The organism is Lentzea sp. CC55, assembly GCF_021056325.1.
Classification (GTDB): domain Bacteria; phylum Actinomycetota; class Actinomycetes; order Mycobacteriales; family Pseudonocardiaceae; genus Lentzea; species Lentzea jiangxiensis.
In genome coordinates this window covers 165,829-564,349 of the sequence record NZ_JAJCXE010000022.1, presented here as the reverse complement: position 1 = coordinate 564,349, position 398,521 = coordinate 165,829, and the positions used below count along the sequence as shown (strand labels likewise).

Annotated in this window: 375 protein-coding genes, 4 tRNA genes, 3 pseudogenes and 3 riboswitches (1 of these 385 cut by a window edge); of the genes and pseudogenes, 211 read left to right on the top strand and 171 right to left on the bottom strand. The window is 69.6% G+C overall.

The window, feature by feature from the left end; all coding sequences use genetic code 11:
- Positions 1–298: 298 nt before the first annotated feature.
- Positions 299–1,096, bottom strand: coding sequence for a (2Fe-2S)-binding protein (locus L6E10_RS18525; RefSeq protein WP_236220739.1), 798 nt, complete (start codon positions 1,094–1,096; stop codon positions 299–301).
- A gap of 321 nt (positions 1,097–1,417) precedes the next feature.
- Between L6E10_RS18525 and L6E10_RS18520 the strand changes: the two genes are divergently transcribed.
- From L6E10_RS18520 to L6E10_RS18500, 5 genes are all read left to right on the top strand, one after another.
- Positions 1,418–3,979: an ATP-dependent Clp protease ATP-binding subunit gene (locus L6E10_RS18520; RefSeq protein WP_236220738.1), complete on the top strand. Its 2,562-nt coding sequence runs from the start codon at positions 1,418–1,420 to the stop codon at positions 3,977–3,979.
- Between the two features lie 266 nt (positions 3,980–4,245).
- Positions 4,246–4,854 carry a YbaB/EbfC family nucleoid-associated protein gene (locus L6E10_RS18515; protein ID WP_236220737.1) on the top strand — a complete coding sequence of 203 codons (609 nt, stop codon included), beginning with the start codon at positions 4,246–4,248 and terminating at the stop codon, positions 4,852–4,854.
- Positions 4,851–5,165 (top strand): WXG100 family type VII secretion target, encoded by a 315-nt coding sequence (locus tag L6E10_RS18510; protein ID WP_236220736.1) that lies wholly within the window; start codon positions 4,851–4,853, stop codon positions 5,163–5,165. The genes L6E10_RS18515 and L6E10_RS18510 overlap by 4 nt, the downstream gene beginning before the upstream one ends.
- A gap of 7 nt (positions 5,166–5,172) precedes the next feature.
- Positions 5,173–6,297 carry a WXG100 family type VII secretion target gene (locus L6E10_RS18505; RefSeq protein ID WP_236220735.1) on the top strand — a complete coding sequence of 375 codons (1,125 nt, stop codon included), beginning with the start codon at positions 5,173–5,175 and terminating at the stop codon, positions 6,295–6,297.
- 2 nt (positions 6,298–6,299) lie between these two features.
- Positions 6,300–7,172 (top strand): hypothetical protein, encoded by an 873-nt coding sequence (locus L6E10_RS18500; RefSeq protein ID WP_236220734.1) that lies wholly within the window; start codon positions 6,300–6,302, stop codon positions 7,170–7,172.
- A gap of 368 nt (positions 7,173–7,540) precedes the next feature.
- On the opposite strand, the gene L6E10_RS18495 is transcribed toward L6E10_RS18500, so the two are convergent.
- Positions 7,541–8,173, bottom strand: a complete 633-nt coding sequence (locus tag L6E10_RS18495) for a hypothetical protein (protein ID WP_236220733.1) — start codon at positions 8,171–8,173, stop codon at positions 7,541–7,543.
- A gap of 142 nt (positions 8,174–8,315) precedes the next feature.
- Here L6E10_RS18495 and L6E10_RS18490 point away from each other — a divergent pair, with 142 nt between their 5' ends.
- Positions 8,316–9,290, top strand: a complete 975-nt coding sequence (locus L6E10_RS18490; protein ID WP_236220732.1) for an endonuclease/exonuclease/phosphatase family protein — start codon at positions 8,316–8,318, stop codon at positions 9,288–9,290.
- Here L6E10_RS18490 and L6E10_RS18485 read toward each other — a convergent pair.
- Genes L6E10_RS18485 through L6E10_RS18475 form a run of 3 tightly spaced genes read right to left on the bottom strand, consistent with a single transcriptional unit; the run spans position 9,262 to position 11,826 of the window.
- Positions 9,262–10,056 carry a Sir2 family NAD-dependent protein deacetylase gene (locus L6E10_RS18485; protein WP_236221119.1) on the bottom strand — a complete coding sequence of 265 codons (795 nt, stop codon included), beginning with the start codon at positions 10,054–10,056 and terminating at the stop codon, positions 9,262–9,264. The two genes, L6E10_RS18490 and L6E10_RS18485, sit on opposite strands and share 29 nt — an antisense overlap.
- Positions 10,056–10,367, bottom strand: a complete 312-nt coding sequence (locus tag L6E10_RS18480; protein ID WP_236220731.1) for an antibiotic biosynthesis monooxygenase — start codon at positions 10,365–10,367, stop codon at positions 10,056–10,058. The genes L6E10_RS18485 and L6E10_RS18480 overlap by 1 nt, the downstream gene beginning before the upstream one ends.
- A gap of 10 nt (positions 10,368–10,377) precedes the next feature.
- Positions 10,378–11,826 (bottom strand): M1 family metallopeptidase, encoded by a 1,449-nt coding sequence (locus tag L6E10_RS18475; protein WP_236220730.1) that lies wholly within the window; start codon positions 11,824–11,826, stop codon positions 10,378–10,380.
- A 15-nt stretch (positions 11,827–11,841) separates the two neighbouring features.
- Here L6E10_RS18475 and L6E10_RS18470 point away from each other — a divergent pair, with 15 nt between their 5' ends.
- Positions 11,842–12,588: an alpha/beta fold hydrolase gene (locus L6E10_RS18470; protein ID WP_236220729.1), complete on the top strand. Its 747-nt coding sequence runs from the start codon at positions 11,842–11,844 to the stop codon at positions 12,586–12,588.
- Here L6E10_RS18470 and L6E10_RS18465 read toward each other — a convergent pair.
- The 3 genes from L6E10_RS18465 to L6E10_RS18455 are packed head-to-tail and all read right to left on the bottom strand — an operon-like array spanning position 12,537 to position 14,489.
- The gene (locus L6E10_RS18465; RefSeq protein WP_236220728.1) at positions 12,537–13,046 is read right to left on the bottom strand and encodes a 2'-5' RNA ligase family protein; all 510 of its coding nucleotides are present in this window, start codon (positions 13,044–13,046) and stop codon (positions 12,537–12,539) included. The two genes, L6E10_RS18470 and L6E10_RS18465, sit on opposite strands and share 52 nt — an antisense overlap.
- Positions 13,047–13,916: an A/G-specific adenine glycosylase gene (locus tag L6E10_RS18460; RefSeq protein WP_236220727.1), complete on the bottom strand. Its 870-nt coding sequence runs from the start codon at positions 13,914–13,916 to the stop codon at positions 13,047–13,049.
- 60 nt (positions 13,917–13,976) lie between these two features.
- On the bottom strand, positions 13,977–14,489 hold the full coding sequence (locus tag L6E10_RS18455) for a carbonic anhydrase (protein WP_236220726.1): 513 nt from the start codon (positions 14,487–14,489) through the stop codon (positions 13,977–13,979).
- 154 nt (positions 14,490–14,643) lie between these two features.
- On the opposite strand from L6E10_RS18455, the gene L6E10_RS18450 reads away from it, so the two are divergent.
- The gene (locus L6E10_RS18450) at positions 14,644–15,312 is read left to right on the top strand and encodes a hypothetical protein (protein ID WP_236220725.1); all 669 of its coding nucleotides are present in this window, start codon (positions 14,644–14,646) and stop codon (positions 15,310–15,312) included.
- On the opposite strand, the gene L6E10_RS18445 is transcribed toward L6E10_RS18450, so the two are convergent.
- Positions 15,313–16,416 carry a LacI family DNA-binding transcriptional regulator gene (locus L6E10_RS18445; protein WP_236220724.1) on the bottom strand — a complete coding sequence of 368 codons (1,104 nt, stop codon included), beginning with the start codon at positions 16,414–16,416 and terminating at the stop codon, positions 15,313–15,315. It lies immediately after the preceding gene.
- A 134-nt stretch (positions 16,417–16,550) separates the two neighbouring features.
- On the bottom strand, positions 16,551–17,588 hold the full coding sequence (locus L6E10_RS18440; protein WP_236220723.1) for a LacI family DNA-binding transcriptional regulator: 1,038 nt from the start codon (positions 17,586–17,588) through the stop codon (positions 16,551–16,553).
- Positions 17,589–17,810: 222 nt separating this feature from the next.
- On the opposite strand from L6E10_RS18440, the gene L6E10_RS18435 reads away from it, so the two are divergent.
- From L6E10_RS18435 to L6E10_RS18405, 7 genes are all read left to right on the top strand, one after another.
- Positions 17,811–19,070, top strand: coding sequence for an extracellular solute-binding protein (locus L6E10_RS18435; protein WP_236220722.1), 1,260 nt, complete (start codon positions 17,811–17,813; stop codon positions 19,068–19,070).
- A gap of 54 nt (positions 19,071–19,124) precedes the next feature.
- Entirely contained in the window at positions 19,125–20,042 is a 918-nt protein-coding gene (locus tag L6E10_RS18430; RefSeq protein ID WP_374236925.1) for a carbohydrate ABC transporter permease, read from the top strand.
- 1 nt (position 20,043) lies between these two features.
- On the top strand, positions 20,044–20,940 hold the full coding sequence (locus L6E10_RS18425; protein WP_236220721.1) for a sugar ABC transporter permease: 897 nt from the start codon (positions 20,044–20,046) through the stop codon (positions 20,938–20,940).
- Positions 20,941–21,126: 186 nt separating this feature from the next.
- Entirely contained in the window at positions 21,127–22,221 is a 1,095-nt protein-coding gene (locus L6E10_RS18420; RefSeq protein WP_236220720.1) for an ABC transporter ATP-binding protein, read from the top strand.
- Between the two features lie 98 nt (positions 22,222–22,319).
- On the top strand, positions 22,320–23,273 hold the full coding sequence (locus L6E10_RS18415) for a metal ABC transporter solute-binding protein, Zn/Mn family (protein ID WP_236220719.1): 954 nt from the start codon (positions 22,320–22,322) through the stop codon (positions 23,271–23,273).
- A complete protein-coding gene (locus tag L6E10_RS18410; RefSeq protein WP_090097522.1) occupies positions 23,270–24,061 on the top strand; it encodes a metal ABC transporter ATP-binding protein in 792 nt (263 codons plus the stop codon). The genes L6E10_RS18415 and L6E10_RS18410 overlap by 4 nt, the downstream gene beginning before the upstream one ends.
- Positions 24,058–24,873 (top strand): metal ABC transporter permease, encoded by an 816-nt coding sequence (locus tag L6E10_RS18405; protein WP_236220718.1) that lies wholly within the window; start codon positions 24,058–24,060, stop codon positions 24,871–24,873. The genes L6E10_RS18410 and L6E10_RS18405 overlap by 4 nt, the downstream gene beginning before the upstream one ends.
- Before the next feature lie 454 nt (positions 24,874–25,327).
- Here the strand turns inward: L6E10_RS18405 and L6E10_RS18400 are convergent, their stop codons facing one another.
- The 6 genes from L6E10_RS18400 to L6E10_RS18375 form a co-directional block, all read right to left on the bottom strand.
- Positions 25,328–26,671: a GGDEF domain-containing protein gene (locus tag L6E10_RS18400; protein ID WP_236220717.1), complete on the bottom strand. Its 1,344-nt coding sequence runs from the start codon at positions 26,669–26,671 to the stop codon at positions 25,328–25,330.
- 336 nt (positions 26,672–27,007) lie between these two features.
- Positions 27,008–28,234 carry an MFS transporter gene (locus tag L6E10_RS18395; RefSeq protein ID WP_236220716.1) on the bottom strand — a complete coding sequence of 409 codons (1,227 nt, stop codon included), beginning with the start codon at positions 28,232–28,234 and terminating at the stop codon, positions 27,008–27,010.
- Between the two features lie 566 nt (positions 28,235–28,800).
- Positions 28,801–29,772 (bottom strand): 23S rRNA (guanosine(2251)-2'-O)-methyltransferase RlmB, encoded by a 972-nt coding sequence (rlmB, locus tag L6E10_RS18390; protein ID WP_236220715.1) that lies wholly within the window; start codon positions 29,770–29,772, stop codon positions 28,801–28,803.
- Between the two features lie 5 nt (positions 29,773–29,777).
- Positions 29,778–31,172, bottom strand: a complete 1,395-nt coding sequence (gene cysS / locus L6E10_RS18385; protein ID WP_236220714.1) for a cysteine--tRNA ligase — start codon at positions 31,170–31,172, stop codon at positions 29,778–29,780.
- Positions 31,169–31,792: an HAD family hydrolase gene (locus tag L6E10_RS18380; protein ID WP_236220713.1), complete on the bottom strand. Its 624-nt coding sequence runs from the start codon at positions 31,790–31,792 to the stop codon at positions 31,169–31,171. Before L6E10_RS18380 ends, cysS begins: the two co-directional genes overlap by 4 nt.
- Before the next feature lie 25 nt (positions 31,793–31,817).
- A complete protein-coding gene (locus tag L6E10_RS18375; protein WP_236220712.1) occupies positions 31,818–32,762 on the bottom strand; it encodes a TIR domain-containing protein in 945 nt (314 codons plus the stop codon).
- Positions 32,763–32,815: 53 nt separating this feature from the next.
- On the opposite strand from L6E10_RS18375, the gene L6E10_RS18370 reads away from it, so the two are divergent.
- Positions 32,816–33,112: a DUF6191 domain-containing protein gene (locus tag L6E10_RS18370; protein ID WP_236220711.1), complete on the top strand. Its 297-nt coding sequence runs from the start codon at positions 32,816–32,818 to the stop codon at positions 33,110–33,112.
- Here L6E10_RS18370 and ispF read toward each other — a convergent pair.
- Genes ispF through L6E10_RS18355 form a run of 3 tightly spaced genes read right to left on the bottom strand, consistent with a single transcriptional unit; the run spans position 33,109 to position 34,797 of the window.
- Positions 33,109–33,576 carry a 2-C-methyl-D-erythritol 2,4-cyclodiphosphate synthase gene (gene ispF / locus L6E10_RS18365; protein ID WP_236220710.1) on the bottom strand — a complete coding sequence of 156 codons (468 nt, stop codon included), beginning with the start codon at positions 33,574–33,576 and terminating at the stop codon, positions 33,109–33,111. The two genes, L6E10_RS18370 and ispF, sit on opposite strands and share 4 nt — an antisense overlap.
- Positions 33,573–34,265 (bottom strand): 2-C-methyl-D-erythritol 4-phosphate cytidylyltransferase, encoded by a 693-nt coding sequence (gene ispD / locus L6E10_RS18360; RefSeq protein WP_236220709.1) that lies wholly within the window; start codon positions 34,263–34,265, stop codon positions 33,573–33,575. Before ispD ends, ispF begins: the two co-directional genes overlap by 4 nt.
- 43 nt (positions 34,266–34,308) lie before the next feature.
- On the bottom strand, positions 34,309–34,797 hold the full coding sequence (locus tag L6E10_RS18355; protein ID WP_065915127.1) for a CarD family transcriptional regulator: 489 nt from the start codon (positions 34,795–34,797) through the stop codon (positions 34,309–34,311).
- A 260-nt stretch (positions 34,798–35,057) separates the two neighbouring features.
- Between L6E10_RS18355 and L6E10_RS18350 the strand changes: the two genes are divergently transcribed.
- A complete protein-coding gene (locus L6E10_RS18350; RefSeq protein WP_236220708.1) occupies positions 35,058–35,801 on the top strand; it encodes a hypothetical protein in 744 nt (247 codons plus the stop codon).
- A gap of 101 nt (positions 35,802–35,902) precedes the next feature.
- Here L6E10_RS18350 and L6E10_RS18345 read toward each other — a convergent pair whose 3' ends face one another.
- On the bottom strand, positions 35,903–36,331 hold the full coding sequence (locus tag L6E10_RS18345; protein ID WP_236220707.1) for a hypothetical protein: 429 nt from the start codon (positions 36,329–36,331) through the stop codon (positions 35,903–35,905).
- 154 nt (positions 36,332–36,485) lie between these two features.
- Between L6E10_RS18345 and radA the strand changes: the two genes are divergently transcribed.
- Together radA and L6E10_RS18335 are read left to right on the top strand one after the other, a co-directional pair.
- Positions 36,486–37,883, top strand: a complete 1,398-nt coding sequence (radA, locus tag L6E10_RS18340; protein WP_236220706.1) for a DNA repair protein RadA — start codon at positions 36,486–36,488, stop codon at positions 37,881–37,883.
- A 341-nt stretch (positions 37,884–38,224) separates the two neighbouring features.
- On the top strand, positions 38,225–38,758 hold the full coding sequence (locus L6E10_RS18335; protein WP_236220705.1) for a hypothetical protein: 534 nt from the start codon (positions 38,225–38,227) through the stop codon (positions 38,756–38,758).
- A gap of 24 nt (positions 38,759–38,782) precedes the next feature.
- Here L6E10_RS18335 and otsB read toward each other — a convergent pair whose 3' ends face one another.
- From otsB to L6E10_RS18320, 3 genes are all read right to left on the bottom strand, one after another.
- Positions 38,783–41,314: a trehalose-phosphatase gene (gene otsB / locus L6E10_RS18330; RefSeq protein WP_236220704.1), complete on the bottom strand. Its 2,532-nt coding sequence runs from the start codon at positions 41,312–41,314 to the stop codon at positions 38,783–38,785.
- 44 nt (positions 41,315–41,358) lie between these two features.
- A complete protein-coding gene (locus tag L6E10_RS18325; protein WP_236221117.1) occupies positions 41,359–42,792 on the bottom strand; it encodes a trehalose-6-phosphate synthase in 1,434 nt (477 codons plus the stop codon).
- Between the two features lie 70 nt (positions 42,793–42,862).
- Positions 42,863–44,251, bottom strand: coding sequence for a threonine/serine exporter ThrE family protein (locus L6E10_RS18320; RefSeq protein WP_236220703.1), 1,389 nt, complete (start codon positions 44,249–44,251; stop codon positions 42,863–42,865).
- Positions 44,252–44,464: 213 nt separating this feature from the next.
- On the opposite strand from L6E10_RS18320, the gene L6E10_RS18315 reads away from it, so the two are divergent.
- Both L6E10_RS18315 and mgrA read left to right on the top strand, forming a co-directional pair.
- A tRNA-Thr gene (locus L6E10_RS18315) sits at positions 44,465–44,537 on the top strand.
- A gap of 348 nt (positions 44,538–44,885) precedes the next feature.
- Entirely contained in the window at positions 44,886–45,914 is a 1,029-nt protein-coding gene (mgrA, locus tag L6E10_RS18310) for an L-glyceraldehyde 3-phosphate reductase (RefSeq protein ID WP_236220702.1), read from the top strand.
- 30 nt (positions 45,915–45,944) lie between these two features.
- On the opposite strand, the gene L6E10_RS18305 is transcribed toward mgrA, so the two are convergent.
- The gene (locus tag L6E10_RS18305) at positions 45,945–47,360 is read right to left on the bottom strand and encodes a cell wall metabolism sensor histidine kinase WalK (RefSeq protein WP_236220701.1); all 1,416 of its coding nucleotides are present in this window, start codon (positions 47,358–47,360) and stop codon (positions 45,945–45,947) included.
- 7 nt (positions 47,361–47,367) lie between these two features.
- Positions 47,368–48,084, bottom strand: a complete 717-nt coding sequence (locus L6E10_RS18300; RefSeq protein WP_374236914.1) for a response regulator transcription factor — start codon at positions 48,082–48,084, stop codon at positions 47,368–47,370.
- A gap of 117 nt (positions 48,085–48,201) precedes the next feature.
- On the opposite strand from L6E10_RS18300, the gene L6E10_RS18295 reads away from it, so the two are divergent.
- The 3 genes from L6E10_RS18295 to L6E10_RS18285 are packed head-to-tail and all read left to right on the top strand — an operon-like array spanning position 48,202 to position 50,812.
- Positions 48,202–49,560, top strand: coding sequence for a ferric reductase-like transmembrane domain-containing protein (locus L6E10_RS18295; RefSeq protein WP_374236912.1), 1,359 nt, complete (start codon positions 48,202–48,204; stop codon positions 49,558–49,560).
- A gap of 14 nt (positions 49,561–49,574) precedes the next feature.
- On the top strand, positions 49,575–50,069 hold the full coding sequence (locus tag L6E10_RS18290) for an FMN-binding protein (RefSeq protein ID WP_236220700.1): 495 nt from the start codon (positions 49,575–49,577) through the stop codon (positions 50,067–50,069).
- A gap of 2 nt (positions 50,070–50,071) precedes the next feature.
- The gene (locus L6E10_RS18285) at positions 50,072–50,812 is read left to right on the top strand and encodes an FAD:protein FMN transferase (protein WP_236220699.1); all 741 of its coding nucleotides are present in this window, start codon (positions 50,072–50,074) and stop codon (positions 50,810–50,812) included.
- A 168-nt stretch (positions 50,813–50,980) separates the two neighbouring features.
- Here the strand turns inward: L6E10_RS18285 and L6E10_RS18280 are convergent, their stop codons facing one another.
- Entirely contained in the window at positions 50,981–51,994 is a 1,014-nt protein-coding gene (locus L6E10_RS18280) for an ADP-ribosylglycohydrolase family protein (protein WP_308102834.1), read from the bottom strand.
- Between the two features lie 123 nt (positions 51,995–52,117).
- Here L6E10_RS18280 and L6E10_RS18275 point away from each other — a divergent pair, with 123 nt between their 5' ends.
- A complete protein-coding gene (locus L6E10_RS18275; protein WP_236220697.1) occupies positions 52,118–54,883 on the top strand; it encodes an AfsR/SARP family transcriptional regulator in 2,766 nt (921 codons plus the stop codon).
- Positions 54,884–55,026: 143 nt separating this feature from the next.
- Here the strand turns inward: L6E10_RS18275 and L6E10_RS18270 are convergent, their stop codons facing one another.
- The 7 genes from L6E10_RS18270 to L6E10_RS18240 all read right to left on the bottom strand — a co-directional run bounded on the left by L6E10_RS18270 (position 55,027) and on the right by L6E10_RS18240 (position 63,644).
- Entirely contained in the window at positions 55,027–55,791 is a 765-nt protein-coding gene (locus L6E10_RS18270; protein ID WP_236220696.1) for an SGNH/GDSL hydrolase family protein, read from the bottom strand.
- A 1,139-nt stretch (positions 55,792–56,930) separates the two neighbouring features.
- A complete protein-coding gene (locus L6E10_RS18265) occupies positions 56,931–57,944 on the bottom strand; it encodes an N-acetylglucosamine kinase (RefSeq protein WP_236220695.1) in 1,014 nt (337 codons plus the stop codon).
- A gap of 5 nt (positions 57,945–57,949) precedes the next feature.
- Complete coding sequence (locus L6E10_RS18260; protein WP_236220694.1) at positions 57,950–59,218, bottom strand: 6-phospho-beta-glucosidase; 1,269 nt, start codon at positions 59,216–59,218, stop codon at positions 57,950–57,952.
- A complete protein-coding gene (locus L6E10_RS18255; protein ID WP_236220693.1) occupies positions 59,215–60,108 on the bottom strand; it encodes a carbohydrate ABC transporter permease in 894 nt (297 codons plus the stop codon). The genes L6E10_RS18260 and L6E10_RS18255 overlap by 4 nt, the downstream gene beginning before the upstream one ends.
- Complete coding sequence (locus tag L6E10_RS18250) at positions 60,105–61,079, bottom strand: carbohydrate ABC transporter permease (protein WP_236220692.1); 975 nt, start codon at positions 61,077–61,079, stop codon at positions 60,105–60,107. The genes L6E10_RS18255 and L6E10_RS18250 overlap by 4 nt, the downstream gene beginning before the upstream one ends.
- 11 nt (positions 61,080–61,090) lie before the next feature.
- Positions 61,091–62,416, bottom strand: coding sequence for an ABC transporter substrate-binding protein (locus L6E10_RS18245; RefSeq protein WP_236220691.1), 1,326 nt, complete (start codon positions 62,414–62,416; stop codon positions 61,091–61,093).
- 16 nt (positions 62,417–62,432) lie between these two features.
- Complete coding sequence (locus L6E10_RS18240; RefSeq protein WP_236220690.1) at positions 62,433–63,644, bottom strand: ROK family transcriptional regulator; 1,212 nt, start codon at positions 63,642–63,644, stop codon at positions 62,433–62,435.
- Between the two features lie 126 nt (positions 63,645–63,770).
- Here L6E10_RS18240 and L6E10_RS18235 point away from each other — a divergent pair, with 126 nt between their 5' ends.
- On the top strand, positions 63,771–64,418 hold the full coding sequence (locus L6E10_RS18235; RefSeq protein ID WP_236220689.1) for a DUF3159 domain-containing protein: 648 nt from the start codon (positions 63,771–63,773) through the stop codon (positions 64,416–64,418).
- Positions 64,419–64,451: 33 nt separating this feature from the next.
- Here the strand turns inward: L6E10_RS18235 and L6E10_RS40860 are convergent, their stop codons facing one another.
- The 3 genes from L6E10_RS40860 to L6E10_RS18220 form a co-directional block, all read right to left on the bottom strand.
- The gene (locus L6E10_RS40860) at positions 64,452–66,650 is read right to left on the bottom strand and encodes an AIPR family protein (protein ID WP_236220688.1); all 2,199 of its coding nucleotides are present in this window, start codon (positions 66,648–66,650) and stop codon (positions 64,452–64,454) included.
- 1,462 nt (positions 66,651–68,112) lie between these two features.
- On the bottom strand, positions 68,113–69,036 hold the full coding sequence (locus tag L6E10_RS18225; RefSeq protein ID WP_236220687.1) for an N-acetylglucosamine kinase: 924 nt from the start codon (positions 69,034–69,036) through the stop codon (positions 68,113–68,115).
- A gap of 51 nt (positions 69,037–69,087) precedes the next feature.
- A complete protein-coding gene (locus L6E10_RS18220; RefSeq protein WP_374236904.1) occupies positions 69,088–71,901 on the bottom strand; it encodes a S8 family serine peptidase in 2,814 nt (937 codons plus the stop codon).
- A 114-nt stretch (positions 71,902–72,015) separates the two neighbouring features.
- On the opposite strand from L6E10_RS18220, the gene L6E10_RS18215 reads away from it, so the two are divergent.
- From L6E10_RS18215 to L6E10_RS18175, 9 genes are read left to right on the top strand one after another with little or no spacing between them, the layout of a single operon-like run.
- Positions 72,016–72,870 (top strand): fumarylacetoacetate hydrolase family protein, encoded by an 855-nt coding sequence (locus tag L6E10_RS18215; protein ID WP_236220686.1) that lies wholly within the window; start codon positions 72,016–72,018, stop codon positions 72,868–72,870.
- Positions 72,871–72,874: 4 nt separating this feature from the next.
- Positions 72,875–74,185: an enolase C-terminal domain-like protein gene (locus L6E10_RS18210; protein WP_236220685.1), complete on the top strand. Its 1,311-nt coding sequence runs from the start codon at positions 72,875–72,877 to the stop codon at positions 74,183–74,185.
- A complete protein-coding gene (locus L6E10_RS18205; protein WP_236220684.1) occupies positions 74,178–74,930 on the top strand; it encodes an SDR family NAD(P)-dependent oxidoreductase in 753 nt (250 codons plus the stop codon). Before L6E10_RS18210 ends, L6E10_RS18205 begins: the two co-directional genes overlap by 8 nt.
- A gap of 14 nt (positions 74,931–74,944) precedes the next feature.
- Positions 74,945–75,979, top strand: coding sequence for a sugar ABC transporter substrate-binding protein (locus L6E10_RS18200; RefSeq protein WP_236220683.1), 1,035 nt, complete (start codon positions 74,945–74,947; stop codon positions 75,977–75,979).
- Positions 75,979–77,454: a sugar ABC transporter ATP-binding protein gene (locus tag L6E10_RS18195; RefSeq protein WP_236220682.1), complete on the top strand. Its 1,476-nt coding sequence runs from the start codon at positions 75,979–75,981 to the stop codon at positions 77,452–77,454. Before L6E10_RS18200 ends, L6E10_RS18195 begins: the two co-directional genes overlap by 1 nt.
- A gap of 8 nt (positions 77,455–77,462) precedes the next feature.
- A complete protein-coding gene (locus L6E10_RS18190) occupies positions 77,463–78,464 on the top strand; it encodes an ABC transporter permease (protein ID WP_236220681.1) in 1,002 nt (333 codons plus the stop codon).
- A gap of 4 nt (positions 78,465–78,468) precedes the next feature.
- Positions 78,469–78,780 carry an L-rhamnose mutarotase gene (locus L6E10_RS18185; RefSeq protein ID WP_236220680.1) on the top strand — a complete coding sequence of 104 codons (312 nt, stop codon included), beginning with the start codon at positions 78,469–78,471 and terminating at the stop codon, positions 78,778–78,780.
- Positions 78,777–79,733: an aldo/keto reductase gene (locus tag L6E10_RS18180; protein WP_236220679.1), complete on the top strand. Its 957-nt coding sequence runs from the start codon at positions 78,777–78,779 to the stop codon at positions 79,731–79,733. The genes L6E10_RS18185 and L6E10_RS18180 overlap by 4 nt, the downstream gene beginning before the upstream one ends.
- On the top strand, positions 79,730–80,560 hold the full coding sequence (locus L6E10_RS18175) for an amidohydrolase (RefSeq protein ID WP_236220678.1): 831 nt from the start codon (positions 79,730–79,732) through the stop codon (positions 80,558–80,560). The genes L6E10_RS18180 and L6E10_RS18175 overlap by 4 nt, the downstream gene beginning before the upstream one ends.
- Here the strand turns inward: L6E10_RS18175 and dapA are convergent.
- Positions 80,557–81,414, bottom strand: a complete 858-nt coding sequence (dapA, locus tag L6E10_RS18170; protein WP_236220677.1) for a 4-hydroxy-tetrahydrodipicolinate synthase — start codon at positions 81,412–81,414, stop codon at positions 80,557–80,559. The two genes, L6E10_RS18175 and dapA, sit on opposite strands and share 4 nt — an antisense overlap.
- 71 nt (positions 81,415–81,485) lie before the next feature.
- On the opposite strand from dapA, the gene L6E10_RS18165 reads away from it, so the two are divergent.
- Complete coding sequence (locus L6E10_RS18165) at positions 81,486–82,364, top strand: LysR family transcriptional regulator (protein WP_236220676.1); 879 nt, start codon at positions 81,486–81,488, stop codon at positions 82,362–82,364.
- On the opposite strand, the gene L6E10_RS18160 is transcribed toward L6E10_RS18165, so the two are convergent.
- On the bottom strand, positions 82,350–83,024 hold the full coding sequence (locus L6E10_RS18160; RefSeq protein ID WP_090097478.1) for a FadR/GntR family transcriptional regulator: 675 nt from the start codon (positions 83,022–83,024) through the stop codon (positions 82,350–82,352). The two genes, L6E10_RS18165 and L6E10_RS18160, sit on opposite strands and share 15 nt — an antisense overlap.
- A gap of 190 nt (positions 83,025–83,214) precedes the next feature.
- Between L6E10_RS18160 and nagA the strand changes: the two genes are divergently transcribed.
- Positions 83,215–84,414: an N-acetylglucosamine-6-phosphate deacetylase gene (gene nagA / locus L6E10_RS18155; protein ID WP_236220675.1), complete on the top strand. Its 1,200-nt coding sequence runs from the start codon at positions 83,215–83,217 to the stop codon at positions 84,412–84,414.
- 138 nt (positions 84,415–84,552) lie between these two features.
- Here nagA and L6E10_RS18150 read toward each other — a convergent pair whose 3' ends face one another.
- Genes L6E10_RS18150 through L6E10_RS18130 form a run of 5 tightly spaced genes read right to left on the bottom strand, consistent with a single transcriptional unit; the run spans position 84,553 to position 90,116 of the window.
- Complete coding sequence (locus L6E10_RS18150) at positions 84,553–85,596, bottom strand: SIS domain-containing protein (RefSeq protein ID WP_236220674.1); 1,044 nt, start codon at positions 85,594–85,596, stop codon at positions 84,553–84,555.
- Positions 85,593–87,011, bottom strand: a complete 1,419-nt coding sequence (locus tag L6E10_RS18145) for a glycoside hydrolase family 3 protein (RefSeq protein ID WP_236220673.1) — start codon at positions 87,009–87,011, stop codon at positions 85,593–85,595. The genes L6E10_RS18150 and L6E10_RS18145 overlap by 4 nt, the downstream gene beginning before the upstream one ends.
- 3 nt (positions 87,012–87,014) lie before the next feature.
- Positions 87,015–87,833 (bottom strand): carbohydrate ABC transporter permease, encoded by an 819-nt coding sequence (locus tag L6E10_RS18140; protein ID WP_236220672.1) that lies wholly within the window; start codon positions 87,831–87,833, stop codon positions 87,015–87,017.
- Positions 87,833–88,831, bottom strand: coding sequence for a carbohydrate ABC transporter permease (locus L6E10_RS18135; protein ID WP_236220671.1), 999 nt, complete (start codon positions 88,829–88,831; stop codon positions 87,833–87,835). The genes L6E10_RS18140 and L6E10_RS18135 overlap by 1 nt, the downstream gene beginning before the upstream one ends.
- Before the next feature lie 10 nt (positions 88,832–88,841).
- Positions 88,842–90,116, bottom strand: coding sequence for a sugar ABC transporter substrate-binding protein (locus tag L6E10_RS18130; protein WP_236220670.1), 1,275 nt, complete (start codon positions 90,114–90,116; stop codon positions 88,842–88,844).
- A 224-nt stretch (positions 90,117–90,340) separates the two neighbouring features.
- Between L6E10_RS18130 and L6E10_RS18125 the strand changes: the two genes are divergently transcribed.
- Together L6E10_RS18125 and L6E10_RS18120 are read left to right on the top strand one after the other, a co-directional pair.
- Positions 90,341–91,096: a GntR family transcriptional regulator gene (locus L6E10_RS18125; protein WP_030470948.1), complete on the top strand. Its 756-nt coding sequence runs from the start codon at positions 90,341–90,343 to the stop codon at positions 91,094–91,096.
- On the top strand, positions 91,093–92,553 hold the full coding sequence (locus L6E10_RS18120) for an MFS transporter (RefSeq protein ID WP_275676658.1): 1,461 nt from the start codon (positions 91,093–91,095) through the stop codon (positions 92,551–92,553). Before L6E10_RS18125 ends, L6E10_RS18120 begins: the two co-directional genes overlap by 4 nt.
- Here the strand turns inward: L6E10_RS18120 and L6E10_RS18115 are convergent.
- Positions 92,527–93,432, bottom strand: coding sequence for a threonine/serine dehydratase (locus tag L6E10_RS18115; protein ID WP_236220669.1), 906 nt, complete (start codon positions 93,430–93,432; stop codon positions 92,527–92,529). The genes L6E10_RS18120 and L6E10_RS18115 overlap by 27 nt on opposite strands.
- Positions 93,429–94,358: a threonine/serine dehydratase gene (locus tag L6E10_RS18110; RefSeq protein ID WP_236220668.1), complete on the bottom strand. Its 930-nt coding sequence runs from the start codon at positions 94,356–94,358 to the stop codon at positions 93,429–93,431. Before L6E10_RS18110 ends, L6E10_RS18115 begins: the two co-directional genes overlap by 4 nt.
- Before the next feature lie 905 nt (positions 94,359–95,263).
- Here L6E10_RS18110 and L6E10_RS18105 point away from each other — a divergent pair.
- Positions 95,264–96,217 (top strand): S1 family peptidase, encoded by a 954-nt coding sequence (locus L6E10_RS18105; protein ID WP_308102812.1) that lies wholly within the window; start codon positions 95,264–95,266, stop codon positions 96,215–96,217.
- Between the two features lie 92 nt (positions 96,218–96,309).
- Positions 96,310–96,432 (top strand): hypothetical protein, encoded by a 123-nt coding sequence (locus L6E10_RS40365; protein ID WP_275676655.1) that lies wholly within the window; start codon positions 96,310–96,312, stop codon positions 96,430–96,432.
- Here L6E10_RS40365 and L6E10_RS18100 read toward each other — a convergent pair.
- Both L6E10_RS18100 and thiE read right to left on the bottom strand, forming a co-directional pair.
- The gene (locus L6E10_RS18100; protein ID WP_236220666.1) at positions 96,429–97,190 is read right to left on the bottom strand and encodes a dioxygenase; all 762 of its coding nucleotides are present in this window, start codon (positions 97,188–97,190) and stop codon (positions 96,429–96,431) included. The genes L6E10_RS40365 and L6E10_RS18100 overlap by 4 nt on opposite strands.
- Positions 97,191–97,221: 31 nt before the next feature.
- Positions 97,222–97,860 carry a thiamine phosphate synthase gene (thiE, locus tag L6E10_RS18095; RefSeq protein WP_236220665.1) on the bottom strand — a complete coding sequence of 213 codons (639 nt, stop codon included), beginning with the start codon at positions 97,858–97,860 and terminating at the stop codon, positions 97,222–97,224.
- Between the two features lie 26 nt (positions 97,861–97,886).
- Positions 97,887–97,998, top strand: a riboswitch (TPP riboswitch).
- 3 nt (positions 97,999–98,001) lie between these two features.
- Here thiE and L6E10_RS18090 point away from each other — a divergent pair.
- The 4 genes from L6E10_RS18090 (at position 98,002) to L6E10_RS18075 (ending at position 100,423) form a co-directional block, all read left to right on the top strand.
- The gene (locus tag L6E10_RS18090) at positions 98,002–98,949 is read left to right on the top strand and encodes an FAD-dependent oxidoreductase (RefSeq protein ID WP_308102833.1); all 948 of its coding nucleotides are present in this window, start codon (positions 98,002–98,004) and stop codon (positions 98,947–98,949) included.
- Complete coding sequence (gene thiS, locus L6E10_RS18085; protein ID WP_236220663.1) at positions 98,946–99,146, top strand: sulfur carrier protein ThiS; 201 nt, start codon at positions 98,946–98,948, stop codon at positions 99,144–99,146. Before L6E10_RS18090 ends, thiS begins: the two co-directional genes overlap by 4 nt.
- 1 nt (position 99,147) lies before the next feature.
- Positions 99,148–99,903 (top strand): thiazole synthase, encoded by a 756-nt coding sequence (locus L6E10_RS18080; RefSeq protein WP_236220662.1) that lies wholly within the window; start codon positions 99,148–99,150, stop codon positions 99,901–99,903.
- Positions 99,904–99,979: 76 nt separating this feature from the next.
- Complete coding sequence (locus L6E10_RS18075) at positions 99,980–100,423, top strand: MarR family winged helix-turn-helix transcriptional regulator (RefSeq protein WP_236220661.1); 444 nt, start codon at positions 99,980–99,982, stop codon at positions 100,421–100,423.
- 9 nt (positions 100,424–100,432) lie between these two features.
- On the opposite strand, the gene L6E10_RS18070 is transcribed toward L6E10_RS18075, so the two are convergent.
- A complete protein-coding gene (locus tag L6E10_RS18070) occupies positions 100,433–100,768 on the bottom strand; it encodes a hypothetical protein (protein WP_236221143.1) in 336 nt (111 codons plus the stop codon).
- On the opposite strand from L6E10_RS18070, the gene L6E10_RS40360 reads away from it, so the two are divergent.
- Entirely contained in the window at positions 100,655–101,308 is a 654-nt protein-coding gene (locus L6E10_RS40360) for a helix-turn-helix domain-containing protein (protein ID WP_308102832.1), read from the top strand. The genes L6E10_RS18070 and L6E10_RS40360 overlap by 114 nt on opposite strands.
- Here L6E10_RS40360 and thiD read toward each other — a convergent pair.
- The 4 genes from thiD to L6E10_RS18045 form a co-directional block, all read right to left on the bottom strand.
- The gene (gene thiD / locus L6E10_RS18060; RefSeq protein ID WP_236220660.1) at positions 101,251–102,066 is read right to left on the bottom strand and encodes a bifunctional hydroxymethylpyrimidine kinase/phosphomethylpyrimidine kinase; all 816 of its coding nucleotides are present in this window, start codon (positions 102,064–102,066) and stop codon (positions 101,251–101,253) included. The two genes, L6E10_RS40360 and thiD, sit on opposite strands and share 58 nt — an antisense overlap.
- Positions 102,063–103,718 carry a phosphomethylpyrimidine synthase ThiC gene (thiC, locus tag L6E10_RS18055; protein WP_236220659.1) on the bottom strand — a complete coding sequence of 552 codons (1,656 nt, stop codon included), beginning with the start codon at positions 103,716–103,718 and terminating at the stop codon, positions 102,063–102,065. The genes thiD and thiC overlap by 4 nt, the downstream gene beginning before the upstream one ends.
- A riboswitch (TPP riboswitch) is annotated at positions 103,708–103,832 on the bottom strand. (Overlaps the previous gene by 11 nt.)
- 170 nt (positions 103,833–104,002) lie before the next feature.
- The gene (locus L6E10_RS18050) at positions 104,003–104,269 is read right to left on the bottom strand and encodes a hypothetical protein (RefSeq protein WP_236220658.1); all 267 of its coding nucleotides are present in this window, start codon (positions 104,267–104,269) and stop codon (positions 104,003–104,005) included.
- A gap of 274 nt (positions 104,270–104,543) precedes the next feature.
- Positions 104,544–105,146 carry a LysE family translocator gene (locus L6E10_RS18045; RefSeq protein ID WP_236220657.1) on the bottom strand — a complete coding sequence of 201 codons (603 nt, stop codon included), beginning with the start codon at positions 105,144–105,146 and terminating at the stop codon, positions 104,544–104,546.
- A 71-nt stretch (positions 105,147–105,217) separates the two neighbouring features.
- Here L6E10_RS18045 and L6E10_RS18040 point away from each other — a divergent pair, with 71 nt between their 5' ends.
- Positions 105,218–106,162: an aldo/keto reductase gene (locus L6E10_RS18040; RefSeq protein WP_236220656.1), complete on the top strand. Its 945-nt coding sequence runs from the start codon at positions 105,218–105,220 to the stop codon at positions 106,160–106,162.
- Here L6E10_RS18040 and L6E10_RS18035 read toward each other — a convergent pair.
- Positions 106,159–106,737, bottom strand: a complete 579-nt coding sequence (locus L6E10_RS18035) for a peptide deformylase (protein WP_236220655.1) — start codon at positions 106,735–106,737, stop codon at positions 106,159–106,161. The genes L6E10_RS18040 and L6E10_RS18035 overlap by 4 nt on opposite strands.
- A gap of 108 nt (positions 106,738–106,845) precedes the next feature.
- Between L6E10_RS18035 and L6E10_RS18030 the strand changes: the two genes are divergently transcribed.
- Both L6E10_RS18030 and L6E10_RS18025 read left to right on the top strand, forming a co-directional pair.
- Entirely contained in the window at positions 106,846–107,124 is a 279-nt protein-coding gene (locus L6E10_RS18030; RefSeq protein WP_090097752.1) for a DUF3263 domain-containing protein, read from the top strand.
- Positions 107,124–107,747, top strand: a complete 624-nt coding sequence (locus L6E10_RS18025) for a LytR C-terminal domain-containing protein (RefSeq protein WP_236220654.1) — start codon at positions 107,124–107,126, stop codon at positions 107,745–107,747. The genes L6E10_RS18030 and L6E10_RS18025 overlap by 1 nt, the downstream gene beginning before the upstream one ends.
- 398 nt (positions 107,748–108,145) lie before the next feature.
- Here L6E10_RS18025 and L6E10_RS18020 read toward each other — a convergent pair whose 3' ends face one another.
- Entirely contained in the window at positions 108,146–110,299 is a 2,154-nt protein-coding gene (locus L6E10_RS18020; protein ID WP_236220653.1) for an AAA family ATPase, read from the bottom strand.
- A gap of 213 nt (positions 110,300–110,512) precedes the next feature.
- Here L6E10_RS18020 and L6E10_RS18015 point away from each other — a divergent pair, with 213 nt between their 5' ends.
- Positions 110,513–112,141 (top strand): LamG domain-containing protein, encoded by a 1,629-nt coding sequence (locus tag L6E10_RS18015; RefSeq protein ID WP_236220652.1) that lies wholly within the window; start codon positions 110,513–110,515, stop codon positions 112,139–112,141.
- Between the two features lie 62 nt (positions 112,142–112,203).
- Here the strand turns inward: L6E10_RS18015 and pssA are convergent, their stop codons facing one another.
- From pssA to glp (L6E10_RS17995), 4 genes are all read right to left on the bottom strand, one after another.
- Positions 112,204–113,172 (bottom strand): CDP-diacylglycerol--serine O-phosphatidyltransferase, encoded by a 969-nt coding sequence (pssA, locus tag L6E10_RS18010; RefSeq protein ID WP_374236888.1) that lies wholly within the window; start codon positions 113,170–113,172, stop codon positions 112,204–112,206.
- Positions 113,172–113,867, bottom strand: a complete 696-nt coding sequence (locus L6E10_RS18005; protein ID WP_089908648.1) for a phosphatidylserine decarboxylase — start codon at positions 113,865–113,867, stop codon at positions 113,172–113,174. Before L6E10_RS18005 ends, pssA begins: the two co-directional genes overlap by 1 nt.
- A gap of 205 nt (positions 113,868–114,072) precedes the next feature.
- The gene (locus L6E10_RS18000; RefSeq protein ID WP_236220651.1) at positions 114,073–115,494 is read right to left on the bottom strand and encodes a M48 family metallopeptidase; all 1,422 of its coding nucleotides are present in this window, start codon (positions 115,492–115,494) and stop codon (positions 114,073–114,075) included.
- A gap of 27 nt (positions 115,495–115,521) precedes the next feature.
- Complete coding sequence (glp, locus tag L6E10_RS17995; protein ID WP_374236885.1) at positions 115,522–116,718, bottom strand: gephyrin-like molybdotransferase Glp; 1,197 nt, start codon at positions 116,716–116,718, stop codon at positions 115,522–115,524.
- Between the two features lie 70 nt (positions 116,719–116,788).
- On the opposite strand from glp (L6E10_RS17995), the gene L6E10_RS17990 reads away from it, so the two are divergent.
- From L6E10_RS17990 to L6E10_RS17950, 10 genes and pseudogenes are all read left to right on the top strand, one after another.
- Complete coding sequence (locus L6E10_RS17990) at positions 116,789–117,430, top strand: AIM24 family protein (RefSeq protein WP_236220649.1); 642 nt, start codon at positions 116,789–116,791, stop codon at positions 117,428–117,430.
- A gap of 88 nt (positions 117,431–117,518) precedes the next feature.
- Entirely contained in the window at positions 117,519–117,725 is a 207-nt protein-coding gene (locus tag L6E10_RS17985; protein WP_236220648.1) for a cold-shock protein, read from the top strand.
- A 69-nt stretch (positions 117,726–117,794) separates the two neighbouring features.
- Entirely contained in the window at positions 117,795–119,012 is a 1,218-nt protein-coding gene (locus L6E10_RS17980) for a serine/threonine-protein kinase (RefSeq protein ID WP_236220647.1), read from the top strand.
- A 216-nt stretch (positions 119,013–119,228) separates the two neighbouring features.
- Positions 119,229–120,848 (top strand): chaperonin GroEL, encoded by a 1,620-nt coding sequence (gene groL, locus L6E10_RS17975; protein ID WP_236220646.1) that lies wholly within the window; start codon positions 119,229–119,231, stop codon positions 120,846–120,848.
- Positions 120,849–121,230: 382 nt separating this feature from the next.
- A complete protein-coding gene (locus tag L6E10_RS17970; protein WP_236220645.1) occupies positions 121,231–121,650 on the top strand; it encodes an Imm1 family immunity protein in 420 nt (139 codons plus the stop codon).
- A 322-nt stretch (positions 121,651–121,972) separates the two neighbouring features.
- Positions 121,973–122,233, top strand: coding sequence for a winged helix-turn-helix domain-containing protein (locus L6E10_RS41205; protein ID WP_374237091.1), 261 nt, complete (start codon positions 121,973–121,975; stop codon positions 122,231–122,233).
- A pseudogene (locus L6E10_RS17965) lies at positions 122,184–122,813 on the top strand (transposase); the annotation flags it as partial. The gene L6E10_RS41205 and the pseudogene L6E10_RS17965, both read left to right, overlap by 50 nt.
- A gap of 310 nt (positions 122,814–123,123) precedes the next feature.
- Complete coding sequence (locus L6E10_RS17960) at positions 123,124–123,939, top strand: hypothetical protein (RefSeq protein ID WP_236220643.1); 816 nt, start codon at positions 123,124–123,126, stop codon at positions 123,937–123,939.
- Between the two features lie 312 nt (positions 123,940–124,251).
- Entirely contained in the window at positions 124,252–124,785 is a 534-nt protein-coding gene (locus tag L6E10_RS40855) for a transposase (RefSeq protein ID WP_308102811.1), read from the top strand.
- Between the two features lie 105 nt (positions 124,786–124,890).
- The gene (locus L6E10_RS17950; protein ID WP_090097443.1) at positions 124,891–125,088 is read left to right on the top strand and encodes a DUF397 domain-containing protein; all 198 of its coding nucleotides are present in this window, start codon (positions 124,891–124,893) and stop codon (positions 125,086–125,088) included.
- Positions 125,089–125,173: 85 nt separating this feature from the next.
- Here the strand turns inward: L6E10_RS17950 and L6E10_RS17945 are convergent, their stop codons facing one another.
- Positions 125,174–125,650, bottom strand: a complete 477-nt coding sequence (locus L6E10_RS17945; RefSeq protein WP_374237089.1) for a carboxypeptidase regulatory-like domain-containing protein — start codon at positions 125,648–125,650, stop codon at positions 125,174–125,176.
- Positions 125,651–125,655: 5 nt separating this feature from the next.
- Positions 125,656–126,261 carry an RNA polymerase sigma factor gene (locus L6E10_RS17940; protein ID WP_236220641.1) on the bottom strand — a complete coding sequence of 202 codons (606 nt, stop codon included), beginning with the start codon at positions 126,259–126,261 and terminating at the stop codon, positions 125,656–125,658.
- 341 nt (positions 126,262–126,602) lie between these two features.
- Between L6E10_RS17940 and L6E10_RS17935 the strand changes: the two genes are divergently transcribed.
- The 5 genes from L6E10_RS17935 (at position 126,603) to L6E10_RS17915 (ending at position 131,715) form a co-directional block, all read left to right on the top strand.
- Entirely contained in the window at positions 126,603–127,274 is a 672-nt protein-coding gene (locus L6E10_RS17935) for a copper homeostasis protein CutC (RefSeq protein WP_374236879.1), read from the top strand.
- A 79-nt stretch (positions 127,275–127,353) separates the two neighbouring features.
- Positions 127,354–128,631, top strand: coding sequence for an extracellular solute-binding protein (locus L6E10_RS17930; RefSeq protein WP_236220639.1), 1,278 nt, complete (start codon positions 127,354–127,356; stop codon positions 128,629–128,631).
- Positions 128,632–128,633: 2 nt separating this feature from the next.
- A complete protein-coding gene (locus tag L6E10_RS17925) occupies positions 128,634–129,518 on the top strand; it encodes a carbohydrate ABC transporter permease (protein WP_236220638.1) in 885 nt (294 codons plus the stop codon).
- Positions 129,515–130,348 (top strand): carbohydrate ABC transporter permease, encoded by an 834-nt coding sequence (locus L6E10_RS17920; RefSeq protein ID WP_236220637.1) that lies wholly within the window; start codon positions 129,515–129,517, stop codon positions 130,346–130,348. Before L6E10_RS17925 ends, L6E10_RS17920 begins: the two co-directional genes overlap by 4 nt.
- Positions 130,345–131,715 (top strand): beta-N-acetylhexosaminidase, encoded by a 1,371-nt coding sequence (locus L6E10_RS17915; RefSeq protein WP_236220636.1) that lies wholly within the window; start codon positions 130,345–130,347, stop codon positions 131,713–131,715. Before L6E10_RS17920 ends, L6E10_RS17915 begins: the two co-directional genes overlap by 4 nt.
- On the opposite strand, the gene L6E10_RS17910 is transcribed toward L6E10_RS17915, so the two are convergent.
- A complete protein-coding gene (locus L6E10_RS17910) occupies positions 131,716–131,946 on the bottom strand; it encodes a PspC domain-containing protein (protein WP_236220635.1) in 231 nt (76 codons plus the stop codon). It abuts the gene before it with no gap.
- Positions 131,947–132,403: 457 nt separating this feature from the next.
- Here L6E10_RS17910 and L6E10_RS17905 point away from each other — a divergent pair, with 457 nt between their 5' ends.
- The 3 genes from L6E10_RS17905 (at position 132,404) to L6E10_RS17895 (ending at position 134,899) form a co-directional block, all read left to right on the top strand.
- A complete protein-coding gene (locus L6E10_RS17905; protein WP_236220634.1) occupies positions 132,404–133,495 on the top strand; it encodes an XdhC/CoxI family protein in 1,092 nt (363 codons plus the stop codon).
- A gap of 133 nt (positions 133,496–133,628) precedes the next feature.
- Positions 133,629–133,784 carry a hypothetical protein gene (locus L6E10_RS17900; protein WP_236220633.1) on the top strand — a complete coding sequence of 52 codons (156 nt, stop codon included), beginning with the start codon at positions 133,629–133,631 and terminating at the stop codon, positions 133,782–133,784.
- A 26-nt stretch (positions 133,785–133,810) separates the two neighbouring features.
- Positions 133,811–134,899, top strand: a complete 1,089-nt coding sequence (locus L6E10_RS17895) for a CapA family protein (protein WP_308102831.1) — start codon at positions 133,811–133,813, stop codon at positions 134,897–134,899.
- On the opposite strand, the gene L6E10_RS17890 is transcribed toward L6E10_RS17895, so the two are convergent.
- From L6E10_RS17890 to L6E10_RS17865, 6 genes are all read right to left on the bottom strand, one after another.
- A complete protein-coding gene (locus tag L6E10_RS17890) occupies positions 134,880–135,803 on the bottom strand; it encodes an o-succinylbenzoate synthase (RefSeq protein WP_236221111.1) in 924 nt (307 codons plus the stop codon). The genes L6E10_RS17895 and L6E10_RS17890 overlap by 20 nt on opposite strands.
- Before the next feature lie 8 nt (positions 135,804–135,811).
- The gene (locus tag L6E10_RS17885; protein ID WP_236220631.1) at positions 135,812–136,273 is read right to left on the bottom strand and encodes a GerMN domain-containing protein; all 462 of its coding nucleotides are present in this window, start codon (positions 136,271–136,273) and stop codon (positions 135,812–135,814) included.
- Complete coding sequence (locus tag L6E10_RS17880) at positions 136,270–137,643, bottom strand: HAMP domain-containing sensor histidine kinase (RefSeq protein ID WP_236220630.1); 1,374 nt, start codon at positions 137,641–137,643, stop codon at positions 136,270–136,272. The genes L6E10_RS17885 and L6E10_RS17880 overlap by 4 nt, the downstream gene beginning before the upstream one ends.
- A complete protein-coding gene (locus L6E10_RS17875; protein WP_236220629.1) occupies positions 137,640–138,320 on the bottom strand; it encodes a response regulator transcription factor in 681 nt (226 codons plus the stop codon). The genes L6E10_RS17880 and L6E10_RS17875 overlap by 4 nt, the downstream gene beginning before the upstream one ends.
- Positions 138,321–138,406: 86 nt before the next feature.
- Positions 138,407–138,835, bottom strand: a complete 429-nt coding sequence (locus tag L6E10_RS17870; protein WP_236220628.1) for a hypothetical protein — start codon at positions 138,833–138,835, stop codon at positions 138,407–138,409.
- On the bottom strand, positions 138,832–140,472 hold the full coding sequence (locus tag L6E10_RS17865) for a DNA repair helicase XPB (protein ID WP_236220627.1): 1,641 nt from the start codon (positions 140,470–140,472) through the stop codon (positions 138,832–138,834). The genes L6E10_RS17870 and L6E10_RS17865 overlap by 4 nt, the downstream gene beginning before the upstream one ends.
- A gap of 108 nt (positions 140,473–140,580) precedes the next feature.
- On the opposite strand from L6E10_RS17865, the gene L6E10_RS17860 reads away from it, so the two are divergent.
- From L6E10_RS17860 to L6E10_RS17845, 4 genes are all read left to right on the top strand, one after another.
- On the top strand, positions 140,581–141,165 hold the full coding sequence (locus L6E10_RS17860) for a hypothetical protein (RefSeq protein WP_236220626.1): 585 nt from the start codon (positions 140,581–140,583) through the stop codon (positions 141,163–141,165).
- Positions 141,166–141,215: 50 nt separating this feature from the next.
- Positions 141,216–141,689, top strand: a complete 474-nt coding sequence (locus tag L6E10_RS17855; protein WP_236220625.1) for a hypothetical protein — start codon at positions 141,216–141,218, stop codon at positions 141,687–141,689.
- Between the two features lie 166 nt (positions 141,690–141,855).
- The gene (locus L6E10_RS17850; RefSeq protein WP_236220624.1) at positions 141,856–142,413 is read left to right on the top strand and encodes a hypothetical protein; all 558 of its coding nucleotides are present in this window, start codon (positions 141,856–141,858) and stop codon (positions 142,411–142,413) included.
- Positions 142,414–142,498: 85 nt separating this feature from the next.
- Positions 142,499–143,320, top strand: a complete 822-nt coding sequence (locus tag L6E10_RS17845; RefSeq protein ID WP_236220623.1) for a hypothetical protein — start codon at positions 142,499–142,501, stop codon at positions 143,318–143,320.
- A gap of 127 nt (positions 143,321–143,447) precedes the next feature.
- On the opposite strand, the gene L6E10_RS17840 is transcribed toward L6E10_RS17845, so the two are convergent.
- A complete protein-coding gene (locus tag L6E10_RS17840; RefSeq protein ID WP_236220622.1) occupies positions 143,448–144,317 on the bottom strand; it encodes an ABC transporter substrate-binding protein in 870 nt (289 codons plus the stop codon).
- 591 nt (positions 144,318–144,908) lie between these two features.
- On the opposite strand from L6E10_RS17840, the gene L6E10_RS17835 reads away from it, so the two are divergent.
- Genes L6E10_RS17835 through L6E10_RS17820 form a run of 4 tightly spaced genes read left to right on the top strand, consistent with a single transcriptional unit; the run spans position 144,909 to position 150,047 of the window.
- Positions 144,909–148,244 (top strand): nitrate- and nitrite sensing domain-containing protein, encoded by a 3,336-nt coding sequence (locus tag L6E10_RS17835; protein WP_236220621.1) that lies wholly within the window; start codon positions 144,909–144,911, stop codon positions 148,242–148,244.
- Complete coding sequence (locus L6E10_RS17830) at positions 148,241–148,660, top strand: roadblock/LC7 domain-containing protein (RefSeq protein ID WP_030470879.1); 420 nt, start codon at positions 148,241–148,243, stop codon at positions 148,658–148,660. Before L6E10_RS17835 ends, L6E10_RS17830 begins: the two co-directional genes overlap by 4 nt.
- Before the next feature lie 30 nt (positions 148,661–148,690).
- Positions 148,691–149,461, top strand: a complete 771-nt coding sequence (locus L6E10_RS17825; RefSeq protein ID WP_374236870.1) for a DUF742 domain-containing protein — start codon at positions 148,691–148,693, stop codon at positions 149,459–149,461.
- A complete protein-coding gene (locus L6E10_RS17820) occupies positions 149,442–150,047 on the top strand; it encodes an ATP/GTP-binding protein (protein ID WP_030470877.1) in 606 nt (201 codons plus the stop codon). Before L6E10_RS17825 ends, L6E10_RS17820 begins: the two co-directional genes overlap by 20 nt.
- A 190-nt stretch (positions 150,048–150,237) precedes the next feature.
- Here the strand turns inward: L6E10_RS17820 and L6E10_RS17815 are convergent, their stop codons facing one another.
- Positions 150,238–152,490, bottom strand: a complete 2,253-nt coding sequence (locus L6E10_RS17815) for a helicase-associated domain-containing protein (protein WP_236220619.1) — start codon at positions 152,488–152,490, stop codon at positions 150,238–150,240.
- A gap of 84 nt (positions 152,491–152,574) precedes the next feature.
- Here L6E10_RS17815 and L6E10_RS17810 point away from each other — a divergent pair, with 84 nt between their 5' ends.
- From L6E10_RS17810 to L6E10_RS40845, 5 genes are all read left to right on the top strand, one after another.
- Positions 152,575–152,760, top strand: a complete 186-nt coding sequence (locus L6E10_RS17810) for a hypothetical protein (protein WP_090097748.1) — start codon at positions 152,575–152,577, stop codon at positions 152,758–152,760.
- Positions 152,761–152,875: 115 nt separating this feature from the next.
- Entirely contained in the window at positions 152,876–154,258 is a 1,383-nt protein-coding gene (locus L6E10_RS17805) for an NAD-dependent malic enzyme (protein ID WP_236220618.1), read from the top strand.
- A gap of 50 nt (positions 154,259–154,308) precedes the next feature.
- Positions 154,309–154,782, top strand: a complete 474-nt coding sequence (gene moaC, locus L6E10_RS17800) for a cyclic pyranopterin monophosphate synthase MoaC (RefSeq protein WP_090097419.1) — start codon at positions 154,309–154,311, stop codon at positions 154,780–154,782.
- On the top strand, positions 154,779–155,249 hold the full coding sequence (locus tag L6E10_RS40850) for a molybdenum cofactor biosynthesis protein B (RefSeq protein WP_236220617.1): 471 nt from the start codon (positions 154,779–154,781) through the stop codon (positions 155,247–155,249). Before moaC ends, L6E10_RS40850 begins: the two co-directional genes overlap by 4 nt.
- The gene (locus tag L6E10_RS40845) at positions 155,246–155,671 is read left to right on the top strand and encodes a molybdenum cofactor biosynthesis protein MoaE (protein WP_236220616.1); all 426 of its coding nucleotides are present in this window, start codon (positions 155,246–155,248) and stop codon (positions 155,669–155,671) included. Before L6E10_RS40850 ends, L6E10_RS40845 begins: the two co-directional genes overlap by 4 nt.
- 605 nt (positions 155,672–156,276) lie before the next feature.
- On the opposite strand, the gene L6E10_RS17785 is transcribed toward L6E10_RS40845, so the two are convergent.
- Positions 156,277–156,927, bottom strand: a complete 651-nt coding sequence (locus tag L6E10_RS17785) for a transglycosylase family protein (RefSeq protein ID WP_236220615.1) — start codon at positions 156,925–156,927, stop codon at positions 156,277–156,279.
- Between the two features lie 452 nt (positions 156,928–157,379).
- Between L6E10_RS17785 and L6E10_RS17780 the strand changes: the two genes are divergently transcribed.
- Positions 157,380–159,761, top strand: coding sequence for a tetratricopeptide repeat protein (locus tag L6E10_RS17780; RefSeq protein ID WP_236220614.1), 2,382 nt, complete (start codon positions 157,380–157,382; stop codon positions 159,759–159,761).
- Here L6E10_RS17780 and L6E10_RS17775 read toward each other — a convergent pair.
- Both L6E10_RS17775 and moaA read right to left on the bottom strand, forming a co-directional pair.
- Entirely contained in the window at positions 159,725–159,991 is a 267-nt protein-coding gene (locus L6E10_RS17775; protein ID WP_090097414.1) for a MoaD/ThiS family protein, read from the bottom strand. The genes L6E10_RS17780 and L6E10_RS17775 overlap by 37 nt on opposite strands.
- Entirely contained in the window at positions 159,988–161,046 is a 1,059-nt protein-coding gene (moaA, locus tag L6E10_RS17770; protein ID WP_236220613.1) for a GTP 3',8-cyclase MoaA, read from the bottom strand. Before moaA ends, L6E10_RS17775 begins: the two co-directional genes overlap by 4 nt.
- Before the next feature lie 115 nt (positions 161,047–161,161).
- On the opposite strand from moaA, the gene L6E10_RS17765 reads away from it, so the two are divergent.
- The 5 genes from L6E10_RS17765 to L6E10_RS17745 all read left to right on the top strand — a co-directional run bounded on the left by L6E10_RS17765 (position 161,162) and on the right by L6E10_RS17745 (position 165,355).
- Complete coding sequence (locus L6E10_RS17765; protein ID WP_236220612.1) at positions 161,162–161,608, top strand: MarR family winged helix-turn-helix transcriptional regulator; 447 nt, start codon at positions 161,162–161,164, stop codon at positions 161,606–161,608.
- Between the two features lie 3 nt (positions 161,609–161,611).
- Positions 161,612–162,403 carry an HAD-IIA family hydrolase gene (locus tag L6E10_RS17760; RefSeq protein WP_236220611.1) on the top strand — a complete coding sequence of 264 codons (792 nt, stop codon included), beginning with the start codon at positions 161,612–161,614 and terminating at the stop codon, positions 162,401–162,403.
- A gap of 53 nt (positions 162,404–162,456) precedes the next feature.
- The gene (locus tag L6E10_RS17755) at positions 162,457–163,242 is read left to right on the top strand and encodes a metallophosphoesterase (RefSeq protein ID WP_236221110.1); all 786 of its coding nucleotides are present in this window, start codon (positions 162,457–162,459) and stop codon (positions 163,240–163,242) included.
- Positions 163,243–163,256: 14 nt separating this feature from the next.
- Positions 163,257–164,852 (top strand): AMP-binding protein, encoded by a 1,596-nt coding sequence (locus L6E10_RS17750; protein ID WP_236220610.1) that lies wholly within the window; start codon positions 163,257–163,259, stop codon positions 164,850–164,852.
- Between the two features lie 107 nt (positions 164,853–164,959).
- Positions 164,960–165,355, top strand: coding sequence for a VOC family protein (locus L6E10_RS17745; RefSeq protein ID WP_236220609.1), 396 nt, complete (start codon positions 164,960–164,962; stop codon positions 165,353–165,355).
- 9 nt (positions 165,356–165,364) lie between these two features.
- On the opposite strand, the gene L6E10_RS17740 is transcribed toward L6E10_RS17745, so the two are convergent.
- On the bottom strand, positions 165,365–165,739 hold the full coding sequence (locus L6E10_RS17740) for a YccF domain-containing protein (RefSeq protein ID WP_236220608.1): 375 nt from the start codon (positions 165,737–165,739) through the stop codon (positions 165,365–165,367).
- A 21-nt stretch (positions 165,740–165,760) separates the two neighbouring features.
- Between L6E10_RS17740 and L6E10_RS17735 the strand changes: the two genes are divergently transcribed.
- Positions 165,761–166,714, top strand: a complete 954-nt coding sequence (locus tag L6E10_RS17735; protein ID WP_236220607.1) for a Gfo/Idh/MocA family protein — start codon at positions 165,761–165,763, stop codon at positions 166,712–166,714.
- A gap of 61 nt (positions 166,715–166,775) precedes the next feature.
- Here the strand turns inward: L6E10_RS17735 and L6E10_RS17730 are convergent, their stop codons facing one another.
- Positions 166,776–167,318 (bottom strand): TetR/AcrR family transcriptional regulator, encoded by a 543-nt coding sequence (locus tag L6E10_RS17730; RefSeq protein WP_236220606.1) that lies wholly within the window; start codon positions 167,316–167,318, stop codon positions 166,776–166,778.
- A 52-nt stretch (positions 167,319–167,370) separates the two neighbouring features.
- Between L6E10_RS17730 and L6E10_RS17725 the strand changes: the two genes are divergently transcribed.
- Complete coding sequence (locus L6E10_RS17725; protein ID WP_236220605.1) at positions 167,371–167,988, top strand: HAD family hydrolase; 618 nt, start codon at positions 167,371–167,373, stop codon at positions 167,986–167,988.
- Here the strand turns inward: L6E10_RS17725 and L6E10_RS17720 are convergent.
- Positions 167,960–168,163: a hypothetical protein gene (locus L6E10_RS17720; RefSeq protein ID WP_236220604.1), complete on the bottom strand. Its 204-nt coding sequence runs from the start codon at positions 168,161–168,163 to the stop codon at positions 167,960–167,962. The two genes, L6E10_RS17725 and L6E10_RS17720, sit on opposite strands and share 29 nt — an antisense overlap.
- Positions 168,164–168,289: 126 nt before the next feature.
- Between L6E10_RS17720 and L6E10_RS17715 the strand changes: the two genes are divergently transcribed.
- Positions 168,290–168,679: a cold-shock protein gene (locus tag L6E10_RS17715; RefSeq protein WP_236221109.1), complete on the top strand. Its 390-nt coding sequence runs from the start codon at positions 168,290–168,292 to the stop codon at positions 168,677–168,679.
- A 13-nt stretch (positions 168,680–168,692) separates the two neighbouring features.
- On the top strand, positions 168,693–169,277 hold the full coding sequence (locus tag L6E10_RS17710; RefSeq protein ID WP_236220603.1) for an HD family hydrolase: 585 nt from the start codon (positions 168,693–168,695) through the stop codon (positions 169,275–169,277).
- Here the strand turns inward: L6E10_RS17710 and L6E10_RS17705 are convergent.
- The 3 genes from L6E10_RS17705 to L6E10_RS17695 are packed head-to-tail and all read right to left on the bottom strand — an operon-like array spanning position 169,274 to position 172,010.
- Positions 169,274–169,729, bottom strand: a complete 456-nt coding sequence (locus L6E10_RS17705) for a DUF2771 family protein (RefSeq protein ID WP_236220602.1) — start codon at positions 169,727–169,729, stop codon at positions 169,274–169,276. The genes L6E10_RS17710 and L6E10_RS17705 overlap by 4 nt on opposite strands.
- Positions 169,730–169,738: 9 nt before the next feature.
- Complete coding sequence (locus tag L6E10_RS17700; RefSeq protein WP_236220601.1) at positions 169,739–171,253, bottom strand: MFS transporter; 1,515 nt, start codon at positions 171,251–171,253, stop codon at positions 169,739–169,741.
- A 4-nt stretch (positions 171,254–171,257) separates the two neighbouring features.
- The gene (locus L6E10_RS17695; protein WP_236220600.1) at positions 171,258–172,010 is read right to left on the bottom strand and encodes a glutaminyl-peptide cyclotransferase; all 753 of its coding nucleotides are present in this window, start codon (positions 172,008–172,010) and stop codon (positions 171,258–171,260) included.
- A 58-nt stretch (positions 172,011–172,068) separates the two neighbouring features.
- Between L6E10_RS17695 and L6E10_RS17690 the strand changes: the two genes are divergently transcribed.
- The gene (locus L6E10_RS17690) at positions 172,069–172,806 is read left to right on the top strand and encodes a DUF3027 domain-containing protein (protein WP_236220599.1); all 738 of its coding nucleotides are present in this window, start codon (positions 172,069–172,071) and stop codon (positions 172,804–172,806) included.
- The gene (locus tag L6E10_RS17685; RefSeq protein WP_236220598.1) at positions 172,803–175,577 is read left to right on the top strand and encodes a sacsin N-terminal ATP-binding-like domain-containing protein; all 2,775 of its coding nucleotides are present in this window, start codon (positions 172,803–172,805) and stop codon (positions 175,575–175,577) included. The genes L6E10_RS17690 and L6E10_RS17685 overlap by 4 nt, the downstream gene beginning before the upstream one ends.
- Before the next feature lie 529 nt (positions 175,578–176,106).
- Here L6E10_RS17685 and L6E10_RS17680 read toward each other — a convergent pair.
- From L6E10_RS17680 to L6E10_RS17670, 3 genes are read right to left on the bottom strand one after another with little or no spacing between them, the layout of a single operon-like run.
- Complete coding sequence (locus L6E10_RS17680) at positions 176,107–177,372, bottom strand: MFS transporter (protein WP_236220597.1); 1,266 nt, start codon at positions 177,370–177,372, stop codon at positions 176,107–176,109.
- 58 nt (positions 177,373–177,430) lie between these two features.
- Entirely contained in the window at positions 177,431–177,856 is a 426-nt protein-coding gene (locus L6E10_RS17675) for a MarR family transcriptional regulator (protein WP_236220596.1), read from the bottom strand.
- Between the two features lie 40 nt (positions 177,857–177,896).
- The gene (locus L6E10_RS17670; protein ID WP_236220595.1) at positions 177,897–179,330 is read right to left on the bottom strand and encodes an NCS2 family permease; all 1,434 of its coding nucleotides are present in this window, start codon (positions 179,328–179,330) and stop codon (positions 177,897–177,899) included.
- A 16-nt stretch (positions 179,331–179,346) separates the two neighbouring features.
- Between L6E10_RS17670 and L6E10_RS17665 the strand changes: the two genes are divergently transcribed.
- On the top strand, positions 179,347–179,613 hold the full coding sequence (locus tag L6E10_RS17665; protein WP_236220594.1) for a DUF2530 domain-containing protein: 267 nt from the start codon (positions 179,347–179,349) through the stop codon (positions 179,611–179,613).
- Between the two features lie 6 nt (positions 179,614–179,619).
- Positions 179,620–180,384: an ABC transporter permease gene (locus tag L6E10_RS17660; protein ID WP_236220593.1), complete on the top strand. Its 765-nt coding sequence runs from the start codon at positions 179,620–179,622 to the stop codon at positions 180,382–180,384.
- A 124-nt stretch (positions 180,385–180,508) separates the two neighbouring features.
- Here the strand turns inward: L6E10_RS17660 and L6E10_RS17655 are convergent, their stop codons facing one another.
- On the bottom strand, positions 180,509–181,132 hold the full coding sequence (locus tag L6E10_RS17655) for a superoxide dismutase (protein ID WP_236220592.1): 624 nt from the start codon (positions 181,130–181,132) through the stop codon (positions 180,509–180,511).
- 90 nt (positions 181,133–181,222) lie between these two features.
- Between L6E10_RS17655 and L6E10_RS17650 the strand changes: the two genes are divergently transcribed.
- From L6E10_RS17650 to L6E10_RS40840, 3 genes are read left to right on the top strand one after another with little or no spacing between them, the layout of a single operon-like run.
- Complete coding sequence (locus L6E10_RS17650) at positions 181,223–182,875, top strand: ABC-F family ATP-binding cassette domain-containing protein (protein ID WP_236220591.1); 1,653 nt, start codon at positions 181,223–181,225, stop codon at positions 182,873–182,875.
- Positions 182,872–183,282, top strand: a complete 411-nt coding sequence (locus tag L6E10_RS17645; protein WP_030467775.1) for a hypothetical protein — start codon at positions 182,872–182,874, stop codon at positions 183,280–183,282. The genes L6E10_RS17650 and L6E10_RS17645 overlap by 4 nt, the downstream gene beginning before the upstream one ends.
- 33 nt (positions 183,283–183,315) lie before the next feature.
- A complete protein-coding gene (locus tag L6E10_RS40840; RefSeq protein WP_236220590.1) occupies positions 183,316–184,149 on the top strand; it encodes a penicillin-binding transpeptidase domain-containing protein in 834 nt (277 codons plus the stop codon).
- A 66-nt stretch (positions 184,150–184,215) separates the two neighbouring features.
- Here L6E10_RS40840 and L6E10_RS17635 read toward each other — a convergent pair whose 3' ends face one another.
- Positions 184,216–185,712, bottom strand: coding sequence for a glutamate-cysteine ligase family protein (locus L6E10_RS17635; RefSeq protein ID WP_236220589.1), 1,497 nt, complete (start codon positions 185,710–185,712; stop codon positions 184,216–184,218).
- Between the two features lie 209 nt (positions 185,713–185,921).
- Here L6E10_RS17635 and L6E10_RS17630 point away from each other — a divergent pair, with 209 nt between their 5' ends.
- The gene (locus L6E10_RS17630; RefSeq protein WP_236220588.1) at positions 185,922–186,713 is read left to right on the top strand and encodes an RNA methyltransferase; all 792 of its coding nucleotides are present in this window, start codon (positions 185,922–185,924) and stop codon (positions 186,711–186,713) included.
- A 9-nt stretch (positions 186,714–186,722) separates the two neighbouring features.
- On the opposite strand, the gene L6E10_RS17625 is transcribed toward L6E10_RS17630, so the two are convergent.
- The 3 genes from L6E10_RS17625 to L6E10_RS17615 all read right to left on the bottom strand — a co-directional run bounded on the left by L6E10_RS17625 (position 186,723) and on the right by L6E10_RS17615 (position 191,819).
- Complete coding sequence (locus tag L6E10_RS17625; RefSeq protein ID WP_236220587.1) at positions 186,723–187,349, bottom strand: DUF2537 domain-containing protein; 627 nt, start codon at positions 187,347–187,349, stop codon at positions 186,723–186,725.
- 931 nt (positions 187,350–188,280) lie between these two features.
- Positions 188,281–190,125 (bottom strand): ABC transporter ATP-binding protein, encoded by a 1,845-nt coding sequence (locus L6E10_RS17620; RefSeq protein WP_236220586.1) that lies wholly within the window; start codon positions 190,123–190,125, stop codon positions 188,281–188,283.
- Positions 190,122–191,819 (bottom strand): ABC transporter ATP-binding protein, encoded by a 1,698-nt coding sequence (locus L6E10_RS17615; RefSeq protein ID WP_236220585.1) that lies wholly within the window; start codon positions 191,817–191,819, stop codon positions 190,122–190,124. The genes L6E10_RS17620 and L6E10_RS17615 overlap by 4 nt, the downstream gene beginning before the upstream one ends.
- A gap of 199 nt (positions 191,820–192,018) precedes the next feature.
- Between L6E10_RS17615 and L6E10_RS17610 the strand changes: the two genes are divergently transcribed.
- Positions 192,019–192,246 (top strand): hypothetical protein, encoded by a 228-nt coding sequence (locus L6E10_RS17610; RefSeq protein WP_236220584.1) that lies wholly within the window; start codon positions 192,019–192,021, stop codon positions 192,244–192,246.
- Here the strand turns inward: L6E10_RS17610 and L6E10_RS17605 are convergent.
- From L6E10_RS17605 to L6E10_RS17570, 8 genes are all read right to left on the bottom strand, one after another.
- Entirely contained in the window at positions 192,233–192,655 is a 423-nt protein-coding gene (locus L6E10_RS17605; RefSeq protein ID WP_236220583.1) for a hypothetical protein, read from the bottom strand. The two genes, L6E10_RS17610 and L6E10_RS17605, sit on opposite strands and share 14 nt — an antisense overlap.
- Positions 192,621–193,055: a hypothetical protein gene (locus L6E10_RS17600; RefSeq protein ID WP_236220582.1), complete on the bottom strand. Its 435-nt coding sequence runs from the start codon at positions 193,053–193,055 to the stop codon at positions 192,621–192,623. The genes L6E10_RS17605 and L6E10_RS17600 overlap by 35 nt, the downstream gene beginning before the upstream one ends.
- The gene (locus L6E10_RS17595; RefSeq protein WP_236220581.1) at positions 193,052–193,438 is read right to left on the bottom strand and encodes a hypothetical protein; all 387 of its coding nucleotides are present in this window, start codon (positions 193,436–193,438) and stop codon (positions 193,052–193,054) included. Before L6E10_RS17595 ends, L6E10_RS17600 begins: the two co-directional genes overlap by 4 nt.
- 63 nt (positions 193,439–193,501) lie before the next feature.
- Entirely contained in the window at positions 193,502–193,909 is a 408-nt protein-coding gene (locus tag L6E10_RS17590) for a hypothetical protein (RefSeq protein ID WP_236220580.1), read from the bottom strand.
- A 42-nt stretch (positions 193,910–193,951) separates the two neighbouring features.
- Positions 193,952–194,317 carry a hypothetical protein gene (locus tag L6E10_RS17585; RefSeq protein WP_236220579.1) on the bottom strand — a complete coding sequence of 122 codons (366 nt, stop codon included), beginning with the start codon at positions 194,315–194,317 and terminating at the stop codon, positions 193,952–193,954.
- 16 nt (positions 194,318–194,333) lie between these two features.
- Complete coding sequence (gene sepH / locus L6E10_RS17580; protein WP_236220578.1) at positions 194,334–195,266, bottom strand: septation protein SepH; 933 nt, start codon at positions 195,264–195,266, stop codon at positions 194,334–194,336.
- Positions 195,267–195,367: 101 nt separating this feature from the next.
- Positions 195,368–196,507: a HAMP domain-containing sensor histidine kinase gene (locus tag L6E10_RS17575; RefSeq protein WP_236220577.1), complete on the bottom strand. Its 1,140-nt coding sequence runs from the start codon at positions 196,505–196,507 to the stop codon at positions 195,368–195,370.
- Positions 196,504–197,163, bottom strand: a complete 660-nt coding sequence (locus L6E10_RS17570; RefSeq protein ID WP_236220576.1) for a response regulator transcription factor — start codon at positions 197,161–197,163, stop codon at positions 196,504–196,506. Before L6E10_RS17570 ends, L6E10_RS17575 begins: the two co-directional genes overlap by 4 nt.
- A gap of 89 nt (positions 197,164–197,252) precedes the next feature.
- Between L6E10_RS17570 and L6E10_RS17565 the strand changes: the two genes are divergently transcribed.
- From L6E10_RS17565 to L6E10_RS17550, 4 genes are all read left to right on the top strand, one after another.
- A complete protein-coding gene (locus tag L6E10_RS17565; protein WP_236220575.1) occupies positions 197,253–197,735 on the top strand; it encodes a hypothetical protein in 483 nt (160 codons plus the stop codon).
- An 8-nt stretch (positions 197,736–197,743) separates the two neighbouring features.
- Complete coding sequence (locus L6E10_RS17560; RefSeq protein WP_308102808.1) at positions 197,744–198,784, top strand: peptidoglycan-binding domain-containing protein; 1,041 nt, start codon at positions 197,744–197,746, stop codon at positions 198,782–198,784.
- Complete coding sequence (locus L6E10_RS17555; protein WP_236220573.1) at positions 198,781–199,431, top strand: ABC transporter ATP-binding protein; 651 nt, start codon at positions 198,781–198,783, stop codon at positions 199,429–199,431. The genes L6E10_RS17560 and L6E10_RS17555 overlap by 4 nt, the downstream gene beginning before the upstream one ends.
- 316 nt (positions 199,432–199,747) lie before the next feature.
- Positions 199,748–200,860: an ABC transporter permease gene (locus tag L6E10_RS17550; RefSeq protein ID WP_236221108.1), complete on the top strand. Its 1,113-nt coding sequence runs from the start codon at positions 199,748–199,750 to the stop codon at positions 200,858–200,860.
- Positions 200,861–200,915: 55 nt separating this feature from the next.
- On the opposite strand, the gene serC is transcribed toward L6E10_RS17550, so the two are convergent.
- The 6 genes from serC to L6E10_RS17520 all read right to left on the bottom strand — a co-directional run bounded on the left by serC (position 200,916) and on the right by L6E10_RS17520 (position 206,633).
- On the bottom strand, positions 200,916–202,043 hold the full coding sequence (serC, locus tag L6E10_RS17545) for a phosphoserine transaminase (RefSeq protein ID WP_236220572.1): 1,128 nt from the start codon (positions 202,041–202,043) through the stop codon (positions 200,916–200,918).
- Positions 202,044–202,313: 270 nt separating this feature from the next.
- On the bottom strand, positions 202,314–203,201 hold the full coding sequence (locus L6E10_RS17540) for a hypothetical protein (RefSeq protein ID WP_236220571.1): 888 nt from the start codon (positions 203,199–203,201) through the stop codon (positions 202,314–202,316).
- Positions 203,202–203,363: 162 nt separating this feature from the next.
- Positions 203,364–203,966 carry a response regulator transcription factor gene (locus L6E10_RS17535; RefSeq protein ID WP_236220570.1) on the bottom strand — a complete coding sequence of 201 codons (603 nt, stop codon included), beginning with the start codon at positions 203,964–203,966 and terminating at the stop codon, positions 203,364–203,366.
- Positions 203,963–205,018 (bottom strand): sensor histidine kinase, encoded by a 1,056-nt coding sequence (locus tag L6E10_RS17530; RefSeq protein ID WP_236220569.1) that lies wholly within the window; start codon positions 205,016–205,018, stop codon positions 203,963–203,965. The genes L6E10_RS17535 and L6E10_RS17530 overlap by 4 nt, the downstream gene beginning before the upstream one ends.
- Positions 204,997–205,812: an ABC transporter permease gene (locus L6E10_RS17525; RefSeq protein WP_236220568.1), complete on the bottom strand. Its 816-nt coding sequence runs from the start codon at positions 205,810–205,812 to the stop codon at positions 204,997–204,999. The genes L6E10_RS17530 and L6E10_RS17525 overlap by 22 nt, the downstream gene beginning before the upstream one ends.
- Entirely contained in the window at positions 205,809–206,633 is an 825-nt protein-coding gene (locus L6E10_RS17520) for an ABC transporter ATP-binding protein (protein WP_236220567.1), read from the bottom strand. Before L6E10_RS17520 ends, L6E10_RS17525 begins: the two co-directional genes overlap by 4 nt.
- A gap of 144 nt (positions 206,634–206,777) precedes the next feature.
- On the opposite strand from L6E10_RS17520, the gene L6E10_RS17515 reads away from it, so the two are divergent.
- The 8 genes from L6E10_RS17515 to L6E10_RS17480 all read left to right on the top strand — a co-directional run bounded on the left by L6E10_RS17515 (position 206,778) and on the right by L6E10_RS17480 (position 215,755).
- Positions 206,778–207,377 (top strand): urease subunit gamma, encoded by a 600-nt coding sequence (locus tag L6E10_RS17515; RefSeq protein ID WP_236220566.1) that lies wholly within the window; start codon positions 206,778–206,780, stop codon positions 207,375–207,377.
- Positions 207,374–209,056, top strand: coding sequence for an urease subunit alpha (locus L6E10_RS17510; protein WP_236220565.1), 1,683 nt, complete (start codon positions 207,374–207,376; stop codon positions 209,054–209,056). Before L6E10_RS17515 ends, L6E10_RS17510 begins: the two co-directional genes overlap by 4 nt.
- Entirely contained in the window at positions 209,056–209,664 is a 609-nt protein-coding gene (locus L6E10_RS17505; protein ID WP_374236846.1) for an urease accessory protein UreF, read from the top strand. Before L6E10_RS17510 ends, L6E10_RS17505 begins: the two co-directional genes overlap by 1 nt.
- A complete protein-coding gene (gene ureG / locus L6E10_RS17500; protein ID WP_236220564.1) occupies positions 209,627–210,289 on the top strand; it encodes an urease accessory protein UreG in 663 nt (220 codons plus the stop codon). The genes L6E10_RS17505 and ureG overlap by 38 nt, the downstream gene beginning before the upstream one ends.
- Positions 210,286–210,987 (top strand): urease accessory protein UreD, encoded by a 702-nt coding sequence (locus tag L6E10_RS17495; protein WP_236220563.1) that lies wholly within the window; start codon positions 210,286–210,288, stop codon positions 210,985–210,987. The genes ureG and L6E10_RS17495 overlap by 4 nt, the downstream gene beginning before the upstream one ends.
- 156 nt (positions 210,988–211,143) lie before the next feature.
- Positions 211,144–211,800 (top strand): pyridoxamine 5'-phosphate oxidase, encoded by a 657-nt coding sequence (gene pdxH / locus L6E10_RS17490; protein WP_236220562.1) that lies wholly within the window; start codon positions 211,144–211,146, stop codon positions 211,798–211,800.
- Positions 211,801–212,497: 697 nt separating this feature from the next.
- Positions 212,498–214,432, top strand: coding sequence for an asparagine synthase (glutamine-hydrolyzing) (asnB, locus tag L6E10_RS17485; protein WP_236220561.1), 1,935 nt, complete (start codon positions 212,498–212,500; stop codon positions 214,430–214,432).
- A 69-nt stretch (positions 214,433–214,501) separates the two neighbouring features.
- Positions 214,502–215,755, top strand: a complete 1,254-nt coding sequence (locus L6E10_RS17480; RefSeq protein WP_236220560.1) for an MFS transporter — start codon at positions 214,502–214,504, stop codon at positions 215,753–215,755.
- Here L6E10_RS17480 and L6E10_RS17475 read toward each other — a convergent pair.
- Positions 215,739–216,533, bottom strand: coding sequence for a hypothetical protein (locus tag L6E10_RS17475; protein WP_236220559.1), 795 nt, complete (start codon positions 216,531–216,533; stop codon positions 215,739–215,741). The genes L6E10_RS17480 and L6E10_RS17475 overlap by 17 nt on opposite strands.
- A gap of 79 nt (positions 216,534–216,612) precedes the next feature.
- Here L6E10_RS17475 and L6E10_RS17470 point away from each other — a divergent pair, with 79 nt between their 5' ends.
- The gene (locus L6E10_RS17470) at positions 216,613–218,007 is read left to right on the top strand and encodes an APC family permease (RefSeq protein ID WP_236220558.1); all 1,395 of its coding nucleotides are present in this window, start codon (positions 216,613–216,615) and stop codon (positions 218,005–218,007) included.
- A 4-nt stretch (positions 218,008–218,011) separates the two neighbouring features.
- On the opposite strand, the gene L6E10_RS17465 is transcribed toward L6E10_RS17470, so the two are convergent.
- Both L6E10_RS17465 and L6E10_RS17460 read right to left on the bottom strand, forming a co-directional pair.
- Positions 218,012–218,728, bottom strand: coding sequence for an AAA family ATPase (locus L6E10_RS17465; protein ID WP_236220557.1), 717 nt, complete (start codon positions 218,726–218,728; stop codon positions 218,012–218,014).
- Positions 218,725–219,501, bottom strand: coding sequence for an MBL fold metallo-hydrolase (locus L6E10_RS17460; protein ID WP_236220556.1), 777 nt, complete (start codon positions 219,499–219,501; stop codon positions 218,725–218,727). The genes L6E10_RS17465 and L6E10_RS17460 overlap by 4 nt, the downstream gene beginning before the upstream one ends.
- A 38-nt stretch (positions 219,502–219,539) precedes the next feature.
- On the opposite strand from L6E10_RS17460, the gene L6E10_RS17455 reads away from it, so the two are divergent.
- Positions 219,540–220,430 carry an aldose 1-epimerase family protein gene (locus L6E10_RS17455; protein WP_236220555.1) on the top strand — a complete coding sequence of 297 codons (891 nt, stop codon included), beginning with the start codon at positions 219,540–219,542 and terminating at the stop codon, positions 220,428–220,430.
- A gap of 432 nt (positions 220,431–220,862) precedes the next feature.
- A complete protein-coding gene (locus tag L6E10_RS17450; RefSeq protein ID WP_236220554.1) occupies positions 220,863–222,074 on the top strand; it encodes an amidohydrolase in 1,212 nt (403 codons plus the stop codon).
- On the opposite strand, the gene L6E10_RS17445 is transcribed toward L6E10_RS17450, so the two are convergent.
- The gene (locus tag L6E10_RS17445; protein WP_236220553.1) at positions 222,075–223,214 is read right to left on the bottom strand and encodes an acyl-CoA dehydrogenase family protein; all 1,140 of its coding nucleotides are present in this window, start codon (positions 223,212–223,214) and stop codon (positions 222,075–222,077) included.
- A gap of 84 nt (positions 223,215–223,298) precedes the next feature.
- On the opposite strand from L6E10_RS17445, the gene L6E10_RS17440 reads away from it, so the two are divergent.
- From L6E10_RS17440 to L6E10_RS17420, 5 genes are all read left to right on the top strand, one after another.
- Positions 223,299–223,889, top strand: a complete 591-nt coding sequence (locus L6E10_RS17440; protein ID WP_236220552.1) for a TetR/AcrR family transcriptional regulator — start codon at positions 223,299–223,301, stop codon at positions 223,887–223,889.
- A gap of 6 nt (positions 223,890–223,895) precedes the next feature.
- Positions 223,896–224,828 carry a PfkB family carbohydrate kinase gene (locus tag L6E10_RS17435; RefSeq protein ID WP_236220551.1) on the top strand — a complete coding sequence of 311 codons (933 nt, stop codon included), beginning with the start codon at positions 223,896–223,898 and terminating at the stop codon, positions 224,826–224,828.
- 225 nt (positions 224,829–225,053) lie between these two features.
- Positions 225,054–226,367, top strand: coding sequence for a citrate synthase (locus L6E10_RS17430; RefSeq protein WP_090097361.1), 1,314 nt, complete (start codon positions 225,054–225,056; stop codon positions 226,365–226,367).
- 75 nt (positions 226,368–226,442) lie between these two features.
- Complete coding sequence (locus L6E10_RS17425) at positions 226,443–226,742, top strand: hypothetical protein (RefSeq protein ID WP_236220550.1); 300 nt, start codon at positions 226,443–226,445, stop codon at positions 226,740–226,742.
- A gap of 27 nt (positions 226,743–226,769) precedes the next feature.
- On the top strand, positions 226,770–227,996 hold the full coding sequence (locus L6E10_RS17420) for a deoxyribodipyrimidine photo-lyase (protein WP_374237085.1): 1,227 nt from the start codon (positions 226,770–226,772) through the stop codon (positions 227,994–227,996).
- On the opposite strand, the gene L6E10_RS17415 is transcribed toward L6E10_RS17420, so the two are convergent.
- Together L6E10_RS17415 and L6E10_RS17410 are read right to left on the bottom strand one after the other, a co-directional pair.
- Positions 227,986–229,167, bottom strand: a complete 1,182-nt coding sequence (locus tag L6E10_RS17415) for an ABC transporter permease (RefSeq protein WP_236220548.1) — start codon at positions 229,165–229,167, stop codon at positions 227,986–227,988. The genes L6E10_RS17420 and L6E10_RS17415 overlap by 11 nt on opposite strands.
- A complete protein-coding gene (locus L6E10_RS17410; RefSeq protein ID WP_236220547.1) occupies positions 229,164–230,072 on the bottom strand; it encodes an ABC transporter ATP-binding protein in 909 nt (302 codons plus the stop codon). The genes L6E10_RS17415 and L6E10_RS17410 overlap by 4 nt, the downstream gene beginning before the upstream one ends.
- Before the next feature lie 129 nt (positions 230,073–230,201).
- On the opposite strand from L6E10_RS17410, the gene L6E10_RS17405 reads away from it, so the two are divergent.
- Genes L6E10_RS17405 through L6E10_RS17395 form a run of 3 tightly spaced genes read left to right on the top strand, consistent with a single transcriptional unit; the run spans position 230,202 to position 232,730 of the window.
- Positions 230,202–230,654: a YbaB/EbfC family nucleoid-associated protein gene (locus tag L6E10_RS17405; protein ID WP_090097732.1), complete on the top strand. Its 453-nt coding sequence runs from the start codon at positions 230,202–230,204 to the stop codon at positions 230,652–230,654.
- A 22-nt stretch (positions 230,655–230,676) separates the two neighbouring features.
- Positions 230,677–230,985: a hypothetical protein gene (locus tag L6E10_RS17400; protein WP_236220546.1), complete on the top strand. Its 309-nt coding sequence runs from the start codon at positions 230,677–230,679 to the stop codon at positions 230,983–230,985.
- Entirely contained in the window at positions 230,982–232,730 is a 1,749-nt protein-coding gene (locus L6E10_RS17395) for a WXG100 family type VII secretion target (protein WP_236220545.1), read from the top strand. The genes L6E10_RS17400 and L6E10_RS17395 overlap by 4 nt, the downstream gene beginning before the upstream one ends.
- 52 nt (positions 232,731–232,782) lie before the next feature.
- On the opposite strand, the gene L6E10_RS17390 is transcribed toward L6E10_RS17395, so the two are convergent.
- Positions 232,783–234,168 (bottom strand): FAD-dependent oxidoreductase, encoded by a 1,386-nt coding sequence (locus L6E10_RS17390; RefSeq protein WP_236220544.1) that lies wholly within the window; start codon positions 234,166–234,168, stop codon positions 232,783–232,785.
- Positions 234,165–234,740, bottom strand: a complete 576-nt coding sequence (locus L6E10_RS17385) for a TetR/AcrR family transcriptional regulator (protein ID WP_236220543.1) — start codon at positions 234,738–234,740, stop codon at positions 234,165–234,167. Before L6E10_RS17385 ends, L6E10_RS17390 begins: the two co-directional genes overlap by 4 nt.
- Here L6E10_RS17385 and L6E10_RS17380 point away from each other — a divergent pair.
- A complete protein-coding gene (locus L6E10_RS17380) occupies positions 234,739–236,301 on the top strand; it encodes an FAD-binding oxidoreductase (protein WP_236220542.1) in 1,563 nt (520 codons plus the stop codon). The two genes, L6E10_RS17385 and L6E10_RS17380, sit on opposite strands and share 2 nt — an antisense overlap.
- A gap of 485 nt (positions 236,302–236,786) precedes the next feature.
- Here the strand turns inward: L6E10_RS17380 and L6E10_RS17375 are convergent, their stop codons facing one another.
- From L6E10_RS17375 to L6E10_RS17330, 10 genes are all read right to left on the bottom strand, one after another.
- The gene (locus L6E10_RS17375) at positions 236,787–237,800 is read right to left on the bottom strand and encodes an NADP-dependent oxidoreductase (RefSeq protein WP_236220541.1); all 1,014 of its coding nucleotides are present in this window, start codon (positions 237,798–237,800) and stop codon (positions 236,787–236,789) included.
- Positions 237,801–237,881: 81 nt separating this feature from the next.
- A complete protein-coding gene (locus L6E10_RS40835) occupies positions 237,882–238,598 on the bottom strand; it encodes a GNAT family N-acetyltransferase (RefSeq protein WP_236220540.1) in 717 nt (238 codons plus the stop codon).
- Positions 238,599–239,042 (bottom strand): hypothetical protein, encoded by a 444-nt coding sequence (locus tag L6E10_RS17365; protein ID WP_236220539.1) that lies wholly within the window; start codon positions 239,040–239,042, stop codon positions 238,599–238,601.
- Between the two features lie 76 nt (positions 239,043–239,118).
- Positions 239,119–241,938 (bottom strand): FtsK/SpoIIIE domain-containing protein, encoded by a 2,820-nt coding sequence (locus tag L6E10_RS17360; RefSeq protein WP_236220538.1) that lies wholly within the window; start codon positions 241,936–241,938, stop codon positions 239,119–239,121.
- Positions 241,938–242,189 (bottom strand): hypothetical protein, encoded by a 252-nt coding sequence (locus L6E10_RS17355; protein ID WP_030467714.1) that lies wholly within the window; start codon positions 242,187–242,189, stop codon positions 241,938–241,940. Before L6E10_RS17355 ends, L6E10_RS17360 begins: the two co-directional genes overlap by 1 nt.
- Positions 242,189–242,449, bottom strand: a complete 261-nt coding sequence (locus L6E10_RS17350; RefSeq protein ID WP_030467713.1) for a hypothetical protein — start codon at positions 242,447–242,449, stop codon at positions 242,189–242,191. The genes L6E10_RS17355 and L6E10_RS17350 overlap by 1 nt, the downstream gene beginning before the upstream one ends.
- Before the next feature lie 239 nt (positions 242,450–242,688).
- Positions 242,689–243,120 carry a hypothetical protein gene (locus L6E10_RS17345; protein WP_236220537.1) on the bottom strand — a complete coding sequence of 144 codons (432 nt, stop codon included), beginning with the start codon at positions 243,118–243,120 and terminating at the stop codon, positions 242,689–242,691.
- Between the two features lie 212 nt (positions 243,121–243,332).
- Positions 243,333–243,932 (bottom strand): DUF4232 domain-containing protein, encoded by a 600-nt coding sequence (locus tag L6E10_RS17340; protein WP_236220536.1) that lies wholly within the window; start codon positions 243,930–243,932, stop codon positions 243,333–243,335.
- A gap of 66 nt (positions 243,933–243,998) precedes the next feature.
- Positions 243,999–244,856 (bottom strand): gamma-glutamylcyclotransferase, encoded by an 858-nt coding sequence (locus L6E10_RS17335; protein WP_236220535.1) that lies wholly within the window; start codon positions 244,854–244,856, stop codon positions 243,999–244,001.
- A 354-nt stretch (positions 244,857–245,210) separates the two neighbouring features.
- A complete protein-coding gene (locus L6E10_RS17330) occupies positions 245,211–245,525 on the bottom strand; it encodes a helix-turn-helix domain-containing protein (protein ID WP_236220534.1) in 315 nt (104 codons plus the stop codon).
- A 108-nt stretch (positions 245,526–245,633) separates the two neighbouring features.
- Here L6E10_RS17330 and L6E10_RS17325 point away from each other — a divergent pair, with 108 nt between their 5' ends.
- Positions 245,634–246,392, top strand: a complete 759-nt coding sequence (locus tag L6E10_RS17325; protein ID WP_236220533.1) for an SDR family oxidoreductase — start codon at positions 245,634–245,636, stop codon at positions 246,390–246,392.
- 685 nt (positions 246,393–247,077) lie between these two features.
- Here L6E10_RS17325 and L6E10_RS17320 read toward each other — a convergent pair.
- Positions 247,078–248,028 (bottom strand): LysR family transcriptional regulator, encoded by a 951-nt coding sequence (locus L6E10_RS17320; RefSeq protein WP_236220532.1) that lies wholly within the window; start codon positions 248,026–248,028, stop codon positions 247,078–247,080.
- Positions 248,029–248,208: 180 nt separating this feature from the next.
- Here L6E10_RS17320 and L6E10_RS17315 point away from each other — a divergent pair, with 180 nt between their 5' ends.
- On the top strand, positions 248,209–248,640 hold the full coding sequence (locus L6E10_RS17315) for a nitroreductase family deazaflavin-dependent oxidoreductase (RefSeq protein ID WP_236220531.1): 432 nt from the start codon (positions 248,209–248,211) through the stop codon (positions 248,638–248,640).
- On the opposite strand, the gene L6E10_RS40830 is transcribed toward L6E10_RS17315, so the two are convergent.
- From L6E10_RS40830 to L6E10_RS17290, 4 genes are all read right to left on the bottom strand, one after another.
- Complete coding sequence (locus tag L6E10_RS40830; RefSeq protein WP_308102807.1) at positions 248,630–249,907, bottom strand: PhzF family phenazine biosynthesis isomerase; 1,278 nt, start codon at positions 249,905–249,907, stop codon at positions 248,630–248,632. The genes L6E10_RS17315 and L6E10_RS40830 overlap by 11 nt on opposite strands.
- Before the next feature lie 15 nt (positions 249,908–249,922).
- On the bottom strand, positions 249,923–251,317 hold the full coding sequence (locus L6E10_RS17300) for a hypothetical protein (RefSeq protein WP_236220530.1): 1,395 nt from the start codon (positions 251,315–251,317) through the stop codon (positions 249,923–249,925).
- Positions 251,314–253,131, bottom strand: coding sequence for a dynamin family protein (locus tag L6E10_RS17295; protein ID WP_236220529.1), 1,818 nt, complete (start codon positions 253,129–253,131; stop codon positions 251,314–251,316). The genes L6E10_RS17300 and L6E10_RS17295 overlap by 4 nt, the downstream gene beginning before the upstream one ends.
- Positions 253,132–253,314: 183 nt before the next feature.
- Complete coding sequence (locus L6E10_RS17290) at positions 253,315–254,211, bottom strand: IniB N-terminal domain-containing protein (protein ID WP_236220528.1); 897 nt, start codon at positions 254,209–254,211, stop codon at positions 253,315–253,317.
- A 220-nt stretch (positions 254,212–254,431) separates the two neighbouring features.
- Here L6E10_RS17290 and L6E10_RS17285 point away from each other — a divergent pair, with 220 nt between their 5' ends.
- The 3 genes from L6E10_RS17285 to L6E10_RS17275 all read left to right on the top strand — a co-directional run bounded on the left by L6E10_RS17285 (position 254,432) and on the right by L6E10_RS17275 (position 260,297).
- Positions 254,432–255,640 carry an Hsp70 family protein gene (locus tag L6E10_RS17285; RefSeq protein ID WP_236220527.1) on the top strand — a complete coding sequence of 403 codons (1,209 nt, stop codon included), beginning with the start codon at positions 254,432–254,434 and terminating at the stop codon, positions 255,638–255,640.
- A gap of 2 nt (positions 255,641–255,642) precedes the next feature.
- On the top strand, positions 255,643–257,958 hold the full coding sequence (locus L6E10_RS17280; protein ID WP_236220526.1) for a helix-turn-helix transcriptional regulator: 2,316 nt from the start codon (positions 255,643–255,645) through the stop codon (positions 257,956–257,958).
- A 284-nt stretch (positions 257,959–258,242) separates the two neighbouring features.
- Entirely contained in the window at positions 258,243–260,297 is a 2,055-nt protein-coding gene (locus tag L6E10_RS17275) for a diguanylate cyclase domain-containing protein (protein ID WP_236220525.1), read from the top strand.
- On the opposite strand, the gene L6E10_RS17270 is transcribed toward L6E10_RS17275, so the two are convergent.
- The 4 genes from L6E10_RS17270 to L6E10_RS17255 all read right to left on the bottom strand — a co-directional run bounded on the left by L6E10_RS17270 (position 260,272) and on the right by L6E10_RS17255 (position 266,798).
- Positions 260,272–260,769, bottom strand: a complete 498-nt coding sequence (locus L6E10_RS17270) for a DUF2165 domain-containing protein (RefSeq protein WP_236220524.1) — start codon at positions 260,767–260,769, stop codon at positions 260,272–260,274. The genes L6E10_RS17275 and L6E10_RS17270 overlap by 26 nt on opposite strands.
- Before the next feature lie 61 nt (positions 260,770–260,830).
- Positions 260,831–264,661: a hypothetical protein gene (locus L6E10_RS17265; protein ID WP_236220523.1), complete on the bottom strand. Its 3,831-nt coding sequence runs from the start codon at positions 264,659–264,661 to the stop codon at positions 260,831–260,833.
- 249 nt (positions 264,662–264,910) lie between these two features.
- The gene (locus L6E10_RS17260) at positions 264,911–265,810 is read right to left on the bottom strand and encodes an LCP family protein (protein WP_236220522.1); all 900 of its coding nucleotides are present in this window, start codon (positions 265,808–265,810) and stop codon (positions 264,911–264,913) included.
- A gap of 46 nt (positions 265,811–265,856) precedes the next feature.
- A complete protein-coding gene (locus L6E10_RS17255; RefSeq protein ID WP_236220521.1) occupies positions 265,857–266,798 on the bottom strand; it encodes a nucleoside hydrolase in 942 nt (313 codons plus the stop codon).
- On the opposite strand from L6E10_RS17255, the pseudogene L6E10_RS41200 reads away from it, so the two are divergent.
- The 3 genes and pseudogenes from L6E10_RS41200 to L6E10_RS17245 all read left to right on the top strand — a co-directional run.
- A pseudogene (locus tag L6E10_RS41200) lies at positions 266,788–267,105 on the top strand (N-acetyltransferase family protein); the annotation flags it as partial. The gene L6E10_RS17255 and the pseudogene L6E10_RS41200 overlap by 11 nt on opposite strands.
- Before the next feature lie 56 nt (positions 267,106–267,161).
- On the top strand, positions 267,162–267,308 hold the full coding sequence (locus L6E10_RS17250; RefSeq protein ID WP_236220520.1) for a hypothetical protein: 147 nt from the start codon (positions 267,162–267,164) through the stop codon (positions 267,306–267,308).
- Positions 267,309–267,381: 73 nt separating this feature from the next.
- Positions 267,382–267,864: a hypothetical protein gene (locus tag L6E10_RS17245; protein WP_236220519.1), complete on the top strand. Its 483-nt coding sequence runs from the start codon at positions 267,382–267,384 to the stop codon at positions 267,862–267,864.
- 293 nt (positions 267,865–268,157) lie between these two features.
- On the opposite strand, the gene L6E10_RS17240 is transcribed toward L6E10_RS17245, so the two are convergent.
- Positions 268,158–271,859, bottom strand: coding sequence for a P-loop NTPase fold protein (locus tag L6E10_RS17240; protein ID WP_236220518.1), 3,702 nt, complete (start codon positions 271,857–271,859; stop codon positions 268,158–268,160).
- A 213-nt stretch (positions 271,860–272,072) separates the two neighbouring features.
- Here L6E10_RS17240 and L6E10_RS17235 point away from each other — a divergent pair, with 213 nt between their 5' ends.
- Entirely contained in the window at positions 272,073–272,648 is a 576-nt protein-coding gene (locus L6E10_RS17235; protein ID WP_236220517.1) for an NUDIX domain-containing protein, read from the top strand.
- On the opposite strand, the gene L6E10_RS17230 is transcribed toward L6E10_RS17235, so the two are convergent.
- Positions 272,613–273,788 carry a tetratricopeptide repeat protein gene (locus tag L6E10_RS17230; RefSeq protein WP_236220516.1) on the bottom strand — a complete coding sequence of 392 codons (1,176 nt, stop codon included), beginning with the start codon at positions 273,786–273,788 and terminating at the stop codon, positions 272,613–272,615. The genes L6E10_RS17235 and L6E10_RS17230 overlap by 36 nt on opposite strands.
- Positions 273,789–273,934: 146 nt before the next feature.
- Entirely contained in the window at positions 273,935–274,309 is a 375-nt protein-coding gene (locus L6E10_RS17225) for a helix-turn-helix transcriptional regulator (RefSeq protein WP_236220515.1), read from the bottom strand.
- 154 nt (positions 274,310–274,463) lie between these two features.
- On the opposite strand from L6E10_RS17225, the gene L6E10_RS17220 reads away from it, so the two are divergent.
- The 5 genes from L6E10_RS17220 to L6E10_RS17200 are packed head-to-tail and all read left to right on the top strand — an operon-like array spanning position 274,464 to position 278,394.
- Positions 274,464–274,745 carry a helix-turn-helix domain-containing protein gene (locus L6E10_RS17220; protein WP_236220514.1) on the top strand — a complete coding sequence of 94 codons (282 nt, stop codon included), beginning with the start codon at positions 274,464–274,466 and terminating at the stop codon, positions 274,743–274,745.
- Positions 274,742–275,080, top strand: a complete 339-nt coding sequence (locus tag L6E10_RS17215) for a WhiB family transcriptional regulator (protein WP_308102806.1) — start codon at positions 274,742–274,744, stop codon at positions 275,078–275,080. The genes L6E10_RS17220 and L6E10_RS17215 overlap by 4 nt, the downstream gene beginning before the upstream one ends.
- Positions 275,077–275,406 (top strand): hypothetical protein, encoded by a 330-nt coding sequence (locus L6E10_RS17210; protein WP_236220512.1) that lies wholly within the window; start codon positions 275,077–275,079, stop codon positions 275,404–275,406. Before L6E10_RS17215 ends, L6E10_RS17210 begins: the two co-directional genes overlap by 4 nt.
- Positions 275,403–276,248, top strand: coding sequence for a hypothetical protein (locus tag L6E10_RS17205; protein ID WP_236220511.1), 846 nt, complete (start codon positions 275,403–275,405; stop codon positions 276,246–276,248). Before L6E10_RS17210 ends, L6E10_RS17205 begins: the two co-directional genes overlap by 4 nt.
- Positions 276,235–278,394 carry an FtsK/SpoIIIE domain-containing protein gene (locus L6E10_RS17200; protein WP_236220510.1) on the top strand — a complete coding sequence of 720 codons (2,160 nt, stop codon included), beginning with the start codon at positions 276,235–276,237 and terminating at the stop codon, positions 278,392–278,394. The genes L6E10_RS17205 and L6E10_RS17200 overlap by 14 nt, the downstream gene beginning before the upstream one ends.
- Before the next feature lie 242 nt (positions 278,395–278,636).
- On the opposite strand, the gene L6E10_RS17195 is transcribed toward L6E10_RS17200, so the two are convergent.
- The 3 genes from L6E10_RS17195 to L6E10_RS17185 all read right to left on the bottom strand — a co-directional run bounded on the left by L6E10_RS17195 (position 278,637) and on the right by L6E10_RS17185 (position 280,796).
- On the bottom strand, positions 278,637–279,542 hold the full coding sequence (locus tag L6E10_RS17195; RefSeq protein WP_236220509.1) for a Scr1 family TA system antitoxin-like transcriptional regulator: 906 nt from the start codon (positions 279,540–279,542) through the stop codon (positions 278,637–278,639).
- 77 nt (positions 279,543–279,619) lie between these two features.
- Positions 279,620–280,504 (bottom strand): Scr1 family TA system antitoxin-like transcriptional regulator, encoded by an 885-nt coding sequence (locus tag L6E10_RS17190; protein WP_236220508.1) that lies wholly within the window; start codon positions 280,502–280,504, stop codon positions 279,620–279,622.
- Between the two features lies 1 nt (position 280,505).
- Complete coding sequence (locus L6E10_RS17185; protein WP_236220507.1) at positions 280,506–280,796, bottom strand: AMED_5909 family protein; 291 nt, start codon at positions 280,794–280,796, stop codon at positions 280,506–280,508.
- A 146-nt stretch (positions 280,797–280,942) separates the two neighbouring features.
- Here L6E10_RS17185 and L6E10_RS17180 point away from each other — a divergent pair, with 146 nt between their 5' ends.
- The gene (locus L6E10_RS17180) at positions 280,943–282,100 is read left to right on the top strand and encodes a hypothetical protein (protein ID WP_236220506.1); all 1,158 of its coding nucleotides are present in this window, start codon (positions 280,943–280,945) and stop codon (positions 282,098–282,100) included.
- Between the two features lie 187 nt (positions 282,101–282,287).
- Here the strand turns inward: L6E10_RS17180 and L6E10_RS17175 are convergent, their stop codons facing one another.
- Entirely contained in the window at positions 282,288–282,425 is a 138-nt protein-coding gene (locus L6E10_RS17175; protein WP_236220505.1) for a hypothetical protein, read from the bottom strand.
- 188 nt (positions 282,426–282,613) lie between these two features.
- Here L6E10_RS17175 and L6E10_RS17170 point away from each other — a divergent pair, with 188 nt between their 5' ends.
- On the top strand, positions 282,614–283,672 hold the full coding sequence (locus L6E10_RS17170; RefSeq protein WP_236220504.1) for a hypothetical protein: 1,059 nt from the start codon (positions 282,614–282,616) through the stop codon (positions 283,670–283,672).
- 45 nt (positions 283,673–283,717) lie between these two features.
- Here the strand turns inward: L6E10_RS17170 and L6E10_RS17165 are convergent, their stop codons facing one another.
- A complete protein-coding gene (locus tag L6E10_RS17165; RefSeq protein ID WP_236220503.1) occupies positions 283,718–285,313 on the bottom strand; it encodes a tyrosine-type recombinase/integrase in 1,596 nt (531 codons plus the stop codon).
- Between the two features lie 136 nt (positions 285,314–285,449).
- Positions 285,450–285,525: transfer RNA gene (locus L6E10_RS17160), tRNA-Arg, on the bottom strand.
- A gap of 245 nt (positions 285,526–285,770) precedes the next feature.
- Here L6E10_RS17160 and L6E10_RS17155 point away from each other — a divergent pair.
- From L6E10_RS17155 to L6E10_RS17140, 4 genes are all read left to right on the top strand, one after another.
- Entirely contained in the window at positions 285,771–286,538 is a 768-nt protein-coding gene (locus L6E10_RS17155) for a hypothetical protein (RefSeq protein ID WP_236220502.1), read from the top strand.
- Positions 286,539–286,548: 10 nt separating this feature from the next.
- Positions 286,549–287,286, top strand: a complete 738-nt coding sequence (locus L6E10_RS17150) for an FkbM family methyltransferase (protein ID WP_236220501.1) — start codon at positions 286,549–286,551, stop codon at positions 287,284–287,286.
- A 62-nt stretch (positions 287,287–287,348) separates the two neighbouring features.
- Positions 287,349–288,116 (top strand): hypothetical protein, encoded by a 768-nt coding sequence (locus tag L6E10_RS17145; protein ID WP_236220500.1) that lies wholly within the window; start codon positions 287,349–287,351, stop codon positions 288,114–288,116.
- 8 nt (positions 288,117–288,124) lie between these two features.
- Entirely contained in the window at positions 288,125–288,541 is a 417-nt protein-coding gene (locus L6E10_RS17140; protein WP_236220499.1) for a hypothetical protein, read from the top strand.
- 50 nt (positions 288,542–288,591) lie between these two features.
- Here the strand turns inward: L6E10_RS17140 and L6E10_RS17135 are convergent, their stop codons facing one another.
- Positions 288,592–291,789, bottom strand: a complete 3,198-nt coding sequence (locus tag L6E10_RS17135; RefSeq protein ID WP_374236821.1) for a penicillin acylase family protein — start codon at positions 291,787–291,789, stop codon at positions 288,592–288,594.
- 370 nt (positions 291,790–292,159) lie between these two features.
- The gene (locus tag L6E10_RS17130) at positions 292,160–292,381 is read right to left on the bottom strand and encodes a hypothetical protein (protein WP_236221142.1); all 222 of its coding nucleotides are present in this window, start codon (positions 292,379–292,381) and stop codon (positions 292,160–292,162) included.
- On the opposite strand from L6E10_RS17130, the gene L6E10_RS17125 reads away from it, so the two are divergent.
- Complete coding sequence (locus L6E10_RS17125) at positions 292,289–292,882, top strand: response regulator transcription factor (RefSeq protein ID WP_236221104.1); 594 nt, start codon at positions 292,289–292,291, stop codon at positions 292,880–292,882. The two genes, L6E10_RS17130 and L6E10_RS17125, sit on opposite strands and share 93 nt — an antisense overlap.
- Here the strand turns inward: L6E10_RS17125 and L6E10_RS17120 are convergent, their stop codons facing one another.
- Together L6E10_RS17120 and bluB are read right to left on the bottom strand one after the other, a co-directional pair.
- Positions 292,883–294,382: a diguanylate cyclase gene (locus L6E10_RS17120; protein WP_236220498.1), complete on the bottom strand. Its 1,500-nt coding sequence runs from the start codon at positions 294,380–294,382 to the stop codon at positions 292,883–292,885.
- Between the two features lie 44 nt (positions 294,383–294,426).
- Positions 294,427–295,059 (bottom strand): 5,6-dimethylbenzimidazole synthase, encoded by a 633-nt coding sequence (gene bluB, locus L6E10_RS17115; protein WP_236220497.1) that lies wholly within the window; start codon positions 295,057–295,059, stop codon positions 294,427–294,429.
- Between the two features lie 140 nt (positions 295,060–295,199).
- Here bluB and L6E10_RS17110 point away from each other — a divergent pair, with 140 nt between their 5' ends.
- On the top strand, positions 295,200–295,499 hold the full coding sequence (locus L6E10_RS17110) for a hypothetical protein (protein WP_236220496.1): 300 nt from the start codon (positions 295,200–295,202) through the stop codon (positions 295,497–295,499).
- On the opposite strand, the gene rpsR is transcribed toward L6E10_RS17110, so the two are convergent.
- The 4 genes from rpsR to rpmB are packed head-to-tail and all read right to left on the bottom strand — an operon-like array spanning position 295,447 to position 296,369.
- Positions 295,447–295,677 carry a 30S ribosomal protein S18 gene (rpsR, locus tag L6E10_RS17105; RefSeq protein ID WP_236220495.1) on the bottom strand — a complete coding sequence of 77 codons (231 nt, stop codon included), beginning with the start codon at positions 295,675–295,677 and terminating at the stop codon, positions 295,447–295,449. The genes L6E10_RS17110 and rpsR overlap by 53 nt on opposite strands.
- Positions 295,677–295,970: a 30S ribosomal protein S14 gene (gene rpsN / locus L6E10_RS17100; RefSeq protein ID WP_236220494.1), complete on the bottom strand. Its 294-nt coding sequence runs from the start codon at positions 295,968–295,970 to the stop codon at positions 295,677–295,679. The genes rpsR and rpsN overlap by 1 nt, the downstream gene beginning before the upstream one ends.
- 1 nt (position 295,971) lies before the next feature.
- Entirely contained in the window at positions 295,972–296,139 is a 168-nt protein-coding gene (rpmG, locus tag L6E10_RS17095) for a 50S ribosomal protein L33 (protein ID WP_090097319.1), read from the bottom strand.
- Entirely contained in the window at positions 296,139–296,369 is a 231-nt protein-coding gene (gene rpmB, locus L6E10_RS17090) for a 50S ribosomal protein L28 (RefSeq protein WP_236220493.1), read from the bottom strand. The genes rpmG and rpmB overlap by 1 nt, the downstream gene beginning before the upstream one ends.
- Before the next feature lie 49 nt (positions 296,370–296,418).
- On the opposite strand from rpmB, the gene L6E10_RS17085 reads away from it, so the two are divergent.
- The 3 genes from L6E10_RS17085 to rpmF are packed head-to-tail and all read left to right on the top strand — an operon-like array spanning position 296,419 to position 297,715.
- Positions 296,419–297,303, top strand: coding sequence for a GTP-binding protein (locus L6E10_RS17085; protein WP_236220492.1), 885 nt, complete (start codon positions 296,419–296,421; stop codon positions 297,301–297,303).
- Positions 297,303–297,554, top strand: coding sequence for a type B 50S ribosomal protein L31 (locus L6E10_RS17080; protein WP_089949824.1), 252 nt, complete (start codon positions 297,303–297,305; stop codon positions 297,552–297,554). Before L6E10_RS17085 ends, L6E10_RS17080 begins: the two co-directional genes overlap by 1 nt.
- Positions 297,554–297,715 carry a 50S ribosomal protein L32 gene (gene rpmF, locus L6E10_RS17075; RefSeq protein WP_030481357.1) on the top strand — a complete coding sequence of 54 codons (162 nt, stop codon included), beginning with the start codon at positions 297,554–297,556 and terminating at the stop codon, positions 297,713–297,715. Before L6E10_RS17080 ends, rpmF begins: the two co-directional genes overlap by 1 nt.
- Here rpmF and L6E10_RS17070 read toward each other — a convergent pair.
- The gene (locus L6E10_RS17070; protein WP_236220491.1) at positions 297,712–298,359 is read right to left on the bottom strand and encodes a histidine phosphatase family protein; all 648 of its coding nucleotides are present in this window, start codon (positions 298,357–298,359) and stop codon (positions 297,712–297,714) included. The two genes, rpmF and L6E10_RS17070, sit on opposite strands and share 4 nt — an antisense overlap.
- Positions 298,360–298,433: 74 nt before the next feature.
- Between L6E10_RS17070 and L6E10_RS17065 the strand changes: the two genes are divergently transcribed.
- From L6E10_RS17065 to lepB, 8 genes are all read left to right on the top strand, one after another.
- Positions 298,434–298,754: an EthD family reductase gene (locus L6E10_RS17065; protein WP_236220490.1), complete on the top strand. Its 321-nt coding sequence runs from the start codon at positions 298,434–298,436 to the stop codon at positions 298,752–298,754.
- Positions 298,751–299,566: a 3-hydroxyacyl-CoA dehydrogenase family protein gene (locus L6E10_RS17060; protein WP_236220489.1), complete on the top strand. Its 816-nt coding sequence runs from the start codon at positions 298,751–298,753 to the stop codon at positions 299,564–299,566. Before L6E10_RS17065 ends, L6E10_RS17060 begins: the two co-directional genes overlap by 4 nt.
- Positions 299,567–299,576: 10 nt before the next feature.
- Complete coding sequence (gene eis / locus L6E10_RS17055) at positions 299,577–300,734, top strand: enhanced intracellular survival protein Eis (RefSeq protein WP_236220488.1); 1,158 nt, start codon at positions 299,577–299,579, stop codon at positions 300,732–300,734.
- A 48-nt stretch (positions 300,735–300,782) separates the two neighbouring features.
- A complete protein-coding gene (locus L6E10_RS17050; protein WP_236220487.1) occupies positions 300,783–301,766 on the top strand; it encodes a nucleotidyltransferase domain-containing protein in 984 nt (327 codons plus the stop codon).
- A gap of 19 nt (positions 301,767–301,785) precedes the next feature.
- Positions 301,786–302,397, top strand: coding sequence for a trimeric intracellular cation channel family protein (locus L6E10_RS17045; RefSeq protein WP_236220486.1), 612 nt, complete (start codon positions 301,786–301,788; stop codon positions 302,395–302,397).
- Positions 302,398–302,477: 80 nt separating this feature from the next.
- A complete protein-coding gene (locus L6E10_RS17040) occupies positions 302,478–303,173 on the top strand; it encodes a response regulator transcription factor (protein WP_090097311.1) in 696 nt (231 codons plus the stop codon).
- A complete protein-coding gene (locus L6E10_RS17035; RefSeq protein WP_374236812.1) occupies positions 303,170–304,558 on the top strand; it encodes a sensor histidine kinase in 1,389 nt (462 codons plus the stop codon). Before L6E10_RS17040 ends, L6E10_RS17035 begins: the two co-directional genes overlap by 4 nt.
- Positions 304,559–304,568: 10 nt before the next feature.
- Positions 304,569–305,414 (top strand): signal peptidase I, encoded by an 846-nt coding sequence (lepB, locus tag L6E10_RS17030; protein ID WP_236220485.1) that lies wholly within the window; start codon positions 304,569–304,571, stop codon positions 305,412–305,414.
- A 59-nt stretch (positions 305,415–305,473) separates the two neighbouring features.
- On the opposite strand, the gene L6E10_RS17025 is transcribed toward lepB, so the two are convergent.
- Genes L6E10_RS17025 through L6E10_RS17015 form a run of 3 tightly spaced genes read right to left on the bottom strand, consistent with a single transcriptional unit; the run spans position 305,474 to position 308,585 of the window.
- Entirely contained in the window at positions 305,474–306,382 is a 909-nt protein-coding gene (locus L6E10_RS17025) for a carbohydrate ABC transporter permease (RefSeq protein WP_236220484.1), read from the bottom strand.
- On the bottom strand, positions 306,379–307,335 hold the full coding sequence (locus tag L6E10_RS17020) for a carbohydrate ABC transporter permease (RefSeq protein ID WP_236220483.1): 957 nt from the start codon (positions 307,333–307,335) through the stop codon (positions 306,379–306,381). Before L6E10_RS17020 ends, L6E10_RS17025 begins: the two co-directional genes overlap by 4 nt.
- Positions 307,332–308,585 (bottom strand): ABC transporter substrate-binding protein, encoded by a 1,254-nt coding sequence (locus L6E10_RS17015; RefSeq protein WP_236220482.1) that lies wholly within the window; start codon positions 308,583–308,585, stop codon positions 307,332–307,334. The genes L6E10_RS17020 and L6E10_RS17015 overlap by 4 nt, the downstream gene beginning before the upstream one ends.
- Before the next feature lie 293 nt (positions 308,586–308,878).
- Here L6E10_RS17015 and L6E10_RS17010 point away from each other — a divergent pair, with 293 nt between their 5' ends.
- The 8 genes from L6E10_RS17010 (at position 308,879) to L6E10_RS16975 (ending at position 316,701) form a co-directional block, all read left to right on the top strand.
- Positions 308,879–310,861 carry a beta-galactosidase gene (locus tag L6E10_RS17010; RefSeq protein ID WP_236220481.1) on the top strand — a complete coding sequence of 661 codons (1,983 nt, stop codon included), beginning with the start codon at positions 308,879–308,881 and terminating at the stop codon, positions 310,859–310,861.
- A 1-nt stretch (position 310,862) separates the two neighbouring features.
- Complete coding sequence (locus tag L6E10_RS17005; RefSeq protein ID WP_065914902.1) at positions 310,863–311,660, top strand: DeoR/GlpR family DNA-binding transcription regulator; 798 nt, start codon at positions 310,863–310,865, stop codon at positions 311,658–311,660.
- Positions 311,657–312,745, top strand: coding sequence for a galactose-1-phosphate uridylyltransferase (gene galT / locus L6E10_RS17000; protein ID WP_236220480.1), 1,089 nt, complete (start codon positions 311,657–311,659; stop codon positions 312,743–312,745). Before L6E10_RS17005 ends, galT begins: the two co-directional genes overlap by 4 nt.
- Positions 312,746–312,796: 51 nt before the next feature.
- The gene (locus L6E10_RS16995) at positions 312,797–314,308 is read left to right on the top strand and encodes a S1C family serine protease (protein ID WP_236220479.1); all 1,512 of its coding nucleotides are present in this window, start codon (positions 312,797–312,799) and stop codon (positions 314,306–314,308) included.
- Positions 314,309–314,455: 147 nt separating this feature from the next.
- Positions 314,456–315,142: a response regulator transcription factor gene (locus L6E10_RS16990; RefSeq protein ID WP_236220478.1), complete on the top strand. Its 687-nt coding sequence runs from the start codon at positions 314,456–314,458 to the stop codon at positions 315,140–315,142.
- 23 nt (positions 315,143–315,165) lie between these two features.
- The gene (locus tag L6E10_RS16985) at positions 315,166–316,026 is read left to right on the top strand and encodes a sensor histidine kinase KdpD (protein ID WP_236221102.1); all 861 of its coding nucleotides are present in this window, start codon (positions 315,166–315,168) and stop codon (positions 316,024–316,026) included.
- Positions 316,027–316,031: 5 nt separating this feature from the next.
- Positions 316,032–316,532, top strand: coding sequence for a molybdenum cofactor biosynthesis protein B (locus L6E10_RS16980; protein ID WP_090097306.1), 501 nt, complete (start codon positions 316,032–316,034; stop codon positions 316,530–316,532).
- Positions 316,519–316,701 (top strand): hypothetical protein, encoded by a 183-nt coding sequence (locus tag L6E10_RS16975; protein ID WP_236220477.1) that lies wholly within the window; start codon positions 316,519–316,521, stop codon positions 316,699–316,701. The genes L6E10_RS16980 and L6E10_RS16975 overlap by 14 nt, the downstream gene beginning before the upstream one ends.
- A 571-nt stretch (positions 316,702–317,272) precedes the next feature.
- On the opposite strand, the gene mscL is transcribed toward L6E10_RS16975, so the two are convergent.
- The 4 genes from mscL to L6E10_RS16955 form a co-directional block, all read right to left on the bottom strand.
- Positions 317,273–317,713 carry a large-conductance mechanosensitive channel protein MscL gene (gene mscL / locus L6E10_RS16970; protein WP_236220476.1) on the bottom strand — a complete coding sequence of 147 codons (441 nt, stop codon included), beginning with the start codon at positions 317,711–317,713 and terminating at the stop codon, positions 317,273–317,275.
- The gene (locus L6E10_RS16965; protein ID WP_236220475.1) at positions 317,713–318,267 is read right to left on the bottom strand and encodes an SAF domain-containing protein; all 555 of its coding nucleotides are present in this window, start codon (positions 318,265–318,267) and stop codon (positions 317,713–317,715) included. Before L6E10_RS16965 ends, mscL begins: the two co-directional genes overlap by 1 nt.
- A 71-nt stretch (positions 318,268–318,338) precedes the next feature.
- Complete coding sequence (locus tag L6E10_RS16960; protein WP_236220474.1) at positions 318,339–318,632, bottom strand: FmdB family zinc ribbon protein; 294 nt, start codon at positions 318,630–318,632, stop codon at positions 318,339–318,341.
- Between the two features lie 94 nt (positions 318,633–318,726).
- A complete protein-coding gene (locus L6E10_RS16955; RefSeq protein WP_236220473.1) occupies positions 318,727–319,293 on the bottom strand; it encodes a 5-formyltetrahydrofolate cyclo-ligase in 567 nt (188 codons plus the stop codon).
- A gap of 38 nt (positions 319,294–319,331) precedes the next feature.
- Between L6E10_RS16955 and L6E10_RS16950 the strand changes: the two genes are divergently transcribed.
- The 10 genes from L6E10_RS16950 (at position 319,332) to L6E10_RS16905 (ending at position 328,986) form a co-directional block, all read left to right on the top strand.
- The gene (locus L6E10_RS16950) at positions 319,332–320,216 is read left to right on the top strand and encodes a UTP--glucose-1-phosphate uridylyltransferase (RefSeq protein ID WP_236220472.1); all 885 of its coding nucleotides are present in this window, start codon (positions 319,332–319,334) and stop codon (positions 320,214–320,216) included.
- A gap of 17 nt (positions 320,217–320,233) precedes the next feature.
- Positions 320,234–321,457, top strand: coding sequence for a gephyrin-like molybdotransferase Glp (glp, locus tag L6E10_RS16945; protein ID WP_236220471.1), 1,224 nt, complete (start codon positions 320,234–320,236; stop codon positions 321,455–321,457).
- On the top strand, positions 321,454–322,107 hold the full coding sequence (locus L6E10_RS16940; protein ID WP_236220470.1) for a GNAT family N-acetyltransferase: 654 nt from the start codon (positions 321,454–321,456) through the stop codon (positions 322,105–322,107). The genes glp (L6E10_RS16945) and L6E10_RS16940 overlap by 4 nt, the downstream gene beginning before the upstream one ends.
- A 155-nt stretch (positions 322,108–322,262) precedes the next feature.
- Positions 322,263–323,033 carry a hypothetical protein gene (locus L6E10_RS16935; protein WP_236220469.1) on the top strand — a complete coding sequence of 257 codons (771 nt, stop codon included), beginning with the start codon at positions 322,263–322,265 and terminating at the stop codon, positions 323,031–323,033.
- A gap of 59 nt (positions 323,034–323,092) precedes the next feature.
- A tRNA-Ala gene (locus L6E10_RS16930) sits at positions 323,093–323,165 on the top strand.
- A 263-nt stretch (positions 323,166–323,428) separates the two neighbouring features.
- Positions 323,429–324,181, top strand: coding sequence for a hypothetical protein (locus L6E10_RS16925; RefSeq protein WP_236220468.1), 753 nt, complete (start codon positions 323,429–323,431; stop codon positions 324,179–324,181).
- 92 nt (positions 324,182–324,273) lie between these two features.
- Positions 324,274–324,648 carry a cupin domain-containing protein gene (locus L6E10_RS16920; protein ID WP_236220467.1) on the top strand — a complete coding sequence of 125 codons (375 nt, stop codon included), beginning with the start codon at positions 324,274–324,276 and terminating at the stop codon, positions 324,646–324,648.
- A 195-nt stretch (positions 324,649–324,843) separates the two neighbouring features.
- The gene (locus L6E10_RS16915) at positions 324,844–325,272 is read left to right on the top strand and encodes a hypothetical protein (RefSeq protein ID WP_236220466.1); all 429 of its coding nucleotides are present in this window, start codon (positions 324,844–324,846) and stop codon (positions 325,270–325,272) included.
- Between the two features lie 217 nt (positions 325,273–325,489).
- On the top strand, positions 325,490–327,484 hold the full coding sequence (locus tag L6E10_RS16910; protein ID WP_236220465.1) for a serine/threonine-protein kinase: 1,995 nt from the start codon (positions 325,490–325,492) through the stop codon (positions 327,482–327,484).
- Positions 327,485–327,585: 101 nt separating this feature from the next.
- Positions 327,586–328,986: a hypothetical protein gene (locus tag L6E10_RS16905; RefSeq protein ID WP_236220464.1), complete on the top strand. Its 1,401-nt coding sequence runs from the start codon at positions 327,586–327,588 to the stop codon at positions 328,984–328,986.
- Positions 328,987–329,315: 329 nt separating this feature from the next.
- Here the strand turns inward: L6E10_RS16905 and L6E10_RS16900 are convergent, their stop codons facing one another.
- Positions 329,316–330,854, bottom strand: a complete 1,539-nt coding sequence (locus L6E10_RS16900) for a dolichyl-phosphate-mannose--protein mannosyltransferase (RefSeq protein WP_236220463.1) — start codon at positions 330,852–330,854, stop codon at positions 329,316–329,318.
- Between the two features lie 24 nt (positions 330,855–330,878).
- On the opposite strand from L6E10_RS16900, the gene rsmI reads away from it, so the two are divergent.
- The 11 genes from rsmI (at position 330,879) to L6E10_RS16845 (ending at position 344,167) form a co-directional block, all read left to right on the top strand.
- Positions 330,879–331,724 carry a 16S rRNA (cytidine(1402)-2'-O)-methyltransferase gene (rsmI, locus tag L6E10_RS16895; RefSeq protein ID WP_236220462.1) on the top strand — a complete coding sequence of 282 codons (846 nt, stop codon included), beginning with the start codon at positions 330,879–330,881 and terminating at the stop codon, positions 331,722–331,724.
- A gap of 66 nt (positions 331,725–331,790) precedes the next feature.
- Positions 331,791–333,584 carry a methionine--tRNA ligase gene (metG, locus tag L6E10_RS16890; RefSeq protein WP_236220461.1) on the top strand — a complete coding sequence of 598 codons (1,794 nt, stop codon included), beginning with the start codon at positions 331,791–331,793 and terminating at the stop codon, positions 333,582–333,584.
- Entirely contained in the window at positions 333,584–334,405 is an 822-nt protein-coding gene (locus L6E10_RS16885; protein WP_236220460.1) for a TatD family hydrolase, read from the top strand. The genes metG and L6E10_RS16885 overlap by 1 nt, the downstream gene beginning before the upstream one ends.
- A 302-nt stretch (positions 334,406–334,707) precedes the next feature.
- The gene (locus tag L6E10_RS16880) at positions 334,708–336,117 is read left to right on the top strand and encodes a resuscitation-promoting factor (RefSeq protein ID WP_236220459.1); all 1,410 of its coding nucleotides are present in this window, start codon (positions 334,708–334,710) and stop codon (positions 336,115–336,117) included.
- A 387-nt stretch (positions 336,118–336,504) separates the two neighbouring features.
- Positions 336,505–337,326 carry a 16S rRNA (adenine(1518)-N(6)/adenine(1519)-N(6))-dimethyltransferase RsmA gene (gene rsmA, locus L6E10_RS16875; protein WP_236221101.1) on the top strand — a complete coding sequence of 274 codons (822 nt, stop codon included), beginning with the start codon at positions 336,505–336,507 and terminating at the stop codon, positions 337,324–337,326.
- 88 nt (positions 337,327–337,414) lie between these two features.
- Positions 337,415–337,508: riboswitch (SAM riboswitch) on the top strand.
- Between the two features lie 225 nt (positions 337,509–337,733).
- Positions 337,734–338,732 (top strand): methionine ABC transporter ATP-binding protein, encoded by a 999-nt coding sequence (locus L6E10_RS16870; RefSeq protein ID WP_236220458.1) that lies wholly within the window; start codon positions 337,734–337,736, stop codon positions 338,730–338,732.
- On the top strand, positions 338,729–339,412 hold the full coding sequence (locus tag L6E10_RS16865; RefSeq protein WP_090097274.1) for a methionine ABC transporter permease: 684 nt from the start codon (positions 338,729–338,731) through the stop codon (positions 339,410–339,412). Before L6E10_RS16870 ends, L6E10_RS16865 begins: the two co-directional genes overlap by 4 nt.
- A 28-nt stretch (positions 339,413–339,440) precedes the next feature.
- Positions 339,441–340,244, top strand: coding sequence for a MetQ/NlpA family ABC transporter substrate-binding protein (locus L6E10_RS16860; protein WP_236220457.1), 804 nt, complete (start codon positions 339,441–339,443; stop codon positions 340,242–340,244).
- A 57-nt stretch (positions 340,245–340,301) separates the two neighbouring features.
- Positions 340,302–341,264, top strand: coding sequence for a 4-(cytidine 5'-diphospho)-2-C-methyl-D-erythritol kinase (locus L6E10_RS16855; protein ID WP_236220456.1), 963 nt, complete (start codon positions 340,302–340,304; stop codon positions 341,262–341,264).
- 101 nt (positions 341,265–341,365) lie between these two features.
- Positions 341,366–342,355 (top strand): hypothetical protein, encoded by a 990-nt coding sequence (locus tag L6E10_RS16850; RefSeq protein ID WP_236220455.1) that lies wholly within the window; start codon positions 341,366–341,368, stop codon positions 342,353–342,355.
- Positions 342,356–342,397: 42 nt separating this feature from the next.
- Positions 342,398–344,167, top strand: coding sequence for an ABC-F family ATP-binding cassette domain-containing protein (locus L6E10_RS16845; RefSeq protein ID WP_236220454.1), 1,770 nt, complete (start codon positions 342,398–342,400; stop codon positions 344,165–344,167).
- Here L6E10_RS16845 and L6E10_RS40350 read toward each other — a convergent pair.
- Complete coding sequence (locus L6E10_RS40350) at positions 344,164–345,492, bottom strand: DivIVA domain-containing protein (protein WP_308102803.1); 1,329 nt, start codon at positions 345,490–345,492, stop codon at positions 344,164–344,166. The two genes, L6E10_RS16845 and L6E10_RS40350, sit on opposite strands and share 4 nt — an antisense overlap.
- A gap of 100 nt (positions 345,493–345,592) precedes the next feature.
- Here L6E10_RS40350 and L6E10_RS16820 point away from each other — a divergent pair, with 100 nt between their 5' ends.
- Complete coding sequence (locus tag L6E10_RS16820) at positions 345,593–347,206, top strand: fatty acyl-AMP ligase (RefSeq protein ID WP_236220453.1); 1,614 nt, start codon at positions 345,593–345,595, stop codon at positions 347,204–347,206.
- A 144-nt stretch (positions 347,207–347,350) separates the two neighbouring features.
- Here the strand turns inward: L6E10_RS16820 and L6E10_RS16815 are convergent, their stop codons facing one another.
- The 9 genes from L6E10_RS16815 to L6E10_RS16775 all read right to left on the bottom strand — a co-directional run bounded on the left by L6E10_RS16815 (position 347,351) and on the right by L6E10_RS16775 (position 355,125).
- Positions 347,351–347,512, bottom strand: a complete 162-nt coding sequence (locus L6E10_RS16815; protein ID WP_236220452.1) for a hypothetical protein — start codon at positions 347,510–347,512, stop codon at positions 347,351–347,353.
- 33 nt (positions 347,513–347,545) lie between these two features.
- Positions 347,546–348,109 (bottom strand): aminoacyl-tRNA hydrolase, encoded by a 564-nt coding sequence (gene pth, locus L6E10_RS16810; RefSeq protein WP_236220451.1) that lies wholly within the window; start codon positions 348,107–348,109, stop codon positions 347,546–347,548.
- Positions 348,099–348,605: a DivIVA domain-containing protein gene (locus L6E10_RS16805; RefSeq protein ID WP_236220450.1), complete on the bottom strand. Its 507-nt coding sequence runs from the start codon at positions 348,603–348,605 to the stop codon at positions 348,099–348,101. Before L6E10_RS16805 ends, pth begins: the two co-directional genes overlap by 11 nt.
- Positions 348,606–348,667: 62 nt before the next feature.
- Positions 348,668–349,267, bottom strand: coding sequence for a 50S ribosomal protein L25/general stress protein Ctc (locus L6E10_RS16800; RefSeq protein WP_236220449.1), 600 nt, complete (start codon positions 349,265–349,267; stop codon positions 348,668–348,670).
- Between the two features lie 332 nt (positions 349,268–349,599).
- Positions 349,600–350,571, bottom strand: coding sequence for a ribose-phosphate diphosphokinase (locus tag L6E10_RS16795; protein ID WP_236221099.1), 972 nt, complete (start codon positions 350,569–350,571; stop codon positions 349,600–349,602).
- A 14-nt stretch (positions 350,572–350,585) separates the two neighbouring features.
- A complete protein-coding gene (gene glmU / locus L6E10_RS16790; protein WP_236220448.1) occupies positions 350,586–352,058 on the bottom strand; it encodes a bifunctional UDP-N-acetylglucosamine diphosphorylase/glucosamine-1-phosphate N-acetyltransferase GlmU in 1,473 nt (490 codons plus the stop codon).
- Between the two features lie 47 nt (positions 352,059–352,105).
- Positions 352,106–353,785 (bottom strand): GGDEF domain-containing protein, encoded by a 1,680-nt coding sequence (locus L6E10_RS16785; RefSeq protein ID WP_308102802.1) that lies wholly within the window; start codon positions 353,783–353,785, stop codon positions 352,106–352,108.
- 40 nt (positions 353,786–353,825) lie between these two features.
- A tRNA-Gln gene (locus L6E10_RS16780) sits at positions 353,826–353,896 on the bottom strand.
- A gap of 89 nt (positions 353,897–353,985) precedes the next feature.
- Positions 353,986–355,125 carry a S9 family peptidase gene (locus tag L6E10_RS16775; protein WP_236220447.1) on the bottom strand — a complete coding sequence of 380 codons (1,140 nt, stop codon included), beginning with the start codon at positions 355,123–355,125 and terminating at the stop codon, positions 353,986–353,988.
- A 102-nt stretch (positions 355,126–355,227) separates the two neighbouring features.
- Between L6E10_RS16775 and L6E10_RS16770 the strand changes: the two genes are divergently transcribed.
- Positions 355,228–355,827: a TetR/AcrR family transcriptional regulator gene (locus L6E10_RS16770; protein WP_090099980.1), complete on the top strand. Its 600-nt coding sequence runs from the start codon at positions 355,228–355,230 to the stop codon at positions 355,825–355,827.
- A 167-nt stretch (positions 355,828–355,994) separates the two neighbouring features.
- On the opposite strand, the gene L6E10_RS16765 is transcribed toward L6E10_RS16770, so the two are convergent.
- A complete protein-coding gene (locus tag L6E10_RS16765; RefSeq protein WP_236221097.1) occupies positions 355,995–357,104 on the bottom strand; it encodes a sorbosone dehydrogenase family protein in 1,110 nt (369 codons plus the stop codon).
- A 54-nt stretch (positions 357,105–357,158) separates the two neighbouring features.
- Positions 357,159–357,638 (bottom strand): annotated as a pseudogene (locus tag L6E10_RS16760) (DUF4291 domain-containing protein); the annotation flags it as partial.
- A 159-nt stretch (positions 357,639–357,797) separates the two neighbouring features.
- Between L6E10_RS16760 and mfd the strand changes: the two are divergent.
- The 4 genes from mfd to L6E10_RS16740 are packed head-to-tail and all read left to right on the top strand — an operon-like array spanning position 357,798 to position 366,425.
- Positions 357,798–361,352, top strand: a complete 3,555-nt coding sequence (mfd, locus tag L6E10_RS16755; protein WP_236220446.1) for a transcription-repair coupling factor — start codon at positions 357,798–357,800, stop codon at positions 361,350–361,352.
- 14 nt (positions 361,353–361,366) lie between these two features.
- Positions 361,367–362,308, top strand: a complete 942-nt coding sequence (locus L6E10_RS16750; protein ID WP_236220445.1) for a hypothetical protein — start codon at positions 361,367–361,369, stop codon at positions 362,306–362,308.
- Positions 362,305–363,225, top strand: coding sequence for a MazG family protein (locus L6E10_RS16745; protein WP_236220444.1), 921 nt, complete (start codon positions 362,305–362,307; stop codon positions 363,223–363,225). Before L6E10_RS16750 ends, L6E10_RS16745 begins: the two co-directional genes overlap by 4 nt.
- A gap of 29 nt (positions 363,226–363,254) precedes the next feature.
- Positions 363,255–366,425 (top strand): S41 family peptidase, encoded by a 3,171-nt coding sequence (locus L6E10_RS16740; RefSeq protein ID WP_236220443.1) that lies wholly within the window; start codon positions 363,255–363,257, stop codon positions 366,423–366,425.
- A gap of 241 nt (positions 366,426–366,666) precedes the next feature.
- Here the strand turns inward: L6E10_RS16740 and L6E10_RS16735 are convergent, their stop codons facing one another.
- The 3 genes from L6E10_RS16735 to L6E10_RS16725 form a co-directional block, all read right to left on the bottom strand.
- On the bottom strand, positions 366,667–366,966 hold the full coding sequence (locus tag L6E10_RS16735) for a hypothetical protein (RefSeq protein ID WP_236220442.1): 300 nt from the start codon (positions 366,964–366,966) through the stop codon (positions 366,667–366,669).
- Positions 366,967–367,122: 156 nt separating this feature from the next.
- Complete coding sequence (locus tag L6E10_RS16730) at positions 367,123–367,947, bottom strand: lytic murein transglycosylase (protein ID WP_236220441.1); 825 nt, start codon at positions 367,945–367,947, stop codon at positions 367,123–367,125.
- Between the two features lie 195 nt (positions 367,948–368,142).
- Positions 368,143–368,514, bottom strand: coding sequence for a tetratricopeptide repeat protein (locus L6E10_RS16725; protein WP_236220440.1), 372 nt, complete (start codon positions 368,512–368,514; stop codon positions 368,143–368,145).
- A 196-nt stretch (positions 368,515–368,710) separates the two neighbouring features.
- On the opposite strand from L6E10_RS16725, the gene L6E10_RS16720 reads away from it, so the two are divergent.
- Together L6E10_RS16720 and L6E10_RS16715 are read left to right on the top strand one after the other, a co-directional pair.
- On the top strand, positions 368,711–370,228 hold the full coding sequence (locus L6E10_RS16720; protein ID WP_236220439.1) for a BTAD domain-containing putative transcriptional regulator: 1,518 nt from the start codon (positions 368,711–368,713) through the stop codon (positions 370,226–370,228).
- 50 nt (positions 370,229–370,278) lie between these two features.
- Positions 370,279–371,019 (top strand): SDR family NAD(P)-dependent oxidoreductase, encoded by a 741-nt coding sequence (locus L6E10_RS16715; protein WP_236220438.1) that lies wholly within the window; start codon positions 370,279–370,281, stop codon positions 371,017–371,019.
- Here the strand turns inward: L6E10_RS16715 and L6E10_RS16710 are convergent.
- Entirely contained in the window at positions 371,016–371,714 is a 699-nt protein-coding gene (locus tag L6E10_RS16710; protein WP_236220437.1) for an alpha/beta fold hydrolase, read from the bottom strand. The two genes, L6E10_RS16715 and L6E10_RS16710, sit on opposite strands and share 4 nt — an antisense overlap.
- A gap of 15 nt (positions 371,715–371,729) precedes the next feature.
- On the opposite strand from L6E10_RS16710, the gene L6E10_RS16705 reads away from it, so the two are divergent.
- The 17 genes from L6E10_RS16705 (at position 371,730) to L6E10_RS16625 (ending at position 396,705) form a co-directional block, all read left to right on the top strand.
- Entirely contained in the window at positions 371,730–372,953 is a 1,224-nt protein-coding gene (locus L6E10_RS16705) for a cytochrome P450 (RefSeq protein ID WP_236220436.1), read from the top strand.
- Between the two features lie 210 nt (positions 372,954–373,163).
- Positions 373,164–374,450: a phosphopyruvate hydratase gene (eno, locus tag L6E10_RS16700; protein WP_236220435.1), complete on the top strand. Its 1,287-nt coding sequence runs from the start codon at positions 373,164–373,166 to the stop codon at positions 374,448–374,450.
- Between the two features lie 11 nt (positions 374,451–374,461).
- Positions 374,462–374,956 (top strand): septum formation initiator family protein, encoded by a 495-nt coding sequence (locus L6E10_RS16695; RefSeq protein ID WP_236220434.1) that lies wholly within the window; start codon positions 374,462–374,464, stop codon positions 374,954–374,956.
- Positions 374,938–375,435, top strand: coding sequence for a DUF501 domain-containing protein (locus L6E10_RS16690; protein ID WP_236221096.1), 498 nt, complete (start codon positions 374,938–374,940; stop codon positions 375,433–375,435). The genes L6E10_RS16695 and L6E10_RS16690 overlap by 19 nt, the downstream gene beginning before the upstream one ends.
- 152 nt (positions 375,436–375,587) lie before the next feature.
- The gene (locus L6E10_RS16685; RefSeq protein ID WP_236221095.1) at positions 375,588–376,919 is read left to right on the top strand and encodes a lytic transglycosylase domain-containing protein; all 1,332 of its coding nucleotides are present in this window, start codon (positions 375,588–375,590) and stop codon (positions 376,917–376,919) included.
- A gap of 102 nt (positions 376,920–377,021) precedes the next feature.
- On the top strand, positions 377,022–377,855 hold the full coding sequence (locus L6E10_RS16680; RefSeq protein WP_236220433.1) for a helix-turn-helix transcriptional regulator: 834 nt from the start codon (positions 377,022–377,024) through the stop codon (positions 377,853–377,855).
- 13 nt (positions 377,856–377,868) lie between these two features.
- The gene (locus L6E10_RS16675) at positions 377,869–378,027 is read left to right on the top strand and encodes a DUF397 domain-containing protein (RefSeq protein ID WP_236220432.1); all 159 of its coding nucleotides are present in this window, start codon (positions 377,869–377,871) and stop codon (positions 378,025–378,027) included.
- Positions 378,028–378,255: 228 nt separating this feature from the next.
- Positions 378,256–381,675 carry a LamG-like jellyroll fold domain-containing protein gene (locus L6E10_RS16670; RefSeq protein ID WP_236220431.1) on the top strand — a complete coding sequence of 1,140 codons (3,420 nt, stop codon included), beginning with the start codon at positions 378,256–378,258 and terminating at the stop codon, positions 381,673–381,675.
- Positions 381,676–381,693: 18 nt separating this feature from the next.
- The gene (locus tag L6E10_RS40825) at positions 381,694–388,434 is read left to right on the top strand and encodes a polymorphic toxin-type HINT domain-containing protein (RefSeq protein WP_236220430.1); all 6,741 of its coding nucleotides are present in this window, start codon (positions 381,694–381,696) and stop codon (positions 388,432–388,434) included.
- Positions 388,435–388,438: 4 nt separating this feature from the next.
- Positions 388,439–388,909, top strand: a complete 471-nt coding sequence (locus tag L6E10_RS16660) for a hypothetical protein (RefSeq protein WP_236220429.1) — start codon at positions 388,439–388,441, stop codon at positions 388,907–388,909.
- 401 nt (positions 388,910–389,310) lie between these two features.
- Positions 389,311–389,874, top strand: a complete 564-nt coding sequence (locus tag L6E10_RS16655) for a GNAT family N-acetyltransferase (RefSeq protein WP_236220428.1) — start codon at positions 389,311–389,313, stop codon at positions 389,872–389,874.
- A gap of 85 nt (positions 389,875–389,959) precedes the next feature.
- Positions 389,960–390,901 (top strand): Ppx/GppA phosphatase family protein, encoded by a 942-nt coding sequence (locus L6E10_RS16650; RefSeq protein WP_236220427.1) that lies wholly within the window; start codon positions 389,960–389,962, stop codon positions 390,899–390,901.
- Between the two features lie 176 nt (positions 390,902–391,077).
- Complete coding sequence (locus L6E10_RS16645) at positions 391,078–392,700, top strand: ABC transporter substrate-binding protein (RefSeq protein ID WP_236220426.1); 1,623 nt, start codon at positions 391,078–391,080, stop codon at positions 392,698–392,700.
- Positions 392,701–392,823: 123 nt separating this feature from the next.
- Positions 392,824–393,753, top strand: coding sequence for an ABC transporter permease (locus L6E10_RS16640; RefSeq protein WP_090099939.1), 930 nt, complete (start codon positions 392,824–392,826; stop codon positions 393,751–393,753).
- Positions 393,746–394,720, top strand: coding sequence for an ABC transporter permease (locus tag L6E10_RS16635; protein WP_236220425.1), 975 nt, complete (start codon positions 393,746–393,748; stop codon positions 394,718–394,720). Before L6E10_RS16640 ends, L6E10_RS16635 begins: the two co-directional genes overlap by 8 nt.
- Before the next feature lie 10 nt (positions 394,721–394,730).
- Positions 394,731–395,717: an ABC transporter ATP-binding protein gene (locus L6E10_RS16630; protein WP_236220424.1), complete on the top strand. Its 987-nt coding sequence runs from the start codon at positions 394,731–394,733 to the stop codon at positions 395,715–395,717.
- A complete protein-coding gene (locus tag L6E10_RS16625) occupies positions 395,710–396,705 on the top strand; it encodes an ABC transporter ATP-binding protein (RefSeq protein WP_236220423.1) in 996 nt (331 codons plus the stop codon). The genes L6E10_RS16630 and L6E10_RS16625 overlap by 8 nt, the downstream gene beginning before the upstream one ends.
- 53 nt (positions 396,706–396,758) lie before the next feature.
- Here the strand turns inward: L6E10_RS16625 and L6E10_RS39835 are convergent, their stop codons facing one another.
- Both L6E10_RS39835 and L6E10_RS16615 read right to left on the bottom strand, forming a co-directional pair.
- Positions 396,759–397,187 carry an N-acetyltransferase gene (locus L6E10_RS39835; protein ID WP_236220422.1) on the bottom strand — a complete coding sequence of 143 codons (429 nt, stop codon included), beginning with the start codon at positions 397,185–397,187 and terminating at the stop codon, positions 396,759–396,761.
- Positions 397,184–398,521: the 3' portion of a S10 family peptidase gene (locus L6E10_RS16615; protein ID WP_236220421.1), read on the bottom strand. It continues 120 nt past the right edge of the window; 1,338 of the gene's 1,458 nt are visible here — the last part of the coding sequence; the start codon falls outside the window, past its right edge; it ends in the stop codon at positions 397,184–397,186. Before L6E10_RS16615 ends, L6E10_RS39835 begins: the two co-directional genes overlap by 4 nt.

The following is a 398,521-nucleotide window of genomic DNA, read 5'->3' as shown; positions in this document are numbered from 1 at the left end:
CCCCTCCAGGCATGCAGCGAGGGCTGTGGCGCGACTCGTGACGGGATACCCCACCGGCGAGGCCGCCTGAAAAGCCAAAAGCAAAAGCGGCTCGGCTTCGCCGTCGCTACGGCTCGCCTTCGGCCTCGCTGGGAGTCCGGCTCGGGTCGGCTCGCCTCCGGCGTCGCGGCGGTTCGACCCCGCGTCGGCTGTTGTCGCGGTCTTGCGGCCTCGCGGCCTCGCGGCAGTGTCAGACCTGCTCGGTACGTTGGGTCGCGGGGGGCGCTGAAAGCGAGGGGACCCCTGCGTCAGCCTGCGGTCAGTTGCAGGTGCGCGGGCAGGCCGTGCACGGCTCCGCGTTCGGCAGGACGTAGTGGAAGCAGCAGCTGTTGCGCTTGCGCTTCCAGCCCTCGTCGGTGAAGTGCAGTGAGGAAGCGGCGACGAACGGGGCCAGCTTCTCGGGGAGGATCATCGCCGCGTCGGTGACGCCCGCGTTCTCGTCGCCGAACATGCGGCCCGCTGCCCAGGGGCCGTATTCCAGCATGTCGGTCGCTGCTGCCCAGAGGGTGCGGCGGCCGAAGCGGACCACCTGGCCGAAGGAGGCCACGAACTGGGCGGCGTGGGCCGCGTAGCGGGCTCGCAGGACGGCGGCGAGGGCTGCCTCGTCGGCCACGACCGTGGCCGCCGGGTGGTTCGAGGCCGGGTCGTCCGGGAGGCACGCGAACTCGTCGCAGAACAGCGCGATGCCGTCCGGGTGGGGGCGGCCCTCGGTGTTGATGCGGAACGCCATGTCGCTCGGCTTGAGGGACGGGACGCGGCGGGCGGTGTGGAAGAGCAGGCCCGCCAGGTAGCCGGGCTGGTGCAGGTACCAGCCCATGACGTAGCCGGCGGTCGCCCTGTCGTCGGACTCGCCGTACTGCTCGACCATCCACTCGGACAGGTCCTTGCGCCACAGGTCGAAGCGCGAGGGCTCCGCCAGCAGGTCCGAGCAGATCGTCCAGTCCTCGGACGGCATCCCGAACCTGATCTCGGAGCCGACCCGCAGGCGGGCGACGGACTCGGCCAGCGGCGTGAGCGCACTCGGGTTCTGCTGTGAGACCCTCGCAGGTACGGTCAAGGCGCAAGTCCAATCTCATGGGTACATGAGGCTTGCCTAACCTTACCCACGATCACCGGATTTATGCCTCTTCAGGTGGCCCCGGTCACAGCCGCGTCGCTCGGCGGTGGGTTGTTCGCGCTCAGCGGACATCGCCCGATCTGTGGAATCCGTTGCTCCCGACCTGCGTTGATGCTGATGTCAACGTTCCCCGGACGCGATGGTCCGCTGACGGGAACCACAGGCCTCGGTACCGCCCACTACAGTGGAGTCACGGTGCCGCGCTCACCAGGGTAGATCGGTGGAGCCGAGGACCGCCGACGCAGCAGTCAGGGAGTGCGAATGTTCGAAAGGTTCACCGACCGCGCGAGGCGGGTGGTTGTTCTTGCCCAAGAAGAGGCGAGGATGCTCAACCACAACTACATCGGCACCGAGCACATCCTCCTGGGTCTGATCCACGAGGGTGAAGGTGTCGCCGCCAAGGCGCTCGAGTCGTTGGGGATTGCGCTGGAAGGCGTCCGCCAGCAGGTCGAGGAGATCATCGGCCAGGGCCAGCAGGCCCCCAGCGGACACATCCCCTTCACCCCACGTGCGAAGAAGGTCCTGGAGCTCTCGCTGCGCGAGGCGCTTCAGCTCGGCCACAACTACATCGGCACCGAGCACATCCTGCTCGGCCTGATCCGCGAGGGCGAGGGCGTCGCGGCCCAGGTCCTCGTGAAGCTCGGCGCCGACCTGAACAGGGTGCGGCAGCAGGTGCTGCAGCTGCTGTCCGGCTACTCGACGGAGAAGGGCGCGTCGGAGTCGCCGGGTCGTGGCGAGGGCACGCCGTCCTCCTCCCTGGTGCTCGACCAGTTCGGGCGCAACCTCACGGCCTCGGCCCGCGAGGGCAAGCTCGACCCGGTGATCGGGCGCACCAAGGAGATCGAGCGGGTCATGCAGGTGCTGTCCCGCCGCACCAAGAACAACCCGGTCCTCATCGGCGAGCCCGGCGTCGGCAAGACCGCCGTCGTCGAGGGCCTGGCGCAGATGGTCGTCAAGGGCGAGGTGCCCGAGACGCTCAAGGACAAGCAGCTCTACACGCTCGACCTCGGCTCGCTGGTCGCGGGCTCGCGTTACCGCGGTGACTTCGAAGAGCGCCTGAAGAAGGTCCTCAAGGAGATCCGCACGCGCGGCGACATCATCCTGTTCATCGACGAGATCCACACGCTCGTCGGTGCGGGTGCCGCCGAGGGCGCGATCGACGCCGCGTCGATCCTCAAGCCGATGCTGGCCCGTGGCGAGCTGCAGACGATCGGTGCCACCACGCTCGACGAGTACCGCAAGCACGTCGAGAAGGACCCCGCGCTGGAGCGCCGCTTCCAGCCGATCCAGGTGGGCGAGCCGTCGCTCGAGCACACCATCGAGATCCTCAAGGGCCTGCGCGACCGGTACGAGGCGCACCACCGCGTCTCGATCACCGACTCCGCGCTCGTGGCCGCCGCCACGCTGGCCGACCGGTACATCAACGACCGGTTCCTGCCGGACAAGGCGATCGACCTCATCGACGAGGCCGGTGCGCGCATGCGCATCCGCCGGATGACCGCGCCGCCGGACCTGCGCGAGTTCGACGAGAAGATCGCGGACGTGCGTCGCGACAAGGAGTCCGCGATCGACGCGCAGGACTTCGAGCGCGCGGCGAAGCTGCGTGACGCGGAGAAGCAGCTCCTGGGCCAGAAGGCCGAGCGGGAGAAGCAGTGGAAGGACGGTGACCTGGACGTCGTCGCGGAGGTCGACGACGAGCAGATCGCCGAGGTCCTCGCCAACTGGACCGGCATCCCGGTGTTCAAGCTCACCGAGGAGGAGACCTCGCGTCTGCTCCGCATGGAGGACGAGCTGCACAAGCGGATCATCGGCCAGGTCGACGCGGTCAAGGCCGTGTCGCAGGCGATCCGCCGCACCCGCGCCGGCCTGAAGGACCCGAAGCGCCCCTCCGGCTCGTTCATCTTCGCCGGCCCGTCCGGTGTCGGTAAGACCGAGCTCTCGAAGGCGCTCGCGAACTTCCTGTTCGGCGAGGACGACGCGCTCATCCAGATCGACATGGGCGAGTTCCACGACCGCTACACGGCGTCGCGGCTCTTCGGTGCCCCTCCCGGTTACGTCGGCTACGAAGAGGGCGGCCAGCTCACCGAGAAGGTGCGCCGCAAGCCGTTCTCCGTCGTGCTCTTCGACGAGATCGAGAAGGCGCACAACGAGGTCTACAACACGCTGCTCCAGGTGCTGGAGGACGGCCGCCTGACCGACGGTCAGGGCCGGACGGTGGACTTCAAGAACACCGTCATCATCTTCACGTCGAACCTGGGCACGTCGGACATCAGCAAGGCCGTCGGCCTCGGCTTCACCTCGGGTCAGGACACCGCGTCCAACTACGAGCGCATGAAGAACAAGGTCAACGACGAGCTGAAGAAGCACTTCCGCCCCGAGTTCCTCAACCGCATCGACGACATCATCGTCTTCCACCAGCTCACCCAGGACGAGATCATCAAGATGGTGGACCTGATGATCGCCCGCGTCGAGACGCAGCTGAAGAACAAGGACATGGCCCTCGAGCTGACCGACAGGGCGAAGTCCCTGCTGGCCAAGCGCGGCTTCGACCCGGTGCTGGGCGCCCGCCCGCTGCGCCGCACGATCCAGCGCGAGATCGAGGACGCCCTGTCGGAGAAGATCCTGTTCGGCGAGATCCAGCCGGGCCAGATCATCATCACCGACGTCGAGGGCTGGGACGGCGAGTCCGACCAGCACGACAAGGCGAAGTTCGTGTTCCGCGGCGAGGCCAAGCCGAACCGCGTGCCGGACGCCCCGCCGGTCGACCTCACCGCCTCCGCGGCCGCCGAGCAGCAGGACGCTCCGGCCACCGAGTCCGAGTGATCTAGGCAGTACCGAGAACGGCCCCCAGGCTCCGGCCCGGGGGCCGTTCTCGTGCGCCCACCCGCGTAGGCGCCGCGAGTGAGGCGTTGCGCGCGTCACGCGGCCACACAGATTCGCCCGTTCCACGGCGCACGTGAAACCCGACCTGCCACTATGGCGCCCGCTCCGCGTGGTCTTGCGCGGACGGGTTGTCCCAGGAGGAGGTCCCAGTGCCGTCGGCCGCGTTCGAACAACTGGTAGCTCAGTTCGAGCAGTTCCAGTCACGGATGCAGCGCGTTGACCAGCAGTTCGCCAACATCGGCGAGATGCAGCAACAGCTGTCCGAGATGGAAGCGGTGGCCACCTCGGCCGACCGCGCCGTGACCGTCGTTGCAGGCCCGTCCGGCAGCATCAAGGCCATCAGGCTCACCGACCTCGCCATGCGCAGGCCGGCCCCCGCACTGGCCGCCGAGCTGATGACGGTCCTGCAACAGGCCGTCGCCGAAGCCGCCCGCCGCCAGGCAGGCATCGTCGAGGGCGCGATCGGCGACGACATGAAGCTCTCCGAGCAGGTCCTCGAAACCCAGTCGCAGCTCTTCGGCATGTCCAAAGAGGAACTCCGCGCCGTCAGGTCCGACGAGACCGCACCCACGCCACCTCCGGCGCCCCCACGCCCGCCGATGCCGCCCGCGCCGCCCGTGCCCCAACCCGGTCCGCAGCAGGCCCGTCCGCCGGCCCCGCCGCGCAGGCCCGCCCTCGAGCAGCCGGACGACTTCGGCGACCAGAACATCATGCGCGGCAACAGCTGGAACGACAGGTCACCGCAGCCGCCCGCCGCGCCGCCCAAGCAGGACGGCAAGTTCCTGAACCTCTACGACGACGAGGACGGCCGGTGAGCGGGTTCAGCGTCAGCCCGGAGGAGCTGCGGACGTTCGCGGGCAAGCTCGACGGCCACCACAGCACCGCGAGCAGGATCGCCGAACTGGTCGCCCTGGCCGACGTCGGCGACAAGTCCTGGGGCGTGGTCGGGATCTTCGTGAAGGACCAGTACACGCAAATGCTCGGAGACCTCAAGGAGACGATGCAGGCCATGCAGGACGGCCTCCAGTCCGGTGCCGACAAGTTCCGCGACACCGCAGAGGGTTATGCGCAGCAGGAAGAGGCGCTGAAGCAGATCCTCGACGGCATCCACGTCGAGCGGGGGTAGCGCGGCCGTGACCGAACCGGATCTCACCGTTCCAGGCCTGAGCGGCAAAGAGGGCACGCTCGAGGTCGAGGAGAAGTCCACCGGGGAAAAGGCGCTCGAAGCCGCGCCGTTCGCCGGCAGCTTCATGAAGGCCATGGAGGCAGCGGGAAACGTCGGAGACCCCGGCGGAATCGCCGCGCTGGCTTCCGAGGGCAGCGCGTTGATCAGCTCGTTCAGCGAGGCGGCCCAGATCGCGACGGACCCGATCGGCTGGCTCGTCAACCAGGGCCTGAGCTTCCTCATGAGCATCTGCGAACCACTGGAAGACGCGATCCACTTCGTCAGCGGCGACGGCCCCGCCCTGCAGCAGGCGGGCGAGAACTTCGGCAAGCTCGCGGAGGGCCTCACCAAGCTGAAGGAAGGGTTCACGAGCGACCTGACGAGCTCGGTGCAGAGCTGGGGTGGCGAGACAGCGGACGCGGCGGCCACGAGGCTCGGCGAGTTCGCCAGCGGCATCGACGGCGTCATCGGACAGGCCGGTGAGCTCTCCGACCTGCTCCTGATGTCCTCGATGATCATGCAGGTCATCGAGGACCTCCTCAAGGCGATCCTGACCGAGTTCATCATCTGGCTGGCGATGATCTGGATCCCGGCCCTCGCGGCCGCCGTGCCGAGCTGCGGCTCGTCGACCGCCGCGGCAGGTGCCGTGACCGGCGTGCGGGCCGCCACCACCGCGAGCCGGGTGTCGCGCATCATCGCGAGGCTCAAGGCCTTCCTCGGCAAGATCATGCAGTTCCTGCGCAACCTGGTGACCCGCACGAAGAACCTCGGCGCCGGCATGAAGAAGGCCATGGCGGACAAGAGGGCCAACGTCGCCGAGGCGGACCGCCGGCGCGCACTGCCGGAGAACAAGGGACTGTTCAAGAGCTGGGGTGACAAGAAGGACGGCTCGCAGGGCATCGTCGGCGAGCGCATGAACCAGGGCTTCTGGAAGTCGATGGGTGAAGCGTTCGGCCTCGAGGCGGCCGCGCAGGTCGACCCCCGGAACGAGAAGGGGCTGCGCAACCGGTCCCTCCAAGAGCAGGCGGCCGCGGCACGCGAGACCGAGACCGACTACTCGAAGCACCAGATCAAGGGATACCTGGACATCTGATCATGGACAAGCTCATCAAGGGTCTGCTGGACCTGCTGACCGACCCGATCTTCCTGACCATGATCGCCGGTGCCGTCGTGGTCACCCTCGTGCGGCGCTGGTGGCAGTTCCGCTCCCACCGGGCCGCCCAGGCCGAGCAGATCAGCGCGCTGAACCCGTTGGCCGCCAGGCTCGGCGGAACGGTGATCAGTCCTGAGCAGGGTGACACCGCGGCCTGGTCGGCCGGCTTCCTGGAGCCGGTGAAGAGCGACGGCAGTGCCTACGACACGGTGCTGAAAGGCAAGTGGCTCCGGCGGTCCAAGCCCCAGTGGGACATCGCCATGGACTTCCGGCGGGGCGACTGGCACGTCCGCGTGACCGAGGCAGCGGTGCGGATCGCGGCGTACACCGGTTACGGCGTGCGCTGGGAGCAGGAGCACCGCGTCGAGGTGGCCACGGCGCCCATGGCACCGATGCGGATGGCCCGGCCGAAGAAGTACACCGACGACGGTCGGCCGATCCCGTTCGCGGACTTCGAGAAGCTGTGGGATAGCTGGCTGTCCGAGCCGCCCGCGACGGTGCGGAGCCGTCAGGCGGCGTGGCAGCGCGTGCAGCTCCCGTCGCCCATGGACCAGGAGTTCTTCGTCTGGGGAAGTGACCCCTCCGCGGTGGTCAGGGACATGAACTTCGACGCGCTGCACTGGCTGATCGACCACGAGGAGCACCTGCCGCCGCAGGCCCGTTCGATGCGCCTGACGTTCGAGGCTGGGGTCGTCTACATCGTCATGGACCACCACATCGATCAAGCGGGCCTGATGGCCGTGGTCGACATGATCTGCGGGCTGCTCGACCGGATGCCGGGTGCGCGGCCCAGGCACCCGGCGGCGGCCGTCTGAGCCGCACGCGCCGGTGGCGCGGGTGCTGGGCGGGACAGACCAGCGCTCAGCGCGCAAGGCGTCGGCGGGTGGCGACGCCGTGGAGTGCGAGCACGAGCACCGGATCCAGGCGGACACGGTCCGGCTGGCGCCGGTCAAGGTCCTCCGGCCGGTCCGGTTCGGGGCATGGGCGACTGGGCCGCCGTCGACTGTGGAACGTGAGCGGCGTGGATGTTGCCGCTGCCCGGCGCAACCTGGACCCACGAGTGGCTGCTGAGCCGGCAGGACGGTCTGCCGGCTCAGGACGCGGTACCTGCGGCTGACCGTGGAGGTCGGGTTCGCGTACGCGGTGATCCCCGAGCACGTCCACCCGGCGGCGGCCGTCTGAGTCAGCGCGGCGTCACGGCGTAGCCCGCCAGCACGATCTTCTCCAGGTCCGGGTCGTCGTCGTGCCACTCGCCCTCGTAGTTGAAGCCGAACAACGCGCGCAGGGCTGCCTCGGCCAGCGACAGCGGGTGGAAGCGGAACGGGTAGTCGTCGTCCTCGTCGAGGTACGCGAGGAACTCCGGGTCGCCCGCGAGGTACTTCTCCTCGAACGGCAGGGGTGTGCCCACGTCGGCGATCACGCCGCTGTCCGGGGAGAGGCTGAACGCCCGGCGCAGGGTGCCGTCGGGCTCCCAGATGGCGTAGGCGAAGAAGTCGACGACGCTGTGCATGGCGTGCGAGTAGAGGGTTCGGCCGGCGGCTTCGCGGTGGAAGCGCTCGTCCAGGCCCCTGGGGTCGTCCAGGGCGGCGTCGGCGGTGCAGATGATCGACAGGCCCGGGAGGACGGCGGCGTAGACCTCGCCGTCCGGTGGGTTGGCGTGGTCGAGGCTGCCGTCGGCGATCGGGCGGATGTCGTGCGACGGGTGGAGGCGCTGCACGAAGGCCGCGGTGGCCTCCCGGTCGATCTGCTGTGACGAGCGCAGCACCTTGCTGACGTCGTCCGACGCGTAGAAGAGCATCCAGTCCTTGGCACCCACTGCGGTCCCCCTGAGGTCGGTTGGGTTCAGTGTGGCGGAGGGGTCTGACAGTTTCGGCGGGCAACGGAACACCCTCGTCGGCCGTCTCCTGATCGTGGGGACCACACGGGAGACTGACGACGGTTCGGCGACACTGCACGGCGTGGTGACCACCGAGGTGAAGCCGCCGCGGAGCGGGTTCGCCACGTTCCTGCTGGTCGTGTGCGCGATGGCGTTCGTCACGGCGGCGCTGGTCAGGCTGCTGGGCATCGACGGGACGCGGTACATGATCGCGACGACGTCGTTGACCCCGTACATCACGGTCGCGGGCCTGCTGGTCGGGTTGTTCGCGCTGTTCCGCCGGCGGTGGGTCGTCGGGCTGACCATGACGCTGGTGGGCGTCGTGCTCGTCGCCAACGTGGCGCCGCGGGCGTTCCCGGACCCGCGGCCCAACGGGGTGGGGCAGCAGGTCAGGCTGATGAGCTCGAACCTGCTCGTGGGGATCGCGGACGCGGAGTTCGTCGTGCGGCAGGTCCGCGCGCGCGACATCGACATCCTGGCGTTGCAGGAGCTGACGCCGGAGATGGTGCGCGACCTCGAACGCGCCGGGCTGGACCAGGTGCTGCCGAACCGGGTGTTCCTCGACGAACCGGGCGGGTCGGGCAGCGGCATCGCGTCGCGGTTCCCGCTCTCGCGGCGGAACCTGACGCCGCCGGGCACGTTGCAGCAGGCCGGCGCGCTCGTGGACCTGCCGGGCAGGGACATCGAGGTCGTCTCGGTGCACCCGTTGCCGCCCGTGGTCACCGCCGGGCCGGAGGCGTGGCAGCGGGAGTTGGCCGGGCTGCCCTCACCCGACTCGACCGGGGCGATCAGGGTGCTCGCCGGCGACTTCAACGCGACCCTCGACCACGTCGGCATGACGCGGCTGCTGAACAAGGGCTACGTGGACGCGGCCGACCAGGTGGGCAAGGGGCTGATCCACACCTGGCCGAGCGGCAGCGGGTTCTGGCCGCCGCCGGTCACCATCGACCACGTGCTGGTGGACTCGAAGGTCCTCGTCGACACGGTGGACGTGTTCGACGTGCCCGGCAGCGACCACCGGGCCGTCGTCACGCAGTTCGTCGTGCCAGGGCGGTGAGGGCCTCCAACGCCCCCACCGGCAGCGACACGCCCCGGCCGTGCCGGACCGCGGGTTCGCGCGTGTTGATGCGGATCAACGCCCCGGAAGCCGCGCTCGCCAGCTCGGCCTGACGCCGCACGGTCGGCACGGCGGTGCCGGCGCCGATCTCGACCACGACCAGGTCGCGGTGCGCACGACGCCATTGCGCCAACGCGTCCAGCTGCGCCTGGCTGCGGTGCGGCACCCAGCCCCAGTCGCCGAACATCAGGATGTTGGGCCTGGCCAGGCCACCGCACGACGGGCACGACGGCAGCTCGCCCACAGCGCGCATCGAGACAGGATCGACCTCCACGTCGAACGAGCACTCCCAGATCTCGTCCGTGCACGGCTCCACGCACTGGGCGTGGTGGATCGACCCGTGGACCTCGGCGACGTCCGCGATGCCGGCCTTCTGGAACTGACCGTCCACGTTGGACGTGAACACCCGCGCGCCCCACGACCGCAGCACCGCGAAACCCTCGTGCGGCACCGTCGCGCGGTACAGGGCGAGCCGGTGGCCGTAGAAACCCCACGCCAGCGCGGGGTCGTCGGCGAAGTGCACCGGGTCGGCGATCTCCTCGAACTTCAGCCCGAGCCGCTCGTACGGCGGGTACGCCCGCCAGAACCCCTCGGTGCCGCGGAAGTCGGGCAGCCCGGAGTCGACCCCGATGCCGGCACCGGCGCAGACGAGGACGGCGTCCGCGCCGGTGATCAGCTCGGCGGCTCTGTCGTAGGCCTCGTCGATCACTGCTTGGGCTTGCTGCCCAGCACGACCTCGAACTCCAGCAGGTCGGCGCCCGAGGCGACGGGCTTGGCCCGCTCACCGGAGTGCGCCGCGGCACCGGCCTGGCCGTCGCGCCAGGCGACGAAGTCCTCGTGCGTCTCCCAGTGCGTGACGACGAAGTAGCGGTCGTCGCCGGACACGGGGCGCAGGAGCTCGAAGCCGAGGAAGCCCGGCTGGTCGTCGACGGCGCCGAGACGGGCGGCGAACCGCTTCTCGAGCTCGGGGCCGCTGCCCTCGGGGACCTTGATCGCGTTGATCTTCACGACTGCCATGCCACCCACACTAGCGGCGCACTCCGACAGGCAGCAGGTACTGCTCCTCCGGGATGCCCGAGTCGCGGAACCACGCCTTGAAGAACCCGTCCAGCGGCTGCCCGGAGGCCTGCTCGAAGTGCTCCTCGAACTCGGGCCACGAGGCGTTGCCGTCGCGGTGCTGGGACGCCCACGACCGCAGGGCCTGGAAGAAGACGTCGTCACCGACCTGCTTGCGCAGCGCGTGCATGCCCATCAGGCCCTTGTCGTAGACGCCGCGGAACTCGTTGCCCTTGCCCATGTCGTAGAGCTTCGGCGCCCAGAACGACGCCCTGCCGCGCCGCTGCTCGACGCTGTCGCGGTAGCGCTGGTCGAGGTCCGTGCCCTCCTTCTCCAGCCACAGCCACTGCGCGTAGGACGCGAGGCACTCGTTCAGGCAGATGTCCGCCCAGTTCTCGATCGACACCGAGTCGCCGAACCACTGGTGGGCGTTCTCGTGCACGACCGTCTCCAGGTCCGCCCACGCCGCGTAGATCGGCCGGGTCTGGGTCTCGAGCGAGAACCCGATCTGGTCGGCCACCCAGATGCTGCCGGCCGCGCGCTGCGGGTACGGCCCGAACTTCGTCTCCAGAAACGCGAGGACCTCCGGCCCCCGCGACTGGATCGGCTTCTTCGCACCGGACGTGCCGGGCGCGTACGCGTCGACCACGGGTGTGCCGTTCGGCAGCTTCGAGCGCACGACCTCGAACTTGTCGATGGCGACGGTGGCCAGGTACGTCGCGAGCGGTGTCTCCTCGGACCAGGTGAAGGTCGTCCAGCCGCCGTCGCGCGCCACGGGGCCCTCCAGGCCGTTCGAGATCGCCGTCCAGCCGTCGGGGACACGGGCCGAGACCTTCAGCGCCGCCTTGTCGCGCGGCGTGTCGTTGGCCGGGAACCACGTCGTCGCGGAGTGCGGCTGACCTGCGGCGAACGCTCCGCCGGTCGACGAGATCTGCCAGCCGCTGCGGCCCAGCGAGGCGTCGTCGATCGTCGTCGGCTCGCCGCCGTAGGTGACGACGGTGGTGAACGGCCTGCCCTTCGCGAGGGGCGCGGACGGCGTGATCACCAGCTCGTGGTCGCCCTCCTGCGCGAACTTCGCGGGCCGGTCGCCGACCTCCACCTCGCTGACCCGCAGGCCTTCGAGGTCGAGGTTGAAGCGCGACAGGTCCTGCGAGGCGGTCGCGGTGATCGAGGCGACGCCGTCGAGCCGCTTGGACCCGGGGTCGTAGCTGATCGCGAGGTCGTAGAGCGTGACGTCGTAACCGCTGTTGCCGTCCGTCGGGTAGTACGCGTCGCCCGCACCCGCCCCGGCCTCGACCGCCGCCTGCGGCGACGTCTCCCGCTGCTTCGCGGGGTCGTCGCCCGGCGTTCTGAACACGACGAGCAGACCTGCGACGAGCACGATCAGGACCAGGGCGATCAGGTACGGGCGGGCCTTCATGCGTTAATCATCCCCGTGTCGGTGGTCGAGTTCGGCGGAACGGGTCAGGGCGTGCTGCTCCTGCACGGCCTGATGAGCAGGGCCACCGCGTGGTGGCCGGTCGCGCAGTGGCTCAGGCCGTTCGGCCGCGTGGTCGCGATCGACCAGCGCGGGCACGGCCGGAACCCGCGGCGGGGGCCGTTCCGCACCGAGGACTTCGTCGACGACGCCGCGCGGGCGATCGAGGAGCTCGGTCTCGGTCCCGCCGTGGTGGTGGGGCACTCCATGGGCGGGCTGCACGCGTGGTGTCTCGCGGCGACCCGGCCGGACCTGGTCAGCGCGATTGTGGTCGAGGACTTCGCCCCGGACAACAGGGGCCGGACCACCGACGAGTGGAAGTGGCTCTTCGACGCCTGGCCGGTGCCCTTCGAGTCGCTGGGCCACATCCGGTCGTACTTCGGCGCCGAGCTGTTCTGCGACTACTTCGAGGAACGCTCCGACGGCTGGCACCTGATCGCCGAGATGGACGACCTCTACGAGATCGCGGCGCACTGGGGCACGCGGGCGTACTGGGACTTCATCGACGCCGTGCGGTGCCCGTCGCTCGTGGTCGAAGCCGGTCGCGGCGGGCAGCTACCAGGACAGATGGCCGAGGCGGCACGACGTTCCGGAGGCCAGTACCTCTACGTCGAGGAGGCTGGTCACGTCGTGCACGACAGCGCGCCGTGGGTCTACCGCGGCGCCGTGGAGGCCTTCTTGAGCACGTCGATCTCGCCGGTCTGAGTGTCGACGATCGACACCTCGCGGACCTTCGCGCGGATCGGCTCGACCGGGAAGACGGCGGCGAACGCGGCTTTCACCGCCTCGTCGCCGACGTCGTGGACGAGCGTGCAGTGGGGGACCCAGTTGCCCGGCAGGTAGTAGGCGCTCGGGTTCTTGACCTTGCTCGCCAGCACGTCGTGGATGGCCGAGTGGACCGCCAGCAGTTCGGTGTCCACGACGGCGCCGAGCATCAGCACGTTCTCGGAGGTGGAGAACGTGCTGAGCGTGTGCAGGTAGAGGTCCGGCAGCCACAGCCGTTCGAGGTCTTCGCGCAGCTCCTTGCGGACCTTGGGACCGATCGTGCCCGCTACGGCGTAGGTGAGGTGCGGCGGGTACCTGTGCTTCGCTCCGACGCGTTGCTGCAGCTCACGGACGCGTTTGTCCGCCTCGTCGTCGAAGAACGCCACCAGCGCGTGCACTCAGTGCTCCCCGGGCAGTGCGAACAGTCCGTCCCGCGTCACCTCGACGAGCCCGTCGTCGAGCAACGAGACCAGGCACTTCTCCCGCTGCGTGATGTCGTTCCACACGATGTCGAGCTGCATCTTCGGCACCGGTCCGGGAGCGCCCCGCAGCACGTCCAGCAGCTTGCCGCGCACCTGGCGGTCGGTGCCGGCGAACTTCTGCACCTTCTTCTCCGGCCCCGCGTAGGCGGGACGGCCGGCCAGCTGCCACGCGCACTCGGTGAACAACGGGCAGTCGGCGCACTTCTGGTTCCTGGCCGTGCAGATCAACGCGCCGAGCTCCATCAACGCCGCCGAGAACACCGCCGCGTCCTGCTGCGACGAGGGCAGGATCGCCTCGACGTCGCGCAGGTCGCGCTTGGTCGACGGCGGACCGGCGTCACCGGCGCCGTGCACAGCGCGCGCTACGACGCGGCGGACGTTCGTGTCCACGACTGCGCACTTCTTGCCGTACGCGAACGTGGCCACCGCACGAGCCGTGTAGCTGCCGATGCCCGGCAGCGACTCCAGCGTCTCGACGTCGGACGGCACCACGTCGCCGTGGTCGCGGGCGATCGCGGTGGCGGCCTCGTGCAGCCGCATGGCACGGCGCGGGTAGCCGAGCTTGCCCCACATGCGCAGGACCTCGCCCTGCGAGGAGGCGGCCATCGCGGACGGCACGGGCCAGCGCGCCAGCCACTCGTGCCAGATGGGCTCCACGCGGGAGACGGGCGTCTGCTGCAGCATGATCTCGCTGACCAGCACACCCCAGGCGGTGCAGTCGGGACGGCGCCACGGCAGGTCGCGGGCCGCGGTGTCCCACCAGCCCAGCAGCAACTCGGGATTCATCGCCCACCATTGTCGCGCAACGAAAAGGCCCCCCGAAGGGGGCCCTCGAAGCGTCGAAGCCTAGGCGGCCGCGGTCTCCGCCGCGTCGACCTCGCGCAGCTCCCCGGTGTGCACGTCGTAGACGAACCCGCGGATCTTGTCGGTGTGGGGGATGAACGGGCTGCGCCGCAGCCGCGCCATCGACCCGCGCACGCTCTGCTCCACGACCTTGAACGCCTCGACGGCCCAGGTCGGGCGCAGGCCGGTCTCGGCCTCCAGCTCGTCCTTGAAGTCGTCCTCGGTGACCATCTCGAGGCCGCAGTTGGTGTGGTGCACGAGGAGGACCTCGCGCGTGCCCAGCTTGCGCTGGCTGAGCGCCAGCGACCGGACCATGTCGTCGGTGACGACACCACCCGCGTTGCGCAGCACGTGCGCCTCACCCTGCTTCAACCCGAAGATCTCGAACACCCGGATGCGCGAGTCCATGCAGGTCAGAATTGCCACCTGCAGGGACGGCTTCGCGGACGAACGATCTCCGGGAACCACGTTCCCGAGCTCGTAGTTCCGCTTGAGCAGTTCGTCGATCGCGGTCATGTGACACACCTCCATGGCCTACCGGCGGACCCCCGCGTCGATTGGAACCGGAGTTAGCACACGTTCACAAGGGGTTCCGCCCAATATCACGTTCACCGGATCGAGCGATGCTCGCCTCCGACTGGATGCGGGCCGGTCGAGCTACGTTCGGGCCGTGATCGAGCCCACGGGTCCGCTGTCCTCCACGGTGTACTGGCGCCGCCGCATCGCCGCGATCGGGGCGGCCCTGGTCACGCTCCTGCTCGTCATCTGGATCATCGCGATGTTCGGCTCCGACGGCGGGACGGCCCAGCCGACGAACGCGGCCGCGGCGTCGGCCTCGAACCCGCCGCCGAGCTCGTCCGAGAGCCCGGCCGCGTCGTCCTCGTCCACCACGCCGGTGCCCTCGCCGAGCGAGGCCGGGCCGCCGCCCCCGCCTCCCGGACCGCCTCAGGCGTGCCCGGACGACGTGATCGGGGTCGTGGCGAAGGTCGACAAGCCGCTCCACACCGTCGGTGACCAGCCGGGACTGTCCATGGACATCGTCAACAACGGGCCGGTGCCGTGCATCAGGGACATCGGGCGCCAGCACCGCGAGCTGACGGTGCTCACCGCGGACGGCGCGACCGTGCTGTGGTCGAGCAACCACTGCCTGTCGGCGGTCGGCACCGAGGTGCGCGTCCTGCAGCCGAAGGAACTCTTCAACTACGGCACGAAGTGGGCGGGCTCGACCTCACGGCCGGGGTGCGGGGCCCACACGCGAGTGGGGCCCGGCGACTACCTGCTGGTGGCGAAGCTGGCCGGGAAGGCCAGCTCACCCGTGGTGTTCAGGCTCCAGAACTGATCACGGACCGAACCAGCGCTCCTCGGCACCGCCGCGCGGTGCCCCCGACGTCTTGCCGATGATCAGCTCCGTCGCGAGGTTCACCGACCGCGGCCGCGAGCGCTCGTTCGCGTCGAGCAGCAGCTTGCCCGCCGCCCTGCCCTTCTCGAGCACCGGCTGGCGGACCGTCGTGAGCCCGGCCTCCTCGCCGGCGCGGATGCCGTCGAACCCGGTGACCGAGATGTCGTGCGGCACGCGCAGACCGCGGCGGGCCGCCTCGGTCATGGCGCCGAGCGCCAGCACGTCCGAGGTGCAGATCAGCGCGGTGACCTGCGGGTCGCGGTCGAGGACCTGGGCCGCGCCGGACGCGCCGGAGGCCATGTTGTGGTCGAAGCGCTCGACCACGGGCACCTGGGACCAGTCGACGCCCGCCTCGCTGAACGCCTCGGCGAGGCCGGACAGGCGGTTGCGCTGCACGTGGAAGTGCGCGGCGTGCTGGCGGTCCGGCGTCACGAAGCCGTCGTTGCGGTCACGCGCCAGACGCATGCACACGACGCCGATGCGGCGGTGGCCCAGCCCGATCAGGTGCTGGGCGAGCTCGTACATCGCCCCGCGGTCGTCGATGCCGACGCGGTCCACGGTGCCGAGGTCCGGCTGGTCGCAGACGACGGTCGGCACCGGACGCTCCAGCACGGCGGCGAGGTGCGGGTCGTCGTCCGGGACCGAGTAGACGACGAAGCCGTCGACGCCCGCGCGGTGCACGGACGCGACGTCCTCGCGCTCGGGGTTCGCGGGCACCAGCAGCAGACCGGTCCCGGCGTCCTCGCACGCCAGTGCGAGGCCCTCCAGGAACCCGATCGCGGCCGGGTCGCGGAACGCGTAGGAGAGGTTCTCGGTGAGCAACAGGCCCACCGCCCCGGCCTTGCGCGTGCGCAACGAGCGCGCCACAGGATCCGGGCCGGGATAACCCAGCCTTCGGGCCGTGTCCAACACCCGCCGACGCAGCTCGGGGGAGAGCTGGTCGGGCCGGTTGTACGCGTTGGACACCGTTGTCCGGGAAACGCCCAGCTCAGCGGCCAGGGAGGCCAGCGTCGCCGGACGTCGCACATGCATCGACCGCGCCATGAAAGGACCGTAACGGTTCAGAACCAATTCGTGAAGTCAGGGTGACCTGTGTCCCTCCAATGACGCATCAACGCAGGTTGACCCATCTGCCTTGTTCAGAATTTGGTCCAGACCATTTAGGTGAACAGGTCGTCTCACTTCGACGGCGCGGACGATTCCCTCACGACGAGCCGCGGCCGGAACACGCGGGTGTAGTTGTCGGTGCCCTGCCTGCGGCGATCCGGGTCGAGGCGCAGCACGAGCTCGTCGATCGCGGCCGCCGCCATCTCCTCGATCGGCTGCGCGAGAGTCGTCAAAGCGGGCGAGGAGTAGGCGGCCAAGGGGATGTCGTCGAACCCGACGACGGACAGTTCGTCGGGTACCGAGATCCCCCTCTGGTGTGCTTCGCGCATGACGCCGAGCGCCATGTGGTCCGACGAGCAGATCACCGCGGTCGGCGTCACCGTGTCGAGCAGCTGGGCCACGGCCTGGCCGCCGCCCTCCGCGCTGAACGGCGCGTGCGCGACGTACTCCGAGCCCGCCGGCAGGTGGTTCTCCTCCAGCGCGGCGGCCCACCCGGCGCGCTTCAGGCGCGACGGCAGCGACCGCGCGGGACCCGAGACGAACCCGATCCGCTCGTGGCCCAGTTCGATCAGGTGCTTGGTGGCCATGTAACCCGCGAGCTGCTCGTCCACCGTCACGTCGGGCACGTCCAGCGCGGGCGTGGCGCCGTTGAGGAAGACCATGTGGACGCCGTCCGCCACGAGCTTCGCGTAGTAGCTCGGGCGCGGCGCCTGGCCGAGCGGCACCTCGACGTTGGTGATCTCCGGTGACACGAACACCATGCCCTCGACGCCGCGGGCCAGGAGCATCCGGACGTACTCCTCCTCGCCCATCGGGGCGCCGCTGCGCGTGTTGCACAGCAGCGACGAGTAGCCGAGGCGGGCGGCCCGCGTCTCCAGGGCTTCGGCGAACGCGGGGAAGACCGGGTTCGACAGCTCCGGCACGAGCAGGCCGATCACGCCGGTGCGTTGCAGCGCACCGAGGCCGCGCGGGGTGTACGGCATCTCCGCGAGCACCGACAGCACGCGCTGCCTGGTCTCTTCGTTCACACCCGCGCGCCTGTTGAGAACACGGCTCACGGTGGAGATGGACACCCCGGCTGCCCTGGCGATCTCGGACAGTCCGGACACGTTGCCTCCCAGCTCACATCAGGTACGGCGCAAGCCTGCCGCGTTCGGAAAAATTTTGCAACGAGCGTTTCCGGGACAGCGCCGTTACGGCTTGGTTACGGTCGACGTCTTGACCTGACCATGGTTCGGGTAGTGAAATCGCCCGCAACATTCTCGCAAAAACTTGCAAGACCCCTCATCTCACCGGGAGATGGGGCCCAGCTGGAGGGAACGGCAGCAACGATGCGACGGACAACCCTCGTGACCGCCATGGCGACGGGTGTCGCCCTCGTGCTCACCGCCTGCGGAAGCGGCGGATCGGGCAGCAACAGCGGATCCGACTCGGGCGAGGTGACCTTCTGGGACACCAGTGGTCCCAACGAGAGCCCCGTGTTCAAGAAGATCGCCGAAGGCTGTGCCACCAAGGACGGCTACAAGGTCAAGGTCGAGACGCAGGCGTTCGACGGCGCGCTCAACAACTACAAGACCGCCGCCCAGGGTGGTCAGGGTCCCGACGTCTTCCGGTCCGAGGTCGCGTGGGTGCCGCAGCTCGCGAAGCTGGGCTACGTCGCCGACCTGTCCGACACCGACCTCGCCAAGGACACCTCCGACTTCCTCGAGGCCCCGCTGGGCTCCACGAAGTACGAGGGCAAGACCTACGCGGTGCCGCAGGTGACCGACTCCCTCGCGCTGCTCTACAACAAGAAGAAGCTCGCCGACGCCGGCGTCGAGCCGCCGAAGACGTGGGACGAGCTCAAGGCCGCCGCCGCCAAGCTGGGTGGCGAGAAGTCCTTCTTCCTCAACAACGACGCGTACTACGCGCTGCCGTTCATCTACGGCGAGGGCGGCGACCTGGTCGACGCGTCGGCCAAGAAGATCGTCGTGAACTCCCCGCAGAACGTGAAGGCGCTGGAGACCGCGAAGGGCCTGATCGACGCGAAGGCCGCCACCACGGCGCTCGACGCGACGAACTCGTACTCGAACATGCAGGCCGCGTTCTCGTCCGGTGAGGCCGCGATGGTCGTCAACGGTCCGTGGGCCGTCGCCGACTACCTCAAGGGCGCCGCGTTCAGCGACCCGGCCAACCTCGGCATCGCGCCCGTCCCCGGCCCGTCCGCGGGCAAGGGCAGCGCGCCGGTCGGTGGCCACGACTACGTGATCCGCCAGGGCACCAAGGCGAAGCAGTCGTCGATCAAGTTCATCCAGTGCATGGCGTCGGTCGAGTCGCAGGCCACCATCGCCAAGGAGCTCGGCCTGCTGCCGACCCGCAAGTCGGCGTACCAGAACGCCGACGTCAAGTCGAACGCCGTCGTCACCGCGTTCGAGCCGGTCACCAAGACCGCGCACGAGCGTCCGTGGATCCCCGAGGGCGGCGAGCTGTTCGACCCGCTGAAGATCGGCTACGCCGACTTCCTGGCCGGCAAGAAGGACGCCAAGGCCGCCCTTGACGACGTCGCGAAGGCGTACAAGGAGAAGGTCGTCACCGAGTACTCGATCGGCTGATTGTGATGGACGGCCGGGGTTCGCGCCCCGGCCGTTCGCCTGAGGGGAGTCTCGGTGCGTCGGTTCCTGGACAGGTACTGGTACGCGTATGCGATGGTGCTGCCGGTCGTGGTGGTCATCGCGGTGTTGGTGCTCTACCCGCTCGCACAGGGCGTGTTCTTCACCTTCACGAACATCAACGAGGGCAACATCGCCAACCCGAACCTCGACCGGCCGGCCGGCTACGACGTGGTGGGGTTCAAGAACTACCTCAACGTGCTGTCCGGTGGCGAGTCGTACGGCGCGTTCTGGAGCACGCTCGTCCGCACGTTGATCTGGACGTTCTCGTGCGTGTTCTTCCACTACACCATCGGTCTCGGCCTCGCGATGCTGCTGAACCGCCAGGTGCGCGGCCGCGCGTTCTACCGCGTGCTGCTGATCCTGCCGTGGGCCGTGCCCGCGTTCATCAGCGCGTTCGCGTGGAAGTACATGTTCAACGCGCAGTACGGGATCATCAACCAGTTGCTGCGCTCGGTCGGCCTGCCGGACCCGGTGTGGCTCGGCCAGTCGAACTGGGCGCTGGTGTCGGTGATCATCGTGAACACCTGGCTCGGCGTGCCGTTCATGATGGTGGCGCTCCTCGGCGGCCTGCAGTCGATCCCCGGCGACCTCTACGAGGCGGCCGAGGTGGACGGCGCCACCCCTTGGCAGCGGTTCCGGCACGTGACGCTGCCGGGCCTGCGCTCCGTGTCGTCGACCGTGGTCCTGCTGGGCATCATCTGGACGTTCAACATGTTCCCGGTGATCTACCTGATCGCGGGCCCGAACCCGAACGCCCGGATCCTGGTCACCTACGCGTTCGAGCGCTTCTTCTCCGGCGCGTCGCGCGACTACGCCGTCGCGTCGACCTACGGCGTGCTGATCCTTTCGGTGTTGTTGGTGTTCGCCACGATCTACCGGCGGGCGCTGCGCAAGCAGGGCGAGGTGTGGTGACGTGACGCTCGATGCTTCGTCTCTCCAGGTGGTCAAGGCCACCGACCGCCGGTTGCGCCGCACGGACCGGTCCAAGGGCGCGTCGATCGCCCTGCACGCCGCCCTGATCGGCGCGTCGGCCATCGCGGTGTTCCCGGTCTTCTGGGTGTTCATCACGTCCCTGAAGCCGGACGCGCGGGCCGTCGAGCCGACGCCGAAGCTGTTCAACGAGTCCTCTTTGGACAACTACACCCGCGTGCTGTCCGGCGAGAAGGGCGACTTCCTCGCCTGGTTCGGCAACTCGGTGCTGATCGCGCTGATGACGACCGTGCTCGGCGTCTTCATCTCGGCCACCGCCGGGTACGCGGCCTCGCGGTTCCGGTTCCCCGGCAAGCGCGGCCTGATGATGTCGTTCCTGCTGGTGCAGATGTTCCCGTTCGCGGTGCTGATCGTGCCGCTCTACAACATCCTGATCGCGCTCGGCCTGAACGGGTCGTCGATCGGCCTGGTGCTGGTCTACTGCACGACCGCGGTGCCGTTCTGCACCTACATGCTCAAGGGCTACTTCGACACCGTGCCGGCCGACATCGACGAGGCCGGCCGCGTGGACGGGCTGTCGCCGTTCGGCGTGTTCTGGCGGCTGATCATGCCGCTGGCCAAGCCCGGTCTCGCGGTCACGTCGTTCTACGCGTTCCTGACGGCCTGGGGCGAGGTGGCGTTCGCGTCGGCGTTCCTGTCCGCCGCGGACGAGTCGAAGACGCTGGCCGTCGGCCTGCAGGTGTTCGTGCAGCAGAACCGGACGGAGTGGGGGCACCTCGCCGCCGCGTCCATCCTGGTCGCGATCCCCGCGATCGCGGTGTTCTACCTGGTGCAGCGGTTCCTGGTGCAGGGACTCGCGTCCGGCGCGGTCAAGGGGTAGTCCGCGGGCTCCGTCACGAGGCCGTTCCGCTCCGCGGGGCGGCCTCGACGCGTGAGAGCGCTCCCGTCCCTTGGTCGAACGAAAGCGCTTACGTTGCGAATCCGAGGAACGTAAGCGCTTTCGTCTGTTCACGTAAGCGCTTGCAACACATAACGTCGCGCCCAGACAAGGTGAAAGGTGCGTCACATGGCAGAGGTGTCCTACGTCAAGGCGTCGCGCGTGTTCTCCGGCAACCCGCCGGTTCGCGCTGTCGACGAGCTGTCCCTGGAGGTCGCGGACGGCGAGTTCCTGGTGCTGGTCGGTCCGTCCGGTTCGGGCAAGTCGACCGCGCTGCGCATGCTCGCGGGCCTCGAGGACATCGACGAGGGCGCCATCCACATCGGTGGCAAGGACGTCACCAACGTGCCGCCGAAGGGCCGGGACATCGCCATGGTGTTCCAGTCCTACGCGCTCTACCCGCACATGACCGTCGCGGAGAACATGGGCTTCGCGCTCAAGCTGCGCGGCGTGGCGAAGACCGAGATCAAGGCGAAGGTCGAAGAGGCCGCCAAGATGCTCGACCTCACCAAGTACCTGGAGCGCAAGCCGAAGGCGCTCTCCGGTGGTCAGCGCCAGCGCGTCGCGATGGGTCGCGCCATCGTCCGCGAGCCCTCCGTGTTCCTCATGGACGAGCCGCTGTCCAACCTGGACGCCAAGCTGCGCGTCGAGACGCGTGCGAACATCGCCGCCCTCCAGCAGCGCCTCGGCACCACCACGATCTACGTCACGCACGACCAGGTCGAGGCCATGACGATGGGCCACCGCGTCGCGGTGCTCAAGGACGGCCTGCTGCAGCAGTGCGACACGCCTCGCGCGCTGTACGACCGCCCGGCGAACGCGTTCGTCGCGGGCTTCATCGGCTCGCCGGCCATGAACCTCAAGACCGTGCCGATCACGTCGGAGGGCGCGAAGCTCGACGGCGTCATCGTGCCGCTCTCGCGTGACGCGATCGCCGCCGCGGGTGGCCTGGACGAGGTCACCTTCGGCATCCGTCCCGAGGCGCTCGGCATCGTGCCGTCGGGCGAGGAGGGCATGGAGATGACCGTCGAGCTGGTCGAGGAGCTCGGCGCCGACGCGCTCGTGCACGGCGCGGTGAAGATCGGTGACTCGTCGCAGCGCTTCGTCGTCCGCGTCGACGGCCGCACGCCGCCGACCCTGGGCCAGCACGTCAAGGTCGCCGTCCGCGACCACAGCGAGATCCACCTGTTCCACCCCGAATCGGGCGAGCGCCTGGAGGCGTGAGTCACAGGTGAAAGCCCCCGGCGTGACCGTCGGGGGCTTTTTCGTGTCGTAAACTGAACTCGACAACGGTTTCCATTACCTGATCGAGGGACGGCGTGATGACTCTCCGCAACGCTCTGGTCGGCACTCTCGCCGTCGTGAGCCTGGCCGCCTGTGGCACCTCCACGCCGTCTTCCGACAGCGGCAAGATCCAGGTCGTCGCCTCCACCAACGTGTGGGGCAGCGTCGTCAAGGCCGTCGGCGGCGACGACGTCGAGGTCAAGGCGCTGCTGGACGACCCGAGCGCCGACCCGCACTCCTACGAGAGCAAGCCCGCCGACGCCGCGCTGGTCAAGGACGCCAAGCTGGTCGTGTTCAACGGCGGCGGCTACGACGACTTCTTCGCGAAGCTGATCACCAGCGACGCCACGAAGAAGGTCGAGGCGTTCCCGCTGCGCGACCACGGCCACGCCGAGCCGGGCAGCAGCGAGGCCCCCGCGAGCCAGACGCCCACCAGCGAGGCCCCGGCAGGCGACGGCCACGACCACGAGCACGGCGAGAACGAGCACGTCTGGTACGACCTGCACACCGTCGGTGCCGTGGCCGAGGCGGCCGCGACGGAGCTCGCCGCGATCGCGCCGGACAAGAAGGCCGCGTTCGAGAAGAACGCCGCCGACTTCACCGCGAAGCTCGAGGAGCTGGAGAAGAAGGTCGAGGGCATCGGCGCCGGCAAGAAGATCGCCGCGACCGAGCCGATCGCGCACTACCTCGTCGACGCGTCCGGCGCGCAGGACGTGACGCCCGAGGCGTTCAGCAAGGCCATCGAGGAGGAGTCGGACGTCCCGGCCGCGGCCCTCGCCGAGATGAACCAGCTCGTCGACGGCAAGCAGGTCAACGTGCTGCTGGAGAACACCCAGACCGAGAACCAGGTCACCAAGCAGGTCGTGGAGAAGGCCAAGGCGGCGGGCATCCCGGTCGTCGTGGTCACCGAGACGCTGCCCGAAGGCACGACCGGCTACCTTGACTGGATGAGCAAGCAGGTGGACGCGCTGTCGCAGGCGCTCAAGGCATGACCGCGATCTCGCTGCGCGGGGCCCGGCTGTCCTACGGGGACAGGGTGTTGTGGGACGGGCTCGACCTCGACGTCGAGCCCGGTGAGTTCCTCGCGGTCCTCGGACCGAACGGCTCCGGCAAGACCAGCCTGATGCGCGTGCTGCTCGGCCTGCAGCCGCTGTCGTCGGGCTCGGTCTCGATCGCCGGGGGCAACAACGCCATCGGGTACATCCCGCAGCAGCGAGCGCTCGACCAGTCCATGACGCTGCGCGGCCGCGACCTCGTCGGCCTCGGCCTCGACGGCCACCGGTGGGGTCTCGGGCTGCGCAACCGCCGCGAGCGCCGCATCCGCGTCGACGCGGCCATCGCGTCCGTCGACGCCGAGCGGTACGCGGACTCGCCGATCGGCCTGCTGTCCGGCGGCGAGCAGCAACGGCTGCGCGTCGCCCAGGCACTCGTCGGCGACCCGACGGTGATGCTGTGCGACGAACCGCTGCTCTCGCTCGACCTCGCGAACCAGCGGGTGGTCTCGGAGCTGATCGACAAGCGCCGCCGTGAAGCCGACACGGCCGTGCTCTTCGTGACGCACGAGCTGAACCCCGTGCTGCCCCTGGTGGACCGCGTCCTGTACCTCGTGGGCGGCCGGTTCCGGGTGGGCACGCCGGAAGAGGTCATGAACTCGCGGACGCTGTCCGAGCTGTACCGCACGCCGGTCGAGGTCGTGCGGGTGCGCGACCAGATCCTGGTCGTCGGCGCCGGCGCCTGCGAGGAGCAGACGCACCACCTGTCGGCGGAGGCCGCTTCGTGACGCTCTTCGACCTCCTCGAACTGGAGTTCGTGCAGACCGCCCTGATCGCGGCCGCCGTGCTGGGCCTCGTCGCCGGCGTGCTCGGCCCGTTCATCGTGACCCGCAAGATGGCGTTCGCCGTGCACGGCACCAGCGAGCTCGCCTTCACCGGCGGTGCGGCGGCGCTCCTGCTCGGCATAGGCGTCGGCTATGGCGCGCTCGCCGGGTCGATCATCGCCGCGGTGCTGCTCGGCGTGCTGTCCCGGAGGGAAAGCGACCGGGACTCGGTGATCGGGGCGATCCTCGCGTTCGGGCTCGGCATGGGCATCCTGATGCTCGCGCTCTACAAGGGACGCTCCGCCAACAAGTTCGGGCTGCTGACCGGACAGATCGTCGGTGTGGACTCGACGGACCTGGACCTGCTGGTCGTGTCGTCCGTCGCCGTGCTGGCCGTGCTGGCGCTGATCTGGCGGCCGTTGTTCTTCGCTTCCGTCGACCCCGATGTGGCTGTCTCGCGCGGGGTGCCGGTGCGCGGGTTGTCCATTGTGTTCGCCGTGCTGGTCGGCGTTGCCACGGCCCTGTCGGTACAGGTCGTCGGGGCACTGCTGGTGCTGGCCCTGATGATCACACCTGCCGCCGCCGCGATGCGGGTGACGGCTTCGCCGTTGCGAGCGACCGTGTTGTCGGTGGTTTTCGCCGAAATTGCCGCGGTGGGTGGAATTTTGTTGTCGTTGCAGCCCGGGTTGCCGGTGTCCGCATTGGTCACCGGGGTCAGCTTTGTGATTTATCTGGTTTGTCGCGGGGTTGGGGCTTTGCAGCGGCGGGCTGTTTGAGTTGCTTGTTCTACTGCTCAGGGCTCTGCCTCGGACCCCGCCGATCTGATCCGAAGCCTGGGCCGGCGCCGGTTGTGGGTTGATGGCACGCCTGGTGCGTTGGGCGGCTTGCGGTTGCGTTGGTGCTTGCGTTGATGGGGTGGCTTCGTCACGAGCCGGGCCGGAGCGAGCCGCACCCGAGGTGTCTTGGAAGGACGGCTCGCCTTCGGCGTCGCGGTGATTTGGGTGTGGTGGCGCGCTGGGTTTGACGGCTCGCCTTCGGCGTCGCGGTGGTCTGCGTGCGACGGCGCGCTGAATCCGACGGCTCGCCTTCGGCGTCGCGGGCGTCACCCGTGGCGGCGATCCGTTTCCGCTGGTCAACCCACTGTCAGACCCGCTGAGTACGGTGGGTCGCGGGGGACCCTTGAACGCGGGGGACCCCTGCGCGAGCCTGCGTCAGGCGCGCACGAGCGAGTCAGGCGGTGCGGGACGTGATCGGCTTCGTCACGTCGTCCTGGCGCGGAGCGGGCATCAGGCGTGGCGGGATGTCGAGGCCCGCCACCCGGACCTGGTTGCGGCCGTTCTCCTTAGCCTTGTAGAGCGCGGCGTCCGCTGAGTGCTGGGCCGTGGCCACGTCCGGGCCGTTGTCCGGGATCACGGCCACGCCGATGGAGGCCGAGATCGCCTGCAGCGACTCGCCCTCCGGTTCCGGCGGCTGGATCTCGCGGCCGTAGAGCGTCACCACGTTGCGGTGCTTGTCGGTCGTCGGGACGGCCAGGGAGCCGATGGCCTCGCGGATGCGTTCGGCGATCGTGACGCCCTGGGCGACCGGGGTGGCCTTCAGGGCCACGACGAACTCCTCGCCGCCGTCCCGGCCCGCCACGTCGCCCGGGCGGAGCTTCTCGCGGAGGATCCTGCCCACCTCGGCCAGGACCGCGTTGCCCGCCGGGTGGCCCCAGGTGTCGTTGATGCGCTTGAAGTGGTCGAGGTCGATGACCAGGACGGTCATCGGCTCGCCGTCCAGGCGGCAGCGCTCTGCCAGGCGGCCCGCGTACTCGGCCAGGCCGTTGGTGTTCAGCAGGCCCGTCCGGTAGTCGGTGTGGGCGTCGGCCGCCAGGCGCTGGTGCAGCTGTTCCTGTTCGCGCAGCAGGCGTTCGAGGTGTGTCCTCCGCTCGCCCGCCCGGGAGAGCAGGGCGTTCACGAGGATGACCGGGACGACCAGCAGCAGCGGGCCGACCCAGTGGCTCGTCATGAGCATGCCGAGCATCGCGCCGGCGCCGAGGGTGCTCATCTCGAGCATGTTGTCGACCTTGGAACCCAGGAAGTCGAGGACCTTCGAGTTCGGGGTGACGATCTTGAACGCCGCGGCGACGGTCATCACCTGGACGAACCAGTAGAGGACCGCTGCTATTGCGAGGACCAATACCAGGCTCAGGTCCGTGGGGATGTTCCCGGTGGCCGCCAGGGAGACGCCGGTGAGGTGGACGAGGGCCCACGAGAGCAGCGTCGAGGCGAGCATGGAGGCGGTGCCGAAGACGAATCTGTACGGCTGGCGGCGGGCGATGGGCTGGATCAGGATGCGCATCCAGATCGTGGCGATCACCGCCAGGCCACCGGGGAGCGCGACGGCCGCGGCGAAGGTCCAGACCGAGGTCAGGTCGATGTGGGGACCGGAGGCCTCGTTGCGCCGGGCCTCTTCCGCTCTGCGGACGACGGTCAGGTGGATCGTGATGGCGGCGATGAGCGCGCCGAAGCGGAGCCAGTCCGTGGGGGACACCGCGGTGAGCTTCGTCAGGAGCCAGATGGAGGCCACTGCCACGGCCGCTTCGAGCACGAAAAAGTAAGCGATCGCACTGGGTGCAACGGTCCAGAGGTCCCAGTTGCGAATCGGAGTCAAGCCGAGTGCCCGCGATCGCCCGCGATCAGTCAAACTGTTCTTCACCACGACCCCCTACGCTCATGGAACACCATGAGCAAAGCCGCCGCTGACCAGGTCGTAGACCTACCTGCGCTGCTGCTCGCCGCAACGAGGAGGTGTCCTTCCATGCGCAACCGTGACTTCTGAACTCCACCTCTCCTCGACTGGACTTCAATCTTGCATCCGGATCATGCTGGTACCTCTGAGACGGATATCGCTATTGGTGACCGTTCTGTTTCAGATTGCCACCGCCTTCGAGTCGTTGCGACCTCTGGCGCGTCTCAAGGCGAAGGTGGCGTGCGTCGCCAGCAGCAGTCCGACACCGCCCGCTCCCGCGATCGTGGCCGTCACCGATCCGATCGAATGGGCCACCACGCCGGCCAGTGCCATTCCTCCGCCCTGGCTCGAACGCAGCGCCGCGCGACCGATGCCATAAGCGCGTCCCCGGTACTGATCGGGTAGCAGCCTCATCCACGCCGCACGAGCGGGCGTGTGATAAGCCCCGCCTATACCGGCGATCACCAGCAAAACGATCGTCCAGGTCAGGTTCGGGTGGAAAGCGAACATGATCAACGGCCCCAGCGACAGGATCGCCAGCGGGCCGATCAGCCGTTCCCGCTTCGCCGGATCGCGCACCAGGCGGAACAGCAGCGCCACTCCCAGGACGTTCGCCGCGGGTTCGATCGCGAGGATCAGGCCGACCGCCCAGACGGCGTTCAGGCTCGCCGCCAGCGGCACCGCCAGCCCCTCGGGCACCATTGCGAGGCCCGCGAGGAGGCGGACGCCCAGCAGCGTCCTCAGCCGCGGTTCGGCCACCATCAGGGTCAGCACGCCGCGTGGTTCTTCGTCGTCCTTCTTCTTGCGGCCCAGCGGGTCCGCCGCCGGGCGGTGCTTCACCGACGTCTGCACCAGGATCGCCAGGGCGGCGAACGTGGCCGCGTTGATCGCGAGTGCGAGGCCAGGGCTCGTGTGGGCCACGAGGAAGCCCGCGGCGGCGAGGCCCGCCATCTGGGCGATGTCGACGGACGTGCCGAACAGGGCCACGCCGTCGTCGTAGCGCTTGGGCGGGAGGACGTGGGGCAGGCTCGCTTCCTGCGCCGCCAGGTACGGCGAGGAGATCGCCAGCACCACGACGAGCAGCACGATCATGGCCCACAGGGGCATGCCGGGAATGGCCATCACGGCCATCAGCACGGCCTGCAACCACGCCGTCGTCACCATTACCGTGCGTCGCGGGAAGCGGTCGGCGACCCATCCCAGCAAGGGCCCGGAAATCAGCGGCGGGAAGAGCGTCAGCGACCACGTGAGAGCAGTCCACGCTGCGGATTGTGTCCGCTCGAATACGAGCAGTGACAAAGCCACCGCGGCGAGCTGGTCACCGGCGGTCGAGGCGGTCGAGCCGATCCACATGGCGCGGAACTCGCGCAAACCGAGGAGCTCGCGGAGGGCGCCGCGGGTCGTCATGCGCGACCTCGCGGGGCCGCCGCCCGCGCGCGGCGAATCGGCTCGTCCCGATTCGTCCTGCGCCGAGTCACGTCGCCCCCGCCGGTGGTAATCAATTTCTATCGACAATCACGGTAGAAGCTGCCTGACCGTTCAACGTCTGTCCTACCACAGTGTGTACCTAAACGGAGCAGGCCGGTTACCTAAAGTAGTTACAATAACAAAACGTAGGGCTGATCTTCTTCACAGTTGACCTCGGGCTCGCCTGATTGGACCCCAAATGGTCACGTTGTGTGTCAGCTGGTGCCGAACGGGTGTCCTCGGCTCGACCAACCGGTGCAACACCGCTCCGACTCCTGCCCGGCAGACCCCGTTAATGGCGAACGAGACGACGGTACCCGCGCCCGGGAGTGGCGCGTAATAGGCCACGCCGTTTGTCATGCGATCGGATGCGCAGTTCTGGCAAGTGTGGAAAGTCGACTTTCCCGCCCGCGAACCTGAACCGGTTTCGCGGGCAGGAAAACGATCACTAACGTCGGCGAAACGAGGCGCTTAGCGTCACGAACTAGCCGATTACGTCAGGACGTTCAGCCCTTCGCGGCGACCCGGCGGCGGCGAGCGACCTCGGCCAGCACGACACCCGCGGCGACGGAGGCGTTGAGCGACTCGACCCCCGTGGCCATCGGGATCGACACGGTCTGGTCGCACGTCTCCTTGACCAGGCGGCCGAGACCGCGGCCCTCGGAGCCCACCACGACGACGAGCGGGCTCGTCGCGAGGTCGAGGCCGTCGACGTCCACGTCACCGTCGGCGTCGAGCCCCACGATCATCAGACCAGCCTCGGCCCAGTCGCGCAGCGTGCGCGTCAGGTTCGTGGCCATCGCGATCGGCAGCTTCGCCGCGGTGCCCGCGCTGGTGCGCCAGGCGACCGCCGTCATCGACGCGCTGCGCCGCTGCGGCAGCACGACGCCCTGGGCGCCGAACGCGGCAGCGGAGCGCACGACAGCGCCGAGGTTGCGCGGGTCCGTCACGCCGTCCAGCGCCACCAGCAGCGGCGGCGTGGACGAGCGCTGGGCGAGCTCGAGGAGCTCGTCCGGGGTCGCGTACTCGAACGGCGGCACCTGCAGGCCGAGGCCCTGGTGCATCGCGCCACCGGTGATGCGGTCGAGCTCACCGCGCGCGACCTCCAGCACGGAGATGCCGCGGTCGGCGGCGAGGCGCACGGCCTCCTGCACGCGGTCGTCCGCGTCGATGCCCAGCGCCACGTACAGCGCCGTCGCCGGCGTGCCCGCGCGCAGGCACTCGACGACGGGGTTGCGGCCCGCGACGGTCTCGGCCTGGGCCTTCTCCGTCTTCTGGCGCCGCTGGCTCTTCACGGCGTCGGTCTTCGCCGCCACCTTGGCCCGCTTGTACGCGGGGTGGTTCGGGCGTTCCGACGCCTTGGGCGTCGGACCCTTGCCCTGCAGGCCCTTGGACTTCTGCCCGCCGGAACCGACGACCGCGCCCTTCTTGGAGCCCGGATTGCGCATCGCGCCCTTGCGCTTGGAGTTGCCAGCCACGGAAGTCAGTCGTCCTTCAAAGTCCACTGCGGACCGCCGGGGGTGTCCTCGACGGCGATGCCCGCGTCGTGCAACTGGTCCCTCAACGCGTCGGAGCGCGCGAAGTCCCTGCTCTTGCGGGCTTCCTGGCGTTCGGCGAGCAGCCGATCCACCAGCGTGGTCAACGCCTGCCGCATGCCGAGGTCGGCAGACGACGCGTCGTTCCACTTCGGCGACAACGGGTCGACGCCGAGGATGTCAGCCATCCGGCGCACGCACTCGGCCGCGGAACGGGCCGTGTCGTCGTCGCCGTCGGCGAGCGCCGTGTTGCCCTGGCGCACCTTGTTGTGCAGGGCGGCCACGGCTTGGGGCGTGTTCAGGTCGTTGTCCATCGCGACCACGAAGTCCGGGCACATGTCGCCGCGCAGCTCGACGGGGCCGAGGCGCTCGACGGCACGGCGCAAGAAGGACTCGACACGGCCGTACGCCGTGACCGCCTCCTGCAACGCGTCCTCGGAGTACTCGATGTGCGACCGGTAGTGCGGCGCCACCAGGTAGTACCGCAGCTCCTGCGCGCGCACCTTGTCGAGCATCGCGGGGATGGACACGGTGTTGCCGAGCGACTTCGCCATCTTCTCGCCCGACAGCGTCACCCAGTAGTTGTGCATCCAGTAGTTCGCGAAGCCGTCACCGGCCGCGCGCGACTGCGCCTGCTCGTTCTCGTGGTGCGGGAAGATCAGGTCGAGGCCGCCGCCGTGGATGTCGAACGTGCTGCCCAGGTACGTCGTGGCCATCGCCGAGCACTCGAGGTGCCAGCCGGGCCTGCCTTCGCCCCACGGGGTCGGCCAGGACGGCTCACCGGGCTTCGCGGCCTTCCACAGCGTGAAGTCGCGCGGGTCGCGCTTGCCGCGCACCGCCGCCTCGCCCTGTTCGACGGAGTCGAGCCGCTGCCCGGACAGGGCGCCGTACTCGGGGAACGAACGCACGTCGAAGTAGACGTCGCCGTCGACGTCGTACGCGTGGCCCTTGTCGATCAGGCGCTGCATGAGCTCGACCATCTGGGTGACGTGGCCGGTCGCGCGCGGCGCGTACGACGGCGGCAAGCAGCCCAGCGCGTCGTACGCGTCCTCGAACGCACGCTCGTGCGTATACGCCCACTCCCACCACGGCCGGCCGTGGTCGGCGGCCTTGGCGAGGATCTTGTCGTCGATGTCGGTGACGTTGCGGACCAGCGTGACGTCGGCGCCGTCACGGGCGAGCCAGCGGCGCAGGACGTCGAAGTTCAGGCCGCTGCGGACGTGGCCGATGTGCGGCACGCCCTGCACGGTCGCCCCACACACGTAGATCGACGCCGTTCCGTTGACCTGCGGGTGGAACTCCCGCATGGACCGGCTCGCCGTGTCGTAGATGTGGAGGCTCACACGGGAATGGTACGGGCCACATCCACCAGTGCGTCCGGGCGGTCACTCGTCGGAACCGGGTTGACGAGCCGGAAGGAGCAACCGACGGCCTCGGCTCCTCCGTCCGCCTCCTGGCTGTCGCCGACCATCACGGCGTCGCGGGGGTCGACACCGAGCCGTTCGCACGCGGTGGTGAAGATCTTCGGGTCCGGCTTGATGACGCCTTCCTCGTACGAGAGCACGAACTCGTCCACGAGGTGGGTGAGGCCGTGGTGCTCGAAGACCGCGCGGATGTCCCACCCGATGTTGCTGACGACCGCGACGGGCACGTCCCGCAGGTGCTCCAGCGCCTCCCTGGTGTCCGGGTACGGCACCCACGAGGCGGGGTGCAGCAGCTGGTCGTACAACGCCTCGGCGTCCGGCACGAGCGCGTCGTTCAGGACGCGCACGTGGACCCAGCGGTGCACGTCCGCGTCGAGGTCGCGGCGGTACCAGGCGTCGGCCAGTTCGGGGTCCACGTCGTCGGCGATGCCGACCGGGGCGGTGAGGGCACGCATCAGGTCGCCGTTGGACTCGAGCTCGGGGTGCTCGAGCCGGAACAGCGTGCCGGAGAAGTCGAAGAGCGCGGCGCGGATCGTCACACCCCCGACTCTACGTGCCGGACGGCTAGGTGGTCTGGACCTTTTGGAGTTCGGTCCTGAACGCCGCGTCGTCGTAGGACAGGACCAGCTGCAGGTCGCCCGCTCGGCGTTCGCTGGCGGCGATGAACTCCTCGACGAACCGCTCGATCTGCCGCAACGGCTCGTCGGCGAGGTGCGCCGCGGTCCGGTAGAGCGCGGTGAAGCGGTCCGGGGTCGTCGTGCCGCGCAGGTCGGCGGACCAGTCGAGCAGCTTCTCGTACGCCTCGACGAACAGGTTCGCGAGGTGGCGGATCTTGTCGCTGTCCCCCGGCTTGCCCGCCGGGCCGAACGCCCACTGCTGCCGGCCGGGCGAGAGGAGGTCCGCGATGCCGTTGAGGACGCCGTCGAACGTGCGGGACTTCGCTGTGAGGTTGTCCAGCGCGTCGGTGTCCGTCGTGATCTCGCGTCCGGGCGCCGCGTACCCCATCTCGTGGTTGATCTGCTTGTCCTTGAGCTTGCGCATGTGCAGCGCCACGGTGTCCGCGAACAGCTGGTACTCCCAGCCGGCCGCCGAAGCGCCGACGGCCGCGCCGACCTTCCGCGCGATCATCTCGGCCAGCTCGCGCGGGGTGCGGTCGCGCAGGTCGAGGTAGCCGGTGCCGACGCGCAGCGCGGGGATCTCGGTGTCGTCGAACCGGACCGGCAGCACGTACTCGGTGTCGGAGACGAGCGCGCGGTCGAACGCCGCCTGCCGCTCGTGCTTCGTCCACATCTTCCTGGCGTACGCCTCCGAAATGAACATCACGCAGAAGCGCGAGTCGTGGCGGTAGATCCGGTCGAGGTGCTCGACCAGGTTCTTGCCCCAGAGGTCGGCTTGCTCGTCGGTGTCGTAGAAGCGGGACACGCCCAGTTCCGTGAGGTGGCGCGCCACCTCGTCGACGTAGGGGCGGTCTTCACCGGCGAAGGAGAGGCACACGTCGTACTTGGGCACGACGCGCATGGTAGTGGCGGGAACCACACCGCCGGCGGGGGAGTTGTCCCGGTATGAGCCTGGGGTTCCTGTTCGCGATGTCGCTGCCCGCGTTGGTGGCGGCGCTGTTCGTCCTCGCCGTCGTCGAGCGGTTCGTGCGGAGGAAGAAGAAGGGCACGCCGATGGCCACCGCGGGCATCGGCGAGCTGGGGGCGACGTTCGAGACGGGCAAGCGCGACGAGCTCGAGTACCGCAAGGAGGAGCGGCAGCTGCGCGACGAGGAGGGCGACGCCGCACCACCGAGGAGCCGGGTGGACCTCGACGGCGGTACCGCGGTGCTGAACGTGCCCGCTCAGCGGCGGCCCAGCTAGGCGGTGGGGATCAGCAGCGCGGTCGCGATGGCCGCGATGCCCTCACCGCGACCGGTCAGGCCGAGGCCGTCCGTGGTGGTGCCGGCGACGGAGACCGGGCCGCCGACGGCCGCGGAAAGCGTTTCCTGCGCCTCGGCGCGGCGCTTGCCGATGCGTGGCTCGTTGCCGATGACCTGCACTGTGGCATTTCCCACACGGTATCCGGCCTCTTCGACGAGGCGGCGCACCTCCGTGAGCAGGACCACGCCGTGCGCGCCCGACCAGCGCGGGTCCGACGTGCCGAAGACGGCGCCCAGGTCGCCGAGGCCCGCCGCGGAGAGCAGCGCGTCGCACAGCGCGTGCGAGGCCACGTCGCCGTCGGAGTGGCCCGCGCACCCGTCGACGCCCTCCCACAGCAGGCCGGCGACCCAGCACTCACGACCTGCCTCGACGGGGTGGACGTCGACGCCCTGGCCGATCCTCACTCCTGGCCTCCGCTGAACAGTGCTTCCGCGACCGCGAGGTCGAACGGGGTGGTGATCTTCATGGCGTGGGCGTGTCCGGGAACCGTGTGGACCGCGACACCGTTCTTCTCCACGAGAGCAGCGTCATCAGTCGCGGCGACACCGGAGCTGTAGGCGGCTTTGAGAGTCTCGGCGCGGAAACCCTGCGGGGTCTGCACGACCCGCAGTGCCGCTCGATCAGGTGTGGAGACGACCACTCCGACCTCGTCCACCTGCTTGATCGTGTCGGCGACCGGCAACACCGGGATGACGGCGTCGTGCCCGTCGCGGACCGCGGCCACGACACCGGCGATGACCTCGGGAGGGGTGAAGGCACGAGCAGCGTCGTGGACCAGCACGATCGACGTGTCCGGAATCACGCGGAGCGCGTGGTCGAGGGCGAGCCGCACGGAGTCGGTGCGCTCGGCACCCCCTGAAAGCACGTGCACCGCCCCGCCGGCCGGGGCCAGCGAGGCGGTTGCGGAGTGCACTTGGTCCACATCGGACGGTGGCGCGGCGATGACCACGTGCTGCACCTGGCCCGACTCGAACAGGCCGAGAACGGCACGGGTCAACAGCGGTACCCCGTTGACCGGCACGAGCGCCTTGGGCATCCCGTAGCCCAGGCGCTCACCCCGCCCTGCCGCGGGCACGAGCGCGACAACACTCATGTTCGCGACTGAATCCGATGCTCTTCAGGTGTTCCGGTGAAAACTACGAGGCCGTGGCGAGAACTTCGTCGAGGAGGACCTCGGCCTTGTCCTCGTCGGTGCCCTCGGCCAGCGCCAGCTCGCTGACCAGTATCTGCCGCGCCTTCGCCAGCATCCGCTTCTCGCCGGCGGAAAGCCCGCGATCCTTCTCGCGCCGCCAGAGGTCGCGCACCACTTCCGCAACCTTGTTCACGTCGCCGGAGGCGAGCTTCTCAAGGTTGGCCTTGTACCGCCGAGACCAGTTGGTCGGCTCCTCCGTGTGGGGAGCGCGCAAGACCTCGAAAACCCGGTCGAGCCCTTCCTGGCCGACAACGTCGCGCACGCCTACGATTTCGGCGTTGTCAGCGGGAACCCGAACGGTGAGATCGCCCTGCGCAACCTTGAGAACGAGGTACTTCTTCTCCTCGCCCTTGATCACGCGGGTCTCGATCGCTTCGATGAGAGCGGCACCGTGGTGCGGGTAGACGACGGTCTCTCCGACCTTGAAAACCATGTGTCCTCTGCCCCTTTCGATGCCTCCATCCTAACACGCCCGGCAACCCTCCGATTGCTGCTCGATGATCCGTTAGTGCTGGTCAGGGCCATGCGGGGGGTTGACAAAACACCTGTTCGCGTGCAAGGTACGTCTCACCGAAGATCGACTGGCAGCCCAACGCGTCCTCGATTCGGGTCCCGGTTAGGCTCCTCGCCTGGTGGTTGTTCCCTAGGAAGGACGCTGGAGCCGTGAACTCAGGAGTGTCTCGCCGGTTTATCGTGACGGCAGCGCTGGCCGCTGGCCTCGGCCTGGTGGCGGTCGGCTGCAGCGCCGGTCAGGTCACCCAGACCGACACCCAGGTCGCCGCCGTCGACGGTGCGAGCGGCAACGCGGGGCCCATCGCGGTCCGCAACGCCATGCTCGCCTTCCCGGCGGAGGGCAACCGGTACCACGAGGGCGAGGACGTCCCGCTGACGTTCGTCATCGCGAACACGGGTACCGACCCGGACAAGCTGCTGTCGATCAAGTCCGAGGCCTCCGGGTCCGAGCTCGAGGTCGCCGGCTCGAAGGACATCCCGGCGGGCTACGCGCTGCGGGCCGAGTACGACGCCTCGAAGGCGCCGGTGAAGACCTCCGCGCCCTCGTCCTCCGCCTCGTCGAGCGCGCCTTCGTCCTCGAACGCGCCGTCGTCGTCCGTCTCGCCGACCTCGGGCGCCCCGTCGTCCTCGTCGGTCGCGCCCACGTCGGGCTCGGTGCCGCCGTCGTCGAGCGCCGCGTCGTCCTCCGGCCGCCCGTCCGGCTCGTCGGCCGCCCCCACCTCGGCGTCGGCCGCGAAGGACCAGGAGCTCGAGGTCCTGCAGATCCGCTGCACCCTGAAGAAGCTGAACCGCGACGTGGTGGCCGCCCAGACGGTCAAGGTCACGTTCCTCTTCGAGAAGGCCGGCTCCCTGACGCTGGAGGTGCCGGTGGCGCCGTCCGACCACAAGCGCGTCAGCGAGGGCCACGAGGCCGGCGGCCACTGAAATCCGGCGAGTTCGCCCCTCGAAGCGAACTCGCGAGACGCACGAAACGCCGCTCCTCCCGCGATCGTGGGAGGAGCGGCGTTTTCGTGTGCGTGCCGGGGCTAGCGGGCCTGCAGCATCGGGCGGAACCTGTCGCGGTACGCCCACGCCAAGCCGATCTCGGCGGCGGCGACGAGCACCGCCACCACCACGCCGCTCGGCTCCAGGAAGACGTGGAACAGGAAGATGTTCACGACCACCGGGGCCAGCAGCGCGAGCGCCAGCGGCACGAACCGGCCGACGACGAGCAGGACGCCGGCGAGCAGCTGGACACCGGACGTCAGCTGCAGCATGTAGCCGGTCGCGTGGAGGGCCGCGCTGAACGCCACGCCCTCCGCGGCCATCGAGGCGGGGTCCGGGGCGGGCATGAACGCCAGGAAGCCGTTCAGGCCGGTCGTGGCGAACAGCAGGCCGGTCAGCACGCGGGTGACGACGGTGGCGTAGCGGCCGAGGGCGAACTTGCGGGTCTGCGTCGCGGTGGCGGTGGTCACTGTGTCCTCCAGGCTGTCGGGTCCTTCCACTGATGCGTCGAACGGGCGGCCCACCGGATCGACACAGCCGTCGGAAAATCTTCGAAGTTTTTCCGCCGGGCGCCCTGACGTGCGGCGACCGGGAGTGTCAGACCCGTGCTCTAACGTTCGTCCCGTGGCGAAGACAGCGCGGCCGATCTTCCGTTGTGCCGAGTGCGGGCACGAGGTGGCGAAGTGGTTCGGCCGCTGCCCCGAGTGCCAGGCGTGGGGCAGCATCGAGGAACGGGGCACCGCGTCGGTGACGCGTGTCGTGGCGGGCGCGCCGACGTCGAAGGCCAGGCCGATCGGCGAGGTCGACATCGAGTCGGCCCGGGCGCTCTCCACGGGCGTCAGCGAGTTCGACAGGGTGCTGGGCGGCGGCCTGGTGCCGGGCGCCGTCGTGCTGCTGGCGGGCGAGCCCGGCGTGGGCAAGTCGACGCTGCTGCTCGAAACCGCGCACCGCTGGGCGGAGTCGCACGGCCGCTGCCTCTACGTCACGGGCGAGGAGTCCGCGGGCCAGGTGAGGCTGCGCGCCGAACGCACCGGCAACCTGCACGCCGAGATGTACCTGGCGGCCGAGAGCGAGCTGAGCGCGTTGCTCGGCCAGGTCGACCAGGTGAAGCCGTCGATGCTGATCGTCGACTCCGTGCAGACCATGTCGACGGTGAGCGTCGAGGGCGTGCCCGGCGGCGTCACGCAGGTGCGCACCGTCGCGTCGGGACTGATCGCGATGGCCAAGGAACGAGGCCTCCCGGTCGTGCTGGTGGGACACGTCACGAAGGACGGATCCGTTGCGGGGCCCAGGGTTCTGGAACACCTCGTCGACGTGGTGCTGCAGTTCGAGGGCGACCGCCACTCCAGCCTCCGCCTCCTGCGGGGCATCAAGAACCGCTACGGCGCCGCCGACGAGGTCGGCTGCTTCGAGCTCCGCGACGACGGCATCGTCGGCGTGCCGGACCCGTCGGGCCTCTTCCTCACGCGCCGCGAGAAGGCCGTCGAGGGCACCTGCGTCACGGTGATCGTCGAGGGCAAGCGCCCCATGCTCGGCGAGGTGCAGGCGTTGGTGGCCAAGACGAACCTCCCGGCCCCCCGCCGCGCGGTGAGCGGTCTCGACTCGGCGCGGATCTCGATGGCCCTGGCCGTCCTGGAGAAGCGCGGCAAGGTCAACCTGTTCCAGAAGGACGTCTTCACCGCGACCGTCGGCGGCATGCGCCTGGTCGAACCGGCGGCCGACCTCGCCGTGGTGCTGGCCGTCGCCTCAGCCGAACGCGAGATCGCGCTGCCCGCCGACCTGGTGGTGCTGGGCGAGGTGGGCCTGGCCGGCGAGATCCGGCGCGTCAACGGCGTCGGCAAGCGCCTCCAGGAGGCCGCACGGCTCGGCTTCAAGAAGGCCCTGGTGCCGCCGGACCACGGGCCGTTGCCGGACGGGGTGCGGGCGCTGGTGGCGAACGACCTGGTGTCGGCGCTGGACGTGCTGGGCCTGAACCGGCGGCGCAGCGGTGGCAAGGGTGAGAGCGCGAACGACGACGAGTGAGTCGTGGGGGTGTGGCAGCGGTGATCGGCTGACCCGCCGGGCGGCACCCGGCGGGTGCCGCCCGGCGAGCGGCCTTGACGACTGAGCGGCGTTGGCGTTGAAGTCGTCCACGTACTCCGGCGCCTCGGCTGGCGGAGACCGCCCCTCCTTCCGGCCCGCCCAGCCGTGCCCGGCCGACGTGATCGGGACCGGCGGTGTCGGGCCCGGGAGCGTGCGGCCTGTCCGGCATGCGGCCAGGGCCGCGTGCCCGCGACAGCTGCGTGGCGCTGATGCGCCTGCCGCAGTAGGCGGCGGTACCGGGCGCCCCGGAGCGGAATCCGCAGCCATGATCGAATACGCGCGTGTTGGGGAGACACGACAGCGAGATCGGTGAGTTGTTGCGGTTCGCGACGTCCATGATGCCCCGCGAAGTCCGGAGCGCGGACCTGCTCGACTACCTGGACCTCGAAGAGTGGGAGCTGGTCCTCGACCTGCTGGGGGAGTTCGACGGCCACACGTGGCAGACGCCGCGCTACTGGGTCCTGCTCGCCGAGGCGGCCGTCCAGATGGACCAGGACGACGCCTGGTTCCAGTGGCGCTGCGTGGAGTCGGTCCAGGGCCTGTTGCGGGTCGAGCTGACGCTCTCGGTCGACGCGGAACCCTTGGAGGCCAGGGGAGAGCGTCCGCTGTGGGACGTCACGGGCCGGCAGCAGCGCGTGGCGGCGCTGTGGATCGAGTCCAAGCCCCGGCTGGGTCCCGGGGAACGCGCGACGGCCAGGCTGAGGCCGTTGGTGCCGCCGGCGTGGGCGCATCTCATCCGGGGCGACGTCATCACGTTGCACGGCAGCTCGCCCGGGACGGCGCGGATCATCGAAAAAGTGCCGCCGCGGCCCTGAGCGGACCGCGGCGGCACGGACGAGCTACTGCGACAGCAGCTGGGCGCAGCGGATCAGGCCCAGGTGCGAGTACGCCTGCGGGTGGTTGCCCAGCGAGCGCTCGGCGACCGGGTCGTACTCCTCGGGCAGCAGGCCGGTGGGGCCCGCCGCCGCGACGATCTGGCCGAACAGCTCCTCGGCCTCGGTGCGCCGGCCGGTGAGGAGGTACGCCTCGATCATCCACGCCGCGCACAGGTGGAAGCCGCCCTCGTCGCCCGGCAGGCCGTCGTCGCGGTGGTAGCGGTAGACGGTGCTGCCGGAGCGCAGCTCGGCCTCGATGGCGGTCACCGTGGACTGGAAGCGCTCGTCGGTCGGGTCGATGAGGCCCGCCAGGCCCACGAACAGCGAGGCGGCATCGAGGTCGTCGCCGTCGTAGGCCGTGGTGAACGACTGGACCTCGTCGTTCCAGCCGTTCTTGAGCACGTCCGTGGCGATCGTGTCGCGCAGCGGCACCCAGGACGGGTCCAGCTCGCGGCCGAACTGCTCGCCGAGCTTGATCGCGCGGTCGATGGTCAGCCAGCACATGACCTTCGAGTACACGTGGTGGCGCGGCGCGTGCCGTTCCTCCCAGATGCCGTGGTCGGGCTCGTGCCAGCGGCGCGACACGGCCTCGGCCATCGCCTGGACCATCGCCCAGTCGTTGTCCGACAACGAGCCGCGCGCGGTGGCCAGGGACACGACCAGGTCGACGACCGGGCCGAACACGTCGAGCTGCACCTGCTGGTTCGCGAGGTTGCCGACGCGCACCGGGCGCGAGCCCGCGTAGCCGGGCAGCGTGTCGATGACGGCCTCGGCGCCCAGCTGCGTGCCGTGCAGCGTGTAGAGCGGGTGCAGGCGCTCCGGGCCGGGGATGGTCTCCAGGACGCGGTGCAGCCACGCCAGGAAGCCGTCGGCCTCGGCGTACGAGCCGACCGACACCAGGGCGGAGGCGGTCATGGCACCGTCGCGCAGCCAGCAGTAGCGGTAGTCCCAGTTGCGGACGCCGCCGAGCTCCTCGGGCAGCGACGTGGTGGCCGCGGCCATGATCGAGCCGGAGTCCTTGTGCACCAGGCCGCGCAGCGTCAGCGCCGAGCGCAGCACCAGGTCCGTCTGCACGGTCGGGAGCTTCAGCCCCGCCGCCCAGTCCGACCAGTAGCTGGCCGCGAGGTCGCGGCGCACCGACTCGTTCAGCGGGTGCTCGGAGATGTCGTCGGTGCCGCAGCGCAGCTCCAGCAGCACCGGTGCGCCCTCGCGCGGCCGGACGACGGCGCGGGCCGTCTCCTGGATGCCGTCCGAGGTGATCTCCCAGTCGACGCCGGGGGACCGCAGCACCATCGGGTCCGACGTGCCGACGACGCGCAGGCCGTCGCGCTCGCGGAGGAACCGGACCGGCACCTGCCCGAACTCGGGGCGCGGCGCGAACGTGATCACCGCGTTGGTGGAGCCGGAGATGCGGCGGACGAGGTCCGTGCGGTGCGACGCCAGGTTGTGCTCCAGGTAGTCGGTCACCAGGAGCCGCGACCAGCGCGTCTCGACGATCATCGTGCCCGGCAGGTAGCGCTGGCCCAGCGGCAGCGACCCGTGCTCCGGCTTGATCGAGAAGTGGCCTGCGGCCGGTCCGCCGAGCAGGTCCGCGAAGATCGCCGCGGAGTCCGGCTCGGGGTGGCACAGCCAGTTGACCTTGGCGTCGGGCGTCACGAGGGCCACGGACCGCTCGTTGGCGAGCATGGTCAGGCGCTCGATCGGCACGGCCTGGTCGCCGTGCAGCCACGCCCGGCGCTCCTCCAGCAGGAACGCGAGCACGGTGGCCACGTCGGAGGGGTCGTTCACGTAGTGCTGGGCGAGCGACTCGCCCGCGCCGACCCGGATGCCCAGGTCGGGACCGTGCAGGCGAGCGAACGCCTTCTCGTCGGTCACGTCGTCGCCCAGGAAGATCGCCGCGGTGGCGCCGACCTGGTGGCGCAGGATGTCGAGCGCCTGCCCCTTGTTGGTCTCGACGACGGCGAGCTCGATGACGGCCTTGCCCTCGGTGACCTGCACGCCGTCCCACGTGCACGGGCCGGAGCGGACGGCGGAGAGCACCGCCTCACCGATGGCCTCGGTGGCGGCACGGCGCACGTGCACGGCGACCGAGGCGGGCTTCACCTCGAGCTGGACGCCTTCCTGGCCGTCGGCGATCTCTTCCAGTTCGGCTTCGAGCCGGCGCAGCAACGCCTTGGCGTCGCCGTCCAGGGCGTGGACGAAGCCGACGTCGAACTCGGATCCGTGCGACCCGACGAGGTGGACCTCGCCGGGCAGACGGGACAGCGTGGCCAGGTCGCGCAGCGCGCGTCCGGAGATCACGGCTGAGGTGGTCTCGTGCAGCGAGGCCAGTGAACGCAGGGCGTTCACCGACTCGGGGAGCGGGCGGGCCTGCTCGGGGTCGGCCACGATCGGAGCGAGTGTTCCGTCGTAGTCGCTGGCTACAAGTAGTCGCGGGGTCCGCGCGAGCTGGCAGATCGCTCGGCGCAGTTCGGCGGGGAGGGCCTCGGCGGTCAACGCCCCTCCTGGAGCACTCGATGGGTCAGGGGATCTGAAAGGATTCAGACCGAGGTCTGCGTGCCCAACGCCTCCAGGAACGACCTCGCCCAGCGGTCAACGTCGTGGGTGAGGACTTGGCGGCGCAGCGCGCGCATCCTACGGCGGCCTTCGGCTGGATCGATGTCGAGGGCGGCCTGCAACGCGTTCTTGACACCGTCCAGATCATGGGGGTTCACCAAGAACGCACTGGTCAGTTCTGCGGCGGCGCCGGCGAACTCGCTGAGCACCAGAGCTCCACCAAGATCATATCGGCAGGCCACGTACTCCTTGCACACGAGGTTCATCCCGTCCCGAACGGGCGTGACGACCATGACGTCCGCCGCGCTCATGAACGCGACGAGCTCCTCGCGGTTCACCGACTGGTGCAGGTAGTGCACGACGGGCTTGCCCACGCGGCCGAACTCGCCGTTGATCCGCCCGACGGACTGCTCGATGTCCTGGCGCATCGTCTTGTAGTGGTCGACCCGCTCACGGCTGGGCGTGGCGAGCTGGATCATCGCGACGTCCTCCGGGTCCACGCGTCCGTCCGCGATCAGCTCGTAGAGAGCCCGGATCCGGACGTCGATGCCCTTCGTGTAGTCGAGGCGGTCCACACCGAGCAGGATGCGCTTCGGGTTGCCGAGGTCCTCTCGAATCTGCCTCGCGCGGGCCTGCGTGTCCTTGCGCCTGGCCACCGCGTCGAGACCCGCGCTGTCGATCGAGATCGGGAACGCGCCGACCCGCACGGTGCGGTCACCGACCTGCACGACGCCGGGCCGGGTGCGCACGCCGACGGTGCCGCGGCTCGGCTCCAGGCCGACGAGGCGGCGGGCCAGCCAGAGGAAGTTCTGCGCGCCGCCGGGACGGTGGAAGCCCACCAGGTCGGCGCCGAGCAGGCCGCGGATGATCTCCGTGCGCCACGGGAGCTGCATGAACAGCTCGACCGGCGGGAACGGGATGTGCAGGAAGAAGCCGATCTTGAGGTCGGGCCGCTGCTCGCGCAGCATCGCCGGCACCAGCTGCAGCTGGTAGTCCTGCACCCACACCGTCGCACCCTGCGCGGCCACCTTCGCCGTCGCGTCGGCGAAGCGCTGGTTGACCCTCACGTAGGTGTTCCACCAGTGCCGGTGGAACGCCGGCTGGGCCACGACGTCGTGGTAGAGCGGCCAGAGCGTGCCGTTGGAGAAGCCCTCGTAGTAGTCCTCGACCTCCCGGGCCGAGAGCTCGACGGGGTGCAGCAGCAGGCCGTCGTCCTCGAACGGCGCCACCTCGGCGTCGGCGATGCCGGGCCAGCCGACCCAGGCGCCGCTGTGCGAGCGGAGGAACGGTTCGAGCGCGCTCACCAGTCCGCCGGGGCTGTGCTTCCAGCGCTCTGTTCCGTCGGGCAAGCGCTCCAGGTCGACCGGGAGCCTGTTGGCCACGACTACGAATTCCGCCCCGTTCTCGCCAATGTCCATGCTCACAAATGCCCACGTTAGTGCTGATGCGAACGTGTCGCGTGTCGTGTAACGGCCGTCACAAGGAGGTTCACTCCAACCGACGCTTCGTGGGCTTGAGGGGCCCGGACAGGCGCGGCCCGGCGAACTTGCGCTCGAGCCGGCCCAGCCCGGTGCGCACGGGCTGCGCCAGGTACTCGCCGAACACGACACCCCCGGCGAGGGCGAGGGCGATGCCGCTGGCGAAGACGAGGGTGCTCAGACCGGCCGGGTCACCTTCCGCGGTGAGCTGGAACAGGCCTCGGTACGTCGTCCAGCCGGGCAGCAGCGGCACCACGCCCGCCTGCACGACGACCAGCGTCGGGATGCGCAACCGGCGGGTCAGCGTCGCGCCGCCGAACCCGGTGATCGCGGCGGCCACGGCCGACGCGAGCAGCGCGTCCAGCCCGGCGCTCGTCACGAGGCCGTAGGCGGCGGTGCCGATGCCGCCGGAGAGGGCGGCGGCGACGAGCGCGCGAGGCCGGGCGTAGCAGGCGAGCGCGAAGAACGCACTCGTCGCCGCGCCGGCCGCGAACTGCATCGGCACCGCGGAGATCAGGGCGGGCAGCGGGTCGCTGAGCTTGATGTCGAGCCCGAACCGGACGGCGGCGCGGATCGCCAGCGCGACGCCCGCGATCAGGCCGGCGCTGAGCAGCACCGTCTCGACCGTGCGGCCCGCGGCGGTGACGTTGTAGCCGGAGATCGCGTCCTGCACGGTGCTGACCAGCGCGAGCCCGGACAGCAGCACGACGATCCCGACGGCGACGAGCAGGCTCGGCCGCACCGGCAGCAACCCGGTCGCGTAGACGGCGAGCGCGGCACCCGTGCCGAGCGCACCGCCGACCAGTTGCTGGAAGAAGAACGGCAGCGCACGGCGGTTCAGCAACCGGCCGACCCGGTCGACCACCGCGGTGATGGCCGCGGCGGTGAGCGCGAGCACCAGCCCGCCGCCCACGAGGAACGCCACGGAGGCGGCCATCCCGCCCCACGCGGCGGTCGCCACCCAGCGCGGGTACGGGTGCTTGGCGTTGACGATGGCCTCGAGCCGCGCGTGCGCCTCCTCGATCGGCCCCGGGTTGCGCACGAGCTGCTCCACGTCCGCCAGCCGGGTGTAGTCGAGACCGCGCTGCCGGACGACGCGGATCGAGGTGATCGGCAACGCCTCCGTGCCGCGGTGGCACGACACGCTGATGGAGGTGTAGATCACGTCGACTTCCGTGTGCGGCAACCCATAGCTCTCGGTGACGGAGAGAATCGTGGCTGTCACGTCGGCCGCACCGGCTCCACTGGCCATTTGGACCTCACCGATCTTCAAGGCGAGATCGAGTACCAGGTGAACCGTGGTGTCATCGGGCAAAGCGGGGCCGTGCAGGCTGTTCGCGGAAATCTTGCGCACCTCCGTCGTGTGATCGTGACGGGACTTCGGCTGTTGCTGTGTCATCGGCCACCTCCGATCGGGCGACCCGAAAAGGAGGACATGATCACTGTCCGTTGGTTACCCTCCTGACCTGGTCAAGGCGGTCGTCAGGACGCTTTGGGCCACTCAGTTGGTTGGTCCGACTCCGGTCGGAGCAATCCGATCACACTGAGAGCAGACCGTTCGCCGCAGGTAGCACCCGCAACGGGCGCTTACGATGTTCGCGAACGCGTGCCGGCCGGCGTAGCTCAATTGGCAGAGCACTCGCCTTGTAAGCGAAAGGTTAGGGGTTCGATTCCCCTCGCCGGCTCTCGGGAAGACGGGGTTCGCCCAGGTGGGCGGGCCCCTGTTCCACTTCCACCACCGCACGCGCCAGTTCCTGCGAATGAGCCGTGTGCCGTCCGGTGCGGCGAAGGGCCCGCGGGGGATCGGCACGACCCGGCCTGCTCCGGTCGCCCACCGCCCCGCTGCGCCGTTCGCCAGTTCGCACCTCGGTGTGCGACCGGATCTCACCGGTGTGGTCGCCGGATCCGCCGCAAGACTGATCCTGTTCACAGGTGAACAGGCGTCCGTGACACCCGGGAACCGGTGTCACGGCATCGCGCCGAGGTGGTTCTCGTCCTGCTCTGTCTGGTTAGGACATGACATTGTGGGACCTATGTCCTACCTCGCGGATAGCGCGCGCTACGACCAGATGACGTACCGGCGGACGGGACGCAGCGGCCTCAAGCTGCCCGCCATCTCGCTCGGCCTGTGGCACAACTTCGGCGGTGACCGGCCGTACGAGTCGGGCCGGGGCATCGCGCGGAGGGCGTTCGACCTCGGTGTCACGCACTTCGACCTCGCGAACAACTACGGTCCGCCCTACGGCTCGGCCGAGATCACGTTCGGGCAGATCCTGGAGGACGACCTCCGGCCCTACCGCGACGAGCTGGTGATCTCCACGAAGGCGGGCTACGACATGTGGCCGGGGCCGTACGGGGAGTGGGGCAGCCGCAAGTACCTCCTGAGCTCGCTCGACCAGTCGCTCACGCGGATGGGGCTCGACTACGTCGACATCTTCTACTCGCACCGGTTCGACCCGGAGACGCCGCTGGAAGAGACGATGGGCGCCCTGGTCAGCGCCGTGCAGCAGGGCAAGGCGCTCTACGTCGGCATCTCGTCGTACTCGCCGGCCAAGACCCGCGAGGCGGCCCAGCTGCTCAAGAGCGCCGGGGTGCCGCTGCTGATCCACCAGCCGTCGTACTCGATGCTCAACCGCTGGATCGAGCCGGAGCTGCTGGACACGCTGGAGGAGGTCGGCGCGGGCTGCATCGCGTTCTCGCCGCTCGCGCAGGGCATGCTGACCGACCGCTACCTGAACGGCATCCCCGAGGGGTCGCGCGCCACGCAGGGCAAGTCGCTGTCGACGGACCTGCTGAGCGAGCAGAACCTCGGCCGCATCCGGGCGCTCGACGAGGTCGCGAAGTCGCGCGGGCAGTCGCTGGCGCAGCTCGCGCTCACCTGGACGATCCGCGACCCGCGCGTCACGTCGGCGTTGATCGGCGCGTCGTCGGTCGGGCAGCTGGAGCAGAACCTCGCGGCCCTGCAGGCGCCGCCGCTGACCGACGACGAGCTCGCCGAGATCGACAAGCACGCCGTCGAGTCGGGCATCGACCTGTGGGCCACGTCCTCACGGGCGGAATGAGCCAGTGGCGCGTCGTTCCGAGCCACACCACTAGCTCGCGTGCCGGGGGAGGCGGATCGTGAAGACCGTCGACCCCGGCCTGCTGGTCAGCGCGATCGTGCCGCCGTGCGCCTCGACCAGCGACTGGACGACGGCGAGGCCCAGGCCGCTGCCGCCGCGCTGGCGGGTCCGCGAGTCGTCCACGCGGTAGAACCGGTCGAAGATCCGCGCCTGGTCGGCCTCCGGGATGCCGGGACCGGTGTCGGCCACGCGGATCACCGCCCAGCCGTTCTCGGCCGTCACCTGCACCGACACCGCGGTGCCGGCGGGGGTGTGCACAGCCGCGTTGGTCAGCAGGTTGTCGAGCACCTGCCGCAGGCGCGTCGGGTCGGCGGTCATGGTCACCGTGTCGGCGTCCAGCGACAGCTCGTGGGTCTGCCGGGCCGCGCGGAACGCGTCGGCGGCCGCCTCGGCGACCACGGACAGGTCCACCTCCTCCGGGCGCAGCGGCGGTTCCGACTCCGCGGAGTCCAAGCGCGCCAGCAGCAGCAGGTCGTCGAGCAGCACGCTCATGCGCGACGCCTCTGACCGCAGCTTCTCCAGGTGCTTCTCGCGTTCGCCGGGTTCGTTGGCCGCCGCGTACTTGAAGAGGTCGGCGTAGCCGCGCAACGAGGTCAGCGGCGTGCGCAGCTCGTGCGAGGCGTCGGCGATGAACCGCCGCAACCGTTGTTCCGCCGCCGTGCGCGCGGACAACGAGGAGTCGATGTGCGCGAGCATCTTGTTGAACGCCTCGCGCAGCTCCTCGACCTCCACGCCGCCGCCGCGTCCGTCCACGCGCGCATTGAGGTCGCTGGAGTCGGTCAGGTCGTGCGAGGAGATGTCGTGCGCGGTGTCCGCCATGTCCGACAGGGGCCGCATGCCCTTGCGGATCAACGCCTGCCCGCCCACGACCAGCGCGACGAGGGCGGCCAGGAACGCGATCACGCTGACCGTGACGAGCTGGGAGATCGTGCCGTCGCGGTCGGTCATCGGGGCCGCGCTGACCACGATGAACTCGTCCTGGACGATCTGGCAGGCGCGCAGCCGGAACCTGCCCTCGCCGCGCAGGTACTCGGTCTGGAACCCGTCGGCCGTCAGCGCCTTCTTCGCGAGGGCGTCGAACTCCTCGCGGTCCTGCGGCTGCTGGCCGCCGGGCAGGGGCGTGACGCCCCCGTTCTCGATCTTGTAGACGACGGCGAACCAGTCCGGCGGGATCTTGGTGACCTTGCCGTAGTACTCGACCTCCTTGGCCGCGCCCTGCTGGCTGATCACCATCTGGTCGTCGAGGCGGCGGTCGAGGAACGACTGCATCGACGCGACCATCACCCAGCCGACGATCACGAACACCGTCAGCGCGAGCGCGCCCAGCGCCAGCGCGAGCCGGGTGCCGAGCCGCCAGTCGCGCAGCGGCTTCCAGGCGAGCTTCATCGCGGGCTCACTCCGCTGCTCGGCGGAGCACGTACCCCACACCGCGCACGGTGTGGATCAACGGCTCGCGGCCGTCGTCGAGCTTGCGGCGCAGGTGGGAGATGACCAGTTCGACCACGTTGGACCGGCCGCCGAAGTCGTACTCCCACACGTGGTCGAGGATCTGCGCCTTCGTGAGCACGGCCGGGGAGCGCCGCATGAGGTACCGCAGCAGCTCGTACTCGGTCGGCGTCAGCGTCGCGAGCTTGCCGCCGCGGCGGACCTCGCGGGTGTCCTCGTCCATCACCAGGTCGGAGACCTTCAGCACCGACCGCTTCCACGACGGACCGGTCGAGCGGCGCAGCACGGCCCTCAGCCGGGCCATGAGCTCCTCGACCGAGAAAGGCTTCACGAGGTAGTCGTCGCCGCCTCGGGTGAGACCCGCCACCCGGTCCGCGGTGCCGTCACGGGCGGTCAGGAAGACCACGGGCACCATCGCGCCGGCCGACCGGAGCCGATCGAGAACGGTGAACCCGTCCAGGTCGGGCAGCATGAGGTCGAGCACCACGATGTCCGGCTGGAACTCGGCCGCCTCCCTCAACGCCTCTTCGCCGTTGAGCGCGGTCGCGGCCTGCCAGCCCTCGTAGCGGGCGACGGTCGCGACGAGGTCAGCGATGTGCGGCTCGTCGTCCACGACGAGCAATCGAACCGAGTTGCCCTTGTCCACGTGCTCATGGTGCGTCACCCGGTGGCTCCCCCGCTCGATCGACAGGAAGTCGACAGCGCGGGCAAAGGGGAGCCACAGCCGCGGCGCAGAGGATCGACCACGACCGCCGGAGATCGCCCGACCGAGGAGCCCGCCGTGACGACCACCCTGCAGCACCCCGCGCGACCGGCCCAGGCCGGCCGGGCGACGCCGCACGAGGTGCTGGCCAAAGCCGGCCTCTACGTGTTCCTCCTGGCCAACGCGGCGTTCGTGACGTACCTGTTCACCGCGGCGGGCGTCGGCTCGAACAAGCTGGTCAACTTCGGCCGGCTCGCGGGTCTCTACGGCGCGCTCGCGATGGCGTTCCAGCTGCTGCTGGTGGCGCGGCTGCCGTGGCTCGACCGGCGCCTGGGCATGGACAAGCTCACCTCGTGGCACCGCTGGGTCGGCTTCACGATCTTCTGGATGCTCGTCGGGCACCTGGTCCTCATCGCGTTCGGCAACGCGGGCCCCGAGGGGCCGATCGCCGAGGTCGTCCGGCAGGCGACCGAGCTCGAAGGCATCCTCCGCGCGCTGGTGGCGTGGGCGGTCATCATGGTCGTCGGCGTCGTCTCGGCCCGCTTCGCGCGGCGCAAGATGGCCTACGAGACCTGGCACTTCATCCACCTCTACACCTACATCGCGATCTTCCTCGCGTTCTCGCACCAGGTCGCGGTCGGCAGCACGTTCCGCAAGTCCGCGCTCGCCACGGGCTACTGGTGGGGCCTCTGGGCGTTCGCGCTCGGCTCCGTCCTCATCGGACGCGTCGTGCTCCCGCTGTGGCGCAACTGGCGCCACCGGTTCCACGTGGCCGCCGTCGTGCCCGAGGCGCACAACGTCGTCTCGGTCTACATCGAGGGCAGGGACCTCGACCGGCTCGGCGCCCAGGCCGGCCAGTTCTTCCTCTGGCGGTTCCTGACCAAGGACCGCTGGTGGCAGGCCAACCCGTTCTCGCTGTCCGCGGCGCCCAACGGCAAGTACCTGCGGCTCACCGCGAAGGCGCTCGGCACCGGCAGCGCGGACATCCGCAACGTCCGGGTGGGCACCCGCGTGTTCGCCGAAGGCCCGTACGGCGCCTTCACGACCATGCACCAGATCAAGCCCAACGCGCTCCTCGTCGCGGGCGGTGTCGGCGTCACGCCGATCCGCGCGCTGCTGGAGGAGATCGAGGGACACGTCGTGGTGCTGTACCGGGTCGGCGACCCCCGCGAGGCCGTGCTGCTGCGCGAGATCGAGGGCCTCGTGAGGGCCAAGGGCGCCGTGCTGCGCCTGGTCACCGGCTCGTCGAAGACGATCACCCCGAACGGCCCGCTGCTCGGCCCGGAGAACATCGCCGCGCTCGTGCCGGACGTGCAGGACCGCGACGTGTTCATCTGCGGCCCCGGCGGCATGACCGACGCGGTGATCACCAGCCTCGACGAGCTGGGAGTGCCCGGCAACCAGATCCACGCCGAGCGCTTCGCGCTGGCCGACTGAGAGGGTTTGACGACGTGAAGAGGGCAATTCCCGTTCTGGCGCTGAGCGTGGCCGGTCTCGTCCCGGTCTGGCTCTACTCGCCGGCTTCCGGCCACGAGGGCGAGATCAGCGAGGTCGCCGCGCCGGAGACGCAGCAGCAGACCCAGCAGCAGACGGCACCCCGGACCACCCAGGCCGCGCCGAAGCCCACCGGTGCCGCGCCGAAGACGACGCAACCCCGCCAGCAGCAGACCACCCAGCAGCAGCCCCAGAACCGCAGCGTCTCCGGGCCCGCGGTGAACACGTCCGAGGGCACCGTGCAGGTGCAGGTGACGTTCCAGGGCACCAAGATCGTCGACGTGAAGGCGTTGCGGGCGCCCAACAGCAACCCGACCAGGACGGCGCTGCCGCTGCTGCGCGAGTCGGCCCTGAGGGCGCAGAGCGCGGACATCGACACGGTGTCCGGCGCGACCGCGACCTCCGAGGGCTACAAGCAGTCGCTGCAGGCCGCCATCGACGGGGCGAGGTAGGGATGTCCGTGCGGCGCGTCGACCACGTCATGGGCCTGCCGGTCTCGGTGGACCTGCGTGACGGGGACGCCGCACTGGCCGAGCGGGCGTTCGCCTGGCTGCGCGAGGCGGACGCCCGGTTCTCGCCGTTCAAGCCCGACAGCGAGGTGTCCAGGTTGGACCGGGGCGAGCTCACCGGGGAGGAGCTCACCCCGGACCTGGTCGAGGTGCTGTCGCTGTGCGACTTCTACGAGCAGTCGACCGGCGGCGCGTTCACGGCGCGGGTGCCGGGACGCGGGCTGGACCCGTGCGCGGTCGTGAAGGGCTGGGCCGTGCAACGCGCGGCGGACGTGCTGCGCGAGGGCGGCGCCACGTCGTTCTGCCTCAACGCGGGCGGCGACGTCGTGACGGCCGGTGAGCCGGAACCCGGAAAGCCTTGGCGCGTGGGCGTTCGGCATCCCGACCTCGCCGACCGGCTGAGCGTCGTGCTCGGCGTGCGCGACGGAGCCGTTGCCACGTCGGCGTTGTACGAACGCGGTCAGCACATCCTCGACGGCCGCACCGGGCAGCCCGTAACGGGGTTGATCTCCGTCACGGTCTTCTCCGACGACCTCGCGATCGCGGACACCACTGCCACAGCGGCGTTCGCGCTGGGCAGGGAGGGGATCGAATGGGCTGCGGCACAGGAGGAGTGCGAGGTCTTCATCGTCGACGAAGATCGTCGCGTGTACTCGAGTCCTGGACTTCCCGTACACATCTGTTAACATGCTCGCCCAACGGAGCCTTGACTCCGGGGCACGTTTTCGTTGATCAAGAGCTGGATCGGAGCTCGCGCTCGGGGCAAGTCCCGGCCTGCTGTCGACCAACTGCTCGTGCGAGAAAGCCTGCTGTGTTGCGAATTCGGGAGCGCAACCCAGCAGGCTTTCTCTGTGTCAGGCGTAGCGGTCCTCGTTGAAGTCGAGGTTGACCGCGGACATGCCGAGGTCGCGTCCCATCGCGTCGAGCACGTCCACCATCTCGAGGCCCATCAGCCAGTCGCGGGGCAACGCGTCCGTGCCGTGCAGCGCGCCGAGGACGTTCCCCGTCAACGCCGCCGTGGCGTCGCTGCCGCCGGAGTGGTTGGCCGCCGCGCGCATCGCGTCGACGAACTGCGCCGGCTTCGGGTGCGTCAGCACGGTGTAGACCGCTATCGCCAGCGCCTCCGGACCCGTCCAGCCGCTGCCGAGCCGGTCGACGCGCACCGGCGACTGGCCGTCGTGCTCCTCGGCCAGCACCACGGCTCGCGTGAGGACGGTCGCGGTGTAGGTGTCGTCACGCAGCACCCGGCCGATGACCTGGTCGACGGCCTCGCGCACCGGCCTGCCCTTCACGGCGAGCAGGTGCACCAGCAGCGCCAGCGCGCCACCGGACACCCAGCCTCCCGTGCCGCCGTGCGTCAGCGCGGCGAACCGGCAGCCCAGGTCGTACGCGATCGCCGCCGACGGCGCGAAGCCCGCCGGAGCGGTGCGCGTGACGCCGTTGCAGCCGGACGACTCGTTGTGCGGGTTCTCCGGAGTGGACGGTGTCTCGGCGGCCAGCGCGCGCAGGCACGTCAGGCCCGGCGAGCGGCTCTCGTACAGCCGTTCGTCGGCGAGCAGGCCCACGGCACCCTGCTCGGGAGCCGGTTGCTGCTGGGTGACCAGCCACCGCCGGTAGCTGTGCCAGACCGTCTCGATCGGCTGCCACTCGCCGGTGCGCTTGCCGCGCACGTACGCGCGCAGGTAGCCGTCGGCGGTGAAGAGGGTCAGCTGGGTGTCGTCGGTGAACAACGCGGGCTTCGGAGGTCCCAGGACGCCCTCGGGGCCGTGTTCGCGCTGGATGTCGGCCCAGCCGAGGTACTGCACAGGAGCACCGAGCGCATCACCGAGAGCGCCGCCGAGGAGACACCCGGCGCCGCGGTCAACCACGGAGTTCCGATCTCGCGGCACCCGTGAACAGTAGCGTCCCGCGAACTCGGGCCGCACTTGTATCTGGCACGGCCCCCTGCCCACCTGTTGGAGTGACGAGGTCAGCACGGGAGAGGGAGGGGCATGCGGAGCAAAACCGGACTCGAGTTCGGCGTGCTCGGTCCACTCCAGGTGCTCGCCGACGGACGGCTCGTCCAGCTGGGCCGCCGCGGCATGCGCGGGCTGCTGGCCATGCTGGTCGTCGAGGCGAACCGACCCGTCTCGATCGACCGGATCGTCGACGCGCTGTGGACGGACTCGCCTCCGGCCACGGCGCGGACCATCGTGCACGGTTACGTCTCGCGGCTGCGCAAGGTGCTGGAGGAGGCCGACCCGTCGGCCTCCGCGACCATCCGCACCACGCCGACGGGGTACCAGCTGACCGTGGACCCGTGGCGTCTCGACCTGCACCGCGCCCGGCAGCTCGTGGCGTCTGCCCGCGGCAAGCCCGCCGCCATCAGGGCGGGCTTGCTGCGCGAGGCGTTGGGTCTGTGGCGCGGCCCGGTGCTCGTGGACGTACCGGGCGACCCGATGACCTCGGGCCTCGAGGAGCTGCGGCTGTCGGCGTTGGAGGAACGCATCGACGCCGAGCTGGAGCTGGGCCGCCACCTGGAGCTGGTGGGCGAGCTGCGCGGGCTGTGCACCGAGTACCCGTTCCGGGAACGCCTGGTCGCGCACAGCATGCGCGCGCTCTACCGGTCCGGGCAGCGCGCCGACGCCCTGGAGGCCTACCAGCGGTTCCAGCGCCGTGCCGTGGACGAGCTGGGCATCGACCCCGGACCGCAGCTGCGGTCGCTGCACGAGCAGGTGCTGCGCGACGACCCGGTGCTGAGCGTGGTCGGCCCCGTCGAGTCGCGTCCCGTCGCACCGCGGGCGGGGATCGTGGCGCCCGCGCTGCTGCCCGCGTCCGCGTCGAGGCTGTTCGGCCGGGACGACGACAAGGCGTGGCTCGACACCGTCTGCGCGGCCAGGAACCTGCTCGCGACGACCGTGGTCGTGCTGACCGGCGCGCCCGGCGTCGGCAAGAGCGCCCTCGCGATCACGTGGGGGCACGAGAACTCCGAGATGTTCCCGCACGGCGTGCTGTTCGCGTCGCTCGGCGACACCGAGCCCGGTGAGGTGCTGACCAGGTTCCTCGTGGCGCTGGGCGTGCCGGCGGACGGCGTGCCGGTCGCGGTGCAGGACCGCGTCGGCCTGTACCGCTCGTTGCTCCACCGCCGCCGCGTGCTGGTGGTGCTGGACGACGCGACGGCCTTCGACCAGGTGCAGCCGCTGCTGCCGCCGGGGTCGGGCTCGGTCGTGCTGGTGACGTCGCGGTCCCAGCTCGAACGGCTCGTCGTCACCCACAGCGCCCGCGTGCGCAAGCTCGGTCCGCTGGACGACGACGCCTCCCGCGAGCTGGTCGACGACGTGCTGGGCAAGCCCCTGTCGTCGGAGGACCCGGTGGCGGCGAAGAAGCTCGCGGAGCTGTGCGGCGGGCTGCCGCTCGCGTTGCGGGTGGCGGCGGCGAAGCTCGTGATCAGTCCGGAGTGGACTGTCGAGGAGCTGGTGGGGGAGCTGGCCGACGACGGTCAGCGCCTGCGCGGCCTCGACCTGCCCGAGGCCGGGGTGGGGGTGTCGCGCGCGCTCGACCTCTCGACCCGCGACCTGCCGGCCGAACTGGGTGAGGTCTTCCAGTCCGTCGGCCTCGCGCCCGGCCGGTGGATGTCGTCGCACGCCGTGGCGGCGCTGACCAGCACCCGCGTCGAGTCGGCCCGTGACCGGCTGGCGCAGCTCGTCGAGGTGAACCTGCTCGTCGAACCGTGGCCGGACGGGTTCACGATGCACGAGCTGGTCCGGCTGTACGTGCGCGGGGTCGGCAGTGCGGACCTGGACTCGCTGCGGCGCCTGGTGAACTACTACCTGGTCGTGTGCGACCACGTGCGCCGCGCCATCAGGCCGGCACGCGACGGGCTCGACTTCGCGTTGCGGGACAACGGGTCCACGTCCCTGCCGGCGTTCGAAGACCCGGTCGACTGGTTCGACCGGGAGTGGCCCAACATCGTCGCGGTCGTGCACGCGGCCGCCGAACGGGGCCTGCACGACCAGGTGTGGCAGCTCGTCCGGCTGCTGCACCACTACGCGACCGTGCGCGCGCTCACCGGCGAGTGGGTGGCGCTGGTCGGGTTCGGCCTGGCCGCGGCCGAGGTGACGGGGAGCCGCCTCGGCCAGGTCCTGATGCTGGACACGACCTACACGACGAACGCCCGGCTGGGACGACCCGTCCTGCTGCCGGACGCGCGCCGTGCGCACCGGCTCGCGACCGAGCTGGGCGAGCGCCAGTACCTGGTGCTGACGCTCGCCCAGCTCGCCGACGTCCTGTTCCGCCTGCAGTTGCACGACGAGGCGCTGCTGCACTTCTGGGAGTCGGTGCAGCTCGCTCAGCAGTCCGGCGACACCGTCGGCGAGGCCCACGGCCTCAACAACGTGGCGCAGGTCGAGCAGGCCCGCGGCCACGTGGACATCGCCCTGCGGCACCAGGCCCACGCCGTCGAGGTGTACCGGCGCTCGGGTGACCAGGTGGCGTTGATCCGCGGCCTCGCGAACCTCGCCGAGCTGCACCTCGACGCGGGAGACCTCGACCAGGCCGAGCTGCTGGCCCGCCAGGTCGTCGACCAGGCCGCCGTCGCCGAGGTGCTGCACCTGGAGGGCTTCGGCCGCCACGTCCTCGGCGGCGTGTTGCTCCGGCGGGCGGAATGGGTTGCTGCGGCAGCGGAATTGACCGAGGCGCTGCGCCTGTACTCGCAGATCAACTCAGCCCGCGCGGTCGAGGTGCGGACCCTTTTGGACTCGCTGTCGTCCGAGGTTTAGCGGGCGTTTAGTCATCTGGTCCCAAAACATGGGATGTTGGACGTGCGGGCCGCCGAGTGGGGGATTGCCGAGGGGGTGAGGCGCCCGCACCGGAAAGGGCCCGACCGGCATTCGGGGGAGAGTGCCGGTCGGGCTTTCCGCTCCTAGCCGTAGTTCTCCTCGGTGCACCGCGCCAACGGCAGCAGTTCCGGCCGTTTCGGCGCCAGCCCGTCCCCCATCGACTCGCCCCGGAGCGTGCGGCCGATCCACGGCACGACGTACTCGCGCGCCCACTTCAGGTCGGCCTTGCGCTGGGTCACCCAGTCCGCCTGCTGGAGAGCGGGCCACGGCTCGTTCCAGGAGGGGCTGTCGATCAACCCGAGCACCTCCGCGGCCTTGAGCGCGACCCGCCGGTGACCTTCCGGTGAGAGGTGCAACCTGTCCTCACCCCAGGCCCGGCGGTCGTGCAGCACGTGCATGGACCACAGGTCGACCATCCGGCAGTGGTAGCGCTCGGCGATCGACCACAGGTGCGAGTTGTAGATGGCGATCTTGCCGCGCAGGCTCCTGAGCAGCGGGGTGGACCGCGTGTCGAAGCCGGTGAAGATGAGGACGTCCGACCCCGCGGCCCGCAGGTCGGCCACGGCCACCTCGTAGACCTCGGCGACCGCGTCGGGATCGCTGTTCGGCAGCATGATGTCGTTGCCGCCCCCGCAGAACGTGACGAGGTCGGGCTTGAGGGAGATCGCGAGCGGCACCTGCTCGTCGATGATCTCCTGAAGCATCTTGCCCCTGACCGCGAGGTTCGCGTACCGGAACTCGGGTGCGTTCGCGGCGATCATCCCGGCCAGGCGGTCGGCCCAGCCGACGTAGGTGTCGCCGGGTCCCGGGTCGTCCATGCCCTCGGTGAAGCTGTCCCCCAGGGACACGAGACTGTTCCATCGCAGCAGCACTACATCCCCCTTCGCTGTCCGCCGGGCCCTGCCCTGCCCCGGCGGAGTCCTGCGTTCGTCCGCCGGGCCTGCCCGGCCCGGGCGGGGTGTCGCCGGCCGCGCGATCCGTCCGCTGTGGCGGTTCCGCGGATCCTGCTCCGCCGCGGTTTCGGCTCCGCTGCCGAACCGCTGCGGTGGTGTTGCGGCCGTCGTCCGCGGGCTCCCAACCGCGGGCGACTGGTTAGCATGCACAACGAACCCCTGGTTACGCCACCGTCGGTTACGGCATCGTAGGTTTTGTCGCAGTGGGTGACGATTCTTTTACCACTCGATCGAGGGAAGCTGGACAGCGTTCCGGGAGATTCGTCCCACTTGGTCGCTACCTTCTGCCGGGTGCGATCTGGTTTGCCGCTTCCGTCTCTTTGTGTTGGTGTCGCGCTCGTCACAGCCGGGGTGGTCGCCGGGCTGGTGATCGGCGGGTTTCCCGGTGCCGCGCCGGGTGGCGGGAGCGACGGCGGGCCCGGTGAGCCGGAGGTGGCCCAGATCGGCGGGGACCAGCCGCCGATGGAGTTCGTGCCCTCGTCCGGTGCGGTGCGGCCCACTCGGGGGAGCGGGGCGGTTGTCGTGACTCCGCCGCGTCACTCGCACCCCGTGGTCACTCCTGAGGGGAGTGCGGCTCGGGAGAGTTCCGGGGCGGTGGCGGCGGAGAGCGTCGTGGGGACGACCGTTTTGCCGCCTGAGGTTGCGCCTTTGTCTTCCGGGGTTTTGGTGTCTGAGGTTTCTTCTGCGGTGCCGGTTCCGTAGTTGCGTTGGCGGGTGTCTGTTCAACGCTCGGGGCTCCGCCCCGGACCCCGCCGATCTGATCCGAAGCCGGGCCGGCGCCGGTCGCGGGTTGATGGCACGCCTGGTGCGTTGGGCGGCTGCCGGTTGGGGTGGTGCTTGCGTTGGTGGGGTCTTGGAAAGACGGCTCGCCTTCGGCGTCGCGGGTGGGGCCTTTCCGAGGGGGCGCCGCCGCCTGTGCCCCCTCGGAAAGGGGTGGGACCACTGCTCGGGGCGCCGCCGCCGAAAGCCCCGAGCAGTGGGCTGGGCCGTCTCAGGAGGTGCCGCCGCCGGTCTTCCCCCTGAGACGGGGCTGTCTACCCGCTGGCCGCCACGTCCAGGGTGGCTGCCGGCAGGTGGTCGTCGTAGGCCGAGCGCAGCCTCAGCTCCGCGCTCGGCGAGGCTCCGATGTGGTCGAGGCCCAGGAGTGCCGCGCCCACCACCGGTGGCACGTCGACCAGGCGGACCTGGGCCAGCGGGGCGGCTTCCACGATTCGCCGGCTGACCGGGCCCACCACCACGTCACCGGTGTTCGTGAGGACCCCGCCGCCCAGCACGACGTCGACGGGCTCGTCCATCAGGTCCAGCTTGCGCAGGGAGACGGTGGCGAGGAGTACGATCTCCTCGATCAGGCGGTCGATCTGTTGCAGCGCAACGGAATCACCCTGTGCGGCCACTTCGAAGACCAGCGGGCAGAGGGCGTGCGGGTCCAGTTCGAGCTCCTCGAAGTGGATCTTCTCCACCACGGTGAGGATCGAGGTCTCGCCGTAGTGCTCCAGCAGTGCGGGGAGCAGCAGGGTGGGCCGGCCCCGGCCGTCCTCCGCTCGCACCGCGTGCCAGAGGGCGTCGTTGCCCAGTTGGCCGCCGCCTCCCCAGTCGCCGGAGATGGCACCCAGGGCGGGGAAGCGGTGGGTTCGGCCGTCCCGGGCCACGCCCACCGCGTTGATGCCCGCTCCGCACACGACCGCCACACCCCCGGCGGCGGCGGTGCCCGCGCGGAGCAGGGCGAACGTGTCGTTGCCGACGAACGTTGTCCGTGACCAGCCTCGCTCGGAGATCGCTCGCGTCAGGTCCTCCTCCTCACGGGGCAGGTCTGCTCCCGCGAGGTAGGCGGACGTGTGCGCGGCGATCGGCTCGTCGGGGGACAGTCCCGCCTGAGCCGCGGCCTCACGTGCCAGTGCCTCGAACACGTCGAGTCCGCGCTTCATGCCCACGGTCTGCGGCGGGGCGCCGGGGCCGCGCACCTGCGCGAGCACCTTGCCGTCCGCGTCGACCAAGAGCACCGCGGTCTTGCTGTTCCCGCCGTCGATGGCGAGCACCCGGTCGGTCATCGTTGTCAGTTTCCCTTCACCCACGGCAGCAGGTCGCGGTTCTGCGCGATCAGCTCGTCGGCCAGCTGGTCCGCGATCGCGTGCTGACCGATCAGCGGGTGGGCGAGCAGCGCGTTCGCCACCCGGTCCCGGCCACCGTGCCTCGCTGCTTCCAGCGCCAGGTACTCGTACGCGGTGACGTGCGAGATCAGGCCGGAGATGGACGGTTCCACCGGACGGACGGGCAGCGGCGTGCCGCCGTTCGAGTCCACTGTGGAGGAGACCTCGACCACGGCGTCGTCGGGCAGGAAGGGCAGCGAGCCGTTGTTCCGCACGTTCACGACGTGCCTCTCGGCTCCCTCGCCGCCGGTCAGCGCGTGCACCAGCTGCACGGCCGCCTCGGAGTAGTACGCGCCGCCGCGCTGCCCGAGCTGCTCCGGCTTCGTCACGACCGACGGGTCGCCGTAGATGTCGAGCAGCTCCTTCTCCACGGCGGCGACGACCTCCGCCCGCGGCGGCTCGGTCAGCTGCTTCTTCACGACGGCGTCGTGGTTGTAGAAGTAGTTCAGGTAGTACGACGGCACCATGTTCAGGCGCCGCATCAGGGCGCCGTCGATGCCGATGTGCTCGGCCAGACCCTCGACGTGGTCCCGCAGGAGCTCCGGCAGGCGGTCGACGCCGTCCACGTACACCCCGCGTTCCCACGTGAGGTGGTTCAGGCCGACGTGCTCCAGCTCCACGGTGGACGGGTCGACGCCGAGCAGGGCGGACGTCCAGCGCTGGAACGTGATCGCCACGTTGCACAGGCCGATCGCCTTGTGGCCCTCCTGCAACAACGCGCGCGTCACGATGCCGACCGGGTTCGTGAAGTTCACGATCCACGTGTCGGGGCCGGCGAGGCGGCGCACCCGGTCCGCGATGTCCAGGACCACCGGCACGGTCCGCAGGGCCTTGGCGAGGCCTCCCGCGCCGGTGGTCTCCTGGCCGACGCACCCGCAGGTGAGCGGGAACGTCTCGTCCGAAGCGCGCGCCTTCTGCCCTCCGACCCGCAGTTGCAGCAGGACAGCCGACGCGCCCTCGACGCCCTCTTCGAGCGACGAGGTGGTGCGGACCCTCGCCGGGTGGCCCGCGTGGTCCAGCAGGCGCTGGCTGAACGGGCCGACGATGCCGAGGCGGTGCTGGTCCGGGTCGACGAGGACGATCTCGTCCACCGCCAGGCTGGTGCGCCGACCGGCGATGCCGTCGATCAGCTCCGGCGTGTAGGTGGACCCGCCACCGACGACGGTGAGTTTCACCCTTTTACCCCCGTGAACGTGATTCCCTTGACGAACGACTTCTGGGCGAAGACGAAGAGGACGACGGCCGGGACCATCGTCAGGAACGTCACCGCCATCGACGAGTTCCACTGCACGATGTGCATGCCCTTGAACGTCGCCAGGGCCAGCGACAACGTCCACTGGTCCTTCACCTCGCCGGTGTAGAGCAGCGGGCCGAAGTAGTCGTTCCAGGTGAAGAGGAAGCAGAACAGCGCGGTGGCCGCGATGCCGGGCTTCGCCATCGGCACGATGATCCGCACCAGCGCCTGGAACTCCGAGCAGCCGTCCACCCTCGCCGCGTCCACGTAGGACTGCGGGATGGTGAGCATGAACTGGCGCAGCAGGAAGATGCTGAACGCGTCGAACAGGAAGTACGGCACGATCAACGGCCACAGCGTGCCCGTCAGGCCCAGCGACGACCACGTGTCGTACAGCGGCACGGCCACGACCTGCGGTGGCAGCATCATCGCGCCGATGACGAGCAGGAACGCGAGGTTCCGGCCGCGCCACTGGAGCTTCGCGAGCGCGTAGGCCGCCGGGATCGACGAGATCAGCATGCCCGCGGTCGCGAGGAGCGAGTACGTGAGGCTGTTGACCAGGTACTGCAGCAGCGGCGCCTTGTCGAAGACCTCGACGAAGTTCTCCCAGTGCCACTCCGCCGGCCACAGGTTCGAGGTGAACGCCTGGTCGTCCGACATCACCGCGGTGAGGAAGACGAACACGACGGGTGTGGCGAACATCAGGCCGAGCGCGAGGCCGATGGCGTGGGTCGCGACCCAGTTCAGGAAGCTGCCGGTGGAGCGCTTGCGGCGCGGCTGCTCCGGTTCCGCGGGAACGTCGACCGGCGGTTTGGCCAGCGTGGCGGTCATGCTCCCGGACCCCCTTCCTCGGCGCTGGAGTTCTTGCGCATCCGCTGCACCAGCACGATGGTCACGGCGAACGAGATGACGAACAGGACGGTGGCCATCGCGGCCGCGTAGCCCATGTCGAAGTAGCGGAAGCCCTGCGTGTAGAGGTAGACCGGGAACGTCAGCGTGGAGTTGTCCGGGAAGCCGAGGTACTTGGTCGATCCGGTCGCGTCCGCCGCTCCCGAGCCGGCCGACCCCGCGACGACCGCCTGCGTGAAGAGCTGCAGCGCGAGGATCACCGAGTTCACGACGCCGAACAGCAGCACCGGTGAGATCGTCGGCAGCGTGACGTGCCACCAGCGCCGGACGGGGCCGGCGCCGTCGAGCTCGGCGGCCTCGTACTGCTCCTGCGGCACGTCGAGGATCGCGGCGAGGATGATGATCATCAGGTCGCCGGAGATCCACAGCATGATCGCGGTGATGCCGGGCTTGGCCCACGCCGGGTCCGAGAACCACAGCGGCGAGTCGACGCCGAACCAGCCGAGGACGCTGTCGACCGGACCGCCGTTGGGGCGCAGCACCATGAAGAACACGAGCGTCGCGGCCACCGGCGGTGCCAGGGACGGCAGGTAGCAGAGCGTCCTGATCAGGCCGACGCCCGACTTGAGGCGCGCGATGACCGATGCGACGCCCAGCGCGAACACCGTCCGCGCGATCGTGAGCACCACCACGAACCAGAGCGTGTTCGCGATCGCCTTGGTGAGCAGGGGATCTTTGAACATGAACTCGTAGTTCGCGAGCCCGTTGAACTCCGGCGGGTTGATCAGGTCGTACTTCGTGAAGCTGAAGACGACCGTGGCGACCAGCGGGTAGCCGAAGAACAGGACGAAGCCGATGAGGGCCGGGGCCATGAACCCGAGCACGGCGAGGCGGTGCCGGGCACGGGCCCGCCCCCTGCCGGGGGCGGGCCGAGCGCCAACGGAGGCGGTCATCGCGCGAATCCCTACTTGCCGCTCTTGGCGATCTGGTCGTCGATGTTCTTGTCGACCTCCTTGAGGCCTGCCTCCAGGTCGGCGACCTTGCCGGACTGGTAGGAGACCGAGAAGTCCGTGACGGCCTTGATGTGCGCGTCGCCGATCGGGGTGACGGGGTTGCCCTTGAGCTTGTCGCTCTTGGCGAGGTCGATGAACGTCTTGAACTGCTCGTCCACCTCGAGCTTCGGGCTCTCCATGGCGGCCTTGGTGCTGGGCACGTTCTTGATGGCGTTCGAGAGGTCGACGATCGTGTCGGTGTCGAACGACAGGTGCTTGATCAGCTCCCACGCGGCGCCGGGGTTCTTGGCGCCCTTGGGGATGCCCATGATCGTGCCGGTGGTGAAGGCGGTGCCGTAGTCGGCGGGCTTCAGGGTCGGGAACGGGGCGGTGCCGAACTTGATCTGCGGTGCCTGCGCCTTGAGGAACGCGGTGCGGTACTCACCGTCGATCATGATCGCGATCTTGCCCTGGTGGAACGCGTGGTCGGCCGAGTACTCCTGGCCGAGGCCCGCGCGGAACCGCTCGAGGGCGTCGTAGCCGTAGAAGTCGACGAGCTTCTTCTGGAACTTCATCATCTCGCTGAAGCCGTGCGAGCTCGCGAGCGAGGACTTGCCGTCCTTCTCCCACTCCGCGCCGAACGACGGCGCGAGGATGGTCGGGCGGTTGGCGTAGAAGCCCATCGTGGGCAGGTAGCCCGCGACCTCGATGTCGCCGTTCGGCGCCTTCTTGGTGGCCTTCACCGCCGCGTCGTACAGCTCGTCGAGCGTCTTCGGCGGTGTCGTGATGCCGGCTTCGGCGAGCTTGTCCTTGTTGAAGTACATGGCGTACACGTCGGTGAGCATGGGCATCGCGCAGCGGTTGCCCTTGTACTCGGTGTACTCCTGGACCGCGGGGGAGATCTGGTTCAGGTCGACCTTGTCGCGCTCGATGTAGGACTTCAGCGGCTGGAACGCCCCGGAGGAGCAGAACTGGCCGATGTTGTCCGTGGTGAACGACATCGCGACGTCCGGTGTGTTGCCCGACCGGATGCCCGCGGTGATCTTGTCGTCGTCCTGCGAGCCCTCGTGCCTGATCTCGATGTTCGGGAACTTCTTGTTGAAGGTCTTGAGGGCCTTGGTGACCTCTGCCAGCTCGCGGTCGGAGTAGTTGCTCCAGACCGTGAGCGTGAGCTTGTCGTCCTTGCCAGGAGCAGCCGCGGCGTCGGAACTCGCGCCGCCGCCCTTGCCCGCCGCACATGCGGTGAGGGTCAGCGCTGCGGCGACACAGAGCAAGGCAGCACGGGTGTGCTTGCGCATGTGCACTCCTTCTCGATCAACGTGGGGACCCGGCGGCCACAGGGCCGCGGAATGGAGCCGTGGTGGCTGCCGGCAGGCCGAACACCTGCTCGCGTGCGAAGGCCAGGGCCGAGTGCAGTGCGCCGCTGCGCACCGGTTTCCCGGTCACCAGTGCCAGCTGGACGGGAGTCCTCGGCACCACCAGTTGCCGCAGTTCCGCGGCAACGAGATCGTTCAGCGTGGTTCCGCCCGCCTGGGCGATGTCGCCGGACAGGAGGATGAGCTCCGGGTCGAGCACCGCGACGACGCCGGCCACGCCGGTGGCCATCCGCCGGGCGAGGTCGCGCAGGAACTCCCGGCCCGCGGGTCCCGCGGCCAGCGCCTTGCGCACGGCACCGTGGCCGTTGCGCGCGGGGAGGCCGTGGGCCCTGGCGAGCTCGCAGATCGACGTGCTGCTGAGCAGTTCGCCGAACGTGCCGCCCGAGCGGTCGGTGCCGGTGTCGGCGAACGCGCGGTCGGGGATCATCAACCCGTCGATCTCGCCCGCGCCGCCCGAAGCGCCGTGCAGCAGCACCCCGTTGACGACGACGGCGGCACCGACGAGGTCGGCGGGCCAGATGACGACGAAGTCGCGCACCTCCGCGGCCCGCCCGGCGACCATCTCCTCCAGCGCGACGAGGTTGACGTCGTTCTCGACGCTCACCGAGGTCGCGAGCCGTTCCCGCAGCCGGCCGGGAACGTCGAAACCGCTCCAGCCGGGCAGGTGGGGTGCGTAGCCGAGCTCGCCGTTGGCGGGGTTCACCGCTCCCGGGCAGCCCACCACGACGTGCAGCAGCCGGTCGGGGCTCAGGCCCGCCTGAGCGCACGCCTTGCCCACCGCGTGCACGAACGCGTCCAGCACGCCGTGCTTCACGGGCATCGGTGCCTTGTGCTCGGTGAGCACGGCGCCGGAGATGTCCGCGATCGCGATGTCGACCGTCTCGGGGGTGAGGTCGACGGCGGCGACGTGCGCGAGCGCCCCGGTGACCGACCACAGCTGCGCCCGCGGCCCGCGCCCGCCGCCGCGCAACCCGTCGCGGACCACGGTGCCGGCGGTTTCGAGCCTGGTGAGCAGCTGTGCGGTCGCCGGCTTGGAGAGGCCGATCAGGCCCTCCAGCTCCGACCTGGTCAGCGGCCCGTTGCGCAGCAGAGCCTCGATGGCTGCGCGGTCGTTGATCTCCCGCAGCAGTCGTGGGCTTCCGGCACGCATGGGATCCGCTCCTGTCTGTTAACTTTCCAGACGATTTTCGCAGACGGTAGTGACCTGGTTCACCGCGGTCAATCCCCGATACGGGTCCGTTACCTGACTTAGGTTCACCTAAGGCACTCTGGAACCATGACGGACGTGCGCCAGGAGTCGCTCGCATCACTGCTGGGAGGCCGGGGCGGCGCCCTCGACGCCTCCCTGCCGCCGGTGGCGTTCGTCGCGGGCTGGTTGCTCTCCGGCCACTCGATCGGCGCCGGCGCGGTCGCGGCGGTCGTCTGCGGCGTGGTGATCGGGGTCGTGCGGTTCATCCGCGGCCAGAAGCCCCGGGCCGTCGTGTTCTCGGTCCTGGCCGTGGTGGCGGCGGCGCTGATCGCGCTCTACACCGGACGCGCCGAGGACTTCTTCCTGGTCCAGCTGCTGTCCAACGTGGCCTCGGCCCTGGCCTGGGCGGGCTCGATCGCGGTGCGCTGGCCGCTGCTCGGCGTCGTCGTCGGAACCCTGCTGGGTCAGAAGACGCGCTGGCGGCGCGATCCCGCCCTGCTGCGCGCCTACTCCGTCGCGTCCTGGCCCTGGGTCGGGCAGTACGTGCTGCGGGTCGCCGTCTTCACCCCACTGTGGCTGGACGCGCAGGTGTACTGGCTGGCCACCCTGCGTCTCGCGCTGTCGTGGCCGGTGCAGATCGTCTGCATCCTGGTGTCGGGGTGGGTGCTGCGGAAGGCGCTTCCCGCGGGGCACCCCGGGTTCCGGCACCCGCAGGTGCCGGAACCCGCCCCTTGAGTTCGCAGTTGCTTGTGGATTTTGGGACTGCGGTCACAATCCAGACGAAGGGGAGTCGTCGTCGCGAACTTGATCAGCCAACTGCACAAGTGATCCTTCACCCGGTACGTACCACCGGCTGGTTCCTTGCACCGCTTTCGTCTTCAACCCGACTTGGCGAATCATGTGCTTCGTCAGGCCGCTGGGCGAGTACCGGTTCCCGTCCGCTTCCCAGAGGAGTGGCGCGCCGCGGTTGTTGACCCACGTGGCTTTGCTGCGGCGTGGATCCTCCGCCAGCCAGGGATCAAGTGCTTTTTGTTCAGGCGTCGTCCCCGCCTGGAAGTGGAGGACGGTGCCGTTTTCAAGCCTGCCGGAGTCCACGAGGACGATCACCGCATTGGTACGTCGTCCTCTCGTCTGTCGGTCGTCAGAAAGGTCTGGAGCTGTCCGTCCGTTGCGAAGGTCGAACAGCACACGTTCCGCCAGGATCGAGCACTGCTCGGCACTTCGAAAGATGGATGGAACAAACCCTGAACCGTGAATGACGTTGACGTGGTGGACGATCCAGTCGAGCGTCGTGGTCGTCAACTGTGGCACTTCGCGCAACTCTGCGTCCCAGTCGTACGCGGGATCGTCCATGCGGTCGAGCGTGAGCTGCCGGAACACCAGGTGGGCCGTGAGCATGTCCGCGTGCTCGGTGATCTTGGCTGCCCTGCCGTCTCGTTCGTCGGAATCGACTTGAACCTGATCTCTCACCACGCGAAGCAGCTCGACTGATCTCCATACTGCAAAAGCGTTCGGTTGGTGGCCGAACAGTGACGTGTAGGTGCCTTTCGGACCGGTTTCCCACAGCACGGCACTGTCGTTCTTGGCGCGAGCTGCGAACGTCGGGTCACTGTTCGCGCAGGCGAGCGCACGTGCTGCCTCGACCACCGAGCAGCCGGCTGCTGGATCAGGATCGGGTTCACCGCGCTTGATAACGTAGATCTTCTGCAGCGACAGCATGAAGTCGTCACGCAGTTGTCGTTGTGTCTGATCGAGTGCGACGAAGTCCCTTGCCTCTACCCGGTTCTGGGTGTTGGTTGCCTCGGTGATCGATTTGTCGAAGTGCTCAGGGCATTTCTCCAGCGAAATCAGCCGAACCCAGACGCGGCCGTCTGCGGACTCTTCAGACTGCTGTGAGACGGCGGCGTGAATCGACTGAACTGTCTGAGCGCCGTTCACTACACTGGCGCCGGTAAGCAGGAACTTTCCGGTCTTGGTGGTGGAATCACGTGCAGACTTCTTGATGGTGTCGCACAGAACGGTGATCCCGTTGTTGAAGTACCAGAAGTGCTCCGGGTTCTCCAGAAGGGTGCTGCGGATGCGGTTGTTCACCTCGGTGAGACCGAGCGAGCGCCTGATGTTCTGGCTGAACAGCTTCTCGCCATGATCCGCGTACCACGCAGCGACATGAGTGACTGGCATGGTGCCGTAATAAGCTCGGTACGGATCTTCGAGTGTTCCCCAGCTCTCGAGGACGGCTTCCATGTCGGCTTTTGCCTCGGCAACACCAGCTCTGATCAACCGGTAGAAGTCCGGAAACCCCAAGATTTGAACGTCGACCAACTCCTCGAGAGAGTTGAACTCGACGAGCATCCGCTTGATGTCTTCTTTGATCAACTGTGCGACGACTGGCGGCCCCATCAGTGCGATCACCAAGGTTATGCGGACGCCTGGCGTGTCGATGGCGGAACTCACCTGCCCCGCCAATTTTTGGAACCTGGCGTTGAACTGGTCGTAGTCGCCGTCCAGCAGGAGCTTGATACCACGGTGCAGTTTGAGTGTTGCCGCTTGGTCAAGGCTCGCCTTGCCTTTGTCGCTCCATTTCGTTTGCACGAGCCACAACCGCTGGGAGTTCGGAGCCACTGCGACGCCGTCGATGCCCTGATCGTCCATGCCGTCGATCACGCCGCTCGCCGCATCCGCCGCGCTGACTCCCGTCATGTCCTGAAGTGCGATCGCTGTCAGTGCCCTGGACAGGAACGCCTGCTCCTGCTCGGCCTCCGGTCTGCTTTCGAGGTCCGACAGGTCGATCAGATCGGCGAAGTCGCGGCGCAATGCATCACGAACGTGCCGCACCTGAAGGGGCATCTCAGCCACCTGCTGTTCCTCCTGTTCGGGCCATGCCAGCCGTATCGACGCGTCCAGGCCATGGCAGCTGAGGCGCTCGTCGTCATCACCTTTGGCTACTGTGCGCTGCTGGTTGTCCACTGCAAGTTAACATCATTGGCATGGCAGTGTGATCGATTTAAGTGCTCAGATCGACCTGGAGGTCGTTTTTGTTACGTTCTAGAGCTGTTCAAGCAGCTTTGGCAAGTTTTTGACCAGTGGAGTCAGGCGATGCGAGTTCTCCGGAGAAGTAAGTAGGTGAGGAGTCGATGACCTAACGCCTTGGCCATAGGTCAGCGCTTCTTCCGCTTCTTGCCGGAGCCGGGGGACAGTCCCGGTCTTGGGTGGTGGAGTGAAGCCTCGGGGAACGCCTCGATGGAGTACTAACCCTCCATGAAGTCCAGCAAGGACTTGTAGCAGAACCGGTAGGCGAGGTAGAGGAAGCCCACCGCGACGAACCCCTGCCCACCGAAGGTCGCCCGGTACTGCGCGTCGAGCCATCGTCAGCATGTAGAGCGGCATGAGCAGGAACGCGCCGACTAGCAGCAGACGTACGGGCGGCTGTCGGTCCGGAACTCCCAGTTCACCAGCCGGAGCTCGTGCCTCCTCAGCGAACGTAGGACCACAGTGGTCGCTCGACCACCTTGATGCCTCCGGTCCTGCCTGAACCAACTCCAGCGCTGTTCTGCCGACGTCTTCGGTGACCGGGACCAGCAGCTCCCGCCCCGTGCCGACGACGTGAAGCGCCGGACCGGCCTCGATGTTGAACGTGCGAGGTCTGCCGATGTCGCCGTTGGCGTAGATGATCACCTGGCAGGTCATCTCCTGCTCCACCTCGACGAGCTCGATCGACCGCATCGCCATCCACGGCAACGCAACCACGTCACGCGAACGCTTCCGGTGTGACACCAGGCCGTCCAGCACCAGCCGGTCCTCCCGGACGCACAGCCGCCCTGGTCGAGAACGTGATCTCCAGTCTCGACCGGACCAGTGCCGACATGACCGGGACGAGTCATGACCAGCACCACGAGTTCGCTCGGTTCCCAGAACACCGCGACCAGGCCGGCCGCGATCACCCACCCGACGGGCCAGCCGTGATCGCCGGCGACCTGCACGTCCGTGGAAGATCCCCGTCAAGGCACCAGGAACGCGGCCCAGCGGCACAAGACCCGCCACATCGGCAGCCGGCGCCAGTGCCACAGCAGACCGACGATGGTGATCACCAAGAACACCGCTGCGTCCGCGACCAGCTCGCCGAGGCTGGTCGGCTGGACTGACTTCCGCGCGGCGAGGGCGTTCTCCTACACGTTCAGCTGCGTGGCAGCGATGAAAGTGAAGGCGGCGGTGAAAGGCGATCAGCGCGAATCCGGCCACGCGGCGGAGGAACTGCTCGATCACAGTCCGCCCACCATCCGCTGCTTCGCCCAGTGCTCGCGCCGCTCCCGGTCGCGCGTTTCCTGCTTCACCTGGGAACGACGACGCCGCGAAGTACGTGAACGATATGCACACCGGGCTGGCGAGGGCCTATCACGAGCGGACGCGACACTCAGGCAGGCTGCTGGCGTCATGAACCGTCAGGCCTCGGCGCGTCCGGGCCTAGCACGTCGACCGCCGCCAGCCACGCCGCCCCGGCCGCCCCTTCGGTCGCCATGATCACCTGGGCGTTGCAGCGGGTGAGCAGCTCCTGTTTCAGGCAGGTGCCGACCGGGGTCTTGATCAGGCTTCCGACGAGCACGATCGGGCTGGTGTCGGACGGTGAGCGCACGGCGGAGGCCGTGTCGGCGAGCAGGCGGGCCGCCGACGAGACGATGGTCAGGGCCTCGGGGTCGCCGTGGTGGTAGGCGGAGCTGACGAGGGGTGCGAACTTCGCCAGGGCGACGGGGGGCTGGTCGTTCACGGCGTTGATCAGCTGGCCGCGGCTCCTGGCACCCGCGGCGGCGAGGACGGCGGTGGCCAGGCCCTCCAGCGGCGCGTCGAGGTCGAGCAGCCGCAACGTCGCCCGCACCGCCTCGCGGCCCAGCCAGAACGCCGAGCCGTCGTCGCCGATCAGCCAGCCGTAGCCGCCGGACCGGCCGACCATGCGGTGGCCCGCGATGCGGCCCGCGATGGAACCCGTGCCCGCCACCAGGACCGTGCCGTCGGGGGAGGAGGTGCCGGTGGCGAAGGCGGCCTCGCAGTCGGTGACCACGCGCATCGGGCAGTGCAGGCCGGCTCGTTCCCAGGCCTCGTGGAACAGGGCCGCGATCGCGGGGTCGGCCAGCTTCGAGGCACCCGCCATGCCGAGCACGCCGGAGCGGACCTTGCGGGAGTCGAGGCCGTCCAGGGCCTCCGCCAGCGCCTCGGCGATGTGGGCGGCGGCGACGGCGGGCGGGTGCGAGTTCGGGTTCGCGCCGCCCGCCAGGCCCTGGCCCAGGCGGGCGCCGTCGAGGTCCAGCACCAGAGCCCTGGTGGAGGTGCCGCCAGCGTCGAGTCCCACGACCAGATCCATAACGACCGAGTATGCCGAGAGACGCTCGCCGCAGGCACGCCCAACCGGGTGTCACCGGGTCAGGGCACGGTCACCCGTTGCGTTGTGGTGGAAGAACACCAGTGAACCGGGAGGAACCGGATCACCCGGACGAACCACTGTGGACAGTGACGGGACGGTCGTGCCGTAGTCGAACACGGCCGTCGGGGCGACGTCGACCAGGTCGTCCGGATCGGCCGGTGCGGTGTACCGGCTGAGCACCCCGGCGGTGTAGGTGACGGGGCCGGGCGGCAGGGCCGAGCGCGCGACCGGCAGGACGACGACGTCGCTGTCGAACAGGTTCGTGTCCGTCGTCCCGTCGAAGCCGTTCAGCGGCTGCTCGTCCACCACCTCGTCCGAGCCCTCGGCCTTCGTCCGCGCGAGCCAGACGTCGGCGGACACGTCGCCGCCCTTGGCCCGCTTCACGGCGGTGGTCACGAACTTCTTGCCGCCCACCGAGAACCGAACCTCGGGCCGGGTGTTGCCGCCGAGGTTCGCCCACGTGCTCCAGGTCGCGATCCCGAACGCCAGCAGCGAGTCGGTCGCCGTCGCGCCGACGTACCGCAGGTCGCCGCCGCGCGCCGTCCGGTTCGCGGCGCAGTCGGTCTGGACGTCGGGGCCGCAGTCGGGCAGCCGGTCCGACCGCGCGCCCAGTTCCAGCACGGTCATGCGCGAGCGGTAGTCCTGCTGGTCGAGGCCGCGGCCGGCGACGCGGGAGTCCGACACGGTGAGCCCCGAGACCGGCTTCGGCGCCGCGTGGACGGGGACCCGCAGGGTGCGGTCGCCCGTGAACGTCAGCAGGCCCGACGCCTCCGCCAGGAACTGGCGGCCCTCCTCCAGCGACACCGTGGGGTCGGGCGTCTTGCGCAACGCGTCGGGGCCCGAGATCCGCAGCTGCACGGGCACCGGGGCCGACCCGCCCGGCGGGAGCACGACGAGGGGCGGCGCGACCTGGAACGACACCCCGGGAACCGTGGTGATCGGCTCGTAGCGGGGCTTCAGCACCACGAGCCGCGAACCCTTGTTGACCAGGCGGATCGTCCGGCTGGCCTGCACCGGGCCGCCGACCTCGACCGTGCCGAACGACGCGTCGCCCAGGGCCAGGACGTCGGTGGAGAGGGCGGCCGGACCGTCGACCCGGCCGGCGCCGACGCGCATCGGTGCCTCCCGCACGCCCGTGGCCGACCGCACGACGCCGGAGGCGGTGTTCACCAGCGCGGCCTTGATCTCCGCGACCGTCCACTCGGGACGGGCCTCGCGCAGCAGCGCGGCGATCCCGGCCACGTGCGGCGCCGCCATCGACGTGCCGCCCATCGACACGCCGTCCGAGGCGGTGCCGGAGGCGGCGGAGAAGACCGTGTCGCCGGGCGCGGCCACCGCGATCGACGAACGGGACCGCGACGACGACGGCGTGATCGTGTCCTCGATCGACGGCTCCACGAACGGCACCGCGACCTTCAACGCCGAGGACAGGTGGGCCGTGAGCGTCCCGGCCTCCAGCGCGGGGAGCAGTTCGCGCGACGCCGCCGCCGTCATCTGGAAGGCGGGGATGTGCGCGTTGCCGGCGATCGCGGCGGCGAACACCGGCAGGGCCGTCGGCAGCAGCACGCCGGCGGCACCGGCCTTCCAGGCGTTGTCCGTGCGGACGCCGGTGCCGCACGCGCGGGTGGCGTCGCTGTCGTCCCACTCCAGCCAGACGACCTTGCCGTCCAGCGGCTCGGAGATCGGCTGGCAGCCGTCCACGTTGGACGCGAGCCGCACGACGGGCGCGGTGAGGTCGAACTCGCCCTTCAGGCTCTGGCTGTACTGGCCCGGCAGCCGCTTGCCGCCGACCTCCAGCCCGTCCAGCATCGAGAACGAGTCGCGGCTGTTCGCCACGGAGATCGCCTCGGGGGTGTTGGCGGGCGATCCGGCCACGTCGTAGAAGTCACCGCCGTTGCCGGCCGCCGCGACCACCACGACGCCGTGCTGCACGAGCTTGCGCACGAACAGCGAGTCCGGGTCGTCCGCCGCGCCGAAGTCGCTGCCCAGCGACAGGTTCACGACGTCGAGCTTGTCCGAGAAGTCGCCGTCGCCGTTGGGGTCGAGCGCCCAGTCGAGGGCCTTCGCGGTGAGGTTCGTGCCGCCCTTGCAGCCGAACACCTTGAGCGCGTAGAGCAGCGCACGCGGTGCGGTACCCGGCCCGATCTTGAGCGAGTCGAGGTCGATCGAGGAGTACGGACCGCCGTAGGTGGTGCCGTCGGCGTTGACGCCGTACCCGGCCGCGGTGCCGGCGACGTGCGTGCCGTGGCCGTTGCAGTCGACCGGGTCGGCGTCCGGCTCGGGGACCACGCCGGGCTTGCCGGTGTACGCGTCGCCCGCGAAGTCGTAACCGCCGACGACCTTGGCGTTCGGGAACGTGCCGCCGCCGAAGTCCGCGTGCCGGTAGTCGATGCCGGTGTCGACCACGCCGATCCGCACGCCGTCGCCGAGCCGCCCGAGCGACTTCCACACCTCGGACGTCCGGGTGAGGCGGACGGCGTGCGAGTTGGTGAGCTGCTTGGGGACCATCCGGTGCACCGCCCGCACCTCGGGCATGCGCGACAGGGCGGCCAGGCGGGACCTGTCGGTCGCCAGCACGACGCCGGGCACCGCGTTGGTCGTCCGGGTGACCTCGCGGCCACCGGACCGGGAGACGACCCGGGACACGTGCTCCGAGGTCGTGCTCCGCGCCGACCGGGCCTGCGGAGCGGTGCCGGTGTCGACCGCCGCGGTCGAGGTCAGCTCCACGAAGACGGTGACGTGTTCAGGTGGGGCAGGCGGTGTGAGCAGGGTGCCCACCAGGAGTGCCGCAGCCACCAAATTCATGATCAACCTCTCTTAGTCATCGGACGACTTCACGTCGGGACCTAGACGAACGCACCCCCACACGGCTATACATCCGATGTATCAGTGCGGTGTGAGAGCAGAGGAGGAGCGGCCGTGCAGTTCTTGCGCCTGGGACCGGTCGGTGATGAACGGCCTGCTGTGAGGACCGACGACGAGACCACGTACGACCTCCTGCCGATCACCCCGGACGTCGACGGGGCGTTCCTCGCGAACGACGGCGTGAACCGCGTGCGCGCCGCGGTGGAGGCCGGTGAGCTGGAGGTGCTGGACACCGCGGGCGTCCGCGTCGGGCCACCGCTCGCGCACCCCGGCAAGATCATCTGCATCGGTCTCAACTACCGCGACCACGCGGAGGAGACCGGCGCCGACATCCCCGGTGAGCCGGTGGTGTTCCTCAAGGCGCCGGACACGGTCGTCGGCCCGTACGACGAGGTGCTCGTCCCGCGCCGGTCCGTGAAGACCGACTGGGAGGTCGAGCTCGGCGTCGTCATCGGGCGCACCGCCCGCTACCTGGAGTCCGAAGAGGACGCTCTGGCGTGCGTCGGCGGGTACGTGCTGTCGCACGACGTCTCCGAGCGGGAGTTCCAGATCGAGCGGGGCGGCACGTGGGACAAGGGCAAGAACTGCGAGACGTTCAACCCTCTCGGCCCCTTCCTCGTGCCCGCCGACGAGATCGCCGACCCGCAGAACCTCGAGATGCGGCTCTGGGTGAACGGCGAGATCCGGCAGAACTCGTCCACCAAGAACATGATCTTCCCCATCGCGGAGGTCGTGCGCTACCTCAGCCAGTTCCTTGTCCTTCGTCCGGGTGACGTCATCAACACGGGTACACCCGCCGGAGTGGCGCTCGGCCAGCCGGAGCCCAAGCCGTACCTGCGCGCGGGGGACGTCGTCGAGCTCGAGATCGAGGGTCTCGGCAGGCAGCGGCAGATCCTCGGGCAGGCCTGAGCCCATGCCCAAGATCACCGAACTGGACGTGCTGGACATCAGGTTCCCCACGTCCAGGGAGCTCGACGGCTCCGACGCGATGAACCCCGACCCGGACTACAGCGCCGCGTACGTGGTGCTGCGGACCGACGAGGGCCCGGAGGGGTACGGCCTCGCCTTCACGATCGGCCGCGGCAACGACGTGCAGGCCGCCGCGATCAGGGCGCTGGCCCCGCACGTCGTCGGCAAGGACGTGCCGGAGACCGCGGCGGCGCTGGGGGAGCTGTACTTCGAGCTGATCGGCGACTCGCAGCTGCGCTGGCTCGGCCCCGAGAAGGGCGTCGCGCACATGGCGATCGGCGCGGTCGTCAACGCGGCCTGGGACCTCGCGGCCCGCCGCGCCGGGCTGCCGGTCTGGCGCTTCCTCGCCCGGATGTCACCCGAGGAGGTCGTCGGCCTCGTCGACTTCCGCTACCTCTCCGACGCCCTGACGCCGGAGGAGGCGCTGCGGATCCTGCGCGAGGCCGAGGAGGGCAAGGCCGGGCGGGCCGAGGCGATCGCCCGCGACGGCTACCCGGCCTACACGACGTCACCGGGCTGGCTCGGCTACTCCGACGAGAAGCTCGCGGGCCTCGCGCGGCAGGCGCTCGCCGACGGCTTCGACATGATCAAACTCAAGGTCGGCGGCAGCCTCGACGACGACGTGCGCCGCATGAAGCTCGCCCGCGAGGTCGTCGGCGACGACGTCCGCGTGGCGGTCGACGCGAACCAGCGCTGGGACGTCGGCACGGCGGTGCGCTGGATGCGCGAACTGGCGCCGTACGACCCGTACTGGATCGAGGAGCCCACCTCGCCGGACGACGTGCTGGCCCACCGCGCGATCGCCGACGCGCTGGCCCCCATCCGGGTCGCGACCGGCGAGCACGTGCAGAACCGCGTGGTGTTCAAGCAGCTGCTGCAGGCCGGCGCGATCGACGTGCTGCAGCTCGACGCGTGCCGGGTCGCGGGCGTGAACGAGAACATCGCGATCCTGTTGCTGGCCAAGAAGTTCGGCGTCCCGGTGTGCCCGCACGCCGGTGGGGTCGGCCTGTGCGAGCTGGTCAGGCACCTGTCGTTCTTCGACTACGTCGCGATCTCCGGCGAGGTCGGCGAGCGCGTGATCGAGTGGGTCGACCACCTGCACGAGCACTTCCTCGACCCGGCCGTCGTCGAGGGGGGCCGCTACCTCGCGCCCGCCGAACCCGGGTTCTCCGCTCGGCTCAAGGACGAGACGCTGGTCGAGTACGTCTACCCCGAAGGTCCTGTGTGGATGGAGCTGGAGGGCCGGGATGACTGACTTCGAGGGGCTCGTCGCCCTCGTCACGGGTGGGGCGTCCGGCATCGGCCTGGCCACCGCGACCCTGCTGAGCAGCAGGGGAGCGGCGGTCGCGGCGCTGGACCTGAACCCGGACGTGCCGGACCCGATCGTCGGGATCCGCACGGACGTCTCGGACGACGAGAGCGTCCGGGCCGCGGTCGGCGAGGTCGTCGAGCGGTTCGGACGGCTCGACGTCGTGGTGAACAACGCGGGCATCGGTGCGCAGGGCGACGTCCTCGCCAACTCCGACGAGGAGTGGTCGAGGGTCCTGGACGTCAACGTCATGGGCGTGGTCAGGGTGTCGCGGGCGGCGCTGCCGCACCTGCGGAGCTCGCCCGCCGCGGCGATCGTCAACACCTGCTCCATCGCCGCCTGGGCGGGGTTGCCGAACCGCGCCCTCTACTCGGCCAGCAAGGGCGCGGTGTACTCGCTGACCCTCGCGATGGCCGCCGACCACGTGCGCGAGGGCATCCGCGTCAACGCGGTCGCCCCCGGCACGGCGGACACCCCGTGGGTGGGCCGCCTGCTCGACTCGGCGCCGGACCCGGCCGCCGAACGAGCCGCGTTGGAGGCACGCCAGCCGCACGGCCGGCTCGTCTCCGCCGACGAGGTCGCGGGAGCCATCGCCTACCTGGCGAGCCCGCTCTCGGGATCCACCGCCGGCACGGTCCTCGCCGTCGACGGCGGCATGCACGGCTTGCGCTTGCGTCCCCCGCAGTCATGAAAGGCAACTCAACGATGAAGCGTCGCAACCTCACCGCAGCGGTGTGCCTCGCGTTCGCCGGTGCCCTCACCCTGACCGCCTGTGGTGGTGGTGCCACCGGGACCGGCAGCGGAGGCGTCGGTCCGATCGGGGCCGACCACCCGCGCGCCGACACCGACTTCTGGAACTCCTACATCAAGTACTTCCCCGAGAAGGCGAAGGACCTCGGGGTCGGCCTGCTGAACCCCACCAACTCGCAGAACAAGGTGGAGAACCTGGTCGCCAACGCCCAGTCGCTGCAGTCGCAGGGCGCCAAGGCGATCATCATGGCCCCGCAGGACACCGGCGCGATCGCGTCCACCCTGGACCGCCTCGACAAGGCGAAGATCCCGGTGATCACCGTCGACACCCGTCCCGACAAGGGCAAGACCTACATGGTCGTGCGCGCGGACAACAAGGCGTACGGCGAGAAGGCCTGCAAGTTCCTCGGCGACAAGTTGGGCGGCAAGGGCAAGGTGGTCGAGTTCCAGGGCGCGCTCGCGTCGGTCAACGGGCGCGACCGGTCCGAGGCGTTCGCGGCGTGCATGAAGCAGAACTACCCCGGCATCACGGTGTTCGAGGAACCGACCGACTGGGAGGGTGCCAAGGCGGCCGCCGCCCTGCAGACGCGGCTCAACCAGCACCCGGACATCGGCGGCATCTACATGCAGGCCGGTGGTGCGTTCCTCACGCCGACGCTGCAGGTGCTGCGGCAGAAGAACCTGATCGTGCCGCCGACCGACCCGAAGCACATCTTCATCGTCTCCAACGACGGCATCCCGTCGGAGCTCGAAGCCATCCGCAAGGGCGAGATCGACGCGACCGTCTCGCAGCCGGCCGACCTCTACGCGCAGTGGGCGCTCTTCTACGCGAAGGCCGCTGTCGAGGGCAAGACGTTCCAGCCCGGCAAGACCGACCACGACTCCACGATCGTCGACGTCGGCGGCGGACGCCTGGAGGACCAGCTGCCCGCGCCGCTGATCACCAAGGAGAACGTCGACGACAAGGCGTTCTGGGGGAACCAGATCTGATGGGCGAGTTCGCGGCTGTCGCACGCGGCGTCACGAAGAGGTTCGGGCGCACGCTCGCGCTGGACGACGTGGGCATCGAGGTCCGCGCCGGTGAGTCGCACGCACTCGTCGGCCGCAACGGCGCGGGCAAGTCGACGCTGGTCTCGATCCTGACCGGCATGCGGGCGCCGGACGCGGGCGAGGTCGCCTTCTTCGGCGAACCGGCGCCGCCCGTCGCCGACAGCGCGGCGTGGCGCCGGCACGTCGCCTGCGTCTACCAGAAGGCGACGGTCGTGCCGGAGCTGTCCGTCGCCGAGAACCTGTTCATCAACCGGCAGGACCTCGGCGGCGGTCTGATCAGCTGGAAGAAGCTGCGTGCGGAAGCTGCCTCCTTGCTGGAGACCTACGACGTGGCGGTGCGCCCGGACGAGCTGGTGTCCGCGCTGACCGTCGAGCAGCGCCAGCTCGTCGAGATCGCACGGGCGCTGTCGATCGGCTCGCGGTTCGTGATCCTCGACGAACCGACCGCGCAGCTCGACGGCCCGGCGATCGAGCGGCTCTTCGACCGGATGAGGTCGTTGCAGGACAAGGGGGTGACGTTCCTGTTCATCTCCCACCACCTGCAGGAGGTCTACGAGGTCTGCCAGACGGTGACGGTCTACCGCGACGCGCGGCACGTCGTCACCGCGCCGGTCTCGGAGATGTCGAAGCCCGACCTGATCGAGGCGATGACCGGTGAGGCGGGCGGCCTCACCGTGCCGAGCGGGGACGACAGGCCTTCCTCGGCGGAGGAGGTGCTGACCGTGTCGTCGCTGAGCGGTGACCACTTCTCGGACATCTCGCTGACGGCGACGCGTGGCGAGGTCATCGGGCTCGCGGGCAGCGCGTCGTCGGGGAAGCACGAGTTCGCCGAGACGGTCTACGGGCTGCGCAAGCCGTCGGCCGGATCGATCTCGGTGGACGGGGCGCCGGTGCGCGGCGGTGACGTTCCGGCGGCCTTGAGGGCCGGGATCGGCTGCGTGCCGCGGGATCGGCACCACCAGGGGCTCGTGCTGGACCTGTCGATCGCGGAGAACGCGACCATGAGCACGGCCGGGGCGTTCGTGTGGCCGTCGGCGCAACGCGCCGCGGGCAGCACCGCGATCGCGTCGTACGACGTCAAGGCCGCCGGACCCGGCCAGCCGGTGTCCGACCTGTCCGGCGGCAACCAGCAGAAGGTCGTGATGGCGCGTGCCCTCGCCGGCGACCCGTCCGTGCTGGTGCTGATCAACCCGACCGCGGGGGTCGACGTGAAGTCCAAGGAGTCGCTGCTCGGGGTCGTCGACGCGCAGGCGCGCCGCGGCAAGGCCGCCCTCGTGGTCTCCGACGAGCTCGACGACCTGCGGGTCTGCGACCGCGTGCTGGTGCTGTTCCACGGCCGGGTCGTGCGGGAGTTCGGCCGGGGCTGGCACGACCAGGAACTCATCGCGGCCATCGAAGGGATGAGCTCGGAATGACCAAGGCCATGACTGAGCCGGTCGCGGCACCCGCGCCCGGGAAGCAGAAGTTCCGGCTGGCGCGCTACCAGGACCTCGCGCTGGTGCCGGTGATCGTCCTGCTGCTGGTCGTCGGGGCGGTCCTGTCGCCGATCTTCCTGACGCCCGCGAACCTGATCGCCGTGCTGACCCAGCAGAGCGAGCTGTCGCTGCTGGTGCTGGGCCAGGCGATGATCCTCGTCGTCGGCAAGATGGACCTGTCGCTCGAGTCGACGGTCGGTCTCGCGCCCGCGCTGGCGGTCGCGCTGATCATCCCCGCGTCCGCCGGCGGGCTGGACGTCGGGCTGGCGGCGTGGCTCGCGTTGCCCCTGTGCCTCCTGATCGGCGTGGCGATCGGCGGCCTCAACGGGTTCCTGATCCTCAAGGTCGGGCTGTCCGGGTTCATGGTGACGCTGGGCATGCTCACGATGCTGCGCGGCCTGCAGCTCGCGATCACCGAGGGCAAGTCGCTGATCGACGTGCCGGAGTCGTTCCTGTACCTGGGCTCCGCGACGTGGCTCGGGCTGCCGGCGGCGGTGTGGATCTGCGTCGTCTGCTACGCCGTGGGCATCTTCGTGCTGAAGTACCTGCGCGCCGGGCGGTCGCTGTACGCGATCGGCGGCAACTCCGAGGCCGCGCGTGCCGCGGGCATCCGGGTCGACCGCGTGGTGTGGACCGTGCTGGTCATCGGCTCGGTGCTGGCGGTGGTCGCGGGCATCCTCATGACCGGGCGGCTCGGGTCCGTCGCCGCGACGCAGGGCGAGGGCATGATCTTCCAGGTCTTCGCGGCCGCGGTGATCGGCGGCATCTCGCTGCAGGGCGGCAAGGGCACGCTGTTCGGCGCGCTGTCCGGTGTCCTGATGCTGGGGCTCGTGGAGCAGATCCTGCGGTTGCAGGGTGTTTCCGGCTTCTACATCAAGGCCTCGTACGGCGCGGTGATCATCCTCGCGTTGGTCGTGACGCGGTTCGCGACCGGTCAGAAGCAGGAGTGAGCCCGTGGAGACCGTTGCCCTGCACACCCGGCTCCGCGAGGGCCGCGAAGCCGACTACGACCGGGTCCACGCGACGATCCCGGCCGAGCTCGACGGGGCGTTGCGCGAGGCCGGCGTGCACTCGTGGCGGATCTGGCGATCCGGGCGCGACCTGTTCCACCTCGTCGAGGTGGACGACTACCGCGCGATGAGGGCCCGCTTGGCCGAGCACCCCGCCAACGTTCCGTGGCAGGCTCGGATGGCCGAGCTGCTGGAGGTCCCCGACGACTACTCCGGCGCCGAACCCGCTGTGCGACTCGTGTGGGAGCTGCCGTGAAGATCGCTGTTTCCCGTCTGGGCTTCGGCGGCGCGCCGATCGGCAACCTGTACCGCGAGGTCTCCGACGAGGAGGCCTTCGGCGCGGTCGAGGCGGCGTGGCAGTCCGGCGTCCGGTACTTCGACACCGCGCCGCACTACGGGCTCGGGCTGTCGGAACGCCGGCTCGGCGTCGCCCTGGCCGGTCGTCCGCGCGACGAGTACGTGATCTCCACGAAGGTCGGGCGGTTGCTGGAGCCGTTCGACGGCGAGGGCTCCGACGACGAGGGCTTCGCGGTGCCGCGGCACTTCCGCCGCGTGCGGGACTACTCGGCCGACGGCGTCCGCAGGTCCATCGAGTCCTCTTTGGAGCGCCTCGGGACGGACCGGGTGGAGGTCGTCTACATCCACGACCCCGACGAGCACTGGGACGCGGCCTTCTCGCAGGCGTACCCGGCCCTGGAAGAGTTGCGGTCGCAGGGCGTCGTGCGGGCGATCGGCGTCGGCATGAACCAGTGGGAGATGCCGGAGCGGTTCGTCCGCGAGACCGACATCGATGTGGTGATGCTGGCCGGGCGGTACACGCTGCTCGAACAACCCGCGCTGCCGTCGTTCCTGCCCGCGTGCGCCGAGCGCGGCGTGTCGGTCGTGGCCTGCGGTGTCTTCAACTCCGGGCTGCTGTCGAAGCCGGTCGTGCCGCCGGACGCGAAGTACGACTACGCGGACGCGCCGCCCGAGCCGGTGGCACGGGCCAGGGCGATCGCCTCGGTCTGCGACCGGCACGGGGTGACGCTGCCGGAGGTGGCGATCCAGTTCGCCCTCGGGCACCCGGCCGTCGTGTCGGTCGTGGTCGGGGCGCGGACGGCCGCGCAGATGACGTCGAACGCCGCCCGCTTCTCGGCGTCGATCCCGGCCGGTCTCTGGGACGAGCTGAAGTCGTCGGGACTGCTGGGCGAGGAGGTCCCGACGCCGTGATCGTCGACGCTCACCACCACCTGTGGGACCTGTCCGCCCGCGACCAGGACTGGATCACCGATCCGCCGATGGGCGCGATCCGGCGGTCGTTCCTGGAACCGGACTTCGTCGCGGCCGCGCCGGAGGTCGCCGCCTCCGTGCTGGTGCAGACGGTGTGCGTGCCGGAGGAGACGCCGGAGTTCCTGGCGGTGGCGGCGTCCTCGGACGTCGTCGGCGCGGTGGTGGGGTGGACCGACCTGACCTCGCCCGCCGTCGGTGACGCCCTGGCGGAGCTGGTCGGCTCCCCGGACGGCTCGTGGCTGCGCGGGATCCGGCACCAGGTGCAGAGCGAGCCCGACCCGGAGTGGTTGTGCCGCGGGGACGTCCGGAACGGCCTGCGCCACGTCGGGGCGCACGGGCTGGTCTACGAGCTGCTGACGTTGCCGCACCAGCTGCCGGCGGCGCGCCGGACCGTGGCGGCGCTGCCCACCGTGCCGTTCGTCGTGGACCACTGCTCGAAGCCCGTGATCGGCTCGGACCCGGGGGAGTGGGCCGGGCTGATCCGGTCGCTGGCGGCGCACGAGAACGTGACGTGCAAGCTGTCCGGCCTGGTCACCGAGGCGGACTGGAGGTCGTGGACCGTCGCCGACCTGCGGCCGCACTTCGAGGTCGTGCTCGACGCGTTCGGACCGGAGAGGCTGATGTTCGGCTCCGACTGGCCCGTGTGCCTGCTGGCCGCCACCTACGACGAGTGGCTCGGTGCCGCGCGGGAACTGGTGTCGGAGCTGTCCGCCGGCGAGCAGGACGCGATCTTCTCGGGCACTGCTCGCCGGGTGTACTCCCTCTAGAAGAGGGCCTTCAGCTCGTTGATCAGCTGCGGCGTGGCGCCGGCCAGCGGTTCGCGGACCGGGCCGGACGGCAGGCCGAGCAGGGTGAGCGCCGCCTTGACGGCGACGGCACCGGGCTCGCGGGTCATGATCGCCGTGATCACCGGCAGCAGCGCCTGGTGGCGGCGCAGGGCTTCCTTGTTGTCGCCCTCGTCGTAGGCGTCGAGCATCGCCTTGATCTCGTTGCCGACGACGTGGCCGACGGTGCTGACCGTGCCGACGCCGCCGATCGAGTAGAGCGGCAGGATCAGCTCGTCGTTGCCGGAGTAGTAGTCGAGGCCGGTCTCGGCGATCACGCGGGCGGTCGCGAGCAGGTCGACCTTGCAGTCCTTCACGCCGACGATCCGCGGGTGCTCGGCGAGCCGGAGCAGCGTCTCGGTGTCGATCGCGGTGCCCGTGCGGCCGGGGATGTCGTAGAGCAGCGCCGGGAGGCCGGACGCGTTCGCCACCTGCCTGAAGTGGTTCTCGACGCCCTCCTGCGTGGGCTTGCTGTAGTACGGCGTCACGACCAGCAGGCCGTCGGCGCCGTTGTCCTCGGCCTGGCGGGCGAGCTCGACCGTGTGACGCGTGGAGTTGGTGCCGACGCCCGCGAGGACCTGCGTGCGGTCGCCGACGGCCTCCTTCACGGCCTTGACGACCTGCGCCTTCTCGGCGTCGGTGGTCGTGGGCGCCTCACCGGTCGTGCCGTTGACGACCAGCCCGTCCGCGCCGCCCCTGTCGACGAGGTGCGCCGCCAGCTCCTGCGCACCCTTGAGGTCCAGGTCACCGTCGGGGGTGAACGGGGTGACCATCGCTACCAGCACTCGTCCGAACATGCCTCCAGCGTGGCTCCAGTTTTCGCGAAGTTCCAGTTAGAAGTTCTGCTCGGAACGTTAAGCTGTGCTTTGTGTTGGACGTGCGAAGGCTTCGGCTGCTCCACGCGTTGTCGGTCCACGGGACGGTCACGGCCGCCGCGGAGGCCCTGCACGTGACGTCTCCCGCCGTGTCCCAGCAGCTGGCCGCCCTGGAGCGGGAAGCCGGGGTGGCGCTGGTCGAACGGAACGGGCGGCGGCTGGTGCTGACCCGTGCCGGCCACGTGCTCGCCGCGCACACGCAGCTCGTCCTGGACCAGCTGGCGGCCGCCGAGGCGGACCTGGCCTCGCTGCGGACGTCCGTCTCCGGCGTGGTGCGCATCGGGGCGTTCGTGTCGGTGGCCGCCCTGCTCCCGCGCGTGATCCAGGTGCTGCGGTCCGAGCACGGGTCCGATGTGGACCTCTTCGTGCACGAGATGGAGCCCGAGGCGTCGCTGCCCGCGCTGCGGCGCGGAGACGTCGACATCGCCGTCGTCCACTCGTACAACATCATGCCGCGCGACCTGCCGCCGTCCTGCGAGTCGCACGAGCTGTTCGTGGAACCGGTCAACGTGGCGCTGCCGCTGAGCGATCCGCTGGTGCAGCAGGACTCCGTGGACCTGGCCGTGCTGGCCGACCGGCCGTGGATCATGCCGCGCACCGACGCGTCGTGCCACGAGCTGACCCAGCGGGCCTGCGGCGCCGCCGGGTTCGTGCCGCGGGCGCAGGCCTACTGCGACGACTTCGGCGTCATGTGCGGGCTGGTCGAGGCCGGGCTCGGAGTGGCGCTGGTGCCGTCGGTGGCACGGCGGCCCGGTGTGGCGTTGCGGCCGCTGAAGCAGCAGGTGTTCCGGACGGTGTCCGCCGTCGTGCGGAACCGGGCCGACGGGCAGCCCGCCGTGCGGGCCGTGCTGGAGCGGCTACGCCAGGTCTGAGAGCCACTGCTCGACGCCCGCCACGTGCACCGTGGACCAGCTGCGGGCGAGCTCGGGCTGGTGGGCGGCCAGCGCGTCGACGATGGCGCGGTGCTCGGCGACGGTGCGGTCGACGGCGTTGGACTGGGTGATGCCGCGCCAGATGCGGACGCGGACCGTCGGGCCCGCCAGCGTGTCGAGGAGCTGGGCGAGGTAGGCGTTGCCGGAGCACTGGGCGATGGCGCGGTGGAACTCGAGGTCGTGCTCGACCAGTTCCTCCACGGACTTGGCGCTCTCGGCGGCGTCGCAGAGCGCGCGGAGCTTGACGACCTCGTCCGGTTCCACCCTTTGGGCGGCCATCGCGGCCGCCGCGGGCTCCAGGATGCGCCGGACCTGGAGGACCTCGAGCACCGAGTCCTCGCCGCGGTGGAGGTCGAGGACGAACGACAGGGCACCGAGAAGGTCGTCGGCCCTGAGCGACGAGACGTACGTGCCGTCGCCCTGGCGGACGTCGAGCACCCGGACGAGTGAAAGTGCCTTCACGGCCTCGCGCAGTGAGTTGCGGGACAGTCCGAGGCGTTCTGCCAGGTCAGCCTCTCGTGGGAGGCGGTCGCCGGGCTTGAGCTCGCCCGAAACGATCATCTCCTTGACGCGCAGGATCGCATCGTCGGTGACTGCCACGGGCACCCTCAACTCGTCGTAGACCTCGGATGTCTGGCGACCAGTATGCGCCACGCAAGGTCGTCTTCGTGGCACACCCGGCGTTTCGGACTTCATTCACGAACTGCGGTGTGGGATGGTTATCTCTTAACGACACGTGACGGGAACCCCTGTTGTGGCCATAATGGTCTGGACCATTCAAGGAGGGATCTTGGACGCCGTTGTCGCAGCACCGCGCGCATTGCTCGGTCGCACGATCGTCGGTCCTGCCTCGGTGCGGATCAGGGACGGCCGCATCGTCGAGGTGACCACCGGTGAAGCACCACCCGGCGCGGAGGTCCTGTCCGACGGCCTGCTGACACCGGGCCTGGTCGACGTGCAGGTGAACGGCGCCGTGGGCGTCGACTTCGCCGAGGTGGACGCCGCCGGCATGCGTGCCGTGGCGCAGGCCTTGCCGTCCACCGGTGTGACCCGGTTCCTGCCCACGTTGATCACCGCACCGGTCGACGTGGTCCTCAGGCAGGCCCGTGCAGTACTCGCCGCATCCGCCGCGTTGCCGGACGGAGTGGGCGCCCGGCCGTTGGGCGTGCACCTCGAAGGCCCCTTCCTGTCGCCCAAGCGGGCAGGGGTGCACGACCCGTCGTTCATGGTGGAGCCTGGTCCCGACCAGATCTCGGCCCTGCTCGACGACGATCTGATCCGCCGCGCGCTGCGGATGGTGACGATGGCCCCGGAGCAGCCCGGCGGCTTCGAGGCGGTTCGCCGGCTCGTCGAGGCCGGTGTGCTCGTCGCGGTGGGGCACTCCGACGCCACCGGTGAGCAGACGCGCGCCGCGGCGGACGCGGGTGCCCGCATGGTGACGCACCTGTTCAACGCCCAGAGGCCGTTGGGGCACCGCGAACCCGGTGTGCCCGGCGTGGCTCTGGTCGACGAGCGCTTCACCCTCGGCCTGATCGCGGACCTCGCCCACGTCGGCCCCGACGTGTGCCGTCTCGTGTTCAACGCCGCCGGAGCGCGAGTCGCGCTGGTCACCGATGCCGTCGCCGCCGCGGGGATGCCGCCCGGCCGCTACCACCTCGGTGGTGCGGAGGTGCTGCTCACCGAGGACGGCGTGCCCCGCTCGCCGGAGGGCACGATCGCGGGTTCCGCGCTCACGCTCGACCGCGCCGTGCGGAACATCGTGTCCGTGGGCGTTCCGGTCGCCGACGCCCTGGCTTCGGCGACGATCGTGCCCGCCGAGGTCATCGGCGAGTCCGGTCTCGGCCGCCTCGCGCCGGGTGCCGTCGCCGACCTCGTGTGGTGGGACGACGACCTGCGGCCCAGGAAGGTCTGGGTCGACGGTGAGGTGGTGTTCGACGCCGAGGTGCCGGTCGCCCCGGTCGTGGCCGGGTACGCCACCGCGGGCCAGTAGGGCTCCGAACGACGACGAAGGGCGCCTTCCCCGTGCAGGACGGGGGAGGCGCCCTTCGCCGTGCTCGGGGCGTTCGACCTCGTTCGACGAGCGAAGAGCCCGCCCGGGGGGACCGGGCGGGCTCTTCCGCCGTGCTGCTCAGAGCGTGCGGGTGACCTTGTTCAGGCCCCGCGGGCTGTCCGGGTCACCGCCGCGCGCCAGCGCGAGGCCGTACGCCAGGCGCTGCACGGGGAGGATCTCCAGCACCGGCGCCACCTCCTCGGCCGTCTCCGGGATGGCGATCGACAGCGTCGCGCCGACCTTCTGCGAGGCCGAGCCGACCGCCACCACGTCCGCGCCGCGCTGGTGCACCACGTCGAGGGCGTCGCGCAGCGAGTCGCCGCCCTTGCCCAGCGACGTGATCGCGAGGACCGCGGTCTCGCCGTCGACGGCGGCGACCGGGCCGTGCAGCAGGTCCGCCCCGCTGTACGCGCGTGCCGCCAGGTAGGAGGTCTCGGCGAGCTTCAGGGAGGCTTCCAGGGCCGTGGCGTAGGAGTAGCCGCGGCCCGTGGTGAGGACCCGGTCCACGAACCGGTAGCGGCGGACGGCCTCGTCGACCGTCGGAGCGGACTGGTCCAGCGTCACCCGGGCCAGGTCGGCGAGCGGGGCCGCCGCCTCGCCGTTGCCGCCGCGCACCGCGTCGATCAGCAGGTACAGGGCGAGCAACGTCGCCGAGTACGTCTTCGTGGCGGCGACCGCGTGCTCGACGCCCGCGGACACGTCGACCGAGAGTTCGGCGGCCGCGTTCAGCGGGGAGTTCGGGGTGTTGGTCACGGCCACGGTCAGCGCTCCGCGCCTGCGGTAGGAGGCGGTGACCTCCAGCAGGTCGGGTGAGCCACCGGACTGCGAGACCGTCACGAGCAGCACGTCGCGCAGATCGGGCTCGGCGCCGTAGAGGGTGGTCGTCGAGGCGGAGACCAGGCCTGCCGGGAGCTGGAGCAGGATCTCGGTCAGGTACTTCGCGTAGATCGCCGCGTGGTCGCTCGAGCCCCTGGCGGCGAAGAGGACGAAGCGCGGGGCGCGTTCGCGGATCACCGCGGCCACCTCGGCGATGGCCGAGCGCGCGGAGTGCAGGGCCGCGAAGATCGACGGCTGTTCGGCGATCTCCGCTGCCATGTGCCGGCCTGGCTGGGGCGTGGTCATGTCGTGCCTTTCAGGATCAGCTCGGCCGCGGCTCGGAGGCTCACCCGAGAACCGCCGTGGGTGTCGATGCGGGCGGCGCTGCCCAGGTCCGGACCAGGGACGCCGGTTTCGACGTGCACCACGTCCAGCTGCAGATTAGTTAAGTTTGTTACCAGTTGTCGAGCGCTCGTGTGCCGGTGGGCATCTCGCGTCACGACCACGATCGTGCGGGTTCCCGCCGCCTTCGCGACCTCGTCGGCGGAGATGTCGCGGGCCGCGATCACCTCGGTGCCCGGGAGGACCTCCCGCAGGTACGGGCCGAGGCCCCACGGGACGTCACCGACCGCGATCGACGGGTCCACGACCAGGTCGACGACGACCGGGTCGCTTCCGACACTAACCCGGCCGCGCACCTCGACAGCGCGCCGAGCGGCCGTGAGACCGATCTCAGCGTCGTGGGCGTCGACCGTCGACGGGGGCAGGCCGAGCGCCAGCGAGCGCTTGGCGGCCTGGGCCAGGCGTTCCTCGGACAGCTCGCCGGACTTCACCGCGGCGACGATCGAGTCGATCAGCCACTGGAGGTCCTGGTCGTCGAGGGCGATGCCGCCGAGGCAGAGCGCGTCCACGCCGGCGGACAGCGCCCGGACGGCGCCGTGGGCGAGGTCGCCGCCGACGGCCTTCATGTCCAGGCCGTCGGTGATCACCGCGCCGGTGAAGCCCAGCTCGGTGCGGAGCAGGTCGATCGCGTGCTTGTTCAGCGTCACCGGCTGCGTGCCCCACTCGGGGACGACGAGGTGGCCGGTCATGATCGAGCGGACGCCCGCGTTCACCGCCGCCCGGAACGGCACCAGCTCGACGGCGCGCAGCTGTTCCTCGGTGCGCGGGAGCACCGGGAGCTGCTCGTGCGAGTCCTCCGTGGACGCACCGTGGCCGGGGAAGTGCTTGGCGCAGGCGGCGACGCCCACCGCTTGCAGCCCCTCGACCCACGCGGCGACGTGCCGCGCGGCGAGCACCGGGTCCGAGCCGAACGCGCGGACGCCGATGATCGGGTCGTCCAGCGTCAGCACGAGGTCGGCGGACGGGGCGAGGTTCAGCGAGATGCCGCACTTCGCGAGGCGTGCGCCGATCGACGCGGCCACCGAGCGGGTGAGGTCGAGGTCGTTCGCCTGGCCCAAGGCGTGGTTGCCGGGAACCTCGGAGCCGCGACCCGCGTCGAGACGCGTGACGTCGCCGCCCTCCTCGTCGATGCCGATCACCACGTCCGGCCGCACCGAGCGCAGTTCGGTGCACAGCGCGGTCACCTGGGCGTCGTCGACGACGTTGCGCCCGAAGAGCACAACGCCGCCGAGTCCGTCAGCGACGCGCCGCAGCAACCAGTCGGGGGCGGTCGTTCCGTGAAAACCGGGCAGCAGAACGGCAGCGGCCAACTGATCCACTTGTCATCCCTTCACCGCACCGGCGGTGACGCCGGCGACCATCTTGCGTTGCACGATCAGGAAGAACACCAGGGCGGGCACGGTGAACAGCGCCGAGGCGGCCATCGCCCCACCCCAGTCCGTGCCGAAGGCGGTCTGGAACCCGGACAGCCACACCGGCAGCGTCTCGCTGTCCTGGCTGCGGATCAGCACCTTGGCGAACAGGAACTCGTTCCACGCCGTGATGAACGCGAACACCGACGTCGCGACGAGGCCCGGTCCCAGCAGCGGCAGGGTCACCTTCTGGAACGCGCCCCAGCGGCCGCAGCCGTCGACCATCGCGGCTTCCTCGAGCTCGATCGGGATGCCGTTGACGAACCCGCGCAACGTCCACGCGCAGAACGGCAGCGTCACCGCGAAGTACACGAGGACCAGCGACGAGAGGTGTTCGTAGAGCTGGAGGTCCCGCATCATCAGGAACATCGGGATCAGCAACGCCTCGAACGGCGCCATCTGCGCGACCAGCATCAGCAGCACGAAGCTCTTGCGGCCGCGGAAGGCGAAGCGCGACATGGCGACCGCCGCCGTGATGCCGACGATGATCGCGGCGAGCACCGCGGTCAGCGTCACGAGGAGGCTGTTGCCGAGCGAGGACAGGAAGCCGGGCTTCGTCCACGCCGTCACGAAGTTCGTGAGCGTCACCGAGAACGGGACCAGGTCGTAGTCCGACGTGATCGTCGTTCCCTTGGGCTTGAGCGCCGACGTGATCATCCAGTACGTCGGGAAGAGGAAGAACAGCGCGAGCGCGAGGCCCACGACGTTCGCCGCAGACTTCTTGAGCATCAGATCTTGCCCTCCTCGGTCTGCAGCAGCTTGCGCAGGTACTGGAACGTGATCAGCCCGAGGATGACCATCATCAGCACGGAGATCGCGGCCGCGACGCCGAAGTGGCTCTTCGCGATGCCCTCCAGGTACTGCAGCACCGGCAGCGTCGTGCTCTCACCGCTGGGACCGCCCTCGCGGAACACCCAGATCTGCGCGAAGACCTTGAAGTCCCACAGCGTCGACAGGAACGTCACCATCATCAGCAGCGACTTGATCTCCGGCCACGTCACCGCGCGGAACGTCTGCCAGCCCGTCGCGCCGTCGATGCCCGCGGCCTCGTAGAGGTCGCGCGGGATGCCGACGAGACCGGCGTAGAGCGAGAAGGCGAGGAAGGGGATCGCCTGCCACACGATCAGCAGTCCGACGACGGACAGCGTCGAGGTGCCGGAGGAGAACCACGAGTAGCCGGCGAACGAGTCGAAGCCCAGCCGCACCAGCGTCTTGTTCAAGATGCCGTAGTTCTGGTCGAACATCCACTGGTAGACCGTGGTGGACGCCAGGATCGGCATGGCCCAGGCGCAGAGCATCGCGATCTGCAGCGCGACGCGCACCCACGGCGTGAGCACGCGCATCAGCAGCGCGATCCCGAGGCCCATGCCCACCGACGCCACGACGACGGAGAGGGTGAACACGAGGGTGCGCAGCGACACGTCCCAGAAGCGCTCGTCCTGCAGAACCGTCGCGTAGTTGTCGAAGCCGGTCCACACGATCTCGCCGCGGACCAGTTCCCCGAGGTTGAGCTGGCGGAAGCTCGTCACGAACACCGAGATGACCGGCCAGCCGATCAGCCAGAGGATCGCGATGAGTGCGGGAGCCAGCAGCAGGTAGGGCAGCGACCTGTCGAAGGCGCTGCCCCGGCGGCGGCGCTTGCGCGCCCCACCCGTCACGGCAGGCGGCAGCGCCGGAGGGAGGTCCCCTGCCGGCGCTGCCGTTTCGGTCGTCTTGACGGCCGTCATCTCAGCCGGGCTAGCCCAAGGCCTTGGTGATGGCGTCGCTCGCGTCCTTCGTCGCCTGGTCCAGCGGCTTCGCGCCGGAGAGGTACGCGGTGAGCGCGTCCTTCAGCGGGTTCTGACCCGCCTCGACGGCACCCCACTTCGGCGAGCTCGGCGTGACCTTGCCGTTCGGGGCGGAGGCGGCGAGCGCCTTGCCGACCGCGTTGGTCTCGAGCTTCGAGGTGTCCTTCGAGGTGCCGGGAACCGCGCCGCCCTCGGCGAGCATGTCCTGGTACTTCTTGGACGACAGCAGTGCGAGCCACTTCTTCGCGGCTTCGGCGTTCTTGCTGGCCGTCGGGATGGCGAGGTTCGAGCCGCCGAGGAACACGGGGGCGGTCGAGCCGGCCTTCTTGGACGGGATCGGGAACGCCGCGGTCTTCTCCTTGAGCTCCGGCTTGTCCTTGACGGCGCTGCCGAGCTCCCACGGGAGACCGATCATCATGCCGACGTTGCCGGTCTGGAAGACCTCGTACTGCTGCGGCTTCGCCTCGTCGGTGTCGGCCGGGGCCTTCTTGGTGGCCGACGCGTCGTAGAGCGCCTTGTAGGCCTCGAAGCCCGCCTTGGACTGGGCCGAGTCGAGCGTGCCCGTCCACTTGCCGGCGTCCTGCTTGGCGATGTCGCCGCCCTCGTCCCAAATCAGCGAGAGCAGGAAGTACCAGGACTGACCCGGCAGGTACAGGGCCTGGAAGTCCGGGTTGGACGCGTTCGCGGTCTTGAGCTTGTTGATCGCGTCGATCCACTCGGCACGGGAGGTGGGCGGCGTGGTGATGCCGGCCGCCTGGAACAGGTCCGTGCGGTAGATGACGGTGCGGTTCGCGGCGTAGAACGGCACGCCGAACTGCTTGCCGTTCAGCGTCAGCGAGTCCTTGAGACCGCCGAGCCACTCACCGCTGTTGAACTGACCGGCGTCCGCCGTCAGGTCGGCCAGCGTGCCCTGGTCGGCGAAGCCCGCGATCTGGGTGTTGCCGAGTTCGATGACGTCCGGCGGCGTGCTGCTGGCCAGCGCGGTGGTCAGCTTCTCCTGGATGCCGGTCCACTTCTGGACCTCGTACTTGACCTTGATGCCGTTCGCCGACTCGAACTCCTTGTTCAAGGCGTCGGTCAGGGTCGTCGGCGCGGAGCCGTCCATGAGCCACACGGTGATCTCTTTGGTCTCCGCGCCGCCACCGCTGTTCGTGCTCGTGCCACATCCCGACACGGCCACTGCCAGTGCGGCGGCACCGGCAGCGAGTCCTCTCCAGCCCTTCACAGTTCGCGCCCTTTCACCGAGCCCGGCCCTCGGCCGGAACGTCCAAGTGGTGTAGACCAATGCGGAACAGCGTGTGCTGCGTCACCGCGTCTGTCAAGCGCGTTGCCAAGACGTTGCGAAGTCCTCCGACCAATTTCGCGGGAGATGTCGGGGGTTCGGACGCACGAATCGACACGGACAAGGCATCCTTGTGGGTGCGTGACGTGGAGTGCGAGGAGGAGGCCATGCTGGAGACGACGCCTGCATCAGGCGTGGACGCCAGGACGCGTGCACAACGCGAACCCAAGTACTGGGGTCTCAAGCGGCACCTGCTCGACCTGTTGAGGGCGCTGCCGCCCGGTTCGCCGATCCCCACGGAACGGTCGCTGGCCGCGGAGTTCGACGTCTCCAGGACGACCGTTCGCCAGGCGCTCGCCGAGCTGACGGTCGAAGGGCGACTGCTCCGCGTGCAGGGCAAGGGCACCTTCGCGGCCGAACCGAAGGTCGCCCAGAGGTTGCAGCTGTCTTCGTACACAGAGGACATGCGCGCCCAGGGCCGCGTGCCGTCGTCCAAGCTCATCGAGGCCTCCGAGATGCCCGCCGAGGCGGAGCTCGCGCGGCTGCTCGGCGTGCGTCCCGGTGCCAAGGTGCTGCGCCTGCACCGCCTGCGGCTCGCCGACAACGAGCCGATGGCCATCGAGACGACCCACCTCGCGCTCGGCCGCTTCCGCGGGCTGCGCCGGTACCTGGCGCCCGGCGCCTCGCTGTACCAGGTGCTGTCCGAGCGGTTCGGCGTCGAGATGGGCCACGCCGAGGAGACGATCGAGACCGCGCTGGCCTCGCCGGAGGAGGCGGAGCTGCTCGGCGCCGACATCGGCCTGCCGATGCTGCTGCTGTCGCGGCACTCGTTCGACACCGAGGGCAACCCGATCGAATGGGTGCGCTCGGTCTACCGCGGTGACCGCTACAAGTTCGTCGCCACGCTGAACCGGCCGTCTTGATCGCCTGGGGCACGCCGCGTGCCCGCTGGGTGCTGACGACGACGATCCTCGGCTCGGGCATGGCCATGCTCGACGGCACGATCGTCAACGTGGCGCTGCCCAGGATCGGCGCGGAGCTCTCCGCGTCGGTCACCGACCTGCAGTGGATCCTGAACGGGTACCTGCTGGCACTGGCCTCGCTGATCCTGGTCGCCGGGTCCCTCGGCGACCGGTTCGGCCGGCGCCGGGTCTACGTGGTCGGCGTGGTGTGGTTCGGCGTCGCCTCGCTGCTGTGCGGTGCCGCGTGGAACGTGCCGGTGCTCGTGGCCGCGCGCGTGCTGCAGGGCGTCGGTGCCGCGTTGCTCACGCCGGGGGCCCTGGCGATCCTCCAGTCGTCGTTCAACCGGGAGGACCGGTCACGGGCCATCGGCGCGTGGTCCGGGCTTTCCGGCGTCGCCACGGCGATCGGGCCGCTGGTCGGCGGCCTGCTGGTGCAGGCGTGGTCGTGGCGCCTCGCGTTCCTGGTGAACCTCCCGGTCGCCGCGCTGTGCGTGTTCCTCGCGCTGCGGTTCGTGCCGGAGTCCGAGGACGACTCGGCCGGGCACCCCGGCTACGTGTCCGCGCTGGTCGGAGCGGTGGGACTGGCTCTGCTCACGGGCGGTCTCGTCGAGCAGTCGTACGTCCTCGCGGTTCCCGGAGCGGTCGCGGTGATCGCGTTCGGGGTGGTCCAGAAGAGGTCCGCGGATCCGCTGGTGCCGCCCGAGCTCTTCCGGAGCCGGACGTTCGTGGTCTCGAACGTCCTCACGTTCCTCGTCTACGCGGCTCTCGGCGGCGTGATGGTGCTGCTGGTGCTCCAGCTGCAGATCTCGCTCGGGTACTCGCCGACGGCCTCGGGGCTCGCCAGCGTGCCGATCACGGTCATCATGCTGCTGGCGTCCTCGACGTCCGGCCGCCTCGCCCAGCGCCACGGCCCGCGGCTGCAGCTCGTCGTCGGCCCGGTGCTGGTCGGTCTGGGGATGCTGCTGCTGCGCAACGCCGTTCCGGGTGCCTCGTACGTTTTCGGCGTCCTGCCCGGCGTGCTGGTGTTCGGCATCGGGCTCGCGGTCGTGGTCGCCCCGGTGACGGCGACCGTGCTGGCCTCGGCACCTGATCACCACGCGGGCGTCGCGTCCGGGGTGAACAACGCCGTCGCGCGCACCGGCAGTCTCCTCGCGATGGCGGTGCTGCCCGCGGCGGTCGGCCTGGTGGGCGAGGACTACGCGAACCCCGAGGTCATGACCGCCGGCTGGGAGATGGCGCTGGTGCTGTGCGCGGTGGCCGCGATCATCGGCGGCGTGCTGGCCATCGGCGTCGACAACCGGGTGCTGGACGCGGCGCCGGAGCAGCACGAGGTCCCGCACCCCGGCGAGTGCCTGCACTGCGGGGTGGAGGGCCCTCCGACGCACATCCGGTCAGGCGGGGAGAAGGCGCGCCAGTAGCCGCGGGTCCACGTTGCCGCCGGACACGACGGCGACACCGCCGCCGAGCTTGGCCTGCGCGGCCACGGCGACCGCACCGCTGGGCTCGGCGACCAGCCGCGCCCGCCGCGCCAGGTCCGCCACCGACGCCATGATCTCGTCCTCCGACACCGTGACCACGTCGTCCACGTATCTGCTGATGTGGGCCCAGGTGAGCGCCGACGGCTCGTCCCTGAGGGCGTCGGCGGCCGTCCGGGCGCGTCGCAACGGGTCCCAGCGCACCAGCTCGCCCGCGGCGAGCGACTCGGCGATGTCACCCGCGAGGGCGGGTTCCGCGCCGATCACGCGGACGTCCGGGCGCAGCGCCTTGACCGCCGTCGCCACGCCGGAGATCAGCCCGCCGCCGGACATCGGCACCACGACGGCCTCGACGTCCGGCAGGTCCTCGAGGACCTCCAGGCCGATGGTGCCCTGGCCGGCGATGACGTCCGGGTGGTCGAACGGCGGGATCAGCGCCGCGCCGCGTTCGGCGACCAGGGCCTCGGCGCGCTCGACGCGTTCGGTGATGCCGACGATGAAGACCTCGGCACCCAGCGCCTTCGTGGCCTCGACCTTGACCGCCGGGGTGTTGTCCGGCATCACGATCGCGGCCGGGACGCCGTGCAGCCGGGCCGCGAACGCCACGGCCTGGGCGTGGTTGCCGCTGGAGTACGCGACCACGCCGTGCGCGCGGTTCTCCAGGCGCGCCAACGCGTTCAGCGCACCCCGGAGCTTGAAGGCGCCGATCGGCTGCAGGTTCTCCGGCTTGACCCATCCAGGACCGAACGGCAGCAGCGGTGTGCGCACCACGTGCGGTGCGATCACCGCCGCCGCCGAGAGGACGTCTGGGAGCGCGATCATCCGAGGATCGAGGCGAGCAGGCGGGGTTCGATGTTGCCGCCGGACACCACCGCGACGGCCGGACCGGCGGGCAGCTTCCGGTTCAGGTACGCGGCCACGGGCACGGCGCCGCTCGGCTCGGACACGACCCGCGTGCGGCGGGCGATCTGGTTCACGGCGTCGCGGATCTCGTCCTCCGAGACGGTGACGAAGTCGTCGACGTACTCGCTGATGTGGGCCCAGGTGAGCTCCGAGGGCTCGGCGCGCAGGCCGTCCGCGATGGTGCGGGCGCGGTCGTGCGCGTCCCAGTGCACGCGCTCTCCCGCGGCGAACGAGGCGGAGGCGTCTCCGGCCAGCTCGGGCTCGACGCCGATCACGCGGACGTCCGGGCGCAGCGCCTTGACCGCGGTCGCGACGCCGGCGATCAGCCCGCCACCGCTCACCGGCACCAGAATCGTTGCCACGTCGGGAAGATCGTTGATGATCTCCAGGCCGACGGTGCCCTGACCGGCGATGACGTCCGGGTGGTCGAACGGCGGGATCAGCGTGGCCCCGCGCTCCTCGACGAGCTCGGCGGCACGCGACTCGCGTTCGGTGATGCCGACGACGAACACCTCGGCGCCGTGCGCGCGGGTCGCGTCGATCTTGAGCTGCGGCGTGTTCTCCGGCACGACGATCGCGGCCGGCATGCCGAGGGTCTTGGCGGCGTAGGCGACCGCTTGCGCGTGGTTACCGCTCGAGTACGCCACGACACCGCGCGCCCGGTTCTCGGAAGGTATGCGGGACAAGGCGTTCACCGCGCCGCGTTGCTTGAAGGCGCCGATCGGCTGCAGGCACTCGGGCTTGATCCACAAGCCGGAGTCGAACGGCAGCAACGGCGTGTGGACGACGTGCCGGGCGATGGCTGCGGCGGCCGTCCGAACGTCTTCGAGAGTCACCAGGCGCATGGGTTGATGATGCACGTCGCCGGGCCGCAACCGGTGAACTGTGCCCAACGTCCTACGTCTGCCGTGGTCGGGAGGCGCTGCGGGCGCTGTGTCCTGCCGGGGTCGGTGGAACGCGAAAAGCGTTGGCGGGCAACAGCCGTCGGCGTCCGCTCGTCTTCGTGACCGTCCTCACCGCCACGGGCGTCCAACTCGTCACCGGCACCGTCCACGGCCGACACCGTGCACCGTCCACGAGCACCCGCGCCGGACAGCGCCTCCAGGCACGCTCGGTCAGCCGCCGGGAGCACGGTGACGCCGTGGGCCACCGGTGACCCCATTCGGTGATCACGTCACTACGTTGAGCGATAGTTAACTGTCAACGGCTACGCACCGCAGTTGATCTGTCGTGAGCTGTGACACACTTCGTTCACGTTCGAGGCGGGGCGTCATAGCCAAGAGATCCGCAACTTCACTCGAACGGGCGAAGGATTCGGTCCGAAAGAGACCGGGAGGAGGGCGCAATGAGGCTCGTGGCACGTCCGCTTGAGCCCGGCGCCTGCCGTGGAGGACCCGGCTGCCGCACCGGGTTCGAGAGGCAACAAGGGATGGGAGGGGTGGGGCGACCCCTGCCGCCGCCCCACCACCCGTCCCCCTAGAGCCCCCGAGAGAGGTCCCTGCAACCGACTCTCGGGTTCCCCTGCACCCGAAAGTGAGGGAGACGCTTGATGAACCGCACGCGTGCGGCCCGTGTTACCGGTGCCGTGTTGCTCGCCACCGGAGTCGTGACTGCTCTCAGCGTACCGGCGTTTGGCGCCCCTGCTGCACCAGTCGCCCCAACCGGTTCCGATACGGAGAGCTACCCGGCTGAATTGCTCCAAGCGGTCGAACGTGATTTGGGCCTGAACGCTGACCAGGCCCGCGTCCGGTTGGCCTCTGACCAGAAGTCGAGCGAAATCGCGGAGGCCGCCAAGGCGTCCCTCGGCGATGCGTTCGGTGGAGCGTGGATCGACCAGGCGAGCGGCAGACTGACCGTCGCGGTGACCAAGCCGGGACTCTCCGTGACCGGCGCGGACACCACGGTGGTGAAGAACTCGCTCACCCAGCTCACCGGGACCAAGTCGGTCCTCGACGTCATGAACGCCCCCAAGTCGATCACCAGCTGGCGCGTCGACGAGAAGTCGAACTCCGTCGTGGTCGAGGTCAACAAGAACACCCGCGACGCCGCGGCGGAGAGCTTCATCGCCACCGCGAAGTCCATCGGCTCGACCGTCAAGGTCGAGGAGGTCTCCGAGAGCCCCACGACGCTCTACGACCTGCGTGGTGGTGACGCCATCTACATGGGCAGCGGCGGCCGTTGCTCGCTCGGCTTCTCCGTGACCGGCGGCTTCGTGACCGCGGGCCACTGCGGCACGACGGGCACCTCCGTCTCCGGCTACAACCGCGTCGCGGCCGGCTCGTTCGCCGGCTCGGTGTTCCCCGGCAGCGACATGGCCTGGGTCCGCACCAACGCGAACTGGACCCCGCGCCCGTGGGTCAACCGCTACAACGGCACGAACGTGATCGTCCAGGGCTCCACCGTGGCGGCGATCGGCGCGCAGATCTGCCGTTCGGGTTCGACGACCGGATGGCGCTGCGGCACCGTCCAGGCCTACAACCAGACCGTGAACTACCCGCAGGGCACCGTGCGCGGCCTGACCCGCACCAACGCCTGCGCGGAGCCGGGTGACTCCGGTGGTTCGTGGGTGGCGGGCTCGGGCTTCGGCCAGGCCCAGGGCGTGACGTCCGGTGGTTCGGGCAACTGCTCGTCCGGCGGCACGACCTACTTCCAGCCGGTCAACCCGATCCTGTCGCGCTGGGGCCTGACCCTCACGCGGGGCTAGAACTCGGTGCGGAGCGCCGCGGCACCTCGGTGCCGCGGCGCTCTCGCGTTCTCAGACCAGCACGATCTTGCAGGGCGAAGGCGACCGGGCGGTTGCGCGCCGACTTCTCGGTCGACGCCGTGGTGCTCGTGCTGATGGCCGGTGGGGGCGTCCGCAACCCGACGCCCGCCATCGCGCGGAGGCTCGCCACCCTGTTCCTGGAGGGGGGCGGCTAGCTGAACTGCACCGACCGCTTCGACAGGCCGTACCAGAAGCCCTCGACGCTGGTGCGCGCCTTCTCGTCGCTCGCGGCGCCCAGCGCCACGAAGAGCGGTGCGAAGTGCTCGGTCCGCGGGTGCGCGATCCCGGCGGCGGGCGCCTTCACCTGGAAGTCGAGCAACGCGTCCACGTCGCCGTTGGCGAGCTGCTGGTGCGCCCAGTCGTCGAACTCCTTCGACCACGACGGCGGCTCGTAGTCCGGTCCGGCCGGGAAGTTCACGCAGCTGAGGTTGTGCGTCATGAAGCCGCTGCCGACGATGAGGACGTTCCGGTCCCGCAGCGGCGCGAGCTTCCGGCCGATCTCGTGCAGCTCGCGCGGGTCGAGCGTGGGCATCGACATCTGCAGCACCGGCACGTCGGCGTCCGGGAACATCTCCTTCAGCGGCACGTAGGCGCCGTGGTCGAGACCGCGTTCCTCGTCCTGCTCGACGTGGCCGCCGAGCAGCTTGCGGACGTCCTCGGCGAGCTCCGGCGCGCCCGGCGCCTCGTAGGTCACCTCGTAGTAGCGCTGGGGGAAGCCCCAGAAGTCGTAGACCAGCGGCACGGTCGTGGTCGCGCCGATGGTCGTCGGCGCCTCCTCCCAGTGCGCGGAGACCATGAGCACGGCCTCCGGGCGCGGGAGGGTGGCGGACCAGGCACGGAGCTCTCCGGTCCACGTCTCGTCATCGGCCAGCGGGGGTGCCCCGTGGCTCAGGTACAGCACTGGTGCGCTCACGTCTTCGAGCGTACGCCGTTTTGTTCAAATTTCAACGATCAAGTTCGAATTTGAACGACTCGGCTGCCTTGCGCGGGTCCTCGGCGTCGGTGACGGCCCGGACGACGACGACCCTGGTGGCGCCCGCGGCCTTCACCTCGGCGAGGTTGGCGAGGTCGATGCCGCCGATCGCGAACCACGGGCGGTCGGTCCTCGTGGCGCGGACGAGGTCGAGCCCCGGCGCCGGACGGCCCGGCTTGGTCGGGGTCGGCCAGCACGGCCCGGTGCAGAAGTAGTCCACGCCGGGCTCCGCGGCGGCCTCGGTCATCTGGCCGACGTCGTGGGTGGACCGGCCGATCACCACCTCGTCGCCGACGATCCGGCGGGCGAGCGGGACGGGCAGGTCGTCCTGACCCAGGTGCAGCACGTCGGCGTCGACCGCGTGGGCGATGTCCGCGCGGTCGTTGACGGCGAGCAGCTTCCCGTGGCGCTCGGTGGCCTCGGCGAGGACCTCGAGCGCCTCGATCTCCTGCTTCGCCTCCAGTGACTTGTCCCGCAGCTGGATGATGTCGACGCCGCCCGCGAGGACCGCGTCCGCGAACTCGGCCAGGTCCGGCCGGTCCGGTGTGCAGAGGTAGAGCGTCGCGTCGGCGAGTCGTTGCCTGATCAGGTTTCCGTCGAGTCCTGGCACGCACGCACGTTAACCGTTATGTTGAAGTCGGTCCGCACGGGAGCCTGGAGAACACCGGGCTGAGAGGGAGCGTGGTTCGCTCCGACCGTCGAACCTGATCCGGGTCATGCCGGCGCAGGGAGCGTGAATGCCTTGAGCAGTGTGGAAGTGGCCGTCCGGGGTGGCGGCGTCATCGGCCTGTCCGTGGCCCTCGCCGCGGCACGGGCCGGGTTCTCCGCCTCCGTGTCCGACCTCGGTTCGCCGCACGCGGGTTCGCGGGTCGCGGGCGGCATGCTGGCGCCTCTCACGGAGGCGTGGCCGGGCGAGGAAGCCGTGGTGGCACAGGGGGTCGAGGCCCTCGCGATGTGGCCGGGGTTCGCCTCGTCGATCGGTGTCCCGCTGTTCACCGCCGGGACGCTGGCGGTCGGCACGCAACCGGGTGACCTCGCCGACCTGCGGCACGCGGGGCAGGTGCTGACCTCGCGGGAGGTCCGCGCTCTCGAACCCTCGCTGGGACCGGCGGTGCGCGGTGGCGTGTTCGCGTCCGGCGACCTCGCCGTCGACAACCGCCTGCTGCTCTCCGCCCTGCGCAGGGCGTGCCTCGACGCCGGTGTCGTGTCCGATGTGGAGGGACGGGTCTCGGTGATCGCCGCCGGGGCGTGGAGCGGCGAGCTGCACCCCGCGCTCAGGGGCGTGATCCGGCCGGTCAAGGGCGAGATCCTGCGGCTCACGCACCGTCCCGGCGCGTTGCCGCCCCCTCGCCACACCATCCGCGCGCTCGTCTCCGGACGGCCGGTGTACCTGGTGCCGCGCGACGACGGGCTGGTCGTCGGCGCCACCCAGTACGAGGCCGGGTTCGACACCGACGTGTCCGTCGCGGGCGTGCGGGACCTGTTGCGGGACGCGGAAACCGTGCTGCCGGGCATCGCCGAGTACGCGCTCGCCGAGGCCGCCGTGGGATTCCGGGCGGGCAGCCCGGACAACGTGCCGGTCGTGCGCTGGCTCGAACCCGGTGTCATCGCCGCGACGGGTCACCACCGCAACGGACTGCTGCTCGCTCCGCACACCGCTCGGCTCGTGGTTCAGCTCCTGCAGGGAGGAAGTTCGTGAAGGCACAGGTGAACGGGACCTCCCGCGACTTGGCGGACGGCACGTCGGTGGCCGCGGTCGTCGCGTTGGTGGGGGCGCCCGACAAGGGCGTGGCCGTGGCGCTCGACGGCGCCGTGGTGCCGAAGGCGTTGTGGGGTTCCACGATCGTGCCGGACGGCGGCGTGGTCGAGGTGCTGACCGCGGTCCAGGGAGGCTGACGTGGACGATCCGCTGATCATCGCGGGCCGGGAGTTCCGGTCGAGGCTCATCACCGGCACCGGCGGTGCCGCGAACCTCTCGGTGCTGGAACGGGCGCTCGTCGCGTCCGGCACCGAGCTGACGACCGTGGCGATGCGCCGGGTCGACGCGGCGGGCCGGACCGGTGTGCTGGAGCTGTTGCGGCGCCTGGGGATCGAGGTGCTGCCCAACACCGCGGGCTGCCGCACGTCCGCGGAGGCCGTGCTGACCGCGCAGCTCGCGCGGGAGGCGCTGGAGACGAACTGGGTCAAGCTCGAGGTCGTCCACGACGAGGAGACCCTGCTGCCGGACCCGGTCGAGCTGCTGGACGCCGCCGAGCGGCTGGTGGACGAGGGCTTCGTCGTCCTGCCGTACACCAACGACGACCCGGTGCTGGCGCGCAAGCTGGAGGACGTCGGCTGCGCCGCGGTCATGCCGCTGGGCTCGCCCATCGGAACGGGTCTCGGCATCCGCAACCCGCACAACATCGAGCTGATCACCTCGCGCGCCGGCGTTCCCGTCGTCCTCGACGCGGGTATCGGCACGGCGTCCGACGCGGCGCTCGCGATGGAGCTCGGCTGCTCGGCGGTGCTGCTGGCGACGGCCGTCACCCGTGCTCAGGACCCGGAACGCATGGGCGCCGCCATGCGTTGCGCGGTCGAGGGCGGACGTCTGGCGCGGCTGGCCGGAAGGATTCCGCGGCGCTTTTGGGCCCAAGCGTCCTCGCCGGGTCTCTGAGTCGCTACCGTGGGTACTCACGTGTTGGGGGATGATTGAGCACTACCTGAAATCCCGCCGAGGAGGACGACAAGCCGTGACGGCCCCCATTGACGCCGAGGTCGAGGACGCGACCGCGCGTCTGTACCTGGCGATCGGCCGGCTGGCCCGGTTGCTGCGACGCACCGGTTCCCCCGGGCTCGGTCCCGGTGCGGTCTCCGCGCTGGCGACGCTCGCCCGGTGCGGCCCCATGCGCCTCGGCGACCTGGCGAACAAGGAGGGCGTGGCGCCCCCGACGCTGTCCCGCATCGTCGCCGCGCTGGTCGAGGCCGGGTACGTCAAGCGCGAACCCGATCCGCAGGACGGCCGCGCGTGGCTCGCCACCCCCACGCCCGAGGGCGAGACGATGGTGTCCGGCGTGCGGTCCGCGCGGGTGCGCGAACTGCAGCGCCGGATCGAGCAGCTCACACCGGAGCACGTCGCCGCTCTGGTGAACGCCCTGGACGCGCTGGAGACCCTGGTCGGCGAAGAGCCGAAGTAGCACCGCCGTTCAGCGCCCGGCGGTGCAGACCCGCCGCAGCGCCTGGTTGAAGGCGTCGAACTCCGCGACCAGCACCTCGCGGCGCTTCCAGCGGTGGCGGCCGGAGCACGTCTCCGGACCGCCACCCCGGGACGCGACGGTGTACGGCTCGACGGAGACCAGCTCTCCCTCGAAGTCGCGTTCGAACGGCGTGCCCTCGGCCGCCTTCACCTTCGTGCGCACGCCCTTCACCTGCGTGTACTCCCTGACCGGGTTCCAGCGGGCGTAGCCCCGGAGTCCGCCGGCACCCACGTCGTCGATCGGCGCGGGGATGACCAGCTCTGCCCCGGCCTCATTTTCCTGCATGGTTGTTCGGCCGAGCGACGCCGCGAGATCGTTGACGCCGCAATAGAACTGTTCGGCGCCAACGGGTACGCGGGTACCGGGGTCGCGGCCATCGCCAAGAAGGCCGGCGTCACGCCGTCGGCGGTGATCCACCACTTCGGGTCCAAGGAGAACCTGCTCAAGGCGGTCCTGGACGAGTTCGACGCACGGGCGGCCGCGCGCGTCACCGGCGGCGACCTGGTGGAGGCTTTGCTCGCCGACGCCGAACACACGATGGCGCACAAGGGGTTGGCGACGCTGCACGCCGTGCTGCAGGCCGAGCACCTGGTGCGCGACGACGAGGTCACGCACCGGTTCCGGGCTCGCAACCGCCTGCTGCGCGGCCACTTCGCCCGAGTGCTCGGCGAAGCGGCCGCGGTGGAGCTGGTCGCGTTCCTGGAAGGCGCGTTGACGGTCTGGCTGCTCGATCCCGAGACCACCGACCTGAGGGCGATGTACGCCCGCTACCTGTCGAGCTTCCAGAACGGGGACACCGGCCCGACACCGGCACCCAGCGGGTAGGCGGTCTCGACGGACCTCGTGATGAAGTCCTTGCCGAAGCGCACCGCCTCCGGCACCGAGGCGCCGTGGGCGAGCGCGGCACTGATCGACGACGCGAGCGTGTCACCGCTGCCGTGCGTGTTCCCGGTGTCGTAGCGCGGACCGGGCAGCTCGATGAACTCGCTGCCGTCGTAGAGCAGGTCGAGGCACTCCGGGTCGTCCCACATGTGGCCGCCCTTCACGAGCACCCACTCCGGGCCCAGGGCGTGCAACGCCTTCGCCGCCACGCGCTGGTCCTCGCGGTCCCGCACCTCGATGCCGGTGATCAGCTCGACCTCGTCGAGGTTCGGCGTCACGAGCGTCGCGCGCGGGAACATCAGGCCGCGCAACGCGTCCAGGGCGTTGTCGGCCAGGAGCTGGTTGCCGTGCATGGACGCCGAGACCGGGTCGACGACGAACGGGATCTTCCCCGAGCCGATGCCGACGCGGTCCAGCGCCGGCGCCACGGCCTCGATGATCCGCGCCGACGCCAGCATGCCGGTCTTCGCGGCCTGCACGCCGATGTCCTCGGCCACCGAGACGACCTGCGCCGCCACGACGTCGGCCGGGATCTCGGAGACCCCCGTGACGCCCAGCGAGTTCTGGACCGTCACCGCTGTCAGCGCGACGCAGCCGTGCACCCCGCACGCGAACAGCGTGCGGAGGTCGGCCTGGATGCCCGCACCACCGCCGGAGTCGCTTCCGGCGATGGTGAGGGCCCTGGGTGGCGTGCGCGTCACGAAGTCTCCACGACCGGGAGGTAGACCTTGCCGCCCGTGTCGGCGAACTCGCCGGACTTCTCCGCCATGCCCGCCTCGATCGCCTCCACAGTGGACAGTCCGCGTTCCTCGGCGTAGCGCCGCACGTCCTGCGTGATCTTCATGGAGCAGAACTTCGGCCCGCACATCGAGCAGAAGTGCGCCGTCTTCGCCGGTTCCGCGGGGAGCGTCTCGTCGTGGAACGAGCGCGCGGTGTCCGGGTCGAGCGACAGGTTGAACTGGTCCTCCCAGCGGAACTCGAAGCGCGCCTTCGACAGCGCGTCGTCCCAGTCCTGGGCTCCCGGGTGGCCCTTCGCGAGGTCGGCGGAGTGCGCGGCGATCTTGTACGTGATCACGCCGGTCTTCACGTCGTCGCGGTTCGGCAGGCCGAGGTGTTCCTTCGGCGTGACGTAGCAGAGCATCGCGGTGCCGAGCCAGCCGATCTGCGCCGCGCCGATCGCGGACGTGATGTGGTCGTACGCCGGCGCGATGTCCGTGGCCAGCGGCCCGAGGGTGTAGAACGGCGCCTCGCCGCACCACTCCTCCTCCAGCCGGACGTTCTCGGCGATCTTGTGCATCGGCACGTGGCCGGGGCCCTCGATCATCACCTGGACGTCCTTGGCGCGCGCGATGTGCGTCAGCTCGCCCAGCGTCCGCAGCTCCGCGAACTGCGCCTCGTCGTTGGCGTCCGCGATGGAGCCGGGCCGCAGCCCGTCACCCAGCGAGAACGTCACGTCGTAGGTGCGCAGGATGTCGCACAGCTCCTCGAAGTGCGTGTAGAGGAAGCTCTCCTTGTGGTGCGCGAGGCACCACGCGGCCATGATCGAACCGCCGCGCGAGACGATGCCCGTGACGCGCTTGGCCGTCAGCGGCACGTACCGCAGCAGCACGCCCGCGTGCACGGTCATGTAGTCGACGCCCTGCTCGCACTGCTCGACCACCGTGTCGCGGTAGACCTCCCACGACAGCTTCTCCGGATCGCCGTTGACCTTCTCCAGCGCCTGGTAGATCGGCACGGTGCCGACCGGGACGGGGGAGTTGCGCAGGATCCACTCGCGCGTCTCGTGGATCCGCTTGCCGGTGGACAGGTCCATGATCGTGTCGGCGCCCCAGCGGGTCGCCCACACCATCTTCTCGACCTCGTCCTCGATCGACGACGACACCGCGGAGTTGCCGATGTTGGCGTTGATCTTCACGAGGAACTTCTTGCCGATGATCATCGGCTCGGCCTCGGGGTGCTTGCGGTTCAACGGGATCACCGCACGTCCGATGGCCACCTCGTCGCGCACGAACTCGGCGTCGAGGTTCTCCCGCGCGGCGATGTAGCGCATCTCCGGGGTGATGATCCCGGCCTTCGCGTACGCGAGCTGGCTGACGGCTCCGCCGATCGGTTCACGTGCCGCGACCCACCCCGACCTCAGGTCGGGCAGTCCACTGTGGACGTCGATGGTCGCGTTGTCGTCGGTATACGGACCGGAAGTGTCGTAGAGATCGACATGCTCGCCGTTGGTCAGCTCCACCCTGCGGTAGGGCACGCGGATGTCCGGGGACACCTCGCGGTACACCTTGCGCGAGCCCGAGATCGGGCCGGTGGTCACACTGGGCTTGACCGAACGGTCGTCAAGTGCCGTCACGACATTCCTCCCTACGCCGGCATTACCCGGTCAGGTTCAGGCGGTCGGTGACACCGGCACGACGGCCAGTCACCCTCTCAGCCCGCTCAGGCGCGAGCTCCCGCGTTGTGTTGAGTTGTCGAGAACCGACCATAGTCAGAGCGCGCCGCCGCTGCCAAGGGCGTGGTTTGCCCCTAATCTTCTCGCGTGGCGGATCATCAGCCGTTCCCGCCCGGCGCGCGTCGCGGTCAGCGCCCCGCCGTCGTCTCGGCATGCCCTTCCTGCGGTGACCTCGCGGGTCGCGGCTACCCCGACTGCGGCTTCTGCGCGGAGCTGCTCGACCAGTTCTGGCTCGCCGACTGGGAGGCGCTGCGGATGTCGTCGCAGCTCGCGGACCGCGAACTCGCCGAGCTGGTGACCTCAGCCGACGTCGGCCAGCACCCCTGGACGTGCGTGGACTGGGCGATGACGCTGCTCGCGTGCTCGCGCTGCGGTGCCGAACTGGGCACCGGGCCGGTCGAGTGCGTGCGGTGCGCGGTCACCGAGGAACGCCGCTGGAGCTGGGACCACACGGCCCACCCGAGCACGATGAGCGCGAACGAGCACCTCCTGCGCGTGGCTCGTGCGGCCCTGCGCGCACCTCACCGGCGTCGTCCGGCCGTGGTGCAGGCCTGGCAGCTCGTGCTGCCGTTCCTGATCGCCGGTGAGGTGGTCGAGTTCGGGCGGCTGGACCGGATCCGCGCGCACGTGCTGGCCGGCGGCTACGCGTCGATGGCCGCCTGCCACACCTTCGCCGAGCTGGCCGGGCTGCCCGAGCTCTTCTGGCGCCGGGGCGGTGACCCGATCTCAACGCGGGTCGAGTACCAGCCGGACTCCGAGCGCCAGCAGCACGCAGCCCGACAGCTTCTCGAGCGCGGGACGGACGCGGGGCCTGCCCAGCCAGCCGCGGACGGTGTGCAGGACCGCCACGATGACCAGGTACCAGACGGTGTCGATCAGGACCCACCCGACGGCGAGGGGGAGCAGAACCCCCTGGCCGGCCTCCCCGGCAGGCACGAACTGCGGTAGGAACGAGATCGCGAACACGCCGAGCTTCGGGTTGGCGAGGTTCACGACCAGGCCGCTGCGGAACGCGCGGCTCGCGGGCGGGGGTGCGGCGCCCGGCAGGCTCCTGCTGATCAGGGCCTTCACACCCAGGTGGACCAGGAAGACCGCTCCGGCGATCCGCAGCCCGTGGTAGGCGATCTCGGACGCCGTGAGCAGCACGGACATGCCCAGCGCCGCGGCGACGGCCCAGCAGGCGACGCCGACCTCCATGCCGAACACCGTCGCCAGCGCGGCTTTTCGCCCGTGCACCGACTGTCGCAGGACCACGGCCGTGCCGGGTCCTGGCGACAGCGCGATGAGGAACGAGGCCGCGACGAAGGCGACGATGTCGTCGAGGGGCATGCCCCGATGGTCGCCGGTGGCCGCAACTTCTTTCTTGACCTGGAGCGCGCTCCAGGATGTTCGGTGTCCCCATGACCTTGGAACTGGGGAAGCTGGGATTCGGCACGTGGGCGATGGGTGGGCCGTTCCTCGGCCCGGACGGCGCCCAGGTCGGCTGGGGACCGTCCGACGACGGCCAGTCGGTGAAGGCGCTGAGGCGCGCGGTGGAGCTCGGCGTGACGCTGTTCGACACGGCGGACGTCTACGGCTGCGGGCACGCGGAGACGCTCGTCGGGCAAGCGTTTGCGGGCATGCGTGACCAGGTGCTGATCGCCACGAAGTGGGGCTGCGGCTTCGACGCCGCGACGCGCCGGATGACCGGCAACGAGGGGTCCGTCGAGTACCTGCGCCGCGCCGTCGAGGGGTCGCTGCGGCGGCTGGGCACCGACCGGATCGACCTGTACCAGCTGCACGTCGGCGACCTCCCGCTGGAGGAGGCCGCGCTGCTGAGGGACGAGTGCGAGGCGCTGGTCGCCGCAGGCAAGATCCGCGCGTACGGGTGGAGCACGGACGACGTCGAGCGGGCGCGGTTCTTCTGCGAGGGCGAGCACGGCATCGCCGCGCAGGCGGACATCAACGTGCTGTTCGACAACCCGGAGATGTACGCGGGCGACTTCGCGGTGCTGTGCCGGCGACCGCTCGCGATGGGGCTGCTGGCGCGGGAGACGTTCACCGCGCTGCCCGAGGACGACGTGCGCGTCACGAACCCGGCCTGGCTGCGGTTCTTCGTCGACGGGAAGCCGTCACCGGAGTACTTCCGGGCGCGGGAGGCCGTGCGCGACGTGCTGACCTCGGGCGGGCGGACGCTGGTGCAGGGCGCGCTGGCGTGGTTCTGGGCGCGTTCTCCCCGGCTGGTCCCGATCCCGGGCGTGCGGACCGTGGAGCAGGTCGAGGAGAACGCGGGCGCGCTGGCGTTCGGTGCGTTGACGGCGGACGAGCTGGCGCAGGTGGAGTCGGTGCTCCGGCCCCGGTCCTAGTCCTCGTCGTCGTCGAAGTTCGCGGGGTCTGCCGGGTCCCACGAGAGGCCCGGCACGCCCCACTCGTTGTCGCGCAGCATCCGCTTGGCCTCCTTCTTGTACCGGCCGACGAGGCGGTCGGTGTAGAGGTAGCCGTTCAGGTGGTCCGTCTCGTGCTGCAGGCAGCGGGCGAAGAAGCCGGTGCCCTCGACCTCGAACGGCTGGCCGTCGAGGCCCACGCCGGTCACCTTCGCCCAACGGGCGCGTCCGGTCGGGTACGCCTCGCCGGGCACGCTCAGGCAGCCCTCGAAGTCGTCTTCCGGGTCCGGCATGGTCTCCGGGACCCCGTCGGTCTCGAGCACGGGGTTGCAGATCACACCGCGGTGCTGCACGCCCTCGTCGTCCGGGCAGTCGTAGACGAAGACCCGCAGGTCGACGCCGATCTGGTTGGCCGCGAGCCCCACTCCGCGAGCCGCCGCCATCGTCTCGAACATGTCGTCGACGAGGGTTTTCAGCTCGGTGTCGAACTCGGTGACCTCGCGCGTCGGGTTGTGGAGCACGGGGTCGCCGGCGATGCGGATGCGGTGGACGGCCATGGCTGAACTTTAAGCCGTCCAAAACTGTCGGTGTCGCGCGGTAGGTTGGAACGATCACGTGATTGAATTGCCCGCACCTGAGATGGTGTGGCGACCGTGGGGAGCCAGATGGATCACGCCGAGACGCTCACCTCCGCTGACGGGCTGACCAGCCGCGAACGCACGATGCTCGCGTTCGAGAGCCAGTGGTGGAAGTACTCGGGGTCCAAGGAACAGGCCATCAGGGAACTGTTCGACATGTCGGCGACCCGGTACTACCAGCTGCTCAACGACCTCGTTGAGAAAGAAGCCGCCCTGGCGGCCGACCCGATGCTGGTGAAGCGGTTGCGCGGCGTGCGGACAGGCCGTCAGAGGGTTCGCGCACGCGCCAGGAGCACCGAGGACTGATGACCTCCCCCGAGTCCGCAAGCCCGTCCCGTCCGGCCAAGGCCGCCGGCTTCGCCCTGCTCGGCGTCGCCGCCGTGGCGTTGGTGATCGGTGTCATCAGCCTGTTCGGCGGTGACTCCGACGCGCCCCCGGCCGCCGAGGGGACCTCGTCCGCGCCGCCTGCGGCGACCTCCAGCGGGCCGACCGCTTCCGAGCAGCCGCCCGCGTCCACACCCGCGTCCTCCGCGCCTGCCTCGACACCGTCGTCGGCGCCTCCGGCCGCGACGACGTCGTCACCCGCGACCTCCGCGGTGCCGCCGCCTCCGGTCACCCAGCCCGGCGTGGCGAAGGTGCCGGTCCGGGTCTACAACAACTCGACCGTGACCGGGCTGGCTTCGAAGGCCTCCGACGAGGTCAGGGCCAACGGGTGGACTGTCGCCGAGACCGGCAACTACTCGTCCGGGACCATCCCGACCACGACCGTGTACTTCCGGCCCGGGACCGACGAAGAGGCTTCCGCCCGGGAGCTGGCCGGGTTGTTGCGGGCCCGGGTGGAGCCCCGGTTCGACGGGATCCAGTCCGCTGCCGCGGGGATCATCCTGATCGTCACCAACGACTTCCAGGGTGCTTCGAAGAACAAGTGACGGTTGGTCCGTTGCTTGCGGCCTGGTTGTTTTCCGCTGTTGCGTGCGGCCTGGTTGCGTTGCGTGCTTCCCCCTGGGGGCGCTGCCCCCAGACCCCCGGCAATCTGATCGGGGGGCCCGCGCCTTGAGCGGGTTGATGGCACGCCTGTTGCGTTGGGCGGCTGCCGGTTGCGTCCGTTGCGGGGTGGTGGCCGGTGGGGTGTCCCGTCACGAGCCACACCAGGAGCTGGCCACATCCGAGGGGGAGGGTCAAGTCGACGAAAAGCGTGTCGACTTGACCCTCCCCCTCAGATGCAGCAAGAGCTGAGGTGCGACTCGTGACGGGATACCCCACCGGCGGGGCCGCCTGAAAGCCAAAAGCAAGGGCTCGCCTTCGGCTTCGCGCTCCTGCTGTTCTCTCAGCGGCCTGTCGCGTACATCGCCAGTGATGCCAGTTGCATCGGGTCCAGTGACGGGCGCACCACCTCGCGGGCCTTCGCCAGGTGGGTCTGGGTCACCTCGGCCGCGTCCAGGGACTCGCGCATCGCGGTCAGCGCTGCCTCGCGGACCAGGGCCGCGCAGTCCGCTGCCGAGTACATCTCCAACTCGGCCGCGAGGGTGTGGAGGTCCACGTCCGCTGCCAGCGGGGTGTTGCGGGAGGCGGCTTTCAGGATTTCCGTCCTGGCGTCCGCGTCCGGTGGCGGGACGTAGACGAGACGTTCCAGGCGGCCTGGGCGGAGCAGGGCCGGGTCGATCAGTTCCGGGCGGTTCGTCGCGGCGATCACGACCACGTCGCGCAGGGGTTCCACGCCGTCCAGCTCGGTCAGGAGGGCGGCTACGACCCTGTCCGCCACGCCCGCGTCCGACGACTGGCCTCGGCGTGGGGCCAGGGCGTCCACCTCGTCCAGGAAGACGAGGGCAGGGGCGGCGTCGGCTGCCCGGCGGAAGAGTTCGCGGACCGCTCGTTCCGACTCGCCGACGAACTTGTCCATCAGTTCCGCGCCCTTGACGGTCAGGACGTTGAGCTGGCCCGTGCCTGCCAGGGCGCGGACCAGGAACGTCTTGCCGCATCCCGGTGGGCCGTAGAGCAGGACGCCTCGCGGGGGGTCGACTCCCAGGCGGGCGAAGGAGTCCGGGTAGCGCAGGGGCCAGAGGGCCGCTTCGGTGAGGGCCTGCTTGACCTCGACCATGTCGCCCACGTCCTCGAGGCTCAGGCCTCCGGTCTGGACGGTGTCCGAGGCGGACATCGAGATCGGGCGGACGGTGTTGAGGGCGCCCAGCAGGTCTTCCTGGCCCACGCGGGGTTCCGCCACCTCGCGTTGGCGCAGGGCGGCCCGGACGGCTGCCTCGCGGCGCAGGGCGCAGAGGTCCGCCGCCACGAAGCCCGGCGTGCGGGCGGCCACCTCGCCGAAGTCCACATCGGACTCCAGGGGGACCTCGCGGAGCAGGACCCTCAGCAGCTCGGTCCGGCCCGCGGCGTCCGGGAGGGGCAGCGCCAGTTCGCGGTCCACCAGGTCCGGGGCCCGCAGGCGGGCGTCGACCGACTCCGCGCGGGCCGAGGTGACGACCAGGGCGAGGTTCGGGCGGGAGATCGCCGTGCGCAGGATGTCGAGGACGACGGTCGCGACCGGTGGGGGTGCGGTGGGCAGCAGGGCGTCGATGTCGGTCAGGAGCAGGACCGTGGGCTGTTCGGGGACGCCCGCGATCGCGTCGCCGAGCTGCTTCGCCATGGCGCCCGGTTCCAGCACGGCGATGCTCGGGCAGGCGAGCTCGACGACCGTGGCGTCCACGGAACGGGCCACCGCGCGGACCAGCGTCGCCTTGCCGACGCCTTCGGGGCCGCTGATCATCGCGGCGAGGCGGGCGGAGGCACCCAGCCTCGTGAGGAGTTCGGGCTGGCGGAACATCAGCTCCAGCCACTCGGTCAGCCGGCGGGCCTGTTCGCGCTGGCCCACCAGGTCGGCGACGGGGAGCGCCTCGTGCTTCTCCTGCACGACCACCGGAGTCACCTCGGCGGCGGGGGCCGAGGCCGAGCGCCAGCCGACGACGCTCGACGGCTGCACGGCCACCGGGCCCGCCGGGTCGGTCGAGGTGATGGTGATGAGCTCGTTGGTCCACGTCATGCCGATGGCGTTGGACAGCTTGCGGCGCGTTTCGGAGACGTTGGTACCGGGCGGCGGCGCGAGGTCCTGGGGGAGCAGCGAGACGTTGTCGCCGACGGTGATGACCTTGCCCGTCAACGCCAGGCGCACGTGCTCCGGCGTCAGCGCCGTGGTCGCGAGACGCGAACCCGCGACGGTGATCGAACGCGCCGGCGCCACCTGCACCGGCGCGACGACGATCTCGGAACCCTCGACCACGCCGAGGTTCGTGAGCGTGACGTCGTCGACCAGGACCACGCCGGGCGGCTGCTCCCCGGAGGCGGCCAGCGCGGCGCTCACCCGCGCACCGGTCAGCTTCACCGCGTCCCAGGCGCGCAGGCCCAGCGCGTCGAGCACCTCGGGGTGGAGGCGGACGACACCGCGCCGGGTGTCCAGTGCGGACGGGGACAGGCGAGCCGTCAGCGTGATCACGAAGACGACTCTAGTTCCTCCCCGAGTCCCGCGTTCCCCGGCGAACGGGCAGCCGGGAACGAGCGTCCGCGGCGGTCCGTGATTGCCCTGAACGGACTTCCTCACCGGACAGGCCGGAACGCTACGGTTGTCATGATCCGGGCTGGGGGCTCGGTCGTGACAACACCTGGGGGATCACCGCTCATGCGCCATCAACCGGCGCGCGGCTTTCGCATGGCCGCGTTCGCTCTCGCACTGGCCGTCTCGGCCGGTCTCACGGCACCTGTCGCGCACGCCGCGGCCGAGCCCGTGCCCGCACCTCGGGTGCACTCCCAGCAGTACCCGCCGTCGCAGCCGGGTGGTGGTGTCGGGGTGGCGGGCGCGTTCGAGCTGGACGCGGACTACGACGTGCTGAAGTACGTCTACTCGTTCACCAACGACGCGGGCTTCCTCGACAAGGAGGTCCTCGCCGACGCCGACGGCAAGGCGACGATCCGGTGGACGCCGCGCGTCTCGGGTCAGCACGAGATCTTCGTCAGCGCGGTGACGCGGGAGGGCTACTCCCAGGTCCCGTCGTACGGGTTCTACGTGCTCGCGGGCGGGCACCCCGCGGCGCACTGGCGGTTGGACGGCACGCTGACGGACGCCAACGGCGCCAACGCCTTGATGCCGCACGGAAGTCCGGACCTGGCCTCGACCGGCTACTCGGGCAGGGGTGCCGCGCTGGGTGACCCGCAGGACCACCTCAGCGGTCCGGCCCTGGCCGACACGTCGAAGAACTTCAGCCTGTCGGCGTGGGTGAAGGTGGACGACGGCAGCGCCGACCGCGCCGTCGTCGCCACCGCGGACGGCACCGCGTTCAGCGCCGGCCTCTACCTCGACGCCGCGGTGGGGCGCTGGGCGTTCGGGATGACGACCGCGGACAGGACCGCGGTGCGGGTGGCCCACTCGCAGGCCCCGGCGGAGACCGGCGTCTGGACGCACCTGGCCGGCACCTACGAGGTCACGACCCGGACCCTCAGCCTCTACGTCGACGGCGTCGGGCAGGGGCAGGTCACCGGGGTGGAGGGCTGGCAGGCGTCGCAGCTGCTGGTCGGACGGCACAGGTGGAACGGCGTGGAGGCCGGCGGAGCGCCCGGCGCGGTCGACGAGGTCAAGGTCTACGCGCGAACGCTGAACGAGGCCGAGGTCAAGACGCTCGCCGGGCAGGTCGGCCTCCGCGCCCACTACCGGTTCAACGAAGGCACCGGTGGCGGCACCCGGGACGAGGTCACCGGCGCGGTCGCGCCACTCAGCGGCAAGACCGGCTGGGAGCTCGACCACGACGACACGTCGTTGAGGTTCAACGGACCGGACGAGGCAGGTCAGGAGCAGGACGGAGAGGCCCACGTCTCGGGCCCGGCGCCGGGAATCCGCACGGACCGTTCCTACTCGATCTCCGCGTGGGCCCGGCTGGACACCGCCACGCGCGAGGACGAGGACCGCACGGTCGTGAGCCTGGTGCACAACGGCACCTCGCTGCTCGACCTGAGGTACGGCGGAACCTCGAAGACCTGGGAGTTCGTGGTGGGCGGCACCACCGTCGAGACCAGGTACGGCGTCGAGCTGCAGGAGTGGACCTACCTGACGGCCGTGCACGACAAGGCCAACGCAGAGGTCCGGCTCTACTTCAGCGGCGTGTACGTCACGAAGGTCCCGTTCACCTCGGGTGGCTCCGCGCAGACCGGGGCCGTGGTGGAGTTCGGGAGGCTTTCGCCGAGTACCGCCGCCGGCTCGTTCTGGAAGGGCGGGATCGACGACGTGCGCGTCTATGCCGGAGTGCTCTCGCAGGAGCAGATCCTGGCGCAGGCCGTCCGCACCTGATCGACGTGGAAGAGCGAACGGGCCGGACACGATCGACGTGTCCGGCCCGTTCGGGTTTCAGCTCACTGCTTCGGCTGGCGCCTCAAGCCCAACTGCCGCCACGAACGACGGCGCCCGTTGGCGCTGGGCACCGAGCTGTCCGCAGCCGACTGGGGAGCGACGTCACGCCGAGGCCGGCGCACCGCCCGCATGGCCGCACCGGCGACACGGCCGCGCAAAGGCTGACGCAGCCCGAGCCGACGAGCCGCCACCCCGTGCGCCCGCTTGATGGCACGCCGGTCAGCCCCGGTGACGGTCCACGCCTCCGGGTGCTTCGACAGCCACAGGTACCGGCGCACCGAGTACGGCAGGTGTGCGAGGTACACGACCATCGCGATGATCAACGCCACCAGCGGGTACGTGATGATCGCGGCCGCCAAGAGACCCACGGCCACCAAAAGAGGCGCGACCGCGCGCGGCGGCACCTTCACGGTCTTCACGGACAGCGTGGGGATGCGCGACACCAGCAGCATCGCGACCAGGACGGTCCAGGCGCTCACGACGTAGGTGTTGTTCCACCAGCCGTCGGCCCGCACCTGCTCCTCGACGATCAGGGGCAGCAGCAGCAACAACCCACCCGCCGGAGCGGGGACGCCGACGAAGAACTCCTTCGCGAACGGCGGTTGTTCCTTCTCCAGCAACGTGTTGAAGCGGGCCAGGCGGACCACCATGCAGACCGCGAAGATCAGCGCGATGACCCAGCCGGCGCGGTTGCCCTCGAACTTCCACAGGTAGATCGCGAGGGCGGGCGCGACGCCGAACGAGATGGCGTCGGCCAGCGAGTCCAGCTCCGCGCCCATCTTCGACGTCGCGTCCAGCAGGCGGGCGATGCGGCCGTCGAGGCCGTCGAAGACGGCCGCTGCCGCGATCGACGCGATGGCCGCGCCCCACATGCCGACGTTCGCGAAGTGCACGGCGGACAGGCCGGAGCACATGGCGAGGACCGTGATCGCGTTCGGCAGCAGGCGAACGCCGGGCCCGCTGGGAGCCATCAGGCCTCCGGGAGTTCGGCGAGAACGGTCTCGCCGCCGATCGTGCGCTGGCCTGCCTCGACCAGGACACGGCTGCCGCGCGGGACGTAGAGGTCCACGCGCGAACCGAAGCGGATGAGGCCGTACGTCTGGCCGGCGGTGACCTTCTCGCCCTCGGCGACCTCGCACACGATGCGGCGGGCGACCAGGCCGGCGATCTGCACGACGACGAGGTCGTGGCCGTCGACCGTGCGCAGCCACACGGTGTTGCGCTCGTTCTCCTCGGAGGCCTTGTCGAGGTCGGCCGAGAGGAACTTGCCGGGGTGGTACGAGACCTGGACGACCTCGCCGTCCGCGGGCACGCGCTGGACGTGCACGTCGAAGACCGAGAGGAACACGCTGACGCGCGTCATCGGCTGCGAGCCCAGGCCGAGCTCGGCCGGCGGGACGGCGTCGACCACGTGCGAGACGGTGCCGTCGGCCGGGGCCACGGCGAGGTTCGGACGGGTCGGCGTCACGCGCTTCGGCTCGCGGAAGAACCACGCCACCCACGCCGTGACCAGGGCGAGGACGACGCCCAGGCGCTTGAAGCGCAGCCGGACGAGGAGGGTCGCGATCGCCGCACCGGCGACGAACGGGCGCCCTGCCGGGTGCATCGGCGGCACCATGCCGCGCGCGAGTTCGAGGAAGTGGGAGACGGGCTTCTCGCTGCTCATCGTGTCTGTGGGTTCCGTAGCTTCCGTGGATTGTCGGGCGGCATCACGCTACGGCAACACGCCAAACCGCCCATGAGGACTGCCCGGAAGGACAAGTGGCCGGTAAGCCCGTGCATCCCCCGACGAATGCACGGGCCGACCGGCACCTGCAACCAGTGTAATCCCCGTCACATGGCGTGAACAACGTCGCTCGGTGAGCGTTCCGTCACAGTCCGTCCACTCCGAGGGACCGCAGCCGCGACCGCACGTCGGCGACCCGGCCGGGGTCGCGCACGGCGGGTTCGACGAGGTCGTCCGGGTAGACCGCAGCTCCGTCCGGCATGCGCAGGACGAAGAGCCCGCCCCAGTTGAGTTCCGGTGTCGCGCGTCCCGCGGTCACGAGCTGGTCGGCCACCATGCACCCGAGCAGTTCCGTCACGGCACGGGCAGCGGCCTCGTGCACCTGCTCCTGCCGCAGCGATCCGTCGACCGGACGCCCGGTGAGGTCGTGCAGCCTGCCCCGTTCCAACGCCGTCAGGACGTCGGCGGCGGTGTCGCCGATCCGGCTCACGCGGCCCGCGTGCCGGAGCTTGTCGGCGTTCCGGCGCAGCAGGGCGGGTCCCGCGAGCGCCGGCAGCTCCTCCCACGTCACCGGCGGCCCGGACACCCCGGCCAGCTCCGCGACCTGCTCCGGCGGTGTGCCGTGCAGCAGCACGTGGGCGGGGCGTTCGTCGACCGCGTCCACCACGACCCCCGAGGACGGCCGGAACGACCTCATCGAGGCCACCCGCTCGCGGATCGGGGGATGGCTGTCGAACACCGAGGTCGGCTCCTGCTCCGCGAGCACCGGTTCCAGCTCGCGCAGCTGGTGCACGCGCCGCGGGTGGTCGAGGTAGGAGCGGAAGCCCTCGACCAGCGGCGGGGTGCGGCCCACGTGGGCGGCGAGCGAGACGTACCACCTCAGGTAGTCGTCCCACGCCTCGGTGACCGGGCCGATCCGCAGCATCGCCCGCGCCGCGGCCTCCCGCCCGGCGGCGGCGACCGCGACCTCGTCGGCGAACTGCTCGTGCTTGCGGCTCTCCCCGGCGGCGACCAGGGCGTACAGGCGGGCCCACGCGTAGAGCACGCCGAGGGTGTCGAACCGCTCCGTCGTGAGCCTGAGGGTGAGCGTCGCGCGGTACGTGAGCGCGGAGACCTTGGTGTGCCCGCCGCCGTAGTGACCGAGCTCGTGCGCGAGCACCGACCTGAGCTCGCCGATGCTCATCCCCGCCACGAACGGCAGGCCGAGCTCCATGTACCGGGTCCCGTTGCGCTCCCACACGCTCGCGTTCGCCTCGCCGACCAGCCGGATGTCGTCGGGCCCTCGGGTGCCGGCGATCCTCGCCAGCTCGTCGACGTGGTGCCAGAGCTCGGGATGCGCGGACCTGGTCAGCGCGACGCCGGTGGGACGCGGGCTCACCCACACCGCGATCGCCATCGCCACGAGCGGCGGGCCGCCCAGGACGAGCGCCAGCCCCGTGAGCATGAGCCCGCCCACGACGTCCTCGCGCTGGAACAGCGTGAGCGCCAGCCCTCCCAGGCCCGCGAACAGCGTCACCGCGAGGACGAAGAACCCGCCGAGCAACGCCAGTGCCAGTCCTGCTCTCATCTTCTGCTTCCCCCAGGTCTTGCGGAACTACTGCAGGTATCTCACGGTGACCTCGGAGCCCGCGGCCAGTTCGGTGACGTCCTCGGGAACCTCGATCAGGCAGTTCGACAGCGCGAGCGCCGAGAGCAGGTGCGAGCCGGGCCCCCCGACCGGCGTCACGACCTGGCCGGACGACGGGTCGTGCAGGCCGCGCCGGAACTGCGTCTTGCCCGCGGGGGACGTCAGCGACGTCGTGATCCTCGCCCGCGCGGTGGGGCGTTCCGGCCGCGGGTGGCCCATCGACGCGAGCAGCGCCGGCCGCACGAACACCTCGAACGACACCTGCGCGCTCACCGGGTTGCCCGGCAGCGACAGCACCGGCAGGCCCTCGTACCGGCCGCAGCCCTGCGGCCCGCCCGGCTGCATCGCGACCTTCGTGAACCGCACGTCGTGGTCCGCCAGGGCGTCCTTGACCACCTCGTACGCGCCCGCGCTCACCCCGCCGGACGTCACGACCACGTCCACCGAACCGAGGTGGGGCGCCAACGCGCGGTGGAACGCCTCCACGTCGTCCGGCACGAACTCCAGCCGCACCGCCTCCGCTCCCGCCTCCCGGATGGCGGAAGCGAGCATCATGCCGTTCGACTCGTAGATCTGCCCCGGCTCCAGGGGCCGGCCGGGTTCGACCAGCTCGGAGCCCGTCGACAGGACCAGCACGCGCGGGCGGCGGCGGACCGGCAGCACGGGGAGCCCGAGCGCCGAGGCGAGGCCGACCGTGGACGGGCGCAGGACGGTGCCCGCGGTCAGCACCGGGTCGCCCTCCCGCACGTCGTCGCCGGCGGTCCGGATGTTCTGGCCGGGCAGGACGGCCTTCTCGATCGTCACGGTGCCCGTGCCGCCGTCGGTCCACTCGACCTGGACCACCGCGTCCGCGCCGGGCGGCACCGGGGCGCCGGTCATGATCCGGTGCACCGTGCCGGGCTCGAGCGCGGTGAGCCGGGTGCGGCCCGCGGGGATGTCGTCGGCGACCGGCAGCCGGACGGGCAGCTCGCCCTCCAGGTCTGCGGCGCGCACGGCGTACCCGTCCATCGCGGAGTTGTCGAACGGCGGCAGGGCCACGGGAGCGACGACGTCGGCGGCGAGCACGAGCCCGAGGCACTCGTCGAGCGGGAGCCGCAGCACCGGCATCAGGCCGACGAGCTCCATGACGCGCTGGCGGTGTTCGGCGACAGAGGTGGGGGACACGACTGCATACTGCCAACGTCGCGGTGATCGTGACGATCGCATTCCCCACATTTCCCCGGAGGTGTTGTTCGTGCAGGTCCGGACCAGGCACACACCGACGTTCGGCGTGGCGAGGCTCGTGCTCGCGCCCGGCGAGATGGTGCTGGTCGACCCCCTGACCATCGCGGCCACGAGCTACGGGCTCGCCGTCGAGGTGAAGGGCGTGGGAGCCCAGGCGGTCGCGCTGTGCACGGCGGGGGCGGAGGGCGGCTGGCTCGACGCCGCGCCCGTGCTGCCCGGTGACCTGCAGCAGGTCGAGCTCGACGGGACGCACGGCTGGTGCCTCGCGCGGCACAGCTGGATCGCGTCGAGCAGCACCGTGGCGATGAACCCCGAGGCGCCGCCGATGCAGGCGCTCTTCGGAGGCGCGGAGGGGTTCCTGAACTACGCGCAGGGCCGTGGTGACGTGCTGCTCGCGTGCTGCGGCGCGCTCGACCTCGTGACGCTGGAAGCCGGTGAAGCGGTGACCATCAGCAGCGACCACGTCGTGGCGTTCGCGGACACCGTGCAATGCCGTCTCCGCCCGTCGGTGCCCGATGGCGCGCAATCCATTCAGACGGGTGAGGGCCTGGTGTTCGACTTCGCCGGCCCCGGTGCCGTGCTGACGCAGACGCGCGGGCCCCGGCGGCTCACCACCTGGTTGCGCGGCAACGGAGTCAGCCGGAGTTCATGACTCCGTAAGGAGGTATCCGCGTGAGATTTCTTCTTTTAGCGTTGCTCTCTGCGCTTTGCGTGAGATGCGTCATCTGAAGGAGGACGTCTTGGCTCTCGGTACCGTCAAGTGGTTCAACTCCGAAAAGGGATACGGCTTCATCGCAACCGATGGCGGGCCCGACGTGTTCGTGCACTACTCGGCGATCCAGATGGATGGCTTCCGGACCCTCTCAGAAGGCGACCGGGTGGAGTTCGAGGTGCAGGCCGGGAGGGACGGGCGCAGCCAGGCGTCCGACGTTCGCCGCGCCGGTTAGAGATCACTCCGATCACGGCTTTGACCAACCCCGGGCAAGCCGGTCCGGCCGGACGTTAGGCTGCCTCGCGTGTCGGAGGACCTGAGCGGGCGGCGGATCGCGCACTACCGGATCGACGGAGTGCTCGGCCGCGGTGGCATGAGCGTGACGTACCGGGCCACGGACGTGAGGCTGGGCAGGAAGGTCGCGCTCAAGGTCATCGGTGAGCACCTCGCGCCCGACGCGGAGTTCCGCGAGCGGTTCGTCGACGAGGCGCGCAACACCTCCGCCATCGACCACGCGAACATCGTGCCGCTGTACGACTTCGACGAGGTCGACGGCCTGCTCTACATCGCCATGCGGCTCGTGGACGGCCAGGACCTGGCCGGTCACATCAAGGAGGGGCCGCTCACGCCCGCGCGCACGCTCACGCTGCTCGGCCAGGTGGCCGAAGCGCTCGACATGCTGCACGGCAAGGGCCTCGTGCACCTCGACGTGAAGCCGGCGAACGTGCTGGTGACGCAGAAGGAGGGCGTGCGCGAGCACGTCTACGTCGCCGACTTCGGCCTGACCCGCCGCGGCGCCACCGGGCACCGCACCCGGACGGGTGATTTCCTCGGCTCGCCGACCTACGCGGCGCCGGAGCACCTGCGCGGCGAGCCCGTCGACGGCCGCACCGACCAGTACGCCCTCGCCTGCATGCTCTTCGCCTGCCTGTCCGGGCGCCCGCCGTTCCAGGGCGGCGTGCAGGAGGTCATCGCGGGCCACCTCGGCCAGAACGTCCCGGCGCTGTCGCAGCTCGTGGCGCTGCCGCCGGCCATCGACGAGGTGATCCGCAAGGGCACCGCGAAGGACCCGGCGCAGCGGTTCGCGAGCTGCGTCGAGCTGGTCGCCGCGGCACGCGTCGCCCTCGCCGGGGTCGCGCAGGGCTCGGTTCCCGCTCAGATCGGGCCCGCGTCCGGCTCGATCCCCGTGCAGTCGCCGGTGTCGGGCCCGGTGCCCGCGCACTTCCAGGGCGGCTACCAGCAGCAGCTCGCCGACCCCGTCCGGCTGCGCCCGCCGAACCAGGTGGGCGTGAGCGCGTTCACGTCGACCGGCAAGAAGGAGCGTCCGGCGTGGTTCGCGCCGGTCGTCGCCGCCGCCGTGGCCATCGTGCTGATCATCATCGTGGTCATCGTCCTGTCGCCCGGCGACGAGCCCGCACGTCAGCCCAAGACCAACTCCTCGCCGACGCTCAACATCGGCGACGAGGGCTCGACCTCGCGCAAGCCGCTGCCCACCTCCGTGCCGGTGCGCACGTCACGCTGAGAGTCACCTGAGGCCGCTTGCACTCGACCCGCCCGAGTGCTAAACACGACTTAGCACTCGGCTGAGTCGAGTGCCAAAGAAGTGAGGCTGGGACTGGTGAGGCCCTCCGGGGTCGTCCGTCGCGGGCACCAACCTGGTCACTCGCACCGTGTTCCGCTGCGGGCTTTGCCGGCTCGCAGTGGCCCAGAAACCACAAAGGCGGAGGAACACACCGCAATGGCCAAGATGATTGCGTTCGACGAGGACGCCCGCCGCGGTCTCGAGCGGGGTATGAACACCCTCGCTGACGCCGTCAAGGTGACGCTCGGCCCGAAGGGCCGCAACGTCGTGCTCGAGAAGAAGTGGGGTGCGCCGACGATCACGAACGACGGCGTCTCCATCGCGAAGGAGATCGAGCTCGAGGACCCGTGGGAGAAGATCGGGGCCGAGCTCGTCAAGGAAGTTGCGAAGAAGACGGACGACGTCGCCGGTGACGGCACCACGACCGCGACCGTCCTCGCCCAGGCCCTGGTTCGCGAGGGTCTGCGCAACGTGGCCGCCGGCGCCAACCCGCTGGGCCTCAAGCGCGGCATCGAGCAGGCCGTCGAGGCCATCGCCGAGCAGCTGCTGAAGAACGCCAAGGAGATCGAGACGAAGGAGCAGATCGCTGCTACCGCGTCCATCTCCGCCGCTGACCCCACGATCGGCGAGCTCATCGCCGAGGCGATGGACAAGGTCGGCAAGGAAGGCGTCATCACCGTCGAGGAGAGCAACACCCTCGGTCTCGAGCTCGAGCTCACCGAGGGCATGCGCTTCGACAAGGGCTACATCTCCGGTTACTTCGTGACCGACCCCGAGCGCCAGGAAGCGGTCCTCGAGGACCCGTACATCCTGCTGTTCGGCTCCAAGATCTCCACGGTCAAGGACCTGCTCCCGCTGCTGGAGAAGGTCATGCAGGGCGGCAAGCCGCTGCTGATCATCTCCGAGGACGTCGAGGGCGAGGCCCTGGCCACGCTGGTCGTCAACAAGATCCGCGGCACCTTCAAGTCCGTCGCCGTCAAGGCCCCGGGCTTCGGTGACCGCCGCAAGGCCATCCTCCAGGACATCGCCACCCTCACCGGTGGCCAGGTCATCACCGAGGACGTCGGCCTGAAGCTGGAGAACGCCGACATCTCGCTGCTGGGCAAGGCCCGCAAGGTCGTCGTCACCAAGGACGAGACGACCATCGTCGAGGGCTCGGGCGACGCCGACCAGATCCAGGGTCGCGTCAACCAGATCCGCGCCGAGATCGAGAAGTCGGACTCCGACTACGACCGCGAGAAGCTCCAGGAGCGCCTCGCCAAGCTCGCCGGCGGCGTCGCCGTCATCAAGGCGGGTGCGGCCACCGAGGTCGAGCTCAAGGAGCGCAAGCACCGCATCGAGGACGCGGTCCGCAACGCCAAGGCCGCCGTCGAGGAGGGCATCGTCGCCGGTGGTGGCGTCGCGCTGCTCCAGGCCGCCGAGGCCGCCTTCGCGGGCCTGAAGCTCACGGGCGACGAGGCCACCGGTGCCAACATCGTCAAGGTCGCCGTCGAGGCTCCCCTCAAGCAGATCGCGGTCAACGCCGGTCTCGAGGGTGGCGTCGTGGTCGAGCGCGTCAAGAACCTGCCCGCGGGCGAGGGTCTGGACGCCGCGACCGGCGAGTACAAGGACCTGGTCGCCGCGGGCATCATCGACCCGGCCAAGGTCACCCGTTCCGCGCTGCAGAACGCCGCGTCCATCGCCGCCCTGTTCCTGACGACGGAAGCCGTCGTCGCGGACAAGCCGGAGAAGAACGCCGCGCCGGCCGCGCCGGACGCCGGCGGCATGGACTTCTGAGTCCTACCGCTCCGCTCCACCTCCGGGAGGCCCGGTTCGCTTCGGCGAGCCGGGCCTTTCGGCATGCCGGGGCTTTGGGTGAGCGAATGCGATGCTGCGGTCAGGGGTGCGCATGGCGTCGTTCGAAGAGGTGTCAGCCGAGCTGAGCCGGGTGGTCGCCAAGTCCCGAAGAGGTGGCAGCGGCCCTGGAACAGGCCGGGCAGCTCGCTGACGAGGCCGTGCAGCTGTTGACGGCTGTCATGCGGGGAGCGGGTCAGCTCGAGGACGAGTTCGGCCGAGCGGTGCAGCAGTGGTCAGAAGCCGCCACGAGAGCCGCAGAGTTGTCCCAGGCCGTCACAGGTACTACCGAGACGACGACGTCGCCAGGCCTGCGAACGTTCCCGTGGCAGTCACCTCCAGCTCCGAGTTGCAGGAGCTGCTGGAGTACCTGCTGACGCACGAGCAACCGCATCCGCCGCAGATCGTCGCCCGTGAGCGTCCAAAGATCGGTCCGTACGACGAGCCGGACACCCTGATCAAAGTCGCCGTGGCGATTCCCGAGCGGCAGGGCGCACTGCTGTTCCTCAGCCCGCAGTCCTGGGATCCGCCGGCAGACGGGGACGACTCGACCGGCGTGTACGCCACTCGTGGGGACCAGCCAACGTTGGACTCGCCGACGTTGTACGTCGACACCGACACGAAGACGCCGTTTCCGCCGGATTCGGCACTGCCGATCGCCCGAATCCTCGCGGCACTGGAGGAGTTCCGTCAGACCGGAGAACGTCCGACCTGTGTGGACTGGCAGGAGTCGGACGTTTCCTGAGTGGCGAGCCGGCCATCACGACAACGGCAATGGCAAAGCCAAGGCGTGTGAACCAAGTGGCGATGAATCGACCCGGCTCGGCACAGCCTCCAATCCACCTGCGCAACACGACCGAAAGCACGGCAGGCGACCACCCCGCTGGAACATGAACTGGCCGACGCAAGCCGATCCGCCGCAATACCCCGGGACCCGATGAAGCCAAAAACTCAAAGCATGATCGCGGGCGTGACAACGGTCCGCCCAGGCTCCCCGCGAGAATTCACCGAATGCACCAAAATTCGGGAAGGCGGCGTCGTGGTCGAGCTCGTCAAGTCCCTCCCCTCTGGCGAGGGTCTGGACGCCGCGACCGGCGAGTACAAGGCGCCACGGCTTCACCCCACAGCGTCCGGCCCGCCGCGCCTGCGAACAGCAGCCCGCCGCGGTGCGCACGTGGCTGGACGAGGACTGTCCGGCGATTGAGGCACCGGCGAAGGCCGAGGGCGCGGTGATCGCGTGGGTCGACCAGTGCGGGCTGCGCTCCGACACCGCAAGGCCGCTCGTGGGCCCCGAAGGGCCGTACGCCGATCGTGCGGGTGACCGGTAAGCGGCTGCGGGTCAACATCATGTCCGCGGTCGCCTCACGCGACGCGTTGTGGTTCACCGTGTTCACCGAGCGGTTCACCGCGGCCGTGTTCACCGCGTTTCTCGACCGTGTGGCCCGTCAGGCGGGTCGGAAGGTGCACGTCGTCGCCGACCGGCATCCGGTGCGCCGAAGCAAGGCGGTCCGCGCCTGGCTGAAGACCAACGCCGACCGGGTCGAGTTGTACCTGAGGCCCGGCTACAGCCCCGAGCTCAACCCCGGCGAGCTGCGGGGCGCCGACCTGAAACACAACGTCAACGCATCCCGCGCCCACAACGCCGACCGACTCGCCCACGAGACCCGACGCTTGCTACGCCGCCGCCAACGCCAGCCGCACATCGTCCGCAGCTACTTTCAAGCTTCGCACGTTCGCTACGCCATCATGCAGGCAACCGAGCACCTTCGGCTCAACAGGTGTTCCTCCAGAATTCAGCGAATATGTCGGGACTTTCACCCCGCCTGGGCAGCGGTCGACCGTGGAACCGCGGTTTCGAGCGATCGAACGGACGACACGGATCGCACCTGTGAAGGCAGGTCCTTCTGAACAGCTGATCATTGGTGTTTGATCGAGGTCGAGCAGGGAAGCCGCAGTGACGGTAGAATCCGCGTCGAAGTCACGACGAGGGCGATCTCTCGCTCCACCGAATTCCGGACCTCGGGAACACGGCACCATGTAAATTCATCAGAATGTTCTACCGCAGTCCTGTCGTGGACACAAACAACGTCCGCGGTCAGGCGCAGCTCGAATCATTTTCGGCCAGCATGAACACCCCGTTCCGCCACCTGGAACGAGCGCTTGCTGAATCGTTTTTCAGTCACCACACTGCTTGAGTGCAAGTCGTTGATTTCGCGTCGTGGAGGACCCTGCGGTGACAGTTGTGATCGAGAAGTACATGTCCATGTACCCCTTTTCGGTCAAAGAGGGGGTTGAAACAGCCGAAAGGATGCTCGGTCACCGCTACCCCCACGAAAAGTCGATCATCACCGGCGAGCTCCTCGCCCTGATCTTCATCTGCGGGAAGCCGGAGTTCAGGCTGAACGAGCTGGTGTTCGGGTCCGACAAGAAGATGGACCACGTCAACTCGTGGCTTCTTGAGAAACTGACCGAACTGAAGGGCCTCGGCTGCAACGACAGGCTGCTGGCCAGCGTGTACCAAAACTTCTGGGTCAGATCAGAAGGGAAGATGTTCAGGGAGGTTGAGTCCCTCGGCAAAACCAGGGACCTGGACGTCGCGGATTGGGTTCGGGCGCGAACCGGGTTCCCCGGACTCTTCTACACGATGTGCTTGGCCGTGATGGACATCGACGAACCCGAGCCGATTCTCGCTGCTACCTACGAGAAGATGGTGGTGTTCATCGACGACATCAATGACATCGCTTCGATGGTCAGGGACCGCCGAGACGGAGTGCTGAACTCGCTGGAACTCACAGAGAGCCCGCACTCCAGGACGCTGAGTGCCATCGCTGATATTTTCTGCGTAATCCAGAGGTTCAATCCCGACGTGGTCGAAAAGATTGCCCTCTTCATGATGGACTACATCTACCTGCACCTCGACAGCCCGCGATACAAGGACATGGGGCCATCGGACAGGAAGATCTGCGAGAGCTGGATTGCGCTGCTCGAGGGGTACTTGGCCAGCTACAAACTGACTCAGAAAGAACTCGCATAGCCTGACACGTGAGCGTCACGCCAGCCGATGACGACCTGGTGATCGCCTCAGCGTCCGTTTCCGAGCTTGATCGGGGTGTGGGCCTTTGGTGCGCAGACGAGGAACTCCTGGTAGATCGGACGTTGTCGAAGCGCCGTTCCACCAGGAGTTCCGTTGTCATCGTGCCCGATTCCCGCGGGCGGGTCCCACCGCGGGAGCCCTCTGCTGTCGCCTGGTCGTCTCCCACCCGCCCACCGTGCGGACGGCCCGGTATCCCACCGATGTCACCGACGCCCAGCGGGCCGTGCTCGACCCGCTGCTACCTGATCCGGCGTGTCTGGCCGGTCGGGTGGGCGGTGGGAGAAGCGCTGTCGCCGGGTGATCGTGGAAGCGATCCTCTACGTGGTCGACAACGGCATCAAGTGGCGGGCACTTCCGGCCGACTTTCCACCCTGGCCGGCGTCTACAAGCGTTTCGCCGCCTGGGAGAAGGTCGGCGTCACACAGCTGCCGCCGGACGCGTTGCGTGACCGGGTCCGGCTGGCGCAGGGGCGGGTGGCGGCGCCGTCGGCGGCAGTCATGGACTCGCAGTCGGTGCGCGCCGCGGAGACCGTGGGCCGGGCCACGCGGGGGTTGGGACGGCGGGAAGAAGGTCGCGGGCCGCAAGCGCCACATCGCCGTGGACACGATGGGTTTGTTGCTGGCGGTGCTGGTGACGCCGGCGTCGACGCAGGACCGGGTCGCCGCCCGCAGCCTGCTGCGGCGGATGCGCACCACCGCTGGCGGCCGGGTGGCGTTGGTGTGGGCCGACGGCGGCTACACCGCCTCTTCGTGTCCGAGGCTGGCCGCATCGAGTCCTGCGAGCTGACCTGGCAAGCGTTGATGACCAGTGCGTTGTCGCCGCAGGAATCCGTCAAGCTGCTCGACACTGCTGCCAAGCAACTGCGTGACGGCAAGACGAGGAGGTACGGGCATGATCCCGGACCTGGGTACGGCGACCTGGCGCAAGTCGAGTCGCTCTGGCGGCAACGGAGGCCAGTGCGTCGAGCTGGCCCTGATCGGTGAGCACGGCGCCGCGCGTGACAGCAAGAATCCCGAAGGAGATGTGCTGATCTTCGGAGAGAACGCGTTGGCCTTCTTCCTCAACGCGACCAAGACCGGCCGTTTCTGACGGCCGGCCACACGACGGGCGGCAGCGGCTTCAGCTGCCGCCTTTCGCCGCATCGACCCGTGAAATCCCCAGAACCCCAGAAAGCTCAAAGCATGATCGTGGGCGTGACAACGGTCCGCCCGGGCTCCCCGCGAGAATTCACCAGGTGCACCAGGATCTGCGTGGTCCCGGCCGGGACGTCGGGCAGGACGAACCGCCCCCCGTCATCGGCCTGGGTGCAGGACGACTGGTGATCGGCGACCCTGACCTCGACCGTGTGCTCCCCGGCCGGCACCAGCCACCCGTCGATCCGGTGCCGCGACCCGGTGGACGTGAAGTTCACCATCAGCGTCAGGTTGTCCACGGTGAACGTGATCGTGCCGGTCTGCCCCCCGCGCACCCCGGCGAACGACCCGGCCCGCTCCCAGCGCGCCACCTCGACGTCGAGCGACTCGAGGGCGATCGCGAACTTCACGCGGTCCACCAGGTCGGCGGGTGGCGGGTCCAGTTCGTCGACGAGCCTGTTCAGTTCGGAGAGGACTGCGGTGTCCTCGGGGCCCCTGCGGTCGTCGCGCGGGTCGATCTCGTTCACCGCGATCCTCCTTCCGTCTCCAGGTAGTTGCGCAGCAGTGTCAGGCACCGTCCCCTGGTCGGACCGATGCTGCCGTGGGGCATGGCCAGCGCCTCGGCCACCGCTCGGTACTCCGCGCGGCCCGCGAGCACGGTGAGCCGGAGCAGTTCCTGGCACCTCGTCGTCAGGCGGCCGAACGCGAGCCACAGGCGGCGGTCGCGGTCGTCCATCAGCGTCACGTCCTCGGGCAGGCCGGTGTCGGACTCGAGCTGCTCGGCGTACTCGTCGGACAGGTGCGTTTCACGCTTGTTGGGTGTCCAGGTTCGGCGCGCTTCACGCCTCGTCGTGACCACCAGGTAGCCGACCAGGGCTTTTGGCTCGTTGATGTTCTCGATGTTCTTCAAGAACGCGAGCCACACGGTCTGCACGACGTCTTCGGCGACGGACTTGTCGAGACCCTGGCCTCGTGCGACGTGCCAGAGCAGCGGGGTCAGCTCGGTCACGAGGACGTCCAGCGCGTGGCGGTTGCCCTCGCGTGCGGCGGCCACGCAGACCGCATGACGTTCGGTGCCTTCAAGCCCGTCCCACGGCGGACGGTCATCCGCCGTGTGCAGCTCGTCCATGCAGCACCTCCGATCGGCCGCCCCTGTCAGCGCCGTCCGCCAACTCATGAAGGGCTAACTGGGCGGTAGATACAAAGTTCACTCGGATGGAGCAGTATCACCGCCGCAACAGCCTCATCTTCCTCCGGGCATGCCAACGGCCCGTGATTCCCCCTTGCATCACGGGCCGCCGGTGTGGAAGCCGCGCCGGCCGGCACCCCTCGAACCGACCGACGCGGGCTCCGCGCCTGGATCACTCGCTCATCTCAGAAGAGCGGAACTCAGGCGAGCAGATACACGCCTCTGACGCGCGGAACGGCGAAAGCGCTCCCGATTCGCGAAAGCACATGCGATTCGCCGTTATGGTCCAGACCATGCCGATTCTCGAAGTGATCGCACTGGACGCGCAGGACGCCGAGGCCGCCCAGGCCGGAGGCGCCGACCGGCTCGAACTGGTCGCCGACATGGCCTCCGACGGGCTCACGCCGTCGGTCGCCACCTTCCGGGAGGTGCGGCGCGCCGTCGACCTCCCCGTCCGCGTGATGCTGAGGGACGCCCAGGGGTTCGCGCCGGGTGATCTCAGGCAGTTGCGGCGGCGGGCGGCGGAGCTCCGCGAGGCGGGCGCGACGGAGTTCGTGCTCGGCTTCCTCGACGCCGAGGGCGAGGTCGACGAGGGCGTCACCCTCAACCTCGTCGCGGAGTTGGAGGGGTGTGCCTGGACGTTCCACCGCGCGCTCGACAACTCGAACGACGTCTTCCGCTCCTGGGAGGTCGTCCGGGGGCTCGGCTGCGACACCGTCCTCGCCGCGGGCAGCGCGAAAGGCGTGGAGGAGGGGATCGAGAACCTGAAGGCGCTCGTCGCGCAGGCACCTCCCGCACTGCTCGTCGGCGGCGGTCTCCAGGCCCGGCACGTCCCGGAACTGCTGGTGGCGGGCGTGGACGGCTTCCACGTCGGCAGTGCGGTGCGTCCGCACGGGTGGGATTCGCCGGTCGACAGCGCGTCCGTCCGGGAATGGGTCGATCGTCTGGTCTAGACCCTTGACCGCGTCCGTTCTACAGTCACGTTGCTTCCTGTGAAATGGCTGTTGCACTATATGCAATACGGAGGGCGCGATGAGGCTGAAGACACTCGTGGCCGTGCTGGGCGTAGGCGCGGTGGTCGCCTGCGCTCCGGTGCAGTCCGGACCGACGAACTCCGGCACCGACGAGCAGACCGGGCAGGTGCGGGTCTGGCTGTTCGACGAGGTGAACCGGGGTCCCAAGGAAGCGGTCGTCAAGGAGGCGATCTCCGAGTTCCAGGGCAAGCACAGCGGCGTGACCGTCGACGTGCAGTACATCCAGGTGTCGAGCAGGGCCGAGCGCTTCAAGGCGGCCTTCAGCGACCCGAAGAGCGCGCCGGACGTCGCGGAGTTCGGCAACACCGACCTCGCGGGCTACGTCTCCGCGGGCGGCTTCTCCGAGCTCGACCTGAGCGGGTGGGCCGAGTCGAAGGACCTCGTCCCGACGATCCTCGACACGGCCAAGGTCGACGGGAAGACCTACGGCGTGCCGTGGTTCGTCGGCGTCCGCGCGCTCTACTACCGCACCGACGTGTTCTCCGAGCTCGGCCTCGAGCCCCCCACGTCGCTCGACGAGATCGCGCCGCTGGCGAGGGAGATCCGGCAGCGCAAGCCCGAGCTGATCGGCATCTCCGCCGGCGGCAAGTACCTGTTCGCCGCCCTGCCGTTCATCTGGGCCAACGGCGGCGACCTCGCCAGGTCCGACGGCGGCAAGTTCACCGCCGCGATCGACAGCCCTCAGGCCAGGGCCGGTGTCGCGAAGTACACCGAGCTGATCAAGGACGACATCTGCCCGCCCGCCGCCTGCGCGGGCAACGGTGGTGACGCGAGCGTCGAGGCGTTCCGCGCCGGCAAGGCCGCGATGACCATCGGCGGCGACTTCAACCGCAAGTCCGTCGACGCGTCGAGCGCCGCCGGCAAGTACGCCGTCGTGCCGCTGCCCGGCAAGGACAAGGGCTCCATCGCCCCCGCGTTCGCCGGCGGCAACCTGCTCGGCGTCATGAAGGGCACGCAGCGCAAGACGCTCGCCACCGAGTTCACGCAGCTGCTCGCGTCGAAGAAGTACCAGCAGAAGATGTACGCGGCGATGGGCAACCTGCCGACGTTCAGCGACGTGCAGAAGCAGGTCGCCGACTCCGACAAGTTCCTGGAGCCGTTCACCAAGACGCTGCAGGCCGGCACGAAGTTCGTCCCCGTCACGCCGGCATGGGCGAAGATCGAGGCGCAGGCCGTGGTGCCGACGTTGTTGCAGGAGGTCGTGACCGGCGCGAAGAACGTCGACACGGCCACCGCCGACGCCGCCAAGACGATGAACGCGGCCTTCACGTCGTGAGCGTGACCGCCAGAGGCCAGGGGCGGACCGCGTTCGCCTACCTGGCTCCAGCGCTGCTGGTGCTCGCAGGCCTGCTGGCCTACCCGATCTACCAGCTGGTGCTCATCTCGCTCTACGACTACGGCCAGGAGCAGGTGAGCGGCGGGGCGCCGCTCGAGTTCCTCGGTCTCGGGAACTACCGGGAACTGCTGGGCAACCAGCAGTTCTGGGGTGTGCTCGGGCAGACCGTCGCCTTCGCGGCGGTCTGCGTGGTCGGCACGTTGCTGGTGGGCGCGTTCCTCGCGGTCCTCGCCACGAGGGTCCGCACCTGGGTCCGGATGACGTTGTTCCTGGCGGCTCTCGGCGCGTGGTCCACGCCCGCGGTCGCCGGCTCGACGATCTGGCTCTTCCTGTTCGACGCGAACTTCGGGTTCGTGAACGAGGTCCTGGGCATCCAGGGCTTCTCCTGGACGTTCGACAAGTGGACGGCGTTCGGACTCGTTGCCGCGCAGGTGATCTGGTGCTCGTTCCCGTTCGTCATGGTGACGCTCTTCGCGGGCATCAAGGCGATCCCGGGTGAGGTGCTGGAGGCCGCGGCGCTGGACGGCGCCTCGGCGTTCCGCACGGCGTGGAGCGTCACGCTGCCGTTGCTGCGGCCGATCATCCTCGTGGTGACGATCCAGTCGATCATCTGGGACTTCAAGGTCTTCACGCAGATCTACGTGATGACCAACGGTGGCGGCATCGCCGGGCGCAACCTCGTGCTCAACGTCTACGCCTACCAGCAGGCGTTCGCGGCGTCCGAGTACGGCCTGGGCGCGGCCATCGGTGTCGTGATGACCGTGCTGCTGCTGGGCATCACGATGTTCTACCTCCGCGCGCTGCGGCGGTCGGGGGAGGTCCTGTGAGGCGCTGGATCACCGAGGCGTTCGTCCTCGTCGTCGCCGCCGTGGTGGCGTTCCCGCTGTTCTGGATGGTCCTGTCCGCGTTCAAGCCGGAGGACGAGATCATCTCGGCCGACCCGGTGCCGTGGACGACGCGGCCGACGCTCGACAGCTTCACCCGTGCGCTCACGGTCGCGAACTTCGGGCGCTACTTCCTGAACAGCATCATCGTCGCGTTGATCGTGGTGGCCCTGAGCATCCTGATCTCGTTCCTCGCGGCGACCGCGCTGACCCGGTTCCGCTTCCGCAGCCGCACGACGTTGCTGATCATGCTGCTGGTCGTGCAGATGGTGCCGGTCGAGGCGTTGACCGTGCCGCTGTTCTTCCTGATGCGGTCGGTCGGCGACAGCGTTCCGGTCTTCGGCCTGAACCACCTCGGCTCGCTCGTGCTGGTGCACCTCGCGTTCAGCCTGCCGTTCGCGATCTGGATGCTGCGGGGCTTCGTCGCCGCGGTGCCGGTGGAGCTCGAGGAGGCCGCCACCCTGGACGGCGCCTCGCGGTTCCGCTTCCTGTGGCAGGTGCTGTTCCCGCTCGTCGCGCCCGGCCTGGTGGCGACGAGCGTGCTGTCGTTCATCCACGCCTGGAACGACTTCCTGTTCGCCAAGACGTTCATCATCTCGGCCGTGGAGAACCAGACCCTGCCGCTGGCTCTCCAGGTGTTCGTCAAACCCGACCAGAACGATTGGGGCGCGATCATGGCGGGCTCCACCCTGATGACCATTCCCGTGCTGATCTTCTTCGTGCTCGTGCAGCGCCGGCTCGTGTCCGGTCTCGCGGGGGCGGTGAAGGGATGAACCTGCTGCCACGCCCGGTGTCCTACGTGGACGGTGGACGGCTCTGCGAGTACCGGGGCTGGGAGACCGTCCTCGTGGACGGGCCGCCCGGCGGCTACCGGCTGCTCTCGTCCGACGAAGGCGTGCTCATCGAGGCCAACGACGCGGCCGGCGAGATGAACGCGCTGCAGACCCTGCGCCAGCTGCTCGGCGCCCGTGCGTTCCGGGCGGCGGGGGAGAAGCCCCGGTTCATCCCGGCCTGCGAGGTCGTCGACCACCCGCGGTTCCCCTGGCGCGGCGTGATGCTCGACGTCGCGCGGCACTTCCTGCCCAAGCGGGAGGTGCTGCGCTGGGTCGAGCTGCTGTCCGTGCACAAGCTCAACGTCCTGCACCTGCACCTCACCGACGACCAGGGCTGGCGCTTCGAGTGCCGGCACTACCCGAAGCTCACCGAGGTCGGGTCGTGGCGGGAGGACTCGCGGTTCGGCGACCGGCGCTCCGGTGGGCTGAAAGGCCGTCCGCACGGCGGTTTCTACACGCAGGACGACCTGCGCGAGATCGTCGAGTACGCGCGGGCGCGGCACGTCGCGGTAGTACCGGAGATCGACGTCCCCGGCCACTCGCAGGCCGCGATCGCGGCCTACCCGGAGCTGGGCGTGCACGGCGGTGGCGTCTGGACCGACTGGGGCGTCAACGAACGCGTGCTCAACACGGACGAGTCCACAGTGGACTTCTACCGGAACGTGTTCGACGAGCTGATGGACGTCTTCCCCGGCGAGTTCATCGGGCTCGGCGGCGACGAGGCACCCGGCCACGAGGACGGCGTGCTGGTCAGGGCCATCGCCGAGCACATCGCGGGCAAGGGCCGGCGGCCGTACGGGTGGGACGAGGTCCTGGACGCCCGCCCGCTGCCGAAGGGCACGGTGGTCGCGTCCTGGCGCGGTGTGGAGGGCGGCGTCACGGCGCTGCGCGAGGGCCACGACGTGGTGATGTGCCCCGAACAGCACGTCTACCTGGACTACCGGCAGTCGGAGTCGCCCGGCGAACCGATCCCGGTCGGGACGGTGACGACGCTGGAGGACGTCCACGCGTGGGAGCCGGTGCCGGCGGAGGTCACGGGAACGGAGCCCGGACGGTTGCTGGGCGCGCAGGCGAACATCTGGACCGAGCACCTCGACTCGGCCCGGCGGGTGGACTACGCGGCGTTCCCGAGGCTGGCCGCGTTCGCCGAGGTCATGTGGTCACCGGCGGAGAAGGATCCCGGTTTCGTGCAGCGGCTGCGGGAGCACCACCTGCCGCGTCTCGACGCCCTGGGGGTGGAGTACCGGCCCCTGGACGGACCCCACCCCTGGCAGCGGCTCCCCGGTGTTCCCGGCTTTCCACGCTGATCACACGGCCGGCTCTTCCTCGGGCATGAGGATCCAGGCGGCGACGTAGAGGACGGCTCCGGTGCCGAACCCGAGCAGCGTCGCCGCCACCAGGACGATCCGCATGATCGCGGCGTCGACGCCGATCATCTTGGCGACGCCGCCGCAGACACCGGCGAGCATCTTGTCGCTGCGGCTCCTGCGGAGCTTCTTGACCTGGGCTGTCGCGTCGTCGAGCACGTTGTTCGTCATGGCTCAAGAGTCGTCGGGACGAGGCCGCGGCACATCGGTGACCACCCGGAACCCGACCCTGAACCGGGGTCGGGGGACCGGGGTTCCACCCGAGGCGGAACTCGTTGCCCTCGACGTCCCGCAGCACGCGCACCACACGACCTTGCCCTCGGAACCCGCTGGAAGTGGAAGCGCGGGCCCTCGGCGGCCGGATCGGCGGCGGCCGACCACGAGTGGCTCCGGAACTCCGCGACCCGCACGGGTTCCGCGCAGCCGAACGTGACCTGGACCTGCTTGATCGACCCCACCTCACGAGGCTGGTCGTACCCTGACCCTCGTGGAGTCCCCCGAGGGGCGGGGCTGCGCCGCGTGAGCCACGAGGTCATCCGGGGCGACCCGCACGCGGGCGAAGACGGCTACCGGCCGGTCCAGCGCCACGTCGTGCACGCCCTGGAAGAACTGCTGGAGGAGGTGCGCCGTGCGTGATGTCCTCTACGACCTCGCCGAACGGGTGGCGAACGGCGAGACGGTCGGCGTCGGCACGGTGGTCGCGACCTTCAGCTCGGCACCCCGGCCGGCGGGCGCGGCGATGCTCGTGACGCAGGACGGCGAGGCGGTCGGCAGCGTGTCCGGCGGCTGCGTCGAGGGAGCTGTGTACGACTTGGCGCAGGAGACCACCGAACCGGTCCTGCAGCGGTACGGCGTGAGCGACGACGACGCGTTCGCGGTCGGGCTGACCTGTGGCGGGATCATCGACATCTTCGTCGAGAAGATCGACGCCGAGTCCTTCCCGCAGCTCGGCGAGGTAGTGGAGGCGGTGCGCGCCGGGGAACCGGTCGCCGTGGCGACGGTGGTCGAGCACCCGGACGGCGTCGGCCGGCGCATGGTCGTCTGGCCGGACCGCCGTGACGGCACTCTCGGCAGCGCACGGATCGACGACGCCGTCACCGACGACGCGCGCGGCATGCTGGCCTCGGGACGCAGCGGCGTGCTCCGGTACGGACCGGACGGTCAGCGGCGTGGCGAGGGTATGAGCGTCTTCGTGAACTCGTTCGAACCGCCGCCGCGCATGCTGGTGTTCGGAGCGATCGACTTCGCCGCCGCGATGGCCAGGCTCGGCGCGTTCCTCGGCTACCGCGTGACGGTGTGCGACGCACGGCCGGTCTTCGCGACGCGCAGCCGTTTCCCCGAGGCGGACGAGGTCGTCGTGGACTGGCCACACCGGTACCTGCGGCGTGAAGCGTCCAAGCTCGACGAACGCTCCGTGATCGCGGTGCTGACGCACGACCCGAAGTTCGACGTGCCGCTGCTGGAGGTCGCGTTGCGGCTCAAGGTCGGCTACGTCGGAGCGATGGGGTCGCGCCGCACGCACGAGGACCGCCTGCAACGCCTGCGGGAAGCGGGTCTGACCGAGTCGGAGCTGACCGCGCTGGCCTCGCCGATCGGCCTGGACCTCGGCGCGCGGACTCCCGAGGAGACGGCGGTGTCGATCGCCGCCGAGATCATCTCCCTGCGGTGGGGAGGAACCGGCAGGCGCCTGGTCGACCTCGGCGAACCGATCCACCGCTGATCGGGTTGGTGGTTCCGCGGAGATCAGGCCGGCGCGACTCGGTCGCGGCCTGATCTCCGAGGTCAGCGGCGAGCTCGTCGGCCAGTTCGCGGAATGCCTGGCGAGCACGCCGGGATCCGTGGATCCTGGCGAGGTGGCGCAACAGCAGCATCTCCGAGTCGTACCCGACGAGCCGATCGACCTGATCGACACGGCAGGCGTTCCGGTGTTGAAGCGCGTGCTGCCCGTTGCGGCCGCTGTGCTGGCCGTCGTGCTGTTAGTGGTCCTGCGACGCCGGCGGCAGCGCTGAGCCGTGCGACCCGGTGGCCCGCCTTGGTGCTGGTCACCGGGTTCGTGCTGTCCGGGTGCACCGGTTCCCCGGTCGTGGTCACCTCCGAGCCGGCCCCGCCGCCGACCTCCTCCGGCCCACCCCCGGCGCGGTCGTTCGTCCTGACCGCGGGCGGTGACGTCCTCATCCACCCGGCGCTGACCGAGCAGGCCGTCGCCGACGGGGGCGCGGCCGGACGCGACTTCCGGCCGTTGTTCTCGGGGATCGAGGAAGCGCTGAAGGCCGACCTCTCGCTCTGCCACCTCGAGGTGCCGCTCGGCACCAAGGAGGGCCCGTTCTTCGGCTACCCCGCGTTCCTGGCGCCGCCCGAGGTGGCGAAGGGCCTGGTCGACGTGGGCTACGACTCGTGCTCGACCGCCTCGAACCACACGCTCGACCGCGGTGTCGCGGCGATCACGACGACCCTGGACGCGATGGACGCCGTCGGCCTCAAGCACACCGGCTCGTTCCGCACGCAGGAGGAGTCCACGGCGCCGCTGGTCCTCGACGCGGGCGGTGTGAAGGTGGCCCAGCTGTCGTTCACCTACGGCTTCAACGGCATTCCGTTGCCCCAGCCGTGGCGCGCGAACCAGATCAACGCCGCGAAGATCCTCGCCGACGCCCGCGCCGCGCGTGCCGCCGGAGCCGAGGTCGTCGTGCTGTCCGTGCAGTGGGGCAACGAGTACCAGCACGAGGCGACCGCGGACCAGAAGGCACTGGCCCGCCAGCTGCTCGCCGATCCCGCGCTCGACCTGATCATCGGCACGCACGTGCACGTCGTGCAGCCGTTCGAGAAGATCGGCTCCAAGTGGGTCGCCTACGGCCTGGGCAACGAGGTCGCCCGGCACGCCGAACCCCGCGGCGTGACCGAGGAGGGCGTGATCGCGCGCTTCAAGTTCGAGCAGGGACCGTCGGGCTGGTCCGTCGTCGAGGCCTCCTACACCCCGACACTGGTCGAGCTGGGGCCGCCGATCAGGCTCGTCGACCTCACCAGGGTGCCCGCGACCGAGCGGCGGACGCAGGCGATCAACCGGACCGAGGGCATCGTGTTCAGCATGGGCGCCGACGGCCAGGGACTCACCCGGCGCAAGCCCTGACCCGGTCGAACCGCTCCACCCACACCGGGTCACCCGTCTCGAACTCGGCGATCCGGTCGGGCTCCGGCGCCTGGCGCAGCACGGGCAGGAAGCCGTTCACGGGCGTGAGCGACTCGCTCGTGACGTCGCCGTCGAGCAACTGCACCGTCGCGAGCCCGCACGCGTAGTCGAGGGCCGGCAACGCCGCCGCCAGCGCGACCCCCGCCGCCATGCCGACCGACGTCTCCAGCGCCGACGACACCACGCACGGCAGCCCGCACGCCTCGGCCACCTCCAGCGCCCTGCGCACCCCGCCGAGCGGCGCCACCTTGATCACCGCGATGTCCGCGGCTCCCGACACGGCCACCTTCAGCGGGTCGTCCGCCTTGCGGATCGACTCGTCGGCGGCGATCGGGACGCCGGCCCTCCTGCGGACCGCCGCCAGTTCGTCCAGCGTCCGGCACGGCTGCTCCACGTACTGGAGACCTCCGGCGGCCCGGTCCATGGCCTTGATCGCCGTGACGGCCGTGTCGACGTCCCACATCATGTTCGCGTCGACCCGGACCGCCCCCTGCGGCCCGAGCGCGTCCCGTACCGCCTCGAGCCGCGCGCAGTCCTCCGCGAGCGTGGACTCGGCGACCTTCACCTTGGCCGTGGAGCACCCGGAGCGCTTCACGATCTCGTGCGCCCTCTCCGGGCTGACGACGGGCACGGTGCAGTTGACGGGAACGCGGTCGCGGACCGGCGCCGGCCAGCCCTCGTTCGCGGCCTCCAGCGCACACGCGAGCCAGGCCGAAGCCTCCTCGTCCCCGTACTCCTCGAACGGGCAGAACTCGCCCCACCCGGCCGGACCTTCGAACAGCAGACCGGTGCGCCGCGTGATGCCGCGGAAGCGGGCGCGCAGCGGGATGGAGTAGACGTGCACGGCCCGATTCAAGCGCACCTGCGCAGCTCCAGCGAACGCCCACCCCCGCGCAGGTTGACGCTGCCGACCGGCTGCAGGCCCAGCACCGTGCACACGATCTGCTGGACGGCGGTGCCGCTGAGCTGCGACACGTCCGTCGAGAGGTTCACGTCGAGCCCGTTGGCGACGCGGTCGATGGTGGCCGGTGCCGCGTCGAACGGGACCTCGGTGCCGAGACCGAGGCTCTGCTCGGCCGCTGTCGGGCCCTGGGCGAGCAGGGCGATGACGTCGAAGCCGCTGAGGCTGCCCCGGGGACGGCTGGTGGGGACCACCGTGCCGCCGGGCGACGCCCAGTAGAGCGACGGGGTGGTGTTCTCGACGGGGCCGCTCGGAGCTTGGAGGCCGGGGATCGGGTCGGTGGGGCGGATGCCGCAGGCGGAGAGGAGGGCGAGGGCGACCAGGCCGAGCCCGCGCAGCCGGCGGCGCCTCACGAGCCGCCGTCCAGCGGCAGCCGCAACGTGAACAAGGCCCCGCCTCCCGGCCGGTTCGCCGCTTCCAGCGTCCCCCCGTGCAGCCGCGCGTTCTCCCAGGCGATCGCCAGCCCGAGGCCCGACCCCTCCGACCGTCCGCGCGCCGAGTCCGCCTTGAAGAACCGCGCGAACACGTGCGGCAGGACCTCCGCGGGCAGCCCCGGCCCGCTGTCGGCGACCTCGATCACCAGGGAGGACTCCGACACCGACAGCACCAGCGACACCGGCGGCGAGCCGTGCCGCAGGGCGTTGCCGACCAGGTTCGCCACGATCACGTCGAGGCGTCGCGGGTCCAGGCGCGCCCGCACGTCGGTGGGCAGCGTCGTCTGCACCTCGAAGCCGCGCATCCGCAGGCAGGCGCGCACGACCTCGGCCACGTCGACGTCGTCCAGCGCCAAGGCCGCCGTGCCCGAGTCGAACCTCGTCACCTCGATCAGGTCGTTGACCAGGCGCGTCAGGTTCAGCGTCTCGCGGTTCACCAGCCGCGCCGCCTGGCCGGCCACTCCCGGCAGCGACGCCGTCTCGGCGTCCAGGACGTCGGTCACGGCGGTCATCGCGGCGAGAGGAGTCCTCAGTTCGTGGGACACGTCGGCGACGAACCGCCGTGCGTCCGCCTCCATCCGCCGCAGCTCCAGGACGTGGTGCTCCAGCGAGGACGCGGTGCTGTTGAAGGTCGACGCCACGGACGCCAGCTCGTCGCGGCCGCGCACCGGCACGCGGGCGGACAGGTCCCCCTGGCCGAGCCTCCACGCCGCCAGCCGCAGTTCGCGCACGGGGCGCAGGACGCCGCGGGCCGCCAGCAGGCCCAGGGCCAGGGCGAGGACCAGCACGGCGCCGCCGATGAGCCACGCGTTGCGGGCCAGTTCGCCGACGAACGCGATCTCCGACGTGAACGGCCTCAGCACGTACACCTCGATGCCCGAGGTGCCGCCGCCCGTCACCCGCAGCTGCATGCCGATGACGAGCCACACGCTGTCCGCGTACGACACGCGCTGCCAGCCGACGCGTCCGGACGCCACCAGGGCCCGCAGCTCGGTCGTGATCACGGACGGGTCCATGCCGCCCGCGAAGAGGCCGTTGCCGTACGCCAGCGCCGAGCCCTCGCGGCCGGAGACCCGTGCGGCGACGCGGTCCAGGGTCGCGGCGTCCACCGGCCGCGCGGGCAGCGGGTAGAGCTGCTCGACGCGGTTCGTGGTCTCGATGACGGCGTTGTCCTGGGCTCGCTGCACGATGGCGTCGCGCGCCCGCACGTACCCGGCACCGGCCACGGCCGAGGCGGTCACGACGGTCAGGAAGGCGAACGCGAGCAGCAGCCGCAGGCGGAGCGTCACAGCGGTCCGAACCGGTAGCCGAAGCCCCGCACGGTCTGGACGTACCGCGGCGCGGCCGGGTCGTCCTCCAGCTTCGAGCGCAGCCGCTGCACGCAGGCGTCGACCAGCCGCGAGTCGCCGAGGTAGCCCTGGTCCCACACGGACTGCAGCAGCTGTTGCCGCGACATCACGCGGCCCGGCGACGAGGACAGCTCCAGCAGCAGCCGCAGCTCCGTCGGCGCCAGCGACACCGGTTGCCCGAGCCGCGTCACGACGAGACCGTCGCGGTCGATCGTCAGGTCGCCGTGGCGTTCGGCGACGACCTCGGTGGCCGAGGCGGTCGACCGCCGCAGCACGGCGCGGATGCGGGCCTCCAGCACGCGGGCCTGGGCGGGCTTGGCCACGTAGTCGTCCGCGCCCGCCTCCAGGCCGGCCACGACGTCGATGTCGTCGTTGCGCGCGGTCAGCATGATGATCGGCAGGTCACCGGCGGCGCGGATGCGGCGGCACACCTCGAACCCGTCCACGCCCGGCAGCATCAGGTCGAGCACCACGACGTCGGGCGTGGCGGTCCTCAGCAGCTCGAGCCCCTCCTCACCCGTGCGCACCGCTTCGACGGTGTGCCCCTGGTAGGTCAGGGCGAGCGACAGCCCCTCGCGGACCGCCTCGTCGTCCTCGATCAGCAGTACGCGCGGCATGCCCCCAGCCTTCCCGACTCCTCTGATGAGGACGTTCTCGCCGCGTCATCGTTGCGTAACGACCGCTGGGACCCGGTGGCGGCGGTCTAGTCGAGAGCGGCGGTGTGGCGCAGCTGCTGCGGCGTCGGGTCCGCGACCAGGACCCGCAGCGCGGCCGCGAACTGGTCGAAGCGCCGGTCGAACTCGGCCAGCTCGCGCGAGGGCTCCGCGACCAGCGCCGCCCTGCCCGGCCTGGGCACGGCGGACGCCAGCGCGTCGCGCACCGGCTGGGCCCGGCGCAACGCCACGAGCAGCGTCCACAGCCGTTGCTCGACGAGCGCCACCTGCACCGGGTCTCCGGTCACGCGCAGGAAGTCGGACCGCACGGCCGTGGCGCGGCGGCGTTGCGAGGGGCAGGTGAAGTCGCCGGACCGGACCACGTCGGTGTCCGGGGCGGAGCGGGCCAGCGACTCCTCCGACCGGAACCGCCGCGAAGGCACGGTCCCGGCCGGGTTCCACATCCACCAGGAGGTCATCCGACCAGGTCGTCCGCGTCGACGATCTTGTAGGCGTAGCCCTGCTCCGCGAGGAACCGCTGCCGGTGGGCGGCGTACTCGGTGTCGAGGGTGTCGCGCGAGACGACCGAGTAGAAGTGCGCCTGCCGGCCGTCGCCCTTGGGCCGCAGCAACCGGCCGAGGCGCTGCGCCTCCTCCTGCCGGGAGCCGAACGTGCCGGACACCTGCACGGCGACGGACGCCTCGGGCAGGTCGATGGAGAAGTTCGCGACCTTGGAGACCACCAGGGTGCGGAGCTCGCCCCTGCGGAACCTGTCGAAGAGCTCCTCGCGCTCCTTGTTCTTCGTCGACCCCTTGATCACCGGCGCCCCCAGCTCCTCGCCCAGCTCGTCGAGCTGGTCCAGGTAGGCGCCGATCACCAGCGCCGGCTCGTCGGGGTGCTGCTCGAGCACCCGCCGGACCACCGGGAGCTTCGTCCGCGCGGTCGAGCAGAGCTTGTAGCGCTCCTCGGGCTCGGCCGTCGCGTACAGCAGCCGCTCGTTGTCGGTCAGCGTCACGCGGACCTCGGTGCACTCGGCGGGCGCGATCCAGCCCTGCGCCTCGATGTCGCGCCACGGCACGTCGTAGCGCTTCGGCCCGATCAACGAGAAGACGTCGCCCTCCTGGCCGTCCTCGCGCACCAGCGTCGCGGTCAGCCCGAGCCGCCTGCGGCTCTGCAGGTCCGCCGTCATCCGGAAGACCGGGGCCGGCAGCAGGTGGACCTCGTCGTAGACGATCAGGCCCCAGTCGCGGGAGTCGAACAGCTCCAGGTGCTTGTACTCGCCCTTCGACTTGCGGGTGATCACCTGGTAGGTCGCGATCGTGACCGGCCGGATCTCCTTGCGCTCGCCCGAGTACTCGCCGATCTCCTCCTCGGTGAGCGACGTGCGCGCGATCAGCTCGCGCTTCCACTGCCGCCCGGCCACCGTGTTCGTGACCAGGATCAGCGTGGTCGCCTGCGCCTCGGCCATCGCCGCCGCGCCGACCAGCGTCTTGCCGGCGCCGCAGGGCAGCACGACCACGCCGCTGCCGCCCGCCCAGAACGCCTGCGCCGCGAGCCGCTGGTAGTCGCGCAGCTTCCAGCCGGCCTCGTCCAGCTCGATCGGGTGCGCCTCGCCGTCGACGTACCCGGCCTCGTCCTCGGCGGGCCAGCCGACCTTGAGCAGCAGCTGCTTGAGCCGCCCGCGCTCGCTCGGGTGCACGACGACCGTGTCGTCGTCGATCCGCGCGCCGAACATCGGCGCGATCTTCTTGTGGCGCAGCACCTCTTCGAGCACCGCGCGGTCGTGGGAGTGCAGGACCAGCCCGTGGGCGGGGTTGTTGGCCAGCACGAGCCGCCCGAAGCGGCTCATCGTGTCGACCACGTCCACCAGCAGCGGCTGCGGCACCGGGTAGCGGCTGAACCGCACCAGCGCGTCCACCACCTGCTCGGCGTCGTGCCCCGCCGCGCGCGCGTTCCACAGCGCCAGCGGCGTCACCCGGTACGTGTGCACGTGCTCCGGTGCCCGCTCCAGCTCGGCGAACGGCGCGATGGACGTGCGCGCTTCGTCGGCGAGCGGGTGGTCGACCTCGAGGAGCAGCGTCTTGTCCGACTGGACGATCAAAGGGCCATCGGTCACGCCCCCAGTCTCCCTGACGACGCCAAATGTGCTCGACCTGCGTCAGCTGGTGACGACAGGTGTGAGCCGACACACCGAGCCCACACGACGTGTCGTACGTTCTGGCCCATGAGCACCGAGTCGACTGATCCCGTCGAGCCGCCGGCCGCGGTGGCACCGGCTCCCGAAGAGGCCGGGACCGACGAGTCGCCCAAGAAGAACTGGCTGAAGTTCGTCATCGTCGGCCTGCTGGCCGTCGTGCTGGTCGGCGGTGGCGTGTGGGCGCTCACGTCGCTGGGCGGCGTCAAGGTCGGCGACTGCGTCAGCGCCTCGCCGAAGGACGTCGACAAGCCCGACGGCGAGTGGAACATCTCGTCGCAGGGCTGCGGCGACACCGCCGCCACCCACCGGGTGGCCGCCCTGCTGGGCAACGCCGAGGACCAGTGCCCGGCCGAGGGCATCTACGAGCAGATGCAGGCCGACGGCGGCAAGTCGATGTGCCTCATGCCGAACCTCGCCGAGGGCAACTGCTACACGTCGAGCGACGACGGCGCCTTCAAGAAGGAAGCCTGCACCACCGAGTCGCCGGTGAAGATCGTGAAGAAGGTCGACGGCCTGCCCGAGGAGGGCTCGGTGTGCCCGGAGGGGTCGAGCGAGCTGCGGTTCAGCGAGCCGGCGTCGGTCTACTGCATGGGTGTGCACGAAGGGTCCTGATCGGGTGAACCCGGTTGAGTTCGAACCCGCACGGCGCCGATACCCGGGCCATGAAGAAGGTCGGCCTGGGCATCGGCGTCGTCCTCGCGCTCGTGCTGCTCGGCGGGGTCGTGCTGACCCAGCGCGGTGACGCGGCCAGGGCCGGCGACTGCGCGCGCATCTCCGGCACGCTCGACGCGCCGAGGTACGAGGCCCTCGACTGCGGTTCCGACCGGGCGAACGTCAAGATCGCCAAGGTCCTGCGGTGGAACGAGAAGTCCTGTCCGTCCGGCGGCATGGACTACTCGACGTACACGGGCGGCTCCACGCTCTGCCTGATGCCGAACTTCGTCGAGGGCTCCTGCTACGGCCAGGACTCCGACACCGGCATCGCGAAGGTCGACTGCGCGACGGAGGACTCGGTCGAGGTCGCCAGGGTGATCGCCGGCAAGACCGACCGCGCCGCCTGCGGCGAGTCCCGCGCGGCGGTCTTCCCCGAACCCGCGGTCACGTTCTGCCTGGAGCGCGGCGGCCGGCGGCGGTGACCTCCCGGGTGCGGCGCGCTTGCTGCGGCGCGACCAACGACGTGATCCAAGCGGCCGTAACGTTTCCGTAAAGCCCCAGCGGTTTTCCGCTCCACGTGGCACTGTCTGCTCCGGCTGTGTCGGGGGGCATGGGCCATCTGGGGTAATTCGGAAATGAGAGAACCGCATGAGCACGACTGAGTCCGCTTCGCCCGCGACCGCGCCGGAGCCCACCCAGGAGCCCGCGCCGAAGAAGTCGAGCATCGGCAAGCGGATCCTGACCTACGTCGTCGGCCTCCTCGTCGCCGCCGGCGCGATCTACGCGTTCAACTACTTCTCCAGCGACGTCGCCCAGGCGAAGGTCGGCGACTGCGCCGCCATCACCGGCACGTCGACCAGCCCGGAGTACAAGCCGGTCGACTGCGGTGCCGCCGAGGCGAACTACGTGGTCGCCAAGGCCGGTGGCACGAGCGAGGTCTGCGGCACGGACTACGACGAGTACACCCAGACGCAGCGCCGCGGCCCGAAGACGAAGCTCTGCCTCGCGCCGGTCCTGCTCGAGGGCAAGTGCTACGGCGACAACGTCGGCGGCGTCGGCGCCAAGGTCGTCGAGTGCACCGGGTCGGCCGCCTTCAAGGTGACCAAGGTCGTGAAGGACGCCGCCGCACCGCAGTGCCCCGAGGCCGAGGAGGCGCGGTCGTTCCCCGAAGCGAAGATCCACTACTGCGTCGGCGCCCCCGCGTAGCAGGTACCACCTCGGCGAAACCGGAGTCGTGATCCACGGCTCCGGTTTCGCCGTCTTCCGCGCCACCCGTCGGAGAGGAAACCCAGTGACCGACCCCAACCACCCGCAGCAGCCGGGGCCCTACGGCCCGCCTCCCGGTGGCCAGCCGCAGCAGCCGTACGGCCAGCCCGGCCCGTACGGGCAGCCGCCCCAGCAGGGGTACCCGTACGCCCAGCCGGGCCAGCCCGGTCCGATGCCCGGCCAGCCCGGTCCGATGCCGGGCCAGCCCGGCGACCCGTACGGCCAGCCGAACCCCTACGGTCCTCCGCCCGGCCAGATGCCCGGTCAGCCCCTGGGACAGCCGATGCCGTACGGCCCGCCGCCGAAGAAGAGCGGTGCCGGCAAGGTCATCGGCTCGCTCGTCGGCATCGTCGTGCTGGTCGGCGGCGTCCTGCTGGTCAGGGCCCTGCTGAGCGGCGGCATCGGCGAGCCGTCGGCCAAGGCGGGCGACTGCGCGAGCGTCACGGGCACCACGATCAGCCCGAAGTACAAGAAGGTCGAGTGCGGAGCGCCCGAGGCGAACTACATCATCGCCAAGGCCATGAACTCGGCGTCGGAGGCGTGCCCGAGCGAGGACTACGCCGAGTACACCGAGACCGGCCGGCGCAGGTCGTCGCTGAAGCTCTGCCTGGTGGAGAAGCTCGAAGAGGGCAAGTGCTACCAGGAGGAGATGGTCAAGATCAACATGGAGGGCATGAAGGTCATCGACTGCTCCAAGGGCGGCAACGAGTTCTCCGTCCAGAAGGCGATGAAGGTGGAGAAGGTCGTGAAGGCCGCCACCGCCGACTGCGGTGAGGCCACGGCGGTCTCCTACACCGAGCCTTCGCCGGGCATCACGTACTGCGTCTCGCCGCTCGGCGGTCAGTGACCCCGGGGGCGACGCGGCCCGGCGGGTGCCCGTGCCGTGACGGAAGTGCTCACGCGCAGCGCGCGGTGGCGGAACGAGAAAAGGCGGGCCGGAGCACCGGCCCGCCTTCTCCCGCGTCCGCCGAGGGCTAGCTCGTGGTGCCCGGCGGCAGCAGCTGCTGCACGTCCAGACGGCCCGACAGCACGTCCTCGGTGTCCATCATGTCGGCGACGCGCTGGAGCCGGATCGGGTTCAGCGACAGCGGGAACGTGCCCACGGACACGAGGGCCGCGGTCGGCTGGTCGACGTCGGCGTAGCTCGTCAGCGAGTCCTGGACGGCCAGCTTGTTGGCCTGCGCGCGCTGCTGGGCGTCGCGCAGCACGTCCCGGAACACCTTCATCGTCTTCGGGTTCGCCTCGGCGAACTTCTTCGACGACGCGTAGCCGGACATCGGGAAGTCCAGCGTCGGGCCGCGCGCGGTGTCGGTGACGATCTTCGCGCCGATCTTGCGCTGCGCCTTCGTGATGAACGGCTCGATCATGAAGGCCGCGTCCACCTGACCGGACGTCAGCGCGTTCTCCATGTCCGCGAACGGCATCGAGGAGAACTTGATCTTCTGCTTCTCGACCGCGGCGGTGTCCAGCACGGCACGCGTGGTCAGTGCGCCGATGTCGGTCTCGTTGTTCACGGCGATGCGCGGGTTGGCCTTCTTGCCCGGGTCGTCGTAGTCCGAGGTCGCGGCCGTGACCAGCGCCATCGAGTTCTGACCGGCCTGGTAGGCCTCGCCCTGCAGCTGCAGCTCGCTGCCCTCGGCGACGGCGCGGAAGAGGCTGACGTGCGTGGCCCACGTGATGTCGAGCGTGGTGTCCAGCTGCTTGATGGCGTCGGTCTCGCTGGGCTGCGTGACCAGGTTGACCTGCAGGCCGGCCTTCTCGAACAGCTTCTCGTTCAGCGCGATCCGCAGCGGGGCCACGTCGACCACCGGCAGCACGCCGATGCGCAGGACGTTGCGCTCCATGTCCGCGGTGCCACCGTTCGACGAACTTCCGAACAGGCCGCAGCTCGCGGTCAGAACACACGTGATGAGCACTGCGGCAAGCCGCAGAGCTTTGGCTCGGGTAGCCATGGCACCTCTCGCCGGTAGGCCTTGAGTAGCATCGAATCGATCAGTGAGGGTCGCCACAGACCAGGTCGTCCGCAGCCCCAACAGGGCGTTCGGACGGAGGTGCAGCGTGCCGACAACCGGGGATGTTAACCACCTGAACGTATGAAACGACACCCCGTCTCGATACGGTGAGTGCTTCTGGAGACTTCCCCAGAGCCGGGGGTGACCATTACGCTCCCCGCCGGGTGGCACAGGTTGTTGTCGACCGACGTGTCTTCAGACGGGGTAGGGCGCCTCACCGGGCGAACCACCTCTGTGCTGCAATTCGGCCCGTTTGACGAGTCCATGCTCGGTCCTGGGGAGAGACCGGGACACTGCTGCTGGAAGAGGAAGCCCAGAGTGGCCCGACGTGAGAGAGGTCCCAGCCAGTTTGGCGTGGGTGACACCACACGCTCCGAAAGGCCCGAATCGGGTGACGGACTGGCTGCGCTGGGTGACGGAACGATGAACGTGACACCGGACTCGGTGAAGCACGACGTCGCGCCCGGAGCCGGTTCAGGACCTGCCCGATCCGCGGGATGGCGCCTGCGCAACTGGCGGTTGCGCACGAAGCTGCTCGCCGTTCTGCTCATCCCGACCGTCTGCGCGCTCGTCCTGGGTGGCTTGCGGGTGCGCAGCGACCTCGAGGCCGCGACGGAGCTCAACAACCTCGCGAACCAGATCCGCCTCGAGACGGCGGTCGCGGACCTCGTGCAGCAGCTCCAGCGCGAGCGGGACCTGTCGGTCAGCTACGTCGCGTCCAACAAGAAGGTCGACCGGGTCGTCCTCGAGCGCCAGCTGCGCCGCGTGAACGACACCACCGAGGCGTTCAACAACAAGATCGCCGAACTCAGCTCCGACCTGAACCCGGCGGCCGTCGAGCGCTTCCAGGTCGCGTTCAACCAGCTCAACCGCCTGAACAGCCTCCGCAACTCGGTGCGCGACACGCAGTACCCCGCCGAGGCCGTCCAGCGCACGTACTCGGAGTCGATCGAGACGCTCATCAACCTCGGTGAGCAGACGATCTCCGAGATCAACGACCCGGAACTGGTGCGACTGCACCTGACCACGAACGCCATCGCGCGCATCAAGGAGCAGGAGTCGCTCAAGCGGGCGATCCTCCTGGACGTCTTCCAGCGCAAGGCGTTCACGCCGGCCCAGCTGCGCGCCCTGCAGGCGGCCGACGCCGAGCTCGAAGCCGCCCGCAACGACTTCCGCAAGTCCGCGACGCCCGACCAGGCCAAGATCTACGACGACACCGTCACCGGCCTCATCGTCGACACCGCGAACGACATGCAGGAATCGGCGGTCAACCAGCAGGCAGGCCGCAAGGACTTCACGCAGCTGACGTCCGAGAAGTGGGACATCGCGGCCACGCTGACGGTCAACCTGACGCGTGACGTCGAGAACCTGCTGGTCGAGCAGCTGCAGAACAAGACGGACGACCTCGCGGGCGCCACCAGGACCCAGGCGTACATCGCGTCCGCCCTGGTGCTCGCGTTCCTCGCGCTCGCGCTGCTCATGGCGCTGTTCGTCGCCCGCTCGATCCTCAACCCGCTGCGCACGCTGCGCCGCACCGCCCTCGACGTCGCCGACCACGGTCTCCCGGACGCGGTCGAGCGGATCCTCGCGGACCCCGACCCGGAGAACGCGGCGAAGAACGCCGTCGAGCCGGTGCCGGTGCACACGCGGGAAGAGGTCGGCCAGGTGGCGCGCGCGTTCGACGCGGTGCACGGCGAAGCGGTGCGGCTGGCCGCCCAGCAGGCCCTCCTGCGCGACAACGTCAACGCGATGTTCGTCAACCTCTCCCGTCGCTCTCAGGCACTGGTCGAGCGCCAGCTGAACCTGATCGACCGCCTGGAGCAGGACGAGCAGGACCCGGACCAGCTGGCCTCGCTGTTCGAGCTGGACCACCTCGCGACCCGCATGCGCCGCAACTCGGAGAACCTGCTGGTCCTCTCGGGCACGGACCTCTCGCGGCGCCTGACCCGGCCCGTCCCGGCCGCCGAGGTCCTCGGCGCCGCGGTCTCCGAGGTCGAGCAGTACGCCCGCGTGCAGGTCGGCCAGACCCCGGACGTCACCGTCCAGGGCCGCGCGGTCAACGACCTCGTGCACCTCATCGCCGAGCTGCTGGACAACGCCACGGCGTTCTCCGACCCGGTCACCAAGGTCACCGTCCGCACGGCGAAGACCCGCAAGGGCGAGCTGGCGATCGAGATCCAGGACCGCGGCGTCGGCATGGGCGACCAGGAGATCATCGACGCGAATGACCGCCTGGCGGACCCGCCGGACGTCGACGTCGCCGTCTCCCGCCGGATGGGCCTGTACGTGGTCGCGCGGCTCGCCAAGCGCCACGACATCAAGGTCCGCCTGCGCGGCAACGAGGACATCGAGGGCGGCACGACGGCACTGGTGATCGTGCCGGAGACGCTCATCGCGATCCCCGGCCAGACTCCGGCCTCGCCCCCGCCGTCCGGTTCCGGGTCGCTCGCCTCCGCGTTCGGCATGTCGCCGTCCGCGCCGGCCCCGGCGATGCCCTCGCCGATGGCCCCGGCCGAGCACACGACGGAGATCGGCGCCACCGCGACGAGGGCCAGCGGCATCGCGGGCGCCTTCGGCGGTGCCACGGGCGTCCAGCCGCGGATCGACGAGTCGAGCCCGAGCATCCCGGTCAGCTTCGTCCCGAGCCCGATCACCGACACCGGTGCCGGCGCGACGGCGATCCCGGTCTTCAACGACCCGCCGATCGAGGACGTGACGCCGTCCGAGCGGTGGCGCCGCGACCAGCTGGCCGCCGTGGAGCCCGAGGGGTCGTTCGGCGAGCCCACGCTCTTCACGGCCTACGAGGACCGCAACGAGGAAGCCGGCGAGATCTCCTTCGAGCCGGGCTACGAGACCACGCAGTTCGTGCCGATTCCCCCGATCGAGGACGAGCCCGCCTCGTCCAACGGCGTCTCGCGCGCCTCGGTCGACGAGGGCCGCCTCGACATCGGGATGGCACACCGCAACGGCACCTCGGACGCCTCGCGCAAGAAGATCGAGCACGACCTGGACGCCCCGACGGAACGCCTGCCGATCTACGAGGCCGTCCTGTCGCAGTGGTTCCAGGCCGTCGGCAGCGAGACGTCCGCTTCGGCCGCTCAGCCGGTCCCGGCGGCCGCCGAGGGTGACGGCCGCGCCGACACCAACGGACACGTCGAGCCGAGGCTCGGCGGCGCCGACAAGGGTTCGGTCGAGTACATCGACGAGCCGGTGACGACCCCTCCGCTCTCGGACGGGCCCGAACCGGAGCTCCCGACCCGAACCCGCAAGCCCGTGCCGGCTGTGGCGCCCACGACCACGTCCGCCGCTGGTCTTCCCGTGCGCCAGCCGCGCGCGAAGATCCAGAAGGCGGCCGAGGAAGAAGTGATCGCACCCGCCGAGCAGGAGCGAGTTGTGGAACCGGAGCCCGTTGTGGAGGAGACTCCAGCGGCGGCACTCACTTCCGAGTCGGCTTGGCAATCGCCTGCCGACGAGGGATGGCACGCGGCTCAGGCGTTGTTGAACAAGACGCCGGAGACGAAGACGACGGCAGGATTGCCGAAACGGACACCGAAGGCTCAGCTCGTGCCAGGATCTGCAGCACCCAAGCCGCAGAGCCTGTCGCAGACAGCACAGCGCCCGCCGCTGCCGCCCCGCTCCGCTGACGCGGTGCGCGGACGGATGTCGAGCCTGCAGAGTGGTGTCAAGCGAGGCCGGCACGCATTGATCGAGGCATACGCTGGTGACCAGTCGAGCCGGCAGAACGAGGAGCAGGAGTGACGACCGCAGCGCAGCCAGGCAGCTTTGGTTGGCTTATCACCGACTTCGTGCGGAGGGTGCCCGGCGTGGCACATTCCGTTGTGGTGTCCGCGGACGGGCTGTTGCTCGCGGGATCCCAGGGCTTGCCCCGGGACCGCGCGGAACAGCTCTCCGCGGTCGCGTCCGGACTGGTCAGCCTCACCCAGGGTGCTGCCCGCTGCTTCGAGGCAGGCGGGGTCAACCAGACGGTCGTCGAGATGGAGCGGGGCTACCTGTTCCTCATGTCGATCAGTGACGGTTCTTGCCTCGCCGTTCTGGCGGCACCCAACTGCGACATCGGTCTCGTGGCCTACGAGATGACGCTGTTGGTGGAGAGAGTCGGTCAACAACTCACCCCTGAGCTGCGCGCGCAGCTTCAGGGCGTGGTCCGTCGCTAGACCTCATCTGAAGTTCAGGGGTGAGAACAAATGGCTGGTAGATCTGGCGCTAGAGGCCGTGGCTTCGGTAGGAACTTCAACTACCAGGAGTGGGCTTCTGGTGGGTTCCAGTTCGACGAGCCTGACGCGATACCCCAAGAACTAGAGGAAACCGAGGACGCGCCCCACGATGAGCGGGTTACAGGGCAAGGGCTAGGCGATATGTCTCAGCGTGAGGTGGACGACTCGTCGTCGTATCCGTACGACGACGTGCCGAACCGGTTCGACATAGACGGGTACGGCACCGGGCTGTTCGGTGGACCCGGTGCGGACCTCTTCGGCCAGCACGAGATGCCGGAGGCGGTGCCGGAGCAGTTGCCGTACACGACCGGCCCGCACCCGGTGTACAGCACCGGCGCGCAGCCGGCGTACAGCACCGGTGCGCAGCCCCAAGTGCGTCCGGAGGAGAATGCTTCTGCGGACTCGGGTTCACTGGTGCGGCCTTACACGCGCACCGGTGGACGCACACGACCCGACTACGACCTTGCGATCGAGGCGCTGATCTCCACCAGCGAGAAGGGCCTCGAACGGGATGCCGCAGTTCTTCCCGAGCACAGGTCCATCTGCGGGCTGTGTGTGGACACGCGGTCGGTGGCCGAGGTCGCGGCACTCCTACGCTTGCCTCTTGGCGTCGTTCGGGTGTTGATCGGCGACATGGCAAGCATGGGTTTGGTTTTGATTCACCAGGGCGGTCTGGTCGTGGGGGACCGGCCTTCCATGGAATTCCTGGAGAGGGTGCTCAGTGGGCTTCGCAGGCTCTAGTCCCCAGGGCGCCGAGGGCGCACGGAAGCCGACGACCTCCGCCAAGATCGTGGTGGCGGGTGGCTTCGGTGTGGGCAAGACGACGTTCGTCGGCTCGGTGTCCGAGATCGTCCCGTTGACCACCGAGGCGGTGATGACCGAGGCCAGCGCGGGGGTGGACGACCTCTCCGCCACGCCGAACAAGGTCACCACGACGGTCGCGATGGACTTCGGCCGCGTGTCGCTCGACAGCGACCTGATCCTGTACCTCTTCGGTACACCGGGTCAGCACCGGTTCTGGTTCATGTGGGACGACCTCGTGCGGGGTGCCATCGGCGCCATCGTGCTGGTCGACACCCGCCGCCTGGCCGACGCGTTCGCCTCGATCGACTTCTTCGACGACCGGCAGCTGCCGTACGTCGTGGGCGTCAACTGCTTCGACGGCCTCCTGCACCACAGGCTGGAGGACGTGCGCGAGGCGTTGACGATCGACGAGTCGGTGCCCATCGTCACGTGCGACGCGCGCAACCGGCAGTCGACCAAGCAGACGCTCATCACGCTGGTGGAGCACGCGATGCGCCAGTGGATGTCCGTCCGCGCGGGCTGAACTCCTTCCGCCGGAGTACGACCCGCACGACAACCGAACGAGGCGAGCGCCACCCGCGGGTGAGCGCTCGTCTCGTCGTTGTGCCCTGCTCAGCGCGGCGCCTTCGGCTACGCCCGCGTCAACCGACACCGCATCGCTGCACGACCACGTACGGGTGATTCGTGCCTCTCCACCGGGTGATGTCCGGCGGTCAGTCCTCGTCCACCAAAGCAGCGGACGTGACGCGGTGGAGCGGGAACCGCAGCACCTCTCCGTAGCTGTGGTCGTAGCCCTCGAGCAGCCCGCCGCCCACCACGTGGGGCTCGATCACGCGCTGTGCCGCCGTGCCGTGGGAGTCGACGAACCCGACGAGCACCCTGCGACGCGCCCGTGCGGCCTGCTGGAGCAGGGACAGGGTCGCGGACGGACCGGCGCCGAGGTGGCCGGGAACGGCCACGCGTTCACCCCTCGGCGTCGCCGCGGCACGGTCACCGGCGCGGACCAGCCGGACGAACTCGCCCAGCCGCTCGTCGGCGGGCACGGCCGGTGACGCCGGTTTGCGGGTGCCGCGCTGCCTCGGGGTGGTCCGGCGACCGCCCGGCCGCAGGTCGAGGACCTGGCCGTCGGGACCCTCCGCCGCCGGGGCGAACCCGGCCGAGCGCAGCCCGTCCAGCACGTCGGCCAGCGGCAGCGGGCTGACCAGGACCGTCGGCGCGATCCGGCGCAGCTCCAGCCGACCCGCCTCCGGGTGCGCGAGGACCTCGCTGATCAGCACCGGGTCGTCGCAGCGCAGGAACGAGCCCGCGGCGCCGCCGCGCAACCGGCCGTGGCGGCGCGCGGCGTCGTCGATCAGGTAGGTCAGCGACTGCGGGACTGGCGTGCGGGAGCGCAGCTTGAACAGCTCCTGCAGCTCGTCGGCGGTGCGCCCGGCGTCGAGCGCGCGGCGGACCGTGGCCTCGCTGACCCGGTAGACGGTGGCGCTGCCGGCCGACTCGACGTCCGCGACCAGGGCCATCTCGTCGGCGAGCTCCGGTTCGAGCCTGCCGGGGGCGACGACGGTCAGGTCCGCCTGCACCAGCACGTGGTCGAGCGGTGCGGGCAGCGCGTCGCCGAGGGACTTGGCGGCGTGGCCGGGACCCTCGTCGAGCAGCACGCGGCCCGCGCTCGTCAGCGCGCCGAGGGCCAGCACGCCGACCGCGGTGCCCTCCTCGACCGTCCAGCGCACCAGCTCGTCGCGCTGACGCCCGCCCCGGCGCGGTGAGCGCCAGCCGAGCAGCGCGGCGAGGTCGGCCGGGTTCGCGATCGAGGTGCCCCGGGGGAAGGCGCCGAGCGCCTCCAGGACCCAGCGGCGGTCGCGGGGGGCCTGGGCGCGGCGGATCTCGTCCGCGAGCGGGGTGAAGAGCTTCTCCTTCTCGTCGCGGCGGCCGATCAGCGCGGGCAGCCTCGGCAGCTCCAGCCACGCGTGGGCGACCGTGGCCCAGCGGACCTCGGCCGTCGCGGCGAGCCAGACGTCGGCCTTGGTCGTCGGCACCCACTCCGGTTCGGTGGCCTCGGTGTTCGCGACGAGGTCGGCGCCGACCACGAGCTCGATCAGCAGGGCCGCGCGCTGCTCGTCGACACCGAGGTCCTTGGCGGCCTTGCGCAGGTCGCGGACGCCCAGGCCGCCCGTCCGCAGCACCGGCGGCGGTTCGGCGGACCAGCTCGCGATCAGGTTCTCGACGTGCCGGACGAGCTCCAGGGCCTCGCCACCACCGGTCGCGTCGACGCTCGACTGCTGCAACGCCGTGGTCTTCGGCTTCGGCTCGGTGACCCGGATCGGGCCGAGCGGGCGTTCGCCGCGCAGTTCGAGGGCGATCTCCCGCGGCAGCTCCACGGTGCCGGGGTCGCGCCGCAGCAGCAGACCGCGCGCCAGGAGCCGTTGCACCGGCGTCTCGGCCTTCTCCAGCGGCACGATCCGCGAGGCGTCCTTGGTGTCGCCGATGGGCGGGCCCGCGGCGAGCTTCCGCAGGACGCGCTGCTCGCCCTCGCTGATGCCGTCGAGGTCGTAGGTCTGCCCCGTCGACCGGCCCAGCCCGCCGGGGTAGGAGCCGAACGCCTCGCGTGTGAGGGGCGCGACCGACAGCGCGTCGTCATCGCCCCACGCCAGTGCCAGGGACCGCAGCCGCGCGAGCGCCTGCTTGAGCGGCTTGGGCTTCACGTCCGGCCCGAGCAGGCCCGCGAGTGTGGGCAACGCCACGGGCGCGGCGTCCGCGCCCAGCACGACCAGGGCTTCGAGCACGGCCAGCGTGAACGTGTCGAGGTCCTCGCAGGCGCGCGCGATCGACGCCCTGGTGCCGACCCGTGTCGCGAGCACGGACATATCGGCAGGTGGGGGCGTTGCCAGGTCCGGACGCGCGCGCAGCAGTGCCACGAGCGAGGCGTCGTCCTGGGCGCGCAGCCAGTCGGCGAGAGTGATGCCGGACATTCTCACCACGGTATATGGGTCGCTGGAGATCGCGTCGTGCTCTGTCACACTTGTGGCGTCATCGGCACCACCGAGGAGGAGAACGTGGCGAAAGGACGCCCTGGACGGGTCGACCCGCACTGGCCGGATGGCCCCGACGGCGGTCACCCCGTCACCGAACTGACCAGCGACCTGCAGGGTGCGCTCTCCCCGTTCGGCACGGTGACGTTCCCGCTGCCGGTGGACGACCTGCCCTACACGCACCCGGTCACCGAGATCAACAAGTCCTGAACGTCCTCATCGGACTGTCAGGGCGGTCTTAAAACTGCCGAGTCGCGTGCGTACCGCAAAGGGCCCGGGGATAGGCTCGTTTCCCGCTTGAGCTGTACTTCGTGGGAGGACGACGATGCCGGTCCCCGGCCCTGGTTACTCGATCACCGTTCGACTGGAGGCGCCGCCGTCAGCGAGCGCCGCGGGTGACCTCACCTCGGCCGTCGGCCGCGCGGGCGGTGTGATCACGGCGTTCGACGTCGTGGAGTCGCACAACGACCGCGTCGTCATCGACCTCACCTGCAACGCCCTCTCGGCGAACCACGCCAAGGACATCACCGACACGCTGGAGACGCTGCCCGGCATCGTCGTCCGCAAGGTGTCGGACCGCACGTTCCTCGTGCACCTCGGCGGCAAGATCGAGATCTCGTCGAAGGTCCCGCTCCGCAACCGCGACGATCTCTCCCGCGCGTACACGCCGGGTGTCGCCCGCGTCTGCGAGGCCATCGCCAAGAACCCGGACGACGCGCGCCGCCTGACCATCAAGCGCAACACCGTCGCCGTGGTCACCGACGGCTCGGCCGTGCTCGGTCTCGGCAACCTCGGTCCCGCCGCCGCCCTGCCCGTGATGGAGGGCAAGGCCGCGCTGTTCAAGAAGTTCGCCGGCGTCGACGCCTGGCCCGTCTGCCTGGACACCCAGGACACCGAGGAGATCATCCGCGCGGTGGAGCTCATCGCTCCCGTGTACGGCGGCATCAACCTCGAGGACATCTCCGCTCCGCGCTGCTTCGAGATCGAGGCCCGCCTGCGCGAGAAGCTCGACATCCCCGTCTTCCACGACGACCAGCACGGCACGGCCATCGTCGTCGTCGCCGCCCTGCGCAACGCGCTGCGGGTCGTGAACAAGGACATCAAGGACTGCCGCATCACGGTCTGCGGTGTCGGCGCCGCCGGTTCCGCCATCATCCGTCTGCTGCAGGCCCAGACGCCGGGCGACATCATCGCCGTGGACGTCGACGGCATCGTGCACCGCGACCGCCCCGGCCTCGACTCGAACCTGAAGTCGATCGCCGCGTCGACCAACAAGGACAACCAGTCCGGACGCCTGCACGACGCCCTGGTCGGCTCGGACGTGTTCATCGGCGTCTCGGCCCCGAACCTGTTCGGTGCCGATCAGGTCGCCACGATGGCCAAGGACGCCATCGTGTTCGCGCTCGCCAACCCGGACCCGGAGATCGACCCGATGGAGGCCCAGCAGCACGCCGCCGTCGTCGCGACCGGCCGCTCGGACTTCCCGAACCAGATCAACAACGTCCTGGCGTTCCCCGGCGTCTTCCGCGGCCTGCTGGACGCGCACGCCAAGACCATCACCGACGCGATGCTGCTGGCCGCCGCGGCCGCGATCGCCGACGTGGTGGACGGCGACCGCCTGAACGCGTCGTTCATCGTCCCGTCGGTCTTCGACAACACCGTCGCGCCCGCCGTGGCCGAGGCGGTCCGCAAGGCGGCGGCCTCCTAGGAGGCCGTTCGACAGGGGGCAACGGTCAGACGCAGGCCTACGATCGCCGTATGACCAAGCAGTTCACCCACCTGGACTCCCAGGGCGCGGCCCGGATGGTCGACGTCTCCGGCAAGGAGCAGACCACCCGGACCGCCGTGGCCACCGGAATCCTGCACACGACCGCCGAGGTGGTCGAGCTGCTGGGAGCCGACGGCCTGCCCAAGGGCGACGCCCTGGCCACCGCCCGGATCGCGGGCATCATGGCGGCCAAGCGCACCTGGGAGCTCGTGCCGCTGTGCCACCCGATCGCCCTGTCGTCGGTGGTGGTCGACCTGGCCCTGGCCGAGGACTCGGTCCTGATCACGGCCACGGTCCGCACCACCGACCGCACCGGCGTCGAGATGGAGGCCCTGACCGCGGTCTCCGTGGCCGGGCTGACCCTGCACGACATGGTGAAGTCCGTCGACCCGGCGGCCTCGCTGGACGCGGTGCGGGTGCAGCGCAAGGAAGGCGGCAAGACCGGCCTGTGGGAACGCCCGTGAAGGCGGTGGTGATCACGGCCTCGAACCGCGCCGCCGCCGGCGTGTACGAGGACCGCAGCGGCCAGATCATCCTGGCGTGGCTCGTCGAGCGCGGGTTCTCGGCGTCCACGCCGGTGGTCGTGCCGGACGGCGAGCCGGTCCGCGAGGCACTGGCCGCCGCGGTGGCCGGTGGTGCCGACCTGGTCGTGACGACCGGAGGCACCGGCATCAACCCGACCGACCGGACCCCGGAGATGACCAGGGCCGTGCTGGACTACGAGATCCCCGGCCTGGCCGACGCGATCCGCATGTCCGGCTGGCCGCGGGTCCCGGGCTCCGTGCTCTCGCGCGGGGTGGCCGGCGTGGCGGGCCGGACGCTGGTCGTCAACCTGCCGGGCTCCACCGGAGGCGTGCGGGACGGCCTGGACGTGCTCGGCACCGTCGTGGAGCACGCGCTCGACCAACTGCGTGGAGGTGACCACCGATGAGCGTGGTGCTGCGGGCCGTCGTGACCTCGGAGCCGTTGTCGGTGCAGGAGCACGCCGCTCTCGTCGAGTCCGAACGCGCCGGCGCGGTGGTGACCTTCTCCGGTGTCGTCCGGGACCACGACGGCGGGCGGTCGGTGCTGGAGCTCGAGTACCACTCGCACCCCTCGGCAGAGGACGTCGTCGTCGAGGTGGTCTCCTCGCTGGCCACGAAGTACCCCGGTGTGCACGGGATCGCCGTGTCGCACCGGGTCGGGCCGTTGAAGATCGGTGACGTGGCCCTGGCCTGCGCGGTGGCCGCCGAGCACCGGGGGGAGGCCTTCGCCCTGTGCTCCGACCTGGTGGACGAGGTGAAGGCCCGGCTGCCGGTGTGGAAGCGGCAGGTGTTCTCCGACGGGCAGGACGAGTGGGTCAACTGCCCCTGAGCCCGGCTTTGGCGAGCCGGGGCCGTGCGTGGTGCGCTTGGCCCTTGCTCGCCGTACTTCGGGCGGTGCCGGTCCGTGCTCGGCTCTGGTGAGCCGGGGCCGTTCGTGGTGCGCCTGGTGCTTGGTCGTCGCTTGCCGTACTTCGGGCGGTGTCGGGCCGTGCTCGGCTCTGGTGAGCCGGGATCGTTCGTGGTGCGCCTGGTGCTTGGTCGTCGCTTGCCGTACTTCCGGCGGTGCTGGGCCGTGCTCGGCTCTGGTGAGCCGGGGTCGTTCGTGGCGCACCCAGCGCCCGACCCTCGCTTGCCGTACTTCCGGCGGTGCCGGACCCTGTCGGCTCTGGTGAGCTGGGACCGTCCGTAGCGCACCCGGCGCCCGACCCTCACTAGCCGCACTTCCGGCGGTGCCGGACCCGGCCCGGCCCGGCCCGCCTCGACCAGCGCCCCGGCAGCCCGCGTCCACCCGCTGCCGCAAGCGCCCCTTCCGCGCCGGCCGAACCCGGAGACGCAGGCAGGGACCTCACCGTCGGGGGGTCACGGTGAGGTCCCTGGTCCTGTGTCAGCCCACGGGTGCGGGGCCGGCGATCATGCGGCCTGTCCTGGTCCTGCTCAGATCAGGATCTTGTGGCCCGGGAAGATCAGGTCGGGGTTCGTGAGGAAGCCCTTGTTCTTCTCCACGATGGCCTGGTAGCCGCCGGCGACCTTGTTGGCGTCGGCGATCTTCGACAGGGTGTCGCCCGCCTTGATCTCGTAGTTGCCGTTCGGGTTCGACTTCGACGCGTCGAGGACCACGACGGGAGCCTGCTGCACGGGGGCCGCCTGGCGCTGCTGCTGCTGCTTCTGCTGCACCGGGGCCTTCCGCTGCTGCGGGGCCGGGGCGGTGCGCTTGGCGACCTGACCCGCGCCCAGTTTGGCGCTGCAGGCCGGCCACGCCTGGGGGCCCTGGCCGGCCAGCACGCGCTCGGCGACAGCGATCTGCTGCTCGCGGGAGGCGTTGGCCGGGTTGCCCTGGCCGCCGAAGGCGTTCCAGGTCTGCTGCGTGAACTGCAGGCCGCCGTAGTAGCCGTTGCCCGTGTTGGCGCCCCAGTTACCACTTGCCTCGCACTGCGCGAGGGCGTCCCAGTCCATTCCGGGGGCGGCGTTGGCGGTGCCAACGGCCAGGCCCAGAGGGGCGCCGGCGATGATGCCGACAGCCGCGACCTTGGCGATAGTGCGAGCGGCGGAACCCTGCTTGCCCTTGTTGCCTCGGTTGAAAGCCATGTGCCTCTCGGTCCACCCGCACCTGCTGCCAGGAAACTCGGGTTCGGGCCCGGTGTGTTCCTGCGCTCCCAGTCCGGCGGTTTCTCTCGCTCGGGGATTTTCCGGAGAACCCTCGGACTGGGTTCGGTGCACGGTTCTCCGGTCTAGCTCGTGACTGGTCGGGGCCAGCCGAGGAGCGACCGTACGTAACCGTCGAGCCGGTCTCCAAATGTTTCGCGCTGTGACACGCGTCACTGTAATGACTCGGAGACTTGTGCTAACCCGACGAACGTGCAGCTCAGAGAGCCGTTATCGTTCCGTTTCCCTTCTGAGATCGTTCGAGATCTATCACTCAAAGTGAGGCATGGCTCACGTGTGTCGGCCGTTCGTGGCGACTCCCGCGACGCCTCCGAAAAGCGTCCGGCGGGGCGACGCGGTCGACCGGAGCGGGACGAGTCGTCAAGATCAGGTGCATGAGCAAGGAGACGCGGCAGGCGGCGTTGCACCGCGCGCTGAGGGCGAAAGCCGGTCAGCCCGTCCTGTTCGGCGACCTCGTCCGCGCGGTCTGGGGCGACGAGGCACCGGCGCGGCCGCTGCCCGCGCTGCGGACCCTGGTGCGCAGGCTGAGGCGGTCCGTCGACGACGAGATCGTCACGGACGCCTCCGGCTACCGGCTCGTCGTGCGCGCGCCCGGTCCGGCGCAGCTCCCCGCGGACCTCCCGGACTTCGTCGGCCGCGAGGACGAACTGACCGCGCTGTCCACCTCCACCTCGGCCGTGCTCGCGATCACCGGTCCGCCCGGCGTCGGCAAGACCGCGCTCGCCGTCAAGCTCGCGCACCGCATCCGCGACCGCTTCCCCGACGGCCAGCTGCACGTCGACCTGCGCGGCTTCGCGGTGGGCCCGGCCGTCGGCCTCGACCAGGCGCTGGGCCGTTTCCTGCGCGCGCTGGGCGTGCCGCCCGCGAACGTCCCGCCCGGCCGCGACGAGCAGATCGCGCTCTACCGGTCGAAGCTGCGAGGCCGGAAGGTGCTGGTGCTGCTGGACAACGCGACCGAGCTGAGTCCGCTCGTGCCCGGCGTTGAAGGCTGCACGGCCATCGTGACCAGCCGCAACGAGCTCCCCGGTCAGACCGGCCTCGCCGTGCTGGCCGACGACGAGGCCGGTGCGCTGCTCGACCGCATGGGGGTCGACGGCTCGCCGGACGACCGCGCCGAGCTGATCAGGTTGTGCGCGCACCTGCCGCTGGCGCTGCGCATCGCGGGGGCCCACCTGGCCGACCGGCACCTGCCCGACTACCTCGACGAGCTGCGCGGCGACGGCAGGCTCGACGCGCTCGAGATCGAGGGCGACGCGGCGGTGCGCGCGGCGTTCGCGCTGTCCCACAAGGCTTTGCCGGACGACGCACGCCACCTCTTCGGACTGTTGAGCGTCCACCCCGGCGCGGACTTCGACGTGGAGGACACAGCCGCGCTCGCCGATCTGTCCATTGAGGACGCTGCTCGCCTGCTCGACGTCCTGGTGGGCGCCGGACTCGTGCAACGGGCAGAGGAGCAGTTCGTGCTGCACGACCTGATCCGGCTCTTCGCCTCGGAGCAGGCGGGTGAGGAGGCGCAGCAGGCGTTGCACAGGCTCTTGTCCTATTACACGGCCACCGCGTCCCAGGCGGCGGAAATTCTCGTCCCCGCGATGACGCAGCTGCAACGACCTGCCCTCGCCGTGCCGGGCCGCAGGTTCGCGACCGCCGTGCAGGCGCGCGGGTGGCTCGACGCCAAACGCGCGGTGCTGGTGGCGGCGGTCCAGGTCGCACCGCATCCGTTCGCCTGCCATCTCGCGGATGCGTTGCGCGGTTACCTCAACAACAACGGTTACCGGCCGGAACAGCGGGTGGTGCTGGCCGCCGGGCTCGCATCGGCACGCTCGGCGGGCGATCGGGCCGGTGAGACGGCGATGCTCAACGGCACCGGGCAGCTCCACTGGAGGCTCGGCGCGTTCGCCGAAGCCCTGCGGTTCTACGACGCCGCTGTCGAGCTGGCCGCGTCCGACCTGATGAAGGGCACGTTGCTGAGCAACGCGGGACTGGTGAAGCGGGACATGGGCGACTTCGCGGGCGCGCTGGCGGACCTGGAGCGGGCGCGGCGGCTGTCGCGGAGCCACCCGGCACTGCACGTGAACGTGGTGCTGAACCTGGGCACGGTCCACGGTGTCCGGGCGGAGCTGCGCAAGGCCGCCGCCCACTTCGAGGAGGCTTGGCGGCTCGCGGAGCGGCACGCGTCCCCTGGCAGCGTCGCCGCGGCCCGCGAGGGGCTCGGGGTCGCTCTCATCGAGCTGGGGAGGTACGAGGAGGCGCGTCCGCACCTGGAGTCCGCTTTGGCCGGCTACCGGGAGGTCGGGCGGTCCAAGCCGAACCTGCTGGTGAACCTCGCCGACCTGACCGCGGCGGCAGGGCGGGACGAGGAGGCGCGGACCTGGGCGCTGAGGTGCCTGGAGCTGGCGCAGGAGACCGGTGACACGCGGGTGCAGGTGGAGGCGTTGATCAGGCTGGGCGACCAGGGGCCGGCGGTCGCACTGGCGGAGGCGATCAACTACCCGCTCGGCCGGCGCCGAGCGCAGCTCGTCCTCGCGAGGACGGATCCGGGACTCGCCGAAGAGCTGCTGCGGGACGTCCGGGACAGCGGCGACCTGCTGCTGGAGTCCAGGGCGCTGCTCGCCCTGGCCGAGGCCACCGCCGATCCGGACAGGGCACGGGAGGCGCTGGACACCGCCAAGGCACGCGAACAGGCCGGGGTGGTCGCGGAGGTGGAGGCGTTCCTGGCCGCTCAGCCGCCCGCGAACGGCGGCAGCACGTCCAGCTGAGACCCGGCGGGCACGCGCGTCGACGTGTCGCGCACCGCCACTCCGTCCAGCAGGAAGCTCGACGCCGCGAGGACCTTGCCGAGCTTGTCGCCGTGCCGTTCGCCGATGGTGCTCACCACGAGCGCCACGGTGGGCTCGGCGGCGTCGAGCAGCAGGTCCTCGTCGGCCACCCCGGCCGCGGCCCGAGCACCCGCGAAGTAGCGGACGTTCACGGCGGTGCTCACTGTCATCCTCCGATGGAGCTCATGGGGCGGTCGGGCTGCGAGAAGCCCGCGTCGTTGATGCCGTGACCGGCCGCCTTCGCCCACATCGTGGCGCGCCAGGCGTCGGCGATCGCGGAGTCGGGGGAGCCGTCGCGCAGCAGTGCGCGCAGGTCGGTCTCGCCGTTGCTGAACAGGCAGTTGCGGATCTGGCCGTCCGAGGTGAGCCGGGTGCGGTCGCAGGCGGCGCAGAACGGCCTGGTCACCGACGCGATGACGCCGACGACCGCGGGGCCGCCGTCGACCAGCCAGCGCTCGGCCGGGGCACCACCGCGCGGGACCTCCGACGGGGTCAGCGTGAAGGCGGCCGAGAGCTTCGTGAGGATCTCATCGGCCGTGACCATGTTCGTGCGAGTCCAGCCGTGCTGCGCGTCCAGCGGCATCTGTTCGATGAACCGCAGCTGGTAGCCGTTCTCGACGCAGAACCGCAGCAGCGGGACGGCCTCGTCCTCGTTCACGCCGCGCATCAGCACGGAGTTGACCTTCACCGGCTCCAGCCCGGCCTCGCGGGCGGCGTCGAGGCCGTCCAGCACGTCCGTGATGCGGTCTCGCCTGGTCAGCGTCGCGAACTTCGCGGGGTCGAGGGTGTCGAGCGAGATGTTGATCCGGTTCAGGCCGGCGTCCTTCAACGACCGCGCGCGCCGGGCGAGCCCGATGCCGTTCGAGGTCATCGACATGCGCGGACGCGGCTCCAGCTCGGCGGTCGCGGCGATGACCTGCTCCAGGCCGCGCCGCAGCAACGGCTCGCCGCCGGTGAACCGGATGTCCGTGACACCCAGGTCGACCACCGCGATCCGGATGAGCCTGATCAGCTCGGCGTCGGTGAGCAGCTCGTCCTTGGCCAGCCAGTCGAGGCCCTCGGCCGGCATGCAGTAGGTGCAGCGCAGGTTGCAGCGGTCGGTGAGCGAGACCCGCAGGTCCTTCGCCACCCGGCCGAACCTGTCGACGAGCAGGGGCGAGTCCGGACGCGTGGACGCGTCGGGTGTGCCGCGCACGACGGGTAGTCCCAACTCCACTGCTGTCACCTTGTTCAGCTTAATGAACAACTCCTTGTAGGTGACTCCACGAACGAGATTTCTCACGGTCAGCTCCGTTGGAGCAATCTCACGACAAATTGTTTTACTAGCTAAGATGTTCGGCATGGAACCGGAAGTGATGGAGAGGTTCACCTGGTACATGCGGGAGCAGAGCGCGCTCACCGTCATGTTCCACGCGCGCGTGGCTGAGCAGATGGGGCTGTCCGCGACCGACGAGAAGTGCCTCGATCTCGCCATTCGGGCGGAGGGCCCGCTCACCGCCGGGCGCATCGCCGAGCTCTCCGGCCTGTCCACCGGTGCCGTCACGGGGGTGATCGACCGGCTGGAGCGCGCCGGTTATGTCCGCCGTGTCCGGGACCCGCGCGACCGCCGCAAGGTCCTCGTCGAGGTCACACCAGGTGACCTGGAGAAGTTCGGCGCGCCGTTCGAGAAGGCCCGCGACAGCATGGTCGAGGTCCTGGAGCAGTTCGACGCGGCCGAGCTCGAGGTGATCGAGCGTTATCTCAAGCTCCAGACCGAGACGTTCCGCAAGCGCGTGATCGATACTTAGGCCATGTGGCACTACTTGATGGACATGGACGGCGTCCTCGTGCACGAGGAGCACCTGATCCCCGGAGCCGACGAGTTCGTCGCGGAGCTGCGCGCTTCCGAGACGCCGTTCCTCGTGCTCACCAACAACTCCATCTACACGCCACGGGACCTGCGAGCACGTCTGCAGCGCACCGGCCTGGACATCCCGGAGCAGTCCATCTGGACGTCCGCGCTGGCCACGGCCCGGTTCCTCGACTCGCAGCGCCCGAACGGCTCGGCGTTCGTCATCGGCGAGGCCGGCCTCACGACCGCGCTGCACGAGATCGGCTACGTGCTGACCGACCGCGACCCGGACTACGTCGTGCTCGGCGAGACGCGCACCTACAGCTTCACCGCGATCACGAAGGCCATCCGGCTGGTCGAGGAGGGCGCGAAGTTCATCGCGACCAACCCCGACGCCACCGGCCCGTCGCGCGAGGGCTCGCTGCCCGCGACCGGCGCCGTGGCGGCGTTGATCGAGCGCGCCACCGGACGCGAGCCGTACTACGTGGGCAAGCCGAACCCGTTGATGATGCGCTCGGCCCTGCGCGCCCTGGGCTCGCACTCCGAGCAGGCGCTGATGATCGGCGACCGGATGGACACCGACGTGCGGTCCGGCCTGGAAGCGGGCCTGTCGACCATCCTCGTGCTGTCCGGGGTCTTCAGCGCCGAGACGGCCGAGATGTACCCGTACCGGCCGACGCGCGTGCTGAAGTCGATCGCGGAGCTCGTCGGTCACTCCGCGGACCCGTTCGGCGACTGGGCTGACCGCTGACGCGCGAGGATCCATCACCTATCGTCGCGGAGGTGGACACGGATCGACGCCCGATGTACGTCGTGGGTGACGTGCACGGGCACCTAGCCGAACTGATCAGAGCGCTGCACGTCGCCGGGCTGTGCGACGAGGAGGGGCGCTGGTCGGGCGGCGAGGCCGAGCTGTGGTTCCTCGGCGACTTCGTGGACCGCGGTCCCGACGGCGTGGGCGTGATCGACCTGGTCATGCGACTGGGCGAGGAGGCGGCGGAGGCGGGCGGCACGGTCAGCTCGCTCATCGGCAACCACGAGGTGCTGCTGCTCGGCATGCACCGGTTCGGCGACGAGCAGGTGCCGGACAGCCTCGGGCCGCGGTCGTTCGCGCGGAGCTGGCTGCTCAACGGCGGCCTGCGCAGCGACCAGGACCGGCTGACCGACGAGCACGTCGAGTGGCTCACCACGAGGCCCGTGCTGAAGCTGCGCGACGACCACCTGCTGATGCACTCCGACACGGCGGCCTACCTCGAATGGGGGTCCTCGATCGAGGAGGTCAACGAGGCCGTCCGCCAGGTGCTCGGGAGCGACGACCTGGTCGAGTGGTGGGAGTGCTGGCGCAAGATGACGACCCGCTACGCGTTCCGCGGTCCGCAGGGCCCGGAAATCGCGGACGAGCTGCTCGCGACCCTCGGGGGCAGCCGGATCGTGCACGGGCACAGCGTCATCGCCGACCAGCTAGGGGTGCCGCCGGGGGAGATCGACGGGCCTCTCGTGTACGCCGGCGACAAGGTGCTGGCGATCGACGCGGGGCTCTACAGCGGCGGTCCGTGCCTGGTCGTGCCCTTGCCATACGCGGGAGCCTGACTACGGTCTGGGGGATGACCCTCAGCTACTCCTCGGGCACGTCCACCGCCCCGCTGCTGGGCGACACGATCCACGCGAACCTCGCGGCCACGGTCGCGCGGTTCGGGGATCGCGAGGCACTTGTCGACAAGGCAACAGATCGACGGTGGACGTACGCGGAGCTCTCGGCCGAGGTCGACCGGGCCGCCGCCGGGCTGCACTCGCTCGGCGTGCGCAAGGGCGACCGGGTCGGGATCTGGGCGCCGAACTGCGCCGAGTGGGTCTTCGTGCAGTACGCGACGGCCCGGATCGGCGCGATCCTGGTCAACGTCAACCCGGCGTACCGCGTGCACGAGCTGGAGTACGTGCTGAACCAGGCCGGCATCCACACGCTGGTGTCGGCGCGGTCGTTCAAGACCTCGGACTACGCGGCCATGATCGACGAGGTCCGGCCGCGCTGCGACGCGTTGGAGAACGTCGTCTTCACCGACGATCCGCGGTGGACCGGCGACGAGCTCCCGGACGTCGAGCTGGACCGCGACGACCCGATCAACATCCAGTACACGTCCGGCACCACGGGCTTCCCCAAGGGCGCGACGCTGTCGCACCACAACATCCTCAACAACGGTTACTTCGTCGGCGAACTGATCGACTACACCGAGCACGACCGGATCTGCGTGGTGCCGCCGTTCTACCACTGCTTCGGCATGGTCATGGGCAACCTCGCGGCCACCAGCCACGGCGCGTGCGTCGTGATCCCGGCCCCGGCGTTCGACCCGGCGAAAACCCTTGCGGCGGTTCAGGAAGAGAAGTGCACGTCGCTCTACGGCGTGCCGACGATGTTCATCGCCATGCTCGACCTGGCCGACGGCTACGACCTGTCGTCGCTGCGCACCGGCATCATGGCGGGCTCGCCGTGCCCGGTCGAGGTGATGAAGCAGGTCGTCGACCGGATGGGCATGCGCGAGGTCTCGATCTGCTACGGCATGACCGAAACCTCGCCGGTGTCGACGCAAACGCGCGTCGACGACTCCCTCGACCGTCGTGTCGGGACGGTCGGCCGCGTCGGCCCGCACCTCGAGGTCAAGATCGTCGATCCCGGGACCGGCCTCACGGTTCCGCGCGGCGAGCCGGGGGAGCTGTGCACGCGCGGCTACTCGGTCATGCTCGGCTACTGGAACGAACCGGAGAAGACGGCCGAGGCGGTGGACGCCGCGGGCTGGATGCACACCGGCGACCTCGCGGTGATGGACGACGACGAGTACGTGAACATCACCGGCCGCATCAAGGACATGGTCATCCGCGGCGGCGAGAACATCTACCCGCGTGAGATCGAGGAGTTCCTCCACACGCACCCCGACGTGCTCGACGCCCAGGTGGTCGGGGTGCCCGACGCGAAGTACGGCGAGGAGCTCATGGCGTGGGTGCGCCTGCGCGAGGGCGCCGGGGAGCTGACCGCCGAGGCCGTGCGGGAGTTCTGCGCCGGCAAGCTCGCGCACTACAAGATCCCGCGGTACGTGCACGTGGTCGAGGACTTCCCGATGACGGTGACCGGCAAGATCCGCAAGGTGGAGATGCGGGCCAGGTCGGTTGAGCTGCTCGGGCTGGACGACAGCGCGGAGCACGCCTGACCGGACGGACCGTGGTCGCCGCACTACGGGGTGATGAGGCGTAAAGGCCCTGGTGGACGGGGCTGTGCGGAGCGCAGCATCAGTGGTCCCCGTCGAAGGAGGCGAGCATGCTCACCGCCACCAGGACCACGACGATGCTGCCCGTCGAAGACCCCGAGCGCGCAGGCCGCTTCTACGCGGACATGCTCGGTCTCGAGCCCATCACCACGACCCCGGACGGCACGCGGGTCTTCGCCCTCGGCCGGGGTGACGCGCTGGGCCTGATGCCCGCGGAGAAGGGTGCGCAGACCGGGCACACGGTGCTCAGCTTCGAGGTGCCCGACCTCGAGGGCGAGATCCGCGAGCTGGAGGGCCGGGGCGTGCGCTTCGAGGACTACGACCTGCCCGGCTTCAAGACGGTCGACCACATCGCGGTGATGGGTGACGAGCGCGCGGCGTGGTTCACCGACACCGAGGGCAACATCCTCTGCCTGCACGAGCTGCTGGGCGACGAGGCCCGGTAGCCGTTCCCCTCACGGGAGCTCGACGATCTCCTTGCCCAGCGGCACCAGCGAGACCTTCACCAGCTTGAAGTTCGCGATGCCGAGCGGGATGCCGATGATCGTCACGCACAGCGCGATGCCGGTGACGACGTGGCCGATCGCAAGCCAGATGCCGGCGACGACGATCCAGATGACGTTGCCGAGCAACGACCCGGTGCCCGCCCCCGGCTTGTCCACGACCTCGCGGCCGAACGGCCAGAGCGCGTAGTTCGCGATCCGGAACGACGCGATGCCCCACGGGATCGTGATGATCAGGATGCAGCAGACCAGACCGGCGACCGCGTACCCGACCGCCATCCAGAAACCGGCGAGCACCAGCCAGATCACGTTCAGGATGAGGCGCATGCGTCCATCTAAGCTCACATCATGAAGTGGGGTGTGATCGCAACCGGCGGTATCGCGCAGACCGTGACCGCAGACATGCTGAAAGTCGAGGGCGTCACGGTTCTCGCGGTGTCCTCCCGCGATGTCGCGAAGGCACGGGCGTTCGCCGACAGGTTCGGCGTCGAGCGCGCGTACGGGGACTACCGGGAGCTGCTCGCCGACCCGGACGTCGAGGTCGTCTACGTCGCCACCCCGCACGGCCAGCACCGCGAGGTCACCCTCGCCGCGCTCGACGCGGGCAAGCACGTGTTGTGCGAAAAACCCATCGGCCTCTCCGTCGCGCAGGCCGAGGAGATGGTCGAACGGGCGCGCGCCCGCGGCCTCTTCCTCATGGAGGCCATGTGGACGCGGTTCAACCCGTTGATCCGCAGGGTCCACGACGCCGTCCGCGGCGGTGAGATCGGAGAGGTCCGGTCGCTGCGCGCGTCCTTCGGCTTCGCGCACCCCTTCGACGCGAACGACCGGCTCTGGGCGAAGGAGGCGGGTGGTGGCGCGATGCTCGACCTCGGCGTCTACCCCGTCGCCCTCGCGCACCTGCTGCTCGGCGTTCCCGAGCGGGTGCACGCCTGGGGCGGCGTGGCACCGTCCGATGTGGACTCCGACGTCGGCCTGCTGCTGGGCTACCCCGGTGGCGCGCACGCGTTGCTGAGCTGCTCGCTCGTGGTGAACCTCCGCTGCGAGGCCGAGATCGTCGGCACCGGCGGCAGCATCCAGATCGCCGACCCGATGTTCAACGCCACCAGGGCGACGATCAACGGCGTCGAGCACACGATCGAGGACGAGGGTTACACGCACCAGATCCGCGCGGTCGAGGAGCACGTCGCCGCCGGCCTGACGGAGAGCCCGGCGATCACGTGGGAGAACACGCTGCAGGTCATGCGCACGATGGAGGAGGCGCTGCGCCAGCTCGGCGTCGCCTACGACACCGTCGGGTAGACCGGCGGCCACCGCCGGACACCTCACCCTGTTGCCATGTATTGCAACAAGGGGTGCGGCGTCATGCGTCCATCGTCACTCTCGCCACCCGCACCACGGCGTCCATCGCGCTGTCCAGGTCCCCGCTCGGCATCAGCAGGTGGCTCAGGGCGAGCCGCACGGTCGTCTCGGCCGTGAGCCGCACGCGCCTGCCGGGGAAGTGCCCGCTGAGGTGCTGCTCGACGACCTCGGTGGCGTGGAAGAGGACCGGGTGGCCGCGGATCGTGATGAACGGCAGGAGGTCCTCGGCGTTCTGGCCGGTCAGGACCGCCGAGACGAGCCGGTCCTTCTCCGTCTGCTCGAAGGTGAAGCGGAACGCCGACCGCATCGCCTCCCACGGGTCGGGGTTCTCGCCGAGCCGGGCGGCGATCCCGGTCAGGTACTCCTCCGTCTTGCGGGCCGCGACGGCCTGCACGAGCCCTTCCTTGTTGCCGAACTCGTTGTAGACGGTCTGCCTGCTCACCCCCGCGCGGCTAGCCACCTCGATCATGCGCAGCCCGTGGAACCCTCGTGCCGCCAGGAGGTCCGCGGCGGCGTCCAGCAGGAGCCCGGTGATGTCGCTCACGCGTTCACCTTTACACAAATACAACTTTTGTAAAGACGTAGAGTCGGGTTCTGTGCCGTTCACCGTGGGTTTCGACCTGGACATGACCCTCATCGACCCGCGGCCGGGTATGGCCGCCGTGCTGAACGAGGTGGGCGCCCGCACCGGCCACGACCTCGACGGCGAGCACTTCGCGGCGAACCTCGGCCCGCCCCTCGACATGATCTACCGCGACATGGGCGTGCCCGAGGAGGAGATCCCGGACATGATCGCGCTCTTCCGCGCGCTGTACCCGGAGGTCGTGATCCCCGGGACGGTCGCGCTGCCCGGAGCGTCCGCCGCGCTGCAGAGCGTCCGCGAGCTCGGCGGCCGGACGATGATCGTGACGGGCAAGTACCGCAAGAACGCCGCGCTGCACCTGGAAGCGCTCGGCTGGGAGGTCGACCACCTCTACGGCGAGCTGTGGGCGACGGGCAAGGCCGAGTCGCTGAAGCTGCACGGCGCCGCGATCTACGTGGGCGACCACGTCGGGGACATGCGGGGAGCCGAGGCGGCCGGGGCGCTGGGCGTCGGCGTCGTCACCGGGCCGTGCTCACGGGCGGAGCTGACCGGGGCGGGCGCCGCCGTCGTGCTGGAGGACCTGCGCGAGTTCCCGGACTGGCTCAGGACCTCTTCCGGCGTGACTTCCTGACCACCGCGATGATCCCGAGGCCCAGGCCGATCGCCGGCAGGTAGGTCGCGGCGACGTTCAGCCACACGGGCAGGTCGCTGTGGCCCGCGATGAACAGCACGAAGACCGCGACGACGGCCAGTACGCCGACGGCGAACAGGCCGATGGCCAGCGGCATCAGCTTCGGAGCGGTCATGCCGGCAGCGTAGTCGTGCTAACGGAGGTGCTTTCGGCCTGGTCTTCTGGCTACTCTGGTGGGACGCGTCCTGGGTACGCCCCGGGGCGCGTTCGTTGTGCGACAAGCTTGGGAATGGTGAGCGCGGTGCCGACCGGCAAGGTCAAGTGGTACGACACGGAGAAGGGCTTCGGGTTCGTCACCCAGGACGGTGGCGAGGACGTCTACGTCCGCAAGGCCGCCCTGCCTCCGGGTGTCACCGGTCTGAAAGCCGGCCAGCGCATCGAGTTCGGCATGGCGGAGGGCCGCCGCGGGCCGCAGGCGCTGTCCGTGCGCCTGATCGACCCCGCGCCGTCCGTCGCCGAGGCGCGCCGCCGTCCCGCGGAGGAGCTGCACGGCCTGATCGACGACATGATCAAGCTGCTGGAGAACAAGGTCCAGCCCGACCTGCGCCGCGGCCGCTACCCGTCCGACAAGAAGAACATGAAGCTCATCGCCGAGGTCGTCCGGGCGGTGGCGCGGGACCTCGATCCGTAAAAGGATCGGCGTCATGTCTGACGCTGACAGGATCGTCGAGTTCGTCTACGAGGTCGGCCAGCTCAAACGCCTGCCCAGAGCGGGGTGGCTCTTCGCCGGGGTGCAGCACCCCGAGACGGTGGCCGCCCACTCGTTCCGGGTGGGCGTTCTGGCGTTCGCGATCGCCGTGCAGGAGGGCGCGAACCCCGACCGGGCGGCGACGCTGGGTCTCTTCCACGACGTGCCCGAGACGCGCCTCGGCGACATCCCGTACGTCGGCAAGCTCTACCTCGACGTGAAGGTCCCGCCGGAGGCCGTGGCGCGCGACCAGGTCCAGCACCTGCCCGCACCGCTCGCCGCGCACGTCGAGGCCCTCGTCGCCGAGCACGAGGCCGCGAAGGACCTCGACCACACGCCCGAGGCGCGCTGTTCGCGTGACGCGGACAAGCTGGAGCTGCTGGTGCAGGCCAGGGAGTACCAGGCGGCGGGGATCTCCAAGATGGAGCGCTTCATCCAGACCATGCAGGCGTCGGTGGTCACCGACACCGGCAGGGCGCTGATGGACTCCGCGCTCCGGATCGCGCCGACCGAGTGGTGGGAGGCCTTCGGTCGGCGTTAGCGCGTGATGTCGACGACCCACGAGCCGCGCATGAGCGGCTGGCCGGTCTCCAGCACCGCGCCGGCCGCCTCGTGCACCTCGATGCGCAGCAGCTGGTCCGAGTCGTCCGGCACGGCCAGCGTGTAGGTGTAGTTCTCACCCTTGCCGAGCAACGGCGAGGTGCAGCCCTCCTGGACCTTCGCGGCGTTCTCGTACACGCACACGACCTCCCAGAGGCCCTTCGCGAGCTGACCGTCCACGGAGATCTGCACGACCTTGCCCGCCGGCACCTTCAGGCTGCCGGGCGCGTTCTTCTCGGCGCAGTTCGAACCCTCGACGTCGCAGTAGATCGTCGGCTCGATGCGAATGGTCTCGCCGTTCGCGTAGAACGTGACCTCCGGGTCGTGCCGCTGCAACGAGCACCCGGACAGCACGAGAACACTGGCAGCCAGTACAGAAGCAAGTCGACGCACGTCAGCAGCCTACGGTGTGGCCGGGGAGGGCCTGCGGACGAGCCTGCCCAGCAGCAGGTGCAACGACGTGCCGTTGCGGTACATCCACGTCTGCGCCAAGCCCAGCGCGAGCAGCACGGACAGCACCGTGAAGCCGATCCAGAACGTGGCGTGCAGCAGCACGCCCAGCGCACCGCCGAAGACCCACGCGAGCTGCAGGATCGTCTCGGAACGCCCGAACGCCGACGCGCGCGACTCCTCCGGCAGGTCGTCCTGGATCACCGCGTCCAGGCTGATCTTGGCCAGCGACGACGCCGTGGCGCCCAGCAGGCCGACGATCGCGGCGGTGACCAGGCCGGGAAGGGCAGCGGCGACGATGGTCGCGGCGAGGGCCGTGGCGACGCAGGCGATGACCACCTCGGAGGGCTTGCCGAAGTGCTGACGCGCGCCGATCGCGTTGCCGAGGAAGCTGCCGACACCCGCCGCGCCGGCGATCACGCCGAGCAGCAGCAGCTGCCGGACCGCGTCGCCCTCGGTCTGCGCGCGCACCACGAAGGCCGCGAACAGCGTCAGGAACCCGGTCAGCATGCGGATGGAACCGTTGCCCCACAACGAGACGGCGACGTGCCGGGAGATGCGCTGCTTCGCGGGCCTGGACGTCAGCGTCGCCGGGACCTCGCCCTCGGTCACCTCGACCCAGGACGGGATCTTCATGCACAGCCACGCGTTCACGGCGCAGAGCACGGCCGTGAACCACAGCGCGCCGGGGGAGCCGAACAGGTTCGCGAAGCCCGCCGCCAGCGCGCCGAACACCGCGCCCGAGGCGAGCCCGAACACCGTCATGCGGGCGTTGGTCTTGGACAGCGTGATCTCCGGCGGCAGCACGCGCGGCGTGATCGCGGACTTGAGCACCGTGAACGACTTGGACAGCACCATGCTGCCGAGCGCCGCCGGGTACAGCAGCCAGTTGTCGAAGTTCAGCGCCATCACGACCGACAGCCCGATCCGCAGCACGCACGACGAGGCCAGAGCGAGCCGGCGGCCGCGCTGGATCCGGTCGAGCAGCGGGCCGATCACCGGCGCGATCAGTGCGAACGGCGCGACGGTGATGAGCAGGTAGAGCGCGACCTTGGTCTTGGACTCGGCGCTCGCGGCGGAGAAGAACAGCGTGTTCGCCAGTGCCACGGCCATCGAGGCGTCGGCGGCGTAGTTCATCATCACCGCGTAGGTGACCGACGTCATGCCGGACTTGCCGGCGCCGTCGGCGCGGGCCGCGCGCCGGAACGCCGCGATGGCCTGCTGCGAGAGCTGCTTGCTGCGGAACCACGCGACGCGCGTGACCGTGAGCTTGCGCGGCGGTTTGGGCGTCGGTGTCGTCTGCTGGTCCTGGTTGGGCAGCGGACGGGTGTTCTGCGGACCGCGCGGAGGCGGCTCGAACCCGTGCTCGGACGGCGCCCCGCGGCGCTCCCGCGGCCGGTACTCGTCGTCCTGCCACGGGTAGCGCTTCGGAGTCCCGTCGTCACTCCACCCGCGGTCGCCCGTCACACCGTCAATCCTGCCCCATCCCCGTGAACCTCACCCGGAAGATGGTGGGCCAGTTCTTGCCTGTGACCAGGAACTCGTCGGTCCCGGGGACGTGCGCGATGCCGTTGAGGACGTCCACGTCACCGGGCGGTTTGAGCGACGAGAGGTCGTAGGTGCCGGTCACCTGGCCGGTGGACGGGTCGATGCGGACGACCTCGTCGGTCTTCCAGACGTTCGCCCACACCTCGCCGCCGACGCACTCCAGCTCGTTGAGCTGGGACAGCGGCTTCCCGTCCCGCGTGACCTGCACGCTCCCGGTTTCCCGGAACGTCTTCGAGTCGCGGAAGGTCAGCTCGGCCGTGCCGTCGCTCATGACCAGCCGCCGCCCGTCGTCGCAGATGCCCCAGCCCTCGCCCTCGTAGCTCACGCGGCGCAGCTCGTCCAGCGTCCTGCGGTCCCGTTCGATCGCGACGCCGTTGCGCCACGTGATCTGCCAGATGGTGTCGCCGACGACGGTGATGCCCTCGCCGAAGAAGTCAGGCGGCAGGTCGACCTTCTTCTGGACGTTGCCGCTCGACGGGTCGAGCGCGCGCATCGTCGACTGGCCCTCGAGTCCGGTGCCCTCGTAGAGGACGCCGTCGACGAGTTCCAACCCCTGGGTGAACGCCGAGGTGTCGTGCGGAATCTTCTGCAGGACTTCTACCTGCGGTTTTGTTTCCTGAGGCGTCGAGCAGGCGGCCAGGACCGCGACGATGACCAGCCAGACGGGTGAGCGCACGCAACGGAGGGTGGCACGAGTTTTCGTCCCGGCGAAGTCCTGCGGCACAATTCAGCTCGTGAACGCCACGCAACTGCTCGCCGACGCCGTTGACATCGCCCGTGCCGCAGCGCAGGACGAAGCCGGGTTGGACCGCGTCGGTGCTCATGTGGGGGTGTCCGCCGAGGACGAGTACTCGGTGACGCACCTCTTCGAAGCCGAGCACGCGGGTTACCGCGGCTGGAACTGGGCCGTGACCGTCGCCTACGCGGGCGAGGGCACCCCGGTGTCGGTCAGCGAGGTCGTGCTGCTGCCCGGCGAGGACGCCCTGGTCGCCCCGGAGTGGGTGCCGTGGAGCGAACGGGTCCGCGCCGGCGACCTCGGTGTCGGCGACCTGGTGCCGCCCCGCGAGGACGACCCGCGCCTGGTCGAGGCGTACGTGCAGTCCGACGACCCCGCCGTCGAGGAGGTGGCGCTGGAGATCGGCCTCGGCCGCACCCGCGTCCTGTCCCGCGAGGGCCGCCTGGAAGCCGCCGAGCGCTGGGCGGCGTCGGACTTCGGCCCGCGTTCCGACATGGCCCGCAGCGCCCCCGCGCACTGCGGCACCTGCGGCTTCTACACCCGCGTGGCCGGTGCGTTCGGCGCGGCGTTCGGCGTGTGCGCGAACGAGATCGCGCCCGCGGACGGCCACGTCGTGCACGTCGAGTACGGCTGCGGCGCGCACTCGCAGGTCGAGGTCGACATCAGCCCGATGGTGCCGGTCGCCGACCTGGTCTACGACGACGCGCAGCTCGACGTTCTGGACGTCTCGGAGTGACCGACCCGTTCGGCACCGAGGCCCTGCGCACCTCGGTCCTCGCGGCGTGGCGCGGTTCGCCCACCCGGTTCCGCGAGGACGCGAACGCCGAGGAAGACCTCCGCCTGGGCGGCTACCGCGACCGGTTGCTGGTCGAGCTCGCGCAGAACGCCGCCGACGCGGCCGGTGCCGAGCCCGGTGTGCTGCGGATCACCCTCGTCGACGGGGAGCTGCGCGCGGCGAACACGGGCGCGCCCCTGACCGCCGCGGGCGTCGCCGCCCTGGCGTCGCTGCGGGCGTCCGCGAAGGAGTCCGGCGTCGGTCAGTTCGGTGTCGGCTTCGCGGCCGTGCTGGCCGTGTCCGACGCGCCGCGCGTGGTGTCGACGTCCGGTGGCGTCGAGTTCTCCGCCGACCGGACCCGTGCCGAGGTGCCGGAGCTGGCCTCCGAACGCGGCGGCGACGTGCCGGTGCTGCGCCTGGTGTGGCCCTGCGCCGAGGAGGTGCCCTCCGGTTTCACCACCGAGGTCCGCCTGCCGCTGAAGGTCGACCTGTCCCTGGACGACCTCGCCGCCGAGGTCCCCGACCTGCTGCTCGCGCTGCCGGGCCTGCGCCGGATCGAGATCGGCTCCCGGTCGTGGGAGCGCTTCGTCACCGCGGACGGCGTGGTCACCGTCGGCTCGGCGCGCTGGCTGGTCGAGCGCACCGTCGGCGAACTGCCCGGCGAGCTGGTCGCCGGCGTCGAACACCGTCCGCAGTGGACCGTCTCGTGGGCGTACCCGCTGGACGGACCGCTGGGCGAGGACGTGCTGCACGCGCCGACCCCGACCGACGAGCGCCTGTCGCTGCCGGCCCGCCTGATCGCCACGCTGCCGGTCGAGCCCTCGCGCCGCCGCATCCTGCCCGGCCCGGCCGCGTGGTCGGTGCTCGACGCCGCCGCGGCCGCCTACCCGGCCCTCGTCGCCCGCGTGCCCGCCGTCGAGCGGACCTCCCTGGTGCCGCTGCCCGGCTTCCCGCTGTCCGAAGTGGACGACCGCCTGCGCACCGCCGTGCTGCGCGCGCTGCGCGCCTCCGCCTGGCTGCCGCTCGCGTCCGGTGAGTGGATCGAGCCGGCCAGGGCCCGCGTCCTCGACGTCGGCTCCGAGGAGCTGGTCGACCTCGTCGAGGACGCGCTGCCGGGCTTGCTCGACGCCGAGCTGTCGGCTCCCGCGCACGCGAAGGCGCTGGCGGCCCTGGAAGTTCCGCGCGTGTCGACGGCCGAGGTCGTCGCGGCGCTCGCCGGCGTGTCCGGCGACCCCGGCTGGTGGCGTGACGTCTACGCCGCCTTCGAACCGCTGGCCGAGGTGGACCCGGAGGTCCGCGAGGCGCTGGCGTCGCTGCCCGTGCCGCTGGCCGACGGCCGCGTGGTCACCGGGCCGCGCACGACCCTGATCGCCGACGAGCCGCTGCCCGGCCTGCGCGTCGTGCACCCGGACGCGGTGCACCCGCTGCTGGTGCGTCTGGGCGCGGTCGAGGCCGGGGCCTCCGAACTGCTCGCCGATCCCTCGCTGCGCGAGAACGTGGCCCGGTCCGTGGAGGACGCCGAGGCCGGGCTGGACGGCGCCGACCTCGCCGAGACCGTGCTGCGGCTGGTCGACCTGGCCGGCGTGCGAGCCGGTGAGGAGCCGTGGCTCGGCGCCCTGGCGCTGCCGGACGCCTCCGGCGAGTGGCACCGGGCCGACGAGCTGCTGCTGCCGGACTCCGCCCTGGTCGGGGTCCTGGAGCCGGACGCGTTCCCGCTGCTGTCCAAGGAGGTCGCCGACGCCTACCCGCGGTCCGCGCTGGTCGCGATCGGCGTGGTGGACGGGTTCTCCCTGGTGGTCGACGACGAGCCGGCGGGGCCCGACCACGACCTCGCCGACGAGTCCGCCTGGTGGTCCTCCGCCGCCGACGAGCCCCGGCGGGTGGTGGCCGTCCGGGACCTGGACCTGGTCGCCGACTGGCCCGCCGCGCTGAGGTTGCTGGCCGCCGACCCGATCACCTGGCGCGCCGTCACCGAGCCGGACGGGTACACGGGCTGGTGGATCGCCCGCTACGCGTCCCTGGCCGGCCTGCCGCCGCGCTCGTTCCGGCTGCCCGGTGCCTCGTTGCTGGACGGGCTGTTCGACGTCGTGCCCGACGTCGAGCTGTCGGAGCACGTGCTGCGGGCCGCCGGCGTCCGGTCGTCGCTGGAGATCCTCGACGACGACGACGCCGAGTTCGTGCTCGACCGGCTCGGCGACGCGGACCGCACCATCGCCGACGCCGTCGTGCTGCGGGCCTACGCGGCACTGCCCGAGGGAGACTTCGCCCCGCCCGAGCGGGTCCGGGTGCTGAGCGGCGAGGTCGTGGCCGCGGACGACGTCGTGGTGCTCGACCACCCCTGGTTGCTGGGAGTCGTGCCCGCGTCCCGGGTGTTGCTGGCCGACGGGTCCGAGGAGCTGGCGGACCTGCTGGACCTGGCGCTCGCGTCGGAGGAGTTCGACGGGTCGCCGGACCACGTCGGGTCGGTGGTGGCCTGGGCTGATTTCGGAGCCGTCCGGATGGCCTGCGAGCTGCTCGAGGTCGCGCTGCCCGACGGTGTCGTGGTGGTGCACGACTCGCTGTTCGTGGACGGCCAGCGGGTCGAGTGGTGGATGGCGGACGGCGTTCCCCACGCCGCCGACACGCCTGAGGGGCTGGCCCGCGCCCTCGCCTGGGTATGCGGGCGGTGGGCGGATCGGCACACGTTCGCGGCTTTGATCGGTGATCCGACTGCTGCGACGTTGCTGGGGTGAGCTTCGGGGGCCGGTTGTCAGACCCCCTGAGTAGGTTGTGTTGCGAGGGGTCCTGAGGGTGGGGGGACGCCTGCGTCAGCTTGCGGTTTCGCTGGTGTGGCGTGGGTGTGGCGTGGGTGTGTGCGCTCTGTCCGTAGCGTTCCCCTGTTGCGTGCGGCTGGTTGCGGTTGCGTTGTTCTTCTGGGGGCTCTGCCCCCAGACCCCCGGCAATCTGATCGGGGGCCCGCGCTTCGAGCGGGTTGATGGCACGCCTGTTGTGTTGGGCGGCTGCCGGTTGCGTTGGTGGTTGCGTTGGCGGTGGGGTCCCGTCACCAGTCGCACCAGGAGCTGGCCACATGCCTGGAGGGGTGTCAACTCGACGAAGTGCGTGTCGAGTTGACACCCCTCCAGGCATGCAGCGAGGGCTGTGGCGCGACTCGTGACGGGACCCCACCGCCGGGAGCGTCTGCTCAGGACGGCTCGCCTTCGGCGTCGCGCTCGGTCGGGCGGCTCGCCTTCGGCGTCGCGCGTGAGGCGGCGTCGCGCGCGCCTAGCCGGGTAACTCCGCCCGTTCCTGCGGCGCCGATCCCGCCTCGGTCTGCTTCCTGCGGCGCAGGCGGGGTTTCCCGATGTCTCCGCGCCTCATCAGGATGATCCACGCGGTGATCGTCACGACCGTCGACACCGCTCCGCCGATGATGATCGGGGCTCGGCCGTTGATCTCGCCCAGCCAGCCCATCAGCGGGCCGCCCACCGGGTTGCCGCCCAGGAAGACCAGCATGTAGATGCCCATGACCCGGCCGCGCATCTCCGGTTCCACCGCCAGTTGGACGGTGGTGTTGGCGGTCGTGGTGAACGTCATCATCGCCACGCCCACCGGGATCATCATCAGGCCCGTGAGCAGCATTGTCGGCATCAGGCCGGAGATGATCTCCAGCAGGCCGAAGACGATGCCGGAGGCGATGAAGACGGTCATGCGCGGGGTCTTGCGGCGTGCTGCCAGCGCCGCGCCGGCGAGGGTGCCCACGGCGATCAACGTGGAGAGCAGGCCGTAGGCGTCTGCGTCGCCGCCGAAGACGTTGCGGGCCATGATCGCGAGGGTCATGTAGAAGTTCATGCCGAAGGTGGCGATGAAGAACAGCAGCAGCATGACGGTCAGGAGGTCCGGGCGGCCTCGCACGTAGCGCAGGCCGGAGAGCAGCTGGCCCTTTTCGCGCGGGACCGGGTCCGAGCGCAGCAGCTGGGACGTGCGCATCAGCCAGATGCCGCCCACCACGCCGATGAAGCTGATGGCGTTGGCCAGGAAGACCCAGCCGGTGCCGATGGCCACGATGGTCACGCCCGCGATGGCCGGGCCGATGATGCGGGCCAGGTTGAACATCATCGAGTTGATCGCGACGGCGTTGGTCAGGGAGTCGCGGCCGACCATCTCGACGACGAACGACTGGCGCACCGGGGTTTCCACCGCCGAGAAGGCGCCCAGCAGCAGGCAGAGCAGGTAGACGTGCCACAGCTCCACGACGCCGGTGACGTCCAGCAGGCCCAGGGCCAGGGCGCAGAGGCCCAGGGCCGATTCCAGCCAGAGCAGGAGTTTGCGCTTGTCCATGCGGTCGGCGAGGACGCCGCCCCACATCGAGAGCAGCAGGACCGGGAGGAACTGGAGCGAGGCGGCGATGCCCAGGGCCATGGGGGAGCCGTTGGAGAGCTCCAGGACCAGCCAGTCCTGGGCCACGCGCTGCATCCAGACACCGACGAGCGAGATGATCTGACCGGAGGCGTAGAGGCGGTAGTTGTAAATGCCCAACGATCCGAACATCCGGGTAGGGCGAGGTGGCGAACTATCCGCTCCACCACCCGCGTAACCCGACACGTCCTTACTGCCCCGCCATCCTGTCGATGATCTCGGCGGCCCGCGCGAGCAGCTCGCGTTCTTCCGGGTCCAGCTCGGCCAGCCTCTTGTCCAGCCACGCTTCGCGCGCTGTGATCTCGTCCTGCAGGTACGACAAGCCTTCACCGGTCAGCTCGACGATCGCTTGACGGCCGTCGGTGGGGTGCGGGCGCCTCGTCGCGAAGCCGAACTCCTCCAAGGCCGCTATCACGCGCGTCATGGACGGCGGTTGCACGCCTTCCTTCGCAGCCAGTTCGCCCGGGGTCAGGGGGCCGCACTTGTGCAGTGTGGACAGCGCTGACACCTGCGTGAGCGACACCGCCGAGTTGGTGCGCTGTGCTCGCAGGCGGCGGTTGAGGCGAACGACGGCAAGCCTCAGCCTGCTCGCCAGTCCGTGCTGATCGGTCGCCACGTAGTTAGCATACCTCACGAAATAGTTTCCTGCCGAAAGGTCAGGCCAGCAGGCCCTGGATCGGTGCCAGCGAGAAGTAGACGACGAAAGCGGCCGCCACGACCCACATGAGCGCGTGGACTTCGCGGGCCTTGCCGGTCAGGGCCTTGAGCAGCACGTAGCTGACGAAGCCCGCGCCGATGCCGTTCGCGATCGAGTAGGTGAACGGCATGACCACGATCGTCAGGAACGCGGGCAGGGCGATGGTGAAGTCGGTGAAGTCGATCTCGCGGATCTGCATCATCATCAGCGCGCCGACGATCACCAGCGCGGGGGCGGCGGCCTCGATCGGGACGACCTCGTAGAGCGGGGTGAAGAACATCGCCAGCAGGAACAGGACGCCCGTCACGACGTTGGCGAGACCCGTCCTCGCGCCCTCGGCGATGCCGGAGGCCGACTCGATGTAGACGGTGTTCGACGAGCTGGAGGCCGCGCCGCCCGCGACGGCGCCCAGGCCGTCGACGAACAGGGCCTTGCTCACGTTCGGGAGCTGGCCGTCCTCCTTGATCAGGTCCGCTTCCTTGCCGAGGCCGGTCATGGTGCCGACGGTGTCGAAGAAGTCGGTGAGCACGAGCGTGAAGACGATCAGCGCCGCGGCCAGGGCCGGGAGCCTCGTCCAGGCGCCGAACGACACATCGCCGAGCAGGGAGAGGTCGGGGACGCCGAAGACCTGGTCGGGGAGCGCGGGGTAGCCGAGGTTCCAGCCCTTGGCGTTGACGCCGGCGGACGGGCCCGCCTTCACGATCGCCTCCAGGACGATCGCGAAGATCGCCGTGGCGACGATGCCGATGAGGATCGCGCCCTTGACCCTGCGCGCGAACAGCACGCCGGTGACCACGAGTCCGACGACGAAGACGAGGGTCGGCCAGCTCGCGATCGAGCCGTTGATGCCGAGGCCGACCGGCACGGTGGTGTTGGCGGCGTCGGGCAGGCGGCGCACGAAACCGGCATCGACCAGGCCGATGAACGTGATGAAGAGGCCGATGCCGACGGCGATCGCCGCCTTCAGCTCGTTCGGGACGGCGTTGAACACCGCTGTCCGCACGCCCGTGACGACCAGCAGCAGCACGACGAGGCCGTTGACCAGGATGAGGCCCATCACCTCCGGCCAGGAGACCTTGGCCGCCACGGAGACCGCGACGAACGAGTTGATGCCGAGGCCGGTGGCCAGCGCGAACGGGTAGTTCGCGATCAGTCCGAAGAGGATGGTCATCACGCCGGCGACCAGCGCCGTCACGGCGGCGACCTGGCCGACCGGGAGGATGTTTCCGAGCACGTCCGGGTGCGCTCCGGGACCCGTCGGCGCGAAGCTGCCGATGATCAGCGGGTTCAGCACGACGATGTACGCCATGGTGAAGAAGGTCACGACACCGCCGCGCACTTCGCGCGCCACGGTCGACCCGCGCTCGGAAATCTTGAAGAACCCGTCCAGCATCTGGTCTCCTAACGATGTGTCCGAACGCGACTCCACCCTGCCGCACCCGCCGCCGTTGCCGCACAGGCTGGCAGACCCCGTGCCGGTGGTGCTGGGTGGAACCGCGCTGTGGTTCCTCGGGTTCCTGGTCGTCCTGGTCGTCGACCGCTCGAACGGCACGTTGCTCTGGACGACGCTGTCCGGCGGTCTGCTCGGGATCATCGGGTACGGAGTCTTCTACTGGCAACGTCGCGCCGCGAGGCGAGGGTCACGCACCGCCCAGCAGGGTCTCGACGGCGCGTAGCCGCACATGATCCTGGCAACCGACTGGGTCCGGCTCCTGATCGTCTGCGTCGTCTTCACGTCGGCCGCCTGCGCGATCGCCTGGTTCACCGGTCTCACCAAGCCCCAGCCGTTCCTCAAGGCCGCCGTCAGGGCCGTGCTGCAGCTGGCGGCCGTCTCCGCGGTGATCACCGTCGTCCTCACGCACCTGAGCCTGACCGGGGTGTTCCTCGTCGTCATGGCGGTGGTGGCGACGGCCACGTCGGCCCGCCGCACCAGGACCGGGCGCCGGGGTGTCTGGGTGGCGGCGGCGATCCTCGTCGGCACCGTTCCCGCGCTCGTGCTGCTCATCACGATCGGGCTGCTGCCGGTCAAGGGCATCGCGCTGATCCCGGTCGGCGGCATCCTGATCGGCGGCGCCATGACCGCCACGACGCTGTCGGCGCGCCGGGCCCTCGACGCCCTCCAGGAGCGGCACGGCGAGTACGAAGCGGCGCTCGCGCTGGGCTTCATGGAGTCCACGGCGGTGCGCCTGGTCATCCGGCAGCCCGCCGCCGAGGCGCTCGTGCCGCCGCTCGACCAGACCAGGACCGTCGGCCTGGTCACCCTTCCGGGTGCTTTTGTCGGCATGCTGCTCGGCGGGGCGCCAGTCTGGCAGGCCGGTGCCCTGCAGATCGTGGTGCTCCTCGCGTTGCTGGCCGTCGAAGCCGCCGCCGTCTCGACCGTCGTCGAGCTGATCGCGAGAGGGCTGATCAGGAGGCCTTCCCAAGAAGGCGAAGTTAGGCTAACCTAAGTCTCGTCGCTTCGTGGTGGGAGCGGCAGTCAGTTCGGGAACGGACGAGGCCCCCGCTCTGGGCAGAGCGGGGGCCTCGTCGTGTGCGGCGGGGAAGCTTGTCGGAGCATCCACCGCCGAAGCGTCAGGGCAGCAGCAAGCCGTTCCGGCCCGTGCGCGCCGCCTCGAAGCGGGCGGAGACGTCCTCCCAGTTGACGACGTTCCACAGCGCCGAGATGTAGTCGGCTTTCAGGTTGCGGTACTGCAGGTAGTACGCGTGCTCCCAGATGTCGAACGCGAGCAGTGGCGTGACCGCGATCGACAGGTTCGAGTGGTGGTCCTTGAGCTGCAAGGTGATCAGCTTCCGGGCGATCGGCTCCCACGCGAGGACGCCCCAGCCCGAGCCCTGGATGGACGACGCGGCGGCGCCCAGCTGACCGCGGAACCTGTCGAACGAGCCGAAGTGCTCGTCGATCGCCGCCGCGAGCTCGCCGACCGGCTTGTCGCCGCCGTCGGGTGAGAGGTTCTTCCACCACACCTGGTGCAGCGCGTGGCCCGCGAGGTGGAACGCCAATGTGGTCTCCAGTCCGACGATGGAGCCGAAGGCCTCCTTGTCGCGGGCTTCCTCGATCTGCTCCAGCGTGTCGTTCGCGCCCTTCACGTAGGCGGCGTGGTGCTTGCCGTGGTGCAGTTCGTTGATCTCGCCGATGATCGCCGGCTCGAGGTCGCCGTAGTCGTAGTCGAGATCCGGCAGCACGTACTGGGTCATGACGTCTCCCCAATTGCAATCTGTTGGTTATTGCAACTTACTAGCAACAAGCCCGCTTAACCAGTTGCGGAGACCCGTACGGTCGTAAGCGTGTCCGTGCTGACAGCAAGAAATATTTCGCTGTCGTTCGGTCCGAGGACCGTGATCTCGGAGGTCGATTTCGATGTTTCGCCTGGTGACCGCGTTGGTCTGATCGCGCCCAACGGCGCCGGCAAGTCCACGCTGCTCCGCCTGCTCTCCGGTGAGCTGCGACCCGGGTCCGGGTCCGTCTCGGCCACCGGGGCCGTCGCGCACCTGACGCAGGAGACCGTCCACGTCGGTGGGGAGTCGTTGCGCGACCACCTCGCCCGCCGCACGGGCGTCGCGGAGGCCGAGCAGCGGCTGCAGCGCGAAGCCGAGGCGTTGGCCGTCGGCGGTGGTGAGGACTACCCGGACGCGCTCGACCACTGGACCGCCATCGGTGCCGGTGACTTCGACGAACGCGCGAACGCCGTCTGCGACCGCCTCGGCCTGCCCGCGGACCTCCTCGACGGCCGCGCGCCCGACGAGCTGTCCGGTGGCCAGCAGGCCCGGCTCCGGCTCGCCGCGGTGCTGCTGACGCGCGCGGAGGTGCTGCTGCTCGACGAACCGACCAACGACCTCGACACCGCCGGTCTCGACCTGCTGGAGTCCCACGTGCGGGGCTACCAGGGCGCGGTCGTGCTGGTCAGCCACGACCGGGAGTTCCTGGCGCGCACCACGACCGCGATCGCCGAGCTCGACGAGTTCTCGCACCGCCTCACCGTGTTCGGCGGCGGCTGGGACGCCTACGTCGAGGAGAAGGCGAACGCGGAACGGCGTGCGCAGGAGGAGTACGACTCCTACGCGGCCAAGCGCGACTCGTTGGTGCAGCGCGGCCGGCGGGTCAGGGAGTGGTCGAGGCAGGGCGTGCGGCGGGCCACGAACGCGAAGGCGCGCAGGGACGAGCCGGACAAGAACGTCCGCGCCGGCCGGACGCGGTCGGCCGAGAACCTCGCGGCGAAGTCGTCCCTCGTGGACCGTCAGCTGGCGAGGCTCGAGGAGGTCGAGGAACCACGCGAGGCGTGGCGGCTGCGGCTCACCCTGCCGTCGGCCGGGCGGGGCAGCTCCACCGCGTTCACGCTGCGGCAGGCGGTCGTCCGCCGTGGCGACGTGACGCTCGGGCCGGTCGACCTCACGATCGGCGCGGGCGAGCGGTGGCGGATCACCGGGCCGAACGGGTCGGGCAAGTCGACGTTGCTCGGCGCGCTGCTCGGCCGGATCCCGCTGCTCTCCGGCGACCGCTCGATCGGGCCCGGCGTGGTGGTCGGTGAGGTCGACCAGCTCAGGAGCGAGTTCGCGAGCGACTGCCCGGCGTTGCGGATCGTGGCGGACGCGACAGGGCTGCCGGACGTCGAGGTGCGCACCTTGCTCGCGAAGTTCCGGCTCGGCGCGGACGCCGTGCTGCGCCCGGCGCGGGAGCTCTCACCGGGCGAACGCACCCGCGCGGGCTTGGCGCTGCTGCAAGCCCGCGGCACGACCTGCCTGGTGCTCGACGAACCGACGAACCACCTCGACCTGCCGGCGATCGAGCAGCTGGAACAGGCGCTCGACACGTATGAGGGAACGTTGCTGCTGGTCACGCACGACCGGCGGCTGGCTTCGGCCGTGCGGGTGGATCACGAGACCGACGTCCGCGACCTTCTCACGTTTCCGCGTGTGAAGGGTGGAAGATATGGGTCATGACCACCGAGGAGGACTGGCCGGTCGAACAGACCTGGTCGATGCGCAACACCCACTGGCACGCCTACGTGGAGCACACGTCGCTCGACCACGCCTCCCCTCGGCAGGTTCGGCTCGAACGCACCCCCGAGGAAGTGCTGACGTCGCCGGCCGAGGTCGCCGCGTGGCTGGAGGTCAACCTCCGCAGCGCGACCAGGCCGGAGGAGACCGGGAAGAAGCGCGTGAAGGACGAGCGCGACTTCACGGACTCGAACCGGGTGCACGCCTCGCTGGCGTCACGCGGTGAGTCGATCTACACGGGGGTGAAGGGCGAGCTCACGCTTGCCGTCGAGGCAGTGACCCCGGACGAGTGCCGGATCTCCCACGACGGCGCGGACGTGGCGCCCCTGAAGGCTGGACGCCGCCGCTAGGTTCGGTCCCCTGGGGAGTTTCTCGGGGGAGCTGTGCAACGTCTTCTGCCGAACCTCGGCGCGCTGGTGCTGGTCGCGGTGCTCGTCGGCGCGGTGGTCTGGCTGAGGCCCGAAGCTCCGCCGCCCGCGCCGCCTCCGGTGCGGGACGTCGTCCTGCAGTACGCCGACGGGTCCGAGCTGTGGAACAGCGGTGAGGGGCGGCCGAGGTCGCACCTGGAACGCCGGGTGCTCGCGGAGCTCACCGACCTGGGGTTGTCCCTCGACCGGCTCCGCGCCGCCGGTGGCGTGGTGCGGACGACCGTGGACGCCAAGGCCCAGACGATGGCCGCCGCGGTGGTCGGCAGGCTGGTCGCGGTGGACCGGGGTGATCGGGCCGCGTCGGTGACCGCCGTGGAACCGGCCTCCGGTGGTGTGCGGGTCTACGTGGGACTGAGCCGGGCCTCCGACCCGGGCGGTGAGCCGGAGGAGCTGACGCCGGAGGTCGTCCGCCCGTTCACCGACGCGGGCGCGCCGGAGGTGGTGCGGACGATGATGAGCCCGCTGGAGGTGACGGCGGCGTACGCGGCACTCGCCGGTGGTGGCGTCCGCCAGCAGCCCCACTTCGTCACCTCGGTCACGGGCGCGGACGGCTCGCAGCTCTACCGCAGGACCGGTGCCCCCGAGGTCGTCGTCGACCGGCTGGTGGCGGAGCGGGTCAGCGCGCAGCTCAAGGAGAAACCCGGCTGCGGCGGGACCTCCTGCGTGACCGGCGCCCACCCGTGGACGGTCGGCTACACGCCGCAGCTCGCGGTCGCGGTGTTCGTGGACCAGACGACCGACACGGACCTCACGAGGGTGGTCTGGCAGGAGTTCTTCGCCTCGCTGTGAGGCAGGGGTCCGGGGACGAGACCGGCGGCGCCGTTGACGCCGATCCGCCCGGGAGTGGTGTGCTTCCTAGCCGACGTGCCACGCGTGCACGGGCTCGCCCGCGTGCATCAGCTCCATGTACCGCTTGAGCATGCCGGACAGCGCCGCGTCCCTCGACAGGCCGCGTTCCTCCAGCAGCGCAACGGTTTCCCGCTGCCACGACGATCCCGTGCGCCGCGCGAGGCAGCGCTGCTCGATCACGCCGAGGTAGCGTTCCCGCGCCTCGTCGGAGACACCGCAGTCGCGCAGGCCCTCGTGCGCCATCGGCAGGAGCCGGCGCAGCACCAGCTCGTCCGGCGGGATCCAGCCGATGCCCGGCCAGTACAGCTGGGCGTTCATGCCGTGCCGCGCGCCGGTGTAGAGGTTCTCCTCGGCCGCCTGGAACGACATCTGCGTCCACAACGGACGTTCCTGGGACGTGAGGGCGCGCTGGGCGCCGTAGAAGAAGGCCGCGTTGGCCATCGTGTCGAGCACCGTGGGGCCCGCGGGCAGCACGCGGTTCTCCACTCGCAGGTGCGGAACGCCTTCGACGACGTCGTACACCGGGCGGTTCCAGCGCCAGATCGTGCCGTTGTGCAGGCGCAGCTCGGAAAGACGAGGCGCGCCACCGGCTTCGAGGGTCTCGATCGGGTCCTCGTCGTCGGTTTCGGGCAGCAGGCTGGGGAAGTAGCGCACGTTCTCCTCGAACAGGTCGAAGATCGACGTGATCCACCGTTCACCGAACCACACGCGCGGCCGGACGCCCTGGTTCTTGAGCTCGTCCGGGCGGGTGTCGGTGGCCTGCTGGAACAGCGGGATGCGGGTCTCGTGCCAGAGCGCCTTGCCCAGCAGGAAAGGCGAGTTCGCGGCGATCGCGACCTGCACGCCCGCCAGGCACTGCGCCGCGTTCCAGTGCGCGGCGAAGTCCGTCGGCTCGACCTGCAGGTGCAGCTGCACCGAGGTGCACGCCGCCTCGGGCAGGATGGACTCCGCGTAGCTCAGCAGCTTCTCGGGGCCCTTGCCCGGCATCGCCGGGCCTTCCATGTGCAGCACCATCTCCTCGCCGCGGGCTTTGAAGATGGTGTCGTTGAGCAGTGCGTAGCGCGGGGCCTCGGAGAGCCACCTGCGGTCGAAGTGCCGCTCCCGCAACGTGGGCAGCACGCCGATCATGGCGAGGTTCGCGCCCACGTCGTTGGCCTTGGAGTCGGCGTTGTCGAGCGACTGCCGCAGTTCCTCCTCCAGGCCGAGCATCTCCCCGCCGGCGAGCTCGCGCGGCGGGACGTTGATCTCCAGGTTCTGCTGGCCCAGCTCCAAGGTGTAGGAGGGATCGTCGATCTTCTCGAGGACCTCCGAGTTCGCCATCGCCGGACGCATCGCGTCGTCGACGAGGTTCAGCTCGATCTCGAGCCCCATCTGCCTGCGGGGAAAGGAAAACGTGTCTTCGGCCAGCATCGTGGCCAGTGCGTCGAGACTCCGCTGCATCTTCTCGCGGTAGCGCTGGCGGTCGTCTCTGGTGAAAGTGCGGCTGGACACTTCACTTCCCATGCCGCTACCCCTTCGCTCGGCGCCGGTGGGCGCGGGCCAGGCGGAACGCCCAACGTGACACAGCCGAATCCCCCTTTACATCGCCCAAAACGGTGCTCTCTGTCACGTCGCGGTAACAACCAGCGATCATCCGCTGGTCGGGCGCGTGCGGTTCCGCCCTCCGGACTACCTCGCCTGTTCCACATCGGGCCGGATGCGAAACTCCTCGCGTGGCGAAGGTGATCGAGATCAACGACCCGGGTGACCCCCGGCTGGACGACTTCCGCGACCTGTCGACGGCCGACCGCAGGCCGGACCGGCCGGGAGGCCGGGGTCTCGTCATCGCCGAGGGCGTCGTGGTCGTGGAACGCCTGCTGGCTTCGCCCTACCCCGTGCGCGGGCTGCTCGGGGTGCGGCGGCGGATCGAGGCGCTCGACCTTTCTGACCTGGACGTTCCCGCCTACGTGACGTCAGCGGAGGTCATGGCGTCGGTCGTGGGGTTCCACTTGAACCGGGGTGTGCTGGCCGCGGCCGACCGCGCCCCGGCGGTCGGCTTGGAGGACCTGGCCGACCGCTCGACCCGCCTCGCCGTGCTCGAGGGCGTGGGCGACCACGAGAACCTGGGCTCGATCTTCCGCAACGCCGCGGCCCTCGGCGTCGACGGCGTCGTGCTGGGCCCGGGGTGCAGCGATCCGCTGTACCGGCGCAGCGTGCGCGTCTCGATGGGCCACGTGCTGCGCGTGCCGTTCGCTACCACGGATGAGTGGCCTGCGGCGCTGAACATGTTGCGGCACAAGGGGTTCACAGTTGCCGCTCTGACGCCCCGGCCGTCTGCGCCGCATCTCGCGGACGCGAACCTGCGCGGCCGCCGCGTCGCGGTCCTGCTGGGATCCGAGGGCCCTGGCCTGACCGAGGAGGCGATCGAGGCGGCGGACGTCGCGGTGCGCATCCCGATGTCGTCAGGGGTGGACTCGCTCAACGTGGCCACCGCCGGAGCGGTGGCCTTCTACGCGCTGCTGTGAGGTTCGGGGTCAGAGCAGCGACAGGACGAGCGCGAACCAGGCGACGAGGACCCCGGTCACCACGCCGTACGCGACCCAGCGCCACACCGGGACGTTGCGCCCCAGCCACACGCTCGGCGCGAGACCACCGACCACCAGCACGTTCGCGACGAGCGCGAGCCACAGGCTCGTCTCACCCAGCCCGAGCGACAGCGACACGACGGTCACCGTGACGATCGCCGCCGTGATGACGGTGACCGTGAGCCCGGTGCCCCAGGGCGTCGGCTCGGGCTCCTCCTCGGCCGACGTCTGCACCGGAGACGGCTCGTCCACCGCCTCCTCGAAGGCTTCAGGGGCGTCGACGCTCACCAGTTCGCCGCTGACGGGGTCGGTGTAGCGGATCGGCGTGTTCATGACCGCCGCGATCCGACCGGCGAGCTGCTTGCCCCTGCGAGCGACGAGGGCACTGGCCACCCCGTCCGCCGGCGTCTCGGTGCGCACCACGGCGTCGGCGACCTTCGCCCACTCGTGCAACGCCTCGGCCAGGTCGGCGCCGAGCGGCAGGCTGTGCGGGTCGACCTCGCGCTCGCCCTGGTGGTCGCCGGAGGGATCCTCTCCGGCGAGCACGGCGCGGCCGTCCCGGACTCGCAACTCCACTGGATCCTCCTCGGTCTGGAGCTTCGGGAGGAACCTATCGGACGTGGGGGAGGGGGAGAACGGATGTGGCGCTGGGATTGTTCGGCTCGGGTCGACTTGGGTCGGGCGGTTCCGGTTCCAGCGGGGGTGGTCGCCTTCTGCGGTGACGTCACCTTCGGCGGTGGTCGTCTTGGATTCCGCATCGCGCGTGGCTGGGTCATCGCCGCTTCGCGACGATTGCGATCGGGGCTTGACTTCGGGGCCCCCGCGAGATGCTGGGTCGGCCTGAAAAGCCGAGCAGAAAGGCTCGGCCGATCCGGGCGGCGGTAGCATCTCGCACCCGAAGTCAAGCCCCGATCGCCGTCGTGGTTGCGTCATCACCGCTGGTCAGAGGCGTATGGCTTGCACGGCTCGGCTTCGCCGTCGCGGTTGGTGGGCTGGTGGCTCGCCTTCGGCTTTGCCCCTGGGGCGGGGCTCGTCATGGCTTGCCTTCGGCTTCGCGTGGATTAGCGCCGTAATTGTCAGACCCGCTGAGTACATTCGGTCGCGGGGGATTCGAAATCAGAGGGGACCCCTGCGCGAGCCTGCCGCCGCATCCGCGTCGTCGCCCGGCTGCCCGCTCTCCCGCTGCCCCGCGGCCCTCGCGGCCACGACTGCCGCGCGGCGCCCGTGCCCCCTGCAACCCCGCGCGCCTGACGCCCGTGCCGTCGTCGCCCGCAACCTGCGGGCTTGGCGCCCACGCTGACTGGCGTCCGTACCGTCGTCTGCCATGCGTGTCGCCTGCCGCCCACGCTGCCCGCCGCCCGCGCGCCGCATCCCCACCACCCCGGCACCCGCGCAGCCCTCGAGCGTGCAACTCCCGCACCTGGCCTGAACCACCAGCGCCCCCAGGCCCGAAGCGGTAGGTCGCGTTCGCGCCAGATCCCCATTGGCGCGAACGCGACCTGCTGGCCTAGGCGAGCGAGTCGCGCCAGGCCGTGTGCAGGGCCGCGAACCGGCCCCGCTCACCGATCAGCTCCTCCGGGGAGCCGTCCTCCACCACAATGCCACCATCCAGCACCAGCACGCGGTCGGCGATCAGGACCGTGGACAGGCGGTGGGCGATGATGAACGCCGTCCGGTCCGCCAGCACTGTTTCCAGGGCTGCCTGCACCGCGCGTTCGGTGGGCACGTCCAGGGATGATGTTGCCTCGTCCAGGACCAGCACGGCGGGGTTCGCCAGGAACGCCCGCGCGAACGCGACCATCTGGCGTTGGCCCGCCGAGAGGCGGCCGCCTCGTTTGCGGACGTCCGTGTCGTAGCCGTCGGGGAGGGCGGCGATGAACTCGTGCGCGCCCACCTCGGCTGCCGCCGCCTCGATTTCCGCCCGGGTCGCCGAAGGGCGGCCCAGGGCGATGTTGTCGGCCACGGAGCCGGAGAAGAGGAAGTTCTCCTGCGTCACCATCACCACGGCCTTGCGCAGGTCGGTGTCCGCCACCGAGCGCAGGTCCGTGCCGTCGAGCCGGACGGAGCCGGCCGACGGGTCGTAGAAGCGCGCCACGAGCTTCGCGACCGTGGTCTTGCCCGCGCCGGTGGCGCCGACGAGAGCCACGGTCTGGCCCGCCGGGACGTCCAGCGAGAAGCGCGGGAGCACCAGCCTCGACGTGCCGGGGTACTGGAACTCCACGTCGGCGAAGCGGACGGCGCCCCGTGCGTGCGGCAGGGTCGCCGGCGACTTCGGTTCCGGCACCGACGGTTCCTCCTCCAGGACGCCCGAGATCTTCTCCAGGGCGGCGGTGGCGGAGGAGTACGAGTTCGCGAACATCGCCAGCTCGTCGAACGGGTCGTAGAAGCGCCGCAGGTACAGGGTGAACGCGGCCAGCACGCCCAGTTCCATCACGCCGCCCGCGACGCGGTAGGCGCCCCAGGCGAGGATGACGGCCAGCGAGACGTTGCCGATGGCGCGGATCGTCGAGACGAACGTGGCCATCACGCTCAGGGCGTCGGTGTTCGCGTCGCGGAACTGGCCGTTGAAGCCCTTCATGATCTGCTCGTTGCGGGGCTGGCGGCGGAACGCCTGCACCGCGCGGATGCCGTTCATGGACTCCACGAACTGCACGATGATCTTGGCGATCGCGCCTCGCGTGCCGCGGTAGGCCTCCATCGAGCGGCGGCGGAACCAGCGCCACAGGAAGAACAGCGGGATGAAGCCCGCGATCACGACCGTGGCGAGCGGGGTGTCGAGCCAGATCAGGATGACCGCGATGCCGACGACCGACAGGGCCGCGTTGAACAGGCTGTCGAGGCCCTCCTCGAGCAGGTCCTGCAACGCGTCGACGTCGCTCGTCAGGCGGGAGATCACCTTGCCGGACGTGTACGACTCGTGGAAGCCGACCGACAGGCGCTGCGAGTGCCGGAAGATCCGGCCGCGCAGGTCCAGCAGCAGGTCTTGGCCGACGCGGCCGGAGACGCGCAGGAACGCCCAGCGCAGGAACGTCATCAGCAGCGCGGCGACCGTGTAGCCGGCGACGCACCAGAGAAGGATCGACGCGTCGCCGCCCAGCGCGGCCGGGATGCCGCGGTCGATCGCCGCGGCGATCAGCAGCGGACCGGCCAGGGCCGCCAGGTTGCCGCCGACGACCGCGGCGATCGCCAGCGACGTGCGGGCGACGTGCGGGCGCAGCAACGACCCCAGCAGCTTGCGGGAGCGGGCCTGCAGGCGCAGGCCCGTCGAGTGCGACAGCTCCTCGATCTCCTCGGCGGCGACGCCGCGCCACTCTTCCTCTTCAGCCGCAACGGGTGCAACGGTTCCACTCACGACGCCACCTCCTCTTCGACCAGGTCGTCGTCCATGCTGGACAGAAGTCGCCGGTACTCCTCGTTGTGCTCCAACAGGTCGCGGTGCTCGCCGATCGCGGCGATCCTGCCCTCGGACAGCAGCGCGACCCTGTCGGCCAGCTGCACCGTGGACGAGCGGTGCGCCACGACCAGTGCCGTGGTGTCGCTCAGGACGCGGCGCAGCGCGGCCTCCACCTCGGCCTCGGTGTGGACGTCGAGCGCCGACAGCGGGTCGTCGAGCACCAGCACCGCCGGCTTGCCGACGACCGCGCGGGCCAGCGCCAGGCGTTGCCGCTGACCACCGGACAGCGACAGGCCCTGCTCGCCGATCCGCGTCGCGAGACCCCACGGCAGCGCGTCGACGAACTCCTCCGCCTTGGCCACCCGCAGCGCCTCGCGCACGGCGGCCTCGGAGACGTCCGGCACGCCCAGTCCCACGTTCTCGGTGACCGACGCGGAGAACAGGACAGGTTCCTCGAACGCCGTGCCGACGACGGTCCGCAGGTCCTCCAGCGACAGCTCGCGCACGTCGACGCCGTCGATCGTGACCCGCCCGCCGGTCACGTCCGCGAGCCTCGGCACCAGCGCGGTCAGCGTCGTCTTGCCGGAGCCCGTCGCGCCGACCAGCGCCACGGTCTCACCGGGCCGCAGGTCGAGGTCGATGCCCGACAGCACCTCGCGCCCGTCCTCGAACGCGAACCGCACGTCCTCGAAACGCACGTGCCCGCGCAGCGGCGTGGGCAGCGGCGCGGGCTTCGCGGGGCCGGTGATCGTCACGGGGGAGTCGATGACCTCCCAGTAGCGTTCCAGCGCCGACGCGGCCTGGTTCGTCTCCGCCAGCAGCCAGCCGATCGAGTCGATCGGCCACCGCAGGTACGCGCTCACCGCGACGGCCGCGACCAGCGTGCCGACCGTCATCCCGCCGTTCACGATGCCGATCGCGCCGACGCCGAGCATGCCCGCGATCGACAGCTCCGGCAGCACGATCAGCACCGACCACAGCGCGGCCAGGATCGAGATCTTGTTCAGCTCGGTCGTCCGCAGCTCGCGGGCCTGCGCCAGGAACCGCTTCGAGAGCTCCGGACCGCGCCCGAACGCCTTGAGCACCCGGATGCCGAGCACCGACTCCTCGACCGTCGTGGTCAGGTCGCCCGCCTGGTCCTGCGCCCGGCGTGCCACGACCTTGAACTTCGCCTCGAAGAAGTACGAGATGACGATCAGCGGCAGCGCGCCGCACAGCGACACGATCAGCAGCCACGGCGACAGCGCTGCGATGACGCCGAGCCCGATCAGCACGACCAAACTGTTCACGATCAGGAAGACGATCGCGAACGCGACGAACCGCCGCACGGTCGTGAGGTCGTTCGTCGCGCGCGAGAGCAGCTGACCGGACTGCCACCGGTCGTGGAACGCCACCGGCAGCCGCTGCAGGTGCCGGTAGAGGTCGAACCGCATGCGCGCCTCGACCTCGGCGGCGGGCCGGGCGACGATCTTGCGCCGGATGTAGAACAGCGCCGCCTCACCGAGACCGAGCAGCAGCACGCCCGCGATCAGCCACGGCAGCGGGCCGGTCTCCTTGTTCTGGATCGGACCGTCGACGATGCGCTGCGTGAGCAGCGGGATGCCGAGACCGCACAGCATCGCGAGCATCGTCGCCGACAGCACGACAGCCATCCTTGCGCGGTGCGGCCGCACGTACGGCCACAGCCTCCGCAAGGTCCTGATTGTCGAGTTACGTTGATCGCTCACGCGACGAGCCCCCTCCAGGTCCTCTCCAAACTACGAAGGAGGACCGGCACTCAGCATCCGGTTTTTCACCCCACCGGAGCCTGCTGGCTCGACTTAGGTCGAGGTCAAGGGCACCATGACCAGCATGACGCGGTTTCTGCGCAGCGAGCAGACGATGGCGTTTCCACACGGACGGCTCATCGCCTCACGCGACGGGGTGAACTACGTGCTGGCCCCGGACGGCTGGGACCACCTGGCCGGCCCGCATCCCAGGCGCGCGATCCCCGTCTCCCGCGAGGACGCCGAGGACTGGTGCGAACGCGAGGGCTGGGACCTGCACCTGCTCGACGAGGTGCCGGCTACGACCTCTTGAAGGTGAGCAGGCCGACCAGCCCGTAGGCGACGGCCGCGAGCAACGCCTCGGCGTGGTGCCGGTTGGTGAACCACCCGAGGACGGGCTCGTGCACCTTCAGGTAGAGCCCGAGCCCCAGCAGGACGGGCCCGAGCAGGATGATCGGCCACACCGGCCGCACCCCGAAGATCCACAGCACCGGCCCCGCCAGCACCAGCGACGACACCAGCGCGAGCGGCAACCCGATCAGCACGAGCAGCAGGAACGTCGACATCGACGTGCTGTCGAGCCACGACTTCAGGAACCCCGACTCGTACGCCCACGTCCACCCGAGCACCAGCCCGGCGCCGACGGCCATCGACAGGACGACCCGCAGCAGAAGTCGGCGTCCAGCCCTACCCGTCCTGCCCGCGGTGCTCTGCTCCGTCACGCCTCCCACGGTAACCAGCGGTCGCCACGGCGGCCAAGGCGTACCCGGCCGCGGCCGAGATCGTGACGATCAGGACGCCGATGCCCTCCGGAGTCCGGAAGTGCATCCCCACGACGGTCAGCCCGCCGGCCAGGCACAGCACGGACGAGCCCAACGGTCCCAGGACGGCGATCGGCCAGACGGGCCTCCACCGGGCGAGCCTCAGCAGCGCCCAAACCACGAACGCCCACACGACAGCCGATATCGGGGCCACCCAGAGGTAGATGAGAGCCACGCACCCGATCGCGCTGGTGCCTGTGCACAGCGAATGACCGATCGGCACGAACGACATCCACCACGCCGCCGCGCACAACGCCCCCACCACCGCCGCCGTGGCCGCCCTCATGACTGGACGGGTCATCGTCGCCGCACCCGCCCGCGGTAGCCGGCGGTCGCCTTGGCGACCAAGCCGTACCCGACCGCGCCCGCGAACGGGACGACGACGGGCAAGGCCCACCACCGCAGCAGCGCCAGCAGCGCCAGGACGAGGGCGAAAGCGAGGGCCGTCATGATCGCCGTTCCGGCCAGGGCCACCGGCCAGGCAGGCCGTACCCGCGCGAGCCACAGGGTCCCCCAGGCCGCCGCTCCCCAGAGGACCACCAGCACCGGGACGTACAGGAGCGGCCTGGAGACGCTGCACGCGAACGGGCCGTAGCCGCACGGGCGCTCCAAGGCCGCCATGAGCGAGAAGTACCAGCCTGCCCCGCACGCCGCCCCCACCACCGCGGCCGCGATCACCTTCACACCGCAGATCATGACGACGCGGACCGGAACGCACCAGCGGCTGAACGGCGGGTGACCGCCGTGTCAGCGCCGCGCCCGCCCCGCCGCCGAAGCGGAGACCGCGTAGGCCACGCCGGGCACGACCACCGCCGCGGCCAGGAGGAACTGGACCCCTTCCGCCTGGTACAGGTCCAGGTAGGCGGACTCGAACCACACGACGCCCACGATCAGCACGGCCCACAACACGCTGCCGACGCCGGTGGCGAGCCACCCGCGTTCCTGCCGGGCCAGCCGGAACCCCGCCCAGATCAGCACCCCGGCGACCACCATCCAGAGCGCGAAGACCGGCGGGTAGAACACGGGGAGCGGGACGCCGCAGCCGGTGCGGCCGGGCCGGAGGTGGCAGTAGCGGGTGAAGCCCTCGAGCGTCAGCGCGAACCCCGCGCCGGCGAGGACTCCCGCCCCCGCCCCCACCGCGGTGCGCAGCAACATGAACCCAGGACTACCGGGCCGGGCGCAGGACCGGGCCGATCTTCACGAACCCTCCACGACACCTTCACCGCGAGGCGTCGTGAGCAGGGCGATCAACGCGTACAGCGCGGCGAACACCGCGAAGGACACCGGGGTCACCCCCAGGAGCAGCACCATCGCCACCACGGCCATGAGGGTCGCGGGCACGGCCACCAGCCAGGCCCGCGACACCTTCCACGCACGCAGGGCGAAACCGCCCACAACAGCTCCGGCCACCGCGAACACCGGTGCTGCGATCACGAACGCCTGGAGGCAGCCCCAGTCGTCCTTCGAGCAGACGGCACCCGAGGCGAGGAGCTCGAACATTCCCCACCAGGCCAGGCCGAGGAGTGCACCCACTCCGGCAGCCAGCGCGACACGACGTCCCACGGCGTCAGCTTCTCACTCAGCGGTTCGACCGCACGCCCAGTAAAACGTCCTCCCACGAAGGGACGATGGGGTGGTTCTTCTTCCCCCGCTTCGGAGGAGGGTCCTTGCGGACCGGCTTCTCCGCGACGGGCTCCTGCTCGTGCTCCACCGGCGGTGCGGGAGGAACGGGAACGGGCTCGGGCGCCTTCTCCTGGACCGGCTTCTCCGCGGCCACCGGGGTGGCCACGGGTGCCGTCGCCTGGGCGGGAACCGGCACGGGTGCCGGCTCCTCCACGAGGGGCATGGACGCGGGGAGGACCGGAGTCGCCTCCAGGGCCTGCCGCGCCAGCTGCGTCACGGGTCGCACCGTGCGCAGCGTCCGATTCGGGTTCGGGTCCATCAGGTCGACGGCCGCGTCGTCGAGCGCCGTGACCGTGCCGCCCTGCGCACCGGGGTGGAACGCCCAGTGCGCGCGGTTGTCCGAACGCCCGGTCGTCCAGTGCAGCTGGACGATCCAGCGGCCGTCGTCGCCCTTCCACGAGTCCCACCTGGTGTCGGACAGGTCGTGGCCGCGCAGGCCGAACGAGTGCGCGACGACCTCGCCGAGCGTCTGCACGTCCGGGCCGTCCTCACGGACCGGGTGCGCGCGCTGGGCCATGTCGGCCGTGCGCGAGCGCTCCAGCAGGACGGGGTAGGCGAAGCGCTCGATGCGGTTCGTCGGCATGCCGGCGGCGGCCGCGACCTGCTCGATCGACTCGCCGGCGCGGATGCGCGCCTGGATCTCGCGCGGCCGCATCTGGGCCTCGCCGGACTCGATCTGCATCTGGCCGAGGCGCGCGAGGTCACCGCGCAGGGCCGCCCGAAGACGCTCGTCCGCGGGGAGCGTGAAGCGCTCGCCGCGGTTTTCGGGGTCCTCGAGGATGACGGACTTGCCGTCCTCGTCGAGCCCGATGACTCGCAGCGCTCGCATCGTGGCCTCCCTGAATTCGCACCTCGCCAGCAGACAACGTTAGGACAACGAGTCGACCAGCAGTGGGAGACTCGCCGATATCTCTACGTGATCTTGCCAGTTCACGAGGGTTGCCGCACGCCGGTTTCCGGAAGGCTCACCTGGACCACCAGGCCTCCTCCCCCGTTCGGACGAGCCTTCGCCGAGCCCTGGTGAGCCCGCGCCACGGACTGCACGATCGACAGCCCGAGGCCCGATCCGGCGGTCCCGGTCCGGTCGCGCAGACGTCGAAAGGGTTCGAACAACCCGGGTACTGCCTGGGCAGGCACGGTGGGGCCGGTGTTGGTGACGGTGAGATCCCGATCAAGCTCGACGGTCACGGACCCGCCCGGCACGTTGTAGAGGACGGCGTTGCGCAACAGGTTGCCGACGAGCTGGGCCAATAAGACCGGATCGCCGTCGACCAGATACCTGCGAGTGCGCACGGCAAACGTGACGTTTTTCTCGGCGGCAAGTGCCGCGCAGGCCTCGATTTCGTCGTCGACGACCTCGTCCAGCCACACGAGCTCACGCGTCGCGAGGCCGCGGTCACTGCGAGCGAGCAGCAGCAACCCGTCGATGAGCTTCTCGCTCCGTTCGTTCGTGTCGAGCAGGTGCGCTCCGAGACGCCGCATGTCGTCGTTCGCGTCCGGAGCCGCCAGCGCCACCTCGATCAGCGTCCGCTGCACGGCCAGCGGCGTCCGCAGCTCGTGCGAGGCGTTCGCCACGAACCGCTTCTGGCTGTCGAACGACGACGCGAGGCGGTCGAGCATGCCGTCGAAGGTGTCGGCGAGCTCCTTCAGCTCGTCCGGCGGCCCGTCCAGCTCGATGCGCCGGTCCAGGCGTTCCGCTTCCAGCCGGTGAGCGGTCGCGGTGATCGCGTGCAACGGCGCCAGCACGCGCCCGGCGACGACCCAGCCGAGCCACACCGCGATCACCGCGGCCACCAGCAACGCGACGACCGACTGCCACAGGACGGTGTTCATCGTGTTCGCCGCGAAGTCGGCGCCGCTCACCACCAGGGTGTCGGCGGGCAGCTGGGAGGCCTCGACGGGCGCGAAGCCGGGGTAGGCCGCCACGTCGGGGGGCAGGGCCCGCGAGACGGCGATGCCCTCCATCGGCATCCACTCGGCGAGCAGCCAGTAGTTGAGCCCGACCAGCGCGACGCCCGCGATCAGGAACACCCCGGCGTACCAGGCCGTCAGCCTGGTCCGCAGCTTCACGAGCCGAACCGGTAGCCGGCGCCGGGCACGGTCTGGATGACCTGCGGCGAGCCCAGCTTGCGGCGCAGCGTCATCACCGCCACCCGCACGGCGTTGGTGAACGGGTCCGCGTGCTCGTCCCAGGCCTTCTCCAGCAGCTCCTCGGGGCTCACGACGTTGCCCTCCGCCCGCATCAGCACCTCCAGCACGGCGAACTCCTTCGGGGAGAGCGGCAGGAACGTCCCGTCCCGCGACGCCTGGTGGCGCGGCAGGTCGAGCGTCACGCCCGCCCGCACCAGCACCGGCGGCAACGCGGGACGGGCCCGGCGGCCCAGCGCCTGCACGCGCGCCACGAGCTCGGCGAACGCGAACGGCTTCGTCAGGTAGTCGTCGGCGCCGAGGCCGAGCCCCGCGACCCGGTCGTCCACCTCGGCCGCCGCTGTCAGCATCAGCACCCGCGCCTCACCGCCGGTCGCGTGCACCGCCTTGCACACCTCGTCACCGTGGACGAACGGCAGGTCGCGGTCGAGCACCACGACGTCGTACGCGTGCACCCCCACCCGCTCCAACGCCGCTTCACCGTCGTAGCAGACGTCGACCGCCATCGAGAACCTGCGCAGTCCCTCGGCGATCGTGTCCGCGAGCAGCTGTTCGTCCTCGACCACCAGCACACGCATGGCGCCCATTTTCCGCGCGGGACGGATAAGCGCCGGATAAGGACTTTCGCTTAACGCCCTCGAATGGACGCCTCCGTAGACCTGTCGCCGTGAAGACAACCACAGCACTCCTCTTCGCCCTGCTGCTGGGACTCACCGCCTGCGGCAGCGAGCCGGCGGCGAACGAGCCGAAGAAGGACGAGACGGCGGACATGGTCGAGTTCGCGCAGTGCATGCGCGAGAACGGCATCGACATGCCGGACCCGGAGGGCGAGAGCGGCGCCATCCGCATGGCCGTCCCCGCCGAAGGCGCCGGCGACGGCGAGAAGATGAAGACCGCCCACGAGGCCTGCAAGCAGCACCTGCCCAACGGCGGCGAGTTCAAGCCGCCGTCACCGGAGGAGCAGGACGAGATGCGCCGGCAGGCCAAGTGCATGCGGGACAGGGGCTACAACTGGCCCGACCCGAAGTTCGAGGGCGGCGGCCCCGCCGAGACGATCGAGCTGCCGGACATGGAGGACCCCGGGGTCAAGCAGGACATGAAGGACTGCGGCCTCGGTGAGGGCATGGTCGCGGCGAGGCCCGCGGGATGAAGCGCCGCGTGAACAGGAAGGTCCTCGTCGCCGCGCTCGTCGTCGCGGTGGTGCTCGGCACCGGCGGGGTCGTGGTGCTGACGAGAGTCGCGTCCGACCAGGCCAACGCCGCGCCGCTGCGGAACGCCCCGGCGAAGACCGCGCAGGTGGAGAAGACGAACCTCGCCGACCAGCAGTCGTTGACCGGACAGCTCGGCTACGGCGCGGAACGGGCGCTGGCCAGCCGCAAAGGCGGCACCGTCACGGGTCTGCCGAAGCAGGGCGACGTCGTGGAGCGGGGCAAGGCGGCGTTCTGGTCGGACGCCAAGCCGGTGCCGCTGTTCCACGGCGAGATCCCGCTCTACCGCGACCTCGAGCAGGGCATGCCGAACGGCCCGGACGTCAAGGTGGTGGAGGAGAACCTCGCCGCACTCGGGTTCGCCGACTTCGGCGCCCCCGACGAGAAGTTCACCTACTACACGGCCACCGCGCTGAAGAAGTGGCAGAAGGCCAACGGCCTGGAGCAGACCGGGAAGCTCGGCTCCGGCGACGTGGTCGTCCAGCCGGGAGCGATCCGCGTCTCGTCGCTGACCGCCCAGCTCGGCGCACCCGCCGGCGGCGAGCTGATGAAGGTCACCGGCACCGAGCGCGCGGTCACCGTCGAGCTGGAGCAGTCCAAGCAGCGCCTCGCCAAGCAGGGCGAGAAGGTCGAGCTGTCGATCACCGGCGGCAAGCCCACCACCGGCACCATCACCGGGATCACCCGCAGCGCGGGCGACCCGAACCAGGGTCAGAAGCCGAAGATCGTGCTCACGATCTCCGTCGACGACCCCAAGGCCGCGGACGGCGTCGAGAGCGGCAACGTCACCGCCGTGTTCACCGTGGCGAAGAAGCAGAACGTGCTGGCGGTTCCCATCGGCGCGCTGCTCGCGTTGGCCGAGGGCGGCTACGGCCTGGTCACCGACGACGGGAAGACCATCCCGGTCACCGTCGGCATCTTCGCCAAGGGCCAGGTCGAGGTGCAGGGCGAAGGCCTGCGCGAGGGCATGAGGGTGGTGACCACGGAGTGATCACCGTCGACCACGCGAGCAGGACGTATCCCGGCGGTGTGCAGGCGTTGCGCGACGTCTCCCTGACCGTCGGCGGTGGGGAGATGCTCGCGATCGTGGGGCCGTCCGGCTCCGGCAAGTCGACGCTGCTGCACCTGATGGGCACGCTCGACAAGCCCACCGCCGGTCGCGTCGAGATCGACGGTCACGACGTGTCCTCGCTGTCGGACAACGCCTTGTCGGCCCTGCGGGCGCGCACGATCGGCTTCGTGTTCCAGCAGTTCTTCCTCACCGAGGGCCTGTCCGCGATCGAGAACGTGGCCTCCGGGCTCGTCTACGCGGGCGTGCCGCGGTCGAAGAGGCGGTCGATGGCGATGTCCGCCCTGGACAGGGTCGGCCTGATCCACCGCGCGCTGCACAAGCCGCACGAGCTCTCCGGCGGCGAACGCCAGCGGGTCGCGATCGCGCGGGCCGTGGTGAACACGCCGGGCATCCTGCTGGCCGACGAACCGACAGGGAACCTGGACACGAAGAACGGCGCGGGCGTGCTGGAGCTGCTGGAGAGCCTCAACTCCGAGGGCACGACGATCGTGATGATCACGCACGACCGGGACATCGCGGCCTGGGCGCCGCGCCGCGTCGAGGTGCGGGACGGGGTGATCGTGTGACTTCGCTACGAACCGGGCCTCGCGGCCTCGCTCGAGTCACCTCGGGCCACGGCTCGACCAGCCGCAAGGACGTTCTCGGCCGCGGTGAGGTCCCGGTCGTGCCGGGTGCGGCAGCACGGGCACGTCCATTGCCGCGCCGGAAGCCGCAGTTCGGCGAGCAGGTATGCCTCGCGATACGACGTTCGTTGGTTCTCGTTGCGACAGCGGCGAGTCCGTTCGTCCAGCGACCTGTTGCCGGGAACGCCATGAGTGGCCGGACGCGGGCTTCCACGAGGAGGGCGCTGTGATCGACCTCCTCCGCCTCGGGTTCTTCGGCATGCGGACCCGCCCCGTCCGCGCCGTGCTGTCGGCCCTGGGCATCGCGATCGGCATCGCCGCGGTGGTCGCCGTGGTCGGCATCCCGGCCTCCAGCGCGGCCGCGTTGCGGGAGGAGATGTCCAAGCTCGGCACCAACCTCCTCACCGCCGCTCCCGGCCAGGACCTCTTCGGCCAGGACGCGGAGCTGCCGGAGACCGCGGTGCCGATGGCCAAGCGGATCGGCGCGGTGTCGGCCGCCAGCGCCACCGGCAAGATCTCCGCGAGCGTCCGCAAGAACGACCTGGTGCCGTCGAGCGACACGCTCGGGCTGCAGGTGCAGGCGGCGGAGCAGGACCTGCTGAAGGTGCTGAACGCCGAGGTGCGCGCGGGCCGGTGGCTGTCGCCGGGGGAGAAGTCGGTGGTGCTCGGGGGCACCGCGGCCTCGCGCCTAGGCGTCGACGAGCCGGGCGTGCAGCTGTGGATCGACGGGCAGTGGTTCACCGTCGTCGGCATCCTCGGGCCGCTGCCGCTCTCGCCGGAGATCGACAGGTCCGCGCTGGTCGGCTGGGAGGCGGCGAAGGAGGCGTTCGGGTTCGAGGGCAACGCGAACACGGTCTACGTGCGCACGTCACCCGACCAGGTGGACGCCGTGCGGAACCTGCTCGGGCCGACGCTGAACCCGCAGAAGTCCAACGAGGTCAAGGTTTCCCGGCCGTCGGAGGCTCTCGAAGCCCAGCAGCTGGCCGAGAGCTCCTACAACGCGCTGTTCCTCGGACTGGGCGGAGTCGCGTTGCTGGTGGGTGGCGTCGGCGTGGCGAACACGATGGTGATCTCGGTGCTGGAACGCCGCAGGGAGATCGGACTGCGGCGGGCGCTCGGGGCGACCCGCCGGCAGGTCCGGTGGCAGTTCCTCACCGAGTCGGTGCTGCTGTCGGGCCTCGGCGGGCTGGTCGGCGTGATCGTGGGCATCGCGGTCACGGCCGGGTACTCGATCAGCCAGCAGTGGCCCGCGGCACTGCCGTGGCCCGCCCTGCTCGGGGGAGTGGGGTCGGCGGTCCTCATCGGCGCCGTCGCCGGCGTCTACCCGGCGGTGCGGGCGGCACGGCAGTCGCCCACGGAGGCACTCGCCTGAAAAGCCCTGGGGCGCACCGGAAAGTCGTTCGGTGCGCCCCAGGTCGCTGCTGTCGTCAGAGCTGGCCGACGACCCAGTCGATCGCCTGCGTCAGGATCGTGACGTCGTTCGGCTCGATGGCCGGGAACATCGCGACGCGCAGCTGGTTCTTGCCGAGCTTGCGGTACGGCTCGACGTCCACGATGCCGTTGGCGCGCAACACCTTCGCGACAGTGGCGGCGTCCACGTCGTCGGAGAAGTTGATCGTGCCGACGACCTGCGAGCGGTCAGCGGCCTTCTCCACGTACGGCGTGGTGTACGCGGTCTTCTCGGCCCACGAGTAGAGGCGGTCGCTCGAGTCCTTCGTGCGCGCGACCGACCAGTCGAGGCCACCGTTGCCGTTGATCCAGTCGATCTGGTGCGCCAGCAGGAAGAGCGTGGCGACCGACGGCGTGTTGTACGTCTGGTCCTTCGTGGAGTTGTCGAGAGCCGTCGGCAGCGACAGGAACTCCGGCACCCAGCGGTCCTTGAGCTCCTCGACGCGCTCGAGGGCCTTCGGCGACATCAGCGCGAGCCACAGGCCACCGTCGCTCGCGAACGACTTCTGCGGCGCGAAGTAGTAGACGTCGAAGTCCTCGGCCTTGACCGGCAGACCACCCGCGCCGGAGGTGGCGTCGATGGCGATCAGCGCCTGCTCGGAACCCTCGATGCGCGTGACGGGCATCGCGACACCGGTCGAGGTCTCGTTCTGCGCCCACCCGACCAGGTCGGCGCCCTCGGCGTAGAAGAGCTCGGGCGCGGTGCCCGGCTCGGCCTTGGTGACGAGCGAGTCCTTCAGGAACGGCGCGGTCTGCGTGACCTTCGCGAACTTGGAGGAGAACTCACCGTTGGTGAAGTGCTGCGCGGTCTCGCGAACCAGCCCGAAGGACGCCGCGTCCCAGAACGCCGTGGTGCCACCGTTGCCGAGCACGACCTCGTAGCCGTCGGGGAGCTGGAACAGCTCGCGCAGGCCGGAGCGCACGCGGCCGACGAGGTTCTTGACGGGCTTCTGCCGGTGGGACGTGCCGAGCAGCGCCGCACCTTCGGAGGCGAGGGCCTGCACGGCCTCGGGACGCACCTTGGACGGTCCGCAGCCGAAGCGGCCGTCGGACGGCTTGAGCTCGGCGGGAAGCACCAACGAGGTCGGATCGGCGGTCTGGGTCATGTGGTCACGCCTCCGGGGCGATTGACGAGCTTCAGGGACCTGACCGGCGCCGTTGCCGGAGTTCACAGTGTTGCAGGCCGGTGGCCGGGAGGTGACAACCGGGTGTCCTGGGTCACTTCACCACGGCGTGTCGAAGTTGATCATGGATTTGGGGTGCTGTCTACTGTCCGCAATCAGATCCCCCAGGAGATTGTGGAGCGTGTTCGGTGTTGAGGTCGCGCGTTGGTGGTAATAGTGGCACGTCTGATGAGGACGAATAGCTGAACCTCGTCATGGCCTCGATGTGCGGCGTGTCTCCTTGAGTTGCAGTCGGATGCCCGTGCGCTGGCGCACCGGCAGATCCGACACCTTGAAGGTGATCGTTTCCTTGCCGTCGGTCTCCACTTTCCGGCGCCATTTGAGGCCAGTTTGCTCGTCTGCCTTCGAAATCGGCTCGACAACCACTTCGACGCCCGGGGGCAGCACGATTCGGTAGACCGCGCGCTTCACCGGTTGCCAGTACAGGAGTGCGAACTCGTCGGGCGCCCCTTCCAAGAGCTGCCTGCACCTCTTCGGCCACACGAGGTCGATGGTCAGCGACACCTCCGAGTTCGCCGGCGGAGGCGCGTGGAAATGTGCGATTGCTGCCATGGCCCCGTCTCGGGGCCATGGCAGCGTCGTTCGCAAGGTCGTTCCTGCCGAGCCGTTGGCCAGCAGGTTCCGCACGGTGGTCCGAACCCGGTGCCGGTAGCGCGACGGCTGCGGCCACCCGCAGCCGAACCGCATCCTGACGAACCACAGGTCGTCGTGCGCCGCTTGGAGTTTGATCTTCAAGCTCGTGCGGGCGTTGCCGCGCTCGTCAACGGTGATCGTCTCGTCCCAGTCGAGGACTTCGCAGGACGGCCGTCTGGCGTCGAGGAGCTTGCAGTAGTGGGACACGAGGTCCTTGTGGACCTCCAGTTCTCGCTGCTCGGACTTGAGGCGGGTGATCAACGCGATGCCGGCGGCGGTGATCACGAGGACCGCGGTCACGAGTGCTCCGGCTTTGACCGCTGTGCTGCCCAGGGCGGCGCCCATCAGCACGGCGAAGGACATCAAGCCCACTGCGGCTTTGGCCACTGCCGGTGGCCCGTGGCCACGAACGAATTCCTCCAGGAAGAGAATCAGCTCCCGCAGCATCTGCCCCCCGACTGGTGTTGGGAACAGTGGCGGTGACTGCCCGTGAGAGTCGATTGAACAGATTGTGGAGTCGTTCTCCAGTTCGTCGGGGAGCGGCACTCGAATGGCCGCCCTGGTGACGAGTCATTTCACCGGAGTGCAGTAGTCCGCCGCGTCAGGGCGTCACCGCAGCATGCCTCGACCCATCGCCGTCGTCACCGCCGCCGTCCGGTCCGACACCCCCAGCTTGTTGAACACCCGCAGCAGGTGGGTCTTCACCGTCGCCTCCGAGATGAACAGCGCCCGCCCGATCTCGACGTTGGACAACCCCTTCGCGACCAGCCTCAACACCTCGGCCTCCCGGGCCGACAACGGCGGCGTCCGCACCTGCCCGACCACCCTCGCCACCATCGAGGGAGCGAGCACGGTCTCGCCGCGCGCGGCGGCCCGGATGGCCGCGATCAGGTCCTCGGTCGTCGAGTCCTTCAGCAGATATCCGGACGCACCGGCCTCCACCGCGCGGAGGATGTCCGAATCGGTCTCGTACGTCGTCAGCACCAGCACCCGCGGCCCGGTTCCGACGATCCGGGCGGTCGCGGCCACACCGTCCATTTCGGGCATCCGCAGGTCCATCAGCACGACGTCCGGCTTCAGAGCGGCCGCCGAGGTGATCGCCTCCTGCCCGGACCCGGCGTCGCCGACCACCTCCAGGTCGTCGGCCACGAGCATCCCCCGCAGGCCCTGGCGCACCACCGGGTGGTCGTCCACCAGCAGAACCCTGATCACAGCGGCACCTCCACCAGCACTGACGCGCCCTCGTCCGAGGACAGCGACAGCGTCCCACCCACCTGTTCGAGCCGGGCGCGCATCCCCCGCAGGCCGAAGCCCTCCGGGGCGTCGCCGAAGCCGCGGCCGTCGTCGCGCACCTCCAGGGAGACACCGTCCTCGTCGAACCTCATCACGACGTCGACCCGCGAGGCGCCGGAGTGGCGGGCGACGTTGGTCAGCGCCTCCTGCACGGTCCGCAGCAGCACCACCTCGGCCGAGGTCGCCAGCGGCCGGGCGTCGCCGATCACCCTGAAGGTGGACGGCAGCGCCGCGCCGGACACCAGGCGCCGCAACGCGTCCTCCAGCGACGAACCGTCCAAGGGCGACGGTGAGTTCGACGCGACCAGGGCCCGTGCCTCGCGGAGGTTCTCCCGCGCGGTCGCCAACGCCAGCTCGACGTTCGGCTGCGCGCCCTGCAGCAGCGTGATGATCGACGTGTAGCCCTGCGCCAGCGTGTCGTGGATCTCGGCCGCCCAGCGCGCCCGTTCGGTCTCGAGCGTCAGCGCCTCGATGCGTTCGAGCAGCTCACCGCGTTGCTCGTTCTGCTGCGCTATCCGGCTCACCGCCCAGCCGAACGCCTGGGAGAAGCCGACGATCAGCAGTGCGCCGGGCCAGGGCAGCGCCGGGTCGGCGCCGGCCAGCCAGGTCAGCAGCTGCGGGGTGAAGACGAAGACGACCATCGGGAAGAACGCCCAGGCCACCGGCATCATCATGTAGATCTGCGGCACGAGTCCGAACAGCGCGAACGTGGCGTTGCCGGTCAGCCAGACCGCCGGGGCCCAGAGGGCCAGCGAGCCGGCCGCGTAGACGAGGCCGCGCCAGTCCTCGATCCCGTCCCTCATGAGCCGCAGGCCGTACCCGACGAACCACACTGAGTTCAGGACGAGCAACCCCACCGCCGACAGCCGGTCGGCGAGGGGGTTGGCGTCCACCAGGATCAGCGCGATGGTGGTGACCTGGGTGAGTCCGAACAGCACGTACCAGGTCGTCAGCGGCTGGTGTTGCTCCACCTGAAGGTCCTGCCGACGAGCACGAGGCCCACGACGCTCCACGCCCCGAGCACCAGCGCGGTCTTGCCCAGCTCCCATGATCCCGCCGCCTCCATGACCGCGTAGCCCTCTTCCAGTGCGAACACCGAGCGGAAACCCTGGCACACCCACTTGAGCGGGAAGAGCGAACCCACCGTGCGCAGCGACTCCGGCAGAGCCGTCTGCATGATGAACACGCCGCTGAGGAACTGCAGCACGATGTACGGCAGGTTCAGCACCCCGGCGGCGTTGCGGGTGGACTTCGCGATCCCGCTCAGCACCACACCGATCAGCGAGCAGGCGACGACGCCGAGGGTGAAGACCCAGGCGAACGTCAGCCACTTCCCGGCGCTGGCCGGCAGTTCCAGGTCGAAGCGCAGCACACCGACCGCGACCAGCAGCACGGCCTCGAAGAGGCTCGACACGAAGACCAGGACGATCTTGCCGATGAAGTAGGACGTGAACGGCATCGGGGTGCCGCGCAGCCGTTTGAGCGTGCCGTCCTCGCGGTCGGCCACGACGCTCATGCCCAGTCCGACGAACGACGTCGAGATGATGCCGGCGCCGATCATGCTGGCCGCGAACATCTGCGCGGCGGCGACCTCCTTCACGTACACGGTGCCGAGCAGCAGCATCAGGATCGCCGGCAGCGAGATCGTGAAGATGAGGTTTTCCTTCTGCCGGAAGAACTCCCGCAGCTCGGTCCCGCCCCTCGCGAGACCGAGGGCGAGGGTCGAGGGCAGAGCGGCCGCCCCGGACGCGACAGCGGTGGTCATCCGATCAGCTCCAGGTAGACGTCTTCCAGCGACGGGCGGGTGACGGTCAGCTCGGCCAGCTCGCCGTGCCGGGACAGGTCGGCGATGACCTTGGTGGGCTCGTGCGTGAGGACTTCGCGGTAGCCGCCGTCGGACAGCCACCGGACGGTGGCGTCGGCGTGCGCGCGGCCGCCGAGCGTCTGCGGGGTGCCCTCGGCGACGATCCGTCCCCCGGCGAGCACGGCCACGCGGTCGGCGAGCGCCTCGGCCTCGTCGAGGTAGTGCGTGGTCAGCAGGATCGTGGTGCCCTCGGCGGCCAGCCGTGTGACGAGCCCCCAGAACTGCCGGCGCGCCTCGGGGTCGAAGCCCGTGGTCGGCTCGTCGAGGAACACGAGCTCGGGGCGGCCGATGATGCCGAGCGCCACGTCGAGCCGTCGCCGCTGCCCGCCGGACAACGTGCCGGCGCGCGACTTCGCCTTCTCGGTGAGCCCGACGAGGTCGATGACCTCCTCCGGGTCACGCGGGTCGCCGTAGTACCCGGCGTAGTGGTGCACGGCCTCGCGCACCGTGAGCGTCGCCGCGTCCGTCGCGCTCTGCAGGACGATGCCGAGCTTCGAGCGCCACTCCCGGCCGCCCCTGGCCGGGTCGACCCCCAGCACGCTGACCTCGCCCCCGTCGCGGTCGCGGTGCCCCTCCAGGATCTCGACGCTCGTGGTCTTGCCGGCCCCGTTCGGGCCGAGCACGGCGAACACCTCGCCGCGAGCGACGTCGAGGTCCACCCCCGCCACCGCCTGGTGGCCCTTGTAGGCCTTCGTCAGGCCCCTCACCCGGATCGCGTTCATGCCGTGAATCCTGCGGTCGCGGACCCCTCTCGCGGGACGACCGCACCGCTGACCCCGGTTGTCAACCGGTCGGTGGACACGCGGTCGTGTTTCGGCCTTGTTTCCACTCCGGGATGGCGCGCTTCCGCGTGCTAGAACGGCGAAGTGCATCTGACGCCGCATGAACGCGACAAGCTGCTCGTGCACGTCGCCGCCGACGTCGCCCGTCGCCGGCTCGAACGCGGCGTGCTGCTCAACTACCCCGAGGCCGTCGCGCTGATCACCGACCACGTGCTGGAGGGCGCGCGGGACGGGCGCACGGTCAGCGAGCTCATGGAGAGCGGCAGGACGGTGCTCGCGCCGGAGCAGGTCATGCGGGGCGTGCCGGAGATGATCGACTCGGTGCAGGTGGAGGCGACGTTCCCGGACGGCACGAAGCTCGTCACCGTGCACCACCCGATCGCGCCGTCCGCCGGTCCGGCGCCGGGGGAGGTGGTCGTCGGCGCCGAGCCGGTCGAGCTCAACCCCGGCCGGCCGCGCGTGACGATGGTCGTCGTGAACACCGCCGACCGGCCCGTCCAGGTCGGGTCGCACTTCCACTTCGCCTCGGTCAACACGGGGCTCGAGTTCGACCGCGAGGCCGCGTTCGGCTACCGGCTCGACATCCCGGCGGGCACCGCCGTGCGGTTCGAGCCCGGCGTCGAACGCGAGGTGGTGCTGGTTCCGCTGGCAGGCTCGAGGATCGTCCGGGGGTTGCAGCGATGATCGACCGAGAGCGCTACGCCGACCTGCTGGGGCCGACGACCGGCGACCGCATCCGGCTCGCCGACACCGACCTGTTCATCGAGGTCACCGAGGACCGCTCGCGCGGCGCCGCCTCGGGCGACGAGGTGGTCTTCGGCGGCGGCAAGGTGGTCCGCGAGTCGATGGGGCAGGGGATCGCGACCCGTGCCGAGGGCGCTCCCGACCTGGTCATCACCGGTGCGGTGGTCCTCGACCACTGGGGCGTCGTCAAGGCCGACGTCGGCGTGCGGGACGGGCGGATCGTCGCGATCGGCAAGGCGGGCAACCCGGACACGATGGACGGAGTGCACCCGGACCTGGTGATCGGCCCGTCGACGGAGGTCCTGTCCGGCAACGGCAAGATCCTCACGGCGGGCGGCATCGACTGCCACGTCCACTTCATCTGCCCGCAGATCGTCGACGAGGCGCTCGCGTCCGGGCTCACAACGCTGATCGGCGGCGGCACCGGCCCGGCGGAGGGCACGAAGGCCACGACCGTCACGCCGGGAGCCTGGTACCTCGACCGCATGCTGACGGCGATGGACCACATGCCGGTCAACGTGTTGTTGCTGGGCAAGGGGAACACCGTCTCGGAGGAGGGCCTGCGGGAACAGCTCGCGGGCGGCGCGGGCGGGTTCAAGCTGCACGAGGACTGGGGCACCACGCCCGCCGCGATCGACGCCTGCCTGCGGATCGCGGACGAGTCGGGTGTGCAGGTCGCGATCCACACGGACACGTTGAACGAGGCGGGCTTCCTGGAGTCCACTGTGGACGCCATCGGCGGCCGGTCGATCAACGCCTACCACTCCGAGGGCGCCGGCGGCGGGCACGCGCCGGACATCATCCGGGTCGTCTCGCTGCCCAACGTGCTGCCGTCGTCGACGAACCCGACCCGCCCGCACACCGTCAACACGCTCGAGGAACACCTCGACATGCTGATGGTCTGCCACCACCTCAACCCGTCCGTGCCGGAGGACCTGGCGTTCGCGGAGTCGCGGATCAGGCCGACCACGATCGCGGCCGAGGACCTGCTGCACGACCTGGGCGCGATCTCGATGATCTCGTCCGACTCGCAGGCGATGGGCCGCGTCGGCGAGGTGGTCATCCGGACCTGGCAGACCGCGCACGTGATGTCGTCGCGCCGGTCGCTGGACGAGAACCTGCGGGCGCGGCGGTACGTCGCCAAGTACACGATCAACCCCGCGCTGGCGCACGGGATCGCGGACGAGGTCGGGTCCGTGGAGGTCGGCAAGCTCGCCGACCTCGTGCTGTGGGAGCCCAAGTTCTTCGGCGTGCGGCCGTCGGTGGTGCTCAAGGGCGGCTTCATCGCCTGGGGCGCGATGGGGGACGCGAACGCCTCGATCCCGACGCCCCAGCCCGTCTGGGCGCGGCCGATGTTCGGTGCCACGGCCGGTGCGGCCTCGTCGGTGTTCTTCGTGGCACCGGAGGCCGTCGAGGCCGGGATCGCGGACCGGTACGCGCGGCGGGTCCTGCCGGTGTCGTCGACGCGGTCGGTCACCAAGGCGGACATGGTGCTCAACGACGCGATGCCGGACGTCCGCGTCGATCCGGACAGCTTCGCCGTGCACGTCGACGGATCGCTGGTCGAGCCCTCGCCGGTCGCGGAACTGCCGATGGCGCAGCGGTACTTCCTGTTCTGATGCTGACCGCGCTGATCCTCGCCGACTCCCGCTTCCCCGGCGGAGGCCACGTGCACTCCGGCGGCTTGGAGGAGGCCGCCGCGCGCGGTCTGGTGCACGACGAACCGTCGCTGCGGTCCTTCCTGCACGGCCGGCTGCTCGGCGCGGGCCTGCTGGCGGCGGGGTTCGCCGCCGCGGCGGCGCGGGGTGAGGACCTGGCCGGGCTGGACGCGGAGCTGGACGCCCGCACACCTTCGCCCGCCCAGCGCGAGGCGTCACGGGCGCAGGGGCGCGGGATGCTGCGGGCCGCCCGCCGGGCCTGGCCCTCCGAGCGCCTGGACGCGCTGCCGCGCGACCCGCACCAGCCGCTGGTGATCGGCGTGCTGGTCGGTGAGCCGTTCGAAGCCGCTCTGACGTGCGCTTACCTGGCCGTGAGCGGGCCCGCGTCGGCGGCGGTGCGGCTGCTGGGGCTCGATCCGTTCGGGGTGAACGCGATCGTGGCCGCGCTGCCCGTGCAGGACGTCGCTTCGCGGGCCTGCAAGGAGCTGCCCGCGCTGGGGTCGCCTGCCCTGGATCTTCTGGCAGAAGCACATGCACGACGAGAAGGGGTGCGTCTCTTTGGGAGCTAATCACGGGCCCGACCCGCACGACCACCACCACGGAGCCGCGCCGCGCATCGGCATCGGCGGCCCGGTCGGCAGCGGCAAGACCGCGCTGACCGCGGCGCTGTGCCGCGCGCTGGGCTCGCAGCTGGAGCTGGCGGTCGTCACCAACGACATCTACACGACCGAGGACGCGGACTTCCTGCGTCGCGCCGGCGTGCTCGACCCGTCGCGCATCGAGGCCGTGCAGACGGGCTGCTGCCCGCACACCGCGATCCGCGACGACATCACCGCGAACCTCGACGCCGTGGAGCGCCTGGAACACCGGTTCGCCAAGCTGGACCTGGTGATCATCGAGAGCGGCGGCGACAACCTGACCGCGGTGTTCTCGCGCGGCCTGGTGGACCGGCAGATCTTCGTCGTCGACGTGGCGGGCGGCGACAAGGTGCCGCGCAAGGGCGGCCCCGGCGTCACGACCGCGGACCTGCTCGTCATCAACAAGACCGACCTCGCCCCGTTCGTCGGCGCGGACCTGGACGTCATGATCTCCGACGCGCACCGGATGCGCGGGGAGCTGCCCGTCATCGCGCAGTCGCTCGTCGAGACCCCGGACGCGCCCGAGGTCGCGAAGTGGGTGCTGGCCCAGCTGTGAAGGCGTCGGCACGGTTGGTCGTCACGCTGGACTCGCACGGCAACAGCGTCGTGCGGGTCCTCCGGTCCATGACACCGTTGACACTGGTGCCGCACCGCCGCGTGGGCCCGGTTGCGCTGGTGCACCTGGTCTCCTCGGTGACGGCACCGCTGGGCGGCGATTCGTTGTCCCTGACCGTCGAAGTCGGTCCCGGGGCCTCGCTCGAGCTTCGAGGTGTCGCGGCGACGCTGTTGCTGCCCGGAACGTCCGGTGCGGCGTCCTCGTCCTCGGTGCGCTTCCTGATCGGGGGAACGTTGTCGTACCGGCCGGAGCCGACGGTCGTGACGGCCCGCGCGCACCACACCGCCGGGGTGGAGGCCGAATTGGACAGTCACGCAGAGTTGCGAACTCGGGAGGTCCTGGTGCTGGGCCGAACCGGCGAGCCCGCCGGCTCGCTGTCCACGTCGGTGCGCGCGACCCGGTGCGGAAAGCCGTTGTTGCACCAGCAGCTCGTCGTCGGCGACTCCCTTGTCGACTCCTCGCCCGCCGGCCTCGCGGGCAAGCGCGTCATCGGCACCGACCTGCACCTGGACGCGAAGGCGCGCCCCGCGGGCGGCGGAGAGTGGTGGAGCGTCGTTCCGTTGGCAGCAGGCGGAACCCTCGCCACCGCACTGGGTGAGGACGTGGTCACCGTCACACGTGTGCTCGATGCCATCTGACTCGATCACGGACTCGATCCAGAACTGTTCTTTGCACGGACAGTCACCGTTCGGGTGGTGGTCATCACCACGCAGGCGGTTTCGGGATCCGTTCGCCGTGCGTATGGTCGCGGGTCCAGGGACCACGAGTTCTGCCCGCCGCTTGGAGGTTCGCCGATGACGGAGACCACGAACATCGCGCTACCGGCGATGCGCGTGTCCTACGAGCAGGGCTCGCTCAGCGAGTCGGAGCTTGCCGCCACCTGGCACGAACAGCTCCAGCTGTGGCTCGACCAGGCCACGGGAGCCGGCCTGCCGGAGCCCAACGCGATGGTGCTCGCCACCACCGACACCAAGGGCCGCCCGTCGTCGCGCACGGTGCTGGCCAAGGGTCTCGACGCCCGAGGACTCGTGTTCTTCACGAACTACACGTCCAACAAGTCGCACGACCTGATGGCCACCCGCTACGCCTCGGCCACGTTCCCGTGGTTCGCGATGCAGCGCCAGGCCCACGTGCGCGGCACCGTGGAGAAGGTCGGCCCGGTGGAGACCGCCGAGTACTGGAACTCGCGCCCGCGCGGCTCCCAGATCGGCGCCTGGGCCTCGCCGCAGTCCCGAGTGGTCACCGGAAGGTCCACTTTGGATTCCGCGCTGCACAAGATCGAGCGCCAGTTCGCGGACACCGAGAAGATCCCGGTGCCGCCGCACTGGGGCGGGTGGCGGGTCCGGCCAGAGGAGGTCGAGTTCTGGCAGGGGCGGCGGGACCGGATGCACGACCGGCTGCGGTTCCGGCTGGGCCGGGACGGGTGGCAGCTGGAGCGGGTCGCTCCGTAGGTTCGGCTGGAGCTTTTGCGATGGGGCGCTTCCTGTGGGCGGGAGGCGCCCCTTTTGCTCTTCGCCCTTTGCTCTTCGCGGCTTGCTCGTCGCGGCCGGTCAGGGTCGGCGGCCAGGTGGGCCGCCTTCGGCTTCGCCCTGTTTTCGCGGCTTCTTCGCGGCGTGACGGCTCGCCTTCGGCTTCGCGTCGGAATTGTCAGACCCGCTGAGTACGTTCGGTCGCGGGGGACCCGAAGTCGAAGGGGACCCCTGCGTCAGCGTGCGCAGCCGCGGCCACCGCCTGGTTGGTGAGCTCCGCTGCCGTCGGCAGCCGCTGCCGCCACCCGTACCCCGAGCCGTACCGCCGAGCACCCGGCCCCACGACGCTGGCGCGATCACGCCGGTCCAGCCACCACGGCCCACCGCCACAGCCCGCCACGCCGGTCCTACCACCGCGGTCCTGCCACGGCCCACGACCGCAGCCCCCGCCACACCGGCCCCTGCCAGGGCCCCGCCGCCACCGGCCCCGCCACACCGGCCCAAGACCGCGCCCCCACCACCACGGTCACCGCTCGTCCGCGCCGCCCCGGCCGTGCCCGGCGCCACCCCTCCGGAACCCGACCCGGCCCCCAGGCGTCCTTCGGGTGGCGCGAATGTCCGATCCCAGCTTCGGCATACTGGGATTTCAGCAACAGCTAGCTACGAGGTGCGATTTCACGTGTGCGGAGTGCTCGGACTCATCTGTTCCACCGAAGCCGCCGCGGCCTCGGCGCGCGGCTCCGTGGCCGCAGCACTGCGCTGCCAGCGGCACCGCGGTCCCGACGAGCAGGACACGTGGGCCGATGCCGAGGTCGTCTACGGGTTCAACCGGCTCGGCTTCATCGACCTGGAGCACTCCCACCAGCCGTTGGTGTGGGGGCCGCCGGAGAACCCGACGCGGTACACGCTGAACTTCAACGGCGAGATCTACAACTACAAGGAGCTGCGGGCCGAGCTGGCCATGCACTTCGGCGCGCACTTCAAGACCAAGGGCGACGGTGAGGCCATCGTCGTCGGGTACCACTACCTCGGGGCCGACTGGGTCAAGCGGCTGCGCGGGATGTTCGCGTTCATGATCTGGGACGCGCAGGAGCGCGTGGTGTTCGGGGCGCGGGACCCGTTCGGGATCAAGCCGCTGTACTGGGCGAGCGGTCCCGGTGGGGTGGCGTTCTCGTCGGAGAAGAAGAGCCTGCTGCAGCTGACCGGTGTGCTCGGGATCAGCCAGGAACTGGACCAGACGGCGTTGCAGCACTACCTGGTGCTGCAGTACGTGCCGGAGCCCGAGTCGCTGCACAAGGCGGTCCGGCGGGTGGAGTCCGGCACGTCGTTCAAGGTCAGCCCGGGTGGGCAGGTGCTGTTCAACCGGTACTTCAAGCCCGTGTTCTCGCCGCGGCCGGTGAACGGGGCGCACGAGGCCGAGGCGCTGCACGAGCGCATCGCCGAGGTCATGCGCGACTCGGTGGCCAAGCACATGATCTCCGACCCGGACGTCACGGTCGGGGCGTTCCTGTCGGGTGGCATCGACTCGACGGCCACGGCGACGCTGGCCAAGTTGCACAACCCGAACCTCATCGCGTTCACCAGCGGTTTCGACCGCCAGGGGTACTCGGAGGTGGACGTCGCCGCGGAGACCGCGGCGGCTATCGGGGTGCGGCACGTCGTGAGGACCGTGTCGCCCGAAGAGATGATGGAAGAGCTGCCGCTGATCCTCTGGTACCTCGACGACCCCGTGGCGGACCCGGCGTTGGTGCCGTTGTACTTCATCGCCAAAGAGGCGCGTAAGTACGTGAAGGCGGTCCTCTCGGGCGAGGGCGCGGACGAGCTGTTCGGCGGCTACGTGATCTACCACGAGCCGTTGTCGCTGGCGCCGTTCGAGAAGGTGCCGGGCGGCGTGCGCAAGCTGATGGGCGCGGTGTCGAAGTCCATTCCGGAGGGTGTCCGCGGCAAGGACCTGCTGCGGCGCGGCTCGCTCAAGCTGGAGGAGCGCTACTACGGCAACGCGCGCAACTTCAGCGACGCGCAGGTGCGGGCGGTGTTCCCCGGTTACCGGGAGGGCATCGGCTTCCAGGACGTCACGGCGCCCTGGTACCGCGAGTCGGAGGACTGGGACCCGGTCGCGCGCATGCAGCACATCGACCTCTTCACGTGGCTGCGCGGCGACATCCTCGTCAAGGCCGACAAGGTGACGATGGCCAACTCCATCGAGCTGCGGGTGCCGTTCCTCGACCCCGAGGTCTTCAAGGTCGCGGCCGAGGTGTCGCTCGACCAGAAGCTCACCGAGGGCACGACCAAGTACGCGCTGCGCAAGGCGCTGGCGAAGATCATCCCGGCGCACGTGCTGAACCGGCCGAAGCTCGGCTTCCCGGTGCCGATCCGGCACTGGCTGCGCGCCGAGATGTACGACTGGGCACGCGGGATCATCAACGACTCGCAGACCGGCCACCTGCTCGACAAGAACGCCGTGCTCGACCTGCTCGCCGAGCACAGGTCGGAGCAGTTCGACCGCAGCCGGCAGCTCTGGAGCCTGCTGTGCTTCATGATCTGGCACGGGATCTTCGTCGAGGGCCGGATCAGCCCGAAGGTGCCGGAGCCGGTGTACCCGGTGCGCCTCTAGCCGAGTGGTCTTGGTGACATCTCCACGTGAAGGAGTTGTTAGTTGTCATAGGCTAACGATGTGGCCACCGTGGGGAGAAGCGCGCGTTCGACGTTCGTGATCGACACCCGTCCGTTGAAGATCGTCGCGTATCGGCGGTTGTGGCTCTCCACGATCGTGACGGCGGTGGGCTCCCAGCTCACCGCCGTCGCCGTTCCCAAGCAGGTCTACGACCTCACCGGCTCGTCGGCGTGGGTCGGCATCGCCGCCGGTGTCGCGCTCGTCCCGCTGCTCGTCTTCGGGCTCTGGGGTGGTGCGATCGCGGACACCGTCGACCGCCGGAAGCTGATGCTCGTCACCAACGCCGGCATCGCCGTCTCGTCGGTGCTGCTCTGGGTGCAGGCGGCGCTGGGCGTCGGATCGGTGTGGCTCGTCATCGCGTTGCTCGGCCTGCAGCAGGTGTTCTTCGCGGCCAACGCCCCGGCGCGTTCGGCGGCGATCGCGAGGCTCGTGCCGGCGGAGCTGCTGCCGTCCGCGGGGGCCCTCGGTTCGACGGTCATGCAGTTCGGCGCGGTGCTCGGGCCGTTGCTCGCGGGTGCGTTCATGCCGGTCGTCGGGCTTTCGACGCTCTACCTCGTGGACGCGATCGCGCTCACCGTCACGGTCTACGCGGTGTGGAAGCTGCCCGCGATGCCCCCGCTGGACGGGGTGGTCCGCCGCGCGGGCCTGAGGGACGTGCTCGACGGGTTCGTCTACCTGTGGGCGCAGAAGGTGCTCATGGCGAGCATGCTGCTCGACATCATCGCGATGGTGTTCGGCATGCCGCGGGCGCTGTTCCCGGAGATGGCGCAGCACACGTTCGGCGACCCGGCGGGCGGTGGGTTCGCGCTCGGCGTGCTGTTCGCGGCGATCCCGGTCGGCGCGGTGATCTGCGGGCTGACGTCCGGGTGGATCTCGAACATCAACCGGCACGGCGTCGCGCTGACGCTGGCCGTGGTGGGCTGGGGCCTCGCGGTCACCGGCTTCGGCCTCGCGGGCTCGCTGTGGGTCGCGGCGGCGTTCCTGGCGCTCGCCGGTGCGGCGGACATGGTGTCGATGGCGTTCCGGGGCGCGATCCTGCAGTCGGCCGCGACCGACGAGATGCGCGGGCGGATGCAGGGCGTCTTCATCGTCGTCGTGGCGGGAGGCCCGCGTGTCGCGGACCTGCTGCACGGCACGGGTGGCGCGGCTGTCGGCACAGCGGCGGCCGTGTCCGTCGGTGGCCTGCTGGTGGTCGTGGCGTCGGTCGCCATGGTCGCCCTGATGCCGGCGATCTGGCGTTACCGCGTCAACTCCGCGGACTGATCTCGGCCGGGCCCGGCGCGGTGATCTCCGCTCCGGTCCCCCAGTCGGAGAAGCGGGCCTCGTCGACGATCCGCGCACCCTGGAACTGCGTGTAGAACGCGATGCGGACCGGCAGACCGGCGCCGTCGAGCTCGATCTCCCCGGTCGATCCCGCGACCTGCTGGTCGAGGGCGAGCTCGAGCTCGGTGCGCAGGCCCTCGTCGGTGAGGGCGTCGTGGGCCTTCCGGTAGTCGACCGCGATCGAGTACCGGGTGTTCCCGCCGACCTGCGCCGTCAGCTCCAGCTCGCCGCCGGCCTTGATCACCGGCAGGTGGTAGGTGGTGAAGGCGGCCTGCTGGAAGACGACGTCGTGGAACCCGAGCAGCGTCGTGGTGAAGTCGTCGTCGACCCTGCGGTCGAGCCGCACCCACGGCTTCTCGGCGGGCAGCCCGAACAGCGCGGCCGGCAGCTTCACGAACGCGGCGTCCTTCGCGGTCGAGACGAGCCGCAGCTCCACCGCGTCACCGCCGGACCGCACGGGACGGGTGGTCGTCGCGTCCATGCCCGGCACCTCACCGCCCAGCCGCACGGTGCCGTTCGACGGGTACCGCACGCCGCCCCCGGTCGCCGGCGGCGCGATGGTGAAGCGGTACGCGCCCTTCTCGGCGACGGACTTCTCCACCGCGGCCACCAGGCTCTTCACGTCGCGGTGCAGCGGAGCGTCCTCATCCGCGGGTCCGGACGAGGAGCAGGCGGTCAGCGCCAAGGCGGCGATGATCGCTGTTGCCGCGAGTCTCATCGTCCGATTGTTACACCGATCGGGTGAGGTCAGCGTCCGTTCTCGCAGGTGACCCGGCAAACGTGCAGAATCTTCGGGCATGGCTGAAGCGACTCCGCGAACGGAGCAACCAGAGCTGCACCGGGCGATCGGTCCGAAGCTGCTGCTGTTCTTCGTCGTCGGCGACATCCTCGGTACCGGCATCTACGCCCTCACCGGCAACGTGGCCGGCAAGATCGGCGGCGCTCTCTGGCTGCCCTTCCTGCTCGCGTTCGTGGTGGCGTTCCTGACCGCGTTCAGCTACCTCGAACTGGTCGGCAAGTACCCGAAGGCCGCCGGCGCGGCGCTCTACACGAACAGGGCGTTCGGGATCCACTTCCTGACGTTCATGGTCGCGTTCGCCGTCATGTGCTCCGGCATCACGTCGGCGTCGTCGGCGGCTCTCGCGTTCGGCCGCACGTACCTGAGGCAGCTGCTCGTCGAGTTCTTCGACGTCGCGCTCAGCCCGGAGTCGCTGGTCATCACGGGCATCGCGATCGTCTTCATCGCCGGTCTCGCCCTGATCAACTTCCGCGGCGTGTCCGAGTCGGTCAAGACGAACGTGGTGCTGACCTGCATCGAGCTGTCCGGCCTGGTGATCATCATCCTGATCGGCGTCTGGGCCGTCCTGAACGGCGACGGCGAGCCCGGCAGGCTCACCGAGATCAACGTGCCGTCGGACGGCAGCGTGGTGCTCGCGGTCACCTCGGCCACGGCGCTCGCGTTCTTCGCGATGGTCGGCTTCGAGGACTCGGTGAACATGGCCGAGGAGTGCAAGAGCCCGGCCAAGATCTTCCCGCGCGCCATGCTGTGGGGCATGGGCATCGCCGCCCTGATCTACGTCCTGGTCGCGATCACGTCGTCGCTGCTGATCCCGTCCGACGAGCTCGGCAAGGCGGGCAGCAGCGCGTTGCTGAAGGTCGTCACCGTCGGTGCGCCCGGCTTCCCGTTGTGGATCTTCGCGTTGATCGGTCTGCTGGCGGTCATCAACTCGGCGCTGATCAACATGCTGATGGCGTCGAGGTTGTTGTACGGCATGGCGAACGAGAAGATCATCCCGAAGTTCTTCGGCACCGTGCACCCGTTCCGCCGCACGCCGTGGATCTCGATCGTCTTCACGACCGGCGTCGCGGTGATCCTGGTGTCGACCGCGGACATCGGCAAGCTCGGCGGCACGACGTCGTTGCTGCTGCTGATCGTGTTCACCATCGTCAACGTCGCCTGCCTCGTGCTGCGCCGCGAGAAGTCGGACCACGAGCACTTCCGCGCGCCGACGTGGGCTCCCGTGCTCGGCGCGATCACGTGCGCGTACCTCGCGATGCCGGTGCTCTCGGGCCGCCCGTGGGGCGACTACGTGATCGCGGGCTGGCTGCTGCTCGCCGGCCTGGTGCTCTGGGGCATCAACCGCGTGCTGCACGGCAAGGTGGAGACGCACCCGGAGAACCTCGGCAAGTAGCCGCTCAGTCCAGCAGGTGCTTCAGGAACCGGTCGGGCCCACCCAGGAAGTTGCGGGTGAGCGCGACCGGTTCCGCCGTGTCGTAGGTGACCTCGTCGATCGTGTCGGTGATCTCCAGGATCGTCGCGCCCGGCGCCGCGAGCAGGATCGGCGAGTGCGTGGCGATGATGAACTGCGACCCTTCCCCGACGAGCTCGTGCATGCGCCTCAGGACCGTGAGGCAGCCTTTGACCGACAGCGCGGCCTCCGGCTCGTCCAGCACGTAGAGGCCCCTGCCGCCGAACCGGTGCGTCATCAGGTCGATGAAGCTCTCGCCGTGCGACCGCTCGTGCAACGACTTCCCGCCGTACGACGCGTGGATCCCCGCGCCGATCCGGTCGATCTCGGTGATGACGTTGTAGAACGACTCCGCCCGCAGGAAGAACCCCGTGCGGGGTTTCCTGGTGCCCCAGCTGAGCGTCAGGTGGTCGCCGAGCGAGGACTCCGTCGCCTTCGTCGCGAAGCGGAACGACTGCGTGCCGCCCTCCGCGTTGAACCCGGCCGCCACCGCGATCGCTTCGACCAGCGTCGACTTGCCCGCGCCGTTGTCGCCGACGAGGAACGTGACCGGCGTCCGGAGGTCGACCGGGTTCTCCACCAGGTGCCGCACGACCGGCAGCGTGAACGGGTAGCGGCGCGTGTCGTGCCGCCCGTCCAGCCGGATCTGGCGGATGAACGTCATGCCAGCCTGGCCAGCTCGACCGGGTCGTGGGCGCAGAACACCTCGACCTCGCCCCGCGCCTTGAGCTCCCTCAGGCGTTCCACATTGGACAGACGCTGCTCGCGGATCGTCTCGGTCTGCCTGGCGGTGAGCTTGAGCGCGAAGATGGTGCTCGGCGGCGTCTCGACCTCGCCGCGGTAGAAGTACGCGTCGCCGGCGTGCAGCATCCAGCCGTCGTCCCCCTTGACCGCGACGCCCGTGTGGCCGCGGGTGTGCCCGATCAGCGGCACGAGCAGGATGTCGTCCGGCAGCCCCGCGACGTCCCGGACGGCCTGGAACCCGAACCAGTCCTCGCCCTCCGCCCTGTGCGTGCGGAAGGTGACGCCTTCCCGTTGCGCCTTCGGGTACCGAGCCCGTTCCTTGACGTTGCGCGGGTTGCTCGCCGCCTCCAGCTCGGAGTCGAGCACGTGCACCGTGGCCTTCGGGAAGTCGCGCAACCCGCCCGCGTGGTCGAGGTCTAGGTGCGTGAGCAGGACGTGCCGGACGTCGTCGGCGGTGTACCCGCGCCGCTCGACCTGGCTGATCGCCGTCTCGTTGATGTCGAGCACCGGCTGGAGCAGCTTGCGGCTCAGCGGGTCGATCGTCGCCTTGGGGTTCGTCATCTCGTTCATGCCGAACCCGGTGTCGACCAGCACGAGCCCTTGGTCGGTCTCGACCAGCAGGCAGTGGGCCACCAGGCCGCCCGCGACCAGGGGTGGCCGGAACGTGGCGCAGTTCAGATGGTGAACCTTCATGGGCGAATCCTTCCGCTGGCCCCGTAGGCTTCAGCCTCATGTTGGGGATCTCGTACGAGGGTGCCACCGCCGTGATCACGACTGTAGGCGCTGGCCTGCGGTCCTTCGAGGTGGACGGCGTCCCGTACGTCGAGACGTTCGGCGCCGACGAGAAACCGCCGATGAGCGCGGGCGCCGTCCTCGTGCCGTGGCCGAACCGGACAGCAGGCGCGTCTTGGGTGCTGGACGGCGTGCGGCAGCAGCTCGAGGTCACCGAGCCGGCCCGGGGAAACGCTGTCCACGGGTTGCTGCGCCGACGTCCTTGGTCCGTGCTGGAGCACACCGGCTCTCTGGTGTCGTTGCGCGCGTTGATCGAGCCTCAGGCCGGATGGCCCGTCGCTCTCGACGTCACGGTGTCCTACGCACTGGATGATCGCGGTCTCACGGTGACGCACGGGGTCACGAACGTCGGGGACGCGGCCACGCCGTTCGGGGTGGGGACGCACCCCTACCCGCGGGCTGGGAACGCTTCCACGGACTCGTGCACCTTGACGCTGGCCGCGACCTCGGTGCTGCCGCTCGACGTCGAGCGGATGGTGCCCTCCGGGCCCGCCGTGCCGGTGGAGGGGACGTCGTTCGACTTCCGCGGCGGGCGGCTGCTCGAAGGCGTCCGGCTGGACACGCCGTTCGGCGGGTGTGAGCCCTCGGAGGACGGGCTGGTCCACCACACCCTGGTCGCCGAGAACGGCGGGGTGGAGATTTGGGCGGATCCGGCGTTCCGGTGGGTTCAGGTCTACACGCCCGATTCCTACCCCGGGCGGGGGCGGGCCGTGGCTGTCGAGCCGATGACGTGCCCGCCGGACGCCCTGAACTCCGGGGTGGACCTGATCTGGGTTTCTCCCGGGGAGTCGTGGGGGGCTCGGTGGGGGATCCGGCCGTTGAGCTCCTGATCTTGTCGGGGTGCTGGGTAGGTTGTGTTGCGAGGGGTCCTGAGGGTGGGGGGACGCCTGCGTCAGCTTGCGGGTTGGCGGGTTTGGCGGCTTTGTGGGTGGTCGCTTTGCGGGCGGCCGGTTGCCTTGCGTTGTTCCCCTGGGGGCTCTGCCCCCAGACCCCCCGGCAATCTGATCGGGGGCCTGCGCTTCGAGCGGGTTGATGGCACGCCTGTTTGTGTTGGGCGGCTGCCGGTTGCGTTGGTGGTTGCGTTGGCGGTGGGGTCCCATCACAAGTCGCACCAGGAGCGGCAGGAGCTGTGGCGCGACTCGTGACGGGACCCCACCGCCGGGAGCGTCTGCTCAGGACGGCTCGCCTTCGGCATCGCGCTCGGTCGGGCGGCTCGCCTTCGGCATAGCGCTCAGCCGCCGCAGTTGTTAGCGTTGCTAACCATGAACATCGCGATCACCGGGGGCTACGTCGTGCCCGTCGACGGCGACCCCGTCGAAGGCGGCACCGTCCTCGTCCAGGACGGGAAGATCGTCGCGGTCGGCGCTGACGTCGACGTTCCGGACGGCGTCGAGGTCGTCGACGCGGGCGGGGCCTGGGTGTTGCCCGGCTTCGTCGAGGCCCACGGGCACATCGGTGTCCACGAGGAGGCCGAGGGGTGGGCCGGGCAGGACACCAACGAGATGACCGATCCCGTCGGGGCCCGGATGCGGGCGCTCGACGCCATCAACCCCGCTGACCTGGGCTTTGCCGACGCGCTCAGTGGTGGTGTCACGACCGCGGTGATCAAGCCCGGGTCGGGCAACCCCATCGGTGGGCAGACGGTCGCGGTGAAGTGCTGGGGGCGGACCGTCGACGAGATGCTCGTCAAGGAGCCCGTCAGCGTGAAGAGCGCGCTCGGCGAGAACCCGAAGCGGGTCTACGGCGACAAGGGGAAGCTGCCCGCCACGCGGCAGGGGGTGGCGGCGGTCATCCGCGACGAGTTGACCAAAGCGCAGGACTACCTCGCCAAGAAGGCCGAGGCGGAGGCGGACGGGAAGCCGTTCGACCGCAACACCACGCTCGAGGTCCTCGGCAAGGTGCTCACCGGTGAGCTGGCGTGGTGCCAGCACGCGCACCGGGCCGACGACATCGCCACGGCGATCCGCCTGTCCGAGGAGTTCGGGTACCGGCTGATCCTCAACCACGGCACCGAAGGCCACCTGATCGCGGACGTCATCGCGGACAAGCGGATTCCGGTCATCATCGGGCCGCTGTTCACGTCGCGGTCCAAAGTGGAGCTGCGCAACCGCGGGCTGCGCAACCCCGGAATCCTGGCGCGGGCCGGGGTGGAGCTGGCGATCACGACGGACCACCCCGTCGTGCCCATCCACTTCCTGGTGCACCAGGCCACGCTGGCGGTGAAGGAAGGGCTCGACAGCGACGTGGCGTTGCGGTCGATCACGACGAACCCCGCGCGGATCATGGGGCTCCACGACCGGGTCGGGTCGTTGAAGCCGGGGCTCGACGGTGACGTCGTCATCTGGTCGGGGGACCCGCTCGACGTGATGAGCCGGGCCCTGCGCGTGTTCGTGCAGGGGCGCGAGGTCTACACGTGGGACGAGAGCAAGGGGGAAGGGGTCGTCGCCGACCCCTTCTACCGCGAGCGCGGCTAGCTAGCGCAGGCCGCGGCCGATCACGAGGCGCTGGATCTGGTTGGTGCCCTCGAAGATCTGCAGGACCTTGGCCTCGCGCATGTAGCGCTCCACCGGGAAGTCGCGGGTGTAGCCGGCGCCGCCGAGCACCTGGACGGCGTCGGTCGTCACCTTCATCGCCGCGTCGGTGGCGACGAGCTTGGCGATCGACGCCTGCTGGCGGAACGGGAGCCCGCGGTCGCGGCGGCGGGCGGCCTGCAGGTACGTGGCGCGCGCCGACTCGACGGCCGCGGCCATGTCGGCCAGGAGGAACTCGAGGCCCTGGAACTCGATGATCGGGCGGCCGAACTGGGTGCGGGTCTTGGCGTACGCGACCGCTTCGTCCAACGCCGCCTGCGCGAGACCCACGGCGCACGCCGCGATGCCGAGGCGGCCGGAGTCCAAAGCGGACAGTGCGATCTTGAGGCCGTCGCCCTCCTGGCCGATCAGGCGGTCGGCATCGAAGTGCACGTCGGCGAACTCGAGCTGGGCGGTGATGGAGCCGGTGAGGCCCATCTTCCGCTCGGGGGTCAGCGCGGTGAGGCCCCGGGTCTCGCCGGGTGCGAGGAAGCAGGAGATGCCGCGGCCCGCGTCGGGGGACGTGCGGGCCATCAGGGTGTAGAAGTCGGCGGCGCCGGCGTGCGTGATCCACGCCTTGGTGCCGTTCACGACGTACTCGGAGCCCTTGCGGACCGCGCGGGTCGCCATGGCGGCCGGGTCGGAGCCCGCCTGGACCTCGGACAGCGCGTAGCCGCCGAGCAGTTCGCCCTCGAGCATCTCGGGGAGCCAGCGGTCCTGCTGCTCGCGGGTGCCGAACGTGGCGAGGCCGTAGCACGACATCACGTGCACCGAGAGGCCCACGGCGACCGTCATCCACGCCGAGGCGACCTCTTCGAGCGCCTGCAGGTACACCTCGTAGGGCTGTTCGCCGCCACCGAACTCCTCGGGGTACGGCAGGCCGAGCAGACCCGTCCTGCCCAGCAGGCGGAACGCGTCGCGGGGGAACTTCTCGTTCTCCTCGGCGTCCGCGGCGTGGGGCTTGAGCTCGTCCCGCGCGATCTCCCTGACCAGCGCGATCAGGTCCTCGGCCTCTTGCGTGGGGAGCAGCCGCTCGGCGGGCATCGTCGACCTCCGGTGGTGTACTGGTAGCAGTACTCTAGTGCGTTGTGCAGTACACCGGCCAGCGGATGTGGCAGGGTCCTCACCATGACGCGGGCTCTCACGCAGCGGCAGGCCGAGCTGCTCACCCGGTTGGAGGCGCTGTTCCTCACCGAGGGCTTCGGACATCTCACGCTCGACGACGTCGCGGGCAGGCTGCACTGCTCCAAGTCGACGCTGTACGCGCTCGCCGGCAGCAAGGAACAGCTGGCCGTGCGGGTGGTCGGGCGGTACTTCAAGGGGGCGGCCGAGCGCATCGAGAAGCGCATCGCGGGCCTCGACGACGTGCGCGAACGCATCGGCAGCTACCTCGCGGGCGCGGCGGAGGAGCTGACGAAGGCCTCGGCGGCGTTCATCGCGGACGTCTCCGACTTCCCGCCCACGCGCGCCACCTACGAGCGCAACGCCCGTGCCGCCGCCGAGCGCATCAAGGCGTTCATCCAGGAGGGCGTCGAGCTGCACGTGTTCCGCGAGGTGCACGCGACGCTGTTCGCCGAGATGGCCGGGCTGCTCATCGAGGGCATCCAGACGGGAGTCCTCACGAAACGGGCAGGTGTTTCGGACGCCGAGGCGTTCACCGCGCTGGGGGAACTGCTGTTGGATGGGCTCCAGAGGACGGGCGCTTCCCCGAAGGAGTAGAACGCTGTGATCGTGGTTGCTGGTGAGTCGCTGGTCGACATGGTGCCGGTCGGGGACGACGAGCTGGCGCCGCTCGCGCCGAAGCTCGGTGGCGGGCCGTACAACGTGGCCGTCGCGCTCGGGCGGCTCGGCGTGCCCGCGGCCTTCCTGTCGCGCATCTCGACCGACCACTTCGGCGGGCAGCTCGTGAAGCGGCTCCAGGAGTCGAACGTCGAGACGTCTCTCGTCCAGCGCGGGCCGGAGAACACGACGCTCGCGGTCGTGGGGCTCGCGGAGGACGGGAGCGCGCGCTACTCGTTCTACGTCGAGGGCACCGCCGACCGCCTCGTGGAGGACCCGGGACCGCTGCCGGCGGACGCGAAGGCGGTGTCGTTCGGCACCCTCAGCCTCGTCCTGGAACCCGGCGCCTCGGTCTACGAGAAGGTGCTGCGGCGCGAGAGCAAGCGCTTGCTGACCGCGCTCGACCCCAACATCCGGGCAGGGCTCATCGCCGATCCGGGCGCCTACCGCGAGCGCTTCACGTCCTGGCTACCGGACGTCGGACTGCTGAAGGCCTCCGTCGAGGACGCCCGGTGGCTCGCCGAGGACGGCGACGTGATCGAGATCGCAAGGACGTGGATTTCACAGGGACCGGCCGCGGTCGTCCTGACCAAGGGCGGTGACGGCCTGTCCGTCATCACCGCCACCGACCAGGTCGACGTGCCGCCGGTGGAGGTGGACGTCGTCGACACGATCGGGGCGGGCGACACGGTGCAAGGTGCCCTGCTCGCGTGGCTGCACGACCACGACGCCCTCGACGTCGAGAAGGTGCGCGCGCTCTCACGTGAGGAATGGACGGCCGCATTGACCTACGCGGGCGCCGCGGCCGCGATCACATGTTCCCGCGCGGGCGCCGAACCGCCCTTTGCGAGCGAACTCACCGCCGCGTTGGCTGGATAAAGCGGAGGATCGGACTACCGTGGGGGAGCCGCGCTAGAAACCGGCATTGCGGATGTGATGCCGGTCCCATCTCACAGAATCGGTTCACACCGCTGCTGCGAGGCGGGCCTTCCGCCGACTAGCGTGAGTGGACTTGAAGACTCAGATCCCAACGGGGTGGTCCGAGACGACGGCAGGCCCAGCGTGGTCTGCCGCCACCCCGTCCGAGCGTTGAGAGGGACTTGAATGCCCGACGCGACGACTGCGCCGAACGACCCACAGACCGTCGCGCTGCGCCACGAGGGCGGAGAGCTCGAGATGAAGGTGGTGCGGGCGTCCGAAGGCGCGTCCGGCATCGATCTCGGCAAGCTGCTGTCGACCACCGGCCTGGTAACCCTGGACACCGGTTTCGTCAACACGGCCTCCTGCTCCTCCGAGATCACCTACATCGACGGTGACGCCGGAATTCTGCGTTACCGCGGGTACCCGATCGAGCAGTTGGCCGCGCGTTCGAACTTCATCGAGGTCAGCTACCTCCTGATCTACGGCGAGCTGCCGACCGCCGCCCAGCTCGAGGACTTCTCGCAGAAGATCAGCAGGCACACCCTGCTGCACGAGGACCTCAAGCGCTTCTTCGACGGCTTCCCGCGCGACGCGCACCCGATGCCGGTGCTGTCGTCCGCGGTCTCCGCGCTGTCGACCTTCTACCAGGACTCGCTGTCGCCGTTCGACGCGAACCAGGTGGAGATCTCCACGATCCGCCTGCTGGCCAAGCTGCCGACGATCGCGGCCTACGCCTACAAGAAGTCGGTCGGCCAGCCGTTCCTCTACCCGGACAACTCCCTCGGCCTGGTGGAGAACTTCCTGCGCATGACCTTCGGCTTCCCGGCCGAGGCCTACGACCTCGACCCGGACCTGGTCCGCGCGCTCGACCTGCTGTTCATCCTGCACGCCGACCACGAGCAGAACTGCTCCACGTCGACCGTGCGCCTGGTCGGCTCCTCCGAGGCGAACCTCTTCGCGTCCATCTCCGCGGGCATCAACGCCCTGTTCGGCCCGCTGCACGGCGGCGCGAACAGCGCGGTGCTGGAGATGCTCGAGAAGATCAAGGCCGACGGCGGCGACGTGAAGTCGTTCGTCAACAAGGTCAAGAACAAGGAGGACGGCGTCCGCCTGATGGGCTTCGGCCACCGGGTCTACAAGAACTACGACCCGCGCGCCGCGATCATCAAGAAGACGGCCGACGAGATCCTCGGCAAGCTCGGCGCCGACGACCAGCTGCTCGACATCGCGAAGCAGCTCGAAGAAGCCGCCCTGAGCGACGACTACTTCATCTCCCGCAAGCTCTACCCGAACGTGGACTTCTACACGGGTCTGATCTACCGGGCGATGGGCTTCCCGACGAAGTTCTTCACCGTGCTGTTCGCGCTCGGCCGGCTCCCCGGCTGGATCGCGCACTGGCGCGAGATGATCAACGACCCGGCCACGAAGATCGGCCGTCCGCGGCAGATCTACACCGGCCCGACGGAGCGCGACTTCGTCGCGATGGAAAACCGCTGATCACGGGTTAGGTTTTTCGTAAGCTGAGGGCGCGTCACCCCACGGGTGACGCGCCTTCGGCGTGTTGGGGGAGCTGTGGCCGAAACGTTGGAAGGGCTGTACGCGGCGCACCTGGAGCGGTTGTTCCCGTCCCGCCTGCGATCGGTGGACGTGGCGGACGTTTGCTTCGTGCAGCTGGACGCGGACATCGCGGCCTGCGCGCAGGCGGTCCTCCGGAGCGGGAGCCTCGGCCCGAGGCGGGCCGCGGTACTCGCGCGCCGCCGCGCGGATCTGGAACTGGTGCTGCCGTTGCTCGCCGAGCCGCACGAGATCGCCTACACGATCGGGTTGCAGGACCTGGCCGCTCGTTGTGCGGCCTCGTCGGCCTCGCCTTAGCGTCGAACGGTGAGTTCCGAACCCTCGATCGTCTGGTTTCGCCGCGATCTGCGGACATCCGATCATCCGGCCATTCTCGCGGCCGCGGAAAGGTCTCCCCGCGCGCTCGGACTGTTCGTTCTCGACGACCGGTTGCTGAAACCGTCGGGGCAGGCGCGAATTGAATTCCTGCACCGTTGTCTGCACGCCCTGAACGACGAACTGGGTGGTCGCCTGATGGTCGTGCACGGCGACCCGGTGACGACTGTTCCGCGCATTGCGCGGGAGATCGACGCGGGCAGTGTCCACATCTCCGCGGATTACGCGCCGTACGGACGCAAGCGCGACGAGGCCGTCGAGGAGGCGCTGGGGGACGTCGAGCTCGTCCGCACCGGCTCGCCCTACGCCGTGGCGCCGGGCCGGGTGCTCAAGCAGGACGGGACCCCGTTCAAGGTCTTCACGCCGTTCCGCGGCGCCTGGCTGGAGCACGGCTGGCGCGAACCCGCGGACAGCGGCTCCTCCACTGTGGACTGGATGGAGCCGCACGGCGGTCAGGAGATCCCTGACGTCGAGGAGGAGCTGCCCGACGCCTTGGCGCTCTGGGAGAAGTTCCGCGACGAACGGCTGGCGGACTACGACAAGACCCGCGACCGGCCCGACCTCGACGCGACGAGCCGGATGTCCGCGTTCCTGCGGTGGGGCGTGCTGCACCCCCGCACGCTCCTGCGGGACTGCGACGGGACGTTCCGCAGCGAGCTCGCCTGGCGCGAGTTCTACGCCGACGTGCTGTGGCACAGGCCGGAGACGGCGCGGGAGAACTACGACCGCAAGTTCGACCGCATGGTGCACGACGACGACAAGGAGCTGTTCGAGGCCTGGAAGGAGGGCCGCACCGGGTTCCCGATCGTGGACGCGGGCATGCGGCAGCTCAAGCAGGAGGGCTTCATGCACAACCGGGTGCGCATGATCACGGCCAGCTTCCTGGTCAAGGACCTGCACCTGCCGTGGTGGTGGGGCGCGCGGCACTTCATGGAGCACCTGGTCGACGGCGACCTCGCCTCGAACCAGCACAACTGGCAGTGGGTGGCGGGCTGCGGCACGGACGCGGCGCCGTTCTTCCGCGTCTTCAACCCCACGACGCAGGCCAAGAAGTTCGACCCGGAAGGCGCCTACGTGCGCAGGTACGCCCCCGACTCGCCGGACATCACGCCGATCGTGGACCACGCGGTCGAACGCCGGGTGGCGCTCGACCGCTACCAGGCGATCAGAGCCTGAGCGCCTCGCGGAGCTTGACGCGGGCGCCGGTCCTGAGCACGGCGTTCGCGTAGACCTTCCCGCCCAGCCACGTGATCGCCGCGATGGCGGCCAGGGCGAGCACCACGGCCAGCAGGACCTGCCAGGCCGGTGCGACGCCCAGCGCCATCCGGCCGGGCATCAGGATCGGGGCGAACGGCGGCAGCAGCGACAGGACCGTCACCGCCGACCCGGTCGGGCTGCCGATCATGAGGTTGATGCCGGCGACGAACGCCACGATGATCGTCATGCTGATCGGCGTCAGCACGGACTGCAGCTCCTCCTGCCGCGACACCAGCGACGCGGCGGCCGCGAACACGGTGGCGTACAGGAAGAAGCCGAGCAGGTACCAGAGGACGCCGGTCAGCAGGGCGGCGCCGCCGAGCGAGCCGACGTCCACGACGTCGAACGCCGAGGACAGCCCGAGGCCGATGGTGGAGATCACCAGCAGCTGCAGCAGGCCGACCGCGCCGAGCCCGATCACCTTGCCCAGCAACAACTGCCACGGCCGCACGGTCGCGAGCAGGATCTCCACGACCCGGCTGGACTTCTCCTCCACCACGCCCTGCGCGACCATCGTCCCGTAGACCAGCAACGAGTAGTACAGCAGCGCGGCCACGACCAACCCGATGGCGAGGCGCTGACCGTGTTGCGGGTCAACGGGTTCCAGCGCCGTCACGGCGACCTTGACGTTCGCCAGGTCCTGCGCGACCTGCTGCGGGGTGATGCCCGCCTCGGCCAGTTGCGCGACGAGCACCTGCTGGCGCAGCACGTCGTTCAGCACCGCCGTCAGCACGTCGTCGCCGGAGCCCTTGACGATCATCTTCAGCTCCGGCGGCGCACCTGTGACGAGGGCGTCCAGCTTGCCGTCGCGGACCTGCTGCTCGGCGTCGCCCGCGGGCGTGACGTCGCGCGTCTCGACCTCGATGCCGAACGACATCGCCTTGTCCCGCAACGGGTCCGCGAGCTGGGTGGCCTGACCGGACAGGCCGATCACGCTGCGCTGCTGGTCGTCGAAGAGCACCGACTGCAGCACCACGTACCCGGCGAGCACGGCGATGATCACCGCTGTGCCGATCAGGAACGACTCGGTGCGCACCTTCGTGACGAACTCGCGCTTCGCCACCAGCGAGACCGCTCGGGCCGACGTCATGCGCTCCTGCCCTCGGTGGTCACGACGTTGCGGAAGAGCTCGGTCAGCGAGGGCCGCTGCCGCGAGAACTCGTGCACCGGACCGGCCGCCAACGCCGCGTGCAGCACCGTCTGGTCGTCCACGCCGTCGGCGAGCTCGAGCACGCACCGCGTCTCGTCCTTCTCGATCACCCGCACGCCGTCCAGGGTGTCAGCCCAGCCGGTGGTCGGCGACTCCACGACGAGGCGCGGCACCCCGCCCGACCGGAGCTCGTCCACCGTGCCGCTCGCGACCATCGAGCCCTCGCTGACGATGCCGACGCGGTCGCACAGCCGTTCCACGAGGTCGAGCTGGTGGCTCGAGAACACCACGGGCACACCGGCGGACGCCTTCTCGCGCAGCACCTGGCTCATCACGTCGACCGCGACCGGGTCGAGGCCCGAGAACGGCTCGTCGAGCACCAGCACGTCCGGTTCGTGCACCAGCGCGGCGGCGAGCTGCACGCGCTGCTGGTTGCCGAGGCTCAGGCGCTGCACCTCGTCCGAGCGGCGGTCGCGCAGGCCGAGGCGCGCGATCCAGTTCTCCGCGCTCGTGTGGGCCTCGTTGGTGCCCATGCCGTGCAGCTCCGCGAGGTAGACCAGCTGGTCGAGCACCTTCATCCGCGGGTAGAGGCCGCGCTCCTCCGGCATGTAACCGATGCGGCGCCGCGTGTCGAGGTCGACTGTTCTGCCGTTCCACCGCACCTCGCCGGAGTCGGCCGCGAGCACGCCCAGCGCGATGCGCATGGTCGTGGTCTTCCCGGCGCCGTTGCTGCCGACGAACCCGAAGAGTTCGCCCCCGCGCACGTCGAAGGACATGTCCCGCAGGGCGACGACCTCCCCGTAGCGCTTGGAGACCGCGTCGATCTCCAGCACTCCCTCAGGCACGGTGAACCCCTTCGTTAGCCCGGATGGCGGTAATCGGACGGAAAGTATCGGTGAGCAGGGAACGGGTGAAACGATACGGGCGTCTACGGCGAATCGAACGAACGACCAATTCACTCAACGGGGGTGACCATGCAGCCCATTGACCCGGACCAGTGGCTCGCGCAGTACGGGGCCAAGATCGAGCAGGCGAAGCAGAACGCCGAGCAGGCCCGCGACCAGCTCGGAGGTGTGGGCGGGAGCGCCAGCTCGCCCGACGGCCTGATCACGGTGACGGTCAACGCGACGGGCGTGCTGACCGGCCTGCAGATCAAGCCCGAGGCCCGCGGCATGGACCCCTCCGAGATCGCCTCCGCCGTGCTCACGGCCTCCGCGAAGGCCCAGCGCGACGCCTCCGGGCGTGTGGTGCAGATCATGACGGACTTCGTCGGTGACAGCCCCGCTCTCGAGTTCGTGAAGGCCCAGATGCCGAACGGCTACAAGGGCGATGGAACCGACGAGGAAGAACCGAAGTCGGAGTTGGAGCGCAAGGACACGCGGCCCGACGACGAGTACTTCACGAACCCGCCCGACGTCATGGCCTGAGTGCAGGAGGAGGGGGTAAGGCATGCAGCAGCAGTTCAACATCGACCTGGACGAGCTCAGAACTCACGCGGCGAACGTGAACAAGCTCATGGAGCGGATGCGCAAGGCCACCGAGACGTGTGATCCGGGGGCTCTCACGACCGAGGCCTTCGGCGTCTTCCTCGGGTTCCTGGCCCAGAACGTCCTGCAGCAGGCCGGCCTGTCGCAGGACGGGCTCGGCAAGGCGGCGAACTCGCTGATGGACATGAGCGCCGGTCTCCGCGAGACCATCGAGCAGTACGAGCAGGTCGACCTCGACAACATGTTCGGTTTCAAGGGAGGCCGGGGATGACCGCGCCAGCGTCGCAGTCGCAGGCCAAGGGCACCGACCCCCAGCAGCTGATCACCAGCATCTCCACCACCTACTCCGCCATCGAGCGGGGGGACTGGGTCAACGCGGGCCTCGGCATCGCGAACACGGCGATGGGCATCGTCGGCATGTCCGCGAACCCGCTGAGCGGCTTCCTGTCCGCCGGGTTCAGCTGGGCCATCCAGCACGTCGACTTCCTGCGCGAGCCGTTCGACGTCCTGCTCGGCAGCCCCGAGTCCATCTCGCGGATGGCCGAGTCGTTCCGCTCCGCGGGCAAGCAGGTCCACGGCATCGCGACCGAGTACGAGAAGATCTGCGTCTCGCAGACCCGCGAGTGGCAGGGCCGGGCGGCCGACGGCTACCGCACCGCCGCCAAGAAGCACGCGGGCGGCCTCGAGACCCTCGCCAAGTCCGTCGACGGCATCGCCGGCGCGGTCGAGGGCGCGGGCCAGCTCGTCGGCACCGTCCGCAAGATGATCATGGACCTGATCAGCCAGGCCGTCTCGGACATGGTCATGAAGATCATCCAGTGGCTGGCGGCCTCCTTCCTCACCTTCGGCGCGGCCATCGCGGGCGCGATCTCGGACATCGTGACCACCGCGGTCAACTACGCGAAGAAGCTCGCCGACTTCCTGCAGAAGCTCGTCGGCTCCGTGCAGAAGCTGATGAACCTGATCAAGTCGGTCACGCAGATCGCCAAGGTCGCCGAGCAGGTCATCGACGCCATCTCCTCGATGGCGCAGAGGAGCGGTGGCGGCGGCGCCGGTGGCATCACCCGGCAGACGCAGGGCGGCTTCGACGGCATCCGCGCCGACCAGCAGGACCGCGCGTCCGCCGGTGCGGGCGGGACGTACACGAGCGGCGCCGGCGGCGGTGCCGGCGGCGGCGGTCTCGGCCAGTCGGGTGCGGGCCCCCAGGTCACGCCCTTCCAGCCGGTGCCGGGCAACGCCTCGGGCGGTCCGTCCGGCTGGAGCTCGGGCGTCGGCACCGGTCCCGCGGTGACGCCGTACCAGCCCATCCCCGGCCAGCACGGCGGCACCGGTGGACGGCCGCAGACCGGCTCCGGCGGCCAGATCAGCCACGGCGGGTACACCCCTCCGCCCGGCTACGGCACGGGTTCCGGCTCCGGCACGGGCACGGGCTCCGGCTCCGGCACGGGCACGGGTTCCGGCTCCGGCTCCGGCGGAGGTCGCTGGGTCCCCGGTCACTGGGAGCCCGACACGACCACGACGGCCGGGGGCAACACGGGCGTCAAGCCGCCCTCGATCGGTGTCATGCCCACGACGCCGAACACCGACTGGTACCGCCCGGCCACCCCTGACCACGCCGCGACGGCCGCGTCCGGCGGCGGTGCGGGTGGCGGCGGTGGCGGTGGCATCCCGAAGGGCGGCATGGGCGGCGGCGGTGGCGGCGGCATCCCCGCCGGCATGGGCGGCGGCCCCGCCGGTGGCGGTGGTGCCGGCGGCACCTCGGCCACGCAGTTCGGCGGCGCGGCCGGTGTCATGCCCGCGGCCAGCGGCAGCCCGGCGCCCGCGGCGGGCGCGCCCGGCGCCGGCGGTGGCGGGAAGGGTGCCGGCGGTGGCATGGGCGGCATGATGGGTGGTGCTCCCATGGCCGGTGCCGGTGGCCAGCAGGGCGGCGGCAGCGAGCACAAGCGGAAGGTGCGGATCGAGGGCGAGGCCCTGGTCGACCCGCCCAAGGCCGCGAAGCCGGTCATCGGCGAGTGATCCTGCGATCCTTGCGCTGAGAACGGGGCGTCCCTCGCGGGGCGCCCCGTTCTCACGCGTTGGTCAGGAGCTTCGCGATCTCGGGTGCGGCCTTCTCACGATCGCTCGGCACCAGGCCGATCCGCGTGCGCCGGTCCAGGACGTCGTCGACGTCGAGCGCGCCCTCGTGCCGGATGGCGTGGACGACATCGGCCTCGGTGACGCCGGGAGCGATCGGCGTCGTCGGGGCGGGCCTGTCGTCGACGAGGCGGATGTCCTCGGTGCGACAGGGGATCTGCGTCAGGCTCGTCGCGTTCACCGCGTCCGCCGCCATCTTGCGGTAGGTGGTGAGCTTGCCGCCGACGATCGTGATGACGCCGTTGGACGCCTTGAGCACGGCGTGGTGGCGGGAGAGGTCGGCGGTGGTGCCTTCGGCCCGCAGCAGCGGGCGCAGGCCCGCGTAGCTGCCGATGACGTCCTCCCTGGTGAGATTCCGTTGCAGCACCAGGGAAGCCGTTGCGAGCAGGAAGTCCACATCGGACTCGGGAACGACCGGCACGTCCGGGATCTCGTCGACCGGTTCGTCGGTGAGGCCGAGGTACGCGCGGCCGTTCGCCTGGGGCAGCAGGAACGCGTAGCGGTTGCGCTCGCCCGGCACCGGGATCGTCAGCGCCGTCGCGGTGATCCCGGCACTCCCGGCGTCGAGGACGAGGTGCGAGCCGCGCGACGGCCGCAGGGGCACCGGTGCGAGGGTGCCGGCCCAGACGCCCGTCGCGTTGATCACGGCCCTGGCCCTGACGGTGAACGAGGCGCCGGTGAGCGTGTCCCGCGCCTCGGCTCCATCTCCTTGCAGCGTCACGACTTTCGCGCGCGTGATGACCTTCGCGCCGTGGCCCGCGGCGGTCCTGGCCAGTGCCACGACGAGCCGCGCGTCGTCGACGAGCTGGCCGTCGTAGCTCAGCAGGCCGCCGGTGAGCTTCCCCGCGTCCAGGCCGGGGACCAGCGCGAGCGCCTCGTGCCTCGACACCCTGCGCGGTCCGGGCAGCACGTCGGCGGGCGTGCGGGCGGCGATGCGCAGTGCGTTGCCGGCGCGGAAGCCCGACATCACGAAGTGCCCGGCGGTGCCGTGCAACGGGAACAGCATGGGCAGCGTGCGGGTGAGGTGCGGAGCCGTCCTGGTCATCAGGATCCCACGCTCCACGGCGCTCTCGTGGGCGAGCCGCACGTCGCCCTTCGCGAGGTAGCGCAGACCTCCGTGGACGAGCTTGCTGGACCACCGCGACGTCCCGAACGCCAGGTCGTGCGCCTCCAGCAGCACCGTTTTCAGGCCGCGGGACGCCGCGTCGAGGGCGACGCCCGCGCCCGTGACACCACCGCCGACCACGAGGACGTCGGCGACCTCCCGTTGTGCCGCTTCGAGGTCCTCGGCGCGCCTGGCGGCGTTCAGGGAGGTGTTCACGGCTTCAGGGCTCCGTCCAGCTGCCGGGCGAGCTCGTCGAGCAGCGAGGTGAACTCGAGCCCGGACGTGGCGGGCCTCGTCGAGAGCACCATCGACTGCGTGCTCAGCAGCACCACGCGGGCCTGCGTCCTGGCGTCACCGGGCCGGATCGACCCGTCGAGGTGCCCGGCCTCGATCTGCGCGACGAGGAACTGCTCGACCAGCCGCTGCGTGCTGCCGAGCCGGTCGGTGAGGTACGGCAGCATCAGGTCCGCGTCGAGCTGCATGACCCGGCGCATGAGCGGGTTGGCGTCCAGCATCCGGATGGCGTCCACAGCCCGCTGGGCGAGCTGCTCCCGTGCGTTGCCCTGGCCGCTCGACCGTTCCACCTCGGCGAGCAGCGCGGCGAACTCCCGCGTCATCAGAGCCCGCACGAGGTGGTCGACGTCGGGGTAGCGGCGGTAGAGCGTCATGCGGCTCACGCCGGCCCGTTTCGCCACGTCGGTGAGGGTGGTCCGGCGCACCCCGACCTCGAGAACACACTCACGGGTCGCGTCGAGCAGGGCGTCGTGGGTGTGACGTTGAGACGTCATGTGTCACACTGTAGCAGTGACCAGGGCGAGATGGACCACCGAAACCGTGCCGCTGCCGCCTCCTGCGCTGGCGTGGCTGACCCAGCGAGTCGGCCTGGGTGAGCCGTTCACCGAGGTGCCGGTGACGGCGCCGCCGTCCGCCCTGTCCGCCGACGCGTTCACGGCGCTGGAGGCCGTGTGCGCTGTCTCGGCCGACGACGAGGACCGGCTGGGGCGTGCGGGTGGCCTGTCGTACCTCGACCTGCTGCGGCGGCGTGGGCACGGGGAGTTGGCCGTGCCGGACGCCGTCGTGACGCCCGGCTCGCCCGACGAGGTGGTCGAGGTGTTGAAGGTCTGCGTCGAGCACGACGTCGCCGTGGTGCCGTTCGGCGGGGGCACTTCTGTCGTCGGCGGGGTCGAGGCCCTGCGCGGGTCCAAGGCCGCTGTGGTGGCGCTGGACCTTTCCGGGCTTTCTTCTCTCGTGTCCGTCGATCCCGTGTCACGGGTTGCCGTGCTCCAGGCCGGGTTGACCGGGCCTGAGGCCGAGAAGTTGCTGGGAGAGCACGGGTTCACGCTCGGGCACGTGCCGCAGTCGTTCGAGCGGGCGACCATCGGCGGGTTCGCCGCCACCCGGTCCGCTGGTCAGGCTTCGTCCGGGTACGGGCGTTTCGAGGACATGGTCGAGTCCGTCCGGGTGGCCACCCCCGTGGGGGAGTGGGTGGCCGGGACCGCTCCCGCCTCTGCCGCAGGACCCGACCTGAAGCAGCTGGTCCTGGGCAGCGAAGGGGTGTTCGGGGTCATCACCGAGGTTTCGGTGCGCGTCCGGCCCCGGCCGTACGGGCCCCGGTACGAGGGCTTCGTGGTGGACGGGTGGGAAGCCGGGGTCGCGCTCGTCCGGACCCTGGCCCAGGACGGGGTCCTCGCCGACATCACCCGGCTGTCCGACGCGGACGAGACCGAGGTCGCGCTGGAGATGGCCGGGGAGAAGGCCGCTCTGCTGCGCAAGTACCTGCGGTTCCGGCGGGTGGCGCGGCCCTGCCTGGTGATCCTGGGGTGGGAGTGCCGCTCCCGGTCCGCGACCATGAGCTCGTTGAGCGGGCACAAGGTCGTTCGGCTCGGGCGGGCGATGGGGGCGTCGTGGCTGCACGGGCGGTTCAACGGGCCTCGGCAGCGGGATGCGCTCCTGGATGCCGGCGTGTGCGTCGAAACCCTGGAAACCGCTGCCCACTGGTCCCGGGTTTCCGAGGTGCGTTCGGCCGTCCGGGCCGCTTTGGTCGCCGAGCTCGGGAATCCCGTGGTGATGTGCCACGTCTCGCATGCTTACGAGACCGGGGCTTCGTTGTACTTCACGGTTCTGGTGCCCCGGGACCTCGACGATCCCGTGGGGCAGTGGAGGCGGGCCAAGGCTGCGGCTTCCGAGGTTGTTTCCTCTACGGGGACGATTACCCATCACCACGCTGTTGGGGTTGATCATGCGCCCTGGCTGGAGAGGGAGATCGGGAGCGTGGGGGTGTCGGTTTTGCGGGCGGTGAAGGAGCGGGTGGATCCGACTGGGATCTTGAACCCTGGGAAGTTGATTTAGCCCGGGGGTTGGGTTGGGTGTGGCCTGGGGGCGTTTCCGCTGTTGCGTGCGGCCTGTTGCGTTGCGCCTGTGGCGTGCGGCCTGGTTGCCTTGCGTGCTTTCCCCTGGGGGCGCTGCCCCCAGACCCCCGGCAATCTGATCGGGGGGCCCGCGCCGGTCGTGGGTTGATGGCACGCCTGTTGTGTTGGGCGGCTGCCTGTTGCGTTCGTTGTGGGGTGTGGGCCGGTGGGGTGTCCCGTCACCAGTCGCACCAAGAGCGAGCCACATGCCTGGAGGGGTGTCAACTCGACGAAGAGCGTGTCGAGTTGACACCCCTCCAGGCATGCAGCGAGAGCTGTGGCGCGACTCGTGACGGGATACCCCACCGGCGAAGCCGCCTGAAAAGCCAAGAGCCAAAGCCAAGAGCCAAAGCCAAGAGCCAAAGCCAAGACGGCTCGCCTTCGGCTTCGCGTACGGCTCGGCTTCGCCTTTGCGTGGGGCGGCTGTTAGAACTTCACGAGCATCTTGCCGGTGTTCTCGCCGCGCAGCATGCCCAGGAAGGCCGCGGGGGCCTGGCGGACGCCGCCTTCCACCACCGTTTCGGAGTACTTGAGTTCGCCTGAGGCGATCCAGGCTGCCGCTTCGCTCACGAACTGCTGCTGCAGGCCCTTGTGGTCGCTTACCAGCATGCCGCGCAGGGTGAGGCGCTTGGAGAGGATCTGGATCATGTTGCTCGGACCGGTGGGCTTCTCGGAGGCGTTGTACTGCGAGATGGCGCCGCACATGGTGATCCGGCCGTTGAGGTTCAGGTTCGAGATGGCCGCTTCGAGGTGGTCGCCGCCCACGTTGTCGAAGTAGACGTCGATGCCGTCGGGGGCGGCTGCGGCGAGTTGGTCGGCCACCGGGCCGTCCTTGTAGTTGAAGGCCGCGTCGAAGCCGAGTTCTTCGGTGAGGTACTTGACCTTTTCCGCGGAGCCCGCGGAGCCGATGACCCTGGCTGCGCCCTTCAGGCGGGCGATCTGGCCCACGATCTGGCCCACTGCGCCTGCCGCGCCCGAGACGAAGACGGTGTCGCCCGGCTTGAACTCCGCGGTGACCAGGAGGCCCGCGTAGGCGGTGAGGCCCGGCATGCCCAGGACGCCCAGGTACGTGGTGAGCGGAGCCACGGAGCTGTCGACCTTCACGGCGTGCTTGGTGTTGACGACGGCGTAGTCGCGCCAGCCGAGGCCGTGCAGGACGTTGTCGCCCTCGGCGAAGCCCTCGACGCCTGCGCCGACTGCCACCACCTCGCCCACCGCGCCGCCGTCCAGCGGGGCGCCCACCTGGAACGGCGGGACGTAGGACTTCACGTCGTTCATGCGGCCGCGCATGTACGGGTCGACGCTCATGAAGACGTTGCGGACCAGGATCTCGCCTTCGCCTGGCGTCGGGATCTCGACCTCGGCGATCTCGAAGGTGTCCTCGGTCGGCCAGCCGGTCGGGCGGGACGCGAGCCGGACCTCGAGTGCGGTGCTGGTCATGGTCTAACCATCTCCATCCTGATTTGCGGATCAATTATCCGTTTCAACAGCCCGTCGGTGACGACTGTTCCGGAATGTGACCTAGGCCGCAGGCAGAAGTGTTGTGACGTCGCGGTACCTGAAGCCGAGCTTGCGGTACACGGCGATGGCCGGAGTGTTGTCGTTGTCGACGAAAAGGGCGCACGTGCCGTAGCGGGTGAGCAGGGACGACGTCACGAACTGGCAGACGCGGTGACCCAGGCCCTGGTTCGTGCGGGACGGGTGGACGGCCACGCCCATCATGAAGCCGACGTCGGTGGACGACCACGCTTCGGCCGCCGTGGCGACGAGGGTGTTGCTGTCGTCGTGGATCCCCGCCCAGCGGCGGACGCCCTTCTCGCCCGGCCAGGCCCACGAGCCCGGGTTCGCCTCGCGCAGCAGCGGTGTCACGTCGCCGGTGTCGGTGAGCCAGGAGGCGTCCCCGGGCAGGTCGAGCGTGCCCGTGCGGTCCATCCAGCCGAACGGCTTGTCCTCGACCCACGGCGTCGGCATCAGCGGCTCGACCTCCTCGGCCAGCCGGCGTTCCATCAGGGGCCTCAGGTCCACGCCGCGGCCGTGCGCGGCGAGCAGTGAGGCCACGCCCTCGGCCGGGCCGGCGAGGACCAGGCGGCGGCGCCGGGCCAGGCAGGGGGCGTGCACGGCGACCGCGCCGCAGTGTCCCCAGGCGGCACCTCCCGCGGACAGCGCCTGGGACGCCCAGCGGACGAGCGGGTCGTCGCTGGCGTCCAGCACGTCGGCGGTGGTGCGTAAGCGGCGCACTCAGTCCTTCTGCTTGCGGCGCAACAGGGTCCGCTTCGCGAGCGAGTCCTCCAGCACCTGGTACGCCACGTCCATCGCGTGGTTGTACTCGCCCTGGGGACGCGGGGGCACCGACTCGTCGGGCTGCGGGAACGTGACCATCTGCAGCCAGCGCTCGTTCCACAGCTGCTCGACGGCGGCCTCCCAGTGCAGCGCGGCGCCCATCCGCACGACCCGCTCGCGATCGCGCACCTCGGCGATCTCGTGCTGGGTCGCCGCGATCCGCCGGGCGAGTTCGGCACACCGCACCTCGTCCAGCTTGCGCTGGCGGGCCGCAGCGTCGGTGGCGATGGCGATGATCTCCTTGTAGCGCTCGACGGCGGAGATCGCCGGCACCTCGATCACCTCCTCGCTCTGGCGCTGCGACGGGACCGGTTCGAACATCGTCGTCATCATCGGGTTCATCGAAGCTCCCCTTGACGTGTACCCACGGTGGCGAGGACGGCAATCTTGAAGGTGTCGAATCCCACTGCGAACGGGGTCACGACGCTTCTCCGGTGTCGAACGGGATGATCACCTGCGGTCGCGAGTGCTCGAACCTGTCGAAGAACAGGCCGCGCCGCGGTCGCGGCGACCACGCCATCACCTGTTCCGGCCCGAGCGACAGCAGTTCCTTGCCCTGCACGTCGAACGCCACCCAGGCGCCGATGTCGTCGTAGACGCCGGGCGGCAGGCTCGCCTTGAGCCTCTGCACGCCGCGCCACCAGCCCAGCACGTGCGTGCGGTTCTCCGGGCCGTGCTTCAGGACGGTGCGCAGGCTGTCCACACCGGACGTGCGGGTCGCCGCGTCCTTCTGCTCCAGCAACGTCTGCGCCGCGTCCACGCCGTACAGCACCAGGTAGTGCGGTGACGGCGGCGAGTCGGCCGTGCCGGTGTTGATCGCCTGCAACCGGGCCGCCGTCCTGTCCAGCAGCTCGCGGATGCCGTCGATGCCGACCACCGACGCGTCGTGCCCGTCGGCGCTCAGGCGCTTCGCCAGGTGCTGTGCCGAGGGCATCGCCTCGTCCACCATGCAGGCCAGCGTGAACGCCGCCTCGTGCGGCTCGTGCTGCCTGCCCAGTGACGCGGCCGCTCCGCCGAGCACGGCGGCCGCGTCCTGGACCACGGAGCCGATCACCGCGATGTTGCGGCCCGGCGTGCGGGCGAACCTCACCCGTGCCGCGCTGCCCGCGACGTCGATCACCTGTCCGAGCAGCACGGTGGGCGAGGCGTCACCGGGTCGCAGGTCGAGGAAGTCGGGCAGGGCGTCGAGCAGCGGGATCTTGCTGCCGTCGAACAGGCCGGGCGCCTGGCCGGGTTCGTGCCGCCACAGCTGGGTCTGCAGCAGGTCCATGGTGCCCTTGGACGTCGAGTCCGGGATGCGGCAGATCTCGTTGCCGGGCTTCACCCCCGACTCGTGGTTGATCACCGCGTGCCAGCGGGGCAGCTCCACGGCGGCGTCGTTCTGCGGCTCGGCCAGCACGCGGCGGGCCTTGGGCAGGGCGATGCGGACGGTGAACTGCTCGAAGATCGCCGACTTGCCCCAGAACCCCTCGATGCCCGAGACGTCCTGCGACGACAGCACCAGGTGGATGCCCTGCGAACGGCCGCGGCGCGCCACGTCCTCCAGCAGCTGGGTGGCGGCGGCGGTGACCTGGTCGCGCTCGCTGAACAGGTACTGGAACTCGTCGATCACGGCGACGATCCGCGGCCAGCGGCCGGACGGGTCCTCGGCGCGCAGGTGTTCGAGCTTCGTGACCTCGTGCTGCTTCGCCGCGTCGGCACGCCGGCGCATCTCGTCGGACAGGAAGCGCAGCAGTGCCACGCCGAACTCGCGGTCGGTGTTGACGTTCACGCCGACCAGGCGCGCGTGCGGCAGCCACGACGGGTCCTTGCGGCCCGGCGCGAACTGCGCGAACGACACGCCCTCCTTGAAGTCCAGCAGGTAGAGCTCCAGCTCGTCCGGCGAGTACCGCGCGCACAGCGAGCCGAGCATCGCGTAGAGGAAGTTCGTCTTGCCGGAGCCCGAAGGCCCGCCGATCAACGCGTGCGGTGAGGTGTCGCCCAGCTGCACGCAGACCTGCTCGCCGTCGTCGAACCCCACGGGCGCAATGACTCCCGCCGACGAGTTCTCCGTCCACGGCCTGTCGGGCAGCAGGTCGCCGAACTTGCCCATGCGCGAACGGCGTTCCTCGCGCTTCTCGGCGATGGCGGCGCACGCCCGCGGCACGAGGGTGCGCGGCAGAGCGGGATCCAGCGTCACGGCGACGTGCTTGCCGGTCATCGTGCAGGTGGCGGAACCGTCGTTGCGCAACGACACCGTCTCGACCGGCGAGTTGACCGTGATCGGGATGTCCACGATGAACAGCTGCACGCCGCACGCCAAACCGTTGCGCGCCACGCGTTGCAACTGCTGCTGGTGTTCTTCCTTCAACGCCTTGCGGTTGCCGAACAGCACGGCGATCCGCCACGGCTCGGTGCGCCGGCCCTCGCCGCTGACCGAGCGCACGGTCAGGTGGCCGTCGACCAGGACCTTGGTGTGCACCTGGCGGATGTGCTCGGACAGCTCGTCGAGCAGCTCGTGCAGTCGCGACGGGTCGTGCACCGTCAGCAGGTTCGCGCGGGTCAGCGGGTAGAGGCCGGGCAACGACCCGGTCAGCTGGCCGACGTCCCACACGTGCACGTGCACGAGGCCCGGCTGGAAGTGCGACAGCACCCGCAACAGGAGGCTTTCCACCAGCGTGTCCGCGAGCTGGCGGGTGTCCGGTGTGGACGAGATGTGCAGGTGCGCCTGGTCGAGCAGCGGCACCGCGACGGGGAACGGGCTGGTCTCCGGCGCGGACGTCACCACGCCGGTGCCGATGCGCCACAGCTCCGGCACGCCCTGGCTGCCGTCGTGGGTTCCCGGATGGCCGAGCCACGCCTCGTACGGCCAGGAGGCGGGTCCGGCGGCCACCGAGTTCACCAGTGCCGTCAGCTGGTCGGGGCCGGAGGTCGTCCACTCGCGGTACGACTGCTTCCAGTCGTGCTCGATCTGGGCGAGCCGATCGGCGAACTGCGCCATCGACAGCGGTGCCTGGCGCGGGTTGCCCGTGCGCTTCTCGTCGACCGTGAGGAACGGCGTGACGTCCCTCAGTGCGGCGTCCTGCACCGCCTTGTCGACGCCCATGCCGCGCACGGTCAGCTCGAACATGTCCTTGGCGTGCTCGGTGGCGAGCGCACGGTGCTCGCGCGCCACCGAGCCCAGCGCGGCCGAGACGGCGCGCTGGAACTCCGCGAACGCGTCCTCGATCCTCCGCCGCCGTTCGTCGCGCCTGCTCATCACAGCTCCACGGTGAGTCGTTGGATGCGCTCTAGTGTTCCCACCATCAGTTCGAGTTGATCAGGAAATCTTTCCTTGGCGCGCACGAACTCCGGTGGAAGCAGCGACTCGTGGTGGTTCTCGCTCGACTCGGCGAGGATGGCGACCGCCTCGTCGAGGCCTTCCTGCGCTGATCGCACACTGCGGTACGACTCGCGCAGGATCTCGCTCGCCTGCTCGAGCGCGGCGCGAACCTCGGCGATGGAAGCCATCAAAGCCTGCTGTTGATGCCCTCGGCCCCGGAAATGCCGGCGCCGAGGTAGTTCTGCAGCTCGCTCACGCCGGACACGACCTGGGCGAACTGGGCATTCGTCGTCTCGACGTCCGCCTGCACGGAGCCCTGCGTGACCGATGTCAGCAGCTGCTGCGCGTCCTCGGCGAGCTCAGCCGCCTGCTGGAGGGCCGACTGGCTTTGGCTCGCCTTGTCGATCGCCTGGGCAATTGCGGCACGGACCTCTTCGATGCTGGCCATGTCGGCTCCCGAACCCTCCGGAACACAGGTGGTTGGAGACCACCCTGAGTAGAGATTGTGCCCAGATTTTCACAGTTGAGAGCGAAGATCGGCTAACCGGGTGGATGCCTGAATGCACTCGAACGGGCCTTGATTTAATGATCAGTTGAGCGCGCGGCTGGCCCCTTGTCCACGGGTGTAGCAACTCTCACAATGCCGCCTACAGCCTGTTGAGCGTTCATGCCGACCGGCCGGGTGAATCAAGACGGCTTCGCGGGGGCGTTGTCACGCAAAGTGCCTGCACCAAAAGGGTCATCTCCGGCCCACGCCTCGACCAGAACGCGCTCGGCGCCCGGCACGAGGCCGTTGATGAGCTCCGGTTCGTCCAGCACGGTCCACGCCGTGGGCGGTTCGCACGCCACTCGCGGCGTCGGGAAGCCGTCGCCGAGGCCGCGCATGAAGGTCCGCACGGCCCGCGCCAGCGCCGCCGAGACGTTGTGGGTGGCCTTCTCGGTGCTCTGCCGGGTGATGACGACGGCCCAGCAACCGGGCTCCTCGTCCGAGCAGTCGCGGGCGTCCACGATCTGGGCACCCGCACGGCTGATGAGCGCGTCGCACGCGGCGCGCGCCTGGTGCTCGTCCGCCGCCTCGACCACAACGGTGATCAGCAGCACGAGGTCGTCTTCGTCCATGGCAGCAGAGATGGTGTCAGACGACGCGGCCGGCGCGCTCCAGCACCTGGGTGACGGCCTCGCCGCCGGCCCGCGGGCCGCTCCTCGAAGGCGGATCGCCGGCGCGTCGATGCAGTGTCCTATCAGGACGGTCGACGGCCTGGCGGGGTCTTCACCGCAGCCCGATGTCCCCGCCGTGGGGCAGCACGGCGAGGACATCCGGGTGCTTGCGCCTAAGCGGCGTAAAACGCGCTTATCTCGATATGGCCGCCGGAACACACCGGGCCCAGGGTCCACGGCACGCTGAGCGGCGCCGTCTCGTTGGGCGGGATGGCCGAGGCCTTCGGCGGCTCGGGCTGGCACGGACCCTCCACGGGTTCGCCGCCCGCGGGCACGACGTTCCAGTGCAGGTTCGCCGCCGCCTTGCCGCCCGGCGCGAGCGTCATCTGGGAAGGCCCGGGATCGGCCTTGCGCTCCAGCTTGGTCGGCACCACGCCGGAGGCGTTCTCCAACTGGAAACCGCTGTAGCCGTTCAACGTGCACGGCACCGTGCCGGAGTTCGTGACGATGAACCTGCCGTACCTGTTGCCCGCACCGGCGTCGGTCGGAGCGACCTCGCCCTTGAGCGTGGTCGAGTCGCAGCGCTTCACGGCCTGGTCGGCCGCTCCCGGGTTGTCCGGAGCCGGAGCGGCCGACGAATCGGTCGATGACGGCGTGGACGACGACGTGGACGCGGTCGGCAGCGTCTGCGCGGCGTTTTCCGGCGTTCTGGTCCCACAGGCCGTAACGGAAGCGAGCACCAGCAGTCCGCAAGCGATCAACCGTCGTGTCATGGGTGCACCTCCTACCACTGGAGGATGTGCCCAATTACCAACAAGCCCACACAACGTGCCGGAAATTCACCGGATCTGGTGGACGACCCAGCCGTCGGGCAGCTCGGCCATGCCCTGCACCGCGGCGGTCCAGATGTACGTCCAGGCGATCCGCCCGTCCGGCAGCACGACCCGCACGCGCCGGTAGTCGGCGCCCTCGTACTCGTCGAGCTGCGGCAACGCGATCTCGGGCGACTTCAGCCGCAGCACGAAGCCGGGCACGCCGAGGCCGGCGCCGGGGCGCAGGGCCGGGTAGCCCAGCCCCGTGTCGAACAGCGTGCCGGGCAGGTGGGTCTTCTCGGACTCCACGACGTGCGGCTCCATCAGCCGCCAGGCGCTCGCGCCGGGCTGGAGCGTCCCGTAGACGAACAGCAGTTCGGGCCAGTCGTCCGCGGACGGCTCCCCGTGCACCTCGGTCACGTCCAGACCGTCGGTCGGCGCAGGCCTCTCACCCAGCACGCGCGCGCCCCGCTGCGAGACGTCCGCGCACCGGACCATGCGGCCGTTGAAGAGCACGGGCATCCGCTTCTTGGAGCCCGCCGTGTACGCCAGAACGCTGTCGATGACGCCACCGTTGTAGAGCACCACACGCCCCGTGTGCACTCGCACGAGCCGATACCGCAGCCCTCGCCCCTCGCACCGGTCCAGCACTCTCAGCTGCTCGGGCGTGGCGAACCAGATGGAGTGCTCCTCGGTGACGCCGGGCGCCCCGGCGAGCGTGGCCGGCCGCTGCCCGTCGCGCATGCGCAGCCCGGCGGCCCAGACAGCAGAAAGGCCCTCGCACCGTGCGCGGAGCACGACAGCGGGGCCTTCGAGACCGAGCTCCTCGCGGAGCCAGGTGAGCTTGCTGGGGTTGGCGTTCGACCCGTAACCGAGCACCGGCATCCGGGCAGCCAGCGGGGGTTCACCGTGGTTTGCGAGCCATTGGTCCAGATCGATGTTCTCCGGCTCCACACGCCATCCCGACTCCATCGTGAGGTCCGGTCGCACTGGCCAGCCCGTTTCGTCGACGTGGACGAAACAGTGGTCTGGACGAGTGCCCGGATAGGGCTCCGCCGGATGGCTTTCGTCGGTGAACGGTTGGGCCATTGGTCCATTGTGCCAGTCCAAGGCCTCCGAATGCGCCCCCTGATCGTGACCCATCCGATGACCCATCGCGCTGACCAGGGAGGTGTGAGAACGTTCACTACGCATTCGGGTGATCGACCCGATGTCTGAGCTGCCGTTCTCCAACGAACCTCAGGACGCGTCGTAGCGCCGTTGCGCCTGGCTGACCTCCGGCTGGTTGGCCTCGATCCAATGGGCGAGCGCCACGAGGTGACGAGCGGCCCCCTTGCCGAGCGGCGTCAACGCGTACTCGACGTGCGGCGGGATGATCGGCTTCACGTCCCGGAGCACGAACCCGTCCCGCTCCAGCGTCCGCAACGTCTGCGTCAGCATCTTCTCGCTGACCACGTCCGCCAACTCGCGCCGCAGCGCGCTGAACCGCCACAACCCGCCGTCGGACAGCACCTGCAGCACCAGCACACCCCACTTGCTTGTGATGTGCTCCATGATCGCCCGCTCCGGACATGCGGTGACCTGCATGCTCACCTCCGAGTAAGTACCCAACTCCAAAGTGGGTACTTACGAAAGGTTAGCGCTTTCTCCATGCTTCCGCTCATGACGATCCTCATCACCGGCGCCACCGGCCAGCTCGGCAACGCAGTGGTCCGCTACGTCCTCGACCGCACGAACGAGCAGGTCATCGTCTCCGTGCGCGACCCGAAGAAGTTCACGCTCGACGGCGTGGAGGTCCGCCAGGGCGACTTCGAGAAGCCCGAGACCCTCGACTTCCGCGGCGCGGACAAGCTCCTGATCGTGTCCGGCGAGGCCCCCGACACCGAAACCCGCATCCAGCAGCACAGCAACGCCGTCGCCAAGGCAGTCGAAGCCGGCGTCGGCCACATCCTCTACACGAGCCTGACCGACGCGGACACCTCCACGGTGGGCGTGGCCGCGGTCCACAAGGCGACCGAGGAAGCCATCCGCGCCACCGGCATCCCGTACACCTTCCTGCGCAACGGCATGTACCACGAGAACTACCTCGGCGTTCTCGCCGCCGACACCGTCGCCGTCTCCACGAAGGACGGCCGCATCGCAAGCGCGGCCCGCGACGACTACGCCCTCGCCGCCGCCGTCGCCCTCACCACCGAGGGTCACGAGAACCAGACCTACGAGCTCACCGGCTCGACCTCGTGGTCGTTCCCGGAGTTGGCAGGCGACCGCTTCCGCGACGTGAGCGACGACGACCTCCTCGCAGCGGGCCTGCCCCCGATCGTCGTCGACTTCTTCAAGGCGATCCGCGAGGGCGTCTTCGCCGAGGTGCGCCCGGACCTGGAGAAGCTGATCGGCCGCCCGTCCCGGCCGATCGCGGTCTGATCCACTTGCTGCGCCTTCCTGTGGTCGCCTTCGCCGGGGTGACCACCGAGGCGAGCTCGCTTCCAGCCGCCAGCCGTGGGCCGTCAGCCCTGGGCCGTCAGCCGTGGGTCGGCCGTCCGTCGGCCGCTTGTAGGAATGTTGACATTCGTACAAGCCCGGCTCGTGCGCGTAGTTCCAGCCGCAGCCGAGTCGCGAGGCGGCCTCTGTGAGCTCGTCGCCAGCAGATTGTAGGAATGTTGACATTCCTACAACCGAGACTCATGCGCGTGGTGCCAGCCGCAGTCGCGAACGCAAGGCGACCACGCACCCCAGACCTGGCGCGCGCACTCAACCGGACAGCCGACAACCCAACTCAGCCGCGCACGCAGCCTGGCGTGGCGATGCGCAGCGAGCCGTCCGAACCTGACGCCGCCGAGCAGCGGTCGGCACCGGCGAAGGCGATTGGGGCTTTACCTCGAGGGGGCGGGATGCTTCCCTCGCAGGGTTCGGCCGGGGCTCTTTCAGCCCGGCTTTTGAAGGCCGTCTCAGCATCCCGCCAGAGGCTCGAGGTCAAGCCCCAATCGCCACCCCGGCGCTTCGTCCCGACCCGCGCGAACACCCTCGCAACGCAACCCGGCCAACAAAACGCAACCAACCCCGCTGGAACCGCAACCAGCCAACCCAGGTCGCCCCACACCCCCAGGTCTCAGTTGAACTCCGGATGCGCCTCCGGATGCGCGTCCCACCACTTCCGGTACTCCGGGTTCCGGTCCAACACGGACCGATAGGCCCCAGCAGCACAGGCGAACACCTCGTGCGCCCGCCCGGCAACCGGTGAATCCCTCCGGGTGGCCACGAAGATGTCCGTCATCAACGGCATGCCCCGCAACCGCCGGATCACGATGCCGTCCCCGGTGCGCGAAGGTGCCGCCGCGAACGACACGCACCCGCCGGCGACGAGGCCCCTGGCCATGCTCGCCTCGCCCGTGTGGTGGGTCAGCCGGGGCACGAACCCGGCGTCCGCGCAGACCTGGAACAGCTGCGTCCGCGAGCCGATGTGCGGCTTGGGCGGCGTCACCCAGTCGCGGTCCGCGAGCTGGCCCAGCTCCACCTCCTCCTGCGACGCCAAGGGGTCCGTTTCCGCCAGGGCCACGAACGCGGGCTCGGTCACGAGCTTGCGCAGCTCGATGCCGGCGAGGTCGCGGGCGTGCATCCCGTCGAAGAACTCGAACAGCGCCACGTGGACCTGTCCGGCCTCCAGCATGTCGACGATCTCCGCCGACGACGGCCGCACCTCCGCGCGGACGTCGGAGTTGAGCTCACGGAGCCCCTCGACGAGCCGCGCGAAGTACAGGACCGGGATGCAGCCGAAGATCAGCGGTCCGCGGCGGTCCGCGGCGGGGGTGGTGCTCATCAGCTGGGCCATCTCGTCGAGCACCAGGCGGGCCGTGCCCAGCACTCGGCGGCCCAGGTCCGTGGGGACGCATCCGTTGCGCGTCCGGTCGAACAGCTGGCCGCCGACGAGTCTCTCGACGGTGCGCAGCTGGGCCGACAGCGCCGGTTGGGTGAGTCCCAGTCGCGTCGCGGCCCTGGTGACACTGCCTTCCTCGGCGATGGTCCGTACCGCGCGGAGGTGGCGCAGCTCCAGCTCGGGCATAAAGACCTTGTATCCCCCTTCTGAATGCGCCGCCACCCTTCGATCGGGGCATAGTGACTTCGATCGATCTTCCGGCCCGGCGCTTGCGGCAGCGCCAACGGGTCCGGCGCGGGAGGGTGCACCCCTCGGTTCGACGCTGCTGCCGCGCACCCTGCGCTCCGCGGCAGTAGCGTCGGACCCATGGCGGTGAAGGACTCTCCCACGAGTTGGGTGCAAGAGCACATCAGGAAGTACGTCGAGACCGACGGCGCGGAAGGCCACGAGTGGCGGCCCGGCGTGCACACGCTGCTGCTGACCACCAAGGGGCGCAAGAGCGGCGAGCTGCGGCGCACCGCGCTCATCTACCAGCCCGACGGTGACGGGTACGTGGTGGTCGCCTCGCAGGGCGGCGCGCCCGCCCACCCGGCGTGGTACCTCAACCTCACCGAGGACCCGGTCGTCCACGTGCAGGTCGCGGCGGACAAGTTCCAGGCGAACGCCCGCACGGCCGGCCCCGTCGAGCGGGACCGGCTGTGGAAGCTCATGACCGAGGTCTGGCCGGACTACGACGAGTACCAGGCCAAGACCGACCGCGAGATCCCCGTCGTCGTGCTGGAGCGCGTCAAGGGATGAGGACGGCGGCACCCGTGACGGTGACCCGCCGGTCCTCACGGGTGGCGTCGACCTCCAGCCGCGACGGCCTGCCCATGTCCTCGCCCTGGCTGATCACGAACCGCTGTGGTCCCTCGAGGTCGCGCAGGTAGCCGCCGAACGCCGCGGCGGCCGCCCCGGTCGCCGCGTCCTCGACCACGCCGCCGACCGGGAACGGGTCGCGGGCGTGCACGAGGTCCGCCGACTCGCGCCAGAACAGGTGCACGGTCGTGAGGTCGTGCTCCAGCATCAGGTCGCGCAACGCGTCGAAGTCGTAGTCGAGGGCGGCCAGCTGCTCGCGGTCCCGCAGCGGCACGATCAGGTGCCGCGCCCCGCCGAACCCGACGTGCACCGGCCCGGAGCCGATCTCCTCGTACCCCAGCGCCCGCAGAGCCGCGGACACCAGTTCCGGACCGGCCTCGGACGTGCTGGTCGGCACGCTGGTCAGCGACGCCGTGCCGCCGGACGTCTCGATGGTGATCTCCCCGGCGGGCGTGTGGAACGTCAGCGTCCCGTCCCCGATCCGCTCCGCCAGCGCGACGGACGTGGCGATCGTGGCGTGCCCGCAGAACGGCACCTCGGCCTTCGGGCTGAAGTACCGGACGTCGAACACGCGCTCCTCCGAACGCGGCAGCACGAACGCCGTCTCCGAGTACCCCACCTTCGCGGCGATGGCGAGCATCTCCTCGTCGGTGAGGTCGCTCGCGTCGAGCACCACTCCGGCCGGGTTGCCGCCCGCCGGGTCCTTCGTGAACGCGCTGTAGCGCAGTACCCCGGTGTCGCTCATACCCCGCTGCAACGCGTAGTGGTGCTCCACTCTTCCGCCGCGGCACCTGCTGGTGAAGTAGGTCAGCCCGGCCTTCTCGAGCACGCGCCCGGACGCGACGTTGTCCGCTTGGTGGCCCGCGACGACCCGGTCGGCGATGGCGAGGGCCTTGTCCCGCAGCTCCGCGGCGACGCGGGTGGCGACCCCGCGGCCCCAGTGCGCCGGGTCGATCCAGTAGCCGATCTCGATCTGCCCCAGGTCGCCGTCGAGCATCTGCGCCAGCCCGATCACCACGCCGTCCTCGACGACGGCGTGCAGGCCGAAGCCGTGGTCCTCCCAGTGCCGCAACGCCTGCGCGTGGCGTTCGTCCACGTAGTCCGGCGTCCACGGCATGCCGTTGCCGACGTGGGCGGTCATGCGGGGATCGGACGCCCACCGCAGCATGTAGCCGAAGTGCTCGTTCTGCCACGGCACGAGTTCCATGCGGACCATCGTGCCTCAGCCGAACCGGGGGAGCAGCCCCTCGCACGTGCGGACCACGACCTGGGCGGCCCTGCGGTGGTCGTTCGGCGCGTGGACGTCGAGGGCCCGCGCCTGCCAGCGGACCAAGGCGTCGAGCAACGCCTCCCGCAGCTCCCCGGCGTCGGGCTCGTACTCGAAGCCCAGCCGCACGGCCGGAGCCGTGCCTTCCGCACCGACGAGCCGCAGCGCCTCGCCCTGCAGGTCGGTGGGCAGCTTCGTGCGCCCGGACTGCAGCGCCGCGACGAGCCGCAGCTCGCGGAAGTCGTGCGCGGAGGCGACGACCCGTTCGAGGTCGGTCACGAGCTTGCGGGCCTGCTGCCGCGGTTCCATCCGCAGCACGACGTCCAGCGCGAGCAACGCCGACCGGGCCTTGAGGACCTCGCGGCGCTCGGTGAAGTGGACCGCGATCGAGTCGCGCAGCTCCCCGAGCCCGCTGCGCTGCACCAGCTGCCCGGTGAGCTTCACCTGCGAGTCGAAGCCCTGCCGGACCAGCGCGGTGACCAGCCGGACGCCGAAGATCCCGAACCGCTCCAGCAACGCCTGGCGCACAGCGGGTTCCATCGTCAGCGGGAACTGCTCGCCGACGAACCTGTCCGCCGACAGCAGGTGGTCCTCGAGCTCCTCGCGGCCGAGCGAGGACAGCGCCCGCAGCGCGGCGAACTCGTCCTCCCGCAGCGTCTTCGCGGCCACCGCCAACAGCCCGGCGACCGAGACCACGTTCTGGCACAACGGTTGCACGGCCACGTCACGGCGGTAGCGGCGCGCGATCTGCTTGGCCGACGACAGCGCGTCGATCCGCCCGGCCCCGATCTCGTCGGCGCGGGCGAGCACCGCGACCGTGTGCACGGCGGCGTTGCGGGCGATGGGGTGGTCGTTGGCGGACCGCAGGAATTTCAGGTCCTCGTCCTGCACGTGCCGCATCAGGTACAGCAACGCGTCCGCGTCCCCGAGCACCTGGTCCGGCGTGGCCTCGGCCGGGGTGTCGATGAGCACGACGTCCCGCAGCGACCGCGCCGGCCACTCGACGACGACCCGGTCGGCGCGGTCGACCTGGCCGGTCTCCACGTGGTTGCGGCTGCCCCGCCTGCCGATCGTGACCTCGTGCGGCCTGCCGGGGCCGGAGAACACGTGCGCCCGCGGCTCGGTCGCGCCCCGGTACCAGACGAACGAGCTCTGCGGCGTGAACTCGTCGCCGATCAACGCGTTGACCACGGTGGACTTGCCGATCTTCGACCGGCCGGCCACCGCGATCCGCACGGGTTCGGTGTAGCGCTCGGCGTGCGAGCGCAGCCAGGCCGTGGCGCGCGGGCTGTCCCGGTAGACCGCCATCGCTTCCTGCAGCATCGACCAGACGACTCGGTCCAGCGTCACGCGGTGAGCTCCATCGCGGGACCCCCGAGTGCCTGCACCCTCTTGTAGAGCGTGACGAGCTTGTCGAGCTCCTTGCGGCCTTCCCGCATCCTGCGCTCGCGCTCGGTCTGGTCGTCCTGCACCGCGCGCTTGGCGCTGCGGGCCGACTCCAGCAACGTCTCCTGCAGCTCCTCGGCGAGCGTGCTGAAGTGGTTGCGGAGCGTTCGCTGGATGTGGCGGCCGGAGTCGCGGACGTCCTTGGAGAACTTCATGAAGAAGTCGTCCACGTGCCGTTGCGCGGCGGCCTTCGCGGCCGCTTGGCGGCGCTTCAACCGTTGGTCGCTCTCGTCCAGAATGGACTTCCCGCCGAAGAGGGCACCGGCGCCGAGCGAGATCACGTTGATCAGCGGCATGCCCGCGAGCGACGTGACCAGACCGAACATCAGCACACCGCCGTAGGAGCCGCGCAGACCCGTGAAGAGCTTCTGCGGCACGGAGAACGGCTCGATCTTCGGCTTCTCCAGCTTGCTCGCCGGCTCGAGCAGGTCGTCCGGCAGCACCGAACCGGGGATCAGGTCCTCCCGGTAGACGGGGAAGTTCCTCGCGACCTTCGCGGCCACCCACTCCGCGCGTTCCATCAGCCAGGCGAAGTTCGTGGTGGCGGCCTCGTTGAGGTTGTCCTCGAGCCACTGCTCGAACTTGTCCCAGCCGATCGCGGGGTCGGCCTCGTCATAGGTCTTGTCGACTTCGCGCAGGATCTTGCGGGTCCTGTCGCGCAGGTCGTACTCGACGTCGGAGATCAGGTCGGCCATCTCGTCGTTGAGCACGTTCTGCCAGCGCGCGGACCGGCGCCGCAGCTCGTCGACCCGCCGCTGGGCCTCCTGCAGCGTCGAGATCGTGGCGACGGTGTGCGACGAGTCGTGGGCCGTCAGCTCCTCGCGCAACGGCGTGACCAGCTGGGTGATCGCGCTCGACGCGACGACGGCGACGGCGCGGCGGGCCAGCAGGTCGGCGCTCGCCACGATGTCGCGCTGCACGCACGCCAGCAGGTCGGGGAAGCCGGACTCCGCGTTGAGCCGCTGGTCACCGGTCTTCGCCGCGCGCAGCCGCAGCGCCGACGACACCGGGATGAGCTTCGCGGGAACGCCGGCGCGGGCGAGCAGCGCCCTGTTGCGCTCGACGACGGCACGCCAGCCCGGCACGAGGTCGATCTTCGTGACGACCACCGTGACGTTCGGGCAGGCCTCCATGACCTTCTTGAGCAGCGTCATCTCCGCGGACGTCAGCTCACCGGTCGCGTCGGACACGAGCAGCACGGCGTCGGCCTGCATCAGCGTCGCGAACGTGCTGGCGGTGTGCGCGGAGCGGGTGTCGCCGACGCCGGGGGTGTCGATCAGGACCAGGCCGCTGTCGAGCAGGGCGCGCGGGATGCCGATCTCGGCCCGCACGACGTGCTTCGACTGCGCGGTGGCCTGTTTCGTCACCTGGTCGATCGGGACGGCGATGCGCTCGGTCGGGGTGTGGAAGATCGAGCCGCCCGCGGACGCGTTGCGGACCAGCGCCGCCGACGGCGTGTCGGCGTGCTGGACGAAGGTCGGCACAGTCGTCGTGATGTCGTCGCCCACCGCGCAGACGGGGGCGTTGAGCAACGCGTTGACGAGCTGGCTCTTGCCTTGTTTGGACTCGCCGACGACGAGGACGCGCAACTTGGGATCCAGTTGCTGTGCCCGCTTTTCGCGCAGCCGGGCCTCCAGGTCGGGCCGCCGGTGCGTGACGCAGGCCCCGATCGTCTCGTCGAGCACGTCGAGCCAGGGCGGTGCCATCACCTGACTCATAGTGCCGTGTTCACCCCCTTGGGTGAAAGTCTCGAACCGGAGACCGGTCCGGTTCTGTCAGGACCGGGCAGTTCGGAGGGGCGGTGACGTTCCTCACCGCGTGAGCGGGCCGGACGGTGCCCGGAGACGCCGAACCGGCCCTGTCCAGGTGGGACAGGGCCGGTCCGCGGTGGCGAGGGTGGCTCAGCCGAGCAGGCCGCCGAGGTCGAGGGCGTCCGGAACGTTGTGCGTCACGTCGCTGACGGTGCCGAGCACGTTGCCGACACCCGCGTCGCCGACCAGGCCGGTCGCGGTGCCGCCGACGCCGGTGACCGTGCCGACCACGCCGGTCGCGGTGTGCGAGACGGTCGCGACGGTCTCGGTGGACTGCGCGGTGAGGGTGCCGTCGGCCAGGTCGCCCAGGCCGGAGACGTCGAGAACGCCCAGGTTGGCGTCGCCGCCGCCGAGCACGCCGAGGGCGTCGTGGGCGAGGCCCGTCACGCCGTCGAGGTGGCCGAGGGCGCCGTCGACACCGGGAACGGTCGAGGTGACGCCCGCGAGCGGCGCGTCGACCGTCGCGGTGGCGGTGTCGGCCACGTCCAGCACGGTGCCGGTGAGCGGCGACGTGGTCTGGTCGAGGACGCTCGTCACGTCGCCGATGGCGGAGAAGTCGCCGTCGAGACCGATGTTGGTCGAGGTGTACTCGCCCAGGGTCTTGTTCGCGACGATCAGGTTGAGGCCGTCCGCGTCCGCCGCGAGCAGGCCGGCCGACGAGGTGTGCAGGTCGCTCAGGCTGAGGCCCGACGAGGTCAGCTGAGACGCGACCGCCTGCAGCTGGCTGATGGCGCCGAGCGGACCGTCCGAGAGGAGGTCGTCAGTGGGCAGGGCCAGGTCCACCCCGTCGATGGCGGGCAGGCCAGCGGGGGTGGCGGGCAGCAGGTCGATCACCAGCGGGATGACCTCCTGCACGTCGAGGGCCGTGATGTCCGCCAGACCGGCCTGCTCCAAGGTGCCCTGGGCGTCGTTCGCGAACGCGTCCTTGAGGGCCGGGTCGCTGAGCAGGTTGAGCACGAAGTCGTGGAGCGTGCTGGGCTGGATCATCTGAAGGGACTCCATGGTTGAGGCACGGAACGGTCGGGGTGTGCGGCTGAAAGCTATGGGGAGTCCGTCTTCCCCTACATCGGGGATCACTCCCAGTGAATCCCCGTTCCCCGATGGGGTGACGCTCGTTGACCCCCTAGGGGATTAGGGGCATCACTTGAGCGCCTCTCGTTCACCCGTGTAGGTACTGGTCGCTGCTGCGAACAGGTGAGGAAGAGACTTGGCGTACGTACTCGGAGTCGATGTCGGGACCACCCGGACGACGGCTGCCGTGTGCCGCCTCGACGGGACCCGGGACGCCGAGGTCGCGCTGGTGGTGCCGTCGTTGCTGCAGCTCACGGACGCGGGCACGTTCACGGTCGGTGAGCTCGGCCTTCCCGGCTGGACGGCCTTCGGCTTCGCCCGCAGGGCCGGCGACGCGGTGCCGTTCTCGCTGGGACCGGAGACGTGCCCGGCCGAGGAGCTCACCGCGTTGATGATCATGTGGGTCATCGGCGAGGTGGTCGCCCGAGAGGGTGAACGGCCTCGTCACGTGGCAGTGAGTCACCCCGCCGGGTGGGGCCCCTATCGCCGTGGACGGCTCCACGGGGCGTTGCGGGCGGTCGGCGTGCACGACTTGACGCTCGTGGCGGAGCCGCTGGCGGCCGCCGAGAACCACGCCGTGCGCGCCCGCGTGCTGCCCGACGCCTTCCTGGCGGTGTTCTCGCTGGGCAGCCACGCGTTCTCCGCGTCGGTCGTCCGGCGTGCGCAGAACCGGACGTTCGAGCTGGTCAACCACGTCGAGGGCGTCGACCACCACACCGGTGCCGACTTCGACGACCTGCTGGGCGCGCTGGTGCGCGGCAGGCTCGGCAAGGACGGACGCGTGTCGGCCGTCGAGTGCGAGGCGGCCAATCGGGCGTTCGGGCAGTCGGTGGTGGTGAGCGGTGTCGAGATCACCCGCGACGAGTTCGTCGAGGAGGTCCGGCCGTCCGTCGACCACCTGGTCGGCACCTTCGTCCGCGCGGTCGGCCCGGTGCGGCCCGACGCGGTGCTGCTCGTCGGCGGTGCCTGCCGGATGACCGTGGTCGGCGACGCGCTGTCGGCCGCGGTCGACTGCCGGGTGCTGGCCGAGGCGGCGCCGGAGCACTCGGTCGCGAAGGGCCTCGCGGTCGCCGCCCGCCTCGTCCTGCTGGGGCCCGAGGTCGAGCCGGAACCGCTCGACACCTCGGTGCTGCTGCACACCCGCGAACAGTCGCTGCGCTTCCCCGTCGGCGAGGTCCCGGCCCCGGACGACGACGAGTTCACCGCGCCACCGCCCCGCCCGCCGGTGGACGTGTCCCCGCTGGAACTGCCGCCGCGCCGGGTCAAGCGCGTGGCGAGCGTGCTGAAACCTGCCGGACGCCGGTCCGGCTCCCGATCCCGAGACGATGATGAGGACGGCCGTTGAGCGTGACCACGCGAGCCAGGTTGGTGCTGGACACCTCCGTGCGAGGAGTCCTCGACCGGATCAACGACGCCGCCGCGGACACCCGCCTGCGCGTCGTCGTCGCGGCGCCCGGCGGTTACGGCAAGACAGCGTTTCTCTCGGAGATCACCAACACCGCCGTGCGCGTCGTCGACGACGCGCACCTGCTGGACGACGCCACCCTGCGCGAGCTCGCCGCCGAGCCGCTGCTGGCGGTGGCCTACCGCCCCTGGCCGCGCCGCGCCGTGCTGGCCGAGCTGAGCCGCGGCGCCGTGGTCGTGCCGCTGGCGCCGTTCACCCGCGAGCAGGTCCGCGACCTCCTGCAAGCGCCCAAACCGGTCGTGGACTTCGTGCACGCGCAGACCGGTGGCGTGCCCGCGCTCGTGGAACGGCTCGGCGCCGCCACCGAGGTCTCGCCGGAGGTGCTCGGCACGTTCCGCGCCGAGCTCGACTGGCTGGACCCCGACCTGCAGAAGTTCCTGCTGGCCGCCGAGGCCGGGGCCGCCCAGCGCCTCGACCTGCTGTCGGCGTTGCTGGACAAGGACTTCGACGAGGTCAGCGACATCATCGAGGCCGCCCGCGCCACCGGCGTGCTGGCCGAGGACGGCACCCTGCTGCCCCTCGCGCACCGGGCCGTCGGTGCTCTCGCCCGTGCCGAGCGGCGGATCGCCGTGCGCCAGAAGCTGGCCCAGCTGCAGATGGACCGCGGTGGACCGGTTCTCGAGCTGGTGCGGCCGTTGCTGGACACCGGGATCGGCGGGCCGGTGTTCGCCGCCGCCGCCCGGGAGGCCCTGTCGTCGGACCCCGCGCTGGCCGCTCGGCTGTTCCACGCTTCCACCGGGGGCGGGACGCCCTCTTCCGAGACCGCCGCTTCGTGGGCCACCGCCTCCGCGATGGCCGGTGACCTGGACGCGGCTCTGCGCCTCGCCGACCAGGTGATCAGTTCGTCCGACACCCCGCAGCGCCGGACCGCCGCCGAGGTCGCCGCGGTGGCTCTCGCGCACCGCGGCCAGCTGGCCCGCAGCACCGAGCTGTTCCGGTGGGCGGCCACCCCTTACGCGGCAGCGTTCGCCGGTATCGGGTCGATCGGGACCGGGCACCTGTTCGAAGAGACGCCACCGCAGCCCCCGACGATGCTCGGTGGAGCGGCATCCCTGATGCTGCAGGGCGTCCGGCAGTCGGTGACCGGGGCCGAGACGGCCGCACTGTCCACTTTGGTCCGCGCCTCGTCGATGCTCGAACCCGCCGGCGGGGCGGTGCTGCTGCCGGACAGCCCGGCGGCGCTGGCGGCGCTGGTGGCGGTGCACTGCGGTGAGCCGAACATGGCCGAGTCCGTGCTGGACCGCGCTGTGGAGACCGGAACCGGTGGCGTGCTGATGTCCGTGCGGCACCGGTTGTTGCGGGCCTGGTTGCAGATGCTGCGCGGGAACCTGGCTGTGGCTCGGGAGACCCTGATGTCCGTCCGGGGTGCTTTCGAGCCTCGCGACTGGATCTTCGCGGTGGCCTTGGAAGTGGGTGTGGCTCGGCGCAACAGCGACCTGGCCACCCTGCGCCGCACCTGGGAGCAGGCCTGCGAGGCCGTTCTGCGGCATCCGGTGGACCTGTTCAGCCTGCTGCCGCTGGGGGAGTTCGCGGCGGCTGCCGCCCGGTTGCGGGACCAGGAGCGGCTGGCGCCGCACCTGGCACAGGCGTCCGCGCTGCTGAAGTCGTTGGGAAACCCGCCGTTGTGGGCCGCGCAGTTCCACTGGAGCTTGCTGCACTCGGCGATCATCGACGAGAACACCGCCGTCGCCGAGGAGCACGCGGCCGTGCTGGGGGAGTTCCGGGAACGGTCGCGGTACTGCTCGATCCTGTCCGCCGCCGCCGAGTGCTGGCTGGACGTGGTGGCGGGGAAGGTGGATCCGGACCGGGTCGAGGCCGCGGCTCGCAGCCTGCACGCGGTCGGGCTCTGGTGGGACGCCTCGCGGCTGGCCGGTCAGGCCGCGATCCGGACCTCCGACCGGCAGGCGATGGTCCGGCTGCTCGACTGCGCCCGGTTGTTGCAGGGGCGGCCGGTGTCCGCTCGCCGGGCCGCCGAGGCCGTGGCCGCCGACGTCGTCGAGGACGCCGGGAAGCTGAGCGACCGGGAGCGGGAGGTGGCCCAGCTGGTCGTCGAGGGGATGACCTACCGGCAGGTGGGGGACCGGTTGTTCATCTCCGCCAAGACCGTTGAGCACCACATGGCTCGGATGCGGCAGCGGCTGGGGTCCACCTCCCGGTCGGATCTGCTGGCTCAGCTGCGGCACATCCTGGGAGCCTGAGGGGCCGCGAGGTGTGCCGGCCCGGCATCACGCATCTGTGTTGCTGATCACCGCTCGACCTGTGCCGGTGCCGTTCGCCGGTGCGTTCCTCCCGCTGGGCGCGTGTAGCCCTATGGGGTATCGAGGGTTGGGCTGTTCCGAGCGGAAGTTGGTCCGGTTGAGCGACTCAAGCTCGTAACGCTGAGAGTTCGCCATACCCCCGTCAGGGGGAACGCCGTCTCGTCATCGGACGGTGTGGGTTGCTGGCTGTAGGCTTCCGCACCGTTGCTCGCCGAGCAGGTCAGGTGGATCGGTTGCCGAGCCAGGACGACGCGGGACCGTCACGTCGGACAGGACGTGACGAGCTGGCGCGCGACTGGGCTGCCCAGGTCAGTCGCACCGCGTACATCCCCCTGTCCGCCGCCAAGCTGGTGGAGGAGCTGCACGAGCTGCTCAACGTCGTGGCCGAGGCGGTCGCCGAGGATCCCGCTGTCGCCTCCCGGGCGGGCACCCGCCTCGTCGAGATGCACTGCGTCGGCGCGGAGAGCCTGGCCAGGTCCGTCGAGGTGCTCGCGCGGTTCGTCGTGCAGGAAGGGGCGGACGCGCAGCGGGCCGCGTTGGTGATCGGGGCCGTGTCCGCCGCGTACACAGCGGCGATCCAGGCGTTCGTGCTGGAGCAGCAGGAGAGCGTCAGCCAGGCGTTGCTGCGGGCGAACCGGGCTGTGCAGCTCGACCTGCAGGCCAGCGAGGAGCGGTTCGAGGACATCTTCGCCCACTCGTCGACCGGCATCGCGATCGTCAGCCTCGACGGCGAGCTGAAGCGGGCGAACGAGGCGTTGTGCACCATCCTGCGGCGCGAGGACGTCGCGGGGATGACGCTCGCGGACCTGATCGCGCCCGCCGACCTGCCCCTGGTCGACGACGCCCTCGCCAGTCTCCGGCACGGGCGGATGCGGCGCGTCGAGGAGCGGCCGCGGTTGATCGACCGAGATGGTGAGCACTTCCGGGTCCTGCTGGCCGCCACCGTGCAGAAGGACGCCGAGGACAACCCGCGGCACCACGTCGTGATGATCGACGACGACAGCCAGCTCACGTTGCTCGGCGGGCGGTTGCAGTACCAGTCGCTGCACGACGCGCTGACCGGGTTGCCCAACCGGCAGTACCTGACGACTCGGCTGGAGTCGTTGCTGCACAGCGACATCGAGCACGGCGTGACGCTCTACCACCTCGACCTCGACGCCTTCGCGGTGATCACGGACGGGCTCGGGCGCGAGATCGGGGACGAGGTGCTCAAGCTCGTCGCCGAGCGGCTCAGCTCCGTCTTCGCCGCGGAGAAGGCGATGGTCGCGCGGCTCGAGGGCGACGAGTTCGCCGTGCTCGTGGAGAACGGACCCGACACGCCGGACGTCGACACGACGGTGCGGACCATCGAGCACGAGCTGGCCGAGCCCGCGTACTTCGGTGAGCACGGGGTCGCGGTGTCGGCGACGATCGGGGTGTTACCGCGGCTGCACCCCGGTGATCATCCCGCCGAGGTGCTGCGGGCCTCGGACATGACGTTGCGGCGGGCCAAGCGCAGCGGGCGCCGACAGTGGGGGTTGCACGACGCCACGCAGGACAAGCGCGAGCAGGAGGAGCTCGCCCTGGCCGCGGTCATGCCGGGGGCGTGGGAGAACGGTGAGATCGAGGTCGTGTTCAACCCCGTCATGAGGCTCGACGGGACGGCACGGGTGTGCGTCGAGGCCGAGCTGAACTGGCGGCACCGCGACGCCGGGCTCGTCCCGCACGAGAAGTGCGTGTCGATGGCCGAGCACACCGGGTTGATGTTGCCGTTGGGCGAGTGGATGCTGCGCAGGGCGGCCGAGACCGCGTGCGAGCACGAGGAAGTGCTCGCGGTGTGCCTCACCGAGAGCCTGGCGAACAGTCCCGACCTCGTCCGGGACGTGCGGCGGGTGCTCGCGGACACCGGGTTGCCGGCGGGCCGGTTGCTGCTGGGCTTTCCCGTGCACGTGCTCGCGTCGCAGGACAGCGAGGCCGCCGACAACCTGGACCTGTTGTCGGACATGGGAATCCACATCGGCGCGCGGGACTTCAAGGGGTCCACGGCGGAGATCGAGCTCGTCCGTTCTCTCGGCGTCACGGCCGTGCGGGTGAAGGGGCGCTGCCAGAAGCCGGACGAGCTCGTGTCGCACGTGCTCAGCGACCTCGTCGGGTTCGTGCACGAAGCCGGTGGGCTCGTGGTGGTCGATCCGGTCGAGGACGCCGAGCAGCGCGACTGGTGGGCTTCGTTGGGCGCCGACGCCGGGGTCGGGCCGGTGTTCTGCGGGGAGCCGACTACGCGGTGGCCCGACGCGGGGTGAGGTGCACCAGGACCAGCGCGAAGCCCGCGATGGTCACCATGCGCAGGGCCGCGCCGATGCCGTTCCAGTCCTTCGACTGCCACATCGCGAACCACTCGCCGCCGATCGTGATGAAGCCGCCCAGGAACAGCGCCACGACCATCAGCAGGCCCGCGGACGCGAACCTGCGCGCGCTGTCCTCCCTGTCGCGCAGGTACGCGATCGTGCCGGCGGTCAGCAGGACCGCGGAGATCGCCTCCCACACGATGATCGCGACGTAGACGATCGTGACGACGGCGGGGCTCGTGATGGCCCGCCACTTCAGACCTTCGCCGAACGTGGTGTCCATGGCGAGGACGTGCCGCACGAACGCCTCGTTCGTGCCGTAGTCCGTGACGTTGCCGAGAACCACCAGGAGCATGTTGAGGGCGATGAACCCGACGGTCACCGCGACGACCGCGCGCAAGCTGCCGACCCGAGCAAGAAGACGCATGGAGCGGACAGTAACCGACGACCTGCTGTCGGTGAGGCGCTGTTGAGCGGATTGCCGCCGGTCAGCAGGGGTTCTGGAACTCCACCTGGGGCAGGCGCGACTGCCACAGCTTCTCCGTGAGCGCTCCTCTCGTGGTGGCGCAGATGCGTTCCGCCTCGTGCGCGACGTCGACGTCCCACGCCCGCAGCAGGCCGTCGCCCGTGCCGGACAGCACCAGAACGCTGGTGCCCGGCCGGAACTGCACGTTCGGCTCGGCGCCGGACGCGAGCGCCATCGGCTGGCCGAGCGGGGTCGCGCTCGCGGGATCGGAGATGTCCCACAACCGGAACGTCTTGTCCGAACTGCCGCTCGCGAGCGTCTTCCCGTCCGGTGTCACCGAGAGCGAGAAGACCTGCTGGGTCTGCCCGGTGAGCACGCCGATCGCCACCGGCTCCTCCCGGTCGCGCACGTCCCAGAGCCGGATCGCCTTGTCGGTGCCACCGGTGACCAGCGTGGAGCCGTCCGGTGTGAAGACGGCGCGCTGCACGGGTTCGTGGTGGTCTTCCAGCGGCTTGCCGAGCAGTCGTGGCGCACCCGGATCGGTCACGTCCCACAGCCGCACCATGCGGTCGCTGCTCGCCGTCACCATGGTCCTGCCGTCCGGGCTGAACGCCGTGTCGTTGACGTAGCCGTCGTGGCCCGGCAGCGGCTCGCCCAGCTCGAGCGGGTTCGCCGGATCGCTGACGTCCCACAGCTGCACCGACTCGTCGTCGGCGCTCGTCACCAGGAGCTTGCCGTCGGGGGAGAAGACGAGCTGGTTCGCGAACCTCGTGCCGAGCATGATCGGCTCGGTGAGCGGCGTGATCCGAGCCGGGTCGCTCGTGTCCCACAGCTGCAGCGTCTTCTCGCCCGCGAACGTGCCGAGCACCTTGCCGTCCGGGCTGAGCTGCACCCGCACGGAACCCCGGTCGGGGCTGACCTTCGCCGAGCCGAGGAACCGGGGCCTGAACGGGTCCGTCGTGTCCCACAGCCGCGCGGTCTTGCCGTCCTTGCCGCCGGTGCCGTCGGCGGTCGCGAGCAGCTCGCCGTCCCTGCTGAACGACACCACCCCGGCGTTGCCCGCCGGGACCGGCACGACGTGCTCGGGCAACGACCACAGCCGCACCGAGTTCTCCCCGGCGCCGGTGGCGAGCGTGCGGCCGTCCGGGGTGAAGCCGACCGCGAACACGCCACCGCTCGGCGCCGCGAGCGGTTTGCCGATCTGGTTCGCGTTGACCGGGTCGGTGACGTTCCACAGCCGGGCGGTGCCGTCCACGGCGCCGGAGGCGAGCACCAGCCCGTCGGGCCTGAACTTCACCGACCACACGCCGGCGGTGTGGCCGACGAGCGGATCACCGACCGGTGCCTGCGTCGCCACGTCCCAGAGCCGCACCGTCGTGTCGTCGGCGGCGGACGCGAGCAGGCGGCCGTCCGGGCTGAACGTCACCGAGTGCACGCCGTTGGTGTGGCCGGACATCGGCTTGCCGACCGGGGTCCTGGTCGCGACGTCCCAGAGCCGGATGGTCTGGTCGTCGCCCGAGGTGGCGAGCGTCCTGCCGTCCTGGGTGAAGGCGAGCGTCCTGACCGCGGCGGTGGCGCCGCGCAGCGGTTCGCCGAGCGGTTTCGGGTCCGCCGGGTCGCTGACGTCCCACAGCCGCGCGGTCTTGTCCTCGTTCGCCGCGGCCAGCGTCCTGCCGTCGGGGCTGAACTCCAGCAGGTAGCTGGTGCCGTTGCCCGTTTCGATCGTCTTGACGTGCCTGGGGTTCGCCTTGTCGCCGATGTCCCACAGGCGGATCGTCCTGTCGTTGCCGGTGGTGGCGAGGACCCGGTCGTCCGGCGAGAACACCGCGGACGTCAGCCAGTCGGTGTGGCCGCTGATCACCGCCAGGGGCTTCGGGTTCGAGCGGTCGCGCACGTCCCACAGGCGGGCCGTGCGGTCGTAGCTCGCCGTCGCGAGGACGGTGCCGTCCTTCGTGAACGACGTCAGGTAGACCGCGCCGGTGTGGCCCTGCAGCGGCACGGCCAGCGGCGTCTGCTGGTTCGCGAGCAGCTTGGAGCCCACGTCCAGGTCGTCCGGCCGCATCCGGTGGGCGGCGAGCAGCAGCTGCGCGGCCACCGACGGGTCGGTGTCGGCCAGCCGGTCGGCCTCGGCCACCACCTGCCGGAACACCGCGTCGTTGCGCTGCCGGACGGCTATCACCGCCGCGCTGGCCGCTATCAGCGCGAACACCACCACGAGCGAGATGGCGCTGCGGCGGAGCCAGACGCTCTTGCGGTGCTGGCGCTCTGACGTCCGCACGAACTCCTTCGCGACCGTGGTGACACCCCGCTGCTGCCGCACGCCCTCCAGCCGTGCGCCGCGGTAGAGCAACGACGAGTCGCGGTCGTGCGCGGCCCAGGTGGCCGCGTCCTCCTCCAGCCGCTGCCGGGTCAGGTTGCCGGCGCGGTCCTCGTCGATCCAGCTGCGCAACCGGGGCCAGGCCTGCAGCAGCGCCTCGTGCGTGATCTCCACCGCGCCGGCGTCCGCGGTGATCAGGCGCGCGTGGGTCAGCACCTCGAGCGCCCGTTCGGCGGCGGGCAGGTTGGTGCTCGCCTCCAGCAGGCTGTGGCGGCTCGACCGGCGGCGCGTGTCCTGCGTGTCGTCGCCCACCCTGACCAGCCGCAGGAGCAGCTGCCGCGCGGCCGCCCTGGCCGGTTCGTCGAGGTCGGCCCAGGCGCGTTCGGCCGTGGCGGCGACGGCGCCCTGGATGCCGCCGGCCGCGCGGTAGCCCGCGATCGTGAGCCGCCCGGCCTGCCTGCGCTGCCACGTGACGAGCAGGGCGTGGCTGAGCAGGGGGAGCGCGCCCGCGTCGTAGGCGTCCTTGCCACGGCGGTTGTGCGTGCCGAGGTCGCGCAGCATGAGGTCGACCAGACCGGCCTCGAGCTGCAGGCCCGCGGCCCTGGCCGGGTTCGTCACCGCGTCGCGCACCTCGGCGGCCGACATCGCGCCGAGCACCATCTGCCTGCTCTGCAACGCCTCGGACAGCTCGGGGAAGTCGAGGCAGCGCCCGTAGAAGTCGGCCCGCACGCCCAGCACGACCGCCGTCTTCTCCGCCGCCACGTGCAGCGCCTGCACGAAGACCCGCAGCCGGTCCTCGTCGCCGCCGAGCGTGAACGCCTCCTCGAACTGGTCGACGATCACCACCCTGTCCCCGACCGCGGCCTGCACCTCGTGCGCGAAGCCGGCCGGCAGGTCTTGCTCGGCCGCCGCCTCCAGCGCGTGCGCCAGTTCCGGCAGCCGGAGCCCGAGCTCCTTCAACGGGTCGGTGCCGGGGGAGATGACGACGACCTCTTTGTCCAGGCGCGGTATCACGCCTGCCTTCATGAGGCTCGACTTGCCGGCCCCGGAGGCGCCGACCAGCATTGTGATGCCGTTTTCGTCCATTCGCCCGAGAAGTGCTTCCGTCGCTCTTTCCCGGCCGAAGAACCAATTCGCGTCGTCAGGACCGAATGCGCTCAGGCCCATGTACGGGCAGACCGCGCTGTCTTCCTGAGAGGGTGTTTCCGCCTCCGAGGCGGGGCTCGCGAGCGCCTCCTCCCAGAGCGCGCGCCAGCCGTCCAGTTCGTAGAGACCGTCGATCACCGGCTGCGGCCTGCGCTTGCGGGCCTCGCCGACCAGGACCTCGAGGACCGCGCTCAGCCCGCTGAACCGGGCGGGCACGTTGCGCCCCCGCCGCCAGTCGCTGACCCGTTGCGCGGGCACCCGCAGCGGCCTGCCCCGTTCGTCCGTCCGGCGGGCGCGCGCCACCGACTCCGTGACCCGCTTCAGCGGAGGGTCTCCCGCCTCCGCGTAGAGCAGCGCGAAGCGCTCCGCGAAGACGCCACGGGGTCCCAAGCGGCCTCCCCCCTCCGGTCCGGAAAACGCGTACCGCCCGTCTGAGCTGCGGCGCACGCACCGGACGAGCTGTCAGGAACCCACCATAACGAGGTGGTCTGACAACCTCGACCGCACGTCCCTCACGAGATCGGGAGACCGTCGAAGTGGCAGAGGCAGACTGGGGCAGAACTTCCACGGCTGAGGAGCGCTGGGGGTCTCCTCAGCCGTGGCCCGGACCGCGCGAGTGGCAGGGCGCGGCCTGCTAGGTCAGGCGGCCCGCCAGAGGGCGTCCGCCTCCGGTTGCTTCGGCCGGACCCGGTTCGGGTCCGGCGGGTAGGCCTCGGTCGGCAGCGTCACGTAGGTGATCGCGTCCGGCCTCAACGCGGTGAGCTTGCCCGCGAGGCCGGCCAGTTCCGCGACCGACCCGATGCCGGTGTCCGTGACGACGGACCTCGTCATCACGTCGGCGAGTTCGAAGGTTTTCCGCGGACTGGCGAGCCAGTTCTCGTTCGCGATTTTCTCGCTCAACGCGCGCATGAAGAGCTGCTGGTTCTTGATGCGGTTCAAATCGCTCCCGTCGCCGATGCTGTACCGGGTCCGGACGAATGCGAGCGCCTGCGTTCCGCTCAGCTTCGCCGGCCCGGCCGGCAAGCGCAGTCCGCTCTTGTCGTCGTCGATCGCCTCGGGCAGGGTGACGTCGATTCCGCCGAGCCGGTCGACGACGTCGCGGAATCCACCGAAGTCGATCTGCACGAAGTGGTCGATCCGGATGCCGCTCAGCTGCTCGACCGTCGCCACCGTGCACGCCGCACCGCCCGTGGAGAACGCGCTGTTGAACATGGCGATCGCGGCCGGAGGGGTGTCCCCGCACCGCGGCCTCGGCACCATCGTGTCGCGCGGGATGCTGACGACCCGGGCCCGGTCGCCCTTCGCGTCGAGCCGCACGACCATCGCGGTGTCGGACCGGTCGTCGTCCTTGCCGATCAGCAGGACGTCGAGGGGGCGGCCGGGCGTCGACGGAGGCCTGGGGTGGGTGATCTCCCGAGCGAGGTCGACGGTCTCGAGGTTGCTCTCGAGCCGCCAGTACGAACCCCCGGCCACGACACCCGCGGCGATGACCACGGCGGCCCCCGAGACCGCGAGCCATCGTTTCGAGTGGACGTTCACCCCTCCGACGGTCCCGGCTGTTCGTCCGGGTTCCGTCGTCGGTTCGTCATGGTTGTGTCACAGCGCGCCTCAGTTGGTCGAGGAAGACGTCGGTCCGCGCGGTGACGGCGTACTTCGCCTTCGTGCGTTCGGTGGCGATGTCACGGCCGAAAGGGCTGTCCGGCGCGAGGAACCGCTGGTCGGCGACGATCTTGCCGCGCGTGTACCGCCCGGTGAGCTCGATGGCGAACCGGTCCTCGTGGTACGTGGCGAGGTCCGGTTCGACCAGGACCGCGGCGGCGAGCGGGTCGTGCGGCACGAACCCCCGCTTGCCCAGGAAGCTGCCGTAGAAGTCGGCGTAGAAGCCGAGGATCCGCCGCGGGTAGCAGTCGCCGGGCAGCGCCTCCAGCCACTCGGCTGGCGCGTGGCACTCCATGGTGACGTCGAGACCGACGATCGTGAGGTCCTCGAAGCCCGCGGCGAGGACCAGGTCCGCCGCCTCCGGGTCGTGCCAGAAGTTGGCCTCGGCGTGGGAGGTGATGTTGCCCGGCACGTTGAGCGCACCACCCATGACCACGACCCTGTCCAGCAGCCGCGGCAGCCGTGGCTCGATCTGCAGCGCCAGCGCGACGTTGGTGAGCGGCCCGATCGCGAGCAGGCTCAACTCACCGGGGTTCCGCCGCGCCAGGTCCGCGAGCTGCTCGGCGGCGCTCTGCCCGGTGGGGCTGGTCGTGGGCTCGTCACCGGCGTACCCGCCGAGCCCGTCCGCCCCGTGCACGTCCTCGGCCGTCATGAGCGGCTGCGCGAGCGGCTTCGCGGCCCCCGTGGCCACGGGCACGTCGAGACCGAGGCGCTCCGTGAGCCGCAACGCGTTGGCCGTGGCCAGCTCCACCGGAACGTTGCCGTGCACCGTGCCGATGGCGGCTATTTCGACCTCGGGCCGGTCGCGCAGGTAGTACAGAGCAAGGGCGTCATCGATCCCGGGGTCCGCGTCAACGATGATGCGCATGCGATCGATCATGCCATTGGGGGAAACCATGACAGTCCGCCCAGCCGTGCCGGCAGATGCTCCGGCCATCGCGTCGGTGCACGTCCGCACCTGGCAGTCCGCCTACCGCGGCCTGGTCCCCGATTCGGAGCTCGACAACCTCTCCACAGAAGCCCGCACGTCGATGTGGGAGCGCTCGATCCCACACGGCGGCGTGTGGGTGGGCCTGCTCAACGACACCGTGGCCGGCTTCATCTGCGTGGGCCCGTCCAGCGAACCCGACGCCACCTCCCAGCTGCACGCGATCTACGTCCTGCCCTCCGCCCAGGGCACCGGCCTGCCCGCGAACTGGCCAGGACAGCCCTCGCCGGCCACGAAGACGTCGTGCTGTGGGTGTTCGACGAGAACCCGCGCGCCCGCCGCTTCTACGAGCTCCTCGGCTTCCGCGCCGACGGCCACGAGAAGGTCGAGACCGTGGACGGCAAGGAGCTGAAGGAGATCCGCTACCGCCTCACCGGCCCGGTGACCTGAGCTCGCTCCGCAGTTCGTGGGCACCCGCTTCCTGCCTACCATCGACATCCCGATGCGCACACAGGGAGCAGCCGTGGTGTTCCGACCAGTCTTCCGCCGCAACCTGGAGTCCCGCGAGGCCTCGATAGCCCGCGAGGTGTTCGGCGACGCCCTCGACATCAGCGCCCTGACCCTCGCCGAAGGCGGCGCCCTCGGCAGCTTCGGCGTGGCCCGCACCCTCCCGCGCCTGGTCACGTTCCCCAGGGGAGTCCTGACCACCCCGCAACACCAGGCCCGCTACGAACGCTGGCTGGTCCACGAGCTGACCCACGCCTACCAGTACCAGCACGGGCGCGGCGTCCTCAGCCTCCTGCCCACCGCCATCGCGGGCTTCTTCAAGAAGAGCCTCTACGACTACGGCGGCGTCGAAGGCCTGCGCGGCAAGACCTTCGCGGACTTCAACACCGAGCAGCAGGCGAACATCGTGGCCGACTACTACTACCTCAGCACCTATGAGCCTGACCGCGACCTCTCGGCCTACGAGCCTTACATCCGTTTCGTGCGCTCTGGTGGCTGACGCTGTTCGGCGCTGCGTTCTCCGTGAGCGGCTTTGGGGGCGAAAAGATCAAGCTCCGACCGCGTTGCCGCTGGTCAGAGCTTGATTTCACCCGGCGAAAGGTGGTGCCCCAGGCAGGATTCGAACCTGCGACACACGGTTTAGGAATGTGCTGATCGCGCTGAGACAGGGTGTCTACCTGCTGCGATATGGCCAAACGAGCTCGCACCATGGCCTGCATCGTCTCGGTTCGGCCACAGTTCGCACCACGATCCGCACCACGCGCTTGGACCGCAACAGTCCGCTGCGAGCGTCTACGTTCTGGACTCGTCGATCTCGCGCTGCCAGGGGAAGAAGCCGCGCTTCGTTGGGTACCCCATGCGTTCAAGCACCTTGACCGTGCGGTCCTTGAGCTTCTTGTCGCTCGCGGCCCCGATGACTGCTGCGCTGATGGCGCGCCGTGTTCCGTTCGGAATCGGAGAAGCTAGATCTGGAAGAAATTCAAGGACAAGGTCCGCGGCGCTGCTGTTCTTCCCATCGGAGTTAAGCGAAGCGAGGGGAATCAATACTTGCTCCACAAGCGAGCGTCGCGCGGATGAGCTCGTCAGCCCTGACTTCTTCCAGAGTTCAAGAACGCGTCGGCGCTGAGTGTTGTTTGTGCTCTGCTGGTAACGCGCAATAAATAGCTCGGATAGGAACTGTTGAGGCGCTTCCTGTAGGCCAATTGACTTCAGTACGGCATCCGAATGAACAGGTTGATCGGCTCCACTCAGTAGCACTGAAACGAGTTTTTGATGTTCTGCTGGGCTCATCGAGCGACGTCGCTCAGCTATCGAGTTGAGCACCGCTGACGAACTAGTAACTGAGGTGCCAAAGCCCAATAGTTCGGCCACCTCCGAAGGTCCTGGCTTCGCTACTGTGATCCAGTTGGTGAACGTCTCAGCGCTATCTAGGTCGCTTGAGGCGACTATTCTGGTCAGGTCTGCGGCGGTGGGGAGCTGACTAGCAAGGCTTGACGCAAAATCCTTATGTGAAAGTCGGCACTTGAGCTGAAGGGCAATGCGAGTGCTTGGCGTAAGCCATTCGCAAGAATCAACCGCTTGGATTACCTTGAGCTGAACGGGCTCGCTTGCGTCAAAAAATTCAGGCGCCCATCCTGTGACCGTCCTCGGGCCGCTGTAAAACACGTATTTGACTAGCGCGGAATCTTCTTCTTGCTGTGAGAGGTCGGCCTGTAGGCACTCGGCGAGTGCGTCAGCCTCTGCAGCGAAGATTGGTGCAATATCAGCGATGGCTTCCTTCATGAGGATTTCAGCGACCTGCAGCTTGCGTTCACGCTCCGCTGCCGTTGCATCATCTGTAGCAACCTCGCCCAGGTCGACCGGAACTTTCAGGGTTTCTGCCACTGAATCATTAGGGATACGCCCGATTAGGCGGGCGCAGGCCGAGGCGGTGTTGTGGATTGCATTCAGGCTGGGTGGGTTCTTATCGGAAAATGCTTTATTCCAGAATTCGTTTATCAGTGCGCGAAGCGAGACAACGACGTGCTCGTCAGCCAGTGCAACTTCGTCAAGTGCTTGCAACCAGTGCACCCAAAGGCTCAGTATGCGTCGGCGGGAAGAAACGAGCAAGGCTGTGGCAGTCGTTGCATCTTTTACTTGGCCAAAGTCTGGCAGGAGATTCTCGATGCCGTCTCGGCACTCTTGGTTGTTGACCTGAAGAACCGCTCGAATGAGATATTCCGCAGCGGGCCTTGAGTCGTTGCGCCCCAGTGCCGTAATCCAGGAGAGTACTGAGCTAAGTACCATCTCTGGGGTCGGTTGTTTCGTTTTTGCTTGAGTGCTGGGTGTTGCTGTCGCTTCTTCTTGTTCTCCTTCCAGCTCTTTTGCGGCCTTGAAGGCCATTGACAGCGCATCGCTCAGCGGCTCTTCCAATGCGATCACGAGGGCAGTTGTGTCGCTTTCGCGAAGAGATGAGAGGACATTGGCTGCGCTCTCGTGAATGTCTGAAAAGAGGTGCATAAGAACTAGCTGGACGAAGTCGTTCTCGGCGACGCTTAGCGCAGCTTTAGCGTCTCGGACCACATAGAAGAAGAGCTCATAGTGCGACTTCAGGAGGCTGCTTTCGAGAACTTTGCTGCGAAGAGAGCGTGCTCCAGCCCTATCGCTAGCTAGGGAAAGTCGCCAAGCTCCTGCAAGCGTGTCGGCGTCTACGACGTTGGACGATCCTACGAGCGTTGGCGCAAGTGCTTCTACGAGCGCATCTGCTCGCTCGCCTAGTACCGATTGATCTAGTGCAATTACGTGAAGTACTGAGCGCGCGATATTGTCGGCTTCTACGCCAATGGCGGAGCGGGCTTGCTGAATCAAGAAGGCGACCGCAGAGGTGCGTTCTTCGCTGCTCAGCTTCTCGAAAATCTGACGTAGGCGTTTGATTGACCCGTCTTGTGCGAACTGGTCAATAGAGTCTGCAGTAGCTCCGTCAAGGTCAAAGACGTTGCCTGAACTTTGGACGTGAATAAGGTCGCGCCTTGGCCCTAGGACCGACCGGGTCCTGGATAGGTAGTCAATGAGCTGTTGTCCTTGCCTTTGGACTACAAGCTCGCGGTCGCCGGCTGCGTTGCTGGACGATGAGTCGTCAACATCACTTGGTGATTCATGCTTTGCAAGCACAAGGTCAACCGGTTGCTCACGTGCAACGTAGCGGTCAACCAGAAGTCGCGTAGCGGGAGGGACATTCGGGAATCGTTCCCAATCGTCGCTCTGGTCGTCAATCCGATATAGGATGTACTCAGGTAGCTTGGCGTCGATTAGGAGGTCGCGGGCGAACAAAGGGAACTCAACTCGGAAACATACAAGCCGTGCGATTTCGTCGACCCGAGTTTTAATATCCGTGGACAAAAGAGATCCCTGTTGCCTCGCTTCAGCAAGTCTATAAGCCAGAACGAAAGCGTTTAGTAGGTTCTTTACTCTCCGCGGGCTGCGGACATGAGAAGGGATCAGCACTGAGACGATCAGATCGATATCGATCTCTCGCCATAGCCCTGGTCTCGCGCGGACAAGGTCTGCTGCGAACCTGGTGATGCTCTGCGGCAGCAGTGGCGGAATAGGTATTTGATACTGAAAGACTTTGTCGAGATAGGCTGTGCCTGTGCTGTAGTACGGGTTAACCGTGTCTGCTGGCGTGGCCTGCTTGAGGCTGGTGGTAAGCGCCTGTTCAAGAACTTGCTGGTCCGTTGCGACGATGAAAACGCACTTCTCGACATCCAGAAAGGTGCGAACGGCATCAAGCGTCGACACGATGTTGATTGGTGAGCATCTGTCAAGCTCATCTACAAATATAATGAGACGATCGACTTTTGCTGTCTCGATAAGTTTGCGAAATACTCGTTCGAACTGCTCGTCACTGTCGGCCTTTTCGATCTTCTTCTCGACGACAAACGTTTTTCCTACGAACGCAATGATTGCGGTAAGAATAGTGGCTGGCAGCAATGTGGCTGTAGCTGCGGTCTTTGCTGAGGATGCAAAGGCTGTCCAGAATGGATCTGGCTGAAATGCTGATAGCGCGGCGACCACGCTTAAGGTTAGGCCAGCGCATGCTGCGAGAATACACGAGAAGAGTCCGACTAGCTTGAGCAGGCCGTGCTTCGGGAGGCCGTAGTCTGTCGTGGTTCGGCCAGAGTATAGATCACCGTGGAAGTCAGACTTAGTGATGCCAAGTGCTGACGCGGTCACACTAATGAAGTTGCGCCTGAGAGGATTCTCTGCGTACTTATATGCGTCGAATCGGACGAAGCGAACTCCCTTATGACCCTTCAGGCGCGTTTGCAGTAGGTTTGCAATTCCGCTCTTGCCGGAGCCCCATGCACCATAAAGAGCAATATTTGATGGTGTGGGCACGGTTAGTGTCAGCTGCTCAAGCTGTGCTGCGATGAGCGCATGGCTCAAACGATCTTCGTCAGCTGCGTTGACTTCGCGGTCGACGATCAGTTCGCTTTGGTCGTTCTGTCCGCTCATGCGGGCCACGTTGCCCCCTCTGCAGCAGGCGGTAAGCCGTCGCTCACCTGCCGTAAACGCCTGTTGTGCTTGCTGGAACTCTAGCCCTCGTGCCCCATTCGCTTTGGTAGGTGTGGCTCCGGCATGTCGTGTTGGGCTCAGAGATCACGACCGGCGTCAGGAATCAGCGTCTGAAGCCTGGTAGGGCCGCAGTGGTGAGGTTAGGCTAAGCAAGTGACGGAGTATCCAGAGGAACTCAGGTGGACTGTTCATGGCGAGCGTTCCGTATACGACAACCGCTGGGTGAAAGTAAAGCTCGTCGATGTCCAGCCGCCGGACGGCAGTCGATTTGAGCATCACGTCGTTCAGCTCGACCACGTCGCCGTAGCGCTCTTGATTAACGATCGTGAGGAAGTACTCACTCTTTGGCGCTACCGGTTTGCTGTTGACCAGTGGGGCTACGAGCTGGTTGGCGGACTTGTGGAAGAGGGCGAGGCGCCAGCTGCGACTGCGGCTCGCGAAGCTGAGGAGGAGACAGGCTGGCGGCCCGTCGGCGATCCCGAGCACATCGGTACCTTCCAGCCCCTGCCAGGCATCATCGATGCTCCGGTGGACGCCTACGTCTGGAGGAACGCCGAGAAAGTAGGCGAACCCACCGACGGAGAGGAGGCCGCGCGAATCGAGTGGATCCCTGTAGATCGAGTGCTTGATCTCGTTCGGGGTGGTGAAGTGCTGGGCTCTGGTGCGATCGTGCCTCTCTTGTACTACCTAGCTTCACGTGCGGTCGGAGCGTCCACGAGGGACAGGTAGCTCTAGGGTCGCGAGGCGTCGTTGCTGGCGATCGGACTTGATGCGGGACGCAAGCTGTCGTGCTGTGCGTGCGTACTCAAGTGCTCCCCGACTGTCGCCGGCAGCGGCGTACGCGAAGGCGAGATCCACATACAGGTTGGTCTGACCGCGTACGGCGTTGAGCCCAGGCGTGGCGAGACCTCGAACTGCGGCTTCAAGTTGGTTGATCGCGTCCTGATCTCCCAGCCGCAGAAGCGAGCTGCCGCGCCAACGTACGAGCTGCCCGTCGTTCAGAAGTAAGAAGGGCATCTCGGGATCGACGGGATTTGTTGGCAGCAAAGAGCTTGCGTCATCGAACGCACGCAGTGCCGCGTCCCGTTGACCGTCAGCGGCGAGCCCTTCTCCGTGCGCCGCGGCGAGCCACGATTGCAGCAGCGATGGCGCGCGGTTCTCCGCGACGTATCGCGCGTACTCCAGTAGTTCGACGGCTTCGGCCGGCTGCCCGATGTCGAGCAGGATCACCGCTTGCTGTGCGGCCGCGTGCGCTAGGAGGTGTGGCGAATCTGCTTCGCGCGCAGAGACTTTCGCGTCCTCGTGGTACTGCCACGCCTGAAGCTGTGAGCCCCTATCAAGGGCCGTCCAGCCTGCAAGCGTCCGCGCGTCTGTGAGGATCGCGGCAAGGCGTTCGCGGTGGCGCGAACTCACGCTGAACGTGCGGTAGTCCTCGATCTGCCGGACGAGGCTGTTCAGCTGGTCCAGGACCACTACGGCGCCGAACTTGTGGTCCGAGCTTCGCAGGTCGTTGACCTGCCGCTGGAACATGTCGAGCGTCGCGGGATCGATGCTGCGCGCGATGATCAGTCGTTCGCGTAGCTCTTCGGCGCTCTGGTTCTCGATCTCGGGTGGGAACCCAAGCTCTTCGTTGGTTCGTCCGTAGAACTCTCGGAACAACCGTTGGTAGGCGGGATCGGTCACCTCTACGTGACCGTTCTCCCAGCGCGACATCATGATGAGCATTGATTGCTCTGTCGCCTGAGCACCGCCGATCTGCTGTCCACGCGCCAGGAAGAACCTGACCACCTGTGCCTGCGTGTACCCCAGCTCGTCGCGGACTGCCCGCAGCCTCGATCGAGGCTGCTCACCGCGCTTCTTTGCTGCCACGTCCCCCCGTTCCCCAACGGTCGTGACCTGCGGACCTAACTCCTCCTAACAAGCGGCGTGATAGCCGCTGGCAATTATTTTGACCCCCTCTCCGGCTGTCTTCTGTTCACATGACAGCGATACCGAAACAAATCGGCGAACGTGAGCTAGTCCTTTCGTCGGCCTGCGTCATCGAGACGATTTGTGAGCGCTCCGACCTGGGCTCGAAGGCCGCGGAGTTCTCGAATAATCGTGTTGAGCAGCGGGACGAGCGGGTCGTCTCCGGTCGTGGCCGGCGAGTCGGCCTCGGGCGGCGTTTTCCCTTGCAGCACCGCTCCCAGGTGCTGCGGGTGCCAGTCGAGGGCGATCGACAGAGCTTCGAGCGTTCGTGGGTTCCGGCGCCGCTGGATTCGTCCCTGCTGCATCTCTCGAACGATCGCGAGCGAGACCCCGGATCTCTCCGCGAGTTCCTTCTGCTTCAAAGCCAGCTCTGCCGCGCGGGCGTTCATTGCCTCCGCGACTGCCGACCAATCCTCTGTCACGTACGCCTCCGGGCTCCGCCTTCAGCGCCGACGTTAGCGCGCGCTCTTGCTCTGAAACGGGCTTAGCGCTGACATCGGCGGCAATTCAAGGCTAATCAACGCCAACGTCAGCGCTTTCGGAGAAGAAATCAGTCTTTCGAAAGGGCTACATCTGATGACTACGTCAAGTACGGCGGGGAGTAACCCGCCGATCTTCTACACAGTCGCGGAGGCTGCGCGCATCCTGCGCGTGGACGTCGCGACCATCTACAGGGCCATCCGAGAGGACGCGTTCCCGGCAGTGCGTCTGCGCACCCGATACGTGATCCCTGCACGTGCGGTGGAGGAAATCGTCCGGCAGGCGTCGGAGTCCGGCAGCGTCGTTGACGTTGCGCGGATGACGGCAGAGCGCCGGTCGGCTCGTGAGTTCGAGGCCAAGGCCGGGGGTGCGTGGTGAACCCGGCGAACTACTACGAGGTGATCGCGGCTGAGCTCGACCGCTACGCCAAGGTCCCGAATGACGTGTTGCTGGAGATCGTGACACGAGACGGCGTCTGCATGTGGCTGTGGGCGAACGAGGACGAGCCGGAGTGGCAGAACGAGAACCTGACCGATCGGGAGTTGGCCGCGCGGCTGTGCGCGGACTGTCCCATCCGCAACGTGTGCCTGGAGCTGGAGCTGCGCACGGCCGGTGCGGAGACGGCCGGTGTGTGGGGTGGGCTGTCGCAGGACGATCGACGCGCGCTCTACCGCGTGTGGCGGGCTCGTCGTGAAGGCGGTGAGCCGTCGTGACGATCAACCTGACTCCCACGCAGGTCCTTGCGGTGCTGGGTGCCGTTGTTGTGGTGCTGTGGATCTGGCGAGCGAGCGCCCGTAGGGCGAGGGCTGCGGCGAACGCAGCACGTACGGGTGCCCGGTTGCTCTCGCTCACCGGGCGGGTGCTTGTGATGGCCGGCGTCATCGTCGGGGTTCAGTGGGTGGTGATCACGCACCGGGGCGACACCGTGTTGTTGCTCGTGGTGCTGGGCCTTCCCGCGCTGTTCGCCGCGTACACGCTGACTCGCGCTCTCACGATCACCTCCTACGACAGTCCGCATGGCAAAGGTGATCGGCGATGAACGCGGTCACTCGGGTTCGGGAAGGGGTAGCCGCCTTCGGGCGGCTGCCCGCCGCCCCGGCAGCGCAGCAGCTCGCCGCAGATGCGGCGGAGGCAGCAGAACTGAGGGCCTACGCGACGCACCCTGACGTGGTCGCACTTCGCGTCGAACGGGTTCGGGCTGAGGTCGACCGGCTGTGCTGGGCGGGGATCGTGCTTGGTCTCGGCTTCACCATGACCAACGTGCAGAGCTTCGCGGCAGCGGGCACGCCGGCGTGGTCGTTGCCGTGGCTCGCGGCGTGGTTGCTCGATCCCACCGTGTCGCTGGTGCTGCTGGCGATCCTTCGGGCGGAGCAGGTCACCGCGCGGTACCGGGTACGCACAGGTTCGTGGACTCGTCGTGCGAAGTGGTTCACGCTCGCTGCTACGTACGTCATGAACACATGGCACTCATGGGCAGCAGGTTCGGTGTCCGGGGTGGTGCTGCACTCCGTTCCGCCGCTCGTGGTCTTCGTCGCGGCGGAGGCTGTCACGGACCTGCGAGACAAGCTCACGGAGGCCGTGACCGTAGCGTTCACGGAGGCGGAACAGCGGACGGCACCGGTCACCGCGGCCAAGCCTCCGGCGGCTGTTGTGACAAGTCCTGAGCGCGCAAAGGTGAAGCAGCCCAACGCGAACAAGTCCACACGCGTGTCCTCTGCGGACTATCTAGCCAAGGCTCGCGAAGTGTGGACACCTGAAGTCGTGGTGAGCCCTGCGTGGGTTCGCGAGGTCACCGGTTGCTCGCGCGGTCTCTCATCACGTCTGGCCGCAACACTCGCGGCGGAGTTCTCTGAAGGTGGTGACGGCCATGAGCGTGGATGACCAGGAGTTGGCCGTCACGGACCCGCGTCTGCCGGTGCGTGCGGTGCCCGAAGGCGAGTTCGTGAACGACGGTCCGCAGGTATGGCGCGCCACGTGGGTGCGCCGGTTCATGAACTGGTGGAAGCGTTCACCACGTGTGCCGCTGTGGGCGAAGGATCGCGTTCACGCGGTGCAGGCCGCGAAGGATTTCGTCGTGGCCCTGCTGCGTTCACCGTTCCGGTTCCTCGGGGCCGTGGTGCGCGGCCTGGTGGTTGGCATCAGGTGGTGGAGGTCATGGGTCACCGTGCGGGACTACCGAGAGGCTGCCGAGCAGTCGGAGAAGCTCGCGGACAAGTTCGGGGACATCCGTGAACTGACGCTCTTCCGGTGGAAGGTCACCGGGGCCGTGGTCGTCGGCGCGGCGATCGTCGGCGCCGTCGTTGATCTCGTGTACGGGCACCGGGTGCTGTGGATCGGTGGCGGTGTCATTGCCGTGGCGCTCGCTGTCCTCGGTAGGCGGAAGGACGGCAGTCCGGGGCGTAAGGCGGTGCTCGCCGGTCCGCGCACGCTGACGTGGACGATGGACCCTCAGGTGCTCGTGGACGCGTTCCGGGACGCGAAGCTGATCGGGAAGGATGAGACGCTGCGTCTGGTCGAGCGGGCGACCAGGCAGGGCGACGGGTGGGCCATCACCGTGGACCTACCGGCCACCCGCAAGGCGGCTGACGTGGTGAAGAACCGGGACGCTCTGGCCTCCGCGCTCGCCGTCGATGAGGTGCAGCTCATCGTGGAGCGTGTCCGGGGGAACGGCGGCCATGCCGGCCGGGTCGCGATGTGGGTTGCGGACGAGGACCCGTACGCGGCGCCTCCGATGCGGACGCCTCTGCTCGCGGTGCAGAGGTGGGACGCGTGGCGGCCGTTGCCGTTCGGGCGGGATGCTCGTGACCGGCGCATCGACCTTCCGTTGGTGTGGACGTCGTTGCTCATCGGCGCGATCCCCAGGCAGGGCAAGACGATGGCCGCTCGATTGGTCGCAGCGGCCTTGATCCTGGACCCGCACGTCCGGCTGTACGTCGCTGACTTCAAGGCAGGAAAGGACTGGATTTCAGCGGCACAGGTTGCTCACCGGTTCATGTCCGGCGACGACACCGAACACGTGCTGGCGCTCGTCGACTGGCTCGTGGAACTCGTGGGTGAGGTTCAGGGTCGCTACCGGCGGATGCAGGAGCTGGACGACCTCACGTGCCCGGAGTCGAAGGTCACGCCGGACATGTCTCGGGATCGAGCACTGGACATGCCCATCACAGCTGTCTTCATCGATGAGGTTCAACTACCGCTCGAAGATCGCACACCTGTCGAGGTGCAGGGGAAGAAGCTCACGGCAGGGGAGTACATCGGCGAGTTGCTGACGTGGCTCGCCAAGAAGGCGCCGGCTGCTGGGCTCGTCCTGGTGCTCGCTACGCAGCGTCCCGACAGCAAGACCATCCCGTCCAAGCTGCGCGCGGTGCTCGGCTCGCGATTCGCGCTTCGGGTCATCGACTGGCGTGACAGCAACATCGTCTTGGGCGAACAGATGAACACACGCGGCTATGACAGCAGCCGTCTGCTGCCGTCGCACAAGGGCGTGGGCATCCTGCGGCCGGACGGCGAGACGGAAGCTGGTGCCGATGTACTCGCGCTGACCGTGCGCACGTTCTACATGCCGAACGAGGACTGGAGGGAGTTGTGCGAGCGCGGCCGTGGGCTGCGTGAGGCAGAGGGGACGTTGACCGGACACGCGGCCGGTCAGGAAGCACAGCCGATGCTCGACCACGCGGCCGTCGCGAAGGCGATCGGGAGTGGTGCGCCGATGTCCGCGGAGGCCACTCGCGCAACGGATGTTGAACTGCCTGAGCCGTTGGCGTCCGTTGTGGAGTATCTCGGGGAGGGTGCTGACGGCCGCGACTTCCTTCCCACGTCCGAGCTTGTCGAGGCGTTGGGACTGCAGAGGACGGCGTTCGGACGAGACATGGTCGAGTTGGGGTGCCGGTCGACTCGGGACCGCGTGGCGACGACTGACGGGGTGAAGCAGGTACGCGGCTATGCCGTCGCGGATCTGCTCGCCGCTGCCGAACGTCTGCGGGACGCGTCCGTCCTTGACGGCGAGGTGATCGACGGTGAGCGTTGACCCGTCACAGCCCGTCCCACCAACCCGTCACATCGTCACAAGCCCTGTGACGGGTCCGAAACGGTGCTCTACCTGCGCGAACGATCCGCCGTGACGGGTGTGACGTGTGACGGGTAGTCCCGTCACACGCGGCCGTCGCGGTACCCGATGACGTGAAATCGGCTACCGCGACGGCCTTCGGATGCCAGCCTTGGCGGAGGCGTGACGGAGGTCGCCAGGGCTGGCCGCTTGAGGTGTGCCATCTACGGCACGGGCGGGAGCGGTCCCACCGAAGGCGCCTGCAAGCTTGCGCTTTCGTCCGCATGAACCCATGCGCTCTCGGACAACTCGGCGATCAACGCCTTGGATTCGTCCTCATCCAGGCTGGTGTCCATGAGTGCACTGACAACGGTGTCGTAGCCCTTGACCGCGTCCTCGGCTTCGGCGAACAAACTGGAGTTCTCCAGCTCCACCCACACCAGCGGTGCGTACTTCCCGAAGGTCAGCAGTGTGAACGGCCCCGCCATGCCGGCGTGTGCGCCGCGTGCTGCGGGGACGATCCTGATCGTGGTGTTCGGCTGGTTCGCCGTGACGGCGAGGTGCTGCATCTGCCACGCGTGCATCTCGGGACTACCGACTTGCAGGCGCAACGCCGACTCGTGGATGAAGAACAGGCGCCGCGCGCTATTGGGCAGCGCCCGCTGCATCGCGAGGTGCGCCTTCGCCCGTTCTTCGAGTTCATCGGCGGGGATCGTGGCGGACGCTCGGAGCACCTCGCGGATGTAGTCGGCCGTCTGAAGGAAGAACGGCACCATGGTCGCGTGCCAGCTGACGAGCGTCTCGACCACCTGCAGGTTCTCGAACGCCGTCCGTACCATGACGGGTGGACAAGTGCCATGTTCCTGCCACCAGCCGCCGCCGTGGTGTCGCATCGGGAACAGGTCCATCAAGTGCGCCACTTCCGGCGCCGGGGTCCGGCAGACTCCTAGCAGTTGAGCAACCTCGATCTGCGTGAAACCACCCTTGCCGTTCAGGACATTTGAGACCTTGGCCTCGTCGCAGCCCATGATCCTGGCGATCTCACGCGAGGGAAGTCCGGTGCTCTCGATCGCCGCTCGAACTCCTGCCCCGAACTCGCGACCGCGGACGGTGGAGACTCTCTTTGGCATGATCAGTTTCCCGCCTGGGCAGTGGTCATGCGCAGCCGACGCTGACGCTGTTCGAAGTTGTTGTCAGACAGAGGTTCTTACAGAGCCAGCGATGCCTGGCTTAGCCAACGGGCCGACTCTTCTCGTGTTCTGACGACGTTGTTGAGCGCGAGAAGAGCACGTTCGTAGGGCTCGCAATCAGCAGCGGACTCAAGCCAGGTGTCGCCGCCGTGCAGGGTGCGCGTGAGGACGACGTCATCGAAACGCGGTGCTCGGAACCGCATGACGGTGAACGACTGCTGCATGCCGAAGTACGGTCCTGCATCGCCGTTGACGATGTTGAGGTCGAACCCCGTCCGTTCGGTCAGGTCCTCCAGGCGCCCAAGCTGTTCGATCATGGCGGGGACTCCGCCGACGCTGCACGTGAGAACAGGCTCAGTCACGAGAAGGCGCACGCACAGCGGGCCGTGGCTACCTGGTCGTGCCGCTTCTTTGGCGTCCATGTCCAGCCGGGCTAAAACGTCCTGCTGCCAGCCGAGATCGAGGCAGCCGGCTACGGCGCCGGACTTGCGCAGCATCTCGTTATAGGCGTTGGTGCGGAACAGCTCAGGAACGGCGTCGGTCGCCACGATCAGAAGTTCCGTGGCCTCCAGCATGACGTTCCAAGGCGTCCACACCAGACGAGCCCACGCGTCACCGTTGATCCGGTCCCACATCTGAGGGTCGTTTGCCCGTTGCGCTACACGAGCACAAAGCTCGATCTCGTCGTCGGGTGCGCGGCACGCGGCTCCGATCCTCAGGACATCGCTGGGCGACGGACGTATCACGGCCCTGCTGATCTGAGAGAGCGTCGCCGCCGAGTAGCCAACCAGTTCACCCAACTCCGCGAGCGACCAGCTACGGAGGTGGCGCCACCCCAACACGACCCTGCTCAGTGCGCGCACTTCCAGGCTTGCTTTGCCCGCGGTGAGCTTCTGCGCCATGTCAGCTCGCCTCTCCCGCCGACGATGCGGCGCCGGCATCGGCCTTGATCTGCCGGTCGAGCGCTTCGCCGCGTTGACGCTCGCACGTGGCCCATGCCGTCGCTTCGTGGAAGTGACCCCGGTCGATCTGAGCGACCTCGGTGTAGATGGCCGCGCTGCGCAGGTAGTAGTCGCGCCACAGGCGTAGGTCCTGCGTAGCCGGATTCGGACGCGCACGGCTGAGCGCCTCGTGAGCCTGCATCAGTGTTTGCGCCAGGGCGGCCTTTGCCCACCAGTCCTCGTTCGACTGCACCTCATCACCTCGCCTATTGCTGCCGGAACCGCAGACATCAGCGTTCACTCGGCAGCGCGAGGTGTAAATGACCTGGTATTGACCTAGCGTGCCATGATTGGACCTGGGCTAAGCAACGCTGACATTGGCGCATGAGAGGTCGACCGATGGGCTCGGCACGCGGGCAAGAACGGGCACACACGCTGTTCGGCGAGCTGCTGCGGCAACGCAGGCAGACCGCCGAAGAGTTCAGCGAGGCTGCCGAGGTGTTCGCGCGCGACCACGGCCTGAAAGGAACGATCAGCCCACGGCACGTGCGCCGCTTGGCGTCCGGCAAGCGGGACGACGGGCGCGGCCTGGGACCAGTCACGGCCGCGACCGGGCGCCTTCTCGAAGAGATGCTGGGCGTGCCGATCGAACGCCTGCTGGAGCCCGTCGAACAAGTCACCCTCACGGCTACTGAAGACGAGCTTGCCCTGCGGGCGAGGTTCGCAGCCGGTCGTGCCCTCGATATGGACACCGTCGGGTTGATGAGGCAGAAGCTCGACATCACGCGGGTCATAGATCGGAAGCTGGGCGCCTCCGCCTTGCGGAGCGAGTTGTGTGCGCAGATCGATCACATGGAGCGCGTTCTTCGAGACGTGCTCGATCAGCCGATCCGGGCAGCGCTCGCTGAACTCCTGGTTGACGCGGCTGCGCTTGCCGGGTGGCAGTCGCTCGATCAGGGATTGGTCAACGATTCGTGGAACCACTACGACACCGCGAAGGCTGCCGCACGGGAAGCTAGGTCGGTTGAGCTAGAGGCGTACGCGTGTGCTGGGCAGGCCGTGGTTCTGCTCGACCTCGGTGAAGCTGGCGCCGCTGTGGAGCTGACACGGCACGCACTCGAACTTGCGCATGGTCGAGTGCCTCGCCTGCTCTATTCATGGCTCTCCGCTGGCTACGGCGAGGCGTGTGCGGCGAGCGGCGAGCGCGCGCATTGCCTGATCGCGTTCGATGATGCTTTGCGATCGATGCCGGCATGCGTCAACGGTGCAGAGACGCCTTACCTGGTGTTCGATTCGACGCATCTTGCTCGGTGGCGCGGCAACGCGCTCGCTCGACTCGGTGATCGAGAGGCGATCGAGGTGCTCTCCGATGTTCTTCGGCGCCTTGATCCGACTTTCGCGCGCGCAGAGACGACGCTTCGGGTGGATCTCGCACAGGTACTTATGGCGAACGGCGCCGAAGATGAGGCAGCCGCGCACGTTGAACGTGCGCGGCTGCTCGCGGCTCAGGTGGGCTCACAGCGGCAGCAAAAGCGGCTTGCTTCGTTTTCGGTGTAGCGATCCAGACTGCGATCTAGCTTCCGATTCCGTTCGCGTGTTTCGCTTATTCCGACTTGCTCGACGCTGTCATTCCCGCCTGAAGTGCGGTAGCTGGGCATGGTCGCGCCTGTGTGGTGACCATGCCCAGCCGTGCGGTTATCTAGTAATTCTGTTTAGCTTGCTCGTCTCTGATCAGAGTAGGACATCACTCGCTGTCTTTGCTGCGGTTCTGCTGTCGTTTCGATCTTTCGCCGCGCAGTCGCTCGACTGCGGCAATGAGGAGCACGACGCTAGTACACAGGTCGAGCAGCGGTGTTGTCACGGTCGCAATGATCTCGTGCATGGTTTCCTCCGTCTTTGGCGTTGATTGGGCTGCCATGACGAGGATTTCTGTTGGCGTCAGCGTTCACGAGGTTCGCGCACAACGTCGAACGTTCGACTTCGTTCGGCGAACGTGACAGAACGCAGTAACGCCAACAGGGCATGCTCCGACTCACATACGACACCAGTACCCTTCTGTGAGGAAAACCCGTGGTCACACGCGTCAACGCGGAGCTTCCCGCCGTGGAACCGCCGCCTCCGGACATCGGCGACCTGAATCCGGCTTCGGCTCAGACGAGAGTTCAGTTCGGTGGCCTGTTGAGGGAGGTCCTCAGGCGTGCTGACCGCTCCTACGGCGATGTGGTGCGGTACGTGGAGGGCTTCGAGAAGGAGGTCCGAGGTGCAAGCCTCCGGTCCGCATCGAGCATCTCCGACATCATTAACGGAAAGAGGCTGCCGAGAAACGTCCAGGTGCGCTTGATCCTGCTCACCTGCCGTGTCACTGACCCGGCCGTGCTGGATATGTGGGAGAAAGCTCGCTATGCAGTAGCGGAGCGGGAAAAGGTCTCAAGCCTGCCTGATGTCCTATCGGCGCGTGAAGAGGAACTCGGTGCAAAGGCCGCAGAACTCCAGCGTGCGGTCGAGTCGCTGAGCCAAGTTGAGAAAAAGTTGTGGGAGGATCTAGCGCGGGAGCGAGCAAAGGCGGAGAAGTTAGAAAAGGAGCTGCGCCGTCTGCGCGCCGATTACCGTCTAACTGATGAACTGAAGAGTAAAATCAGTCAGTTGGAGGACTTACTCGAACGTGAGCAAGCGCTTGTCGATCAGCTTAAAGCAGAGTTGCAACGGACCATCAGCGAGCGCAGGCATGCTGAGGTCTCGGTCGCCTTGGTGTTGGCTGAGCGCAACGATACTCAGATTGCCCTATCGCTAAACGATGCGGCCGATCTTCAGTTCAAGCGCGCTGAGTACGAGCGCCGCGCAAAGGAAGACGGGGCACGTAAGTCCGACGTTTTGCAGCAGGAGATTGCCGAACTGCGCACCCTGCTCGCTACGTATCAAGCCGCGCAGCACGACGAGCACCCAACTGTGCCTACTGCGCCCGCGCCGGATCACAAGCTGGAAGCTCTCCGACGGGAGATTGCCGAACTGCGTGCCTTGCTCGCCACATATCAAGCCGCGCAGCATGATGGACCTTCAGCCCCTCTTGCTGTATGCGTACCGGTTTCGGAGCCGAAGCCTGCCTGGTGGCGACGCCTGCTACAGCGCTGACCGCGGTGCACCTGTGAGTTTGGCAGACGAGCATCACTGCGCCAGTCAACGTTCGACTGCCTCTGGCTCCTCGGTCTTTCGCTTGCGCTTAATGCTCACGACATGGGCGGTATCGGGTTCCTCTCCTGGCGCGAGCACAACAGCCCGTTTGCCGCGACTCGCGTTCACCAGTCCGGCCGCCTTCAGTTCTGAGATGGCGCGGTTGGCGGTACCCGCTGACACCCCGTATCGCGCTTTCAGTTCGATGACCGTGGGAAGGAGATCACCAGGCTTGAGTGCGCCGCAGGTGATCGCCCCGCGCAAGTCGGCTGCGATCTTCTGGTACGGGTTGTCCACTGCCGGTTCGAGCGTGGAGACCGGGGCGCCGGCCAGATCGACCTTGATCGGTGGGGTTGGCATTCGTCCGCCGATGGTCCCCGCCGCACGCTGGTCCGCCTCCGAGACCCATGCTGAATAGACGCGCAAGGTGGTCGCGCCTCCACCGCCGTGGCCGAGTCGTCCGGCGACCGTGCGCACGTCTACGCCGGATGCGATCAGTTCCGTTGCGGAGTAGTGGCGGAGCGAGTGAATGTGCATGTCCCAGCCGAGTCGGGCGCACATCCGGCGGTATCGCTGGGTCACGGTGTCCGGTTTGATCCACTCGGCGTGATCGAACCTGGGGGAGAAGAGGCGGCCGTCCTTCGCGACCTTCACGCCCAACTCGGCTGCCTTCGACCTGCGGTACTGGAGGTACGCGCGCAGAAGGCCGACGGTTTCCGGGTCGAGTGCGATTCGGCGTTGCTGGTGAGTCTTGGTGTCTTTTTCCTCTGTGGCCGCGCCGTCCTGGCTGATGCTGGTCTTGACCGGCAGTACGGCGTTCTCCAGGTCGAGCAGATCGAGGCGCAAGGCGCACATCTCACCGCGTCGGGCGCCCGTGGTCATTGCCAACCACACGAACATTCCCCAGGAGAGGTCTTTGAAGGCCTCGTTGACGATGGCGGCTGCCTGCTCCGGTGTAGGTGGGTGAGGGTCCGCCGCGACCGGCCTTGGCGTCTCGGCCTGCGCGAGCGGATTCGTCGCGGTCCACCGCCATTTGACGGCCCGCTTCAGTGCGCCACTCAGGCACCAGTGCACTTGCCGGATGGACGACTTCGCGAGCGGGCGGCACACGTGCTGCGTGCACTGCTGCTCTGTGCAGTCGTGAGGCTCAGTCGTCTTGTGCTTCTCGATGTACGGCCTGCCGTCGCAGTGGGCGCGGCAGCGGCGCAGCACGCTGTAGAACGAGTCCAGCGTTTCGCCGTTGAGCTTGCCTACCTGAAGCTTCCCGAGGATCGGGCGGATGTGGTTGCGGATGTAGCCCTCGTAGCTCTTCCGCGTCTTCTTGTCGACGTCCAGCAGTTCGAGGTAGCGATCCATGAGCCGGTTGACCGTGGCCTTGGTCTTCGAGTTCCGCTGCTCGTCGATCTCGTTGATGATCCGAGTACGCGCCTTCTCGGCTTCTTTCGCAGCGTTCGGACCGGCTGGGATGGTCTCGGTGATGTAGTGCCGACGACCGCTGATCGGGTCGATGCCGGCGTAGACCTTGACGCGCAGCGAACCGCTCGGAAGGGGCTCGATCTCCCCTCGCTGGCGGCCCTTGGCGGGGCGCTTCGGGGTGCTCATGGTGCGACCGTACGCCGGGATCGCACCACGTCTAGCCCCACGAACGGGCGACGAGATCGACTTCAGTCCTGACTAAAGACCAAGGGCTCCGACCTGTTTTCACTGGTCAGAGCCCTTAGTTTCACCCGGCGAAAGGTGGTGCCCCAGGCAGGATTCGAACCTGCGACACACGGTTTAGGAAACCGATGCTCTATCCCCTGAGCTACTAGGGCTGGCGACAGCAGTCTAGCGGGGTACCGCCACCGAGTTGACCAGCGCCCCCCGGCTACGGCACGACGGGCCGGTTCCTCACGCACCGTGAACACCCAGAGGAGGGAGCTGCGGCCGTTGGAGGGAAGTGAGGCAGGCCACCTTCTTTCGAGTAGAAACGTCAGGTAGGGAGGGTTGCGTGAGCAGACCTTGGCCCGACTTCCGTCCTGGCCCGCTCGGTGCCCTTAAGGCTTGGTGGCGCCGGCGGGTGCCCCGGCGCGTTGACGACATCACCTTCGTGCCGCCGGCCAGCAGTCATCAGCAGGAGTTCGAGACCCCGTTGGCCAGTGCCGTGTACGGGTTGGACTTCCAGCTCCGGTTGACCGTGGTCTGGCGACTCGACCTGGCCACCGGGTTGCGGCACAACTCGCCGAAGAGCGCGGCCATCCACCACGTCCTGCAGCGGGCGAAGGAGATCAGCGGCAAGGCGATGCTGGTGCACCACGCCGCGCTGCAGGTGCAGTTGGGGGACGAGCTCGCCACCGAACGGCAGGTGCCCGGTACGCACGTGTGGGCCCGGGCCGAGCAGGTGAAGGTCACGGTGGGGGACGAGGACCTCGAGATGGCTCGCAAGCACATCGAGCTGTTGAGGAACTCGACGTTCAAGCTGGCCGAGCGGGACGTGGAACGCGCTGAGATCCGGTACCTGCGCGACGAGGTCCTGACGGACGTCGGCACGGCGACGATCTGGTGGTTGCAGCGCAACGGGTACCAGGTGCAGGAGGCGGTCAAGCTGGCCGACCACCTCGCCGAGCTCGTGAAGATCGCGCAGCGGGAGCCGGCCACGCACTGGGCCGAGTCGTTGGTGAGCAGCGTCGAGCGGGCCATGCCCGAGCTCGAGGACGTGCACCGCAAGGACCTGCGGCTGCACCTGGCCAAGGCGCTGAGCGTCTACGGGGGTGCTCGGGTGGCGGCCGAGTTCGCTGATCAGGTCGGGTTGCCCGCGGGCGAACAGCACCGGAACGGACACGTCTAGGCTCGGTGAGGTGCTGACCCAACTTCGCAGTGCCGCGGTTGTCGCCGGGTTGCGGGCCCTGGCCCGGCTCACGCCCTATGCCGAGGCGGAGCTCATCGGGCTCCGCAAGGTCGTCAAGCCCGGTGACGTGTGCGTCGACGTCGGGGCCGCGTTGGGGCTCTACACGGTGACGCTCTCGCGGCTGGTCGGTCCACACGGGACTGTGCACAGCGTGGAACCGCTGGTGTTCGCGCACCCCGCCCTGTCGTACGTCCTGCGGCCCCGGGAGGGGCGGAACATCAAGCGGCACTCGGTGGCTCTTGGCGCCGAGGAGCAGGGGCGTGAGGTCATGAGCGTTCCGGTGCGGCACGGGAGTCCCGTCACCGGGCGGTCGTTCCTCACGGCGGGGGCGAACGGGCTGGGGTCCAACGAGGAGTTCGAGCAGCACCTGGACGTGCTCGTCAAGACGGACACGCTCGACCACTTCGTGCAGGAGCAGGGGATCTCGCGGCTCGACTTCGTCAAGGCGGACGTGGAGGGGGCCGAGCTCAAGGTGCTCGAGGGCGCGAAGGGGACCATCGAGCGCTTCAGGCCCGCGTTCCTGCTGGAGATCGAGGAACGGCACGTCGAACGGTTCGGGTACCAGGCCAAGGACGTCGCCGACTTCCTCACCGAGCGCGGGTACCGGATGAGCACGTGGCACGGCGGTGAGTGGGTGCCGACGAACGCCATCGGGGGCGAGATCCGCAACTACCTCTTCCGGGTTTAGGCCGGCCGGGCGAAACCCGCGCCCGGAGTGCACGGCCGGGATCCGGGGCGCGTCTTGCGGATGTGCAGGACAACGTGGAGATCGCCCGGCTGAGTCTCGGGCTGCTCGTCGCCGTCACCGTCCCTGTCGGCTTCGCCAGGCAGGGGCAGCGTCTGTGGGTCTGCGTCGCGGTCAGCCTGGTGTACGCGGCCTATGTCGTGTTCCCGGCGGTCGACGGGGTCGCGGCCGTCGCCTCCTGGCTGTGCGCGGGGCTCGTCACGGCGGTCCTCGGCGTTCTCGGGCGTCGGGCCGGGGACGACCCTGTCGTCGTTCGTGCGCGCAAGAACCCCGGCGAGGTCTGGGAGTGGTTCCGCCTGCGGTGGTGGCCGATCACGGTGCTGCTCGCCCTGGTGACCACGGTGCTCGTGGCGATTCTCGGCAGCAAGGGATCACGGGCTTCCGGACTCCTGGTCGGTGCGCTGCAGGACCACCGGTGGTCTGTCGTGCTGTCCGGCATGATCACGGCCGTCTTCGTCGGTGATGACCTCATCCGCGTGGTGTTGCGGCCGCTGGTGCGCCAGCTCAAGCAGCAAGGGGTCGACGTGGCATCACTGGCCCCGACAAGTGCGCACATCGGCTGGATGGAACGGGCGTTGGTGTTCATCCTGGTCGCGGGCGGGCAGGCGGAGGCGGCGGCGCTGGCCATTACGATCAAGGCGTTGTTCCGGATCAGCACGGACCGCAGCCGAGACTTCACCGAGTACTACCTGGTCGGTACGTTGACCAGCGTCGTGCTGGCGACGATCGTGGCCATCACCGTGAGGCTCGGGATCGGGCTGTCGCCGCTCTGAAGGTTGTGATGAACAGGTTCTGGGAGCACGAGTACTTCCGCGCGTTGCTCGCCCTCGGGCTGCCGGCCGAGGACTTCGCGGTCACCGGTAGTGCCGTGTTGTACGCCCACGGTGTGATCGGCGATCCGCGGGACCTCGACGTGCTGGCGCGGGGGAAGGCCTGGGACCGCGTGTCGCGGCTCGGTGAGCCGAAGTCGACACCGCTCGCCGAGGGAGCGGAGATCACGTTGGGAGATCTCCAGTTCCTGGACCGCTGGTTCCCCGGGTGGGACACCGACGTGCTGATCGACGAGGCGGACGTCCTGCACGGCTTGAGGTTCGTGCGGCTCGAGGTCATCAGGGCCACGAAGGTGATGCTGGGACGGCCGCGGGACCTGGAGCACGTCGGGCTGATCGACGCCCATGTCGCACAAGGCCGGACATAAGTAGAGGACGCCGACCCCTGGGGGTGGATCGGCGTCCTCATCTCGAAGGCCTACAAGCTGTAGACCTCAAGCTCGTACAGGGAGTACCCGTACCGGGTGGCCCGCTGGGTACCCGTCATGCGGAGGTGTCTCGCATCCTGTGGTGAGAACGCTACGACATCCTCGCCGCCATCGCCAGCACTTGTGGAGAAAACGTTCCTCCAGGTCGTTCCGTCATTGGAAATCTCGATGCGGTAGCCCCTGCCGAACGCCGGCTCCCATCGCAACACCGCGCGACCGATCCGTTGCACTGCGCCGAGATCCACCTGGATCCATTGGTCGTCGCTCCAGTCGCTCGCCCAGCGGGAGGTGGGGTTGCCGTCCACCGCGTTGGACGGTGGGAGGGTGTTCCAGCCCGTTTCGTGGGACGACGCGGTGGCGGTGCGGCCCGCTGCCAGGTTGGTGATGTTCTCGCCACGGCGTGACGGGAACTGCACGACCTGCTGGTAGGTCGGGCGGTTCTGCCAATGGATCTTCTCGTGGGTGATGCCGCCCATGGCGCGGTGGATGATCGTGTCGGCGCACCACTGGTCGCCCGCGGCGCAGTCCGCGTCGCCCGGGTAGACCCCGGTGGCGGGCTTGGCGACGGCGGCCTGCAGCGAGGTCACGAGGGCCGTGCGGCAGCCGGTCAGAGTGCCTCCACCGCAGTAGGTCTGCGGGAACGCGCCCTGGACCGGGTCGCCGAGGACCTTGCGCAGGTCCTTGTCCACGTAGCCCCACCAGCCGTACTGGAACGACGAACCCTTGTGCGGCGCGGCACCGTGCGTGTCGGACGGGGCCTCGTCGATCTGGACGGCACCGACGACCGCGTTGAACAACCCGTCGCCCAGCGATGGCTTGAACTGCGCCTCGACGAGGAGGGGCCACCAGGCATCGAGGATCCGGATGGCTTCGGCGTGCCCGTACGCCTTGCTGCCCTTCGAGGTCTCCTTGCGCAACGAGCCGGAGCGCTGCCAGTCCTTCAGCTTCTGCACGGCCGGGGCGAGGGCCGGGTCGACCGGCGCCGACTCGACGACGCGCAGCAGCTCGGGCAGCACCTGTTCGGCGCGCAGGTCGGCCACGGCCGCCTCGGCCATGACGCGGGTCAGGGACGCTCGCGTCACCTTCCGGCCCGACGCGATCAGCGCCCGCACCCGCTTGTCGAGCAGGTCGCCGCGGTGCACGGCGCTGTGGCCGAAGCCGCCGAAGGTGAAGTCGCGGGCCTGCTTGTTGTTCCAGGAGACGTAGTAGTCCTGGTTGATCGAGTTCGGGTGCGCGGCGAACGGCATGTACGCGGCGGTGTTCTCGTCGCCGTTCCAGTTCACCCACTCGTGTTCGGGACGGGCCCAGGTCGGCAGGTTCGGGTCCACAGTGGAACGGCGCACCGGGTTCAGGCCCGAGTTGAAGTACGCGGTGTCGCGGGAGTCCACGTAGAACCAGTTGAACGCGTAGCCGATCTTGTCGGCGGCGCGCTGGAAGTCGGTGGCCGAACGGATGGCGTCCGGGTCGTTGAGCTCCTGGAAGCCGATGATCGAGTCGACCTCGTGCATGTACGTCGAGCGCAGCGTCGTGTACGCCACGACCTTGCCGCCGACGGTGGCACGGCTCGTCACCAGCCCGTACTTGGTCCGGTACATCACCAGCGAGTAAGAACCGGCCGGCGTGCCGTCGGCGACGGTCGGCTTCCAGGCGTTCTTGCGCTCCAGCCGTTCCATCGGCAGGCAGGCGCCGCGGTACAGGTACGACGAGGAGGCCTTGGTGGCCGGGGAACCGTCCGGGTTGCACAGCTCGACGGCGTAGGTGTCGACGATGTCGTGGCCCGACGAGGTCGCGCTCCACGAGTAGTCGACGCCGCGGCCGAGCTGCACGTACATCGAGACGCCGGCGAACGAGACGCCGCGCGAGCGGATGCCGGGGCCGTTGAGCTCCTGCAGCAGCAACAGCTGCGGTGCGAAGTACCCGGTCTGGGGGCCCCACACGGCGATCGGGTTGCCGGTGTCGGTGTGCGCGCCGGAGACGGACAGCGCGTTCGACATGCCGTGCTTCTTGTTCAGCAGGTCGGCGGGCAGCACGCCGTCGGAGAAGATCCCGCGGGCCTTCTCCAGTTCCGGCGACGCGGGGACGGCGACCGCGGTGCCCGTTCCGCCCACCTCGTCGTAGACCATGCGCTCGGGGGTGATGCTGCCGGAGTCGGGCAGCGCCACGCCCGCGGGGCTCGCGGGGGAGGCCGAGTAGGGGAACGACTGTCCGTCGTGGAGGGTCAGCACGGCCTCGGGGTCGTTCTGCGCCCGGAACGCCTTCCACACCTGCTCACCGGTGGTGGCGCCGTACCTGTTCTGCGCGGCCAGCTTCACGAGCGCCGACTGCACCTCGCCGCCACCGCCCGCGCCGAACAGGCCGCCGACCACCGAGGCGATCGCCACCATGTCGGTCGACTTGAACGGCTGGATGTCGTTCCAGTTCGTGATGGCGTCGGCGTGCCCGGTCAGCACGTACTCGCCGGGGAAGTTCCGCGCCGCGACCGACTGCGTGATGTAGGCGTTGATCCCGGCGATGTAGTCGTCGACGTCGGCCAGTGCCTGCCGCCCGCGCTCCCCGCCCTTCGCCGCGGCGGTGTCGATCTGCTTCTGCAGATCGGCCTCGGTGTACGGGATCTGGTTGTAGAAGCTCTGCTCCAGCACGCGGTTGCCCGGCGCGCCCCCGGCGAAGCCGGTCAGCTGACCGCGGCCGAGGTGGCGGAAGAGGTCCATCAGCCACAGGCGGTCCTGCGCGGCCGCGAACCCGGCGCCGAACATCGTGCCGGACCGCGTGGTGCCGGTGATGTGCGGCATGCCGATCTTCTTGTCACGCACGATCGTCACGTCCGGCCGCGGCTTGACGGTGCTCTCGACCTGGTCGGACGGCACGCCGAACGAGCCGTCGTTGAAGAAGTCCGACAGCTGGGCGTTGGTCAGGCCGCTGTAGCCGGCGACGAGGCCGTCGTACTTGGCGAGCTGGTCGGCCGAGTGCGCGGGCCTGGTGCCGAACGCCTTGTGGCCGAGGATCTCGGCCAGCGTCGCGTTGCCGTTGTTGCCGGGCGGCAGGACGTCGCCGCACTGGCCGAGGCAGTGGTCGTCCGCGGTGTACGCGGGTGCGAGGGGTTCGGCCTGGGCCGCGGACGGGACGATCATGAGGGAGGCGGTGACGGCGGCGGTCGCCAGCAAGGACGTCACCGGGTTGGCTCTCCGCATCCGCGAAGCTCCTCTCCGTGCAGGGCTGTTGTGACGTACGTTACTTTCCGGTAAGGCTATTGCGAAAGACCTTCGCGTTTACCTGACCGGAGTAGGAGGTCCTGTATCGATTCGGCGAACCATCGAAGAGACATATGGGCAGAAACGAGGGTGCGAACGACTTCTGAATCGGATTAAGCGGGGCGTATCCGTGTTTCTGGTACGTCATTCCACTCAGTGGGATTTCGATGTTTCGTCACTCAGTGTTCCGACGACCCCTCCTAACCCCAGGTGAAGCGCCTACGCAGCGAAGTCGGCACCTAATTCCGGTAACTGTGAACGTGGCCGGTGATCTCGAAAATCGGTTACCACATGATGAGATAACTGAGAATTAACGTGACCTTCGGCTGCTGTACGCGAAGATCACGAACATGAGGGAGCACGGAACGCCAATGCGGGAGGCGTCGTGATCAAGGTTCTGCTGGCCGACGACGAGGACCTCGTCCGTTCCGGCCTTCGCATGATCCTGAGCAGCGTCGGAGACATCGAGGTAGTTGCTGAATGCGATGACGGGCACCTGGTAGCCGACCTGGCGCGCCAGCACCGTCCACACGTGGTCCTGCTCGACATCCGGATGCGCACCTCGGACGGGCTGGTGGCCCTGCGGCGGCTGCGGACCCTGCCCGACCCACCGAGGGTCTGCATCCTGACCACGTTCGACGTCGACGAGTACGTGTCGGAAGCACTGCGCCTCGGCGCGGCGGGCTTCCTGCTGAAGGACACCGAACCGGAACAGCTCGTGAAGGCCGTGCGCGACCTTGCGCGCGGAGGTGCGGTTCTCGACCCCGGCGTCGCGGCGAGGGTTCTCGCGGCGGTGGCCGACGGCGAACGGATGGCGGAGCCGGCCAGGAGGCTGCTCCAGAGCCTGTCCGAACGCGAGCGCGAGGTGCTCGTGCTGATCGGCCAGGGCATGTCCAACGCGGAGATCGGCGGCACGCTGCACCTGTCGGAGGCGACGGTGAAGGGCTACGTCTCGTCGGTGCTCGGCAAGATCGGCGCGGTCAACCGCGTGCAGGCCGCGCTGGTGGCCTACCGCGGCGGCCTGATCGCCTAGCTAGTTCCCGGAGACGATCTCGGGCACCTCGTCCACCGAGGGCTCGACCTCGACCCTGTTGCGGCCGTGCCGCTTGGCGCGGTAGAGCGCCATGTCCGCGGCCGCGAACAGCTGGTCCAGTTTGGCCGGTCCCGCCGCGACACCGATGCTGACCGTCGGGCGGCGGACCGGGCCGAGCACCATCGTCCAGTCGTGCCCGTCGACGGCCGCGCGGATCCGCTCGGCCACGTTCGGGCCGACGTCCCTGTTCGGGCCGGTGTCGCCGAGCAGCACCACGAACTCGTCGCCGGCCCAGCGCGCCACCAGGTCGTCCGCCCGGCACTCGCGCCGCAGCAACGCCGCGATCTCGCGCAACGCCGCGTCGCCCGTCGCGTGCCCGGCGTCGTCGTTGACGCTCTTGAACCAGTCGACGTCGACCAGCACGAGCCACGGCACCCGGCCGCGTGCCGCCGTCGACTCCAGCAACGCCGCCGCCGCGCGTTCCAGCCCGAGCCGGTTCGCGAGCCCCGTCAACGGGTCGCGCGCCGCCGCCTCCTGCGCCGCCACCGCGAGCCGTTGCGCCTGCACGGCCACGCGGCGCTGCTCCAGCGCCTGGCCGAGGCCTTCCTGCAACGTCTCCCTGGCCGTGCTGGAGGCCCGCATGGAAAGGCGCAACGCCTCGGCTTCGCCCTGCGCGTCACCCAGTGCTTGGCAGATGTCCGCTAGCTCTGTGGAGAACCGCAGCAGCAGCGACGTGTCGTTGATGCGTTCGGCGTGCGTCACCGCATGGGACGCGAGTGTGCGCGCCTCGTCCAGATCGCCCTGTTCGCGGCGCACGACGGAGAGAACCCAGTTGCCGACCGAGATGCCCCACAGGTCTTCGGCGTCCAACGACAGCCGCAGGGTCTCCTCGCCCATCTCCTCGGCCTTGTCCAGCTGGCCGACGCCGGCGAGGGACCGCCCGCACGCACCGAGGAGAGCGCGCCGGTGGCCCTCGTCCTTGACGATGCCCAAGCCCTCGTCCAGGTACGCCAGGGCTTCCTCGAAGATCGCGGGCGCCGCGGCGGGAGGTCCTGAGCAGGCGCGGAAGTTGAGCGAGCCGCCGAGGCGCTGCAGGCACTGCGCCAGCACGTCGGTGTTGCCCGCGCGCCGTGCCACCTGGACGGACAGCCGCAGCATGTCCAAGGCGGCGCGCCGGTTGCCGATGCCCTCCATCAAGTAACCGAGGGAGCCCATCGTGTGGGCCACGGCCGGGCTGTCGGACCGTTCGGCGTCGAGGTCGGTCCACCCCTCGGCGGCCAGTTCCAGGGCCAGCGGTATCCGGCCGAGGCGCCACGCCATCACAGCCCGGTTGACCAGCACCGCGGAGCGCACCCAGCGGTCGGCGCCGGGGGAGACCTTCGTGACCACCTCGTCGAAGAGGCTGTTCGCCTCCGGCACACGGCCAGCGTTGTACAACGCGCGGACTTCGAGGTCCAGCCGCGGAATCTGGCCCGCTACCTGCGGATCGCGCTGCTCCACTCGATCATCGACTCCGTTCCGACTCGCCGAGCGGCCCGCACAGGCTACCGGGTTGGTCGCGCCCCGTACCGATCGTGGTGCAGGACGTCGTCGAGGGGTAGCCGGTTGCGCCAACCGTGACGTTCCAGATCGGGAGTGTCGGGCAGTGATCGAACCGGACCGACGCACAACCACGCAACCGGACGGACCCTCGTGGGGATGTCCAGCAGGCGGCGCAGCACATCTTCCCGGTAGAAGCTCACCCAGCCCACACCGAGGCCCTCCTCCGTCGCGGCCAGCCACAGGTTCTGGATGGCCAGGCACACGGAGTACAAACCCGCGTCCGCGATCGCGTGACGGCCCAGAACGGCAGGTGAGCCGCGGTCCGGGTCGTACGTGACCACGATGCCGAGGGACGACTCCATGACCCCTTCGACCTTGATGCGCGAGAACGTCTCGGCACGTTCCTGGTCGAGCTGGGCGGCGAAGACGCTGCGTTCCGCCTGGACGTGGTCGCGGAACGCGCGCCGGATCGACTCGTCCCGCACGAGCACGAAGTCCCACGGCTGCGAAAGGCCGACGCTCGGAGCCGCGTGCGCGGCGGTCAGCACCCGTCGCAGCACGTCGGACGGGATTTCCTCGCCGGAGAACTCGGCCCGCGTGTCCCTGCGCCGGTGCACAACTTCGTACAGGTTCATTCGTGCGATCGTGCCTCACTCGAAAGCACCAACTTCACGGTGGAGAGGTGGCGCTGATCTCATCCGCGGGTTACACCGATCGGATGCGGAGAATGAGAGGTGGTCACGGCTCGGCGCTCGCATTCGGCGGCGGAGTCGGCGTGACCGCGTTCACCGGAGCCTGGCCGCTGCTCGCCCTGGTCCTGCTCGCGGCGGTCGTCATGGTTGTCTCGCTGCGGACGACGGTCGCCGGGGCGGCGTTCGCGGCGGTGCAGTGCTGGGGCCTCTACGCGACCTTCTTGGTGGGTGTTCGTGGCGATCTGACGGTCGACGAACACACGACCTGGGTGCTCGCGTTGCTGGTGCAGCTCGCCGCGCTGGCCTTCCTGGCCGGCGCGGCGGCCCGCGTCATCGTCCCTGTGACGGGTACGGCAGCAAAGCCATCTCCCGTGCGTTCTTGATCGCGGTGGCGACCTGGCGCTGCTGCTGCGGCGTCAGGCCGGTCACCCGGCGGGACCGGATCTTGCCCCGGTCCGAGATGAACTTGCGCAGCAGCGTGACGTCCTTCCAGTCGACGACCGCCACGCCCTCCTTCGCGAGGAGGTTGACCCTGCGCTTGAGCGGCCTCTTCTCGCGCATCACCAGCTCGCCTTCGACACGCCGGGCAGCTCACCGCGGTGGGCCATCTCCCGCAGGCGGAGGCGGGACAGGCCGAACTTGCGGTTGTAGGCGCGCGGCCGTCCGTCCACGGCGTCGCGGTTGCGCAGCCGCGTCGGCGACGCGTCCCGGGGCAGCTTCTGCAGGCCCCGCAACGCTTCCTCGCGCGTCTCGGGGTGCCGCAGCTTCTCCTTGAGCTCGGCGCGGCGTTCCGCGTACCGGGCCACGACCTCGCGGCGGCGCAGGTCCGCGGCGATCTTCGACTTCTTCGCCACGTCAGCGCTCCTCTTTGAACTCGACGTGCTTGCGCGCGACGGGGTCGTACTTGCGCAGCACCAGCCGGTCCGGGTCGTTGCGGCGGTTCTTGCGGGTCACGTACGTGTAGCCGGTGCCGGCGGTGGACCTCATCTTGATGATCGGCCGGACGTCGGTGCTCTTGGCCATCAGACGTTCACCCCCTGGGCGCGCAGCCGGGCCACGGCGGCCTCGATGCCCACCTTGTCGACGGTCTTGATGCCCTTCGCGGACAACGTCAGCGTCACGAAGCGGTTCAGCGACGGCACGAAGTACCGCTTGCGCTGGACGTTCGGGTTCCACCGGCGCCGGGTCTTGCGCTGTGAGTGCGAGACGCGGTTGCCGAAGCCCGGCTCGCGGCCGGTCAGCTGGCAGCGCACTGGTACCTCCAGATTGAAACGACTTTCGTTTTCATCTACGGTACCTCACATGGAAACCGTTGTCGTCATGGTGGCGGGGCTGGTCGACCACGACGTCGCCGTGCGGGTGTGGCGGGACCGGCCCGGGTCGGTGCTCGTGCGGCACGTCGCCGGGGAAACGTGCGTGCGGCGCTGGGTCGACGGCATCGCGACCGACGTCGAACTGCTGCACGGCTGCGTCTCCTGCACCGTCAGGGAGGACCTGCGAGAGCTGCTCGGCGCGTTCGCGGGCCACACGGTCGTGCTGCACCTGGACCCGTTGCTGGAACCGGACGCGGTGCGCCGCAACCTCGGCGTCGAGGTGGAGTGCGTGATCACCGTGCTGGACGCGGCGACGTGGCTCGACGACGCGCTGGGCGACGCCTCGATGGTCACCGACGAGCGCACGGTGGCGCAGGTCGTGGTGGCGCAGGCCGAGGCCGCCGACGTGCTGGTGCTGCAGGGAGACGCGGACGAGCGGACCCTCGCCGTGCTCGACCGCGTCGCCCCCGGTGCGCACCGCTGCACGCCCGAGACGGTCGTCGTGCGCAAGGGCACGCGGCCGCGGCTGGTGCCCCTGACGCCCGAATGCGGTGTCTCGACGGCGGTTTTCACGGCCGACCGGCCGTTTCACCCGGTGCGGCTCAACGACGCGCTCGACTCGTTGCTCGACGGCACGGTCGTGCGCTCGCGCGGCCGGCTCTGGGTCGCCGACGAACCGGACGTCGCGCTGCACCTGGAGTCCGCGGGCGGCGGGATGCACGTCGGCGAGGGCGGTCCCCGCGAGGGCAGGACGACCCGGATCGTGGCGATCACCCTGGGCGAACCGGACTCCATCACCGCGGCGTTCGCCGAAGCGCTGCTGACCGACGACGAACTGTCCTTCGTGGACTCGATCCGAAAGCTGGAGATCTGATGAAGCCCGGTATCCACCCCGACTACCACCCGGTCGTCTTCCAGGACGCGTCCACGGGCAAGACGTTCCTGACCCGCTCGACCGCCACGTCGAGCAGGACGGTCGAGTGGGAGGACGGCAACAGCTACCCGCTGCTGGTCGTCGACATCACCGCCGACTCGCACCCGTTCTGGACCGGCACGCAACGCCTCGTCGACACCGCCGGCCGGGTCGAGAAGTTCAACCGCCGCTACGGAAAGCGAGAGCGCTGATGGCCGTTCCCAAGCGCAAGACGTCCCGGTCCAACACCCGCCACCGCCGCTCGCAGTGGAAGGCCACGGCGCCGGACCTGGTGCGCGTGCGGACGCTGGACGGCAAGGAACTGCTCGTTCCCCGTCGTCTCGTCGCCGCCTACAAGCGCGGGTTGATCTAGGGCCTGAGCTGGACCGTCCCGTCCGGTGAGTCGCGCCACTGGTCGAAGGGGCGGTCCAGCCTCCACCCCGTGCCGTCGTGGTCGAGCACGCGGTTCTCGCAGGTGTCCGGGTTGGACAGCGACTCGAACAGGTCGATGCTCCAGTCGAAGAACCGGCGGCACAGCAACCTGATCGTCAGCCCGTGCGACACGACCAGCACGGTCTTCGGGTGCCTCTCGTCCTCGTGCATCCGCACGGTCAGGCCGTCGAGGAACGCCGCCACGCGGTCGTCCACGTCCGCGCCGGACTCGCCGTTGGGCAGCCGGAAGAAGAAGTGGCCGAACGCGTGCCGCTGGTGCTTGAGCACCTCCTGCTGCACCGGGTCCTGGAGGTTGCCCCAGTCCTGCTCGCGCACCCTCGGCTCGGTGACGACGCGCTCCGCGGAGATGCCCAGCAGGTCGAACGTCCGCCTCGTCCTCGTGTACGGGGAGACGTAGGCCGCGACCGGGCCGTCGCCGATCAGGGCCTTGACCACCGGTCCGGCGGCGCGGGCCTGCTCCTCGCCCGTCCCGGTCAGCGGCAGCGCGTGGTCGGGGATGCGGCAGTAGGCGAGCTCGTCGACGTTGCCGAGGCTTTGGCCGTGGCGCAGCAGGATGATCCGCACCTCACCATCGTGCCCCACCCCCGCGGGTGCTCCGGGCGTTACAGTGCTCGGCGAGTCGAGGAGGATGGTGTCACATGATCAAGTACATCGCGCTGTACAAGAAGCCCGACGACCCCGAGGGCTTCGACGAGAAGTACTTCGAGTCGCACCTGCCGATCGTGGGCTCGGTCCCCGGCCTGGTGCGCGCCGAGGTCGCGAAGGTGCAGCGGGTGTTCCTGGCCGGCTTCCTCGGTGAGACCGAGCCCCACCTCATCGCGGAGATGTACTTCGACTCGCCGGAGTCGTTCAAGGCCGCCATCCAGTCGCCGGAGTGGGCGACGTCCGGCGCCAACCTCGCCGAGATCGGCGGGATGGAGCTCGTCGCCATGTTCAGCGCCGAGGTGGTCGAGCGGTGAAGGCCGTCGTCATCGGTGGCGGCACGATGGGCGCGGGCATCGCGCACCTCCTGCTCGCGGGCGGCCACGAGGTCACGCTGTCCGAGGCCGACGCCGAACGCGCCGAGCAGGGCAGGGCCGCCATCAGGCGCTCGCTCGACAGGGCGCAGGAGAAGGGCAAGCTCGCCGACGCCGCCGCGGTGTTCGCGAACCTGGGCACGGGCGAGCTGCCCGCGGACGCTGAGCTGGTCGTCGAGGCCGTGCCCGAGAACGTGCCGCTCAAGCAGGAGGTGCTGGGCATCGCGGCCGCGAAGTGCCCGAACGCGGTCCTCGCCTCCAACACGTCCTCGCTGTCCATCTCGGAGATCGCGGCGGGACTGCCCGGCGAACGCGTGCTCGGCATGCACTTCTTCAACCCCGTGCCGGTGCAGCAGCTCGTCGAGCTCGTGCACCACGACGGCGTCGACCCGGCGAACGTGGCCAAGGCCCGGGCCTGGGCCGAGGAGATGGGCAAGACCGTCATCGAGGTGCGCGACTCACCGGGGTTCGCCACGTCGAGGCTCGGCGTCGCCGTCGGTGTGGAGGCGATCCGCATGCTGGAGGAGGGTGTCGCCTCCGCGGCGGACATCGACACCGGCATGAAGCTCGGCTACCGCTGGCCGATGGGGCCGCTGGAGCTGACCGACCTGGTCGGTCTCGACGTGCGGCTGGCCATCGCCGAGCACCTCGCGGCCGAGCTGGGGCCGCGGTTCGACCCGCCCCGGCTCCTGCGGGACAAGGTCGCCCGCGGCGAGCTCGGGAAGAAGACGGGCCAGGGCTTCTTCACCTGGTAGACAGGCGGCCGTGCGCATCCGTGAGCTGGTCGAGGACGACCTCGACGCCGTGTTCCGCCTCCGCAAGCTCGCGTTCAACTCGACCGAGCGACCCGAGCGGGTCGTGAAGCCCGGGTCGCACGGACTCGTCGCCGAGATCGACGGCCGGGTCGCCGGAGTGCTCGGCATCGGCGCCTACGCGCAGTTCTACGGCGGCGCCGCGGTCCCCATGGGCGGGATCGGCGGTGTCGCCGTCGACGGCGCGTTGCGCGGGCGCGGTGTGGCGAACGCGCTGCTCCGCGAGGCTCTGACGACCATGCGCGAGCACGGCCAGGCGATCTCGGCGCTCTACCCGACCGTGCCGACGCTGTACCGCAAGTTCGGCTGGGAGCGCACCGGCGTCTTCGAGTGGGTCGAGCTGCCGATGGACAGGCTGCTGTCGGTGCCGCGGCCGTCCGAGCCGGTCCCGTCGCGCCCGGCGGGGGAGAGCGACCTCGCCGCGCTGCACGACTGCTACCTCGAGGTGGCGCGGACGGTCGACGGCCTGGCCGACCGCCGGCCGCCGCGGATCGACCTCGCCAAGGTGCTCGAGATGGACCTCGTGAGCGTGCTGCCCGGCCCGAACGGCCTGCGCGGCTACCTGACGGCCACCCGCGAGGCCGGCGGCGACATGGGGCGGCTCAAGGTCTTCGACCTCATCGGCGCCGACGTCGAGGCGCAGCTCACCCTCCTGGCGTCGCTGGCCTCCTGGGCGGGCACGCTCGAAGCGGTCGACCTGCGGATCACCGACCCGGCGACGGTGGACCTCCTCGCAGGCACGCCCCTGCGCCATTCGGTGTGGACCTCGACGTGGATGCAGCGGGTCGTCGACCTGCCCGCCGCCGTGGCCGCACGGGGCTGGCCCCGGCTCGCGAACGCCGCGGTGGACCTGGAGGTCGTCGACGAGCACGCGCCGTGGCACGCCGGTCTCCACCGCCTCGTCGCGGAGGACGGAGCCGTGCGCGTCGAGCCCGGTGGCAGCGGGGCGGTGCGGCTGCACGCGCGGGCACTCGGACCGTGGTTCTCCGGTGCTCAGAACACCCACGCGCTGCGGCGCGCGGGGCTGCTGGAGGGCGATCCGGCCGACGCGGTGGTGCTCGACCAGCTCGCCGGATCGGCCGGGACGCCGAGGCTCGCCGACTTCTTCTGACGCGCGTCACTGTTCACCCGAACGGCTCGGTCGAGTAACAATGGGGTCGTGGCGGGGGACCAGGACGACGTCAGGCATGCCTACGGCGACAACATGGGGTGGCGCCTCAAGGGCTACGCGAAGCGCCGCAGCGGGGCACCGGTCAGCGCGCGGGAGATCACGCGCGAGCAGTTCCTCCGGATCCGGCCGCTGTTCGACGCCGAGGACAACCCGTGGCTGGTGGACCTGAACGAGGTGGTCCCGGACATCCGGCAGCGCGTCGAGCAGGTGCTCGGCCCGCTCGACCCCGACCAGGACTACTACGTCACCGGTCACCCGCTCGACTGGGACAAGGACCCGGTGCAGGTGGCGCGGGACCTGCTCGACGTCCGGTACCCGCTCGCGAGGGCGGCGTTCCTCGGCGGCAGCGTCGCGGCGGGGACCTACACGGCCAACTCCGACCTGGACATGGTCGTGATCGTCGACGACCTGCCCGGCGCGTTCCGCGAGACGCTGCAGCACCGCGGCTGGCCGGTGGAGCTGTTCTGCCACACGCTCGAGTCGTTCCAGGACTTCGTGGCCAGGGACGCCGAAGGCCGACGGCCGCCGTTGCTGAACATGTGCGCCAAGGGTTTTCTCATGCTCGACGCCGACGGCACCGGGCAACGCCTGCGAGCCGAAGCGCGCGCTCTGCTGGACGCCGGCCCGCCTCCTCCGACGGTCACCGAGCTGGAAGACCGCCGTTACGGCACCACCGACCTGCTGGAAGACCTGATCGGCGCACGGGACGAGGACGAACGGCTGTTCGTCGCGGCGAGGCTGCTGACCTGCGCGGGCGAGCTCGCCCTGGTCGTGCAGAACCGGTGGCTCGGGCACGGCAAGTGGCTGCTGCGGCGTCTGCGCGACGCCAAGGAGGACGAGCTCGTGGACGCCTACCGGGCATTGGTGCGCGGTGAGGGCGCCGAGCGGTTCATCGCCGTCGTCGAGGCCGTGCTGGAGTCCGCGGGAGGGCGCATGGAGGCCGGTTACCGCCGGGCTGCGCCACCGCGCTGACCAACTACGCTCTCCGTTCGTGCTGCTCGTCGTCCTGGAGCTGATCGGTATCGCGGTGTTCGCCGCCTCCGGGGCGGTCGCCGCGGTCCGCGCGCGCCTCGACGTGTTCGGCGTGACCATCCTGGCCCTCACGACGGCGCTGGGCGGCGGCATCGTCCGCGACGTCCTGCTCGGCGTGCACCCGCCGACGAGCCTGCGCACCTGGCCGTACCTGCTGGTCGCGGGCGGCACGGGCCTGGTCGTCTTCTGGTACCACCCGCAGGTCGCGAAGCTCCGCCGCAGCGTGCTGCTGCTGGACGCCGTGGGCCTCGGCCTGTTCGTCACGTCCGGCACGTCGACCGCGCTCGCCCTCGGCGCCCCTCCGTACGCGGCGTGCCTGATCGGGATGACGACGGGCATCGGCGGTGGAGCGCTCCGCGATCTCCTGCTCCGGGAGATCCCGCTGGTCCTGAGGAGAGAGATCTACGCCGTCGCGGCCCTCGCCGGGGCGGTCGTCGTCGCGGTCGGCGAATGGGTGAAGCTGCCCAAAGGCCTGGTCGCGCTCACCGGTGCGTCGTTGATCATCACCATCAGGCTGATCGCGCTCTGGCGGAAGTGGAACGCGCCGGTCGCACGGGGCCTGGAGGGCTAGCGGGAAACTAACGCGGTACTCACACCCGCAGTTAGGGCCCTTCTCAGGCGGCTCTCAGATCCCTCGGCAAGACTGCCCCCATGCGCATCCTCGTTGTCGATGACGATCGGGCGGTCCGGGAGTCACTCCGCCGCTCGCTCCAGTTCAACGGCTACCAGGTCGAGACTGCCGGGGACGGCATGCAGGCCCTGGAGTCGGTGACCGCCGCCAGGCCGGACGCGATGGTGCTCGACGTGATGATGCCGCGCCTCGACGGGCTCGAGGTGTGCCGCAGGCTGCGCAGCACCGGCGACGACCTGCCGATCCTCGTGCTGACCGCGCGCGACGCCGTGAGCGACCGGGTGTCCGGGCTGGACGCCGGTGCCGACGACTACCTGCCCAAGCCGTTCGCGCTGGAGGAGCTGCTGGCCCGGTTGCGCGCCCTGCTGCGCCGCGCCGCCCACGACGACGACGTCGCCCAGAAGTCCGCCGCCGCGCTCAAGTTCGCCGACCTGGAGCTGGACCCGTCCACCAGGGACGTCCGCCGCGGTGACCGGCCGATCAGCCTCACCCGCACCGAGTTCGCGCTGCTGGAGCTCCTGCTGGCGCACCCGCGCCAGGTGCTCACCCGCAGCCGCATCCTGGAGGACGTGTGGGGATACGACTTCCCGACCTCGGGCAACGCGCTCGAGGTCTACGTGGGCTACCTGCGCCGCAAGACGGAGGCGGACGGCGAGCCGAGGCTGATCCACACGGTGCGCGGGGTGGGCTACGTCCTGCGGGAGACCCCTCCGTGATCCTCGAGCCCCAAGGACGCCTCCAGCGGGCGTCGCTGCGGGCCCGGGTCACGTGGCTCGCGGCGTTCTGCGTCGCCGGTGCGGTCGCGTTGGTGTCCCTCGGTGCGTACATGGTCGTGCGCAAGAGCACGTACGACGCGCTCGACGACGGTCTGCGCCAACGCGCCGCCACGGTGGCGAACAGCAAGAAGGTCACCTCGCCCGACGAGGTCGCCAACTACCCGGCGGCGTTCCTCGCGGCCGGTGACGTGAAGATGGGCGTGCTGCTGGCCGACTCGGGCAAGCTCATCTACCCCAAGGAGTCCGTGCCGCCGCCGACGGTCCAGGAGGCCTGGGACGTCGCGGACGGCGAGCGCGAAGAGTTCATCTGGACCGACCACAAGACCGAGACGCGGGTCATCGCGGTCGGCTACCAGCCCGGCCAGGCGATCATCATCGCCCAGTCGATGACGCCGCAGCGCACGACGCTGGCCAAGCTCAGCGTGGTCCTGCTGCTCATCGGCGGTGCCGGCGTGCTGCTCGCGGCCATCGCGGGCACGGCGGTGGCGCGCACCAGCCTGAGGCCCGTGCAACGGCTCACCGAGGCCACCGAACGCGTGACGAACACGGGCGACCTGACGCCGATCCCGGTGTCGGGCGACGACGAGCTGGCGCGGCTGACGCACAGCTTCAACGCGATGCTCGGCGCCGTGGCGGAGTCGCAGGAACGGCAGCGCCGCCTGGTCGCCGACGCGGGCCACGAGCTGCGCACGCCGCTGACGTCCATGCGCACGAACCTGGAGCTGCTGCTCGCGTCGGAACGCCCGGACGCCCCCACGCTGTCCGACGAGGACAAGCGGGAGATCCAGTCGGACGTGCGCGGCCAGCTCGACGAGCTGACCACGCTGATCGGCGACCTCGTCGAACTGGCCCGCGAGGACGCCCCGCAGGTCGTGCACGAGCCGGTCGACCTCGTCGAGGTCGTGGAACGGTCGCTCGACCGCGCCCGCCGGCGCGCCTCGAACAACGTCAGGTTCGACGTGCAGCTCCAGCCGTGGACACTTCTGGGTGATTCCAGCGCCCTGGAACGGGCCGTGCTGAACCTCCTCGACAACGCGGTGAAGTTCAGCCCGCCGGCCTCGACGGTGCGGCTGGGCCTGCGCCAGCTGGGCGACGGCAGCGCCGTCGTGGAGGTCGCGGACGCGGGTCCCGGCATCGCGGATGCCGATCTACCTCACGTTTTCGAGCGGTTCTACCGTTCGTCCGAGGCGAGGACCCTGCCGGGTTCGGGTCTCGGGCTCGCCATCGTGAAGCAGGTGGCGCAACGGCACGGTGGCACGGCCACGGCGGGCAGGGCCCCCGAGGGCGGAGCCCTGTTCACGTTGCGCCTACCCGGACGACCGTAAGGTGGGGAACGTGAGTCATCGCGTGAACGACGATTCTTCGTCGACCTGGGAGACGACGCCTCCCGCCGGAGACGGTCCCGCCGAGCCCACGTCGCGCTTCAAGACGTCCGGTTCGCGGTCTTCGCGGTCTTCCTCCTCGCACGAGGAGGAGGCGACGCCGAGGTTCTCCAAGAAGAAGGCGAAGAAGAAGCAGCCGTTCTGGAAAGAGCTGCTGGTCATCTTCAGCGTGGCGCTGCTGCTGACCGTCGTCATCCAGACGTTCGTCGCGCGCGTGTTCGTCATCCCGTCGGCCTCGATGGAGTCGACGCTGCACGGCTGCACGGGCTGCGTGAACGACAAGGTGCTGGTCGAGAAGATCACGTACCTGTTCAGCGACCCCCGGCCGGGCGACGTCGTCGTCTTCCGCGGCCCGCCGAACTGGACGGGCGGCAAGCAGCCCCCGAGCTTCGTGGTCGGCACGCTGCAGGACCTGGGCTCGATGGTGAACCTCTCCGAGCCCAGCGGCACGGACTTCATCAAGCGCGTCATCGCCGTCGGCGGCCAGACCGTCGAGTGCTGCGACGACCAGGGCCGCGTCCTCGTCGACGGCAAGCCGCTCGACGAGCCGTACCTGAACTTCGGCGGCGGCGTGCCGCAGCAGGACTCGTTCGAGAAGGTCACCGTCCCCGCGGGCAAGCTGTGGGTGATGGGCGACAACCGCAACAACTCGTCGGACTCGCGCAAGCACGGCGACCCGACGCCCGCCGACGGCGCGATCCCGGTCGAGAACGTGGTGGGCAAGGCCCGCGTGATCGTGATCCCGGTGAGCCGGTGGGGCGGTATCTCGGACCACAACCCGCAGACCGGCGGGAAGTAGCCGCAGGACGTGCGAAGAGGGCGGGGACCACGTGGTCCCCGCCCTCTTCGCGTCCGGCCTCAGCCCTTCGTCGATCCCAGCGTCAGTCCGCCCACGAACTGCCGCTGCAACACGAAGAACACGACCAGGGTGGGCAGCGCGACCAGGAGAGAGCCGGCCGCGATCAGGTTGTTGTCCGTGAAGAACGTGCCCTTCAGGTTCTGCAGCGCCGAGGTCACCGGCATCTTGTCGCCGTCCTGGATGAGCACCAACGCCCACAGGAAGTCGTTGTAGATCCAGGTGAACTCGAGCGTGGCCAGCGCCGCGAGCACCGGCCGGCACAGCGGCAGGGTGAGCTGCCAGTACTGCCGGAACACCGACGCCCCGTCCACGCGGGCGGCCTCGGTCAGCTCGTACGGGATGGTCTTCATGTAGTTCGACAGCACGAACGTGCAGAAGCCCATCTGGAACGCGATGTGGATCAGGATCACGCCGAGCGGTGAGTCGATCAGCGACTCGCTCTCCGACATCCACGCCGGCAGCTCGATCAGCCGGTACAGCCTCCACAGCGGCGTCACGATCACCTGCTGCGGCAGCAGGTTGCCGGCGGTGAACAGCATGAGCAGCGCGATGTTGAACTTGAAGCTGAACCGCGAGACGCCGAACGCCACCATCGAGCTGAGCACCAGCGTGATGACCAGCGCGGGCACGGTGATCAGGAAGGTGTTCCAGTAGAAGTGCGGCAGGTCGCCGATCTCCCACGCCTTCGCGAAGTTCTCGAACGTCAGCGACTTCGCGATGGAGAAGTAGCCGTTGACCGACGTGTCCTCGTAGGTCCGCAGCGACGCGTAGACCGCCCAGAGCAGCGGGGCCAGCGTCATGAGGCACGTCAGGACGAGGAACACGTGCAACGCGACGCGGGCGGGCGTCACCGAGCGCTTCTTCTTGACCCCGACCGTCTCCGACGGCCGTTCCAGCGTGGCCGTCACGTCCGGTTCTCCTTGCTGAACACCTGGTACAGGTACGGGATGATGACGCCGAGCGAGATCGTCAGCAGGACCACCGCGACCGCGGAGCCCCGGCCGATGCGCGAGGCCTCACCGATGATGTTGTCGGTCACCAGCACCGACAGCAGTTCCAGACCGTTGCGCCCCTTGTTGATGACGTACACGATGTCGAACGCGCGCAGCGCCTCGATCACCGTCACCACGGCGACGACGATGTTCACCGGCTTCATCACCGGGAACGTGACGCGGAAGAACGTCTGCGTCGCCGAGGCCCCGTCCAGTGCCGCCGCTTCCTTCAGCGCCGGGTCGACCGACTTCAGGCCCGCCAGGTACAGCAGCATGATGTAGCCGGTGTGGCGCCACGCGGCCGCGACGAGCACCGCGTAGAGGTTGATGTCCGAGTCGCCGATCCAGTCGACGGGGTCGTCGCCGAGACCCAGCACCGAGTTCAGCAGGCCGCCGTCCGGGGTGTAGATCAGCTGCCAGATGAAGCCGACCAGCGCGAGCGACAGCACCATCGGCAGGTACAGCGCGCTCTGGTAGATGCGGCTGAACCGGAGCTCCCGGTCGAGCAGCACGGCCAGCAGCAGGCCCACCGAGGTCGGGACGACCAGCAGGAACAGCAACCAGACCAGGTTGTGCTGCACCGCCGGCCAGAACCGCGGGTACTCGGTGAAGATCTCGACGTAGTTGGCGACACCGATCCACTCGATGTCCTCGAAGCCGCCGATGCCGTTCCACCGGCTGAACGACAGCGCGACCGAGCCCAGTGCCGGGATCCACACGAACAGCAGGTGCACGATCGTGGGGATGCCGAGCATGAGCGCGAGCACCAGCGTGTCCGTGCCCGCGAGGGCGGTCGCGCGCTTTCCACGCCGACGAGGCGGCGGCCCGGAGGGGGCCACCGCCTTCGGCTTCTCCTGCACCGCGGTCACTTGAAGATGTTCTTCGCCTGGTCGGCCATGCCCTTGAGCACGGAGTCGATGTTGTTCGGGTCCTTGATGAACTCGATGAGGCCGTTGGTGGCCGCCTCGCTCGCGAAGCCGGGGTCGGTGTCGCGGTCGAGGAACTGCGTGATGTGCTTGGCGTTCTTGATGACCTCGGCCGCCTTCTTCTGCAGCGAGTTGTAGCCGGAGGTGTCCGCCTTCTGGTTGGTCGCGACCACGGACGAGTCGGACTTCAGGTAGGTGAGCTGCGGCTCGGCGGTCGACAGGTACTCGAGCAGCTTGAGCGCGCCCTCGGGGTTGCCGGGCTTCTTCGCCATCATGTAGCCGTCGATCGGCGCCTCGACCGTGTCGGTGCCGTGCTCCGGGTTGATCTCCGGGAACGGGAAGAAGTCGAGGTCGTCCTTCTCGGCGTCCGGGAACTGCTGGCCGAGGAACGAGCCCAGCAGGTACATGCCGGACTTCTTCTGCTGCAACGTCTGCGCGGCTTCCTGCCACTCGCGGCCGAGCGCGTTCTCCTGGTGGAACGGCAGCAGCCGCTTCCAGGTGTCGAAGACGTCCTTGACCTTCTTGTCCTGCCAGTCCTCCTTGCCGGCCAGCAGGTCGACGTGGAACCGGTAACCGTTGATGCGGAAGTTGAGCTGGTCGAACGTGCCCATGCCCGGCCAGCCCTGCTTCTGCGCGAAGGCGATCGGGATCAGGCCGTCGGACTTCATCTTCGTGGCGAGCGCGACGAGCTCGTCGAGGGTCTTCGGGATCGCGTAGCCGCGCTCCTGCCAGACGCTCTTGCGGTAGAACATGCCCCACGGGTACTGCGTGAACGGCACGAAGTACTGCTTGCCGTCCGAGCCCGTCGACGCCTGCTTGAGCGCGTCGGAGTAGTTGCCGCCGACCTTGCCCCACAGGTCGCTGAGGTCGCCGGTGAGGCCCTGGTCGGCGAAGAACCGCATGCGGTAGCCGGCGAACCAGGCGAGCACGTCGTCCGGCTTGCCCTGCAGGTAGTTGTTGATCTGCTCCTGGTACTGCTCGTGCTGCTTGGTGTTGATCGTGACCGACAGGCCGCCGGACTGGCCCTCGAAGCCCTTGAGGGCGGCCGTGATCGCGTCCTTCGGCACCTGGTCGGACAGGTTGTTGCCGAACGTGACGACCTTGGAGTCACCGCCCGACCCGGAACCGCCGCCACAGGCCGCGAGACCACCGGTCGCGGCCACGCCGGCACCGGCCAGCATGATCCGCAACATCGCTCGCCGACCGAAGTGCGGTAACGGAGTGGAACCAGGCGTGTGCAGAACCATCATCGCTCCTACAGGTGACACTCGCTCGTGCGAACCGAACAGGACTCCAACAAAGTTGCGCACAATGTGGTCGCAGTCATACAACATGTCAAGCCCCGTTACGGAGCTGTTAAACCCATGCACAGGTGGCTTCTGGAGCTTTCCCGGTACTTTTCCCGGTCCAACCGCACACGGATCCCACACGAAGTTGTGTTTGCTTGTGTTGACGTTGGGGGTTGTCGTCGGCCACTCTTGCGCCCGTGACGACTTGGCCGACCCACCTGCCTGGCCTCGCCTGGGGAGCTGACTACAACCCCGAGCAGTGGCCCGAACACGTCTGGTCCGAGGACGTCGAGCTCATGCGCAGGGCCGGGGTGAACCTGGTCAGCGTGGGGATCTTCAGCTGGGCGAAGATCGAGGTGAGCAAGGGCGAGTACCGGTTCGACTGGCTCGACCGCGTGATGGACCTGCTGCACGCCGGCGGCATCCGCGTCGACCTCGCGACCGCGACCGCCGCGCCCCCGCCGTGGCTCACCACCGAGTACCCCGAGATGCTGCCGGTCCGCGCGGACGGCGTGCGGCTCTCGCACGGCTCGCGGCAGGCGTACTGCCCGTCGTCGCCGATCTACCGCGACCGGGCGACCGCGCTCGCCGCCGAGATGGCCTCGCACTACCGCGACCACCCGGCACTCGCCGCGTGGCACGTCGGCAACGAGTACGCGTGCCACGTGAAGCGCTGCTACTGCGACACGTGCGCCGCCTCGTTCCGCGAGTGGCTGGCGAGCCGCTACACGCTCGACCAGCTCAACGACGCGTGGTCCACGGCGTTCTGGAGCCAGGGCTACACCGACTTCGCGCAGGTCCTGCCTCCGCGCGTCACGCCGACCTTCCAGAACCCGGCGCACGTGCTCGACTACGACAGGTTCTCCGACGACGCGATCCTCGAGCTGTACAAGGCCGAGCGCGACGTCCTGCGCATGATCACCCCGGCCGTCCCGATCACCACGAACTTCATGGCGAACTGGACGTTCGGCGACCTCGACTACTGGAAGTGGGCCCGCGAGGTCGACTTCGTCTCGAACGACCACTACACCGAGGCCCAGTCGCCCGACCGGCACGTCGAGCTGGCCATGTCCGCCGACCTGGTGCGCGGGCTCGCCGGCGGCAAACCGTGGCTGCTCATGGAGAACTCGACGTCCGCGGTGAACTGGCAGCGGCGCAACATCGCGAAGCTGCCGGGGGAGATGCGGCGGCACTCGTTCCAGAACATCGCCCGCGGCGCGGACGGCACGCTGTTCTTCCAGTGGCGGCAGTCGCGCGGCGGCAGCGAGCGCTACCACTCGGCGATGGTGCCGCACGCCGGCACGGAGACCAAGGTGTACCGCGAGGTCTGCGAGGTCGGCGCCGAGTACGGCAGGCTCACCGAGGTCGTGGGCTCCACTGTGGACGCTTCCGTCGCCGTGCTCTACGACTTCCAGTCCGGGTGGGCGCTGCGCCAGGACGCGCACCCGACCAACGACTTCGACCACTACCGGCACGTCCTCGGCTACTACAAGGCCCTGTGGCAGGCCGGCGTCACCGTCGACTTCGTCGCGCCGGGCACGAACCTCTCGGCGTACTCGCTCGTGGTCGTGCCGGCGTTCTACGCGGTGTCGGACGCGCACGCCGCCGTGATCGCGGACTACGTCGCGGGCGGCGGGCACGTCCTCGTCACGTACCTGTCCGGCGTCGCCGACCAGCACACGCGCGTGCGGCTCGGCGGCTACCCCGGCGCGTTCCGCGACGTGCTGGGGGTCTGGTCGGAGGAGTTCCACCCGCTGCGCGAGGACGAGACGGTCACGCTGACCGACGGCTCGACCGCGTCGTTGTGGACGGAGCACCTGCACACCCGCACCGCCGACACCGTCGTCTCCTACGAGGACGGACCGCTGCCGGGAGTGCCGGCGGTGACGCGCAACGCGTTCGGTGGCGGTGTCGCGTGGTACGTGGCGTGCGACCTCGACGAGGGCGGCCTGAGCCGAACGGTGGAAAACGCGCTTTCCGAAGCGGGCGTCGCGGTGTCGCGTTCGCCGATTGAGCTCGTGCGGCGCAAGGGCGACGTATCGTTCCTCTTCGCCGTGAACCACACCGGCACCGATGCGCAGATCGAGGCGTCCGGTGTCGACGTGTTGTCCGGCACGCAGGTCTCCGGACGCCTCACCGTGCGCGCCGGGGACGTGGTCGTCCTCAGGGAAGAGGTGTGAGGTGCTGGCACGTCAGCGGCAGGCGGTAATCATCGAAGAGGTCCGGCGGACGGGGGCGGTGCGCGTCAGCGACCTGGTCGTCCGGCTCGGCGTCTCGGACATGACCGTGCGCCGCGACCTCGACGTGCTGGCCGCGCGCGGCCTGGTGGAGAAGGTGTACGGCGGGGCGACGTCCGTCGTCGGGCGCTCGACCGACGAGCCCGGGTTCGAGGCCAAGTCGGTCCGCCAGCTGCCCGAGAAGGAGGCGATCGCGGCCGCCGCCGCGGGCCTCGTGCGCCCCGGTACCGCCATCGGTCTCTCCGCCGGAACGACGACGTGGACGTTGGCCCGGTTCCTCGACGACATCCCGGACCTGACCGTCGTCACGAACTCCATCCGCGTCGCCGACGTGCTGCAGCAGAGCGGGCGCACCGACCGCACGGTCGTGCTGACCGGTGGCGTGCGCACGCCGTCCGACGCGCTCGTCGGCCCCGTGGCCGTGCAGGCGCTGCGGTCGCTGCACCTCGACGTGGTGTTCCTGGGCGTGCACGGCATGGCCGAGCGCTCCGGCTTCACCACCCCGAACCTCAACGAGAGCGAGACGGACCGCGCGCTCGTCGACGCCGCCGGACGCGTGGTGGTGGTCGCGGACCACGAGAAGTGGGGCACCGTGGGCATTTCCACGATCGCCGACCTCGACGAGGCGCACGTCCTGGTGACGGACGAAGGTTTGCCGGACGACGCGCGGGCGATCCTCAGCGAACAGGTCGGCGAGTTGGTGTTGGCTCATGTTCCAGGAAGTGGCGAGGAGTTGGCGTGAGGCGTACCGCGGGGAAGCTGGCGGACGGCCGGGAGATCATCTACTTCGACGACAGCGCCGAGGCGCCGCCGCGGGTGGCGGTGGACTCCCGGGACCTCCCCGAGACCCAGCCGATGTCGGAGGTGCGGCTGGACCCGCTGACCCGTGAGTGGGTCGCCATGGCGGCCCACCGTCAGACGCGGACCTACAAGCCGCCCGCGGACCTCTGCCCGCTCTGCCCGTCGACACCGGGCAGGCCCACCGAGATCCCCGAGTCCGACTACGACGTCGTCGTGTTCGAGAACCGCTTCCCCTCGTTGGCGCAGAACGTGCCGGACGTGCCGTCCACTGTGGATGGTGAGGAGCTGTTCCTGCGCGCGCCGGGCCGCGGGCGCTGCGAGGTCGTGTGCTTCACGTCCGACCACACCAAGTCGTTCGGCGAGCTCTCCGAGTCGCGCGTGCGCACCGTCGTCGACGCCTGGGCGGACCGCGTCGCCTTCTTGTCAACGTTGCCAGGGGTCGAGCAGGTCTTCCCGTTCGAGAACCGCGGCGAAGAGATCGGCGTGACGCTCTCGCACCCGCACGGCCAGATCTACGCGTACCCGTTCGTGACGCCGCGCACCGAACGCATGCTGTCCGCCGCCCAGGACTATTACGCCGAGCACGGCCGCCCGTTGTTCGGCGACCTGCTGGAGGCCGAGCTGCGCGCGGGCGCGCGCGTGGTGGAGCAGTCCGAGCACTGGGTGGCGTTCGTGCCCGCGGCCGCCCGCTGGCCCGTCGAGGTCCTGCTGGCGCCACGCCGCCAGGTGCCCGACGTCGCCGCGCTGTCCTCAGTGGAGCGTGACGACTTCGCGTCGCTCTACCTGAAGGTGCTGCACCGGCTCGACGCGCTCTACGACCGGCCGCTGCCCTACATCGCCGCCTGGCACCAGGCGCCGGTGAACACCGGCCGCGAGGAGATGTGGCTGCACCTGCAGGTCTTCTCCGTCCTGAGGACGAAGGACAAGCTCAAGTACCTCGCGGGCTCCGAGTCCGGCGAGGCCGTGTGGATCAACGACGTGACGCCCGAGCAGATCGCGGAACGCCTCCGGGCAACACACAAGTAGCTCCCAGGCTGGTTTAAGGGTTCTCTCAGGACGACATCCGAAACTATGGGCATGACCGAGAGCAACCAGCCAGCGCAGCAGCCGGACGAGCCCGACTCCGTGCAGCCGAGCGCCGGTCAGACGGACTCCGGCGCGCGGGAGCAGGGCCCGTCGCAGCCGGGTCCCGGCCGGCCGGATCCTTTGCAGGGGGGATCCGGCCAGGCCGGGGCACAGAGCGCCCCGGCGGGCCTGGGCGACGTTCCTGCCTCCTTCACCCCGGCCCAGCCGCAGGTGTCCTCACCTGACGCGGGCCAGGCGCAGCTCGGCGGGTCCGGACCCGGCCGGCAGCTTCCTCCTCCCGGGTCCGGCCACCCCCACCCGTTCGGCCCCGGCGCCACGACCGCGCAGTTCGGCGCGGAGCACCCCGCCGGACCGCCCTCCGGCCCGTTCGCGGGCCCGCAGACGGGTCAGTACTACCTGCCGCCCGGCTTCCAGCAGCCGCCCGCACCGCGCCCCAAGGGCCGCGGGAAGGTCGTGGCGGGCGTCGCCGCCCTCGTGCTGCTCGTCGGCGGGCTCTCCGGTGGCCTCGGCGGCTACCTGGGCTACAACTTCGCGAACGACTCGTCCGCGGTCAGCTCGCTCGACGCGCCCCGCCCGGCGTCCCAGACGAGCAACGCCCCGGCCGGCTCGGTCGAGGACGTGGCGAACAGGCTGCTGCCGTCCGTCGTGCAGATCCAGGTCGTCACGCGGTCCGGCGCCGGCGAGGGCTCGGGCTTCGTGATCTCCAGCAACGGCCAGGTCGTGACGAACAACCACGTCATCGAGGGCGCGGCGGCCGGCGGCACGATCAAGGTCGTCTTCCAGGACGGCAAGACCGCCACCGCGAAGATCCTCGGCCGCGACCCCAGCTCGGACATCGCCGTCATCCAGGCCGAGGGCATCTCGGGTGCGCCGGTCGTGCAGCTCGGCAACTCCGCCGACCTGAAGATCGGCCAGGGCGTGGTCGCGATCGGGTCGCCGTTCGAGCTGTCCGGCACCGTCACCTCCGGCATCGTGAGCTCGCTGAACCGCCCGGTCTCCGCCGGCGGCGACGCCCGCAACTCGCAGGCGACCGTCCTGAACGCCATCCAGACCGACGCCGCGATCAACCCCGGCAACTCCGGCGGCCCGCTGGTGAACATGCAGGGCCAGGTCGTCGGCATCAACTCGGCGATCTACAGCCCGAACTCCGCGGGAGGCCAGGCCGGGTCCGTCGGCATCGGCTTCGCCATCCCGATGGACCAGGCGCGCCGCACGATCGACGAGATCGTGAAGACCGGCAAGCCCAGGCAGACCGTGCTCGGCGTCAAGGTCGAGTCGACCGAGCAGGGCGCCCGGATCTCCGAGATCACCTCCGGCGGCGCGGCCGAGAAGGCCGGGCTGAAGGCCGGGGACGTGATCACCAGGTTCGGCGACCGCCGCATCGACGAGTCGGACACGCTCGTGGCCGCCGTCCGGTCCAAGGCGCCCGGCGACAAGGTCACCATCACGCTGTCCGACAACAGGACGGTGGAAGCCACCCTCGACGGCGTCGAGGTGGGGTAGGTCGGGGGACGCTCGGGTCCCCCGAGCGTGACGACCCCGGAGAGGCCCGGACCTGTGAGCACCTGCCCCGCGCACAGGTCCGGGCCTCTCCTTACGTCCTCATGACGTCGTGGGCCCGTCCGGTCTTCCTGGCGTTAACGTGGTGGCGTGGTGGAGCGGGTGCTGGTCGTCGAGGACGACACGACGGTGCGCGATGTCGTGCGCCGCTACCTCGAACACGCCGGGTACGAGGTGGAGCTCGCCGGTGACGGGGAGCGGGCGCTGCGGCTGATGGCCGCGCACGAGCCGGACATCGTGGTGCTGGACCTGATGCTGCCGGGCATCGACGGCCTCGAGGTGTGCCGGCGGATCCGGGAACGCGGCAGCACGCCCGTCGTCATGCTGACGGCGCTCGGCGAGGAGGAAGACCGCATCGCCGGGCTGCAGATCGGCGCGGACGACTACGTGACGAAGCCGTTCAGCCCGCGCGAGCTCGCGTTGCGCGTCTCGTCGGTGCTGCGCCGGTCCCACCGGTCCTACGAGCCGCGGGTCGTGCGGGACGGCGACCTGGTGCTGGACGTCGCCGCGCACACCGCCACGGTGAACGACCGGCCGCTGCAGCTGACCACCCGCGAGTTCGACCTGCTGGCGTTCTTCATCGGCAACGCCGGCAAGGCGTTCGGCCGCGCCGAGCTGCTGGAGCGGGTCTGGGGCTGGCAGTTCGGCGACCAGTCGACCGTGACCGTCCACGTGCGACGGTTGCGCGAGAAGATCGAGGAAGACCCCGCGAAGCCCCGCCGGCTGAGCACGGTGTGGGGCGTCGGCTACCGGTACGACCCGTGTTCGACAGGCTGAGCCGCGTCTCGCTGACCACCGCGATGACCGTCATGGTCATCGTGCCGGTGGTCGCGACCATCGCCGGCGTGCTCGTGGTCAGCGGGTTCATGTTCACGCCGATGATGGGCGCCGCGCTGGTCGTGTGCGCGCTGGTCGGCCTGGTCACCGTGCCGTTCTCGATCATGCTGGGCCGGGCGATCGCGCGCCGCACCATGTGGGAGCGCGAGGCGGAGGCGGCCCGCCGCCAGCTGGTGGCGTGGATCTCGCACGACCTGCGGACGCCGTTGGCCGGCATCCGGGCGATGACCGAGGCGCTGGAGGACGGCGTCGTGTCCGATCCGGGCGAGGTCGCCGTCTACGCCAAGCAGATCGCGCAGGAGGCCGACCACCTCTCGAAGCTCGTGGACGACCTGTTCCAGCTCTCCCGGATCACCGCCGGCGCGCTGAACCTGCCGATGCACGACGTCGCCCTGGCCGACGTCGTCAGCGACGTGGTCGCCGCCTCCCGCCCCGTCGCGGGGCGCAAGGGCGTCGAGCTGCACGCGGACGCCCGCACGTGGCCCGTCGTGCGGGGCTCCGACCCGGAACTGATGCGTGTCGTGCGCAACCTTGTGTCCAACGCCATCCGCCACACGCCGGAGGGCGGCGCGATCGCCGTCCAGGTCGATGTGGACGGACCGGAAGCCGTGGTGCGCGTAGACGACGCCTGCGGCGGAATCCCCGAAGACGTGCTGCCCCAGGTGTTCGACGTGGGCTTCCGCGGCTCGTCCGCGCGCAACCCGTCCGGCGCCGGACTGGGCCTTTCCATCGCGCGCGGCCTCGTCGAAGCGCACCACGGCCGGATCCACGCGCAGAACCACGGTCCTGGCTGCCGCTTCGAAGTCCGACTCCCGCTACGGTGATCGGTATGGAACGCAGCGCGCAGCGCCTTGGCCGCGCTTTGGTCGTGATCGTGGACGACCGGGTGGCGCACGGTGAGCAGGACGACAACTCCGGGCCTCTCGTCACCGAGCTTCTCGAAGAAGTGGGCTTCATCGTCGACGGCACCGTCGCGGTCGAGGGTGAGGTGGTCGACATCCGGGCCGCGCTCAACACGGCCGTCATCGGCGGCGTCGACCTCGTGGTCACCGTGGGCGGCACCGGCGTGTCCCCGCGCGACGTCACCCCCGACGCCACGCAGGGCGTGCTCGACCGCCCGCTCCACGGCATCGCCGAGGCGCTCCGCGCCTCCGGCCTCGCCGCGGGCGCGGTCGACGCGGGCATCTCGCGCGGCCTCGCCGGCGTCTCCGGCAGCACGCTCGTCGTGAACCTCGCGGGCTCGCGCTCCGCGGTCCGCGACGGCATGGCGACGCTGTCGGCGTTGGTGCCCTACGTCATCGAGCAGCTGAGCGGTCTTGACGAAGAGTGAGTCGCCGAAGCCGGCCGACGACGACGCCGCAGCGCGCCGTCGCCGGCTGGCCGAGGTGTTCGGCGACGTGCTGCCGGAGACGACGTCGGACGAGCGCGGCGGCGGGGCTCCGGCGGACGACCGCGAGGCCTGGTACCGCGAGAACAGGCCACCGCACCACGGCGGCTGAGCAGCCGTGCGCCGGTCGTGCCGGGCTGGTTGTGGCTCGGTGTGACGCCGGGTGCTGCCTACGGCTCTGGGGGCTGCCTTCAGCGGTTGAGGAGCGGTTGGCCGGGCTTGTGGGACGCCTTGGGGCTGCCGGTCGCCGCACGCCGCCTACTTGCGGCTGCGCGACGTGCCTTGCCCGCGCCCGCACAACGAGCCTCGCTCGTGCCTCGGTGAGCATCCGACCAGCTCGTGCTCAACTTCTGGCCGTCGTGCCAGGACCAGCGCGGAGCCGTGGCACATCACCCTCACACCTCGCGTGCCGCGCATCGCGCCTCGCCCGCACCACAGCCAGCCCTCGACGGGCCTACGCCCGGCTTCTGCTCGTCGTGCCGGGCCGAACCGCACGGGATCGCGGCACATCACCCGCTCGCGGCCCGTCCGGCACGGCTCACACCTCGCGCGTCTCGCCCCACCACCGCGAGACCTCGACGAGCCCGCAGCCCGACCTCAAGCCGTCGAGCCAGGACAAAGCGCGCGGCACCGCAGCCCGGGCGGCGGCTGCGCGCTTCGTCTCGGCGGGGGACGGTCGGAGGTCAGATCGCGGGGCCGCGGCGGTCCTGCACCACGGTGGTCTGCGGCTGGTTGTCCTGCTGGTTCGCCAGCAGGTCGCGGATCTCGATCAGCAGCTCGACGCTCGTCGGCTCGGCCGGGCCCGCCTCCTCGCCCCTCTTGCGGCGCTCCTGGATCTTCTTGATCGGCAGCACCAGGACGAAGTAGACGACCGCGGCGACGATCAGGAAGTTGATCGCGGCGTTGATGACGTTGCTGAAGTCGAGGTAGGTGTCCTCCTTGCCGGAGCGGACGTAGAAGCCCAGTCCCTTCGTCTCGGCGCTGCCGAGCGAGGCGATGAGCGGCTTGATGAGGCTCGTGGTGAACGCGGTGACGATCGCGGTGAACGCAGTGCCGATGACCACGGCCACGGCCAGGTCGACGACGTTCCCGCGCATCAGGAAGTCTTTGAATCCCTTCAGCATCAGCGGAGAGTAACCGCTAACGGGTGGTCCAGTGACATCGCGGCCACACGAGTCGCATTAAGTCTCGGCAACGTGACCACGACGACCTGACCGCGCGTCTCCCGCACCGACGCGTTCTCGGCGAGCACCTCGCCCGACGCCGACACCACGTCGACCCTGCCACCGATCCGCACCACGCCGGCGAGGCCCTGGTCGGCCACGCGCACGGCCACCGACGCCTGGTCGTCGGCGGCGTCGGCGAGGTCGAAGTCCGTCAGCGGGACCCCCGCCCGAGCCGGTGCCGACAACGCACGGCCCACCACGGCGTCGGCAGCGGCGAACGAGCCCGGCAACGGCTCCGCCAGCGGCACGACGCGGACGTCCGCGGCCGTGAGCGCGGCCCCGGCGGGCAGATCCCGCGAGGCGACCACGGCGGGATGGCCCACGTCCGGCCAGAAGGCCGTCACCAGGGCTGCGAGCACCAGCCCCAGGGCCAGCAGGCGGCGCCACGCGGCGGGAGGACGGCGGCGGGCCAGCGAGCGGATCCGGTCGACGGCGGTGCTGGAAAGGGTCATGCCCCTGACCGTAGGGCGGTCAGGGGCAGGTCGAACGGGCTCAGTCGCAAGTTGTGGACAACTCGCGATCTTCAGGAGGCAGCAGCCGCCGGAGCGCTCGTCGAGGGCTTCGAGTCCGAGGAGGACGTCGACGTCGACGTCGACGTGGAGGAGGACGTCGTGGACGGCGACGTGCTCTTGGCCGAGCCGGAACGGCTGTCCGTGCGGTAGAAACCGCTGCCCTTGAACACGACACCGACGGCGCCGAAGAGCTTGCGCAGCTTGCCCGAGCACTCCGGGCACTCGGTGAGGGAGGCGTCGCTGAACGACTGCACCGCCTCGAACCGGTGCTCACACGCGGTGCAGGCGTACTGGTACGTAGGCACTGGGTTCGCTCCTAGATCTGGCACTCGACCGTTGTGAGTGCCAACACGATTTTCGCCCAGCACCTTCCCGGAGCGCAAACACCCCAGGTCAACATCACAGCCACCGCAGTCCCGCCGAGGGCGTCAAGACGCCGTTCATCCGCACGTCATGGGGCTCCGCGGGCACCTCGTCCAGCACCTCGCTGTCCCTCACCACGGCCACCAGCGGGGCTGTGACCAGCGGCAACGAGCGGTCGTAGTGCCCCTGCCCCTTCCCGAGCCGCACCCCGTCCACCGACACGGCCAGCGCGGGCACGAGCACGAGCGACGCTCCGGCGATCGCCGAGGCGCCGAGCCGGGGCCCGGTCGGCTCCAGCAACCCCCACGCCGCGGGCGCGAGGCCGCCCGTCCCGGTGTGCTCGGCCCAGTCGAGCGGCGAGGCGCCCGTGACGACCGGCAGCAGCACCCGGCACCGCAGCCCGCCGAGCCACGAGGCGTCCCCGGGCTCCGACCCGACCGGCAGGAACGCGCACACCGTCTGATCAGGGGCGACGTCGAGGGCGGCGACGTGCGCGGCCAGCGCGGCGGCCTCGGCGGCGCGGACGTCGGCGGGCAACGACCTGCGCGCGGCCAGCAACAGTGAACGCAACGCGGCCTTCCGGTCGCGAAGAGCGGACGTCATGGTGGGTATCCCTCGGTATGTCGTTAGCATCGCAGCCCATGAGCAGCGCCTTCCACACCGCTATCGTGCCCGCGGCCGGTCTGGGCACCCGTTTCCTCCCCACGACCAAAGCCGTGCCGAAGGAACTGCTGCCGCTGGTCGACACCCCCGCCATCGAGTACGTGGCGCGGGAAGCAGCGGAGGCAGGGGCCAAGAAGCTGGTCATCGTGACCTCGCCGACCAAGGCGTCGGTGGCGGACTACTTCGACGAGAACCCCGACCTCGAGCAGTCGCTGACCGACAAGGGCAAGACCGACCTGGTCGAGAAGATCCAGCGCGCGCCCCGGCTGATCAAGGCCGAGACCGCGATCCAGGACCAGGCCCTCGGCCTCGGTCACGCCGTGGGCTGCGCCGAGGGCAACCTGACCGGTGAGGACGAGGCCGTCGCGGTGCTGCTGCCCGACGACATCATCCTGCCGACCGGCGCGCTGAAGAAGATGGCGGAGGTCCGCCAGGAGAAGGGCGGCAGCGTCCTGCTGGCGTTCGACATCCCGCGCGAGCAGATCTCCGCCTACGGCGTGTTCGACGTCCGCGACACCGGCAGCGACGACGTCAAGCAGGTCGTCGGCATGGTCGAGAAGCCGAAGCCCGAGGACGCGCCCTCGACGTTCGCCGCGGCCGGCCGGTACCTGCTCGACCGGGCGATCTTCGACGCCCTCAAGCGCATCACGCCCGGCGCGGGCGGCGAGCTGCAGCTCACCGACGCCATCGCGCTGCTGATCAACGAGGGGCACCCCGTGCACGTCGTCGTCCACCGCGGCGGGCGACACGACCTCGGCAATCCCGCCGGATTCCTGCGGGCTGCGGTTGACTTCGCACTCAACACCCCGGAGTACGGACCCGATCTGCGCGAGTGGTTGCGGGAACGCCTCGACAACTCCTGAGCGCGAGGACCAATCAGATGAGGTCAGTGGACGAGCAGCTCGCCAGGGTGATCGCGGCCGCCGTGCGGCCCGCACCGGTGCGAGTGGCGATCTCCGAGTCGCAGGGCCTGCTCTGCGCCGAGGAGGTCGTCGCGGAACGCGCGTTGCCCGGCTTCGACCAGGCCGCCGTGGACGGTTACGCGGTGCGCAGCGTCGACGTGTCCGGTGCGAACGCGAGTCCCGTGCAGCTGCCGGTCGTCGGTGAGATCCCGGCGGGCTCCCGGCAGCCGCGCAGGTTGCAGCCCGGCCAGGCGGTGCGGATCGCGACGGGCGCTCCGCTGCCGACGCTGGCCGACGCCGTCGTGCCGCTCGGGTACACCGACGGCCACCAGGCCAAGGTGACGGTCAGCCGCAGCGTGCCGTCCGCCGGGTTCGTCCGCCGCACCGGCGAGGACGTGCAGACCGGCGACGTCGCCGTGCGCCGCGGTGCGTCCATCGGTGCCGCCCAGGTGGGTCTGCTGGCCGCGGTCGGTCGCAACAAGGTGCTCGTCCACCCCCGTCCGCGCGTGTCGGTCATCTCGCTCGGCGAGGAGCTCGTCGACGTCGACCGCACGCCCGGGCAGGGCCAGGTCTACGACGTGAACTCGTACGCCCTGGCCGCCGCCGCGCGGGACGCGGGGGCCGAGGTCAGCCGGGTCGGCATCATGTCGGCCGACCCGCGCCGGCTGCGCGAGGTCGTCGAGGGCCGGCTGCTGCTGTCGGAGATCGTCGTGATCGCGGGCGGCGTCGGCGGCACGGTCGGGGACGAGGTCAGGGCCGCGCTGGCCGACCTCGGCGACATGGACGTCACCCGCGTCGCCATGCACCCCGGCTCCGCGCAGGGCTTCGGGAGGCTGGGCCCGGACGCCGTGCCGACGTTCCTGCTGCCCGCGAACCCGATGAGCGCGCTCGTGGTGTTCGAGGTGCTGGTCAGGCCGCTGATCAGGGCGGCGCTGGGCAAGAGGAACCCGTACCGCCGCGCGGTCTCCGCACGGCTGCTGTCCCCGCTGCAGTCGACGAAGGGCCGCAAGGGCTTCCTGCGCGGCCAGCTGCTGCGCGACGCGGACAACGGCGAGTACCTGGTGCAGCCGCTCGGCACGTCCGGGTCGCACCTGCTCGCGTCACTGGCCGAGGCCAACTGCCTGATCATGGTCGACGAGGACGTCACGGAGGTCTCCGTCGGTGAAGAGGTGCTGGTCAGCTTCCTGGCGCAGCGTGGATGAGCGCTTTCGCGGACCTGGGCAGGCACCCCGGCTGGCCCGTCCGGCTGGGACCTCTCCAGGTGCGCGCGGGAACCGTTGAGCTGCGCGGTCCGCGGTTGTTCGACGGCTCGAGCTGGTCGAAGCTGCGCATCCGCGACCGCGCCTACCTGGAGCGGTGGGAACCCACGGCGCAGGAGGGCTGGGACGAGCGCAACGCGACGCTGTCCTGGCCCGCCCAGTGGTCGTCGCTGCGCTCGATGGCCCGGCACGGCACCACGCTGCCGTTCATGATCCTCGTCGACGGCGAGGTCGCGGGTCAGATCACCGTCGGCAACATCGTGCGCGGCTCGCTGCTGTCCGCGTGGATCGGCTACTGGGTGGCCGCGGACCGGGCGGGCGGCGGCGTGGCGACGGCCGCCGTGGCGTTGCTCACCGACCACGCCTTCCGCGGTGCGGGTTTGCACCGCCTCGAAGCGACCGTGCGCCCCGAGAACGCGGCCTCGATCCGTGTGCTCACGAAGTCCGGGTATCGCGAAGAAGGCCTCTTCAAGCGTTATCTGGATGTTGCCGGACAGTGGCGCGACCACCTCTGCTTCGCGCTGACGGTCGAAGAGGTCCCGGATGGTCTAGTGCGCCGTTTGGTCGCACGCGGAGAGGCCCGTCTTCCCTGACGAACGCTTCCGTTCGTCGTAATCACTTCACCCAAAAGTGGGTGATACACCACACTTTCGTACGCACCGCGTCCGGCGTGCCTCCGACACAGGTGTGACTGTTGTGACTAGCGTGGTGACAGCACCACGCGTGGGCCGGGGGAGGTGAACGGGGAATGCCGAGTTCGCTGATCATCGTTGCGCTGGTCGTTGCGTGGCTGGTGGTCCTCGTCCCCATGATGGCCCGCAAGCGCCAGGAGAGTGCGCGCAGCGTGGGGGAGGAGTACGACGCCATGCCCGACGCCGAGTACGACGACATCCACGACATCGACGACGACTACTTCGACGAGGAGGAGTACGTCGAACGCCCGTTCCGGCACGGCCGCGGTGGCTACGACCCCGAGGCCGCCGCGCTGGTGGCGCAGGCGAAGTACGCGCTCCGCCGCAGGGTGGTGGCGTTCCTGCTGATCGCCGCCGTGGTGACCGGGGTCGCCGCCGGGGTCTTCCACTCGAAGATCTGGTACGGCCACGCCGCGCTCGACGTGGTGCTCGTGGGCTACCTGACCTACCTGCGCCGGCAGGTGCGGATCGAGGAGGAGATCCGCGCACGCCGGCTCGCCCGCCTGCAGCAGGTGCGCCGCCGCCGTGCGACGGGCCCGCAGCAGCAGCAGCAGCAGCAGCAGCAGCAGGCCCCGATCGCCGTCGCCGCCACCGCCGGTGACGCCGACGGCGGTGCTGTCGTCGCCGAGCCCGTGCAGGCCGTCGCGGAGGCCGAGACCACCCAGGTCGAGGTCGTCGAGGACAAGCCCGCTCTGCCGCCGTTGCCGCGCTACGAACACCACGTGCGTCCGGGCACGATCCCGGTCGACTCCGACGACGAGGACCCGGTCTTCGTCGAGCTGGACGGCCTGGAGTCGCTGCGGTACCGGGGTGCCGTCGGCGCCTAGGAGGGGGTGGTGAAAACACCCCCTCGGGGACTGCTATAGTTCTCTCCGTAAGACCGCAAGGGGCTGTAGCACAGTTGGTAGCGCGTCTCGTTCGCATCGAGAAGGTCAGGGGTTCGATTCCCCTCAGCTCCACGCAGAGAAGGCTCGCACTCGCAAAGAGTGCGAGCCTTTTGCGTTCCGCGGTACTTTCCGGGGGCGATCCCCAGACCCCCGCGGGCTCAGGCGTTGTGCGCCTTCGTGATCTGTGCCGGAACAGGTCCTCGTAGCGAGAAGGCCGTCCACTGTGGAGTGGGCGGGCTTCTGCGTCGTCCGGGCGGCGGTGCGCTTCGACGCCGGTCGCGCATTCGCGGGAAACCCGATTCGTCCGGCTCCCTCCCGTCGGTACGTTCTGACGCGTGAACAACCTTGGGGGATCGAAAGCGCTGTTCGTCGTGGCGGTGGCTCTTGCCGCCGCCGGCTGCTCGCCGGAGCCGGTGACCGGGCAGGGCGACCAGCGGCCAGTCGTGCAGGAGAAGACGTTCGACGTCACGGGCTTCGGGAAGCTGAAGCCCGGCATGTCCAAACAGGACGCACTCGCCTCCGGTGAGCTCGCCGCCACCGGCGCGGGCAGGTCCGGCACGTGCGAGGACTACCGGTACCAGGGCGCGCCGGCGCGCGACGCTGAAGAGATGGCTGACGAAACGGCCGCGGAGCAGCAGTTGGAGGCCGCGCAGAAGGCCGCGGACGAGGCCGAGGCGGCGGTCGGTCCGATGCCGAACGCGAACGCGGGAGCCGCGGCCTTCGCTGCGCACGCGGCCAAGGCGGCCGCGTCCGCCGAGGCAGGTGCCAGGGCCGCCGAGCTGGCGGCGGCGTCCGCGCAGCGCAGCGCCAAGCGGGCCGAGGCGCGCGAGGCCAACGGTGGCGTGCTGTTCGCGGGCGACAGGATCCGCCTGCTGTTGCCGCCTCCCGGGGTGAAGTCGGCCAAGGGCATCGCGGCGGGGGCGACGGTCGACGACGTCAAGGCGGCGTACCCGGCCGTGCGGCAACGGGACGAGAAGACCTGGGACGTGCCGGTGCCCGACCAGCCCGGGACCGTCCTGAGCTTCCACTTCGCCGACGGCAAGCTCGTGACGTTCCTGCTCTTCAACGCCGACGCGAAGTGCGGCTGACCTGAACCACCCGGGCCGCCCGCCGTAATGCGGGCGGTCCGTTCGCCTATATAACGGCCGTAAGCCCGTTCGGCTCCCGAAAGGCTGTGCCCATGAGCGACGCGCCGCAGGACGAAGTGACAGTCCTGTCCGCTGAGGCCCTCGCCCAGTTGAAGTCGTTCCCGCTGCACGGCGATGAACGGTTGCAGAACAAGCTGCTGTGGAAGTCGCCCAACGGCGACACCATCGTCGGCCTGATCCGGATGGCACCGGGCGCGCGCGACGCCGGCCACAACCACCCCTCGGCGACGCAGCACACGTGGGTCATCGACGGCACGGTGAGCATCGGCGGCGTCGAGGCGACGGCGGGCTCCTACGCGTTCGTGCCTCCGGGCGTCGACCACGAGACCATCGCGGGCGACGAGCCGGTGACGATGTTCTACGTCTACCAGCCGTTCGCGCCGGAACACGACCACCACGACCACTGATTTCTCGCTCACCCATCTATGGGGTGAAGTTCGGTGAACAACGCGGCCGCCACAAATAGCTTTCTCTTCATGAGACCTGTGGTCGCCGCGTTATTACTCTTGGCCGTCACCTCCAGCGGAGCAGCGGCGTCCACCGCCGTCCCCGCCGCCCGGTGCACGGCCGCCCGTCCTGTCGTCTCCAGCACGGAGACAGCCGTGGAAGCGCGCGTTCTCACCGGCTGCACCGCCGGTGAGCTCGTCGTCTTCCGGGCGTCCCTGACCATGCGCGCCCACGGCACCGCCTGCACCGCGATCTCCGAAGAGCTCGAAGCGGACCCGGCCACCGAGCCGCAGTGGATCCGCACCCGCCTGGAACTGGCCTGCGCACCCGGTGAGAAGGGCCTGCTCGGCTCGCAGATCACCGTCGAGATGCGCGACCACCGGAACACCCGCGTCGCCTCCTACGGACTCGGCGACTCCCGCACGGAACGCGATCCGGCGGCGCAGCACCTGTGGACCGTCGAGTTCCTCGCGGGCCTCGGCGACCTGCCGGTGGCACCCGATCCGGCCGTGGAGTCGTCCGGTGGATCGGCGGGGCGGGGCAGTTCGCGCACCTTCTCCGACCACCGGGTTCTCGCCGGCTGACGTCCTTCTTCCCCGCGTTCGCCCGTGCTGCCTTCGATAACGAATCGTGCAGCCCGGGCGACTTCGGTCAACGGAGCCGTCCACAGCGACGTGTTAGTGCCAGGAGGCCGTACGCGAGCGGGACGGAGGTACAACGCAGTGATCAAGGAAAGGGTTGCTGTGGCGTCAACCGCAGACCGATCACGCACCGTAGGCTGACAAGGCGCCTAGGCTGGGGGTGATCTCGGAAGGGGTGGTGTACGTCGTGGGGCTCGCGGAGTCCTTGCTCACGTGGCTGCACGGCTTCGTGGGCGCGAGTGTCTGCCCCGGTGACTGGGTGTGGACCACGACGGCGCTCGGCGCGGTTCTCGGCTTGTTCCCGACGATCGGGGCGCTGCTGTCCATCGCGGTGCGCCGCGTCGTGGGCAACTCCTACGGTCCGGTGACGGGTGCGATCTTCACCGTGCTCGGCGTCGCCAGCTGCCTGGTGCTGCCGTGGCTCGTCATGCGCGGGACCGTGCAGGGGCTGGGCGGGCGCACCATCGCGGGGTCCGCGTCGCTGGACGAGGCCACCTGCTTCGGGACGTTCTCACAGGGCAGCTACCTGGTGGACGGGGCGCCGTCGATCGTCGGCGTGGTCCGGCAGCCGCTGGCGGAGCCGGTGTTCCTGGTCGCCGCGTGCATCACCGTCGTGCTGGCGCTGTTGTGCCTGCTGTTCGTCATGCTGCAGTCGGGGTCGGCGTTCCGGCTCGGGCCGAACTGGCCGCGCCGGGTCTTCTGGCCGATGTTCCTGGTACTGCTCGTGACGACGTCTGCGTTCCCCGTGACGTTGGTCGGGCACGTGCTCCTCGGGTTTCTGCCGATTGCGATAATCGGGTCAATCGTCGTGCGGATTTTCGGGTTGACTACCGCCATGCTGAACCGCCCCGGCCGCGACCGGTCCCAGGACCGGAACCCGCAGAGCTCGCCGCCACCGCAGCCGGTGGCGCGCACGCCGCAGCCCCAGCTCCCGCAGGGGCAGCCGCAGAAGAAGGCGCCGACGAAGCCGATCACGGCCGCGCAGCACCAGCCGCCGCACACCTCGTCGCAGAAGCCGCCGCCGTACCAGCCGGCGAACGTGCCGAAGTACCAGCCGGCGCCGATGAACCGGCCGATGCGTCCCGTGACGCACCCGCAGCCCCAGCCCCAGAACCAGCCGCCCAAGCAGTACCCGCCGACCCGCGTCGCCGAGGTGCTGCCGCAGCCGGCACCGCCGCAGCCGTCGAACCCGGCGGTGCTCGCGGACACGCCGGGGCCGCTGCCGTTCGGACCGGGTGCGGCCAACGCCGAGTCGCCCGCGCCGGTGCAGAAGTCGGGCAAGGTCTGGAACCCCGGCAACGGCCGCTTCCGCCGCGTCCGCCAGCTCGGCTCCGGCGGCTTCGGCACGGTCTGGCTGGCCGTCGACGAGCAGCTCGACCGCACGGTCGCGGTGAAGCTCGCGCACGCCCCGGACAACGAGACCGAGGCGCGCATGCTCCGCGAGGCCCGCGCGCTCGCCGCGGTCCGCCACCCGAACTGCGTGCGCGTGTTCGACATCGTCCAGGACCCGGACGGCCTCGCCCTGGTCATGGAGTACATCGAGGGCGCCTCGCTGTCCGAGACGGTCCTGAAGAACGGCCTGATCGACGACAAGCTCGCCGCCCGCCTCTGGCTGAACATGGCCGACGCGCTGGCGGCGGCCCACGACCGGGGCGTGCTGCACCGCGACGTCAAGCCGTCCAACGTGATCGTCGACGGCCAGGGCACCGCGCACCTGATCGACTTCGGCATCGCCCGCTCCAAGGGCGACAGCACCCTCACGGCCACGGGCATGATGGTCGGCACCCCGGACTTCCTCGCCCCGGAAACGGCGCGGGGCGAGACGGCCTCGCCGGCCTCGGACTCCTGGCAGCTGGCCGCGACGGTCTCCTACGCCCTGACGGGCCACCCGCCGCGCGGTTCGCGGGAGAACCCGATCTCCTCGCTGATGGCCGCGGCCCAGGGCGAGCCGATCACCAAGCTGCCGCAGAACAGCGCGCACGCCCGCCTGCTCCTCGCGGCGATGGACCCGGAACCGCACCGCCGTCCGACGCTCGCGCAGGTGCGGGGCCAGCTCGCGCAGTTCCTCGACCAGCAGGGGATGAGCAAGGAGGGCCCGGTGACGAAGATGATCACCAAGCCGGGACCGCCTCCCACGAAGCACATGCCGATGTAGGCGAACGGGTGAAGACCTCGCACGGTGGCTAACGGTCGTCAAAGGGTCAACGACGACAGCGTTGCCTCCTGACCGCAACGCCGCCATGCGAGGGGAACTCGATGACCGCTGAAGAGAGCTGGCACGCCGCACGCCTGATCCCGACCTCGGGCATCAACGGTGCCGAGGAGCAGGAACGGCGGGCGACGTCGGCGTTGCTGGCGGTCATGTCGGCGGTGCGCGAGTTCGGGCGTGCGCTGACCCAGCCGCTGGGTGCCCCGGCCGCCGCGGTGCAGACGTTCATCGAGGTCCCGTTCGAGCTCGACGGGCGCAAGCTCATCCCGGACGGCCTGGTCCGGGTCACGCGCGGGCAGCGGTCGTGGACCGCGCTGGTCGAGGTGAAGACCGGCTCCAACGAGCTCCAGGTGGAGCAGCTCGAGAACTACCTCGACATCGCGGCGAGGTTCGGCTTCGACGCCGTCATCACGATCTCGAACGAGATCTCGCCCATGCCGGGCCGGCACCCGGCCGCCGTGGACCGCAGGAAGCTCAAGAAGGTCGCGCTCCACCACTGGTCGTGGAGCGAGGTGCTCTGCGAAGCCGTGGTGCAGAAGGAACACCGCGGGGTGGCCGACCCCGACCAGGCGTGGGTCCTCGGCGAGCTGATCCGGTACCTCGAACACCCCCGGTCGGGCGCGATGGCGTTCGAGGACATGGGGCCGTCGTGGGTGCCGGTGCGGGACGCGGTGGAGGCCCGCACGCTGCGGTCGACGGACAAGACCGCACCCGACGTCGTGCTCCGGTTCGAGGCGCTGCTGCGTTTCGCCGGGTTGCAGCTCGGCCGGCGGCTCGGCACCGACGTCACGCCCGCCCTGTCCCGCAAGGAGCTCGCCGAGCCGCAGGTCCGCCTCTCCCGGCAGGTCGCGCAGCTCGTCGGCGACGGCAGGCTGTCCGGCGGCGTCCGCATCCCCGACACCGTCGGGACGCTCCAGGTCACCGCCGATCTGAGAGCGGGCAGGGTGATCTGCGGTGTGGACGTGGACGGGCCCAGGGAGGGACGTCCCGCCACGCGGGTCAACTGGCTTCTCCGGCAGTTGAAGAACGCGCCCGACTCCGTCCGCCTGGAGGCGTTCGTCGCGCACGGCAGGGGTGCGGGTGCGTCGGAGCTGCTCGGCGCCGTCCGGGCGAACCCCGCGCTGCTGATCGCCGACCCGCAGAAGGAGATCCGCGGGTTCCGCGTGGAGATCTCCGCGCCGATGGGGACGAAGCGGGGCACCGGGCGCAACTCGTTCATCGACTCCGTGCTGAACGCGGTCTCGACGTTCTACGAGGAGATCATGCAGAACCTCAAGCCGTGGTCCGCCACGCCGCCGAAGATCAGGGCGGAGGCCTCGTTCGTGCCGCCCGCCGACGTTCCGGTGGCGCTCGTGTCGACGGCTCCTTCGTCGCAGGACGGGCCCGAGCTGGTGCAGGCGCGGGAAGCCCCCGCCGACGTGTCGCCGCCCGTCCCGCAAGGGGCCTAGGCGAACCGGGTGAACGTGGAACCGGCCCGTAACGGCGGTTCACCGTTCAACGATCTGAGCCGTGGTCCACCCGGAAAGCCCCGGCATCTCACGGGATGCCCAGCGAAGAGTGGTGAGGCGGTTTCCGCCGATCGCCTCACCACTCACCTTGGTCCGGATGGCCGAATCCGCTTGCGCGCCAGCAAGAACACCCCGGCGGCACCCGCGACGACCAGTCCCACGACCCACACGGGCAAGGACTTCCCGCGCCACCGTCCCCGACGAGAAGCTCAGCCCGGTCGAGCCGGCGTCTCCGGAGAACGGGTGGCGGCGAGGGAGGGTGCTGGAGATCAGCGCCAGCTGGGCAGCCACAGCTGCTGCTGCCACATCTCCGGCGTGATCGGGTTGCCGTTCAGGATCGGCCACAGCCACACGAAGTTCGCCACGACGATGCCGACGTACAGCGCCACGGCCAGCAGACCCGTGCCGCGGCGTTCGGCGCCCGCGGACGAACGGCCGAGGACCTCGCCCAGCGCCAGCACGATCAGCAGCACTAGGAACGGCGCCATCGGCGTGACGTAGAAGAAGTACATCTGCCGGTCGAGGTTCAGGAACCACGGCAGCAGGCCCGCCGCGTAGCCGACCAGGACGCCGGCGTAGCGCCAGTCCATCCGGCCGACGGTGCGGAAGATCGCCCAGCCGATCACCGGGAACGCGAGCCACCACATGGCGGGCGTGCCGATCAGCATGATCGCGCCGAGGCACGACGCAGCGCCGCAGCCGGTGACGGTGTTGTCGTAGTAGTAGAGCATCGGACGCAGGCCCATCGGCCACGTCCACGGCTTGGACTCCCACGGGTGCCTGTTGGTCTCCGAGGTGACCAGCTCGACGTGGAACTTGTAGACGTTCTTCGCGTTGTACCAGAGCGACTGCAGGACGTCCGGGATGTAGCCGACGTCCTGGACCTTGCTGCCGACCACGTGCCGGTCGATGCCGGTCTCGCTGGCCATCCACGGGAACCACGTCGTGACGTAGACGAGCACCGGGATCGCGACCAGGCCGCCGAGCGACGGCAGCACGTCCTTGACCAGGGCGCCCAGCCACGGCTGTTCGACGCCCGCGGCCCGGCGCGCCAGCGCGCTCCAGACGACCGTCAGCAGGCCGAAGGCCGCGATGTACCAGATGCCCGACCACTTGATGCCGCACGCCAGACCGAGGCACACGCCCGCGCCGAAGCGCCACCAGCGGAAGCCGAGCCACGGCCCGAACGCCGAGTTGGTGACGAAGCCCTCGCGCACGGCGACGGCCAGCCGCGCCCGCACCTGTTCGCGGTCGACCACCAGACAGCCGAACGCGGCCACGACGAACAGCGCCAGGAAGATGTCGAGCATGCCCATCCGCGACTGGACGTGCGAGACGCCGTCCGCGATGAGCAGGACGCCCGCCAGCGCGCCGAGCAGGTCGGACCGGGTCAGGCGGCGCGCGATGCGGACGATCAGCAGGATCGTGATCGCACCGGCGAGCGCCGAGGCGAACCGCCAGCCGAGGCCGTCGTAGCCGAAGAGCTCCTGGCCGATGGCCATCAGCTGCTTCGACAGCGGCGGGTGCACGATCAGCTCGTAGCCCGGGTTGTCCTCGTAGCCGCCGTTGCGCAGCACCTGCGCCGTCTGCGGCACGTAGTGCTTCTCGTCGAAGATCGGCGTGCCCTTGTCCGTCGGATAGCCGACGTTCCAGAAGCGCACGACGGCACCGATCAGCGTCACGACGGCCGTCATGAGCCACCCGCGCATCCGGTCTCCGGACGGAGGCGGGTCGAGTGCGGCCGCACGATCCGTGCGCGGCTCCTCGACGACGACGGGCGCCTCTCCTGGCTGCACGAGGACTGTCACGTCGCCGATCGTAGGGTGAAGCCTGTGAGTCCTGTATCCGGTTCAGGCCGTCTTGTTCTGGCGGCCACCCCGCTCGGCGACATCCGCGACGCCTCCGCACGGCTGGTCGAGGCCCTGGAGACCGCCGACGTGATCGCCGCGGAAGACACCCGCCGGCTGCACAGCCTGGCCGCCGCGCTGCAGGTCAAGCCGTCCGGGCGGGTGATCAGCTTCTACGACCAGAACGAGGTCGGACGCCTTCCGGGGCTGATCGAGTCGCTGCACGGCGGCGAGACCGTGCTGCTCGTGACGGACGCCGGGATGCCGTCGGTTTCCGATCCCGGCTACCGGCTGGTCGCCGCGTGCGTCGAGCAGGACATCACGGTCACGTGCCTGCCGGGGCCGTCCGCGGTGACGACGGCGCTCGCCCTGTCCGGCCTGCCGAGCGACAGGTTCGCGTTCGACGGCTTCCCGCCGCGCAAGTCCGGCGAGCGCAGGCGCTGGTTCGCCCCGCTGGCCACCGAGCAGCGCACCGTCGTCTTCTTCGAGGCCCCCCACCGGCTCGCGGACACCCTCCGGGACGCCGTCGAGGTGCTCGGTCCCGACCGCCGCGCCGCCGTGTGCCGCGAGCTCACGAAGAAGTACGAGGAGGTCGTCCGCGGCACGCTGGGCGAGCTCGCCGAGTGGGCCGTGGAAGGCGCACGCGGCGAGATCACCGTCGTGCTCGGTCCCGCACCCGCGCAGGAGAAGCCCGACCTCGACGCGCTCGTCGCCGAGGTGAAGCAGCGCGTCGCGGACGGGGAGCGGATGAAGTCGGCCGCCGCCGAGGTCGCGGAGGCGGCCGGGATCAGCAAGAAGACCCTCTACGACGCGGCGGTCAGGTCGAGCTGACGCGCGCGCCGGGAGCTTCTCCCACTCGGTGGAAACCGCCTGGCACCGCCTCCGTAGGCTATGCGCATGAGTGCCTCCGTACTGACCGCGGTGGCCTGGCCTTACGCCAACGGCCCCAGGCACATCGGTCACGTCTCCGGTTTCGGTGTCCCGTCCGACGTCTTCTCCCGCTACATGCGAATGTCCGGACACCGGGTGCTCATGGTCAGCGGCACGGACGAGCACGGCACGCCCATCCAGGTGCAGGCCGAGAAGGAAGGGCTCACCGCCCGCGAGCTCGCCGACAAGTACAACCGCGTCATCGCCTCCGACCTCCAGGGCCTCGGCCTGTCCTACGACCTCTTCACCCGCACGACCACCGGCAACCACTACCAGGTCGTGCAGGACCTGTTCTCCGCGCTGTGGAAGAACGGCTACGTCGTCCCCAAGACGGAGATGGGCGCCATCAGCCCGTCGACCGGCCGCACGCTGCCCGACCGCTACATCGAGGGCACCTGCCCGATCTGCGGCTACGACGGCGCGCGCGGCGACCAGTGCGACAACTGCGGCAACCAGCTCGACCCGGTCGACCTGAAGAACCCGCGCTCGCGGATCAACGGCGAGGTCCCGAAGTTCATCGAGACCGAGCACCTGTTCCTCGACCTGCCCTCGTTCATCGACTCGCTCGGCTCGTGGATGTCCACGCGCACCGAGTGGCGCCCGAACGTGCTCAAGTTCTCGCAGAACCTCATCTCCGACCTGCGTCCGCGCGCCATCACCCGCGACCTCGACTGGGGTGTGCCGATCCCGCTCGACGGGTGGAGCGACCAGCCGATGAAGCGGTTCTACGTGTGGTTCGACGCGGTGATCGGGTACCTGAGCGCCTCGGTGGAGTGGGCCCGCCGTTCCGGCGACGACGACGCCTGGAAGGAGTTCTGGACCGGTGACGCCCAGGGCTACTACTTCATGGGCAAGGACAACATCGTCTTCCACTCGCTGATCTGGCCGTCGCTGCTGCTCGGGCAGAACGGCGCGGGCGACAAGGGCGGCGAGCCCGGCCGGTTCGGCACGCTGAACCTGCCGACCGAGGTCGTGTCGTCGGAGTACCTGACGATGAGCGGCTCGAAGTTCTCCACCTCGCGCGGCACCGTGATCTACGTCGGCGACTTCCTGAAGGAGTTCGGGCCGGACGCGCTGCGGTACTTCATCTCCGTCGCGGGTCCCGAGAACCAGGACACCGACTTCACCTGGGAGGAGTTCGTCCGCCGGACGAACTACGAGCTGGCGAACGAGTGGGGCAACCTGGTCAACCGCTCGATCTCCATGGCGCACAAGAACGTCGGCGCCATCCCGAAGGCCACGGCCCTGACGCCCGCCGACCACGAGCTGCTCGCGCAGTCCAAGGCGGCGTTCGACACGGTCGGCGCGCACCTGCGCCGCTCCCGGTTCAAGCAGGCCTCCGGCGAGGCCATGCGCGTGATCTCGCTGGCGAACAAGTACCTGTCCGACCAGGAACCGTGGAAGCTCAAGGACGACCCGGAGCGCCGCGACTCGGTGCTGCACACGGCGCTGCAGGTGGTCCAGGACGCGAACACGCTGATGACGCCGTTCCTGCCGCACTCGGCGCAGAAGGTGCACGAGGCGTTGGGCGGCACGGGCGTGTGGGCCGCACAGCCGGAGATGACCGAGGTCGCCGACCTCGACGTCCCCGAGCGCTCGTACCCGGTGCTGACCGGTGACTACGCCGGCGAGCAGGCCAAGTGGGAGTCCACGCCGATCGAGGCCGGCCGCCCGCTGCAGAAGCCGTCGCCGCTGTTCGCGAAGCTCGACGCGAAGCTCGGCGAGGTCGGGCCCGAGTGGGCTCCGATCGTGACCGGCTAGTGGCGGAGAAGAAGGAACGACCGCCGGTGCCGGAAGCCCTTCCGGCACCGGTGATCGACGCCCACACGCACCTCGACGCGTGCGGCGCCGCCTCACCGGAAGACGTGGCGGTGCTGCTCGACCGCGCGAACGCCGCCGGCGTCTCGCACGTGGTCACCGTGGCGGACGACCTGGCCGCCGCCACGTGGGCCGCCGAAGCGTCCACTTGGGACCCTCGGGTCTACGCGGCGGTGGCCGTGCACCCGACGCGCACCTCGTCGTTCGGCGACGCGGAGAAGGCGGAACTGGAGCGGCTGGCCGTCCTGCCACGCGTGGTGGCGATCGGCGAGACCGGTCTCGACTACTACTGGGACTACTCGCCGCCGGCCGCTCAGCACGAGGCCTTCCGTTGGCACATCGACCTTTCCAAGCGCGTCGGGAAGCCGTTGATGATCCACGACCGGGACGCGCACGAGGACATCCTCAAGGTCCTCGACGCCGAAGGCGCACCGTCCACTGTGGTCTTCCACTGCTTCTCCGGCGACGCGGACTTCGCCCGGCGGTGCGTCGACGCCGGGTACGTGCTGTCGTTCGCCGGCCCGGTGACGTTCAGGAACGCCCGCGCGCTGCGGGAGGCGGCGGTGCTGGTGCCGCAGGACCAGTTGCTGGTCGAGACGGACGCGCCGTTCCTGACGCCGCACCCGTACCGGGGCCGTCCGAACGAACCCTATTGTGTGAATTACACAGTTCGGGATCTTGCCACTCTCCGTGGCGAAGATCTTGCCGAACTCTGCTCCGCCGTCACCCGTACCGCTCAACGAGTGTTCGGGCTCGCCCCCTGAATGTGACTTGGAGCAAACGGAGTACAGGGTTCCTACCTCCACGGGTGACTGAGGTCACAACATCGGTAGGGGTGTTTGCGCAACGTGCTTTGCCCCGTTACTGTCCCGTGACCGTGCCACCTGAATCGACGTTGTCGGTTCGGTGCACGCCCGCAGTCGGGGCGGGACCGAAGCCAGAAGCGACAAGCAGCGAGACCACGTAGGAGGAGTTGCCGGGAACCTTCGAGCTCCAACTCGAATGATCTTGTCAACGCCAACTGTGCGGTGGCCTCACAGCTTCCGCAATGGAGGTATCGACCCTGATGTCCGGTAGCGACAGAACTGCCGCTCCTTACGACTTCGACGAGGACACCGACTGGTTCACGCCGGTCGGGGGCACCGCGGTTGGCGTCGTCGATCCCCACCCGAGCTTTCCCGCCGGTGCGCTGACCATCACGCCCGCGGACGTGCTCGAGGTGCTCGGCCCGGACGCGGACGACCTGCTCGCCTCGGCCAACGTCGACGTCGACGAGCTGATCCGTCTCATCAACGCCGAGACGACGATCATGCCGCCCCTCGTCCTCCCGTCGGAGGAAGAGGAGAAGAGCGACCCGCAGTTGCTCGTCAAGGCCGCCACGAACTGGAAGCGCCGCTTCCTCAAGGGCGCGGTCGCCGCTGTCCTCGTGTCGATCTCCGGCGGCGGCGTGACCGCCATGGCGATGGACAAGTCGCTGACCGTCGAGGTCGACGGCGCGCTGCAGACCGTCCACTCCTACGAGGGCACGGTCGGCGAGGTCCTGGCGGAGGAAGGGATCGTCGTCGGTGAGCACGACGCCCTGTCCCCGTCGCTGAACGCCCCGATCTCCGACGGCGGCAAGATCAGCCTCGACCGCGGCCGCCTGCTCAAGATGAGCGTCGACGGCCAGGCCCGCGAGGACTGGGTCCGCTCCGTCACCGTCGAGGAAGCCGCCAAGCAGCTCGGCGTGAACCTCGAAGGCGCGTGGATGTCCGCGCCCGGCTCGCAGGACGTGCCGCTCGAGGGCATGAACCTCGAGGTCAAGACCAGCAAGACCATCAAGCTGTTCGACGGCGCGAACCCGGTCCGCGAGGTCAAGACCACCGCCCTCACCGTCGACGAGCTGCTGAAGTCCGAGAACCTCTCCCTCGGCCCCGAGGACGCCGTCTCGTCCGGCGCCGACGTGAAGCTCGCCACCGGCGCCGAGGTCTACATCTCCCGCACCGGCGTCACGGTCGTCAACGTGACCGAGCCGGTCGCCGCGCCGGTCGAGAAGACCAACGACCCGAACATGAACGCGGGCGAGCAGAAGGTCGTCGACCCCGGCGCCGCCGGCGAGCAGATCTCCCAGTACCGCGTGACCGTGAAGAACGGCAAGGAGATCAGCCGCGAGAAGCTGGGCAGCAAGGTCACCAAGGAGCCGAAGCCCAAGAAGATCGTCGTGGGCACCAAGCCCCTCGCCGGCGGTGAGGTCTGGGACCGCCTCGCCAAGTGTGAAGCGGGCGGCAACTGGGCCATCAACACCGGCAACGGCTACTACGGCGGCCTGCAGTTCAACAAGAGCACCTGGGACGCCTACGGTGGCGCGGCCTTCGCCGCCTACCCGCACCAGGCGACGCGCGAACAGCAGATCGCCATCGCCACCAAGCTCCGCGACGGCCGCGGCGGCACGTACTCGGCGTGGCCAGGCTGCCGCGCCAAGCTCGGCCTGCCGTAGACCCGCGTCGCCTCCCCGTCCCCCGCACGAAGGCCGTCCTGGTTCGCCAGGGCGGCCTTCGCGGTTCCGCCCACCCGTGCCCGCGGGCGGGGTTGGCGGTGCGAAGGGCTTGGTGCGGGGAGGCTCGCACAAGGGTCCGCTCGAATTCGGCGTCCCCGCGACCGAACGTACTCGGTGGGTCTGACAGTTCCGGGGTGGTGCAACGGCGGGGCAGCGGGCGAAGCCGCTCGAGGCGACCAGCCCGCTGGAACAGGCGCCCTCCGCCCCGAGCCGACCCGCGTGCCGCCCGCCCCGAGTTGACCCGCGCGCCAGCCCTCTCACCCAACTCGCCCGGGCGAGGGGTGACCGGGCCCCGGGCCAGGAGCCTGAGAGAATGCCCGGGTGAGCCTGCTGGGACCCGCCGAAGTCCGCCGTCTAACCGCCGAACTGGGCATCCGCCCGACCAAGAAGCTGGGCCAGAACTTCGTGCACGACCCCAACACGGTTCGCAAGATCGTCGCAGCGGCCGGCCTGACCGAGGACGACGTCGTCCTGGAGGTCGGTCCGGGCCTGGGCAGCCTCACCCTCGCGCTGCTCCCCAGCGCCAGCCAGGTCGTCGCGGTGGAGATCGACCCGCCCCTGGCGCGGAGGCTTCCCCAGACCGTCGCGGAGATGGACCCGGAGAACGCGGGCAAGTTGCACGTGGTCCTCGAGGACGCCATGAAAGTCACCCAAGAAGACCTGCCGGTGCAACCCACCGCGATCGTCGCCAACCTCCCGTACAACGTCGCGGTCCCTGTGGTCCTCCACCTCCTGGCCGAACTCCCGAGCCTCCGGAAGGGCCTTGTCATGGTCCAGGCGGAGGTGGCCGACCGCATGGCCGCGAAGCCCGGGAGCAAGATCTACGGCGTCCCCAGCGTGAAGCTCGCCTGGTACGCCGAGGCGAAGAAGGCCGGCGCGATCGGCAAGAACGTGTTCTGGCCCGCGCCCAACGTCGACTCCGGGCTGGTGTGGTTCCAGCGCCACGAAAAGCCGTTGTCCACTGTGGACCGCAAGAAGCTCTTCGCGGTCGTCGACGCCGCGTTCGCGCAACGTCGCAAGACCCTCCGGGCCGCCCTCCGCGGGCACACCGCGAACGTCGACGAGGTGCTCGCCAAGGCGGGTGTCGACCCGCAGCTCCGGGGCGAGCAGCTGACGGTGATCGACTTCATCCGGATCGCCGAGGTCTAGGCCGGGGATCCTTCGGCCAACAGTGTGATCTGTCGAACGAATCGGATTCTGGCTTGCGCAACCGAACGTCCGTCCGGTTGACTGCTACTTGCCATCCGGAGCGACTGAGAGACCTGGCTCTACGACGTCGCAGCAACCACCCGCTGGATGCGGGCAGGTGCTAACGCCAGGACCGATGGAGGAGCACCATGGGTACCGTGCGAATGCTGACGCGCCGTCGAGTCGTCGACCAGTGCCGTCGCACCGCTTCTGCATGTCGTCGCCACCTCGTCTAGGGCGCCTTCTCAAAGTCCTCTGACGCGCACTCGATCGCAGAGTGGCGCACACACCTGAGCAGCAAACTTCGACCGCGCACGTCCGCGAACACCAGCGGACGAGGTGCCGTCGCGCGCAGCCGTGGAGCAGAAGTGATCACTGTCGAAAACCTCACCAAGTCCTTCCAGGGCGTCAGCGCCCTCAACGGCGTGACCCTCGACGTCGAGGCCGGCACCGTGCTCGGCGTCGTCGGCCCCAGTGGTGCCGGCAAGTCGACGCTCGCCCGCTGCGTCGCGCTGCTGGAGCGTCCCGACTCCGGGGCGATCCGCGTCGACGGCACCGACATCACGAGCCTCGACGGGTCGGCGCTGCGTGCCGCCCGCCGCCAGATCGGCGTCGTGCCGCAGGGGGACTCGCTGCTCCGCCAGCGCACCGCGGCCGGCAACATCGCGCTCCCGCTCGAATCCGCCGGCGTGCCGGGACCGCAGCGGCGCACCCGTGTCGGTGAGCTGCTGGACCTCGTCGGGCTGACCGACAAGGCCGGCGCCTACCCCGACCAGCTGTCCGGCGGGCAGCGCCAGCGCATCGCCGTGGCGCGCGCCCTCGCCGCCAACCCGTCCGTGCTCCTCGCCGACGAGCCCACTTCCGCCCTGGACCCGGAGACCACCGGTTCCGTGCTGACGGTGCTCGACCGTGCGCGCGCTGAGCTCGGTGTGACCGTGCTCGTCGTCACGCACGACATGGGCGTGGTCCGGAAGATCTGCGATGACGTCGCCGTGCTGGAGCAGGGCCGCGTCGTCGAACACGGCAAGGTGCTCGACCTGGTCAACGACCCGATCAGCCGCACGAGCAGCGCCCTGCTGCCCGCCGTCGACCTGAACCCGATCAACGAGAGCAGCTACGACCGCGTCGCGGACGTCGTGCTCGTCGGGTTCGCCGCGGTCGGCGCGCTGCTGCCCGAGGCCGCGCACCGGTTCGGGGTCGAGCTCAACATCGTCGGCGGTGGCTTGACGCGTCTCGGGGAGACCCCGGTCGCGCGCTTCCGCCTGGGGCTGAACGGCGAACGTTCCGACTCCGCTCTCGAGTGGATCGGCGAGGCCGGAGGCGCTGTGCAGAGGTCCCTGAAGGGGCCGCAGGGAGTAGCTGCGTGAGGTCTGCAACACCCTGGTCCGACGTCGTCGCGTACCTCGTCGAGGCCACCGGGGAAACGCTCTACATGGTCGGCGTCTCCACAGTCATCGCAACACTGCTGGGAGTTCCCGTAGGTGTCTGGCTGCAGCTCACCGCCAAGGGCGGGCTGCGGCCGAACGCCGCGGTGCACAGGGTTCTGAGCTTCGTCACCGACCTCGGTCGCTCGATGCCGTTCATCGTGCTGCTCGTCGCGCTCACGTCGGTCACCCGGCTGATCGTCGGCGGTTCCATCGGCAGCACGGCGGTCATCGTGCCGCTGGCCGTGGGAGCGATCCCGTTCGTCGGGCGGCTGGTGCAGAACATCCTGTCCGAGGTGCACGTGACCGTGGTCGAGGCCGCGATCACCACGGGCGCCTCGACGTTGAAGATCGTGCGCAGCGTGCTGATCCGCGAGTCGATGCCCGCGCTGATCAACGCCATCGGCGTCACCGTGATCGCCCTCATCGGGTACTCGGCGATGGCGGGCGTGATCGGGGGCGGTGGCCTCGGCGACCTCGCGATCCGCGAGGGCTACCAGCGCTTCAACGACCGGATCCTGTGGAGCACCGTGGCGTGGCTCGCCGTGCTCACCACCGTGATCCAGCTCGGTTTCACCCGTGCCGCCCGTGCGTCCGACCGGCGCCGGCACGCCTCCGTCTAGACCCGTAGCGATTCTCAAGAGGAACGTCATGCGTATTCGTGCTGCCCTGATCGCAGTTGCTTTGTCCGGTGTGGCTGCTTTGTCCGCTTGCTCATCCGGTGGTGGCTCGTCCGCCTCGGACACGCTGAAGGTCGGCGTCTCGCCGGTCCCGCACGCCCAGATCCTCGAGTACGTGGCCGACAACCTCGCCTCGTCGAAGGGGCTCAAGATCGAGGTCGTCGAGTTCACCGACTACGTGCAGCCGAACACGGCGCTGGTCGACGGGTCGCTCGACGCCAACTACTTCCAGACCGTGCCGTACCTGGAGACGTTCACCAAGGAGAGCGGCGCGAAGGTCGAGTGGGTCCAGCCGGTCCACGTCGAGCCGCTCGGCCTCTACTCGAAGAAGGCCAAGAAGCTCGACGAGCTGCAGAACGGCGCCAAGATCGCCGTCGCCAACGACGCCACGAACGAGGCCCGCGGCCTGAAGCTGCTGGAGGCGAACGGCCTCATCAAGCTCAAGGCCGTCGACCAGCCGACCGTGCGCGACATCGCGGAGAACCCCAAGAACCTGCAGTTCGTGCCGCTGGAGGCCGCTCAGCTGCCGCGTTCGCTGGAGGACACCGACGCCTCGGTCATCAACGGCAACTACGCCATCGACGCGGGCCTGAAGCCCGCCACCGACTCGCTCGCGCTGGAGAAGGCCGAGGGCAACCCCAACGCCAACGGCCTGGTGACGCGAACCGAGCTCAAGGACGACAAGCGCGTCAGGGACCTGGCGGAGCTCCTGGCGTCGCAGCAGGTCAAGGACTACATCAAGCAGACCTACAGCGGCTCGGTCATCCCGGTCTGACGGTGCTGCCGACCGGGGGAGGAGTCCGAGACCCCAGAACGCCCGTAGGCTGACGTGGTGCTCGCAGTCGTTCCACCCCCGGTCACGGTCCGCGTCCCGGCCAAGGTCAACCTGCACCTGGCCGTCGGTGACGTGCGCCCGGACGGCTACCACGACCTGGTGACGATCTTCCAGGCGCTGTCGCTGGTCGACGAGGTCACGGTCGCGGTCGCCGACGAGCCAGGCGTCGAGGTCCACGGGGAGGGTGCCGACCAGGTGCCCACCGGGGCCTCGAACCTCGCCTGGCGCGCGGTCCAGCTGCTCGCCGCGCACGTGGGCAAGGACCCGGACGACCCGAAGGTCCGCGTGGTCATCCGCAAGGCCATCCCGGTCGCGGGAGGCATGGCGGGGGGCAGCGCGGACGCCGCCGCGACGCTCGTGGGCCTGTCGTCGTTGTGGCGCCTCGACATCAGCCGCGACGAGCTGGCCGAACTGGCCGGGAAGCTCGGCGCGGACGTCCCGTTCGCCCTCTACGGCGGCACCGCGCTCGGCACCGGCCGCGGCGAGCGGATCGTGCCGGTGCTCGCCCGCCACCAGTTCCACTGGGTGCTGGCGTTCGACCGCCGTGGACTGTCCACTCCGGACGTCTTCGACGAGCTGGACCGCCTGCGCGCGGAGGGGGATCCGCCGCGCGTCGGCCCGGTCGAGGCCGTGCTGGAGGGGCTGTCCTCGGGAGACCCGCGCCAGCTCGCGCTGCTGCTCGGCAACGACCTGCAGGCCGCCGCGGTCTCGTTGCGGCCCAACCTGCGCCGCACGCTCCGCGCGGGCGTCGACGCGGGCGCGCTGGCCGGCATCGTGTCCGGCTCGGGCCCCACGACGGCGTTCCTGTGCGAAGACGGCGACACGGCCGTCCGGGTGGCCGCCGAGCTCGCCGGCGCGGGGGTGTGCCGGACGGTGCGCGTGGCGCACGGCCCGGTGCCCGGAGCGCGCGTGATCACGACCGAGGAACCGAAGCCCGCTCCGCCCGAGGTGCACGCCTAAGATCCTGTGGCGCCACGCGCGCCCCGGTGCGAAGCGCCCGTTCCAAACGGGGGCGATCTCGAATTCTCGGGGCGCGCGCGGCCCTGTCGCGGGGAGGCGATGTGGGCAGACGGCTCCGGCACGAGCTGTTCCGGATGGTCGTGTCGGACCTGGTCGGGAACCATCCGAACCTCCACCCCGACCGCCTCGGCCACTACGCCGGCCTGGTCCGCCGCAGCACGGTCGAGGACCCCGGGTGGACCGCCGCCCTGCTGCGCTGGACCCGTCACGACGCCGGACTCGCCTACACCGCGCACGCGGGCGCCGCCGAGTTCGTCGCGGCCCGCCTGGCGGCCGGCCTGCACGGCACCTCCCGCCAGGTGGTCGACTCCGTGCTCGCGGAGCCCAACGACCCCACCTGGTTGCTGAACTACTGGACCTACAGGCACGGCCGCGCACTTCCCAAGCCGCTCAAGCGCGGGATCGGCGACGCGGTCCGCCGCCTCTACACCGAGGAGTCGGTGCGCGACCACGACTTCGTCTTCATCAGCCTGCGGTTCGGCGACGTCCTGAACCGCGTGCACCCGAAGCCGGTGGACGAGCGCCAGTCCGCGCTGTTCCGCGCGATCCTCGACCGCCGCTACGACCCGAAGGCGCCGGAGTGCCGGCCGGTACCCCGGCCGCCCGCACCCGTGCCGCTGCCCCGGATCACCGGCCACACGCTCCTGCTGGTCGACCTCCACGCGGTCGAGCGGTACGGGTTCGAGGAGACCGTCGAGGCGGTGGTGCGCCGGTGCGACCGGGCCGAGGTCGTGCGGTTCCAGGGGTACGGGCTTCCCCACGACCGCCGGCGCCGCCAGCTGGAGGTCGTGCGCAAGCGCCTCCGGAGGCACGACAGGGTTCTCCTGGTCACCGAGGCGCAGCCCCTGGACGGGGAGCTGAGCGGTGCGGTGCCCGCTTACGTGCCACTGCACGTGTGGGACCTGGGCGAGCAGGACGCGGAGTGGGCGTCGGTGTCGAGGCACCGCTACCGCCACCGCGGCGACCCGGCGGGCGCACCGCGGGCGTTGTCCCTGTTCGAGGCTGGTGAACAGGGGCTTTGGCCCTGGTAGGTAGCCTTCAACAGGCAGTTTCTTACTAGTCGTGAGGTTTTGATGGCCAACCTGGTCAACCTGGAGTCCGTGTCGAAGTCGTTCGGCGTCCGGCCGCTGCTCGACCGCGTGTCGCTCGGCGTCAACGAGGGCGAGCGGATCGGCGTCGTCGGCCTGAACGGCGGCGGCAAGACGACGCTGCTCGAGGTGCTGGCCGGGGTCGAGCCCGCCGACGACGGACGGGTGTCGCGGTCGCGCGACCTGCGCATGGCGGTCGTGACGCAGCGGACCGAACTGCCGGAGGGGTCGACCGTGCGCAACGCGGTCATCGACCCGCTCGGTTTCGACGCGGAGCACGAGTGGGCGTCCGACGCCCGCGTCCGATCCATTTTGGACGGTCTCGGGATCACGGCGCTGGGCCTGGACTCCGTGGTCTCCAGGATGTCCGGTGGCGAACGGCGCCGCGTCGCGCTGGCCGCCGCGCTGATCCAGGACCTCGAACTCCTCGTGCTGGACGAGCCGACGAACCACCTCGACGTCGAAGGCGTGCGCTGGCTCGCCGAGCACCTGCTGGCCCGCAGGTGCGCGCTCGTCGTCGTCACCCACGACCGGTGGTTCCTCGACACCGTCTGCAACCGCACGTGGGAAGTGGTGCAGGGCAAGGTCGAGCAGTACGAGGGCGGCTACGCCGACTGGATCTTCGCGCGCGCCGAGCGGCAGCGGCTCGCGGACGCCGCGGAGGAGAAGCGGCAGAACCTGGCGCGCAAGGAACTCGCGTGGCTGCGCCGCGGCGCGCCCGCGCGGACCTCGAAGCCGCGCTACCGCATCGAGGCCGCCGAGGCCCTGATCGCGGACGTGCCGCCGGTGCGCGACACCGTCGAGCTGGTCGCGTTCGCCAAGAAGCGCCTGGGTCGCACGGTGATCGAGCTCGAGGACGTCACGCTGTCCATTCCGGACCGCGTGCTGGTGCGCGACCTGACGTGGCGCATCGGCCCCGGCGAGCGGATCGGTCTCGTCGGTGTCAACGGCTCCGGCAAGACGACGTTGCTGCGCCTGCTGGCCGGGGAGCGGGAAGCCGAGTCGGGCAAGCGGATCCAGGGCGCCACGGTCAAGATCGCCCACCTCTCGCAGGAGCTGCTCGACCTCGACGGCTCGATGCGCGTGCTGGAGGCGATCGAGGAGGTCGCCCGCCGCGTCGTGCTCGGCAAGTACGAGATGTCGGCGTCGCAGCTCGGCGAGCGGTTCGGGTTCTCGTCGCAGAAGCAGTGGACGCCGGTGTCGGACCTGTCCGGCGGCGAGCGGCGGCGGCTGCAGCTGTGCCGGCTGCTGATGGCCGAGCCGAACGTGCTGCTGCTCGACGAGCCGACCAACGACCTCGACATCGACACGTTGCAGCAGCTGGAAGACCTGCTCGACTCGTGGCCCGGCACGCTCGTCGTGATCTCGCACGACCGGTACCTCGTCGAGCGCGTCTGCGACAAGGTCGTGGCGCTGTTCGGCGACGGCGGCCTGACCGACCTGCCCGGCGGCATCGAGGAGTACCTGCAGCGCCGCGACTCGGTGCGCGACAGGCAGTCCGCGGCGGCCCCCGCGGCGGAGAAGGCTCCCTCGAACGCCGCCGACCAGCGTGCCGCCCGCAAGGAGCTGGCACGGCTGGAGAGGCGCCTCGAGGTGCTGCACAAGAAGGAAGCCGAGCTGCACGCCGCCCTGGCCGAGGCCGCCACGAATCCCGACCGGCTGCTCAAGCTCGACGCGGAGCTCCGCACCGTGCTGGCGGAGCAGTCCGAGGTGGAGACGGCCTGGATGGTCGCGGCGGAGGTCGTCGAGGGCTAGCGGCCGCGGCGGCGGAGCTCGTCGGCGAGCTGGGGCAGCAGCTCGTCGATGAACGACGTGTCGTAGCCCTGGCCGGAGAGCAGCGCGTAGCTGAAGCGGGCCTTCATGACCTCGTCGGCGGTCGCCCCCAGCATGCCGTCGAGCGCGACGCCGATCTCCTCCAGCATCCTGTCGACCTGCGCGGTGCGGTAACCGCGCTGGCCGGGGGCCGCCGGCGGGATCCGCAGCTGGCGCAGGTCCTTCCACGACTTGATCGTCGGCATGCTGCGCATCGGCCCGGAGAGCTGCTCCTCGATCTGGCCGAGGAACGCGTCCACCTCGGTCTCGTCGTACCCGCGCCGCCCGATGAGCGGACGGGAGAACCGGACGTCGCGGACGTCCTTGCCGGTCAGGTTGTCCTGGCCGAGCAGCGTCGCCTCGATGCGGTCGAGGAAAGCGTCCACCTGGGACTCCTGGTAGCCACGGCGGCCGCGCGGGGGGCGGTGGAACGCGACGTTGCGGATGTCCGCCGCGGTGAGCCGCGGTGCGTCGATGGCCTTCTGCAGTGCGGGCTGCTGGGCGGGCGGGCGCGGGGCGGAGGGCTGCTGAGGGCGTTGCGGGGAGCGCGGCGGCTGCGCCGGGCGCGGTTCGGGCTGGGGGCGGCGCTGCTGCGGCCGTTGCTGCTGCTGCGGGAGCTGCGTCGTCGGCGGCGCCTGGGGCGGCGGGGCCGTCTCGAACATCAGGACCACGAGGTCGAGGAACGTGTCGACGTCTTCGGAGTCGTAGCCGAACGTGCCGGGCGCGGTCTCGCCGAACACGGCGTCCTGCACCTGTTGCGCGGTCAGGTTGTCCCTGCCCCGCAGGGTGTTCTCGATGCGGTCGAGGAACGCGTCGATCTGCCCCTCGTGGTAGCCGCGGGTGCCCGGTCTGGGCTTGTGGAAGCGCACGGCGGCGACGTCGTCCGGCGACAACCGGACGGCGGGTCTCATCGCCTGCGACGTGGCGTGCGCGCCCTGGGCCGGTGCGGAGGCCTGCACGCGTTGCGGCGTGGACCGCAGCGTGTCCGCCACGAGCTCCATGAAGACGTTGACCTCGTTCACGTCGTAGCCCGGATCACGGGTCGCCGTGCTGAACCGGACGTTGAGCACGTCCTCGCGCGTGAGGATGTCCTTGCTCTTCATGGTGTTCTCGACCCGGTCGAGAAACGAGTCCACCTCGGCCGCGTCGTACCCGCGCTGACCTCGCGGGGGACGGTGGAACGCGACCAGGGCCACGTCCTGCGCCGAGAGCAGAGGAGCCGGATGCGCGGGCAGACGATGCTGCGCTCCGGGACCGCCCCGATCCACCAATGACCTCCTCCTGCGTACCTGTACTGGGGAGTATCGCGTTTCGCCTGGCATAACGTTTCGCCCTGATGGACCAAAGGCCGCCACTACGATCGCGAACATGAGTCAGTTCGTGGATGTGATGCTGGCGACGGCCACCAACGGCCGGGACCGGGGCATGACGACGGGGGAACCCGCCGCGCCCGTTCGCCGGACCTGGGCCGAGGTGCACGAACGCGCCCGGCGGATGGCCGGCGCGCTCGACGTGGCACCGGGCACCGCGGTCGCCGTGCTCGCCGCCGAACCAGCCGTGATCGCCCCAGCCGTGCAGGCCGCATGGCTGTGCGGTGGCAGCGTCACGATGTTGCACCAACCCACACCACGCACCGACCTGGCCGAGTGGGCCGAGGACACGCTGCGGGTGCTCGGCATGATCGACTCGCGTCTGGTCCTGCTCGGCAGCCCGTTCGACGCCCTGGCTTCCGTCCTGGACCAGCACGGAGTGCCCTACCGGCTGCTCTCCGAGCTCGACGCGGAGCCGATCGCCGCTCCTGTTCCCACCCCCGAGGATGCCACGGCACTGCTGCAGTTGACGAGTGGATCCACAGCGGATCCGAAAGCCGTCCGCATCACCCACCGCAACCTCATGGCGAACGCCGAGGGCATGCGCATCGCGGCTGCTCTCGACCCCGAGTCGGACGTCATGGTGTCGTGGCTGCCCCTGTTCCACGACATGGGGATGGTCGGCTTCCTGACCGTGCCGATGCTGTTCGGCCTGGAACTGGTGAAGGTCACCCCGGTCGACTTCCTGTCCCGCCCGACGCTGTGGGCGGACCTCATCACGCGCTACCGCGGCACGATCACCGCCGCCCCGAACTTCGCCTACGCCATCGTCGCCCGCCGCCTGGCCTCGTCGTCCGACTCGTTCGACCTGTCCTCGATGCGCCTGGCCCTGAACGGCGCGGAGCCGATCGACCCGGCCGCCGTCGAGGCCTTCGTGACCGCCGGTGCGAGGTTCGGGCTGAGGCCGGAGTCGATCCTCGCGGCCTACGGCATGGCGGAGACCACCCTGGGCGTGGCCTTCGCACCCCTGTTCACCGGCCTGTCCGTGGACGTCGTCGACGCGGACGCCCTGGAGGCCTCGCACCGCGCGGTCCCCACCGAGGGTGGTCGCGCGTTCCCGTTGCTCGGCCCGCCGCTGCCCGGCCTGGAACTGCGGGTCGTGTCGGACACCGGAGCCGTCCTGGGCGTGCGGGACGTCGGCGAGCTGCAGATCCGCGGCGAGGCGGTGACCCCCGGCTACCTGACCGTGGACGGCCCACTGGCCACTCAGGACGCCGAGGGCTGGCTGTCCACCGGGGACCTCGGGTACCTGGTGGAGGACGGCCAGGTCGTCGTCTGCGGACGCCGCAAGGACGTCATCATCATGGGTGGCCGGAACATCTACCCGACCGACGTGGAGCGTGCGGCCTGCTCGGTGGAGGGCGTGCGGGCGGGCAACGCCGTCGCGGTGCGGCTGGACGCCGGGACCAAGCGCGAGCGGTTCGCCGTGGTGCTGGAGTCGAAGCTGGCCGGGGACGCCGAGGCCGAGAAGGACCTCGTGAAGCAGGTGACCGCGCGGGTGGTGGACGCCGTGGGGCTGCGGCCGTTCGCGGTGGTGGTGCAGGCTCCGGGGACGCTGCCGAAGACGCCGTCCGGGAAGCTGCGGCGGTCTGCGGCGGCGGGGCTGGTCTAGCGCCGGTGGAGGGCGTTCGCGCGGCTCTCGCGTTCTCGCGAGGAGCCGCGCGGGCGACGGTGCCTGCGCGGCACGGCCCGGAAGTGGGCGTTGCCCGCCGGGATGGGCGCAGCAACCGCGGTCGTCGACGGGACCGTCGTCCGGTCAGAAGCGGCGAGCAGGGCAGTCCTCGTACCGCGTCCACGCTTCGAGAGTGAGCGCGGTGCTGCCCGGCCAGAGGTGGTTGCGAGTGCGTTGGAGGCGGTCCAGGTCGGCGATGAACCGGCCGGAGAACCCCTCCAGCACGTCGAGGTGCCTGCGCGGCACGGCTTCAGACGGGGCATACCGCCCGTCGCACCGCTAGTGGAAGGCGTTCTGCGCGGCTTCCAGGCCCTTGGTCACGAGGGCCTCGGCCGCGTCCGCCGCCCGGTCGATCTCCAGCGCGAGCTGCTTGCGCTCCACGGTGGAGAAGTCCTTGAGGACGTAGTCGGCGGGGTCCTGGCGGCCCGAGGGGCGGTCCACGCCGAAGCGCAGGCGGTGGTAGTCCTTGGTGCCCAGGGACTTCGTGATCGAGCGGAGTCCGTTGTGGCCGTTGTCGCCGCCGCCGAGCTTCATGCGCAGCGCGGCGAACGGGAGGTCCAGCTCGTCGTGGACCACGAGGATCGTGGTGGGCTTGAAGAACTTCACGGCGCTCGCGACGGGGCCGCCGGAGAGGTTCATGAAGCTGCGGGGCTTGGCCAGCACGACGCGGTGGCCGGACAGGCGGCCCTCGACGACCTCGGCGCCGGACTTGTGCGCCTTGAACTTGCCGTTCATGCGGGCGGCCAGTTCGTCGACGACCAGGAAGCCGATGTTGTGGCGGTTGCCCTCGTACCTGGGGCCCGGGTTGCCCAGTCCGACGATGAGGGCGAGGTCAGCGTCCACGGAACCGCAACTCCTGCTCGAGATCGTCCAGCAACGTGTCCACGGCCTGCACCTGGTACCCCTTGCCCAGCAGGCCGGACGTGGTGCTGAACCGGGTGTTGCGGACCTCGGTGGAGGTCATGGAGCCCCGGCCGTCCAGGTTGGCCGCGGCGCGGGTGATGAAGGCGTCGACTTCGGCGCGATCGTAGCCGGTGCCGGTCTTCGGCAGCTTGCGCGCTCTCAGGTCCTCGCCGGTGTTCAGGCCCGTCGGCGGCACGATGCCGTTGCGGACCTGGAACTCCAGCAGGTGCAGGACGCCGTCGACGCTCAGCGGGTCGTAGCCGTTCGGGACCGCCGCGAACCGGACGGTGCGGATGTGGTCCGGGTTCAGGCGCAGACGGCCGGCCAGCGCGTCGGCGATGATCTGCAGGAACTCGTTGACCTGCCCGGGGTCGTAGCCCTGCCGCTTGCGCCGGAAGGTCTTCGACCGGACGTCTGCCGGGCGCAGGTACGGCAACGGCGCGCCGCCCCCCTCGTGAGGAGGCGGCGCGCCGTCGTTTCGGCCCGACGTGATGGGGCTCAGCTTTCCTCGGTGGCCTCGGCCGGAGCGGCCTCGTCACCCTCGAGCTGCGCCGCGGACGGCGCCTCGTTCACGGCGACGACCAGGGCCTCGGCGTCGGTGATGAGAACAGCACCGGCGGGCAGGGTCAGGTCGCTGGCGTGGATCTGCGTGCCCGCGCCGACACCGTCGATCGACAGCTCGATCTGCTCCGGGATGTTCATCGCGTCGGACTCGATCTGGATCGTGCTCAGGTCCTGCGTCAGCAGCGTGCCCGAAGCGGGCTCGCCCGAGATGACCAGGGGCACCTCGACGGTGACCTTCTCGCCGCGCTGGACGAGCAGCAGGTCGACGTGCTCGATGTAGTTCTTGATGGGGTGCGTGGTGACGGTCTTGGTGAGCGCCAGCTCGCTGCCGCCGTCCAGGGACAGCGTGAGGACGGCGTTCTGGCCGTGCTCACGGACGACACGGGCGAACTCGAGCGCCGGCAGGGCCAGGTGCTTCGGGTCGGAACCGTGGCCGTAGAGCACCGCGGGGATCTTGCCGGCGCGACGGGTACGGCGGGCGGCGCCCTTGCCGAATTCGGTGCGCTGCTCAGCGGCGAGACGAACCTCGGACACGGTGGGGTACTCCTTACAAGTCTGACCTTGTACGTCGGGGCGGTGCACAAGTTCTCAGCGGTTGAGGCTTGGTGGTGGCCTGCGGCGGCGAGCAGCGCGGAAACAGGGGTCAACACGCGCGGCATCAAGCCACCGCGTCGATCACGCCGAGCTGGGGAGCTCGCCCTCGCCGAGGCAACCCGACCAGTGTAGGTGAGCGTGCAACGGGGAGGCCAATCGGGGGGTGCCCGGACGGGCTCGCGGGTGGGTCGACCGGTTCGCCACCCGGAAACCGGAAGGGCCTCCCGCGTCCGGGAACGGACTGCGGAAGGCCCCCGTGGGCACCGGTCGGGTCAGGCGTTGCCGTCGAACAGCGACGTCACGGACCCGTCCTCGAACACCTCCTGGATCACGCGCGCGAGCAGCGGCGCGATCGACAGCACGGTCATGTTCGGGAACCGCTTCTCCGCCGGGATCGGCAGCGTGTCGGTGAACACGACCTCGCGGGCGCCCGAGTCCTGCAGGCGCTGCGTGGCCGGGCCCGACAGGATGCCGTGCGTGGCCGCGATGACCACGTCGGAGGCGCCCTCGCTCAGCAGCTGCTTCACGGCGCCCGCGATGGTGCCACCGGTGTCGACCATGTCGTCGATCACGATGCACAGGCGGCCCTCGACCTTGCCGACGACGCGGTTCGAGACCACCTCGTTCGGGCGCAGCGGGTCACGGGTCTTGTGGATGAACGCGATCGGCGCGCCGCCGAGGGTGTCGGCCCACTTCTCGGCCAGCTTGGTGCGGCCCGAGTCGGGGGAGACGACGGTGATCTCGTGGCCCGCGTACTTGCCGCGGATGTGGTCCGCGAGCAGCGGCATGGCCCACAGGTGGTCGACCGGGCCGTCGAAGAAGCCCTGGATCTGGGCGGTGTGCAGGTCGACCGAGACGAGGCGGTCGGCGCCCGCGGTCTTGAACAGGTCGGCGACCAGGCGGGCGGAGATGGGCTCGCGGCCGCGGTGCTTCTTGTCCTGGCGGCTGTACGGGTAGAACGGCATGATCACCGTGATGCGCTTGGCCGAGGCGCGCTTGAGGGCGTCGACCATGATCAGCTGTTCCATCAACCACTGGTTGATGGGCGCGGTGTGCGACTGGATGACGAAGGCGTCGCAGCCGCGCACGGACTCCTCGAAGCGGACGAAGATCTCGCCGTTCGCGAAGTCGTAGGCCGACTGCGGGGTCACCGTGACGTTGAGGTGCTTCGCGACCTCTTCCGTCAGCTCCGGGTAGGCACGCCCGCCGAAGAGCATCAGGTTCTTCTTCGGTGTGCCGGGCATCTGCGGGTTCACGGTCAGCGACCCTCCTCTGTCTTCTCGTCGGCATTCTGCTTCGCCAGGGCCTGCTCCGCCGCCCGGGCGGCGGCGGTGCCCCCACGACGGCTGAGCACCCAGCCTTCGAGGTTGCGCTGGGGACCTCCGGACACGGCGAGCGCGCCCGGCGGGACGTCGCGGCGCAGGACGGTGCCCGCGCCGGTGTAAGCGCCGTCGCCCACGGTCACCGGCGCCACGAACATGTTGTCCGAGCCGGTGCGGCAGTGGGATCCGACGATCGTGCGGTGCTTGTTCACCCCGTCGTAGTTGACGGTTACCGATGCTGCACCGATGTTGCTGTGATCGCCGATCGTGGCGTCGCCGATGTAGGACAGGTGGGGGACCTTCGAGCCGTCGCCGATCTGCGAGTTCTTCGTCTCGACGAACGTGCCGATCTTGCCCTTCACGCCCAGGGAGGTGCCGGGGCGGAGGTAGGCGAACGGGCCGACCGAGGCGCCGTCGCCGATCACCGAGTCGCTGCCGTGGGTCCGCACGACCGAGGCGCCCTCGCCGACCCGCACGCCGGACAGCGTGGTGTCGGGACCGACGGTCGCCCGTGCCCCGATCACGGTGCCGGCGCGGAGCTGCACGTTCGGCTCGACCAGCGCGTCCTGGCCGATGGTCACGTCCGCGTCGATCCACGCCGAGGACGGGTCGACGAACGTGACGCCGGAGCGCAGGTGGCCCTCGACGATGCGGCGGTTCATCTCGGCGCCGACGGCCGCGAGCTGGACGCGGTCGTTGATGCCCTCGACCAGCCAGGGGTCGGACGCGATCAGCGCGCCGACCCGCAGGCCGTCGCCGCGGGCGATGCCCAGGACGTCGGTCAGGTAGAGCTCGCCCTGCGCGTTGTCGGTGGACAACCGCGAGAGCCCGTCGCGCAGCACCGCCGCGTCGAACGCGTAGACGCCGGAGTTGATCTCGGTGATGAGCTGTTCGGCCGCCGAGGCGTCCTTCTGCTCCACGATCCGCTGCACGCTGCCGTCGGAGTCGCGCACGATCCGGCCGTACCCGGTGGGGTCGTCCACCACGGCCGTCAGCACGGTGACCGCGTTGCCGGCGGTCCGGTGCTCGGACAGCAGCGCGGAGAACGTCTTCGTGTCGAGCAGCGGCACGTCGCCGTAGCTCACGATCACCGTGCCGCCGAGGTCGTGCGGCAGCTCGGCGAGGCCGCAGCCGACGGCGTGCCCGGTGCCCTTCTGCTCGGCCTGCACCGCGACGGTGACCTTGCGGCCGAGCGCGCCGGCGAGGGTTTCGAGATGCTCGGTGACTGCTTCGCGGCCGTGGCCGACGACGACGGCCAGGTGGTCGGGGTCTGTGCCCGCCGCCGCGCGCACCGCGTGTTCGACGAGTGAGCGTCCGGCGATCCGGTGCAGCACCTTGGGCGTGGACGACCGCATGCGGGTGCCTTCCCCGGCGGCGAGCACGACCGTGCTGACAGGGCCCTCGAGCATCAATGCTCTCCCTAACAGGCTGGGTGGTTCGAAGTCCGCGGACCAGCCTAAGCCTCCGCGGAGGGCTCCCCCGCCACCGCCGCTACCTGGCAGCCACCCTGGCGCTTCGCCACGTACATCGCGGAGTCGGCCCTCGACAGGGCCTGGTTCGCCGATTCGCGCGGGCGCAGGGAGATGACGCCGACCGACAGCGTGACCCCCCGGGAGAGGTCGATTGGCAAGCCCGCCACCGCATCCACGGCTCGCCCGAGCGCTGCTTCCGCGGCGTGCAGGGGTGCTCCCGGCAGCAGGACGACGAACTCGTCACCGCCGTAGCGGGCCACCATGTCGTCACCCCGCAGGGCCTGCCGGAGTGTGCTGGCAATCACCCGGAGGACGTCATCACCCTCGGCGTGCGAATGCCGGTCGTTCACGCCCTTGAACCCGTCGAGGTCGACCAGGGCGATGGAGAACGGGTCGACCTGACCGGCGATGAGCTCGGCCATCTTGTCGTCGAGCGCGCGGCGGTTCGGCAGCCCGGTCAACGGGTCCTGCAACGCCTGCTGGGCGATCGCGCCGTGTGCGCGCGTCAGCCGTTCGTGCTCGCGGCGCGTCTGCAACGTGGCCACGCGGGACTCCCGCATCTGCCACAGCTCCAGCTCCAGGGCCGCGTTGTAGGCCTGCAACGCCGACGTCGTGTGCGGACCGCACAGGTGCGCGTACTCGCGCTCCAGCGACAGCGCCAGCGACGGTTCCGACGTGTCGTGCTCCATCTGCGTGCGCGTGTCGTCGAGGACCTTGAGCGCGTCGTCCAGCCGGTTCGCCTTCACCAGGCACCGGGCCAGCGCGATCGCGACGATGATCAGCTCCCGCGCGTACATCGACAGGCCGCGCAACGACCACAGCCGGTCGAGGTGGTCCTCGCTCGGGTTCGTCAGCGCGTGGGCGGCACCGAGGATCGGCACCTGCTCGGCGGCGTCGAGGTCGCGCCTGCCGGGGTGCAGCGACTGCCGGAACGGCACCTCGGCCGCCTCGGCGAGGCCGGAGGCGACCCGGAACTGCTCGTGCGCGGCGTCGTGCAGGTTCACCCGTTCGAGCCGCAGGCCCCACCCGATCCGCAGCCGGGCCCGGTTCACCAGGTGCACGTAGATCTGGTGCGGCTGGCCGCTCTCGCGCAACGCGTTGTTCGCGCCCGCCAGCACGTCGTCCGCCATCTCGTAGACGCCGAGCTGGGTCAGCACCAGGGCGATGTCCTGCAGCGTCGTGGCGAGCAGCTGGTCCCAGATCCGCTTGTCGAAGACCGGGTCGACGTCGGGTTCCTCGTCGAGCATCATCGCGAGCGCCGACGCGATCTCGGTCAGCGCCTTGTCCTCGGCGTTGCCGAGCAGGAACCGGCGCCCGCGCAGGGCCCGCGCGTCCGCCTCCAGCACGATCAGGCCGTGGCGGCGGCAGTGGCTCAGCATCTCGTCGAGCTGGGGGTCGGACATGTCGACGAGCCCCGGCGTGACCAGGCGGACCACGGCCGCGGCTCTGAGCAGCTGCGCGACGATGCGGGGCTCACCACGACCCTGCGCCTCGGCCAGGATGCGGTCGACCTCCGAAGCCGCGTCGAGCTGCGCGGCGAGGTGGCTGCTCTGGGCGACGGCGACGAGTTCGCTCGCGCGACCCACCAGCCACGCGTCGGACATCTCGTGATGGCGGTGGCCCACGTTGCCCTGCTCGTCGACCGTTTCCTCGGGCAGCTTCACACCTCCCAGAGACCGCGACCCCGTGCCCTCAAGGCCCCTGCTCCGCCACCAGGATTCGAACCTGGACCATCGGAACCAAAATCCGAGGTGCTGCCTTTACACCATGGCGGAACGGGCGAGCCGGCGCCCGCCCACGCGCACATGTTGTCACGAGTGGTCCTCTTCTTGTCCAACCACCACTCATCCGGCTCAGTTCAAGATCACGGCCGGGCGCCGACTGACCTGGTCAGGAAGTCGCCGAGCGCGCCGCGGTACGTGTCGGTCGCCACATTCCAGGCCGAGGTGTGGTCCGCGCCGGGGATCTCGACGTACTGCAGCGGCCACCCGAGCCTGTCCGCGGCGCTCGCGAGGTCGCGCGAGGACCGGGCGGGCACCGTGCCGTCCGCCGAGCCGTGCAGGACCAGCGTCGGGGGCTTGAGCGCCGGCGGGTTCGCGACGAGGTCGAACCGGTCGAAGTCGATGCCGGCGCGCCACCCGGAGACGAGCTCGGCCACGGGCGTGAGCCACGTCGGCACGCCGCGGTTCTGCGCCTGCAGGTCCAGCGTCTGCGTCCAGTTCGTGACGGGGGAGTCGAGCACGACGCCGGACACGACGGACGCGGAGCTGGACCTCGCGAGCGTCTGGCCGATGATCGCGCCGCCCATCGACCAGCCGTAGAGCACCACCCTCTTCGCGCCCCGGGCCTGCGCGTAGTGGATGGCGGCCTCGACGTCGTGCCACTCCGTGTCGCCGAGGTGGTAGAGGCCGTCGGGGGACTTCGGCGCGCCGGGGTCGTTGCGGTAGCTGATCAGCAGGACGGTCAGCCCGGCGCCGTGGAGCTGGGGGACCACGCGCAGCGCCTCCTCCCGCGACGCGCCCCGCCCGTGGACGGTGATGACCCACGTGTCCCGGTTCGACGCCGGGACGAGCCACGCGGGCATCTCGCCGAGCTCCGACGGCACGGCGACGTCGCTGTGGACCAGGCCGAGCGCGGTCTTCGGGTTGCCTTGGTAGACGTTGGTCTCGATGCGCACCTTCGTGCCCTCGGGCGGTGCGGTGCCATCGATCAGAGGGCGTTCCACGCGGCCGTTCTTGGTCGAGGCGACGTCGCCGACCTTCGCGCTGCCGCCGGGCCAGACGACCCCGAACGTGCCGCGGAGCGTCGTCAGCCGCGACTCCGCGAGGACGACGTTCCCGCCGTCCACCCCGAGCGCCGTCTCGGGGTGGCGCCGCGGCACCTCCTCCGGTTCGAGCAGCTCACCGCTGTAGTACCAGCCGATGCCGCCCAGGGCCGCCGTGACCAGCACGAGCAGGACGAGCAACGAGGTCGCGGCGATCCGGGTGATCTTGGCTCTGGCCATCCACCGATGATGCCCGGTCGAGGTCTCGATCCCAGGCGACACAGCGAGGCGGTCACCGGAAGTGGGCCCGCTGCGTAGGCTGGCGCGGTGGCCAGGGTCAGGATGACGGGCAAGGAACGCCGAGAGCAGCTCCTGGACGTCTCCCGGGCCCTGTTCGCCGAGAAGGGCTTCGAAGCGACGTCGATCGAGGAGATCGCCCACCGCGCGAGCGTGTCCAAGCCGGTCGTCTACGAGCACTTCGGCGGCAAGGAAGGCATCTACGCCGTCGTCGTGGACCGCGAGATGCGCCGCCTGATGGACATGATCGTCGACGCGCTGGACGGCGGATCGCACCCCCGTGAGCTGCTGGAACGAGCCGCCTGCGCGTTGCTGGACTACATCGAGGGCTCGACGGACGGGTTCCGGATCCTGGTGCGGGACTCGCCCGTCGCCTCGGCGTCGGGCACGTTCTCGTCGCTGCTGAACGACATCGCGTCGCAGGTCGAGCACATCCTCGGGCTGCACTTCGCCGAGCGGGGCTACGACCGCAGACTGGCCGCGCTGTACGCGCAGGCCCTGGTCGGGATGGTCGCGCTGACCGGGCAGTGGTGGCTCGAGGCGCGCAAGCCGAAGAAGGACGAGGTCGCCGCGCACCTCGTGAACCTGGCGTGGAACGGCCTCTCGGCGATGGACCACAAGCCGAAGCTGCGCATCCGTTCGTGAGCGGCTTGTCGTCGTAGTGCGTCTGCACGCAATGCGCGCCCCGCGTTAGTGCACAAGGCCGAAGTAGCACCACGTGTGAAACGGCTTGGGCACGTCCGAGCGATGAGTCCCAGTAGAACCTCTGGTCCGAGCCGTTCGTCGAGGGGTCGAACGGCTCGGGCCGGTTCTCACACCGTCCCGGTCAGCCTCAGCAGCTTGTCGTTGCTGCCGTTCGACGTCGTCAGGTAGAGCGACCCGTCCGGCGCCGTGCGGGCGGCACGGAGACGTCCGTACTTGTCGTTCAGCTCCTCCGGGATGCTCACGTTCTGCACCTTGCCGTCCTGGTCCAGCGTGAAGAGCAGCAGCTTGGAGCCCTTGAGAGCGGTGATCGCGAGCTTGCCGTTCCAGAACGCCGCCTGGCAGATCGCCTCGGTCGGCGAGCCGGACGACCACACCGCGGGCACGGCGTCCGGGAAGCGCTGGAGGTCCGTCATCGGCACGCTCTCGTCGTAGCCGCCGCGGGTGCCTCCCTCGGACGGGTCCCAGCCGTAGTTGGCGCCGGCCTTCAGCAGGTTGACCTCGTCGTCGACGCTCGGCCCGTGCTCGCTGGAGAACGCCTGGCCGCCGTCCGGGCGGAACACGACGCCCTGCACGTTGCGGTGGCCGTAGGTGAAGACCCGCCGCTCGTTGGCGTCGGCCGAGCCGATGAACGGGTTGCCCGCCGCGCCCTCGCCGGTCTCGGGGTCGATCCGCAGCACCTTGCCGCCGAGGCTGGTGCGGTCCTGCGGGTTGCGCGCCTGCGCGATGTCGCCGGTCGCGACGTACATCGCGCCGTCCGGCCCCAGCGTCGGCCGGCAGCCGGAGTGCCGGCCGCTCGAGTTCGACGGCATGCCGGTGAGCAGGTCCTTGGTCTTGACGGCCTTGGTGCCGTCGAGGCGGAACGTCACCAGCCGCACGTCCTTCGACGTGTTGTGGCACACGGTGAACCGCCGGCCGTCGGGGTGCACGACGAGCCCCATCAGGCCGCCCTCGCCGCGCGCCTGGAGGTCGTCGAGGGCGATGTCGACCGGAGCGACCTGGCCGTTGGTGACCAGCTTGATCCCGCCGGGCCGTTCGGTGACGAGCAGCGAGCCGCCGGGCAGGAACCCGATGTCCCACCCGTGCTGCAAACCGCCCGCGACCTCCTCGACCACCAGCCCCTCGGGCGCGGGGGCCTTCGACGGCGCGTTGCCGCCCGGCTCCGGCGCCGAACAGGCAGCGACGACCAGCACCAACCCTGCAGCAACGAGTGCGCGCATGTCCCAACTATGCGTTTTGTGCCGTGGTGGTTCCGTAAGGCCGTCCACGGGCAGCAACGCGCGCGCTCCGTCCAGATCACGCTGACGCACCTTCTCGTGCACCGCGTGGGCCAGCGCCGTCACATCCGTGATGCCGATCGTCCACTCGTGGACGTACTTCTGCACGGCCTCGCGCGTCAGGCCGATCTGGATGGACCGGTGCGGCAACGCCTCGTGGTCCAGGCCGCGCTCCGGGTCCCACTGCACGCGCACCGACGGCTTGCCGCCGATGGTGCTCTCGACGGCGTGGGCCACCGCCCAGTCGAAGCCCTCGCGGGTGATCCGCACGGCCAGGACGCGTTCCTGGCCCTCCTTCCGGGCGTAACCGCAGCGGTACATCATCCAGAGGAACGACGGCTTGATCCACGTCATCCGCTCCATCTTGAACGGCGGCACGAACCGCTGGGCGGCGACGGCGGGACCGGCGATGGACGGTGAGTAGGCCTGGTAGACCACGATGGACTGGTCGTCGTAGTCAGCCCTGATCTCTCTCATAGACACGCACAGAGGGTGACGGCTCGGGTGGTCCTCAAGCCACCCAATAAGGGATCGCGGAACGAGCTAAGGTGGGTGGTGAGACCCCTCGTCCCAGGCAGGGGTCTGTCCGGCGTCCCGCATCCGGCTGGCGTTCCGCACTCGACCGGGGTTTCTCACATGCCGCTGCTCGGCCTTCTCGAAGGTGTCCTTCCCGACAAAGCCCTCCGCACGTTGATCGACTCGGCCGGTGTCCCCGAGCTGGAGCTGGACGGCCCGCTGGCCGCCCGCCCGCTGGTGGCCGCCGCGCTGTCCACGGTCAGGCCCGTCCTGGCCGTCACGGCCACGGGCAGGGAAGCCGAAGAGCTGACGAACGTCCTGCGCGACCTGATCGGCGCGGACAGGGTGGCGTTCTTCCCGAGCTGGGAGACGCTGCCGCACGAGCGCCTCAGCCCGCGCGCGGACACGGTCGGCGCGCGGTTGCAGGTGCTGCGCCGGCTCAAGCACCCCGAGGGCAACCCGATCAAGGTGCTGGTCACCACGGTCCGCAGCCTCATCCAGCCGATGGCGCCGGGCCTGGGCGACCTCAAGCCCGTGCATCTGGAGGTCGGCGAGGAGCAGGACTTCGTCGAGCTGGTCACGCGCCTGGCCGAGAACGCCTACACCCGCGTCGACATGGTCGAGAAGCGCGGCGAGTACGCGACGCGCGGCGGCATCCTCGACATCTTCCCGCCCACGGCGGAGCACCCCTACCGCGTCGAGTTCTGGGGCGACGAGGTCAGCGAGATCCGGCCGTTCTCGGTGCAGGACCAGCGCTCGCTGCCGGAGGAGGTGCAGGAGTTCGTCGCGCCGCCGTGCCGCGAGCTGCTGCTGACCGACGACGTGAAGAGCCGCGCGGCCGAGCTGGCGCAGGAGCACCAGTCGGACGCGCACCTCGCGGAGATGCTGGAGAAGATCTCCGGCGGCATCGCGGTCGAGGGCATGGAGGCGCTCATCCCGGCGCTGTGCCCCGGTGAGCTGCAGCTGCTCGTCGACGTCGTCGAGCCCGGCACGCACGTGCTGCTCAACGACCCGGAGAAGATCCGGGCCCGCGCGGCCGACCTGGTGCGCACCGGCCAGGAGTTCCTCGAGGCCTCGTGGATGGCGGCCGCGGCGGGCGGCAAGGCGCCGATCGACCTCGGGCGCAGCGCCTACCAGGGCATCGGCGAGGTCTCCGGGCACGCCAGGGCGAACGACCGTCCATGGTGGACGCTCAGCCAGCTGACCACGGACGCCGACGACGTCGTGCACCTCGACGTCAAGCCCGTCGAGGCCTACTCCGGCGACGTCGAGCGCGCGTTCGCCGACCTCAAGGCCCACACGGCGACGGGGGGCGCGGCGGTGCTCGTCGTGCCGGGCGCCGGCACCGCGCACCGGGCCGAGGAGCGGCTCAAGGAGGCCGAGGTCGCCGCGGTCTGCGTCGAGTCCCTCGACGAGCCGCCGAAGGCCGGCATGGTCACGGTCGTGCGCGGCGCGCTCGAGGACGGCTTCGTGCTGCCCGGCCTCGCGCTGGTGGTGCTCACCGAGACCGACCTGACCGGCGGCCGCGGCGGCACGTCCACCAAGGACATGCGCAAGATGCCGTCCAAGCGGCGCAACGCGGTCGACCCGCTCGCGCTCAAGGCCGGCGACTTCGTGGTGCACGAGCAGCACGGCATCGGCAAGTACGTGGAGATGGTGCAGCGCACCGTCGCCGGAGCCACCCGCGAGTACCTGGTCCTGGAGTACGCGTCGTCCAAGCGCGGCCAGCCCGGCGACCGGCTGTTCGTGCCGACCGACCAGCTCGACGAGGTCAGCCGGTACGTCGGCGGTGAGCTGCCCACGCTCAACAAGCTCGGCGGCAGCGACTGGAAGAACACGAAGTCCAAGGCGCGCAAGGCGGTCAAGCAGATCGCGGCCGAGCTCGTGCAGCTCTACGCGGCACGGCAGAGCGCCCCCGGCCACGCGTTCGCCGCGGACACGCCCTGGCAGCGCGAGCTGGAGGACGCGTTCGCGTTCACCGAGACGCAGGACCAGATGGCCGCGATCGACGAGGTCAAGGCCGACATGGAGCGCGGCGTGCCGATGGACCGCGTCATCTGCGGTGACGTCGGCTACGGCAAGACGGAGATCGCGGTCCGCGCCGCGTTCAAGGCCGTGCAGGACGGCAAGCAGGTCGCCGTGCTGGTGCCGACGACGCTGCTGGCCCAGCAGCACCTCAACACGTTCGCCGAGCGCATGCGCCAGTTCCCGGTGACCATCAAGGGCCTGTCCCGCTTCACCGACCCCGCGGAGTCCGAGCGGACCGTCGCGGGTCTCGCCGACGGCGAGGTCGACATCGTGATCGGCACGCACCGCCTGTTGCAGAAGACCGTGCGGTACAAGGACCTCGGCCTCGTGATCGTCGACGAGGAGCAGCGGTTCGGCGTGGAGCACAAGGAGCACATCAAGGCGCTGCGCACGCACGTCGACGTGCTCACGATGTCCGCGACGCCGATCCCGCGCACGCTGGAGATGTCCCTCGCCGGCATCCGCGAGATGTCGACGATCCTGACCCCGCCGGAGGAACGGCACCCGATCCTCACCTACGTCGGCGCGTACGACGACAAGCAGGTCGGTGCCGCGATCCGCCGCGAGCTGCTGCGCGACGGCCAGGTGTTCTTCGTGCACAACAGGGTGTCGAGCATCGAGAAGGCCGCGCGCCGCATCCGCGAGCTCGTCCCGGAGGCGCGCGTCGTCACCGCGCACGGCCAGATGAACGAGGACAAGCTCGAAAAGATCATCCAGGGCTTCTGGGAACGCGAGTTCGACGTCCTCGTCTGCACCACGATCGTCGAGACCGGTCTCGACATCTCCAACGCCAACACGCTGATCGTCGAGCGCGGCGACCTGCTCGGCCTCGCCCAGCTGCACCAGCTGCGCGGCCGCGTCGGCCGTGGTCGCGAACGCGGCTACGCGTACTTCCTCTACCCGTCCGAGACGCCGCTGACCGAGACCGCGCACGACCGGCTCGCGACGATCGCGCAGAACACCGAGCTGGGCGCGGGCATGGCCGTCGCGATGAAGGACCTGGAGATCCGCGGCGCCGGCAACATCCTCGGCGCCGAGCAGTCCGGCCACATCGCGGGCGTCGGCTTCGACCTCTACGTCCGGCTGGTCGGCGAGGCCGTCGAGGCGTTCCGCAGGCACGCGGGCGCCGACGGCGGCGAGGTCGAGGAGGAGCTCGCCGAGGTCAGGGTGGACCTCCCGGTCGACGCGCACATCCCGCACGAGTACGTGCCGGGCGAGCGGCTGCGGCTGGAGGCCTACCGCAAGATCGCGGCCGCCTCCGACGAGGCCGCGCTGCGGTCCGTCTGGGACGAGCTCAAGGACCGCTACGGCACGCCGCCGGAGCCGGTCGAGCGCCTGCTGGGGGTCGCCCGCCTGCGCCACGCCTGCCGCCGCCACGGGGTCACCGAGGTGATCGCGATGGGCCAGAACCTGCGGTTCGCGAAGCTCGACCTGCGCGACTCGCAGCTGGTCAGGCTGCGCCGCCTGTTCCCGAAGGCCGTCTACAAGCAGGCCGTCGGGACGGTCACCGTCCCCCGGCCGACGGAGGGAGCGGCGGGCGGCCGGATGGGTGCACCGCAGCTGCGCGACCAGGAGCTGCTGGACTGGTGCGGTGCGTTCCTCGACTCCCTCGCGGGGACTCCCGTGACCGGAGTCACCACGGCGTGAGAAGGTAGATCCTCGTGAGCACTGTTCTGAAGCGTTTCTCGCTGGTCGGTGTGGCTGTGGCGCTGTTGGCCACCGGATGCGGCACCGGGCCCGCGAAGGCCGGTTCGGCCGCGATCGTCGGTGACCAGGCGGTCACCCTGGAGACCGTCCAGGACCGCACCGTGAAGGTGCTCAAGAAGGAGCCCGCGGCCCAGCAGATGCAGGACCAGGGCAAGCTCGACGGCGTCTCGCGGCTGGTGCTGGCCGACGAGATCACGCACAAGATCGCCGAGGCCGCCGCGCGGCGCGAGAACATCACGGTCGACGAGACCAAGGTGTACGACGCGGTGCAGGAGAAGGGCGGGCCGGTCGAGGCCGCGAAGCAGAGCGAGCAGGACGAGACCACGATCCACCGCCGCCAGCGCGACGTGCTGGTCATGGGCGAGCTCGCGCGCCGCAACCTCTCCACCCTCGAGGTCGTGATCGACTTCTTCCAGGTCAAGGACCCGAAGGAGGCCAGGGAGAAGGCCGCCGAGGTCGCGGCCGACTCCTCGAAGATGTCGAGGTTCGTGCAGGAGGCGCCGCGCACCACCAGCGGCCAGCAGGCGTCGGCGACGAACCAGCGGGTCCGCGTCACCGAGAACCCGTCGCTGGTGCACACGATGCTGTGGGGCGTGAAGCCCGGCACCGTCGTCGCCTTCCCGGCCGACGAGCAGCAGTCCAGCTGGATGGTCGCGCTGGTCAAGGAGCGCAACGAGGTCTCGGCCACGCCCGGCGAGGAGGACCTGCTCGAGCGCATCGACCCGCAGCTGCTCGCCGCGTTCGGCCTGCGGATCGCGCAGTTCCTGACGGCGGACCTGAACATCGAGGTCAACCCCCGCTACGGCGTGTGGGACCCGACCAACGCCCAGGTCGTCGGCAACGCCGGCGAGCGGGCCGGTTTCGTCGGCGTGGCGACGGTGAAGAACAAGTCTTGATCACCGTCGTCGTCCTGAGCGAGCGGCTCGGAGCCGTGCTGCCCGCTGCCGCCCTGCCCGCGCTGCGCACGGCCAAGGCCGTCTACGCGGGCGAGGGCGTGCCCCTGGAAGCCTGGTCGGCGCTGGGCGTCGACGGGCCCGTGCCCGCCGTCGTGGAGGACGGCGCGGTGGTGGTCGCGAGCTCGGCGGACGGCTGGCCGGACGCCGAGGTGATCACGACGCCGGAGCCGCTGGGCGCCGGGCTGCTCGACGCCGCCGCGGTGATGCACCGGCTGCGCTCGCCGGGCGGATGCCCGTGGGACGCGGAGCAGGACCACGACTCGCTGCGCCAGTACCTCGTCGAGGAGACCTTCGAGCTGCTGGAGGCCATCGAAGACGGCGACCGGGCGGCGATGCGCGAGGAGCTCGGCGACGTGCTCCTGCAGGTGCTGTTCCACGCACGGGTCGCCGCCGAGGACGCCGACGACCCGTTCGACGTCGACGCCGTCGCCGGTGAGCTGGTCGCGAAGCTCGTCGGCCGGCACCCGCACGTCTTCGAGGGCAACGACCCCGCGGTGCACGACGCGACCTCCCAGGAGCACCGCTGGGAGGAGCTCAAGCAGGTCGAGAAGAAGCGCGAGTCCAGTGTGGACGGTGTGGCGCTCGGCCAGCCCGCCGTCGCGCTGGCCGCGAAGCTGGTGCAGCGCACCCGGCGCGCCGGGCTCCCGGTCGACCTGCTGCCCGAGGGCGACGACTCGGGCACGACGTTGTTCGCCGTGACCGCTTTGTCGAAGCTCGCGGGGGAGGACCCCGAGACGGAGCTCCGCCAGGTCTGCCGCCGTTTCGCCGCCAACGTGCGCGAAGCGGAAGCCAAGGCGCGGGCCGAAGGTCTTGATTCGCTCGCGGCGGAAGACTGGCGGCGTTTTTGGCCCTCCTGAACCGGTGAGCGTGGGCTAACGTCGATCACGTGACTTACCTGCGGTATCCGCACCTGTGCGGTGACTTGGTGACGTTCGTGGCCGAGGACGACGTGTGGCTCGCCCCCGTCGGCGGAGGGAGGGCCTGGCGCGCGTCCGCCGACCAAGTGCCGGTCCGCACACCCCGGTTCTCCCCCGACGGCACACACCTGGCCTGGGCCAGCTGGATCGACGGCGCGCCGGAGGTCCGCGTCGCGCCCGTGGACGGCGGCCCCGCACGCCGGTTGACGCACTGGGGCGTCGTCCGGACGGCGTTGTCCGGCTGGACCCCCGACGGCCGCGTCGTCGCCGTGTCGTCGACGGGGCAGATGTCGCGGCACCGCAAGCAGGCCCACGCCGTCCCGCTGGACGGCGGGCCGTCGGAGGTGCTGCCGTACGGGTGGGTCAACGACGTCTCCTTCGGCCCGGACGGCCAGGTCGTCACGTCGTCGAGCTACATGCAGGAACCGGCGTGGTGGAAGCGGTACCGCGGTGGCACCGCGGGCAAGCTCTGGGTCGACACCGAGGGGTCCGGCGACTTCGTCCGCGTGCTCGCCGACCTGAAGTCGTCGCTGTCGAACCCGATGTGGGTCGACGGCCGCATCGCGTTCCTGTCCGACCACGAGGGCGTCGGCAGCGTGTACTCCGTGCTGCCCGACGGCACCGACCTCCAGCGCCACACGTCCGGCGAGTTCTACGCCCGCAACGCCTCCACCGACGGCTCGCGGGTGATCTTCCACCAGGCCGGCGAGCTGTGGCTGCTCGACGGCCTGTCCGAGCCGCGCAAGCTCGACATCAAGCTCGGCGGCCCGCGCACCGGCCTGCAACCGCGCCACGTCAAGGCGTCCGGCAACGTCGAGTCGTTCAGCGTCGACCACACCGGGCGCGCGTCGGCCGTCGAGGTTCGCGGCTCCGTGCACTGGGTGACGCACCGCGACGGCCCGGTCCGCGTGCTGACGGACCGCTCCGACGTCCGCGCGCGGCTGCCGAAGGTGCTCGGCGAGACCGGTCACGTGGTGTGGGTGACGGACGTCGAGGGCGAGGAGGCCCTGGAGATCGCGCCCGTCGGCGGCGTCGAGCCGGGCAACACCGCGCGCCGCGTCGCCTCCGGCCGGCTCGGCCGGGTCATGTCGCTCGCCGCCGCGCCGGACGGCTCGCGCGTCGGCGTCGCCACGCACGACGGCCGGTTGCTGTTGGTGGACATCGCTTCCGGTGAGGTGCGCGAGGTCGTCCACGGGGCGAACGCGCACATCACGAACCTCGCCTTCTCGCCGGACTCGGCGTGGCTCGCGTGGTCGCACCCCGGCCCGAACCCGTTGCGGCACATCAAGATGGTGAACGCGACGGACCTGTCCGTAGTGGACGTGACGCCGCTGCGGTTCGCCGACTTCGCGCCGACCTTCACCGAGGACGGCAAGTACCTCGCGTTCCTGTCGATCCGCACGTTCGACCCGGTCTACGACGCGCACGTGTTCGACCTGTCGTTCCCGACCGGCTGCCGCCCGCACCTCGTGCCGCTGGCCGCCACGACGCCGTCGCCGTTCGCCCCGACGCACGCCGGGCGCCCGGTCGGCGACGAGGACAAGGACTCCGAGGACGACGACGAGAAGACCCCGGTCACCAAGGTCGACATCGAGGGCCTCGCGGACCGCGTGGTGCCGGTGCCCGTGGCGGCCGCCGAGTACGTGTCGCTGAAGGCGGCCCGCGGTGGCCTGCTGTGGCTGCGCCGGCCGTTGCTCGGCGTGCTGGGCGACACCCTGGCCACGCCCGACTCCCGCCCGCCGCGCACGGTCCTGGAGCGGTTCGACTTCGCCAAGAAGAAGACCGAGTGCCTCGCGGAGAGCGCGGAGGCGTTCGCGGTGTCCGGCGACGGCAAGCGGATGGTCGTCGAGGACCGCGGCGACCTGCGGGTCGTGCCGACCGACAGCAAGGCCGACGAGGACTCGGCCGACCACGTGGAGATCGACCTCTCGCGGGTGCGGGTCGTGGTGGACCCCGCCCTGGAGTGGGCGCAGATGTACGCCGAGAACGGGCGGCTCATGCGCGACCACTTCTGGCGCACCGACATGGGCGGCATCGACTGGCAGGGCGAGCTCGACCGCTACCGGCCGCTGGTCGGGAAGGTCGGCAGCCACGACGAGCTGGTCGACCTGCTGTGGGAGGTCCAGGGCGAGCTCGGCACCTCCCACGCGTACGTCTGGGGTTCGCCGCCGCACGTGCCCGCGTCCCGCCGCCAGGGCCTGCTGGGCGCGGACCTCGCCAGGGTCGACGGCTCCTGGGTCGTGGAGCGGGTGATCCCGGGCGAGACCTCCGACCCGCACGCGCGCTCGCCGCTGGCCGCTCCCGGCGTGGCCGTGCGGACGGGGGACGCGCTGGTGGCGGTCGACGGCCGCCCGGTCGAGCTGGCAGGACCCGGGCCGTTGCTGGTCGGCACCGCCGGGAAGCCCGTCGAGCTGACCGTGCGTCCCGCCGGCGGTGGAGAGCTGCGCCGGGTCGTCGTCGTGCCGCTGGCCGACGAGGAGCCCCTGCGCTACCACGACTGGGTCGCGAACCGCCGTGCGTTCACACACGCGCAGTCCGGCGGCCGCGTGGGCTACCTGCACGTGCCGGACATGATGGGCGCCGGGTGGGCGCAGCTGCACCGCGACCTGCGGGTCGAGCTGACGCGCGAGGCGCTGGTGCTGGACGTCCGCGAGAACGGCGGCGGCCACACCTCCCAGCTCGTGATCGAGAAGCTCGGCCGCAAGGTGATCGGCTGGTCGGTGGCCCGCGGCTACACGACCTCGGAGTCCTACCCGCAGGACGCGCCGCGCGGCCCGGTCGTGGCGGTGGCCGACGAGTACGCGGGCTCCGACGGCGACATCGTCAACGTGGCCATCAAGGAACTCGGCATCGGCCCCGTGGTCGGCGTCCGGACGTGGGGCGGTGTCATCGGCATCGACATGCTCTACTCGCTCGTCGACGGCACGATGGTCACCCAGCCGAGGTACGCGTCGTACTTCAACGGCCACGGGTGGGACGTCGAGAACTACGGCGTGGACCCGGACGTCGAGGTCGTGATGACGCCCGCGGACCGGGTCGCCGGCCGTGACCCGCAGCTGGAGCGGGCCGTGTCGATGGCTCTCGAGTCCCTGTCGACCACGCCTGCCGCTCACGCTCCGGAGCTGCCGCCACTGAAGTGAACACCCCATCGTGTGACTAAAGAACTGTGACGGACTGTTCCATGTGGACGATCAACCAGGTGGAACAGTCGTCACCGTTCGGGGGTGTGCTGGAGATGAGTCATCGGGAGAAGCCGCGCAGCGGGCGTGGGTGCTTCGGGGCCGTGGTCGTGGTGCCGTTCTTGGCGCTGGGCGGGCTGTTCGCCCTCATCGCGTTCGTCGGGGGGCCCGCCGGGACTCCCCTCGTGGCTCCGCCTCCTGTTCAGCCCACCACCTCGCAGTGGTGGACCGAGCCCTTCGAGACCGGCGTCGCCCTGTCCACCGTCACCGAGACCGTGGTGGTGGAGGGAGCGGCTCGGGCCGCCCGGTCCGGGGCCGCCGCGCCTGCTTCCACCCGGGTTTCGGTGGCCACGGTCACCGAGACGGTGCGGGCGTCGTCCTCGGTTGCGAAGCCTTCGGCCGCGGGGCGCAACGAGCCCGCGCCGTCCGTGGAGGAGTCGGAACCGGTTGTCCCGTCAGCATCTTCTCCGGTGGTCACCACCACCTCGGCTGCTGTGTCCACTGTGGAGTCTCCGCCGCCCGTGGAGGCGCCGCCCTCGTCCCGGGCCGAGAGGCCTGTTCCCGTTGTGACCACACCGGTCGAGCCTCCCGCGGAGCGGGCTGAGCCCTCTTCCGCCGATCCGATCGGGACCGGCGCCGCTCGCGGGTGGGTGGCGCTCTACCGCGGGATGCTGGCCCGTGCGTAGGCATCGGCTCCGCTGAACACGTTCTGGCCGTACTCCACGGAGTTGTTGTACGTCAGCACCGCCGCCCACCAGCCCTGGCCGGTGCCCAGGTCCCTCGCGCCGCCTCCGCAGAGGTAGCGGGCCGCGGTCAGGGCGGCGTCGTCGATGTTCTGCGGGTCCGCCGGGAGGCCGTCGCCCGCCGCTCGCTTCGCCCAGTTGTTCCAGGTGCCCGGGATGAACTGCATCGGCCCCACGGCCCGGTCCCAGGTGGTGTCGCCGTCCAGGCGGCCGCCGTCGGTGTCGCGGATGGCCTTGATGCCGGGGCCGCCGTCCAGCGGGATGCCGATGATCGGGCGCGACGGGAGGCCGTTGGCCTGGAGGCGGGCGCCGTTGATGTTGCCGTGGTGCGACTCGACCCTGCCGATGCCCGCGAGGGTGGCCCAGCTGATGCGGCAGGCCGGGGCGTCCCGCTGCATGGTCAGGTCGGCCGCCGCGTAGGCCTGGAGGGCGCGAACCGGGATGTCCGTCTTGCCGGCCACGCGGGTCGCCCACTCCTCCAGCGGGTTCGGGCTCGCCGTCGAGGTGCCGCCGGGGGACGGGGCGCTGCCGGGGGCGGCCGCACCCGGTTCGACGTTCTGGATGGGCACCAGGAACGGGGGCGGGCCCAGGGGAGCCGCGGCCCGGCGGCTCAGGGCGCCCAGCCCCCAGGCACCCGCGGCCACCACGGCGATCAGCAGGAGCACCAGGACGATGCGACCGGCGATGTTGCCTGTGCGGTTGCGGCGGACGGGTTCCTTGACGGCAGGGGGCGGGACCACGAGAACCAGGTTACGTGGTCCGTGCTGCTGCCGAAGGGGTGAAACCGGGCGAAACGGCGCGTCCGGCGCGCTGAGGCGCAGGTCAGGGGCGGTTCGGGTGGTGCGGCGGACGGCGGGACGGGCCTGGTGGCGGTCACGGCGAGTGCCGGCATCGCCACCGTTCGCCACGCTCGCGGTCCACAGTGGACGAATTCGTCAGTTCTCCAGCGCCAGCCGGGCTTTGACCTCGCCGAGCGCCTCCTGGTACTCCGGCGACGGGTTCATCGCGACCGCCATCCGGAGCTGGGCGAGCGCCTCGGGGAGGCGGCCCTGCCGTTGCAACGTCTTGCCGAGCGCGAACCGCGCGTAGTGGTCGCTCGGATCGAGGTCGAGCACCTTCCGGAACGCCTCTTCGGCCCTGTTGAGCTGCGCGGACCCGAGATAGGCCCGCCCGGCGAGCAACTGCACCGACGGGGCCTCGCCGGCCTCGTCCAGCACCTGCCTCAGCTCGCGCAGCGCGTCGAGGGGCCTGCGCTGCGCCATCAACGCCTCGGCCTTCCGAAACGCCTCGAAGGTGCCGTCCGTCATTCGATCAACGGTACCCACCGCCTGGCGGTTCTTCGACTGCCGTCCGGGCGACAGGACCTGAACGGGTGGACACGGGGCTGACGGGTCCAATTCGGACGCGAAAGACCGGTGTTCGGCCTGCGTCCGATCGGGTGGGCCGGGAAGGCGGGAATGCGCACCGGCGTTGTCCCGTTGCATGAGCCTGCGCTTCTCACTGATGGGTCCGGTACGAGCCTGGCGCGACGACGAGGAGATCGACCTGGGCCCGCGCCAGCAACGGGCCGTGCTGGCGGCGTTGCTGCTGAACAACGGCCTGCGCCTGAGCAACGAACAGCTGGTCCGGATGGTCTGGGACGACCCCACGCCGAGTGCGGTGATGGCTCTGCGGACGTACATGTACAAGATCCGCAAGGCGATCCCCGAGCTCGACCTGAGGTCGAAGGACGGCGGCTACACCCTCCAGGCCGAGATCTTCGACGACTGCCGCGACGAGCCGCTCGCGGGGCTGACCGGCACCTACTTCGAGGCGCACCGGGTGCGGCTCGGCAACGAGCGGCTCCAGTGCCGTGAGATCTTCCTCGAACGCGAGCTGGACGTGCTGGAGCTGCAGAAGCACGTCGCCGCGCACCCGTTGCGCGAACACCCGCGCGCCCTGCTGATGCGTGCGCTCTACCGCGACGGCAGGCAGGCCGAGGCGCTGGAGCAGTTCCACGAGATGCGCGCCCTGCTGAACGACGAGCTCGGCCTCGAACCGGGGCCTGAGCTGCGCGAGGTGCACGAGCAGATCCTCCGGGGCGAGCTCGCGCTGTCGCGCAGGCCCGAGCAGCTGCCGCCCGGCGTCGAGGACTTCACCGGCCGCACCGCCGAGATCGAGCAGGCGCTGAGGACGTTGCCGCGCACGGTCGGCATCGCGGGCATGCACGGCAGCGGCAAGACCGCGCTGGCCGTGCACATCGGCCACCTCGTCAAGCACCGGTTCCCGGACGGGCAGATCTTCGTGCGCGGGCACGACGTCGCGAACGAGCTGCTGCGCGCGGTCGGCGTGGAGAACCCCGTGGGCGACAAAGCAGCGCTGTGGCGGGAGAAAGCGCGCGGCAAGCGGTTCCTGGTCATCGTCGACGACCTGCAGGACGCGGCGTCGGTGCGGGACCTGCACGTGCCCGGTTCCGCCCTGGTCCTGACCAGCGTCCGGCGGTGGAACGAGCTGTCCGGCGTGACGTGGCTGACGATCGCCGGGCTTTCGGTGCCCGAGGCGCGCGAGTTCCTCCACAAGGTCGTCGACCCCGCCAGGACAGCGGGGGAGCCGGAGCTCGTGGCGCGGGTCCTCGCCCGCGTCTCGCACCTGCCGACCCCGATCCGCGTGCTCGGCGGCAAGCTCAGCAGCCGCCCGCGCTGGACGGTCGCGATGCTGCTGAGGCAGATGGAGCGGGAGACCGTGCTGGGCGAGGCGGTGCCGTCGGACTGCCGCGCGGTGCTCGCGCCGATGGTCAAGGCCGACCGGCAGCTGACCGAGGAGCAACGGCACCTGCTCGACTGCTTCGCCCGGCAGGACGCCGAGGTGGTCGACGTGTGCGAGGCGGCGCGGCTGGGCGGCGGTGACATCTCGACCGTCGAACCGCTGATGGAGGCGCTGGCGGACGTGCACCTGGTCGAGCCGCTGGAGCTCGGCCGGTACCGCATCCCGTCGTACGTGCGGATCTACTTCTCGCTCCGCTCACCCGCTCTGACCAGCTGATTCATTCGGAATTTATGACGCGACGACGAGGCGTCGGCAAGGTCGTGGACATGTCAACGAAGAAGTTCCACGGCAAGAAGGCCCTCGTCACCGGCGCCACCTCGGGCATCGGCCGCGCCGTCGCGGTCAAGCTCGCGCAGGAGGGAGCCACCGTCTACGTCACCGGCCGCCGCGCCGAGCTCGGCAAGGAGACCGTCGAGCTCATCGAGCAGGCCGGCGGCACCGGTCACTTCGTCGTCGCCGACGTCGGTGACCTCGACGACGTCCGCAAGCTGGCGCAGGAGGTCGGCGACGTCGACGTCCTCGTCAACAACGCGGGCATCTTCCCGTTCTCGCCGACCCCCGAGCAGTCCGTCGAGGACTTCGACAGGGTGTTCGCCGTCAACGTCCGCGGCACGTACTTCCTGACGGCGGCCCTCGCCCCCGCGATGGTCGCCAAGGGCAAGGGCGTGATCGTCAACGTCTCGTCGGTGGCGGGCCAGCTCGGCTCGCCGGTCGGGTCCGTCTACCACGCCTCGAAGGCCGCGATGGACGGCCTCACCAGGTCGTGGGCCAGCGAGTTCGGCGGCTCCGGCGTCCGCGTCAACTCCGTCGCGCCCGGCCCGATCCGCACCGAGGCGGCCGTGACGCAGGCCGGCGAGATCTTCGAGCAGTTCGCGAACGTCGTGCCGCTCGGCCGGCCCGGTGAGGCCGAGGAGATCGCGGACACCGTCGTGTTCGTCGCCTCCGACGGCGCCGGCTTCATCAACGGCGCCGTGATCAACGTCGACGGCGGCCTCGTCACCGTCTAGTGGGGACCGGACAGCAGCAGGCTGACGGACGAGGGCGACTCGACGTGCACGTTGTGGCCCAGGCCGGGGAACGCCACCGGCTCGGGCACCAGCTCCCCCAGGTGCTCCTGGGGGCTCATCGGGTCGTTCTCGCCCGCCGCCAGCACGACGTGGGCCTGCGAGGCCATGACCAGCCCGGCCATGTCCGGCCGGCCCACGCCGAAGGCCCTCATGTCCAGCGAGGGCGTCCACCCGCCGTCCACTTCGGACACCCCGTGCGCGATCGGCACGCCCGCCATCTTCGACGCACGCTGCACCGCCTCGTCCCGCGTCTCGAAGACCTTCGCCGGCTTCCGGGCGAGTGACGCGGCCTTCGCCAGCTCGTCGTCGGTCCACCGGACCTTGATCCCGATCCCGACGCACGTCCTCACGTCGACGCCGAACCACCCGCTCGCGAGCGTCAGCCCGACGACGCCGCCCAGCGAGTGCCCGACGACCGTGACGGGCTCGCGGGGGACCACCTCCGCGACGGCGGCGGCGATCGAACCGAACGAGTACCGGTCGAGAGGCGCGCTCCGGCCGTGACCGGGCAGGTCGGGGACGAGCCAGCTCCCGCTCCACCCGGCGACGACGTCCCGCCACACCTCGCCGGTCGCGCCCAGCCCGTGCAGCAGCACCAGCAACGGCCCGTTCCCACCACGTTCGACATGAAGCACGTCAGAATCCGTTCTATGCCCAGGACCGATGCCGACCTCATCGTCGACCCGGACACGTATACCTCGGGAGTCCCGCACGACGCACTGACCCGGCTGCGTGAAAAGGACGTGGTGCGGATCGACGACTTCTGGGCGGTCTTCCGCCACGACGACGTCCGCACCGTCCTGCGCACGCCCGCCGTCTTCTCCTCGCACCGCGGCGCCACCCAGATCCGCGACCCGCGGCCCGCCGACCTCGCCTACGTCCAGCGCATGATGCTGAACCAGGACCCGCCCTCGCACACCCGGCTGCGCCGCATGCTGACCAGGGCGTTCACGCCCCGCGCGGTCGCACGCCTGGAGGACGGCATCCGCGAGAACGCCCGCTCGATCGTCGCGGGCCTGACCGGCGACTTCGCCGCCGACGTCGCCGACCTCCCGCTGCTGACGCTGGCCGACGTCTTCGGCGTCCCGCGGTGCGACAGAGCGCTGCTCCACGACTGGAGCAACCGCGTGATCGGCTTCCAGGACGCGGAGTACGCCCTGTCGTCCAGTTCGACCGAGGGCATGACCGGCATGGCGCTGGCCGCGCTGGAGCTGCGCCCCTCCGACGGCCGCGACCCGCGCGCCCGCGACGGCATGCCCGACCTCTACGCCTACGCGCACGCGTTGGCGGAGCACAAGCGCTCGTCGCCGGGGGACGACGTGCTGAGCAACCTCATGCGGGAGGACATCACGGTGGAGGAGTTCGAGAACCTCTTCTGGCTGTTCTCGGTGGCGGGCAACGAGACCCTGCGCAACGGCATCCCCGGCGGCCTGATCGCCCTGCTCTCGCACCCGGACCAGTACGAGCGCCTGCGCGCCGACCGCTCGCTGCTCCCGACGGCGGTCGAGGAGATGCTGAGGTGGTGGACGCCGGTCATGCACTTCCGGCGCACGGCCGTGCAGGACACCTCGCTGTCCGGGCAGGAGATCAGGGCGGGGGACAAGGTCGTCGTCTGGTTCTCCTCCGCCAACCGCGACGAGCGCGTCTTCACCGAGCCGGACCGGTTCGACGTGGGCAGGCGGGAGGCCGACCACCTGAGCTTCGGCCACGGCCCGCACTTCTGCCTGGGCGCGCAGCTGGCCCGGACCCAGATGCGCGCGGTGTTCGACGCCGTCCTCGACCTGCCCGGCCGGCTGGAGCTCGACGGCGAGGTCAGCAGGCTGCGGTCGAACTTCCAGAACGGCGTGAAGCACCTGCCCGTTCGTCTACGCTGACCGCGCCGTTCGTCCAGGGGCCTGCGGACCGGAAGGTCGCCGGCGGGTTCCGGCCGAGAAGGCGCGGTTCCCACCCACCTCGCCTTCTGGCACGATTCAGACGACAGGCACGAGGGCACCACTGTGATCTGACGGTGTCGAGCCCCAGCCGGTCACCTGGCCCAAGTAGGCTCGTCGCGAGACGAGACGCAGGAGAAACAGGGAGCGCAAGTGGCGGTCATCGAGCAGGTCGGAGCACGCGAGATCCTGGACTCTCGCGGCAACCCCACCGTCGAGGTCGAGGTGGCGCTGGACGACGGCACGCTGGAGCGTGCGGCTGTTCCGTCGGGCGCGTCCACCGGTGAGCACGAGGCGGTGGAGCTGCGGGACGGCGACGCCAAGCGGTACCTGGGCAAGGGCGTCGAGCGCGCGGTCACCGCGGTGCTCGACGAGATCGGCCCCGAGCTGGTCGGCATCGAGGCCGTCGAGCAGCGCGTCGTCGACCAGAAGCTCGTCGACCTCGACGGCACGCCGGACAAGGGCCGCCTGGGCGCCAACGCGATCCTCGGCGTGAGCCTCGCGGTCGCGAAGGCGGCGGCGACCTCCAGCGGCCTGGAGCTGTTCCGGTACGTCGGTGGCCCGAACGCGCACGTGCTGCCGGTGCCGATGCTGAACATCCTCAACGGTGGTTCGCACGCCGACACCGAGGTGGACATCCAGGAGTTCATGATCGCGCCGATCGGCGCGGAGACGTTCCGCGAGGGCCTCCGCTGGGGCACCGAGGTCTACCACGCGCTGAAGTCCGTGCTGAAGAGCAAGGGCCTCGCGACGGGCCTGGGTGACGAGGGCGGGTTCGCGCCCAGCCTCGCCAGCAACCGCGACGCGCTCGACCTCATCCTCGAGGCCATCGAGAAGGCCGGCTACCGGCCGGGCCGCGACGTCGCGCTCGCCCTCGACGTGGCCGCCACGGAGTTCTTCGCCGACGGCGCCTACACGTTCGAGAAGAACAAGCGCTCCGCCGAGCAGATGATCGGCTACTACTCGGAGCTGGTCCGCGACTACCCGATGGTGTCGATCGAGGACCCGCTGTCCGAGGACGACTGGGACGGCTGGGTGCAGATGACCGCCGAGCTGGGCGAGAAGGTCCAGATCGTCGGCGACGACCTGTTCGTCACGAACCCGGAGCGCCTGGAGGAGGGCATCTCCCGCCGCGCCGCCAACGCGCTGCTGGTGAAGGTCAACCAGATCGGCACGCTGTCCGAGACGCTCGACGCGGTCTCGCTGGCCACGTCGTACGGCTACAAGTCGATGATGTCGCACCGTTCCGGCGAGACCGAGGACACGACGATCGCCGACCTCGCCGTCGCGACCGGTGCCGGTCAGATCAAGACCGGTGCTCCGGCGCGCGGTGAGCGCACCGCGAAGTACAACCAGCTCCTGCGCATCGAGGAGAGCCTCGGCGACGCGGCGCGCTACGCGGGTGAGCTCGCGTTCCCGCGTTACACGCCGGAGAGCTGAGAAGCTGAGGCATGGCCGAGCGCGCGCGTCGTCCCCGTCGCCCCCGCGAAGAGCGGGAGGCGAGGCCCGCACGCGCGCGCAAGCCTCCGCGTCCGAAGGCGCCCGCGCGGCGTGGTGACGGCACGGGTGGCGCGTTCGGCATGACCGGCACGCGGCGGGCCGCGATGTTCGCGATGGTGCTGTGCGCACTGGCGCTGAGCATCGCGGTCCCGTTGCGCACCTACCTCTCGCAGCGCGACGAGCTGCGGGACGTGGGCGCGGAGCAGCAGAAGCTGCGCGAGACCGTCGCGGCGCTCGAGAAGCGCAAGGCGGAACTGCAGGACCCGGCGTACGTGGAGATCGAGGCGCGCAAGCGGCTGCACTGGGTGCGGCCGGGCGAGACTCCCTACATCGTGCAACTGCCGGGTGACGAGAGTCGCAACACCGAATCGGAGAGGCCGTCGGGCAAGCCCGCGGCACAAGGGTCTTGGTACGAGGAACTGTGGGAATCGGTGACGCACAAGTAAGTGCTGCTGACCTGGAAACGGTCGCTCAGCAGCTGGGCCGCACGCCTCGCGGGACACGTGCGATCGCCTCGAGGTGCCCCAGCGGGCACCCGAACGTCGTGCAGACGGCGCCGCGGCTGCCCGACGGCACGCCGTTCCCGACGCTGTACTACCTGACCTGCCCGAAGCTGAACTCCCTGGTCAGCACGCTGGAGAGCGGCGGGCTGATGAAGGAGCAGCAGGACCGGCTGGCGCACGACGAGGAGCTCGCGGCGGCCTACCAGCGCGCGCACGAGTCGTACCTCGCCGAGCGCGACGCCATCGAGCCGCTCGGCACCCAGGTCACCGCCGGCGGCATGCCGGTCCGGGTCAAGTGCCTGCACGTGCACGTCGCGCACGCCCTCGCGAAGGGCCCCGGCGTGAACCCGATGGGCGACGAAGCGCTGGCCATCTTGGGTGAGCAGGGCCTGTGGCCCACCGGCGACTGCGCGGTCCGTTAACAGTCAACGGAACCGAACACACGCTTAACTCCGTCTTGGGTACACCTAGGCTTCTCAGTGGGGCAGGGTGGAACAGGTCACGGACTGGGGCGTTCGCCGTAACTGCGAGACGGCGAGCCGCGATGACGCACGAGAGGTGAGTATTCGTGGCAATGGCCAAACTGCGCGGTCCGTCGGCGTTAAGTCCCAGGCAAAAGGGCTTCGCCGTGGCGGCGCTGGCTGCGATGCTCGCGCCGGCCATGATCGTCGGTACCAAGCTCGTCGACTGGGTCAACCTCGCCAAGCACGATGACATCGCTGTCTCGCTCGGTCCCGCCGACGTCTTCGGCGCCCTGCACCGCGACCCCGCCGAGCTCGGCGCGTCCGGCCGGCTGCCGCTCTCGGAGGAGCTGAGCGCCGCGCTGCTCGCCGACCTGGAGGACGGCGACCTCGACGACGAGGGCGACATCGACCCCGGTCTCGTGCTCGACGACATCCCCGGCGTGCACGACATCCCCGGCGTCGTCCTGGAGGCCTACCTCCGCGCCGAGGACAAGATGGGCGAGCTCGTCCCGGGCTGCAACCTCGACTGGGCGTTGCTCGCGGGCATCGGCAAGGTCGAGTCCAACCACGCCAACAACGGCCGCGTGAACGCCGTCGGCGACGCCACCCCCAAGATCCTCGGCCCGGTCCTCAACGGCGCCCCCGGCATGGCCGCGATCAAGGACACCGACGGCGGCCGCCTCGACGGCAACAGCACCTGGGACCGCGCGGTCGGCCCGATGCAGTTCATCCCCGAGACGTGGGCGAGCTTCGGCGGCGACCTGAACGACGACGGCAACGTCAACCCGAACAACATCTACGACGCCGCCCTGGGCGCCGGCCGCTACCTGTGCGCGGGCGGCGGCGACCTCAGCAAGCAGGGCGACCGCGCCGCGGCGATCTTCCGCTACAACAGGTCCGACGCGTACGTCCAAACGGTCCTCAAGTGGGCCAAGGAGTACGGCGAGAACGTCGACGCGCTCCCGCTGCTCCCGGACACGGGCAACAACCGGCAGGAGCCCACGCCGGGCAACCCGAACACGGGCAACCCGCCCACCAACGGCAACGGCGGCACCACCACCCCGTCGAACCCCACGACGACCACCACCACCACCACCACCACGCCGCCGAACTGCCCGACGACCACGACGTCGACCACCAGCTCCACCACGACGTCCACGACCACGTCGACCACACCGCCGCCGTCCACCTGCACCACGACGACCACGACCACCACGTCGTCGACCACCACCACGACCACGACGACCACCACGACGACCAACCAGCAGCAGACGGAGCCCACGCCCCCGCCGCAGCAGTCCTCGTCGTCGGTCGCCTCGCAGTCGTCCACGGCCCAGTCGTCGGCCGCGCAGTCGTCCACCGCGCAGTCGTCCACCGCCGACAGCGGCAGCAGCCCGGCGGGAACGACCTCGCAGAGCTTGGTCACGAGCACGCCCAGCTAGTGCGGCGTGTCGCGTTGGGACGCTTCCAAGTCGTACCTCGTTCGGGGCGATTCGGGCAGAAACGTTGGGGCGGAAGGGATCTGAGGCCCTAGCTTCGCTCCCATGCCGAAGCGCAACTCGAGCGTGGCAGGCCGGGAGTTCGGCAATGGCGTCCGGGACGCCATCGAGCAGAGCGGCATGACCCAGCGCAGACTCGCCGAACTCCTGGACTGGCAGGAAGCCAAGGTCTCCGACCTCGTGCAGGGCAAGGGCGGCGTCACCGAAACCGACCTGGTGCGCCTGCTCTCCTACTGCCGCGCCCCGTCCGCCGACGTCGAGCACATGCTCGCGTTGTTCAAGGAGTCACGCGAAAAGGGCTGGCTGCTCTTCCCCGAGGACGGGGTGCCGGAACAACTGCGCAGCCTGGTGGAACAGGAGCAGCTCGCCAGCAAGATCACCGTCTGGTCGATGAACCTGATCCCTGGGCACCTCCAGATCGCGAGCTACATCCGCGAGGTCGCGCAGAGATCGGCCCGAAAGCTCAAGCCGGCGGACGTCGACGACCTGATCAGAGCGAAGCTGGGGCGCCAGGAGATCCTGCGGCCGGGCAGGGAGTTCGTCTTCTACGTGCACGAGCAGGCACTACGGCTCCCGGTCGGCGGCCAGGACGTGATGCGGCCGCAGTTGAACCACATCAACGTGATGCTGGTCCGCCAGTACATCAGCTTTCGGGTCGTGCCGATCGCCGTCGGCGCACATGCGGGCCTGGCCAGTTCGTTCGTGCGGCTGGACTACGACAGGTTCGAGCCGGTCGTCTACGTGGAAAGCCACAACACCGGTCTCTTCCTCGAGGACAAGGCGTCGATCGACAGCTACGACGATGTGTTGAGAGGGCTGGATCGTGACGCCTTGGACGCGGAACAATCGAGGAGGCTGATCAACAGCATGCTGTCCTGAGGAGGCGTTCCGGATGTCGACCTGGCGCAAGAGCAGCTACAGCGCGAGCGGAAGCGACTGCGTGGAGGTCGGTCACGGCGTCGGCATCCGCGACAGCAAGGCCCCCGCCACCCACCTGCCCGTGTCGGAAGAGGCGTGGTCGGCGTTCCTGCACCTCGTAAAGGCCCCGTGAGTGGGTGCCGGTTGAAGGGGCGGCCCGGTTGCTGCGGTGAGCTGTTCCACTGCTGCCCGAGCCGGCTCCATCGACTCGCGCGGATGTGACGCAAGCAGCACCCGCCCCGAAAAGTTGATCATGGTTGGCGTATTCCATTTAGACGCGAAGTGATCCATGCTGCTCCAGCACAGGTCGGGGGACCGTATGTGACTGGCTGCCGGGGTTCACCCCGGTCCTGGGGGGAAGATGCGTTACGCCGGAAGGCGCGGCTTTGCCGTGCCCACGTTTACCGTTGCCATCGTTTTCGCGAGCACGCTCATCAGCTCTGCCGCCACCGCGAGCGCCGCGGTACCTGACGAGGTCGCCGACGCCACGAGTGCGGAGAGGCTTGCGAAGCAGAGCGGGAAGTCGATCGTCATCGGGTCGGAGACGACCGAAGAATCGCAGATCAAGGCCAATCCCGACGGCTCGCGGACGTTGATCACCTACACCCAGCCGGTGCGCGTCAAGCAGAACGGTGCCTGGACGGCGGTCGACCTGGACCTCGCACCGCAGACCGACGGTTCACTGGCGCCCAAGGCGGCGCCGGTGGCCATGTCGTTCAGCGCGGGTGGCACCGGATCGGCGGCGAAGCCCGTCGCGCGCCTCGCCAAGGGCGATGCCGAGATCGGATTCGGCTGGGAGACCGATCTGCCTCCGGCACGGATCTCCGGCCAGACCGTGACCTACCCGGAAGTGCTGCCCGGCGTGGACCTGGAGTTGCAGGCGTCCCTGACCGGCTTCGCGCAGAACCTCGTGGTCAAGAACGCCGAGGCCGCGAAGAACCCGAAGCTGCGCAAGTTCACCTTCAAATCCCACGTCAAGAACACCAAGATCACGGGACCCGGTCAGGCCACCAGCAGGTCCGCCGAGTCCGCCGACCCGGCGAACGGGCTCGTGGTCTCCGGAGCCGACGGCAAGCAGGTCTTCAGCGGTGACGCCTCCCGCATGTGGGACTCGTCGGAGGTGACCCGGCACGCGACGATGGGCGTCGAGATCGGGCCGAACTCCATCTCGATCACGCCCGACCAGCAGTTCCTCGCCGACTCGAAGACGACCTACCCCGTCCGGCTGGACCCGGACTACTACTGCACGTCCTGCAGCAAGCAGCACCACGCGGTGGTGCAGTCACCGTGGGGTGACGCCAGGAACTACGACGTGACCTCCGGTCAGCTGGGCGACCTGAAGGCGGGCTATCTCAACGCGTCTTCGCTCGGTTCGCTGACGGCGGGTGTGTCGCGGTCCTACTTCGAGATGAACACGTCGGCGATCATCGGCAAGAAGATCCACAAGGCCACGCTGAAGGCCAGGGTGACCTCATCCTTCGCGTGTTCGACGGCCACGCCGACGGAGTTGTGGTCGACCTGGGGTATCGGCCCCGGCACGACGTGGAACAGTCAGCCGGGGTGGATCAGGTACCTGTCGGAGAACAACCGGACGAACCACCCCAGCAAGTGCGCGAGCGATGGTGGCGCGGACTTCGACGCGACGCCCGCTGTGGAACAGGCGGCCTCCACACCGTGGTGGGCCACCACCTTCATGTTCAAGGCCAAGTACGAGGACTCGCTCGACAACTCGTGGCGCCGTTTCGACCTCAACCCCTATCTCGAGGTCAACTACAACTCGTACCCGAACTCCCCGACCGATCTCGGTTTCGAGGGGTGGGGGGCGAACGCGACGGACGCGCTCCCGTGCCGCATCGGCAACGAGCGTGCCTACATCGGTACACGTACGCCACGGTTGCGGGCCAGGGTGTCCGACCCGGATGGCGGCATGATGGACGCCGGCTTCCGCCTTACCGTCGGTACGCACGACAACTACACGTGGAACGGTGCGGACATTCACACGGCCGGTGTGCCGTCGGGTTCATTCGCCGAAGTCACCGTGCCGGACGGCTGGATCACCAAGGACGGGGTCCACGGTTTCCACCTGTGGTCGGGCGACTACGAGCTCAGCAGTTGGTCGCCGCAGTGCGAGTTCATGGTCGACACCACGCGGCCGAACACCCCAGCGGTGTCTTCTTCGGACTACCCGGCCACCGGGTTCAACGGCAGCATCGGCCGTACCGGCAACTTCACGTTCTCGCCTAACGGGAACACGGGACCTGGCGGCTCGATGGACGTGGTCCGCTACGGATGGTCGCTTGGCGATACGACGTTCGCGAACCGAGTGGACGTGACGCAGACGACCGGTGCGGTGACTGTTCCGATCACGCCGACGGCCGGCGGTACGAATGTCCTGTACGTGCAGGCCTACGACAAGGCAGGGAACCCGTCTTCGACTCCCAAGACGTACGTGTTCAACGTCGCGGATCCGACCGGTCCGGTGGCGGGGTGGGGCTTTGACGAGACCAGCGGGACGATCGCGGCCGACATCACCGGCAAGAACCGCACCTTGGCGCTGAGCGGCGCGACTTTCGCCCCCGGCTATGCGAACAACGGCCAGGAGAACACCACAAGTTCCTTCTCCGCAACTTCGACGGCGGTGGTGGACACGTCTCGGGCGTTTTCGGTGTCGGCGTGGGTGAAGCTCGCCAACACGAACGCCGACTACGCCGTGGCGAGCCAGGACGGCAACCGCGCCAGCGGCTTCTACCTGAGGTACTCCCGCACCGCGGATCGGTGGGCTCTCAGCGTGGCAGGGGCGGACCAGGACGCGACCGGGTTCACGCACGCAATCTCGTCCACGCCGCCCCAAGCGGGTATGTGGGCTCATCTCCTTGGCACGTACGAGCCGAACGCCCGGAAGCTGTCGCTGTACGTCGACGGAAAGCTCGAAGGGACGGCGGAGGCCACGTTGTGGAACGCCACTGGGCCCTTCGTGGTCGGTGGCGGGAAGTGGCTCGGCGACCGGGTGAACCGGACACCGGGCACGATCGACCACGTACAGGTGTGGGACCGGGTGCTGAGCCCGGCCGAGGCGGCCACGCAGAGCAACTTCGCGGTGCTGCGCGCTCTCTACAACCTCGACGAACGGACCGGGCTCTCGACGAAGGACGAGGTGACCGGGCAGAACGCCACGCTCTCCGGCGGCGTCACCTGGGCGGGCACGCCGGTCGACCCCGATGACCCCAACCAGGTTCTGACCAGCAGGGACAAGTGGCTGAACCTCAACCCGCAGGCGTTGGGCAGCGTGGCGGGCGCACGTCCGGCGAACTTCCGCACGGACCGCTCTTACACCGTCTCCGCCTGGGTGCGGCACAGCGGAGCGTTCTCCGTGCCGGACACCGCCGTCGGTTTGGGCGCGACCACCTTCTCGCCGTTCCTGCTCTGCTACCGGCCGGAGTCGGGCAAGTGGGGCTTCATCCAGGTCGCTCGAACGGACGGCGGCTCATCGCTGATCGTGTCCGACCAAGCCGCCGAGGCGGACAAGTGGGTTCACCTCGCAGGTGTCTACGACGCAACCATGGGCACGATGTCGTTGTACGTCAACGGGATCAAGCAGGCAGCCACCAAGAGCGGTCAGGGATCGTTCAACGCCACCGGTGATTTCTGGATCGGTCGAGGAATCTGGGGAGGGAACCGCACGGACGGTTGGAAGGGCGACATCGACGATGTCCGTCTCTATTCCGGTGTCCTGTCCGGCCAGCAACTCACCGATCTTTACTCCGCCACGACGCACTTCTGACCTCCTGGGGAACTCGCTGTGAGAAGAAAGCTGACGGCGTTCGGCGTCGTCCTGTCGTTGCTGCTCGGATCAGGTCAGGATGCCTTGGCCGCCGGCCCCAACCAGTACAGCTGGAAGCTTCCCGAGCTGCAGAAGGACAAGTCGGTCGAGACGACGGCCGCTTCTGCCGCACCGCGGAAGTCAGAGGACCAGGCGGCGAAGGCCGCGGTGACCAAGCCCGAAGCGGTGTCGTGGCCGGGAGAGTCGCAGGCCGAGGTCGAGTTGGGTGCTGCCACCGCCAAGACCGGACCGGTCTCGCTGCAGCGCAGGGAGAACGCTGCCGCCCGGTCGGCGAAGCCCGCGAAGGTCGCGGTGGCCGTCAAAGGGCAGGACGCTGCGAAGAAGCTCGGGCTCAACGGTGTAGTGCTGACCGTCGCGGACGCCGGTGGAGCTTCGCACTCCCCGGTTCGGGTCGACGTCGACTACCGGTCGTTCGCAACGGCGTTCGGTGGTGACTATGCCTCTCGCCTGCAGATGGTGTCGTTGCCCGCGTGCGCGTTGACGACGCCGGAGAAGGCGGAGTGCCGGAAGGCCACGCCGGTGCCCGGAGGGCAGAACGACCGCAAGGCGGGCAAGGTGTCCGCGGATGTGACGCCGGATGCGTCGGCCGCGTCGACGTCGACGTCGAGGTCGGCCACCAGCCCGATGGTGCTGGCCGTGGCCGCGGCTCCCTCCGGCGGCAACGGTTCGTTCACCGCGACGTCACTGGCACCGGCGGGATCCTGGAACGCGGGCGGGTCGTCGGGCGACTTCACGTACGGCTACCAGGTTCGCGTGCCACCGGCCGTTGGCGGTAAGGCACCGTCGATCTCGCTGGGTTACTCCTCGCAGAGCGTGGACGGCAGGACGTCCGCCACGAACAACCAGGCTTCGACGGTCGGCGACGGCTGGGACGTCTCGCCCGGTGGGTTCATCGAGCGGCAGTACAAGCCGTGTGGTCTCGACCTGGGCGGCAACAACGGCCAGACGAAGACCGGCGACCAGTGCTGGGCCACCGACAACGCCACGATCAGCCTGGTCGGTGTGTCCGGCCAGCTCATCAAGGCCTCCGAGGACCAGAACAGCAGCGTCTGGCGTGCCAAGAACGACGACGGCGCGCGTGTCGAGCGTTTCAAGGGCGCGGTGAACGGCGACAACGACGGTGAGTACTGGAAGGTCACGACGACCGACGGCACCCAGCACTTCCTGGGCGTCAACAGGCTTCCGGGCTGGGCAGTCGGCAAGCCGGAGACGAAGTCGGCATGGACCCAGCCGGTGTTCGGCAACAACGACAACGAACCGTGCAAGCAGAGCACCTTCGACGCGTCCTGGTGCCAGCAGGCGTACCGGTGGAACATCGACTACTCGATCGATCCGCACGGCAACGTCACAACGTATTACTACGAGCAGGAGACCAACCACTACGGCCGCAACGCCGACGCCTCCAAGGGCACCCCGTACGTTCGCGGTGGTCAGGTTGCGCGGATCGAATACGGCCTGCGCGGTGACAACTTCTTCGGCTCGGCGGGCGCTCGTGTGTTGTTCGACGTGGCCGAGCGCTGCCTTCCCAGCGGTGCCGTCACCTGCGATCCCGGGCAGCTCAACGCGTCGACCGCGGCGTCGTGGCCGGACGTTCCGGCCGACCAGATCTGCAACGCGGGTGAGCAGTGCACCAACCGCCTGACGCCCACCTTCTTCACCCGCAAGAAGCTCACCAAGATCACCACGCAGGTGGGCAACGGCAGCGGTGGGTTCTCCGATGTCGACTCGTGGGCGCTCACCCAGGACTTCCCTGCCACCGGTGACGGCACGTCACCGGCGATGAACCTGAAGTCCATCGTCCACAGCGGACACGTCGGTGGCACGATCGCGTTGCCGGCGACGACGTTCGAGCGCAAAGCCATGGCGAACAGGGTCGACAGCGGCCGTGACAACCTCTCGCCGCTGACGCGGTACCGGATCACCGGAATCAACGGAGAAGCGGGCGCGCACACCGAGATCAGGTACAGCGACCCGGACTGCGTGCCCGGCACACGGATGCCCGCGTCACCGCAGTCGAACAGCCTGCGGTGTTATCCGACCTGGTGGACGCCGGACGGCGCCCTCACCCCGATCCTCGACTACTTCCACAAGTACGTCGTCACCGACGTGACTGACGATGACCGCACCGGCGCGTCTTCTCTGGTCAAGTCGCACTACGACTACATCGGCGACCCCGCGTGGCACTACGACGAGAACGAGTTCGCCGAAGCCGACCGCCGGACGTGGTCGCAGTGGCGTGGCTATGGGACCGTTCGCACGGTCAAGGGCGACGCGTCCGGCAAGCAGAGCGTCGGAGAAACCCTGTACCTGCGCGGCATGGACGGCGCCACGGTGTCGAACAGCGAGGGTGAGCCGATCCAGGACGAGCAGCGCCTGCAGGGGTTCGTCCGGGAGAGCCGGCAGTACAACAACGGCGTGCTCGTGTCGGCCTCGGTCAACGATCCGTGGGTGAGCGGGGCGACCGCAACCGGTGCGGACGGCAAGCAGGCGAAGCTGAGCAACATCGCCGCCGTGCGGGGCCGGACGCTGCTGGAAAGCGGTGAATGGCGCCGTACGAAGGTCGCGAAGACCTACGACTCGATCGGCATCGTCACGCAGGCCGAGGACCACGGTGATCTCAAGATCACGGGTGACGAGTCGTGCGCACGGACCACGTTCGCGCGCAACGAGGCAGCGTGGATGCTGACCTACGCCTCGCAGGTGGAGACCGTCAAGGGGCTGTGCGACGTGGTGGCGTCCGCCTCGACGATCTTGACCTCCGCGCGGTCGTCGTACGACGGCCAGGCGTGGAACGTGGCGCCTACCAAGGGCGACATCACCAAGGCCGAGGCGCTGGACAAGTGGGACGGCACCGGCCAGAGGTGGGTCACCGCGTCGACGTCGACGTTCGACGCGTACGGACGTCCGAAGGAGGTCGTGGATGCGACCAACCAGAAGACGACCACCTCGTACACGCCGGAGAACGGTCCGCTCAAGCAGGTCACCAGCACCAACTCGCTCGGCCACGTCTCGACCGGGTACTTCGATCCCGCTTGGGGCTCTTCGACCGCGTCGGTGGACGCGAACGGGCGGCGCGCCGACCTCGAGTACGACGCGCTCGGCAGGATGGTCAAGGCCTGGACCCCCGGCCACCCCAAAGCGACCGCACAGCCGGACGCGGTCTTCGAATACACCTACAACACGACCGCGCCCAGCGTGGTGGCCGCTAAGCAGTTGCAGGACAACGGCACCTACCTGACGTCCTACACGCTCTACGACGGTCTGTTCCGCGAACGTCAAACCCAGTCGCCTTCGCCGTCAGGCGGAAGGCAGGTCTCGGACACGTTCTACGACTCGCGCGGCCTGCCGTACAAGACCAACGGCGCCTACTGGAACGACCAGTCGCCTTCCGGCGTGTTGGCCGGAGTGCTCGACAACCAGGTCCCGAACCAGACGATCACCGAGTACGACGGGATGGAGAGGCCGACGGCGTCGGTCTACCGCAAGTTCGGAACGGAGCAGTGGCGCACCACCACCGCTTACGGCGGTGACCGGGTGCACACCACCCCGCCCCAGGGCTCGGCGGCCACGACGATCGTCAGCGACGCGCAGGGTCGAACGACCGAGAAGCGCCAGTACACGGCTGGCCTGGGCACCGCGTTCGACACCACGAAGTACACGTACACGCCCGCGGGTCAGCTGGCGTCGGTGACCGACCCCGCGGGCAACGCGTGGCGCTACGGCTACGACCTGCGCGGCCGCAAGATCACCGCGGACGACCCTGACGCGGGACACTCGTCGACCGAGTACGACGACGCCGGCAGGGTGCTGTCGACCACGGACGGCCGCAACCGCAAGATCTCGTTCACCTACGACGCACTCAGCCGCAAGACGGCTACGTTCGACGGGACGACCAAGCTCGCCGAGTGGCAGTACGACACCTCGGTCGACGCGGGTGGCCAGCTGAACGGCAAGGGGATGCTGACCCTGTCCCGCAGGTGGTCGAACGGCCAGGCGTACACGCGCAAGATCAACGGCTACGACGCGGCGGGCCGGCCCACAGGCGAGAAGGTCATCATTCCGGCGGCCGCGGAAGGTGCGCTCGGCAACACCTACGAAATCCGGCCTGTGTACACCTACACGGGCAAGGTCCATTCGCTGTCGTACATGGACGTGAACTCCGGCGGCACGAAGATCGTGCCTGGTGAGACTGTTGTGTCGACTTACAACAGCCTTGGTTTGCCTGATACGACCACCAGCGCGGCCGGGCACTACGTAACCGGCACGAACTACTCGGCACTCGGTGAGGTGCTGCGGGAGACCTACGACAGCGCCGAGAGCCCGAACAACGTCTGGTTGACCAACTTCTACGAGGAAGGCACCCGCAGGCTCGAACGCACGATCGCCGACCGCGAGACGCCCACGGCCTATCGGATCGCCGATCGGAATTACAGCTACGACGCGTCGGGCAACATCAACCGCATCGCCGACACGCCTGAAGGCGGCGCGTCCGACATCCAGTGCTTCGCCTACGACTACCTGCGTCGCATGACCGAGGCCTGGACCCCGGGCTCCGGCGACTGCTCCGCGGCCAGGTCGACCTCCACCCTGGGAGGCGCGGCGTCGTACTGGCTGTCCTGGACGTTCGACAAGACCGGCAACCGCCTGACCCAGACGGCGCACGCCACCGCGGGCAACACGACGAACACCTTCACGTACCCCGCAGCCGGCGCGGCCCAGCCGCACACCGTGCAGAAGGTCGACACGGCCGGCCCGAACGGGACGTCGCAGGACACGTTCGCCTACGACGCGTCGGGCAACACGACGTCACGCAAGATCTCCGGCGACACCCAGACGCTGGAGTACGACGTCGAGGGCCGCGTTTCCAAGGTCAAGAACGCCGACGGCAAGGAATCGACGTACCTCTACGACGCCGACGGTGGCCGCCTGATCGCCCGTGAGCCGTCCGCGAAGACGCTCTACGTCTTCGGTCAGGAGATCCGCCTGGAGACGGGTACCACGACGCCGTCGTGGACCCGTTTCTACAGCCACAACGGGCACACCGTGGCGCAGCGGAACTCGATCTCGGGCCTGAAGTGGCTGCTGTCCGACCACCAGGGCACGGAGATCGGCGCGGTGACGTCCGGCAACCTGGCGGTCGCCTCCCGCCGCCAGACCCCGTTCGGCGAAACACGCGGTAGCGCCACGCCGTGGAACCGTCAGGGTTTTGTAGGCGGCACACGGGAGGAGTCGGGCCTGACACGCGTGGGTGCGCGTTTGTACGACTCCTCGACCGGCCGGTTCCTCTCGGCGGACCCGATCATCGACAACAACGATCCGCAGCAGCTCAACGGCTACGCGTACAGCAACAACAGCCCGGTGACGTTCAGCGACCCGACGGGTTTGCTGGCCGGCGGCCAGTGCGGCCCCGACGGCATCCTGTGCGGTGGCGGTCGGGAGAACTTCCAGAGCGAAGCCGAGTACAAGCAGGTTCAGAACGAGTTCAAGCAGGAGCGCCGGACCCAGCAGCAGCAGTCCTCCGCTGTCCGCCAGGCCACCGAGTCGGCGATGCGGGACGCCGGGATCAGCCAGGCCGAGTACGAGCAGGCCCTGAAGAACGCCCACAAGACGAAGTGGGACGTGATCAAGGAAGCCGCTTGGGAGATGTTGAAGGACATCTCCGGCTGGAACGACATCGTCGACTGCTTCACCAAGGGTGACATCTGGGCCTGCGGTGGGCTGGTGATGAACCTGGTGCCGTGGGGCAAGGTCGGGAAGATCTTGGAGGCCGGGTACAAGGCGGTCAAAGCCGTCTCGTCGATGGCCAAGGTGATCTCAAAGGCTCAAGGGCTCCTGCGGCGGGTCGAGGGGATTGCTGCTCAGGCACAGGAAGCGGCGCTGGACAAGCTGCGCAAGTTGGGAGGAGAGCCCGACTGCAACAGCTTCATGCCCGGCACCAAAGTGCTCCTCGCTGACGGATCGTCCAAGCCGATCGAAGAGGTCAACACCGGCGACGAGGTTCTCGCGACGGACGAGAAGACAGGAAAGTCCTCGGCCCGAGCCGTGGTCGGCACGATCGTCGGCGTCGGCATGAAGAACCTCGTCGAGATCACCGTCAATGGTGGTGACAAGGTCACTGCGACCGATGAGCACCCGTTCTGGCTGCCTGAGCAGAAAAGATGGGTGTACGCCAAGGAACTGCAGATCGGTTCCTTGTTGCAGAACTCTGCAGGATCATGGGTGCAAGTCGACGCCATTCGCGCTTGGACTGCCCCGGAGCGCGTCTACAACCTCACTGTGGACGTCTACCACACCTACTATGTCCTCGCAGGCGAGATTAGCCTTCTCAATCACAATTGTGGAAAAAGCAGGCTTAAAGATGGTGAGCAGTACATCTATCGTGCGGTGAAGGATGGGGAACTGAGCGATATCCGGGAGACGCGACGCTTCCGAAACACGCCCGGAACTGAGTCGAAGTACTTTTCCGCGACTGCTGAGGGTGCTGCCGTCTACGCTAAGACTGCGTACTCCTACTTTCCTGAGGAAGGGCCGTACACCATCGTTCGCGGCGTGATCAGGACGGAGAACATTCCTGCGGAGAGTCGGATCGAGCATCTCGCCGATGGTGGAGGTGGGATTGATGCTTTTGCTCTCTGGGAGGATGCGATGAGTACCATTGGACGAGTCAGAATCCTTCCTTCAATGCCGGTCCCGAGGTGAGTTCGTGAAGATCTATGTGACGTCGCGCCAGTCGTCGACGCTGGATCTGTGGGCGAGACTGCTGCGCTCCGACTCCGCGGAAATCGAGTTTGTAGACGAAAGCCGTCGGACAGTTCAGGCTGATGTGATCGTCATGTCCGGCGTGTGGGCGTTCGATCGCTATGGTGGACGGCCCGACAGAGAGAAGGCGCAGATCCTGCCGAATTTGCGAGGAGACGGTCTGCCGAGTTGGATCGTGGTGCCGCCATTTCGGCCAGTTGTGGAAAGCAATGGAGAAATCATCGTCAGAGAGGACTTCGAGCAAGTAAGTCCGGCTTATCATGCCGTACTCCAATCGCTCCGCGCAATTAGGGATAAGTTTGGTTGCTCTGCTGAACTGGTGTTAAGCTTGCCTCTTCTGGGAATGGATGATCCGCAAGATGAATCCACCCCCGCCTCGGTGATGCAGGCCGTCCAGGCGTTCATGCGGGAGTGATTGATGAATGGCTCGCCGGAATCTTGCATCGGCGAGCCACTTCCGTGTGCTCTATGTGGCGCCGATGGCAGCTATCAGAAGCATGACCTCGAATTGGTGAACTTCGCGACAAGTCGAATCGAGAACAGGGTAGGGCTGAGGCAGTGGTTGTGATCGAACCTGGAAGTCAAGTAATTCGATCATGACGTATTGGAATGTGTGAAAATTGCTAAAGCTCGTGGAGAACAACTTGCGCGGAGCTGAAGTCGCACGCTATCGCCGTGCGTATGAAGTGCTGTTCGTGGGATGGAGTCGACCTGCAGTCGTGCAGGGCGGCGAGTTGGTGGAGCGGTGAAGCACAGGTAGTCCGCTACTTGTATATGGGGAGGCGCGCGACCGCGGTTCTTGGCAAGGTGCGGGGCGTGCTCAGGCCTGATTACCCGATCAAGACCGACCGCCTCCTGCTCCGCCCCTTCCAGCCCACCGACCTCGACGACTTCCACTCCTACCGCTCCCACCCCGACGTCTACCGCTACCTCTACGGCGACCACGTCACCAAAGAGGAGTGCGCCGACCTCCTGGCCGAGTTCGCGGCGGACCGCGAGCTGACCAAGGCGGGCGACCGGCTGGCGCTGGCCGTCCACCTCCCCGAAGCGGACCGGGTGATCGGCAGCGTGGTGCTCAAGTGGCTGAGCGAGACCGACCGCCAGGGCGAGATCGGCTACAGCCTCCACCCCGGTTTCCAGGGGCGCGGCTACGCCACGGAGGCCGCGCGCAAGATGCTGGAGCTCGGCTTCGAGCACCTCGGCCTGCACCGGATCGTCGCCGAGTGCGACCCGCGCAACGAGCCGTCGTGGCGCCTGATGGAACGCCTCGGCATGCGCAGGGAGGCGCACTTCCGGGAGCTGGAGATCTTCAAGGGCGAGTGGGGCGACCTCTTCGTCTACGCGGTGCTGGAGGAGGAGTACGCGCGTGCTCGCGCCTGAGTGAGGTCTTCGAGGGCGAGTGGGCCGACAGCCCCGTGTGCGCGATGCTTGCCGAAGACCACCGAAGAACCACTGAGGAGTGCCCATGTCGCGGGTTGCGGCCATCGACTGCGGAACCAACTCGATCCGGCTGCTGATCGCCGACGTGACGAAGCGGGAGGACGGCACCGCCTGGCTGCGGGACGTGCACCGCGAGATGAAGATCGTCCGGCTCGGTCAGGGCGTGGACGCGACCGGGCGGTTGCACCCGGAGGCGATCGAACGCACGCGGCAGGCGTTGCTCGACTACGCGCGCACGATGCAACGCAAGGGCGTGGAGGTCGCGCGGATGGTCGCGACCAGTGCCACGCGGGACGCGAGCAACCGCGACGAGTTCTTCGGGATGACCGAGCAGATCCTCGGCGCGCCCGCGGAGGTGATCACCGGGGACGAGGAGGCGAGGCTGTCCTACCTCGGCGCGGTGGCCGATCTCGACCCGGACGAGGGACCCTTCCTCGTCACCGACCTGGGTGGTGGTTCGACCGAGTTCGTCCTCGGCAGCGGCTCGGAGGTCGAGGCGGCGAGGTCGACGGACATCGGGTGCGTCCGTCTGACGGAGCGGTTCCTGCACTCCGATCCGCCGGAAAAAGATGAGGTCGAACAAGCGGAAGCGTTTGCGCGAGCCGCGATCCGCGAGGCATTCGAGATCGTCCCCGTGCAGAAGGCGAAGACGTGGATCGGGGTCGCCGGGACGGTGACGACATTGTCAGCCCTGGTCCAGGGGCTGGAGGTGTACAACAGCGACGATATTCACCTCAGCCGCATCACACTTGACAATGTTCACGAAATCACCGACCGTATCCTCTCCATGACGCATGATGATCGTGCCTCGTTGGGACCCATGCACCCCGGCCGAGTGGACGTGATCTGCGGTGGAGCGGTGGTGTTGCGCGCGATTGCCGAGGAGCTGGAGAATCGCGCGGGTATTCGCACGCTCGTGTGCAGTGAGCACGACATCCTCGACGGCATCGCGTTTTCGCTGGTCTGAGCCCGAATTAGGGTTTGCTTGAGGTGATCGTGACAATTTTGTGACCGATTTCGATGCGCGTACTGCTGGACACCCCGGTTAACGTCCTCTCACGTTTTGGGAGGTGGACGAGACCTCCCGGGGAGGCGCGCGCACGCAATATCTGCGGCGGCGCCGGGGAAAGGCGGGAGAGACTGATGTCGCGATCACGGGTTGCGTGGGTGGCTTTGCCAGCCGCGCTCGCCATGACGCTCAGCGCATGCGGCGGCGGTGGTGGTAGCTCCTCCACCGGAGAGGGCAAGGCCAACCCGGACGGCACGGTGTCGATCTACGGCACCGAGCCCAAGAGCACGCTGTTCCCGGCCAACACGACCGAGGCCGGCGGTGGCAAGGTCACCGACGCGCTGTTCTCGCGTCTGGTGGGGTACAAGTCCGAAGACGGCGCGCCCTACAACCTGATGGCCGAGTCGATCACCTCGAGTGACGCCAAGGTCTACAACATCAAGGTCAAGCAGGGCTGGAAGTTCCACGACGGCACCGACGTCAAGGCCGAGAACTTCGTCGACGCCTGGAACTGGGCCGCGTACTCGCCGAACGCCCAGCAGGCGGCGTCGTTCTTCTCCGTGATCCAGGGCTTCGACGAGGTCCACCCGGCCGACGAGAACGCCAAGCCGGCCAAGGACAAGATGTCCGGCCTCGAGGTCGTGGGCGACTACGAGTTCAAGGTCACCCTCAACGGCCCGACCTCGGTCTTCACGACGATGATCGGCTACACGCCGTTCGCGCCGCTGCCCAAGGCGTTCTTCGCCGACACGAAGGCGTTCGAGGCCAAGCCGATCGGCAACGGCCCGGTCAAGTTCGTCTCCCGCACGCCGAACGCGCTGATCAAGATGGAGCGCTTCGACGACTACAAGGGCCAGGACAAGGTCAACTTCAAGACCTTGGACTACAAGATCTACTCCTCCCAGGAGACCGCGTACCAGGACCTGGTCGCGGGCAAGCTGGACTTCATGGAGGCCCTGCCCCCGTCGGCCAAGGTCGGCGAGAAGTACAAGGCCGACCTCGGTGACGCCGTCGTGACCGCGAACCTGCTCGGCCAGAGCGCCATCGCGTTCCCGCAGTACATCGACGCGTTCAAGAACGTGAAGCTGCGCCAGGCCGTCTCGATGGCCATCAACCGGGAGCAGATCACGAAGACCGTGCTGGCCGGCTCGTACGTGCCGTCCACCAGCTTCGTCTCGCCCGGCATCAAGGGCTACCGCCCCGACACCTGCGGCGAGTACTGCAAGTACAACCCCGAGAAGGCGAAGCAGCTCTTCCAGGAGTCCGGCTTCACCGGCAAGCTGACCATCCAGTCCAACCAGGACGGTGGCCGCAAGGAGCCGCTCGAGGCCGCGTGCAACAGCATCAAGCAGGCCCTGGGCGTCGAGTGCGAGTTCGTCGGTGCCACCAACTTCGGTGCGTTCCGCCAGATCGTCGACGGCAAGCAGCTGACCGGCATGAGCCGTTCGGACTGGTCGGCCGACTACCCGTCGATCGAGAACTTCCTCAACCCGCTGTACCGCACCGGTGGCTCCTCGAACGACTCGAACTACTCGAACCCCGAGGTCGACGCCCTTCTGAAGAAGGCCGACGAGACGGCGAACGAGGACGAGGCGATCAAGCTCTACCAGCAGGCGGAGGACCTCATCGCGAAGGACCTGCCCTCCATGCCGACCTGGAACGAGAAGGGCATCGGCGGCCGTTCGAAGAACCTGCTCGAGGCCAAGATGTCGTTCAAGCGTCAGCCTGTGCTGGAGTCTTTCCGCGTCAAGGCCTGATCGCCTGACACCTGAGTTCTGGACAACACCGTCCGGCCCCGCGTCCCTCGAGCGTTACGGGCGCGGGGCCGGACCGGTGTCCGGGAACCTCGGGTGCCCCCCACCACGCAAGGAGCCGACCTCATGGGTCGCTATGTGCTGCGCCGTCTGCTGCAGCTGATACCGGTCTTCCTGGGGACCACCTTCCTGATCTACGCCCTGGTCTGGGCGATCCCGCAGGACCCCTTCGCGGGCAAGTGCGGCCAGCGGCCGTGCGATCCGGCCTACATCGCCGAGATGAGCGAGAAGCTCAACCTCAACGACCCGTTGCTGCTCCAGTACTTCAAGTACCTCGGCAACCTGGTCGTCGGTGACTTCGGCACCACCTTCAACGGCGTCTCCGTCGGCGAGCAGATCAGCACCTCGTGGCCGATCACGCTCAAGATGGGCATCATCGCGCTGATCATCGAAGCCGTCATCGGCATCATCGCCGGTGTCCTCACCGGTCTGCGCAAGTCGGGCTTCCTGGACAACCTGGTCCTGGTCTCGACCCTGTTCCTGATCTCGCTGCCGGTCTTCGTCACCGGTTTCGTGCTGCGGCTCTACCTCGGCCCGCAGGGCTTCGACCTCATGGACACCTCGGTCAGCTCCGATCCGACGTTCGGGGAGCTGATCCTGCCCGGCTTCGTGCTCGGCAGCCTGTCGATGGCCTACGTGGCCCGCCTGACCCGCTCCAGCATCGTCGAGAACCGGCGTGCCGACTACGTGCGCACGGCCATCGCGAAGGGGCAGCCGCAGAGCCGCGTCGTCGGCATCCACCTGCTGCGCAACTCGCTGATCCCGGTGATCACGTTCCTCGGCACCGACCTCGGCAGCCTCCTCGGCGGCGCGATCGTCACCGAGGGCGTCTTCAACATCAACGGCATCGGCGGCCTGATCTTCCGCGGCATCCAGGAGAAGGAAGGCGTCATGGTCACGGGCATCGTGACCCTGCTGGTGCTGGTGTACCTGCTGATGAGCCTGCTCGTCGACCTCCTGTACGCCGTTCTCGACCCGAGGATTCGCTATGAGTGACCCAGGATCCGTGTCCGGTGGAGCCGGACTCGAGGCGTCCGCGGCGGCCGGAGTCGATCAGGCCAGCCACCTCGACGACTCGTCGCAGAAGCAGCGCAAGCCCCGGTCGCTCTGGAGCGACGCGTGGGGTGAGCTGCGGCGCAAGCCCACGTTCATCATCTCGCTGGTGATCATCGCGGTCATCGTCCTGATGGCGATCTGGCCGACGCTGTTCACGTCGGTCGACCCGCGTGCCGCGAACCTCGACAAGTCGCTGCAGTCGCCGTCCGGCGACGCGTGGTTCGGCTACGACCTGCAGGGCTACGACGTCTACGCCCGCGCGATGCACGGCGCCCGCGCGTCGCTGCTCGTCGGCCTGTTCGCGACGCTGCTGACCGTGCTGATCGGCTCGATCATCGGCATCATCGCGGGCTACGCGAAGACGTGGCTCGACTCGCTGCTCTCGCGGTTCGGCGACATCTTCGCCGGCATCCCGTTCGTGCTCGGTGCGATCGTCATCCTGACGACGCTCAACGCGCCGTCGGAGAACCCCGGCCAGGTCCGGATCATCACGCAGGTGGTGCTCTCGATCGCCGTGCTGTCGTGGCCCGTCGCGATGCGCATCATGCGTTCCGCGACGCTCGTGGCGAAGCAGCAGGACTACGTGCGTGCCGCGCGTGGCCTCGGTGCCTCGCCGCTGCGGATCGTGTTCCGGCACCTGCTGCCGAACACCGTGGCGCCCGTGCTGGTGTACGCGACGATCGCCCTGGGTGCCTTCATCGGCGCCGAGGCGACCCTCGCGTTCCTCGGCATCGGCCTGCGTCCGCCGGTCGTGTCGTGGGGCGTGATGATCTCGGAGTCGCGCGACTACTTCCAGTCGGCTCCGCACATGCTGCTGTTCCCCGCGGGCTTCGTCACGATCACCGTGCTGGCCTTCGTCATGCTGGGTGACGCCGTGCGCGACGCCCTCGACCCCAAGTCCCGATAGGGGAGATCCCGTGACTCAGCCATTGCTGGAGGTCGAGGATCTCCACGTGGAATTCCGCACACGCGACGGTGTCGCGAAGGTGCTCAACGGCGTTTCGTACCACGTCTCGGCGGGCGAAACCCTTGCTGTGCTGGGTGAATCCGGCTCCGGCAAGTCCGTGACCGCTCAGACGATCATGGGCATCCTGGACATGCCGCCGGCGTTCATCACCAACGGCACCATCAAGTTCCGCGGTGAGGACCTGCTGACCAAGTCGGCGGACGAGCGTCGCGCGGTTCGCGGCGAGGGCATCGCCATGATCTTCCAGGACGCCCTGTCCGCCCTGAACCCCGTGTTCACGGTCGGGTTCCAGATCGAGGAGCAGCTCAAGGTCCGCCGCGGCATGTCCAAGGCGGACGCCCGCAAGCGGGCGGTCGAGCTGCTCGACCAGGTCAAGATCCCGAACGCGAAGGGCCGGGTCTCGGACTACCCGCACCAGTTCTCCGGTGGCATGCGGCAGCGCGCGATGATCGCGATGTCGCTGGCGCTCGACCCGGAGCTGCTGATCGCGGACGAGCCCACGACCGCTCTGGACGTCACCGTGCAGGCCCAGATCATGGACCTGCTGGCGGAGATCCAGAAGGAACGCGACATGGGCATGATCCTGATCACCCACGACCTCGGCGTCGTCGCCGACGTCGCGGACCGGATCTCGGTCATGTACGCGGGCCGCATCGTCGAGCACGCCGACGTCTACGAGCTGTTCCGCGCGCCGGGGCACCCGTACACCGAGTCGCTGCTCGAGTCGTTGCCGCGCCTGGACCTCAAGGGCCAGGAGCTCAAGACGATCAAGGGCCTGCCGCCGTCGCTGACCAACATCCCGTCGGGCTGCCCGTTCCACCCGCGCTGCCCGCGGGCGTTCGACCGTTGCCCCACCGAGGTCCCGGCCGTGCACAACCTCGGCATGGGCCGCACCAGCCGGTGCCACATCGCGGAAGAGGTGGTCGCTCGTGGCTGAGCCCATCCTCGAGGTCGAGAACCTCGTCAAGCACTTCCCGGTCCGCGTCGGCGTGCTGTTCAAGCGCACCGTGGGCCACGTCAAGGCCGTCGACGGCGTCTCGTTCTCGCTCGACAAGGGCGAGACGCTCGGCATCGTCGGCGAGTCCGGCTGCGGCAAGTCCACCCTGGCCCAGGTGCTGATGCGCCTGGAGCCGCCGACGTCCGGCGTCGCGCGCTTCGAGGGGCGCGACATGTTCGGCATGAAGGGCGCGGAGCTGCGCAAGCTGCGCCGCGACATCCAGATCGTGCTGCAGGACCCGTACACGTCGCTGAACCCGCGCATGACGGTCGGCGACATCGTCGGTGAGCCGTACGAGATCCACACCGAGGTCGCGCCCAAGGGCTCGCGGCAGCGGAAGGTCCAGGAGCTCCTGGAGATCGTGGGCCTCAACCCGGAGCACGTCAACCGGTACCCGCACCAGTTCTCCGGCGGTCAGCGCCAGCGCATCGGCATCGCCCGCGCGCTCGCGCTGAAGCCCAAGGTGATCGTGTGCGACGAGCCGGTGTCCGCGCTGGACGTGTCGATCCAGGCGCAGGTCATGAACCTGCTGGGCGAGCTCCAGAACGAGATGGGCCTGTCCTACCTGTTCATCGCCCACGACCTGTCGGTGGTGCGCCACCTGTCCAACCGGGTTGCGGTGATGTACCTCGGCAAGATCGTGGAGATCGGCACCGAGGACGACATCTACGAGCGGCCGATGCACCCGTACACGCAGGCGCTGCTGTCCGCGGTGCCGGTGCCGGACCCGACCCAGCGCGGACGTCGTGACGTCATCCGCCTGACGGGTGACGTGCCGTCGCCGATCGACCCGCCGTCGGGCTGCCGGTTCCGCACGCGGTGCTGGAAGGCGCAGGACATCTGCGCGACCGAGGTCCCGGAGCTGGTGCCGCGCAACGGGGGCCACCCCGCGGCGTGCCACTTCGCCGAGGAGCGCGCGGTCGTCTGATCGCGGCTATTTGGTTGAGGGGTCGTGCCCGCGGGCGCGGCCCCTCACCCCGTTCAGGGCCGGGCGAGGTCCGTGAGCGACACGCCCGGACCGACCTCGCGGGTGCCGGTCTCCACGAACCCGCGCTTGCGGTACAGCCGCAGCGCCGGCTCGTTCGCCGTGCCGGTGCTGACGACCTGCGGCCCCTCCGGCAGCGCGTCGAGCAGGCGGGAGGCGATCCCGCGCCGGAACGCCCGCGGGTGCACGACCAGCCGGTGGATGTCCACAGTGGACCCGTCGAGCCGGTAGGACACCGCGCCGACCAGCCCTTCCTCGTCGTGCAGGCCGAGGAAGGTCTCACCACACGCCCGGAGCTCCTGGAGCGACTCGTGCAGCGGCGGGATGCCGTCGAAGCCGATGATCTCGGCCTCGACGGCGTACGCCAGCCGTTGCACCGTCCACAGCTCGTGCAGGACGGCGTCGTCGGACAGGTCGAGGATCACGTGTTGGACGAGTTCCGCACGAACGCCGCGAGGTCCTCGGACTGCTGGATCCTGCTGGGCTCGTGCACGTACATCATGTGGCCGGCCGGGTAGTAGGCCGACTCGATGTTCGCCGTGAGCTCCTTGGGGATCTGCAGGTGCGCGAGGAGGTGCTCGGCCGCGAAGTACGGCGTGGCGCCGTCGTACCAGCCGAACGCGACGTGGACCTTGAGGTGCGGGTTCGCCCGCATCGCCGCCGACAGCTTGCCCGCCGTCGTGACGTGGCGGCCCTCGAACTCCTTGTAGGACCACTGCTCGATGACCCGCGAGAGAACCTCGTACGGCAGGTCGCTGGAGTACCCGAGCTCGCTGTGCACGTAGTGGTTGAGCACGGCCGCGTACGGGCCGAGGATCGCGTCGATCGACGGGTCCGCGGAGATGCCCTCACGGCCGTAGTCGGTGTCCCAGCCGGTGAAGCGGGCGTCGATGCGGCCGACGGTCTTGCGGTCGCGGCGCAGCAGTTCGGTGAAGAACCGGATGTGCTCGATGCGCAGGTCGACCGCGTCCACGTACTCCTCGGACAGGCCGGTCAGCCGCGCGAGCTTCTCGATCGTCGCGGCGCGCTCGACGTCGGAGAGCCGGTTGCCGCGCGCGAGGGCGTAGGGGTAGTCGCGGCCCGCGAACTCCTCGGCCTCGGCGAGCACCTCCTCGAGCGGCCGGTCGCCGTGCAGGCCGTGGTAGTGCGCGATGGCCGCGTACGTCGGCAGGAAGAGCGTGTAGCCGAGGTCGTGACCCTCGTTGAACTCGATCGACGCGAAGTCGAGCACCGAGGAGATCAGCATGAGCCCGTTGAGGTACATGCCGTTCTTCTTCTGCAGGTGCTCGGCGAGCCCGGCCGCGCGCAGCGTGCCGTACGACTCTCCGCAGAGGAACTTCGGCGACATCCAACGCCCGTTGCGCGACGTCCAGAGCCGGATGATCTCGGCGATGGAGTCGATGTCCGGCTGGTAGCCGTGGAAGTTGCCGGGCTTCTCACCCTGCGCGGCCCGGGAGAAGCCGGTCGACACGGGGTCGATGAACACGAGGTCGCTCTCCGCGAGCAGCGTCTCCTCGTTGTCCGCGATCCCGTACGGCGGCGGCGTGAGGTCGCCGACGTCACCGCTGAGCACCCGGCGGGGCCCGAGGAGCCCCATGTGCAGCCACACGCTGGCGGACCCCGGCCCACCGTTGAACGCGAACGTCACCGGCCTCTTGAGCGGGTCGGCGCCGTCGAGCGTGTAGGCGGTCAGGAACACCTCGGCCTTGGGCTTGTGGCCCTCGAACACGCCGTCCTTGAGCACCTCTTCCTTGAGGAC

Bases quoted from the DNA above. Each gene is read 5' to 3' on its own strand.
- L6E10_RS17610 (WP_236220584.1), top strand. From the start codon at position 192,019: ATGACGCGGTTTCTGCGCAGCGAGCAGACGATGGCGTTTCCACACGGA.
- L6E10_RS17315 (WP_236220531.1), top strand. From the start codon at position 248,209: ATGGCGGTGAAGGACTCTCCCACGAGTTGGGTGCAAGAGCACATCAGG.
- L6E10_RS17475 (WP_236220559.1), bottom strand. From the start codon at position 216,533: ATGAGACTCGCGGCAACAGCGATCATCGCCGCCTTGGCGCTGACCGCC.
- L6E10_RS16920 (WP_236220467.1), top strand. From the start codon at position 324,274: ATGAGCGACGCGCCGCAGGACGAAGTGACAGTCCTGTCCGCTGAGGCC.
- L6E10_RS16635 (WP_236220425.1), top strand. From the start codon at position 393,746: ATGAGTGACCCAGGATCCGTGTCCGGTGGAGCCGGACTCGAGGCGTCC.
- L6E10_RS18205 (WP_236220684.1), top strand. From the start codon at position 74,178: ATGACTGACTTCGAGGGGCTCGTCGCCCTCGTCACGGGTGGGGCGTCC.
- L6E10_RS17525 (WP_236220568.1), bottom strand. From the start codon at position 205,812: ATGACCACCGCTGTCGCGTCCGGGGCGGCCGCTCTGCCCTCGACCCTC.
- L6E10_RS17615 (WP_236220585.1), bottom strand. From the start codon at position 191,819: ATGGCTGTCGTGCTGTCGGCGACGATGCTCGCGATGCTGTGCGGTCTC.
- groL (WP_236220646.1), top strand. From the start codon at position 119,229: ATGGCCAAGATGATTGCGTTCGACGAGGACGCCCGCCGCGGTCTCGAG.
- L6E10_RS16995 (WP_236220479.1), top strand. From the start codon at position 312,797: ATGACCGAGAGCAACCAGCCAGCGCAGCAGCCGGACGAGCCCGACTCC.
- rpmF (WP_030481357.1), top strand. From the start codon at position 297,554: ATGGCCGTTCCCAAGCGCAAGACGTCCCGGTCCAACACCCGCCACCGC.
- L6E10_RS17570 (WP_236220576.1), bottom strand. From the start codon at position 197,163: ATGCGTGTGCTGGTGGTCGAGGACGAACAGCTGCTCGCGGACACGATC.
- L6E10_RS16820 (WP_236220453.1), top strand. From the start codon at position 345,593: ATGAGTCAGTTCGTGGATGTGATGCTGGCGACGGCCACCAACGGCCGG.
- L6E10_RS18150 (WP_236220674.1), bottom strand. From the start codon at position 85,596: ATGACCACGCCCCAGCCAGGCCGGCACATGGCAGCGGAGATCGCCGAA.
- L6E10_RS17780 (WP_236220614.1), top strand. From the start codon at position 157,380: ATGAGCAAGGAGACGCGGCAGGCGGCGTTGCACCGCGCGCTGAGGGCG.
- L6E10_RS16725 (WP_236220440.1), bottom strand. From the start codon at position 368,514: ATGACGGACGGCACCTTCGAGGCGTTTCGGAAGGCCGAGGCGTTGATG.
- L6E10_RS18325 (WP_236221117.1), bottom strand. From the start codon at position 42,792: ATGGACATTGGCGAGAACGGGGCGGAATTCGTAGTCGTGGCCAACAGG.
- rpsR (WP_236220495.1), bottom strand. From the start codon at position 295,677: ATGCGCGAGAAGAGGCCGCTCAAGCGCAGGGTCAACCTCCTCGCGAAG.
- L6E10_RS16650 (WP_236220427.1), top strand. From the start codon at position 389,960: ATGTCGCGGGTTGCGGCCATCGACTGCGGAACCAACTCGATCCGGCTG.
- L6E10_RS18460 (WP_236220727.1), bottom strand. From the start codon at position 13,916: ATGAATCCCGAGTTGCTGCTGGGCTGGTGGGACACCGCGGCCCGCGAC.
- L6E10_RS17290 (WP_236220528.1), bottom strand. From the start codon at position 254,211: ATGATCCAGCCCAGCACGCTCCACGACTTCGTGCTCAACCTGCTCAGC.
- L6E10_RS18475 (WP_236220730.1), bottom strand. From the start codon at position 11,826: ATGAAGGCCCGCCCGTACCTGATCGCCCTGGTCCTGATCGTGCTCGTC.
- bluB (WP_236220497.1), bottom strand. From the start codon at position 295,059: ATGAACCTGTACGAAGTTGTGCACCGGCGCAGGGACACGCGGGCCGAG.
- pssA (WP_374236888.1), bottom strand. From the start codon at position 113,172: ATGGCTCCCAGCGGGCCCGGCGTTCGCCTGCTGCCGAACGCGATCACG.
- L6E10_RS18210 (WP_236220685.1), top strand. From the start codon at position 72,875: ATGCCCAAGATCACCGAACTGGACGTGCTGGACATCAGGTTCCCCACG.
- moaC (WP_090097419.1), top strand. From the start codon at position 154,309: ATGACCAAGCAGTTCACCCACCTGGACTCCCAGGGCGCGGCCCGGATG.
- L6E10_RS17345 (WP_236220537.1), bottom strand. From the start codon at position 243,120: ATGGACGAAGACGACCTCGTGCTGCTGATCACCGTTGTGGTCGAGGCG.
- L6E10_RS18030 (WP_090097752.1), top strand. From the start codon at position 106,846: ATGGATCACGCCGAGACGCTCACCTCCGCTGACGGGCTGACCAGCCGC.
- L6E10_RS16685 (WP_236221095.1), top strand. From the start codon at position 375,588: ATGGCCAAACTGCGCGGTCCGTCGGCGTTAAGTCCCAGGCAAAAGGGC.
- ureG (WP_236220564.1), top strand. From the start codon at position 209,627: ATGCACGACGAGAAGGGGTGCGTCTCTTTGGGAGCTAATCACGGGCCC.
- L6E10_RS17710 (WP_236220603.1), top strand. From the start codon at position 168,693: ATGTCTGACGCTGACAGGATCGTCGAGTTCGTCTACGAGGTCGGCCAG.
- L6E10_RS17320 (WP_236220532.1), bottom strand. From the start codon at position 248,028: ATGCCCGAGCTGGAGCTGCGCCACCTCCGCGCGGTACGGACCATCGCC.
- L6E10_RS16640 (WP_090099939.1), top strand. From the start codon at position 392,824: ATGGGTCGCTATGTGCTGCGCCGTCTGCTGCAGCTGATACCGGTCTTC.
- L6E10_RS16680 (WP_236220433.1), top strand. From the start codon at position 377,022: ATGCCGAAGCGCAACTCGAGCGTGGCAGGCCGGGAGTTCGGCAATGGC.
- L6E10_RS40830 (WP_308102807.1), bottom strand. From the start codon at position 249,907: ATGGAACTCGTGCCGTGGCAGAACGAGCACTTCGGCTACATGCTGCGG.
- L6E10_RS18220 (WP_374236904.1), bottom strand. From the start codon at position 71,901: ATGAATTTGGTGGCTGCGGCACTCCTGGTGGGCACCCTGCTCACACCG.
- L6E10_RS18320 (WP_236220703.1), bottom strand. From the start codon at position 44,251: ATGACACAGCAACAGCCGAAGTCCCGTCACGATCACACGACGGAGGTG.
- L6E10_RS17400 (WP_236220546.1), top strand. From the start codon at position 230,677: ATGCAGCAGCAGTTCAACATCGACCTGGACGAGCTCAGAACTCACGCG.
- L6E10_RS18240 (WP_236220690.1), bottom strand. From the start codon at position 63,644: ATGCGTGCCGGAAGCCCACGACTGCTGCGGGAGATCAACGACCGCGCA.
- L6E10_RS17125 (WP_236221104.1), top strand. From the start codon at position 292,289: ATGATCCTGAGCAGCGTCGGAGACATCGAGGTAGTTGCTGAATGCGAT.
- L6E10_RS17910 (WP_236220635.1), bottom strand. From the start codon at position 131,946: ATGACGAACAACGTGCTCGACGACGCGACAGCCCAGGTCAAGAAGCTC.
- L6E10_RS17760 (WP_236220611.1), top strand. From the start codon at position 161,612: ATGTGGCACTACTTGATGGACATGGACGGCGTCCTCGTGCACGAGGAG.
- glp (WP_236220471.1), top strand. From the start codon at position 320,234: ATGAGGTCAGTGGACGAGCAGCTCGCCAGGGTGATCGCGGCCGCCGTG.
- L6E10_RS17445 (WP_236220553.1), bottom strand. From the start codon at position 223,214: ATGCCCGCCGAGCGGCTGCTCCCCACGCAAGAGGCCGAGGACCTGATC.
- sepH (WP_236220578.1), bottom strand. From the start codon at position 195,266: ATGCGAGCGCTGCGAGTCATCGGGCTCGACGAGGACGGCAAGTCCGTC.
- L6E10_RS17645 (WP_030467775.1), top strand. From the start codon at position 182,872: ATGACCACCGAGGAGGACTGGCCGGTCGAACAGACCTGGTCGATGCGC.
- L6E10_RS17840 (WP_236220622.1), bottom strand. From the start codon at position 144,317: ATGGAGCGCAACGTCCTGCGCATCGGCGTGCTGCCGGTGGTCGACGTG.
- L6E10_RS16795 (WP_236221099.1), bottom strand. From the start codon at position 350,571: ATGCCCGGCACACCGAAGAAGAACCTGATGCTCTTCGGCGGGCGTGCC.
- L6E10_RS17930 (WP_236220639.1), top strand. From the start codon at position 127,354: ATGAGGCTGAAGACACTCGTGGCCGTGCTGGGCGTAGGCGCGGTGGTC.
- L6E10_RS17190 (WP_236220508.1), bottom strand. From the start codon at position 280,504: ATGGCGCAGAAGCTCACCGCGGGCAAAGCAAGCCTGGAAGTGCGCGCA.
- L6E10_RS17670 (WP_236220595.1), bottom strand. From the start codon at position 179,330: ATGCTGGACGGGTTCTTCAAGATTTCCGAGCGCGGGTCGACCGTGGCG.
- L6E10_RS16670 (WP_236220431.1), top strand. From the start codon at position 378,256: ATGCGTTACGCCGGAAGGCGCGGCTTTGCCGTGCCCACGTTTACCGTT.
- L6E10_RS17325 (WP_236220533.1), top strand. From the start codon at position 245,634: ATGACGATCCTCATCACCGGCGCCACCGGCCAGCTCGGCAACGCAGTG.
- L6E10_RS18195 (WP_236220682.1), top strand. From the start codon at position 75,979: ATGGGCGAGTTCGCGGCTGTCGCACGCGGCGTCACGAAGAGGTTCGGG.
- L6E10_RS17745 (WP_236220609.1), top strand. From the start codon at position 164,960: ATGCTCACCGCCACCAGGACCACGACGATGCTGCCCGTCGAAGACCCC.
- L6E10_RS18285 (WP_236220699.1), top strand. From the start codon at position 50,072: ATGTCCGTGCGGCGCGTCGACCACGTCATGGGCCTGCCGGTCTCGGTG.
- L6E10_RS17365 (WP_236220539.1), bottom strand. From the start codon at position 239,042: ATGAACCCGATGATGACGACGATGTTCGAACCGGTCCCGTCGCAGCGC.
- L6E10_RS16645 (WP_236220426.1), top strand. From the start codon at position 391,078: ATGTCGCGATCACGGGTTGCGTGGGTGGCTTTGCCAGCCGCGCTCGCC.
- L6E10_RS17405 (WP_090097732.1), top strand. From the start codon at position 230,202: ATGCAGCCCATTGACCCGGACCAGTGGCTCGCGCAGTACGGGGCCAAG.
- L6E10_RS17165 (WP_236220503.1), bottom strand. From the start codon at position 285,313: ATGAGCACCCCGAAGCGCCCCGCCAAGGGCCGCCAGCGAGGGGAGATC.
- L6E10_RS40845 (WP_236220616.1), top strand. From the start codon at position 155,246: ATGAGCGTGGTGCTGCGGGCCGTCGTGACCTCGGAGCCGTTGTCGGTG.
- L6E10_RS17600 (WP_236220582.1), bottom strand. From the start codon at position 193,055: ATGACCCGTCCAGTCATGAGGGCGGCCACGGCGGCGGTGGTGGGGGCG.
- L6E10_RS18420 (WP_236220720.1), top strand. From the start codon at position 21,127: ATGGCAGAGGTGTCCTACGTCAAGGCGTCGCGCGTGTTCTCCGGCAAC.
- L6E10_RS18025 (WP_236220654.1), top strand. From the start codon at position 107,124: ATGACCTCCCCCGAGTCCGCAAGCCCGTCCCGTCCGGCCAAGGCCGCC.
- L6E10_RS17295 (WP_236220529.1), bottom strand. From the start codon at position 253,131: ATGAGTCAGGTGATGGCACCGCCCTGGCTCGACGTGCTCGACGAGACG.
- L6E10_RS17510 (WP_236220565.1), top strand. From the start codon at position 207,374: ATGATCGACCGAGAGCGCTACGCCGACCTGCTGGGGCCGACGACCGGC.
- L6E10_RS17330 (WP_236220534.1), bottom strand. From the start codon at position 245,525: ATGGAGCACATCACAAGCAAGTGGGGTGTGCTGGTGCTGCAGGTGCTG.
- L6E10_RS17465 (WP_236220557.1), bottom strand. From the start codon at position 218,728: ATGACGTTCATCCGCCAGATCCGGCTGGACGGGCGGCACGACACGCGC.
- L6E10_RS17180 (WP_236220506.1), top strand. From the start codon at position 280,943: ATGGGCTCGGCACGCGGGCAAGAACGGGCACACACGCTGTTCGGCGAG.
- L6E10_RS16695 (WP_236220434.1), top strand. From the start codon at position 374,462: ATGGCCGAGCGCGCGCGTCGTCCCCGTCGCCCCCGCGAAGAGCGGGAG.
- L6E10_RS18455 (WP_236220726.1), bottom strand. From the start codon at position 14,489: ATGACCGCGATCGACGAACTGCTCAAGCGGAACTACGAGCTCGGGAAC.
- L6E10_RS17875 (WP_236220629.1), bottom strand. From the start codon at position 138,320: ATGCCGCGCGTACTGCTGATCGAGGACGACGAGGCGGTCCGCGAGGGG.
- L6E10_RS16765 (WP_236221097.1), bottom strand. From the start codon at position 357,104: ATGCGCGCACTCGTTGCTGCAGGGTTGGTGCTGGTCGTCGCTGCCTGT.
- L6E10_RS17175 (WP_236220505.1), bottom strand. From the start codon at position 282,425: ATGCACGAGATCATTGCGACCGTGACAACACCGCTGCTCGACCTGTGT.
- L6E10_RS16950 (WP_236220472.1), top strand. From the start codon at position 319,332: ATGAGCAGCGCCTTCCACACCGCTATCGTGCCCGCGGCCGGTCTGGGC.
- L6E10_RS18445 (WP_236220724.1), bottom strand. From the start codon at position 16,416: ATGGCGCGGTCGATGCATGTGCGACGTCCGGCGACGCTGGCCTCCCTG.
- L6E10_RS17240 (WP_236220518.1), bottom strand. From the start codon at position 271,859: ATGAGCGGACAGAACGACCAAAGCGAACTGATCGTCGACCGCGAAGTC.
- L6E10_RS18480 (WP_236220731.1), bottom strand. From the start codon at position 10,367: ATGGCAGTCGTGAAGATCAACGCGATCAAGGTCCCCGAGGGCAGCGGC.
- L6E10_RS17375 (WP_236220541.1), bottom strand. From the start codon at position 237,800: ATGACCAGCACCGCACTCGAGGTCCGGCTCGCGTCCCGCCCGACCGGC.
- L6E10_RS18005 (WP_089908648.1), bottom strand. From the start codon at position 113,867: ATGAGCAGCGAGAAGCCCGTCTCCCACTTCCTCGAACTCGCGCGCGGC.
- L6E10_RS18225 (WP_236220687.1), bottom strand. From the start codon at position 69,036: ATGGATCTGGTCGTGGGACTCGACGCTGGCGGCACCTCCACCAGGGCT.
- L6E10_RS17200 (WP_236220510.1), top strand. From the start codon at position 276,235: ATGAGCGTGGATGACCAGGAGTTGGCCGTCACGGACCCGCGTCTGCCG.
- L6E10_RS17775 (WP_090097414.1), bottom strand. From the start codon at position 159,991: ATGACAGTGAGCACCGCCGTGAACGTCCGCTACTTCGCGGGTGCTCGG.
- L6E10_RS17680 (WP_236220597.1), bottom strand. From the start codon at position 177,372: ATGTTCGGATCGTTGGGCATTTACAACTACCGCCTCTACGCCTCCGGT.
- L6E10_RS16675 (WP_236220432.1), top strand. From the start codon at position 377,869: ATGTCGACCTGGCGCAAGAGCAGCTACAGCGCGAGCGGAAGCGACTGC.
- L6E10_RS16860 (WP_236220457.1), top strand. From the start codon at position 339,441: ATGCGTATTCGTGCTGCCCTGATCGCAGTTGCTTTGTCCGGTGTGGCT.
- L6E10_RS17040 (WP_090097311.1), top strand. From the start codon at position 302,478: ATGCGCATCCTCGTTGTCGATGACGATCGGGCGGTCCGGGAGTCACTC.
- L6E10_RS17270 (WP_236220524.1), bottom strand. From the start codon at position 260,769: ATGCGTCTTCTTGCTCGGGTCGGCAGCTTGCGCGCGGTCGTCGCGGTG.
- L6E10_RS18000 (WP_236220651.1), bottom strand. From the start codon at position 115,494: ATGAGAGCAGGACTGGCACTGGCGTTGCTCGGCGGGTTCTTCGTCCTC.
- L6E10_RS17220 (WP_236220514.1), top strand. From the start codon at position 274,464: ATGACTACGTCAAGTACGGCGGGGAGTAACCCGCCGATCTTCTACACA.
- L6E10_RS17720 (WP_236220604.1), bottom strand. From the start codon at position 168,163: ATGACCGCTCCGAAGCTGATGCCGCTGGCCATCGGCCTGTTCGCCGTC.
- L6E10_RS18140 (WP_236220672.1), bottom strand. From the start codon at position 87,833: ATGCTCAAGAAGTCTGCGGCGAACGTCGTGGGCCTCGCGCTCGCGCTG.
- L6E10_RS16905 (WP_236220464.1), top strand. From the start codon at position 327,586: ATGACCGCTGAAGAGAGCTGGCACGCCGCACGCCTGATCCCGACCTCG.
- L6E10_RS18520 (WP_236220738.1), top strand. From the start codon at position 1,418: ATGTTCGAAAGGTTCACCGACCGCGCGAGGCGGGTGGTTGTTCTTGCC.
- rpmG (WP_090097319.1), bottom strand. From the start codon at position 296,139: ATGGCCAAGAGCACCGACGTCCGGCCGATCATCAAGATGAGGTCCACC.
- L6E10_RS17455 (WP_236220555.1), top strand. From the start codon at position 219,540: ATGTTGGGGATCTCGTACGAGGGTGCCACCGCCGTGATCACGACTGTA.
- L6E10_RS18115 (WP_236220669.1), bottom strand. From the start codon at position 93,432: ATGATCGCGCTCCCAGACGTCCTCTCGGCGGCGGCGGTGATCGCACCG.
- L6E10_RS18245 (WP_236220691.1), bottom strand. From the start codon at position 62,416: ATGCGCAAGCACACCCGTGCTGCCTTGCTCTGTGTCGCCGCAGCGCTG.
- L6E10_RS18435 (WP_236220722.1), top strand. From the start codon at position 17,811: ATGCGACGGACAACCCTCGTGACCGCCATGGCGACGGGTGTCGCCCTC.
- L6E10_RS17520 (WP_236220567.1), bottom strand. From the start codon at position 206,633: ATGAACGCGATCCGGGTGAGGGGCCTGACGAAGGCCTACAAGGGCCAC.
- L6E10_RS17755 (WP_236221110.1), top strand. From the start codon at position 162,457: ATGTACGTCGTGGGTGACGTGCACGGGCACCTAGCCGAACTGATCAGA.
- L6E10_RS18410 (WP_090097522.1), top strand. From the start codon at position 23,270: ATGACCGCGATCTCGCTGCGCGGGGCCCGGCTGTCCTACGGGGACAGG.
- L6E10_RS17355 (WP_030467714.1), bottom strand. From the start codon at position 242,189: ATGGCTTCCATCGCCGAGGTTCGCGCCGCGCTCGAGCAGGCGAGCGAG.
- L6E10_RS17940 (WP_236220641.1), bottom strand. From the start codon at position 126,261: ATGGACGAGCTGCACACGGCGGATGACCGTCCGCCGTGGGACGGGCTT.
- L6E10_RS17415 (WP_236220548.1), bottom strand. From the start codon at position 229,167: ATGACGTCGGCCCGAGCGGTCTCGCTGGTGGCGAAGCGCGAGTTCGTC.
- L6E10_RS17015 (WP_236220482.1), bottom strand. From the start codon at position 308,585: ATGTTGCGGATCATGCTGGCCGGTGCCGGCGTGGCCGCGACCGGTGGT.
- L6E10_RS16935 (WP_236220469.1), top strand. From the start codon at position 322,263: ATGCCGAGTTCGCTGATCATCGTTGCGCTGGTCGTTGCGTGGCTGGTG.
- L6E10_RS17085 (WP_236220492.1), top strand. From the start codon at position 296,419: ATGGAAACCGTTGTCGTCATGGTGGCGGGGCTGGTCGACCACGACGTC.
- L6E10_RS16980 (WP_090097306.1), top strand. From the start codon at position 316,032: ATGGAACGCAGCGCGCAGCGCCTTGGCCGCGCTTTGGTCGTGATCGTG.
- L6E10_RS17340 (WP_236220536.1), bottom strand. From the start codon at position 243,932: ATGACACGACGGTTGATCGCTTGCGGACTGCTGGTGCTCGCTTCCGTT.
- L6E10_RS17460 (WP_236220556.1), bottom strand. From the start codon at position 219,501: ATGAAGGTTCACCATCTGAACTGCGCCACGTTCCGGCCACCCCTGGTC.
- L6E10_RS18235 (WP_236220689.1), top strand. From the start codon at position 63,771: ATGACGGACGTGCGCCAGGAGTCGCTCGCATCACTGCTGGGAGGCCGG.
- L6E10_RS18305 (WP_236220701.1), bottom strand. From the start codon at position 47,360: ATGAAGCTCGCCTGGAAGCCGCTGCGCGACTGGCGGCTCGGCACCCGG.
- L6E10_RS18040 (WP_236220656.1), top strand. From the start codon at position 105,218: ATGACCTTGGAACTGGGGAAGCTGGGATTCGGCACGTGGGCGATGGGT.
- L6E10_RS17855 (WP_236220625.1), top strand. From the start codon at position 141,216: ATGAAGAAGGTCGGCCTGGGCATCGGCGTCGTCCTCGCGCTCGTGCTG.
- L6E10_RS17835 (WP_236220621.1), top strand. From the start codon at position 144,909: ATGAACGTGACACCGGACTCGGTGAAGCACGACGTCGCGCCCGGAGCC.
- L6E10_RS17815 (WP_236220619.1), bottom strand. From the start codon at position 152,490: ATGTCCGGCATCACTCTCGCCGACTGGCTGCGCGCCCAGGACGACGCC.
- L6E10_RS18125 (WP_030470948.1), top strand. From the start codon at position 90,341: ATGCTGGAGACGACGCCTGCATCAGGCGTGGACGCCAGGACGCGTGCA.
- L6E10_RS18045 (WP_236220657.1), bottom strand. From the start codon at position 105,146: ATGCCCCTCGACGACATCGTCGCCTTCGTCGCGGCCTCGTTCCTCATC.
- L6E10_RS17785 (WP_236220615.1), bottom strand. From the start codon at position 156,927: ATGGCTTTCAACCGAGGCAACAAGGGCAAGCAGGGTTCCGCCGCTCGC.
- L6E10_RS17935 (WP_374236879.1), top strand. From the start codon at position 126,603: ATGGTCCAGACCATGCCGATTCTCGAAGTGATCGCACTGGACGCGCAG.
- metG (WP_236220461.1), top strand. From the start codon at position 331,791: ATGAGTGCCTCCGTACTGACCGCGGTGGCCTGGCCTTACGCCAACGGC.
- L6E10_RS17380 (WP_236220542.1), top strand. From the start codon at position 234,739: ATGTGTCACACTGTAGCAGTGACCAGGGCGAGATGGACCACCGAAACC.
- L6E10_RS16955 (WP_236220473.1), bottom strand. From the start codon at position 319,293: ATGACGTCCGCTCTTCGCGACCGGAAGGCCGCGTTGCGTTCACTGTTG.
- L6E10_RS17950 (WP_090097443.1), top strand. From the start codon at position 124,891: ATGATCCCGGACCTGGGTACGGCGACCTGGCGCAAGTCGAGTCGCTCT.
- L6E10_RS16715 (WP_236220438.1), top strand. From the start codon at position 370,279: ATGTCAACGAAGAAGTTCCACGGCAAGAAGGCCCTCGTCACCGGCGCC.
- L6E10_RS17470 (WP_236220558.1), top strand. From the start codon at position 216,613: ATGGCTGAAGCGACTCCGCGAACGGAGCAACCAGAGCTGCACCGGGCG.
- L6E10_RS18015 (WP_236220652.1), top strand. From the start codon at position 110,513: ATGGCCGCGTTCGCTCTCGCACTGGCCGTCTCGGCCGGTCTCACGGCA.
- L6E10_RS18395 (WP_236220716.1), bottom strand. From the start codon at position 28,234: ATGACGACCCGCGGCGCCCTCCGCGAGCTCCTCGGTTTGCGCGAGTTC.
- mscL (WP_236220476.1), bottom strand. From the start codon at position 317,713: ATGCTGAAGGGATTCAAAGACTTCCTGATGCGCGGGAACGTCGTCGAC.
- L6E10_RS16965 (WP_236220475.1), bottom strand. From the start codon at position 318,267: ATGACCCTTTCCAGCACCGCCGTCGACCGGATCCGCTCGCTGGCCCGC.
- L6E10_RS17825 (WP_374236870.1), top strand. From the start codon at position 148,691: ATGGCTGGTAGATCTGGCGCTAGAGGCCGTGGCTTCGGTAGGAACTTC.
- L6E10_RS17430 (WP_090097361.1), top strand. From the start codon at position 225,054: ATGCCCGACGCGACGACTGCGCCGAACGACCCACAGACCGTCGCGCTG.
- L6E10_RS17590 (WP_236220580.1), bottom strand. From the start codon at position 193,909: ATGTTGCTGCGCACCGCGGTGGGGGCGGGGGCGGGAGTCCTCGCCGGC.
- L6E10_RS18275 (WP_236220697.1), top strand. From the start codon at position 52,118: ATGCGGAGCAAAACCGGACTCGAGTTCGGCGTGCTCGGTCCACTCCAG.
- L6E10_RS18250 (WP_236220692.1), bottom strand. From the start codon at position 61,079: ATGACCGCCTCCGTTGGCGCTCGGCCCGCCCCCGGCAGGGGGCGGGCC.
- L6E10_RS17350 (WP_030467713.1), bottom strand. From the start codon at position 242,449: ATGGCCAGCATCGAAGAGGTCCGTGCCGCAATTGCCCAGGCGATCGAC.
- dapA (WP_236220677.1), bottom strand. From the start codon at position 81,414: ATGTTCGGACGAGTGCTGGTAGCGATGGTCACCCCGTTCACCCCCGAC.
- L6E10_RS18070 (WP_236221143.1), bottom strand. From the start codon at position 100,768: ATGCAGGAAAATGAGGCCGGGGCAGAGCTGGTCATCCCCGCGCCGATC.
- L6E10_RS17255 (WP_236220521.1), bottom strand. From the start codon at position 266,798: ATGCGCATCATCGTTGACGCGGACCCCGGGATCGATGACGCCCTTGCT.
- L6E10_RS17850 (WP_236220624.1), top strand. From the start codon at position 141,856: ATGAGCACGACTGAGTCCGCTTCGCCCGCGACCGCGCCGGAGCCCACC.
- L6E10_RS17655 (WP_236220592.1), bottom strand. From the start codon at position 181,132: ATGACCCAGTACGTGCTGCCGGATCTCGACTACGACTACGGCGACCTC.
- L6E10_RS18355 (WP_065915127.1), bottom strand. From the start codon at position 34,797: ATGGTTTTCAAGGTCGGAGAGACCGTCGTCTACCCGCACCACGGTGCC.
- L6E10_RS17915 (WP_236220636.1), top strand. From the start codon at position 130,345: ATGAACCTGCTGCCACGCCCGGTGTCCTACGTGGACGGTGGACGGCTC.
- serC (WP_236220572.1), bottom strand. From the start codon at position 202,043: ATGACCCAGACCGCCGATCCGACCTCGTTGGTGCTTCCCGCCGAGCTC.
- L6E10_RS17635 (WP_236220589.1), bottom strand. From the start codon at position 185,712: ATGGGAAGTGAAGTGTCCAGCCGCACTTTCACCAGAGACGACCGCCAG.
- L6E10_RS18500 (WP_236220734.1), top strand. From the start codon at position 6,300: ATGGACAAGCTCATCAAGGGTCTGCTGGACCTGCTGACCGACCCGATC.
- L6E10_RS18110 (WP_236220668.1), bottom strand. From the start codon at position 94,358: ATGCGCCTGGTGACTCTCGAAGACGTTCGGACGGCCGCCGCAGCCATC.
- L6E10_RS18135 (WP_236220671.1), bottom strand. From the start codon at position 88,831: ATGACGGCCGTCAAGACGACCGAAACGGCAGCGCCGGCAGGGGACCTC.
- L6E10_RS17360 (WP_236220538.1), bottom strand. From the start codon at position 241,938: ATGAGCAGGCGCGACGAACGGCGGCGGAGGATCGAGGACGCGTTCGCG.
- L6E10_RS17140 (WP_236220499.1), top strand. From the start codon at position 288,125: ATGAACAGGTTCTGGGAGCACGAGTACTTCCGCGCGTTGCTCGCCCTC.
- L6E10_RS17135 (WP_374236821.1), bottom strand. From the start codon at position 291,789: ATGCGGAGAGCCAACCCGGTGACGTCCTTGCTGGCGACCGCCGCCGTC.
- L6E10_RS18190 (WP_236220681.1), top strand. From the start codon at position 77,463: ATGACTGAGCCGGTCGCGGCACCCGCGCCCGGGAAGCAGAAGTTCCGG.
- L6E10_RS16770 (WP_090099980.1), top strand. From the start codon at position 355,228: ATGACGGGCAAGGAACGCCGAGAGCAGCTCCTGGACGTCTCCCGGGCC.
- L6E10_RS17735 (WP_236220607.1), top strand. From the start codon at position 165,761: ATGAAGTGGGGTGTGATCGCAACCGGCGGTATCGCGCAGACCGTGACC.
- L6E10_RS17750 (WP_236220610.1), top strand. From the start codon at position 163,257: ATGACCCTCAGCTACTCCTCGGGCACGTCCACCGCCCCGCTGCTGGGC.
- L6E10_RS17440 (WP_236220552.1), top strand. From the start codon at position 223,299: ATGACGCGGGCTCTCACGCAGCGGCAGGCCGAGCTGCTCACCCGGTTG.
- mgrA (WP_236220702.1), top strand. From the start codon at position 44,886: ATGTCCTACCTCGCGGATAGCGCGCGCTACGACCAGATGACGTACCGG.
- pdxH (WP_236220562.1), top strand. From the start codon at position 211,144: ATGACGGAGACCACGAACATCGCGCTACCGGCGATGCGCGTGTCCTAC.
- L6E10_RS18370 (WP_236220711.1), top strand. From the start codon at position 32,816: ATGAGCCTGGGGTTCCTGTTCGCGATGTCGCTGCCCGCGTTGGTGGCG.
- ispD (WP_236220709.1), bottom strand. From the start codon at position 34,265: ATGAGTGTTGTCGCGCTCGTGCCCGCGGCAGGGCGGGGTGAGCGCCTG.
- L6E10_RS17540 (WP_236220571.1), bottom strand. From the start codon at position 203,201: ATGCTGCGGGAGCTGATTCTCTTCCTGGAGGAATTCGTTCGTGGCCAC.
- L6E10_RS17205 (WP_236220511.1), top strand. From the start codon at position 275,403: ATGAACGCGGTCACTCGGGTTCGGGAAGGGGTAGCCGCCTTCGGGCGG.
- L6E10_RS18415 (WP_236220719.1), top strand. From the start codon at position 22,320: ATGACTCTCCGCAACGCTCTGGTCGGCACTCTCGCCGTCGTGAGCCTG.
- L6E10_RS18265 (WP_236220695.1), bottom strand. From the start codon at position 57,944: ATGACCGACCGGGTGCTCGCCATCGACGGCGGGAACAGCAAGACCGCG.
- L6E10_RS17080 (WP_089949824.1), top strand. From the start codon at position 297,303: ATGAAGCCCGGTATCCACCCCGACTACCACCCGGTCGTCTTCCAGGAC.
- L6E10_RS17660 (WP_236220593.1), top strand. From the start codon at position 179,620: ATGATCCTGGCAACCGACTGGGTCCGGCTCCTGATCGTCTGCGTCGTC.
- L6E10_RS16845 (WP_236220454.1), top strand. From the start codon at position 342,398: ATGGCCAACCTGGTCAACCTGGAGTCCGTGTCGAAGTCGTTCGGCGTC.
- L6E10_RS18515 (WP_236220737.1), top strand. From the start codon at position 4,246: ATGCAGCGCGTTGACCAGCAGTTCGCCAACATCGGCGAGATGCAGCAA.
- L6E10_RS18255 (WP_236220693.1), bottom strand. From the start codon at position 60,108: ATGACCGCCACGCTGGCCAAACCGCCGGTCGACGTTCCCGCGGAACCG.
- L6E10_RS16880 (WP_236220459.1), top strand. From the start codon at position 334,708: ATGTCCGGTAGCGACAGAACTGCCGCTCCTTACGACTTCGACGAGGAC.
- L6E10_RS17385 (WP_236220543.1), bottom strand. From the start codon at position 234,740: ATGACGTCTCAACGTCACACCCACGACGCCCTGCTCGACGCGACCCGT.
- glmU (WP_236220448.1), bottom strand. From the start codon at position 352,058: ATGCTCGAGGGCCCTGTCAGCACGGTCGTGCTCGCCGCCGGGGAAGGC.
- L6E10_RS17765 (WP_236220612.1), top strand. From the start codon at position 161,162: ATGGAACCGGAAGTGATGGAGAGGTTCACCTGGTACATGCGGGAGCAG.
- mfd (WP_236220446.1), top strand. From the start codon at position 357,798: ATGCCGCTGCTCGGCCTTCTCGAAGGTGTCCTTCCCGACAAAGCCCTC.
- L6E10_RS17505 (WP_374236846.1), top strand. From the start codon at position 209,056: ATGCTGACCGCGCTGATCCTCGCCGACTCCCGCTTCCCCGGCGGAGGC.
- L6E10_RS17065 (WP_236220490.1), top strand. From the start codon at position 298,434: ATGATCAAGTACATCGCGCTGTACAAGAAGCCCGACGACCCCGAGGGC.
- L6E10_RS17450 (WP_236220554.1), top strand. From the start codon at position 220,863: ATGAACATCGCGATCACCGGGGGCTACGTCGTGCCCGTCGACGGCGAC.
- L6E10_RS18200 (WP_236220683.1), top strand. From the start codon at position 74,945: ATGAAGCGTCGCAACCTCACCGCAGCGGTGTGCCTCGCGTTCGCCGGT.
- L6E10_RS16940 (WP_236220470.1), top strand. From the start codon at position 321,454: ATGAGCGCTTTCGCGGACCTGGGCAGGCACCCCGGCTGGCCCGTCCGG.
- L6E10_RS17805 (WP_236220618.1), top strand. From the start codon at position 152,876: ATGCCGGTCCCCGGCCCTGGTTACTCGATCACCGTTCGACTGGAGGCG.
- L6E10_RS17195 (WP_236220509.1), bottom strand. From the start codon at position 279,542: ATGCCAAAGAGAGTCTCCACCGTCCGCGGTCGCGAGTTCGGGGCAGGA.
- L6E10_RS17860 (WP_236220626.1), top strand. From the start codon at position 140,581: ATGAGCACCGAGTCGACTGATCCCGTCGAGCCGCCGGCCGCGGTGGCA.
- L6E10_RS16775 (WP_236220447.1), bottom strand. From the start codon at position 355,125: ATGGCCAGAGCCAAGATCACCCGGATCGCCGCGACCTCGTTGCTCGTC.
- L6E10_RS17335 (WP_236220535.1), bottom strand. From the start codon at position 244,856: ATGCCGGTGCTCGGTTACGGGTCGAACGCCAACCCCAGCAAGCTCACC.
- L6E10_RS17395 (WP_236220545.1), top strand. From the start codon at position 230,982: ATGACCGCGCCAGCGTCGCAGTCGCAGGCCAAGGGCACCGACCCCCAG.
- L6E10_RS18035 (WP_236220655.1), bottom strand. From the start codon at position 106,737: ATGGCCGTCCACCGCATCCGCATCGCCGGCGACCCCGTGCTCCACAAC.
- L6E10_RS16985 (WP_236221102.1), top strand. From the start codon at position 315,166: ATGACCGTCATGGTCATCGTGCCGGTGGTCGCGACCATCGCCGGCGTG.
- L6E10_RS17870 (WP_236220628.1), bottom strand. From the start codon at position 138,835: ATGACCTCCTGGTGGATGTGGAACCCGGCCGGGACCGTGCCTTCGCGG.
- L6E10_RS16705 (WP_236220436.1), top strand. From the start codon at position 371,730: ATGCCCAGGACCGATGCCGACCTCATCGTCGACCCGGACACGTATACC.
- L6E10_RS16720 (WP_236220439.1), top strand. From the start codon at position 368,711: ATGGGTCCGGTACGAGCCTGGCGCGACGACGAGGAGATCGACCTGGGC.
- L6E10_RS17550 (WP_236221108.1), top strand. From the start codon at position 199,748: ATGCGGACCCGCCCCGTCCGCGCCGTGCTGTCGGCCCTGGGCATCGCG.
- L6E10_RS17740 (WP_236220608.1), bottom strand. From the start codon at position 165,739: ATGCGCCTCATCCTGAACGTGATCTGGCTGGTGCTCGCCGGTTTCTGG.